Genomic DNA, 386,383 nt, shown 5'->3' on the forward strand with positions numbered 1-386,383 from the left:
TCGCAGACGCAGGTGCCGGTCGCGGGTGGCCGTTCGGTCCGCCTTGCTGATATCGCCGAAGTCCGCGACGCCTATGCCGAGCCGAAAAGCCGCGCCGAATATAACGGCCGCCCGGTGCTGGCGTTCGACATCAAGCGGGCGAAGGGCGCGTCGGACGTGACCGTCTTCCACGAAGCGGAAAAGAAACTCGCCGACCTGCAGAAGCGCAACCCGCAGGTCCGCTTCGCGCTGCTGTCCAATTCGGTCAAGTTCACCGAGATCCAGTATCACTCGGCGATGACCGCGATGTACGAAGGCGCGCTGCTCGCCATCATCGTCGTCTTCATCTTCCTGCGCGACTGGCGGGCGACCGTCATCTCGGCGCTGGCCATCCCGCTGTCGGCGATTCCCGCCTTCTGGTTCATGGACATGCTCGGCTTCACGCTCAACCAGATGACGCTGCTCGCGCTCAGCCTGGTCGCAGGCGTGCTGGTCGACGATGCGATCGTGGAGATCGAGAATATCGTCCGGCACATGCGCATGGGCAAATCCGCCTATCAGGCATCGATCGACGCGGCGGACGAGATCGGCATCGCCGTGCTGGCGACGACCATGGCGATCGTCGCGGTCTTCCTGCCGGTCGGGTTGATGCCGGGCATTTCGGGCCAGTTCTTTAAGAATTTCGGCCTGACCGTGGTCGCGTCGGTGCTGATGAGCCTTGCCGTCGCGCGCCTCATCACGCCGATGATCGCCGCCTATTTCTTGAAGGCGCACGGGTCGGCCAGCCATGGTGAGGGCTGGCTGATGGATCGCTATATGGGCGTGCTGCGCTGGACGTTGCGCCATCGCTGGTCGACCATCGTCGCCGGCGTCGTCGCGCTGGCGCTGACCGTCGTCATGTTCATGGTCCTGCCCCAGACGTTCCAGCCGCCGCAGGATCGCGAGCGGGTGACTGCCACCGTCGAAATGGTGCCGGGCACCACGCTGGAACAGACCGCCGTCGTCGTGAAGCGGGTCGAGAAGCTGCTGGCGTCGCAGCCGCTGGTCAAATCGGTCTATTCGTCGAGCTATGCCGGCAATGGCCGCGTCACCGCCGAACTGATCGAGAAGCCGAAATTCGGCGAACGCGTGCGCCACTTCTTCGGCCTGATGGACGACCAGTCGTTCGCGGCGATGCGGTCGGTCAAGAGCACCGAGTTCGAACGCGGCCTCGCCCCGCAACTGGCGGCGATCCCCGATGCGCGGGTGTCGTTCCGGTCGCAGTTCGGCTGGGGCGGGTCGAGCCGCGACCTGTCGATCACGCTGGGCGGCGACGATCCGGTCCTGCTGAACGAAACCGCGAACAAGCTGGTCAAGGAGATGGAAAAGCTGCCGATGATCGTCGCACCGCGCGTGTCGGGCGATCTGAAGCGGCCGGAAATCATCATCCGCCCGCGCAGCGACCTTGCCGCCAGCCTTGGCGTGACCACCGCCGCGCTGTCGGGAGCGATCCGCATCGCGACGCTGGGCGACATCGACCAGAACAGCGCGCGCTTCTCGCTGAGCGACCGGCAGATTCCGATCCGCGTCGCGCTGTCGCGGGATGCCCGCTCGCGGCTGTCGACGATCCAGAACCTGCCCGTGCCGACCGCCAATGGCGGGTCGGTGCCGCTGTCGGTGGTCGCCGATATCGGCTTCGGTGCCGGCCCGACCAAAATCGACCGCATCAACCAGCAGCGTCGCCTGGTCGTCGGGGCCGACCTCGCCCCCGGCGTGGTGACCGGCGTCGCGCAAAAGGCGATCCACGCGCTGCCGACGATGCAGAACCTTCCGCTCGGCGTCACCGAACTGACCGTGGGTCAGGCGAAGTGGCAGGGTGAGATGATCCAGAACTTCATCGTCGCGGTGATTTCGGGCATCTTCCTCGTCTTCGCGGTGCTGGTGCTGCTCTACAAGCGGGTGATGCCGCCGTTCGTGAACATGGGGTCGCTGTTCCTCGCGCCTCTGGGCGGGCTGCTGGCATTGTGGATCTCGGGCAATCCGATCTCGATGCCGGTCTATATCGGGCTGCTGATGCTGCTCGGCATTGTCGCCAAGAACTCGATCCTGCTGATCGACTTCTCGCTGGAAGAGATGGAGAAGGGCGTCGAGAAGGAGGTCGCCATCCTCGATGCCGGGCACAAGCGCGCGCAGCCGATCGTGATGACCACGGTCGCGATGGTCGCGGGCATGGTGCCGACCGCACTGGCGCTGTCGGGCGACGGATCGTTCCGCGCGCCGATGGGGATCACGGTCATCGGCGGCCTGACGCTGTCGACGCTGCTGACGCTGCTGATCGTGCCGGGTGCGTTCAGCCTCGCGGTCGGCCTCGAACGCTGGATCGGCCCGCGCCTGTCGCGTCGCCTGCTCACCTACCGGCCGGGCGATGCCGATGGTCTCGCCATCGATCACAAGCCCGGGGCACCGTTGCCGCCCGGCGAAGGGCCGAAGTCGCTGCCCGCGGCGGAGTAGCAGCCAGCCGTCCCCCAACCACAAGCGTCACCCCAGCGCAGGCTGGGGTCTCCCGGTGACAGCACGCAGCAGGAGCCGCCGGAGACCCCAGCCTGCGCTGGGGTGACGTTCATGATGGGGCGTAGATCGACGCGCCTCTATTGAACTTTCCGGCCATCCGGCGATTGTTTCGGGGATGGCATCTTCCTTCAGCATCGCCCGTGCCGGCGACGCGGCCCCTGCGCCGCTCCGCCGGATGCGGCGGCTAGCGACCTTCATGCTGGTGGCGATGGCCGCGCTGTTCCTGCTGTCGCGGCGGATGGAGGGGGTCCATCCCGCCTGGGGCTTCGTACAAGCCTTTGCCGAGGCGGCGATGGTCGGCGGCCTTGCCGACTGGTTCGCGGTCACCGCGCTGTTCCGCCACCCGCTCGGCCTGCCCATCCCGCATACCGCGATCATCCCGCGCAACAAGGACCGGATAGGCGACACGCTGGCCGCGTTCCTGCGCGACAATTTCCTGACCGCCCGCGTCGTCGCGCGGCGGATGCACCGGGTCGATGCGGCGGGCGCGGCGGGCAAGTGGCTGGCCGATCCGGCAGCCCGCAGCGGCCGGCTGCGCCACGGCGCGTCACGGCTGGCGGTCAACGTCCTGGAGGGCCTCGACCCCGACCAGTTCGGGACGATGGTGCGCGGCGCGCTGGCCAACCGCCTGCGCGCGATGCAAGTATCGCCGGCGCTCGGCCGCACCTTGGAAGCAGCGATCGCAGACGACCGCCATCTGCCGCTGGTCGACGCGATCATCCGCTGGACGTCCAAGACGCTCGACGCCAATGACGATCTGGTCCGCGCGATGGTGCAGAAGCGTGCCGGCGCGGTGCTGCGCTGGACCGGGCTCGACGAAACGCTGGCGACGTCGGTGGTGAAGGGTCTGCACAAGATGCTGGCCGAGGTCGCCGAGGACCCTGCCCACCCCTTACGCGCCAAGGCTAATGAAGGTCTGGCACTGCTGGCGCACGACCTGCAGCATTCGCCCGAGATGCAGGCCAAGGTCGAGCGGCTGAAGAACGACCTGATCGACAATCCCGCGCTCGCCGGCTGGTGGATGGGGGTGTGGGAAAAGATTCGCGGCGGGATGCTGCGCGCCGCCCGCGATCCCGACCGGGCGCTGGCCGGTCCGATCGGCGAGGCGATGCGCCAGCTCGGCCAGACGCTGCAATCCGATCCGGCGCTGAAGGCCAAGGTCAACCGCTTCGTCCGCCGCGCGGCGGTGGGCGGGGTTGCCGATTATGGCGATGCCATTGTGCGCCTCGTGTCCGACACGGTGCGCGGTTGGAATGCGCAGACCATCACCGGCCGGCTGGAAAATGCGGTCGGCCGCGACCTGCAATATATCCGCATCAACGGCACGCTGGTCGGCGGCATGGTCGGGCTGGCGATCCATGTCGTGGATATGTGGTTGTAAGAGCGGGGGTGCTTACACATACCGTCACCCCGGGCTTGACCCGGGGTCCCGCTTCTTCTTCTGGTCGCGGGAAGAAGCGGGACCCCGGATCAAGTCCGGGGTGACGATTGGCTTTGGGTCATGCCGCATTTTCGATCGTTACACCCCCATGGCTTGAGCGCCACGACGCCTGCGCTATAGCCACGCCATGGTTCGCCTTTCGTTCGCCGGCCACGCCTTCGACGCCCTGTCCGCCGGTGCCCTGTTCTGGCCGGCGCGGCGCGTGCTGCTGCTGGCCGACCTGCATTTCGAAAAGGCGAGCTGGTTCGCGCAGTTCGGGCAGATGCTGCCGCCCTATGACACGCTGGAAACGCTGGCCGGGATCGAGGCGGTGGTCGCGCGGACGCGGCCGGCGGAAATCTGGTGCCTGGGCGACAGCTTCCACGATAGCGGCGGGTGCGACCGGTTGTCGGGGGAAGCGCAGGACCGGCTGCGCGCGCTGACCGGCGGGGCGGACTGGACGTGGATCACCGGCAACCATGACCGGATCGTCGCCGACCATTGCGGCGGACGGGTGGTCGACGAAGCGGTGGTCGACGGCGTGGTGCTGCGCCACGAAGCCGATCCGGCGGAGATGCGCCCCGAGCTGTCGGGCCATTTCCACCCGAAGCTGCGGCTCAAGCTGCGCGGGCGCGGCGTGTCGCGGCGCTGTTTCGTGGCGACGGCGACCAAGCTGATCCTGCCCGCCTTCGGGTCGCTGACCGGCGGACTGGACGCGCATCACCCGGAGATCGTGCGGGCGGTGGGGACCGGGGCGGAAGCGCTGATCGCGCTGGAGGACCGATTGCTACGCTTTCCGATCGCGGCGTAAGCGTATCTTTCTACGTCACCCCGGACTTGATCCGGGGTCCCGCTTTTATCGGCCGCAAGAGGAAGAAGCGGGCCCCCGGGTCGAGCCTAGGGTAACGATGGAGCCAAGGTCGGTGCGTAACGTCGAACCCCGTTACAACCCCGACGCGAAACTCAGTTCGAGTTCCTTGGCATTGGCCGGCACGTCCAGCTTGGCGCTGTTGAAGCTGAGACTCCCGCTCGGCCCGATCACCCGCGTCTGCGGCTGGATCGTCCAGCTATAGACGCTGCGGTTCTGGCTGTCCTTCAGCACCGCGCGAATGTCGGGAATACGCTGGCGGCTGCCGGTTTCGTTGATGATCCGGCCCGACACCGCGAACAGTTCGTTGCCGCTCGACAGCAGGCGGCGCTCCGGCGTGTTGATCGCGAATTTCAGCGCGTCGCTGGCCCCCGACGCGATCGGCAGGCCAAGCTGCTCGGCGATACCCGGCGTGCCGGTATAGAGGATGCCCCCGGTCGCGGCGAGCATCGCGACGCCGGCGGCAACCGCGATGGCGGTGCGGCGACGCGCGGGATTGCGGCGCGGCACGAACGGTGCCTGATGGGCGAAGGCGTTGATCGGTTCGCCCCGCTCGGCGCGTTCGGCCTCCGGATCGACATAGCGGCGCGGTTCGGTGCTGCGCGCGCGCAGCGGCGCGGGGCGCGGCGCTTCGGCATAGGGTACGTCCGGCGCGGCGGCGGCAGGCGGCGGCGCGACGGTGCGGGGGCGCGGCGCTTCGGCGACCGTGTCGGCCATCGCCGGCTGGGCTACCCGCGCCGGCTCGGGCGGCGGGGTGACGGCGGCGGTGGTGCCCAGATCGAGCATTGCCGGCGGCTGGAACCAGCTATGCCGGCATCCCGCGCAACGCACGGTGCGCCCGGCCGGGCCGATCGCCGAATCGGCGACCAGATAGCGCATATGGCATTGCGTACATTCGAGGATCATCGTCCCCTGCCCCCTGCATGGGCCGCGCCGGGCCGCCACGATGCGGAGCCAACTGGGCGCGACTGTAATCCAGCCTTGAATCTAAAGCGCCTTGCCGGTCCATGGCAAGGCGCGATTGCGCGGCGCGCGAGACAATTGCGCCCTCGCCCGATCTTGTGCGATGGGCACAAGGACCGGTGGAAGCAAGGGCGCCCGTGGCCAGCATCGTTCAGTTCGAAAATGTCGGTCTTCGCTACGCCCAGGAGCCGGAAACGCTGAGCGACGTCAGCTTTTCGCTGAGCGCCGGGACCTTCCATTTCCTCGTCGGGGCATCGGGCGCGGGCAAGACGTCGCTGCTGCGCCTGCTCTACCTGTCGCAACGGCCCAGCCGGGGGGTGATCCGCCTGTTCGGCGAGGATATGGTGACGTCGCCGCGCAGCCGCCTGCCGGGCTTTCGCCGGCGCATCGGCGTGGTGTTCCAGGATTTCCGGCTGGTGCCGCATCTGTCGGCGCGCGACAATATCGCGCTGCCCTTGCGCGTCGCGGGGATGCCGGAGGAGGATATCGCCGAACCGGTGGGGGAGATGCTCGCCTGGGTCGGGCTGACCGACCGCGCCGATGCGCGTCCGCCGACGCTGTCGGGCGGCGAGCAGCAGCGCGTCGCCATCGCCCGCGCGGTCATCAACCGGCCCGAAATCCTCGTCGCCGACGAACCGACCGGCAATGTCGATCCCGACATGGCCGAACGGCTGCTAAAGCTGTTCGCCTCGCTCAACCGGCTGGGGACGACCGTCGTGATGGCGACGCACGACCACCATCTGCTCGACCGGGTACCGGACGCGCGGCTGATGCTGCTCGATCGCGGGCGGCTGGTCGATCCGGTCGCGGCGGGGGTCGCATGAGCGGGCGTGCGCCGACGCAGCCGCTGCTCGACGACCGGCAGGGGCGCCGCGCGATGGTGTGGATCATGGCGATCATGATCTTCCTGACGACGCTCAGCGCCGCGCTAGGTCTCTCCACCCGCAACGCCGGGGGAGCGCTCGACCGGCAACTCGCCGCGCGGCTGACGGTGCAGGTCATCGAGGGCGACGCCGCGACGCGCGATGCGGAAGTCGTGCGCCTGCTCGCCCGGTTGAAGGCGTCGGCCGATGTGACCCGCGCGACCGAGGTCGATCGTGCCCGGCTGGCCGAAATGCTGCGGCCATGGCTGGGCGAAGCGGGGCTGGACGCCGACCTGCCGATGCCGTCGATGATCGATGTCGACCTGCGGACCGGCGACGACGCGGCGGTGGCGCGGGTGGAGGCGCTGGCCCGGGGCGTCGGTGCCGGCATCCGCGTCGACCGCCATGCGACCTGGCTGGCCCCGGTGCGCAGCTTCGTCGGTGCGATCGGGCTTACCGCCTTCGGACTGGTGCTGGTGATGGCGAGCGCGACCGCCGCCGTCGTGCTGCTCGTTGCGCGGGCGGGGCTTGATACGCATCGCGGAACGATCGACATCCTGCATATGCTGGGTTCGACCGACCTTCAGATCGCCCGCCTGTTCCAGCGGCGGATCGGGCAGGATACGCTGACCGGCGGCCTGATCGGCGCGCTGGCCGGCGCGCTGGTCGTCGTGGCGCTGGGCGAGCGGATGGCGACGCTCGAATCGCAGCTGGTCGATGGCGTCGCGCTGGCCCCGCTGGACTGGGTGGCGATCGGCGCGCTCCCGCTTGCCTTTACCGCGCTGGCCATGGTGGCGGCGCGGATCGCCGTGCTGCGGCGGCTGGCGGGGGTATTGTGATGGGGCGCATCTTCGCGGTCGCGCTGCTGCTCTATGCGCTGGGCTTTGCGCTGTTTTCGGTGACGTTGCCGACCCCGCTCGCCCAGCCGCGCCGCACCGATGGCGTGGTGGTGCCGACCGGCGGGCCGGGAAGGATCGAGCGCGGCCTTGCCGTGATCGAACGTGGCGAGGCGAAGCGGATGCTGGTCACCGGCGTCGATCCCGACGTGCGGCCGGGCGAGCTGGCCGCCGCCAACGGTGCGCCGCGCCGGCTGTTCCGCTGCTGCGTCGATCTGGGCCATGAGGCGGTGGATACCCGGTCGAACGCCGACGAGACCGCCGACTGGGTCCGGCGCAACCGCTATCGCTCGGTCCGGCTGGTCACCTCCAACTGGCATATGGCGCGGGCCGCCATGGAGCTGCGCCATGCGCTGGGCAATTCGGTCGAGGTCGTGCGCGATCCGGTCACCGCCAATCCCGGCTTCGCGCTGCTGTTCGGCGAATATAACAAATATCTGGTGCGGGGATTGGTGATGCGGCTGGGGATCGACCTGTGATCGCGTGGGTCCGCACCATCCTGTTCCGCGTCCTGTTCTACGGCGCGTCGGTGCCGATCGTGCTGAGCGCGCCGCTATCGGCCAGGTTCGGGCGGCCGGCGATGCACGTCCATGCCCATGTGTGGATCCGCGTCCACCGCTTCCTCGCCCGCTGGATATTGGGCGTGCGGGTCCGCGTGGAGGGCCAACGGCCGCCCGGCACCTATCTGTTCGCGGTCAAGCATCAGGCGATGTTCGAAACGCTGGAGATGGCGCAGCGGATCGACGGCCCGCTGATCGTGATGAAGCGCGAGCTGATCGACATGCCCTTCTGGGGCAAGACCGCCAAGGCCTATGGCGCGATCGGCGTCGACCGCGATGCCTCGTCCAAGGCGTTGCGCCAGATGCTGAAGGAAGCGGCCGTCGCACGGGCGGAGAACCGGTCGGTGCTGATCTTTCCGGAAGGCACGCGGGTCGCGGTGGGTGAGGCGCCGCCGCTACGCTCGGGCTTCGCCGGGCTGTACAAGGCGCTGAACATGCCCGTCGTGCCAGTCGCGCTCGACAGTGGCCGCTGTACGCCGCGCAAGGGGGCCAGCCGGTCGGGGGTGATTACGATCCGCTTCCTCGATCCGATCCCGGCGGGGTTGCCGCGCGAGGAGATCGAGGCGCGGGTCCATGCGGCGATCAATGCGCTGGAGCCGGCCGTCGCTCCCCCCGAACCCGGTCGCCCTCACCAGTTGCGACGATAGCCGATCGTCAACGTGGCACCGTTGGCAGGCACGCGGCTGCTGTTGAGGTTGCTGCGCAGCAACTGGCTGTACACCGGGAAATATTGGGTATCGAACAGGTTCTCGATCCCGGCCGTGATGACGTCCCGATCGGTCGCGCGCCAGCGGGCGGTTACGTCGAACACCGCATATTGCTCGACCTTGCGACGTCCGAAGCTCTGTACCCCGTTCAGCCGATAGTCGCGGTCGCCCGACAGCAGCCCCTGAAAGCGCAGGTCGAGCCGGTCGACCGGCGTCGCCTCGACATAGGCCGTGACCTTCAATGGGGGCACGCGATAGCCGGTCATCGGGCGCGACGCCGTGGCGTTGGCGGGGCGTTCGCGGCCGCTGATCCAGGTCGCGGTCGCGCCGGCCCGGATGGGATCGGCCGGTGCGCCGACGTCGAGCGACCCTTCGACACCGCGAATCCGCTCGGCGGTGCGCACCAGGATCAGGCCGTTGTTGAGGCTCTGCACATCGCCCAGTTCGGATGTCGTGCGAAATGCCGACGCGGTCATGCGCACGGTGCCGAACCGGCCGCGCCAGCCCAGCTCGTAACTGTCGATCCGTACCGGTTGCAGGTCCGAATTGCCGATATCGAAGCCGGGGCTGGCGTTGCGCAGCTGCAGCCCGATATCCGGCAGCTGGAACCCTTGCGAAAAGGTCGCGAAGACATCCTGCCCCGCGACCGGCGTCACCGTCGCGCTGCCGTTGAAGGTCCATGCGCCATAGGAGATGGTGCCGCCGGGGATCGTGCCGGGCCGCGTCGCGCGCAGCTGCGACAATGGCACGAAATCGTCGAACCGGGCACGGGCACGGTCGTAGCGCGCGCCCCCTTCGATGGCGAACCAGTCGGCGAAACGGTGCTGCGCGTGGACGAAGCCGCCATAGGTCAGCGTCGTCAGTTCCGGCATGTAGAGGAGGGTCGCGGTCCGGTTGAACACCAGCCCCCGGCTCGCGTCATAGGCGGCGGGATCGAATATATCGAGCGGCATGTCGCTCCGTTCGCGGGCAAGGTCGCCGCCCCAGGTAAGCGAGGTCCGCTCCGCCAGCGGCGTCTCGATCGTCAGTCGCCCGCCAAGGACCTGGCTGTTCTGCGTCACCTGATCGACGTTGCGACCGCGCGTCGCGATGCCGCGCGCGTCGAACGGCGTGTAGCGCGAGAAGAATTCGCGATAAAAGCCGAGCAGCGTCAGGCGACTGCCGAGTATGTCGCGCAGGGCGAGGTTGGCCGTGACCACCGTGCTGTGCAGCTGGTTCTGCTCGGCAAGGCGGATACCGCGCAGCGGCCGGGCGGCGGCACTGCCGGCCGGCAGGCGGTCGACCGCGGGATCGGACACGAAGTCGGTCTGCTGGTCGGCGCGGTAATGGCTGGCCGACAGCTGGACATAGGCCCCGCCGAGCCGCAGCCCCGCCTTGCCGCCGATATTCCACACATTGCTGTCGAACAGGTCGCCCTGGCTGGGTTCGGGCGCGCGGCGATCGCCATTGCCGTCGAACCCGCCGCCGATCCGCTGGTAACCGCCGTTGACGATGAAATCGAGCATACCCGCCGAGCCGGAGACGAACTGCTGCACCCGGCCGCCCAGACTGTCGCTGGTGAGGTTCGACAGCGATCCGCTACCCGCCAGCACCGTCTCCGCCCGGAGCGGCCCGCCGGCGGGGCGGGTGTTGATCGCGATGATGCCCCCGGTCGCACCGCTGCCATATATCGCGCTGCTGCCGCGCAGCACCTGCACCTGCGCGATGCTGGCGGGTTCGAGGGCGATGAGGTTGCGGGCGCTGTCGCGGTTGGTGTTGTAGGGCACGCCGTCGACCAGGATCAGCGCCCCGCGCCCGCGCAACGTCTGGCCGAAATCGGTGATCGTGCGGCTGGAATCCGCAAGGCCGGGCACGGTCTTGGCAAGGATGGTGGACAGCGTGTCCGACGCGGTGCGGGCGAGTTCGATCTCCTCCCGATCGATCGTCGTCACCTGATGACCGGACGCCACGATGCCGCTGCGGGTCCGCTGCGCCGTGACCACGATGTCGTCGCCATTCGCTGCGTCCTGCGGCGAAGCGACGGTCTGGGCGACCGCTGCCGGCGCGCACATCAGCAGGGCCATCATGGCCGGACACCCATATTGCATACGATCCCCCAAATGCGATTGCGTCGCAATAGTGGATTATAAGCGGGTGTCAAAGCCTATTGCGCGTGCGCCGATTACCCGTGCCGCATACGCGTCCGCCATCGTCCGGCGGACATGCCCCCTCTCATTCCTCCGGTTCGGCAGGGGAGGCCGCAGCGCCCTTCACGAGGCCGTCCAGCGTCGCACTGTCGAAGCCCAGTTCCTTCATCAAACCGTCGATCACCGGCGCCTGTGCGCGATAGCGTAGCGCCGCGCTGACCGCAGCGTTGGCGAGGTTGCCGTCGCCGCCGCCGCCGCCGGCCGAAGGAGCGCCCGCCGTGGCGACACCGCCGGACCCGCCGCCCAGCCCGTCGACCTGCACGATGCGGATGCTGTCGATCGCCTCCATCGGCCTGGCCGCCTCGCGCACCAGTTCGGGCAGGACGTTGAGCAGGGCAAGGCGCGTCTGGAGCGAGACCTGTTCGTTCGACAACAGGTTCGCCGCCTCGTTCACCGCGCGCTGGCCGGCGGCTTCCACCTCGAACCGGACGCGGCTGGCCTCGGCGCGCAGCTTCTCGGCCTCCGCCTCACCCTCGGCAGCGGCGCGCAGCGCGGCGGCACGGTCGGCGGCGGCCTGTGCCTCCGCCTCGGCCTGTACCTTGATCGCGATGGCGGCGCGTTCGGCCTCGCGCGCGGCGTCGATCAGTTCGATGCGCTTCTGACGCTCCGCCACCTCGGTTTCGCGTGCGGTGCTGACCCGTTCCTCGGCCGCGACCGCCTCGGCGCGCGCCTGATCCGCCTCGGCCTTGGCCTGGCTTTCCTGGCGGCTCTTGTTCTGCACCGCGATCTGCTGTTCCTGCCGGGCGATGGCCAGCGCCTGTTCCTGCGCGATGCGCGCTTCCTGGATCGCACGGTCGGCCTCGATCTGGGCAGCGTCGGTCTGCTGCTTGGCGGCGATGCGCGCCTGATCGGCCTCGCGCTGGCGATCGGTCTGCTGGCGCGCAATCTCGCTCGCCTGTTCGGCGCGGCGCACCTCCAGCTCGCGCTCCTGCTCCAGCCGGGCGAACTCCGCATCGCGGGCGATGGTGAAGGAGGTGCGCGACGCCTCCAGATTCTTCGCCTCGATCTGGACCCGCGTATCCTGTTCGATGTCGTTGCGCGTCTTCTTGCGCAGTTCGATCTGCTCGGTCAGCTTGGTCAGGCCCTCGGCGTCGAACGCGTTGTTGGCGTTGAAATGCTCGATCGACGTCTGGTCGAGTCCGGTCAGCGACACGCTTTCCAGCTCCAGCCCGTTCATCGCGAGATCGGCGGAGGAAACCTGCTGCACCTTCTGCACGAATTCGCTGCGCTGTTCGTGCAGCTGGTTCATCGTCATGCCGGCCGCGACCGAGCGCAGCGCGTCGACGAACTTGCCCTCGACCAGTTCCTTGAGCGCTTCGGGGTGCATGGTGCGCTGGCCCAGCGTCTGCGCGGCGGTGGCCAGCGCCTCGCGATCCGGGCGCACGCGGACGTAGAATTCGGCCCGCACGTCGATCCGCAGCCGGTCGAGCGTGATGAGCGCGTCGCCGTTGCGCCGCTCGACCGCCAGCCGCACCGTGTTCATATTGACCGGCATCGTCTCATGCAGCACCGGCAGCACCAGCGCGCCGCCGTTCATCACCACCTTTTCCCCACCGAATCCGGTGCGGACGAACGCGATTTCCTTCGACGCGCGCTTGTAGAGGCGGGCCATGACGATGCCGATGACGATCAGCGCGATCAGCGGCACGCCGGCATAGATCAGGACGGCGCTGACGCCGGCAGGCACGATGTCGGTCATATTTCCATCCAGTCGGTGAGGCGGGGGGAGCTGTGCAGGATCGCACGGAACGACGAGCCTTCGCGCCGGACGAGCAGCACGGTGTCGCCCTCCACGAAGCTGTCGGCGGAGTCGTTGGGTTCGACCAGCACATGATGCGGCTGGCCATGGGGGTCGAGGACGCGGGTGCGCGCGGGCGATCCGGCGGCGGCGCGGCCGACGGTGACGATGCCGGTACGCCCGACCAGATCGTCGACCTCGAATGCAGTGGTTTCGTCGCGCGGCAACAGGCGCGCGAGCAGTCGGGCGACGGCCGAGGTCAGCGGCAATGCCACGACCAGTGCGGCGGGAATGGCGATCCACGGTGACAGCAACGCGCCGGTCATCGCCTGCGCCACCTGTTGCCCGGCCAGCCCGACACCGCCGAACACGGCCAGAAAGGCCACCAGCAGCACCAGCAACGGCACCCGCCCGACGCCGAGCCAGTCGAGCAGCCCGGAATCGAGGTCCAGATCGAGATCGAGGCCGCTGCTGCCCAGCCCCACTGCCTCGATCATGCCGATCAGCAGCATCAACACCCATGCCGCCGTGAAAACGACCGCCTCCGGTGCGATGAAGTGTTCCATCATCCCCCGGCTCCCCTGTTGTTGCAGGAGAGTAACGGAAGGAAGCCGGGGGTCAACCGCTGGCGGCGCCCCCGCGACGATTCATCAGAAGCTGTAGGCGACGCCCACCGCGCCCAGCCACTGGCTGCTCGACCCGTTGCGCGCGACGATCGGGCTGTCGGCAAAGTCGTTCAGCAGCTTACGATAGACGACGGTGCCGAACAGCTGCCAGCCCGAGCGCAGGTCGCCGCTGATCGAATGGCCGCCGATCGCGCCAAGCGTCCAGTTCTTCCACCCGCCGCGCGCGTTGTAGATCGGCAGGCCGCTGGCGAGCGACTGGGCCTGATTGATCGAGAAATAATTGTCGGCATAGCCTTCGCCGACCCGCTCGCCCGACACGAAGATGCCGGCGATCGCCTTCAGGCTCAGCGGCGTGACATAGGTGACGGTGGGCGCGAGGACGGTCGAGCCATGGCCGCCCGCCACGTCCTTGCGATAGCTGAGCGAGGCGGACAGCCGGTCGAATTGCGAGGTGATGACCCCGGTCTTGCCGATGCCGACATAGCCGCCCAGCTCGACGGCGGTGCCGACCTTGCCCAGCGCGCGGACCTGCGCGTCGTCGATGCCCTTGGTCGTGTTGCGGTTGAGGTTGATGACCGCGATCGGCCCCGCCTGGAAATCCCAGGTCGGGCCGACGCCGTCGCGGATCAGGTCGACGCTGGCGCGGTTGCCGGCCAGCAGGAAATTGAACCCCGACACGCGGCCCGTGGCGGCCGGGACCGGCGAAAAGCTGTAATCGTCCGACCCTTCATAGTCCGGCAGCACGGCGGCGCCGAGGCCGAGGACATAGAAATCGCCGCCGGTATCGTCATTGGGAACGGCGGAGGCGGGCACCGTCGGCCCGGCCGCATCCTGCGCAAGGGCAGGCGTGGCGAAGGCGGCAGCGGTCAGGACGGCGGCGAAAATGGCGCGCAAGGGCGTAGCTCCAGGAAGATATTTCACTCCCGTAACGCTAACCCACCGACTTCGGTCCGCAATTTCTACTAGAGAAGGTAGCGAATCCGCACCTGTTGCATGGTTACATCACCCGCCAGCGGGAACTCCGCCGCGCTGAACTTGGGCGGACCGAAGCGGATCGCCGGGTTGCGCGAAAAACCGAAGCCTTCACGCGGGATGCCGGCAAAGGTGTCGAGCTTCGCATTGTTGTTTTCGTCATGGATCACCGACACGGCATAATCGCCGCGCCCGAGACCGGCGATCCGCACGCCGGGCGTGCCGGCGGGAAAGGTGCGGGTGACGGCGTTGCGATCGTCGGTGCAGCCGGGGAAATTCTTGGGGTCTGCGGTCAGGCAGAGGCGGATCACGCCCTTGGTCGAGCGCAGGTCGCTGACCCGGACGTCAAGCGTGCCGGTCGGCATCGCCCCCGGCAACGTGGCCAACGCCAGCACCGCCAGCGCGACGCGCCGCACGCGCACGTTCCTTTTCGAAGTCGCCAAGGCCGCCATCGGTGCCGCACAACCGGTCCCAGAAGCGGAAATAGAGCCCGAAATTGCAGCCATAGCGTTCATGATGCCTCTGATGATGGCTGGCGGTAATCAGCCAGCCGCCCAATCGCCCCGCCCACATAAACCGCGGGAACATTTCCCAGCCCATATGGTTGGTGACGCCCATAACCGTCATGATCGTCAGCACCAATGCCAGTGCGCCGATGTGAATCGGAATGACGAATACCAGTAGCGGAATTACCACAGCACCGGTCAGCGCCTCGATCGGGTGGAACGCCATCGCCGCCCATGCGGTCGGCGGCCGGCTGGCATGATGCACCGCATGGGCGATGCGAAACCATTTCGGCCGGTGCATCCAGCGATGCGTCCAATAGAACCATGTGTCGTGCGCGAAGAGATAGAGCAGCACCGACAGCGGCAGATACCAGAGCGGCCAAGCGTGGACGTCCGCATAGATTTGCGTCCAGCCGCGATGCTGCCACCCCCAGGCGACGATGCCGGCGGGAATGCCGTAGATCGCGGCGGACAGCAGCGACCAGCGGATTTCCTTGGCGATCTGCGGATCGAGGCCGCGATAGAGTCCGGGATGCCGCACGCGAGTCGCAAAGGCGAAGCCGGCGGAAGCGAGCAGATAGCGCACGCCCACGATCAGCGTCATCGCCACGGCGGACAACAGGATAGCCAGCGGGATCGACATGAAGGGGCTGTAGCGGAATGCGGGGGCGGAGGACACCCCAAGCTCCTCCCCGCTCGTGACCCAGTTCCTCCCCGGCACGGGGAGGGGGACCATGCGCAGCATGGTGGAGAGGGGTATCCGCAACCGGAACCGCCGCGTTGCGCGGCACGCCCCCTCCACCATCGCCTTCGGCGACGGTCCCCCCCCCGTGCCGGGGAGGATTTGAGTCGCGCCGTTGCCACTGATGCCCACCTCCCCTACTGCACCCCCATGCCAACCATCCATCAATGCGACCTCGCCATCGTCGGCGGGGGATTGTCCGGCGCGCTGGTCGCGCTGGCGGCGGCGAAGCGGCGGCCCGATGCGCGAATCCGCCTGATCGAGGGGGCGGCAACGTTCGGCGGCAACCATGTCTGGTCGTTCTTCGGCAGCGACGTCGCGACCGAACAGCGGGCATTGGTCGCCCCGCTGGTCGCCCATGGCTGGCGCGGCTACGACATCGCCTTTCCGGCCCACAGCCGCACGCTCGACACCACCTATTATTCGATCACGTCGGAGCGGCTCGACACGGTGCTGCGCGACACGCTGCCCGCGGAATCGCTGATGGCGTCGGCGCGAGTGCTGGGTGCCAGCCCGACGGCGGTGGTCCTGGCCGATGGCGACCGGGTGGAGGCGCAGGGGGTGATCGACTGTCGCGGCCCCGGCGACCTGTCGCTGCTCGACCTCGGCTGGCAGAAATTCATGGGGATGGAGCTGCACACCGCCTATCCCCATGGTGTCGAACGACCGATCGTGATGGACGGATCGGTCGAGCAGCTCGACGGCTATCGTTTCCTCTACACCTTGCCGTTCGATGCCTCGACGCTGTTCGTCGAGGATACCTATTACAGCGACACGCCCGACCTCGACACGCAGGCGCTGAGCGGCCGGATCGCCGCCTATGCCGCGGCCAAGGGCTGGGACGCGGCGACGGTCGGGCGGTCCGAGACCGGGGTGCTGCCGGTCGCGATGGGCGGCGATTTCGAGGAATATTGGCGCTCGGGCGGCAACCGCGTGGCCAAGGGCGGGATGCGTGCCGGGCTGTTCCATCCGCTCACCGGCTATTCGCTGCCCGATGCGGTGCGCCTCGCGCAGCTGGTCGCGGAGAGCAGTGACTGGTCGGGCGGCGCGCTGCACACGCTGACGCATGATTTCGCGGGCGGGCTGTGGAAGAAGCGCAGTTTCTACCGGATGCTCGCGACAATGTTGTTCCGCGCGGCGGACCCGGTGGAACGCTACCGCGTGCTCGAACGCTTCTACCGGCTGGACGCGGGGCTGATCGGACGCTTCTATGCGGGCAAGTCGACATGGGTCGACCAGGCCCGGGTGTTGATCGGGAAACCGCCGGTGCCGATCGGGCGCGCGGTGCAGGCGTTGATGGGGAGACAGGGGTGAAGACGGCAGTCGTTATCGGCGCAGGCTTTGGTGGCCTCGCGCTTGCCATCCGGCTGCAGTCGGCGGGCGTGCAGACGACCTTGGTCGAGGGACGGGACAAGCCCGGCGGCCGCGCCTATTATTGGGAGCGCGACGGCTTCGTGTTCGACGCCGGCCCGACCGTCATCACCGCACCCGAAGCGTTGCAGGAATTGTGGCAGCTGACCGGCCGCGACATGCGCGAGGACGTGACGCTCGAACCGGTGTCGCCCTTCTACCGGCTGAACTGGCCCGACGGCACCAATTTCGACTACACCAACGACGACACGCTGCTGCGCTCCGAAATCGCCAAGCTCGATCCCGGCGACCTCGCCGGCTATGCCCGCTTCCTCGAATATTCGGCGGGCGTGTACGAGGAAGGCTATGTGAAGCTCGGCCATGTGCCCTTCCTCGACTTCGCGTCGATGATCAAGGCAGCCCCTGCGCTGGCGAAATATCAGGCGTGGCGCTCGGTCTATTCGATCGTGTCGTCGTTCGTGAAGAACGACAAATTGCGCCAGGCGCTGTCGTTCCATACCCTGCTGGTCGGCGGCGATCCGATGAAGACCAGCAGCATCTATGCGCTGATCCACAAGCTGGAGCGCGACGGCGGCGTATGGTTCGCGCAAGGCGGCACCAACAAGCTGGTCGCCGGCATGGTCCGCCTGTTCGAGAAGCTCGGCGGCACGCTGATGCTCGGCGATCCGGTCAAGAGCATCGACACGCTGGGCGACCGCGCTACGGGCGTGACGACCAAGGGCGGCGTGGTGATCGGTGCCGACATGGTCGCGACCAACGCCGATATCGTCCACAGCTATCGCGACCTGCTGGCGGGATCGCGCAGCGGCCAGCGCAAGGCGCAACGGCTGGAAAAGAAGCGCTTCTCGCCCTCGCTGTTCGTCGTCCATTTCGGGATCAAGGGCACGTGGCCGGGCATCCCGCACCACATGATCCTGTTCGGCCCGCGCTATAAGGGGCTGCTCGCCGACATTTACGACCATGGCGTGCTGTCGGAAGACTTCTCGCTCTATCTCCACCATCCGACCGTCACCGATCCGTCGATGGCGCCGGAGGGGCATTCGACCTTCTACGCGCTGTGCCCGGTGCCGCACACCGGCAAGTTCCCGGTCGACTGGGACCAGATCGGCCCGATCCTCGAAAAGCGTATCCTCGACGAGGTCGGCCGCCGCCTGATCCCCGACATCCACGACCGGATCGTGACGAAGTTCAGCTATATGCCGAGCGACTTCACCCACGACCTGAACGCCTATCAGGGGTCGGCCTTCTCGCTGGAGCCGATCCTGACGCAGAGCGCCTATTTCCGCGCGCACAACCGCGATGACGATATTCCGAACCTGTATGTGGTCGGCGCGGGTACCCATCCGGGCGCGGGTATTCCGGGGGTCGTGGGGAGCGCCAAGGCGACGGCGGGGCTGATGCTGGGGGGTGAGGATTGAACGCCCTCTCCCGCGCCCAACCGCAACCCCAACCCCAACCCCAACCCCAACCCCAACCCCAACCCCAACCCCAACCCCAACCCCAACCGTTTGGTTCGAGCAGCTTCGAGCTTGTCGAGAAGCGCCCGTCGAGAACGCCCCGTTTGAGGCACCCACTTCTCGACTTCGGTTCTCGACAAGGCTCGAACCTGCGCTCGAAGCAAACGGATTGGGTATTGGGCAGGTAGGGGCACCACCACCCGCTTGCCCCCCTCCCCCCAATCGCCTAACCCCGCGTCCATGAAGCGCCTAGCCATCTATTGCGGGTCCGCGACCCCCGCCGACCCCGTCTATATCGACTCCGCCCGCGCCGTCGGCCGGTCTCTTGCGGAACGCGGCATCGGCGTCGTCTATGGCGGCGGCAGGCTCGGCCTGATGGGTGCGGTGGCGGACGGCGCGATCGAGGCGGGCGGCGAGGTGATCGGCGTGATCCCGACCGCGCTGGTCAAGGCGGAGGCCGCGCACAAGGGCCTCACCGAACTGCACGTCGTCGACACGATGCACCAGCGCAAACAGACATTTACCGACCTGTCCGACGGCTTCGTCACCATCCCCGGCGGCACCGGCACGATGGACGAATTGTGGGAGGCGATGAGCTGGGCACAGCTCGGCTATCACACCAAGCCGGTAGGGCTGCTCAACGTCGCCGGCTTCTACGACCATCTGATCGCGTTCGTCGAAAAGATGGCGGAGGTGGGCTTTATGCGCCCCATGCACCGCGACATCCTGCTGGTCGCCGACACGCTCGACGCGCTGCTCGACAAGATGGCCGCGCACACGCCGGTACAGGCGATCATCCACATGAGCAGCAAGGACCTTTGATCCTTCCCCGCGCCGACCTCGTCGCGCACGCCCGCGACACGATCGCGCGCGGATCGAAGAGTTTCGCGGCGGCGAGCAAGCTGTTCGATCCGGTGACGCGCGAACGCGCCTGGCTGCTCTATGCGTGGTGCCGTGCGTGCGACGACCTCGCCGATGGGCAGGACATGGGCCACGGGATGCAGCGGCTGGACGATGCGCCCGCCCGCCTGCTGCTGATCCGCGAACGGACCGCACAGGCATTGGCAGGCGAACCGACCGGCGATCCCGCCTTCGACGCGCTGGGCGTGGTCGCGGCCGAGGTCGGCCTGCCGCACCGGCTGGTATATGACGTGATCGACGGGTTCCAGCTCGACGCCGATGGCTGGCAACCGGTGACCGAGGGCGACCTGTACCAATATTGCTACCATGTCGCGGGCGCGGTCGGCGGCTTGATGGCTGTGGTGATGGGCGTACCGGCCGGGGACCGCGACACGCTCGACCGCGCCTGCGATCTCGGCCTCGCCTTCCAGCTGGCGAATATCGCGCGCGACGTGCGCGAGGATGCCGATGCCGGCCGCTGCTACCTGCCGCGCGACTGGCTGGCCGAACAGGGCATCGACCCAGCCGACCCGATGGCGACGCCCGATCGCATCGCGGTGCTCGCCCGCCGCATGGCGACACGCGCCGCGCTGCACGAGGACTGCGCCCGCGTCGGTGCGGCGCGCCTGCCATGGCGCTCGGCCTGGGCGGTGCTGGCCGCCGCCGACATCTATGGCGGCATCGCCCGCAAGGTCGCCGCCGCCGGCTCCGCGGCATGGGACAAGCGCCAGACTACGTCGAAGGCGGAGAAGATCGCCGCGATCGCCCGCGCCTTCGTGGCGGCGCGCTGGCGCCCGGCGGCCGATACCCCGCGCGATCCGGTGCTTTGGACGCGGGCGCGGTAGCGCCCACTCGAAAAGCACCTCACCGCAGCGACGGGTGGAGCCGACACGACATTCGGCTCCCGCCCCATCGTCACTCCCGCGCAGGCGGGAGTCCATAAACGCTGTCGTCGCGAATCCGGCCGAAACGTCAGCGACAATGGATCCCGCCTGCGCGGGAATGATGAACATTGGCGATGGGCGCCGAATGTCGATCGACCTTGGAGTTTGATCCCCGAACGTGGAAGCGGTGCCGGCCCTGCCGCCGGCAATTAATCCAATCCTTTCGAACCGAACGTCATCCCAGCGAAGGCTGGGATCTCCCGATTGCAGCGCGCCGCAGGAGCCGACAAAGACCCCAGCCTGCGCTGGGGTGACGTTCCCGTGGTAGTGAATCAAACTCCAGCTCCCCCGCCGGTATCGCAGGACAGGAACCGCGAACGACCCAAGCTTTGGCCGAGGCAACGCTATCGTTCCGGCGGAGAACGCCTCACTCCTCCTCCACCTTGTCCGTCGCCACGGTGATGTCGCGGCCGAGCAACTGCTGCACATAAATCCGCTGCACCAGCACGAACATCACGATGGTCAGCGGCGCGGCCAGCAGCACGCCGATGAACCCGAACAACAGCCCCATGCCGATGACCGAGAACAGCAGCACGGCCGGCGGCACGTCGACCGCGTGCTTCTGCACGATCGGCTGCAGGATATTGCCTTGGATCTGCTGTACGATCAGGAACAGCACGATGGTCCACAATGCGGTCGAGGGCGACTGGGTGAAGGCCAGCATGACGGCGGGCAACCCGGCGATGATCGGCCCGACATAGGGCACCACGTCCATCAACCCGGCGATCAGCCCCAGCCCGATGGCGGCAGGCACGCCCAGCAGCCACAGCCCGCCGGCGGTCAGCACCGCGACGACGACGATCGCGATCGCCTCCCCCTTCATCCAGCCGCGCAGGCCCCCGGCGGCATCGTCCACTGCCTGCCGCGCGACCGGTTCGACCGAGGGCGGCACCAGCTTCACTAGCCCGCGCCGGTAGAGTTCGGGATCGGCGGCGAGGAAGATTGCCCCGACCAGCACCAGCACCGCATCCGACAGGCCCGACCCGATCGACAGGACATAGGTCCCGGCGCGCGACATGATCGTCGACAGGTCGCTGCTGCCCTGTGACAGCAATTCGCGCGCCGGTTCGCCGATGCCCCATCCGTCCAGCTGCTGCTGGATCGCCTGCAACGCAGACGGGATTTGCTGGCGGATCGTGTCGAACTGCTGGACCAGCTGCGCGCCGAACCCGAAGAAGATGCCGATGACGATGCCCAGCAGCAGGATCACCGACAGCGCCAGCGCCAGCCCGCGCGGCAGGCGGGTCCAGCGCTGGATACGGTTCGCCACCGCGCTGAACAGCACGGCGATGGTCGTGGCGGCGAACACCAGCAGCACCAGCCGCATCATGCTGACCAGCAGGAACGCGGTACCCGCGATCGCCAGCACCATCACCGTCATCGCGGCTACCCGGCCATAGCTGGGCATCGGCCGCCGTGCGTCGCTGTCGCTCACATTCTTCCCCTTTGGACCGTGAACGGACGGAACCGGCCGACGTTCCGCCCGGCCATGTCATACGCGTAACGATTGCACTTTGCGAAAGGCGTCGCTAATGCGAGCGAATATCATGTGCAATTAGGGGGTCGATGGTGCGGTTGTGGTGGATTCCGATGCTGGTCGCCGTTCCTGCGCCCGCGCTCGCGCAGCAGGCGGCGACGCCGGACGACGATGCGGAAATCCTGGTGCAGGGTCGCGCGCAGCAACTCTACCGGACGCTCGTCACCACGGTCGGGAAATCGGCGCAGGACCCGCTCGACATCCCGCAGGCGTTGCAGGTCATCAACCACGACCTGTTCGTCGATCAGGGTGCGCGCGACGCGACCGACCTGTATCGCAACATCTCGGGCGTCAGCGCCTTCAGCTATGCCGGCGTTACCTTTCGCGGATTCCGGCAGGACGAATCCTTCTATGACGGGATGCGCGGCAACCCGTTCATCGGCTTCAGCGTGCCCCAATTGTTCAATATCGACCGGGTCGAGGTGCTGAAGGGGCCGGCCGGGCTGTTCTTCGGCCCCGGCGCACCGGGCGGCATCATCAACTATGTGTCGAAGACCCCGTCCGACCGGTCGGCGCTGCGCACCGTCGTCACCGGCGGCACCTACGCCCGTGCCGGCATTTCGTCGGAGGCGACCGGCCGGGTCGACCGGGACGGGGTGGTCTCCTATCGCGTCGGCGGCTTTTTCGAGGCGATGGAGCCGTTTCGCCGCAACACGCTCAACAAGATGCTGATCGGCGATGCCGGGCTGTCGATCCGCACCCATCCCGGCGGGCTGCTGACGCTGCAGGTCACCGCCTATGACAGTTACCTGCGCGCCAACCGGCTGCGCGGCGTGCTCGTCGACGACAAGGGGCGGTTCCTGACCTCGATCCGCTGGAACGCGAACGAGAAGAGCGACTGGCTCCATCTCAATTCCACCGCATGGTCCGCGCGCTATGCGACGACCATCGGCGATGCGATCAGCTTCGATGCGGGTGTCCGCCGGTTCAAATCGACCGAACGGCAACAATATCACGAGCCGCGTGGCCGCAGCACGACCAATCCCGATCTGGTCGTGCGCGAATTTCGCGATCAGGTCCGCCCGGTCGACGGTCTGTCGTTCATGGCGAATGCCACCGCGACCACGACCCTGTTCGGCATGGCGCACCGGTTCCAGCTGGGCGGCGACTGGTACCGCGAGGATAACGGCCTCAGTTCGCGTATTTTGCGCAGCGGGGTCCTGCCGCTCAGCCTGTCCAACCCGGTCTATGGCCGTTCGTCGGGCGATGCGCTGCGGGCGCGGGCGCTGCCCTTCACCGTCACCGATACGCGCGCCCGGCGGGTCGGGGCCTATGCGCAGGACCAGATCAGCCTGACGGAGCGGTTGCTGCTGGTCGCCGGGGTCCGCTGGGACCGGTTCGAGGATGCGGTGCGGGTTGCCACCGCCGGGCGGGTCACCAGCGATTCGGGCTATCGCGACAGCGACGTGACCTTTCGCGGCGGGCTGATCTATCGCCCGCGCACCGACCTGTCGCTCTATGCCAGCTGGTCGGAAGGATTCGATCCGCAGGCCCCCGCCAGCCAGAATCGCGATGCGGGCGGCCCGTTCGCCCCGGTGACCGGCAACCAGGTGGAGGCCGGGGTCAAGTCGCGCCTGCTGGGCGGTCGGCTCCAGGCCAATGCCGCGCTCTACCGCATCCTGCGCAGCAATCTGCTGCAGGTCGATCCGACCCGCAGCCCGGTGAACGGCGTCGATCCGCTCAGCCCGATCGGCGAGGTCACCAGCAAGGGATTCGAAGTCGACCTGACCACCGACATCACGCCGCGATGGGTGCTGCTGGTTAACTACGGCTATAACGATACCCGCGTCACCGACACCGTCGCCGGACAGGCGGTGACGGATGCGATCGGCAGCCGCTTCGCCAATGCCCCGGCGCACAAGGTCGGCTTCTGGACCCGGTATCAGCTCGAATCGATCGGCACCGCCTTTGCGCTCGGCGGCGAAGCGGTGTCGAGCCGGATCAGCCGGTCGGGGCAGGCGGTGCGACCCTATGCGATCTTCGATGCGTCGATCACCAAATCGCTGGGCTTTGCCGAGCTGATGCTGCGCGTCGATAACCTGTTCGACAAGGTATATGCGGCGTCGGGCTTCACGCGGCAGACGGGGCATTTCCCCGGCGAACCGCGTACCGTCCTTGCCGAGCTACGCACGCGATTCTGACGCCCACGCATCGATCGCGGCCCAGCCGGCAATCCCCTTCAGCGTCCGCGCGCGTGCCGCCGTCATCCCGCCAAGGGCAAGGACCGGCACGCGCGCGCCGCGGATCAGCTGCTGAAACCGCACTCGCCCCAGCGAGCGCGCGCCGGGGTGAGAGGCGGTCGCGAACACGGGCGATACGAAGATTGCGTCGGTGCCCGCCCGTTCGGCGGCGATGCGTTCGCGGATCGAATGGACCGGCCGCGTGACCAACCCCTTGCCATGCAACGCTTTTCGTCCATGCACCCCGTCGCCGCCGGGCAGATGCGGCCCGGCGATGAGCAGCACCAGCCGCCGCGCCCGCGCGATCCGCCGCACCCGCGCAAACTTCCGCCGCCGTTCCCCCTCGGGCGTGGCATAATGCCGGAACACCACACCGCTCCCCCGCGGCAACTTCGCCACGATCGGCAGCAGTGCCTCGCCCAGCCGTTCGTCGGTCATCAGCCAGCGTTGCGGCAAAGGGTGGCGGCGGGGCATGGCCGCCTCTATAGCGCGCGCGATGACCAAAACCGACACCCCGCTGGCCATGATCCGCGACCGGATCGCCCATGCCGAATCGATCGCCCGGCGGGACCGTGGCGCGACGACGCTGATCGCGGTCAGCAAGACGCACGACGCCGCCGCGATCCAGCCGCTGATCGACGCCGGACAGCGCGTGTTCGGCGAAAACCGGGTTCAGGAAGCCCAGGGCAAATGGCCGGCGTTGCAGGCGCTTACACCCGGCATCGAACTGCATCTGGTCGGCCAGCTCCAGTCGAACAAGGCGGAGGATGCCGTGCGCCTGTTCGACGCGATCCATTCGGTCGACCGCCCGTCGCTGGTCGCCGCGCTGGCAAAGGCGATCGAGAAGACCGGCCGTACGCCGGCCTGCTTCCTGCAGGTCGATATCGGCGACGAACCGCAAAAGGGCGGCTGCGCGCTGTCGGACCTCCCGGCGCTGCTGGCCGAAGCAAAGGCGGCAGGCCTGCCGATCGCCGGGCTGATGTGCGTGCCGCCGGCAGGCCTCGACGCCGCGCCCTATTTCGCGCTGACCGCCAAGCTCGCGCGCGACCACGGCCTCACTGGCCTCAGCATGGGCATGTCCGACGATTTCGAAACCGCCGTCACGCTGGGCGCGACCCATGTGCGTATCGGCTCCGCGCTGTTCGGCGCGCGGGGCGCATGAAGGAACGATGATGACCCGTCCCAAGGCCCTGTTGTTCGATTTCGACGGCGTGCTGCTGGAAAGCGAATTTGCCGGCAACCGCCAGATCGCCGAGTTTCTGACGCAGGCGGGCCACCCGACCAGCGCCGCCGATTCGATGGCCAATTTCATGGGCCTGTCGGGCGTCCATTTCACCCAGGCGATCGAGAAATGGATCGGCGGCCCGGTGCCCGAGGGGTTCTGGGAAGCGCGCGCCGTCGAGGATGCACGCGTGCTAGCCGAGGGGGTCGATGCGGTGGCGGGCGCGGTCGCCTTCGTCCGGTCGCTCCCCGCCGACCTGCCGCGCGCGATCGTGTCGTCCAGCACGACCCATTGGATCGCGACGCATCTCGACCATCTTGGAATTCGCGATGCGTTCGGCGACCATATCTATAGCGGCAAGGAGCATGTCGCGAACGGCAAGCCCGCGCCGGACCTGTATCTCTACGGCGCGCAGCAACTGGGCGTCGCGATCGAGGAGTGCGCGATCCTCGAGGATTCGCCGGTCGGCGTCACCGGCGCGGTCGCATCGGGCGCGCGGGTGATCGGGTTGTGCGCGGGGTCGCACTGCGGCGTCGGCCATGACGACCGCCTGCGCGCGCTGGGCGTGACCGAGATCGCGCACGGCTTCGATCAGGTAGCGCAGTTGCTGGGGCTGGAGCCGGTTACGGTCTGATCGTCGCGGGACGGCTGGGCATTGTGAAGGCCCAAGTAGCAGGTTGTTTTCACGCGAAGGCGCGGAGACGCGAAGGGGTTGTGGCTGGTCCCGCGGTCCGCGACTCTCGCTAGCGTAGAATAGAAGAAACTGGTTCGCGCAGAAGCGCAGAGCGGCTGCCTTTGCCGGCACCTCGCGTTCGATCGGTAGACCGCTGGCGCGGATGAGGAGGCAGCAAACGCACCCTCTCTGCGCCTCCGCGTCTCCGCGCGAAATCTAACCTTCTTCGCGCCTCCGCGTGAACCAGCCTCTTCTTACGGCAACGCCAACGAAGACACGAAAGAGCGGCACCAACCGCAACCCCTTCGTGTCTCCGCGCCTTCGCGTGAACCCAATCCTTCTTCGATCCGAAGCGGAACGGTTACTCGCCCTTCTTGGCCGCCTGTTCCGCCGCCGCCGGATCGACCGATGGCGCACCCGAGGCCGGGGTCGCGGCGTTGACGATATCGGCGGTATTGGCCGGTGCGCCCTCGGCGACATTGCCCTCCGCTTCGGTCGCCGCCGGTTCGGCTCCCGCGGCGGGTGCGGCCGGCAGCGGGAGGTTCGACCCCTGCGAATTGAGATAGGCGATGACGTTCGCCCGGTCCTCGGCGCTGCCAAGACCGGCAAAGGTCATTTTCGTGCCGGGGGCATATTTGCGGGGGGACGTCAGCCACGCGTTCATCGCGTCGAAGTCCCAGTTGCCGGGGATGCCGGTCAGCGCGGTCGAATAGGCGAAGCCGGCGAGGTGGCCGTGCTTCTTGCCGATCACGCCCCACAGGTTCGGACCGATGCCGTTGGCCCCACCCTGGTTGACCGTGTGGCAGGCGGCGCATTTCTTGAACACTTCCGCGCCCTTGGCCACGTCGGCGGTGGCGAGCAGCGTCGCGATCGGCACAGCCGCAGCGGCCCCGCCCCCGGCTTCGGCCGCGCCCTCGACCGGATAGCCGGGCTTTTCCGGCGGCCCCGAATGGAACACCATGCCGCTGGCGATGGAGAGTCCGAGGGCGGCGGCGCAACCGGCCAATACCCAACCTGCGATGGTGTTCGTCCGGTCGTCCATGCCCTGAGCCGTCTCACCTAAATATGGTTCTGTTTGGGGCCATGCTTAGAGGCGACGTTGGATACTGGCAAGACAGGGTTGCCGCCTGCCCTCGCGCCCGATAATCGCCGCTCCCCATGCACAAATACGCCGCACCCGCGCGCCCGCTGGTGGCGCAGATGATCGAAGCCGCCGCGCGCGAACCGAATCGCACCGTCGCCTTTCAGGGGGCACCCGGCGCCAATTCGCACGTCGCGCTGGTCCAGGCGTTTCCCGAAGCGCTGCCGCTGCCCTGTTTCGGCTTTGCCGATGCGATCGACGCGGTGCGTGTCGGAACGGCGGATTGCGCGATCATCCCGATCGAAAATTCACTGCACGGCCGCGTCGCCGACATGCATTTCCTGCTGCCCGAATCGGGGCTGGTCATCACCGGCGAACATTTCCTGCCGATCCGCCACGCCCTGATGGGGCTGGGTCCGGTCGAGGGCATCCGCCAGGCGATGAGCCACGAACAGGCGCTGGGCCAGTGCCGCCACTGGCTGAGTGCGCGCGGGATCGAACCGGTGGCGCATCCCGATACGGCGGGCGCGGCGGCATCGGTCGCGGCGATCGGCGATCCGGCCGTCGCCGCGCTTGCTCCCCCGGCGGCGGCGGAACTGTACGGGCTGCAATTGCTGGCCGACGACATTGCCGATGCCGACCACAATACGACGCGCTTCGTCGTCCTCGCCCGCGGTGCGCTGCCCGAGTTGCCCGAGGGGCCGTGCATGACGACATTGGTGTTCGAGGTGAAGAACGTCCCCGCCGCATTGTACAAGGCGATGGGCGGCTTCGCGACCAACGGCGTCAATATGACGAAGCTGGAAAGCTACCAGCGCGGCGGCACCTTCGCCGCGACCGAATTCTTCTGCGATATCGAAGGGCGTCCGGGCGAGGCGCATGTCGACCGCGCGCTCGACGAATTGCGGTTCCACAGCAAATGGGTACGCTTGCTGGGGAGTTACGGGCGGGCAAGGGAGCGGGGGTAGAACCCTACCCTCCACCCACCCCGTTCGGTTCGAGCAGCTTCGAGCGAAGTCGAGAAGCGTCCGTCGAGAACGCGTTTATTTGGGGCATCCCCTTCTCGACTACGGTTCTCGACAGGCTCGAACCTGCACTCGAAGCGAACGGTTGGTGAAAATGGGTTAAATTACCCCGCCACCCACGCCGCCAGCAGACTCCGCGCAATCGCGTGCCCCGGCGGCGCGATGAAGCGCGACGTATCGCCCGCCAGCGCCGCGCGCACCTCGTCCCGCGTCGCCCAGAACGCATGTTCCAGCTCGGTCACATCGATCTTCAGCGCATCGTCCCGCGCCGTCGCGATACAGGCGATCATCAGCTGCGACGGAAACGGCCAGGGCTGGCTGGCGACATAGCGCACCGCATCCACCGCGACGCCCGCTTCCTCCAGAACCTCGCGCGCGACCGCTTCCTCGAACGATTCGCCGACCTCGACAAAGCCGGCCAGTGCGGAATAGCGCCCGGCGGGCCAACTCGGTTGCCGCCCCAGCAGCACGCGGTCGCCATGCTCGACCGCCATGATGACCACCGGATCGGTGCGCGGGAAATGCAGCGCGCCACAGTTCGGGCAGGACCGCGCCCAACCGCCGCGCGCGACCACGCTGGCATGACCGCATTTCGCACAGAAGCCGTGCCGCGAATGCCAGTCGACCAGGCTGCGCGCGACGCCGTACAGCGCGACGTCGGCCGCCGGCATCACCGCCAGCGCCGCCATCAGCGCGGGCGAACGCATCGCCGGTGCACTGCCGTCGCCGTCACCGACCACGAACAGCGGCGCGTCGTCCAGATAGCCGAGCAGCAGCGCGTCATCCCGCGCCGGGTCCATCGCCACCAGCGCGAGCGCGCCATCGTCGGCCACCGGCGGTTCCAGCCCGGTCAGCACCAGCAGCCGGGCCGCCGGATCGCCCTTGCACCGCGCGAACGCTGCCGGGTCGTCACGCTCATGGTCGGCGCGGACCAGAGCCGCGCCGGTAAAGCCGATCATCGCACCGGTCCCGCCAGATCGCGGGCCAGCGCCTTCACCAGATCCTCGCGCAGCGGCCATTTGTCGGCGGGGAAGTAGTTCACCATCACCGTGCCGCGCACCTGCCGCACCGGATCGACGAACGCGACGGTACCCGCCGCCCCGCCCCAGCCATAGGTGCCCTTGCCCGGCCGTCCCGGCAGCGTCTCCAGATAGACCGATCCACCCGCGCCGAAGCCCATCTTCGGCCCCGCCTGTCCGCCGGTCGCACCATCGACCCCGCCAAAGGTGACGCCGGTCGGCAGCAGGTTCGACATGCCGAGCGCCACCGTCGCCGGCTGCAACACGCGCTTCCCGTTCAATGTGCCGCCATTCTGGAGCATGTGGAGGAAGCGGTCGTAATCGGCGGCCGACATGACCAGTCCCGCCCCGCCATAGGGAAAGCTCGGCGGCGACAGCCAGACCGAGGTCGCTCCCGGATCGACCGGCACCAGATTGTCGCCGGCCCAGGCATAGTTGGTCGCCAGCCGCCCCTTCTGCGCTGCGGGCACGGTCCAATAGGTCGACGTCATGCCGAGCGGACCGAACATCCGCGTCTGGAGGAACTTCTCGAACGACATGCCCGAAGCCACCTCGATCACCCGGCCCAGCACGTCCAGCCCGATCGAATAGCTCCACTTGGTCCCCGGCTCGGCGATCAGCGGCAGGGTCGCGACGCGGTCGGCGAATTCCGCCAGCGATTTCGGCCGCGCCTGCGCCATCGCGACCTCGGCCTGTGCGTTGACGGCGGCGGGCACGATGCCCAACCGCTCATACTCCTTCAGCAACGGCCCCTTGGTCACGATGCTGTAGCCAAGGCCTGCGGTGTGGGTCAGCAGGTGGCGGACCGTGATCGGCGTCGTCGCCGGGCGGCTGGCAAGGCTCTTGTCGGGATCGGTCAGCACCTTCATCGACTTGAAGCCGGGGATGAAGTCGCTGATCGGCTGGTCGAGCTTCAGCTTGCCGTCCTCGAACAGCATCATCGCGGCCATGCCGGTGATCGGCTTGGTCATCGAATAGACCCGCCACAGCGTGTCGACATTGGCCGGCGCAGCACTGGCGTCGGTCGCGACGCGCCCGGCGGCGTGCGCGCTGGTCCAGTCGGGGCCGCCGACGACGACAACCATGCCCGGTGCCTTTTTCTGCGCCACATAGTCGCGGACCATCGCCTCGGTCGCGGGCAGCGCGCGCTGGGCGGCGGGCCGGGCGGGCGCAGGCGGCGGCGCGGCCTGTGCCCATGCCACCGCCGGCTGAACGAGCAACAGCGCGCCGGTCAGCGCCAGCATGTTTCGGACCCGGTTCTTGTCCCTCATCGCATTCCCTCCACAACCGCAATCGCCCGCGCGAACAGCGTCGGCATGCCGGCGGCTTCGATGTCCGCGACCGGCCACCATTCGCCCTGCGCGGTGTCGGCCACTGCATCCGCCACCATGACGGTGCAGGCAAGATCGAAATGGGTAAAACCGTGGCGGACCAGACCGATGCTGCGCCAATCGGCGGCGAACGGCGCGCCTTCGGTGCCGGGATCGGCGTCGCTCCACGGCCCGGTCGGCAGCGCGCGCATGCCGCCCAGCATCCCCTTGTCCGGCCGCCGTACCAGTAGCACCCGTCCGTCGCGCTCCGCCCAGAACAAGGTGCCGAACCGCTGCGGCTTCGCCTTCTTCGCGGCCTTCACCGGAAAGGCATCGGGCGTACCGGTCGCATAGGCGGCGCAATCGTCGCGTAGCGGGCAGAACAGGCAGCGGGGAGACCGCGCAGTACAGACCATCGATCCCAGGTCCATCATCGCCTGTGCGAAGTCGCCCGCGCGGGCGTCCGGCGTGATCGTATCGGTCGCCGTGCGGATCGCCGGGCGGGCACCGGGCAGCGGATCGCCGATTGCAAACAGTCGCGACACCACCCGCTCGACATTGGCGTCGACCACTACCGCCCGCCGGCCAAAGGCGATCGCGGCGATCGCAGCCGCCGTATAGTCACCGATGCCCGGCAATTTGCGCAGCTCGCTCTCGGTATCGGGCAGCGCACCCCGAGCCGCGACGACCCGCGCGCACGCGAGCAGATTGCGAGCGCGGGCATAATAGCCCAGCCCCGCCCATGCCGCCATCACATCGGCATCGTCCGCCGCCGCCAGCGCCGCGAAGGACGGCCAGCGCGCCGTCCATGCCTCAAAATAGGGCCGCACGCTCGCCACCTGCGTCTGTTGCAGCATCACCTCCGACAACCACACGCGATAGGGGTCGGGCGCGGCGGTGCCCGGCGGGCTGCGCCATGGCAGGCTGCGATGGTTGCGGTCGTACCAGTCGAGTAACCGTTCGGCGACAGAGAGATGCTTGGCGTCCACGCCGGCTCTATGGCATGGGATGCGCACAATGACGACGCGCCCACGCCCCCATGCGACGATTCCCGAACCCCGCCGCCGCGGCGGCGCGCGGCCCGTGGCCGAATTGCTGCCCGATATCGGTGGCGCGGCGTTCCGAAAGTTCGGTTTCGTACAGTCGGCCGTGGTCAGCCGCTGGGGCGAGATCGTCGGCGAACGCTTTGCCCGCGTGTCCGCCCCCGAATCGATCCGGTTCCCGCCGGGCAAGCGCGCCGACGGCACGCTGACGCTGATCGTATCGGGCGCGCACGGCACGATGATGCAGCATATCGCCCCCGAAATCGTCGAGCGGGTGAACCGTTTCTTCGGCTATGCCGCGGTCGCCCGACTCCAGTTCCGCCATGGCGAGGTCCGCCCGCGCCGCGCGATGCCGCCGCGCCGCGAACCGCCGCCGATCCCGGCCGAAATGCACGAAAGCCTGCGCGACATCGCCGACCCCGAACTGCGCGAGGTTCTCGCCGCACTCGCCGGGGCCGTCGCCGCGCCGCCGCCCCCCGCCATTCCGATCCTTGGCAAGGTCCGCTGATGCGCATCCTGATCCTGCTCTGCTCGTTCATCCTCGCCCTGTTCGGGATGCCCCCGGCCAAGGCGCAGGCCCCCGCCCATGCCGCGACCGCGCGCAACTGGACCAACAGCGTCGCGATGCTGCCGACCGGCGGCGTCGCCATCGGCAACCCGATGGCGCGGGTGCAGCTGGTCGAATGGGTCAGCTATACCTGTTCGCACTGCGCCGCCTTTGCCCGAGATGCGAAGCCGGAACTGACCGCGCTGATCCGATCGGGCCGGGTCCGCGTCGAATATCGCACGCTGCCGCGCGACGCGCTGGACCTGACCGCCGCCCTGCTCGCGCGTTGCGGCGGGGCGAACCGGTTCCTCGCCGCACATGATGCGATCTTCGCGCAGCAGACCGCGATGCTGGACAAGGCCGAAGCGTTCGCCGCGACCCCGGCCGCGCAGCAGCCAACCGCGACGATCGGCAAGCGGCTGGAACAGCTCGCCGCTGCCACCGAGCTGCGCACGCTGGTGCGGGGACAGGGCGTGGACGATGCGAAAATCACCGCCTGCCTGAACGACGAAGCCGCGCAGAAACGGGTCATCGCCATCGCCGAAGCGGCACAAGCTGCCGGCGTCGAGGGCACGCCCAGCTTCGAGGTCAACGGCAAGAAGGTGGAGGCCCATGACTGGGCCACGCTCAAGCCGTTCCTGACCGCCTCCTGATCCTTATAACGAGAGTAGATCCCATGCGTTTCGCATTCCCCCTAATCGCGCTTGCCGCCCTGTCGGCCTGTGGTGGCGGTGATTCCGGCAGCGGCACTAACGGCACCGCCGCCGCGCCCGTCGCCAATGTCGCGGCACCGGCCGGCAAGAAGTGGACCGACATGGTCGCGGTCACGCCCGAGGGCGGCTATCGCATCGGCAATCCCGATGCGGCGGTGAAGCTGGTCGAATATGGCTCGCGCACCTGCCCGACCTGCGGTGCGTTCGGGCGCGAAGCCAACGAACCGCTCATCAACAACTATGTCTCGACCGGCAAGGTGAGCTTCGAGTTCCGCGACTTCGCCGTACATGGCGCGCCCGACCTGGCGGCGGCGGTGCTCGGCCGTTGCAACGGGACCGCGACCTTCTTCCCCCTGCTCGAAGCGATGTACCAGGACCAGGCCGCGACCCTGGAGCGGATGCAGGCGATCCCGCAGGCCGAACAGGCGCGGCTCCAGTCGATCCCGCCGCTCCAGGCCGTCACCGGCTGGGCCGATGCGGCCGGTTTCGTCGATTTCGTAAAGCAGCGCGGCGTGCCCGAAGCCAAGGCGCGCCAGTGCCTCGCCGACCAGAAGCTGTTGCAGGAGGTCGTGAAGATCACCGAAGAGGGCGGCGCGACCGTCACCGGCACGCCGACCTTCCTGATCAACGGCGAAAAGGTCGAGAACGCCGTGACCTGGGCACAGATCGAAGCGGCGCTGAAGGGCGCTGGCGCCTGATCCCGTGGCCGCGGGGAACGACGCGGCCACACCGCCCACGCCGGGGCTGACGCTCCGGCGGCTGCGGCTTACCGGCTTCAAGAGCTTCGTCGACCCGGCCGATCTGGTGATCGAGTCCGGACTGACCGGCGTCGTCGGACCCAATGGTTGCGGCAAGTCGAACCTGCTCGAAGCGCTGCGCTGGACCATGGGCGAGAACAGCGCGAAATCGCTGCGCGGCGCCGGCATGGACGACGTCATCTTCGCCGGCACCGAAACCCGCCCCCAGCGCGACTTTGCCGAGGTGGCGATCCTGGCGGAGGATGCCGCTGGCGACGAGGTGGAGATCGTCCGCCGGATCGAACGCGGGGCCGGCTCCGCCTATCGCATCAACGGTCGCGACGTGCGGGCGAAGGACGTGTCGCTGCTGTTCGCCGACGCGGCGACCGGTGCGCATTCGCCCGCGCTTGTCAGCCAGAACCGGATCGGTGCGGTCATCGCCGCCCGCCCCGCCGAGCGCCGCGCGATGCTGGAGGATGCCGCCGGCATCTCCGGCCTGCATGTCCGCCGCCGCGATGCCGAATCGAAACTGCGCGCGACCGAAGCCAATCTCGACCGGCTGGGTGAGATGGCGCAGGAACAGGATGCACGCGCCGTGATCCTCCGGCGACAGGCAAAGGTCGCCGCGCGCTATCGCGAACTGACCGACGCGATCCGCATTGCCGAAGCGCGCGCGATCTACGCCCGCTGGCGCGACGCCGCCACCGCTGCCGACACCGCCAAGGCCGAAGCACAGGCGGCCGAGACGCTGGTCGCCGGACAGGGCAGCGCGCAGGCGGAGGCGGTCGCCGAACAGGCCGCCGCCACACAGGCGCTGGCGAGTGCGCGCGCCGCCGCACAGGCGCTGCACCAGCGCGCCACCGATGCCGGCCATGCCCGCGAGCGGCTGCAGGCACAGGCCCATGCCGCGACCCGACGACTGGCCGATCTGGAGGCGCAGGCCGCGCGCCTCAGCGCAGACCGCAAGCGCGAGGCGGCGCTGGCCGGCGATGCGGCCCATGCGGTGGTGCGGCTACGCGACGAGACCGCCGCGCTGACGACGGCGATTGCGGAAGCGGCGGCCCGTCTGCCCCGGCTCGACGCCGCGCTCGTTCAGGCGAATGCGCAGGCGGCGATCGCCGATGCCGCACATGGTGACGCGCTGGCGGCGCAGGCGGCCGAACTGGCCGAGGCGCGGGTCGCGGCGGCGGCGCAGGACGCGGCGCATGTCCGGCTGGACCGTGCCCGTCGCGACGCAGCACGGGCGCGCGCCGAACAGGCCGCGTTACCCGCCCTCGCCCCCCTGACCGCCGAACGGACGGCGGCGGCCGAACGGCGGGCCGGTGCGCAGGCCAGCGCCGATTCGGCCCGCACCGTCATCGTCCAGGCCGAGGGGGCCGAACGATCGGCGCAGGAGGCGCGTGGGCGCGCGCAGGCCGACCGGGCGACCGCCACCGCCGAACTGGCGGCACTGCACGCAGAAATCGCCGCGCTGGAACGGGCGTTGCGCCGGACCGGTCGCGCACGGATCATCGATTCGGTGGTGGTCGAACCGGGGTTCGAGGCGGCATTGGCGGCGGCATTGGGCGACGATCTCGACGCCGGGACCGATCCCGCCGACGATCGTTACTGGGACACCGACGCTGCGCCGATCGACGGTCCGGCGGTTCCGCACGGCATCGGACGGCTGTCGGCACAGGTCACCGCCCCGGCGCTCGCCCGGCGGCTGACACAGGTGCTGGTGGTCGAACGCGACGAGGGCACCGAACTGGCGGTCGGGCAGCGGCTGGTGACGCTCGACGGGGCGATGCGTCGCTGGGACGGGCTGCGCACCAAGGCGGGATCGGGGGCCGCCGCGGCCGAGCGGCTCGCGCGTACCAACCGGTTGCGGTCGCTGGGGCAGGAACGCCCGGCGCTGGTCGCGCGGCGGGATGCCGCCGATGCTGCGCTGGCGGCGGCCGATACCGCGATCGGCGACGCGCGGGCGACGCTGGCCGCTGCCCGCCGCACGCTCGAACAGGCCGAATCGCAGGCGCGCGAGGCGCTGCGCGCGGAGGACCGCGCCACCGCCGCGATCGAACGGGCGCAGGCGCGGGCCGACGACGTCGCCGCCCGGCTGGCCCGAATTCACAGCGACCTGATCGAGGCGCAGGACGAATCCGACCGCGCCGATGCCGCGCTCCGGCAACTGCCCGACCGCAGCGCGACCGCCGGGCGGGTCGCCGCGCTGGCGACGGCGGCAGCGACCGCTCGCGCGGAGGTGGCCGATGCCCGTGCCGGCCGCACATCGCTCGACGCAGCGCTGCAGCGCGACCGGGAGCGGCTAGCGACGGCCAGGACCGAGATCGTCGCATGGCAGTCCCGTGCCGCAGATGCCGACCGACGCATCGCCGAGGTCGATGCCCGGATCGCCACCATCGCGGCCGACCGCGCCGCGTTGCACGATCGCCCGGCGGCGCTGGCGGCGGAACTGGCGCAGGTCGACGATATGCTGGCCAGTCTCCGGCAGGCGACGACCGAAGCGGTGACGCTGGAACAAGCTGAGGAAGCACGACTACGCGCTGCCGAGCGCGCGGCCGGAACGATCGCCGAATCGCTCGCGGCCGCGCGCGAACGCCGCGCCGGAGCCAGCGCCCGGGCGGAGGCACAGGAACAGCGGCGGCTGGAAATGGGTCGCCTGTCGGGTGAACGCTTCCAATGCCCGCCGCCGCTGCTGCCGCGCATCGGCTTCACCGGCGCGGAGGTCGACGACGCGGCGGGCGAGGCCGCGGCGCATGACCGCCTGCTCGCCGATCGCGACCGGATCGGCCCGGTCAATCTGATCGCCGATACCGAACTGGCCGAACTGGAGGCGGCGCAGGGCGAGACGGCGGCCGAACGCGCCGAACTGGCCGAGGCGGTGCAACGGCTGCGCGGATCGATCGGGACGTTGAACCGCGAGGGACGCGCACGGCTGCTGGCGGCGTTCGCGGCGGTCGACGGCCATTTCCGCCGGCTGTTCGCCGCATTGTTCGATGGCGGGCAGGCGCAGCTCGAACTGGTCGATTCGGACGACCCGCTGGAAGCGGGCCTCGAAATCCTTGCTCAGCCACCGGGCAAAAGGCTGCAGTCGCTGACGTTGCTATCGGGCGGGGAACAGGCGCTGACCGCCGTCGCGCTGATCTTCGCGCTGTTCCTGACCAACCCGTCGCCGATCTGCGTGCTGGACGAGGTCGACGCGCCGCTGGACGACGCCAATATCGACCGCTTCTGCGACCTGCTCGACCGCATGGCCGCCGATACCGACACCCGCTACCTGATCGTCACCCACAATGCGGCGACGATGAGCCGGATGCACCGTCTGTTCGGCGTTACCATGGTCGAACGCGGCGTCAGCCGGCTGGTATCGGTCGATCTGGGCGGCGCGACGACGCTGCTGGCGGCGGAGTAAGCCTCTGAAAAACCGTCACCCCAGCGCAGGCTGGGGTCTCCTGCGGCGAGGAGCGCGCTCCATTACGGGGAGACCCCAGCCTACGCTGGGGTGACGTAAATTTCCCCTACTGCCCCGCCTTCACGATCGCGCGATACTCCTCGCGCGTGATCTTGCCGTCCTTGTTCTGGTCCATCAGCGCAAAGGCGGTGGCGAGGCCGGCGGCGGCCTGTCCCTTTTGCGACGGGTCCTGCCGCGCCGCCTCGGCGTCGATCTTCGCACTCATCGCGTCGAACTCGGCCTTGCTGATCGTGCCGTCCTTGTCGGTGTCGAACACCGTGAAGAACTCGGTCTCGTCCTCGGCGCCCGGTTCGACCACCGGTGCGGGCGGCGCGGCCGGCGCCGGCGTGGGAGCGGTCTGCAACGCAAGGGCGAGGATGGCGAACAGCATCGGGTCAGATTCTTTCCGAACAGGGGAAACGCGGCGCAGGATTGCACCGCCCGGCCCCCGGTGCAAGCGCGTGTCCTTGCGCCGCGGCCCCGCGTCGCCTAACCGCGCGCCGAACGCTTACCTTCAAGGAGCCGCCCATGGCCGAGTCCATTAATCGCGTCGTCCTCGCCTATTCGGGCGGCCTCGACACCAGCGTCATCCTCAAATGGCTGCAGCAGGAATATAATTGCGAGGTGGTGACCTTCACCGCCGATCTCGGCCAGGGCGAGGAGCTGGAGCCGGCGCGCAAGAAGGCCGAGCTGATGGGCATCAAGCCCGAGCATATCTTCATCGACGACCTGCGCGAGGAATTCGTCCGCGACTTCGTGTTCCCGATGATGCGCTCGAACGCGCTGTACGAGGGGCTGTACCTGCTCGGCACCTCGATCGCGCGCCCGCTGATCGCCAAGCGCCAGATCGAGATCGCGAAGATGGTCAACGCCGACGCGGTCAGCCACGGCGCGACCGGCAAGGGCAACGACCAGGTCCGCTTCGAACTCGGCTATTACGCGCTCCAGCCCGATATCAAGGTCATCGCGCCGTGGCGCGAATGGGACCTGACCAGCCGCACCGCGCTGATCGCCTTCGCCGAACAGCACCAGATCCCGGTGCCTAAGGACAAGCGCGGCGAATCGCCCTTCTCGACCGACGCCAACCTGCTGCACACCTCGTCCGAGGGGAAGGTGCTGGAGGACCCGTGGGACGAAGTGCCCGATTACGTGTTCTCGCGCACGGTGAACCCGGAAGACGCACCCGACACGCCGCAGGTCATCACCGTCGCGTTCGAACGCGGCGATGCGGTGGCGGTGGATGGCGAAGGCATGTCGCCCGCCACGCTGCTCGCCAAGCTCAACGAGCTGGGCCGTGCACACGGCATCGGCCGCCTCGACCTCGTCGAGAACCGCTTCGTCGGCATGAAGTCGCGCGGGATGTACGAAACGCCGGGCGGCACCATCCTGCACGCCGCACACCGTGCGATCGAACAGATCACGCTGGATCGCGGTGCCGCGCACCTGAAGGACGAACTGGCCCCGCGCTATGCCGAACTGGTCTATAACGGCTTCTGGTTCTCGCCGGAGCGCGAGATGCTGCAGGCTGCGATCGACCACAGCCAACACAAGGTGTCGGGCGAGGTCCGCCTGAAGCTGTACAAGGGCGGGGTCCATGTCATCGGCCGCCGTTCGCCCAATTCGCTCTACAGCGAAAAGGTCGTGACGTTCGAGGACGATCAGGGCGCCTATGACCAGCGCGATGCGGCGGGCTTCATCAAGCTGAACGCGCTGCGCCTGCGCCTGCTCGGCCGGCGGGATCGCTGAACCGGCGCTAACGCCGGATTAACCATGACCCCATAGGCAGGCGACATGACATCGCCTGCCGCTCCGGTCGCTCGCACCGCTGCGCTTGCGCTCCTCCTGTCCACGGGGATGAGCGCGGCGTGGGCGGCAGTGCGATGGCCGCAATTGCGCGCGGGCGACCTGCCCGACCCCGACGATCTGATGCGGCTGCAACAGATCGTCGACTGGCTGAACGGACAGGCGTTCGGTGACCTGACCCAGCATCGCATGGGGCCGGGCGGTGTTGCGATGCACTGGTCGCGGCTGCCCGACCTGATCCCGGCGGCGATGATCCGACTGCTGCGCCCGTTGATCGGTGGCGACGGCGCCGAACGCGCGATGCTGATCCTGTGGCCGGCATTGTTGTTTGCCGCCTTCCTGTGGCTGGCCGCGCTGCTGGGGCGGCGGATCGGGGTGCGGCCGGTCGAAACGATGCTGGTCGCCCTGCTCGCCTTTCCACTGACCACCTTGTTCGCGCCCGGCAGGATCGATCATCACGGGTTGCAGATGGTCCTGCTGCTGGCGGCGATGCTGGCCCTGACCGGGCGTGCGACGCGCGTCGCCGGAGCGGGCGCCGCGCTGGCAACGGTCGCGACGGTCGTGATCGGCATGGAGACGGTGCCGCTGTTCGCGGCGGCGATCGCCGTCACCGTGCTGCGATGGTGCCGCGACCGGCGCGAAGACGCGCGCGTCGCTGGCATGGCGCTGGCGATGGGACCGGCGGCGCTCATGGCCATGGCCGGCTTCGCCACCGACAGCTGGTCGCTGCCGCTCTGCGACGGATTTACCCGCCAAAGCTGGACCGCGACGATGGTCGGCGCGGCCGCACTAGCGACACTGGCAATCATGGGACGCCGGGTCGTCACGCCGCGCAACCGGCTGGCCTGCGTTGCCGCCGTCGCGACAGGCGCTGCGGTCGCCTTGCTGGGCTGGGCACCGGCCTGTCGCAATCCTTATGGCGCGATCGATCCCGACCTTGCGCATCTGTGGCTCAGCAAAGTGGGCGAAGCGCAAAATATCATTATCGGCGACCCGCGCTGGACTTTCGCCCAGACCGGTCTGCTGATCGTCGCGATCATCGTCGGCGCATATCGGTCGGTCCGGGCACCCGATCCCCTGCGTTGCCTGCTGCTGGCCGTCGCCTTCGCCTCGCTCGCCCTCGCATTGTTCCAGCTGCGCGGGGCCTATGGCGGCGTCGCGGTCGCCTGCATCCTGCTGGCGGACGCGGTCGTGGCGGCGCGGCGACGCGGCGTCGTTGCGGCACTGTCCATGCGACTGGCGGCGGCGGGCATCGCCTATCCACTGCTAGCCAGCGTCATGCCGGCAAGCGGCCGCCCCGGCGACCCGGCCGATTGTATCACCCCGGCCACGCGAAGCGCGCTGACGGCGCTGCCGCCGAGCCGCATTCTGGCACCGATCGATCTGGGCCCGTGGCTGATCCGCCATGGGCATCAGGCGCTGGCCGCGCCCTATCATCGCAACGGGCAGGGCATCCTGATGACCTATCGCTTCGCTGCCGCCGATGTGCCGCAGCGCCGGGCCATGTTGCGCAAGGCCGATGTGCAGTTCGTCGTCGGCTGCGACGGACGGGGACTGGCCCCTATGGCGGCACCGGCCTTGTGGCGGGTATTGCCATGACCGGGCGACGGGCGCACGCATGGCTAGCGCTGGCGATGTTGCTGGTCATGCTGCCGCTGTTGCCGCAGCCGATCGCCCCGCTCAACGACCTGTACGATCATATCGGCCGCTACCACATCATGGCGTCGATCGACCGGTCCGGCGACCTGCAACGCCATTGGCTGCTCCGACCCGCGTGGATCGGCAATCTGGGGGTCGACCTGCTCGTCGTACCGCTGGCGCGCTGGATCGGCGTGGAGCCGGCCAGCCGGATCATCGTCACCCTGTTGCCCGCGCTATTCGTCGGCGGGTTGGCGCTGGTGATGCGCGCGCGTGGGCGGTCGCTGTCGCCGCTCACCGGCTTTGCTGCGGCCTTGGCCTATCATCAGGCGTTCCAGCTGGGCTTCGTCAACTATGCGCTGGCGACGGCGCTGGCATTCGCCGCGCTGGCGCTATGGGTCCGATGGGCGGAGCGCCCCGCATTGCGCAGCATCGCCTTTGCGGGGATCGGGCTGCTGCTGTGGACTACGCATAGTTCGGGCTGGGGCATATTCGGACTGATGGCTTGGCAGAGCGATGTCGCCCTGCGCCGCGAACGAGGCAGCGGATGGACGCGGGCCGGCCTGTCGGCGGCGCTCGCCTGCGTCCCGCTGCTGTTGCCGCTGGCCGTGATGGCGAGCGGTCCGGCCAACGACGTCGGCGAGGTCGCGTGGAATTTCACCGTGAAGGCGGCGTGGATCGCGTCACTGGTGCGCGACCGCTGGCGCTGGTTCGACGTGGCGGGCGCCATCGTGCTGGTTGGATTGGTGTGGACCGCGCTGCGTCGGCCCGACTGGCGGTTCGATCCCGTGATCGGGTCCGCCGGGGCGATCCTGCTGGTCGCCTTCGCCTTGTTGCCGCGGATCGCGTTGAACGGCGCCTATGTCGACATGCGCGTCCTGGCCCCGGCAGTGGCACTGTTGCTGGTCGCGATACGGATCGATTCGGCGCGACAGGCGGCACGGCTGTTCGGATGGGGCATGGCCTTTCTCGCCCTGCGCATGGCGGCCACCACCGCCAGCTTCGTGCTGCTGGGACAGGCGCGGGACGAGACGGCGATGGCGATTGCCGCCATGCCCCGCGGCACGACCGTCCTGACGCTGGTCGACGAACCCTGTTCGTCGACATGGTCTAGCGACCGGCTGGGCCATATTGCCGGCCTCGCCATCGCCCGCCGTGACATCTTCACCAACAGCCAATGGGCGATCGCCGGGCAACAGTGGATCCGCCCGCGCTATCCCGAAAGCCTGGCCTATCGCACCGATCCGTCGCAGCTTGTCTATCCCAAGGCCTGCGAATATCGCACCACCGACCTGGGCGAGGCGTTGCGGACGTTCGACCGGCGGATCTATCGCCATGTCTGGCTGATCGGCTTCGATCGGATCGCCGTCCCGCCCGATCTGGTGCCCGTGTTCCGCAACCGCCGTTCCACCCTCTATGCGGTACGACCCGCCGAACGTCCGCGAACGCTTGCCGGAACCCCCTTCGCGCCTCTAAAAGCGGCCGATGCAGGGGGACAGGCTCAACTGGTGGCAGACGCGGTGGTTCGTCGCGTCGATGGCGGTGCTGGCGGTGATTCCGCTCCTGTGGCCCGACATTCCGCCGATGGTCGACCTGCCCGGCCATATGGGGCGCTATCGCGTTCAGCAGCTGTGGGACACATCGCAAGCGCCGTGGTTCCATGACTGGTATAATTTCGACTGGAGCCTGATCGGCAATCTGGGCGTCGACCTGCTCGTCTGGCTGCTCGAACCGCTGATCGGCCTCGAACCGGCGGTCAAACTCATCATCCTGACCATCCCGCCGCTGACCGCGGTCGGGCTGCTGTGGATCGCGCGCGAAGTGCATGGCCGCATCCCGGCGACTGCGCTGTTCGCGCTGCCGATCGTCTACAGCTTTCCGTTCCATTTCGGCTTCGCCAATTTCGCGCTGTCGATGGCGCTGGCGCTCAACGCCTTCGCGCTGTGGCTGCGGCTGGGGCGGCAGGGGCGGCTGGTGCTGCGCGGGGTAGTGTTCGTCCCCTTGGCCGGGCTGATCTGGCTGACGCATACCTTCGGCTGGGGGACATTGGGCGTCCTCGCCGCCTCGGCCGAGTTGATCCGCGAACACGACAAGCGCCGCAACTGGTTGGCCGCCGCGTTCCATGCCGGGCTGCACTGCCTCGTCCTCGCACCGCCCGCCCTGCTGATGCTGTTGTGGCGATCGAGCGGCCATGTCGGCGGACAGACCGCGGACTGGTTCAACTGGCGCGCGAAGATGCAGTGGATGACGATGACGCTGCGCGATCGCTGGCAGCTCTACGACCTTGCATCGGTCGCGGTCTTCTACCTCGTGCTGTTCAAGGGGTTGCGCGACCCCAATATCGGCTATTCGCGCAATCTGGGGCTGTCCGCGCTGTTCCTGATCGCCGTCTATGTGCTGTTGCCGCGCATCGTGTTCGGATCGGCATATGCCGATATGCGGCTGGTGCCGTATCTGTTCGGCATCGGCCTGATCGCCCTTCGACCCAAGCCCGGTCTGTCGATCCGCAATGCCGGGGTGCTGGCGGGGATCGGGTTGGCGATCTTCGTCGGGCGGATCGGGGCGACGACGGCCAGCTTCTGGCTGTACGACCGCGACTACGACCGCGAACTGGCGGCCCTCGACCATGTGCCGGTCGGTGCGCGGCTGGTCACGTTCGTCGGCGAGACCTGCTACAATGAATGGCGCATGACCCGGCTGCAGCACCTGCCCGGCATGGCGCTGACCCGGCGGCTGGCCTATGCCAACGACCAATGGTCGATGGCCGGCGGACAGCTGCTGACCGTAAAGTACAAGGCCGCGCGCGGGTTTTCGCACGATCCGTCCGAACTGGTCACCGACGTCAAATGCCCGCGCGAATATTGGCGGCCGATCGCCGGCGCGCTGTACAAATTCCCGCGCGATGCGTTCGATTATGTATGGCTGATCCGCCCACCCAAATATGACCGGCGGCTGGAACAGGGACTGATCCCGTTGTGGCGCAATGGCAGCTCCGCGCTGTTCCGCATCGACCATAATGTGCCGCCCCCCGTGCTGACATGGAGCGATCTGGGCAATCGTCCGTTCGCCAAACCCCGCCGCCGCCTGTCGCGACAGATGGCGGCCAACGAACCGGTAAGGAAAAACTGATGGACCTGCTGAACAACGCCCTGAAGCTGGCCGGCCAATTCGACCTGCCCGCCATCGCCGACAAGGCGGGGATTTCGCAGGAACAGGTGCAGACGGTGCTGGGCCTGCTGGCGAAGTTCGCCGGCCATGCCGATCCGGCACAGGAAGCCGCCGACCATAGCGGCGTGTCGCGCCATCAGATCGAGGCGATCCTGTCCGAAGTCGGCGGTCCCGATGCGCTCGGCCAGTTCGCGCAGATGCTGGGCCTCGACGTCAATCCCGGCGCGCTGGGCGGGATCGGCGACATGTTGCCGGGCGGCCTCGGCGGACTGATGGGCAAGAAGTAAGGCAGCCTGCTTCCCTCCTTCGACATGAACGTCATCCCGGCGCACACCGGCAGTTCCCGGTAACAGGGCGAGACCAGAGCCGCTTCAGACCCCAGCCTGCGCTGGGGTGACGTTTTTGGCGAGGAGGACCGGACCCTATCCCCGCCGGAACGGCGTCATCTCGCTCAGAAACTCCTGCTCCTGCCCCACTGCCGCGCGTTCGCGTTCGAGGAAGTCCGCCACCGCCGCACGGAACCCCGGATCGGGCAGGAAATGCGCCGACCAGGTCGTGACCGGCACATAGCCGCGCGCCAGCTTGTGTTCGCCCTGCGCCCCGGCTTCGACCCGCTGCAACCCGCGCGCAATGGCGGCGTCGATCGCCTGATAATAGCAGAGTTCAAAATGGAGGAACGGCACCTCCTCCACCGCGCCCCAATAGCGGCCGTACAGCGCATCGCCGCCGATCAGGTTGAGCGCGCCGGCGATCGGCCGCCCGTCGCGTTCGGCAAGGATCAGCAGCACGTCATCGGCCATCGTTTCCGACAGCAGCGAGAAGAAGCGGCGTGTGAGATAGGGCCGTCCCCATTTGCGGCTGCCGGTATCCTGATAGAATGCCCAGAAGGCGTCCCAATGCGCCTCGGTCAGGTCGCGCCCGGTCAGGTGCCGGACGGTCAACCGGTCCAGCGCAACGGCGCGTTCCTTGCGGATGGCCTTGCGCTTGCGGCTCGCGAGGTCGGTCAGGAAATCGTCGAAACTGCCATAGCCGCGATTGGCCCAATGGAACTGCGTGCCCGCGCGCGTCAGCCAGCCCGCCGCCTGAAACGCCGGCAGTTGCGCCGCGTCGACGAAGGTCGCGTGGGCAGAGGACAGGCCATTCTGCCGCACCACCGCCTCCACCGCGCCGATTGCTGCGGCGGGATCGGCACCGTCGCGCATCAGCAGCCGGGGACCGGGCACGGGGGTGAAGGGCACCGCGATCTGAAGTTTGGGGTAATACTCACCCCCGGCGCGCTCCCATGCATCGGCCCAGCTATGGTCGAACACATATTCGCCCTGGCTGTGGCCCTTGGCATAGGCCGGCGCGATCGCCTGCGGCACGCCGTCGGCATCGTCGACGATGATCGGCAGCGGCTGCCATCCCGATCCCGGTCCGACGCTGCCCGATTCCTCCAGCGCCGAAAGAAAGGCGTGCGAAAGGAACGGATTGCCCTTGCCCGCACAGGCATCCCACTGGTCGGCGGGTACGGCGCGGACGCCCTTGGCGATACGGGCGGTGATGGCTGTCACGGATGGGAAGATAGGGGGTACGATGCCGCCGCGAAAGGCCGCACGCCGACCCATCTTCGTCATTCCCGCGCAGGCGGGAATCCATAGCCGCAACCTGTCGGATCGATCGCAACGGCAGCGTTTATGGGTTCCCGCCTGCGCGGGAACGACGAAAAAGGATTACCCCTTTGTCCCCGCCAACCCATCCCGGAACATCAACTCCCGCCGCGGCACCGGAATCTTGATGTCATGCTCGGCGAACAGGTCCCATAACCGGTTCAGCACGTCGGACCGGACATTGCCCACCCCCTGTTCGGGATCGCTGATCCACGCCAGGATTTCGTGCTCGACCGCATATTCGCCGTAGGAGAGCAGCCAGACATTGGGCATCGGGCTGCGCAGCACGCGCGGGCTTTCGGTCGCGGCCTGCAGCATCAGCTTCTGCGCGAGGCGCAGGTCGGTTTCATAGCCTACCCCGACCGGAATGCGCACGCGGACGTTCCGGTCGGAAAAGGACCAGTTCTCCACCTCCTGCGTCATCAGGATTTCGTTGGGGATCAGATGTTCCTTGCCGTCGCGGGTGATCACCGACACCGCGCGCACGCCGATCTTGTTCACCCAGCCGAAGCTGTCGCCGACGACGATAACGTCGCCCGGCTTGATGGAGCGATCCATCAACAGGATGATGCCGGCGATCAGGTTGCCGACCGTCTTCTGCAACCCGAAGCCGACCGCCAGCCCCAACCCGCCCGAAAAGATCGCGAAGGTCGTCAGGTCGATGCCGAGCAGGTCGATCCCGAAGAAGAAGGCGGTGATGACCACCGCGATCGACGCAAGCTTCTGTGCCAGCAGTTTCTGCGCCGGGTCGAGGCTCTTCGCCTGCCCGACGGCATGGCCGACCAGCCGATTGGCCACGCGCACCACGGCATAGAGGATGACGGCGGTCAGCAGCGCGCTGACCAGTGCCAGCAGCGACAGGCGACGCCGCCCGACCGAAAAGCCGATCGCGTCGAGCGTGGTGGTGATCGGCTCCAGCCCGCCGACCGATCCGGCGAGCACCGCGACGAACAGGATCGACGACACTGCCCATGCCAGCCAGCGCGCGAGGTTGACCCCGCGCAGCAACTGCATCGCCAGGCGGCCGACCGCCGCGCCCAGCGCCAGCCCCACGACGATATCGCCGAGCGCGCCCCAGTCCCGCACCTGCGCGATCAGCGCCAGCGCGACGACCGCCACCAGATGGCGGACGATATCACACATCCGCGCCGCCAGCCCCACGGCATGGTCGCCGACCCGCTGCCGCCAGACATCGGTCAGATGCGGCCCGGCCCAGCGCCCGGCAAGCCAGCCGAGCAGCAGCGACAGCAGCACCAGCCCGGCTACGATACCGGCCTCGACCAGCTCCCGCCCATCGGCCACCGGCAATCCCTGCCCCGCCAGCCCGGCGGCAAGATCGTTCACGCCGCCGCCCGGAACCGTGCGAGACCGGCGGCAAGATCGGCGATCAGGTCGTCGGCATTCTCCAGCCCGATCTGCAACCGGATCATCGGCCCCTCCGCCTCCGCCCGCGTGACGCTGCGGTAACGGTGCGGATCGATCGGCAGGGCAAGGCTTTCGAACCCGCCCCAGCTATAGCCGATACCGAACAGCTTCAGCCCGTCGATCAACGCGACCCGACCGGCGTCGCTGCCGCCGTTCAGTACGAAGGCGAACAGCCCGGCACTGCCCCGGAAATCGCGTAGAAAAATCTCGTGCCCCGGACAGCCCGGCAGCGCGGGATGCAGCACGCGGGCCACCTCCCCCTGTTCGGCCAGCCACTGCGCGATGCGGATCGATGATTCGCCATGCTGCCTCAGCCGTACCGCCATGGTGCGCAGCCCCCGTGCGCCGAGTGCCGCATCGTCGGGTCCGACATGCTGGCCCAGCTGATAGGTCGCATCGCGCAAGGACTGCCAGTGCGACGCGACGGCGGTGGCCGATCCCAGCATCGCATCCGAATGGCCGACGACATATTTGGTGCAGGCCATGATCGTCACGTCAACGCCGTGCGCCATCGCCGGGAACAGCAGCGGCGTGGCCCAGGTGTTGTCGAGGATCGTGGTGATCCCCCGCTCCCGCGCGATTGCCGTCATCGCCGGCACGTCCTGCACCTCGAAGGTGAGGCTGCCGGGACTTTCGAGGAACAGGACCTTCGTCGCCGGGGTCATCAGCTCGGCGATTCGCGCGCCGATCGTCGGGTCGTAGAGCGTCGTCGTGACGCCGATCGTCTTCAGCATCCCCTGCGCAAAGGCTCGGGTCGGGTCATAGGCGCTGTCGGGCAGCAGCAGATGATCGCCGGGCTTGAGGAACGCCAGCAGCGCGGTGGTGATTGCCGCCACGCCGGACGGATAGAGCAACGTCCCCTCGGCGCCCGGTTCCAGCTCGGTCAGCGCCTCGGCCAGCGACCATTGCGTCGGGGTGCCACGCCGGCCGTAATAGAGCCGGTGATGCGTATTCGCCCCTGCCGCTGCGCGCAGGTCGGCGACATCGTCGTACAGGATCGTCGAGGCGCGCCACACGGGGACGTTGACGACGCCGCCGGTCCATTCGTCGCGGCGACCGCCGGTGACGACCTGCGTTTCGGGGGCGTGGGTAGGATCGAAGGCGCTCATGCGGTCACCTTGGGTGTCTGCGGGTCCGCCGCCCATTCGGTCCAACTGCCGTCATACAGCGCCGCGTCGCGCCCCAGCAGGTGCAGCGCGAAGGCGGGAATCGCGGCGGTGATGCCCGAACCACAGGTGGTGGTGATCGGCCGGTCGAGATCGATCCCCGCATCGGCGAACAGCCGGCCCAGTTCCTCCGGCGACCGCCACGTCCCGTCCTCGCGAAAGAAGCGGGCATAGTGCAGGTTGATGCTCCCCGGAATATGACCGGAGGGAAGGCCGCGCGGATCGGCCTCACTCCCGTCGAACCGCGCGGGCGATCGCGCATCGACCAGTTGCACCGCATCCTTGTCGAGGCTGGTCAGTACCATCGCCTTGGTCCGCACCGGGGCAAGGTCGGGATCGGCCCCGAAGCGGGTCGGCGCAGGATCGACCATGCCGCGTTCCACCGGTCGGCCCTCCGCCTGCCACTTCGCGAATCCGCCGTCGAGGATTGCGACCGGCAATGTACGGGCAAAGCGGCGCAACAACCACCAGCCCCGCGCCGCGCTATGGTGCGGCGAATTGTCGTACAGAACGACCTGCACATCGTCGTTCAGCCCCAGCGCCCCCAGCCGCGCCGCCAGCTTGTCCGCGGACGGCAGCGAGGTCGCCTGGCCCGTCGACAGTGCCCGCAGATCGAGGAAGCGCGCGCCGGGAATATGCGCGGCGGCATATTCGGCGGCTTCGTCGCGGGGCGGGTCGGGCTGCACGGCCACGAAGGTCGCGTCGAGGACGACGAGGCCGGGGGTGCCGAGCCGGTCGGCGAGCCATGCGGTGGAGACGAGCGGTTGCATGGGGGAAAGGCTTAGGCGCGCGGCGCGACGGGTCAAGCGTCGGGGTGCGCTTCGCCGCCTGACAGGACGTATCGTTCGTCATTCCCGCGCAGACGGGAATCTATATGCACCAGCTTCTCGGCTGGAGCAGCGAGCGTTGCGGCTATGGATTCCCGCCTGCGCGGGAATGACGAAGTAGGGCGAACCTACCCCTCGTACTTTGGCAGGTTGTCGAGTGTTTTAAGAAACCCCTTCGCCTGCCCCCGCAACTCTCGCTGCGTTTCTTCGGCCATCTTGTCCCAGGTCCGGTACGGCATCGCCATGCGATGGTTGCCGCCCAGCTTTTCGCGATTGCGCGCGATGAAGTCCCAATAGAGCGCGTTGAACGGGCACGCGTTGGGGCCGATGCGCTGCTTCACGTCATAGCGGCAATGCCCGCAATAATCGGACATCCGGTCGATATAGGCGCCCGACGACGCATAGGGTTTCGACCCCAGCAGCCCACCATCGCCGAACTGGCTCATCCCCAGCGTGTTCGGCAGCTCGACCCATTCATAGGCATCGGCATAGACCTCCAGATACCAGCGATGCACCTGTTGCGGGTCGGCCCCGATCAGCAGCGCGAAATTGCCGGTAATCATCAACCGCTGGATATGATGGGCATAGGCCTTGTCCAGCGTCTGCCCGATCGCCTGGGACAGACAGTGCATGTCGGTCTCGCCGGTCCAGTAGAAGGCCGGCAGGTCGCGTTTTGCGCCGAGGAAGTTGCGCTCGACATAGTCCGGCCCCTCACGCCAATAGATGCCGCGCACGAACTCGCGCCAGCCGACGATCTGGCGGATAAACCCTTCGGCGGCGTTGATCGGGACCTTGCCTGCGGCAAATTCCTTCTCCACGGCCTTGCACAGGTCGAGCGGGTCGAGCAGGCCGGCGTTGATATAGGGTGAGAGGACGGCGTGCCACAGATAGGGTTCGCCGGTGAGCATCGCGTCCTGATTGTCGCCGAACCCTGGTAGCGCATGGGTCAGGAAGGCCCGCTGCTGGCGCAGCGCATCCTTGCGCGTCACGGCGAAGTCGAACCCGTCGAGCGTCCCGGCATGGTCGCCGAACCGGTCGGCGACCAGCGCCAGCACCTCCTGCGTCACGTCGTCGGGCTCGAACGACAGCGGGCGGGGGATCAGCAGGTCGCGCCTGGCCGGCTTGCGATTGTCATGGTCGAAATTCCATTTGCCGCCGACCGGCTTGGCCCCTTCCATCAACAACCCGGTTTCGCGCCGCATCTCGCGATAGAAGAATTCCATGCGCAGTTCGCGTCGGTCGTCGGCCCACGCCTTGAAACGATCATGCGAGCACAGGAAGCGCGTGTCGGAGCGGATCGATACGGGGACGCCGAAGATCGTCTCCCACGCCTCCAGCATCGCCTGTACCCGCCATTCGCCGGCTTCGGTGACGACGATCCTGGTGGGATCGTGACGCTCGATCGCGCGGGCGATTTCGCCGGTGAAGCTGCCGGCATTGTCGGGATCGTCCAGCCGGACATAATCCACGCTCCATCCCTTTTCGCCGAGCGCCGCTGCATGGTGGCGCATCGCGGCGAACAGGAACGCGATCTTCTTTGGATGATGGCGGACATAGGTCGCTTCCTCGACCACCTCCATCATCAGGATGGTCGTCGTCTCCGGATCGGCATCGGCCAGCGACGACAGCGTGAGCGACAATTGATCACCCAATATCGGGATCAGCACCCGTTCCATTCGTGCGCCGTCCCTTCTACATGGGGGCCATGGACCCGAAATTCCTTGGCCAAGCCAGCCCGCTTCCCACTACGCCGGAAGCCGCCGAACTCGATTATGTTCCCAATCCGCGCAGCACCCCTTATCTGGTGCGCTTCACCGCGCCGGAATTCACGTCGCTGTGCCCGGTGACCGGCCAGCCCGATTTCGCGCATCTGGTGATCGATTACGTACCGGCCGCGACCATCGTCGAATCGAAATCGCTGAAGCTGTTCCTCGGGTCGTTCCGCAACCATGCGGCATTCCACGAGGATTGCACGGTCGGTATCGCCGAGCGGCTGGTCGCGGAAATGCAGCCGGTGTGGCTGCGCATCGGCGGCTATTGGTATCCGCGCGGCGGCATTCCGATCGACGTATTCTGGCAGTCGGGGGAACCTCCGAAGGCGGTATGGATTCCCGATCAGGACGTGCCCGGATATCGCGGCCGCGGTTGATCGTCGCAGCGGCGAAACGCTTCGCCACGGAATCGTGTCGCAGCGCACAATTCGTGCAACCATTCAGCGTGTCGAAATGTTTCTCTTTGTGGACACCGCCGGTAGGAGGCGGATATTGCAACGCAAAGAGGAACGCTGATGGACCAGAGGGTCGCCCTGGATTCGCTCGATCGCATCGCGCTGATCGGTAATTTCCTGCCGCGCAAATGCGGGCTCGCGACCTTTACCACCGACACGTTCAATGCGTTGCGCGATCGGTATCCCGCATTGCAGGTCGACGTCTATGCGATGGACGACCAGCCGGGTGCCTATGCCTATCCGCCCGAAGTCACCCATGCGATCGCACAGAACGACCGCATCGCCTATCTCGACGCCGCGCGACGGATCGAGGCTAGCGGCGCGCAGGCAGTGTGGGTCCAGCATGAATATGGCATCTATGGCGGGCCGGCGGGCGAACATATCGTCGCGCTGCTCGACCGCGTGAACGTCCCCGTCGCCATCACGCTGCACACGATCCTCGAACACCCCAACGCCGACGAACGCCGCGTACTGGAAGCGCTGCTGCGTCGTGCGTCGAAGGTGATCGTAATGGCCGAGAAGGGCCGGGAGATCCTGATGCGGGTCCATGGCACCGACGCGCGCAAGATCGTCACCATCCCGCACGGCGTACATGACCGCCCGTTCGTCCAGCCCGATGCGATGAAGGCGCGGTTCGGCTGGATCGGCCGCCCGGTCATCCTCACCTTCGGCCTGCTCGCGCCGAATAAGGGGATCGAGACGATGATCGAGGCGATGCCGACCGTCGCCGCATCGCATCCCGACGCGCTGTATGTGGTACTGGGCGCGACCCATCCGCACCTCGTTGCGCATGAGGGCGAGGCCTATCGCGACCGGCTGAAAGCACAGGCCGCCAGCCTTGGCGTGGCGGATAATGTCTGCTTCCTAGACGGCTTTGTCGAACAGGACGAACTGCTCGATTATCTGCAGGCGGCCGATCTGTACGTGACGCCGTACAGCAACCCGGCGCAGATCACGTCGGGCACGCTGTCCTATGCGGTCGGCGTAGGCAAGGTGGTGGTGTCGACCCCCTATGTCCATGCGACCGAGATTCTGGCCGACAACCATGGCGTGATCGTCGATTTCGGCGATTCGGCGGCCTTTGCGCGTGAGATCGTCGACCTGCTGGCGAATGATGCGCGTCGCACGACGCTGGCCAGCCGGGCCTATGCCCGCGGCCGCACCATGTTGTTCCCGTGCCTTGCTGAAGCAGCGATGGTCGAGATTGGTCAGGCCGTAGCGGCGCGTCCGCTACGGGTGCGGCCCAGCGCCGACCTTACCGCGCTCAAGCCCGATTTCGCTGCGGTCGAACGGATGAGCGACGCGACCGGCATGTTGCAGCATTCGATCTATTCGGTGCCCGACCGCCGTCACGGCTATTGCATCGACGACAATGCCCGCGCGCTGATCCTGATGTCGCAGATCGAGGACCTCGATCCCGTCGTCCGCGACAAATGGACCACGATCTATGCCTCGTTCCTGCAATATGCCTGGAACCCGGATCGTCGGCGCTTCCGCAACTTCATGAATTTCGACCGGACCTGGTGCGAGGACGAAGGGTCGGAGGACTCGAACGGTCGCACGCTATGGGCGCTGGCGATTACCGCACGGGATGCGCAGTCGCGCAAGCATCGCGACTGGGCGATGTCGCTTTACGAACAGACTGCGTCGATCGCGCTCGACCTGGGCAGCCCGCGTGCGCGCGCCTTCGCCATGCTGGGTGCGGTTGCGATGCTCGACGTCAATCCGGGCCATGCGCTGTCGACGGAGATCGCGACCCGCTTCGGCGACGAGCTGGTCACTCTGCTCGATGCGACACGCCGCCCGGAATGGGGCTGGTTCGAAATCGTGCTGGCCTATGACAATGCCCGCCTGCCCGAAGCGATGATCCGCGCGGGCAAGGCACTGGGTCGGAAGGACTTCTTGCAGGTCGGGATCGACACGCTCGACTGGATCGTCGCGCGCCAGACCTCGCCTGAAGGCCGCTTCCGCGCGGTCGGCACCGAAAGCTTCGGCCGCCCCTTCGCCGACCCGCTACCGTTCGACCAGCAGCCGCTCGAGGCGCAGGCGACCGTCGAGGCCTGTGCCGCCGCATGGGAAGCGACCGGCGACGTCCGGTGGCGGGACGAGGCAGTCAAGGCCTATAACTGGTATCTCGGCGCCAACGATCTCGATTTGCCGCTGGCGACAGTCAATGACGGTGGCTGTTTCGACGGCCTTATGCCGACCGGCCTCAATCGCAACCAGGGCGCGGAGTCGATTCTCGCGCTGCAATTGGCCTCCTGTGCGATTTCCGCCCTTTCAAAGGGTCGCGCTTCCGTGGCAGACCCGCGCCGCGCCGTAGCCTGATCGGGCTGCGGCTTCGGCCGGGATTATTGGACGCGCGAATGCTGGACATCTACAACCACCCCCTGCGGCTGTACGCCGATCCTTCGCGTGTGGTGGTGCGCCCGTTTCACATCGCATGGCAGCGCAACGGCAACGCCCCCAGCCGCACCGAGCGGCTGGTCGGCGAAGTGCTGGCGATGACGCCGGGCGAGGCGCGGGCGCAGCTCGATACCGTGCTGAAGGATTTTGAGGCCCGCCACTGGCAGACGCGCCGCGTGTTCATGACCCGCTATGACGAGATCGAAGCGGTGCTGGGCCTCGACGGCAGCACGATCAGCGACGAGAAGCGCCAGCTGATCGGTGCCTATTTCTGCCACGAATACAGCTACGCCGCCGCCGCGCTGATGAACCCCAGCGCGGTTCCGCATTTCGACCAGTCGGGGATGCCGGAAGGGTCGCTCCGCATCCTGATGTCGCTGCGCGCGGTCGGCGAAGGGCATATCTCGTCGGTCGCCTTCCGCGAAGGCATCATCACCGACGAGAACGAGCTGGTGCTGGCACCCGAACCGCCCTTCGCCACCGCCGCCGATGCGATCGGCGACGAGGACGAAGCGCCGGAGGGCGAGGTCACCGTCTTCCGCCACCGGGATTCGACGCTGTCGGGCACCGTGATCTTCCCGATCACGCAAGCCCAGTCGAAGGGGCTCGAGGACATGCGCCTCGTCCACTTCACCCATGACGACGGCACGGCCGAATGGCTCGGCACCTATACCGCCTATAACGGGTCGATGATCCAGTCGGAGCTGCTGCGCACCCGCGATTTCCGCGCGTTCGACCTGGTGCCGATGACCGGCAGCGCGGCGCGCAACAAGGGCATGGGCCTGTTCCCGCGCAAGGTGAACGGCCAGTATATGATGATCGGCCGGCAGGACGGGGAAAACCTGTTCCTGATCAAGTCCGACACGCTGACCCATTGGGACGAGGGGCAGCTGCTGCTCAAGCCCGTCTATCCATGGGAGCTGGTGCAGATCGGCAATTGCGGGCCGCCGATCGAGATCGATCAGGGCTGGCTGCTGCTGACCCACGGCGTCGGCGCGATGCGCAAATATGCGATCGGTGCGGTGCTGCTCGACAAGGACGATCCGTCCAAGGTGATCGGCCGCACCCGCGAACCGATCCTCGCCGCCGCGAACGAGGACCGTGAAGGCTATGTGCCCAACGTCGTCTATTCGTGCGGCGCGCTGCGCCATGGCGACCGGATCTTCATTCCGTACGGCGTCGCCGACAGCTCGGTCGCGTTCGCGTTCGTGACGATCGAGGCGTTGCTCGCGGCGATGTGAGGTTGGGGGAAGGCACATGGTTGCCTTCCCCATCGCCGCTACAACCGGTGCAACGCCTGCGTCGCACTGCCAAGCACTGCCGCGCGCGCGCGCAGGCTTGCGACCAGAAATTCGGTCTGCGCATGCAGGAACCGGCGCGGGGTGGTGCCCAGCACGGCATGGGCGTCGCGCAGGAAATGCGACGCGCTGACATAGCCCGGATCGATCCGCGAATAGTCCAGCTCGCCCTTCGATTCGATCAGCGGGACCAGCGACCGCAGGAACCGCGCGCGGATCAGCAAGGTCTTGGGCACGAAGCCGAAATGCCGCTTGCACAGCCGCCGCAGCCGTTCCGGCGACATGCCCCAGGCCGCCGCCGTTTCCGACACGGCATTGGGCAGGTCGTCGGTCACCATCCGTGCAATGCTGCGGATCTGGTCCTCGTCCGCGACCTTCGGCCCCAGTTCGGCCAGCAGGAATCGGTCGAGCGCCGGTTTGACGCCGGATTCGTCGCGCACCGCCGACAACACTGCCACCAGCCGTTCGGCAAAGCCCGGCCGTGCCGCCGCGTCCAGCGGCACGATCCGGTCGGCATAGCGGTCCGCCCCGCCGTCGAAGAAGCGCGACCAGCCCAGCGCACTAATGCCGAAACCGATCATTACCCCACCATTGGTGACGGTGTGGATCGCATGGCTGGTCGGCCCGAACAGGCTGGCCTGCGGTAGCGGGTCGCTGCGGAACCGGCCGATCGACACCGCGATCGGTCCGGCGTCCAGCGTCACCCGCACATTGGCGGTGCCGGGCAGGAACCAGTTCTCCAGCCCCGCCGCCGCTGGTCCACGGGCGGCGTACAAGTGATAGCCGGTGACGTAATCGCTCAGCGCTGCATCCGGCTGGTCATAGCGGATTGCCATGCCGGGCGGCATGTCGAACAGCGACGGGGGAATGCCGGGCGTCTCCGTCCCGCCGGTTATCTTGTCCAATGCCATGGGGTTATCCGCGAAACAGCCCGCCCAGGACGCCGCGCAGCAACCCGCCGACCAGCCCGCCGCTTTTGGCCCGGCCACCACGCGTGGTACCGAACACCTGCTTGCCGATCTCGTTGACGACGATCCGTCCGACCGCCGACCCGGCGGAGCGTTTCGCCGATTGGGTGGCGCGCGCCCATGGGCTGTTCGCCGCCTCACGCTCGGCGGCACGGGCCGCCTTTTCCGCCTCGCGCGCTTGGCGGTCAGAGATACGTTGATCGGCGATCCGCTGACGCTCGGCCTCCTTGGCGAGGCGAGCCTCTTCCTTTGCCTTCAGCGCCGCTTCCTTGTCGGCGGTGGCCTGCGCCTTGGTCGCAGCGGCAGCGGCAGCGGCCTCATCGGCCTTCGCCCCCAGCAGTTCGGCGGCCGATTCACGATCGATAGCGGTGTCGTAGCGGTCGCCAACCGCATCGGTCTGCATCAGCACGCCGCGTTCGACCGCGGTGACCGGCCCGACGCGCGACCGGGGCGGACGGATCAGCGTGCGTTCGACCGGGCTGGGTGCGCCATCGGCCTGTAATACCGACACCAAAGCCTCGCCGGTCTTCAACTCGGTGATGACCTGCGCGACGTCGAGCTTCGGATTGGGGCGGAAGGTTTCGGCGGCGGCGCGGATCGCGCGCGCTTCCTTCGGCGTGAAGGCGCGCAGCGCGTGCTGCACCCGGTTGCCCAGCTGACCGGCAATCGCATCGGGAATGTCGATCGGGTTCTGCGTCACGAAATAGATGCCGACGCCCTTCGACCGGATCAACCGGACGACCTGCTCGACCTTGTCGACCAGCGCGTCGGGCGCGTCGTCGAACAGCAGATGCGCTTCGTCGAAGAAGAAGACCAGCTTCGGCTTGTCGGGGTCGCCGACCTCGGGCAGCGTTTCGAACAACTCGGACAGCAGCCACAGCAGGAAGGTGGCATAGAGCCGGGGCGAGGCCATCAGCTTGTCGGCGGCCAGTACCGACACGATGCCGCGCCCGTCCTCGGCCACGCGCATGAAGTCGGCGAGGTCGAGCGCCGGTTCGCCGAAGAAACGGTCGCCGCCTTGGCCCCGCAGCTGCAACAGCGCCCGCTGGATCGCGCCGACCGACTGCTTGCTGACATTGCCATAGCGGGTGGTCAGCTCGTCCGCCCGTTCGGCGACATGGACCAGCATCGCCTGAAGATCGTCGAGATCGAGCAGCAGCAGCCCTTCCTCGTCGGCGACGTGGAAGGCGATGGTCAGAACCCCGTCCTGCACATCGTTCAGGTTCAGCATTCGTGCCAGCAGCACCGGCCCCATTTCCGAAACCGTCGCGCGGATCGGGTGGCCCGCTTCACCGAACAAATCCCAGAACACGACCGGCGTATCGCGATACTGCCAGTCGCTGTCGCCGATCGCAGCAGCGCGTTCGGCGAAGGCAGCGTGCGGCTTGGCGGCCGCACTGCCGGCCATGGCGATACCCGACAGGTCGCCCTTCACGTCCGCGACGAACACCGGCACCCCGGCGGCGGAGAAATTCTCGGCCAGCCCCTGCAACGTCACCGTCTTGCCGGTGCCGGTCGCGCCGGCAATCAGCCCGTGGCGGTTGGCGCGCTTGAGCACCAGCGACTGACGGATGCCGTCCGCGGTCGCGCCCAGAAAGAGTTCGGTATCGGTCATCGCCAGCCCTTCATGCTGCGCCGATATGTACCGTGTTTCGGGCCGGCGTACATTATGACCATCGGACAAAGAAAAAGGGGCGGTGGATCGCTCCACCGCCCCCCGTTGCGACCGTTACTTCGCGGGATCGAGACCGATCGGCACAAACTGCGCGAACTGCGCGCCGGGCAGCTGCACGTACATCAGCACCTGCTTGGCACCGCTGGCGCGTGCCTGCTGGATCACGCGGGCCAGTTCGGCTTCCGACGTCACCGGCTGGCGATTGACGCTCTGGATCACAACCCCGCGACGCAGCCCCTTGGTCGCGGCATCGCTGTTGGGGTCGACATCGGCGACGACAACGCCGCGGGTCGTCGCATCGAGCCGGAGCTGGCGCGTGATCGCCTGCGTCAGCGGCTGAACGACGAGGCCAGCCGTCGCCGACAGGTTAGTGCCGGCGCGCGGCGTGGTCGGCGCGCTGTCGGGATCGAACCGCTCGGTCTGTGCCGCCAGCTGATCGTTCGACGGACGCGTGCCCAACGTGACCGCAATCTGCTGCCGCTTGCCGTCGCGCAGCACGTCGAGGTTGACGCGGCTGCCCGGCGCCTCGTTGCCGACGAGATAGGTCAGCGACTGCTGCGGGGTGATTTCCTTGCCGTTGACCGCGAGGATGACGTCACCCGGACGAATGCCGGCACGCGCCGCCGGTTCGCCCGGCGACACGCCGTTGACCAGCGCACCGCGATCCTTGGTGATGTTCAGCGCGGATGCGATATCGGCACTGATCTCCTGCTGCGTCAGGCCCAGATAGCCGCGCGACACCGACTGGCCCTTCATCAGCTTATCGACGATCGGCTTGGCCTGTTCGGCGGGGATTGCGAAACCGATGCCGATGCTGCCGCCGGTCGGCGACAGAATCTGCGAATTGATGCCGATGACATTGCCCTGCATGTCGAACATCGGGCCGCCCGAATTGCCCCGGTTGATCGCGGCGTCGGTCTGAATGAAGCGATCATACGGCCCCTGACCCACGCGGTTCAGCGCCGAGATGATGCCGGCGGTGACTGTGCCCGACTGGCCGAGCGGGTTGCCGATGGTCAGCACCCAGTCGCCGACCCGCGCCTGGCGCGAATCGCCGAAGCGGACGAACGGGAAGGTCGCGCCCTCGATCTTGAGAACGGCAAGGTCGGACAGTTCGTCGCGGCCGACCAGCTTCGCCTTATATTCCTTCTGATCGGCCAGCGTCACGGTGATCGATTCGACCGTGGCGCCTTCCGCACCCGCCGAGACGACGTGGTTGTTGGTGACAATGTAACCGTCGCTGGAGATCAGGAAGCCGGATCCGAGCGACTGCGCCTCCTGCGTCCGGGGTGCCGCCCCGCCGCCGCCGCGCCCGCCGAAAAACTGCTCGAACGGCGTGCCCGAGAACGGGTTCGCCTGCTGCTGCACAGTGATGCGCTGCGTGGTCGAAATGTTGACGACCGCCGGCGACAGCCGCGCGACCATGTCGGCAAAGCTCATCGGCGCGCCCGCGCGCGGGGCCGACATTGCGTTGATTGCGCCCGGTTCGTTCTGGGCGGTCTGCGCATCCGACGGGTTGAGGGTCAGGGTGGCGGCAGCACCGCCCAGCAGAAGTGCGGAAGTAATGGCGTAGGCGTAACGCACGGTTGGATGGTCCTCTCGAATTTGGCTCGCAACCCCTTCGGGGGCGAACCTGCCACTACGTTGCTGAACGCGGTTTGAATGTCCGGGCGCGCCTTAGCGTTCCCGGCCACCGAATTCGCGGAGATAGCCGTTTTCCGGCGACAGGATGATCGACGTCGATCCGCCCTGGCCCGGCGTGCCGACCAGCGTCGTGCGATACGACTGCATCGCCCGCCAGAAGGCATAGAATTCGGCATCCTTGCCGAAGCTGGCGGCATAGATGCGCGCCGCTTCCGCCTCGGCATTGGCGCGCACGACCTGTGCGTCGCGCTGGCCCTGGGCGCGGATCGTCGCCGCTTCCTGCTCGCGCGCCGACCGCATCCGCGTCAGCGCCGATTGCAGCGGGCTACCGTCGGGCAGGTCGGCATGCTTGATCCGCACATCGACGATTTCGGCACCATATTGCCGCGCGGTTCGCTGCAACGCGTTCTGGATATTGTCCATCACCGCGCCGCGTTCCGGGCTGAGCAGCGAGGCGAAGGGCCGCCGGCCGAGTTCGGCGCGCAGTGCCGACGACAGCAACGGTTCGAGCTGGTTGGCAACGCGTTCCTCGGTATTGGCGGTCGAACCGGTCGAGATCACAGCCTGCAACGGATCGACGATGCGGAACCGGGCAAAGGCGTCGACCTCCAGCCGCAACTGGTCGGTCGACAGCACCGGCTGGTTGTTCAGCTCGATATCGAGCACCCGCTTGTCGATCCACACGACGCGATCGAAGAACGGGATCTTCGCAACGAGGCCCGCGCCGGTCCGCCCGAACGGCTGGTCGGCGCGGTACGGGTTGAGGATGCCGACCGGCTGCTGGAAGCGCAGGATCACCGCCTGGCGCGTTTCCGGCACGATCACGATCGTGCTGAACAACAGGATGACCAGCACCAGCAGGGCGATGGCGACGCCCATCGGATTGCGCAGCGCGCGGTTCATCGTGCCGCTCCCGTCGACTGCGTGGGCTGGGCCTGCGCCGATGGGGCGGGTGCTTCCGGCTCGGGCGTCGCCTGTTGCTGGCGACGCACCTCGGGCAGCGGCAGATAGGCCTGCACGCCGGGCTGCACGATCGTCTTGTCGGCGCGGGTCAACACCTGCTCCATGGTCTCGTAATAAAGCCGCCGCCGGGTCACGTCGGGGGCCATGCGATATTGTTCGTACAGCTTGTCGAATTCGGTCGTGTCGCCCTGCGCCCGCGCGATCACCTGCTGCGCATAGCCGCGCGAGGTGTTCAGGTTCGACTGGGCCTCCTGCTGCGCAGCGGTCACCGCCTTGAACGCGTCGTCGACCTCGGCCGGGGCCTGCGCCTTCTGGATGCTGACGCCCAGCACGCGCACGCCCGACTGATATTCGTCGAGCAGCGACTGCATCCGCGTCTGCACGTCCGCCTCGATCTCGCCACGGCCCGAACCGATCGCCTGGGTCAGGTTCTTGCTGGCGACCGCCGCACGCATCGCGCTTTCGGCGACGGCACGGACGGTTTCCTGCGGATTCTTGATCTCGAAGACGTAATCTTCCGGCGACTTGATGTTCCAGCGCACCGAATAGGCGAGGTCGACGATATTCTGGTCGCCGGTCAGCATCAGGTTGGGCTGGGTGCCGCCCGCCGGAAAGCTTTCGGTGCGGGTATTCTGCACATCCTCGACCTGCACCCGCATAATCGGGGCGGGCAGCGTGAACTGGATGCCAGGGTTCAGCGTGCCGGTATATTTGCCGAACAGCGTCACGACGCCGCGTTCCTGCGGGCCGATCGAATGGAAGCTGGTGAAGGCGATCCACGCCACGATCAGCGCCGCGACCGCCGCCAGCCACAACCGACCGGCATTGGCCGGAAGCGACGGACCGCCGCCCGGCCCGCCGCTGCGCGCACGTTTCAGGAAATCGTCGAGCGAGGTCGATCCGCCGATCTTCCCCCGCTTACCCGCCGGCGGCATCGACCAGGGGTTGCGCGGGCCGTCATCGCCGCCACCGCCGCCGCCCGATCCATTACCGGAATCGCCACCATTGCCCCATGGGCCCTTGTCGCTCATCCCCAGCACTTGCGCGCGTGCGCGCCGCCCCATGATCCATCGCATCCATCCTTTATAGGGGGCCTCCCTGCGTTTTACAGTGGTAACGCGCCGTTCGGACGCTACATCGCCGCCTATGGCTTCCGCATCGAACCCCGCCGCCGCGCTCGAAGCGCTGCTTGGCCCCATCGCGGCCGGACGCGCCACGGTCCGCGTGACCGGCGACATGGCGAGCATCATCCTCGACGTGACCGGCCTTCCCCCGGCGGCGCGCGACGCGCTGGAGGCCGATGTAAAGGCCACCGCCATGACGGCACCTGGGATCGCAGGCGTGCGCGTGGCGCAGACCAGCGAGCGGGTGCAGCAGCGCATCGTCGCGGTCGCCAGCGGCAAGGGCGGCGTGGGCAAATCGACGCTCTCGGCCAATCTCGCCATTGCGCTGGCACGTTCGGGGCGCAAGGTCGGGATGATCGACGCCGACATCTATGGCCCATCGCAACCGCGCCTGCTGGGCGTGGAGGGGATCAAGGCCGAGGCGCACGACAAGAAGCTGGTACCGGTCGCCACGCCTCACGGCGTGCCGCTGCTGTCGATGGGCCAGCTGGTGCCGGCGGGACAGGCGATCGCTTGGCGCGGGCCGATGGCGGCCGGCGCGCTGACCCAGCTGGTCGATGCGCATTGGGAAATGGCCGACACGCTGGTCGTCGACATGCCGCCGGGCACCGGCGACGTCCAGCTGACCATGATCCAGAAGCACAAGCCGGCGGGCGCGGTCATCGTCTCCACGCCGCAGGACCTGGCGCTGATCGACGCGACGCGCGCGATCGACCTGTTCACCAAGGCCGGGGTGCCGATCATCGGGCTGGTCGAGAATATGGCCGGCTATTGCTGCCCGCATTGCGGCGGCTTGTCCGACCCGTTCGGTGCGGGCGGGGCGGAGGCGAAGGCGAAGGCGCTGGGCATCCCGTTCCTCGGCCGCATCCCGCTGGCGATCGACATCCGCACCGCGTCGGACGCGGGCACGCCGCCCGCCGCCGGGAACGGGGCGGAGGCCGAGCCGTTCCTGACGATAGCCGCACAGGTCGGCGACTGGTTGCGAAGGAACTGACATGCTCGACGACGATGGCATCCGCACCCTGCTCACCGAGGCGCGGACCATCGCGCTGGTCGGCGCATCGGACCGGCCCGACCGGGCATCCTATGGCGTGATGGCCTATCTCCAGCAGCGCGGCTACCGCGTGATCCCGGTCAACCCGCAGATCACCGGCGAGCATCTGCACGGCGAGTTCGTGTTCCGCGATCTGGATCAGATCGGCGAGAAGATCGATATCGTCGACGTCTTCCGCAACTCGGCCGCCGCCGGCGAGGTGGTAGATGCGGCGATCGCGGCCGGGGCGAAAGCGGTTTGGATGCAGTTGGGCGTGGTCAACGAAGCTGCTGCGGCGCGTGCCGAAGCAGCCGGGCTGCAGGTGGTGATGGATCGCTGTCCGAAGATCGAGATTCCGCGGCTGGGGGTAGCGGCGGTCGGGTAGGGCCTGTCATCCTCAACCCGCTCTCCATTCAATCCCCCCGTTTGCTTCGAGCGCAGGTTCGAGCCTGTCGAGAACCGAAGTCGAGAAGGGGGTGCCCCAAACGAAGCGTTCTCGACTGCCGCTTCTCGACAGGCTCGAAGCTGCTCGAACCGAACGGGGTGGTTAAGAGGATAGCGAGCCCCTCAAATCCGCCCGCCCAGCACCCGCGCGAACAACCCCAGCATCCACCCCGTCGCCAGCACGAACAGCGCCGGATCGTAGCGCAGCCCTTCGTCGCGCAGGAACGCGTGCTGGGCATTCACCTCATGCCATTCGTAGCGTGTTCCCGCCGCCTCCAGCGCATCGCGGATCGCCTCCCGCCCGGCATAGGGCACATGCGGGTCCTGCCGCCCCCACACGAACAGCATCTCCGCCCCGATCTCTCCGATGCGCGACAGGCTGTCGTCCGAGCGCCCTTCGCCCAGCGTTCCCGAATGGATGTCGGTCGGATAGAAGCACGCCGCCGCCGCAACCCGCGGGTCGAGTGCGGCGCGATAGGCGAGATGCCCGCCCAGGCACACGCCGGCCACGCCGATCCGCCCTGAACAGGCGGGATGTTGCATGAGGTAATCGATCGCCAGCGTCGCATCCGCGTCGAACCCGGCAACGGGCTTCAGGAACTTCAGGTCGTTGCCGCGATCAGTGCCCGGCTTGTCATAGGCCAGCACCGTGCCGGGCGCTTCATATTCGTGATAGACCTCCGGCACCGCCACGACATAGCCGTGCCCGGCGATGAACGCCGCCAGCCGCCGGATCGGCGCGGTCACCTGATAGATTTCCGAATAGAGGACGACACCCGGAAACCGCCCATCGCCCGCCGGCCGAAAGACATGGGTCCGCATCACGCCGCCATTGGCGCAGGGCAGATCGGCAAATTCGTCGCTGAGCAGGATCATGGCCGCGCCGTGCCGCCGGTGGCGTCGACTGGCAAGGGGGGAATGGCATCGCTCGGCGACGCGGCGACCAGTTCGAGCTTTTGCGGCACGGTCCCCATCTCGATCCCCTCCGCGCGAAACCGGGTGAGCAGGTCGAGCAGGATGTTGCTGCGCGCGCGATAGGCGGCACGCGGCGATTCGACATGGGCGAAACAATTGAATGCGATGCGGTCGTTGACGATCGCATCGATGAACGCGGCGGGTGCCGGATCGGTCAGCACCGCCGCTTGGCGTGCGAATGCCTCCATCACCAGCTGCTGGACCGCCGCCGCATCGACATTGATCGGCACCGAGAACTGGATCTGGATGCGGCCGAGCGGGCTGGCCAGCGTCTTGTTCAGCACCGATTTCGTGATGAGTTCGGAATTGGGCACGATCAGCGTCGAATGATCGGCGAGCGTGATCTCGGTCGAGCGCACGCTGATCCGCTTCACATCGCCCTCGTCGGTGCCGACGCGGATCAGGTCGCCGATCTTGATCGGGCGTTCGGCGAGCAGGATGAGGCCCGAGACGAAATTCTGGGTAATCGCCTGCAGGCCGAAGCCGATCCCGACCGACAGCGCGGAGAGCAGCAGCGCGATGCGCTCCACCCCGATGCCGAGGGAAGCCAGCGCCCAGATGACCGCCAGCGCGATCCCGACATAGCGGGCGACGAGGCTGACCGAATTGCGCCCGCTGCCATCGAGGTCGGTGGCGGGCAGGTAGCGCCCCTCCAGCCAGCGCATGAAGGCGCGCACCAATGCCAGCCCGATCGCCAGCACGACGACACTGCGCAGGATCGCACCGGGCGAAATGGTCACACCCCCGACCTGCACCCCGCGCGCGAGGTCGCCCAATCGGGTCAGGGCGTCCGACACCCCGCTGCCCCCGAACGGCAACAGCCACAATGCAAAGGCGATCACCGCGATCAACACGCGCACAACGCCCGACAGCAACACCCCGAACTGGTCGATCGTGCCCCTGCGCAGGCCCAGCCCACGGGTCAGCGCGGTGCCCAGCCGGCTGCCCCGTTCGAACACCGATGTCGCGACATCGTCGGTCGCGGCCAGCACGAGATAGACCGCCGCGCCCAGCACCAGCGTCCATGCCGCCATCTGCCCGACGAACAGGCTGAACCCGACATAGCCCGCCGCCAGCGCCAGCAACGCGATCCCGACGATGCCCCACGCGAACAGCGCCAGCGCCGCCAGCCCGGTATGCACCGGCGCTTCCGTCGCACCTTCGTCCGGTTCGCTCGCCTCCGCCCGCATCCGGCCGAGCGCGAACAGGGCGGCGGCCATCAACGCGATGTGCAGCAGCGCCAGTAGCGAATGGCTCGCGATGCGAATCGCGCTGCTGGTCCCGATCGCGCTATCCGCCGCATCCAGCGCGATGGTGCACCCCGCCAGCCCCGCCAGCACGAAGGAATAGGGCCGGAACCGCATCGCCACCGCATCGCTGACCGGCGCGATCCGCCAGCTCGGACTGCCGCGCATCAGCGTCGCACCCAGCACCGCGCTCGAAAAGGCGGCGAAGGTGATCGCCACCAGCCATGTGTCGAGCATCGGGTCCCAGCGCTCGGCCACCAGCCCGGCCCAGCGCGCACCGGTCAACAGCGCGGCCGCTGCCAGCAACGGCGCGAGCGTACCGGCCAGGATGCGGCCCAACGCATGGGCCGACCGGCGCACCCGCCGACCCGGCGCACCCTCGATCAGCAAGCGTTGCCCGATCCGCGTCGCTGCCAGCCGCCCCGGTCCCAGCAACAGGATCGCGAGCGCGAACCCCACCAGCGCCGGCCAGCCCTGCGCCAGTGGGGCATCGCGGACCACCGCGACCTCCGCCGCGACGAAACGCTCGACGCGGTGCAGGTCGCGCGGCACCGCGCGCAGGATCGCACTCCAGAAGGTCGGGGTCAGCGGCGACGCCCCGCGCCCGAACAGCTTCTGGTTCAGCTCCGCCGCCTGGCTTTCCTGAATCTCGTCAACCAGTTGCTGCGCCTCGACCGACAGCAGCTTGGCGCGCTTCGTGGCCGAATCGATCGTCGTGCGCTGCTTGGCGAGCGTCGTGCGTTCGTCACGAATCGCCGGGTCCTCGCCCGATGCCGCCGGCCCCAGCTGCGCCAGTCGCGCGTCGATCCGCGCCATGTCGCCGGTCAGCTGCTGCACGGTGTCGAGCGTCGTCGCCCGCACCGCCTGCGCCCGGCCGCGCAGGTCGTCGCGGTCGCCGCGCTCCAGCCGGGTGTCGAGCGCACCGTCCACCTTGCCCAGTTCGTCGGCCGCACGGTCGAGCAAGGTCGCATAGTCGGGGGCGGCGCCCGTCTGGGCGGATGCAGGGATGGCCGCCACGACCAGCAGCAGCGACAACAGGCAGCGGAGCAGCGATCCGATCATGCCCCCTCGCCTATCGCGATCGACGGCAACGGACAATCGGCGCCATGGCGAAGTGTCGCAGCCCACGCTAAATGGCCCGATGCTGCGCATCACCGAACTGAAACTGCCGCTCAACCATCCCGAAGAGGCACTGGCCGCCGCGATTCGCGAACGGTTGCGGATCACCCCGCGCGACCTGCTCCGCTACACCATCGCGCGCCGTGCGCATGACGCGCGGGACAAGGACGATATCCAGCTCGTCTATTCGGTCGACGTGACCGTCAAGAACGAAGGGCAGGTGCTGAACCGCACCAAGCGCGACCGCAATGTCGGGCCGACGCCCGATACCGGCTATCGCTTCGTGACGAAGATGCCCGCCGACTATGCCGGCCCCCGCCCGATCGTGGTCGGTGCCGGCCCGTGCGGCCTGTTCGCCGGACTGATCCTCGCCCAGATGGGCTTCCGCCCGATCATCCTCGAGCGCGGCAAGGTGGTGCGGCAGCGCACGCAGGACACCTGGGGCCTGTGGCGGCGCAGCCAGCTGAACCCCGAATCGAACGTGCAGTTCGGCGAAGGCGGGGCGGGCACCTTTTCCGACGGTAAGTTGTGGAGCCAGATCAAGGACCCGCGGCACCTCGGTCGCAAGGTGCTGACCGAATTCGTCAAGGCGGGCGCGCCCGAGGAGATCCTGACCGAGGCGCACCCGCATATCGGCACCTTCCGCCTTGTCACCATGGTCGAATCGATGCGCGCCACGGTCGAGGAACTGGGCGGCGAATATCGCTTCTCGCACCGGGTCGACGATATCGAGCTGGAGACGCAGGCCGATGGCAGTCGCCGGCTTACGGGGTTGAAGCTGTCGACCGGCGAGACGATGCCGACCGACGCGCCGGTGGTGCTGGCGCTGGGACACAGCGCGCGTGACACCTTCCATATGCTGCACGATCGCGGCGTGTTCCTCGAACCCAAGCCGTTTTCGATCGGGGTGCGGATCGAACATCCGCAAAGCTGGATCGACCAGGCACGCTTCGGCGCATGTGCCGGCCATCCCGATCTGGGTGCGGCGGCCTATACCCTGTCGCATCACTGCACCAACCAGCGCACCGTCTACAGCTTCTGCATGTGTCCGGGCGGCACGGTGGTCGCCGCCACGTCCGAGCCGGGGCGCGTCGCGACCAACGGTATGAGCCAATATTCGCGCAACGAACGCAACGCCAATTCCGGCATCGTCGTCGGCATCGATCCGGCGCGCGACTATCCCGGCCATCCGCTGGCCGGCATCGCCTTCCAGCGCCAGCTGGAGGAGCGCGCCTATGCCGCGGGCGGCGGCGAGTATCGCGCGCCGGCGCAGCTGATTGGCGATTTCCTGGCCGGACGTCCCTCCACGGCGCTGCGCAGCGTGCTGCCCTCCTATCGCCCCGGCGTCACGCTGACCGATCTGTCCGAATGCCTGCCCGACTTCGCGATCACCGCGATGCGTGAGGCTATGGTAGCGTTCGGGCGGACCATTCCGGGCTACGACCATCCCGATGCGGTGATGACCGGGGTGGAGACCCGCACCTCGTCACCGGTGCGGATCACGCGCGGCGACGATTTCCAGAGCGTCAACACCGCCAACCTGTTCCCGGCGGGCGAAGGGGCGGGCTATGCCGGCGGAATCCTGTCGGCGGCGGTCGACGGGATCAAGGTCGCCGAAGCGGTCGCGCGGGCGATGACCGGAAAGGGCTGAGGCAACGCCTCAACCGCCGCGTTCGCCGACGAAGCAGTTCCGGCCCCGGCGCTTCGCATCGTAGAGCAGTGCATCGACGCGCTCGATCGCAGACAACAGCGTCTCGCCCGGCATCATCGTGACCATACCGGCTGACAGGCTGATACCGTTGATGAACGTATCGCTCTCGCGCAGGCGATAGCGGCGTTGCCCGATGGCGATCCGCGCCCGCTCGATCAACGTTTCCGCCTCGACCATGTCGGCCCCGGCGATCAGCACGACGAATTCCTCGCCGCCATAGCGCGCGACCAGATGGCCCGGACATTCGCGGGCCAGCGTGGTGCCGATGGCGCGCAGCACCCGGTCGCCGACCGGATGGCCGTGCAGGTCGTTGATCGCCTTGAAATGATCGACGTCGCACATGGCGATATGCACCGGCCCCGACGCGACCGCCGCCACCGCCTCCTCGAACGCCCGACGGTTCGGCAGTTCGGTCAGTGGATCGCGGCGCGCATCGTCATGCGCCGCAGCCAGCTGTTCGCGCAGTTCGCTTGCCTCCTGCGTCGCCTGTTCCAGCCGCGCCTCGGCAATCTCGACCCGCGCCCGCATCGCGGCGGTGATCCGGGCAAGCTCGGCCACGGCGGCGTCGGTAGAATCGATCGGTGCATATCGTTGCAACGCATCGGCACTGGCGGCGAGGTTGCGCCCGAAATCGCGGGTTTCGGTGCGCATTTCCGATACCATGTCCGCAAAACCGGCAACCTGGCGCAGCGTCTCGGTCACCAGGGCCTCGGCCGCCGCCATGTCCGGTTCGGGTGCAGGGGGCGCAGCGGGTGGGACCGGCGCGGCCGCCGGCCTTGTCCCGGCGACATCCGCCGCCCCGTCGATGGCGTTACCCAGCTGTTCGACTTCGTTGGTGGTCAGGCGGATACCGCCATCGGTCCGCCGGGCGACCTCCAGGGCCAGTGCACCGGCCGGTTCGCTCACCACATGGTAGGCGAAGCTATAGTTGAGCGGGGTCGGGTCGAGCCGCTGGTCCTCCAGAAAGGCGAGGACGGCGTGAATCAGGACATGTCCGGCCAATTCCTCGCCGTCTCCGATTTTTCCCAGATACACGCCCGGTCCCTTCGCCCCCGCTCCGCACCCGATGCATCGAAGCTTGGCCAAGGGATATACGGCGCGTTTGCTAAGATCGGGTTTCGCCGAAATTTACCACAAATCCACGATTGCAGCGGGCGGTCAGCCCCGCTTGCCCAACGCGCGCACTGCCTCCAGCGTGGTGCGGACATGGTCGGCGGGGTTCATGTCGGAATGGACGAAGGCGATCTTTCCATCGCGGCCAATGACATAGCTGGTGCGGGTGGTCATGGTGCGCGCCTTGCCGTCGGCACCGGCCGGGCGGTTGAGCGCCACGTCGAAACCCTGGATCACGCGCGGACCGGCGCTCGCCACCGCAAATCGTCCGGCGCAATGCGCCTTCGAAAATTCCTGCAACTTGCCGATATCGTCGGCCGACATGCCGATGACGGTCGCACCGGCCGCCTTGAAATCATCGACTGCGTCGGCGAACGCCTTCGCCTCGGCATTGCAGCCGCCGGTGAACGCGGCCGGGAAGAAATACAGGACGACAGGGCCTTTGCGCAGCTGCGAGCGCAGGTTGAGCGTGAACGCCTTCCCCGCGATCGCCGCCTTGGTCGTGAAATCGGGTGCCCGCGCGCCCGGCGCCAAGGCGGCGGACAACGGAGCGGCGAACGGCAGGGTCAGGGCAGCGGCGAACAGGGCGAGACGCATCGAATGGTTCCTTGCGCGAAATGGCGGCCATCCTAGCAGCTTGGACGGCCCGCGCCAGCGACGGTACTCAACGGGTGAACGACACGCCCAGCCGCGCGCTGGAGCTGCGTAGCGCAAACTCGTCGATCGCCTCGCCATAACCGGCAAAGGCCTGTCCGAAGAGATAGATGCCGGTCCGCCCCAAGGGATAGGACAGAAAGAGTTCGCCGGCGCGATGGCTGCCCAGCGGATTGCGCAGCGACGCGGCGATCCGCAGCCCGTCGACCTGCCCGATCGCCCCGCCCAACGACAGATTGCCCCAATAGCGATCGAGGTCGCGATAGCCGGTACCGACATAGGTCCACAGCTTCGGCGTCGCCTCGATCCGCCAGTCGTCGCCCAGCGGCACGACATAGCTGGCAGAGGCGAAGAGACGGTTCACATCGATCGACCCGGCATCGCGCCCGTTCGAATCATGGGCATAGCCCGCCGCCGCGACGATCCGGTCGTCGACCTGCCGCTGATAATAGACTTCGGGGCTGTAATTGGTGGATCGGAACGGCCCGGACGACTGGTCGATCGCCCAGAACATCGTCTGCGTCCAAGCAAGGCGCACCCCGTCCAGCGCGCCCGCCCCCTCGAACGGACGAAAGGCGAGGCTGACCTGCAGCTTCGCCCCGTCCGATCCCAGCCCGAACGCGCCATAGACCGGCGCGTGGGGTTCGAACCGGGCGAGCAGGCCCGACGCCTGCCCCTGCCCGGTCGGCACGACGGTTTCGCCCGACGGTCCGCCCGGTGCCGGGGCGGGTGCGGCGACCTGTACCGGTGCGATCCGATAGCGCATCGCTCGAAATCCACCCGGCGCGACCCGGATCGTCGCAGCGTCCACCGGCACGATCCGCAGCGGCACCTGATCGGCGGTGACCACATCCATTGCGGCCGGCACCGCCTCCACTTCGCCCGCCCCTTCGTTCAGCGCGAAGACGGTAACGCCCCCTTCCGCCGCCGCGACCGAGGCCGGCGATTCGGCGACGATGCGCAGTTGCGGTTGGACGGCAGCGGCGGCGAGCAGGGCGAGTGCGATCATGTCCGTTGTTTGACAGCGATTTGCGACAACCGCGAGCAGCGTTTGCGCTTTGCCCGCTCCCCCGCCTATCTGGTGTCTGTTTTCGGTAGGTGCCAGCCCGCTCCCCCGCCCGGTCACCCACACGGTATCTTCGATGGGTGGCCGGGCGGGGGAGCGGGCCGGCACCGCCCATCCGCGTAAGCGGATCAAACAGCGCAATATAAAGGCCCCCCATGCCCGTCACCGCCGCCGACCTGACCCTCGCCGCCCAGCTGGCCGATGCCGCCGGGGCCGCGATCCGCCCGCGTTTCCGCAGCCATTACGGGTTGGAGATCAAGGACGACGCCTCCCCCGTCACGCTCGCCGATCGTGAGGCGGAGGCGGCGATGCGTGCGATCATCGAACGCGAACGCCCGTCCGACGGCATCGAGGGCGAGGAATATGGCGTGGCGGAGGGCAGTAGCGGCCGCGTCTGGGTCCTCGACCCGATCGACGGCACCCGATCGTTCATCGCCGGGCGACCGATCTTCGGCACGCTGATCGCGCTGGTCGAGGATGGCTGGCCGGTGCTGGGCGTGATCGACCAGCCGATCATAGGCGAACGCTGGATCGGGGCGGTCGGGCGCGGCACCACGTTCAACGGGCAACCCGCACAGACCCGCCGGTGCCGCGACCTCGCCGACGCGCTGCTTGCGACGACCAGCCCGGCGCTGTTCGACGACGGACAGTTGCATGGGTTCGAGCATGTCGAGGCGAAGGTGCGCTCGACGGTATTGGGCGGCGATTGCTATTCCTACGGCACGCTGGCGTCCGGCCATATCGACCTGGTGGTGGAGGCGGGGCTGAAGCTGCACGACTTCGCCGCCTTGGTCCCGGTGGTCGAGGGTGCTGGCGGTACGATGAGCGACTGGTCGGGCGATCCGCTGCACGCCGGCAGCATCGGCGAAGTGATCGCGCTGGGCGATGCCGCGCGGCTGGAGGATGTCGTCGAACTGCTTGGCTGTCGCGGTCACTAACCGATTTTCTTCGCAACCGTGCGGGGGCCGCATCGTTGAGGATGCACGACCCCGTCAGCGAAGGAACCTATCATGGGCTTGTTTTCAAAGGATATTGCGACGCTGGACGATCTGTTCGTCCACCAGCTTCAGGATATCTACTATTCCGAGAACCAGATTCTGAAGGCGCTGCCCAAGATGATCGCAAAGGCGACCGATCCCGAGCTCAAGGCCGGGTTCGAAAAGCATCTCGGCGAAACCGAAGGGCAGATCCGCCGGCTGGAACAGGTGTTCGAGCTGCACGGCGCGACCAAGAAGGCCGTCACCTGCCCGGCGATCGACGGCATCATCAAGGAAGCGAACGAGGTCGCGGGCGAAATCGCCGACAAGAAAGTGCTCGACGCCGCGCTGATCGCATCGGCGCAGGCGGTCGAGCATTATGAGATTACGCGCTACGGCACGCTGATCGCCTGGGCGCGACAGCTGGGCCGCGAGGACTGCGCCGCGCTGCTGTCGGAAACCCTGGCCGAGGAACGCGCCACCGACGAAAAGCTGACGACGATGGCCAAGCACAAGGTCAACGCGCAGGCGGAACTCGCCGACGGCTGAATCGCACGGGGCGACGGCGCGGCCGCCCCGGCTATTCCGACCGGCTTTGCAGGATCGGACGTCCGTTGCTGGGGCATACCGGCATCCCCATCAGGCCGCAGCGGGGCGTTCCCTGCCGCAGTCCGTCCGCCTTGTGATCGAATTCCGGGGTATCGTCGTCCAGCCGATAGCGATCGTTCTTGCGGTCCGGGCAGCCCAGCGCACGCGGCGTGACGATGCAGTTGACCGGATCGGCGACGCCGAGCTTGGTCGGTGCAGGCGCTGCCTGCGCCATCAACAGCAGCACGGATAGCAACATCGACGCCCCCCATCAAAGATCGTTCGTTCCGAACGTCTTGGCGGAACTTTGGTTGCTACCGCGCTAGCGGTCGCGCGCGGCCGATGCTGCCGCCCCTGCGGGTCGAGGCGGTCACCCCGACAAAGCCGCACCCCTGCAGGAACGCCGCGGTTCCGCAGGCCGGTTGCGGCACGGCGAGCAGGCGCTCCCGCTCGCCCAGCGCGTCGACCGCCTTGGGATCGCCTTCTACCGGAGGGGTGATCAGCGGAACACGGAACCGGTCGGCGGTCCGCGCGGCGCACACCACGATCTCGTCCGGGTCGGCGTCGGTGCGACAGGGCTGGACGACCTGGGTCAGGCTACGCGCCCGCGCCATCATCCCGGCGGCGGCTCCGCCGTCCTGCGCCATCGCCGCCAACAACATCCACGCCGTCATGCCCGTGCCTTTCGCCGTCGTTAGACCGGGTTATCCATAACATCGCTTGCCCGACAAGGGCAGGTCGCCTATCGCCGCGTTTAATCCGTTTAACGGCCGGGAGCTTCGTCCAATGCAGCCTGACAGCAACACCCTAGATCGTGTCCTCGTCCTCGAAATGGTGCGGGTCACCGAAGCCGCGGCGATCGCCGCGTCGACGCTGGTCGGGCGGGGCGATGAAAAGGCAGCCGACGCCGCTGCCGTCGAAGCGATGCGCGCCGCGTTGAACGAACTCTATATGGACGGCACCGTAGTCATCGGCGAGGGCGAGCGCGACGAGGCACCGATGCTGTTCATCGGCGAGAAAGTGGGCCTGGGCAAAGGCCCTGAAATCGACATCGCGCTCGATCCGCTGGAGGGCACCACCATTTGTGCCACCGCCGGCCCGAACAGCCTGGCCGTACTGGCGATCGCCGAGAAGGGCGGCCTGCTGAACGCGCCCGACGTCTATATGGACAAGATCGCCTGCGGTCCGGGTTATCCCGCCGGGATCATCGACCTCGACAAGTCGCCGACCGACAACGTCAAGGCGGTGGCCGCCGCCAAGGGCGTCGATCCGCACGACATCATCGTCTGCGTCCTCAACCGTCCGCGCCACGAAACGATGATCGCCGAGCTGCGCGCGGTCGGCTGCGGCGTGATGCTGATCGGTGACGGCGACGTGGCCGGCGTGATCGCGACCAGCGACCCCGACACCACCATCGACCTGTATATGGGCCAGGGCGGCGCGCCGGAGGGCGTGCTGGCCGCCGCCGCGCTGCGCTGCACCGGCGGGCAGTTCAAGGGCCGGCTGGTGTTCCGCAACGACGACGAACGCGCCCGCGCGGCCAAGTGGGGCGTGACCGACCTCGACAAGCAATATGACCTGACCGAACTGGCGCGCGGCGACTGCATCTTCGCCGCGACCGGCGTGACCGACGGGTCGCTGCTGAAAGGCGTCAAGCGGATGCCGGGCAAGATGACGACCGAAAGTGTCGTGATGCGCGCCAGCTCGGGCACGGTGCGCTGGGTGAAGGGCGAGCATCGGCTGTAAGGGAATAGATCGGGCTGAGCGCACGACCTTCGCCCCGATAGTCGTCATCCCCGCGCAGGCGGGGATCCATAGACGCGAGGGTCGCGCGCCTTGGGCGAATGTCGGCGCATATGGCTTCCCGCCTTCGCGGGAATGACGACGTGGGAGCGAGAGTGCAGATCGGCCGGTCTTGACCATCGCTGCGCAACCCATGGGTTCACGCCGCGTTCAATGCGCCGATCCTACCCCTGCCCCATGATCTGGAGAACTCCCATTCGCCCGCTCGCGCTCGCGTTCGCCCTTGCCGCCCCCGTCGCCCTGCACGCACAGGCGCCGCAGAACGATCTCGCCTCGGTCCAGCGGCATCTGGCGGCGACGCAGACGATGACCGCGAACTTCACGCAGACCGACCGCAACGGACGGGTGCTGAGCGGGCAGCTGACGCTGAAGAAGCCGGGCAAGATCCGGTTCCAGTATGAAAAGGGCGTGCCGATCCTGCTCGTTTCGGATGGCAAGTCGCTCTATTTCCTCGATTATCAGGTCGGGCAAAAGCAGCGCTGGCCGATCGGCAATTCCCCGCTCGGCATCCTGCTGAATCCCGAACGCGATGCGTCGAAGTTCGCGCGGGTGGTGCCGTCGAACGATCCGCGCATCGTCAGCGTCGAGGCCTATGATCCGAAGCGCCCCGAATATGGCCGGATCACGATGATCTTCGCACGACAGGCATCCGCTCCTGCCGGGCTGATGCTGCAGGGCTGGGTCGCGCTCGACGCGCAGGCCAACCGGACGACGGTGCGACTGACGAATCAGAAGTTCAACGTGCCCGTTGCCGACAACGCCTTCCGCTTCAACGAACCACGCCGCGCCCGGCGCTGACGCGATCCGGGGGCAGGCCAGATGCGCGAATTCCAAAAAATACGCATGACGTTCATCTTGGCGACAGGTTCGGCGGCCTAAGACTTTCCTTGCGGCGTTGGGGCGCGTCCGGGATTTTCCCCCCTGTTGCCCGGGTCTCCAACGCCCGCCTGCGTGACCAACGCTAGGTCGGCCCTCGCTCCATGCCCCCGGAGCGGGGGCCTTTCTTTTTTCCGGTCCGCCGCCATCTGGCGCGACCGCTTTTGCGGCGATACAGGCTGTGGCCATGGACACGCTTTCGGTCGCTTCGTGGAACATCAATTCCGTCCGCTTCCGCATGGACATCGTCGAAAAATTCTTGCGCGAGGCGCAGCCCGACGTGCTGTGCCTGCAGGAAACGAAGGTCGTGAACCAGGATTTCCCGCACGATCCGCTGCGGCGGCTGGGCTATAGCCATATCGCGATCAACGGGCAGCGGATGCACCACGGCGTCGCCGTCGTGTCGAAGGTGCCGCTGGCCGAGGATGACCGACTCGACTGGCAGGCCAATGGCGAGGCGCGGCATATTGGCGTGCGGCTGGCCAACGGGCTGCGGATCGAGAATGTCTATATCCCGGCGGGCGGCGACGTGCCCGATCGCGAGGTGAACCCGAAATTCGGCCAGAAGCTGGATTTCATCGAACGCATGACCCAGTGGTCGGCCGGGCTGTCGGGCATCCCGACACTGCTGGTCGGCGACTTCAACATCGCGCCGCTGGAAAGCGATGTGTGGAGCCACAAGCAGCTGCTCGACGTCGTCAGCCATACGCCCATCGAGGTCGAGGCGCTGGCCCGGCTGCAGGCGGCGAACGACTGGGTCGATCTCGGGCGGCACTTCATTCCTGCGCCCGAGCGGCTGTTCACCTGGTGGAGCTACCGCGCCAAGGACTGGGCGGCGTCGGATCGCGGGCGGCGACTCGACCATATGTGGGCCAGCCGCGACGTGGCGGCGAAGGCGACCGCACACCGCGTCCACGAAGCCGCGCGCAGCTGGCTGAAGCCCAGCGACCACATCCCGATCGTGACCGAGTTCGCATTTTGAGCGAGACCCGCGACGTAGCCCGCGCGATCGACGCCCTGCGGCGCGGCTGGGCGATCGCGATCCACGCACCGGGCGAACCGCCGCTGACGCTGCTGCCGATCGAGACGGCCGATGCCGCCCGGCTGGCCGTGTTCGATCCTGCGGGTGCGGCACATATCCTGTTGTCGTTCGGCCGGGCGGAGACCCTGCGCATCGTCAACCAGCGTGCCGCCGCCGAGCCGGACCAGCCGGTGTCGATCCGGCGCGAGGCATGGACCGACTTCGCAGCGGCGACCGCGCTCGCCGATCCGCAGCTCGACCTCGCCACGCCGATGAAGGGGCCGTTTCGCGGAATCGATTCGCCCGCCCCTGTCGCCGCCGCCGCCGCGCTGCGGCTGGCGCGGATCGCCGGGCTGCTGCCGGCCTTCTTTGCCGGCGGCACGGGTGCGGAGGTGACGATCACCCCGGCGGCGATCGACGCGCATGAGGATGCGAACCGGCTGGCGATCGTCGCGCGCGCCAAATTGCCGGTCGCCGGGGCCGAGCAGAGCGAGATCGTCGCCTTTCGCACGCCCGATGCGGCGGGCGAGCATGTCGCCCTGATCATCGGCCAGCCCGACGGCAACCCGCCGCTGGTCCGGCTGCACAGCGAATGCCTGACCGGCGACGTGCTGGGCAGCCTGAAATGCGATTGCGGGCCGCAGCTTCACGCCGCGATCCATGCCATTGCGCACGCGAGCTGGGGCATCCTGCTGTACCTGCGACAGGAAGGGCGCGGGATCGGGCTGGTCAACAAGCTGCGCGCCTATGCGTTGCAGGATCAGGGGTTCGACACGGTCGACGCCAATACCCGCCTGGGCTTTGCGATCGACGCGCGCGATTTCGGCGTTGCCGGGCGGATGCTGCGCCTGCTCGGCCAGCGACAGGTGCGGTTGCTGACCAACAATCCGGCCAAGGTCGCGGGACTGGAGGCGACCGGGATCGGCGTGATCGAACGGGTCGCACACCAGCTGCCGGCCAACCCGCATAACGAGCGTTATCTGGCGACCAAGCGCGACCGCACCGGGCATCAGTTATAAGATATTGCGCCCCCCCCCCTGCGCAGGAGGGAATCGACGAAGGTTTGCGCTACCGCCCCTCCGACTGCAGATAGGCGATCAGGTCCGCCCGCTCCATCGGATCGCGTACCCCGGCAAAGGCCATGCGCGTACCCGGCACGACCTGCATCGGCGCGGCGAGCCATGCATCCATCCGGGCCGCGTCCCACCGCCCGCCATGGTCGATCAACGCCTGGGTATAGCCGAAGCGCGGGTTGCTCGCGACCGCCCGGCCGATGACCCCGTGGAGATTGGGTCCGGCCAACGACTGCCCACCCGCACCGATGGTGTGGCACGCAGCACATTGTCCGAAGGCGCGACGCCCCGCGCCGACGTCGGCGACGCGCAGCAATGCGGTCAGGTCCGGGTTCGGCCCGGCACGACGCAACCGGTCGGCGCGGCCGGCATCGCCGCCGCCGCATCCGGCGAGCAGCAGCGCAGCTCCGGCCAGCCACCTCCGCATCAGCGGTCCTGGCGCAGCGTTTCCCACGCGATCCGCTGCAACGCGACGGCCTGCTCGCCCGTCAGGCCGAGATCGGCGGCGGAACGCTCGCCCGCGCCCAGTTGCCGGACGTCATAGCCGGTTACCCGGCCGAAAATGGTCAGGGCCTCCAGATAATAGCCCGCGCTGCTGCCGTGATAATGATCGTCCGCCCACAGCCCGAGCCTGCCCGGATCGATCCCGTCATAGGGGTTGGCATCGGCCACCCCGAGCGCGATCGCACGGTTCCACGCCGATCCCACGGGGATCGTGCCGGCGATGCCGCGCACGGTGCGCGCCACGCCGCGATTCGCGGCGGCAAGGTCGTTCGCCATCGTCATGATCGGCATCCCCGACCAGCGACTGCCGGGCCGATAGGTCAGGTCAGCCCGCGACCAGGTTTCGACGAGGTTCACCTGCGCCCGGGGGTTCCGCGCATGGACGAGAGCCGCCAACTGCCCCGCCGCGATGCCGTGGCGCGTCGGGTCGCCCGGATTTTCCGCATCGAGCGTCGAATAGCCCTGCAGGATCACCACGTCCCAGCGCCGGTCGATCGCCGCGCGCTTGTTGGCATAGTGAAACGCGAGATCCTTGCCCGGCGAGGTTTCGAGCGACACGCTCCAGTCCAGTCCGGCCTGTTCGGCGAAGCTGCGGAACAGCGCCGGCACGCCGCCGATGCCTTCGCGGTTGAGGTCGGTGACGCTGTCGGGGCGGTAGCGTTCGACCGGCGACCCCGCGCCGAAGGTGAAGCTGTTGCCGACGAACAGGATGTCGCGCGCGGTGGCGGGTGCCGCGATCAGGATCAGGGCGGCTATGCCGGAAAACAGACGGTGCATCCCGCGGCTATACCGCACCGGCCGAGCAGCGCCCACCCCGCATCAGGCGGCAGCGGCGGCGAACTCGCCGCGCAGATCTTCGATGGTGGCGGTCAGGTGGCGGGTCAGCATCGCGTGGACCGCATCGGCGTCGCGCGCCAGCCACGCTTCCAGCAGGGCGCGATGTTCGTCCTGCGCGCGGATGCCGCGTCCGGCAGGCCGCAGATGCGCGACGACATAGCGTTCGGCCAGTACCGACAGGCGCTGCACCAGGTCGATGGTCAGGTCGCGCCCCGCCGCCGCGACCAGTGCGGCGTGGAAGGCGCGGTTGCGCGCCGCCGCGTCGAGCAGGTCGTTGTCCTGCCCTTCCTGCAACCGGTCGAACGCGGCGATCGCTGCCGCGCGATAATGGTCGTCGGCGTGCAGCGCGGCATAGGCCGCTGCCGTCGGTTCCACCGCGATGCGCAGTTCGTAGATTTCCTCGGCCTGCGACGCCGACATCGGGCGGACGGTGTAGCCGCGATTGGCCTGCCCCGCGACCAGTCCTTCCTGTTCCAGCCGGGCGAGCGCCTCGCGCAGCGGAATCTTGCTGACGCCCAGTTCGCTGGCCAGTGCATCCTGCCGGATCGGCACGGTTTCGGGCAGTGCGCCGCTGACGATCCGCTCCCGCACGATTTCGAACACGCGATCCGACAGGGTTCGAACGACGATGGTCACGCTGCATTCCTTAGTGCGAGGCGGTCCGTTGCCGGATTACGCAGAGGAGAGGTCGCCCGTCACCGGGTCATCCGAAAGTAGTACATATTCAAAAAATACTAGTGCGAGCAATCCCTTCATTCCCTTTGTGACAGCGGTTACCCCGACCGCGCTGTTCGTAGCGATTGCACGGCTGGGCGCAGGACCGCTTGTTGCCGCCGCCCGGGCGTGGAACGATCGCGGGCAATGATTGCGTTCCGCCGGTCGATCCTGTTCCCGTTGCTGCTGCTGTCCGCCTGTATCGGGGGCGAACGTCGCGATGCGCCGCCACCGCCCCGCCCCATCGCCGCCCACCCGTCCGGTCCGGTGACGCTGTCGGGACAGACGCCGCGCGATACGCAGCAATGCTTTGCCGACCTGTCGAAGGCAGAGGTGCGGTTCAGCCCGTTGCCCGATCGCGATTACGGGTCGGGCTGCGTCGTGCTGGGCGCGGTGCAGCTGCTCGATATCGGCGTGCCGGTCGCGGGGCTGAAGGCGATACGCTGTCCCGCCGCACGGGCACTGGTCGGTTGGGTCCGGTATGGCGTGCGCCCGGCCGCGCGACAGATACTGGGCAGCGAGGTCGTCCGGATCGACAGCTATGGCACCTATTCGTGCCGCGGCATCATCGGCGGCGGTCCCCGGTCCGCCGGGCGGGTGTCCGAACATGGGCTGGCCAATGCGGTCGATATCGGCGGCTTCACGCTGGCGGACGGCCGGCGGATCGTGCTGGAGCGCGACTGGAACGGTACCGACCCGCAAGTGCGCGAATTCCTGCGCATCGTGCATCGCTCCGCCTGCAAGCGGTTCGTCACGACCCTCGGCCCGGAGTATAACGCCGCGCATCGCAACCACTTTCATTTCGACATGGGCGGACGGCCGCTTTGCCGCTGAAGCATCGCGCTTGCCGCTTTTCCCGAGCGTGCTTACAACCCTGTCACCTATGACCGATACAAAAGTCCCGTCCCGCGTGTTCCGCGGGGCCAAGCAGGAAGCCGAAGCGGCCCGCGCGCAGCTGTCGACCCCCCAGACCGAACACCCCGCCTATCGACTGGCGTTCCAGGACATGGAATTCCTGTTGCGCGAGGATCTGCGGCCGGTGCGGTTCCAGCTCGAGCTGCTGAAACCCTCGCTGCTGCTCGACGAGGCGAACATCGCCTCGACCTTCGTCATCTATGGCTCGGCCCGCATCCCGGAGCCGGAAAAGGCCGAAATGCTGCTCGACCTAGCACAGGACGACAAGTCGCGCGCGATCGCCGAACGCATCGTCGCCAAGTCGCATTATTACGACGTGGCGCGCGAGCTGGCCTTCAACGCCAGCCAGTTCCCCGACGACGTCAACGGCAAGCGCCACTTCGTGGTCTGTTCGGGCGGCGGCCCGTCGATCATGGAAGCCGCCAATCGCGGTGCGAACGAGGCCGGTGCCGAATCGATCGGCCTGAACATCGTCCTGCCCCACGAGCAGGCCCCCAATCCATACGTCACGCCCGCGCTGTCGATGCAGTTCCACTATTTCGCGCTGCGCAAGATGCACTTCCTGCTGCGCGCCCGCGCGGTGGCGGTGTTCCCCGGCGGCTTCGGCACCTTCGACGAGAGTTTCGAGCTGCTGACCCTGATCCAGACCGGCAAGATCGAACCGATCCCGGTGCTGTTCTATGGCCGCGAATTCTGGGACCGGGTCGTCAACTGGGACGCGCTGGTCGAGGAAGGCGTGATTTCGGAACGCGACCTCGACCTCATCACCTTCGTCGAAACGGCGGAGGAAGGGTGGAACGTGGTGCAGAAATTCTACGCCGACCGCAAATAGGGCGCGTCCCTGCGTCCGGGCACCACTTCGCCCCAATCGTCACCCCAGCGAAGGCTGGGGTCTCTCGGTAAGGGGCGGGACAGGAGCCGCGGGAGACCCCGGCCTTCGCCGGGGTGACGACGGGGGGCGGACGGAAGCTGTGTCGGCCCCCGCCACCCCGGATCAGGTCTGGGATGACATGGGGGCCGTAGCGGTCAGCGCGCCAGCGCCTCGGCAATCAGCTTGCGGGTATTGTCGATGCCGTAGAGCGCGATGAAGCTGCCCATGCGCGGCCCCTGTGCCGTGCCGAGCAGCGTTTCGTAGCAGGCCTTGAACCAGTCGCGCAGCGATTCGAACCCGGCGGTCTTGCCGATCTCGTACACCGCGTTCTGGATGTCCTCGGCGCTCGCATCGGCCGGCATCGCCGCCAGATCGGCATCGAGCCGTTCGAGCGCGGCGCGCTCCACCTCGGTCGGGGCGCGGCGCACCGGCTTTTCTGCCACGTCGCGAACATAGGCCAGCGCATGGTCGATCAGCGCGTCGAGCGCAGGATAGCGCTCCGCCGACGCGTCCTCGACATAGTTTGCCAGATAGCCCCATACCTGCGCCTTCGTCGCCTCGCCCATTACCCCGACGAGGTTGAGCAACAGGCCGAAGGTGACCGGCAGCGTCTCGGCCGGCGGCTCCCCGCCATGGATGTGGTGGACCGGATTGCCCAGCTTCTGTTCGATCGGCTGGGCGGCGTAATTGCCGCGAAACTGCCAATATTCGTCGATCGCGCGCGGGATCACGCCCAGATGCAGCTGCTTGGCCTTTTTCGGCTCACGATAGGCGTAGAAGGCGACGCTTTCGGGCGGGCCATAGGTCAACCATTGTTCGAGGCTGAGGCCGTTGCCCTTCGACTTCGAAATCTTCTGGCCATGTTCGTCGAGGAACATCTCGTAATTGAAGCCCTCGGGCGGACGCGCGCCCAGCACGCGGGCGATCTTCGACGACTGGGTGACCGAATCGATCAGGTCCTTGCCCGCCATTTCGTAATCGACGCCGAGCGCGACCCAGCGCATCGCCCAGTCGACCTTCCATTGCAGCTTGGCACCGCCCGACAGGACCGATTGTTCGACGCGGGTGTCACCGTCCATGAACGCGACCATGCCGGTATCGGCGTCCAGCACCTCGACCGGCACCTGCAACACGATCCCGCTGGTGGGGGAAATCGGCAGCACCGGCGAATAGGTCGCGCGGCGTTCGGCCCCCAGCGTCGGCAGCATGATGTCGAGGATCGACTGATAGTGGCGCAGCACGCCCTTCAACGCGTCGTCGAACCTGCCGCCGCGATAATAATCGGTCGACGACGCGAACTCATAGTCGAAGCCATATTGGTCGAGGAACGCGCGCAGCCGGGCGTTGTTGTGCGCGGCAAAGCTCGGATGAGTGCCGAACGGATCGGGAATTTCGCTGAGCGGCTTGCCCAGATGTTCGCGCAGCATGTCGCCGTTCGGCACATTGTCCGGCACCTTGCGCAGGCCGTCCATATCGTCCGAAAACGCGATCAGCCGCGTCGGCTGGTCGGACAGTTCCATGAACGCCTTGCGCACCATCGTCGTGCGCAGCACTTCATTGAACGTGCCGATATGCGGCAGGCCCGAGGGGCCATAGCCCGTTTCGAACAGGATCGGTGCGCTGCCCGGCTTCCCCTGCGGATAGCGCTTCAACAGCTTGCGCGCCTCCTCATAGGGCCAAGCCTTTGAAACCATTGCTGCATTGCGAAGTTCTGCGTCGATCATCCGATCCAGATACGCGGTCGGCCGCAGAATTTCCACCTGTCGCGACGCAACCATGCGCGTTGTCGGGCGTAGCGTGGGACGATGATCGTATCCGACACCCCCCGCCTGCCCCGCATCGTCGCCGAGGTATGGAAACCGGCACTCGCACTGTTCATCTGGGACGTGATCGTCACGATCGTGTATTTCGTCCTGCCGTTCAAGGCACCGTCACTGCCACTGACCTTGTTCGGTTCCGCGCTGGCGCTGTTCCTCGGCTTCCGGGTCAATTCGGCCTATGCTCGCTGGTGGGAGGGGCGTTCGCTCTGGGGATTGATGATCAACGCGTCGCGCAACCTGGCGCGCGGGGCGATCTCGTTCATCGGGCCCGAGGACGAAGGGCAGAAGCGTGACCTCAAGCGCTCGATCGTCCTGCGCCATGTCGCCTATGTAAACGCGCTGCGCTGCCAGTTGCGCCGGCTGGATTCCAAGGACGACGTGCACCGGTTCCTGTCGCGGGAGGAAGCCGGCGATCCGCTGGGCCGCACCAACGTCGCCAACGGCCTGCTCGACGGTACCGGTTCGCGCATCGCCGAGGCGCAACGGCGCGGCTGGATCGACAGCATCCAGCAGACCAGCCTCGAAAGCGTGCTAATCGACATCGCCAATGCGCAGGGCGGCATGGAGCGGATCAAGAACACCCCGCTGCCGGTGCAGTATCGCTTCCTGCCGTCGCTGTTCACCCGATTGTTCTGCGTCGTCCTGCCGATCGGCCTGGTCGAGACGCTGGGCATCGCCACGCCGCTGGGTTCGGGTCTTGCCGGCCTGATGTTTCTCGCGGTGTTGCAGATCGGCGAGGATCTGGCCGACCCCTTCGCCAATACCGTCCACGACCTGCCGCTGACCGCGATGTGCCGGACGATCGAGATCGACCTGCTGCAGGCGATCGGCGATCCGGCTCCCGAACCGCTGACCCCGGTCAAGGGCGTGCTGTGGTGACGGAACGCGTCGGCGACTGAAACGCTGATCCCGCCGAAAGGATGATCGATGGCCGACGAGCATAATCCGACGAAGAAGATGGCCGCGAACGCCGAAAAGGGCCTCAAGCTGCGCGAGAAATTCGATCGCGGCGGGACCGATGTCGGCGTGAAGCGCGCGAAGCAGATCGCCGACGGCGGCCCGATGTCCGACGCCGACGTCAAATCGATGCACAGCTATTTCGCGCGGCACAAGGTCGACAAGGATACCAAGGCGCATAGCTGGGGCGACGATAACGATCCGTCGGCCGGCTATATCGCGTGGCTGCTATGGGGCGGCGACGAAGGCCGCGACTGGGCGGAACGGCAGCACGAGAAGCTTGCGGACTAGAACCGGTCGACATTCAGCGCCCATCGCAAACTCTCGTCATTCCCGCGCAAGCGGGAGTCCATAGCCGCTGACGTTTCGACCTAATTCGTCACGCTAGCGGTTATGGACTCCCGCCTGCGTGGGAGTGACGATGGGGATGGAACGATGAATGTCGATCGGCCTTGGATCCTCCCCTCCGCCGGGAAAGTCCCCCCGTTCCGCTTCCGTTCTTCACGTCGAGCCGCTAAGGCATTGCGATGCTCCCCTACCCCGCCCTGCACGCCAGCCATTCGGGCGTCTGGATCGCCGACCGTGACGGCACGCGCCCGGTTGGCCGGGGGGAGGCGATCGCACTGGTCGCCGATACGCCGACCATCGTCCTGAACGCGCCGCTGATCGGCCAGCGGCTGGGCTATGGCGAATTGTCGGGGCTGGACCTGCTCGAACTGTTCGCCTTCGTCCATCCCGCGCGCTTCGCGGTGCCGACGCCCAAGGGGATGGCGCAGGCGCTGGGCCTGCCGCTGCCGACCGACGAAGCCGGGATCGCCTCACTGTTGCGTCAGGCGGCGGAGGCACTGATCGCCACCGCCTCTGCACCGTGGAGCGAGCAGGAGGGGGCATGGACCGCCGCGCAATCGCTGTTCCGCCTGCGCTGGCCCTGGGCGCCGGCGCTGGGGCAGGTGCTGCCCAAGCCGGATACCGCCGAACGCTGGCTGTTCAGCAAGCTGCCCGAATGGGAGGAGGTGCCGCCCCGCGCCAATCCGCGCACCGTGACGCTCACTCCCGATGCGGTGGCCGAACGGCTGACGACGCTGACCGGAAGCGCGGCGGAAGCCCGGCCGGGCCAGCGTGCCTTTGCCGCCGCCGCCGCCGATGCCTTTTCCCCGCGCGTTGCGCGCGACACGCCCAATCTGGTGCTGGCGGAGGCGGGGACCGGCATCGGCAAGACGCTGGGCTATCTCGCCCCGGCATCGCTCTGGTCGCAAAGCGCCGATGGCGCGGTGTGGGTGTCGACCTTTACCAAGGCGCTGCAACGCCAGCTCGCGCAGGAAAGCACCCGCGTCTATCCCGATCCGGCCGAGCGGCGGGCGAAGGTCGTGACGCGCAAGGGACGCGAGAATTATCTCTGCCTGCTGAACCTCGAGGACGCGCTGCAGGGCGGGTTTCAGGGGCGGGCGGCGGTACTGGCGCAGCTCGTCGCGCGCTGGGCGGCCTATAGCGCCGATGGCGACATGGTCGGCGGCGACCTGCCCGGCTGGCTGCCGACGCTGTTCCGCCGCAACGGATCGACCGCACTGACCGACCGGCGCGGTGAGTGCATCTATGCCGGCTGCCCGCATTACCGGAAATGCTTCATCGAACGCGCCGCGCGGGCTTCGGCGCAAGCCGATATCGTCATCGCCAACCATGCGCTGGTGATGGTCAACGCCGCACGGGGTCGCGAGACCGGCACCCGCCCCACCCGCTATGTCTTCGACGAAGGCCATCACCTGTTCGAGGCGGCCGACGCGATGTTCTCCGCCGCGCTGACCGGTGCGGAAGCGATCGAGATTCGCCGCTGGGTGTTGGGGCCGGAGGGCGGCGGGCGCGGGCGGCGACGCGGGCTGGCGGCGCGATTGTCCGATGTGGCGAGCTATGACGCGGCGGGCGGCGAGGCGGTGGCGGCGGCGGTCGATGCCGCGCGACTGCTTCCGGCCGAGGGCTGGCTGGCCCGGATTCAGGAAGGCAATCCATTCGGTCCGGTCGAGGAATTGCTCGCCTGCGTGCGCGGCGCGGTGTTCGCGCGGGCAAAGGATGGCGAGGCCGGCTATGGCCTCGAAACCGAACTGAGCGAGCCGCCGCCCGAACTGGTCGATGCCGCCGGTCCCGCCGCGCAGGCGCTCGACGCGCTGCTCCGCCCGCTGATCGCCTTGGGCAAGCGGCTGGAGGCGGTGCTGACCGAGGGGCCGGACTGGATGGACGGCCCTGCGCGCGCCCGGATCGAGGGCGCGATCGCGTCGCTTGGCTGGCGGGCGGAGACGGTCGCCGCCTGGGGCCGGCTGCTCGCGCGGATCGGCGGGCCGGCCGATCCCGATTTCGTCGACTGGATGACCGTCGACCGGGTGGAGGGGCGCGAATATGACATGGGACTCCACCGCCACTGGCTCGACCCCAGTCGTCCCTTTGCCGAAACCGTGCTGAAGCCTGCGCATGGCGTGCTGGTCACTTCCGCTACCCTCCGCGCCGGCGGCGACTGGAGCCAAGCCGACGCGCGGGTCGGCGCGCCGCATCTGCTGCGCCAGCCGACCCATTTCGAAGCGGTCAGCCCCTTCGCCTATGCCCGTCAGGCTGAGGTACTGATCGTCACCGACGTGAAGAAGGGCGACCTGCCCGCGCTCGCCAATGCTTATGGCCGGCTGATCGTCGCGGCGGGGGGCGGCACATTGGGGCTGTTCACCGCGATCCGGCGGTTGCGCGGCGTCCATGCGCGGATCGCCGATCGATTGGCCCGCGACGGGCTGCCGCTCTATGCCCAGCATGTCGATCCGATCGACACCGGTACCTTGGTCGACATCTTTCGCGACGACCCCCGCGCCTCGCTGATCGGTACCGATGCGCTGCGCGACGGCGTGGACGTGCCCGGCCATTCGTTGCGGATGGTGGTGATGGAAGGGGTGCCGTGGGTGAAGCCCGGCGTCCTCCATGCCGCGCGCCGGCTGGCCGGCGGGGGCAGTGCCTATGACGACCGGATGGTGCGCGCGCGCCTCGCCCAGGCGTTCGGCCGGCTGATCCGCCGCGCCGACGATCGCGGGCTGTTCGTGCTGCTCTCCGCCGCGATGCCGTCGCGGTTGCTCGGTGCCTTTCCCGACGGCACGCCGATCATCCGCTGCACCCTGGACGAAGCGGTATCGCGCGCCCTTTCCTTGGGGACCGAAGTCGGGCATGGGGCGCAGGCCCTGCCGATGGAGCCGCCGATATGAAGACGCTGACGCTGCTGCGCCATGCCAAGTCGGGCTGGGACGATCCGGCGCTCAGCGATTACGACCGGCCCCTGAATGCGAAGGGCGCGCGCGCCGCGACCGCGATGGGCGCACATGTTCGACAGGCGGGGCTGACCTTCGACGCGGTCGTCGCCAGTTCGGCCAAGCGGGTGGTCGAGACGCTGGAGCATTTCCGTCGCGGCTATGGCGCGCTGCCGGATGCGCGGCACGACCGCACCCTCTACCTCGCCTCGGCCGGCACGATGCTCGACGCGATCCGCGCGCTGCCTGCCGATGCGGACCGGGCGCTGCTGGTCGGGCATAATCCGGGACTGGAGGATCTGGTCCTGCTGCTGTCGGCAGAGAGCAACCCGCTGCGCGGCGCGGTGGAGGAGAAGTTTCCTACCGCCAGCGTGGCGGTGCTGGAGCTGAACGGCGATTGGGCCGATGCCTGTGACGGCTGCGGTCACCTGACCAGCTTCGTACGGCCGCGCGATCTCGACCCGTCGCTGGGGCCGAACCACGATTAGCATCGGCTGCGTCGATGACGTCCGGCGCGGTGGCTATGGCGTTCGACAGGAATATCAGGTCGTTGCGTGGGGACAGTGGTCGCGCTACGTCCGCATGCGTGACCCTGCATCCGGCTGACCCGTATCAAGCGCGCGTCGCAATTTGCGAGCTGCTGCAACGTGTCGGCACGGCGGACCGGGCGGCATTGGGGCAATTGTACGAACTCACCGCCTCCACCCTGTTCGGCGTCTGCCTGCGGATCTGCCGGGAACGAAGCGCGGCCGAAGACGTGCTGCACGACGTTTTCCAGCTGATCTGGAACCGCGCGGGCAGCTTCGTGCCCACCGCGGCCCATCCGATGTCGTGGCTGGGGACGATCGCGCGCAACCGGTCGATCGATTGGGTGCGCAGCCGTGGCAACCGCCGGACCAGCCCGATCGAGGATGCGGATCAGATTGCCGACGATGCGCCGGACCAGCTGGCCATGCTCGAACGTACGGAGGAAGCACAGCGGCTGTACGATTGCCTCGATGCGCTGGAAGCGCGGCAGCGGGAGACGTTGCGCACCGCATTCTTCGGTGGATTGACCTATGCTCAGCTGGCCGAGGATCAGGGTGTGCCGGAACCCACGGTACGCAGCTGGGCGCGTCGCGGCCTGCTGAACTTGCGGGGATGCGTCCGTGACGCCTGACGACCACGCCCTCGCCGGGGAACTGGCGCTCGGTCTGCTCGACGCGGACGAACGGGCACAGGCGCTGCGCCGGACGCTGTCCGATCCCGACTTCGCGCGCGAGGTCGAATGGTGGCGCGCGCGCTTCGCCAACCTGTTGGCCGAGGTTCCGCCGGTTCCCGCGCCGGTCGGACTGATCGACGATATCGGCGTGCCAGCGGCGGCCGGCGTGCGGCGTGGCCGCTGGTGGATCGTTCCTGCGTCCCTGACCGCGGTTGCCGCCGCTGCCTTGGTCATGGTCATGCGACCGACCGCGACCGTCGCGCCTCCGGTGAACCGACCGGAGACGGCAACGCTGCTCGCCGCGCTCGCACCGACCGAGAGCAAGGGAATACCGATCAGCGCGATCGTCGAGCGCGATGCGGGCCGAATCCGGGTGGTCGCCACCGACATCGCGCCAAGCGGCAAGACGGCGCAGCTATGGGTCATCCGCGACGGGGTACCCCGCTCGCTCGGGCTGTTGTCGGGCAGCGGGACGACCAGCCTGGCGGTACCGGACCGCGAACGGCCGACGTTGCAGGCCGGACTGGTCCTGGCCATTTCGATCGAGCCGCCGGGCGGATCACCCAACACGACGCCGACGGGCCCGGTCGTCGCCAGCGGGCAACTCACCGCTATCTAGAGCGATTATCTACCCGCGTGAACCATCGCCATCGCCCTGCGGGCACTGGAGCGTCAGGTCAGCGCGCCGCCATCCGCCGCGCGAAATACACCTCGACCGCGCGTTCCACACTCTTGGCGATCGCGCGGCGGCCCTCGACCGAATCGAGCCGCTGCGCATCCGCCTCGTTCGACAGATAGCCGGTTTCGAACAGGATCGACGGCAGGTCGGGGGCCTTCAGCACCATCAGCGACGCCATGCGGTGATAATTGGGCTTGAGCGGGATGACGCCGGTCGCCTCGCGCCCCAGCAACCGGGCGAAGCCGGCCGAGGCGTTCATCGTCTCGCGCTGGGTCAGGTCGATCAGGATCGACGAGATATCGGCGCTTTGCCGGCCGAGGTCGACGCCGGCGAGGATATCCGCCTTGTTCTCACGCGCGGCCAGCCGCGCGGCTTCGCGGTCCGAGGCGACTTCGGACAAGGTATAGATGCTCGCCCCGGTCGCCTGGGGATTGTCGGCGCTGTCGCAATGGATCGAAATGAACAGGCTGGCCCCCAGCCGCCGCGCGATCGCATAGCGTTCCTGCAGAACGAGGAATTCGTCGCGGTCACGGGTCAGCGCCACCCGCACCCGCCCGCTCGCCAGCAGCGCGTCGCGGACGGCGCGCGCGGTCTTCAGCGTCAGATCCTTTTCCTGCATCCCGCCATGGGGAGAAATGGCACCGGGATCATGCCCGCCATGGCCCGCATCGATCACCACCAGCGGCCGATCGCCATCACCCTCGATCCGGGGAAGCCGCTGGCCGCGCCGACGGCCGGGCACAGGGACCGATGCTGTCGCGCGCTGACGGCGGTCGACGATCATCGCCGCCGACGACGATGCCGGCACCACAGTTGCCATCGCGACCTGCGGCTGGAAGCGGATCCGTCCGGCGGTGGTCGCACGGGCATAGCGTGCAGGGGCGGCGTTGCTCAGCGTCAGCGTCAGGCGACGGCCTTCGTCGGAAAAGCGACCTTCGGTGACGACCAGGGGCCGGTCGAGATCGAACACGATCCGGCTGCCACCGTCGCGCCAGCCCTGTCGCACCGCGCGTACGCCGCCACCCGACTCACTGCGCCCGCCGGGACGCACGCCGTCGAGGTCTACGACCAGGCGGTCGGGACCGGACAGCACGAAGCTGGAGGCAGCGGTAGCGGCGGCATCGAGGCGGATGGTGATGCGGTCGGAGCCGACATCGACGCTGTCCACCGTCTGCGCGGCAACGGGAACGCCGAACCAGATCGACAGGAAGGCCAGCCATGCGCCCATCGGCGCGCTATGCCGTCCAATCGCAGTTTCGGTCCAGCGCAAATCCATCGACCGGGTCCGCTTCCCTCTTCTTTCCGAAGCATTTTCTTAGCCCCCCCCGGCTCAACCTGCGGTGAACCAGCACGATGAATCATACTTTAACCATTTATTCGCATTTGCTTCGTTAGCGTAACGAACGCCCCGATACTGTTGCCGTTGGCGAAACCGGGTGCTACGCCCTCATTTACGTCGGTCCCGGACCTGGTTTCGGGGAAACCGACGCGACACCCCCAAAGCGTACCCGCTCCACGGGGTTTAACCAGGTTGATGTTCGCATGTGGCAAGTTCCGTCCCGTTCCGCCTGTGCCGCTGTCGCGGCCGGCGTCGGGGCGACGGTTGTCCGCCCGGAAATTCCCGGACTGCCCCTGCGAGCAGACGCATATCCCAGCAATCGCGCGCAGGCACCGGGCATGACCCCCGCCGCGCGTTTAGGCGCGCCGACTGGCACAGCCGTCCCGCGCGCCCGGAGACATTATCATGACCACGCGGATGTTGATCGACGCTCGCCACCGGGAGGAAACCCGGGTCGCCGTCGTCAAGGGTAACCGGATCGAGGAATTCGATTTCGAATCGGCCGAGCGCAAGCAGCTCAAGGGCAATATCTATCTGGCCAAGGTGACGCGGGTCGAACCGTCGTTGCAGGCGGCGTTCGTCGATTACGGCGGCAACCGCCACGGATTCCTCGCCTTCAGCGAAATCCATCCGGACTATTACCAGATCCCGAAGGAAGACCGCGACGCGCTGCTGGCCGAAGAGGCCGAACACGCCGCCGAGGAAGCGGCGCTGCGTGCCGGCGACCATGACGACGACCTCGACTATGACGATCATGACGACGATGCCGAAGGCGGCGTCGAGGTCGTCGAGCGCGACGAGGAAGACGACGACCATCACGACGATGAGGAAGCCGAGGCCCCGGCGCGCCGTCCGCGCAAGGGCGGTGGCGACGATGCCGCCGTGGAAGCGCTGCGCCAGCGCCGGCTGAACCTGCGTCGCCGCTACAAGATTCAGGACGTGATCCGCCGCCGGCAGGTGTTGCTGGTGCAGGTCGTGAAGGAAGAGCGCGGCAACAAGGGCGCGGCGCTGACCACCTATCTGTCGCTCGCCGGTCGCTATTGCGTGCTGATGCCCAACACCGCGCATGGCGGCGGCATTTCGCGCAAGATCAGCTCGGCCGCCGACCGCAAGCGGTTGAAGTCGATCATGGCCGAACTGACGCTGCCCGCGTCGATGGGCTGCATCGTCCGCACCGCCGGGCTCCAGCGTTCGCGCCAGGAGATCAAGCGCGACTTCGACTATCTCGCGCGGCTGTGGGACGGGATTCGCGAACAGACGCTGACCTCGTCGGCACCGGCGCTCGTCTATGGTGACAGCGACCTCATCAAGCGTGCGATCCGCGATATCTACAACAAGGATATCGACGAGGTGATCGTCGAGGGGCCGGAAGGCTTCCGCCATGCCAAGGACTATATGCGGCTGCTGATGCCGGCCCATGCGCGGCGGGTGAAGCAATATGCCGACGCGGTGCCGCTGTTCCAGCGCGCGCATGTCGAAGACCAGCTGGCCGCGATGTACAATCCGGTCGTGCAGCTGAAGTCAGGCGGCTATCTGGTCATCAACCCGACCGAGGCGCTGGTGTCGATCGACATCAACTCGGGCCGGTCGACCCGCGAACATAATATCGAACAGACCGCCACCGCGACCAACCTCGAAGCGGCGCAGGAGATCGCGCGCCAGCTGCGGTTGCGCGACATGGCGGGTCTGGTCGTGATCGACTTCATCGACATGGATCACGGATCGAACGTCCGTAAGGTCGAGAAGGCGATGAAGGAGGCGCTGAAGAACGATCGTGCCCGCATCCAGGTCGGCCGCATCTCCGCCTTCGGCCTGATGGAAATGAGCCGCCAGCGGCTGCGCACCGGCGTGCTGGAGGCATCGACCCGCCAGTGCCCGCATTGCGAGGGCACCGGCCTGGTCCGCACCGCGTCGTCGGCCGGCCTGTCGGCGCTGCGCCTGATCGAGGACGAGGCCGCTCGCGGTCGCGGATCGCTGATCCAGCTGCGCGCCAGCCAGGAAGCGGCCTTCTATGTCCTCAACAAGAAGCGCGCGGACATCGCCGAGGTCGAGGACCGCTATGGCGTAACCGTCGAGATCGTGCCCGATGCCGAGATCGAGGGTGCGCGCATGGCGGTCGAGGCTTCGGGTCCGCCGCCCGCGCATCCGCCGAAGATCGAGCCGCTGGTCATCGTCGACGACGAAGACGACGCCTATGACGAGATCGAGGACGAGATCGACGAAGAGGTCGAAGAGGACGCGGTCGAGGAAACCGCCCGCGCCCCGCGTGGCGACGATGATGGCGAAGGCCGTGGCAAGCGCCGTCGCCGTCGTCGCGGTCGTCGCGGTCGCAACCGTGAGGAAGGCGAAGCCGGCGAGGACGCCGACACTGCCGAGGACTCGGACGAGGTCGACGGCGAAGCCGAGGACGAGGCGGATGCCGAGGCTTCGACCGACACCGCTGCGCCCGAAGCCGCTCAGGAAGACGAAGGCACCAGGCGCAAGCGTCGCCGTCGCGGCCGTCGTGGCGGCCGGCGTGGCGAGGGTGCGTTCGACGCCGCCGATGGCGCCGGCGCGATTGCCGACCTGCCGGCCGAGGACGATGTGACCGAAGCGACGGTCGAAGCACCGGCAGCAGTCGAGCCGGCCGCAGAGCCCGAGGTCGTGGAGGCAGCTCCCGCGCCGGCACCCAAGCGCACCCGCCGCCGTCCGAGCGCGCGTGCCAAGGTCGAAGGCGCAACCGATGCGGCCATCGCCGAACCGGCGACCGTAGAGGCGGCCGACGCCGCACCGATCGTGACGCCGGAACCTGCCGCAACGCCGAAGGCCGAGGTCGAGCCGGTGGCCGAAGCGCCCAAGCCGAAGCGGACCCGCAAGCGCAAGGTCGAGGCCGAACCGGTCGTCGAAGCGGAAGCAGAGGCTCCGGCCTCCGCCCCAACTGAAGCGGAAGCCGCGCCCAAGAAGCGTCGCGCGCCCCGCCGCAAGGCTGCTGCGCCGGTAGAAGCGCCGGCGGAAGAAGCCGCTCCGGTAGAGGATACCGCACCGGCCGAGGCGGCAGCAACCGACACGGCGACGGACGAAGCGGCCACCGACGGTTCGGCATCGCCGCGTCGCGGATGGTGGCAGCGCACCTTCGGCAACTGATCGCCGGCGCTGATCGAACAGAAGGGGCGGCATCCTATCGGGTGCCGCCCCTTTTTCGTTCAGGCGTCGATCGCGACCGGCGGTTCGCGAACCAACGCCGACCGGGCAAGATCGATTCGCACTGCGAGTCCGTCCGGCCGCCAGTCGCGCGCAATGCTTCCGGCCAGCTGTTGTTCGATGCTGAGCGCGGCCAGCCGCGTCCCGAATCCCGTCGCGTGCGGTTCGCCGGCAATCGTCGGTCCACCCGATTCGCACCAGTCGATCCGCAACGCATCGCCCTGCAATCGCGTCCGGATCGCAAGCCGCCCTTCGGGCACCGACAACCCGCCATATTTGGCGGCGTTGGTGGCCAGTTCGTGGAAGATCAGCGCGACCGGCGTCGCACCACGATCGTCGATCGGTACGTCGTCCCCCTCGATCCGCCATTGCTCCGCCGCATAGGGCGACAATAGTTCGCGCAGCACATGGTGCAGCGTCGCTTCGCCGATCAGCGGGCGGGAAATGTCGCTGTGCGGCCGGGCAAGGTCATGCGCTGCCCCCAGTGCCGCGATCCGCCGGGCCAGATCGTCGGCAAAGTCGCGCACCGCCGGCATCCGTCGCGCCGACATGCGCACGAGGCCGCTGATGATCGCGAAGATGTTCTTGATCCGATGGCTCAGCTCCCGGCTCAATATGTCGTTCTGTTCGGCCGCGCGTTTTGCCGAATCGATGTCGGTGCAGGTGCCGATCCACCGCACGATCGTGCCATCCGCGTCGCGCACCGGCAGGGCACGCCCCAATACCCAGCGATAGGCACCGCTGCGATGGCGCAGGCGATATTCGATCTCGTAATCCTCGCCGGTGTCCAGGCTGTGCCGCCACCGCGCCCATGCACGGTCCTGGTCTTCGGGATGGAACATGCCGTTCCACCCCTCGCCATCGGTCGAGCCTTCGGGCATTCCGGTGAAACGATACCATTGCGCGTTGTAATAGTCGTGATGCCCGTCGGGCCGCGTGGCCCAGATCATCTGCGGCATGGCATTGGTCAACGTGTCGAGTTCGGCACGCGTGGCGTCGCGGGCCGTTTCGGCCTGCCGTCGCGATTCCTCACCCGATGCGATCGCGATCCAGCGCCCGGCCCCGTCCGGCCGCACGCCGAACCGGACCGGCATATCGATATGCCCGGCGATCAGCGGCAGCGACAGGTTGAAGGGGGTGCCGCCAGCCACGGCGTGCTCCCAGCTACGCCGAACCGCAACGCGGCCCGGACCGTCATGACAACAATCCCATATAGTCCGGCCGATCGTGCCGGGGAAATCTTCCTGCCAACGGCGGTTGCCCCACGACAATTGCCCATCGCCCGTGGCGATCCATGCCAGTACCGGCATCGCATCGGCAATATCGTGCCAGATCGGCGATGACGGATCGATATCGGCCGCTGTCATGTTCACATCAATTACCCCATATGCCCCGGCCTATGCCGGATCGGGGCTTCACGCCAATGTTATCGTTCGAACGGCCATCGTACGACATACCGACTGCCAAGATCGATTGTCCGATATCTTTCGAGCGGTAGATGCTAAACAATTCGTATGCCGTCCGCTGCCGGCGACGATTTTTTGCCGCGTATCTGATCGATATCAACATTATCGCGGACAAGGCCATTGACCTGTCCTCGGCCGCGTAGCATTTCGCCGCCATCAAGGAGAACTCCATGACCGAAGATACTTCCGAACTTAACGCGATCGAGCTGGCAACCGAACTTACCATCGCGTGGCTGAACAACGGCAACAATCGCGTCGCGGCGGAGGATGTTCCGGCATTCCTGCAGACAATGCACGCCACCGTGCTGGGACTCGCATCGGGCACGTCGGAACCGGAAGAAGCCGCGCCGCAGCAGGACCATGTCGCCGCGGTGTCGGTGCGCAAGTCGCTGGCGTCGAAGGACCACATCATCTCGATGATCGACGGCAAGCCGTACAAGACGCTGCGCCGTCACCTCGCCGGCCATGGCCTGACCCCGGAAACCTATCGCGAGCGCTATGGCCTGCGCCCCGATTATCCGATGGTCGCCGAAACCTATTCGCAGAGCCGTCGCGACATGGCGAAGCGCATCGGTCTCGGCCGCAAGGCGCGCACGACCAGCGAAGGCGGCGAAGCCACCGGCGACGCCGCGCCGCGCCGCGGCCGCAAGCCCAAGGCCGCCGAGTAAGCGATCACAAAGGGGCGGCCTTCGGGTCGCCCCTTTTCATTCAGGCGACCGGCCGGGCGGTGTCGCCATCCCAGTAATGGGTGCACAGCTGCGCCTGCGGCGTATCGCCGTCGGCCAGCGCCGCGACCGTTACCCAGCCCTCCGCCCGCAACCGCGCCGCTGTCGGCGATGCGGTGCCAAGCGGCAGGAACAGCCGCCGCCGGTCCTCGGTGCCCAGCCCTGCATCGAGCAGCGCATCGGCGTAGAGCGAGAAGCCGACCGCCGCTTCCTCGCGCCCGTCGGCATGGCATATGGCATAGCTGCCGCCGCGCCCGACTTCGCCCAGCACGCCCCGCGCGAACAGCGAAAAGCCCAGCCAGCTCTGATATTCGAAGCCATGCCGCTCGGTCGGGTCCAGCGTCACGCCGACATCGGCGGGCAGCGTGGCCACGATCGCCTCGATCGCATCAAGCCGCGACGCCAGCCGCCCGGCACTGTCGGTCGCGCGCAGCCGGGTGAGCGCGGCGGCAAACGGCCCCGCCGCCTCGACCAGCGGCAGATAGGCGGGATCGATCGCCGCGACCCGGCCGGCATCCTTGGCGTCCAGCGCCGCGATCAGCGCGTCATGCTGCGGCCCCGGCGGATCGCCCGCCAGCGTCGCGACCAGATCGGGCAGGGTGAAGTCGATCGAGATGCCGGTGACGCCCGCCGCGCGCAACGCCTCGACCGCGACGGTCACGATCTCGGTCGCCGCGCCGACACTGTCGAGGCCGATCAGTTCGGCACCGATCTGACGCAGCGCACGACGCGGGGCGAGCTCGCCGGCGCGCAGTTTGAGTACCGGGCCGGCATAGGACAGCCGTACCGGGCGCGGATGGTGCCCCATGCGCGTCGCCGCGATCCGGGCGACCTGCGCGGTGATGTCCGGCCGAATAGCGAGCGTGCGCTGGCTGACCGGATCGACGAAGCGCACCGCATCGGTCGCCGCCGTACCCTTGAGCCGCCCGGCCAGCCCTGCCTCGAACTCGGCGAGCGGCGGATCGACCTGCTCATAGCCATAGCCATGCGCCACGCCCAGCACCGCCCCTTCGAAACGACGCAGGCCGTCGGCGGCGGGGGGCAGGCGGTCGTGAAACCCTTCGGGGAGGAGGCCGGTATCGTGCATGGTATGTCCCCTAGCGGGTGCGGGCCGGACGGGAAAGCGGGGACGACAACTCCCCAACCGACCATGGCAGTCAGGACCTCATCCTGGGTCCCGCTTCTTCTGGGCCAACGTCGCAAAGCGTGCACGCTCATGTTCAAAAATGAAGTGCAACAGCCGCGACAATTGGGTCATGTTCCCCTGTCGCCAGCTGACCTTTACGGAACGATGTTCGATCGCTGCACTTCAGGAAGCTCGGCTATTGTCCCGGCGGATCGCTGTACCGTTGGATCGCGAGCCGTCCGCCGTTTCGCGCGCATGGCAGTGCAATGGTGTCAAGCGGATCGACTACCACCCGACGCATGATCAGGCGCACGCCTGGCCACGCCGCCGGCACGGCTGTCGGCCGAGCGGGAGGCCGCTAATCCTCACACGCCCCGGCTAGGTTGCTGCCCGTGACGACGCCGTACATCGGGAGGCCGGCGCCATCCTCGCCAGCCACAACCACATCCCATGAATAGGACTCAGCCCTTTAAACGCGCGCGCGATGCCGGCATCGGCACCCGGCAGGGCACGATAGCCTTCGGCTCCGGCCGCCGGCCATCGGGTGTGAACATCGCGATATAGCCGCCGGCCGACGGCATCTTCTGCAGTTCGACCAGCTTGTAGCCGACCGCCTCGAACTCGCATTTCAACAGTGCGGGCGGCGTGCCGTGGTTCTGGGTAGGCCGGTCGGCATCGACCACCACGACCCGCCCGCCCTTGCGTATCGAGGGACGCAGGTTCCACAGAAAGGCATAGGGCTCGGCGATCTCATGGTACATATGGACCATCAGCACCCGGTCGAAGCTGTTGATCGGCAGCTTCGCATCGTCCGGTTCGCCCAGCCGCACGCTGACATTGTCCAGCCGTTCGCGCGCGACCCGCTGCGCCAGCGCGTCACGAATCTGCGGGATAATGTCCTCGGCCAGCACGCGGCCGTCGTCGCCGACCCGCTGCGCCAGACGGATGGTGTAATAACCCTCGCCCGCGCCGATATCGGCGACGGTCATGCCGGGCGCGATGCCGGCCTTGTCCATCACCAGTTCGGCTTCGTTCAGCCGGTCGCGCGATTCCTCGGTCGACCAGCGTGCCGAGACGATCGTTGCCACCGGCCGGTCGGCCTTGGGAAAGGTCGGCTTGTCCTCCCGCTGCGCATTGGCGGCCGGCGTCGGTTGCGTCGCGTCGCAACCGGCCAGCATCAGCAGCGCGAACGGGAGGGCGCGACGCATCTCAGTCGACATCCTCGACATCGACCGATTCACCGGTCACCCGCTGCGACAGCGCGGCGGCCATGAACGGATCGAGCGCGCCGTCCAGCACGTCGCCCGGCGCGGTCGAGACGACACCGGTGCGCAGGTCCTTCACCATCTGATAGGGCTGCAGCACGTACGAACGGATCTGATGGCCCCAGCCGATATCGGTCTTGGTCGCATTCTCGGCATTGGCCTCCGCCTCGCGGATCGCCAGCTCGCGCTCGTACAGCCGGGCGCGCAGCTGGTTATAGGCTTCGGCCTTGTTCTTGTGCTGCGAGCGCTGGTTCTGACACTGCACGACGATGCCGGTCGGGATATGCGTGATACGCACCGCCGAATCGGTCGTGTTGATGTGCTGCCCACCGGCACCCGACGCGCGGTAGGTGTCGATGCGCAGGTCGCTTTCGTTATATTCGACCTCGATATTGTCGTCGATCACCGGATAGACCCAGATCGACGCGAACGAGGTGTGGCGACGCGCGGCGCTGTCATAGGGGCTGATGCGGACCAAGCGGTGGACCCCGCCCTCGGTCTTGGCAAAGCCGTACGCATTCTCACCCTTGATCAGCAGGGTCGCCGACTTGATGCCAGCCTGTTCGCCCGAATGCTGGTCGACCAGCTCGACCTTCATGCCGCGGCGTTCGGCCCAGCGGGTGTACATGCGTTGCAGCATCCCCGCCCAGTCCTGGCTCTCGGTCCCGCCGGCGCCGGCGTTGATCTCGATATAGGTGTCGTTGCCGTCCGCTTCCCCCGACAGCAGCGCTTGGACCTTGTCATGATCGGCACGCTTGGCCAGCTCGGCGAGGTTCGCGACGCCCTCCTCCGCCATTTCGCTGTCGCCCTCGGCATCGGCCATCTCGATCAGCTCGACGGTATCGGCGAGGTCGCGTTCGATGTCGCGGGTCGCGGTGATCGCCTCGTCCAGCCGGCGCCGTTCGCGCATCACGTCCTGCGCGGCCTTGGGATCGTTCCACAATGCCTGATCCTCGACGCGCGCGTTCAGCTCGTCCAGCCGGCGCAACGCGCGGTCCCAGTCGAGGAAGCGGCGCAGCAGCGCGAGGGCATCGTTGATCTTGTCTACATGGGCTTGCGCTTCGGCGCGCATGGGAAAACTCCGGGAATAAGCGTAATCAGGGGGAATGCCGCCGATATAGGGCGCGCGCTAGTAGATTCCCCCTTCGCGTTGCAAGAAGTCGCTGTCGCGCGGTTGCGCCGCCTTGGGCTGCGGCGCGGCGCGGGTCGGGTCGCGGGTGACGGGCGGGCGCGCTTCGCCGAGGCGTCCGGTGGCGCGGCGCGCCTCGGTCTCCGGCTTGAACGCTTCCCAGATGATCGCCGCCTTGGGATCGGTCGTCGGCCAGCCGCCATAGACCGGGCGACCGCTGGCACGGTCGATACGGACCATGCGGATACCGGCAGGCGCGCGGAACGGCAGCACCTCCATGTCCTTGTACGCCTTTACCGCGAATGCCTTATAGATCGGTGCGGCGATCGTACCGCCTTGGGCATAGCCGCCCAGATTGCGCGGTGTGTCGAAGCCCAGATAGAGGCCGGCGATCATCTGCGGCGTGCCGCCGACGAACCATACGTCGGTCGGGCCGGTCGAGGTGCCGGTCTTGCCCATGATCGGACGGTTAAGGTCGCGAAGCGTGGTGGCGGTGCCGCGCTGGATCACCCCCTCCATGATGTGCACCATCTGGTACGCGCTCATCGGTTCGACCACCTGACGCGACTTGATCTGCGGACGGGGCATCGGCTTGCCGTCCCAGTCGGGCGCGTTGCAGCGGTCGCAGGCGCGCCAGTTTTCGGGCAGGATCACCTTGCCGCGCCGGTCCTGCACGAAATCGATGACGCTGGGCTTCAGCTCGCGCCCCTGATTCGCGAGGATCGAATAGGCGTTGACCATGCGCATGACGGTCGTCTCGCCCGCGCCCAGCGCATAGGAGAGATAGGGCGGAAACTTCTCGTCACTGACGCCGACGCGCTGGATTAGGTCGTTGACCTTGTCCATGCCGGTCTGCGCCGCGGCGCGGACGGTCATTAGGTTGCGCGACTGTTCGACGCCCCAGCGCATCGTGTGCGGGCCGGCCCCGCCGCCACCGAAGTTGCGGAAGCATTTCTGGCCCAGTCGCCCGCCCTGATTCACGCAGAACGGCCCGTCGACGATGATCGAGGCCGGGGTCATCCCCGCCTCCAGCGCGGCGGCATAGACGATCGGCTTGATCGTCGATCCGGGCTGGCGCATCGCCTGGGTCGCGCGGTTGAACGACTGGATGCGGCTGTCGAACCCGCCCTGCATCGCGAGGATGCGGCCGGTGCGCGGGTCCTCGACCACCATGCCGCCCGACACGCGCGGAACCGAACGCAGCGACCATTGACTGCCGGCGGGGGCCACCGCGAGGATGTCGCCCGGCTGGATCGCGGCAAAGGCGGTGCCGCCCTGCCCCCGCACCGGCATCACGGCGTTGCCACGCGGCAGGACGCCCGTCCGCCCATCGGCAAAGCCGATCCGCGCCTCGCCGCCATCCTTCGCGATGACGATCGCCGCCTGCCAATCCTGATAATCGATGCCAATATTGGTGTTGAGCAGCGCCGACTGCCAGTTATCCGCGTCCACCTCGGCACGCGGCTTGTTGAGCGGTCCCGACCAGCCGCGCCCCGAATCGAAGCGGATCAGCCCGGAACGCAGCGCGTCCTGCGCATCCTGCTGGATCTTCGGATCGAGCGAGGTACGCACCCACAGGCCGCCGGCATAGACGCTGTACGGCCCGTCCTTCGCATTCTCGCCGAACTGGTTCAGCAGCTGGCGGCGCACTTCCTCGATGAAATAGCCGCCGGCGGTTTCCTTGCGCGGGGTCTGGCGCGGGATGGTGCCGAGCGGCTGGGCGACCGCGTTCGCGCGCTGGCTGGCGGTGATGAAGCCGTTGCGCTCCATTTCGCCCAGCACCCAGTTGCGCCGACCGATCGCCCGGTCATAGCCGCGCTCGGGCGTATAGTTGGACGGCCCCTTGGGCAGGATCGCGAGATAGGCCATTTGCGGCAGCATCAGTTCGCGCAGATCCTTGCCGAAATAGGCATGGGACGCCGCCTCTACGCCGAACGCGTTCCGGCCGAGCGCGATCTGGTTCAGATAGAGTTCGAGAATCTGCTGCTTGGTCAGCGCGCTTTCGATGCGATAGGCGAGCAGCGCCTCCTTCGCTTTCCGAACATAGCTGACCTCGTTGGTCAGCAGCAGGTTCTTCGCCACCTGTTGCGTGATGGTCGACGCGCCGATCGGGCGGCCGTCGCGACGCAGATTGGTGAGCATCGCGGCGGCGATACCGGGATAATCGACGCCGTGATGTTCGAAGAAGGTGCGATCCTCCGCCGCCAGGAACGCGCGGACCAGCAGCGGCGGATATTCGGCATAGGACAACTGCACACGCCGTTCGCGGGCATAGCTGTGGATCGGATCGCCCTCGATGCCGCGCACATTGGTCGGCAGCGGCGGTTCATAGGCGCGCAGCGAATCGACCGACGGCAGCGTGCGCCACAGCAGCAGCCAGATGAGGAACACGGCGATCCCCGCCAGCAACAGCGCGATCGCGGGCAGGCGGAACCACCACCGCCGCCGGATACGGGCGAAACGGGCGCGCCGGCCCTCTCGGGCGGCGTCGGGGGTGGCTTCGGTGTCGGATACGCTCATCGCCCGCGCGGTTTAGCAGGTTTGGGCGTGGGGGAAAGCCGGGCGTGATCCCGTGCCCCCTTCGTCATTCCTTACCGCCCCACCCCATCCATCGCCAGCGCATCGGACAGGAGCGCGCGGATAGCGCGAAGTTCGGTGATGCGCGCAGCGCGGCGGGGGGCCGGCGCGACCGGCAACGGCGCCTTCGCCTCCTGCGCCAGCAATTGCTGGACCCCGCGCACGGTATAGCCCTGTTCGCCGAGCAAACTGTGGATTCGGCGGAGCAGTGCCACGTCCGCCGGCCGGTAATGGCGGCGGTCGCCGGCGCGGGTCAGCGGCTTGATCTGCGGGAAGCGGCCTTCCCAATAGCGCAGCCGGTGCTGCGGCACCCCCAGTTCGCGCGCGACCTCACCGATCGAGCGATAGGCGTCGGCCGATTTGTCGACGGGGGGCGCCAATCCGGTCCGATCAGCCGGTCGCGAGGATGCGGTCGCGCATCATCTGGCTGGCGCGGAAGGTCAGGACGCGGCGCGGGGCGATCGGCACTTCGACGCCGGTCTTGGGATTGCGACCGACGCGTTCGCCCTTGTCGCGCAGGACGAAGCTGCCGAAGCCGGAAATCTTGACGTTCTCGCCCTTGGACAGCGCGTCGCACATATGGCCGAGAATCTGTTCGACGACTCGTGCGGAATCGGCACGCGAAAGGCCGATTTCGCGGTGCATTTCCTCGGCAAGGTCCGCGCGAGTCAGCGTGCCATCGGTTGCCATCGGTTCTTCTTCCCTTTCGAACTACGCCGATCCGCTAGCACGGCGTATACGAAAATTCAAAAATACGAAAGGATTACCAACGCACTACGGCAGCGCCCCAGGTAAAGCCACCGCCCATTGCCTCCAGCACCACGATATCGCCACGCTGGATCCGCCCGTCCTTGACCGCGACGTCGAGCGCGAGGGGCACCGAAGCGGCCGATGTGTTGGCATGCCGGTCGACGGTGACGACGACCTTTTCGGGGGCGAGGTTCAGCTTGCGCGCGGTCGCATCGAGGATGCGAGCATTCGCCTGATGCGGCACGACCCAGTCGACATCCGCCGGGGTCAGCCCGGCGAGGTCGAGCGATTCGCCCATGACGGCGGCAAGGTTCACCACCGCGTGGCGGAACACTTCCTTGCCCTTCATGCGCAGCTTGCCGACCGTACCGGTCGTCGACGGGCCGCCATCGACATAGAGCAGCTGGTTGTGGCGGCCATCGGCGTGGAGCCGGGTCGACAGGATGCCGCGCCCGTCCGCCGCCTCGGTCGCCTCCAGGACGATCGCGCCCGCCCCGTCGCCGAACAGGACGCAGGTCGTGCGATCCTCCCAGTCGAGGATGCGGCTGAAGGTTTCGGCACCGATGACGAGGGCGCGGCGATGGACGCCGGCGCGCAGCATCGAATCGGCGACCTGCACCGCGTAGAGGAAACCCGAACAGACCGCCGCCACGTCGAACGCGACGCAGTCATCGATGCCGAGCGCCGCCTGCACCTTGGTCGCGGTTGCCGGGAAGGTCTGGTCCGGGGTGGCGGTCGCCAGCACGATCAGGTCGATCTGCGCCGGCTCCAGCCCGGCGGCAGCGATCGCGGCACGGGCGGCATCGGTCGCGAGCGTCGACGTCGTCTCATGCTCGCCGGCGATATGGCGGAAGCGGATGCCGGTACGCTCGACGATCCATTCGTCGGACGTATCGACCCGTTCGGCCAGGTCCGCATTGGACACACGGTTGGCGGGAAGCGCGGAACCGGTGCCGGTGACGACTGCGCGAATCATGCTGCCTGTGCCTCGATACCGGCCAGATCGCTGGCGATGCTGCGGGTCAGGTCGTCGCGGACCATCTTGGCGGCCACCTGGATCGCGTTCGACACGCCGATCGCATTGGCGCTGCCATGGCTCTTCACCACCAGCCCGTTGAGTCCGAGGAAGACCGCGCCATTATGGTTGTTGGGGTCGAGATGGTGGCGGAGCAGGTCGGTCGCGGGCCTGGAGATCAGGAACCCGATCTTCGAGCGCACCGACGAACGGAACGCGCGCTTGAGCAGGTCGCCGACGAAGCGCGCCGTCCCTTCGGCGGTCTTCAAGGCAATATTGCCCGAGAAACCGTCGCAGACGACGACATCGACCTGTCCGCGCGACAGGCGATCCCCCTCGATATAGCCGGTAAAGGTCATCGGCAGATGCGGCGATGCGCGCAGCGTCGCCGCCGCCTCCCGCACGCTGTCGATGCCCTTAAGCTCTTCGGTGCCGATGTTCAGCAACGCGACGCGGGGGGAATCGAGGTCGAGCGCGGTGCGGGCATAGGCCGCGCCCATCACCGCGAACTGGACGAGGTTGCGCGCATCGCACTCGGCATTGGCGCCGAGGTCGAGCATGACGAGGTCATTGTCGCCAAGGCTCGGCAGCAACGCCGCCAGTGCCGGACGATCGATGCCGGGCATGGTGCGCAGCGCGAGCTTCGCCATCGCCATCAGCGCGCCGGTATTGCCCGACGACACGGCGGCGGCGGCACGCCCCTGCTTCACCAGGTTGATGGCGATGCCCATCGACGTGGTCTTCGCCCGGCGAATCGCCTGGCTCGGCTTGTCGGAAGAACCGACAACCTCAGGCGCGTGGACGATCTCCGACGCGGCACTGAGGTTGGGATGTGATTCGAGCCCGGCGCGAATCGCCGTCTCGTCGCCGACCAGCAGGAAGCGCATCGATTCATGACGCCGCCGGGCATGGGCGACGCCAGCGAGCATGGTGGCAAGCCCTTCGTCACCGCCCATCGCGTCGATGGCGATCCAGGACCCGTCAGCCATGCGTGCTTTCCTGTCCGGTCGAGCGGGTTACGCTTCGACCGAGACGACTTCGCGACCGTTATAATGGCCGCAAGCGGTGCACAGGTTGTGCGGACGCTTCAGTTCGCCGCAGTTCGGGCATTCCTGGAACGACTCGATGCTCAGCGAGTCGTGGCTGCGACGCATACCGCGCTTCGAGGGCGTGGTCTTTCTCTTGGGAACTGCCATTTCGGCACCTTTATTACGTGGGTATCAGTTGGTTTCGCTACCAACTGACGACGCGGCCCAGGCAAGTGCCGAACCGCAACACTGCGACCGGCGACCCGCCGGACCGGCAGACAGGCTGGTCGCGAAGCGAACCGCGCCTATAGCGTTTTCGTGCGCGGTTGCAAGGGAGAAGGGACGAACCCCTTCGGTCTACTTCGTCGTCCCCGCGAAGGCGGGGACCCATAGCCGCTGACGTCAATGCACGATCCACGGCGCTAGCGACAATGGATTCCCGCCTTCGCGGGAATGACGAATCAGCCGACCGCCAGCACCTTGTCCCCCACGAACGGGTTCGTCGCCCGTTCATGGCCCAGCGTACTGCCCGGACCATGACCCGGCACGAACGCCACATCGTCGCCTAGCGGCCACAGCTTGGTCACGACCGAGTCGATCAGCGCCTGATGGTCGGACAGCGGGAAATCTGTTCGACCGATCGATCCCTGGAACAGCACGTCGCCGACCAGCGCGAATCGGGCCGCTTCGTGGAAGAAGATGACATGCCCCGGCGTGTGCCCCGGCGTTTCGTACACCGACAGCACCGCCTCGCCCACCGTCACCGTGTCACCTTCGACCAGCCAGCGATCGGGTTCGAACGGCACACCGCGCAGGCCCCAGCGCTTGCCGTCCTCGTCCAGCCGCGCGATCCAGAACCGGTCGGCTTCGTGCGGGCCTTCGATCGGCACGCCCAGCTGCTCGGCCAGCGGCTTCGCCTCGCCGCAATGGTCGATATGGCCATGGGTCAGCAGGATCTTCTCGATCGTCACCCCCTGTTGCTCGGCGGCGGCGATGAGGCGCGGCAGGTCGCCGCCGGGATCGACGAACGCGCCGCGCATCGTCTTCGTACACCATAGCAGGGTGCAGTTCTGCTGGAGCGGGGTCACCGGAATGATCGCCGCGCGGATCGGGGATGGGGTCATGGACGAATCCATATCGCCTGCGGCCTGATCCCGCAAAGCCGGATCGGGCCGGTAACCCCTCTACGAACGCCGATCAGACTTAATCCCGCGTACATAAAGGCACGTCACAATGCTTGCCCCGCGCGCGCGCAACCGGCAAGCGTGGTGACGATGTTCGATACGACCCGGCCTTTCGTGCTGTTCGACGACGCCCGGCCGGGTGGCACCGCACGGCTGTATCGTGCTCCGACGCGCCTGATCTGCGCCGATCGCCTAGACGAGGTTGCCGATGCGCTGACGGCGATGCGCGCCGCGACGGCAGCGGGGGCAAGCGTCGCCGGCTATATGACCTATGAGGCGGGGGCCGCATTCGTGCCGGGCGCACCGGTGCGGGCGGGCGACGGGCCGCTGCTGTGGTTCGGCGTGTTCGACCGCGCCGAAACCGTCGACCTCGCCGCTGCCCTGCCCGATCCGGCCGGGGCGTGGGTCGGCACGGTCGAGGCCGATATCGCAGCCGACGCCTATGCCGCCCACTGTACCGAGATTCTCGAGCTGATCGCGGCGGGCGATATCTATCAGGCGAACCTGACCTTCGGCGCGCGCGTGCCGGTGATCGGCGATCCGCTGGCGCTCTATGCCGCGATCCGACCGCGCGCCGCCGCCGGACATGGTGCGGTGGTGTGGACCGGCCGCGACTGGATATTGTCCTTTTCGCCCGAGCTTTTCTTCACGGTTTCGAACGGCCGGATCACCGCGCGCCCGATGAAGGGCACCGCAACCCGCGACCCCGACCCCGCCCTCGACCGCGCCGCCGCCGAATCGCTCGCCGCCGATCCCAAGCAGCGTGCCGAGAATCTGATGATCGTCGACCTGATGCGCAACGACCTGTCGCGCGTGGGCGTCGCGGGCAGCGTGGCAGTGCCGGAGCGATTCGTCGTCGAAACCTATCCCAGCATCCACCAGCTGATCTCGTCGGTCACCGCCGAGCTGTCGCCGGACAAGGATGCGATCGATGCGCTGGCGGCGCTGTTCCCCTGCGGATCGATCACCGGCGCGCCCAAGCGGCGGGCAATGCAGGCGATCGACACGGTCGAGGGGCGGGCGCGGGGCATCTATACCGGGTCGATCGGCTGGATCGACGGTGCGGGCGACGCGTCGTTCAACGTCGCGATCCGCACCCTGCACCTGCCCGCCGGTGCCACCGAAGCGACGCTGGGCCTGGGATCGGGGGTCGTTGCCGATTCGCAACCGCAGGCGGAATGGCGCGAATGCCTCGCCAAGGCGCGCTTCCTCGACCTCGCACCGGCCCGGCTCGACCTGATCGAGACGATGGCGTTCGATCCGCATACCGGGATACCGTTGCTGGAGCGGCATCTGGCGCGGTTGACCGCAAGCGCCCGCGCATTGGGCTTTGCGTTCGATCGGCACGCCACCCGCAACGAATTGCAGGCGGCGACCTTTCGGTTGCGCGAGCCGGCGCGGGTGCGGCTGTTGCTGTCGCGCAGCGGGGCGATCGCGGTCGATGTCACCCCCCTGCCCGCCGCAACGGCCGGGCCGGTCGATGTAGCCGTGGCGCCCCTGCCACTCGCCCCCCGCGACCTGCGCCTCGCCCACAAGACAACCGACCGCCGCTTCTGGCCCGCGCCGCCGCCGGGCTGTTTCGAGACGATCTTCGTCGACGCGCAGGGCGACCTGACCGAGGGCAGCTTCACCTCGATCTTCGTCGATGGCGGCGCACAGCTGCTGACCCCGCCGCTCGACCGGGGACTCTTGCCCGGCATATTGCGCGCCGAGCTGATCGCGCGGGGTGAGGCGGTGGAGATGCCACTGCGCCCCGCCGATCTCGCGCAAGGATTTTACATCGGCAATGCAGTTCGCGGACTGATTCGTGCGCGATTGGTTGCGGATGCGAACATAGGGGGGTAAGGGCGCGTCCACCTGTTCCTTCTCAGCATCGGACGTCCCATGAAGCCCTCCGCCGCGCTCGACCGCATCAACCCGTCGCCGACCCTCGCCATCACGTCGAAGGTCCTCGAACTGAAGCGGCAGGGCGTCGACGTGATCGGCCTGGGTGCGGGCGAACCCGATTTCGACACGCCCGATTTCGTCAAGGACGCCGCGATCGAGGCGATCCGCGCCGGCAAGACCAAATACACCAATGTCGACGGCACGGCCGAGCTGAAGGATGCGATCGCCGCCAAGTTCAAGCGTGACAACGGCCTGACCTATGCCGCGAACCAGATCACGGTGAATGTCGGCGGCAAGCATACGCTGTTCAACGCACTGGTCGCGACGGTCGATGCAGGCGACGAGGTGATCGTCCCCGCCCCCTATTGGGTCAGCTACCCGGACGTCGTGCAGTTCGCGGGCGGCACCCCGGTATTCATCGCCGCCGGTGCCGACCAGAATTACAAGATCACGCCCGAACAGCTCGACGCCGCGATCACCGAGAAGACCAAGTGGGTCATCCTGAATTCGCCGTCCAACCCGACCGGTGCCGGCTATACCCGCGACGAGCTGCGCGCCTTGGGCAAGGTGCTGGAAAAGCACCCGCATGTCTGGATTTTCGCCGACGATATGTACGAACACATCGTCTATCCCGGTTTCGAATTCGCGACGATCGCCGAGGTGAACCCGACGCTGTACGATCGCACGCTGACGGTGAACGGCTGTTCGAAGGCCTATGCGATGACCGGCTGGCGCATCGGCTACGCAGCGGGAGCGGCATGGCTCATCAAGGCGATCGCCAAGCTGCAGTCGCAATCGACCAGCAACCCCTGTTCGATCGCGCAGGCTGCCGCCGTCGCCGCGCTGAACGGCGACCAGTCGTTCCTGGCCGAGCGGAATGCCGCGTTCCAGCGTCGCCGCGACATGGTGGTGGCCGAACTGAACGCGATCGAAGGCGTCACCTGCCCGACGCCCGAAGGGGCCTTCTACGTCTATCCCGACATTTCCGGGCTGATCGGCAAGACCACGCCGGGCGGCAAGCGGATCGACACCGACGAGGATTTCGTCGGCTATCTGCTGGAGGACGCGCGGGTCGCCGCGGTGCAGGGTGCGGCGTTCGGCCTCTCGCCCGCGATGCGGATCAGCTATGCGACGTCGGACGAACTGCTTGCCGAAGCCTGTGCCCGTATCGCCACCGCCTGCGCCGCGCTCAAGTAATTTCGCGATGGAAACGGACTATTAGGAGCTGTTCGCTATCACAACGATAGTTGTGACAGGGACTTGATGTTGCTCGATCTTTCCACCTTGCTGGTCATGGCCGCACTATCCTCGCTCGTCGCGGGGGTGGTGCACTTGACTGCCGCGGCGGGGGGCCGGTTCGATTCTTGGGCGAACTGGTGGGGCGGCGGCCATCTGTTGATGGGCATAGGCGCGATGGTGCCGCTGGCACGCGGGCTGGAGCTTCCCTGGCTCGTGCCGACGACCAACGTGCTGGAAGTGTTCAGCTTCGCCGCGATCCATATCGGGGTGCGGCGCTTCGCCGATCCGGCGAGTGGTATCGGGCTGCCGCTCGCCATCGCCGGTATCCTTGCGCTGCCGCTGGCGTTCTGGACGGACCCTGCCGCGATGAGCCCGCGCATCGGCTATCTGACCATCGTCCGCTCGATCTTCGACATCGCGACGGTCGTCCTGGCGGTCCGCATCGCCCGTCGGGAAAAGCTGCGGACCGGGTGGATCATGGCGGTGATGTTCGCGATCACCGTCGTCCTGTTCCTTGGCCTGGCCGGATTCGCGGTTGCCGGGCAACTGGGAATATCATTGAAGGGAATGCGTGGCGGGCCGCCGGCATGGATGGCGGCGGCGGGGATCACGTTCCTGATGTTCCGCGGCTTTTCGCTGCTGACGATGGATGCGGAGCGCTGCGAACACCGGCTGGCCACCCTTGCCGAACGCGACGGGCTGACCGGGGCGGGCAATCGCACCGCCTTCGACCAGGCACGGCGGGACTGGCGCGGCGACGGTGCGGTGCTGGTGATCGATCTCGACCGCTTCAAGGAACTGAACGACTGTCACGGCCATGCGATGGGCGACGCCGTACTGGGGATCATCACGCGATCGGCGATGCAGGCGGTTCCGCCGACCGGCCGGGTGTTCCGCTGGGGCGGCGACGAGTTCGTCTGCGTAGTGCTGGACATCGACGATGCCATGGCGGAAGCGATCGCCGAGGATATCGCGACGCGTTTCGCCCGCGGCATGGCCGCGCTCCTCGGCCCCGACCATGGAACGGGGGTCAGCATCGGCCGGGCGACGGGATCGCTGGCGATACTGGACGCGCTGCTCGATCAGGCGGATGGCGCCATGTACGCCGAGAAGCGGCGCCGGCAGTCCGCGACATCGGACACGCAACGCAGCGTTGCCCAAAGTGCACCCTCCCCACACTTGATTTCGCAGTCGCAACATGGTTGAGGCTGTGCGCAACATGAACGGACGCGCCAGCGCCGGTTCAGCCCCGCAACCTATATCTTGCACCGAACAACGGACGTCCCCCTCCTTTTGCGGGGTCCGTCCGACGCCGCGAACCATCCGGGTAAGCGGCCGGGCAAGAGGACGAGACAGATGACAGCCAAGCGTACCGGTTTCCTTCGCCATTTCATCAGCGGCTTTGCCCTTGGCGCGGTCGCGCTGGTCGCGGTGCAGGTCGCGGATCGCAGCGATGCGAAGTCGGTCCGTTCCGCACCGGCGACGGTCGAACGCATCGGCTGATCTGGCGGTGCGCGCCGGCGCACCCCATTTCGGTTCCCGGCAATTCCCGAGGAACCTTCGTATGAAAGCCCTGCTGCCCGTTGCCATCGCCGTCATCGGCGTGGCCGCCCTGTCGATCCCCCCGGCGACCGCCGAGCGTGCGGTTCCCGTCCCCGCCATCGCCAGCGACGTGCCTCCCACCCCCGGCCTTGCCACCGCCGTCCTGGCGGGCGGCTGTTTCTGGGGCATGGAGGCGGTGTTCGAACGGGTGAAGGGCGTCAAGTCGGTCGTCAGCGGCTATGCCGGCGGCACGCGTCAGACCGCGACCTACGACCAAGTCTCGACCGAACGCACCGGCCATGCCGAGGCGATCCGCATCACCTACGACCCGCGCATCGTCAGCTATGGCACGCTGCTGCGCGTCTATTTCTCGGTCGCGCACGATCCGACGCAGGTGAACGGGCAATACCCCGATTCGGGACCGAGCTATCGCTCCGCGATCTTCGCGCAGACTCCGGCGCAGGCACTGGCCGCCCGGCGCTATATCGCGCAGCTGACCCGGGCGAAGGCGTTCCCGAAACCGATCGCGACCAAGATCGAAACCGGCGCCTTTTATCCGGCCGAGCCCTATCATCAGGACTTCGCCCGGCGGAACCCGTCGCACCCCTATATCGTGCGGTGGGACAAGCCCAAGGTCGCGGCGGCCAAGGCGGCCTATCCGGGGTTGGTCGGGTAGAAGAAGATTCGGTTTCACGCGAAGGCGCGGAGACGCGAAGAGGTCGCGTTTGCCGCAATGGGATCGCACAGCGATCTATCCTTCCGATCGCTGCCACGGAGAGGTAAAGTTCTGCTGGCGCGGAACGATAGAGAGCCACCACTGCTTCGCGTCTCCGCGCCTTCGCGTGAAACCGATCTTCCTTCTTTGCCTACAACAACCCCAGCGCCATCAACTCGCCGATGAGTCGAGGCGGCAGTTCGTCCGCGCCGCTGCCCTCCCCGCCCAGGTCGGCCGGTGCATCGGCATCCTCCAGATAACGCCAGCCCTGATGCGCGCGCTTCGGCCGGCCCTCGACCAGCACCAGCTTCGGCCCCAGATGAATCGCGACGCGCCCGCCCTCCGCCTCGCCGAAGCCGAGGATCGGTGAACGGGCGACGAGGCGATGCTTCAAAATCCAGAACAGCGACCCGCCCTCGATCTCGGCAGCGCGTTTGGGCAGGTAGCGGGTCGTCAGGAATCCGCCTTCGGCATGGCGCGTGGCCAGCCGCTCGGCGAGCTGTTCGACCGATTCGATGGCGAAGGCGACTTTGGTGAGATGCAGCGGCACGCGCCCCAGATGGGAAGCGCCTGCTCGCGCCTCAACCCGTCAGTCCGCTGACGGTCGCAAGCCCCAGGAACACGAGGAACCCCATCGAATCGGTCGTCATCGTCACGAAGATCGACGACGCGACCGCCGGGTCGGCGTTGAACCGGTCGAGCGTCAGCGGCACGAACACCCCCGCAAAGCCGGCAATGACGACATTCAGCAGCATCGCCGTGCCGATCACCGCCCCCAGCTGCGGATTGCCGAACCACAAGGTGACGCCGGTGCCGATCAGCGCGGCGACGGTCGCGCCGTTCATCAGCGCGATGATCATCTCGCGCCGGATCGCACGCAGCGTGTTCGACTGGGTCAACTGATTGGTGGCGAGCGCGCGGACGGTGACCGCCATGGTCTGCGTGCCGGCATTGCCGCCCAGCCCCGCGACGATCGGCATCAGCGCGGCCAATGTCACCATCTTGTCGATCGTCGCCCCGAACGCGCCGATGATCGTCGCGGGCAGCAGCGCGGTCATCAGGTTGGTGATGAGCCAGCGCACCCGCGCCTTGTACGAATCGCGGATCGGTTCGTTGATGTCGCCTTCGCCGGCGCCGGACAGCAGCAGCGCGTCCTCGCCCGCTTCCGCCTGAATGATGTGGACCACGTCGTCGACGGTGATCATGCCGACCAGCCGCCCGCCGCCATCCACCACGGCGGCGGAGATCAGCGCATATTTCTGGAAGCGGAGCGCCACCTCTTCCTGGTCCATGTCGACCGGGATCAGCGTCTGTTCGCGCGCCATCACGTCGCCGATCGCGACCGATCGTGGGGTGCGCAAAATCCACGACAATTGGCACGTGCCGACCGGCTTGTGCGCCGGGTCGACGACGAAGATTTCCCAGAAATCGGTCGTCAATACGTCATCGGCGCGAAGATAATCGAGCGCGTCGCCGACGGTCCAATGCTCCGGCACCGCGACCAGCTCGCGCTGCATCAGGCGGCCGGCGGATTCTTCCGGGTAGGACAGCGCCTCCTCGATCGCGGCACGATCGTCGGGGTCGAGCGCGCGCAGCACCGCGCGCTGTTCGGCATCGTCGAGGTCCTCGATGATCGCGACCGCGTCGTCGGTGTCGAGCTGTGCCGCCAGATCAGCGACCTGGGTCGCGGTCAGCGCCTCGATCACCGCGTCGCGCACCCAGTCGTTCATTTCCGCCAGCACGTCGCCGTTCAGCCGTTCGGCGATGGCGGCGGCCAGCGCGGCACGCTGTTCGCCCGGCACCAGTTCGAACAGGTCGGCAAGGTCGGCGGGGTGGAGCGGTTCGACCAGCTCGCGCGCGGCCTCGTCATCGCCGCGATCGACCGCTTCGCACACCGCGCGGACGAATTCGGGCTTCAGCCGGTCGTCCTCGTCCAGTTCGCTGGTCGTATCGGGAAGGTCGAGTTCGGTCATGGTCGCAACCCTCCGCGCGGTTTCGCCCGCTGTAGCCATGCTGCACCGCCGTGCCAATGTCCGTGCGGTTGCCAGTACCGTTCCGGCACCCTAGCTAGGCTCCGACTTTCAAGGAGCTTTCAATGGCCGATACCCCCAGCACGCTCGTGATGACGCTCGATACCGGTGAAGTTCGGATCAAGCTGCGCCCCGACCTCGCGCCCAACCATGTCGCGCAAATCGTCAAGCTGGCCGATTCGGGCTTTTACGACGGCGTGCCGTTCCACCGGGTGATCGACGGCTTCATGGCGCAGGGTGGCGACGGCGGTCGCGGCGACGGCACCGGCGGGTCGAAGGAACCGAACCTCAAGCAGGAATTCAACGCCGAACCGCATGTGCGCGGCGTGTGTTCGATGGCGCGGACGATGGACCCCAATTCGGCCAACAGCCAGTTCTTCATCTGCCTCGACGACGCGACCTTCCTCGACCGCCAGTACACGGTGTGGGGCGTGGTCGAGAGCGGCATGGACGCGGTCGACGCGCTGCCCAAGGGCGAGCCGCCACGTAACCCCGGCAAGATCGTGACCGCGCGCTCGGAAGCGTAAACCCTGTTCGTCATTCCCGCGCAGGCGGGAATCCATATGCGCTGGCGTTGCGGCTTGATCATTGACGTCAGCGGCTATGGACCCTCGCCTTCGCGGGGGTGACGAGAGTGAATTGGCGCCTCCCCCGTCCGTCATCCCGGCGCAGGCCGGGATCCATGGATGGGGGACGGCTGCGATCGATCGGGAACACCCGACACAATGGATTCCGGCCTCCGCCGGAATGACGAAGTGGCGGACGGTTTCTCCTACTCCGCCGGCGCGTTCAGCGCCTTGACCAGCCAGTCGTGGAACAGCTTCACCGGCCGCTGCTGCAACATGCGCGGGCGACACACGAACCAGTGGCTGTAGGTCGAATCGACCGCCATATCGAACAACGGCACCAGCCGGTCATCGCGCGCCGTTTCGAAATGCGATTCGAGCATGAAGGCGACGCCCAATCCCTGCGCCGCCGCCTCCAGCATCAGCGTGCCCGAATCGAACCGGTCGATCGCGGCCGGCGCGACATCCGGCATGCCCGCCGCATGCATCCAGTCGGCAAAGGTGTCGGGCATGTCACGGTGGATCAGCGCGGTATGCTGTGCCAGTTGCGACGGATCGGTGATCGGCGTGCGGTCGATCAGCGCGCGTCCCGCAATCGCATAGACCCGGTTGCGGTCAAGCCGCCGCGCATACAGCGCCGGGTCGATCGCATGGTCCAGCACGATCGCGACGTCGATCCCCTCCCCCAGGCGGCCCAGCCCATGGTGCGCGGTATCGAAATCGAGGTGCAGTTCGGGATGCTGGTCGTGCAGGTCGCCCATGCGCGGCATCAGCCGCTGAATCGCAAACAGCGGCAGCACGCCCAGCCGCAGGCGCAGCACCTCCACCGCGCCCGACATCTGTTCGACCGCGTCCGACAGCGTGTCGAGCGCCCCCGACAGCAGCGCGAGCAGCCGTTCGCCATCGTCGTTCAGCCGCAGGGCCTGGTGCCGGCGTTCGAACAGCGGCTTGCCGATGAAGCGCTCCATCGCCTGGACCCGGCGGCTCAGCGCGGGCGACGACAGCGCCAGTTCGTCGGCGGCGAGCTTGACCGAACCCAGTCGCGCGACATGCACGAACGCTTCGATCGCGGTGAGAGGTGGCAGGCGGCGCATCCGATACCCTAACTTGGTTGCGGTGCGGTACACGCTGCACGCCGATTGTCTCGCTTGCAACCATACACCGGTATGGCGTTGCATTTTTTGCATCATGAATTGATTTGTTCGCACTTGCACAAAAACGCGCCGCACCGCACATAGGACGTGCCTTTCAGGCATCCTCTCCTAAAAACTTTCCGGCCGGTCGTTTCGATCGGCCTTTTTTTTCGTCTTGTTGCCGGCAACCCACCGCCCATATCCGCCGTTCCTTGCGTTCAGCTCAGGACGGAATTTGATGGCGGACAGCGAAACAGGCGGGCGGCGGTTGCAGGTGGCGAACGCCCGGCCCGAAGACAGCGGGCGCGGCATCGCCCATCTCCCCCGGTCGGTCATGGCGCTGCTCGGCATCAACGAGGGCGATGTCGTCGAAATCATCGGCAAAAAGACGACGCCCGCGCGCGCCATCGCGCCCTATCCCGAGGATGAGGGCCTCGACATCGTCCGCATCGACGGGTTGCAGCGCGCCAATGCCGGCGTGGGGTCGGGCGACCAGGTCGAGGTGCGCAAGGCCGAGTCGCGCCCGGCCAGCCGTGTCGTCTTCGCGCCCGCCCAGCAGAATCTGCGGCTGCAGGGGTCGGCAAACGCGCTCAAGCGCACCTTTTTCGGCCGGCCGCTATGCCAGGGCGATATCGTCGCGACGACCGGGCATCAGCGGGTCGACAATCTGTCGCCCAATGTCCGTCGCTATGTGAACGCGCCCGCCTTTTCGTTGCAGGAAATCCGCCTCGCGGTCGTGTCGGCCACGCCCAAGGGCGTCGTGCATATCGACGAATCGACCGAGATCGAGCTGCGCCCCGAATATGAGGAACCGCGCGAGACTCGCCGCGCCGACGTCACCTATGACGATATCGGCGGCATGGGGCAGACGATCGACCAGCTGCGCGAGATGGTCGAACTCCCCTTGCGCTATCCCGAACTGTTCCAGCGGCTTGGCGTCGATCCGCCCAAGGGGGTGTTGCTGCACGGGCCGCCCGGCACGGGCAAGACACGCCTCGCCCGCGCCGTCGCCAACGAATCGGACGCGGAGTTCTTCCTCATCAACGGTCCCGAGATCATGGGCTCGGCCTATGGCGAATCGGAAAAGCGCCTGCGCGAGGTGTTCGAGGAAGCGACCAAGGCGTCGCCCTCGATCGTCTTCATCGACGAGATCGATTCGATCGCGCCCAAGCGTGGACAGGTATCGGGCGAGGCCGAAAAGCGGCTGGTCGCACAGCTGCTGACGCTGATGGACGGGCTCGAATCGCGCGCCAACATCGTCGTCATCGCCGCGACCAACCGGCCGGAAGCGATCGACGAGGCGCTGCGCCGGCCCGGCCGGTTCGATCGCGAGATCGTGGTCGGCGTGCCGGACGAGCGCGGTCGGCGCGAAATCCTCGGTATCCACACCCGTGGTATGCCGCTCGACGACAATGTCGATCTGGGCGAGCTGTCGCGCACGACCTACGGCTTTGTCGGCGCAGATCTGGCGGCCCTGACCCGGGAGGCGGCGATCGATTCGGTCCGGCGGATCATGCCGCGCATCGACCTGTCGGCCGGCACGATCCCGCAGGACGTGCTCGACAGCCTGTCGGTCACCCGCGACGATTTCGTCGAGGCGCTGAAGCGCGTGCAGCCGAGCGCGATGCGGGAGGTGATGGTGCAGGCCCCCACCGTCCGCTGGGACGATGTCGGTGGCCTCGACGATGCGCAGATGCGGTTGAAGGAAGGGGTCGAGCTGCCGCTCAAGTCGCCCGATTCCTTCCGCCGGCTGGGCATCCGCCCGGCCAAGGGATTCCTGCTCTACGGCCCGCCCGGCACCGGCAAGACGCTGCTGGCCAAGGCGGTCGCGCGCGAGGCGGAGGCGAACTTCATCGCCACCAAGTCGAGCGACCTGCTGTCCAAATGGTATGGCGAAAGCGAGCAGCAGATCGCCCGCCTGTTCGCGCGCGCCAGACAGGTTGCCCCCACGGTGATCTTCATCGACGAACTCGATTCGCTGGTGCCCGCGCGTGGCGGCGGCATGGGCGAACCGCAGGTGACCGAGCGGGTGGTGAACACGATCCTGGCGGAAATGGACGGGCTGGAGGAACTGCAGTCGGTCGTGGTGATCGGCGCCACCAACCGCCCGAACATGGTCGATCCGGCGCTGCTGCGCCCCGGCCGGTTCGACGAGTTGATCTATGTCGGCGTGCCCGACCAGGCCGGCCGTGCGCGCATCCTCGGCATCCAGACGCAGAAGATGCCGCTGGCCACCGATGTCGACCTGGGTGCCATCGCCGCGCGGACCGATCGGTTCACTGGTGCCGACCTTGAAGATGTGGTGCGCCGGGCCGGCCTGTTCGCACTGCGCGCCTCGCTCGACACGCGCGAGGTGACGATGGCGCATTTCGAATCGGCGCTGGCCGAATCCCGCGCCTCGGTAACGGCGGAGATGGAGGAGGAATATCGCGCCATGTCCGCCCGGCTGAAGCAGGATGCGGTCGCGATCCAGCCGATCGGCTTCATCGCCCCCGGCATGGTCGAAGGGCGCGGGCCGAAGGGGTAGCCAGGGCGGGGACCGGCGCGAACCGGTCCCCGTTCGGCATCAGCCGTGGCAGGGGCAACCGGCATGGTCGCAGCCGGCCGACTGCGCATGGTGATCGGCGCAATTGTCGCCGCAGAACAGGCGGCCCTCGGCCTCGATGGCCTTGGCGGTGCTCACGACGCACACGCAATCGGCACAGGCGCACTTCACCATTTCAACAGCTACGGTCATCGGATCATTCCTCTTCGATCGGTTCTTCGGGTTCGAGCACATGGTCCATCATGTTGGTGAGCATGGAACGGACATGACAGTCGGGCAGCGCGTAGAAGATGTTCCGCCCGCTACGCGTCTGTTGCAGCAACCTCCCCGCGCGCAGCAGCCGGAGATGCTGCGAGGCGAGGCTCTGGCTGACCCCGACCGCTTCGGTCAGTTCCCCCACCGATCGCGGCCCGTTCAGGCATTCCGCCACCAGCCGCAGGCGATTGGGTTCGCCCAGCAACCGGAACAGTTCCGCCAATTGCGATGCCTCGTCCTGCGTCATTTACCCATCAACATATGAACACGTCCTAATATATTTATATTATACGATGCGTCAAGTGATCCGACGGCTGCTGCGGACATTCGTCGCACCGCGAAACCGATCCGCTTGCAAGTTCGTTGCGCTTTTGCGACGACGCGCTGACCATGGCCTTTCGCGCCATCCGTTCGAGGATTTGCATGACGACGAGTTCCAACGCCGCGACCCGACGGAAGCCGCGCGGCGTACCATCGCCGGCCGGCATCTTTCTGCGCGGGTTCGTCAAGCATCCGGTGATGGTCGGATCGGTGATCCCCTCGTCCAACCGCCTGATCCGCAAGATGCTGGCTCCGATCGACTGGGCCGGTGCCAAGGTCGTGGTGGAATATGGTCCCGGTGTCGGCACCTTTTGCCGCCCGATCCTCGAACGGCTGGCACCCGATGCACAGCTGATCGTGATCGACACCAATCCCGACTTCATCGATTATCTGAACGCGACGATCCTCGATTCCCGCTTCTCGGCGGTGCATGGGTCGGCGACCGACGTCGAACGCATCGTGGCGGAACATGGCCATGCCCACGCCGATTACGTCCTGTCCGGCCTGCCCTTTTCCACGCTGCCGCCGGGCATCGGCGACCGGATCGCCGCCGCGACGCAGGCCGTGTTGCGGCCGGGCGGTGCGTTCCTCGTCTACCAGTTCAACCCGCGCGTGCGCGATTTCCTCGACCGGCAATTCGCGCGGATCGACCATGACATGGAATGGTGGAACGTTCCCCCGGCCCAGTTGTGGTGGGCGTGGAAGGATTGATCGGGTAGCATCTGGCCCCCCTTGCGCGTTGATCGCCGGATGACCTCCACCCCCGCGCCCGTCGCCTGGCTCAACGCCGTCGCGACCGCGACACCCTCGCACGATATCCACAACGCCTTTATCGGCTGGGCGCGCCGACGCCTGCCCGAACGCGAGGCGAAGCTGTTCGACCGGATGGTCGAGCGCGCCGGAATCGGCCATCGCTGGTCGGTGCTGCCGGTCGGGTCGGATGGCGGTTCGCCGGTCGCCCCCGGCGGTTTTTATGCCGCGGCGATGCCCGGCACCGCCGCGCGCATGGCGATCTATGCCGATGCGGCACCGACGCTGGCCATCGAAGCCATCGAATCCTTGAGCGAACGGGTGGCGCTGGACGGGATCACCCATCTGGTCGTGGCGAGCTGCACCGGCTTCGTCGCGCCGGGCATCGATCAGATCATCGCCGCGCGGATCGGCCTGTCGCCGCACGTCGAACGGCTGCTGGTCGGGTTCATGGGCTGCTATGCCGCCGTCGCCGCGCTGCGCAGCGCCCGCCACATCGTCCGGTCGGAGCCGCAGGCGCGGGTGCTGGTCGTCACGGTCGAGCTGTCGACGCTGCACCTCCAACCCGCGACCTCGCTGGAGCCGCTGCTGGCGATGCTGCAATTCGGCGATGGTGCCGCCGCCGCGCTGGTCACGGCCGACGCGACGGGGTTCGCGATCGAGGCGCCGTTTGCCGCGACATTGCCCGATTCGGCGGCGCTGATCCGCTGGGACATCACCGATGCCGGCTTTGCGATGCATCTGTCGGGCGAGGTGCCGGCACGGATCGCGCAGGCGCTGACCGATCCCGATTTCGCCAGTGCCGCGACCGGGGGGCGTTCGCTGTCCGACGTGGATGGCTGGGCGGTCCATGCCGGCGGGCGATCGATCCTCGACGCGGTCGAGCGCAGCCTGTCGCTGTCGCCCGAGGCACTGGCCGCGTCGCGTCGCGTTCTGGCGGCGAACGGCAACATGTCGTCGGCGACGTTGATGTTCGTGCTGGCGGCGATGCTGGACGGGCCGCCGGTATCGAACGGCATCGCACTGGCCTTCGGTCCCGGCCTCGCCGCCGAAGGGTTCGGCTTTCGGAGCGCACCATGAGCTTTCCCCGGTCCCATGCCGAAGAGGCGATGGACGATCCCGCCCTGCCCCCCGAAACCTATGCCGCGGTGTTGCGCGACCTGGCGCAGGTCAATGTCGTGACGATGGCGGCGCGACCGACGCTGGCGTTCCTGGACAGCATCGTCGGGCGCGGCGACCGGTTGAAGCTGCTTGATGTCGGCTATGGCGATGGCGACATGCTGCGCCGGATCGCGCGCTGGGCGGTGAAGCGCGGGGTGACGGCGGAACTGGTCGGGATCGACCTGAACCCGCGTAGCGAAGCCATCGCCCGTGCCGACACCGCCCCCGACCTGCCCATCACCTATCGCACCGGCGACTATGCCGATCTGGCGGGCGAAGGCTGGGACGTGATCGTCTCCGGCCTCGTCGCGCATCACATGAGCCATGGACAGCTGGTCGCGTTCCTGCGGTTCATGGAGGCGCAGGCGGCACGCGGCTGGTTCGTCAACGACCTGCACCGCCACCGGTTCGCCCATCGCGGCTATCCGCTGCTGGCGACCTTGCTGCGCTGGCACCGAATCGTCCGGGCCGACGGCACGCTGTCGATCGCGCGATCCTACCGCCCCGACGAATGGCCGCCGATCCTGGCCGAAGCGGGGATCACGGGAGCCGAGGTCCGGCGGCGCTTCCCCTTCCGGCTATGCGTCGAACGCCGGCGCTGATCGCCGGCGGCGGTCCGGCGGGGTCGGTCGCCGCGCTGCTGCTCGCACAGGGCGGCGACCGGCCGCTGGTGCTGGAGCGATCCCGCGAACCGCAGGATGCGCTGTGTGGCGGGTTCCTGTCGTGGCGGACGCTCGAATCGCTGGCAAACGTCGGACTCGATCCGGCGACGCTGGGCGGCCATGTCGTACGCCGAGTCGTGCTGTTCGCCGGCAAGGGCCGCGCCGAATCCCCCTTGCCCGCGCCCGCCATCGGCCTGTCGCGTCTGCGACTCGACGCGCTGCTGCTGGATGCGGCACGGACAGCCGGTGCGGGCGTCGAGCGCGGCGTGACGATCCGCTCGGCCGAGGACACCACGCTCCACACCGGAGACGGCGCGGCGGTAAGCGGCGACACGCTGTTCCTCGCCACCGGCAAGCACGATCTGCGCGGGACGATGCGCGACGCGCCGGTCGGCGACGATCCGGCGATGGGGGTGCGCGTGCGACTGGCACCGAACCCCGCGCTAACCCGGTTGGTCGGCGACGCGATCGAACTGCACGCCGTCGCCGGTGGCTATGGCGGGCTGGTGCTACAGGAGGATGGCAGCGCGAACCTGTGCATGGCGCTGCGCCGGTCGCGCCTCAAGGCAGCGGGCGACCTGCCCGCATTGTTGCGCGAACTGGCGGACGAACTGCCCGCGCTGGGCGAGCGACTCGCGCATCTGCACGGCACGCCGGCGATCGATGCCATCGCCAACGTTCCCTATGGCTGGCGGGCGAAGGGCACGGTGCCCGGCGTCTATCGGCTGGGCGATCAGGCCGGGGTGATCCCGTCGCTGGCGGGCGAAGGCATGGGCATCGCCATCGCCAGCGCCATCCGCGCGGTGCGGCATTGGCAGGGGCATGGCCCGGACGGTGCGCCCGATTTCCAGCTCACGCTGCGCCGGCACCTGCATCGCCCGATCGCGCTGGCCGGGGTGCTGCGGACGCTGGCCGAACATCCCGCAGCCCATCCGCTGCTGCTGGCAGGCGGGCGGGTCGCGCCGCTGGTGAATGCCATGGCGCGCTGGACCCGGATCACATCCGTCAGCCGCCGTTCAGCAAACCCGGCCTAGCGCGCGCCATTCCCAATGCGCTGTGCGTCCGGGGCTTGTGCCGCCGGGGGCGGGCGCGGTATCCGGCGCATTCCCATGGCACGCACTCCCAAAAGCCCGCAGCAGCGGCCCGCCGCCGCCCGATCCCGCTGGTGGCGCATCCTGCGCTGGGTGCTGGGGATCGGTGTCGGTCTCGCCCTCTTCGGCGCGATCGCACTGATCGTGGCGGTCTATAATGCCAAGGCGAACCTGCCGAGCTTCAACCAGCTCAAATCCTCGCCCAACGGACAGATGATCCGGGTGCGCGCGGCGGACGGGTCGATCCTCGTCTCGCTGGGGCCGAGCTATGGCGAATGGATTCCCTATGCGCAGATCCCCGCCGCGATGCGCGAGGCAATGGTGTCGGTCGAGGATCGCCGCTTCCGCTCGCACTGGGGCGTCGATCCGGTGGCACTCGCCCGCATCACCAAGTTCGCGATCGACAATCGCGGCACCGGGCGGCGGCTGCAGGGCGCCTCGACCATCACGCAACAGGTCGCGCGCACCATCTTCCTGTCGAACAGCTATACGGTCGGGCGCAAGTTCCGCGAGATCATCCTGGCGCTCGCGCTGGAACGCAAATTCACCAAGAACCAGATTCTCGAGCTGTACCTGAACAAGGTCTATTTCGGCGGCGGTGCATATGGCATCGATGCGGCGTCGCGGCGCTTCTTCAACCATCCCGCCACCACCCTGTCGCTATCGGAGGCCGCCGTGGTCGCCGGTCTGGTAAAGGCCCCGTCGCGCTATTCGCCGACCGCCGATGCTGAGGCCGCCGTGGGCCGCGCGGGCGTCGTGCTGAAACTGATGCAGGAAACCGGCGCGATCACCGCCAGCGAGGCGATGGATGCCGATCCCAAGGCGATCAGGCTCGCCCCCGAACCGCAGCAGAACAGCGTGCGCTATTTCACCGACTGGGCACTGCCCCAGCTCGAAACGCTGATCGACGAAACCGAAGCACCGCTCGACGTGTGGACCACGCTCGACCCGTCGATGCAGAAGAGCGCCGACACCGCGATCCGCGCCAATGCGCCGGCCGGGGTACAGGGTGCGCTGGTCGCGCTCGACCGCGACGGCGCGGTGCGCGCCATGGTCGGCGGCAAGGATTATGTCTCGTCGATCTACAACCGCGCGACGCAGGCGACGCGCCAGCCGGGTTCGGCGTGGAAGCTGTTCGTCTATCTCGCGGCGCTCGAAGCGGGCATGAACCCCGACAGCCAGGTCAACGACGCCCCGGTCACCATCGACGGCTGGACGCCGCGCAACGCGTCGCGCCGCTATAGCGGGCAGGTGTCGCTGCGCACCGCCTTCGCCTATTCGCTCAACACCGTCTCGGCGCGGCTGGGGCAGGAGGTCGGCTTCGCCACCGTCGCCGACATGGCGCGGCGCTTCGGCATCACCACGCCGGTCAACACCCGCCCGGCGATGGTGCTGGGCACGTCCGATGTGCGATTGATCGACCTGACCCGCGCCTATGCCTCGGTCGCGAGCGGCGGCACGGCGGTCGTGCCCTATGGCATCACCCGCGTCACCGCCAACGGATCGGTCATCTACCAGCATCAGGTCGACAGTTCGCGCGTGCTGGTCGCCCCCTATGTCGCGCAGCAGATGACCGATTTGCTCCAGACCGCGGTCAATACCGGCACCGGCCGCGCGGCGCAGATCGGCCGCCCGGTCGCTGGCAAGACCGGCACGACGACGTCGTACAAGGACGGCTGGTTCATGGGCTTCTCGTCCGGCATCACCACCGGCGTCTGGATGGGCCGCGACGATGCGAAGGCCGTTGCGGGCTTGCAGGGCGGCACCGCGCCGGCCCGCGCCTTTGCCGCGTTCATGCGACAGGCGGTCGCCAACCGCCCGGTCGAGGAATTCAATACCAAGGTGACGCTGCCCGAATGGCAGGAGGAACCGGACGCGGAGAGCTATTATGGCGCTCCCGACGACCGGGTCTATGTCGATCCCGACGGCAATCCGGTCGAACAGCCACGCGCGACCCAGCCCGATGCAACGGTCGACGATAGTGACGAACCGTTGCCGCAGCAGCGCGTGCCCGACGAACAGCTCGACCAGGACTGGATCGACCGCGCGCTCGGCCGCAATCCGCGCGGCGAACAGGGTGCGCCACCACCGCGCCGCCCGGCCCCGGACCGTCGCCAGCAACCACCCGCCGACCGTTACCCGGACGAGGACGCCCGCCCGTACCAGTGAAGCGCGGCGCCCTCCGCCCGCAACCAGCGGCGGGCATCGTCCGGGTCGCCTTCGAACAGGTCGGCGACCAGCGCGTGGAAGGCGGGGCCGTGGTGCATATGGATGCGGTGCGCGACCTCATGCGCCACGGTCGCGCGACGGACGAAGGCCGGGGCGAGCAGCAGCCGCCAGCTATAGCGGATCGTGCCGTCCCCGCTGCAACTGCCCCAGCGCGCCTTGGGATCGCCGACAGCGACCCTGGACACGGTGACGCCGGCCTTTGCCGCGTAATGGGCAGTGTCTTCTGTCAGGACGCGCAACGCCTCGCGCCTGAGCCAGCGTTCGATTCGGATCGGGAATTGGTCGAGCGTACCGCCGCAGGTCAAAACCCATTCGTCATCCCGGCGCAGGCCGGGATCCATGGATACGGGCGGTATCGAAAGAGTCGCCGCGTCCCGTGACCATGGACCCCTGCCTTCGCCGGGGTGACGATCGGACAGGAACACCGTCCGCGACGCCCCTTCCCGCCACGTGAGCCGCACCGCGCGATCCGCCACCGGCACCACTGCGCCATCGACGAACGGCCGCCCCGTGGGCAGCTTCGCCCGCTGCGTCGCGATCCAGTCCGCCTTTTCCCCGGCCCATGCCACCGCCTTGGCCAATGCCATCCGCTTCGGCACGGTCAGCCGTACCCGCCCGGTGGCCGGATCGACCGACAGCCGCGCGACCCTTGCGCGCGGATGGCGGACGACCTCCAGTCCGTCGATCACAGCGTCCGGTCGGTCAGGTGGTTCTCCAGGTCGCCGACGTCGTTCTCCGACACGGTCCACCCGCGCGTCGACTGGCCGGCGGCATGAACGCTCTCCCGGTCACCACTGTTGAGATAATGCCACTCAGGCAACGGCTTCCCCTCATTGCGCAACCGATAGGCGCAGGTGGAGGGCAGCCATTCGATATCGCCGACATTGCGCGCGTTCAGCCGGACGCATTCGGGGACATAGGCGTGGCGGTGGCGATAATCGCTGCACTGGCCCATGCGCCGGTCGAGCAGCTTGCACGCGACATTGGTCGCATGGATCTCGCCGGTGTCCTCGTCCTCCAGCTTGTGCAGGCAGCATTTGCCGCAGCCGTCGCACAGCGCCTCCCATTGCGCGCGGTCGAGCGCGGCGAGCGGCAGGTCTTCCCAGAAGCGCCCGCTCACCGGACCCACTTCTTCAGCTCGGCGGCGACCGCCTCGCCGCTTTCGTCCTGCGGCAGCAGCGCGACCGGCTGGCCCTTCGGATCCATCAGGATCGCGGTGCGCATATGGTCCATCAGATATTCGGTCGCGCCGGGCGACTGCTGCTTGGCATAGGTGACGCCATAGGCGCGCGCGGCATCCGCGATCGCCTGCGCACTGCCGGTCAGCCCGACCATGCGCGGATGGAAGGCCGAGACGAACTTCCCGACCACCGCCGGCGTATCGCGTTCGGGATCGACGGTGATGAAGATCGGCACGACCTTCGCCCCCAGTTCGGGTTCCTCGCTCTCGAACGCCTTCACGCCCGCCGCGATATTCTGGACGTCGACCGGGCAGACATCGGGGCAATAGGTATAGCCGAAATACATGATCCGCCATTTGCCGGCGAAATCGGTGTCGCGCACCACCTTGCCGGTGGAATCGGTCAGTACGAACGGCCCGCCGATCCGCGCGCCCGCCAGCGGCGGCGTGGCCGCCGGTTCGGGGGCACCGCCGCAGGCGGCAAGGGCCAGCGCGAGCGCCGGGGCAAGGGTACGCAGGATGCTGTTCATGGTGTTGCCAGCCATGATCTGATAGGCGACGCCTTGCAAGCCGCGTAACGTCCTTTGGAGCTTACCCCATGTCCGTCCTCCGCCTCGCCCTCGCCGCCGCGCTGATGCTGCCTGCCGCGGCGCACGCGCAGCAGATGTCGCCGGGCTATCTGTTCCTGAAGGCGGTGCGGGACGAGGATGGGAACAAGGTCAACGATATCCTCGGCCAGCCGGGCCAGACGATCATCAATACCAAGGACCGCACCACCGGCGAAGGCGCGCTGCACATCGTCGCCAAGAGCGGCAACCTGACCTATCTGCGCTTCCTGCTGGCGAAGGGCGCGAACCCCAATCTGCAGGACAATCGCGGCAACACGCCCGCGCTGCTGGCAGTCGAATCGGGGTCGGTCGAGGCGATCAACGCGCTGGCCGCGCGCAAGGCGAACCTCAATCTGGGCAATAGCAGCGGCGAAACCCCGCTGATCCGCGCGGTGCAGCTGCGCAACCTCGACATGGTGCGCGCGCTGGTCGCGGCCGGTGCCAACCCGGACCAGGCGGACGTGATCGCCGGCCTGTCGGCGCGCGACTATGCCAAGCGCGACACGCGCACGCCGGCGCTGCTGAAGCTGCTCGACGAAGCACCGGCCGCCAAGCCCAAGGCGGCGGTGGCCGGCCCCCGCTTCTGATTCCCGGTCGCCGCTGCGAACGCCATCGCGGCGGCGATACCCGCCTGCTCCCGACAGTTGCAGAGCCGGGTCGGTAGATGCCGCCGGCCGGCCCGACCATGCGCGCCATGCCGCTCGTTCCGCGACAAACCGGAACTTGGCACGACGATAGAGTTGGCGTAATTCAATTCCCATCTATCTGGTAGACAATCGAACCCGTCAGGAGATCGAACATGTCGCTCAAGATCGGGGATCAGGTTCCAAACTTCACCCAGGCGTCGACCGCGGGGCCGCTGAGCCTCTACGAATGGGCCGGGGATCGCTGGGTCGTGCTGTTCTCGCACCCCAGGGATTTCACGCCGGTCTGCACGACCGAACTGGGCGCGGTCGCCGCGCTGTTGCCCGAATTCGCCCGGCGCAACGTGGCGGTAGTCGGCCTGTCGGTCGATTCGATCGACAGCCATTTGCGCTGGGCGGAGGATATCGCCGAGACGCAGGGACAGGCACTGAACTTTCCGCTGATCGCCGACGACGATCGCCGGGTGGCGACGTTGCTCGACCTGATCCATCCCGAAGCGTCCGACACGACGACGGTGCGCACGGTGCTGGTCATCGATCCGGCGCGGCGGCTGCGCCTGACGCTCACCTATCCTGCCTCGACCGGCCGCAATTTCGCTGAGATCCTGCGCACGATCGACAGCCTGCAGCTGACCGACGCGCACAAGGTCGCGACGCCTGCCGACTGGCGACCCGGCGGCGACGTCATCATCGTGCCCTCGGTCGACGACGCCACCGCCCGGACGCTGTTCCCCGATGGCTGGACCGAAGTGAAGCCCTATCTGCGCACGGTGCGGCAACCGGCATGAGCGGCACCGGGCGGCGTGCGCGGCCGGGCCGGCGCTGGGAATGGCCGACGCTGGTCGTCGCGGTGGCGATTTATGGCGGCTGGATCGCGCTCACCTGGGGACACCGGGCGATCCCCGCACCCGTGCTGGCGCTGGCCGGCGGATGGCTGATCGCATGGCACGGATCGTTGCAGCATGAGGTGATCCATCGCCATCCGACCGGCCGCCGCGCGATCGACGATGCGATCGGTTTTCCGCCGCTCGCATTATGGCTGCCCTATGCCATCTATCGGCGCAGCCACCTCGCCCATCATCGCAGCAGCTGGATCACCCATCCGGTCGCCGACCCCGAATCGCGCTATCTCGAATCCGATGCGGGCGCGGCCGGGATCGTCGCGCGGTTGCAGGGCACGTTGATCCTGCGGCTGCTGCTGGGACCGGCGATCGCGATCGGATCGCTGGTCATCGCCGAACTGCGCAGGGTGCGGCAGCATCCGATCGCCGTCGCGCGGGACTGGCTGCCGCATCTGGCCGGCTGTGCGCTCGTCGTCGCGTGGCTCGCCTCGAACGACTTCGGGCTGGTCCGCTACCTGCTGCTGTTCGTCTATCCGGGCACGGCGCTGTCCCTGCTGCGCTCCTTCGCCGAACATCATGCCGAGGCGCGCTCCCCCGGCCATGCGGTGACGGTACAGCGCGGCGGCCTGTGGGGCCTGCTGTTCCTCAACAACCATCTCCATGCCGCGCATCACGAACGCCCCGGCCTGTCATGGTACCGGCTGCCGGCGTTCCAGCGGCGGCGCGCCACGCGCACGTCGAACGCAGCCGAGCCAAGCTATCGCAGCTATGGCGAGATTGCCCGCCGCTTCGCCTTTCGCCGCCACCATATCCTCGTCCATCCCGGCGCGCGGGCCGAATGACGCGGGCGGTCGCCTCGCTCGGGATGTACGACCACCCTGCGCAGCACGCCGCCAACGACGCGCTGTGGCGCACGATCGCCGGGAAGCTGCGCCGACACGGAATCGATGCGCCCGACACGCTCGACCGCAGCCGGCCGGTCGAGCATGTGTGGCGCGATCCCGACCTGCTGTTCGCACAGGCATGTGGCTATCCGCTGGCGACCGCGCCCGACCTGACTCTGCAGGTCGTGGCCGCCCCGGTCTATGCCGTGCCGCACGGTGCCGGCGCGACCCATCGCAGCGTGGTGGTGGCGCGCGCCGACGACCCCGGCGACGGCATCGCCGCGTTCCGCGACCGGGTGGTCGCGGTCAACGCGCGCAGCTCGAACACCGGCTGCAACCTGTTGCGCGCGCTGGTCGCGCCGCTCGCGCGTGAGGGCCGCTTCTTCGCCTCGGTCGTCGAAACCGGCGCGCATCGCGCCAGTGCGCAGGCGGTGCGGCACGGCGCGGCCGATGTCGCGGCGATCGACGCGGTGACCTTTGCCGCGCTGGGGCGCTACGAACCCGATCTCACCACCGCGCTGCGCATCGTCGCCACGACCGCGCCTTCGCCGACCCTGCCCTTCGTCACGGCCGCCGGCACGTCTCCGGCGGTGCTCGCGGCGCTGCGCGATGCGCTGGACACGGCCCTTGCCGATCCGGCGACGGCGGCGGCACGCGACGCGCTGCACCTGGTCGCGGTGCGTCCTGCGTCGCTCGACGACTATGCCCCGCTGCGTACTCTCGCCGAACGGGCCGGCGCAGCGGGCTATCCCGAACTGCGCTGACCCGCCCGCCGCTCACACGGTCGTCCCGCCCGCCGCCGGCAGCCAGTCGCGGCACGCCGCCGCCGCCTGCGGATCGCGCTGCCCCGCGCAACGCTGCGCCCCGGCTGCGCGCAGTCGGGCAAGCGTCTCGCCGCCGCGATGCCGGACGCTCCACTCCGCCAATGCCTTGCCGAGCTTTTCGAGCCGCAGGCGGGTGCGCTGGCGATAGCCTTCGGGCTGGCCGGCCAGTTCGCCGATCACGTCGCCGGTCGCCCGCTCGATCGTGGCGCGATCGTCGGGCGACAGGCGCAGCAACCCCTCGACATAGGTGACGCCCCATTGCACCCGGCTGGCCGGTCCCTCCGCAGTGGCATAGCCGCGCCGCAGCCAGTCGAGCGCCTGTCGCCGGTCGCCCCGCGCCTCGGCCAGTTCGGCCAGCGCGGGCATGTAATAATAGGGCGTGTGCGAGCGCTTCAGTTCGGCCGTCAGCAACCGCTGCGCCCCGTCGGCGTCGCCCGCCTCCCCCAGCAGTTCGGCGGCGGTGCTGATGACCGCCTGGCGCGCATAGGCGTCGGTGACGCTGCGGTCGGCCCATGCCGCCCGGTCGCGCACCGTCCTGCGCAGCGCGGCCGGCACCGGCGCGTCCTCACCCGCGCGGTCGCGGAACAGCGCGATGGCGGCGACGATCGACGACAGCCGCTCCGATGCGACCAGCTTCGCATCGCCGAACAGCGGGTCGAGCGCGGCGACGATCGCATCGCCGGTCCGCTGCCGGGCGGCGGCATCCTGCGGCGCGGCGGCGCGGACCAGCGCGACCGCGCCATAGGTCAGCGCGGCGCGATTGGCGCGCACCTCGGCCGGATCGCGCAACACCGTCGCCAGCGCGGCGCGCAGGCGGGCGGCGCGTTCGGGTGGCAGCGGCGGGGCGTCGTCGTTCGCCACCGCCTGCGCCTGCAACAGGAACTGCCGCTGCAACCGGGGATCGGGCGCGGCATCGGCCAGCGCGCCCAGCGCGGCACCGGCGCTCGTCTTGCGCGCCGGGTCGTACCACCCGCCATAGCCGGCCAGCAGTGCCCAGTCGTCGGCGGACAGCGCCCCCGGCGTCGCGCGCACCCGGCGCAGCAACGTGTCGATATCCGCGCTGCCGCGATGCACCGCATCCAGCGCGGCGGTGACCTGCACCGGGTCGCCGGTGCCCGACAGGCGGGTGACCTCGCTGCGATCGGGGCGCAGCACGATCAGCGTGGGATAGCCGGTGATGCCGAACCGCTCGCCCCATGCCTGCGCCCCCGGCGTATCGCCGTCGAGATAGACCGGCACCACGTCGCGCGTCCGCCCGATGAAGTCGGCGTTGCGGAACAGCCCGGCCTTCAGCTGGTTGCACGGCGGGCACCATGCCGCTCCCCAATAGAGCAACACCGGCTTGCCCCGTTCCTGCGCCTCGGCAAAGGCGTCGGTGACGTCGCCGCGCCGCCACGCGATCCCGGTCGCGGCGGATGCGGTCGCCATGGGTGTTGCGGACGGATCGGACCGATCGCCGCAGCCCGACAGGGCGAGCGCCGCGACGGAAAGCGCCAGCGTTATCGACGGCGACAGGTGACGGGTCATGCGAATCTCCTGCGGATGACGGATCATAGCGACAGCTTCAGGTCGAGGCTGGCGGTGCGGGGCTGGCCCGGCGACAGCGAATAGCAGCAGGTGCTGGTCCCGCTGTTCCAGTAGCGCGTGTCGAACAGGTTCTGGACCTGCCCGCGCAGCACCAGCTCGCGCCCGCCCAGCCGAAAGCGATAATCGCCGCCGATCGTCGCCAGCCACACCGCGGGCGTATAGACCGTCCAGTCGCGCGGCTGATTGTTGAAGATCGCCGCCCGCCCCTGATACCGCACCAGCCCGCGCAGGCCGAAACCGGGCAGGAAGGCCGGGTCGTAGGACGCGTCGATCACCGCCGTCGCCCGCGCGACCCCGTGCAACGGTCGCCCGATCAGCCAGCGATTGGTCGCCTGTCGATGCTCGCCATCGACGAAGGTCGCCGATGCGCCGATCGACAGCGGGTCGGCTGGCCGCACCCGCGCCGACACCTCGATCCCCTGGTACCGTTCGATCCCGTCCTGCACGAGCCGGTTGTCGCCGGTCACGAAATTGGCGCCGCGGTCGAGCCGGAACAGCGCGATATTGCCCGAAAACCGCTCCCCTTCCCATTTGGTGCCGATCTCGACCTGCCGGCTCGACAGGGCGGGCAGGATCTCGCCGACATTCTCGTATAGATTGCTGACGATCGTGCCTTCGGACAACGCCTGGATATAGCTGGCATAGACGGTCAGCGCGGTGTCGGGGCGGTAGAGCAGCGCGAAGGTCGGGGTGACGCCGTCGCTGCGATAGTCGCTGGTCTGTTGCCGGGTGCGCCACGCCCACGCCTTCGAATGATAATCGGTATAGCGCGCGCCGGCGATGATCGACACGCGGTCGGCCAGCGTCACCGTGTCGCTGACGAAGGCCGACTTCTCCTCGTTCCAGCCGAGCGGCCGGATTTCCAGGTCGCGGCGATCGTCGAACGTCCAGCGCGCCGGCACCGGGCGGAAGATGTTGCTGCCCGGCTGGAAGGTCGCCAGATTCTCGGCATGGCGGCCCAGGCTGTCCCGCCAGTCGAAACCCAGGTTCAGCTGGTGCGCGACGCCGAACGTCGCGAACTTCCCCTCGACGAACAGCGACCCCAACCGGTTGCGAAACACGTTACGCCCGTTGAACAGCCGCAGCGCATAATCCCCCGCCCGGTTGAACAACATGATCCGCTCATACGGCAACCGATGATCATTCCCAACCTCGCCGCCGGTCGCGCGGACATACCAGTCGGGATCGATATGCCAGGTAAGGCTGGTGATCGCCGAATAGAGTTTGCCGTCGGTATAGGTGTCGCGCGACGCGAAGCGGGTCCGGCCGCTGACCGGGGCCGGCACCTCGCGGTCGCGATAGGTGGAGACCGCCGGGCTGGCATTGCCGCCGACGACGAAGCTCGGCTCCGCACCATCGATCTCGTTGCGCTGGTAGAAGGCGTCGCCGCGCCAGACCAGGTTGGGCGCAAGGTCGAACCGCAAGGCGAGCGCCGCACCCCGACGCAGGATCTGGCTGTCGGCATAGGTCCGGCCGAATTCCTGTACCGCGTTCAACCGGAACCCGGCCGGGCCGATCGTGTCGCCGATATCGACATGCTGCCGGAACAGCGCCGCCGACTGCCACCCGACATCGAGATCGGCCTTCAGCGTTTCTGTCGGCTTCTTGGTGGCATAGTTGATGACGCCGCCGGGCGCGGCATAGCCGTAGATGAAGCTGCCCGCCCCCTTCAGCAACTGCACCTGTTCGAGGAATTCGGGCGGCGTATCGGCCCCCTGGGCGTCGCGGATCGGCACGCCGTTATAGAGGAACGCGCGCACCGCCGCGCCGCGCACCGTCACCCATTGCGAATGGATATTGTACCGGCTGCCCCCGTCCCGCGTGACGCTGGCGTCGCCGACGAAATAATCGGCGGTGGTCAGCGCGCGCAGTTCCTCGATATCGCCTGCATCGACGGTCGCGATCGAAAAGGGCGTCTCCAGGTTCGACCGCGTGCCGAGCGCACCGCCGCTGATCTGCTTCTTCTGCACGCGGCCATTGACGACGATCAGCCCGTCGGAATCGTCATCGGTGTCCGTGGACGCGGCGGTATCGGCCGATACCGACGTCGCTTCGTCCGGGCCGGCAAAGGCGGGCGGCGCGGCGAGCAAAGCGCTCGCGGCCAACAGACAGGTGCGGTTCTTCATATTTCCCCCGAAAGATGATGGTGATGGTGTCGGTGCAGCCGGCTCAGATTACGGCGGGGCGGCCGGACGCAGCGAACCGACCGCGCACGACCGGCTTTCGGCGGTGACGCGCGTCTCGATGGTCTGGTCGCTATCCGGGCGCGCCTGCACCGCGCGGCGTCGCACCAATACCTGTTCGAGCGAGGATGGCTCCGGCCTCGCCGCCGGCGCAACGCCCGGCACGCTGGCCAGCAGTCCGACCGCCAGAAGCGCGGACAGCAGGACCCGCTGACGGGAACCCGGCCCGTTCGAAGGACGGCAACGCGATACGTCCGGCATGATCTTTCCCCCGCTGATGCCGTCGCTGCCGATTTTCATGAGTGGAGGCGGCGTTCGGTTCGTTGGCCGGCAACGCTATGCTGCACTGCAAAGCTGCGAAAGAAACCATATCTATTTGGTGGGAATGGTGTTGGTTGGGACGACCTGTCGTGGAGATTACACAAATCCTATCGGTCCGATAGATTTTCTTTGGCTCGGTCGGTGACCGCGGTGGGTAAGGAGACGGCCTGCACCATCCCGCGCTGCGGGAGCGAACAAGGGATTCAAGAATGACACAGGGCCGTACCATCGCCCTTTTCGGGGCATCGTTGCTCACGCTCGCGGCGACGTCCGCCTTCGCGCGACAGGCGTCGCAGGACGAACCGGCCGCGCCGACGCCCGCGACGGCCGATGCCGAGGATGCGGGCGACGACATCGTCGTTACCGGCACGCGCACCGCCGGACGGACGCGGCTCGACAGCGCGTCGCCGGTCGACGTGTTGAGCGGGGCAAGTCTCCAGCGGCAGGGTACGACCGAACTCGCCGCCGCGCTGGCGACGGTCGCCCCGTCGATCAATTTCCCACGCCCGTCGGCTAACGACGCGACCGACGCGATCCGCCCGGCGACGCTGCGCGGCCTCGCCCCCGATCAGACGCTGGTGCTCATCAACGGCATCCGCGGGCACAGCTCCGCCAATCTCAACACCAACGGCACCGTGGGCCGGGGGTCGTCGGCGGTCGATCTCAACACCGTGCCGACATCCGCGCTCGACCGGGTCGAGGTGCTGCGCGACGGCGCATCGGCGCAATATGGATCGGATGCGATCGCCGGTGTCGTCAACCTGCGGCTGCGCGAGGCGCGCTCGGGCGGCGGCGCGGGCGTCACCTATGGCTTCTACGACACGCAGATCGATACGGCGAACAACCGGCGCAGCGTGACGGGCGAACCGGTCGTCACCGCCACCGCGTGGCAGGGGTTCGGCTTCGGCAGCGACGGCTTCGTCACCGTGTCGGGTGAATATACCAAGCGGCAGCCGACCAACCGTGCCGATATCGATCGCCGCGTCACGCCCAATCGCGTCACCGGCCGCTATGGCGATCCCGAGGTCGAGCAATATACCGGCTTCGTCAATGCCGGCACGTCGCTGACCGACAATGTCAGCCTGTATGCCTTTGGCGGATATCAGGACCGCGATACGCGCAGCGCCGCGTTCCCGCGCAACGCCAATGCCCAGACCGCGCTCGCCGGCTATGCCAACGGCTTCCTGCCGCTCATCAACACCAAGACCAAGGATATCAACTCGGCGGTCGGGCTGCGTGGTAATTTCGGCGGCTACGATGTCGACCTATCGTTCAGCTATGGCCGCAACACGGTCGATTTCCGCACGCTCAATTCCGCCAACTATGCTTACGGCGCCGCGACGCCGCGCAATTTCTACGACGGACAGGTCGCCTATGACCAATATGTCGCCGGGCTGGACGTGACGCGCAAGTTCGACGTCTTCCAGTCGCTGAACGTCGCCTTCGGCATCGAAGGGCGGCGCGAGGGGTACAAGATCACCCCCGGCGAACCGGCATCCTATGGCTATCCCGCGACCGGCGCGACCGGTGCCGCACCGGGTGCGCAGGGTTTCGGCGGGTTCAATCCGGCCAATGCCATCGAACGCGGCCGGCGCAGCGGCAGCATCTATGCCGATGTCGAGGCGCAGGTGACCGACCGCCTGCTGGTTGGCCTCGCCGGGCGCGGCGAACATTATTCGGACTTCGGATCGACCGCGACGGGCAAGCTGTCGGCCCGCTACGACGTCTCCGACTGGTTCGCGCTGCGTGGGACCGCCTCGACCGGCTTCCGCGCACCGTCGCTGCAACAGCAATATTTCACGCAGATCGCATCGGTCGTCACCAACGGCGTACCCGTGCTGACCGGAACCTTCCCCTCGGTCAGCCCGGTCGGCACGGCGCTGGGCGGGCTGCCGCTCGAACCCGAAAAGTCGACCAGCCTGTCGGTCGGTACCGTCCTGCGCAGCGGCGGGTTCGACCTGACGGTCGATGCCTATCGCATCCATATCCGCAACCAGATCGGCCTGTCGGAGAATATCAGCGCGGCGACGGCAGGATCGGCGGCGGTCGCGACCCAGATCCGCAACCTGCTGGCGGCGACCAATACCGGGGCGAACGCGGCCCGCTTCTTCATCAACGGGCTGGCGAGCACCGCCCAGGGGATCGACGCGGTCGCCCATTACCGGACCCGCACCGAAACGGCCGGCACCTTCGACTTCACCGTCGCCGGCAACATCAACAAGGTCGACGTGACCCGCGTGCCGACCTCCACCGCAACGCTCGACCCGGCACCGACGCTGTTCGCGCGCAGCCGCATCCTGACGCTGGAACAGGGTACGCCGGGCGAGAAGGTGACCGGCACGGTCGACTGGTCGCTCGACCAGCTCGGCGCACTGGCCCGCGTCACCTATTACGGGAACGTCAACCAGCCCGGTACGACGCCGGCCGGCGACGTCCAGACCGGCGGCCGTGCGATCACCGATCTCGAACTACGTTATAGTGGTGCGAAGGGCGCACAGCTGGGGATCGGGGTCAGCAACCTGTTCGACGTCTATCCGCGGGCGACGCCGGCCGCCAACAACTCGACCGGGGTGTTGGGCTTCCCCTATTATTCGCCGTTCGGGTTCAATGGCCGCTACCTCTATGTCCGGGCCGGCCTGAACTGGTAGTCCCGACATGGTTCGGGGCGGGCATGTCCGTACATACCCGCCCCGCCCTGCTGCTGTCGTGATGTGGGTCGAGCGACGCCGCCCGCTCCGCCCGATCAGAACGGTACGTCGTCGTCGAGATCGTCGCCGAAGCCGCCGCCCGAGCCGCCACCGAAATTGCCGCCCTTGTTGCCGCCCGAATTGAACCCGCCGCCGCGCGAGCCCCCCGACGACCCGCCGCCATAGCCGCCGCCCGAACCGCCGCCGAAATCGTCACCGCCGCCAAAGTCGCCACCACCACGGCTCCCGCCGCCGCCCTGACCACCGCCGGGACCGTCGAGCATCGTTAGCACGCTGTTGAAGCCCTGTAGCACGATTTCAGTGCTGTACTTGTCCTGGCCCTGCTGGTCCTGCCATTTCCGCGTCTGCAGCTGGCCCTCGATATAGACCTTCGACCCCTTGCGCAGGAACCGCTCGGCCACGTTGGCAAGGCCTTCGTTGAAGATCGCGACCGAATGCCATTCGGTCTTTTCCTTGCGCTCGCCCGAATTGCGGTCCTTCCACGATTCCGACGTCGCGATGCGCAGGTTCACGACCTTGCCGCCATTCTGGAACGACCGCGATTCCGGGTCGCGGCCCAGATTGCCCACGAGGATGACTTTATTGACGCTGCCGGCCATGGCGCAGTTCTCCGAGAAAGATATAGCTGGGCTTCCTATGCCACCGGGCGGCGCTGCGCCAGTACTTGCCGATGCCGGGGTCGAGGTTCAATGTACCGCGATGGGCGACGTCATCAACCTCAACCGGTTCCGTAAAGGCCGCGACAAGGCCGCGAAGGCGCAGGACGCCGACGCCAATCGCCGCAAGTTCGGCCGGACAAAAGCGCAGAAGGCGGCGGACGACGGCGAAGAGGCACGGCGCAAGGCGCTGCTCGATGGGGTGAAGCGCGAGGACTAGCGCCGGCCGGGCAACACTCGTCATTCCCGCGAAAGCGGGAATCCATTGCCGCGGACGGTCCTGATAGAGGCACTATCGCTGCGTCTATGGACTCCCGCCTTCGCGGGAGTGACGATGCGGTCGGTGGCGTTCCTATCCCAGCCCGAAGGCGACCGCCGTCCAATAGGTTGCTCCGGCCGCGATATAGGCTAGTGCGAAGAGATAGCCGATCATCACCAGCGGCCATTTCCAGCCATTGGTTTCCCGCCGCGCGACCGCGATCGTCGACAGGCACTGCGGCGCGAACACGAACCATGCGAGGAAGGCGAGCGCGGTGGCCAGGCTCCAGCGGCCGCGCAGCCGCCCGCCCAGTTCCTGTGCACCCTGTTCCTCGTCGGCCGCGTCGATCGCATAGACGGTCTGCAGCGCCGACACCGCGACTTCGCGCGCGGCCATCGCCGGGATCACCGCCAGCGACATTTCATGGTTGAAGCCGATCGGCCGCAGCACGACCTCCAGCCCCGACGCGATCCGCCCGGCGATCGAATATTCCGACTGCTTCACCCCCGCCGGCGCGACCGGATAGGAGGTCAGCAGCCACAGCGCGACCGTCACCTGCAGGATGATCGTGCCCGCGCGGCGCAGGAACACATAGGCGCGCTGCCACAGCCCGATGGCGATGTCACGGATCGAGGGCAGCTGATAGCGCGGCATCTCCATCAGGAAACCGCCGCCCACGCCCTTGGTCGCGGTCCGGCGCAACACGAACGCGGCGATCACCGCGCCGAGGATACCGGTCAGGTACAGCACCAGCAGCACCAGCCCCTGCAATCCGACGCCCGGCAGCACCTGCCGCGCCGGGATGAACGCACCGATGATGACCGCATAGACCGGCAGGCGTGCCGAACAGGTCATCAGCGGCGCGATCAGGATCGTCGTCAGCCGTTCCTTGGGATCATCGATCGACCGCGTCGCCATGATGCCGGGAATGGCGCAGGCGAAGGACGACAGCAGCGGAATGAACGCCCGGCCCGACAGGCCGACCCCGCTCATCAACCGGTCCATCAGGAACGCGGCGCGCACCATGTAACCCGACGCTTCGAGCAGCAGGATGAACACGAACAGGATCAGGATCTGCGGCAGGAACACCACGACCGATCCGACGCCGTTGATGACGCCTTCGACCAGCAACGACCGCAGGAAATTATCGGGCAGCGTGGCGGTCGCCTGATCGGCCAGCCAGCCCTGCAGCCCCTCGATCCAGCCGATCGGCGCTTCGGACCAGCTGAACACCGCCTGGAACATCACGAACAGGATAACGAGCAGCAGGATCGGCCCGGCGACAGGATGCAGCGCGACCCGGTCCAGCCCGCGCGTCACGGCGCGCATCCGCGGCTGTTCGACGGTCGCGGCCCGCGCGATCCGGCGTGCTTCGCGCTGGAAATGGCGGATATCGGGATCGACCGACTCGGTGGGCCGGGTACGGGGCGCGGTGCCGAGGATGCCGGAAAGTGCCCCGCGCAGTTCGTCCAGCCCGCGCTTGCGCACCGCGACGGTCGCGACCACCGGCAGGTCCAGCTCGGCGGACAATGCCGCCAGGTCGATCTGCAACCCGTCGCGCGCCGCCATGTCGATCATGTTGAGCGCCAGCACCATCGGCCGGCCCAGCGATTTCAGCTGGAGGACGAAGCGCAGGTGATTGTCGAGATTGGTGGCATCGGCGACGACGATCAGCGCGTCGGGCACCCGTTCCCCCGCCTGCCGCCCCAGCACCACGTCGCGCGTGACCGCTTCGTCTGGGCTGGAGGGATCGAGGCTGTAGGTGCCGGGCAGATCGACCAGCTCGATCGGGCGGCCGTCGTCGAGCGCGAGTCGGCCCGAATGGCGCTCCACGGTGACGCCCGGATAATTGCCGACCTTTTGCCGGGCACCGGTCAGCGCGTTGAACAGCGCGGTCTTGCCGGCATTGGGATTGCCGACCAGCGCAACCAGAGGTGCGGCGTTCACGTCGGGCGTGCCGTCAGCCCGCGAGCGGGGCGACCCGGATCGCCCCCGCGACATGCGCCCGAAGCGCGATCGTCATCCGTCCGATCCGGCAGGCGAGCGGCCCGCCCGACAGCATCGCCCGGTGGAGAAGTTCGATATCGACCCCCTCGTCCAGCCCGAATTCGCGTAGGCGTCGCGCCTCTCCCGGCGACATGCCCTCCCAATCGACCGACGCGACCGTCGCCCGGCAAGTGCGGGGCAGCTGGGTAAGGTGCAGATTGGGCGACAACATTGCGACTAATTAGCAATAAGCATCGCCGGAGGGAAGCGGATTCTTTCGCTGTCGGCGTAGGCGCTTACACCGCCGGGTAGCGCAGTCGGCCGATGAATCGCGACAGGCTGAGCCGCCGTTCGGGATCGCGCGACGACAGGATGCGGCCCTTCATCTTTTCGAAGCGCATGATCCCGTCGATCCGCCGCGAGAGGAATGCGCGGGTATCGGCATGGCCGCCGCTTTCGTCGTCGAGGAACACGGCGATGGTGCTGCCATAGACCGCACCGAGCATCGCCCGCTTGGTGTAATGATTGTAATCGGTCGCCGTGTCGCCGGCCAATCGCCAGATCAGGTCGACCGTCCGCCAGCCGAGCCTGGCCGCCCGCGCGACATTCTGCGGCATGGCGAGGATCGCGAGCGCACGACGCAGCGCCTCCCGCTCGCCCGCCACCGCCGCCAGCCGCGCCTCGACCAGCGCGGTGATGCGCGCGCGAATCTTCATCGTCGCCAGCGTATCGGCACTGACCGCCGCGATCATCCGCGTGTCGATCTCGGCGAACCATGCGTCGATCATCTCGACCGCGCTGCCGGCATAGGCCAGCCGCGCGACGTCGGGATCGGCACCGAAGGTCCGCGCGGCGGCCTCGACCGCCTTGTCGTTCCAGCCGTCGAACGCCGCATTGGCAGCGACCAGCGGCGCGAGAGCGGCGCGCAGTTCGTCGAGCGTCAGGTCGGCAGGTGCCAGCGGGGCCATCGCATCGTCCATCATATCCCCTAGCTAGGGCGCGGACGGCCAAACGGCAACGGCGGAACCGGTGTCGGCGCAAGACGCTATGCCTGCGCCATTCCACGACAAAAGGAACCACCATGTCCGACGCCCGCGAAGCGACGCTCTATCGCATGGTCCTGCCGGACCACATCTGCCCGTTCGGCGTGAAGGCCAAGCAGCTGCTGCAATCGGCCGACTTCACCGTCGACGACCGCATCCTGCGCAGCCGGGAGGAGGTCGACGCCTTCAAGGCGGAACATGGGGTCGACACCACGCCGCAGGTCTTCATCGACGGCAATCGGATCGGCGGCAGCGACGATCTGGAGCAATATCTCGCCCGGCAATAACGGCGACGCCGCCCCGCCGTCACCCGAAGATAGGATTTGGCCTGTCGATCGATCCGCCTATAGGCAGGCCATATCCTATCCCCGGGAGTTTTCATGCCGTTCCGTTCGCTGGTCGCCCAGCCCGCCGATTCACTGCTCCGTCTGATCGGGGCGTTCCGCGCCGATCCCCGTCCCCACAAGATCGACCTCGGCGTCGGCGTGTTTCGCGACGACCATGGCCATACCCCGGTGATGCAGGCGGTGAAGCAGGCCGAGATGCGCCTGATCGCGACGCAGGACAGCAAGGCGTATCTCGGGCCGGAGGGCGACAAGGGTTTCGTCGCGCTGCTCGAACCGCTGGTGTTCGGTGGCGACTTTCCCGCCGATCGCCGCTGCGGGTTGCAGACGCCGGGCGGCACCGGCGCGCTACGCCTCGGCGCGGAGCTGCTGGCCAAGGCCGGGGTGCGCCGCATCCTCGTCGGCCAGCCGAGCTGGGCCAACCATGCGCCGGTCTTTGCCGCCGCCGGTATCGTCGTCGTGCCGCACGCCATGTTCGACATGGCGGCGCAGACCATCGACCTGCCCGCGATCCGCGCCGCCATCGGACAGGCGGAGGCGGGCGACGCGATCCTGCTGCACGGCTGCTGCCACAACCCGACGGGCATCGACCCGACGCAGGACGAATGGCGCGCCATCGCCGATGCCGTCGCCGACAGCCGGCTCGTACCGTTCATCGACCTCGCCTATCAGGGGCTGGGCGACGGCATGGACGCGGATGCAGCGGGCACGCGCATGGTGCTGGACGCCGTGCCGTTCGCGGTCGTCGCCTATTCGTGCGACAAGAATTTCGGGCTGTACCGCGAACGCACCGGCGCGCTGTGGGCGACCACGCCGGATGCGGAGGCCCGCGACATCGTGTTGTCGAACCTGCTGGCGCTTGCGCGCGCCAATTGGTCGATGCCGCCCGATCACGGCGCGGCGGCGGTGCGGATCGTGCTGGAAAATGCGCAGCTCGCCGCCGACTGGCGAGGCGAACTCGACGCGCTGCGCACCCGGTTGCAGGGGCTGCGCGCCGAACTCGCGGCACTGGGACAGGCCGGATCGGTCGATCTCGCCCCGCTGGCGCGCGGCAAGGGCATGTTCGCGACGCTGCCGCTCAACCCCACCCAGATCGAATGGCTGCGCGCGACGCACGGCATCTATATGGCCGGGTCGGGCCGGATCAACATCGCCGGCTTCGCGCCCGGCGACATCGCCCGCTTCGGGGAAGCGCTGGTAGATCTGGGGCGTGCCGGGATCGCCTGACGGTCCATCCGAATCGGTTTCGATCCCCCGGTAAATCCCGTTGCGGCCCTGCATCGGCCGCGATAGCCTGTCCCCGATAACGCTGGGGGGCTTTATGAAACTGGGTCGGGGGATCGCCGTCGCGGGTGCGGCATGGCTGGCATGGGTCGCCGTTCCGGCGGCGGCGCAGGAACGCACCGCGGTCAGGGCCGGGTTCGAACTCCCGCCGGGCAGCGGCAAGACGATCCTCGTCTTCCGCCCCGCCGTTTCGGTCGGCGCACAGTCGACCGGCGGCATGTTCGAACCCAATGGCGACTGGACCGACCAGGCACGCCGCAACATCGAAGCCGCACTGACCGAACAGCAGCAGCGCGTCGGCAACCGCGTGGTGGCGGCACCCGAAAGCTACGGCGCCGATGCCCAGCTGGTCGAGGAATATACCGCATTATTCGCCGCGGTGTCGCAATCGGTGATCGACTATCAGTTCTTCGTCGGCAACCGGCTGCCCACCAAGAAGCGCGACAACAAGGCGAATGTGTTCGACTGGTCGCTGGGCAGCGGCATCGCCGCGCTGCCGGGTGCAAGGGACGCCGACTATGCGCTGTTCCTGTATAACAAGGACGCCTATGGCTCGACCGGGCGCAAGCTGTTGCAGGTCGTGGCGCTGCTGGGACCGGGCATCGCGATCAAGTCGGGCGAGCATGCCGGTTATGCCGGGCTGGTCGACCTGCGCACCGGCGACTTGCTGTGGCTGAACGCCGACAATGCGATGGGCGGCGACGTGCGCACGCCCGAAGGCGCGCAGAAACGCGTCAGCCAGTTGCTGGAGGGACTGCCGGGCAGCACGCCGGCACCCGCGACCGCACCGGTCAACACGGCGCAACGATGAACCGGATCGCGCGGAGCATGGGCGGCGTGTTCGCCCTGCTCGCCGCCGCCGCCGCGCCGGCCGGCGGTCCCGGTGCCGCACCGCTGCCCCCGCCCTATGCCGGGGTCTATCAACCACAGGGCGTCGACGAGATCGGCTTCTGGCGCGAGGCGGACGAGGACGAACGCGCATTGGCCAATGCGTCGGAGGTCATCCGCGACGAGGCGCTCAACGCCTATGTGCGCGGCGTATTGTGCGCGACGGTCGGCAAGGATCGGTGCGGAGCGGCCCGCATCTATATCCTGCGCACCCCCGTGTTCAACGCCAGCATGACGGCGAACGGAACGATGCGGGTGTTCAGCGGGCTGTTGCTGCGGATGCGGAGCGAAGCCGAGCTGGGCGCGATCCTCGGCCATGAATTCGGCCATTTCGAACTGCGCCACGGCGTCCGCATCTTCAAGGCGCGCCGTTCGGGCACCGATCTGCTCAGCTGGGCGGCGGTGCTGGCGTCGATGGGCCCCGGCTATCAGACACGCAACAGCTTCGCCGACCTGCGCTGGTCGGTCTATGGCAGTCTCTATCGCTATGACCGCGACATGGAGCGGGAGGCCGACCTGCTCGGCCTCGGCTATCTCAACGCCGGCACGCTGCGTCCGCAGGCGGCGGCCAGCGTATGGCGCAACGTGATGGCAGAGGGGGAAGCATCGTCGCGCGCCCGTGGCCTGTCGAAACCGCGCTTCGATCAACTGGCCTTTTCCGCATCCCACCCGCCCAGCGCCGAACGCGCGCTGACGCTGGCCGCGCTGGCCGATCCCGGCGGCGATGGCCGGGACGACGGGGCGGAACGCTATGCGGCGGCTCTGGCCCCGTGGCTGCCGATATTCCTCGACGATCAGGTCAAGCTGAACGATTTCGGCGCCAGCGACTTCCTGATCGCCGAACTGGCCGATCGCGGCTGGACCGCACCGCTCTGGCTGGCGCGCGGCGAACTGTACCGGGCACGCGGCAACCCCCGCGACCTCATCAACGCCGCCGAATTCTATACCAATGCGGTCGCCATCGATCCGACGCTGGCCGATGCCTATCGCGGGCTCGGCCTGTCGCTGCTCAAGACCGGCCGCCCGACCGAGGGACGCGCGGCGCTGCGCCGGTACCTCACCCTCAAACCCGATGCGAAGGATGCCGGCATGATCGCCATGCTGGCACCGGCCGAAGCCAGGGAGCCATGACCATGTCCATCCGTCCGATCCGCACCGCCGCGCTGTCGCTGGCGGCCGTCTCCCTGCTGGCCGCGCCGGTCGCCGCCAACGGTTATCGTGAGAAGGGCAAGGCGGTGACGATCGCCGGCACGAAGCTGAGCGTTACGCCCCCGCGCGACTGGAACCTGTTGTCGATCCGCCCGGGCAAGAAGGCGGAAACGTGGACCCTCGACGGTGAGCGGCTGAACGAGATCACCTGGTATGCCGGAATCGAGCCGGACGAACCGCTGATCCGCGAAACCAGCCGCAAGACGAAGCCCCTGCCCCGGCTGAAGCGGGCGACGCTGCTCGCCGAAATTCCCGAGCTGCTGGAAACGACCTATCGCACCGAACGGCAGGTCGCCGATTTCACGCTGACCGCGTCGGCCCCCGACCCGTTCCTCGGACAGCCGGGCATTCGGTTCAGCTATGCCTATGCCGACAACGACCATCTGCCGCGTCGGGGGGAAGCGCGCGCCACGCTGATCGGCGGGCGGCTGTATCTGGCGACGTTCGACGCGCCGCGACAATATTTCTTCGACCGGTCGCTCGGCGATTTCCGGGCGCTGACCGATGCGGCGACCCTGTCCTGACCGAACGCCTTATCGCTCGGGCGAGCGGCGCGCGCTGACGATCACCAGCGCCGCCGCCACCAGGACGGCACCCGCCGCGTCCATCGGCCCCAGCCGTTCGCCATAGGCCAGCCAGCCGATCGTCGCCCCGACCAGCGGCTGCAACAGCAATGCCAGCCCGACGACCAGCGGGCTGAGATGGCCCAGCGCGTAGATCATCAGCCCCTGCCCCGCGATCTGGCTGACCATCGCCAGCGCGAACAACGGCCCCCATTGCTGCGGCAGGATCGTCTCCCCCAGCGCCATGGCGAGCAACAGCAGCGGCAGCACGCCGGCGACGCTCGACAGCGCGAGCGCAGGCAGCGGGGCCATCGTCCGCCGCACGCCGCGCATCGCGATGAAATACACCGCGTACAGCACGCCGGCGAGCAGGCAGAACAGATCGCCTGCCAGATGCCGCGACGACAATTCCGCCGACCGGCCGAGCAGCAGTACGCCACCGATCGCCGCCAGCAACAGCGCCAGCCCCTGCGCCCGCGTCGGCCATTGGCGCATCGCGATAAAGCCATAGAGCGGGAAGATCAGCACCGCGCAATTGCCGAACAGCGTGGCATTGGCCAGCGTCGTGCGGCGAATGCCGATATGCCACGATCCCAGGTCGACCGCGAAGGCCAACCCGCCGATCAGCAGCGGCAGCAGCAGCGCGCGTTTCGGCACCAGGGCGCGGCGATCGCCCCACGACGCAACGATCAACAGCACCGGCAACGCCAGCGCGATCCGCCAGAAACCGGCGGCCACCGGCCCGGTATCGGCCATCCGCACGAACCATGGCCCGAAAGCGAGCGCGATATTCGCGCCCAGCACGGCAACAATCGCCCGGCGCGGCGTTCTTGGGGTCGGCATATAATTTGTTTCAGGCGTTACCGGCTGCATGGCCTCCCCTACCGCCCTATCTTTCGGTCGTCGCCTGCATTTCCTTTAGGCACAGGAGTTTTCGTTATGCCCAGTCTGTTCGACCCCATTACCCTGGGGGTTATTCAGGCCCCCAACCGCGTCCTGATGGCGCCGCTGACCCGTGGGCGCGGCACGCGTGCGCACGTCCCGACCGCGATCATGGCCGAATATTATGCGCAGCGTGCCTCCGCCGGGCTGCTGATCTCCGAAGGAACCGGCATCAGCCGCGAAGGACTGGGCTGGCCCTATGCGCCGGGCCTGTGGACCGACGAACAGGTCGAGGCGTGGAAGCCGATCACCGACGCCGTCCATGCCGCGGGCGGCCGGATCGTGACCCAGCTATGGCATATGGGCCGGGTGGTGCATCCCGACTTCCTCGACGGTGCCGCACCGCTGTCGGCATCGGCGACGACCGCCCCGGGCAAGGCGCATACCTATGACGGCAAGAAGCCCTATGAAGCGGCGCGCGCCGCGACGCTGGACGACATCGCCCGCGTCCTTGACGATTATTCGCGCGCGGCACGCAATGCCAGGGCGGCGGGGTTCGACGGGGTGCAGCTGCACGCGGCAAATGGCTATCTGATCGACCAGTTCCTGCGCGATGGCGCGAACCAGCGCGACGACGCCTATGGCGGTAGCCCGGAAAACCGCATCCGCCTGCTGGGCGAGGTCGTCGACCGCCTGATCGCCGAAGTGGGTGCCGGTCGCACCGCCGTCCGTTTCTCGCCCAATGGCGATACGCAGGGCGTGATCGACAGCGATCCGGCGTCGGTGTTCGTGCCAGCGGCCAAGTTGCTGTCGGACAAGGGCATCGCCTTCCTCGAACTGCGCGAACCCGGCCCCGATGGCACGTTCGGCAGCGCGACCCAGCCGCGCGTCTCGCCCGAGATCCGCAAGGTCTTTGCCGGTCCGCTGGTCCTCAACCAGGACTATGACGGCCCCAAGGCGCAGGCCGAACTGGACGGCGGAGTGGCCGACGCCATCGCCTTCGGTCGCCCGTTCCTGGCGAATCCCGACCTGCCGTTGCGACTGGAACGCGGCGCCGAGCTGAACAAGGACGACATGGCGACATGGTATTCGCATGGTGCCGAAGGGTACACCGACTACCCGACGCTGGAGCGCGAACCCGCCTGATGGGGCGCGCGGATAGCCGGTGGCCCCGCCCCGGCTATCCGCAGCGGATCGTCGCGCTGCCCTGCGTCCGGCAGCGCGGCGCTCCGTCGACCGTCACCATTCCCGACCCCTGCGCGTTGATCTCCGCCGAGTAGCGCGCCCGATAGTGGCTGGTGCCGGTACCTTGGACGTGGACCAGCAGCGCGTCGATCGTCAGCCCCGCGGCGTCGACCGTGCCGGGACCGTTGATCATGAACTGCGCTTCTCCCCCGCGCCCGGCCAGCGCCAGACGGCCCGATCCGATCAGCATGGCATCGAGTCGCCCGGCATCCACTGCGCCGACCTCGATCGATCCGTCCCCGGTGAGCGACAGGCCGACCTCAGCCCCCGCCATCCGCTCCACCCATACCCGGGCGGGGCCGCGTACCGAAACGCCGGCCAGCCGATCACTGGACAGTTCGACCACCAACGGTTCGGTCGACGCCTTGTCGGGCTGGCCGCGATCGTCGCGCGCCGGGGCGACGACCAGCGTCTGCCCCTCGACCCGGACATCGACCGCGTCCAGCGCGCGCGGCGACCCCACGACCCGTCCGCCGATCGCCGGTCCCGCCGCGATACGCACCGTGAACGGCCCGTCGACCTGCACCCGGTCGAACCCGGTCAGCATCAACCGCCGTTCCGCTTCCTGCCGCGGCATGGTAGCGGCAGCCGGGGCGAGCAGGAAGGCGGCGAGCAGCGAAGCGATCATGTGTCCTGCATCCCGCGTCCCCGGCGGCATGGCAAGCGATCGTACGAAAAAGGGGCGACCGTCGCCGGCCGCCCCCGTTTCTTCGGTCCAGACCGTCCGCCGATTCAGGCGGCGGTCTTTTCCTTGTTATAGATCGCCGCGGCGTCGCGCAGGATCTCGATGATCCGCTCCAGCGCCTTCGGCTCGTCGACCTGTTCCATCGCCGCCAGTTCGCGTGCCAGGCGGCTGGCCGCCGCTTCGAAGATCTGGCGTTCGGAATAGCTCTGTTCGGGCTGGTCGTCGGCACGGAACAGGTCGCGGACCACTTCGGCGATCGACACCAGGTCGCCCGAATTGATCTTCGCTTCATATTCCTGGGCGCGGCGCGACCACATGGTGCGCTTGACCTTGGGCTTGCCCTTCAGCGTTTCCATCGCCTCGCGCATCGTCTTGTCGGACGACAGTTTGCGCATCCCGACGCTTTCCGCCTTGTTGGTGGGAACGCGCAGCGTCATGCGTTCCTTTTCGAAGCGCAGGACATAGAGTTCGAGTTGCATTCCAGCGATCTCACTACGCTGGAGTTCGATCACACGGCCGACGCCGTGCTTGGGGTACACGACATAATCGCCGACATCGAAGGACAATGCCTTGGCAGCCATTGGTAACCTTTCCGTGGTCGTCGTCCCGAAAGCATCGCTTGCTGCCAACGCTGGATCCGGCGGCGGCAGGTCAGGGCGATACGGGACGTTGCTAAAGGTGGTCTCCGGGCGGGGCATGAAACTGCCGCCGTCACGTGGGATTATAGCAACGTTGCAACAAAATTACCAGCGCAAAGCCAAATGGCCGGAACCGCTGTTGCGGACCGGCCATAGTTTCACGTGGAACATGGTTTGACGGGTCAGTCGCCTGCGCCGGGCTCGGGCGAGAAATGCTCCATCTTGTTCTCGACGCCCTTCCACTGATCGGCATCGGGCGGGGTCTGGTTCGCGTTGCGCGTCACGTTCGGCCATTGCGCCGAATAGGTGTTGTTCAGCTCAAGCCACTGCTCCAGCCCGCTTTCGGTGTCGGGCAGGATCGCCTCGGCGGGGCATTCCGGCTCGCACACGCCGCAATCGATGCATTCGCTGGGGTTGATGACGAGCATATTCTCGCCCTCATAGAAGCAGTCGACCGGACACACCTCGACGCAGTCCATATATTTGCAGCGGATGCAGGCGTCGGTGACGACGTAGGTCATGGGTGGTCGAGGCTCCGTGAAACGTATCGCGACCGCGTTATGCCGGGTCGTCGCCCTCGTCAACGGGGCCGGACCCACTCGGTTCCAGCAGCGTGTAGAGCGTCCGTGCCTCGGCGGGCGGTCCGCGCCGGACCGGCAGTGCCTCGACCCGCAATATATGGACCCGCGATCCTTGCGGAAAGGCGACGACCATGCCCACCCGGACCGGACAATGCGCCCGTTCGATCCGTCGACCATCCAGGCGCAACGTCCCCTTCTCCGCGATCGCCTGCGCAGCGCTGCGGGTCTTGGCGAAGCGGGCATACCACAGGAACATGTCGAGCCGCATCTGCGGCACCGGCTCCGGCGCGCGTGCCGCCATCAGCGATCGAACCCCAGATCGGCCAGTGCGGCAAAGGCATTGCCCGGCCGCGCAACGGCACGGGGCGGGGCCACCGGGGCGCGACGACGCGGCGGGGCCCAGCGCCATTGCGGCACATCGCCCGCCGGTGCGCTCGGCCGGAACCCCAGCCGCGCCATCAACCGCGCGATCGTCTCCGCCTGCAACCCCATCGATACCGCCAGCGCCGGATCGGGCGCGAACGGCGCGTGCCCCTTGCGCGCGTCATGCGCCGCCTGCGCCAGGCGTTCGATCAGGTCGACGCGGACCGCCTGCGGACCGAAGCGGCGAAAGCCCCACGCCCCCTGCCCGACCGGCAGCACGGTCGCGCCGATCGGGGCCAGCGCCTCGACCGGATGCCCGTCGCGCGCCGCCAGCAAGGCTGCCCGCCACCGCGACGCCGCCGGCTTGAACAGGCGCGCGTCGAAAAGGTCCAGCGCGCCGATCACCACCCCCGCCTTGCGCAGCCGCCGCCGGTCATTGCCGTCCAGCGGGATTAGCATCGCATCGAACCCGTCGCGCGGCGCGATCCCGCCCACTTCGGTCAGCGCCGCCGCTACCGCGCGGAGCGATCCGCTCGCCGCCGGATCGCGCGCCAGCGCCGCCAGTGCGCAGAGCGTCGGTGCGCGCCGCGCGACATCGCTTTGCACCCACTGCGCCAGCCGCTCGCGCACCTCGCCCTGCGCTGCGCGATCGAGAACCTGCAGGCTCCGATCCAGCGTCACCACCGGCCGGTCGAGCGTCGTGCCGCCGGTCAGTGTCGCAACGGTCAGCCCGTTCCACGTCAATTCGGGTAGCGCCCCCGGTTCGGCCGACAGCGCCAGTTCGGCATCCGCCGCCGCGATCAGTTCGCCGCCACGCTTGCGCAACTCGCTCGCCAGCCCCTTTTCCGCCGCCGCGATCAACAGCCTTTTGTCGGCAACGCGGGTGTCGGGCGACACCTCGAACCGGAACCCGGTCAGCTTGCCCAACGCATGGCCGTCGACCGACACCGCGCCATCGGCGGCGACATCGACCGGCAGGTCGGCCGCCCCAGCCCCGATCCGCCGCAGCAGCACCGTCGTCCGCTGATCGACGAAACGCTGGCGCAGCCGGTCGTGCAGCGCGTCGGACAGCTTTTCCTCGACGCCGCGCGTCCGCGCCGCCCAATGCTCGGGATCGAGCAGCCAGTCGGAACGATGCGCGATATAGGCCCAGCTGCGCGCCGCCGCGATCCGTCCGGCGATCGTCTCGACATCGCCGTTCATCTGGTCCAGCCGCTGCAATTCGTCGGCGAACCATTGGTGCGGGATATGCCCCGCCCCCTCGCTCAGATGGCCGAAGATCCGCCCGACGAACCGGCTGTGCGGGTCCGGCCCCAGCTTGCGGAAATCGGGCAGGCCGCATGCCGACCATAGCCGCCGCACCATTGCCGGGGATCGCGTGCGCGCACGGACCCAATCCTCCTCGGCCAGCCGCTTGAGGACGATCAGGTCGATCGCTTCCGGCGCTGCGGTCAGCACCGGATGGTTCGGCCGCGCTTCGAGGCTTTCGATCAGTGCATCGATGCTGGAAAAGTCGGGCTCGCCGCTGCGCCAGTAGAGCCGTTCGAGCGGTGGGACATGATGCCCCTCGATCGCCAGCACTTCCTCCGGCGTGAAAGCGTTCGGCCCTTCCTCGACCAGCGCGCCGAAGGTGCCGTCGCGGTGGTGCCGCCCGGCGCGGCCGGCGATCTGCGCCATTTCGGCGATGGTCAGCCGCCGCTGCCGCCGGCCGTCGAACTTGCGCAACGAAGCAAAGGCGACATGCGCAACGTCGAGGTTCAGGCCCATGCCGATCGCATCGGTCGCGACCAGATAATCGACCTCGCCCGACTGGAACATCGCGACCTGCGCGTTGCGGGTGCGGGGGGACAGTGCGCCCATCACCACCGCCGCCCCGCCGCGCATCCGGCGGATCGCCTCCGCCACGGCATAGACCTCTTCCGAGGAGAAGGCGACGATCGCCGACCGCCTCGGCAGGCGGGACAGCTTGCGCGCACCGGCATAGCTCAGCGTCGAGAAGCGCGGACGCGAGATGATCTCGGCATCCTTTACCAGCGCGCGGACCATGGGTTTGAGCGAATCGGAGCCGAGGATCATCGTTTCCTCGCGTCCCCGCGCGCGCAACAGCCGGTCGGTAAAGACGTGGCCGCGTTCGGGGTCGGCGCCCAGCTGCGCCTCGTCCAGCGCGACGAAGGCGGTTTTCCGCTCCAGCGGCATTGATTCGGCGGTACACAGGAACCAGCGCGCCTTCGGCGGGACGATCCGTTCCTCGCCGGTGACCAGCGCGACATTCTCGGCGCCCTTCATCGCGACGACCCGGTCGTAATTCTCCCGCGCCAGCAACCGCAGCGGAAAACCGATCATTCCCGAGGCATGACCGCACATCCGCTCGATTGCGAGATAGGTCTTGCCGGTGTTGGTCGGCCCCAGCACTGCGGTGACCGGGCTACGCGCGAACTGGCTCATCCCCTGCAACATCGGGGTTGCCGTGCGCCGGTGCAACGGGTTTTGCAGGTTCCGCCGAACGATTCGCTCGGTCGCAGGCGTGCCACGCCCCGTCGCACGCCAATGCGTGCCCCGCGTGGTTCATTTGACTTTAAACCTTTGGCTTCACAGGGGGAGAGGACTGGGCCGGGTCGGGCGGCCATCGAAGGGGGCTGGGCGTGTTCCTGCGCACCGATCACGGACTGGAACTGGCAGGCGGCACCAGCGCGTTGCGCTTCGGCCGTGCACCGGTCCTGTCCGCCCCCGCCCGCACCGACCATTGGCGCGGTCGCATCGAATCCTTCGACTGGACCCCCGATCTGGGTGCGGCGATCGGATCACGCGACTGGTGGCGGGGACTTGCGACCTGCACCGCGCTGTGCGCCGGCGTCTGGGCGCTGTCGCCGTCGTGGAACCGGCCGATCCTGGGCGCGGTCCCCGCCCCGCTCGACGGTACCGCTCTGGAAGAAGCGCGCAGCCTGTCCTTCGGTGCCAGCGCGCTGGGCGCCACCAGCGGGATGCGGCTTGCCGCCACGTCGCGGGTGGTACCGCTCGCCAACACGCCCGAGCGCCCGATCGTCGAAGCGACGGCGACGCTGGGCAGCGGCATCGCCGATGCACTGGCGCGCACCGGCGTCGGCGCAGGCGAAGCGCGGCAGGTCGCCGCAATGGTCGCCAGCCGGGTCGATCCGGCAGAACTCACGCCCGGCACACGGCTCGACGTTACGCTCGGCCGTCGCGACAGCCCGTCGCAGCCCCGCCCGCTCGAACGCCTCGCCTTCCGGGCCAGATTCGATCTCGCGCTCGACATCGTGCGCGAAGGCGGCACGCTGCGGCTCGACGCCCGGCCGATCGCGATCGATCATACCCCGCTGCGCATTCGTGGTCGCGTCGGCGCCAGCCTGTACCGTGCCGCCCGCGCCGCCGGTGCCCCGGCCAAGGCCGTCGAAACCTATATCCGCACCGTGTCCGGCCTGGTCCCGATGGGACAGGTCGGGCAGGATGATTCGTTCGATCTGATCGTCGAACAGGCGCGCGCAGCGACCGGCGAAGTGCAACTCGGCCAGCTGCTCTATGCCGGGCTGAACGGTCGCCGCGATGTTCGCCTCGTCCGCCGGCAGGACGGCGCGCGGACCGAGTGGCTCGATCCCAAGGGCGTGGGCGAGCGCAAGGGGACGATGATGTGGCCGGTCGCGGCGCGCATCTCGTCCAATTTCGGCTGGCGCGTCCATCCGGTGCTGGGCTTCCGCCGGCTGCACAAGGGGATGGACTTTGCCGCCGCCTATGGCAGCCCGATCCGCGCCACGACCGATGGCCGGGTGGCCAGCGCCGGCTGGCACGGCGGCTATGGCAATTTCGTCAAGCTCGATCATGGCGGCGGCCTCGCCACCGGCTATGGCCATATGAGCCGGATCGTGGTGCGCGCGGGCAGCCGCGTGGCGCAGGGGCAGGTGATCGGCTATGTCGGCTCGACCGGCCTCTCGACCGGGCCGCATCTGCACTATGAACTGTGGAAGAACGGCGTACCGGTCAATCCACGCTCTGTCGCCTTCGCGACGGTGCAGCAATTGCAGGGCGACGAACTGGCCCGCTTCCGCCAGCATGTCAGCCAGCTGATGGGTGTCGCCGCGCGGTAATTCGGTTCAGGCCGTTTCGGCGGCGGACGGCGCTGCACACGCTCCGCCGCCCCCGGCATAGGTCCCCAAGCGCCTACCGCCCCTGCGTGCGCCAGCGACGGATGGTGCGGTCGACCAGCGCATCCTCGCCCCCCTCGCACTGCCATAGCTCGGTAAAGGACGGCGATGCCGAATCCGGGCGCAGCGACGTCTCAAGGCTGTCGAACGACACGCGGATCGGCGTCGCGACGCCTTCGCCGACGATGATGCATTCGCGATTGCGTAGCGCTGGAATCACGTCGAGGAAGCCGCGCGCATCCTCCGGCATCGCCGCACGGACAAAGGCCTGGTCGCGTTCGTTGTTCAACCGCATGGTCAGGATCGTGCCGCATTGCGACAGCACCCCTTCGGCCAGATCGGACGGGCGCTGGGTAATCAGGCCGAGCGACACGCCATATTTGCGGCCTTCCTTGGCGATCCGGCTGAGAATCGCTGCCGCCGACGATCCCGCCCCGGCGCGTTCGTTGGGGACGTAGCGATGCGCTTCCTCGCACACCAGCAGCACCGGCTTGCGCGTTTCGCCGCGCGACCAGATGGCGAAGTCGAACACCAGTCGCGACAGCACGGCGACGACGACCGAGGTAATCTCCGACGGCACCGCCGACACGTCGACGATCGAGATCGGCTTGCCCTGCGCCGGCAGGCGGAACACCCGTTTCAGGAACGCGCCCATGGTATCGGCGACCAGCATTCCCGAAAACATGAAGGCATAGCGCGGGTCGGCGCGAATCTCTTCCAGCCGCGCCTTCAGCCGTAGATAGGGCGCGTTGTCGCTCCCCCGGTCCATCCGCGTCATTTCCGCCTGCAGGATCGTCGCCAGATCCGAGAGCAGATACGGGATCGGCGCATCGACGGTCATGCGCGGTATGTCCTGCGCCAGCCGGCTCTTGGCCTTCGCGGCGAGGATACAGCGCGCGAGGATGTCGGCCTCGATCTGTCGCGCCGACCCTTCGGAGGTCAACAGGATGTCGCAATGCTCGTTAAAGTTGAGCAGCCAATAGGGCAATTGCAGGTTCGACGCGTCGAGCAGCTCGCCCTTGTCGGCAAAGGCTGCGGCATATTCGCCATGCGGATCGATGACGACGATATGGCCGTGCGGACTATGATCGCAAATCCGGTGCAGGATCAGCGCGGCGGAGGTCGATTTGCCGGTACCGGTCGATCCGACCAGCGCGAAATGCTTGCCGAGCAACGGGTCGACGTAGAGCGCCGCGCGCAGGTCCGACGCCATATGGATCGTGCCGATGGTGATGTGCGGCCGGTCCTGCATCGCATAGATACGCCGCAGCGTATCGCGCGTAACCGGATGTACCGGCGACCCCGGAAGCGGATAGCGGGTCACCCCGCGGCGAAATCCGCGCAGGCCCTGTCCGGGTTCGGGCTCATAGCCTTCCCCCATGAGGTCGACTTCGGCGATCAGGTTCGATCCGTCATCGCCAAGACGGGTCGAGCGGATGCTCGCCACGACCCAGGTCCGGCCGATCTTCAACTTGACGAACGACCCCACCTGCCCCGCGGTTTCGGCATCCGGCCCTTGATCGCGGGTGAAGTCGGACAATGCGCACAGGTCGAGCAGCAACCGGCTGGTCGCGCCGGAGATATCCAGCAGCACGCCGATGGCCGGCGTGCTGTCGGTCGGTCCGGCAAGCGGCGGGCGAATCGGCAGGTTCATCATGCTATCCTGCTCACAAATCTGTAAATTTTGCGTATCAGATACGCTCGCCGCTTAACCGTTGGCAAACCATGTCGAGCTGGCCGATCGTCGAATAGCCGATGGTGATCGCCCCGCCCTTTTCACCATGGCTGATCTGGACCTTCAGGCCCAGCACATCGCCCAGCTGTCGCTCCAGCGCGCGCAGGTCGGCGTCGCTGGCGCCGTCATGGCCGCCCTCGGCCATTGCCGGATCGCGCGGCGTCCGTGCCCGTTTCGGCTCCGGGTCGCGTGCTTGGCGCGCCATCCGTTCGGCATCGCGCACCGACAGCCCCTTGGCGACGACCTTTTCGGCAATCGCTTCGGCACCGGGCACATGGATCAGCGCACGGGCATGGCCCATGCTCAGCCGCTGGTCGCCGACCATGTCCTGGATCGGCTTGGGCAGTTCGAGCAGCCGCAGCAAATTGGTGACATGGCTGCGCGACTTCGCGACCAGATTGGCGAGTGCTTCCTGCGTATGGCCGAACTCGTCGATCAACCGGCGGTAACCCTCCGCCTCCTCGATCGCAGTCAGGTCGCGCCGCTGGATATTCTCCACCAGCGCGATTTCCATCGTCTCGGCATCGGTGAAGTCGCGCACGACCACCGGTACCTCGTGCAACCGCGCCCGTTGCGCTGCCCGCCAGCGACGCTCGCCGGCGACGATCTGATAGCCCTTGCCGTGCGGCCGCACGACGATCGGCTGAATGACGCCGCGTGCCGAAATCGACTCTGCCAGTTCGTCGAGTGCGGATTCATCGAAGAACCGCCGCGGCTGTCCCGGCAGCGGTGACAGCGCGGTGACCGGCAGCTGCCGGACACCGCTGGGCGGGGTCGATCCCCGCGTCGTCGAAACCTCGCCATCGGGTTCGCCCAGCAGCGAACTCAGTCCCCGGCCCAGCCCACCCATGCGCGGGCGACGCGGCGCTGCCTGTTCGCTCATGCCGCTTCCGCCAGCGACGGCAGGCGCGCAATCACTTCGCGGGCCAGCGCGATATAGGCTTCGGACCCGGCGCAGCGATAGTCATAGATCAATGCCGGCACGCCGTGGCTGGGTGCCTCGGACAGGCGGACATTGCGCGGAATCACCGTATCGAACACTACTTTCCCCAACACCGCGCGCACATCGTCCGACACCTGATCGGTCAGCCGGTTGCGCCGGTCGTACATCGTCAACACCACGCCCAAGATCGACAGCCCCGGATTGAACCGTCCGCGAATCCGCTCGACGGTACTCAGCAGCTGGCTCAGGCCTTCCAGCGCAAAGAACTCGCACTGGAGCGGCACCAACAGCGCATGGCTCGCTACCATCGCGTTAATGGTCAGCAGGCCGAGCGACGGCGGGCAGTCGATCAGGATCACGTCCCATCGCCCCCCGCTCGCCTCCACCACCCGGTCGAGCCGGTGGGTACGCGATTCGAACTCGATCAGCTCGATTTCCGCCCCCGACAGATCGACGGTTGCCGGGACGATCGACAGGCGCGGCACCTTGGTCGCGATCGCTGCCTCGTTCAGCATCAGATCGCCGATCAGCAGGTCATAGGTCGAATGCTCCCGGTCGTTGCGGCCGATGCCAAGACCGGTCGACGCATTCCCCTGCGGATCGAGATCGAGGATCAACACCTCCAGCCCTGTCGCCGCCAGCGCGGTGCCGACATTGATCGCCGTGGTGGTCTTGCCGACGCCCCCCTTCTGGTTCGCGATGGCAATGCAAATCATGCTTGGCGCACTCCCCTGGCGACGACGATCGACGATGTTGGATCGGTGATGCTATGTTCCACGTGAAACATTCCGCGCCAGTCGGCCTTGGCCTCGGCCAGTTCGTCGGCTGCGGAACGTCCCTTCGGCAACACCCATATCGTATCGGCATCGCTATGCCGATGGCCGATCGCAAATAACGCGGCCAGTCGCGCAACCGCGCGAGCACTGATGATCGCCGCCGGCCGATCCGCCGCCAGCTTCTCGATCTTCGCCTGATGGACCACCACGTTCGACAGTCCGAGGTCGGTCGCCATCTCACCCAGCAAGATCGCCCGCCGTGCGCGTGGTTCGACCAGTACCACCCGACGGTCGGTCAGGATCGCGGCGACGATGCCGGGAAAGCCGGCGCCCGAACCGATATCGATCCAGTCGCCCTGCCCCGCTTCGGAGGCCAGCGGCACTAGCTGTGCGGAATCGAGCAGATGCCGTTCCCAGATGTGATCGATCGTCGAGGCGGCGATCAAATTCTGGTTCGCGGTCTCGGCAACGATCCGTTCGGCAAAATGCGCCAGCAATCCGGTGCGCTCCGCCCCGAACCGCTGCTCGATCCAAGTGCGTGCATCCGCTTCGGTCATGCTGCCAGCTTTCCACCGCGATGGTGCAGCAGGATCGCGACCAGCGCCGCCGGCGTCACCCCCTGGATACGGCCGGCCGCCGCCAGCGTTTCGGGCGCGGCGGAGGTCAGCCGTTCGACCATCTCGTTCGACAGGCCGGGCACCGCGCCATAGGCAAAGTCCGCCGGCAGCGCGACATGGTCGACCCGCGCCGCCGCCAGCTCGGCCGCCTGCCGTTCCAGGTACGGCGCGTAGCGTGCATCCTCGATCAGCTCACCCAGCACGTCGTTCTGTTCCTCGATCCCCAGATGCTGCGGCGTTACGCCCGGTACCAGCAACCATTCCCCGCCGCTGCGCATATCGGAACCGGACACCGGTGCGCCTTTCGCCGACAGCGCATTGGCGACATGCCGCGTCGACAGCGCCGCCGTCAGTGCGCCTCGCCGTTCTGCCCGTGCAGCATTGAACGCGCGTCGCTCGCCCGACAGCAGACCCGCCGCGTCACCGATCGCGCCGAGCCGGGTAGCCGCGTTGTCCGACCGCAGGCGCAGGCGATATTCGGCCCGCGCCGTCATCATCCGGTAGGGTTCGGACACGCCCTGCAACACCAAATCGTCGATCATCACCCCGATATAGCTCGACTCGCGCGACAGGATCAGCGGGTCCAGCCCCAGCGCCTCGCCCGCCGCATTGGCTCCCGCGATCAGCCCCTGCCCGCCCGCTTCCTCATAGCCGGTCGTGCCGTTGATCTGCCCGGCGAAATACAAGCCGCCCAGCGCGCGCAAGCCGAGCGTCGCCGACAAGGCGCGCGGGTCGATAAAGTCATACTCGACCGCATAGCCCGGGGTCACTATCTCGACCCGCTCCAGTCCAGCGACACTGCGCAGCATTGCCAGCTGCACGTCCGTCGGCAGCGAGGTCGACACCCCGTTGGGATAGACCAGATGCGTATCCAGCCCTTCGGGTTCGAGGAATATCTGATGCCCGTCGCGGTCGCCGAAGCGATGAACCTTGTCCTCGATCGACGGGCAATAGCGCGGGCCCCGCCCCTCGATCGATCCGCTGAACAAGGGCGAGCGATCCAGTCCAGCGCGAATGATGTCATGCGTCTGCGCCGTCGTGCGGGCGATGGCACAGGCAAGTTGCGGCAACCGCTTTGCCGGATCGGACAAAGGGGACATCGTCCAGATATCGGCGTCGGACGGTTGTTCGGGCAGCACCGCCCAGTCGATCGTCCGCCCGTCCAGCCGGGGCGGCGTACCGGTCTTCAACCGGGCAATCGGCAAGGCGAGTTCGCGCAACTGTTGCCCCAGCCGCGTCGCCGCGCGTTCCCCGACACGACCGCCGACCGCGCGTTCTTCCCCCCGGAACATCGTCCCGCCAAGGAACGTGCCCGTCGCCAGCACGACCGTTCGCGCCGCAATGCGGCTGCCATCGGCCAGTTCGACCCCGGTGACCCGCCCGGCGTCTGTCGTCAGCGCAACCGTATCGCCGCCCAATACCGCCAGCTTCGGATGCGCCAGCAACCGGCGCACCGCAGCGGCATAGCGAACGCGATCCGCCTGAATCCGCGGCCCCTGCACTGCCGACCCTTTCGACCGGTTGAGCATCCGGTGATGGATCGCCGCCGCATCCGCCGCCTGCCCCATCAGCCCGTCCAGCGCATCGATCTCGCGAACGATATGCCCCTTGCCCAATCCGCCGATCGCCGGATTGCAGGACATGGCACCGATCCGGTCGGGATCGAAATCGATCAGCAGCGTGGTCGCGCCACGCCGGGCCGCTGCTGCGGCTGCTTCGGTGCCGGCATGGCCGCCACCGACGATCACTACGTCATAGGTCATGTTGGTCGTGGTTCCACGTGGAACATTATTTGCCGATACAGAAGCGGCCGAACAGATCGTCAAGGACTGCCTCGGTCGCGCGCATCCCGGTCAGCGCCGCGAATGCCTGTACCGCATAGCGCAATTCCTCTGCCAGCAACAGCGGGTCGTCCTGCATTGCAGCACGGCCCAGCGCGGCGGCGGCGGCGGCGGCATGATGCGCCTGTCGCCGGTTGAGTGCCAGGTCGTCGACCTTCGGCAGCAGCGATGCCGCTTCCCGGGTGAGCGCAGCCCAGACGGCATCGATCCCTGCACCGGTCGCCGCCGACACGGCAATACGCTCGCCGCGCGCCGCACCGTCGCGGACGTCCGACCGGGGGTAGAGCGCAATCGCCCGTCCCGCAGCCGGCGGGGAATCGTCCCCCAGCCACAACACGATATCGGCCGCCGCGATCGAACCGGTTGCCCGGTCGATCCCGATCCGCTCGATCGGATCGTCACTATCTTCGCGGAGGCCCGCAGTATCTAGGAACAGCCATGCCACTCCTTCGCGCGTTACCGGAATCTCGATCACGTCCCGCGTCGTACCCGCGACCGGCGAAACGATCGCCGCTTCGCGTCCGACCAGCGCGTTAAGCAGCGTCGATTTACCCGCATTGGGCGGACCGGCCAGCACCACGCGGATACCGTCACGCAACCGTTCGACCGGCGGCACCGCCAGCACCGCGTCGATAGCCCTTGCAAGTTCCCCGGCCTGTGTCCGAACACCGGTCAGCACATCGTTGCCGTCGTCGACATCGTCCTCATCGGCATGGTCCAGCACCGCCTCAACCACCGCCGACAACCGGGTGGCGGTCGCGGTCCACTCGGCTACCGCACGACGCAAGCGCCCGTCGCTATTGGCCAGCGCCATCTGCCGCTGCGCCTCGGTCTCGGCCGACAACAGGTCGCCCAGCCCCTCCGCCTCGGTCAGGTCGATGCGCCCATGCGCCAGCGCACGGCGGGTGAACTCTCCCGGCTCGGCCGCGCGCAGTCCCGGCAAGCTGGCCAGCGCACGCTCGACGCTGGCCACGACCGCGCGGCCGCCATGCAGATGCAGCTCGACCAGATCCTCACCGGTCGCCGTGGCCGGCCCCGCAAACACCAGCACCAATGCCCGATCGAGCAACCGGTTATCCACAGGGTCGCGCAAGGCCCGCACGGCAGCACGGCGCGGCGGCGGCAGGCGCCCTGCCAGTCGTGTCGCGGCATCGAACGCTCCGGCACCCGACAGCCGCAGCACGGCGATGGCGGCGGGCGGTCGCCCGCTCGACACCGCGAAGATCGTGTCAGCCGCCACGACCCGCCGTCTCGAACATCTTGCGCCAGAAGGTCATGCCCGCCTCGCCCATCGGCGCCCAGCTCTGCATCAACTGGTTGAGCAGCTCGGGGCTGGCCCCCTTCTCCATCGTTTCGGTCAGCATCGCGACATAGCGTTCATGGACCGGCGTGAAGTCGGGCAGGCCCATCGCGCGGCGCGCTTCCTCCGGCGTGCAATCGACTTCGACGTTGATCTTCATGGGCGATTTCCCCTGTGGTTCACCGCCACGATAGGGGGAAAGTTCGGGAAAGGCGACCGTCGCGGTTGCGGCTTTCCACGACTTATCCACAGGGTTCGTGGCGCTGGAAACGACGACGCCCGCCTTCTCGTGTGGAAAAGACGGGCGGTTCGTTGTTGGCGGACGCGGGCGAAGCCCGCATCGTCGGTCGGGCTGGACGCCCGCCGGCCGGCCGCGTTTGCGATCCGCGCCAGCATGGCGCGGTCCAAACGCTATTGATTCATACTATCGAAGAAGTCCTCGTTAGTCTTCGAATTCTTCATCTTGTCGAGCAGGAACTCCATCGCGTCGATGGTGCCCATCTGCATCAGGATACGGCGCAGCACCCACATCTTGCTGAGCTTGGTCTTGTCGACCAGCAGCTCTTCCTTGCGGGTACCCGACTTGCCCACGTCCAGCGCCGGGAAGATGCGCTTGTCCGCCACCTTGCGGTCGAGGACGATTTCCGAGTTACCAGTGCCCTTGAACTCTTCGAAGATCACCTCGTCCATGCGGCTGCCGGTATCGATCAGCGCGGTGGCGATGATCGACAGCGAACCGCCTTCCTCGATGTTGCGTGCCGCACCGAAGAAGCGCTTCGGCCGCTGCAACGCGTTCGCATCGACACCACCGGTCAGCACCTTGCCCGACGACGGGACCACGGTGTTGTAGGCCCGGCCCAGACGCGTGATCGAATCGAGCAGGATCACGACGTCCTTCTTGTGCTCGACCAGCCGCTTGGCTTTTTCGATCACCATCTCGGCGACCTGGACATGGCGCTGCGCCGGTTCGTCGAAGGTCGACGAAATCACCTCACCCTTCACGCTGCGCTGCATGTCGGTAACTTCTTCCGGGCGTTCGTCGATCAGCAGGACGATCAGGAACACTTCGGGGTGATTATCGGTGATCGCCTTGGCCATGTTCTGCAACATGACGGTCTTGCCGACGCGCGGGGGGGCGACGATCAGCGTGCGCTGGCCCTTGCCCTGCGGCGACACGATGTCGATCACCCGCGCCGACTTGTCCTTGATCGTCGGGTCGAGCTGGTCGAGCGTCAGCTTCTGTTCGGGATAGAGCGGCGTCAGGTTATCGAAATTGACCCGGTGGCGGACCGCATCGGGATCGTCGAAATTGACCGACACCAGCTTGCTCAGCGCGAAATAGCGCTCGCCGTCCTTCGGCGCGCGTACCTCGCCCTCGACCGTGTCGCCGGTGCGCAGACCGTGCTTGCGGACCTGGTTCGGCGAGACATAGATGTCGTCCGGCCCGGCGAGATAATTCGCTTCGGGGCTGCGCAGGAAGCCGAAGCCGTCCTGCAGCACTTCGATCGTGCCGACGCCCATGATCTGCTCACCATTCTCGGCACGCGCCTTGAGAATCGCGAACATCAGGTCCTGCTTGCGCATCGTCGACGCGCCTTCGACGCCCAGCTCTTCGGCCATCGAGACCAGTTCGGCGGGCGCATGTTTTTTCAAGTCTTTGAGATGCATCGGGGGATGGTCCAGATCAGCGAGATAGAGGCAGGGTCGGCAAATGAAGCGGACACAAGCGGCTGGGACGGGCACACCGAGGACCGGGCGCCACTGCCCACCGACCTATGCCGCACCCTGCGCCAAGTCAAGCTGGGACCGCTGGCCTACTCCACCCCCTCGACGCCCAGCACCGCAGGATCGATCGCCGCGAACATCCGCGCCTGTTGCAGCAGACGCATCGCACACTCCATGCGGATCGCGTCGGCCTGCGCCGCGGTCGACTGCACTCCCCGCAATCTTTCCACAGCCGCCGGAATATCGGTCGTCGGTGAAGCCCCCTGGATGCGACCGACGAAATACATCATCGCCGACGTGATCGGCCCGCGTTCCGTCGCGCTTGCCGCTTCCAGCTGGTGCGACAGCGCGGCGGTACAGCGCAGGTCATCCTCGACCCCGGCCGGCAGCGGCGTCGCCGCCTGGATCAATGCCAACGCCATCAACATCGCATCGCCTCCCTCAGAACGGCTTCACCACCGCCAGCACCACCGCCGCGATCGCCGCCAGTGCCGGCAGTTCGTTGGCCAACCGCAACTGCTTCGGGGTCAGCGTCGGCCGCCCCGCCGCCAGCTTCTTCGCATAGCCGACCGCCCAGCCATGATAGCCGCTCAGCAACACCACGACGAGCAATTTGGCGTGCAGCCACCCCAGCCCCGCCCCGCCGTCGAACAGCCCGACATTCGCCGCCAGCATCAGCCCCAGCACCCATACGACGACCATCGCCGGGGTCAGGATCATCCGCTTCAGCAACGCCTCGCGCCGGATCCAGCGCGGCGGCTCGGCCGGGTCGGCCAGCCCCTCCTGATGATGGACCAGATAGCGCGGCAGCATGAACAGGCCGGCCATCCAGAAGATGACGAACACGATATGTGCCGCCTTTATCCACAGATAGGCGCTGCCCAGAAACCCGCTCATGCCCCGCGTACCCGCGCCACCAGCCGCTCGACATGCGCGATCGGCGTATCCTGCTGGATGCCGTGGCCGAGATTGAAGACATGCGGACGATCGGCAAAGGCGGCCAGCACCCGGTCGACCCCGGCGTCGAGCGCGTTGCCCCCGGCGATCAGCAACAGCGGATCGAGATTGCCCTGCACCGGCAGGCCTGTGGGTAACTGCGCATTCGCCCACACCGGATCGACCGTTTCGTCCAGCCCGATCGCATCGACCGTCGTTTCACGCGCATAGGCGGCAAGCTTGCCCCCCGCCCCCTTCGGAAACCCGATGATCGGCACGTCGCAACGCGCACGCAGCCCCTCGACGATCGCCACCGTCGGCGCGATGACCCAGCGTTCGAACTCGGCCGGGGCCAGGCTGCCCGACCAGCTGTCGAACAGCTGCACCGCCTCGACACCCGCTGCGACCTGTCCCGCCAGATAGTTGATCGTGACCGCGACGATCCGGTCGATCAGCTCCTGCACCGCCGCCGGATCGCCATAGGCCATGCGCCGCGCCTCGGCCTGCTCCCGGCTGCCCTTGCCCGCGATCATATAGGTGGCGACCGTCCAAGGCGATCCGGCGAACCCCAGGAACGTCGTCTGCGCCGGCAACGCCGCCGCCACGCCGCGCACCGTCGCATAGACCGGGTCGAGGATCGCCATATCCAGCCGCAGAGCCTCGATAGCGGCCCGCGTGCGCAGTTCGGGGGCAAGACGCGGCCCCTCGCCCGCTTCGAACCACAGACGCTGTCCCAGCGCGTTCGGGACCATCAGGATATCGCTGAACAGGATCGCCCCATCGAACGCGAAGCGCCGCAGCGGTTGCAGCGTCACCTCGGTCGCCGCTTCGGGATCGTTCACGAGATCGAGAAAGCCGCCCTTCTCCGCCCGAAGCGCGCGATACTCGGGAAGATAGCGCCCCGCCTGTCGCATGAGCCAGAGCGGCGGGACGGCAAGCTTTTCCCCGGCCAGGGTCCGGAGAAGCGGTTTGGGATCGGGAGAACCGGTCAGCGTCGTCGCTCCTTCTACTATTAAAGTAGATTCTAAATAGGTGGTTGAAGGGAGTTGGGGCGTGGATAGCGGGGCTTATGGTGGATTACCCGAAATGCCAACAGATTGACCCGGTGAGACTCGCTTGAATCCGTCGATTCCCGCATGGCCATCCACACTATCCACAGGCTGTGGGTTGAATCGCTCCCTGTGTCGGGATTGTGGATAGTTTGGGCATGAAACCGGGCTTTCCCACAGCTTGGCGGCGCGGCCGACTTACGCTAGCCCCTGCCCCCGACTTATCCACAGCCTTGTGCAGAAAGGCGGCTGATGCGGCTGCACCTCCACCTCCTGTCCGACTCCACCGGGGAAACGCTGGAGAATATCGCGAAGGCGGCGCTGGCGCAGTTCGACGATGTCGACACGATGCGCCATTTCTGGCCGATGGTCCGCTCCGAAACCCATCTGGAGCGCATCCTGGCGGAGATAGCGCTCAATCCCGGGCTGGTGCTCTACACGCTGGTGAACCCGGCAATCCGCCGGATGCTGGAGGCGCGCTGCGCCGCGCTCGGCCTGCCGATCGTCGCGCCGATGGATGCGGTCAGCAACGCCCTGTCCAGCCTGCTGGGGCAGGAGGCGAAGGCCAGGCCCGGTCGCCAGCACAGCCTCGATGCCGCCTATTTCGCGCGGGTCGATGCGATCCAGTGGACCATCGCCCATGACGACGGCATCGCCTCGGAGGATTGGGAAGAGGCCGATATCCTGCTGGCCGGCGTATCGCGTTCGTCGAAGACCCCGACCTCGATCTATCTCGCCAATCGCGGGTACAAGACGGCGAACATCCCGATCGTGGTGGAAAGCCCGCCGCCGCCGATCCTGTACACGCTGAAGAACCCGCTGGTCGTCGGCCTGACCACCAGCGCCGACCGGCTGATCGCGATCCGGCGCAACCGGCTGCTGTCGCTCAACCAGATGCCCGACACCGATTATGTCGAACAGGATGCCGTGGTGAAGGAACTGTCCTATGCCCGGCGGATGTTCGCCGACAATGGCTGGCCGGTGATCGACGTCACCCGCCGCTCGATCGAGGAAACGGCGGCGGCGATCATCACCCTGTGCAACGACCGCAAGCTGGAGGCCCGCGCATGAGCTTCGTCCTCGCCTCGATGAGCGCTACCCGCCGTGCGATGCTCGATGCCGCCGGCATTCCGCACGATGCCATGGCCAGCGGACTGGACGAGGAAGCGGCCAAGGCGGCACTGGCGGCCGAGAATCTGAAACCCCGCGACCTCGCCGATGCGCTGGCCGAGATGAAGGCGATGCGCGCCGCCACGCGGGTCGGCGGGGCCATGGTGCTGGGCGGCGATTCCGTCGTCGCCCTTGCCGATGGGACCGTGCTGGACAAGCCCGTCGACCGTGCCGACGCCGCCGCGCATCTGCGCGCGATGTCGGGCGGGCGCCACGACCTGTTCAGCGCGGGGGTGTTCGTCGAGGGCGGTCGCCCGGTGTGGCGGCATATCGGCCATGCGAAGCTGACCGTCCGGCCCCTGTCCGACGCCTTCATCGACTCCTATCTCGATGCCGAATGGCCCGCCATCGCCGGCTGTGTCGGCTGTTTCCGGATCGAGGGGCCGGGCGTGCAGCTGTTCGACCGGATCGACGGCGATCATTGGACGATCCTCGGCATGCCCTTGCTCGAAATCGCGCGCTATTTGCGCCAACGGGGAAAACTGCCCGCATGAAGCCTTATGCAGAGGTGATCGGCGACCCGATCGCCCACTCCAAATCACCGCTTATCCACAGCTTCTGGCTCGACCAGCTGGGACTGGATGCCGAGTATCGAAGGTTCCACGTGAAACCTGACGATCTCGGTGCCTATTTCGACAGCCGTCGCGCAGACCCGAACTGGCGCGGGTGCAACGTCACCGTGCCGCACAAGCTGGTCGCGCTCGACCATGTCGCCGATCCGGGCGATGTCCGCGGATCGATCGGCGCGATCAACACCGTGTTTCGCGGGGAAGGCGGCGACTGGATCGGCACCAATACCGATGCTGCCGGGTTCCACGCCCCGATTGCGGGCCTCGACCTGACGAAGCAGCCGGTCGCGGTGATCGGCGCCGGTGGCGCGGCACGCGCGATCCTGTTCGCGCTGTCGCGGCTGGGGGTCGGGCGGGTGACGGTGCTGAACCGCAATCCGCTAAAGGCAGCGGCGTTGCTATCGACCTTCGGATTGAAGGGCGACGCCTTGCCGCTCACCGCTCCCCTGCCGGCGGCAAAGCTGCTGGTGAACGCCAGCACGCTCGGCATGACCGGCCAGCCCCCGCTGGAAATCGACCTGTCGCCGCTGCCCGACGATGCCGTGGTCTATGACGCGGTCTATGCCCCGATCGAGACGCCGCTGCTGGCACAGGCCCATGCGCGCGGACTCGACACGGTCGATGGCCTCGAAATGCTGGTCGGGCAGGCGGCATTGGCGTTCGAACTCTTCTTCGGGGTCGCGCCACCGCGCGATCGCGACGACGAATTGCGCGCGCAGTTGCTGGCGTGAGTGCCGCTCTGCCCCCCACGACCCGTACCCCGGCGAAGGCCGGGGTCCAGTTACGGAACGCAACTGGTTATCCACAGCCGTTCCCCAACTGGACCCCGGCCTTCGCCGGGGTACGCGATCGGCGGAGGGCATTGGATCAATGACCCACATCCTCGGCCTCACCGGATCGATCGGCATGGGCAAGTCGACGGTCGCCCGGATGTTTCGCGACCTGAACGTCCCGGTATTCGACGCCGACGCCACCGTCCACGCCCTGCAAGGACCGAACGGCGCCCTGCTCCCCGCGATCGAGGCCGCCTTCCCCGGCACCACCGGCCCGAACGGCGTCGACCGGCCGCGCTTGCGCGACCGGATCTTCAACGATCCCGACGCGCGCCGCCGCCTCGAATCGATCGTCCATCCCGCCGTCGCGACCGAACGGCAACGCTTCCTCGCCGCCCATGCCGACGCACCCCTCGTCGTCCTCGACGTCCCGCTGCTGTTCGAGACCGGTGGCGACTCACGCTGCGACTCCGTGGCGGTCGTCTCCGCTGCCGCCGCAGTACAGCGCGCCCGCGTCCTCGCCCGGCCCGGCATGACCGAATCGGCCTTTGCCGCGATCCTCGCCACCCAGCTGCCCGACGCCGAAAAACGCGCCCGTGCCCAACATGTTATCCACAGCGATACGACACTCGCCGCGACGCAGGCGCAGGTCGCCGCGCTGGTCGCTTGCATGGGGGCACGCGAAGGCGGATAAGGTGGGAATGCGTGAAATCGTGTTCGATACCGAAACTACCGGCTTCAAATTTTCGGAAGGCGACCGGCTGGTCGAAATCGGATGTGTCGAACTGGTCAACCGGGTCGAAACCGGTGCCACCTTTCACCGCTACTTCAATCCCGGCCGTCCGATGCCGAAGGAAGCGGAGGCGGTGCACGGCCTGTCCGACGTTTTCCTCGCCGACAAGCCGGCCTTCCATACCGCGATCGACGAGCTGCTCGACTTTCTCGGCGACAGCCCGCTGATCGCGCATAACGCCAGTTTCGACTTCGGCTTCCTGAACGGCGAACTGGGCGCGGCGAAACGCGATCCGATCAGCCTGACGCGCATGGTCGACACACTAGCCATCGCGCGCAGCCGCCATCCCGGTGCCAAGCATACGCTGGATGCGCTGTGCGTCCGTTTCGGCATCGACCGCAGCCGCCGCGTGCTGCACGGCGCACTGCTCGACGCGCAGCTCCTGTCGCAGGTCTATGTCGAATTGATGGGCGGTCGCCAGATCGGCTTCGGCCTCGACGCAGCCCCGGCGGAGGTCGCCGATACGGTGGAGATCGTCGCCCCCTCGCGCGTCCGCCCGCCGCGCCAGTTTTCGGCCAGCGAGGCCGAACTCGCCGTCCACGCCGCGTTCGTCGGCACGTTGAAGGACCCGTTATGGGGCCAGTCGCCGACCTGAGGCGTTGACAACACCCGCTTTGAGCGGCTCTCACGATTTCACAATGACGGAGGATTACATGGACATCCGGGTTTCGGGGCACCAGGTCGACACCGGGGACGCGCTGAAGGAGATGGTCCAGGAGCGACTCCAGGGCATCGCCGACAAATATTTCCAGCGCGCGATTTCGGCGACCGCGACGTTCAGCAAGGGTCCGCACGATAACGGCTTCGTGTGCGACATCGTCTGCCACGTGACCCAGGGCCTTGTCCTCAAAGGCCATAACACCGGACAGGAAGCGCAGGGCGCGTTCGTCGGTGCCGCGGACAAGATCGAAAAGCAGCTGCGCCGCTACACCCGCCGCCTGAAGGATCGCAACGCGGCACAGGTCGTGGCGATGAACGAGGCCGGCGGCTATGACAACGGCTTCGACAACGCCGGCTATACCGTGTTCGGCGGCGGCGAGCAGGAAGAAGAAGAGGTCGCCGACGCCCCGCTCATCATCGCCGAAACCCGGGTCGACGTGCCCGATGCCAGCGTGTCCGACGCGGTGATGATGCTCGACCTGCGCAACACCAACGCGCTGCTGTTCAAGAACAGCGGCACCGGATCGTTCAACATGGTCTATCGCCGGCATGACGGCACGATCGGCTGGGTCGAACCCAATCGCGCGGCCTGACTTGTACGATTTCCATGATCTCGTAACGTCCGAAACGGTGCTGGCGGAGGTTTCCGCCGGCGCCCGCAAGGGATTGTTCGCGCATATCGCCTCCGTCGCCGAACAGGTGGCGGGGGTCGATGCGAAGCTGGTGTGCGACCGGATGGTCGACCGCGAAAAACTTGGCACGACCGCGTTCGGCGGGGGGATCGCCATTCCCCATGCCCGGATCGAATGCCCGCGCGTGTTCGGGGTCTTCGTCCGGCTCGCTCGCCCGATCGATTTCGCGGCGGTCGACGAACTGCCCGTCGACCTGATCTTCGCGCTGGTGTCGCCGCCCCAGGCGGGCAGCGATCATCTGAAGGCGCTGGCGCGGGTGTCGCGCGCGCTGCGCGATGCGGCGTTCCGCGCGAAGCTGCGCGGGGCCGGATCGGCCGACGCGCTTTATGCATTGCTGTCGGGTGTCGAGGCGCGTGACGCAGCCTGACGTGCCGGCCGGCGAGGCGGCGCATTTCCGGGCATTGGAGGCACTCTATGCCGCCGCCCCGATCAACCGCCTGTTCGATTCCCGCCTCGAAATCGTCGAGGCCGGCGTGGCGCGTATCCATTTCACCATCGACGAACGCCACTTCCATGCCGCCGGCGCGGCGCATGGCACGACCTATTTCAAGATGCTCGACGATGCCGCCTTCTACGCCGCCAACAGCCTTGTCACCGACCGTTTCCTGCTGACCACCGCGTTCAACCTGCTGCTGCAACGGCCGCTGGGGCCGGGTCGGGTCGTCGCCGAAGGGCGCTGGGTATCGGGCAGGCGGCGCGTATTCATCGCCGACGCGCATCTGATCGATGCCGAAGGCGAGGAAGCGGCACGCGGCACGGGCACATTCATGAAGAGCCGCATCCCCCTCGCCACCCTGCCCGGCTATTCCGCACGGTGAACGACTGGCCGACGGCGCTGCGCGTCAACGCCTTCACGCGCGCGGTCGAGGCAGCGGGTGGCAGCGCCATGGTGCTGGCGCGCGGCGACCGGGATTCGGGCGTCGTCCTGCTGCTCGCGATCGACCGCGACGGCACCGCCCGGCTGCTGGAACGCGAACGCGACCTTGACGGACACAGCCGTGTCATCCACCGCAAACCCGATCTTGTGGCAGAGCGCGACCTGACCCCCTATTGGCAGGAACGACGGGAACGCGATCCCGATCTGTGGGTGGTGGAGGCGATCGTCGCACGCCCCGAACCGCTCGCCGCTGAAACCCTGTGGGCCGATTGACCCTGCGACTCGGGAGCCGGTAAGCGCCGTGCATCGGACAAGAAGCGCTGGACCGGTCGTGTTGGGACAGGTGGCGCAGTCGGGGGGCAGGCGTCAGCGTTCCACGTGGAACGTGTTCTGACACGGGTTCACCGCAAGCTAGTGACGACGCATGAAGCTGCGCTTCCCCATGGTGGTGCTTGCCGCCATGACCCTGTTCGCCGGAATGCCCGCCGCCGTGTCGGCGGAGGAAGCCTCGCCCGGCTCCGTCACCAACCTGTCGACCCCGGCGAAGGTTCCCGTCCGCTTCGCCCCGCCACAGGAAATCGTGCAGGATATCGCGGCAAAGCCCGCCCCGGTCGCCGATGCGACGGACGAAGCGGAGAGCGACGCCGATTACGCCACCCTCGCTGCCGCTGTCGCGGCCCAGCCCGCCACGATCGACGACGAGGAACTCAACTGCGTCGCCATCGGCGTCTATTATGAATCGAAGGGCGAGCCGCTGACCGGCCAGCTCGCCGTCGCCGACGTCATCCTCAACCGCGCCAGCTCGGGCCGCTTTCCGCCCTCGGCCTGCGGCGTACTGACCCAGCGCAGCCAGTTCTCGTTCGTGCGCGGCGGCCGCCTGCCGACTGTCGATACCAGCCGCCCGGCCTGGAAGACCGCCGTCGCCATCGCGCGCATCGCCCGCGACGACCTGTGGAAAAGTCCGGCAAAGGGCGCGCTCTTCTTCCACGCCCGCCGCGTCAGCCCGAACTGGGGCAAGACCCGCGTCGCCTCGCTCGGCAACCACATCTTCTATCGCTAAGCCGCAACACGCTTCCCTTGTTCGTGTAATGTTCCTATACTGCGCCGATGGCCAGTATCGCTCTCGGTGCCCAACCTCCCGCCCCCGACACCCATCCGCTTATCGCTGCCGAAGTCGCGCGTGGCGTCACGCGCATGTTGCTCGCCCATGATCTGACCGCGATGGCCGAGGTGCCACTCGACGGCGGGCGGCGTGCCGACCTGATGGCGCTGGACGCGCGCGGGCAGATCGTGATCGTGGAGATCAAGGTATCGCGCGCCGACCTGCTCGGCGACGGCAAATGGACCGATTATCTCGGGCATTGCGACCGCTATTTCTGGGCGGTCCCGGCCGGGTTCGACGTGACGCCGCTGTCGGGTGAAGCCTTCCTCCCCGACCGCACCGGGATCATCGTCGCCGACCGCTATGAAGCGACGATCCTGCGGGAGGCATCGACCACCCCCCTGCCCGCCCATGTCCGCAAGCGCTGCACCCTGGCCTTTGCCCGTCGCGCCGCCCGCCGCCTGATCGGCGCGGTCGACCCCGAAGCGATCCAGGGATTCTAGCCCCCCGTTCGGTTCGAGCAGCTTCGAGCCTGTCGAGAAGCGCCCGTTAAGAACCCCTCCGAATTGTTGCCTAGAACCGCCGCCACAGTGCACCGGCGGCCCAACCGAAGCCGACCGACAGCAGCACCGCCGCCAATCCGTACCAGACCGACGCCCGGTTCGCGGCCAGTGCCACGAACCGCTCGAACCCCGACTTGCGGATCTCGATATCGCGCACCGCCGCCGCCAGCACGCGCCCGTCGCGGATCAGGAAGGTTTCGGCGGTGAACTTGCCGACCGGCACCCGCGCGGGAATCGTGATCGCGGCGCGGTACAGCACGTCGTCGGTGATCTCGACCGCCCCCGGCGTCTCGCGATAAAGCCCGGCCCGCTCGCGCAGCGCCACGAACCCCTTGGCAAAGCGCGCCTGGTCCTCCGCCGACGTGCCGGCCGCGGGCGACAATTGCAGGCTGTCGAGACCGAGTTCATAGATCGCCCGCGTCCGTTCATCGACCATCCGCTCGATCGGGCGGGCCGATGCGATGGCGTAGAAGGACGGCGCGGAGCGATAGCGCATCCGGTCGGCATTGACCCAGATGCCGGCCACCTTTTCCTTCTCGCGGACCACGATCGATTCGGGCGGCCCCTTGACCACCACGACGATCTCCGCCGGCCGGTCCCCCTGCGGCACCCGCCCGCCGGGATAGAGGATCGCGCCGAACAGCAGCAGTTCCGCGCCGGTGAAGGAATAGGCGATCTGCACGTCGCGGGTCGACACGTCGGGCACCAGCACCGGGGCCGCCGCCGCCATCGTCAACGGCGCGAGCAGCGCGAGGGCGACTGCCCGCCTCATGCCGGCTGCACCGTATAGATGTCGTCGGGCCGCCAACCGAGGCCCAGCGCCATGCGGAACGCCACGACCAGCACGATGATGGCCAGTGCTAGGCGAAGATATTCCGGCTTGGCCTTTTGCGCGAACCGCGCACCGATCTGCGCACCGGTCACCGATCCGATCAGCAGCAGCACCGCCAGCACGATATCGACCGCCTTGGTCGTCAGCGCATGGACCATCGTCGCCGCGGCGGTGACGAACAGGATCTGGAACAGCGACGTGCCGACCACCACCCGCGTCCCCATGCCCAGCAGGTACAGCATGGCAGGCACCAGGATGAACCCGCCGCCGACCCCCAGCAGCACGGTCAGCATCCCCGTCGCAAAGCCCAGCAGCAGCGGGGCCAGCGGCGAAATATACAGCCCCGACGCATAGAATCGCCAGCGAAGCGGCAGCGCGGCCACCAGCGGATGATGCCGCCGCCGCGCCGCCCGGGGCGGGATCGCGCCGCGCAGCACCCGTACCGCGCCGATCGCTTCCTTCAGCATCAATCCGCCGATCGATCCCAGCATCACGACGTACAGGATGGCGATGACGGTATCGATCTGCCCGCTCGCTTGGAGCAGGCGGAACACCCCTGCCCCCGCGACCGACCCCAGCACGCCGCCGGCGACCAGCACCCATCCCATGCGGAAATCGACCCCGCCGCGCCGCAGATGCGCGAACACCCCCGACACGCTCGCCCCCGTCACCTGGCTGGCGGCGGAGGCGGCGGCGACGGTCGGCGGGATGCCGTAGAAGATCAGCAGCGGCGTCGTCAGGAACCCGCCGCCGACGCCGAACATGCCCGACAGGAACCCCACCCCGCCGCCCAGCAGCACGATGACCAGCGCGTTGACCGACAGGTTGGCGATGGGGAGGTACAGGTCCATGGCCGCCCCGGTTACCGCGTTCGGCGATAACGTGCCACCCGCCGGTTCAAAAGTCGCTGCCGATGGTCAGCGCCGGGCCAGATCCCGGCGCGGCGGTCCCGCCGATCCGTTGCCGCCAGTCGAGCGACAGCCGCACCGCGCCCTGCCCCACCGGCACCGCCGCGACGGCGGAAGGGCCGACATCGATCCGGGCGCCGTCCCGCTGCGCCGCGCCCCAGCCGCCGATACCGAACCGCAGCGCCATCGGTCCCGTCTTCGCAACCGGATGCAGCACCCTGGCCGCACCATCGGCATAGGGCTCGACACCCGTCCGCACGACCGCACCGGCCTGGCCATAGGCTTCGAGCGCGAACCTGCCCGGCAGCGGCCGGCCGATCCCGGCGATCAGGCCCATGCCGGTTCCGCTCCGCCCGCGATCGAGCCCCATGCGCCGCTCCACGACCAGCGCGATCGGCGCGTGCCGCGGACGCCATTCGACGCCCAGCGCCGCCTCCCGTCCCGTTCCGGCCAGGGGGGTCGCGACTCGCGCCGCCACGGCCGCACGGCCATCCTGCGTCACCGGCATCCGCACCCGCATCCCCGCCTGCCCACCGCCCAGCTGGACCGGACCGCCTGTCGCGGCACCCGGCCGGGCCAGCGCCCAGATGCTGACCATCATGCGCGGGCCGGACGCGGGCGGCAGCGGCGACGACAGGATCGGCGCGGCGGGGTGTTCCACCGGCCGCGCCGAATCGAACCCGACCAGATTCAGCAGGGCCAGCCGCACCCGGTCCGAATCGGCCGTGACGGCAGTAGCATCGCGCGCCGCCCGCATTACCGGTCGCCGCACGGGTGCCGCCGTCGCCCGAACGGCGACCGGCGGCGCAAGGGCGCGGCGCGGCGCGGCAACCCGTGGACCGATGGCGGCGGCAGGCCGCACCATCGCTGCCCCCTGCCCCACCGGCAGCACGATCCGCACCCAGCGCTCCGGCGGCACCCCCTGTGGCCAGAGCCATGCGACCCGCATCCCGACCCAGCCGATGGTGACCATCGCCAGGAACCGCAGCGGACGCCCCCGCGCCGGGGTCATGCGTCGGGCAATCCGGCAATGTCGGGAAAATGATGCGCGGTCTTGTCCCACCGCACCGGGCGTCCGCGCAACGTGCCGGCATAGCGCACCACCGCCCGCCGCGCCGCCAGCAGTGCGACGAGGTTGCCGACCAGCATCCGCGGGATCGACCGCCACGCCTCACCCCGGCCATAGGCATGGCGTACCAGCGCCCAGCGCATCGCGGTCCGCCACACCAGCAGGCACAGGTTGATCGCCAGTACCAGCTGCAGCACCGGGTCGACCGGTGCGGGTTTGGTTCCCGCCACGCCATGCAGCATCACGGCCAGCCCCCATGCGACCAGCGCGACATAGGCGATGGCCAGCACCGGAATCGCCAGGATCGCCCGGCGGTCGCGCATCCGCATCCAATGGTCGTGCAGGCCCCCGCCCGCCTGCCACCCGATGCGATCCCATCCGGCCAGCGCGATGCCGGTCATCCACCGCGCCTTTTGCCGGACGGCGGCGTCCAGTCGCGCGGGGAAATAGGCGCGCACCGCCACCGGTGGCCCGCCCGGCGTCTCACGCACCCGGACGAACACCCCCCGCCCGCCCAGCGCGCGGACGGTCAGCCCCAGTTCGTAATCTTCGGTCAGGCTGGTTTCGTCGAACGGCACGCCGCCGCGATGCTCGGCGATGCGCTGCAGCATGTCCGCCGAAATGGCGCAGCCGACCCCGGCCAGCGGCAGCTCCGCGCCCAGCGCGCCGCGCACCGGCAGTTGCCGGCCATGCGCTTCGGCGAATTCGTCGATATAATGCCCCGATACCCACCGCGATTGCGGATCTGCCAGCGGCAGGACCGGAACCTGTACCGTATCGGCATGGCGGAGCAGATGGTCGTAGACCCGCAATTCGCCGGGATGGACCACATCCTCGGCATCGTGCAGCACGATCGCGGTGAACGGCCGCCCCTCCGCCATGCCATCGGCACAGACCGCGCGCCACAGCGCGTTGAGGCAGTCGGCCTTGGTCGTGGGGCCGGGGGCGGGCGTCACGGTCAGGCGTACCCGGCTGTCTTCGGTCGCGACGGCGACGATCGCGCCGATGGTCGCGCGGTCGTTGGGATAGGCCCCGACATAGAGTCGCCAGTCGGGATGGTCGAACCGGGCCAGCGTCGTGCGCAGCATCGCGCCGATCACCGCCGCTTCGTCCCATGCCGGCACCACCACCGCGATCCGACCGGTACAGCCGGCTATCGGGAAATCGGCCAGGATCGGATCAGGGGTCTTGCGCACCCATCGGCGCAGGCTGCGTGCCAAGAATGCGGCATCGACCGCCAGGTCGTCCAGCCCGCCGATCAGGAAACCGACAGCGGCGAACAACATGGTCTCGCGCATGATTGCGTCGATCCACGCGATCACCGCCTCCATCCCGTTCCCCCCGAAACCGTTTCGGTTGATACCGTATGCCAGGGAATCGCGGGTGGGCAAGACGTTCGCTGCTGCGGCAAACGCCTTCATCCATAGTATTTATCGAAAGCGATTGAACCGGTCGGGATTCGGGACGTTGGCGCAAACGGTCCTAAATCCCCTTTCGGGACTGGTGCCCCGCGCACCGGCCGCGCCGATCGTATCGACGGCGCGGCCGAACCGGGTCTTACCAATAAAAGTTGTGGATCACGTCGATGACGCGGCCCCGCCGGTAATCGACCAGCACGACGTCGTTGTAATGCCGTACCCAGCGCTGCGCTCCCCGCGCGGGCGGCAGGCGATAGCGGCCCGGATCGGCGATCCAGTAACGTTGCGCATAATAGGGGCGGCCGATGGCGACGCCCGGACGGAACGTCTGATACCGGAACGGCGCGTTCCAGTTGCCACGGGCATAGACGTTGCGATGCCCCTGCCGATAGGCGCGCCAGTCATTGCGTCCCCATGCCCGCTCGCGCCGGGTTTCGCGATAGTTGCGCTGGGCGCGGTCCAGCTCGCGGCGTTCCTCGCGAATGTCGCGCGGATCGCCCCGGCGCAGCGCCTGACGATATTCGCGACGCTCCTCGCGCACGTCCTGCCGGTCGCGGCGCAGTTCGTGGCGCGACTGGGCCATGGCCGGCGTGGCGATGGCGGGGAGGGCGACGGTCGCGGCCAGCGCCGCCAATATGATCTTTCGCATCGGATTGCTCCTGTCCTCGTGACGAGAACGGAGATGCCGGAGTCGCGCTGAACGCTTCGCGAATGCGATTGTCAGCTTTTTGAAAGACTTGTCCGGAAAAACCGTCATTCCCGCGCAGGCGGGAATCCCTAAACGCCAACGCTACGCATCCAGTCACGGCCGTTGGGCATATCGACTCCCGCCTGCGCGGGAGCGACCAGACCGCTTGGCTGCTCTTACCGGTTCTGCGCCGGCCCGCCGGTGCCGGGTGCGCCGACCGTGCCGATATTGCCGAACAGGTCGCGGAAGAAGTTCGATTCGCGGCCCAGCGTCGGCGTCTTCTTGTCCCACGGGCTGATACCGACGACCTGATCGACGCCGGTGCGGTCGATCGCGGTGACGTTGCCCGCTTGGTCGAAGCTGATCTTCAGCGTCGTCTGGTCGACCGCACGCGGGCGGTTGAACGCCAGGTTGCGGCTGTCGCGCGACAGATAGAACCATTCGCGGTCCGAAAACTGGCCGACGAAGGTGGGCGTGCCCAGCGTCTGCAGCACCGACTGACGGGTGTCGACCCCCGGCTGGACCGCGTTGACCAGATCGGGATCGATGACATAGCCCTGGTGGCTGCGCAGCTTCGTGCAACCTCCCAGGCCCGCCGCGGCACAGGCGATCATCAGCGCCACTGCGCCACGGGTGGGGAAGCGAACCATAAAATCTCCGTCCAGCGAACGCGCGACCGGGCGCACGCGATTGCATCGCGCAGCCATGCGTTCAATATGACGGACCCGCGCCATCCACAAGCGCGCCCTTCATCTGCCCGGAGAGTCATGCCGCTATCCCGCCTGTTCCGTCGCGAACCGCCGCCGCGCATCGCCGCCACGCTGTACGAGGCGGTCGTCGCGCGCGGGCGGATGCCGCACTGGTATCTGGCCGGTGCGGTGCCCGACACGCTCGACGGGCGGTTCGACATGATCGCCGCCGTGCTGGCGATGGTGATGCTCCGGCTGGAGGGCGAGGGGGCAGGGGCCGCTCCCGCCGCGAGCCTCGCCGAATGTTTCGTCGACGACATGGACGGGCAGCTGCGCCAGATCGGCTTTGGCGACATGGTCGTCGGCAAGCATATCGGGCGGATGATGGCGGCGCTCGGCGGACGGCTGGGGGCCTATCGCGACGGGCTGGCCGGTGGCGACTTCGATGCCGCACTGGTGCGCAACCTGTATCGCGGCGAGCAACCCGCGCCCTCCGCGCTTGCCCATGTCGCCAGCGAACTTCGCGCCTTCCGCGCCGCACTGGACGGCGTGGCCATCGACGATCTTCTAGCCGGAAAACTGCCATGACCCCCGAATTTTACCGCCCCGTCCGCATCGACCAGATCGGGGAGGGGGAGATGCGTCAGCATATCGCCGCCGACACCGACGAACGTCGCCGGCTGATGGGGCGCTTCAAACTCCTCGAACTGGACCTGCTGGAGGCCGACTATACGCTCCGCCGCGACGCCGCCGGCATCGTCGCCACCGGGCGGCTGACGGCGAAGGTCGCGCAACCCTGCGTCGCCAGCGGCGAACCCGTGCCGGAATCGGTCGACGAAGCCTTCACCCTGCGCTTCCTGCCCGAAGGCAGCGTGGAGCATGGCGAACTCGAACTCGACGACGATGCACTCGACACGATGTTCTACACCGGCGCGTCGATCGACCTCGGCGAAGCGGCGGCGGAAACCCTCGCGCTGGCCCTCAACCCCTATCCGCGCAGCCCCCATGCCGAGGAAGCGTTGCGCGCGGCGGGCGTGCTGAAGGAGGAAGAGGCAGGACCGATGTCCGCGCTGGGCGGCCTTGCCGACCTGTTGAAGAAATAGGTTCGCGCAGAGACGCGGAGACGCGGAGAGAAAACCAGCTGCGAAGCAGCCCTCACTGTTCGCTACCGCAGAGCGCGACGTCTCCCGAACGCGCGCCATGCGCCAAGTACGCAACCCCTCCGCGTCTCAGCGTCTCCGCGCGAACCCCTAAACTTCTTCCTTCGCGCCCTTCGCGCCTTCGCGTGAACCAGAAATCCCCCGCGCCAGCAGCGAAGCGATGACATCCGCCACGTCCTCCGGCGTGCGATCCTCGTCCCACACGCCATAGCGCAGGCCCAGAAACACGTTCATCCCCATGATCGCCCAGGCATGGACCTCCGCCTGGGTGTCGTCCGGCCCGGTGCGGATGCGTGCGGCGATGCGCTCGGCGGTCGTCGAATAATGCCTGCGGAAACTGGCCGGATCGACGAACTCGGCCTCGTCGATGATGCGGTAGATTTCCTTGTGGCTCCGCACGAAGCGGATGAATTCCAGCAGGCCGGCGCGTTCCGCCGCGATGCGTCCGTCCGCCTCGCGAATCGCCGGGCCGACATGATCGCGCACCTGCGCCGACATGTCCGCCACCAGCGCGCGGAACACCGCATCCTTCGAATCGAAATAGGTGTAGAAACTGCCCAGCGCCACGCCGGCCCGCCGCGTGATCCCGCTGATCGATCCCTCGTGAAACCCCTTTTCGCCAAATTCGGCGGCGGCGGCGTCGAGGATGGCGCGCTGCGTCCGGCGACCGCGTTCGGTGCGCGGCACCTTGTCGACCGATGCGGGGGCACCGGGACCGGCAGCGTCGGTCGCCATGATTTTTCTCCTCTCCCTCCGGGCATAAGTTGAAACCCGGTTCAGCTTTCAGTATAGTGAAGCGCAACGACGTACAACCCGGCCAACGGGGGGCGTTCAAATCAGGGAGAGGTCGATGCGCCGCACATTCGCAATCCGCGCCAGTCTGTTGATGGGGGCGGCGCTCGCCGCTTCGCCGGCATTGGCGCAAACCACGGAAACCCCGCCCGCCGCGCCGGCCGACTCGGCGTCGGTGGTCGAGGATCAGGGCGATGGCGATATCGTCGTCACCGCCCGCCGCCGCGCCGAAAGCGTCATCGACGTGCCCATCGCCATGTCGGTGGTGACCGGGGACCAGTTGACCCGCACCGGCGCGGTCGACATCACCGCCCTGCAGGACAAGACCCCCAACCTGACGCTGCAGATCGCGCGCGGGTCGAACTCGACGCTGATCGCCTTCAGCCGCGGCGTCGGGCAGCAGGACCCGCTCTGGGGCTTCGAACCCGGCGTCGGCCTGTATCTCGACGACGTCTATGTCGCCCGGCCGCAGGGCGCGGTGCTCGACATCTTCGACGTGGAACGGGTCGAGGTACTGCGCGGGCCGCAGGGGACGCTCTATGGCCGCAACACCATCGGCGGCGCGATCAAGTACGTGACCAAGCGGCTGGGCAACGACTATGCCGCCACCGCCCGCGCCTCCTATGGTTCCTACAACCAGTTCGACCTGGTGGGGCAGGTGACCGTGCCGATCGGCGATACCTTCGCGATCGGTGGCGCAATCGCCCGCTACAAGCGCGACGGGTACGGCACCAACCTGACCACCGGGGCGGACCAGTATGACAAGGACGTGCTGGCCGCGCGCGTTTCGGCCGAATGGACCCCGACCGATGCGATCTTCGTCCGCGTCGCGGGCGACCGCACGCTCGACCGGTCGAACCCGCGCCACGGCACCCGCCTCGTCGGCAACGGCAACGACCCGCGCTATGCCCCGACCGGCAATGTCTACGACACCCGCGCCGGCATCGGCGACCGCAACCGGGTGGTGGCGCAGGGCCTGTCGCTGACCGGCGAGTTCCAGCTCAGCGACCTGCTGACCTTCAAATCGATCAGCGCCTATCGCGAAGGCGCGACCAACACCGTCATCGATTTCGACAACACCGCGCTGCCCACGCTCGACGTGCCGGCCGAATATGACGACTGGCAGTTCACGCAGGAACTGCAGCTGCTGTTGCAGGGCGACCGCGTGCAGGGCGTCGTCGGCCTCTATTATCTCAACGCCGATGCGTCGGGTGCGTTCGACACGGTCGTCGGCGGCCTCAACCTGACCACGCTGACCTCGGGTCAGGTCAAGACGAAAAGCTATGCCGCGTTCGGCGACATCAGCTTCGACGTGACCGACCGGCTCAAGATTTCGGGCGGCCTGCGCTATACCAAGGACGACAAGACCGGCACGGTGTTCCGCCGCAACTATACCGGCATCCGCTCGCCCCGCTTCGGCAATGCGAATGCGGTGCCCGGCCTGATCCGCACCGACTACACCAACGACCGCAGCTTCGACCAGTTCACCCCGCGCGTCTCGATCAGCTACGAGCCGCGCAAGGACCTGAACCTGTACGCGTCGTGGGGCAGGGGGTTCAAATCGGGCGGCTTCGACATGCGCGGCGACGCGGTGTTCACGCCGACGACCGTCAATGGCTATGAACCCGAAAAGATCACCAGCTACGAAGTCGGCATGAAGGGCGCGTTCCTCGACCGCACCCTGTTCCTGAACATGGCCGGCTATTATTCGCGCTACACCGACCAGCAGGTCACGATCCAGGTCCCCAACATCGCCGGCGGCATCGCCAGCTTCGTGGACAACGCCGGCAAGGCGGATATCTACGGCCTGGAGATCGAGGGGCGGATGGTCCCGTCGCGCAATTTCTCCGCGCAGGTGTCGTTCGGCTACACCAATGCCGACTACAAGGAATTCCTGACCTTCATCAACGGCGGCACCACCCCGGTCGACGTCGCCAACCAGCGCGTGTTCCAGAATACGCCGGAATTCACCGCTGCCGCCTCGTTCACCGCCTCGACCGATTTCGCCGGCGGGTCGCTGTCGGTCACGCCCGAAGTGACGCTGCGCAGCGACTATTCGCTGTTCGAAATCCCGACCCCGGCGCTCGACCAGGACGGCTATGCGCTGGTCAACGCCTCGGTGAACTGGCTGTCGGACAATGGCCGCTATCGCCTCGGCATGGCGCTGCGCAACCTGACCGACGAACGCTATCGGGTGGGCGGCTACAACTTCCCCGGAGCGCTCTTCGGCAATTCGATCATCGGCTATTACGGCCCGCCCCGCACCGCGACCGCCACATTCGAGGTCCGCTTTTAATCCTCCCCGGTACGGGGAGGGGGACCAGCGAAGCTGGTGGAGGGGGGTATCCCCGAACGAAACCATGGTGGAGGCGGCAACCCCCTCCACCATGCTATGCATGGTCCCCCTCCCCGCGGAGCGGGGAGGATTTTAGAGGGCCATCATGAAAAACCCCCGCCTCACCCTCGCCATGTTGCTGCTGGTCTACAGCTTCAACTTCCTCGACCGGCAGATCCTCTCGATCCTCGCCCAACCGGTCCAGCGCGACCTCGGCCTCGACGACGGACAGATGGGGATGCTGGGGGGCCTCGCCTTCGCGGCGCTCTATTCGACGCTGGCGATCCCCCTCGCGCTGATCGCCGACCGCACCAGCCGGACCTGGGTCATCACGCTCAGCCTCGCGGTATGGAGCGCCTTCACCGCGCTGTGCGGCACCGCGCAGAACTTCACCCAGATGTTCCTCTACCGCCTCGGCGTCGGGGTGGGGGAGGCGGGCGGCGTCGCCCCGTCCTATGCGCTGATCGCCGACACCTTCCCGCCCGAACGCCGCGCCCGCGCGCTGGCAATCTATTCGCTCGGCATCCCGCTGGGCGCGGCGGGCGGCGTGCTGCTCGGCGGCTATATCGCGCAGGCGGTGGAGTGGCGCACCGCCTTCTACACCGTCGGCCTCGCGGGACTGGTGATCGCCCCCTTCTTCCGGCTGTTGGTGAAGGACCCGCCACGCCCCGTCGCCAGCGCCGACCGCATCCCCGTCGGCCGCGTGTTCGGCATCCTCGCCGCCAAGCCCAGCTTCTGGCTGATGGCGTTCGGCGCGGCGGCGGGGTCGATGTGCGGCTATGGCGTCGCATTCTGGCTGCCCAGCCTGATGATGCGCAGCTTCGGCCTCGACCTCGTCCAGACCGGCCAGTTCTTCGGCGCGCTGCTGCTGAGCGGCGGGGTGGCCGGTATCCTGCTCGGCGGATCGCTCGGCGACCGGCTGGGGCAGCGCGACAAGCGCTGGTACGCGCTGCTGCCTGCGCTCTGCTATGTCCTCGGCACGCCCTTGTTCATTGCCGGCGTGCTGTCGAGCGGCTGGGTCGCCGCCTTTGCCCTGTTCCTGATCCCGCAGGCACTGGTCTATGTCTGGCTCGGCCCGGTGCTGACCGCCGTCCAGCACCTCGTCCCCGGCCATATGCGCGCCACCGCCTCGGCCTGTTTCCTGCTCATCAACAACCTGATCGGCCTCGGCCTCGGCAGCTGGGTCGTCGGCCAGCTGTCGAAGGGGTTGGCCCCGACCTACGGCAGCGAATCGCTGCGCTACGCGATCGCGGCGGCACTGTGCCTGTATCTGGTCGCCGGCGCGCTGATGGCGCTCGCCAGCCGCCGACTGGAGCGCGACTGGGTGGCGTGATCCGGTTCACGCGAAGGCGCGAAGGCCGCGAAGAAGATAGATTTCGCGCAGAGACGCAGAGGGGGGGGCGGGACGGGCTGAACTTCCGACCGAGCGTCTACCGACAGCCGCGGGCGCAGCCGAGGATGGGGCCGCCACCATCTGCCACCATCGTCGCCCCGGACTTGATCCGGGGCCCAGCTTCTCCCTTCTTCCGCCGACCGGATTAAGAAGCGGGACCCCGGGTCAAGCCCGGGGTGACGTATGCGGGTGTGTTCTATTGTCTCCGCGCCTCTTCGTCTCCGCGCGAAATCTCCCTTCTTCGCGCCCTTCGCGCCTTCGCGTGAATCCTAACGCTCCCGCGTCGCCGCGAAATTCACCTTCGAATAACGATCGGCAATATAGCCGACCTCCCACGCGCTCTTGGCAAGGAACACCGGGTTGCCATCCCGATCCTTCGCCATCGCGCTGCGATGCAGGTCGGTGAACGCCTTCAAATCCGCCGGATCGGCCGCCGACACCCAGCGCGCCGTTTCGAACGGGGCCATTTCCAGCCCCGCTGCGACCTTGTATTCCACCTCCAGCCGGCTCAGCAGCACTTCGAGCTGCAACTGCCCGACGACGCCGATGACCCAGTTCGACCCGATGTCGGGGTAGAAGACCTGCGTCACCCCTTCCTCGGCCATGTCGTCCAGCGCCTTGCGCAACTGCTTGGTCTTGGTCGGGTCCTTCAGCACCACGCGGCGCAGGATTTCCGGCGCGAAGTTCGGCAGCCCGGTGAAGCGCACATCGGCCCGCTCGGACAGCGTATCGCCGACGCGCAGCGTGCCATGGTTGGGAATGCCGATGATGTCGCCCGGATAGGCCTCGTCCGCCAGCTCGCGTTCGCGCGCGAAGAACAGGATCGGCGAATGGATCGCGATCGGCTTGCCATGGCCGGTCGGGGTCAGCTTCATGCCGCGCTTGAACGTCCCCGAACACAGCCGCATGAACGCGATCCGGTCGCGGTGGTTGGGGTCCATGTTCGCCTGCACCTTGAACACGAACCCGGTCACCCGGTCGTCGGTCGGATCGACCGGGGCCGGTTCGGCCGGTTGCGGGCGGGGCGGGGGGGCGTGGCGCGCGATCGCGTCGATCAGCGAATCGACCCCGAATTCCTTCAGCGCCGACCCGAAATAGACCGGGGTCAGGTCACCCGCGCGGTACGCCGCGCCGTCGAACGCGGCATAGCCGCCGGTTGCCAGCTCGGCCTCCTCGCGCAGCCGCTCGGCCCCCTCCGTCGACAGCACCTCGTCGATGCGCGCATCGTCCAGCCCGGTGAACTGCTCCACCTTGCCCTGGAAATCCTTCGTTCCCGCCTCCGGCTGCAACAGCCGGTTGTCGACCAGGTCGTAAATCCCCTCGAACTGCCCGCCCATGCCCGCCGGCCATGTCATCGGGCACACGTCGAGTTGCAGCATGTCGGCGACCTCGTCGAGCAGCGCGAACGGATCGCGCCCCTCGCGGTCGACCTTGTTGACGAAGGTGATGATCGGCACGCTGCGCAGCCGGCACACTTCGAACAGCTTGCGGGTCTGCGGCTCGATCCCCTTGGCCGCGTCGATCACCATCACCGCCGAATCAACCGCGGTCAGCGTGCGGTACGTGTCTTCGCTGAAGTCCTCGTGGCCCGGCGTATCGAGCAGGTTGAAGGTCAGGCCGTTCCGCTCGAACGTCATCACCGACGAGGTGACCGAAATCCCGCGCTGCTGCTCGATCTTCATCCAGTCCGACCGGGCGCGCCGCGCGGCACCGCGTGCCTTGACCTCACCCGCCAAGTGAATCGCACCGCCGAACAGCAGCAGCTTTTCGGTCAGCGTGGTCTTGCCGGCGTCGGGGTGGGAGATGATCGCAAAGGTGCGGCGATCGGAAATATGGTCCATCGCCGGCCTTTAGTGTGGGCCGGGGGAGGCGGCAAGATTCGGGTGCGTTCGGCGGGGAAGAAGGTGGGTTCACGCGAAGGCGCGAAGGCGCGGAGAGAAGAAGGGGAGTGGTTCGCGCAGAGACGCGGAGGCGCGGAGAGGTTGCGTTTGCAGAAACCGGGTGCGTACGGCAGACAACTGCGTTCGCTGCAACGGGCAGTAAAGCCGCTATCGCGGCGGAACCTCGCCGCGAACGCAACCCCTCCGCGCCTCCGCGTCTCTGCGCGAAATCTACCCTGACTTCGTCGCGTCTCCGCGCCTTCGCGTGAAAATCAACCTTCCAACGTCACCGACATAGCCGCCCGATGCGACTGTCCCGGCGCGACCCGATTGATCCCCGGCTTGTCGAAGATGTCCCCAGCAAACCCTTCCGGGTCCGCGATCCCGTCCCAAGGCTCGATACAAACGAACGCAGCACCCGGCTTCGTCCAGATGCCAAGCTTCGGCATCCCCGGAAAATCGACCCGCAACTGCGGCCCGTCCTGCGCCCCATACCGCACCCAAGTGCTGGTAACCGGGTCATAAACCAGCGCATCATCCGCAAACAGTTCGTCGGTCAGCGGCAACACCCGGTCGACTGCCGGATCGGGCCGGCGTTCCGGTGCGATCGTCCCATTGGCCGCAATCGCCGCGATCGTGCCAACTTCCGCGTCCGAAAACACCATCCGGTGCGCCGCGCGGGACCGCCCATAGGGCAGCGGCCAGGCAAAGGCCGGATGAAACCCGATGCTCGCCGGCAGGTCGCGCTCCCCGCTATTGGTCACCGTCACCTCGCTGTGCAGCGTCGCCCCGTCCAGCCGATGTTCCACGTGGAGCATGAACGCGAACGGGTACACCTTCCGCGTTTCCGCATCGTCGACCAGCTCGAACCGCACCGACGTATCGGTTTGCGCAACCTTCGCGAACATCCGCCGCCGCGCAAAGCCATGCTTGGCAAGGTGGTAGACTTCGCCATCGACATGATAGCGATCGTCCTGCACCGCGCCGATGATCGGGAACAGGATCGGCGCATGGCCGGTCCAGAACGCCGGATCGGCATTCGTCATCAGCTCGCGGCCGTCTGCATCCTTGATCGACTGCAGCTCTGCGCCCAGCGGTTCGACCGCGACGGTCAGCGTGCCGTTGGTGAGCGTCACGGTCATGCGCGCAGGCTCCCGCCCACCTTCTTCGCCGCCGCGACGATCTTGTCCGAAATCGCCTTCAGCTCGACATCGGTGAAGCTCTTGGCCCCCGGCTGCAGCGTGACCTCGATCGCCAGGCTCTTGTGCCCCGGCTCGACGCCCTGTCCGGCAAAGACGTCGAACAGCCGGGCGTCGACGATCGCCGCCTTGTCCGCGCCGCGCACCGCGCGCACCAGCTGGTCGCCGGTCACGTCCTCGGCCACCAGGAACGCGAAGTCGCGCGTCACCGCCTGCAACGCCGGCGGCGCATAGGCCGCGCGCATGAAGCCGCTCCCCCGCTTGGCCGGCAGCGCGTCGAGATAGATCTCCGCCGCGACCACGCCGCCGCCCAGGTCGAACGCCTTGGCAGTGGACGGGTGCAGCACGCCGAAGCTCGCCAGCACCGTCTTCGGCCCCAGCCGCAGCGTCGCCGACTGCCCCGGATGGAACACGTCGCCAGCACCGTCCATGACCTGCAGATTGCCGACCGGCGCACCTGCCGCCTCCAGCAGCGCCAGCACCTCGGCCTTGGCATCGAACGCGTCGAAGCCCTGCGCCTTGCCCCCGCGCCAGCCACGTGCGCTACGCTCACCCGACAGTACGATGCCCAATGTCGCCCGCTCACCCTCGGCCAGATAGCGCCGACCGATCTCGAACAGCCGCACGCTCGACTGGCCCCGTTTCGCATTGCGCGCGGCGGCGCTCAGCAATCCGGGCAGCAGCGACGGGCGCATCACGCGCATGTCGCTGGCGATCGGATTGACCACTTCCCACGCGCCGCCGCCGAACGGGGCAGCTTCGTCGTCGGCGATGAAGCTCCAGGTGATCGCCTCCGACAGCCCGCGCGCCGCCGCCGCGCGGCGCATCCGCCGCTCCAGCTTCTGTTCTGGCGTCGCGGTCGGCGTCGCCACGCCGGCGGGGCGGTCGAGCGGGGTGGACGGTACCTTGTCCAGCCCCTCGATCCGGATCACTTCCTCGACCAGATCGGCCACGCCCTCGACATCGCGCCGCCACGACGGGACCGTCACCTGCCAGCCATCGCCGACCGCGAAACCCAACCGTTCGAGAATCTCGCGCTGCCGGTCCTCGGCGACGTCCAGTCCGCCCAGCGTTGCGACGCGGCCCGGCTGGTGGGTGATGACGCGCGGCTCGGTCGGCGGGGTGCCCGCCTTCGTCACGCCACTGGCGGTCCCGCCGCACAGCCGCAGGACGTAATCGGTGGCGATGGCCAGCCCTTGGTCGAGGAACGCCGGATCGACGCCGCGTTCGAACCGGGTGCGCGCATCGCTGGTCAGCGCCAGCTTCTGCCCCGTCCGCGCGATGGCTTCGGGAGTGAAATAGGCGCATTCGATCAGCACGTCGGTGGTCGTCTCCGACACCCCCGAATGCTCGCCACCCATGATGCCGCCAATGTCATGCACCGCACCGGCATCGGCGATCACCGTCTCGCCGCCGTCCAGCGTATAGGACTTGCCGTTCAGCGCCATGACGCTCTCGCCCGGCGTCGCAGCCCGCGCGACCAGCCCGCCATCGAGCTTCGCCATGTCATAGACGTGCAGCGGCCGCCCGAGATCGAACATCACGTAATTGGTGATGTCGACCAGCGTCGAAATCGGCTTCTGCCCGATCGCGTTCAGCCGCCGCCGCATCCACTCCGGCGACTCGCCATTGGTCAGGCCGCGCACCGCCTGCGCATAAAAGGCCGGACAGCCCGCCGCATCCTCGACCCGCACGTCCGGCCCGTCGCCTTCGTCCGTCACGACCGGCACCGCGAGCGGCTTCAGGCTGCCATAGCCCGCCGCCGCCAGATCGCGCGCGACGCCGCGCACGCCCATGCAATCCTGCCGGTTGGGCGTGACGCTGATGTCGATGACCGGATCGTCCAGCCCGGCATAGGCGGGGAAGGGGGTGCCGACCGGCGCATCGGCGGGCAGCTCGATGATCCCGTCATGGTCCTCGCCCAGCTCCAGTTCGCGGGTCGAACACATCATGCCGTTGGATTCGACGCCGCGGATCGCGGCGACCTTCAGCACCAGGCCATTGGCCGGCACCGTCGCGCCCGGCATCCCGAACACGCCGACCAGCCCGGCCCGCGCATTGGGCGCGCCGCAGACGACCTGCAACGGGCCGTCGCCGGCATCGACCGACAGCACCTGCAGCTTGTCCGCCTGCGGATGCGGCTCGGCGCTCAACACACGCGCGACGCGGAAGGCGGACAGCTTCTCGCCCGGATTCTCGACGCCCTCGACCTCCAGCCCGATCGCGTTCAGCGCGCCGAGGATCGTGTCGAGCGAGGCATCGGTGTCGAGATGCTCGTGCAGCCAGCTCAGGGTGAACTTCATGCGCCTACTCCCCCCGACAGCGTGGGGACGTCCAGCGCCGCAAAGCCATAATGTTTCAACCAGCGCAGATCGCCGTCGAAGAACGGGCGCAGATCGTCCATGCCGTATTTCAGCATCGCCAGCCGGTCGACGCCGGTGCCGAACGCAAATCCCTGCCACTCATCCGGGTCCAGCCCGCACGCGGCGATGACCTTGGGATGGACCATGCCGCTGCCCAGCACTTCCATCCAGCCGCCATTGCCCTTGCTCGGATCGCCGCCGACCACGCGCCGACCCTTTTCGAGCGTATAGCCGATATCGACCTCCGCCGACGGTTCGGTGAACGGGAAATAGCTGGGGCGCAGGCGCAGTACGATGTCGTCGCGCTCGAAATACGCCTTCAGGAAGGTTTCCAGCGTCCATTTGAGATGCCCCATATGGATGCCCCGATCGATCACCAGTCCTTCGATCTGGTGGAACATCGGCGTGTGGGTCGCGTCGCTGTCGCTGCGATAGACCCGCCCCGGCGCGATGATGCGGATCGGGGGTTGCTGCGCCATCATCGTGCGGATCTGGACCGGCGATGTATGTGTGCGGAGGACGTAGCGTTCTGCAGCGCCGGTGGCGGAGCCACCGTCGTCGGACGGCGCTTCGGCGCCGCCGGCCGCGCTTGCGGTTTCCTCGCCCTGCGGGCTTCGGCGCTGCGCGTAGAACGTATCGTGCATCGCCCGCGCCGGATGCGTCTCCGGAATGTTGAGCGCGGTGAAATTGTGCCAGTCATCCTCAATCTCCGGCCCCGTCGCCACCGCGAACCCCAGATCGGCGAAGATTTCCGCCAGTTCGTCCATGACCTGGCTGACGGGATGCACCCCGCCCGGCGCGATCCGGTCGGCGGGCAGCGTCAGGTCGACGCGCTCGCCCGCCAGCTTGGCGGCCAGCGCGCGTGCCTCAAGGTCCGCCTTGCGCGCACCGATCGCCGTCGTGACGGCTTCGCGCAGCGCATGGATGCCCGGCGCGACGGTCTGGCGTTCCTCGGGCGACAGGCTGCCCAGCGTCTTCAGCAGGCCGGTCACCGCCCCCTGCTTGCCCAGCGCATGAACACGCACCGCCTCCAGCGCGTCGATCCCGGCAGAGGCATCGATGGCGGCGAGCAGGTCGGCACGCAATTGGTCGAGATCGGGGGTCACGGTCGCTCCGGTGGTCGGGATAGGCGACCGGCTTTATTGCGGAACGGCGGAGAAGCCTAGCCCCGAGGCGAGGTCGGACCAGTGGGGGTTGTCCCGCTCGACCAGATTCTGTTTCCAGTCACGGTTCCACTTCTTGATCCGCTTTTCCCGCTGGATGGCGGTCTCCATCGTTTCGTGGGGTTCGAACCAGACGAGGCGGTGGCAGTCGTGATCTGCAGTGAAGCCCGGAAAGGTGCCGGTGCGGTGTTGGTGCAGGCGCTGGATCAGATTGCTGGTGACGCCGGTGTAGATGGTGCCGTTGCGACGACTGGCGACGATGTACACGCAAGGTTCGAAGATGCGGTCCATGCCAATCCCATTCGTCGTTCCCGCGCAGGCGGGAACCCATATACGCTGACGATGCTAATAGAGCCGCGACGCCAGCGTCTATGGATTCCCGCCTTCGCGGGAATGACGAACCTTGAGCACAAAAAAACGCCGGCGGGTCACCCCACCGGCGTCTTCCATCCCTCAAACAGGAGCCGTTCGCTTACGCGGCGGCCTGTTCCGGCAGGGCGGCCTTCGCCTGCGCGACGATCGCCTTGAAGGCGGCTTCCTCGTGCATCGCGATGTCGGCCAGGACCTTCCGGTCGAGTTCGATGCCGGCCAGCTTGCAGCCGTGCATGAACTGCGAATAGGTGATGCCTTCCGCGCGGACACCGGCGTTGATGCGCTGGATCCACAGACCACGGAAGGTCCGCTTCTTAACCTTGCGGTCGCGATAAGCGTACTGACCGGCCTTTTCGACGGCCTGGCGAGCGATGCGGATCGTGTTCTTGCGACGGCCATAATAGCCCTTCGCCTGATCCAAAATACGCTTGTGCTTCGCCTTGGTGGTCGTGCCGCGCTTGATACGTGCCATTGCTCAGTACTCCTTAACGAAGGCCGTAAGGCGCCCACGCCTTGATGTGAGCCACATCGGCGTCGGCCAGGACCGAGGTCCCGCGGTTCTGACGGATATACTTCGCGTTGTGCGAAATCAGGCGGTGGCGCTTGCCGGCGACGCCGTGCTTCACCTTGCCGGTGGCGGTGAACTTGAAGCGCTTCTTCACGCCGCTCTTGGTCTTGAGCTTGGGCATTTTGGTCTCCTCAAATATCACGACGTGCGGATTGCCGCGGCAGCCCCAGATGGCCGGGCGAATCCCGAAAGGTCGTGGAAAGAGCGCGCCCCTAACCCGTCGGCACGCAAAACGCAACCGCCGGAACTCGTTTCGCCCCCGAACGCTGTGGAGCCAATGGCCGAAGTTTCCCCGACGACCGGCGCTCCCGACGCCCCCCGCCGCCGCGACTGGCGGCGGATCGCGATTCGGACGCTGATCGGGATCGTCGCGGCGATCTTCTTGGCGTGGGCGATCCTGTTCGTCACCAAGGGCCGGTTTCTCAAAGGAACGTTCGAACGCATCGCCTCGTCGCAGAGCGGCCGGACGGTGCGGGTCGCGGGCGACTTCCAATTCTACTTCAATCCCATCGACCTGAAATTCCTTGCCGAGGGGCTGTCGGTATCGAACCCCGACTGGGCCGGCGGCGGCAATCTGTTCGAGGCGAAGAAGCTCGACAGCTCGACCGCGACGCTGACCTTCCTCTTCGGTCGCCGCCGGGTAAACTGGCTCGAACTGGATGGTGCGCGGGCCGACCTGCATTGGGACGCCGCGCGCAAGCGCAACACCTGGACCTTCGGCGATCCGGGCAAGCCGGGCAAGAAGCTCGAACTGCCGGTCGTGCGCAGCGGTATTTTCCGCGACACCCGGATTCGCTACCGCGACCCGCAATTCCTGCTCGACGGGACTTTCGACCTCGACACGACGATCAGCGAGGGCACCCGCTTCGCCAGCGCGATCAACGCCACCGGGCGCGGGACGGTGCGCGGCCGTCCGTTCCGCCTGACCGGGCAACTCCAATCGCCCAACGCGACGATTCGCGGCGGCGAGAACCAGCTGACCGCCCGCATCGAGGTCGCCCGATCGGTTGCGATCCTCGCCGGAACCTTGCCCGGTCCGACCCAGCTCGACGGATCGAACCTCGCCGTCCGGCTGCGCGGGGCGAACCTCGCCGATGTCTTCGCGACGCTGGGCATCATCACCCCCGACACCCGCACCTATCGCCTGACCGGGCGGATGACCAAGGACGGCCCGGACTGGAAGTTCAGCCGGCTAAAGGGCGTGTTCGGCGATAGCGACCTTGCCGGCAGCCTCACCGTCACCCAGCGCGAGCCGCGCCTGCTGCTGACCGCTGATCTCACCTCACGCACGCTCGATATCGTCGATATGTCGGCGTTCGTCGGCTACGACCTCGAACGGATCGAGAAACAGGGCGCGGCAGGCGCGATCGTCCGCGAAGGCGGCGCCCCCCGCCTGCTTCCCGATGCGAAGCTGAACGTCGAGGCACTGCGCAATTTCGACGCCAGGGTCCGCTACAAGGTCGGCAATGTCCGCGCGCGCAGCCTGCCGGTGTCGAATGTCGACCTGACGCTCGACCTGAACGACCGGCTGCTCAAACTCTCGCCGCTGACCTTCGCCATGGCGCGCGGCAATGTCGCGTCGGACATCGTCATCGATGCCCGCCGCCGCCCCGCCGTCACCGATTACGACATCCGCCTGTCGCCGACGCCGATGGGGCGGCTGCTCGCCGGCTGGGGCGTCGAGGAAGCGGGCACCACCGGCACCGTCAAGGCCCGTATCAAGCTGACCGGTACCGGCGATACCGTCCATGATTCGCTCGCCGCCTCCAACGGGCGCATCGCCGTCATCCTGCCCGCCGGCAGCTTCTGGACCCGCAATATCCAGCTGTCCGAACTCGATCTCGGCACGTTCGCGCAGAAGATGTTCGAGGGGAAGCTGAAGGAACCGGTGCGGATCAATTGCGGCCTGATCGGCTTCACCGTGCGCGGCGGAGTGGCGGCGGCGGACCCGATCCTGATCGATACGCAGAAGAACGTGATGATCGGCCGCGGCGGCTTCAGCTTCCGCAACGAGACGATCGATCTGGCTGTCCGTGCCGATTCAAAGAAATTCTCGCTGTTCGCCGGCCAGTCGCCGGTGGGCATCGGCGGCTATTTCGCAGCGCCGCGCTATTCGGTCGTCAGCCCCGAACTGTTGGGGAGAGCCGGGGCGGGGCTGGGGCTGGCAGTCGTCGCAAGCCCGCTGGCCGGGGTGCTGGCGTTCGTCGATCCGGGCGATGCCAAGGGCGCGGCCTGCGGTCCGGTCCTTGCCGGTGCCACCGCGCGGGCGCAGCGCACCACCAAGGGCGAGGCGCGCGACGATGTCGGTCGCGGGACGACGGCCAAGGCGGAGGATGGTCGCTCGAACCGGGGCGAGCGCAAGGAGCAGCGGAAGAAGTTTCTCGGGATTTTTTGAATCACGCGAAGGCGCGAAGACGCGGAGGGCGATTAAGGTAGATTTCGCGCAGAGACGCGGAGGCGCAGAGTAGTTGCGTTCGCGGTTAGGTCTGCCGCGACAGCGGCTTTCGATCGTCTTTGCATCAAAAACTATCGTCTCCCGAACGCGGCCGGTTACCCCAGAGAGAACCTCTCTCTGCGCTTCCGCGTCTCTGCGCGAAATCTACCTAAAACTCCCTCTCCGCGTCTTCGCGCCTTCGCGTGAAAATCAAAGAATCCCCGGAAACGCCCCGCCATCGATCAACAGGCTCTGCCCAGTGATGAAGCCGGCCTTGTCCGAACACAGGAAGGCGCAGGCCGCGCCGAATTCGGCCGGATCGCCGATCCGCTTCGCCGGGATCGATTCCGCCCGCTTCGCCTTTTCTTGCGCAGGCGTGGTGCCGTTCTTCTTCGCCGCTGCTTCCGTCATCGACGCGATGCGTGCCGTATCGAACGATCCGGGCAGCAGCCCGTTGATCGTGACGTTCGATCCCGCCACCTGCCGCGCGATCCCGGCGACGAATCCGGTCAGCCCGGCGCGCGCGCCGCTCGACAGGTCGAGGCCGGGCAGCGGCATCTTGACCGACCCCGAGGTGATGTTGACCACCCGGCCGAACCCCCGCTCGACCATGCCCGGCAATACCGCCTGGATCAGCAGGGCAGGGGTCACGAAATTCGCCTCGACCCCGGCGCGAATGCCGTCGGCCTCCAGTTCGGTATAGGGTTTGAGCGGCGGGCCGCCATTGTTGTTGACCAGGATGTCGGGGTCCGGACAGGCGGCGAGCAGGGCAGCGCGGCCTTCGTCAGTGGAAAGATCGCCGACCACCTCGGTTACGCTCACCCCGGTTTCCGCCCGGATCGCCGCCGCCGTCGCAGCCAGTTTCGCCACATCGCGCCCGTTGACGACGACATCGACTCCCGCCCGCGCCAGTTCCAGCGCGCACGCGCGACCCAGCCCTGCGCTCGATGCGCACACGATCGCCTTGCGGCCGGCAATTCCCAGGTCCATCGCGTCCGTCCTTATTTCTTGAGCCGCCATCCGGTGCGGAAGATCACGGTGATGACCGTGACACAGATCAGCAGGAACCCCAGCGTCGCGCCGAGGCTCGCCGCCACCGACACATCGCCCGTCCCGAAGAAGGTCCAGCGGAACCCGCTGATGAGATAGACGATCGGATTGAACAGGCTGATCGTCCGCCACACGCCGGGCAGCATGTCGATCGAATAGAATGCCCCGCCTAGGAAGGTCAGCGGGGTGACGACCAGCAGCGGGATGACCTGCAACTGTTCGAACCCCTTCGCCCATAGCCCGAGGATGAAGCCGAACAGGCAGAAGGTGACCGCCACGAGCAGCAGATAGCATAGCGCCCACAAGGGGTGCGCGACGCTCACATCGACGAACAGATGGGCGGTGGCAAAGATCACCAGCGCCACGATCACCGACTTGCTCGCCGCCGCGCCGACATAGCCGACCAGCGTCTCCAGCGTGGAAACGGGGGCGGAGAGCAGTTCGTAGATCGTGCCCGACCATTTGGGCATGAAGATGCCGAAGCTGGCGTTGAAGATGCTCTCGGTCAGCATCGTCAGCATCATGAGGCCCGGCACGATGAACGCGCCATAGGGCACGCCCGACACCTCGTTCATCCGGCTGCCGATCGCGGTGCCGAACACCACGAAATAGAGCGAGGTGGTGATGACCGGCGTCATCAGCGAGGTCCAGATCGTCCGCCCGAACCGCGCCAGTTCGAAGCGATAGATCGCCAGCACGCCATGCCAGTTGAAGGTCATGCCCGGCTCTCCTGTTCGTGGACCAGCCCGACGAAAATGTCCTCGAGGCTCGACTGTTTCGTCGCGATATCCTTCCACGCGATGCCGGCCTCGTCGGCGGCACGCAGCAGCGCGCGCACGCCGTTGTCCTCTGCCTTGGCGTCGAAGGCGAAGGTCAGTGCGTGACCGTCATCGGTCAGTTCGAGCGGCCAGTGCGCCAGCGCCGCCGGCACCTCGGTCAGCGGATCGGCCAGAGTCAGCGTCAGCGTCTTCTTGCCCAGCTTGCGCATCAGCGCCGCCTTTTCCTCGACCAGGATCAGCCGGCCCTTGGCGATCACGCCCACCCGGTCGGCCATTTCCTCGGCCTCCTCGATATAATGGGTGGTCAGGATGATGGTGACGCCGCGTTCGCGCAGTTCGTGGACCAGCCGCCACATGTCGCGGCGCAGTTCGACATCGACCCCGGCGGTCGGTTCGTCGAGGAACAGGATATCGGGTTCGTGGCTCAACGCCTTGGCGATCATCACCCGGCGCTTCATGCCGCCCGACAACTCGGTCATCTTCGCATCGCGCTTGTCCCACAAGGTCAGGTCGCGCAGCAGCTTTTCGATGAACGCCGGGTCGCCATGCCGCCCGAACAGCCGACGCGAAAAGGTGACGGTCGCCATCACGCTTTCGAACGCATCGGTCAGCAGTTCCTGCGGGACCAGCCCGATCCGCGTCCGCGTCTCGCGATAGTCGCGCACCGTGTCGAACCCGGCGGCGGTGATCGTCCCGGCACTGGCCGTCACGATGCCGCAGATGATGCTGATCAGCGTCGTCTTGCCCGCGCCGTTCGGCCCCAGCAGTGCGAAGATTTCGCCCTTCGCAATGTCGAGGTCGGTCGGCTGCAGCGCGACGGTGCCCGACTTGTACGTCTTGGCGATGCCCCGGATCGAAAGAATGGTTTCCATAAGAACGGCTTGTTCCACGCTTCGATGACCGGGGGAAGTCGCCTCAGGTCGAAGGCGCGGTTTTCGCCTTGCGCGCGTCGGCCACCGCCGTCTGCAGCGAGGGCAGTGTCTGCGCGCCGCTCAACACCTGGTCGCCCACGACCCAGGACGGCGTGCCGGTGAAACCGAGCGTGCCCGCCGTCTTCAGGTTGCGCTCGATCTCCGCCACGACCTGTGGCGACCGGATCGCGGCCTCGGCGGCAGCGATGTCCAGCCCGGCGGTCGTCGCTGCCTGGCGGATCGTGTCGGCATCCACCCGGCCGCTGGCGTAGAGCGCGTCGTGGAACGGCTTGAACTTGTTCTGGAGCGCGGCGGCCAGCGCCCATTCGGCAGCCGTGCGGCTGTCGGGCGACAGGATCGGCAACTCGCGATAGACGATGCGGACATTGGGGTCGCTCGCGATCAGGCCGGTGATCGCCGGCAGGCTCGCGCGGCAGAAGCCGCAGGCATAGTCGAGATAGGCGACGACGCTGACATCGCCCCTGGGATTGCCGGCGATCGCGCCGGGGAACGGCTCGACGATGGCGTCGCGATTGGCCGCGACGGCCTTGCCCGATTCCTTCGCCTGCAACCGGCGCATCGCCTCCGGCAGGATTTCGGGATTGGCGAGGATATAGTCGCGCACCACCGTTTCGGTCGCCGCGCGGTCGCCGGTGCCGGCATGGCGGCCGGCGACGATCGCACCGCCCGCGCCCGCAGCCGCGGCGGCGGCCAGCATGGCGATATTTCCGATTCTACCCATCATTCCCCCCGACGCCGACGCTGGCGGCGTTCTTCCTCGAACGCCGTCTGCGACGTCATCTGTATGTCCTGCGCGCGGATCCAGTCGCGCGATCCCTGCGGCAACAGCGCCATCGCCCGCCGCGCGCTGGCGAGCGCCATGCCGGTATCGCCGGCCAGCGAGGCATATTCGGCCATCGCCAGCGCCACCCGCGCCGGATCGCCGCGCCGTTCGTACAGGATGCTCAACTGGTACCAGGCGAACGGATTCTGGTTGTCGCGCGCGATCGCCTGTTTCAACACCCGCTCGGCCTCGTCGAGCAGCGCCGGGTCCTCGGCGGCGATCAGCGCGTGGCCGAAGGTCGCGGCGATCAGCGGCGACGACCGCGTGCGCTCGGTCGCCTCGCGCAGCGCCGACAGCGCTTCCTTCGGCTTGCCCGATTCGAGCAGGATCTGCCCTTCGAGTTCGAGGAAATAGGGGTCGTCGGGCGCCGCCTTCACCAGCGCCAGCGTCTCCGCCGCCGCCTGCTCCGGATATCCCGATTTGTGATAGGCATAGGCGCGGGCATAATGGGCATAGACGCTCTGGTCGCTCGCCGGATAGCGGCGCAGCGTGTCCTTGGGATCGCTGACATAGCCGCGCAGCTTGGCCTGCACCCGCTTGAACCGGGTTTCCAGCGCCTGGTCGGTCGGTGCCTTGAACGATGGCGACGCCTGCACGTCCTGCGTCAGGTTCGCTATCCGCTCGCCGGTCAGCGGGTGGGTGCGCTGGTACCCGTTGTCCTGCGGGATCGCGAGGCGATATTCCATGTTCTGGAGCTTCTTGAAGAAGTCCAGCATCCCCTGTCCCGAGATGTTGGCGCCGCGCAGGAACCGGGCGCCCGCCGCATCGGCCGAGCTTTCCTGCGTGCGGCTGAACGCCAGATAGCTGCCCATCGCCGCCTGTTGCCCGGCCGCCAGGATACCCGCGCCCGCCTCGCCCGCGCCGGCCGCCATCGCCGCGACGCCCAGCAACAGGCTGAGCACGGTGATGCCGGTCGCCGGGGCCATGCCGCGCCCGGCGAGGGGAACATGCCCGCCGACGATATGGCCGATTTCGTGCGCGACGACGCCCTGCACCTCGTTCGCGTCGTCGGCGGCGTCGATCAGGCCGCTATGGATATAGACCGTCTGCCCGCCCGCGACGAAGGCGTTGATCGACTTGTCCTGCAACAGCACGACATTGAAGTTGCGCGGGTCCAGCCCGGCCGCGACCGCGATCGGGCGCGACATGTCGGTCAGCAGCGCCTCCGTCTCGGCATCGCGCAGCATCGACTGGGCGGCGGCGGGCTGGGTGAACAGGAGGATGGCGGCGACGATGCCGCCCAGCGCGCGCTTCATGGGGTTCCTTATCGGCCATCGGGCGGACATGGGTCAACGCCGCGATGCCGCAGGGCGGCTGAACCGTGCCTTAAGCTGTCGCGAAGGACGGTGCCGATGTTCCGAACAGCTTGATGCCCATCGGCGGCTGCGACAGGTCGCCACGCCGGGCACGCACCGCGAAATCGACCAGTGCGCCGACCGACTCATATCCGCACGGCTTCGACACCACGCCCAGCGTTCCGTCGATACCCTTGTCGAGCATGGCGGGGTTGGCGGTCAGGAAGATCACGGTCGTTCCGTAATCCTGTCCCAGCATCCGCCCGATCGTCGGCCCGGTCGGCCCGTCGCGCAGATTGCAGTCGACCAGCGCCACATCGGGACGGAACGACGCCAGTTCCATGGCACGGGACATGTCGGCGGCGATCCCCACCGGACGATAGCCATGCTCCTCCAGCGACGCCTCGAGGTCGATGGCGACCAGCATCTCGTCTTCGACGATGAGGACAGTGGGGGTTTGCATGACAAATCCAGACTTGATCTAAGGCAATCGCAACGCAGCGCGGCATGGTCGGTTCCGGTGGCCCGTCGCATCCCTTCGTATGAACGGCTCCGCAAAGCCGCTTGTGCGGGGCGATCGACGCCGCTAATGCCCGCGACGGGCCACGCTGTCCCAACGCAGCGCGCGCTCTCTGTGAGGAGAGACTGACATGACTGATCTTCCGCCTAAGCCGGCCACGACTCCCGCTCGCCCGTATTTCTCGTCCGGGCCTTGCGCCAAGCCGCCGGGCTGGTCTGCCGACCGCCTCAACTCCATCAGCCTCGGCCGGTCGCACCGTTCGAAGATCGGCAAGCAGCGTCTGCAATATTGCATCGACCTGATGCGCGAGCTGCTGAAGCTGCCCGACACCCACCGCATCGGCATCGTCCCCGGTTCCGATACCGGCGCGTTCGAAATGGCGATGTGGACGATACTGGGCGCACGGCCCGTCACCGCGCTCGCCTGGGAAAGCTTCGGCGAAGGCTGGGTGACCGACGCGGTCAAGCAGCTCAAGATCGATCCCACCGTCGTGCGCGCCGATTATGGCCAGCTGCCCGACCTGTCGGCGATCGACTGGACCAACGACGTCCTCTTCACCTGGAACGGCACCACGTCGGGCGTCCGCGTCCCCAACGCCGATTTCATCCCCGCCGACCGCGAGGGGCTGTCGTTCGCCGACGCGACCTCGGGCGTGTTCGCCTATGACATCGACTGGGCGAAGATCGACGTTGCCACCTTCTCCTGGCAGAAGGTGCTGGGTGGCGAAGGCGCGCATGGCGTGCTGATCCTCGGCCCCCGCGCGGTCGAACGCCTCGAAACCTACACCCCCGCCTGGCCGCTGCCCAAGGTCTTCCGCCTGGTGTCGAAGGGCAAGCTGACCGAAGGCATCTTCAAGGGCGAGACGATCAACACCCCGTCGATGCTGGCGGTCGAGGATGCGATCTTCAGCCTCGAATGGGGCAAGTCGCTGGGCGAAGGCGGCCTGATCGCGCGCAGCGACGCCAATGCCGCCGCGCTCGACAAGATCGTCGCGGAGCGTGACTGGCTCGGCCATCTTGCCGCCGATCCGGCGACCCGGTCGAAGACCAGCGTCTGCCTGACCGTCGAGGGTGCCGACGAGGCGCTCATCAAGAAGATGGCGTCGCTGCTCGAGGCCGAAGGTGCCGCGTACGATATCGCGGGATACCGCGATGCGCCGGCCGGCCTGCGCATCTGGTGCGGCGCGACCGTCGACACGGCGGATATCGAGGCGCTCGGCCCCTGGCTCGACTGGGCCTACGCGACGGCGAAGGCGGCCTGAATCAATAGCCCTCTCCCCTTCAGGGGAGAGGGTTAGGAGAGGGGAATGCCCTCTCCGGTAATCCTGACAATTCATAGGGCCGGGTTGCGCGGCACTGCCCCTCTCCCCGGCCCTCTCCCCTGCAGGGGAGAGGGAGAAAAACATGCCTAAAGTTCTGATTTCCGACAAGATGGACCCCAAGGCCGCCCAGATCTTCCGCGAACGCGGGGTCGAGGTGGACGAGATCACCGGCAAGACGCCCGAAGAGCTGATCGCCATCATCGGCGACTATGACGGTCTCGCCATCCGCAGCTCGACCAAGGTGACCAAGGCGATCCTCGACGCCGCCAAGAACCTGAAGGTCGTCGGCCGCGCCGGTATCGGTGTGGACAATGTCGACATTCCCGCCGCATCGGCTGCCGGTGTCGTCGTGATGAACACGCCGTTCGGCAACTCGATCACCACCGCCGAACACGCCATCGCGCTGATGTTCGCGCTCGCCCGCCAGCTGCCGGAGGCCGATGCCTCGACCCAGGCGGGCAAGTGGGAAAAGAACCGCTTCATGGGCGTCGAGCTGACCGGCAAGACGCTGGGCCTGATCGGGGCCGGCAATATCGGTTCGATCGTTGCCGACCGTGCGCAGGGCCTGAAGATGAAGGTCGTCGCCTTCGATCCGTTCCTGTCGCCCGAACGCGCGATCGAGATCGGCGTGGAAAAGGTCGAGCTGGACCAGCTGCTGGCCCGTGCCGACTTCATCACGCTGCACACGCCGCTCACCGACCAGACCCGCAACATCCTGTCGGCGGAAAATCTGGCGAAGACCAAGAAGGGCGTGCGCATCATCAATTGCGCGCGCGGCGGGCTGATCGACGAAGCGGCGCTGAAGGCCGCGCTCGACAGCGGCCATGTCGCGGGCGCGGCGCTCGACGTGTTCGTGCAGGAACCGGCGAAGGAATCGCCGTTGTTCGGTACGCCGAACTTCGTGTCGACCCCGCATCTGGGCGCGTCGACCAGCGAGGCGCAGGTCAATGTCGCGATCCAGGTCGCCGAGCAGATGGCCGACTTCCTCGTGTCCGGCGGCGTCACCAACGCGCTGAACATGCCGTCGCTGTCGGCCGAAGAGGCACCGCGCCTCAAGCCGTACATGGCGCTGGCCGAAAAGCTGGGGTCGCTGGTCGGCCAGCTGACCACCGGCGCCATTGCCCGTGTGTCGGTGCACAGCGAGGGTGCCGCCGCCGAGCTGAACCAGAAGCCGATCGTCGGTGCGGTGCTGGCCGGGTTCCTGCGGGTCCAGTCGGACACGGTGAACATGGTCAACGCCCCGTTCCTGGCGAAGGAGCGCGGGATCGAGGTGCGCGAAGTGCGCAACGACCGCGAGGGCGACTATCACACGCTGATCCGCGTCAGCCTCAAGACCGATGCCGGTGAACGTTCGGTCGCAGGCACGCTGTTCGGCAATGCCCAGCCGCGTCTGGTCGAGCTGTTCGGTATCAAGGTCGAGGCCGATCTCGCCGGCCACATGCTCTATGTCGTCAACGAGGACGCACCGGGCTTCATCGGTCGCATCGGCACGACGCTGGGCGAAGCGGGCGTGAACATCGGCACCTTCCACCTTGGCCGGCGCGATGCCGGTGGCGAAGCGGTGGTGCTGCTGTCGGTCGACGAAGCGGTCACGCCCGAACTGGTGGCAAAGGTTCGCGCCCTGCCGGGCGTCAAGACGGTGATGCCGCTCAAGTTCTGACGGGTTTGACGGGTGAGCGACGGGCTGTCGGAGCGATCCGGCAGCCCGTTTGCGTTCGCGCTTGCCTACGAACCGTCACCACCCGTCCGAAACCTCACCCCAGCAACACCGGCGCCAACAGCAGCAACAGCTTCACGTCCACCGCCTTGCCCGCCGCCCGCTGTGCGGCCACGAATGCGGCGATCCCGTCCAGCGCCACCCGGTGGACGGTAATATCCTCCCCCGGTACCCCGCCGCCATCGCAGACCTTCTCCAGCGCCCCGGCACGGAACAGGGTAAAACTCTCCGACACCATCCCGGGCGACGAATGATATTCGCCGAGCGCCTGCATCGTCCCCGCGCGATAGCCGGTTTCCTCCTCCAGCTCGCGCGTCGCCGCCACTGCCGCGGCTTCGCCTTCGCTGTCATCCCCGACCAGGCCCGCCGGCAGTTCGATGCAGTTCCGCCCCAGCGGCACGCGATATTGCTCGACCAGCAGGACATGACCGTCGTCGATCGCGACGATCACCGCCGCGCCAATGCCGTTCGCCCGCCCGACATATTCCCAGCGGCCACGTTTCTTCGCGGTGATGAAGCGGCCCGCCCACATCACCTCTTCGGGGGCATCGGCGTCGATCATAGCTCGATCAACCGGTCGGGAAGTTCGTTCATGGGTTTGGCTCCTGTCGGAAAATGCTCGGCCAGCACCTGGCCGATCGCCGCCACCGCGTCGACGATGCCATCGGCCGCGCGGTCCTGTTTCAATGCCGCCAGCAACGCCGCCAGCGCATCGTCCCATATCGCCGGATCGACCCGGTCGTGGATCGCAGCCTCGGCGATCAGTTCGGCACGATGTTCGTCGCGGGAGAGGTAGAGCAGCACGCCGGTCGCCGCCACGGTGCGGCGTTCGGCGGCCGCGCGGAACAGCAACAGCGCGCGGGCATGGACCCGCCGTGCCTTGGTCGCCGCCGGGGTCAACGCCATGCGCAGCGGCATCCACGCGCAGCCACAGCGCACGATCAGGAACACCGCTCCCTGCACCCATGCCAGCGTCGTCAGCAGGAACAGCGGGGTAGGGGCGTCGCCCCATGGCTCGGCCCAGCCATGGAACGCCAGCAGCCAGCCCGGCCACAATGCGGTGCCGACCAGCACCAGGAGCATCGCCAGCACCGCCATGTGCAGCCCGACGTCATGATAGGCGTCGGACCGGCGAGCCAGCACGACGACGATCTCGCCCTCGGTGGCCGCCTCGGCCTGGGTAACGGCGTCGCGGATGCGCGCCCGGTCGGTGTCGGTCAGTTCCATCACCAATTCCCCGACGCCCCGCCGCCCCCTGCGGACCCGCCGCCGCCGCCGGTAAAGCCGCCCCCGCTCCAGCCGCCACCCGAGCTGCCGCGTGACGACCCGCCGGACCAACCGCCGCCGCCCCGTGCAGCACCGCGCGCCAGTTCGTCGGCGATCGACCACAAGACGACCTGCGCGACATCGCCCGCCGTGCTGCTGCGGTGCGGCCGGCCCCACGGACCGCTACGCCGTCGTCGGCTCGACACCGCGATGATGCCGAAGATCAACAAACCCATGCCGATGAAGAATATGATACCCATCACCTCGCCGCCGTCTTGCGAGGCTTGCCGACGCCGCCCCCGTTCGAACGCGGCGGCGGCGGCATCGACCTTTGCCTGTGCCTCTTCGGGGCTGGCCCGCAGCTGCGCGATCACCGCGTCGGTGCCCGCCGTCATCGCGCCGGGAACATCGCCCTCCTGCAGCTTCGGCATCATCTGCTGCTGGATGATGGCGCTGGAGATCGCGTCGGTGAGGATCGGTTCGAGGCCGTAGCCGACCTCGAGCCGCGGGCCGCGCTGCCCGGCGGGATTGTTCGGCGCGATGAACAGGATTGCGCCGTTATCCACACCCTTCAGCCCGACGCCCCAGGTCCGCAACAGCTTGTAGCCATATTCCTCCAACGGATAGCCTTGCAGGTCGCCGATCGTCGCCACGACGACCTGTCGCTTAGTATCTCGCTGTAAAGCCTGCAATTTCTTCGTGAGATCGGTACGCGTCTCCGCTGGCAGGACATTGGCATCGTCCACCACCAGCCCGGTGAACTTCGGGAATGTCTGCGCCGCCGCCGGCAACGGGCAGACTGTCCACAAACTTATCCACAGGCTGAAAAGGATGCGGCGCACGCCCGCGCGCCTCAGTTCGAATTGCCGAAATCGACCTGCGGCGCGACCTCGGCCCCGGCCTGTGCCTGAAAGCTCTGCTTGGGCTTCGCGCCATAGAAGACCCGCGCGCCGATCGCGTCGGGGAAGGTGCGGATGCGGGTATTATAGGCCTGCACCGCCTCGTTATAGTCGCGCCGCGCATTCGCGATGCGGTTCTCGGCCCCCTCCAGCTGCGATTGCAGCGCGAGGAAATTCTCGTTGCTGGTCAGCTGGGGATAGGCCTCGACGACCGTGCGCAGCTGGCCCAGCGCCTGGGTCAGCTGGTTCTGCGCCGCCTGGAACCGCTGGAACGTCGCCGGGTCGGACAGGTCGTCGGTGGTGACGTTGATCGACGTCGCGGCGGCACGCGCCTGCGTCACCTGAGTCAGCACGCGCTCCTCCTGCTTGGCAAAGCCCTTCACCGTCGCGACGAGGTTGGGGATCAGGTCGGCGCGGCGCTGATACTGGTTCTGCACCTCGCCCCATTTGGCGTTCACATTTTCTTCCGCCGTCGGCACGCTGTTCACGCCGCACGCCGCCAGCGGCACCGCCGCCATCACCACCATCGCCCGCCGCATGTGCATGTCATCCCACCTGAACCTTGCCTATCGCCACCGTATCGAAGCACTATGGCACCCTCAAGCGGCTAAGACGGGAGGGAGTCATGCCGATGCTCAAGGAATTCCGCACGTTCGTCGCGCGCGGCAACGTGCTCGACCTCGCGGTCGGGGTCATCATCGGCGCGGCGTTCGGCACGATCACCAAATCGCTGACCGACGACATCATCATGCCGGTCATCGGCTGGCTGTTCGGCGGGTTCGATTTCTCCAGCTATTTCGTCCAGCTCGGCCCCATTCCGGCGACCTACAAGGGCAGCCCGGACAATTATACCGCGTTGAAGGAAGCCGGCGTGCCGCTGTTCGGCTATGGCCAGTTCGTCAGCGTGGTCATCAATTTCGTGATCCTTGCCTTCATCGTGTTCCTGCTCGTGAAGTTCGTGAACCGCGCGATCGCGACGGTGCATCAGGAACAGAAGACCGGCGACGTGCCGCCTGCCGCCGATCCGCCCGAAATCGCGCTGCTCCGCGAAATCCGCGACGAATTGCGGGCGGCGAAGAAGCTGCCCGAATAATTCCGTACCCCCGCGCAGGCGGGGGTCTAGGGCCGAGCAATCAGCCATAGCGTCTTGAACCCTGGATCCCCGCCTTCGCGGGGATACGGCAGGCTCAGGCCGCCGCCAGTTCCTGCGCCGCCGCCTGCGCCAGGCTGGTCCCGTCGAGGATGCGTGCCGTCTCGTCGCGCACCCGCGCCATGGCGTGGCGGATGGCGCAGCTCGCCTCGTCCTTGCAATCGCCGCATGGACGGTATGCGGTGCGGCTGACGCAGGGCACCAGCGCCAGCGGCCCTTCGATCACGCGGATGATCTCGCCCAGCGAAATCAGATGTGCCGGGCGGGCAAGGTGATAGCCGCCCGCCTTGCCCCGCGTCGACGACAGGAAGCCGGCCTCGCGCAGGTCGGCGAGGATCAGTTCGAGGAACTTGCGCGGCACGTTCGCGGCGGTGGCGATCCGGTGCATCGGCATCGGCGCCTCGCCCGCGGGCTGTTCGGCGAGGAACAGCATCGCGCGCAGCGCATAGCGGGAACGCTGGGTCAGCATGATCCTGTCGCCCATGCCATCTGGGGCGCTCGAAGGGAAGTACGCTTCTTTTCAAAGCGGTTTCGAACGCCTATATCCCGCCTTGCCGGCTTCCAGCCGGCTATGACGATAAACTGCGGCGTGCAATAGACGCAGCGGACCCGGGGGCAGTACCCGGCGGCTCCACCATAAGGTGGTGTACTTGGACACCGTTTCTGACGGGGCCGAACCAGGATCGACGTGTGTTGAAAAGCGCTGTTTTCGTTCGGAATGGGACCACCGCAACGGCCCATACACACAAGTGCCAACGATAACGAAGCACTCGCGATTGCGGCGTAACTGAGGGCCTCGCGGCCTGAAGTTACTCCAAAATAGCGCGGTTGGACCGAACCGGGCAACAGAATCGGATTCCAGCGGTACGGGGAGCACCGGGCAACAGAAGCTCCCCACCTTTCCCACGAATTTCCCCCGTCATTCCCGCGCAGGCGGGAATCCATAACCCATGCCGTTGCGGCTCCATCGCCAGCGTCAGCGTGTATGGATTCCCGCCTGCGCGGGAATGACGAAGGGGAGGGGCTCGGGAGGTTTCCCGCCGCGACTCCCGCCGCTAAGCCGCATACCATGGACACCCAACTCATCGCCCTGCTCATGCTGGTCGCCTTCTGCGCCGGCACCATCGATGCGATGGCGGGCGGCGGCGGGCTCATCACCATTCCCGCGCTGCTCGCCTCGGGCGTGCCCCCGGTCATGGCGCTCGGCACCAACAAGCTGCAAAGCGCGTTCGGCACCGCCGGCGCGACCTTCGCCTTCTGGCGGAAGGGACATATCGACCTGCGCCGGTCATGGCGTCTCGCGCTCGCCTCGTTCGGCGGGGCGGCGGTGGGCGCGGCGCTGGTCCAGGCGATCGACCCGCAGTTCCTCGCCGGGCTGCTGCCGATCCTACTGGTCGCGATGGCGCTCTATTTCCTGTTCGGCCCGCGCCTGTCCGACGTCGACACCCACACCCGCCTCGCCCCCGCCGGTCTATTGCTCGCGGTCGCCGCGATCGGCACCTATGACGGGTTCTTCGGGCCCGGCACCGGATCGTTCTTCACGCTGCTGCTGGTCACTGCCGCCGGCATGGGCGCGACGCGGGCGGTGGCGCATACCAAGCTGCTGAACCTCACCAGCAACCTGGCCGGGGTCACGGTGCTGGTCGCCGGCGGCCATGTGTGGTGGACGCTCGGCCTGGCGATGGCGGTCGCCAGCGTGGCGGGCGGGCAGCTTGGCGCGGCACTCGCCATCCGCTTCGGCGGCAAGGCGATTCGGCCGCTACTCGTGGTGGTGTCGCTGGCGCTGACGGTGAAGCTGGTGTCGGACCCGGCGAACCCGTTGCGGGTTTGGCTGGGGATGTAGCTTTTCCCCAAATATTCCGTTCGGTTCGAGCAGCTTCGAGCTTGTCGAGAAGCGTCCGTCGAGAACGCCCCGTTTGGGGCAACCCCTTCTCGACTGCGGTTCTCGACAGGCTCGAACCTGCGCTCGAAGCAAACGGGATGGGGAAAGGAGAGGGCGTCAATCCAGCCGCTCGCCCGCCACCCGCGTCAACCGGCACGCCAGGTCCGCCTCGCCCGACGCCACGATCCAGTCGTCGCCATCGCGCACGATTCCCGTGGTGAACACCACCGGCTGCGGCAGATACGCCTGATGCGCGATCGGCGCGATCAAGGCAGAAGCCGCCTCCAGCACCGGCCGCGACTCGTCACGCTCCAGCACCTCGCTGGCATCGGGAGAAATCAGCGCGCGATAGGTGCGATACACTCCGACCGCACCCTGTTTCTCGACGCCATGATACAGCATCATCCACCCGCGCTTCGTCCGCACCGGCGGGGTTCCGCCGCCGAGCTTGTACGCCGCAGCCCCCTTCAACGGCCGCAGCGCCGGTTCGGCAAGCGGCCGCCAGTGCAGCATGTCGGGCGAGGTGGCGAGGTTGATGCTCGGCCCGCTGCCCTCCGCGCCGTCGGGTGCCGCGACGAACCACGCATCCGACAGCGGCCGGGTCAGCGAGACATGGCGTTCGCCGACCCTCCCCTCGAACGGCACCATGTCCTTGTTGCCATGGTCCAGCACGATGCCCTGCGACCGCCAGCCGAAGCCGTCGTCCGACCGGTACATCACGGTACACAGCCGCCCGCCCGACACGCCGCACACCGTCATCCAGTAGCTACCGTCGATCAGGACGATGCGCGGGTCCTCGATGCCATATTGCGCGTAATCGGCGGACGGCTCGACCGCGCGGTCGTAATGGACAGCCACCACCCGCTGCCCATCGGCCGACAGTTCGACCGGCAACAACCACGACAGCGAGGTGAGGCCGAGGAACGGATAGGCCCCGCCCTTCAGCGAAAAGAAGCGCGGGTCGCTCACATCCGCCGCATCCGCCGGAAACGCATCCAGCACATAGCCACCCGCCGTCCAGCGGATCGAGCGCACGCACCCGTCGCGCACCGGCTCGCGCAGCGCCTCCGCCACCCGCACCAGCAGCAGCAGATTGCCGTTCGGCAACCGCGTCAGCGCCGGGTTGAACGCGCCCAGCACATAGGTCGGCTCGGCGATGTCCCGGCGCAGCGGCGATCGGGTCAGGTCGACATCGTCGGGGGCGAAGACGATCCGGTCGTCGCTCACCGCGCGCCCCCGTCGTCCTGCAGCGAGCGGTGATGGCGAATCACCTCGTCGATGATGAAGCGCAGGAATTTCTCGGAAAATTCGGGGTCGAGATCGGCATCGCGGGCCAGCGAACGCAGCCGGGCGATCTGCGCCTCCTCCCGGCCCGGATCGGCGGGGGGCAGGTCGTTCTCCGCCTTGTACCGGCCGACCGCCTGCGTCACCTTGAACCGCTCGGCGAGCAGGAAGACCAGCGCCGCATCGATATTGTCGATGCTCTGGCGGAAGCGTTGCAGCGTCGCGTCGGGCATGATGTCCTTCCTGATCGGCTCTCGTTGCCGGGGCCTGCCCCTTTCGCGCGACCGGACGTGGGTTGCAACCCGCCTTTCCCTTGCGTTCGCGGGCCCGAACGGCCACATCGCTGGGACATGACGGCTACCATCCACCGCCTCGACAAGCGGACCGAACCCTCCCTCGATCCGCTGATGGCGTTGGTCGCCGACGACATGAACCGCGTCAACGCGGTCATCCTCGACCGGATGCAGTCGAAGATCCCGCTGATCCCCGAACTGGCCGGCCATCTGATCGCCGGCGGGGGCAAGCGGATGCGGCCGATGCTGACGCTCGCGAGCGCGCGGCTGATCGGCTATGGCGGGACGCGCCATCACCTGCTGTCCGCCGCGGTCGAATTCATCCACACCGCGACGCTGCTGCACGACGACGTGGTCGACGGGTCCGACCTGCGCCGGGGCAAGCGCACCGCCAACATCATCTGGGGCAACCCCGCCAGCGTGCTGGTCGGCGACTTCCTGTTTTCCAAGAGCTTCGAGCTGATGGTCGAGGCGGAAAGCCTGAAGGCGCTGCGCGTCCTGTCGGGCGCATCGGCGGTCATCGCCGAGGGTGAGGTCAATCAGCTGACCGCGATCCGCCGGATCGACACGCCCGAGGATCGCTATCTCGACATCATCGGCGCCAAGACCGCCGCGCTGTTCGCCGCCGCCTGCCGCATCGCCGCGATCGTCGCCGACCGGTCGGACGCCGACGAAGCCGCGCTCGACGCCTATGGCCGCAACCTCGGCATCGCGTTCCAGCTGGTCGACGATGCCATCGATTACGTGTCCGACGCCGACACCATGGGCAAGGACGCCGGCGACGATTTCCGCGAGGGCAAGATGACGCTGCCGGTCATCCTCGCCTATGCGCGCGGCGACGAGGAAGCACGGGCCTTCTGGCGCGACGCCGTGTCGGGCAAGCGGGCGAGCGACGCCGATCTGGCGCACGCGATCACCCTGATCCGCGCGACCCGCGCGGTCGACGACACCCTCGCGCGGGCGCGGCATTACGGGCAGCGGGCGATCGACGCGATCGGTCGCTTTCCCAACGGCCCGGCCAAGGATGCGATGATCGAAGCGGTCGAGTTCGCGATCCGCCGCGCCTATTGAAACGGATACGATTTCCCCAGAAACCGTTTCTAAACAATATCCTGTAAGATTCGACGTCGCGCATAACGATGTGCGCCGCCACGCCACAGGACTCCCATGCGTATCGCCGACGATCCCGCCTTTCGCGGGGACATCACCTCCGCGCCGTGGATGATCGACTTCGCGCTGTTCGGCCATTGGGACCTCGGTACCGTCCAGCGCTTCGGCGCGGCGATCCGCGATGCGGTCGGCCGGCTGCCGGCTATGGGCGTACAGCCGGGCGAACAGGTCGCGCTGTTCGACATTACCGGCTTTGCGGTCCAGTCGCCGCAAGTCCTTGCGGCACTCGGCGAGATCGCCGACCGTTCGCGCACCACCTCGCGCAGGATCGCGCTGGTCCGCAGCAGCGCGCTGCTGTCGATGCAGGCGAAACGCGCCTTGCCGCACCTGCCGATGTTCGATTCGCGCGAGGAAGCACTGGCATGGCTGCGCGAGGATGGCGTGGCCTGAGGGCACCCTTCCCCGACGGGCAGGACCCCATAAACCCATCCGTCACCCCGGGCTCGACCCGGGGTCCCGCTTTCCCTTCTCCCACGGCCGGTAAGAAGCGGGACCCCGGATCAAGTCCGGGGTGACGAGGCTATGGTCGGAGCGGACCCGGCCCACGCTGGGGTGAGGGTCGTGTCGGGCCTTTCCTACACGCCCACACCCTGCGACACTGCCGTCACGCTCTTTCCCATCGTGACCGCCACCCACCCGCCACCACGGCAAACGCCATGCCGCGCGCAAAACCGTGACGAGTGTGAACTTAGTGAACTTTGGGGCTCAGGCCGCCCGCTTCTCCAGCGCCTGCGCCGCTTCGGCCATCAGCGTGGCGATGATCTCGGCCGCCGGTTCTTCCTTCGTCACCATGCCGACCGACTGGCCGGCCATCAGGCTGCCATGCTCGACATCGCCGTCGATCACCGCCCGGCGCAGCGCGCCCGCCCAATAATGTTCGATCTGCAACTGCGCCTCGGCCATCGCCACGCCGCCCTCGTCCAGCATCTGTGCGACCTCGCGCTGCTTGGCGGTGAACAGCTCGCCCCCGGCATTCTTGAGCGCACGCACCGGGATGACCGGCAGGCGCGGGTCGATCTGGACGCTCGCCACCGCATCCCGCGCCGACGCGCGCAGGAACGCCTTCTTGAACGCCGGATGCGCGATCGATTCGGTCGCACAGACGAATCGCGTGCCGAGCTGGACGCCCGACGCCCCCATGTCGAGATAGCCGGCGATCGCCTCGCCCCGGCCGATCCCGCCCGCGACGAACACCGGCACCTGCTCCGCGACCTCGGGCAGCATCTCTTGCGCGAGCACGCTGGTAGAGACGGGGCCGATATGGCCGCCGGCCTCCATCCCCTCGATCACCAGCGCGTCGGCGCCGCTGCGGATCAGCTTCTTGGCGAGCGCCAGCGCGGGGGCGAAGGCGATGACCTTGGCCCGGGTCGCCTTGATCGCCTCCAGCGACCCCTTGGGCGGCAGGCCACCCGCCAGCACGACATGGGTGACGCCGTGCCGGCCGCACACCTCGATCAGGTCGAACAGCGCCGGGTGCATCGTAATCAGGTTCACGCCGAACGGCTTGTCCGTCAGCGCCTTGGTCGCCGCGATCTCGGCATCCAGCAGCTCGGGCGTCATCGCGCCGCACGCGATCACGCCGAACCCGCCGGCGTTGGAGATGGCGGCTACCAGGTTGCGTTCGGACACCCACGACATCGCGCCACACAGGATCGCGGTCTCGGAGCCAAGGAATTCACAGCCGCGCGCCATGCGGCGCTGGAGGCGCTCGGCGCCGATCGATGCGTTGGTCATGGCCCCGCCTAGCGCGGGGCGATGGCTTCGGGCAAGCAGGGACGATGATGCGACAGGAACATGGCGAACTGGTGGTGACCACCAACGGGCAGGGGCTGGTGCTGATCACGGGGCAGGTACGCCACTGGGTCGAATCGACCGGCATCGCCAGCGGGCTGCTGACCCTGTTCTGCCGCCACACCTCCGCCTCGCTGCTGGTGCAGGAAAATGCGAGCGAAGCGGCACGCGACGACCTCGAACGCTATTTCCGCCACATTGCCCCGGAAAGCGACCGCTATGCCCATGACGAGGAAGGGCCGGACGACATGCCCGCGCACCTGCGCACCGCGCTGACCGACATATCGCTGTCGATTCCGGTGATCGGCCATCGCCCCGTGCTGGGCACGTGGCAGGGCATCTACCTGTTCGAACACCGTAGAGCTGCCCACCGCCGGCGGATCGCGGTGCATTTGATGGGCGAATGAAGATCCTGCCCGGCACGGGGAGGGGGTATCCGACGACGAAACGCTGGCGACGAACCACTTTCCTACAAACACCCAGCCTGCCAAGCTGGCGAAGCTCTTTCTCGCCGTAGCATCCGTACCCCCCGTCACCCCGGATCGAGTCCGGGGTGACGATCAGAGGTGCTAAACCTCAATCACCGCGCCCGGTGTCAACTTCCACGCAGACCGCGCTCGCGTGACCCACCCACAAACTACTGCAAAGCAACGATAATCCACAAAACAACAGGACGCCGAAGCCTCTTGAAAACTTCGACGCCCCGTAACCTTCGCAACCTTTGGCGGGGGATTACCCCTCCGCGTCCAGCCCATAGGCGGTGTGCAGCACGCGCACCGCCAGTTCGGTATAATCCTCTTCGATCAGCACGCTGACCTTGATCTCCGACGTGGTGATCGCCTGGATGTTGATGCCGCGATCGGCCAGCGCGGTGAACATGGTGGAGGCGACGCCGGCATGGCTGCGCATCCCCACGCCGACCACCGACACCTTGGCGACGCGGGTGTCGTGCAGCACCTTCTGGAAGCCGATGTCGCTCTTCGCCTTTTCCAGCGTGTCGAGCGCACGGGCCAGTTCCGCCGACGGAACGGTGAAGGTCACGTCGGTCGATCCGGTCGAATGGGCGATGTTCTGCACGATCATGTCGACGTTGATCCCGGCGCCGGCCAGCGGCGCGAAGATCGATGCCACCGCGCCGGGGCGGTCGGGCACCGCGACCAGCGTGATCTTCGCCTCGTTCTTGTCGTGGGCGATACCGGTGATGAGCTGCCGTTCCATGTCCGTCACTTCCTCTTCGCCGACGATCAGCGTTCCACGATAACCATCCTCGTCGCGGCTATCGTCGAACGACGACAGCACGCGCACGCGGACCTTTTCCTTCATTGCCAGCCCGACCGAACGGGTCTGCAGCACCTTCGCACCCACCGAGGCGAGTTCGAGCATTTCCTCGTACGTCACCCGCGCCAGCTTGCGCGCGCGCGGCACGATGCGCGGGTCGGTGGTATAGACGCCGTCGACATCGGTGTAGATGTCGCAGCGGTCGGCCTGCATCGCCGCCGCCATCGCCACCGCCGACGTATCCGACCCGCCGCGGCCCAGCGTGGTGATGCGGTTGGCATCGGTCACGCCCTGGAATCCGGGGATCACCGCCACCTCGCCCTTCGCCAGCGACTCGTCGAGTGCGGTCGTGTCGATCGATTCGATCCGCGCGGTCGCGTGCGCGTCGCTGGTGCGGATCGGCAGCTGCCAGCCGAGCCACGAGCGCGCCGGTACGCCGATCGCCTGCAATGCGATGGCCAAGAGGCCGCTGGTCACCTGCTCGCCCGACGACACCACCGCATCATATTCGCGCGGGTCGTACAGGGCGGACGCCTCGCGACAGAAGCCGACCAGCCGGTCGGTATCGCCCGCCATGGCGGATACGACCACCGCGACCTGGTTGCCGGCCTCGACCTCGCGCTTCACCCGCTGGGCGACGTTGCGAATGCGTTCGATCCCCGCCATCGAGGTGCCACCGAACTTCATCACGATCCGCGCCATGCGTTTTGCCATTCATCCTTGGGGGGAATGGCGGCGGCTGATAGGAGAGCGCCATGACGAACGCAAGCGAAGCAATCTTTATGTCGCAAAATCCTGCCTCCGCGCAATCAAGCATCGTGGCGCGAGAAGCGGCGCATTTCGGCGAGCTGGCCGCCGATTGGTGGAACCCGAAGGGCAGCTCGGCGATGCTCCACCGGCTGAATCCGGTGCGGCTGGCCTTCGTGCGCGCCGCAATCGATTCGCATTGGGACGGCGATACGGCGGGCTTCACCCCGCTGACCGGCAGGACCGTCCTCGATGTCGGCTGCGGCGCGGGGCTGCTCGCCGAACCGCTCGCGCGGCTGGGCGGGCAGGTGACCGGCGTCGACGCCGCGCCCGAGAATATCGGTGCCGCCGCGGCCCATGCCGCACTGACCGGCCTGTCGATCGAGTATCTGGCGGGCGGTGTGGAGGCGATCGCCGGGCGGCAGTTCGATCTGGTCACGTCGCTGGAGGTGATCGAGCATGTCGCCGACCCCGCCGCCTTTGCCCGCGGACTAGCCGATGCCGTGGCGCCGGGCGGCCTGCTGGTCGTCTCGACGCCCAACCGCACCGCGCTGTCGCGGCTGGCGATGATTACCGTTGCCGAAGGGATGGGCATGATCCCGCGCGGCACGCACGACTGGGACCGGTTCCTCACCCCGCCGGAACTGACCGCGCATCTGGCGGCCGCCGGGATGAGGGTGTCGCCGCCCAGCGGCCTGTCCTTCTCGGCGGCGCGCGGCTTCACCCTGTCGGACGATATTTCGCTCGACTATTTCCTGACGGCGACGCGGGACTGATCCTCGACACGATCTACCCGTCACCCCAGCGAAGGCTGGGGTCTCCAGCGGCTCTAGCGGCGTGCTACAACCGGGAGGCCCCAGCCTGCGCTGGGGCGACGTTCGTGGCAGGCGATCAGCCTGCGGCGCTCACTTCTTGTCGAGGTTGATGACGAACATCGGCCCGAATTCGAACACCTGCTTGCCCGTCGCCAGTTGCAGCGACGCCATCAGCTCGCCCGCGGCATAGTCGCGATCGGCCTTGCCGGCGACCTGGTGGAACTCGAACGTCTCGCCGACCTCGATCGGTCCGCCGATCACCTGCGAATAGGGTTCCTTGTTCAGCTGGATCCCCGCCACCGCGATCCGCGCCTTGGTGCCAGGGGCCATGCCATGGGCGCGCGCGTGGAAGGCGAGGACGAGGCGATCGCCCTTCGCCACCGGTGCGTTGGTCGGCGACTGAAGCTGGATCTTCCACGCATCCTTGTCCGCCCCCGGAATGGCGAGGCGGATCACCTTGCCGCCATCGACCTCCTTGACGCGCGTCAGCGGCGGCTTGGGCAGGCCATAGACGTTCAGGCTCGCGGGCAGCGGCGCGTTGATGACCTTAGCGGCGAAATCCTCGGCGCTCTGCGCGACGACCGGCGCGGCGACCATGGCGACCAACGCGGCCGCCATCCAGCTCTTGTGCATAACCCCTCCCAAGGCATTGTCTGATGCATTTGCGCGGTGGATCGTATCCATAATTCCGCACGACCGTCAACGTTGTCAGAAATTGCATTCGATGCGTGGCACGCCATGTGAAGAGGATGCCCGATCCGCTCGCCCGCTTCGTCGATGCCCAGCGCGGCAGCTATGCCACCGCCCTCGCCGAACTGCGTAGTGGCGCAAAGCGCAGCCATTGGATGTGGTACGTCTTCCCGCAGATTGCCGGGCTGGGGTCGAGTGCGATGGCGCGGACCTATGCCCTTGCCGATCTGCCGGAGGCGCGGGCCTATCTCGCCCATCCGGTGCTGGGCGCGCGGCTGCTCGAATCGGTGGATGCGCTGCTGGAGCATCGGGGCGATGACATTGCCGCGATCCTTGGTGGCATCGACGCGATGAAGCTGCGTTCGTCGATGACCCTGTTCGAGATTGCGGCCAATGGTGCGGAGCCGCGCTTCGCCGCGATCCTCGACGGATTCTACGCCGGTGAGCGCGACCACGCGACGCTACGTCTGCTCGGCTAGCACCGCCATCCGCCGGGCGATGGCGGGCAGGGTGCCGTCGTCGAAGGCACCGGCAAGCAATCCCTCGCTGAACCGGTCGCCCCGGATCAGGGCCGTCAGCAGTTGCGCCAGGCGTCCGATGTCGGTGAAGGCGATGTGCGACGGATCGTCCCGCAGCACGTGGTAGTCTGGTCCGGCAGCAAAGTCGGACCATGCGATATCGGGGCGGACCCAATGCGCGGCATAGGTGGCAGCGACGAACGCTCCCGCCTCTGGTGACAGCTGGTAATAGGGCATCTGCACCACGCCATCACGCGACTCGCCGCCGCTCCACGATCCGAAGACGAACCCCGCTGTATCGAACACCGCCGCAAAGGGCGCGAGCGGGACGGGATCGGGGAGCGGCGGCTGGCCGATCACCGCGGGGTCAGCTTCAGCAGCTTGGCGTTCGCCCCGTCCTGCAACAGCCAGATTGCGCCATCGGGCCCTTCCTCCACCTCGCGGATGCGCGCGTTCATCGGCCACTGGTCGCCCTTGGCGGCGTTGGTGCCGTTGACGTCGACCCGGACCAGCGCCTCGCTCGACAGGCCGCCGATGAACAGGTCGCCGGCATATTGCGGGAACAGCTTGCCCGAATAGACGATCAGCCCACCGGGCGAGATCACCGGGTTCCACGCGACCTTGGGTGCCTCCAGATCGGGGCGGGTCGAATGGCGCGGGATCGGGCGGCCGTCATAATGATCCCCCTCCGATACCAGAGGATAGCCATAGTTGCGGCCCGCGACGATCAGGTTGACCTCGTCGCCGCCCTTCGGCCCCATCTCCTGCTCCCAGAGATTGCCCTGCTTGTCGAACGCGATGCCCAGCAGGTTGCGATGGCCGTACGACCACACCGCCGGGTGGAAGCCCTTGGCGGTCAGACCCGGATCGCCCGCCGGCTTGCCGTCCAGCGTCAGGCGCAGCACCTTGCCCAGCGTTGCCTTGGGGTCCTGCGCCGGATCGAATTTCTGCCGTTCGCCATTGGTGAAGAACAGGTGCTGGCCATCGGGGGCAAAGGCGATGCGCCCCGAATAATGGCCGTCGCCGCTGACGAACGGGGTGGCGCGGAACAGTTCGGTGATGCCGGTCACCCGGTTGCCGTCGAGCACCCCGCGCGCCAGTACCACGCCCTTGCCGCCGTCGCCCGCGACCGAATAGCTCAGATACACCCGCCGGCTGCTGGCGAAGTCGGGGGCGAGGACCACGTCCATCAGCCCGCCCTGTCCGGCCGAGTCGACCGGAATCGTCGCGGCGGTGGTCTTCTGGCTGCCATCGGCGCTGACCAGCACCAGCGTGCCGCCCTTTTCGGTCACCAGCATCCGCCCGTCGGGCAGGAAGGTCATCGCCCATGGTGCGTTGAAGGTCGCCACCTCGCGAGTCGCGAACGGCACGCCGCCGGTCGGCGTGGTGGCGGTCGGGGTAGGAGTCGGGGTGGCGGTCGGCGCAGGCGACACCGTGCCGGGCATATCGGCCCCGCCTCCATTGCACGCGACCAGCAACATCGCGGCGGGGATCAGCGCATGGATCGGCAGCATCGGGTAAATCCTCTCAAGAGCATCGTTCTTGCCTGCGGCAACGCGCCGCGGGGCGGGGGCGATCCGGTGCCCCTTGCCCGGACATGGTTTTTTACATATATGGACGTTGCTTCCTCGACATCGTCAACGTGCCGAGGCCGGTTCCTTCCAGGACCGGCAACGAAGCGGCGCATCTGATGGAGACGGCATGGCGGATATCGCCGAACTGACGCGACTGATCGAACCGGAGGCGAAGGCCCTGGGTTTCGCGCTCGTGCGCGTGAAGATGATGGGCGGCAAGTCGGACCCGACGCTGCAGATCATGGCCGAACGTCCCGACACGCGGCAGCTGACCATCGACGACTGCGCCGAACTGTCGCGCCGTATCTCCGACCTGATGGACGAGAAGGACCCGATCGAGGAGGCCTATCGGCTGGAGGTTTCGTCGCCCGGCATCGACCGGCCGCTGACGCGCCTCGCCGATTATGACGACTGGAAGGGGTTCGAGGCGCGCGTGACGCTCGACGCGCCGATCGACAATCGCAAGCAGCTGACCGGCATCCTGCTGGGCACGGACGGCGACCAGGTCACCATCGACGTGCGCAAGCACAAGGCGATGACCGTGCCGTTCGCCGCGATCGTCGATGCGAAATTGCTCATCACCGACGCCTTGCTGAAGGCGACCGCGCCGCTCTCCGCCGAGGGTGCCGACGAATTCGAAGACGAACCTGCCGACGACGAACCGGCTGACGCAGAAGGACTGAACTGACATGGCCACCGCCGTCACCGCCAACCGGGCGGAACTGATCGCGATCGCGAATTCGGTCGCATCGGAAAAGATGATCGACAAGGCCATCGTGATCGAGGCGATGGAAGACGCGATACAGCGCGCCGCCAAGACGCGCTACGGCTCGGAAAACGACATCCGCGCCAAGCTCGATCCGCAGACCGGCGACCTGCGCCTGTGGCGCGTGCTCGAAGTCGTCGAACTGGTCGACGATCACTTCAAGCAGATCGGTGAGAAGGACGCGCAGCGGCTGCAGAAGGGCGCGACCGTCGGCGACTATATCGTCGATCCGCTGCCCCCGATCGAATTCGGCCGCATCCAGGCGCAGGCATCCAAGCAGGTCATCCTCCAGAAGGTCCGCGACGCCGAGCGCGAGCGCCAGTTCGAGGAGTTCAAGGACCGCCAGGGCGAAATCATCACCGGCGTCGTCAAGCGCGTCGAATTCGGTCACGTCGTGGTCGATCTTGGCCGGGCGGAAGGCGTCATCCGTCGCGACCAGCAGATCCCGCGCGAAGCGGTCCGCGTCGGCGACCGCGTCCGCTCGCTGATCCTGAACGTGCGCCGCGAAAACCGTGGCCCGCAGATCTTCCTCAGCCGCGCGCACCCCGACTTCATGAAGAAGCTGTTCGCGCAGGAAGTCCCCGAAATCTACGACGGCATCATCGAGATCAAGGCAGCGGCCCGCGACCCCGGGTCGCGCGCCAAGATCGGCGTCATTTCGCATGACGGCTCGATCGATCCGGTCGGCGCGTGCGTCGGCATGAAGGGCAGCCGCGTGCAGGCCGTCGTGCAGGAAATGCAGGGCGAAAAGATCGACATCATCCCGTGGTCGCCCGACACCGCGACCTTCGTCGTCAACGCGCTGCAGCCCGCCAACGTGGCCCGCGTGGTGCTGGACGAGGAAGAGGACCGGATCGAGGTCGTCGTGCCCGACGATCAGCTCAGCCTCGCCATCGGTCGTCGCGGCCAGAATGTCCGCTTGGCAAGCCAGCTGACCGGCAAGGCGATCGACATCCTGACCGAAGCCGATGCGTCGGAGAAGCGGCAGAAGGAATTCGTCGAACGCTCGGGCATGTTCGAGAAGGAGCTGGACGTCGACGAGACGCTGGCGCAGCTGCTGGTCGCCGAAGGCTTCGGCGAACTCGAAGAAGTCGCCTATGTCGAGATCGACGAACTGGCGAGCATCGAAGGCTTCGACGAGGACCTCGCGCAGGAGCTGCAGAGCCGTGCGCAGGAAGCGATGGAGCGTCGCGAACAGGCGTCGCGCGAAGAGCGTACCGCATTGGGCGTCGAGGATGCGCTGGCCGAACTGCCGTACCTGACCGAAGCGATGCTGGTCACGCTCGGCAAGGCGGGCATCAAGACGCTCGACGACCTCGCCGACCTCGCTACTGACGAACTGGTCGAAAAGAAGAAGGCCGAACCCCGCCGTCGCGGCGACGACGCCCCGAAGCGCGAAGCGCCCAAGGGCGGCATCCTCGCCGAATATGGCCTGAGCGACGAACAGGGGAACGAGATCATCATGGCTGCCCGCGCCCATTGGTTCGCCGATGAAGATGCGGCGACCGAGACTTCGGAGGACGCCGTTGCGGAATCCGAACAATGACACCGCGCGGCTAACCGACAGCCCCGAGCGCAGCTGCATCCTGTCGCGTGAGCATGGCCCGCGCGACGGGCTGGTGCGGCTCGCCGTGTCCCCGGACGGCGACGTGCTGCCCGATGTGCGTGCCAAGGCCCCCGGCCGTGGCGCGTGGATCGGCGTGAGCCGGGCCGAGCTGGAAACGGCGATGGCCAAGGGCAAGCTGAAGGGCGCGTTGGCGCGCGCGTTCAAGGGCGCGACGCTGACCATCCCGACCGACCTGCCGCAGTTGATCGAGGATGCGCTGCGGCGTCATGCGCTCGACCGGCTGGGGCTGGAGGCGAAGTCCGGCTTCGTCGTGATCGGCGGCACCGCGATCGACAAGGCGGCGCGCAGCGGCAAGCTGTACGCGCTGTACCATGCGTCCGATGCCGCCGCCGACGGCGCCGGAAAACTGGCACAGGCATGGCGTGTCGGAACCGATGACGAAGGTTCCGGGCGCAAGGGATTGGCATTGCCCGTCCCACGCACCATATTGTCATTAGCGCTTGGGCGTGAAAATGTGGTACATGTCGGCCTGACCGACGCACGGGCGGCACAGCGGGCCAATGACGCGCTGTCCCGCTGGCTGCACTTTATCGGACCCGAACCTATCCCTGCGGCTTGCGAAACACCTTCGCAGGGCGCATCGACGGCGCAATTTTCCGGCATGGACGATGCCGGTCACCTGGGCGTCGACCAATTGAAGCAGGACTCTGAGTAACCGGATGAGCGACATCGACAACGACAAGCCGAAGCTGGGCACCCGCGCGCCGCTCGGCCTCAAGCGCACCGTGGAGACCGGCAAGGTGAAGCAGAGCTTCAGCCATGGACGTTCCAACACGGTGGTCGTGGAGGTGAAGCGCCGCCGCGTGCTGGGCCGTCCCGGCGAGGAACAGCAGCAGGTCGAACAGGCCGCTCCAGAAGCGCCGGCACCCGCCCCGCAGCGGGCGCCCGCGCCTGCGCCGGCGGCACCCGCCCCGCGTCCGGCAGCCAGCAGCAATGCCGGCCTCTCGCGCCACGAGCTGCAGGCCAAGCTGCTGCGCGAGGCCGAAGAGGCGCGCATGAACGCGGCCGAGGAAAATCGCCGCCGCGACGAACGCATCGCCCGCGAAGCGGCCGAGGCGGAACGTGCGCGCGTCGAGGAAAAGGCCCGCGCCGCCGCCGAACCGAAGCCGGCCCCCGCGCCGGAACCGGCCCCGGTTGCCGAAACGCCCGCCCCCGCGCCCAAGCCGGTCGAGGCCGCGCCGACGCCTGCGCCCGAACCGACGCCGACCCCGGCTCCGGTCGAAGCCAAGCCCGCACCGGCTCCGGTCGCGGAAACGCCGGCCCCTGCGCCGACGCCCGCACCGGCACCCACGCCTGCGCCCGCTCCGGTCGCGGCAAAGCCGGCCCCGGCACAGGCTCCGGTACAGGCAAAGCCCGCGCCGCGTCCGGCACCGGCTCCGGCCCCCGCGCCGCAGCCGATCATCCTGACCGCCGACCCCAACCGGCCGGCGCCGCGTCGCTTCACGCCCGTGCAGCGCCCGGAAATTCCGAAGCCGCAGCCCAAGCCCGAACCGGCCCCCGCTGCTGCTCCCGCCGCGACCGCAGCGGCGCGTCCGGCCGCTGGCGGCCAGACCGCCCGTCCGACTCCATCGGGTACCGGTCAGGCGACCCCGCGTCGCAACGAACCGGCCCGTGGTGCGGCACCGTCGCGCGACCGCAAGGGCGACGACCGTCGCCAGTCGGGCAAGCTGACCGTCACCCGCGCGCTGGGCGACGACGGGGCGCGTTCGCGCAGCCTCGCCGCGCTGAAGCGGGCGCGTGAGAAGGAAAAGCGTGGCTTCGGCGGCCCGCGCGAGCCGCAGGTCAAGCAGGTTCGCGACGTGCAGGTGCCCGAGGCGATCACGGTGCAGGAACTCGCCAACCGCATGGCGGAAAAGGGTGCCGACCTGGTCAAGACGCTGTTCAAGATGGGCATGCCCGTCACGATGACGCAGACGATCGACCAGGACACCGCCGAACTGCTGGTGACCGAATTCGGCCACAATATCGTTCGCGTCAGCGATTCGGACATCGATCTCGCGCTCGACACGACCGAGGATTCGGCCGAGGCGCTGCGTCCGCGTCCGCCGGTCGTTACGATCATGGGTCACGTCGACCACGGCAAGACCTCGCTGCTCGACGCGCTGCGCGGCACCGATGTCGTGCGCGGCGAAGCCGGTGGCATCACCCAGCATATCGGCGCCTATCAGGTGACGATGAAGGACAAGTCGCAGATCACCTTCCTCGACACGCCCGGCCACGAAGCGTTCAGCGAAATGCGCGCGCGCGGTGCCGACGTGACCGACATCGTGATCCTCGCGGTTGCCGCCGACGACGGGCTGATGCCGCAGACGATCGAGGCGATCCATCACACGCGTGCCGCCGGCAAGCCGATGATCGTCGCGATCAACAAGGTCGACAAGCACGAGGCCAACCCGCAGCGCATCCGCGAACGCCTGCTCGAACATGACGTGCAGGTCGAGGAAATGGGCGGCGAGACCCAGGACGTCGAAGTGTCGGCGCTCAAGAAGACCGGCCTGCAGGAGCTGATCGAGAAGATCCAGCTCCAGGCCGAACTGCTCGAGCTGCAGGCCAATCCCGACCGTGCCGCCGAAGGCAGCGTGATCGAGGCGAAGCTGGACAAGGGCCGTGGCCCGGTCGCGACCGTGCTGGTCCGTCGCGGTACGCTGAAGGTCGGCGACGTGTTCGTCGTCGGCGCGGAAAGCGGCAAGGTCCGTGCGCTGATCGACGACAAGGGGCGCCAGGTGAAGCAGGCCGGCCCGTCGACCCCGGTCGAGGTGCTGGGCCTGTCGGGCGTGCCGATGGCGGGCGATCCGCTGCAGGTCGTCGAGAGCGAGGCGCGTGCCCGCGAGGTCGCCGAATATCGTCAGGGCGTGCTGCTCCAGAAGCGCACCACCCAGGCGCCGGCCAGCCTCGAAAGCATGTTCTCGGCGCTCAAGTCGAAGCAGGCGATCGAATATCCGCTGGTGGTCAAGGCCGATACGCAAGGCTCGGTCGAAGCCATCGTGGGCTCGCTCAACAAGATTTCGACCGACGATATCCGGGTGCGCATCCTGCATTCGGGCGTGGGCGGCATCACCGAGAGCGACGTGACGCTGGCAGCGGCATCGGGTGCGCCGATCATCGGCTTCAACACCCGCCCGAACGCCAAGGCGCGCGAGATCGCCGAGCGGAACAAGGTGGCGTTGAAATATTACGACGTCATATACACGCTGACCGACGATATCCGTGCGGGCATGGCCGGTACCCTCGGGCCGGAAGCGTTCGAAACCGTCGTCGGCCGTGCCGAAATCCGCGAGGTCTTCTCGGCGGGCAAGCATGGTCGGGCCGCCGGTCTGCTGGTCGTCGAAGGCGTCATCCGCAAGGCGCTCAAGGCGCGCATCACGCGCAACGACGTCATCATCTACCAGGGTGAGATCGCGTCGCTGCGTCGCTTCAAGGACGATGTCCCCGAAGTGCGTGCGGGCCTCGAATGCGGTGTCACGTTCACGCAGAACTTCACCGACATCAAGGCGGGCGACTTCCTTGAAACCTACGAAGTCGAACTGCGCGATCGTACGCTGTGAGTGACGGGCGGCAGGGGGCAACCCTTGCCGCCACGCTCCGCCCCCGGCTGCGCTTCTGCATAGCCTGGGTCCTCGGCGGGGCGGCGGCGTTGTTCGTCGCCAACGCGATTTCCGGCGAGGGGATGCGGTTGGTCGTCCCGGCGTTCGTCGCCTTGTGGCCGGCGTTCCTGCTGGAAGGCGTGGTGCAGGCATGGCGCTGGCGATCCGCGGGCATCCCGGCCCTGCTGCTGGTGTTCCTTCCGGTCGTCTCCCTGCCGTTCGCGGCGTTCGCCGTCGATCATAGCCTCTATTGGTCGCATGTCGCACCGTCCTGGTTGATGCTGCGGTCCGACCGTGGCGCGTTCGATGCCGCGTTGACCGGGGGCAAGATGCCGACGGGCATCACCGGCGTCTTCCGCGTTCCGCCGCGCACCGCCTTTCGCACCATTATCGGGTTCGATGGCAAATGGGCCGCCATCGTCCACGACCCGACCGACCGCATGGCTGCCGCGCGTGGCTGGAACGGCGGGCCGGTCGCGCCCGATATCCGCCGCAGTTTTCCCAACAGCCACACCATCTGGTGCCAGCGACTCGACAGCCGCTGGTTCCACTGCCAATTCGGTTAGATCATGTCAGACACCACGCCCGAAACCCGCTCCGTCCGCCTGCTGCGCGTGGGCGAACAGGTCCGCCACATCCTGTCCGAAATCCTCGCGCGCGGCGACGTGCATGACGAGGTGCTGGAAAAGCATCTCGTGTCGGTCACCGAAGTCCGCATGTCGCCCGACCTGCGCCACGCGACGGTGTTCGTGAAGCCGTTCCTCGGCAAGGACGAACAGGTGGTGCTGAAGGCGCTGCGCACCAACACCGCCTATCTCCAGTCGGAGGTCGCGCGGCGGGTGAACCTGAAATATGCCGCCAAGCTGAAGTTCCTGATCGACGAGAGCTTCGACGAAGGCACCCGCATCGACCAGCTGCTGCGCGATCCCAAGGTCGCCCGCGACCTGACGCCGGGCGATGACGAGGGCGGGGCCGAGGACTGAGTGGCCAAGCTCTATTTCTATTATGCGTCGATGAACGCGGGTAAGTCGACGACGCTGCTGCAGGCCGATTTCAACTATCGCGAACGCGGGCTGACGACGATGCTGTTCACCGCCGCGATCGACACGCGCGAGGGGGCGGGGACCATTGGCTCGCGCATCGGCCTGTCCGCGCCGGCGACGCCGTTCGATGCGGACACCGACCTGCTCGAAAGCGTCGCCGCCCAGCATCGCCAGCACGCGGTCGGCTGCGTGCTGGTCGACGAGGCGCAGTTCCTGTCGGCGGCCCAGGTCGATCAGCTGGCACAGGTCGCGGACGATCTCGGCGTGCCGGTCCTCGCCTACGGCCTGCGTACGGATTTTCAGGGGGCGCTGTTCCCCGGCTCCGCGCGCCTGCTGGCGATCGCCGACGCGCTGATCGAACTCAAATCGGTCTGCACCTGCGGTCGCAAGGCGACGATGAACCTGCGCGTCGACAGCGAAGGCCGTGCCGTCCGCGATGGCCAACAGACCGAGATCGGCGGCAACGACCGCTATGTCGCGCTGTGCCGTCGTCATTTCTGTGAAGCGATGCACTGATGCACGGCTGGATCATCATCGACAAACCCTTGGGTCCCGGCTCGACCCAAATCGTCTCGGCGGTGAAGCGGGCGCTGCGCGAGGGCGGCTATGGCAAGCACAAGGTTGGCCATGGCGGCACGCTCGATCCGCTGGCGACGGGCGTGCTGCCGGTCGCGATCGGCGAGGCGACCAAGCTCGCCGGGCGGATGCTGGACGCGTCGAAGCGCTACGACTTCACCATCCGCTTCGGCGCGCAGACCGACACGCTCGACCTCGAAGGCAAGGTGATCGCCGAGTCGCCGGTGCGGCCGACATTTGCCGCCGTCGAAGCGGCCCTGGCGCGGTTCACCGGGCCGATCGAACAGGTCCCGCCGGCCTATTCCGCGCTGAAGGTCGATGGCGAACGCGCCTATGACCTCGCGCGCAAGGGGGAAGAGGTCGTCCTCGCGATTCGCAAGGTGACGGTACTCGACCTCAAGTTCCTCCCCGGGACGGGGAGGGGGACCATGCGCAGCATGGTGGAGGGGGGCGTCCGCGAACGTTCCGCTGCTGGTGGCCCCCCTCCACCCCCGGCTGCGCCGGCGGTCCCCCTCCCCGCCAGCGGGGAGGAGCTTGAGGAAATCACCCTGTCAGCCTTCGTCTCCAAGGGCACGTACATCCGCTCCCTCGCCCGAGACATCGCGCTGGCGCTCGGCACGGTCGGCCATGTCACCATGCTCCGCCGGACGAAAGCCGGGCCGTTCACGCTCGAATCGGCCATTTCGCTGGACAAACTGGCGGAATTGGGTAAGGGCCACGCGCTTGAAGAAACGCTCCTGCCACTGGGGGCGGGGCTGGACGACATCCCGGCTCTGTCCCTCGATCCCGATCAGGCAGGGCGGCTCCGCAAGGGGCTTCGACTGATCGGGTTTGCAGCGGACGACGGTCTGGGCTTCGCGACACTGGACGATGTGCCGGTGGCGCTGGTCGAGACCGAAGGCGGGGAAACCCGTGTCGTCCGCGGCTTCAACCTCGAATAGAAAGGACGACGATGTCGATCACTGCAGAAAACCGTCAGGCCCTCATCAAGGAACATGCCCGCGCCGAAGGCGATACCGGCAGCCCCGAAGTGCAGGTCGCGATCCTGACCACCCGCATCCAGAACCTGACCGAGCATTTCAAGACCCATGCGAAGGACAATCATTCGCGTCGCGGTCTGCTGATGCTGGTCAACAAGCGGCGTTCGCTGCTCGACTATCTGAAGAAGAAGGACGCGGAGCGCTACAGCGCGCTGATCGCGAAGCTCGGCCTTCGGAAGTGACAGGAAGGGCGGTCCGACGGGCCGCCCTTTTTCCATGTGGGACGGCACAAACTCCGTCACCCAATTCCCCGCAAAACGGGGTATAGGCTTTGTGACCGGATCGCTCCGGCCAAGCCGTCCCGCCGCAATCCGGCGATGCGGGACACCGGGCCGACACGGCCTGATCCAAGGGGTGGAGGTTCCACCCAAGCTGCCCCGGCGCGCATAGGGCCGCCGGACGCGAAGGAAACGCAATGTTCGATATCAAGAAAAGCACCATGGACCTGGGCGGCAAGACGCTGACCCTCGAAACGGGCCGCGTGGCGCGTCAGGCCGACGGCGCGGTCATCGCGACGCTCGGCGAAACCGTGGTGCTGTGCGCGGTCACCGCCGCACGCTCGGTCAAGGAAGGCCAGGACTTCTTCCCGCTGACCGTCCACTATCAGGAAAAATATTCGGCTGCGGGTCGCATCCCCGGCGGCTTCTTCAAGCGCGAACGCGGCGCGACCGAGAAGGAAACGCTGGTCAGCCGCCTGATCGACCGCCCGATCCGCCCGCTGTTCCCCGAAGGCTTCTACAACGAAATCAACGTTATCGCCCAGGTGCTGAGCTATGACGGCGAGAACGAGCCGGACATCGTCGCGATGATCGCGGCGTCGGCGGCGCTCACGATTTCGGGCGTGCCGTTCATGGGTCCGATCGGCGCGGCGCGCGTCGGCTACCAGAATGGCGAATATATCCTGAACCCGACGCTGGATCAGGTGAAGGAAGGCGACCTCGATCTCGTCGTCGCCGCCACCGGCGACGCCGTGATGATGGTCGAATCCGAAGCCAAGGAGCTGTCGGAAGAGGTCATGCTGGGTGCCGTCGTCTTCGCGCACGACGCGTCGAAGAAGATCGTCGACTGTATCATCGACCTCGCCGAACAGGCTGCCAAGGACCCGTGGGAACTGGCGCCCGTCGCCGACCAGTCGGCCGCGAAGAAGAAGCTCAAGACGCTGATCGGCAAGGACCTGACGGCGGCCTACAAGCTGACCGACAAGCAGGCCCGCCAGAACGCGATCAACGACGCCCGCACTAAGGCGCGCGACGCCTTCGCCGACCTCAAGGAAAGCGATCCCGCCCAATATCTCGGCACGCTCAAGCTCGTGAAGAAGCTGGAAGCCGAGATCGTCCGCACCGCCATCCTGAAGGAAGGCCGCCGCATCGACGGTCGCGATACCAAGACGGTCCGTCCGATCGAGGCGATGGTCCACTTCCTGCCGCGCGCGCATGGTTCGGCGCTGTTCACCCGTGGCGAGACGCAGGCGATCTGCACCACGACGCTGGGCACCAAGGACGCCGAGCAGATGATCGACGGGCTGAACGGCCTGCACTATGAACGCTTCATGCTGCACTATAACTTCCCGCCCTATTCGGTCGGTGAAGTCGGCCGCTTCGGTGCGCCGGGCCGCCGCGAAGTCGGTCACGGCAAGCTGGCATGGCGCGCGCTGAACCCGGTGCTGCCGTCGAAGGAAGAATTCCCCTACACCATCCGCGTCCTGTCGGACATCACCGAGTCGAACGGCTCGTCGTCGATGGCGACGGTCTGCGGCGGTTCGCTGTCGATGATGGATGCGGGCGTGCCGCTGAAGCGTCCGGTGTCGGGCATCGCCATGGGCCTGATCCTCGAAGGCAAGGACTATGCGGTCATCAGCGACATCCTGGGCGACGAGGATCACCTCGGCGACATGGATTTCAAGGTGGCGGGCACCAGCGCGGGCATCACCTCGCTCCAGATGGACATCAAGATCGCCGGTATCACCGAAGAGATCATGAAGGTCGCACTGGCGCAGGCCAATGAAGGCCGCGCGCACATCCTCGGCGAAATGGCCAAGGCGCTGGGCGAGACCCGCACCGAGCTGTCGGCCCACGCGCCGCGCATCGAGACCTTCACCATCGACAAGTCGAAGATCCGCGAAGTGATCGGTACCGGCGGCAAGGTGATCCGCGAGATCGTCGCCACCACCGGCGCCAAGGTCGACATCGATGACGAGGGCGTCATCAAGGTGTCGTCGTCCGATCCGGCGCAGATCGAAGCCGCCGTCAACTGGATCAAGGGTCTGGTCGAAGAGGCCGAGGTCGGCAAGATCTACAACGGCAAGGTCGTCAACCTCGTCGATTTCGGTGCGTTCGTGAACTTCATGGGCGGCAAGGACGGTCTCGTCCACGTCAGCGAAATCCGCAACGAGCGGGTCGAGAAGGTCGCCGACGTCCTGTCGGAGGGCCAGGAAGTGAAGGTCAAGGTCCTCGAAGTCGATCCGCGCGGCAAGGTGCGCCTGTCGATGCGCGTCGTCGATCAGGAAACCGGTGCCGAGCTGGAAGACACCCGTCCGGCGCGCGAACCGCGCGAAGGCGGCGACCGTGGCCCGCGCGGTCCGCGTCGTGACGGCGGCGACCGTGGTCCCCGCGGCGAAGGCGGCGATCGCGGTCCGCGTCGCGACGGCGGCGATCGTGGCCCGCGCCGCGACCGTGGCGACCGTCCGCGTCGCGAGGAATCGAAGGACGATGGCGGCAATGCCGGCCTGCCGTCGTTCATCACCGACAACTGATCGGCACGCTCCGGCGTGAAGGGAAGGGGCTCGCGGCGACGCGGGCCCCTTTTTTGTTTGTTCGTCGGGCCGGAACAAGCCGAGGCGTCCGCGAAGACCCTATTCCGCTTGCTCCAGACGTCATCCCAGCGAAGGCTGGGATCTCCCGGTTACAGCGCGCGGCAGGAACCGCTTGAGGCCCCAGCCTTCGCTGGGGCGACGGCTTCCCGGTCAGATCGGTCAGGCGACCGGGTGCCGAGGGCACAGCCTCTCTGCCGCCATCCGTTCGCCCGCCCCACAAATCGGCTTGCCAATCGGCCCGCGCCGGTGCCTGATGCGCCAAACGATAGGGGGGAGGCTTCGATGAAGCGGTGGCTGGCGTGCGTCCTTGCAGCGACCCTGACCGTCCCGGCCCATGCCCAGCTGACCGCGCCGGTCCGCAATGGTGACACCACGATCACCGTCACCGGCACCCGTCCGCGCACCGGCGACGCCAGGCCCGAACCGAGCGACTGGCGCATGGCCGAAACGCCGCATGTCGTGGTGTTCAGCAAGGGCGCCGAGGCCGAACTGCGCGCGACCGCGCATAACCTCGAAAAGCTGCACTTCCTGCTGACCGCGCTGCTCGGTCGCACGGGTCAGGGCGACGACACGATCAAGGTCGCGGTGACGATGATCGAGGATGCCGGCGGGTTTGAACAGCTGCGTCTGACCGATCTGCGCTGGCAATATGGCCCGTACCCGCTCGAGTTCGCCAAGACGATCTATTATGATCCGCGCGCCGAAGGATCGGTGATCGGGACGACCGAGACTGCCCTCAACCTTGTGCTGCGTCCCTCGACCGGTCGCCCGACCAGCCGCAATTGCGATCCGGACGACGACAGCCCGCTATGGCGCAATTTCCCGGTGTCTCGGGCGACCAGTCCGGACGCTCCACCCGATTCGGCCGAATATCTCTCGCAATTCTCGGTCAACGAGATCGCCATCTGCCAATCGGCCCAGTCGCGCCTCTACGCCGCGTTCGCGCAAAACTATCTGATGACCTATTTCCCCGCCGCCTATCCGCGCTGGTTCCTGCAGGGGTTTGGCGAGATGTTCGGGACGATGGTCGTCGGCAACGGATCGGTCGATTATGGCCGCCGCCCCGACGGCTTCTTCAAGGTCATGGAACGGTTCGGCGACTATCCCGTCCGCGACGTGCTGAACGGCCGCTATCTGACCGGCAAGGGGCGGGCATGGACCCCCTATCACGCCTGGCGGATGGTTCATTTCCTCTATTTTTCCGACAGCTGGAAGCCGCGGCTGCAGCGCTATCTGGCGGAGATTGCCAAGGGGACCGACCCGCAGGCCGCCGCCGCGGCGCTCGGCGATCCCGGTGAATTGCAGCGCGCGGTGATGATCCATCGCGGCAGCAAGTCGCCGTTCGACCGGCTTACCTTTCCCGCCGACCGCGCACCCGAACCGACCGTTCGCCGCCTGACCCGTGCCGAGGCGGGGCTGATCCGCGGCAGGCTGGAACTCGGCGCCCGGATCGAGGTGCCGGAGGCCACGCGCGACCGGACGGCTGCGCTGACCCGGCGAAGCGCATGGCTCGATCGGCTGCGGGGCAACGCGACGCGCTTCCCCGACCTCATCGAGAACCAGCTGCTGCTGGCCGAGGCCGAATGCCGCAGCGACAATGCCGATGCGTGTCTTGCCGCTGCCGACCGGGCACTGGCCAAGGCCCCGTCCGACATCGGCGCGCTGGTGTGGAAGGGGACGGCGCTGACCCGGCTGGCACTGCGCGCGCCCGCCGCCGACCGCAGGCAGCGGCTGGCCGAGGCGCGCAGCTTCATCGTCCGCGCCAACCGCCTCGATCCGGAGGCGATCCTGCCGCTGATCGCCTATCACGACAGCTTCGTCGTGGCGGGAGAGCCGGCATCGGAGGCGGCGGTCGGTGGCCTGTACAAGGTCGTGCAGGCGGCCCCCGCAGCACCTGCGCCCCGCCTGACACTGGGCCGCGACCTGATCGCGCGCGATCTGCGCGCGGACGCGGTCGCTACGCTGCTGCCAGTGGCGAAGGGCGCGTTCGACACGCCCGAACAGCCGGCGGCCGCCGCGTTGCTGGCGACGACGGAACCGACGGGGCGGTAGACCGGCCGGTCAACCCGTCCTAGATTCCGGCATACCAGTCATAGTCGGCGACATCCTCCCAGAAGCCGCCCTTGCCGCCGGCGATCCCGCCCAGCGACGCCACCGCCTCAATCCGCTCGACATATTTGGCGTGCTTGTACCCCAGCTGCCGCTCGACCCGCAGGCGCAGCGGCGCGCCATTGGGCACTCCCAGCAACCGGTCGTTCAGCGCCCACGCCAGGATCGTCTGCGGGTGGAAGGCATCGACCAGATCGATCGATTCATAATAAGGCCGCCCGCCGATCGCATCGGCGCAGTGGAACACCAGATAGCGTGCGTCGGCACGCAGTCCGGCGAGATCGAGCAGCCGCGACAGCCTTGGCCCGGTCCATTTGCCGATCGCGCTCCACCCCTCGACGCAATCGTGCCGCGTGATCTGCTGGCGCGACGGCATCGACCGGATCTGGTCGAGCCGCAGCGACAGCGGCCGCGCGACCAGCCCGTCGATCGTCACCCGCCAGTCGGCGAAGCGGTTCGCGACATGGGCGTTGTAATCGGGCGTGTTCGGATTGTTGGTCCCGTTCGCCCGAAAGATCGGGGAGCGTTGTTCGGGGCGATATTCGACCGCCAGCGCGTCGCGCGCGGTGATCGCGCGCTGCAACCCGCGATGGACATCCTCCGCCCCGCCCAAGAGCGTCTGCGCAGCCGGCAGCTGCGCTACCTTGTCGCACGCGGCGACCAGCCCGCCGGCCCCCACGACCAGCGCCGAGCGGCGCGAGATCAGCCGGCTCATTCGGGCACCCGCCAGCGACCGGTAATCATCGAGCGCACCTCGTTAACCGCACCGGCAAGGATCACCAGCACCAGATGGACGATCACGAACAGCGTGATGCCGCTCGCCGCGAGGAAATGGATCGACCGCGCCGACTGCCGCCCGCCCAGCAGCTCCAGCGCCCACGGGAACGCCGCGTTCAGCCCCGGCGACATGGTGATGCCGGTCAGGATGACCAGCGGCAACAGCCCGAAGATCACCAGCACGTAGCTCAGCTTCTGCAACACGTTGTAATCGCCCGGTGCCTCCGGGTCATGGAAGCGGAAGGCAAGGTGCGCGCGGATATCGGCGATCAGATGCCGCCGCGACAAGTCGCGCCGCCGGATGCGAAGATCGCGCTGGAAATGCCGGTTCAGCAGGCTGGCGATCATATAGGCCAGCAGCCCGAACCCCAGCACCAGCGCAAAGGTCAGGTGCCAGTTGCGGGCGAGCGCGAGGTTGTAGTTTTGCGGGATCGTCACCCATCCCGGGAACCGGTCGAACGTCAGCCAAGCCGAATCGAAATTCGCGCCATAGCGGCCCCAATAGAGCCGGGGATGTGCGTTCAGGATCATCAGCCCGCTGCCGATCAGGATGATGATCGCGACCGCATTGACCCAGTGCCACAGCCGGGTGGCCAGCGCATGGCGCTTGATGGTTCGCGACGTCATGGCGTCATCCTATGCCGCGATGCGCGCGGTGCGAAGGGGCGTTGCACCCCGCGTCCATATCGTGCGTTGGGGAACCCCATGACCGACTTCCATTCCTATGCCCCGGCCGACGGCCATCGCCTGCCCCATGATCCCTTCAATGCGATCGTCGCCCCGCGTCCGATCGGCTGGATTTCCAGCCTGTCGCGCGAGGGGAAACGCAATCTCGCGCCGTACAGTTTCTTCAATGCCTTCAACTATCGCCCGCCGATCATCGGCTTCGCCTCGACCGGGGCGAAGGACACGCTGGCCAACGCGCGCGATACGCAAGAATTCGTCTGGAACCTCGCGACCCGGCAGCAGGCGGAGGCGATGAACGCGACCTCGGCGATGACCGACGAGGATGAGTTCAAGCTCGCCGGCCTCGACACGCTGCCCTCAACCCAGGTGAAGCCGCCGCGCGTCGCCGGATCACCGGTCCAGTTCGAATGCCGCACGACCCAGATCGTCCGGCTGACCGATCACCAGGGCGGCGATATCGACACGTGGCTGGTGCTGGGGGAGGTGGTGCAGGTCCATATCGACCCGGCGCTGCTCGACGACGGCGTGTATCGCACCCAACGCGCCCACCCCATCCTGCGCGGTGGCGGGGCGGGGGATTATTTCGAGCTGGGCGACCGCTTCGACATGCGCCGCCCGGCCTAGGCCTGATCGACATTCAGCGCCAATCGTGGATTTCGTCATTCCCGCGCAGGCGGGAATCCATAGACGCTGCCGCTTCGGCTGGATTCGCGAGGTCAGCGCATATGGACTCCCGCCTGCGCGGGAGTGACGATGGGGATTGCAGCAGTCGTCCAATGCGCTGAATGTCGATCGATCCTAGCCGTAGGCGCGGACGAAAAACACCAACGTGACGCTGAACGTCACCAGCAGCGTCCAAGCGCGAATCTGCCCGGGCGTCAGCCGTACGCCCAGTTTCGCGCCCAGCCATCCGCCGACGATCCCGCCTAGGATCATCGGGATACACGCCGCCCACGCGACCATCCCGGTCGCCACGAACACGATCGCCGCCGCGCTGTTGGCGGTGGCCAGCATCAGCGTGCGCGGCGCCGCCATCGACTTCACGCTCTGCCCGGCGAGCAGGCCATAGGTCGCGGTGACCATCATCCCCACGCCCCCGCCGAAATAGCCGCCATAGATGCCCAGCAGCACCTGTGCCACGACCAGCGTCGCCGGACCGATCGTCACCCGGTCGTGCAGCCAGTCCGCCGCCCGCCGCCCGAACGCGATGGCCAGGAACGCGATCAGCAACAGCCACGGCACGATCACGTCGAACAGCGTGCTGGGCGTCCACACCAGCAACAGGCTGCCGAGCAGGCCGGAGGCGAAGGTGATGCTGGCCAGTACCCGGATCGGTATCCCGCCCAGCGGCCCCAGCCCCCGGCGAAATGCCCAGGCGCTGGCGATCGCGCCCGGCTGCAACGCGACGTTGGAGGTCGCATTGGCGATCGATCCGGGCAGGCCCAGCGCGATCAGCGCGGGCATCGTCGCGAACGTGCCGCCCCCGGCCAGCGCATTCATCGCACCGCCGAGGACGCCGGCACCCGCAGCAAGGGCAAGGGAGGTCGTATCGAGCATGGTCGCGCTAGATACTATCGCCGACACGCTGTCGAGAGGGGCGGTACCCGCGCCGGCATTGCCGGATTACCGCCATTTCATCTTTGCCGAAGGGGGCCGAACCACCCCGGATTAAACCTTCGTCATCTTGGATCGCAGGCGAAACGGTATCCGATTTCGTGCGCTTGATGGGCCTCTGACAGAGAGGAGATGGCATCATGCAGAAGCTGGTTTTCGCGATCGTCGGTACCCTTGGCATCCTGGGCAGCGGTGCGGCGTCGGCGGCACCCCAGGCGAAGAAGCCGTGGGTGACCGAAGCGGCGCAGATACCCGGCCGCGCCGGCACCGAACGCACCGTCGCGGTCATCAAGAGCGGCAAGAACCTCGAAACCGTGACGTGCCGCGACTTCAACCTGCTCGACGAATCGTTCCAGCCGGAAGCGATCCGCACCGCCGCCAATTACGGGCCGAAGGGCAAGCCGCACCCGACCGTCACGATCGCGGGTGTGGAAACGATCCGGCCGATGGTGGTGGCCAGCTGCAAGGCGCGGCCGGGCGACCATTTCACCGCCTCGGTCGATGCCGCGCTGAAGCATCGCGGATGACGATACGCGGCCCGGCGGCATCCGGCCGCCGGGCCGCGTCGTTCAGGCCGCCGCCGCTTCCGCCGCTTCCCGGTCGCGCTCGGCGCGGCTCTTCTTTTCGGCCGCGGTCTTCAGCTGGCCGCACGCCGCGCCGATATCCTGCCCGCGCGTGCGGCGGACGGGGGCGGAGATGCCGCCCTCGAACACGATATCGCTGAACGCGCGGATGCGCTCGGGCGTCGAGCATTCGTACGGCGCACCCGGCCACGGGTTGAACGGGATCAGGTTGACCTTGGCCGGCAGCTGATATTTGCGCAACAGCCGCACCAGTTCGCGCGCATCGTCGTCGCTGTCGTTCTTGTCCTTCAGCATCACATATTCGAACGTGATCCGCCGGGCATTGTTGGCGCCGGGATAGTCGGCACAGGCCTGCAACAGCTCCTCGATGCCGTATTTCCGGTTCAGCGGCACGATCTCGTCGCGCACCTCCTTGGTCACCGCATGGAGCGACACGGCGAGGTTCACGCCGATCTCCTCGCCCGCCCGCGCCATCATCGGCACCACGCCCGACGTGCTGAGCGTGATCCGCCGCTTGGACAATGCCAGCCCGTCGCCGTCCATCACGACGCCCAGCGCGTCGCGCACCGAATCGAAATTGTACAGCGGCTCGCCCATGCCCATCATCACGATGTTGGTGAGCATCCGCCCCTCGGGCTGGCTCGGCCATTCGCCCAGCGAATCGCGCGCCAGCATCACCTGGCCCACGATCTCGCCGGCGGTCAGGTTGCGCACCAGCCGCATCGTGCCGGTGTGGCAGAAGGTGCAGTTGAGCGTGCAGCCGACCTGGCTGGACACGCACAACGTCCCCCGATCGGCGTCGGGGATGAACACCATCTCGTAATCCTGCCCGTCGGGCGAGGTGAGCAGCCATTTGCGCGTGCCGTCGGTCGACACATGCGCTTCCTTCACGTCCGGCCGCCCGATGACGAAGTGCTTTTCCAGCACCGGATGCTGCGCCTTGGCGATATCGGTCATCGCGGCGAACTCGGTCGCGCCGCGATTATAGATCCAGTGCCACAATTGCTTGGACCGCAGCTTGGCCTGACGCGCATCGAAGCCGGCGGCTTCCAATGCCGCACGAATCTCGGGCTTGGACAGGCCGACCAGATCGGTGCGGCCATCGGGACGCGGAGCAAGCCCGCGCGGCACGGGCACGGGATCGACATGGCCGGGAATCGGCATGGGCGGCGTCGAGACTGTCAGCATCGGCGGGATATAGCCGATTTCGGGCGGGATTTCCACTGGCAGCAATACCTGCTCCACCAACCGTCATCCCCGCGCAGGCGGGGATCCATACACGCAGCAGTAGCGACTCCGGCACGAACGTCAGCGGCAATGGATTCCCGCCTTCGCGGGAATGACGAGACCGGCCCTTACAAACACCCCAACGCCGCCGCGTCGATCGCGGTCGCCGCCCCCGACAGCGCGTAGACATCGACGAACGCCGCGCCGTTCGTGCCCACGCTCTCGATACTCATCGACCGTCCGCCGCGCATCGCCGCGACGATCGCGCGGTCGGTGGCGGCGTCGGGGCTCCACGCATCGATCCGCCCGGCGGTGAGCGCGAACCGCCGCTCACCGATCGCCAGCACGACGCCGGCACGCGCCGCTTTCGGTCGGCTGAGCCGCACATGCAGCTGCCCGCGCACGCCCGCACCCGGCCAGGTCGCGACGCTGGCGAAGGGCGCGCCGGTCCTGCCCTCCACCGGGCGGCTGATCGCATAGCAGCGCGTCGGTCCCTCGTCGCGAAACGCGCCCCAGCGCTGGTGGATACCGATCGCCTGCGGTGCCGCCACCGCCAGCAGCAGCGCGATCAAGCGGGGGCGGCGAGCGAGGCCCGCCCCCGGCCGACATGCGGCACGCGCTCGCGCCCGCCCTTGATCAGGGCGATCGACCCCTGCGGCAGATCGTCGGCGACCGGCGCGTCGAAACGGGGATCGACCGGGGCGCCGGTCAGCACGCCGCGCAGCACCCGGCTGGACATGCCGTGCATGATGACCAGCCGGTCGCCGGGATCGTCCGCCGTATCCGCCGCCCAGCTGCCGACCCGCGCGGCGATCGCGTCATACCATTCGCCGCCCGGTGCCGGACGCCGGTACAGTCGCGCCTCGACGTCGAGGAAATCGGCATCCGCCCCGGTCAGCTCGCGATAATAGCGGCCCGACCATTCGCCCATGCCGATCTCGACCAGCCGGTCGTCGCGCCGCGCCGCGTGCCAGTCCAGCTCCAGATGCTCGGCGATGATCGCCAGCGTCTGCAATGCGCGTCCCGCGCTCGACGCCCAGAGAGTCAGTTTCGGCTTCGCGCCCAGCAGCTCGCGCAGCGCCGCGCCCATCGCGTCGGCCTGGGCAAAACCGGCGCGGGTCAGCGGCGTGTGCAGGTGATCGCCCTGCATCCGCTGCGCGATGTTGTAGACGGTTTCGCCATGCCGGGCGATGAAGTCGCGGCCTTGGCGGGTGGCGAGGGGCTGGGTCGTCATGGTCCTGCTTTCAAGCCGGTGTTGCGCAATTGCAACGAATTTCGCTGTTTAGGTGAGGTTCATGCAACGCCCGGCCAAAACGTCCATTGAACCTCCGCGCCCTGAACATGGGCGGTGACAATGGAGTTTCGAGTATGCGTACCCTCATCCTTGGTCTTGCCGCTGCCGGCACGATGCTGGCGACCCCTGCCTTCGCGCAGGACGTGAACCCCGCCTTCACCGGTTTCCGCGTCGGCGCGCTGGCCGGCTATGACGGTATCCGTCCGGGCAGCACGCAGGACAGCGACCTCGACGGCGATAACCAGACTGTCAACGGCATGGTCTACGGTGTCGACGCCGGCTACGACTTTGCGCTCAGCAACTTCCTGATCGGTGTCGAGGGCGAATATACCGGCTCGACCGGCAAGGTGGAAACCGCGCGCACCGACCCGAACTTCTTCGGCTTCGGCAGCGTGAAGACCGGCCGCGACCTTTATGTCGGCGCGCGCGCCGGCCTGCTCGCCGGCCCGGAAACGCTGGTTTATGTGAAGGGCGGCTACACCAATGCCCGGCTGAACGTCGTCGCCAGCGACGGCAGCGTCGATACGCGCCAGAACTACGAACTGAACGGCTACCGCCTGGGTGCCGGCGTCGAGCAGTCGCTCGGTACGCGCGCCTATGCCAAGCTCGAATATCGCTATTCGAACTACAACAACGCCGATTTCCAGTTCCGTGACGGTGCCACGACGTCGAAGTTCGACATCGACACCGACCGTCACCAGGTCGTCGCCGGCGTCGGCATCCGGTTCTGATGTTTCGGCGGGAACGCGCGTGAGGGCGCGTTCCCGCAGGCGGTGCCGGCCCGCTCCCCCACCCCGCCACCTACGCAAGTATCCTGAATGGGTGGCGGGGTGGGGGAGCGGGCCGGCACCGCAATCCAACAGCGCGTTAACCATGTGCTAACGACTTGGGCGCGAGGAAGGTCGGAGCAGCTTGCTCCGGCCTTTCTTTGCGTTAGACAGGCTGCATTGGATTCTGAGAGGCTCCGGCCGAGTCCGCCGGACCTCGACTACGATGCGCATCCGCGCGGGGGAACATCATGAAGGCGACGATCGAACGCGCGACCCTGTTGAAGGGCCTCAGCCACGTCCAGTCGGTGGTCGAGCGGCGCAATACCATCCCGATCCTGTCGAACGTCCTGATCGAGGCGGGCGAATCGAGCATCCGCCTGATGGCGACCGATCTCGACCTGCAGATCGACGAAACCATCGCCGCAGCGATCGACCAGCCGGGCGCGATCACCGTGTCGGCCCACACCCTGTTCGACATCGCGCGCAAGCTGCCCGACGGCGCGCAGGTGCAGCTGACCGCCGCCGAAGGTCGCCTGACCATCGTCGCCGGCCGCGCGCGCTTCAACCTGTCGACGCTGCCGCGCGACGATTTCCCGGTGATTGCCGAAGGCGAACTGCCGACCCAGTTCGAACTGCCCGCGACCACGCTGAAGGCGATCATCGACAAGACCCGCTTCGCGATCTCGACCGAGGAAACGCGCTATTATCTCAACGGCATCTTCCTGCATGTCGCCGACGATAACGGGAAGCCGGTGCTGAAGGCCGCCGCAACCGACGGCCACCGCCTGGCTCGCATGACGGTCGAACGGCCCGAAGGCGCGGACAAGATGCCCGACGTCATCGTGCCGCGCAAATGCGTCGCCGAACTGCGCAAGCTTCTGGACGAGGTCGACGGATCGGTCGGCGTGTCGCTGTCGGGCAGCAAGATCCGCTTCGACCTGGGACAGGCGATCCTGACCAGCAAGCTGATCGACGGCACCTTCCCCGATTATTCGCGCGTCATCCCGACCGCGAACGACAAGCTGTTGAAGCTCGATCCGAAGAGCTTCATGGCCGGTGTCGACCGCGTGTCGACCATTGCCACCGAAAAGACCCGCGCGGTCAAGATGGCGCTCGACCGCGACAAGATCACCCTGTCGGTCACCAGCCCCGAAAACGGCGCGGCGGCGGAGGAAGTGCCCGGCGAATATACCGCGCTGCCGTTCGAGATCGGCTTCAACAGCCGCTATCTGCTCGATATCCTCGGCCAGATCGACAGCGACCTGTGCGAAGTCCACCTCTCGGACGCCGCCGCGCCGACGCTGATCCGCGAGAGCGACGCCTCGCCCGCGCTTTATGTCCTGATGCCGATGCGGGTGTGACGACCCTAGCTTGCCGCCAACGCGTCACCCCAGCGAAGGCTGGGGTCTCCCGGGGATAGCGCGCTGCCTGACCGCGGGAGATTCCAGCCTTCGCTGGAATGACGTTCGCGGTGATCGGGCGGTTCGGGTGGCTGCATACCCCATTTACTCCCCGCGCCCGTCCGCTATTTATCGGTAGACGATAAACGCGAAGGAATTGCCGTGAAACTGGTCCGGGGTTTGTGGAAGCTGCTGGTCGGGATCAAGGATGGCCTCGTCCTGATCCTGATGCTGTTGTTCTTCGGGGCCCTGTTCGCGGCACTGTCGGCCAAGCCCAACACCCGCATCACCGATGGCGCGCTCGTCCTCGACCTGTCGGGATCGATCGTCGAACAGCCGGCCGAGGCCGATCCGGTCGCGCTGTTGAGCGGTCAGTCGGCGGCAAAGGAACTGCGCCTGCGCGACGTGGTTCGCGCGCTCGACACCGCGAAGGACGATGCGCGGGTCAAGGCGGTGGTCCTCGACATGGACAAGTTCGCCGGCGGCTATCCTGCGGCGCTGGCCGAGGTCGGCGACGCCGTCGCCCGCGTGCGTGCCAGCGGCAAGCCGGTGCTGGCCTATGCCACGCTCTACACCGATGGCGGCTATCGCATCGCCGCCAATGCCAGCGAAATCTGGGAAAATCCGTTCGGCGGCACGATGTTTCGCGGCCCCGGCGGCCCGCAGCTCTATTACAAGGGCCTGATCGACAAGCTGGGCGTCAACGCGCATGTCTACCGCGTCGGACAGTTCAAGTCGGCGGTCGAACCCTTCACCCGCGCCGACCAGTCCGAACCCGCCCGCGCCGCCAATCAGGCGCTGTACGGCGCGATCTTCGACCAGTGGCGCGCCGGCGTGCAGAAGGCGCGGCCCAAGGCGCAGCTCGACGCCTTCCTCACCCGTCCCGAAGCGGTGATCCAGGCGGCGGGCGGCGACGTCGCGCAGGCCAATCTGAAGAGCGGCCTCGTCGACCAGCTCGGCGACCGCATCGCCTTCGGCAAGCGCGTCGCGGCGCTGGCGGGCGAGGAGAAGGGCAAGGCGGCGGGCAGCTTCCGCACGATCAGCTATGCCAACTGGCTGGCGGCGAATCCGGTCTCGACCTCGGGCGATGCGGTCGGCGTCATCACCGTCGCCGGCACGATCGTCGATGGCGAGGCGAAGCCGGGCACGGCGGGCGGCGACACCATCGCCAAGCTGCTGCTCGACGGCCTCGCCACCAGGAATCTGAAGGCGCTGGTCGTCCGCGTCGATTCGCCGGGCGGCTCGGTCTTGGCGTCCGAACGCATCCGCCAGGCGATCCTGCAGGCGAAGAACGTGTCCAAGATCCCGGTCGTCGTATCGATGGGCGGGCTTGCCGCGTCGGGCGGCTATTGGGTGTCGACGCCGGGCGACGTGATCTTCGCCGAACCCAACACCATTACCGGGTCGATCGGCGTGTTCGGCGTCATCCCGACCTTCGAGAATACCCTGTCCAAGATCGGCGTGTCGGCCGACGGCGTCGGCACCACGCCCTTGAGCGGCCAGCCCGACGTGCTGCGCGGCACCAATGGGGCATTCGACACGATCATGCAGAGCGGCGTCGAGCATATCTATGCCCGCTTCACCGGCCTCGTCGCCCAGTCGCGCGGCCTGCCGCAGGCGCGCGTCGACCAGATCGGGCAGGGCCGGGTGTGGGACGGCGGCACCGCGCGTCAGCTTAAACTGGTCGACCGTTTCGGCAATCTCGGCGATGCCGTCGCCGAAGCCGCGCGCCGTGCCAAGCTCGACCCCGCCAATGTGCAGACCGTCTATCTCGAAAAGGAACCCTCGGCGCTGGACAAGGCGCTGAAGGGCTTTGCCGACCGGCAACGCGGCGAAACGCCGGACCAGGCGGCGACCGACCTGCTCGGCCGCGCCGCGATCGAACAGCGCAGCCTATTGGCGCAGGCGCTGGGCGATGCGCGGCGGATGCTGACGACCCCTGCCGGCGTGCAGGCGCGCTGCCTCGAATGCGCCGGGCTGGGGCCGGTGGCGACGTCGGCGGAGGATGCATCGCTCTTCGACCTGATCGTCGCGCGGTGGTTCGCATGATCGCGATCCGCCCCGCCCGGCCGGAAGACGCCGCCGCCATCGCCGCAATCTATGCCCCCTATGTGCTGGGCGGCACCGTCTCGTTCGAAACCGAGGCCCCCGACGCCCGCGTGATCCGCCACCGGATGGCGCAGAGCGACGGTTATTATCCCTGGCTGGTCGCGACCACCGGCGAAGCGGATGGCGACGCGGTGCTGGGCTATGCCTATGCGACGAGGTTCCGCGACCGCCCGGCATACCGCTATGTCGTCGAAACCTCGATCTACATGGCGGGCGGTGCGCAGCAGAAGGGCACCGGCCGCCTGCTCTACGAGGCGCTGGTCGATACGCTCCGCGCGCAGGGCTTTACCCAGGCGATCGGGGTGCTGTCCCTGCCCAACGACGCGTCGATCACGCTGCACGAGGCGGTCGGCTTCCGCCGCGCGGGGGTGTATCGCGAGATCGGTTTCAAGCAGGGCCGCTGGATCGATGTCGGCTTCTGGCAATGCCAGCTGAACGACAGCGCCGTGTCACCGAGGGAGCCGAAGCCATTCAGCGAGACCGGGGTGGTGCGGGGGTAATCTATCCCCGAACAATTCCGTTCGGTTCGAGCAGCTTCGAGCCTGTCGAGAAGCGTCTGTCGAGAACACCCTGTTCGGGGCACCCCCTTCTCGACTACGGTTCTCGACAGGCTCGAACCTGCGCTCGAAGCAAACGGATGTGGGAAAAGGGAGGTAGGCAACCCCTACCGCTTCCCCCGATACGCCGGCAGCGCGATCCGAAACCGGATCGCCGCCCCGCGCAGCGCGAACCCCGCCGCCGCCGCAGGCAGCGCCGCGACGAACGGCGGCAGCCCGCACGCCACCAGCACGACATGCAGCCCCGCCGACAGCGCCGCCGCCGTCACATACAGCTCCGGCCGCATCAGGATCGACGGCACGCCGGCCAGCACGTCGCGCAAGATGCCGCCGACGCAGGCGGTCAGCACCCCCATCATGCCGGCCTGGAGCGGCGGCACGCCATAGCTCAACGCCTTGGCCGCGCCGAACACCGCATAGGCTGCCAGCCCGGCGGCATCGAGCCAGTCGAGCGCCTTGTCCCGCCACCAATGTTCGGGCGTGATCCACACCAGCCCCGCCACCCCGACACAGATCGCCGCGACCGGCGACCCATGGACCCAGAATACCGGCGCACCGATCAGCAGGTCGCGCACCGTCCCGCCGCCGACCCCGGTGATGAGCGCGAAGAAGGCGGCGGTCACGAAGGTCTGCGCGGCGCGCGTCGCCGCCAGCGCGCCCGACGCGGCGAACACCGCGATACCGATCATGTCGAGCGCGCCGAGCATCTGCCCCAGCGCCTGCGGAGAGGGAACCATCGCCCCTCGCTATCGTACCTTTCGTATCTGATCCAGCAATGCCGGTTCGAAGCGGCCGGTACCGCTTCCACCCCGGCGGAACGGACTCTACACGACAGGCGCGGGGGCATTGCCGCGCCCCCCGTCGATCGGGCAATAGGAATATCATGCGTCGTCTGACCCCCGCCGCCACCCTCGTCACCGTCCTCCTCGCCGCGCTGGCGGGCATCGTCGATGCGCTGGCGTTCAGTGGCCTTGGCGGGTTCTTCGCCTCGTTCATGTCGGGCAACTCGACGCGGTTCGGCGTCGGCCTCGGCCATGGCTGGACCGGCGCGTCCGCCACCGCCGCCGCGCTGGTCCTGTCGTTCGTCGCCGGCGCGATGTTCGGCACCATCGCCGGCGCGGCGGCGGCCGAGCGGCTGGGGCAGGCGCGGCGGGCGGAGGCGGTGATGGGCCTCGTCACCATCCTCCTCGCGCTCGGCGCGGCGCTGGCGACCTTCGCGCCGCTGACCCTCGCCATGCTGCTGCTCGCCGCCGCGATGGGGGCGCAGAACGGCGTCGTCGCCCCCGATGGAGAGGTGCGGGTCGGCCTCACCTACATGACCGGCACGCTGGTCCGCATCGGCCAGCGACTGGCCCGCCGCCTGATGGGCGACCGCACCGGCCCGGGGCCGCGCCGCGACCTGCTGTTGTGGCTGGGCTTCGTCGCCGGGGTCACGATCGGCGCGGTCGGGTGGAACTGGCTGGGGCTGGCGGCCTTGTGGGTCGTCGCGGCACTGGCGGCGGCGCTGACGATGCTGGTGGCGCGGGTCGCGTGGGAGTGAGGGCAAGCCCCTTCACCGCCAACGTCATCCCAGCGAACGCTGGGATCTCCCCGTAACGGAGCGCGCGCCCGGCCGCAGGAGACCCCAGCCTTCGCTGGGGTGACGGCGCTTATCGATCGTCCGTCGCGACGTCCGGCCGCGGCTCCTCTCCCCGAACCTCCTCCACCGGCAACAACGCCCGCACTTCCCCCACGAATCGCACCACCGAAATCGGCTTGGTCACGTACGCATTGGCCCCCGCCGCGCGCACCCGGTCCTCGTCGTCGCGCCCCGAATAGGCAGTGACCGCCATGATCGGCACGGTGCGCAGCCGCGCGTCGGCCTTCAGCATCTGGATCAGCTCCAGCCCCGTCATATGCGGCAACTGGATGTCGGTAATGATGAGGTCCGGCAGGAACGCCCGCGCGCGGGCCACCGCCTCGCGCCCGTCGCGCACCGGTTCGGTTTCGAAGCCATGCGCGCGCAACAGGTCGCAGAACAGCTTCAGGTTCAGTTCGTTGTCCTCGACAACGAGTACCCTTTTTGCCACGCGCTTTGCATCCCGTTGGAAGTTCGAAAGGCTGTCTAGGCGATGCGCAGGCCGGAAACAAATGAAGACGCGGCGACGCTGGGGCTGAACGCGCTGGTCTGGGTGATCGGCGACGATACCCGCCGCGACCGGTTCCTCGCGCTGACCGGAATCGATCCGGCCGAACTGCGCGCGCGGGCGGGCGATCCCGGCTTCCTCGCGCAACTGCTCGGCCATCTGGAGGGTTACGAACCCGATCTCATCGCCTGTGCCGAGGCACTGGCCGTGACCCCGACCGCGCTGGTCCGGGCGCGGGCCGAACTGGAGCGTGCATGAAACCCCTGCTCATTACCGATTGCGACGAAGTCCTGCTGCACATGGTCCGCCATTTCGGGACGTGGCTGGGCGAGGAACACGCCATCGCCTTCGACATGGCGGGCGGCGATTTCGCCAGTGCGATGACCCGTGCCGATGGCACCGTGCTGGAACGCGAGGAGATGTGGGGGATGCTCGACGGCTTCTTCCCCGCCCAGATGGGCCGCCAGACCCTCGTGCCGCACGCGCGCGAGGCACTGGCCGCGCTGGCGGAGCAGGCCGATATCGTCGTCCTGACCAATTTGCAGGACCATTGCCGTACCCACCGCATCAACCAGCTGGCAGAGCACGGCATCGTCCACCGCGTCGAATGCAACCAGGGGGGCAAGGGACCGCCGGTCGCCCGGCTGCTCGCGGAATACGACCCCAGCGTCGCGGTGTTCGTCGACGACCTCGCCGTCCATCACCAATCGGTTGCGGAAAGCGCGCAGGGCGTCTTCCGGCTGCACATGATCTCCGAACCCGACCTTGCCGTCCATGTGCCGCCGGCACCCGCCGCCCATGCCCGCATCGACGACTGGATCGCGGCACAGGCATGGATCGAGGCCCGCTTTGCCGAGGGGCAGCCGGCGAAGGCTTGACCCGATCCGCTATCCACGAGAGGAACGTCCCATGGCTTATGATATCCCCGCAAAGCTGGCCGAACGCGGCCTGTCGCTCCCCGTCGCCGCCGCTCCGGTCGCGGCCTATGTCCCCGCGGTAGAGGCCGGCGGCCTGCTGCACCTGTCGGGCCAGCTGCCGTTCGAGGACGGCAATCTGATGACCGGCCGCGCCGGCGAGGACCGTGACCTCGCCTATGCGACGTCGGCGGCGCAGAAGTGCGCGCTGATGATCCTGGCACAGGCCGAAAAGGCGCTGGGCAGCCTCGACCGGATCGAGCGCGTCGTGAAGCTCGGCGTGTTCGTCAACTCGGCCGGCAGCTTCACCGACCAGCCGAAGGTCGCCAACGGCGCGTCGGAACTGATGGTCGATCTGTTCGGCGACGCCGGCCGCCACGCCCGCAGCGCGGTCGGCGTGCCGGTCCTGCCGCTGGGTGCTGTCGTGGAGATCGACGCGATCCTCGCCATCCGCGCCTGATCCCCGGCCACATCCTGCCCGGTACGTCATCCCAGCGAAGGCTGGAATCTTCCGGTAATGAAGCGCGCACCTCGCCGCGGGAAACCCCCGCCTCCGCCGGGGTGACCGCGTATCGAAGGTCCAGCCAGGCACACCCGCTGTTGCGCCCCTGCAACAGCGGGTGTGTCGTATCCGGCCCCCACGCAATTTCCATTGTGCGGCGCGGCACGTTTGGACATATTCGATCGCAGAGGGCCAGACCGCCCGGACCGGAAAGGTCCACCGAATCGCGGCGACCCTCGACGCAGGAGAATCACCACGGAACCTAGAAAGGGTTTACGATGCGATTCTCGATCATTCTTCCGGCCGCGATCCTCGCCGCCACCACCGCCATGCCCGCCTTCGCGCAGGATACCGCGCCGCCCGAACCGATCACGATCAGCGGCAGCGCGACCGTCGCGTCCGACTATCGCTTCCGTGGCGTGTCGCAGACCGACAAGAACGTCGCGGTACAGGGCGGCATCACCATCGCCCATGACAGCGGCCTCTATATCGGCACCTGGGGGTCGAACCTCGCCGGCTGGGGCACCTTCGGCGGCGCGAACCTCGAACTCGACCTGATCGCCGGCTACAAGAAGACGTTCGGCACCGCGACGGTCGATGCCGGCGTCACCTGGTACACCTATCCGGGCGGCTTCGACGAAACCGACGTGGTCGAATTCTATGGCAAGCTGTCGGGCACCGCCGGCCCCGCCACGCTGACCGCCGGCGTGTTCTACGCGCCCAAGCAGACCTCGCTCAGCTACGCCACCGCCTCGGCCACGCCGTTCATCGCCGGCGACGGCCGCCGCGAAGACAATATCTACCTGTCGGGCGATGCCGCCGCCGGCGTGCCCAACACCCCGGTCACGCTGAAGGCGCATATCGGCTATTCGGACGGCAATCCCGGCCTCGGCCCCAACGGCACCAGCATGGCGCCGACCGGCAATTACTGGGACTGGTCGCTCGGCACCGACTTCACCTACAAGAACCTGACGCTCGGCGTCGCCTATATCGACACCGACCTGTCGAAGAGCGACATCACCTATCTCCAGCCGAACTTCAGCAAGTCGACCAACGGCAGCCCGATCGCGGCCAGCACGGTCGTGGTATCGCTGACCGCGGCGTTCTGATCAGGGAGGGGAGCAGGCGACAGGTGCCTGCTTCCCCGCTCTGACCCTTGCGCCTTTCCACAAGCGTCACCCCAGCGCAGGCTGGGGTCTCCTGCGGCTCCTGCCGCACGCTATCAGCGGGAGACCCCAGCCTGCGCTGGGGTGACGTGCGTGGCGGGTAGGGCGAGCCGCTTCGACAGGTCGCGAACCCCGCCACAATCCGTTCGGTTCGAGCAGCTTCGAGCGAAGTCGAGAAGAGGGTTGGGTGAACCATGCCCCGCATGGTTCAGGATTGTCCGGGGGACAATCCGACCCAATCCTCGTCGAGAACTCCGGCGCTCGAGACAACCCCTTCTCGATTACGGTTTTCGACAGGCTCGAACCTCCGCCCGAAGCAAACGGATGGGGGAGGCAAGCAGGCGAACAAAAAAAGGCCGGTCACCCCACGGGGCAACCGGCCTTTCCCACATCCAGAACCCGACCCCCTTACGGCGTGGTCGTCTTCGCCGTCTGCCCGTCGCCCGCCGGGGCGGCGATGATGTCGCGGGTCGTCGCACCCTTGTCGACGACGTTCGTCCCCGGATCGGCTACGCCCGAGCGGATGCCCGCATCGGCCGCGCCCGAACCGCCGGCCTGTTCCAGCGTCAGCCGCTCGGTCGCGCTACGCTGCGCCGGGCCACCGAACAGCGCCTGCATCGCCTGGGTCGACGCGGCGGTGTCCTGCGGACGCGGGGCGCCCGGCTGCGGGGGAACGAGCGCGTAATCGGGCGGGATCACCAGCGGCGCCTGGCGCGCGACGGCGAATTCGTCGGGGCGCTGGCGGTTCAGGGCATTGCCCTGACACCCGGCAAGGATCAGGCCGAGGCTGCTGATGACGACAAACTTACGCATTGGCCTTCTCCACAGGAACATCGTGCTTCGGCTTCGGCGTGAACAGCGCGCGGACGAGCAGGATCACGACACCGATCGAAATCGCCGCATCGGCGATGTTGAATACCAGAAACGGGCTGTAGCCGAAAATATGGAAGTCGGCATAGTCGACGACATAGCCGAAGCGTACCCGGTCGACGATGTTGCCCAGCGCCCCGCCCAGCACCAGCCCCAGCCCGATCAGCTCGGGCTTCTGCGTCTCGCGCCGGATCCACACCGCCACGCCGGTGGCGATGATCGCGGTCATCGCGACCAGCGCCCAGCGCGCCGTCTCGCTGCCCGCCTGCAACAGCCCCAGCGACACGCCGAAATTCTGGACGAAGCGCAGTGTGAACACCGGCAACAGGTTCAGCTCCGCCCCCGGATAATCGATCCCCATCGGACCGGTGACCCAGTATTTGACGAACTGATCGACGATCAGCACGAGCAGCGCGATCACGACCGCGATTCTGCGCAGGCTCATGCCACCACCTCCGCACAGCGGCCGCACAGGTCGCCATCGACTGCCACGTCGGGCAGGTGCCGCCAGCAGCGCCCGCACTTGGCGTGCCCCGTCCGCGTCACCGTGATCGGCCCCTCGGCTTCTGTCACCTTCGCGACGATGAACAGCTCGGCCAGTTCGTCGGCGGGCAGCGGCAGCGACGGCACCGTCACTTCGGCCTCAAGGCTCGATCGCACCGTCTTGTCCCGACGCAGCGGCTCGATCGCCTCGGTAACTTGGCTACGCAGCACGCGCACCTCCGCCCATGCCGTGCCCAGCGGCTGGTCGGCGGGCAGCTGCGGCAGTTCGGGCCATTCGAGCAGATGGACCGACCCATCCTCACTGGCAAAACGCGCCTGCCACACCTCTTCCGCCGTGAACGCCAGGATCGGCGCGGCATAGCGGACCAGCGCGTGGAACAGCACGTCCAGCACGGTGCGATACGCCCGCCGCCGCACATCGTCGGCGGCGTCGCAATAGAGCGAATCCTTGCGGATATCGAAGAAGAACGCCGACAGGTCCTCGTTGGCGAAATCGGTCAGCGCGCGGGCATAGCGGTTGAACTCATAGGCTTCCGCCGCCGATCGCAGCTCGGTGTCGAGCGTGCCCAGCAGGTGCAGGACATAGCGCTCCAGCCCCGGCATCTCGGCCACCGGCACCCGCTCTTCCTCGCTGAACCCGTCGAGCGCGCCCAGCAGATAGCGGAAGGTGTTACGCAGCTTGCGATAGGTATCGCCGGTGCCGGCCAGCACTTCCTTGCCGATCCGCACATCCTCGAAATAATCGGTCTGCGCGACCCACAGCCGCAGGATGTCCGCGCCCGATTCGCCGATCACCTTCAACGGATCGACGACATTGCCGAGCGATTTCGACATCTTGCGCCCATTGCCGTCCAGCGCGAAGCCATGCGTCAGCACCGCGTCATAGGGCGCCTGCCCCCGCGTACCGCAGCTTTCCAGCAGCGACGACTGGAACCAGCCGCGATGCTGGTCCGACCCTTCGAGATACAGGTTCGCGCGGGTGCCCGCCCCGAAGCGCTTCTCGATGGTGAAGACGTGGGTGCAGCCCGAATCGAACCACACGTCGAGAATGTCGGTCACGACCTCGTAATCGGCCAGATCATAGTCCGGCCCCAGCAGCGCCTGATGATCCGCAGCATACCACGCATCGGCCCCACCCTCGCGGAAGGCGGTCAGGATACGGTCATTGACGGCTTCGTCGCGCAGATAGTCGCCGGTCGCCCGGTTGACGTACAGCGCGATCGGCACGCCCCACGCTCGCTGGCGGCTGATGACCCAGTCGGGCCGCCCCGACACCATCGCCCCGATCCGGTTGCGGCCCTTTTCCGGCACGAACCGCGTGCGCTCGATCGCGTCCAGCGCGATCTCCCGCAATGTCGCGCCATTCCCCGAGGACGTCACCCCAGCGAAGGCTGGGGTCTCCAGCGACTCCAGCCCGACGCTCGCCAGAATCGGATCGCCCGCGCCGCCGAGAGAGGCCCCAGCCTGCGCTGGGGCGACGTTCTGGGTCGAACGGTCCATCGGAATAAACCACTGCGGCGTCGCGCGGAAAATCACCTTCGCCTTAGACCGCCAGCTATGCGGGTAGCTGTGCGCGAAGTCGTCCGACGCCGCCAGCAGCGCGCCCGCCTCACGCAGGTCGCGACAGATCGGCCCTTCCTCCAGCTTGCCGCCACGCCCGGCCGCCACGAACTTCGGGTTGATGACGCTGCCTTCGCCGCCCAGCCACGCCCAGTCGTCGCGATACCGCCCGTCGCCCTGCACCGCGAACACCGGCTCGATGCCGTTCGCCTTGCACAGCTCGAAATCGTCCTCGCCATGATCGGGGGCCATATGGACGAGGCCCGTACCGGCATCGGTCGTCACGAAGTCGCCCGGCAGCAGCGGGCGCGGCTTGGCAAAGAACCCGCCGCGCGCGTGCATCGGGTGGCGGGCGGTCGCGCCGGCCAATTGCGAGCCTTGGAATGCCGGTTCGCTCTCCAGAGCAAGCAAGGGGCCATCCAGATACGGCTGCAAAACTCGATTGAGAAACTGTCCAGCTAGTTCTTTTGCGACGACAAACTTGACGTCCCTCAGAGCCACGGGAAGGCTCCCACCTTGAACAGGTCGGAACCAGCAGCGGACATATTCGATCTCTGGCCCATAGGCCAAAGCCTGATTGACCGGGATCGTCCACGGCGTCGTCGTCCAGATTACCGCATACGCCCCTTCCAGCTCGGGCGCATTCGGTGCGCTATCGATCTGGAACGCCACGTCGATCTGCGTCGACACAACATCCTCATATTCGACCTCGGCCTCGGCCAGCGCGGTCTTTTCGACCGGCGACCACATCACCGGCTTGGCCCCGCGATACAGCTGGCCCGACATGGCGAACTTCAGCAACTCCTCGGCGATGGTCGCCTCGGCGTCGAACTTCATGGTGAGGTACGGGTCTTCCCAGTCGCCGAGGATGCCCAGCCGCTGGAACTGGCCCTTCTGCACCTCGACCCATTTGGCGGCATAGGCGCGGCATTCGGCGCGGAACTCGGCCGGGGGGACCTCGTCCTTGTTGCGCTTCTTGGCGCGATACGCCTCCTCGATCTTCCATTCGATCGGCAGGCCGTGACAGTCCCAACCCGGGATGTACGGCGCGTCCTTGCCCATCAGCGACTGGGTGCGGACGACGATGTCCTTCAGCACCTTGTTCATCGCATGGCCCATATGGATGTCGCCATTGGCGTAGGGCGGGCCGTCGTGCAGCAGGAAGCGCTCGCGCCCCTGCCGCTCGGCACGCAGGCGATCGTACAGCCCGATCTGTGCCCAGCGATCGAGGATCGCGGGTTCCTTGGCGGCAAGGCCGGCCTTCATCGGGAAGTCGGTCTTCGGCAGGAAGACGGTGTCGCGCCAGTCGCGCGGAGTGTCGGGCGTGTCGGTCATAGGAATGCCCGCGATTAGCCGATGCGCGGCCCCACGCAAACCGCTTTCCTACAAGCGCGCGTCAGGTCAGGATCGCCGCGCTCTTTGCATCGTCGATCCTCTTCCTGGCGAAGGCAGAATGGTTCACGCGAAGGCGCGGAGACGCGAAGGACGTCGCGCCTGCGACCGCCGCCCGCGATCGGGAGACACCCACCCCGTTGCAACCGCAGAACAAGGCCGCTGGCGCGGATGCGCTCACCCGGACCGCAACCCTCCGCGCCTCCGCGCCTTCGCGTGAACCAATTTCTTCTTCACGCCACCAGCGCCAACTTCCGCGCCCAGAAACAGCGATCAAATCACGCAAAGCATTGAAAACAAACCAACCGACCGCCCGCCGAAACACGAACGTCCCCCAACCTTCGCCAACTTCTGCCGCTACCCCAGCACCGCCCGCGCCCGGTCGCAATCCGCCGCCATCTGCACTTTCAGCGCATCGAGCGACTCGAACTTCTCCTCGCCGCGCAGATACTCGATCAGCGCGACCTCGATCGTCTGACCGTAGAGATCGCCCGAGAAATCAAAGAAATAGGGTTCGAGCAGCTCGACCGGCTCCCCCTCGATCGTCGGCCGGATGCCCAGATTGGCCGCACCCTTGAGCACCCGCCCGTCCGCCAACCGCCCGGTCACCGCATAGATGCCATAGGCCGGCCGCAAATAGCCGCCCATCGCCAAGTTGGCGGTCGGATAGCCCAGCTGCCGGCCGAGCTTCGCGCCATGTTCCACCACGCCCTCGATCGCGAAGGGGCGGGTCATCAGCGCCGCCGCCTCGCGCGGGCGACCCTCGCGCAGGGCATCGCGAATCCGCGACGACGACACTACCGCCTGTCCGTCGCCGACCGGCGCGACCGTCTCGGCCGAGAAGCCGTACCGCTCGCCCAGCGCCTGCAGCGTCGCGACATCGCCGCTGCGCCCCTTGCCGAAGGTGAAGTCGGTGCCGGTCACCACCCCGCCCGCGCCGATCCGCTCGACGAGTCGCTCTGTCGCGAAGCCTTCCGCCGACAGCCCGGCCAGCGCGGCGTCGAAGGGGAAGACCAGCATCGCATCGGCCCCGGCTTCGGCGAACAGCCGCTCGCGCTGGTCGAGGCTGGTCAGGCGCAGCGGCGGCAGGCCCGGCTGGAAAAAGCGGCGCGGATGCGGGTCGAACGTCGCGACGATCGCCGGCCGCCCCTCGGCCCGCGCGCGCTCCACCGCGCGTCCGACCACCGCCTGGTGCCCGGCATGAAACCCATCGAAATTACCCAGCGCGACGATGCCCCCGCGCAAAGGGCCGGGAACCGCCGCGCCCCCGTCCAGACGCTGCATCGCCGCCCCTTAGCGGGCGGGGGCTGCCGGCGAAAGGGGCTGCATCCCGGCGCGCAGCACGCGCAAGGCATTGCCGCCCAGCACCTTGGCGGCATCGTCGCGGTCGAACCCGGCATCGGCCAGCGCCTGCGTCACCTGCGCCAGATGCGCGGTGTCGAACGCGGTCGTCACCGCCCCGTCGAAATCGGACCCCAGCGCGACATGGTCGATCCCGGCGATGTCGCGGACATGGACGATGGCCCTGGCGATCGCCTTCGGATCGGTCGAACACACCGCGCCCGCCCAATATCCGATGCCGACCACGCCGCCGGTCCGGGCGATGCCGCGCACCTCGTCATCGGTCAGGTTGCGATTGACCCGGCACGTCGCCTGCACCCCGCCATGGCTCGACACCACCGGTCGCCGCGCGACCTTCAGCACGTCGGCGATGCCGGCATGGCTCAGATGCGCCACGTCGACGATCATGCCCTTGTCCTCCATCCGCACGACGACCTGTCGCCCGAACGGGGTCAGCCCGCCCTTGCCGCGCCCGTGCATCGACCCGGCGACCTCGTTGTCGTAGAAATGGGTCAGGCCCGCCATGCGGAACCCGCTGCGATACAGCCGGTCGAGATTGGCGAGGCTCCCCTCCAGCCCGTTCAGCCCCTCGATCGACAGCAGCGCGCCGACCGGGGCAGGGCGGTTGTCGTGGAACGCGATGGCCTGTGCCTCCCGCGCGCGCAGCAGCGAATCGAGATCGTCGCCCGAGCGGATCAGCCATAGCTGCCCGTCCGACTGCGCCGCTGCCCGCCTGAGCTTCGTCGCATGCCACAGCGAGCGATTGAGCAGCGACCCCCAGGTGCGAACCGGTTGCAACTGCGCGATCACCAGCGGGGTGATATTGTCGCTATCGTCGCCGTTGGACTCATAATTCTGCCCGCGCGGCGTCTTGGTGACCGAAGAGAAGACCTGCAACGCGACATTGCCCGCCTGCAGGCGTGGCAGGTCGACCTGCCCCCGGTCGCCCCGCGTCAGCACGTCGCGCGACCACAGCAAGGTATCGGCATGCAGGTCGACGATGTCCATGATGCCATGCACCCCGGCGATCCCCGGACGCACCGTCGGCAGCCCGGCCGGTTCGACCTTGTTCATCGATCGCTCGACGATGCCGGGCACCAGCGCAAAGAAGGCGGCGGCCAGAATCGCCAGCAACGCCACGCCCCACCAGATCGCCCTGCGCATCCGCTCCCCCTTCGGCGACCGGTCGCGGTGCCGCCGGAACCTTTACGCGGTCGTGCCCGGGCGGAGCAATGTGACGAAGCTGTAGGCCGGGCGTTCTCCCTCGGCACTATGATCCTCGCGCCACGCCTCGACCCAGCCGGCAAAGGGGGGGACGACCGCGTCGCCCGCCGGGGCGGCATGCACCTCGGTCAGCTCGACCCGCTCGATCCGGGGCAGCAGCAGCGCGAAGATTTCCGCCCCGCCGATCACCGCTGCATCCGGTCCGGCCAGCGCCAGCGCCGAGTCGGGATCATGCGCCACCTCCGCACCCGCCGCCCGCCAGTTCCGATCGCGGGTCAGCACGATATGCCGCCGGCCGGGCAGGGGGGCGGGAAAGCTCTCGAACGTCTTGCGCCCCATCACCATCGCCCGGCCCATGGTCAGCGCCTTGAATCGCTTCAGGTCGGCGGGCAGGTGCCAGGGCAGAGCGCCGTCGACCCCGATCACGCCATTGTCGGCGCGCGCCAGGACCGCGTCAATCATATCGCCACCGCCGCCTTGATATGCGGTTGCGCCACATAATCGTGCAGCACGAAATCCTCGAGGACATAGCCATCGATCGCCTCGGGCTTCCGTACGATCGCCAGCCGGGGGAGCGGACCCGGCGTGCGACCGAGCTGCTCGCGCGCTTGCTCCAGATGGTTCTCGTACAGATGGCAATCGCCGCCGGTCCAGATGAACTCGCCGACCTCGAGGTCGCATTGCTGCGCCAGCATATGGGTCAGCAGCGCATAGCTCGCGATATTGAACGGCACGCCGAGGAAGATGTCGGCGCTGCGCTGGTACAGCTGCAACGACAGCTTGCCATTGGCGACATGGGTCTGGAACAGGCCGTGGCAGGGCGACAGCGCCATGGCGTGCAGTTCGCCCGGATTCCACGCAGTCACGATCTGCCGGCGCGAGGCGGGATTGCTGCGGATCGTCGCGATCAGTTCGGCAATCTGGTCGATATGCCGCCCGTCCGCCGCCACCCAGTCGCGCCACTGCTTGCCGTACACTGGACCCAGATCGCCGTTCGCATCGGCCCATTCGTCCCAGATGCTGACCCTTTGCTCCTGCAACCAGCGCACATTGGTGTCGCCGCGCAGGAACCACAGCAGCTCGATGATGATCGATCGCAGATGCAGCTTCTTGGTGGTCAGCACCGGAAAGCCGGCCGACAGGTCGAAGCGCATCTGGTGCCCGAACACCGACCGCGTTCCCACGCCGGTGCGATCGTCTGTCGGTACGCCGTCATTCAGGGCGCGCTGCATCAGGTCGAGATAGGGGGTCATGGGCGTCGTCTTAGGCCGCAAAGCGGGAGAAGGAAAAGGGGTTCACGCGAAGGCGCGAAGACGCGGAGGGGTTGCGATTGCTGCGCCGTCCCCCGCGCCAGCGGCCTCATCTTCGCTGCAACCGGGTGATTCAATAGCGCTGACGCGCAACGGCACCGCGAATGCACCCCCTCCGCATCTCCGCGCCTTCGCGTGAACCTCTCCCTTCTTCTTCCCCGACACCGGGAACCAAAAAAAAGGGCCGATGCGTCGCCGCACCGGCCCAGGGGTTTTCCGCAGGAGGAAACTGTGGGTCCGGGCGGCAGGGGACTAGGCCGCCGCCCGGTAGAGAAACTCAGTAATTATAGGCGCGCTCGCCATGTTCGCCGAGGTCGAGGCCTTCCAGCTCGACTTCCTTCGACACCCGGCCACCGGTCAGCGCCTTGGCGACGAACCATGCGACGGTGGTGCCGATCGACGCCCACACGATGGTCACGATCACCGCGAACACCTGCACGCCCAGCTTGGCGCCCATGTCATAGTCGGCCGCGCCCGGACCGCCCAGCGACGGGGCGTACACCACCGCTGTACCGATCGCGCCGATGATCCCGCCGACACCATGGATGCCGAACGCGTCGAGCGAGTCGTCATAGCCGAGCTTGGGCTTGAGAACGGTCACCGCGAAGAAGCAGACGATCGAGGCGATGGCACCCAGCACGATCGCGCCGAACGGACCCGAATTGCCGGCAGCCGGCGTCACCGCGACGAGGCCGGCGATGATGCCCGAGCAGAAGCCCAGCGCCGAACCCTTGTGCCCCGAAAACTTCTCGGCAAGCATCCAGAACAGGCCAGCCGAAGCGGTGGCGACGAAGGTGTTGATCATCGCGAGGCCGGCGGTGCCGTTGGCTTCCAGCGCCGAGCCGGCGTTGAACCCGAACCAGCCCACCCATAGCAGCCCGGTGCCGACCATGGTCAGCGTCAGCGAATGCGGTGCCATGCGCTCGGTCGGGAAACCCAGCCGCTTGCCCAGCAGGATGGCCAGCACCAGCGACGACACGCCGGCGTTGATGTGCACCACGGTGCCGCCGGCGAAGTCGAGCGCGCCCGCCTTGAAGAAATAGCCACTGGTCGCCCACACCATGTGCGCGATCGGGAAATAGGTGATGGTCAGCCAGACAATTGCGAAGACCATGACCGCGGCGAACTTGATCCGTTCGACCACCGACCCCAGCACCAGCGCGATGGTGATCGCGGCGAAGGTCATCTGGAAGCTGATGAAGACATATTCGGGGATTTCGACGCCCGCCGTGAAGGTCGCGGCCTGCGACGCGGCGGTGACGCCGGCCAGGAACGCCTTGCCCGGGCTGGCGATGAAGCCCGACAGCGTCGCGTTGGCGACGTCGGGACCGAAGGCCAGCGAATAGCCGTACATCACCCAGATCAGCATCGCGAGCGACGCGACCGCGCCGATCTGCGTCATCACCGACAGCATGTTCTTGGTCCGGGTCAGGCCGCCATAGAACAGCGCGAGGCCCGGCACGATCATCATCAGCACGAGGACGGTCGACACCATCATCCACGCGGTGTCGCCCTTGTTCACGGTCGCCACCGGCGCGGCGGCCGCTGCCGGTGCCTGCAACGCGGCGTCCTGCGCCCAGGCCGGCAGGGCGGCGAACAGGCCAAGGCCGATACCGGCCATCAATTTCTTCGGATGTTGCATGATGCCCCCCATCACAAAGCGGTCAGATCGGTTTCGCCGGTGCGGATGCGCACGGCCTGGCCCACATCGAGGACGAAGATCTTGCCGTCGCCGATAGCGCCGGTGTTCGCGGCGGCCTGCACCGCTTCGACCACGCGGGGCGCGATGTCGCTGTCGCACACGACCTCGATCTTGATCTTGGGCACCATGTTGGTGCTGTATTCGGCCCCGCGATAGATTTCGGTCTGGCCCTTCTGCCGCCCGAACCCCTTCACTTCGCTCACCGTCATGCCGGCGACGCCGATCTCGGTCAGTGCTTCGCGTACCTCATCCAGCTTGAACGGCTTGATGATGGCGATGACTAATTTCATGTCGCCCCCCGTGTCGCATGTTGCTCGACAAAGGGTATCGCAACGACCGTGCCAATTGGGCGCAGCAGCGTTTCCGGGGCGTTATCGCCGCGTCCGTCCACTTAACGAGCGGTTAATTTGTGCAGCGCGTCACAACTGCCCGTTTTTCAGGCAGCGCTGTCTGCGGCATCGACGATCGCCCGCGCCGCAGGAAGGTCGTCCTCGTCGACCATCACGCGCACCGGGATCAGCAGCCAGCTGCCGTCACCGATGCTCGCCTCGCCATCGAAGGCGACCGCCGGCACGCCCTCGCTTTCCAGTCGCCCGACGATGATCTGCGCCTCGACCCGCGGAAACCGCCCCAGTTCGGCCAGCGGCATCAGGCGGTGCCGCCGACGGTCAGGCCATCGATCAGCAAGGTCGGCTGCCCGACCCCGGCCGGCACCGACTGCCCGGCCTTGCCGCACATGCCGACCCCTTCATCGAGCGCGAAGTCGTTGCCGATGCCACGCACCTGCTTCAGCACCTCCGGCCCGTCGCCGATCAGCGTCGCGCCCTTGATCGGCGCACCAATCCGGCCATTCTCGACCCGGTAGGCCTCGGTGCAGGAAAAGACGAACTTGCCCGACACGATGTCGACCTGTCCGCCGCCGAACGACTTGGCGAAGATGCCGTTCTTCACCCGCGACAGTAGCTCGGCCGGATCGTCCCTGCCGCCGGTCATGAAAGTATTGGTCATGCGCGGCATCGGCGCATGCGAAAAATCCTGACGCCGCCCGTTGCCGGTCGGCGCGACGCCCATCAGCCGCGCGTTCAGCCGGTCGTGGATATAGCCTTTGAGGATACCGTCCTCGATCAGGATATTCTCCTGGGTCGGCGTGCCCTCGTCATCGATGCTGAGCGACCCGCGCCGGTCGGCGATCGATCCGTCGTCGATCACCGTCACCCCGGGGGCCGCCACCCGCTCACCGATGCGGCCCGAAAAGGCGCTGGTGCCCTTGCGGTTGAAGTCGCCCTCCAGCCCGTGGCCGATCGCCTCGTGCAGCAAAATGCCCGGCCAGCCCGCGCCCAGCAGCACCGTCATCTCGCCCGCCGGCGCATCGACCGCCTCCAGATTGACCAGCGCCTGCCCCAGCGCGACATCGATCGCGCGGTTCCACGTTTCCGGCGCGAAGAGCGAGTCGTACAGATAGCGCCCGCCGATCCCGAAGCTGCCGCTCTCGCGCCGCCCGTTCGCCTCGACCACGATCGACACATTGAGCCGCACCAGCGGCCGCACATCGGTCGCGATGAAGCCGTCGGGCCGCACGATCTCGACCACGGTCCACGACCCCAGCAGGCTGGCCGAGACCTGCACCACCCGCGGATCGCGCGCCCGCGCGGCGGCATCGATCGACTGGCACAGCGCCACCTTGTCGGCGAACGGGATCAGGTCGAGCGGATCGGCGGCGGTATAGAGATGCCGGTTGTTGCCGCGCGGCGGCGGTGCCTTCGCCCCCTTGGCCGGATCGATCAGCGCCATCGTCTCGCCCGCCCGGCGGATGGCGGCTTCGGACAGCTCGTTGGCGTGCGCGAACGCGGTCGTCTCCCCCGACACCGCGCGCAACCCGAAGCCGGCATGGGTGTCGTAGGACGCGGTCTTCAACCGCCCGTCGTCGAACCCGAACGCCTCGGACCGCCGATACTGGAGATATAGTTCGCCATCTTCGGCCTGCCCCAGCGTCGCCTGCGTGGCGCGCAGGGCGGCGGCGGGGTCGAGGTCGCCGGAATAGAGGTACGAGCGGGGATCGGTCGGGGTCATCCGCTTAATATAGGGCGGCGGCGGCGTGGGGGAATGGGGCTGTGGCAGGTGCGAATGAACGCGGGCCACCGTTAGTCGATCGAAAGATGCTCGATTGCGACGATTAAAGGTCCGTCATAGGCTGGCCTCGGAACAGGGTTGGAGGATTGGCTCATGGCACGGAAACTTCGGGTAGCAGCCGACACCGCGTTGGTGATGATCGGTATCTGCACCGCGATCCAATGGGGCGGTAGTGCGGCCTATGCATTCGGATCGTGGGTCGGCGCGCATTGAAATCATCGGCGCGGATTGCAAGGAGTGGGATGAAGCTCGCCTCATATCGTCGCCCCAGCGAAGGCTGGGGCCTCGAGCGGCTCTTGTCCCGCGCCATTACCGAAAGATCCCAGCCTTCGCTGGGATGACGTTTGGGGGATGGGAAAAGGGTTCAGCACCGCCGCGGCAAAGCCGCGTCGTCGGTCGACGGGCAAGGGCGAGCTTGCCCGTCGCCGGCCGGCCGGGCGCCCGTTTCGCTCGACCTGCGGTCGATCTCAGCGCCCGGCGCCGTCCCCATGATCCTTGAGCTGCGAATGGTCCGCCCCGTCCGCCGGCCCGCCGATCAGCACGAAGCGCCGGTCGCAATAGCCGCAATCGACATAGCCCGTCTCGTCGATCTGCAACCACACGCGCGGATGGCCGAGCGCGGGGGCGATGTCGCCGGCACCGTCGCAGGCGACGCGGGGGGTGGTGACGCGGAGGAGTTCGGGCGGAGGCAGCATGGGCTGGCGAATAGCAATCGCTTCGTCGCTCGACAAGTCGATGCTTCCCTTGGAGACGTCACGGGCGTATCGGCGAACCCCATGGAAACCCAAGCCGCCATTTCGATCCGCGACCTGTGCAAGACCTATGCTGCGGGAAAGGGCGGGGCACCGGCCAAGGTCGCGCTCGACGGCGTGTCGTTCGACGTACCGCGCGGCCAGATTTTCGGCCTGCTCGGCCCCAACGGCGCGGGCAAGTCGACGCTGATCAACACACTCGCCGGCCTCGTCAACAAGACCAGCGGCAGCGCGTCGATCTGGGGCTTCGATATCGACCAGCATCCGCGCAATGCGAAGGCGTCGATCGGCATCGTCAATCAGGAAATCCTGTTCGACCCGTTCTTCACCCCTGCCGAAACGCTGGAGATCCAGGCCGGCCTGTACGGCGTGCCCAAGGCGAAGCGCCGCACGATGGACCTGCTGCGCGCGGTGCATCTGGAGGACAAGGCCAACGCCTATGCCCGCACCCTGTCGGGCGGCATGAAGCGGCGGCTGATGGTGGCGAAGGCGATGGTCCACGCCCCGCCGGTCCTCGTCCTCGACGAACCGACCGCCGGCGTCGACATCCAGCTGCGCAACCAGCTGTGGGACTATGTCCGCGAACTGAACGCCGACGGGGTGACGGTGGTGCTGACCACCCACTATCTGGAAGAGGCGGAGCAGCTGTGCGACCGCATCGCCATCATCAACCATGGCCGCGTCGTCGCCAACCAGCCGACCCGTGAACTGGTCGGCATGGCGCAGGAAAAGGCGGTCGAACTGACCCTCGACCGCGACCTCACCGACCTGCCCGACGCGCACTGCTTCGAAAAGGTAGAGCGCAAGGGCGACCGGCTGCTGGCGATCACCTATCGCAAGGACGTGGCCAATGCCGGCGAAGTCCTCGCGGCGGTCAGCGCACAGGGCTATGGCATCGTCGACGTCGTGACGCGCGAGGCGGACCTCGAGGACGTATTCCTCAACCTGACGAACAGCTGACTCTCGCCCCCAACGGCGTAGGCGTACCCCGGCGGAGGCCGGGGTCCAGTTACGGAACGATCGTGGGTAGCCAGTAGCGTCCCCCAACTGGACCCCGGCCTCCGCCGGGGTGCGAGCGGGTGGGGAGGTTTTCGCCCGAAACCATCCGTGCCCCCGCGCAGGCGGGGGCCTAGAGCCAAGAAACGCAACGGCTGTGCATGAGGCCTCTGGACCCCCGCCTGCGCGGGGGTACGGTACGCGTGCAGCGCCCATTCGCCTTTTGTTCTTGCGCCCCGGCCCACCCCACGCCATTGTAAACCCACGCAATGCCGGACCCCACCCGCAAGATCATCCATGTCGACATGGACGCCTTCTTCGCGTCGGTCGAACAGCGTGATGCGCCCGAACTGAAGGGCAAGCCGGTCGCGGTCGGCGGGTCGAGCGGGCGTGGGGTGGTCGCCGCCGCCTCCTACGAAGCGCGCGTGTTCGGGGTGCGCTCCGCCATGCCCTCGGTCACCGCCATCCGCCGCTGTCCCGACCTGATCTTCGTCCGTCCCCGCTTCGAGGTGTATAAGGCCGTCAGCCAGCAGATTCGCGCGATCTTCCTCGACTATACCGATCTGGTCGAGCCGCTGTCGCTCGACGAAGCCTATCTCGACGTCACCGAAAACCGCCGCGGCCTGCCCAGCGCCACCGCGACGGCGCAGGAAATCCGCGCGCGCATCCTCGACACTACCGGCCTGACCGCCTCTGCCGGGATCAGCTACAACAAGTTCCTCGCCAAGCTCGCCTCCGACATGAACAAGCCCAACGGCCAGTTCGTCATTCCCGTAAAGGCCGGCCCGCGCGTCGTCGCGTCGCTCCCGGTCGGCAAGTTCCACGGCATCGGTCCCAAGACGGTCGAGCGGATGGAAGCGCTCGGCATCCGCACCGGCGCCGACCTTGCCGCCTGGGACCTGGCCCAACTGCAACGCACCTTCGGCAAGGCGGGCAGCTGGTATCACGGCATCGCTCGTGCCGAGGACCATCGCCCGGTCCGCCCCAACCGCGTGCGCAAGTCGTCCGGCTCCGAAACCACCTTCCACCACGACCTGACCGATCCGGCTGCGATCGAGGAGCGCGTGCTGGCGATGGCCGATGACGTCTGGGACTGGGTCGAAAAGACCGGCCAGCATGGCCGCACCGTCACGGTAAAGGCCAAATACGCCGATTTCCGCATCGTGACGCGCAGCCGCACGCTGAACGCCCCGGTCGCCGACCGCGCCACGCTCCACGCCACCGCGCGCAGCCTGATCGCGACGCTCTACCCCTTGCGCATGGGATTGCGGCTGGTCGGGGTGACGATGGCCGGCTTCGGCGCGGGCGAAGCCCCAAGCGGCCAGCTCGACCTGTTGTAAGGAGCGGGGCCGCACCCCGACCGACCATCGTCATTCCGGCGAAGGCCGGAATCCATTGTGTCGGGTGTTGTCGATCTTGCCGGACCGTCTCCCCATCCATGGATTCCGGCCTCCGCCGGAATGACGGCGGATGGAAGCGCCAACACTTTGACGCACCACCCGAACCAGCCTACAACCGCACCGTCCCCGGGGGAGCGTTTCGTCACGCTTGAGAGGAAGGCCGCAGCCTTCGACCCGCTGAACCTGATCCGGCTGACACCGGCGTAGGGAGGGAGCGGCCAGCATAGTTCCGCCCCCTCCGCATGGAGTGGAATATGGCAGACATCCCCGCAAAGACCGAAATTGGCGTCACCACCGGCCCGATCCGTGGCAGCCGCAAGATTCACGTCGGCCCCCTGAACGTCGCGATGCGCGCGATCGACCTCGATCCCTCTTCGGGCGAACCGCCGCTCAACGTCTACGACACGTCGGGGCCGTACACCGACCCCAATGCCCGCATCGACATCATGGCCGGCCTGCCGCAACTGCGCCGCGACTGGATCATGGCCCGTGGCGACGTGGAGAGCTACGACGCCCGCGAAATCCGGCCCGAGGATAACGGCCAGCTCGGCCCCGACCGGTCGGGCGGCGTCCAGCCCTTCCCCAACGTCGTCAAGCGGCCCCTGCGCGCCAGGGCCGGCGCGAACGTCAGCCAGATGCACTATGCCCGCCGCGGCATCATCACGCCCGAGATGGAATATGTCGCTACCCGCGAAAATCTCGGCCGCGAGATGCTGCGCGAGTATGTCCGCGACGGCGAAAGCTTCGGCGCGAGCATCCCCGATTACGTCACCCCCGAATTCGTCCGCGACGAAGTCGCGCGCGGCCGGGCGATCATCCCCAACAACATCAACCACCCCGAAACCGAACCGATGGCGATCGGCCGCAATTTCCTGGTCAAGATCAACGCGAACATCGGCAATTCGGCGGTCGCATCGAACGTCGCCGCCGAAGTCGACAAGCTCGTCTGGTCGATCCGCTGGGGTGCCGACACGGTCATGGACCTGTCGACCGGGCGCAACATCCACGACACCCGCGAATGGATTCTCCGCAACTCGCCGGTGCCGATCGGCACCGTGCCGATCTATCAGGCGCTGGAAAAGGTCGGTGGCATCGCCGAGGAACTGACCTGGGACATCTTCCGCGACACGCTGATCGAACAGGCCGAACAGGGGGTGGATTACTTCACCATCCATGCCGGCGTCCGCCTGCCCTATATCCCGATGACCGCGAAGCGCGTCACCGGCATCGTGTCGCGCGGCGGCTCGATCATGGCGAAATGGTGCCTGGCGCATCACCGCGAATCGTTCCTCTACGAACATTTCGACGAGATCACCGAGATCATGAAGGCGTATGACATCGCCTATTCGCTGGGCGACGGCCTGCGCCCCGGATCGATCGCCGACGCCAATGACGAAGCGCAGTTCAGCGAGCTGTTCACGTTGGGCGAACTGACCCACCGCGCCTGGGCACAGGACGTGCAGGTCATGATCGAAGGCCCCGGCCATGTGCCGATGCACAAGATCAAGGAGAATATGGACAAGCAGCTGCAGGTCTGCGGCGAAGCGCCTTTCTATACCCTGGGGCCGCTCACCACCGACATCGCGCCGGGCTATGACCATATCACCAGCGGCATCGGCGCGGCGATGATCGGCTGGTACGGCACGGCGATGCTCTGCTACGTCACGCCCAAGGAGCATCTCGGCCTGCCCGACCGCGACGACGTGAAGGTCGGCGTGGTGACCTACAAGCTCGCCGCCCATGCCGCCGATCTGGCGAAGGGCCACCCGGCGGCCAAGATGCGCGACGATGCCCTCTCCCGCGCCCGCTTCGAATTCCGCTGGCGCGACCAGTTCAACCTGTCGCTCGACCCCGACACGGCGGAATCCTACCACGACCAGACGCTGCCGGCGGAGGGGGCCAAGACCGCGCATTTCTGTTCGATGTGCGGTCCGAAGTTCTGCTCGATGAAGATCACGCAGGAAGTGCGGGATTTCGCGGCGAAGCAGAACGCCCCGGCCGACACGTTCCTCGCCGTCGACAAGGCCGACGCCGACCGCGCCCTGTTCGCGAACGGCACGGCAGCGGCGGAAGCCGGCATGGCGGAAATGAGCGAGAAGTTCCGCGAGAAGGGCGGGGAGGTGTACCTGCCGGCGGAGTGAGGCGACCTAAAACTCCTCCCCGCTATGCGGGGAGGGGCATACCAATGCCGAGCATCAAAGTCATATTTCAGACCCGCGTCTCATACGGCGATCTAAATCTGCCTACATGTATCGGGGCTTGGCTAGAAATCCGCTTGATCGGTTTATATCGACCTTTAAACTCTTCAACAAAACGGGGGGTATATGGGTTTATCAGCCTCATGGGTCGGTGCGGCCAATCGTATTCCGGAACTCTTCAACAAAATCCGCGATGGTCAGGCGCCGTCGCAGGTAACGATGCAGCTGCTTAAGGATTGGGGATTTGCATCGTCGGCTGACAGGGCGTTTATTCCGCTTTTAAAATCTCTTGGATTTCTCACTCCAACTGGTCAGCCGACGCAACGATATCACGAGTACAGAGATCATTCACGATCAAAGCTGATAATGGCGGAGGCCTTGAAAGAGGCCTACAAGGATATATTCCTTATTAAAGAAGTGCCGACTAAATCAGATCAAGCTGCCATTGTTGGCAAATTTAAAAGTTTCCATAACTCTAGTGATGATGTTGCTCAAAGAATGGCAAAAACATTCTTTGCGCTTCTGGATTTGGCTGATTTGAATGGTGGTCCTGGTAGCCAAGAAAAGGATTTGCTAGGAGTTGCGCCTGAGGCTGTGGCTAGTAATTCTAGCGCTTTAGGTAAGAGGTCTAATGCTATTTCAGGCCTCCATTACAACATACAGATACATCTTCCTGCAACTAAAGATGTTGAAGTATATAATGCTATATTCAAGTCGCTTAAGGATCATTTAGTTGACTAAGGATAAGCTCCGAGCATTTCTTTTCAGGGGATTGCTTTTTGAGTCTGAGGCCGGTGCTTTCCAGTCTGCTGGTATCCAAATTGGAGCGAGTTCGACAGCAAGCGAAGAGTCTTTGCTGGCCCAATCACTAGCGCCGTTTGGCATACAACGTCGCAATGCGGCATTGGAAATGTCAAGGTTATACGCTCTTCTATACTGTTTTGAAAATGAGATAAGAGAGTTTATTCGAGAAAGGCTGGAAGAGAGCCAAGGAGTTGGGTGGGCCGAAAAATTGCCAGCAAGAATTCTGCAGCATGCAGAATCCAGAAAAAATACTGCCCTGAAAGATTCATGGCTGGAGGGGGAGAAGACGAATATTTTAGGATTTGCTGACTTTGGACAGCTCGGGCAAATAATTATCGCTAACTGGGACTGTTTTAAGGACGTCATACCGTCTCAGCATTGGCTTTCTCAAAGAATGGATGAAATAGAAAAGTCTCGAAATTTTATTGCGCATAACCGACTTTTGCTCCCAAGCGAATTTGCTAGGCTTTACATGTACATATCTGATTGGAATCGAGTTATTGGGCTATAGCGGTTTTGTGACTAGCGTTCAGTAGTTGACTTCGACGCTTTGCCCCCAAGAAACCACTGTCCTACAAGTTCCCAATATGTTCCCATCGCGCCCATGCGCAACGACACCCCGCTCCCGGAGCATTCGCCCGCGCCCGCACCGGCGCTTGACCCCTCGAACCTGACCGTATCGTCCGAGACGCCGTATCTCGACGCCAACGGCTATGACCCCGCCGACTATCAATGGGTCCCCGTCCGCCGCAAACCGCGCGCCGATGGCTGGTCGGATGCCAAGCAGCGCGACTTTATCGAGGCGCTGGCCGATGGCGGGTCGGTCGCCGAAGCGGCGCGTGCCGTCCATATGTCGCCCAGCAGCGCCTATCGCCTGCGCCGCTCGCCCGGTGGCGAGGCGTTCGCCCGCGCGTGGGATGCGGCCGTCGCGCAGGCGGTGGGGATGCTGGTCGATGTCGCGTTCGACCGGGCGATCAACGGCACGATCGAACCGGTGCTGGATGCCGATGGCCGCCGCATCGGGTCGCGCCACCGCCCCGGCGACCGGATGCTGATGTTCCTGCTCGCCGCCCATTATCCCGACCGCTACGGCCGCCAATATCGCCGCCGCCCGGCACGCGGCGAGGCGGAGGCCCGCCGCCCGCGCCCGCCCCCGCGCCCAGCGTCGCCGAGGCGCTCGACGCGCTGACCCCCGTGCCCCCGGCCGAGCCGGAAAAGCTGATGGCCCCCGCCGATCTCGACGTCGCGATCGAGGTCGCCGACCTGACCGACGGTCGCCTGCCCCATTGGCTCGACCCGGACCGCCGCATCGAACCCGCGCCCGCGCCGCAGCAGGTCGAGCCGCCGCTGCACGATGCCCTCGCCGCCGCACTGGCGGAGCAGGACGATATCTACATTCCCGAACCCGGCCCACTCGGCACTGCGTTCGAGGTCGAACTGGAACTCGCCAAGCGCGGCATCGTCGTGCCCCGCCCCAAACCCCAACCCAACCGCCGCGCGCGTCGCGCCAGGCGGCGAGTGTGAACTTTGTGAACTTTGGAGGCAGGGACGCGGTGGGGCTTCTGTCGGACCCACGGGTAACACCGGGACGCCGACCGGGTCGAACCCGCCGCGTGACCCGTACCCCGGCGAAGGCCGGGGCCCAGTTGGGGAACGTTCATGGCCTGCTGAAAAGCCTATCCAACTGAACCCCGGCCTCCGCCGGGGTGCGGTCAGTATGGGTGCCGTGCGGTGCTGCCGCAGACGTGTCGATAGAGTCCTGAGTGACGGGATACCGCGTGGCACCCACCGCACCTCATACGCAAAAAGGGCGCCGCATGGTTCCCCACGCAGCGCCCCCTTCGGTCCGTATATGCCGCGTGACGCGACTTACATCGCGTTCTTCACGGCCTGTTCGACCATCGCGTTGTCGTCGTCGTCGGCCTTGTCGGCGGCGTCTTCGCCCATTTCGCGGACGTTGTCGGCCTGCGCTTCCAGCGCGTCCTCGACCTGCTCGTTGCTGGTCATGTCGGCCTGGTCTTCCAGCGCGTCCGCCTTGTTCTCGGTCATCGCCTCGATATTGTCGGCGGCCTTGTCGTCGGCATTGCCACCGCACGCACCCAGCAGCATCAGCGCGGCCAGGCCGGTCGCCGTCATTATCGTCTTCATGGCAATTCCCTCTTTGAACCCGCCCCTGTGGCGGGCAAGCCCGTTCAATCGCTTGAGCGCGCGGATGGTTCCGTCTGCGTATCGAGCGGGGGGATCGCCCAGTCGATCGCGCCGCGTCCCTGTGCCTCCAGGAACGCGTTCGCCTGACTGAACGGCCGGCTGCCGAACCAGCCGCTATGCGCCGACAGGGGGGAGGGGTGGCGGCTCTTGAGCACGAGGTGCCGGCCCCCGGCGGACACGTCGCGGACGAACCCCGCCTTCTTCTGGGCATGGGCACCCCATAGCAGGAAGACGCTGGGCGGCCCCTGTTCGGCCACGGCATGGACGACCGCGTCGGTCAGCGCCTCCCATCCCCGGCCGGCATGGGCGGCGGCGCGGCCCTGCTCGACGGTCAGCACCGCGTTCAGCAGCAGCACCCCCTGCCGCGCCCAATGCTCCAGGAACCCGTGGGCCGGCGGCGCGATGCCGAGGTCGCTGTGCAATTCCTTGTAGATATTGCGCAGCGATGGCGGCACCGGCACCCCCGGCCGGACCGAGAAGGACAACCCATGCGCCTGTCCCGGCCCGTGATAGGGGTCCTGCCCCAGGATCACGACCCGCACCTGTGGCAACGGGGTCAGCGCCAGCGCGGTGAACCAGTCGGCGCTGTGCGGCAGGATGCGCTTCCCCGCCGCTTTCTCGGCTTTCAGGAAGTCGCGCAGGGCATTCATGCCCGGACTGTCGAACACCGGCCCCAGCGCCGCCGCCCAGCTCGGGTCGATCGCGGCCGGGATCATGCCCGCTTGCGCACGAACTCGGCGCGCAGGACGAGGCCCTTGATCCCGTCGAACTTGCAGTCGATCTCCTGGTCGTCGCCGGTCAGGCGGATCGACTTGATGAGCGTGCCGCGCTTCAGCGTCTGTCCCGCGCCCTTGACGGTCAGGTCCTTGATGAGCGTCACCTGATCGCCATCGGCCAGCACGTTGCCGACCGCGTCGCGCACGACCACCGCGTCGTCGCCGGCGGGCGCGGCGGCCGCGACCTGCGACGCCGGCACCCACTCGCCGCTCGCCTCGTCATAGATATAGTCGTCGTCGCTCATAACCGTCATATCCTTCCGATCCGCTCACGCGGACGCGGCACCGGCCCGCTCCCCCACCCGGCCACCCATCAGGATACTTGCGTGGGTGGCCGGGTGTGGGTCACCCTGCAAAGTATTACTTTGCAGGGACCCGTGGGGGAGCGGGCCGGTGCCGCCTATCGACGGAATCGTAGCCGAGCGACCTAGCTCAGAACAACCCCGGCACCTCGCGCTGCGCGGTGCTGGGCCGGGCGGGTTCCAGCAGGGTGCGTTCGTCGAACCGCACCGTCTCGCGCTGCGCGCTGCTGCCGGTCGAGGCAGAGATGCGCGAGCAGGTCCGCCCGGCGAGGAAGTCGAGCGCGCGGGCGACCGACTGTTCGCGATTGTCGCCCAGCGGATAGCTGATGTCGTCGCTCGCCTGGCACGTATTGGGGACGGTCGCGGCCAACCCGTCATAATAGGCCGCCGACCGCGCCGAGTTCTGCACCGCCAGCGCGACGATGCGGAACCGGTCGTCGCACGCCGACCTGTCGACCGCGATCTGCCCGACCGGCTTGCCATAGGTGTTGGTGCCGACCAGCGCCATGTTGGTGCCCAGATATGGCACGAACGCGTTGATGACGAGTTCGCTGGCCGATGCCGTCCGCCCGGTGCCGATAAAGGCGATCTTGGTCGGCGTCACCGACTGCGCGGTCGGGGCGAAATACTTGACCTCGTTCTCGGATGACTTCTCCGACCGGAAGCTGGTGTAGCTGTACACCTGGCTGGTCGATTTGCCCCCGCCGAGCAGGTCGCCCATCAGGTCGGCGATCGAGATCAGCCCGCCGCCATTGTAGCGGAAATCGATGATGAACTCGTTGATCCCCTGCGCCCGGAAATCGGCGAAGGCGTTCCGGAGCGGCGTCTCGGCCGAGGAGATGAAGGTACGCAGATTGATGTACCCGACCTTCTTGCCATTGTCGGTCAGCACCTTGGCACCATAGCGGGTGGAGACGGGCAGAAGCGAGAAGTCGGTCTTGGTCACGGTCGCGGTCTTGGTCGTGCCGTCGATCGTGCGGAACTGGAAGGCGCGGGCGGTACCCGGCGTATCGGGGCCGAGCGCGGCGTTCAGCCCGGCGGTCCCTTCCGAATCGATGATCGTCGACACGTTGCGCAAATTGCCGGTCGTGGTCCCGATCTGCAGGATCTCGGTCCCGCGGTCGATGCCGGCGGCCAGCGCCGATGCCCCTTCGAACGATTCGATCACGAACAGCCGCCGCCCGGTCTGGTCGAGCGCGAAGCGGGTGCCGAACCCGGCGGTCGCGCCCGAATTATAATAGGCGTTCTCTTCCTTGATCGACGTCAGATAGGTGAAGAACCGGTCCTTGCGCTGCGCCCGCGCCGTTGCGGTCAGCGAATCGATATAGTCGTCGACGGTCGAGAACGCCGCCGGATTGGGATTGCTCGGCAACGTTTCGGGGAAGAGGTACCATTCGCGCAGCTGCGCCAATGCCCAGTCCTGCCGCTCGCGCAGCGAACAGCCCGCCGTCGTGGTTGGGGTGGGCGTCGGCGTGGCCGATGGTACCGGGGTAGGGGTCGGGCTGCCGCCGATCACGCTGCCCCCGCCGCCACCTCCGCCACCGCAACCCGACAGCATTGCCAATACGCCCAACGCCGCACCGATCCGTACCCGCATCACGCCCACTCCATAAACTGCCGCCAGCCTAGATGGCTGGTCTGCGAAGGGAAGGGGGATTCGCCGCCCGGTTCCGTTCGAACAGCGACAATGCCGGCGTCATACTGATCGGCGGCTGAACAGGCATTGCGCACCGCGACGACTGTTGCGGAGCGACAACAATTCCGAACAGCCTTTCTGCGGCGTTCAGTATTTCTTTGCGCTTTCGCGGCATAGCGGGTGGGTGTCGGACTGCCTTACACCTGTATCGGGATTGCCGCGATGATTCGGCTGTTCAAACATTACATCCCCCATGCCGTGCTGCTGCTCGGCCTGCTCGACGTTGGCGCGCTGCTCGTCGCCGCCGAACTGGGCTGGATCACGCGGGCGATGCAGATCGGCATGGCGGTCGAACCGATCCATACCCGCATTCCCCAGCTGTTCAGCTTCGCGCTCAGCCTCGAAGTCGCGATGGTCGCGGTCGGGGTCTATGGCACCGACGCGCTGCAATCGGTGCGCTTCGCCGCCGCGCGGCTGCTCGTGGCGATCTCGCTCGGCGTCATCTTCCTCGCGGTGATCTTTTTCCTGACGCCTTCGATCACCTTCTGGCGGTCGAACCTGCTCTACGCGATGGGCTTTGCGACCGTGCTGCTGCTGTTGCTGCGCATCGTCACCGGCACGCTGCTGGGCGGACAGGCGTTCAAGCGGCGGGTGATCGTGCTGGGCGCGGGGCCGCGCGCGCAGCGGCTGAAGGAACTGGGCCAGCGGCCGGGCGCGGGCTTCGTCGTCGTCGGCTATATCGCGATGAGCGAGGCGAACCGGGTGATCCCCGAAGCGATCGCCCGCGACGCGATCTACAACCTCGCCGACCATGTCGTGCTCTTGGGCGCCTCCGAAGTCGTGCTGGCGCTGGAGGAGCGGCGAAACGCGCTGCCGCTCAAGGACCTGCTGCGCATCCGCACGACCGGCGTCCATGTCAACGAAATCTCGACCTTCCTCGAACGCGAGACGGGGCGCGTCGACCTCGACAGCGTCAATCCGTCGTGGCTGATCTTCTCCGACGGCTTCTCGTCGGGGCGGATGCTGTCGAGCATCTTCAAGCGGATGTTCGACATCACCGCCAGCCTGATCCTGCTGGTGCTGACGCTGCCCGTGATCCTGCTGGCGGCGATCGCGGTGAAGCTGGATAGCCGCGGGCCGGTCTTCTACCGCCAGCGGCGTGTCGGGCTGTACAGCACCGGCTTCGACATTCCCAAGCTCCGTTCGATGCGCACCGATGCGGAGGCCGCCGGATCGGCGGTCTGGGCGGAGAAGAACGACCCGCGCATCACCCGCATCGGCCGCGTCCTGCGCAAGACGCGGATCGACGAACTGCCGCAATGCTGGAGCGTGCTGATCGGCGAGATGAGCTTTGTCGGCCCCCGCCCCGAACGCCCCGAATTCGTGTCCTCGCTGGAGGAGAAGCTGCCCTATTATGCCGAACGGCACATGGTGAAGCCGGGCATCACCGGCTGGGCGCAGATCAACTATCCCTATGGCGCGTCGATCGACGATGCGCGGCAGAAGCTCGAATATGACCTCTATTACGCCAAGAACTATTCGCCCTTCCTCGACCTGCTGATCCTGCTGCAGACGATCCGGGTCGTGATCTGGTCGGGCGGGGCGCGCTGATGCGATGCTGATCGGGATCGTCGTCTGGGGCCATGCCATCGCCGCGCTGCTGTTCGGCGGGCTTGCCTTCTGGACCGCGCGGCGCGGGGCAGCCGATGGCGCGCTGCCGCGCCGCTGGCTGACGATCGCGCTGGCGCTGACCGCGCTGTGGGCGCTGGCGGTGGCGGGGATCGCCAACAGCCATCCGGTCACGAACCTGCTGGCGGGGCTGCGCACGCTCGGCTGGCTGGCGCTGCTGTTCGCGGTGCAGCGGCGCATCGGCGAACGGGGGGCGGAGGCGCTGGGCCGGACGATGGCCTATCTTGCGGTAGCGGCGGTCGATCTGGCGCAGCTGCTGCTCGGCTTCCTCAGCGTCACTGCCGGCAACAATGCGGTCGCGACCGTCATCGGCGATGTGGCGACGCTGCTGGGAATGCTGGCGGCGCTGGGGGCGCTGCTGCTGCTCCACGGCCTGTTCCGCGGCGTCACCTCGACGGCGATGCGACTAGTGCTGGTGACGGCGGGGGCGTTCTGGCTGATCGACGTCAACAGCTGCATCGCCAGCTATCTGGGCGCCGGGCCGCCGGTCGAGCTGATCGCGGCACGGGGCGCAGGGGTGGCGGCCATGGCCCTGCTGGTCGGCCTCGCGCTGTCGCGGCCGGCCGATGGCGAGGTGCAGTTCTCGCGCACCGCGACCTTCCACACCCTGTCGCTGCTCGGTCTCGTCGCCTATTTCGCGATCACGATCATGGTGACCAGCCTGATCGAGGCGCTGGGCGGCAGCCATGCCCGTATCGCGCAGACCGCCTTCGTCTTCGGGTCGACCGTGGCGATGCTGACCGCCGCCTCGTCGGGCTGGCTGCGGGCGTGGATCAAGGTCAAGCTGGTCAAGCACCTGTTCCGCCACCGCTACGACTATCGCGCCGAATGGACCCGCTTTACCGAGACGCTGGGCGAGCCGAAGGGTGGCGCGCCGCTCGACGAACGGCTGGTGAAGGCGGTCGGTGACCTGACCGACTCCCCCGCCGGCCTGCTGCTGGTCGCCGATGGCGATACGCTGGTGTCGCAGGCGTCGTGGTGCTGGGATGCGCAGGCGCTGCCCGCCGACGATGTCGGCAGTGCGCGGCTGGCGGCCTATCTGCAGGCGACCGGTCGCATTCTCGAACTCGATCCGCTGCGCGACCACCCGGACGACCCGGAACGCGCGGCGGTGCCCGATGCGATGCTGGCGCATCCCGATGCCTGGGTCGTCGTGCCGCTGCCGCATCTGGGGCGGTTGACCGGCGCGATCCTGCTCGCCCGGCCGATCCTCGCCCGTCCGCTCGACTGGGAGGATTTCGACCTGTTGCGCATCGCTGGGCGGCAGGTCGCGAGCTACCTTGCCGAGGAACGCGCCCAGTCCGCCCTGTCCGAAGCGCAGCGGTTCGACGAGTTCAACCGCCGCTTCGCCTTCATCCTGCATGACGTGAAGAATATCGTGAGCCAGCTTAGCCTCGTCGCGCGCAACGCGCCGCGCCACGCCGACAATCCCGCATTCCGTGCCGACATGGTCGCGACGCTGAATGAATCCGCCACGCGGATGAACGACCTGCTCGCCCGCCTGTCCGAACGCGAGCCGCCCCGGATCGAGGCACCGCGCGCCGTCGCGCTGGCGACGGTCGCCGCCCAGTCCGCCGCACGCTTCCGCGCGCGGGGCGCGGTGGTGGTCGAGGGCGAACGCGACTGCCACGCCGCCGCCGATCCGGCGCGGCTGCAACAGGTCCTCGACCACCTCGTCCTCAACGCGCTCGACGCGGGCGGCAGCGATCCGGTGCGCGTGATCCTGGGGCAGGCCGGCGACCGGGCCTGGATCGACGTGGTCGATACCGGCCAGGGCATGACCCAGCAGTTCATCCGCGACGACCTGTTCCGCCCGTTCGTGTCGTCGAAGCCGACCGGCTTCGGCATCGGCGCGTTCGAGGCGCGGCAGCTGGCCCAGGCGATGGGTGGCACGATCGAGGTGGAGAGCCATCCCGGACGCGGCACCCGGTTCCGCGTCACGCTGGCGGCGGCCACCCCAACGCTGGAGCAGGCGGCATGACGACACGCAAATGCCTGTTGATCGTCGAGGACGATGCCGGCCTCCAGCGCCAGCTGCGCTGGGCCTATGAAGGCTATGACATCGTCGTCGCCGGGGACCGCGACGCGGCGATTGCTGCCGTCCGTGCGGAGGAGCCGCAGGTGATCACCCTCGACCTCGGCCTGCCGCCCGATCCCGACGGGGTGAGCGAAGGCTTCGCGACGATGGCGGCGATCCTCGCGATGAAGCCCGATACCAAGATCGTGGTGGCGAGCGGTCATGGCGATCGCGCCAGCGCGCTGCGTGCCATCGATCTGGGGGCATGGGATTTCTATGCCAAGCCGATCGACATCGACGCGCTGGGCCTGATCGTCGCGCGCGCCTTCCACGTCCATGCGCTGGAGGCCGAGAACCGCCGCCTGGCGGAACGGATCGAGGGGCAGGCGGTGCTGGGCGGCATGATTACTGCCGCGCCCGAAATGCTGAAGGTGACGCGGACCATCGAACGGGTGGCCCCCGCCGACGTCTCGGTCATGCTGCTCGGCGCGTCGGGCACCGGCAAGGAACTGCTCGCCCGCGGCGTCCATGACGCCTCGCGGCGCAAGCGCGGAAATTTCATCGCGATCAACTGCGCCGCCATTCCCGAAACCCTGCTGGAAAGCGAGCTGTTCGGCCACGAAAAGGGCGCGTTCACCGGCGCGGTCAAGACGACCGAGGGCAAGATCGAACAGGCGGCGGGCGGCACGCTGTTCCTCGACGAGATCGGCGACGTGCCGCTGCCGCTGCAGGTGAAGCTGCTGCGGTTCCTGCAGGAGCGGGTGATCGAACGCGTCGGCGGGCGCAAGGCGATCCCCGTCGACACCCGCATCGTCTGTGCGACGCATCAGGATATCGATGCGATGGTCGCCGATGGCCGGTTCCGCGAGGACCTTTATTACCGCCTTGCCGAGATCGTGGTGCGGATCCCGTCGCTCAGCGAACGGCCTGGCGATCCCGCCTTGCTTGCGCGCCATTTCCTCGACCGCCACGCCGCGCAGATGGGGCTGGGGCCGAAGCGCTTCGCCCCCGATGCGCTGGCCGCGATCGAGGCTTGGAGCTGGCCCGGCAATGTCCGCGAGCTGGAGAACCGGGTGAAGCGCGCCGCGATCATGGCCGATGGCAAGGCGGTGACCGCTGCCGACCTCGACCTCGCCAGCCCCGACATGGCGTCCGGCCCGATCAACCTGAAGGCGGTGCGCGAGGCGGCGGACCGTTCCGCGATCCGCTCCGCGCTGGCGCAGGCACAGGGCAATATCTCGGGCACCGCCCGCCTGCTCGGCATCAGCCGCCCGACCCTCTACGACCTGATGAAGAGCTATGACCTGCAACCCTGACCGATCGATCCGCGCGCTGCTCGGCGCAGCCGGCCTTGGCGTCGTCGCCGTCGCGCTGGCGTCGCTCGGCGGCGTATTGCCTGCGCGCGCCGATGCAGCGGATGCGCAGACGAAGGTCGCGCAGGCGCTGGCGCAGTTTCAGGCCGGGCACTGGACCGCCGCCCGCGACCGCGCCCGTGCCGCGACGCAGGCCGATCCGGCGTCGGGCTTTGCGCAGGCGGTGCTGGCCCGCACGCAGCTGGCGCTGGGGGACGGGGCGGGGGCGCAAGGTTCGCTCGACGCCGCGACCAAGGCCGGGTTCGATCCCGCTCGCGCGCGCCAGCTCTATGCCCATGCCCGGCTGTTGCAGGGCGATGCGGCCGGCGCGATGGCGGAGGCGGATCGCGCCGCGCCACGCTATCGCGCATATGCCACGACGATCCGGGCACAGGCGGTGGCGGCGAGCGGCGATGTCCGCGCCGCGCTGTCGACGCTGGAGGCGCGGGTTGCGTCGGCACCCGGCGATGCGTTTGCCTGGGTCGCGCTCGGCCGGATGCGGCAGGACGCGGGCGACATGGTCGGCGCGATCAATGCCGGCGCGGCGGCGGTACGCGCCGATCCCGCCTCGCCCGATGCGCTCCGGCTCCGTGCGCAGACGATGCGCACCCAATATGGGCTGGTGGCGGCGCTCCCCTGGTTCGAATCGGCGCTCGCCCGCGATCCTTATGCGCACGACACGCTGATCGACTATGCCGCCACGCTGGGCGATGCCGGGCGGTCGCGCGACATGCTGGCGGCGGTCCGCCGCGCGATGGCGGTGCGGCCGGGCAGTCCGCAGGGGCTGTACCTGCAAGCGGTGCTGGCCGCGCGGGCCGGCGATCTCGCGACCGCGCGCAGTGTATTGGACAAGGCCGGGCGTGGGCTGGCTGGCGTGCCCGGTGCACTGCTGCTCAGCGGATCGATCGGCCTCGCCGCCGGCGAAGCGGCGCAGGCGGCGATCCCCTTGCGGGAACTGGTCGCGCGGCAACCCACCAACATCACCTCGCGCAAGCTGCTGGCGCTCGCTCTATTGCAGAGCGATTCGGCGCGGGAGGCGTTCGACACGATCCTGCCGGTCGCCTCGCGCGGCGATGCCGACAGCTACACGCTGCTGCTGGCGGCACGTGCGCTGGAGCGGATCGGCGACCGCGCCAACGCAGCCCCCTTGTTCGACCGTGCGGCGGCACTGGCACGCGGCCGGTCGGGCGCTTTCGCGACCGGCGAGAATCTGGCCACGCTGGCCCATGGAGCGACTGCAGCGCCGGGCAATCCGGCGGCGGCGCTCCCCTATATCCGCGCGTTGTCGGCGGGCGGCGATGCGGCCGGGGCGCTGGCGGTGGCACAGGCGCTGGCCGATGCCAATTCCGGATCGCCTGCCGCGCAGCTGGTGCTGGGCGATGCGCTGGCTGGGGCGGGGCGGATGGGCGATGCCGCGACCGCCTATGCCCGCGCCGCGGCGACCCGTTTCGACGAAGCGACGATGCTGCGGCTGGTCGATGCCTGCGACCGCGCCGGACAGCGCGATCAGGCGAGTGCCGCCCTGTCGCTGTTCCTGACGCAGAACCCGGGCAATGTCCCCGCGCTGCGCCTGCTCGGCAGCTGGCAGGTCGCGGCGGGCGAGCATGACGCCGCGATCGAGACGCTGGAGACCTTGCGCGAACGTGTCGGCGACCGCGATCCGGCAGTGCTGGCGCTGCTCGCCTTCGCCTATGCCGGTGCGGGCGAGGCGGAGGCGGCACAGGGCTATGCCGGCGCGGCCTATGTCCTCGCCCCATCCAACCCGATGACGGTCGATGCGCTCAGCTGGGCGCTTTATGCCGGTGACAATGTGGGGGCGGCGGTCCCGCTGGCGGTGAAGGCGGTGCGGCTGGCGCCGCAAGATGCGACGATCCGCTGGCACATGGCGCAGATCGCCGAGGCCGCCGGCAACCCCCCCGTCGCCATCGCCAATGCGCAGGCGGCGCTGGGCGATCCGCGCTTTGCCGAGCGGGCAGCGGCAAAGGCGCTGATCGCTGGAAGCTGACCAACCTCCTCGACCACGCACGTCATCCTAGCCTGCGCCGGGATGACGTGCGTGGTGACGGGGTTTGCGCTACAGGCCGCCGCATGACCGACCCGCTGCTCCGCATCGCCGAGGCGCTCGAACGCCTGTCGCCCCCGCCGCCGCCCGCCGCCGATCCCCGGAGCCATCCGGCCTATGGCTGGGACGGCACCGTTCTGCGGGCGGCACGCGGCTTCCGCCCGCTTCCGCTCGACCGGCTGGTCGGCATCGATGCGCAGAAGGTGGCACTGACCGACAATCTGGCGCGACTGGCGGCGGGCGCGGCGGCGCATGACGTGTTGCTCTGGGGCGCGCGGGGCACCGGCAAGTCGGCGTTGGTCAAGGCGGCGGTCGGTCAGGTGCAGGCGACCGATGGCGCGCTCGCACTGGTCGAGGCGCCGGCCAACGCCCTCGCAGGCCTGCCACGCCTGTTCGCGCTGCTGGCCGAGGTGCCCCGGGCCTTCGCCGTGTTCGTCGACGATCTCGGCTTCGACACGCCCGCCGACGGCCGTGCGCTGCGGTCGCTGCTGGAGGGTGGCGCGGAAGGGCGACCCGGCAATGTCCGGCTGATCGTCACCGCCAACCGCCGCCATCTGGTCCCCCGCGATCTGAAGGAACAGGACAGCGCGATCAACCCGCGCGACGGCATCGACGACGCCTTGGCGCTCGCCGACCGCTTCGGCCTGTCGCTCGGCTTCCACGTCGTCGACCAGGATCATTATGTCGCGATCGTCGAGCGCTACTGCGCGGCCTACGACCTGCCGTTCGATGCGCAGGAAGCGATCAACTGGGCGACGAAGCGCGGTAGCCGCTCGGGCCGCGTGGCGTGGCAATATGTGACCGACCTGGCCGGCCGTCAGGGGAAGGCGGTGTAAGGTTCGCGTGAAGGCGTGAAGAGAACACCTGCGCGGTAGCGCCTTAACCTGACCCAAGGGCCGGAAAGGAAGGGCGGTAGACGCCGCCGGGCGCAATCCCTTCGCGTGAACCATTTTCTTCTTGCTACAGTCAGCGGTCCGCTCGCGGAGACCCCCCTCCACCAGCCTGCGGCTGGTCCCCCTCCCCGCGCCGGAGAGGCGCTTTACGCCTCCGCCATCTCCGCCAGCGCCAGCCAGCGCTCCTCCGCCGCGTCCTTTTCCGCGCGCGCCTTCTCGATCTGCGCGGTCAGCGTGGCGAACCGCTTCGGGTCTTTCGTATAGAGCGCCGGATCGGCCAGCAGCGCTTCGTCGCGTGCGATCGCTGCCTCCAGCTCCTCGATCCGACCGGGCAGCAGGTCGAGGTCGCGCTGGTCCTTGTAGCTCATCTTGGTCGATCTGGGCTTGGGCGGTGCCGCCTCGACCGGCTTCGCGGCCTTGGCCTTCGCCACCGTCCGTTCGCGGCGCTTCGCCACCCAGTCGGCATAGCCGCCCGGCACGACATCGACATGGCCGCTGCCGTCCAGCCCCAGCGTGACCGTCACCGTCCGGTCGAGAAAGTCGCGGTCGTGGCTGACGATCAGCACGGTGCCGGCATAATCGCCGATCACCTCCTGCAACAGATCGAGCGTTTCGAGGTCGAGGTCGTTGGTCGGCTCGTCCAGCACCAGCAGGTTCGACGGCCGCGCAAACTCGCGCGCCAGCAACAATCGCGACCGCTCGCCACCCGACAGCGTGCCGATCCGCGCCTCGGCGATCGACGGATCGAACAGGAACTCCTTCAGATAGCCATGGACATGCTTCTTGGACCCGTTGACCTCGATCCAGTCGCCGCCATCGGCCAGCACGTCGCGCACCCGCTTTTCCGGTGCCATCAGCTTGCGCTGCTGGTCGATCACGATCCCGTCCAGCGTCTGCGCGCGCATGATCTTGCCTGCATCCGGCTCTAGGTCGCCGGTCAGGAGCCGCAGCAGCGTCGTCTTTCCAGCGCCATTGCCGCCGACGATGCCGATCCGGTCACCGCGCCGCACCCGCAGTGAAAAGTCCTTGAGCACCGTGCGGTCGCCGAATGCCTTGGTCACATGCTCGGCGTCGATCACCACCTTGGTCTTGGTGTCGTCCGCCTCGACCTGGATCTTCGCGGTGCCCTGCGGCCCCTGCATCGCCGCGCGCTGCGCCCTGAGTTCGTGCAGCTTTTCGAGGCGCCCCATGTTGCGCTTGCGCCGCGCGGTGACGCCGCGGTGGAGCCAATGCTCCTCGATCTTGAGCTTCGCGTCCAATCGCTGCGCCGCGCGTTCCTCTTCGGCGGCGGCCTGCTCCATCCACGCCTCGAACCCGCCAAAGCCGATCTCGGCCCGGCGGATACCGCCGCGATCGAGCCACAGCGTCGACCTGGTCAAGCGCGTCAGGAAGGTACGGTCGTGGCTGATGACGATGAACGCGCCGTTGAAGCGGTTCAGCCATTCCTCCAGCCATTCGATCGCCGACAGGTCGAGATGGTTGGTCGGCTCGTCGAGCAGGAGTACGTCCGGGTTCTCGGCCAGCGCGCGGGCGATCGCCGCCCGCCGCCGCTCGCCGCCCGATGCGGTGGCGGCTTCGCGGTTCAGGTCGATGCCCAGCTGGTCGGCGATCGCGTCGACTTCGTGTTCCGCCGGCGCGCGGGGGCCGCGCAGCGCGAAGTCGCGCAGCGTCGCATAGCCGTCGACCTTCGGGTCCTGCTCCAGCAGCACGACATGGGTGCCCGGCACGATCGTCCGCCGGCCTTCGTCCGCATCGATCGATCCGGCGATCAGCTTCAGCAGCGTCGTCTTGCCCGCCCCGTTGCGCCCGATCAGCGCCAGCCGGTCGCGTGTGCCGACATGGATGTCGAGCCCGCGAAACAACCAGCCATTGCCCTGGATCAATCCAAGGCCCTCATAGGACAATATCGGTGCAGCCATGTGTGGCAGGTAAGCCGCAGTCGCGAACGAAGCAAGTTACGCCAGCCTGTCTGCCCTATTCACGGGCTGTTCAACGCGTTGCCCCTATGCCACGCCCTATGTCGATGGTCGTTCGGTTCCTTGTGCTGGGATTGCTGGCGGTGTCGGGTAATGCGCACGCATTGCCCGACCAGTTGCTGCGCGATCACCAGGCCGCTCGCGCGGCGCGGGACGAGGGTCGCATCCTGCCGATGCGCGAGATCGAACGCCGCGTCCTGCCGCAGATGCGCGGTGCGCAATATCTCGGCTTCGACTATGATCCCGATCGCGGGATTTACACGCTCAAATTCCTGCGCGATGGGGCGGTCATCTGGGTCGATGTCGATGCCCGTACCGGCCAGGTCACCGGCCGCAGCCGTTAAACGAATAGGGGAGAACAGCCGATGCGCGTCCTGATCGTCGAGGACGAACCCAATCTCGGCCGCCAGCTGCGTGCCACGCTGGAGGGCGCGGGCTATGCCGTCGACCTCGCCACCGATGGTGAGGAGGGGCATTTCCTCGGCTCGACCGAAACCTATGACGCGATCATCCTCGATCTCGGCCTGCCCGAAGTCGACGGGCTGACCGTGCTGGACCGCTGGCGCAAGGAGGGGCGCACCGCCCCCGTGCTGGTGCTGACCGCCCGCGACAGCTGGTCGGACAAGGTCGCCGGTCTGGACGCCGGTGCCGACGATTATGTCGCGAAGCCCTTCCAGACCGAGGAGCTGATCGCCCGCCTGCGCGCCCTGATCCGCCGTGCGTCGGGCAATGCCTCGGCCGAGCTGACCGCCGGCGACATCCGCCTCGACACCCGTTCGGGCAAGGTGACCAAGGCTGGCGAACCGGTGAAGCTGACCGCGCAGGAGTACAAGCTGCTCAGCTACCTCCTCCACCACAAGGGCAAGGTCGTCAGCCGCACCGAGCTGATCGAACATATCTACGACCAGGATTTCGACCGCGATTCGAACACGATCGAAGTGTTCGTGACGCGCATCCGCAAGAAGCTGGGCGCCGACGTCATCACGACGATCCGGGGTCTGGGCTACAGCCTCGACGAACCGGGCGCGCCGAAGCCGGCGGGCGCGGAGGACTGAAGCGAGCGTCATGGCCGGAAGCATCGATCCTGCCCCGCGCACCTATGTCCGGGTGACGGGATCGCTGTCGCGGCGGATGATCCTCGTCGCGGCGCTGTGGATCATGCTGCTGCTGGCCGGCGGCGGCTTCGCGCTCGACCGGGTGCTGGTGTCGGCGGTGACGCGCAACACCGATGACGGCCTGGAATATCTCCTCAACTCGCTGATCGTGTCGGCCGAGATCGATTCGACCGGCGAGGTGACGTTCAACCGCCAGCTATCGGATCAGCGCTTCCTCGAACCCTATTCGGGCCTCTATTGGCAGGTCAGCGGGCCGGGGCACGAGACGTGGCCATCACGCTCGCTGTGGGACCGCAAGCTGCCGGTCGACGGCAAGCGCTATACCGACATCCACATCTACGACGCGCGCCCTTTCCCCGACCAGAAGCTGCGCATCGTCGAACGCGACCTGACCCTGCCTGGATCGCCCACCGTCTGGCGGTTCCAGGTGGCCGAGTCGCGCGACGTGCTCGACGGGCTGATCGCGGCTCTGCGCAAGACGCTGGTGCGTTCGTTCGCGCTGCTGGGGCTGGGGCTGATCGTCATGGCGACGCTCCAGACCTGGTATGGGCTGCTCCCCTTGCGTGCCGTGCGCGACGCCATCGCCCGGCTGCGAGCCGGCCAATCGGCACGGGTCGAAGGGTCGATGCCGGCCGAGGTCGCGCCGCTGGTCGAGGAACTCAACGCGCTGGTCGAACATAACGACAAGCAGGCGGAAGAGGCGCGGCGTCACGCCGGAAACCTCGCCCATGCGCTCAAGACCCCGCTGACCGTCATCATGAATGCCTCCGCCGCCGGGCAGGACGACCTCGCCGACACCGTCATCCGCGAGGCCCGGACGATGCGGCGGCAGGTCGACCATCACCTCGCCCGTGCCCGCGCGGTCGGGCGGCGCGGATCGGCGCACAGCCGCGCCGAGGTATGGGCGTCGGTCGAGGCGGTCGAGCGTGCCGTCGCCCGCCTCTATCCCAATGTCCGCATCGACGTGGACGGCCAGAAGGACCTGATCGCCCGGATCGAGCGGCAGGACCTCGACGAAATCCTCGGCAATCTGGTCGAGAACGCCGCCAAATATGGTGGGGGCAGCGTGTTCGTCACCGTGCGTGCCGATGCCGGCTTCGTCGAACTGCTGGTCGAGGATGACGGGCGCGGCATCCCGGAGGCGGACCGGCTGCGCATCTTCGACCGCGGCGTGCGGCTCGATTCGGGCAAGCCCGGAACCGGTCTCGGCTTGGCCATCGTCCGCGACGTGGCGGAGATTTACGAAGGTACCGCCTCGCTGGAGGAGAGCGAGGATCTGGGCGGGCTTCTGGTCCGGCTCAGGCTGCCTGCGGCCTGAATAGAGAATCCGTTCCAACCCTCACCGTTCGGTTCGAGCAGCTTCGAGCTTGTCGAGAAGCGTCCGTCGAGAACGCGGTTGTTTGAGGCACCCCCTTCTCGACTACGGTTCTCGACAGGCTCGAACCTCCGCTCGAAGCAAACGGGGGGCGGGTCGGGGGAGCGCGGGAAGAGAGGGAGCCTACAACCCCCGCATCGCCGCCGCCGCGATCGACGCGCTCCGCTTGCGCGCTTCCGGATCGAACATCGCACCGGTGACGATCACCTCGTTGACCTGTGTCCGCTCGATGAACTTCGCCAATCCCGCCCGCACCGCCTCCGGTCCGCCGATCGCCGAACATTCCAGCACATGGTCGAGGATCGCATTGCCCTGCGCACCAATCTGCGAGCGATAGCCCGCGACCGGCGGCGGCAGTTCGATCGGCTGGCCGGTGCGGATTGCGACGAACATCTGTTCGGTCGAACTCGCCAGCAGCCGCGCCTCCTCGTCGGTATCTGCCGCCAGCACGTTGAACGCCGCCGCCGCATAGGGCTTGTCGAGCACCGCAGAGGGCGTGAAGTTGCGCCGATATATCTCCAGCGCCTGATCCAGTGCCGCCGGTGCGAAGTGCGAGGCGAAGGCATAGGGCAGACCCAGCATCGCCGCCAGTTGCGCGCCGAACAGCGACGATCCGAGAATCCACAGGTCGACCTTCGCGCCCGCACCCGGCACCGCACGGATGCCGGTGCGGCCGTCGTCCGCAAAATAGCTTTGCAGCTCGACCACATCCTGCGGGAACGCGTTGGGATCGCTGTCCAGCGTCCGGCGCATCGCGCGGGCGACGATCTGGTCCGATCCCGGTGCGCGACCCAGCCCCAAGTCGATCCGCCCGGGAAAGAGCGCGTCGAGCGTCCCGAACTGTTCCGCGACGCTGAGCGGCGCATGGTTGGGCAGCATGATGCCACCGGCCCCGACGCGCATGGTCTTCGTCGCAGCGGCGATATGGCCGATCACGACGGCGGTCGCGGCGCTGGCGATGCCCGGCATCCCATGATGCTCGGCCACCCAATAACGGTGAAATCCCTCTGCCTCGGCATAAGCGGCAAGGTCGGCGGCGGCGGCCAGCGCGTCGGCGGGGGTGCTCCCCTGCCGGACGGGGACGAGATCGAGCATAGAATAGCGGGTCATGGGTAAGAGATGGGGGTCAGGTTGCGAATTGCCACCCAATCGCGCTTGCCCGCCCCCAAGCCCCGCTTACAGCAGCAGCTCGCCCTGCATCACGGTGACACACTGCCCGCCCAGCACCGCGCGCTCCCCCGCCAGCGTACAGGTCAGATATCCGCCCCGCACGCTTGCCTGAAACGCGGTGAAGCGATCGCGGTCAAGACGTTCGGTCCAGAAGGGGGTGAGCGCGGCATGGGCCGATCCGGTCACCGGGTCCTCGTCCACGCCCCAGGCGGGCACGAACACGCGGCTGACCACATCGGCGACATCGCCGGGCGCGGTGACGATCGCCATGACGTGACACGCCGACAGCGCCGCCATGTCGGGCGTGCAGCCGCGCACCGCATCGGCATCGGGCAACAGGATGATGCTGGTCTCCTGCGCGCCCGCGACGCTGGCGAACACCTCCCCGTCGCAGCCGAGCGCGGCCAGCAGGGCGGCATCCGGTGCGGGGGCGACCCGCGTTACCGGCAGGTCGAGCGTGTAGCCACCGCCGTCCCGCCGCACGACCAGCACGCCCGCCTTGCGCGTGGCGAAGCGCACCGTGTCGCGCTCCCCTATCAGTACATGGCCGCTCGCCAGCGTCGCATGGCCGCACATCGCGATCTCGACGGTCGGCGTGAACCAGCGCAATTCATAGTCGGCTATCTCGCTGTCGACCTGCACCGCAAACGCGGTTTCCGACAGGTTATGCTCCAGCGCGATCGACTGGAGCAGCGCGTCGTCGGGCCATGCATCCAACAGCATCACCGCCGCCGGATTGCCAGCGAACGGCCGGTCGGTGAACGCGTCGACGACGGTGAAGGGCAGCGCCGTCACAGGCTGCCGACGCGCTTGCCGAACCAGTGCGGGGTCACGTCGGCTTCGACCAGCGGATTGTCGGTGTCGACATGGCCTTCGGGATCAAGGTGGATCAGCACCTCGACCTTGGGGAAGGCCTGGCGCAGCGCACGCTCGACCCCCTCCACCACGTCATGTGCCTCGGCGACGGTCATGTCGCGGGCGACCTCCATATGGAATTGTGCGAAGTCGTGGCTGCCCGAGCGGCGGGTGCGGAAGTCGTGGATGCCGCGCAACCCGTCCTGCCGGGCGGCCACGTCGAGAAATGCCTGGCGCTCGTCCTCGGGCCATTCCTTGTCCATCAGCTGGTCGATCGCCTGGCTCGACGCCTGGAACGCACCCCAACCCAGCCACAGCGCGATCAGGATGCCCATCACCGGGTCGGCCCCGCGAATGCCGAAGAGCTGGTCGAGGACCATCGCGACGATGACGGCGAGGTTGAGCAGCAGATCGCTTTGGTAATGGACATTGTCCGCACGGATCGCGACCGATCCGGTGCGGTCGATGATCGATTTCTGATAGGCCAGCAGCGCGAAGGTCGCGAGGATCGCGATCACCGACACGCCGATGCCGAATTCGACGTCCTGCGTCTCGCCCGGCGCACCGAACGCGGCGATCGCGCGCCATGCGATGCCCGCTGCCGATGCGGTGATGAGCATGACCTGGAACAGCGCCGCCAGCGCCTCCGCCTTGCCATGGCCGAAGCGATGGTCATGGTCGGCAGGCGTCGCCGCCAGACGCACGCCGTACAGCGTTACGAGGCTGGCGAGCAGGTCGAGCGCGGTGTCGGCCAGGCTGCCGAGCATCGCGACCGACCCGGTATGCCACGCGGCAAACCCCTTCAGCCCCAGCAGGAACAGCGCCATCGTCACCGACGCCATGGCGGCGCGCGTGGCGAGCGGGATGATCCGCTTGCGTTCGGTCTCGGTCACGGGAACAGTAGCCCTTCGCGCCAGCCACCTTGCGCATCGGGGGTGAACACGCGACGTTCGTGCAGCCGGTGCGCCCGGTCCTGCCAGAATTCGATGACCTTGGGCGTGACGCGATATCCGCCCCAGAAAGGCGGGCGGGGCACGTCCTGCCCCTCGAACCGCGCCTGCACCTCGGCGAAGCGCGCCTCGAAGGTTTCACGCGAATCGAGCGGACGCGATTGGTCGGACGCCCAGGCACCCAGCTGCGAATCACGGCTGCGCGAGGCGAAATAGCTGTCGGATTCGGCATCGGAGGCGAGGGTCACCGGCCCTTCGATCCGAATCTGCCGGCGCAGCGACTTCCAGTGGAACAGCAGCGCGGCATGGGGATTGGCGGCCAGCTCGGCGGCCTTGCGCCCTTCGCGATTGGTGTAGAACACGAACCCGTCGCGGCCATGGCCCTTGAGCAGCACCATTCGCACCGACGGTCGCCCATCGGCATCGGCGGTGGCCAGCGCCATGGCGTTGGGATCGTTCGGCTCGCTCTCGCGCGCTTCGGCGAACCATTGGTCGAACAGGTCGAAAGGGTCGGTCATCGGCCGCACATAGCCGCTTTCCCGCGCGATTTCACCCTGTGACTAGGGGCAGCGATGCACCATGCCGGATCAACCCGCGCTGCGTTCCGCCAGCTTGCGCTCCCATGCCAGCGCGTCGCGCACGATCTGGTCGAGATCGGCGTGCTGCGGCCGCCAGGGCAGGGTGGCGAGGATCGTGCCGTTGTCGGCGACCAGCGCGTCGGGATCGCCTGCACGACGCCCTTCCAGACGGCGATCGATCGTCATGTTGGTCACGCGGTCGACGGCGTCGAGGACCTCCAGCACCGAGTAACCACGACCATAGCCGGCGTTCATCGTATGGCTTTTCGCCGGATCGGCCATCAGCAGGTTCAGCGCATGGACGTGCGCATCGGCCAGGTCGCTGACATGGATATAGTCGCGCACCCCGGTCCCATCGGGCGTCGCGAAATCGGTGCCATAGACGCCGACGTGACTGCGCTTGCCCGTCGCCGCCTCGACCGCGACCTTGATCAGGTGGGTGGCACCCGCCGTCGACTGGCCGCTGCGTCCCTGCGGATCGGCTCCGGCGACGTTGAAGTAACGCAGCGCCGCATAGTTGATCGGATGCGCGGCGGCGACATCGGCCAGCATGATCTCGGTCATCAGCTTCGACATGCCATACGGGTTGATCGGCTGCTTCGGGCTGTCCTCGCGCACCGGCACGACCTCCGGAATGCCATAGGTCGCAGCGGTCGAGGAGAAGATGAAATGCTTCACGCCCTCGGCGACCGCATTTTCGATCAGGCTGCGCGAGGCGGCGGTGTTGTTGCGGTAATATTTGAGCGGGTTCTCGACCGATTCGGGCACCACGACCGATCCGGCGAAGTGCAGGATGGCGTGGACGTCATGGTCGCGCAGCGCCGCGCGCACCGCCATGTCGTCGCTGATATCGGCCACGACCAGCGCGGCGCGCGGATCGACCGCCCAGTCGAAGCCGGTCACCAGATTGTCGATGACGACGACATCATGGCCGGCGTCGAGCAGCGCCAGCACCGCATGGCTGCCGATATAGCCCGCACCACCCGTGACCAGAACCTTGCCCATTACCGTACCCCCGATTGCGTCGCCGCCATGCGCGCCTATCTCTGCGACCGAAGGAGATTACGCAATGGCTACCGAACAGGCGACCTTCGCCGGCGGATGTTTCTGGTGCACCGAGGCGGTGTTTCGCGACGTGATCGGCGTCGAGCAGGTCGAAAGCGGCTATATCGGCGGTACGGTCGAACATCCGACCTACAAGCAGGTGTGCGGTGGCGACACCGGCCATGCGGAGGCGATCCGCATCACCTATGATCCGGCGGTGATCGGCTATGACGATATGCTCGACATCTTCTTTGCGACGCATGATCCGACGCAACTGAACCGGCAGGGCAACGATATCGGAACCCAGTATCGCTCTGCGATCTTTCCGCATTCGCCCGAACAGGAAGCGGCGGCGCGAGCCGGGATCGAGCGTGCGGGCGAGGGGCGTGGCAAGATCGTGACGACGATCGAACCGCTCGCCACCTGGTATCCGGCCGAGGATTATCACCAGGAATATTGGGACGGCGAAGGTCAGCGGAACCCCTATTGCATGGCGGTGATTCCGCCCAAGCTGCAGAAGCTGCGCAAAAGCTTCGCGGCGCGCAGCCGGGCAGCCGAATCGGCCTGAACCGGCAAGCGGTAGGAACATAGCAAGGGGCGTGCCAACCATGGCGCGCCCCTTGTGCCATGATCGGGAAATTGCTATTCGCATCATGGCCATAGGGGCGGGGCAGACATGGGGGCGACCATCGATACGACCGGATCGGACCGGCGGTTCGCGGCGATCCGCGACTATCGGCTGATCGAGGCGATCGACGACCGCGAGCAGGACGACCTCGCCCGGCTGGCCGCCGAGATTTGCCAGACGCCGGTCGCCCTCGTCACGGTGCTGGCATCCGATCAGCAGTGGTTCGTGGCTCGGGTCGGCACCGACCTGTGCGGCACACCGCTGAACGATGCGATCTGCACCCACGCGCTGGATGCGGACGAACTCCTCGTCATTCCCGACCTGTCGATCGATCCGCGTACCCGCGACAGCGCGATCGTCGCGGGGCCGCCGCATGTTCGCTTCTACGCCGGGGTTCCGCTGCGCATCGGGAACGGCGTGGCGGTGGGTACGCTGTGCGTGATCGATGTCGTTGCCCGCCCGCAAGGGCTGAGTGCGACGCAGCGCGACATGCTGCTGCGTCTGGCGCGACAGGCGGTGACGACGATGGAACTGCGTCGCCTGCTTGCCGAACGCGACGGGACGCTGCAGCGTATCGCCGAGGCGGAAGCGGCGCTGACCGGCAACGAGCAGCGCTGGCAGCGCCTGTTCGAGAATATTACCGACGGTTTCGCGCTGGGCGAGGCGATCCGCGATACGGACGGGCGGGTGGTCGACTGGCAGTTCGTCGACGCCAACCATGCATGGTTCGCGCTGTCGGGCGTGACCCGCGACCGGATGCTGGCGCTAACCGGGCGACAGCTCGATCAGGCCGCCCCGGCCAGCTGGGCCGATGACCTGCACCGGATGCTCGCGGATGGATCGCCGACCGGCTTCATCCATCATGTGCCCAATATCGGCCGTTGGTTTCGCGGCCATTGTTTCCGCATCGATGGCGACCGGTTCGGTGCGATACTGCGCGACATCACGCTCGAACATGCGACGGAGCAGCGGCAGTCGGCGCTGATCCAGCTGGGCGATGCGCTGCGCGACTGCCACGACGTGGCCGATGTGGCGCGTGTGGCATCGGCGCTGGTGGGGCAGACGCTGAACGTCGCCTGTGCCGGGTTCGGACGGATCGATACAGGGTTGACCCGGATCGAGATCGGTCTCGACTGGACCGCGACTGGCGGAGCTTCGCTTGCGGGGCGGCAGGCAATCGATATGTTCGGCGACGTGGCGGGTGAGATCGCCGCGGGCGATGCGATCGCAGTCGATGACGTGCACATGGACCAGCGGACTGCCGGGTGCGCCGACGCGCTGCTGGCCCACGGGATCGGCGCGTTCGTCATCGTCCCGGTTCGCCGCGACGGTCGGATCGTATCGGCCTTCATCGTCCATACCGGAACCCCGCGCCGCTGGTCGGCCGAGGAGATCGTGTTCCTGCGCAAGGTTGCCGACCGGGTGGAGGTCGGCACGGCGCAGGTCGAATCGGAAGCGCGCCAGAACCTGCTGATCCAGGAACTGGCCCATCGGCTCAAGAACACGCTGTCGATGGTGCAGGCGATCGCGTCGCAGACGCTGCGCGGGTCAATCGACCGGGCGCCGCTCGACGCGTTCGAGCGCCGGTTGCAGGCACTGGGCGTCGCCCATGACGTGCTGGTGGAACGCAACTGGGTCGGTGCCGATATGCGTGCCACGATCGGGCAGGTCATGGCGGTGTTCGGCTGCAGCGACCGCATCACGCTGACCGGTCCCGAGGTCGCGCTGGGCGCACGGGCCGCGCTGGCGATGGCACTGATCCTGCACGAACTGGGTACGAATGCGGTCAAATATGGTGCCCTGTCGACCATCGCAGGCGAGGTCCGGCTCGACTGGCAGGTCGAGGACGGGCTGTTGGCGCTCTGCTGGCAGGAGCATGGCGGGCCATTGGTCCGGGAGCCGGCGCGACGCGGGTTCGGGTCCAAGCTGTTGCGGCTGGGCCTGGCCGGTACCGGTGACAGCGACATTTGTTACGATCCGGCCGGCGTCCGGGTAACGATGCGTGCCAGCCTGTCCGAACTGACCGGCGGCTGACGCATATGAAAAGGGCCGCCCCGGCAGGGACGGCCCGATCCAATATGCCTGTCGGCCGGTGCTTAGCGCACCGAACCGCGACGCACTAAGTTGACGATCGCCAGCAGGACGACCGCACCGACCAGCGAATACAGGAAGCTGGTGACCGTGATGCCGTTGTTGATGTTCGCGCCGGTGACGAAGCCCGCGATCACGGCACCGACGATGCCGACGACGACGTTCAGGATGATGCCCTGCTGCGCATCGGTCCGCATGATGATGCTGGCCAGCCAGCCAACGATGCCACCAACGACCAGCCAGATGATGATACCCATGAGACGTCCCTCCATTGATGTCTGCAACCCGGCAACCTTCGTACCGGGCGTACTGAGGGAAAGACTCTCCAGGGACTTGCTTGTTCCGCCTCCGTTTTAACTCGACCGCTCAATATTTGCGCTGCTGGCGCTCATAGAGGGACTTGTAATGCTGGATGCGGGTCACGCGCAGGCCGGGCATCCCCGACCGGTCGACCGCGCGCTGCCAGCTGGCGAATTCCTCCGCCGACAGGTTGTAGCGCTGGCAGACGTCGTCGACGCTCAGCAGTCCGCCATTGACCGCCGCGACCACTTCCGCCTTGCGCCGCACGACCCAGCGGGTGGTGTCGGGCGGTGGCAGCGAATCGATCGTCAGCGGTTCGCCGAGCGGACCGATCACCTTGGCCGGACGGATTTTGTGGTTCTCAATCATACTGGACCTCGACCCGGGGATAGCCCCTGAAACCTTCTTGCGTGGTCATACGCGAACGCGGTTGAACATCGGCTAAAACGGCTAGGTAAACATCGTCTTCATCCGTTGGCATCGTGCCATCCCTTCGCGGCGAGCCGTTGTTTCGGCACGACGCATTCCCGCAGCAGGGCGGCAGTCCACCCATTGAACGCCCCGTCAGCCGGGTTGAGCAGGGACACCGGCGTCCGGTTCCAGGCCAGCCGGGTCTGGAGCCGCGCCGTCGGCGTCGCCGCCTGCCGCCCGGTCGCGGCGGCCAGCAGCACGGCCAGCTCCGTCGGCAGGGTGGTGACCGTGGTACCACGGTCGAAACGGGCGAAACTCAGATCCAACGTGTCTTCCAGCAACGGGGCCTAGAGCCTTGTTCTAGCCCGACACTGTTGAAGGTCCGGTAAATGGCGGCGTATTTTTGCAAGCCGCGCGCGAAACGCCTATCTGGCAGGCCATGGACCTTGGCGAATTTCAACTGGATGCCCCCGTTTCCGCGCGGCGCATCGTCGTGGCGATGTCGGGCGGGGTGGACAGCTCGGTCGTGGCCGCGCTCGCCCATGCGACGGGGGCGGAGACGATCGGCGTCACGTTGCAGCTGTACGATCATGGCGCGGCGGTCGGGCGGGCCGGATCGTGTTGCGCCGGGCGCGACATTCGCGATGCGCGCGCGGTGTGCGACCGGCTGGGCATCGCCCATTACGTATTCGACCATGAAAGCAGCTTTCGCGAGACGGTGATCGACGATTTCGCCGATGCCTATCTGGCCGGACGCACGCCGATCCCGTGCGTGAAGTGCAATATGGGTCCGAAATTCACCGACCTGTTCGCGCTGGCCCGCGACCTGGGTGCCGACTGCCTCGCTACCGGCCATTATATCCGGCGGGTGATGGGACCGGCGGGGGCCGAGCTGCATCGTGCGATCGATCCGGCGCGCGACCAGAGCTATTTCCTGTTCGCCACCACGCAGGCCCAGCTCGATTTCCTGCGTTTCCCGCTGGGTGCGATGCCCAAGGCACGGGTGCGCGAGATTGCGGCGGAACTGGGCCTGGGCGTCGCCGGCAAGCCCGACAGCCAGGATATCTGCTTCGTGCCCGATGGCGATTATGCCGGGCTGGTCCGCAAGCTGCGCCCCGAGGCGAAGGAAGGCGGCGAGATCGTCGATCTTCAGGGGCAGGTGCTGGGCCATCATGGCGGGTTGGTCGGCTATACCGTCGGGCAGCGGCGCGGACTGGAGATTGGCGGCCTTGCCGAACCGCTCTACGTCGTCCGCCTCGAACCCGAGACCAAGCGGCTGGTGGTCGGCCCGCGCAGCGCGCTGGCGGTGGGTGCGGCGCGGCTGTCGGACATCAACTGGATCGGCGGCGACCATATGGGACCGCTGACCGCGAAGGTGCGGTCGATGGCGAAGCCGGTGCCGGCAAGGCTGGAGGGCGAACGGCTGGTATTCGACGCCCCCGAATATGGCGTCGCGCCGGGACAGGCGGCCGTGCTGTACGCCGGGGACCGCGTGCTGGGCGGCGGCTGGATCGAAGGCACGGAGGCGGCGTAGCAGTTCCTCCCCGCTTCGCGGGGAAGGGGACCAACGCAGCTGATGGAGGGGGTGGCCACACGACGCAACCGTAGTGGAATCGAAACCCCCCTCCGTCAGCACTAGGCGCTGCCACCGCCCCGTACCGGGGAGGAACTTGCAGCTATCGCAACCTGCGCCTACAGCCCCGACCCGATGCTGCCCGCGCTATCCCATGTCCGCGACTGGATCTTCGATCTGGACAACACGCTCTATCCGGCGTCGTCCAACCTGTTCGCGGAGGTCGAGGCGCGCATGGGGCAATATATCTGCGACCTGCTCGATTGCGACGCACAGGAAGCGCATCGCGTGCAGAAGATGCATTTCCACAATCACGGCACGTCGCTGTCGGGATTGATGGCCGAACAGTCGGTCGATCCCTATCATTTCCTCGATTTCGTCCACGACATCGACCTGTCGCCGCTGGTGCCCGATCCCGATCTGCCGCGCCTGTTGGCGGCGTTGCCGGGGCGCAAGCTGGTCTTCACCAATGGCGACGAGCCCTATGCCCGGCGCGTACTGGAAAAGCTTGGCCTGTCGGACAGTTTCGTCGGCATCCACGACATCCATGCCACCGCCTATCGCCCCAAACCGCATGTCAGCGCCTATGCAGGGCTGTGCGCGGCGTGGGAGATCGATCCGACGACCGCGTTGTTCGCCGAGGACATGGCGCGCAATCTCGTGCCTGCCAAGGAAGTGGGCATGACGACGGTCTGGGTCGACAACGGGTCCGAACAGGGTCCGGGCGTGGGGCGCGACCATATCGATTACACCACGCACGACATCGTCGCGTGGTTACGCTTCGTGGAGGAATCATGACCGACCTTGCCGCCCAGATCGACGCCGCCTGGGAAAACCGTGCCGAGCTGACCATCCACACCCAGGGCGAGGTCCGCGATGCGGTCGACGCCGCGCTGGCGCTGCTCGATTCGGGCGAGGCGCGGGTGGCCGAACCGGTCGGTGACGGCTGGCAGGTCAACCAGTGGCTGAAGAAGGCGGTGCTGCTGTCGTTCCGTCTGAACGACAATCAGATCATGGACGGCCCGGGCGGCACCAACTGGTTCGACAAGGTGCCGAGCAAGTTCACCGGCTGGGGCGAACACCGCTTCCGCGAGGCCGGTTTCCGTGCGGTACCGGGCAGCATCGTCCGCCGCGGCGCGTTCGTCGGCAAGGGCGCGATCCTGATGCCGAGCTTCGTCAACATCGGAGCCTATGTCGGCGAAGGCACGATGGTCGACACCTGGGCGACGGTCGGCAGCTGTGCGCAGATCGGCCGGAACGTCCACCTGTCGGGCGGCGCGGGCATCGGCGGCGTGCTGGAACCGCTCCAGGCCGATCCGGTCATCATCGGCGACGGTGCCTTTATCGGCGCGCGCGCCGAGGTGGCGGAGGGTGTCCGCGTCGGCGAAGGTGCCGTCCTCTCGATGGGCGTGTATCTGGGCGCGTCGACCAAGATCATCGACCGCGCGACCGGTGAAGTGTTCCGCGGCGAAGTCCCGCCCTATGCGGTGGTCGTGCCCGGATCGATTGGCGGCGGCGACGGCAAGCCGGCGCTATACTGCGCGGTCATCGTCAAGCGGGTCGATGCCCAGACCCGCAGCAAGACCAGCATCAACGACCTGCTGCGCGACTGACCCGAAGTTTCGACCTGTGCCGGGTAGGAGCTGAGAATCCTCCTCGGCACGGGGGGGCGCGCCGCCGTGAAGCGGTGGTAGGTAGATTAACCCACTCCAGTTTTGCGGGTTTCCCTCCCTGTATCGGAGAGGATCGGGTAAGGCCGACACCATGACCCGCCCCCGTTCCATGCTCCGCGCGTTCCTCCATGGTGAGGCATCGGGCGGTATCGTCCTGATGCTCGCATCGGCCGCCGCGCTGCTGCTCGCCAATCTGCCGGGCACCGCGACCGCCTATTTCGACGCGCTGCACATCGTGACCGGCCCGGTGCTGAGCGACCATGCCGGGCCGATGACGCTGCACCTGTGGGTCAACGACGCGGCGATGGCGTTGTTCTTCCTGCTCGTCGGGCTGGAGATCAAGCGCGAGCTGGTCGACGGGCGGCTGGCGACGTGGGAGCAGCGCCGCCTGCCGGTGATCGCCGCCATTGCCGGCATGGCGGTTCCGGCGATCCTCTACCTGCTGGTAGCGCGATCGACGCCGGGCATCGCACGCGGCTGGGCGATTCCGGCGGCGACCGATATCGCCTTTGCCGTCGGGGTGATGGCGCTGCTGGGTCCGCGTGTGCCGGCGGCACTGAAACTGTTCCTGACCACCCTTGCCATCGTCGACGATATGGGGGCGGTGGCGATCATCGCGCTTGGCTATACCAGCGGACTCGACCTGATGGCGCTGGGCGGCGCGGCGCTGGTGCTGGCGATGCTGGTCGCGCTCAACCGCGCAGGCGTTACGCGGCTGGCACCCTATCTGCTCCTCGCCTTGCCCTTGTGGTATTTCGTGTTCCTGTCGGGCATCCACGCGACCGTTGCCGGCGTATTGGCGGCGATGACCATTCCGGTGAAGCCGACGCCCGGCGCGCCCGAAGCCGCCGATTCGCCGCTGCACCGGCTGGAACATGCGATTCATCCCTGGGTCGCGTTCGGCGTGGTGCCGGTCTTCGGCTTCGTGAATGCCGGGGTCGCGGTCACCGGCGTGCCGCTGTCGATCCTGTGGGCGCCGCTGCCGCTGGCGGTCGCGGTCGGCCTGTTCGTCGGCAAGCAGGTGGGCGTGCTGGGCGCGATCTGGCTGGCGGTGCGAACCGGGCTGTCGTGCCGGCCGGGCGATGCCAACTGGATGCAGCTATGGGGCGTCGCCGCACTGGCCGGAATCGGCTTCACCATGAGCCTGTTCATCGGCGGCCTTGCCTTTGCCGGCGATGCGGCGGCGATCGATCAGGTGAAGATCGGCGTGCTGGCGGGTTCGCTGCTCTCGGCGTTGCTCGGTGCGGCGCTGCTGCGGTTCGCGCCGAAGCGGAAGCGGGTTCAGGGGTAGGTGGCATCGACCGGGCGCTGCCCGGCCATCGTCTTCGCCACCGCTTCGGCCTGTCCCAGCACGCGCAGCACATTGCCCTGCGCAAGCGCCGCCAGATCGGCATCGCTCCACCCGCGCCGCGCCAGTTCGGCGAACAGCAGCGGATAGCCGTCGACGCCGCCCATTCCTTCGGGGCCGGTGCCGGAAATGCCGTCATAGTCGCCGCCGATCCCGACTGCGCCGCGGCCCGCGACCTTCGCTATATGCTCGACATGGTCGGCCATCGTCGCCGCCGTCACCCGCGGCGCGGGGTTCGCCGCTTCCCATGCCTTCATCGCCGCCGGTGCCTGTGCGTTATAGAGGTTGCTCGGCAGTCCTTGCGCCTTCGCAAAGACACCGCGCCGGTTGTCCCATTCGTTCCACTGTGCCGACAGGAAGGCGGGATAGGCGTTGACCATCACCACGCCGCCCTTCGCCCCGATCTGCCGCAGCAGGTCGTCGGGAATGTTGCGCGGGCGGTCGGCCAGCGCGCGGGCGTTGGAATGCGATGCGATCACCGGCGCCTTCGATTCCGCCAGCGCCGCCGCCATCGTCGCGTCGGACACATGGGCTACGTCGATCAGCATCCCCAGCCGGTTCATCTCGCGCACCACCTGCCGCCCGAACGGGGTCAGGCCGTTCGCCTGCGGGGCATCGGTCGACGCATCCGCCCAGCCGACGCTCTTGGTATGGGTCAGCGTCATGTAGCGTACGCCGAGATTATAATATTGGCGCAGTACCGACAGCCGCCCGTCGATCTGGTGCCCGCCTTCCACACCGATCAGCGATGCGATGCGCCCGCTCTTTGCGATCCGCGCCATGTCCGCCGCGTCGCGTGCCAGCGCCATGCGCGTCAGGTTCGCCCCGATCATCCGGCGGACGATATCGATCTGCTCGATCGTCGTCTCGACCGCCTGCGGCCCGGTGGTCGTCGCCGGGATCCACACCGACCAGAACTGCCCGCCGACATGGCCGCGCTTCAGCCGGGCGAGGTCGGTCTGCAGCGGCGGATCGATCCGGCTGGTGTCCCTGGTCAGGTCGACCGACTCGACCGCCGCATGGTGATGTTCGCGAATGCCCCAGGGCAGGTCGTTGTGCCCGTCGATGATCGGCGCACGTTCCAGCACGCGTTCGGCGCGGGCGCGGTCCTGTGCGGAGGGAGCAGGGGCCTGGGCGGCGGCGAGCAGCAGGAGCGGCAGGATCATGGCTACCAAGCTAGTCCGTCGCCCGCAGCCCCGACAAGTGCTACGCACGACATCGGCCATGCGCCACGGATATGGGAGACGGGCCGATGTATGCCATGCTGATGCTGCTGGGACAGGCCGCAACGCCTGCCGTGCCGCTCAATGCGCCGCCCGAGCGAATCTCGATCCTGGTCGACCCCTGCGCGTCACGCCGACGCAATTCGCAGGACGACGAGATTCTCGTCTGCGGAGAGGGCGCCCGCGATCCGCGTATCCCGTTGCCTGCCGATCGAACGCCGCCCGACCGGCCGCTGGCGTCCAATCCCTATGCCGATGGGCGCGGTGCGCAAGTGGCCGCCGCCGATCCCTGTGCTACCCGGTCAGAGGGCTGCACCACCGGCGTCGATATGATCGGCGGCGGCGTGTTTGCGATCCGCGCGATCGGCAAGCTGATCGATCCGGGCAGCTGCTGCGAGGAACCGGGCGAATACAAGGATGTCGGCAAGCTGGTCGGCGACATCGTGCGCGGGGTGAAGGGCGGTCCGTCGAAGAAGGAGCGGGCGAAGCGCGTGGCGATCCCGCTCGATCCGACGGTGCCGCTGCCGGTGGCGGTGAAGTAGAAGCTCGAAAATCCTCCCCGGCAGGGCAGGGGGACCATGCGCAGCATGGTGGAGGGGGGGCAAACGGAAACGGCAGTATTTCCCCGCCGCCTTTTGTCAGCCCCCTCGCCAATTGAGGGCCCCAAAAAAGCCGACGCGGGAGTAAATCCCGCGTCGTCGGTCGTCGCTATGGCGACGCCGGCCGGCAGTCGCTGTGTGCGCTTGGGGCGTTGCCCCTCGCGCACCGGCTTGCAGCTATGCTGCGCGCCTCACAGCTTTTGCGTCAGCTCCGGGACCACCTGAAACAAATCGCCCACCAGCCCGACATCGGCGACCTGGAAGATCGGCGCATCCTCGTCCTTGTTGATCGCGACGATGACCTTCGAGTCCTTCATGCCGGCCAGATGCTGGATCGCGCCCGAAATGCCGACCGCGATATAAACTTCGGGGGCGACGATCTTGCCGGTCTGGCCGACCTGATAGTCGTTCGGGGCATAGCCGGCATCGACCGCCGCGCGCGAGGCACCGACGGCGGCGTTCAGCTTGTCGGCGAGCGGATCGATCAGCGCGTGGAACTGCTCTTCCGACCCGAGCGCCCGACCGCCGGAGACGATGATCTTGGCGCTGGTCAGCTCGGGCCGCTCCGACGTCGCGATCTCGGCACCGACGAAGCTCGACACGCCCTTGTCCCCGGTCGAGGCAACGGCTTCGACCGCAGCCGAACCGCCGGTCGCTTCCGCCTTGTCGAACGCGGTACCACGCACCGTCAGTACCAGCTTGGGATCGCTGGTCTTGACCGTGGCGATCGCATTGCCGGCATAGATCGGGCGAGTGAAGCTGTCCGGTCCTTCGACCGACAGGATTTCGCTGATCTGCATGACATCGAGCAGCGCGGCGACACGCGGCGCGACGTTCTTGCCGGTCGTGGTGGCCGGCGCGACGAACGCGTCGTGGCTGCCCATCAGTTCGACGACCAGCGGCGCGACGTTCTCGGCCAGATTATGGGCATAGGCGGCATCGTCGGCGACCAGCACCTTGGCGACGCCGGCGATCTGCGACGCGGCCTGTGCCACGCCATCGACGCTCTGTCCCGCGACCAGCAGTTCGACCTCGCCCAGCTTCGCAGCGGCGGTGACGGCGGCATAGGTCGCGTCCTTGACCGACTGCCCGTCATGTTCGACCCAAACCAGCGTCTTCATGCGACCACTCCCAGCGTCTTGAGCTTGCCGACCAGTTCGTCGACATCGGCGACCTTCACGCCTGCCTGGCGCTTGGCCGGTTCCTCGACCTTTACCGTCGTCAGGCGCGGGGTGACGTCCACGCCCAGATCGGCGGCGGTCTTGGCCGCCAGCGGCTTCGACTTCGCCTTCATGATATTGGGCAGCGAGGCGTAGCGCGGCTCGTTGAGGCGCAGGTCGGTGGTGACGATCGCCGGCAGCGTCAGCGCGACCGTTTCCAGCCCGCCATCGACCTCGCGGGTGACGTTCACCTTGTCGCCGGCGACCTCGACCTTGCTGGCGAAGGTGCCCTGCGGATAGCCGGTCAGCGCGGCGAGCATCTGGCCGGTCTGGTTGTTGTCGTCGTCAATCGCCTGTTTGCCAAGGATCACCAGCTGCGGCGCTTCCTCGTCGATCACCGCCTTCAGCAGCTTGGCGACGCCCAGCGGCTCGACCTTGGTCTCGCTGGTAATCAGGATCGCGCGGTCGGCACCCATGGCAAGGGCAGTGCGCAGCGTGTCCTGCGACTTCTGTTCGCCGATCGACACGACGACGATCTCGGTCGCCACGCCCTTTTCCTTCAGGCGGATCGCTTCCTCGACGGCGATCTCGTCGAACGGGTTCATGCTCATCTTGACGTTGGCCAGGTCGACACCCGACCCGTCCGCCTTCACGCGGGGCTTCACATTGTAATCAAGCACACGCTTGACCGGCACCAGCACCTTCATGGGCACTCCCTCTCAAAACGTTTTGCGCGGTGGCATCGCGGGTTTCTGTGGCGGTTCTGCGTGGGTTTCGCAAGTCCGGTACGGAAAGGCCGGGACGCCGTAGCGGCAGGCGGCGACCCTAGACCGAATCGCCTTGTCACCCCAACGAAAAAGGGTCCGGACGTTTCCGCCCGGACCCCTTTATCCGTCGCAGGCAAAGGGCGATCAGGCCGCCTTCTGCACTTCCGCGACGATCTTCTTGGCGGCATCGCCCAGATCGTTCGCCGGAACGATCGCGAGGCCCGAATTGGCGAGGATGTCCTTGCCGGCCTGGACGTTCGTGCCTTCGAGGCGGACGACCAGCGGCACCGACAGGTTCACTTCCTTCGCGGCGGCGACGATGCCCTCCGCGATGATGTCACACTTCATGATCCCGCCGAAGATGTTGACGAGGATGCCCTTCACCGCCGGATCGGCGAGAATGATCTTGAATGCGGCGGTCACCTTTTCCTTGTTCGCGCCGCCGCCGACGTCGAGGAAATTGGCCGGGAACATGCCGTTCAGCTTGATGATGTCCATCGTCGCCATGGCGAGGCCGGCGCCGTTGACCATGCAGCCGATGTCGCCGTCGAGCTTGATGTACGCCAGGTCGTACTTCGACGCCTCCAGCTCCATCGCGTCTTCCTCGGTGGTGTCGCGCAGTTCCAACAGGTCCTTGTGACGGAACATGGCGTTACCGTCGAAGCCGACCTTGGCGTCGAGGACGACCAGCTTGTTGTCGTCGGTGACGGCGAGCGGGTTGATCTCGATCTGCTCGGCATCGGTGCCGAGGAAGGCGTCATACAGCTTCGACGCGACGCTGGCGGCCTGCTTGGCGAGGTCGCCGGTCAGTTCGAGTGCGGCGGCGACGGCGCGGCCGTGGTGCGGCATGAAGCCGGTCGCGGTGTCGATGTCGATCGAGTGAATCTTCTCGGGCGTGTCATGCGCCACGGTTTCGATATCCATGCCGCCTTCGGTCGAGGCGACCATCGAGACGCGGCCGGTCGCGCGGTTGACGAGCAGCGCGAGGTAGAATTCCTTCGCGATGTCGACACCGTCGGTCACATACAGGCGGTTGACCTGCTTGCCCGCGTCGCCGGTCTGGATGGTGACCAGCGTGTTGCCCAGCATGTCGGTGGCGTGGGCACGGACTTCGTCGGCGGTCTTGGCGAGGCGGACGCCGCCCTTGGCGTCGGGGCCGAGTTCCTTGAACTTGCCCTTGCCGCGGCCGCCGGCGTGGATCTGCGCCTTCACGACGTAGAGCGGCCCGGGCAGCTTCGACGAGGCTTCGACCGCTTCGTCGACGGTCATGGCCGAGAAGCCGGCGGGGACCGGCACGCCGAACTTCGCGAGCAGTTCCTTGGCCTGATATTCGTGAATGTTCATGGATTCGCCTTCCGCCTCTCGGGTGGGTGCCTGATAGTTGGCAAAGTTGCCGCGCTAAAGCACATGCGGGGCAGCAAATCCAGCCCGAAAGCGCATTAATGCGATTGCGTCGCAAATGCTTTTGTAGGTCGGGCTGTCCTCATGTGTGAGTGGCCGGCAAGGGGGACAGGCGCAACAACCGATTGATCCGCAAGCCATCGATCATGCGCCAGGCCATGCAGGTCGCTGCACAACCGCGTTTCGCACCGGGCGCAGCCGGTAAGGCCGCCACGGACGATGACGGCGGTAAGGCGTCGCAATGTCAGGGCCGAGCCGCTATATCGCTGCGATGCACTGGGCCATCGGCATTCTGATCTTCCTCGCCACCGTGATCTTCATGGAAGGCTTCGCCTATGTCGCGCATCGCTGGCTGATGCACGGGCCGGGCTGGTTCCTGCATGCCAGCCATCATCGCCCGCGCCACGGCAATTGGGAGTGGAACGACCTGTACGCCGCGATCTTCGCGGTGCCGTCGATCGTGCTGCTGCTGGGCGGGGTGCAATGGGGCTGGTGGCCGGGCACGATCTGGATCGGCGCGGGGATCGCGGCCTATGGCGCGATCTATTTCGGATTCCACGATATCATCGTCCATCGCCGGCTGAACCACCGCTACCTGCCCAAATCCAGCTATATGAAGCGGATCATCTCCGCCCACCGGCTGCACCATGCGGTCGAGAGCAAGCATGGCACGGTCAGCTTCGGGTTCCTGTGGGCGCCCAGGCCCGAGGATCTGAAGGCCGAACTCAAGCGGCGCGGCAATGCCGGCGTGCGCGCGGCGACCGCGAAGACCCGCGACCCCGTGCAGCACCCGTGACCGCCGGCGGGTGGCAGGCGAGGGCGCTGTCGTGGCTGCTCGCGATCTTCGCGACGCTGGCGATGGTCGGTGCGGTGGCGACCATGTCGACCAATGGCGGCGGATCGTCGCGTTCGGGAACCGAAGTTGGCACCGACGCCGCCGAACGGGTCGATCCGCGCACTGGCGCACCGCTGCCGCCGCCCGCGCCCTTCACCACCGGCGCGCCGCGCGTTGAGACGGCAGAGAGCATCGCCACCGCGAAGCAGGCCGCCGCCACGCGCAGCGTCGCCGACTGGCTGGCGGTGCTGACCTATGCCGTGCTGGCGCTGGTCGCGGTGCTTGCGGTCGGCGTGCTGGCGCTGTTCCGCATCGCCCAGGCGCTGCACGAGCGGCGCGACTGACGCGGTGATCGTCGACCCGTATTTCTATGCGCTGGCGGTGCCGGCGGTGATGATGCTGGGCCTGGCCAAGGGCGGCTTTTCGGGCATGGGCGCGCTGTCGCTGCCGATGTTGGCACTGGCGGTCGATCCGGTGCGCGCGGCGGCGATCCTGTTGCCGATCCTGATCGTGCAGGACGTGGTCGGCATCTGGGCGTTCCGACGGACGATCGACTGGCGGGTGATCGCATGGATGCTGCCGGGCGCGGGGATCGGCATTGCGCTTGCCTATGGCTTTGCGAGCGCGGTGCAACCTTCGGCGGTGCTGGCTGCGGTCGGGGGCATTTCCATCGCGTTCGGGCTGTGGCGGCTATGGACCGAACGCCACGGATTGCCCGACGCGCGGCCGTCGCCGGGCTGGGTCGGTACGATGTTCGGCGTGGCGTCGGGCTTTACCAGCCAGATCGCCCATGCCGGGCAGCCGCCGTTCCAGCTCTGGGTATTGCCGCGCCAACTTCCGCGCGACATGCTGGTCGGGACGACGGCGCTGTTCTTCGGCGCGGTCAACTGGCTGAAAGTGCCGGCCTATCTGGCGCTGGGGCAGTTCACGCCGGCGAACCTCGCCACGTCCGCCGCCTTATTGCCGGTGGCGATCGCCTCCACCGTTGCCGGCGTGTGGCTGGTGCGACGGGTGTCGGCGCAGCGATTCTATACCGCGATCTATGTGCTGATGATCGCGGTGGGGGTAAAGCTGGTGTGGGACGGGGTGGTCTGAGCGTTCAGGCGGGCAGGGCGGAAACCGGTCGCCAGCGCGCGACGCCGACGAGCAGCCGCGCCATCACCGCCGCCCCCGCCGCAATGCCGATCGCAGTGGCGAGCGACGCCTGTGCCGGAACGATCGCGCCCCAGGCGCCACAGGCAAAGCGGACGGCGAACACGCCGAGATAGAGGATCAGCGGCAAGGGCGACCCCGGCTGGCGGAGGCGTCCGCCCGGCAAGCGCTGCCCGCGCGGGTCGGGCAGCAGCACGCCGCTCGCGCCACCCAGCGCAGCGCCGATGAACCAGGCTCCCAGCGCGGAGGCTGTTCCGACCTGATGGGCAAAGGCGCTGACGCCGGTCACGCTCCACAGGAAGAAGGCGATCGACGGTAGCAGCGCCACCACGACCGGCACTTCGCGCGTGCGCAAGCGCCGCACGCCGAGGAAGATGAGCCCCGCCAGCAGGGCATAGACCCATATCGGTGCCCCGCTTGCGATCTGACCGGGATGCATGATGGTGTTCCTTCCCCCAAAGGATAATGCCGTCACGCTATGGCATAGTCCAAGCAGGGACAAGACGCCTTCGACGATCCGCGATCGCCGCTCGCTGCGCTGCAAGATGACTGTCCCGCGCGGACGTGACAGGATCGGCCGATGCCCCTGCCGACACGGGCGGACGACTCGTCCGGCGGCAGCGGTCACGCGGACGGGAGAGAGGATCGATGTCGCGACTGGTCAGGCAATTGTCGGCCTATGCCGAATATCATCGCAACGGGCATAATGTCGCGACGCATATGGTCGGCATTCCGCTGATCCTGTTCGGCATCGGCGTGTTGCTGTCGCGACCGGCGATATCGCTGGGCGAGGGGCTGGCCGTCACGCCGATGATGATCGTCGCGGTCGTGGCAGGCATCCTGTATCTGCGGATCGATGTCGGGTTCGGTGCGGTGCTGGCGGCGTTTCTCGCGCTTGTCGCATGGGCCGGAAACGCGGTTGCCCTGTGGTCGACGGGCGCGTGGTTGGCCATCGGGTTGGGCAGTTTCGTGGTCGGCTGGACGCTGCAGTTCGTCGGCCATTATTTCGAAGGCCGCAAACCGGCGTTCGTCGACGACCTGTCGAGCCTGTTCGTCGGGCCGCTGTTCGTGGTGGCCGAGCTGGCGTTCCTGCTGGGGCTGCGGCAACCGGTGCGGCGGGCGATCGAGGGGGCGCAGAGCGCCGCGCGCTGAGGGGTAAGGGGGTCGAGCCTCTATCGAACCGGACGTCGTCCCAGCGAAGGCCGGAATCTTCCGATGGTAGCGCGGGGCAGAAGCCGCTCGCGGTCCCAGCCTTCGCGGGGCGACGGGTCTAGATCGAATCCGGCACCGCGCAACGGCGGTCCTGCTTCCTCTCGGCCGGGGAAGAAGTAGAAGCGGGACCCCGGGTCAGGCCCGGGGTGACGTGGGCCGGTTCGTTCGGCTCAGTCGAACAGGCTCGACACCGATGCCTCTTCGGCGATGCGGCGGATCGCTTCGGCCAGCAGCGGGGCGATGGTCAGGTGGCGGATCTTGGTCCCCTGCGCGATCACGTCGTGGTTGCCGATCGAGTCGGTGATGACCAGTTCCTCGAGCGCCGATGCCTCGACCCGCGCCACCGCGCCGCCCGACAGGACGCCGTGGGTGCAATAGGCGACGACGCCGACCGCGCCGGCCTGTTTCAGCGCCGCGGCGGCGTTGCACAACGTGCCGGCCGAATCGACGATATCGTCGATCAGGACGCAGAAGCGGCCCTCGACATCGCCGATGATGTTCATCACTTCGGATTCGCCGGCGCGCTCGCGACGCTTGTCGACGATGGCGAGCGGGGCGTTGTGGAGGCGCTTGGCAAGGCTGCGAGCGCGGACCACGCCGCCGACGTCGGGCGACACGACCATCAGATTATGTTCGCCGAAGCGCGTCTTGATATCCTCCGACATGACCGGCGCGCCGTAGAGATTGTCGGTCGGGATATCGAAGAAGCCCTGGATCTGCCCGGCGTGGAGATCGACGCACAGCACGCGGTCGGCGCCGGCTTCGGTGATGATGTTGGCGACCAGCTTGGCCGAGATCGGGGTGCGCGGGCCGGGTTTGCGGTCCTGCCGGGCATAGCCGAAATAGGGGATGACGGCGGTGATGCGACGCGCCGACGCACGCTTCAGCGCGTCGATCATGATCAGCATTTCCATCAGATTGTCGTTGACCGGATAGCTGGTCGACTGGACGACGAACACGTCCTCGCCGCGCACATTCTCCAGCACCTCGACGAAGATTTCCTCGTCGGCGAAGCGCCGCACGCTGGCCTTGGTCAGCGGGATTTCCAGATAGTCCGCGATCGCGGTCGACAGGGGAAGGTTGGAATTGCCCGCCAGCAGCTTCATGGGTGCGCCCGTATCCATGATGGAAAGAATGGGAGCGCCATAGAGCGCGCGGACGAATTGTGAAACCCATGTGACGCGAAGGGATGAACGATGGTCGAAGTGACGTTCACGCCGACGGCCGAGGATTATGTCGCGGTCCAGCGGACGATGTTCGCCCGGTCGCTGCGGTCGCGCAAGTTTGCCGGGCGGGCGGCGCTGTCGCTTGGCATCATGATAGCGGGAATATTCCTGCTGATAGTGTCGACCGGAGATCGGCCGCTGACGGCGTTGCTGATCGCTCTGGGAGGGGCGGCTGGCGGCGGCGGCGGGCTGGCGGCGTGCATCGGGATCAATTATCTGTTGTTGCCCCGCCGCGCCCGCCGGCTGTTCGCGCAGCAACGGACGCTGCACCACGAACACCGCACGGCGTTTGACGCGACCGGGTTCCGGCAACGGAGCGTGCGGGCCGACAGTGCGCTGCCGTGGAGCGAACTGCTCGGCTGGCATCTCGGGCGTGACGTGCTGCTGCTCTATAGCAACGACCTGCTCGCCTATTTCCTGCCGGTGCGGGCCTTTGCACCGGGGGAACTGGCGCAGGTCGAGGCGATCCTGACGGACGCGGGCCTGCCGCGGCGCTGACGCGGTTGCCGCCGCCCCGCGCGCTCCCTAAACGACGCCCATGACCGTCACCCGCTTCGCTCCCAGCCCGACCGGCTTTCTCCATATCGGTAATTTGCGCACCGCGCTCCACAACTGGATGTTCGCGAAGAAGGCAGGCGGGCGGTTCCTGCTCAGGATCGACGATACCGATGCGCAGCGCAGCGAGGAGCGGTTCGTCGAGGCGATCCGCCGCGACCTCGCGTGGCTGGGGCTGACCCCGGATGGTGAGGAGCGGCAGTCGGCGCGGTTCGACCGCTATGAGGCGGTGTTCGCCGAGATGGTGGCGAACGGACGCATCTATCCGGCCTATGAAACGCCCGAGGAGCTGGACCTGCGGCGCAAGATCCTTGCCGGGCGGGGGCTGCCGCCGGTTTATGATCGCGCGGCGCTCAAGCTGACCGAGGACGACCGGGCGCGGCTGGAAGCGGAGGGTCGGCGGCCGCACTGGCGCTTCCGGCTGGAGGCGGAACCGATCGAGTGGGACGATATGGTGCGCGGACCGCAGAAGTTCGACGGCGCGCTGCTGTCCGACCCGGTGGTACGGCGCGCCGACGGGTCGTGGCTGTACCTGCTGCCCTCGGTGATCGACGATGCCGATATGGGGGTGACCCATGTCGTGCGCGGCGAGGACCATGTGTCCAATACCGCGACGCAGATGCAGATGTTTGCCGCGATGGGCGCGACCCCGCCGGCCTTTGCGCATGAGGCGCTGCTGGTCGGCAACGAGGGCAAGCTGTCGAAGCGGCTGGGGTCGCTGGGCGTCGAGCATATTCGGGAGCAAGGGATCGAGCCGGAAGCGGTCGTCGCGCTGCTGGCGCGGCTGGGGACCAGCGATCCGGTCGAGGCGGTGGTCGATCCGGCGCCGCTGGTCGCGGCGTTCGATTTCGGCCGGTTCGGGCGGGCGCCGGCGCGCTTCGACGAAGGGGAGCTGGCGCAGGTCAATGCGCGGATCGTCCACCAGTTGCCGTTCGACCGGGTGGCGGACGCGCTGCCCGAGGGGATGGACGCGGCGGCATGGGATGCGGTGCGCGGCAATCTGGAGCGGGTGGCGGACGCCGCCGACTGGTGGCGGGTGGTGACCGGGCCGGTCGATACGCTGCCGGTGGCGGAGGAGGACCGCGCGTTCCTCGACCGGGCGGCGGAGATCGCGGCGGGGCTGGCATGGGCCGATCCCTGGGCCGAACTGACGGGCGCGCTGAAGGCGGAGACGGGGCGCAAGGGCAAGGCGCTGTTCCTGCCGCTGCGCCGCGCGCTGACGGGCATGGATCACGGGCCGGACATGGCCGCGCTGCTGCCGCTGATCGGGCGCGAACGGGCGGTCGCGCGGCTGAAGGGCTGAGGGGCTGTCTGGAAACGTGCTGAAGCACGTTTCGCGGTGCCGGCCCGCTCCCCCACCCGGCCACCCATCGAGAGTAGCCTGTGGGTGGCCGGGTGGGGGAGCGGGCCGGCACCGCCTTCAAACGCGCGCTATCGCGAGTTTGCAAACGGACTCTGACGCGCACGTCAGCTTTACACCGGTCCCGATAGGGTATCTCATCGCATCAGCCGACTGGACGGCGGGAGATACGAATCGAGAAGGACGGTGGCATGGCATATCAGGGACAACGTGGCCTGAACCCGGTGGGCTTGGGTGTTGCGATTGCGATCAATGGCGGCCTGCTGGCCGTGGCGGTCCTGACGGCGACGACGGTGGTTACGCGGATCGATCCGTGGAAGCCGATCGAAGCGGTCAACGTCCCCATCGAACCGCCGCCCCCGCCGATCGACATCCCGAAGCCGGTCGAAAAGGCGCTGCCCGATCCCGCGCCGGTCCCGCCAATCTATGCCCCGCCCGCGCCGGTTCCGGTGCAGGGGCCGACCATGACCGCGACGACCATCATCCCGACCGCGTTGCCGCCGCTCGACCCGGTCATGACCGCGCCCGGCGGTACGGGAACCGGCAGCCCGGTGACGGTGGCCAGCCCGCTGCCGGTGCTGGTCAGCGCCAGCGTCGACCCGCGCTACCGCGCCGATTTCCAGCCCGACTATCCCGCGTTCGAACGCAACCAGGCGCGCGACGGCGTGGTCGTCGTGCGGGTGCTGGTCGGTACCAACGGCCGGGTGAGCGCGGTCGAGCCGGTCAGCGCGACGAGCGATGCGTTCTTCGATGCGACGAAGCGGCGCGCGCTGTCGAAATGGCGCTTCCGTCCCGCGACCCGCGACGGGGTGGCGGTCGAGAGCTGGCGCGAGATGACCGTGCGGTTCACGATGGAGGATCGCTGAGGCGGATGGCCCGTACGCCTTTGGGGTACGGGTCCGGCATCGGACGGGAGCGGGCCGCGATCGAGCAGCGGCCCGCCCCGGACGACCGTCGACAGGAAGCGGGACCCCGGATCAAGTCCGGGGTGACGATGCAGTGGTTCGAGGCGTCGATCTTGGGGATATGTCCCGCGCGCTACCGTCGGGGAAGGTCCGGTTTCGAGGGGCTGGCGGTTGATCCTTGCGCCGCCTATCTTGGTTGCCGTGAAGATTCGCCATCTATTCTCACCGGTTCATGCCATTCGCGATTTCGCGGCCTTTGCCCGCGCGCGCGAGAAGCATGAATGGTGGTTCCTGCTCGCGTCGATCTGCGTCGTGCTGGTGATCGGGTGGGCGTTCGTCCACGATTCCTATTTCGAGCGGGCGTACAAGCCGAACATCATCTATGTCGAAAGCTGGCCCGAAAACCGCACCGACGAAGAGATCATCGTCCAGCAGCAGATCGACCTCGCCAAGCAGCGCAAGGAGGAGGCCGAGTTCGAACGCGAGCGCGCCGCGCGCCAGGCCGAATGGAAGAAGATCGACGACAAGCTGAAAAGCTGGGGCATCTGACCCGCTTGTCCGCCGCCGGGGATGCGCGCTGGATGGGCGCGGCGCTGATGCTGGCCGAGCGGACGCGGGGGCGGACCGCGCCCAATCCCAATGTCGGCTGCGTCATCGTGAACGACGGTCGCGTCGTCGGGCGCGGCTGGACCCGGGCCGGCGGGCGGCCCCATGCCGAGGCGGCGGCGCTGGCGCAGGCGGGGGAGCGGGCGAGGGGCGCAACCGCCTATGTCACGCTGGAGCCATGCGCCCATGTCTCGCCGCGCGGCCCCGCCTGTTCCGACCTGTTGATCGAAAGCGGCGTGGCTCGGGTCGTCGTCGCGCTGACCGATCCCGATCCACGTACCGATGGACAGGGAATCGCCCGGCTGCGCGCGGCCGGGATCGAGGTGACCGATGGCGTCCGTGCCGGGGATGCGGCGCGCAGCATGGCCGGGTTCCTGACGCGGCGGTCGCTGGGGCGGCCATTCGTGACGCTCAAGCTCGCGCTGTCGCTGGACGGGGCGGTGTCGCGGGCCGATGGGCAGAGCCAGTGGATCACCGGACCACAGGCGCGTGCGCATGGTCATCTGGAACGCAGCCGGCATGAGACGATTCTGGTCGGGCGCGGCACGGCGGAGATCGACCGGCCCACGCTGAACGTCCGGTTGCCGGGCTTGAGCGAGCGCAGCCCGCGGCGGGTGGTGCTGTCGGTGGACAGCGCGGCGCTGGCTGGGTTCGACATGCTGGGATCGATCGAGGCGTTGCCCGGCCTGTCCGGCGACCATGTGCTGGTCGAGGGCGGCGCGGCGACGGCGGCGGCGTTCCTGCGCGCCGACGCGGTCGACCGGCTGCTGTTGTACCGCGCGCCGATCCTGATCGGTCATGGCCGCACGCTGCCCGATATCGGGCTGACCGACCTGGGACAGGCGCATGGCCGCTGGCGATTGCACGACGCCCGAATGCTTGGCAGCGACCGGCTGGAGGTCTACGAGCGCGTCAGGATCGGGCGGTAGGCCGGCCGATCGTCATTCCCCGCGAAGGCGGGGATCCATAAACGCTGGCGGCGCGCATCATGCCGAACCGTCAGCGGCTATGGATTCCCGCCTTCGCGGGAATGACGAAGCTGTGAGGGTTGGAAGTCGGTCGGTCCCGATGAGGAGTGGAAGCGAAGCGTGTTCACCGGAATAGTCAGCGACGTAGGGCGCATCGAATCGATTACGGGACCGGGCGACCTGCGGGTGCGGATCGGTTGCGCCTATGACACGACGACCATCGACATGGGGGCATCGATCGCCTGTTCGGGCGTGTGCCTGACCGTGGTCGACAAGGGGCCGGGCTGGTTCGCGGTCGATGTGTCGGGCGAAACCGTGTCGCGCACCGCCGACCAATGGGTCGAAGGGCGTCCGCTGAACCTCGAACGCGCGCTGAAGCTGGGCGACGAACTGGGCGGCCATATCGTCACCGGCCATGTCGACGGCGTGGGGCAGGTGGTCGAAACGGTTGCCGACCAGGATTCGACCCGCGTGACCTTTGCGATCCCACGCAGCCTCAGCGCGTTCGTCGCGGGGAAAGGCTCGGTGACGATCGACGGGGTGTCGCTGACCGTCAACGACGTGACCGACACGGCGGAGGGTACGCGCTTCACCGTCAACCTGATCCCCCATACCCAGGCGGTGACGACGCTCGGGACCCTTGCCGAGGGGCAGTCGGTCAATATCGAGATCGACGTCCTCGCCCGTTATCTGATGCGAATGGAACAAGTCCGTGGCCAACACTGAACTGGCGGGTACCGCCCACGCCTTTCTCTCCAGTCCCGAAGAGATCATCGACGAAGCCCGCAACGGGCGGATGTTCATCCTGGTCGATGACGAGGATCGCGAGAATGAGGGCGATCTGGTCATTCCGGCGCAGATGGCGACGCCCGATGCGGTCAATTTCATGGCGCGGCACGGGCGCGGGCTGATCTGCCTCGCGATGACCAAGGGGCGGGTCGAGCAGCTCGGCCTCGACCTGATGGCGCGCAACAACGGCACGCGGCACGAAACCGCCTTCACCGTGTCGATCGAGGCGCGCGACGGGGTGACGACCGGTATCTCCGCCGCCGACCGCGCGCGGACGATTGCCGTCGCGATCGATGCGTCGAAGGACGCGTCGGAGATCGTGACGCCGGGCCATGTGTTCCCACTGGTCGCGCGCGAAGGCGGCGTGCTGGTGCGCGCCGGCCATACCGAGGCGGCGGTCGACGTGTCGCGTCTTGCCGGCCTGAACCCCTCCGGCGTGATCTGCGAGATCATGAACGAGGACGGCACCATGGCGCGGATGGACGACCTGGTCGGCTTCGCGCAGCTCCATGGCTTGAAGATCGGGACGATCCGCGACCTGATCGCGTATCGCCGCCGCCACGACCATCTGGTCGAAAAGCGCGCGGAGACGGTGTTCGACAGCGAATGGGGCGGCGAATGGCGCGCCATGACCTTCTGGAACAAGGCGACGGGCAGCGAGCAGGTCGCGCTGGTCAAGGGGCTGATCGATCCGGGCAAGCCGACCTTGGTCAGGATGCACGCGCTGTCGCCGTTCGCCGACCTGTTCGGCGAGGGGGGCGAGCGGGGCGGGCTGCTGCGCAAGTCGATGCGGATCATCGCCGAGGAAGGGGCGGGCGTGGTGGTCGTCATCAACCGCCCGCGTCCCGACGGCCTGACGCTCGCCATCCATGCGCGCACCGGCGCGCCGGTGCCGGAGATGGAGGAACTGCGCGACTATGGCGTCGGCGCGATGATCCTGAACGAGCTGGGCGTCGAGGACATGGTGCTGCTGACCAACACCCACCACACGCTGGTGGGACTTGATGGCTATGGGCTGAAGATCGTCGGCGAACGGCCGATCATGGAGAGTTGATATGGCGAAGGTGTTGATCGTCGAGGCGCGGTTCTACGACCATCTGAACGACCTGCTGCTCGAAGGCGCGCGTGCCGCGATCGAGGCGGCGGGGCATGAGCATGAGACGATTACCGTCCCCGGTGCGCTGGAAGTGCCCGGCGCCATCGCGATCGCCGATGCCGCCGAAACCTATGACGCGTTCGTGGCGCTGGGCGTCATCATTCGCGGCGAAACCTATCATTTCGAGGTGGTGTCGAACGAGAGCGCGCGGGGGATCATGAACCTCGCCCTTGAAGGCGTACCGGTCGGCAACGGCATCCTGACCGTCGAGGACGAGGCGCAGGCGCTGACACGCGCGAAACGGCACGAGAAGGACAAGGGCGGCGAGGCGGCCAAGGCCGCGCTGGCCATGCTGGCATTGCGCGAGCGGTTTTCGGTTTGATCCAGCTCCTCCCCGCTCGCGGGGAGGGGGACCGCCGCGAAGCGGTGGTGGAGGGGGGTATCCACAAGCGGTCCGTCTGCTGACACCCCCCTTGTTAGGAGACAAGACAGGCTGGACTAACCGGGAATAAGTGGGATTTTGCGGGATCAGGGGGAAAATTGGCGGGAAACCGTGATTTTGGCATAGGCGACCCCGTAAAGCGCACCGCTCTCGAATGTCTAGAGTCGGACCGAAAATTGACAACGCAGAGACAGGATAAGCCGGAGTCCGCCATCACGTCGACGAACTCCCTTGGTAGCTTCTCAAAAGCTTCTCATTGGCTGATTTCCGTCGTTTTACCGGCCGAGGCATCGGCCTTGGGGACCGTCGAATGCCGGTCGCGGCGCGGAAGTGGGACCGCCGGACGTCCCACTTCCGTCAGTATCGTCGCAAGAGCACGAACATCGGCAGAAAACGGCCAATTCTTTGAGCCAATTCGCTGCTGCTGGAGGCTTGCGAAGTGGGACCGCTTTTTCCCGCCGCAGCAGCAGCGCTGGCAAGCCATTCGCACCCTAACTGGCAACATCGGCACTGCCTTACGCCAGTCGCTGGCTTTCGATGCCGAGATACTTCGACAGTAACTCGCGATCCGTGTCCGGCAGCTTGTCCGGTCGCCCCTTGTGAACGAAGTTTGCAAGAAATCGGTCACCCCGTCCGATAATGCGAGACAGGTGGGTGAGGGTTTCGTCGCGATCGGCGGCGACTGCTGCAAGCGTGCCGCGGGCGTCCAGCTCAATACGCATAGTAATCGAGTTCCGCTTGTTCGAGCGCCTCGTGCATGTCGCTGTCAGCCTGTACGGCGTTAAGACGTTTTGACACCGCCAAAACGTCCCCTTCCTTCGGGAAGGCCGCGTCAGCTTTCGCGGCCTTGGCAAGGGTTCCAATTTCGTCGGTGCGATCGATCTGACCAAGCAACCAGCGCGCGAAAGCTGGCTTTGCGGGGGCGGATTGAACGGAAAGTGTCACAGTTGTTCTCCTATGATTGTTCCTAGAACATAGAACAAAAAGAGAACAATATGTAGTCGGTTTGTCGGGTGTCGCCGGGCGTTCGTGAACCTATTTCCGCTTCTGGAAGCCGCGCCGCTACGGCCGCGCAGCCAACTCGGCAAAGCGGCGGGCGCGATTGCGGGTTTCGTCGAACCTTTGCTTCATGCGGGCAACGCTTTGTGCAGTAGCCGGTTCGATTGGTAGCAGGTCGCCGGCTGAACACGGGCGGTCCAGCATCGGCTTCGCGAGGAATGCGACAAGGTCATCCAGCGAGCCATCTCCTTTGGCAGCCGAAGTGCGCAACTGTTCAACTTCACGCAGTCGGGTGCATTCTTGACGGTGATCGTAGGCTTTGGTTTGCTCAATTAGCGGGCGCATTCGATCGGCAACCTGTCGCCTGTAACCGTACAAAGCGGCATACAGCGCATCCGCACTCGTTCCGTCCCCCACGACCAGCGAGGGATACCGGTTGCGCAGGGTTCGCAGGAATTGGGAGCGTACTTCCGAAGACGATCGGAGGCTGTTGGAGCGAGCCTGCATCACGGCGAGATCGCCATCGATGCGCTTCAACTCGACCATACCGGGTTCCAACTGGGCGTACCTAGCGTCAGCTGCCGCGTCGAGTTCGCTCCGCGTTTGAGCCTGGGACGGCGTCGCTAGACCAACGAGCAAGACGGCAAAAACAGGCGTCACGATCGCGCGCATGTCAAATCCTTGTGATGAGGCGAGCATGAATGCGCGCAACGGGATGTACGTCTTCGGCAAGCCCCGCCGGCCCGATCGTCCCGGCCTCGCCCGTCGCCATGAGATGGTACTTGGCGACGAACAGCCCCGTTGGCGCGCGGAAGATGCAGACCCAATTGTCCTGCACACCCTCTGCCCGAACGTCGCTACAAATGACGACATCCCCTTCCTGCAATCCTAGCGGGTCGTTGTCGGCAGGCAGTTCGGTGAGCCAAAGGTTCGAGGTCGTCAGGATGCGGCGGTAGAGCCAATCCTTCCTCACGGGGATTGTCTCGACGCGGGCGCCCTTTCCATCGTCGGTCAGCTGCGCGAGATCGAAGCGCGGCAAGCGTATGAACTCGGCGTCGTCGGCAGCGACCAGCAGCGAAGCTGCGGTCCCAACGGATGTCGATCCGGTCAATAGCCAGTCAACCGTAACACCAAGCGCTTGAGCGACCTTCACCGCCATGTCGACCTTGGCGATCCCGCGCTTTGTCGCGTCACCCAGCGATGATTCGGGAAGCCCGGTTTCTCGGGCAAGCCAACTCAACGGCCGGTCACCGACAGCCGAAATTATCCGCTGCCCAACCGAATTTTCGGTGGTTCCGCGTTGACGACCCCGAAGATTCGGCTTATCCGAGTTTTCGGTAAGATTTTTCGGGGAAATCATATGGACCTCGCAAGCCTACATCCGGAGGATGTGAAGGCAGCAATCCGCAAGAAATTTGGTGCGGTAGCCAAATTCGAACGCGCAAAGGGGCTTCCCGAGAAATCGGTAAATGACGTCCTGCGCGGGCGTTCGAGCGCGCGGGTAAAGCTCGCGATTGAGCAGTTCATCAGCCAGCCCCTCGTTCAATCCGAAGATTCGGCTAGTAGCATCGACATTTCGGGAACGCACCGTCTAAATGCGAAAGGCCAATAGACATGGCCGCCGCTGTTCAGGCGACGAACGTCGCGAACGACGATGCTCCCCAGGTCGCGGGCGAAATCCTGCTGCTGGACCCGCGCGAAATCATCATCGGTGAGCGGTTGCGCAAGATCGATACGGTCTGGGCAGAGGCACTGGGCAAGTCGATGCAACGCGACGGGCAAATCCACCCGATCGACGTTTGCCAAATCGATGGTCGTTGGCATCTTGCCGGTCCCGGCGGGCATCGCCTGACCGGGGCGATCGCGGCCGGCATCCCGGTCGAAGCGCGCGAAGTATCGTCCGATGCGCAATCCCGGCGTCGACGGGAGGCGGTGGAGAACGTCCTCCGCCGCGACAATGATCCTGTCGAGCGCGCCACGGCGATTGCCGAACTAGTCCGGCTGCACAAGATGCGCGTTGGCATCGACCCGACCCGTTCCGGTGCCGCGATCGCGGCCGACGTGCGCTGGCAGAAGGCTGTCGCCGCAGAAGCGGCTGATGCGAACGACACAATGTCGCTCGCATATGGCTGGTCGCAGGAAGTTGCCGAACAGATCGGGTTCACCAAGCGGACGGTCGAGCGCGACCTGATGCTGTACCGGCGGTTGAAGCCGTCGTTGGTTGAGCAACTGCGCATAGCGCGCCACCCGATCCTGTCGAACGCCACACAGCTGCGCACGCTCGCCAAGCTGGAAGGTGCGGAACAGGTTCGGGCTGTCGGGCTGCTTTTATCCGGCGAGGCCCGCGCCATCGGCGACGCGGTCAAGGTCGTGCAGAACCGGCCGGCCCCCGATCGCGGCGCGAAGCTGCTGTCAGCGTTTCTCGGCGCGTTCGAACGCATGACGCTGTCGGAGCGAAAGGGCGCGCTGGAAACGCTTCGGCCCATGCTCCCCGCCGGCTTCTCGCTGGGCGGTGACGCATGAGCGGTCGCCGTGTCGCCGCGACGGTCTGGGCCGTCGCCTTCATCCTTATCCTGGCGAATGTCGCCATGTGGTGGTTGCCATGACTCCTACCCAACTTGCCGTGTTGGACCATGTTCGCGAGCGGCTGACGAACATCGGGCATTGTCCAACGGTCCGCGAGATCGCCGACCATGTCGGATGCGGTGTCAGCAACGCGCATCGTTTGATCGAAAAGCTGGTCGAGCAAGGCGCCTTGCGGCGGACCGCCGATAAGGCGCGAAGCCTCGCGTTGCCGGATCGCCCCGACCTGCGCAGTGTAGGAAGCGACGTGCTGCACGCTGAACTGGCGCGGCGGGGCGAGACGCTGGAGGCGCTTAGCTATGGTCAGCGGCTCGCCTTCGGGCGCGTTCGGACCTGCGCTGTCGACGGTTGCGTGCAAATGGTGACGCCGGGCCATTTGATGTGCCGCGCGCACTGGTGGGCGCTGTCGCCAGAATTGCAGACAGCGATCAAGGATGCGCACGCCGCCCAGAACTTGCCGACCTATCGGCGCCTGGTTGTCGAAGCGCGTGACATCGCCGCGCACAAGAGGGTTGCGTGATGGGCCGGCCGGGCATCCTACGCGCAACGCTGTTGCTGGAGCGTGACCAGGGCCGCGATCATCGCGCCGCGCCCCAGTCGTCCACGATCGCCGGACGCGATCGAGCAATCGTCGAACTGTGGGACCTTGGGCGGTCGATTGATGAGATCGCCGAGGAACTGTCGCTGGGCGAACACCTAGTCGAACAGGTTGTAGGGGGGCTGGAATGACGGGCCTGCTGGTCACCTACTGGCCGGGACGTCCAGTAGCGATCCTCGCAATTGTGTACGAGCCGCCGCGCCGTGCACCGCGCATCGCGCCGCCGAGCCTGCGCACCCCTTCGATAGATGCGGGCGAACTGTCGCTGCTGGCGACGCTGATTGAGGAGCGCCGCTGAACGATGGCCCGTCCGCGCGCCTCGAATTCTGCGCAGCTCGGCTTCACGTTCGAGCCGCCCGCACCCGCCAAGGCACCGGCCGAACTGGCGGGTCTGGGGCGGGTCGTCGCGGGCGTCGTAAGCAAGGCGCTGAAGGACGATCCCCGGTCGCGGGACGAGGTCGCAGGCGCGCTTTCGGCGCTGCTGGACGAACGGGTGAGCGTCGACATGCTCAACGCCTATGCGTCCGAGGCGCGGGACCAGCACAGCATCCCATTGCATCGCGCGCTGGCACTGATCGCGGTGACCGATCGGCACGACCTGCTGGACACGCTGGTCCGCCGGATCGGTGCCGCCCTGCTGGTGGGCGATGAACTGCGCTTGGCCCGGCTGGGCCATCTGAAGGCGCAGCGCGTCCAGATAGACGATGAAATGCGCCGACTGCGCCGCGAAGTCGTCCCGATCGAGCGGGGTGGCCGGTGATGCGGCGCAATCGGGGGCGGCTTCCCACCGATGCGATCGGCGCGCGCGTGCGCGGCACGCTGCGGAACGGGCGCGCTTTCGGCCCGTGGGCTGCCGATGGTCCGAACGGTTGTCGCTGGACGCTGATGGACCACCCCTTCGACATCGATTTTTACGAGGTAGTGCAGTGATCTTGGGGGGCGGAAAACAGCACTTTACGGCGGCGGAGCTGGCAGAACTGAAGCTGCCCGGTCTGCCGACAACGAAGCGCAAGATCAACGAGCGCGCCGCGACCGAATGCTGGGCGCTGCGCGTCGACCAGGACGGCACGCCGTTGGCGCGGTCGCGGCCAGGGCGCGGCGGGGACTCGACCGAATATCACGTCACCGTTCTGCCGGCCGCAGCGCGCGCCGCATTGGCGGCGATGGGGGTGTCGGCGATCGCGCACGTCAGCGATGCGGTCGAAACGGCGGCGGATGCCGCGTGGCGCAGCTATGACGCGCTCTCGGCGACGGCGAAGACCGAGGCGGAACGTCGGGCGGCGATCGTCGCCGACGTCGAGCGGCACGAAGCCGCCGGCCTGACGCGATCGGCGGCGGTGGCATCCGTCGCGGCGCGCGCACAGGTCGGGGCGTCAACGCTGTGGGGCTGGTTCCAGTTGATCGACGGGATCGCGCCGATCAACCGCCTGCCATATCTGGCACCACGCCGCAGCGGCGGCGGTGCCGAGGCGGCAGTGGATCAGCAGGCATGGCAGGTCCTACTGTCCGACTATCTGCGCCCCGAACAGCCCACGTTCGCCAGCTGCTACCGCCGCGCGCTCGAATGGGCGCAGGCCAACGGCATCACGCTGCCGGTCGCCAAGACGCTCCAGCGGAAGCTGGAGCGCGAAGTCCCGCGCAGGCTGGTCATTGCCAAGCGCAAGGGCGCGGAGGCGCTGCGGCAAACGCTGCCCCCGCAACAACGATCGGTCGCAGCGCTGCACGCGCTGGAGGCGGTCAATATCGACGGTCACACCTTCGACGTGTTCGTCGAATGGGAGGACGGCACGATCGGCCGGCCGGTGATGGTCGGTATCCAGGACCTCTACAGCCGCAAGCTTCTGGCGTGGCGCATCGACCGTTCGGAAACGGCGGTCCTGACCCGGCTGGCGTTTGCCGACCTGTTCAGGAACTGGGGCATTCCCAAGCGCGCGTTGATGGACAACGGCCGGGCGTTCGCGTCGAAGTGGATCAGCGGCGGCGCGAAGTCGCGGTATCGGTTCAAGATCAGGGACGAGGAACCGACCGGCGTCCTGACCGGGCTGGGCATCCAGATCAACTGGGCGCTGCCCTATCGCGGCCAGTCGAAGCCGATCGAACGCTACTGGCGTGACCTTGCCGACGTGCTGGCGCGGCATCCGGCGACATCGGGCGCGTACACCGGCAACCGGCCGGACGCGAAACCGGAGAATTATGGCGGGCGGGCAGTGCCGATCGCGACCTTCCGCGAACTGGCGAACACCGTCATCGCCAGCGCCAATGCCCGCCTGGGCCGGCGGACCGAGACGACGCAGGGCGGCAGCTTCGACGACACGTTCGCCAGGAGCTACGCCGTATCGCCCATCGGCAAGGCGACCCCGGAGCAGCTGCGGTTTGCGTTGCTGACCGCTGAGGACCGGCCGTGCGATCGCAAGTCCGGGTTCATCATGCTGGAGGGCAACCGTTACTGGACCCACGAGCTGTCCGAATATGCCGGCAAGCGGGTGACGGTCCGGTTCGACCCCGACAACCTGCACAGCGAAATCCATGTCTATGACCGCCAGGGCGCGTTCATCGCCACCGCCCCGGTGATCGAGGCGACCGGCTTCTTCGACAAGTCGGCGGCGAACGCCCGCCGCAAGCTGGAAAGCGACCTGAAGAAGCGGGTGAAAGAGGCGGACAAGCTCGCCGACCTGATCGACGCGGCCCAGGTCGCGGCGATGCTGCCCGACCATGTCGACGATGCGCCTATTGCCGCGCCGGTCGTCCGGCCGGTGCGCCATCGCGGCCAGACGGCCGCCGCTTTGAAGCACGTTTCAGGGGCCGCTCAAGCGCCTCTCAACCCCGTCATCGATCGGCTCGCCAGCGCCATGCTGCGGGTCGTGAAGTGAATACGGCCGTGCCCAATTGGACCCCGCGCGCGACCGGCTCTTGCGAACACAAGGATGCGTACCATGATTAACCCCGAGAACCTACCGATCGACATCGAGGCCGAGCGCTCCTGGCTCAACAGCCACAAGCAGGCGACCAGCATGTCGTGGTCGCAGCTGGCCCCGCGCATCGGCGTGCCGCAGGGCACGCTCTCGCCGTTCGCGCTGGGGAGCTATGCCGGCGACAACGCCCGGATCGCGGAGACTGTCTATCGGTATCGCCAGACGCTGACCGCGCAGGCCGAACTGGCGATCGAACTGCCCGAGCCGCCGGACTTTTACGAGACGCCGACGTCGCGCCAGATCGGGACCATGCTGAAGATGGCGCAGCGCGGCCGGATGGTCGTCGTCGCGGGTGGTCCCGGCGCGTCGAAGACGAAGACGATCCGCCAGTATCAGTCGGCCATGGCGAACGTCTGGGTCGCGACGATGAAGCCGTCGACCGCCGGCGTGAACACCATGCAGCAGAAGGTGCTGGAGGCGATGGGCGAGATCGGCGCCAAGGGAACGCCGCTGGCGCTGTCGACGAAGATTGAATCGATCGTGCGCAACACCGGCGGACTGCTGATTATCGACGAGGCGCAGCACACGTCCGAACTGGCGCTGGAGGAAATTCGCGGCTGGCATGACGAAACCGGCGTGGGCATCGCGCTGGTCGGGAACGAGGACGTGCTGACCCGCCTGACTCTGGGCAACAAGCGCGACGCCTTTGCCCGGCTCGCCTCCCGCATTTCGCAACGGATGATCTTCAGCGGCCCGACGGATGCCGACGCCGTGGCGCTGGCCGAGGCATGGGGCGTCACGGAAGCGACCATGCAGGCGTTCATCGTCGACATCGCCCGCAAACCCGGCGGGCTGCGCACCTGTACCATGATGATGGAAACCGCCTGCATGTTGGCGGCCGGCGACGGCACCGCATTGGCGATCACGCATTTGCAGGACAGCTGGGCGCACCTTGCCGCGCAGCGGAGGGCGGCATGATCGCGCGCTTCGTTCGCCGGTTCGACCGATGGTCCGAACGCCATCCGGTGCTGTCATGGGCGTTCGCCATCGCGCTGGCGGGCGACGTCGCGTTCGTCCTCGCCGGCTGCACCCATCCCGATCCCGCGACCGTCGCCGAGTGTCAGGCGATCGACGCGGGCAACCCGGTGCATGTCGCGGAATGCGGGGCTGCGCGATGATCCACCAGCCTGTCCGCAAGCGGGAATATCGGCCGACCGTCCATCGTGCCAGTCGCCGTCATGCCGGCCGGATTGTCGAGCGTGCCGCATTTCACAGCGGCGTCAGCGCCCGCGCCATTCTCGGCCCCGATCGCGACCGCCCCGTTGCCGACGTTCGCGCCGCCTGCGCCTGGTTGATCCGGCGCATTGACGGACTTCCGCTTCAGCAGATCGCGCTGACGTTGGGCCGGATCGACCACACCACCGCGATGAACATGATCGCGACGGCCGAGCAGCTGCGCGACACCAACCCGTCGATCCGCCTGCTGATCGACCGCATCCTGGGAGAAGAGAAGTGAATAAGACGCGCAAGCCGCCCGCCGGTCCGTTCGTGGTCTGGTCCCCCGATGGTCCGACGCCGCCGAAGGTTCACCACCTCACCCACAAGTCCGCACACTACGCCGCCCATAAGCTGGCCGACGCGCACCCTGGGCAGCAGTTCATGGTGATGGTGCGATCGGGTGCGGTCATTGCTCGAAAGGTCGACGCATGAACGCCCCGGCCCGCAGGGCGACTTTCGCCCCGGACCCGCACCGCCGGGCGATGCTGGCGAAGGTCCACCTTGCGAAAAAGGAAATGGGGCTGGACGACGACACCTATCGCGGGGTGCTGCTGCGCGTTGCCAAGGTCGCCAGCGCCAAGGACTGCGACGATCGCCAGCTGGCGGCGGTCGTCGAGGACTTCAAGCGGCTGGGGTGGAAACAGTCGGCCCCGGCGGGGCGTGCGCCTCGCACGCGCGCCGCAACCCATCCCGTCGCGGCGAAGGCCCGCGCCCTGTGGATTTCGCTGCACCAGCTCGGCGCGATCGACGACCCATCCGAACGCGCGCTGGAGGCGTTCGCCAAGCGCCAATTGAAGGTCGAACGCCTGGCCTGGGCGGACCAGTCGCTGGGCTATCGTCTGATCGAGGCGCTGAAGGCGATGGCCGAGCGTCACGGCTGGGACCAGTCGACCGAGGGCGTGCTGCCGCAGAGCAAGACCATCACGTTAAAACGGCGGCTGGTCGAGGCGCTGCTGGCGAAGCTGAAGGCCGCCGGCCTCGCCCCGGCCGACTGGAGTACGCACCGCGCGGCGAAGGCGTTCGGCGGGATCGAGGGCTTTTCGCTGATCGTCGCACCGGAAAGCGTTCTGGACATGGTCGCCAAGGCGTTCGCCCGGACCCTGCGCGATCCGGCGGAGCATCTCCGGTGATAGGCTCGCGTCGCATCTGGACGAAAGAGGCGGTCTGGAAATCACAGCCTATTGTCGGGCCTAAACGCCGGCTCGATCCCCGCTGGCTATGCGTCCTTTGGTTCGCTGCCGGCGCGGCCGCTGCTGGTGGACTGGCGGTGCTGTTGAGATGAAGCGCCAGCAGGATCACTATGGCGAATTGCTCGAATTGCTCGGCCCGGTGGCGATGATCGCCTTGGCCGAGCGGTTCGGTGGCACGCGCCTGTTGATCCCGACCACGATGCACGCCGACCATGCGATCGCGGTGACGGTGGGGCTGGGTGCCGCTCGCCAGCTGTCGGACCGCATGGCGCCCGACGTCATCCACGTCCCGCTTGCGCGAGAACTGCGCGCGGCGCATTACCGCGCCCAGGGACAGTCCCATGCCCAGATCGCGCTTCGGCTGGGATTGACCGAAGGCGGGGTGCTGCGTCTATTGCGACGTGCCCAACGCAAGCCGGCACCGGACGAAGCGCCGCAACCGCTTCCGCTTTTCCCAGACGTCTGACGCTACCCAAGGGTAGCATGTCGCGGCATCGCGCACGCGACCACAACGGTCCGTATGAGCGGGCTTCCCAACATCGACGCGCTGGTCGCCGAGGTCATCGACCGCGAAGGCGGCTATGTGAACCATCCTGCCGACCGAGGCGGGCCGACCCGGTTCGGCATCACCGAACGGGTGGCGCGCGGCTTCGGCTATGCCGGATCGATGCAGTCGCTGCCGATGACGACGGCCGCCGTGATCTATCGCCGCATCTACTGGATCGATCCGCGGTTTGACGAGGTCGGCAAACGCTACCCAGCACTGGCGGCCGAACTGTTTGACATCGGCGTCAACATGGGACCGGCCGTCGCCGTCACCTTCCTCCAACGCGTGCTCAACGTCTATAATGCGGGCGGCACGTACTATCCCGACCTGGCCGTCGACGGCCATCTGGGCGCGATGACGCTGCGCGCACTCGACAGCTTCCGTCAGCGCCGGGGCGAGGCTGGCGGCAATGTCCTGTCGGCCAGCGTCTGGGCCTTGCGCGGTGCCCGCTACATTGAAATCTGCGAAGCCCGGCCGAGCCAAGAGGCATTCGCCTATGGCTGGATCGACCGCATGGTGGGCACGCTGAAGGCGTGGGTTGGCCGTGGATGACTGGCGTAATCGTCCTTCCCGGTCCGGAAGCTGTCGTGCTGTTCGGCGTGCATTTGAAGGTGCTGTCGGCGCTGTTCGGCGTCGTCGGCGTGTCATTGGGGCATCTGATGGCGCCGGTTGCACCTGCGCCGCTCGGCTGGAGGCGGCATTCGGCGGTGATCGCTGCCGGCGTCCTCTTGTCGGTCGGCATCACCATCGCCACCGGCCAGCGACCCTTGATGGTGCTGGGCTGGTCCATCGGTATCGGCTTCTCAGGCATCACCATTTTTCAGACCTGGGCGGCCCAGGCGGCAGCCGGCGCGAAGTCCCTAGGGCACGCTGCGCTCGACGAACTCACGCAGCGCATCGCCGCGCGCAAGGATAAGCCATGACGCTCTCGTACACTGACATCATCATTACCCTGGTCATTGTCGGCGTCGTCCTGTTCGCCGCGCACCGCATGGGTCAGACCAACCCGGTCGGCACCGGCAAGCTGTCGCGCCGCCTGTCGGCCGTGGAACTGAAGGTCGCCGACCAGGGGGAAAAGCTCGACCGGCAGGACCTGATGCTGAAGACGTTGGCGACAAGCGCCGCAGACACCGCGCGTGGCGTGGATGCCATGCGGGTCGAGCTGTCGGCCGATCGCGGGCTGACCGAACGGACATGGTCGGCGGTCGACCGGCTCCAGCATTTCTTCATCGAAGACGCGTTCAAGCGGAGGGGCGACCAGTGAGCGCCGCGAACTTCTACGACTACACCATGGGCCACGCCCGGCTCGCCGTTCTGCGCGCACTGGCCGAAGCGGTCCAGCACACTGCGAACGATAGCGTCCTGTCGATGGTCATGGACACGCTGGGCTTGCCGGTCACTCGCGACCAGCTCCGCACCCAACTGGGTTGGCTGGAGGAACAGGGGCTGATCCGTCTGGCACGCCCGACCGACAACCTGCTTGTCGCCTCGCTGCGTGAACGCGGTGCCGACGTGGCGATTGGCCGAGCGCATGTCGAGGGCATCCAGCGTCCGTCGCCGACCCGATAATTTCCACCTTAAGGAGACTGCTGTGAAGATCGATTTGAAGAAGCTGGGCGCGCAGGCGCTCAAGGTCGCCGCGCCGATCGCCGCCGCCGTGGTGGTCCAGAAGCTGACGACCGGCAAGGTCGACGTGGCCGGCGCGATCCGCAAGGCGATCCTCGACCGCTTGGCGGGCTGATCACATGTCGGACCCGATCGCCGCCGACGCGCGGCTGATGATCCTCCAGGAACTGGCGTTGCAGATCGACGGCCGGTCGAACGACCTCGTGCTGGATCGCGTCCTGTCCGCGTTCGGCGTCCGCCGGTCGCGCGACTGGCTGCGCACCCAGCTGCGGGCGCTGGTCGAGCTGGACGCGCTGCGTATCGAGACGGTGGGATCGGTAATGGTCGCCACCCTGCGCCAGGCTGGCCGCGACCATGTCGAACGCCGGACCGCAATCGAGGGCGTTGCCCGGCCAGCGGACGACCGCTGATGGCCCGCGCGCGTCGGCGCTCGGGCTGGCGCACGACGTCGCCCGATCCCGCCAAGATCGGCCCCATGCTGCGCGAGGCCGGCTTCGTCGGCAGCGATGCGGACCCAATCACGGTCCGCGCAAGCTTCGACGACGCCGGCCGGCCGCGCCGCATCCACGCGCAGTATGCGGACGGCTGGACGTGCGTCATGCACCTGTCGCTCGACCGCTCCTATTCGCTTAGCCAGTGCCTCCGGATGCGGGTCGCTGGCGGGAAGGTGTCGACATGACCGGACCGATTACCGAAGACTGGTTGAAGGAATCGGGGTTTCGCTGGAGCCAGTTCGATCGCCAGCCCGACAAGCATTGGACGCTTTGGCTAGGCTGGGCGATGGAGGACGGACCTTGCGTCGAGGACGTGGGGCTTGAGGTCGCGGCCGGCTTCGACGGCAAATGGTATTGCTGGCTTCGATCCGACACCGCGCACCGCTACTGCCGCTTCGTCCACATCCGACGCCTGCGCTGGCAGGAGGAATTGACCGACCTGATCGCAGCGATCGCTGGGCGACCGTTTGATCCGGCCGACGTGTTTTATGGGGGCCTACTGACAAAGGCGCGCGCCGATCGCCAGCGTGCTGAAGCCGACCGGCTGGATCGGGTCATGTTACGCGAGCATACTTGGTCGACCGATGGCGACGACGACACGCTTGGTGGCGCACGCGCCGAGCACCTGCCGCGTAACCAGCGGAGCAAGCCGGTATGACCGACCGTCGCCAGGGGCGAGGCCGGCTGTCGTCGATCGACCTGCTGCCCGATGATGCCGAACCGGACATCGTCTGGGCGCTGGAGGAACTGCGTGCGGGCAAGACGCTGCAAACCGACATCGTAGCCGAGTTCAATCGACGGCTGGTCGAACGCGGCATCGACCCGGTCAGCAAATCGGCGTTTGGCCGGTGGTCGCTGCGCAAGGCCGTCCAGTTCCGCCGCCTCGACGAAGTGCGCGCGATCACCGCCGACGTCGTCACCGGCCTGGGCACGGACGGCGCCGACGAAGTGACGGTCGCGATCGCCGAAATGCTGAAGGTCGCGATCTACGAGAATCTGGAAGGCGGCCTGGGGCCGAAGGCGGTCATGGAACTGTCGCAGGCGCTGAAGGCGACCGTGGCGGCGCAGAAGGCGTCGGCCGACTATCGGACCAAGCTGGAAGCGCAGGCCGATGCAAAGGCGCAGAAGAAGGTCGAGGAAGCGATGGATCGCGCGGGCGAGCAGCTGCGCGAGGCGGGCCTATCGGGCAACGTGGTTGCGCAGATTCGTCGCGACGTGCTGGGCGTCCGCTCCAAGTGACGCTGTCGCCGGCCTTCCTGGATGACGTGCGGTCGCGCACCTCGCTGTCGGCGCTGGTAGCGCGGACGGTGAAGCTTCAGCGCGTCGGGAACGAACATAAGGCGTGCTGCCCGTTCCACACCGAAAAGACGCCGAGCTTCTGGGTGAACGACGACAAGGCGTTCTACCATTGCTTCGGCTGCGGTGCGCATGGCGATGCCATCCGGTGGATGACCGACCAGCGCGGCCTGCCGTTCCTCGACGCCGTGCGCGAACTGGCGGCTGCCGCCGGGCTGGACATGCCAGCGGGCGACGATCGCGACCATGACCAGGCGAACGCGCTGCGCGATGTCGGGGAGGCTGCGGCGGCCTGGTTCGCGGCGCGCTTTGACGACGTGGAGGGGCGCGACGCGCGCGCGGCGCTGGACGCGCGTGGCATTCGGCCGGACACGGCGCGCGCGTTCGGCATCGGCTTCGCACCCGATGCGCGCGGGCGGCTGAAAGCGGCGCTGGGGAAGCATGGCGTGCCGGCGCTGGTGGCGTCGGGAATGCTGGTGTCGGTCGAGGGGAAAGAGCCGTACGACCGGTTCCGCGGCCGACTGATGATCCCGATCCGCGATGCACGCGGGCGGACGATCGCGTTCGGCGGCCGTGTCCTGGGCGCTGGCGAGCCGAAATATCTCAACTCCCCCGAGACGCCGCTGTTCGACAAGGGCCGGGCGCTGTTCAACATCGATCGCGCCCAGGTCGCGGCACGCAAGGTCGGCCGCGTCGTTGTGGTCGAAGGGTATCTCGACGTCATCGCGCTGGCGCAGGCCGGTATTGCCGAAGTGGTGGCGCCGCTCGGCACCGCGCTTACCGACGACCAGCTGCGGCTGCTCTGGCGCATGGCGGACGTGCCGATCCTTTGCTTCGACGGCGACGCTGCCGGGCGCAAGGCGGCGCGGCGCGCGGCAGAACGCGCGCTGCCGCTACTGACGCCGGGCAAGAGCGTCGCCATTGCCGCGCTGGCCGCAGGCATGGACCCCGACGATATGGTGCGCGCTCAGGGCGCGGCGGCGTTTGAACGCGTGCTGTCGACGCGCGAATCGCTGGCCGATTTCCTGTGCCGGTCGGCGTTCGATCAGCTCGCCGGTGGCGACACCGGTCCCGATCGGCGCGCGCAGTGCCAGGCCGAACTGCTGCGCCTGGCCGACACGATTGCCGACCCGATCATTCGGCGGGAATATGCCCGGACGTTTCGCGATCGGTGCTGGCAGCGCTTCGCCCCGGCACGTCGCGCGCAGCCGGTCGTGACGCGGCCCGATCCAGCGGCGGCGCTGCACCGCGCGGTTCTGGTCGGCCTGACGCTGTATCCCGACGTGCTGGCGCAGCATGTCGAGACGGTCCAGGCGCTGCCGTTCGCCGGTGACCTTGCCGACTGGCGCGACGCGCTGGTCGACGCGGCGGTCCTGGGTGAGCCGGCACCGCCGCCGCGTCAGCCCGCGACGCTGCCGTTCCGGTATTGCCGCCCCGGCGACGCGGATGGCGCTGCCGACCTCGCGGCGACGATCGCGCTGCTGGACCGCACCGCTGCGTCCGATCGCGCCATTGCCCAGGCCCAGTCCGCCGCGATCGACGGTGATGCCGATGCCGTCGCCCAGCTCCAACGCCTGCACGGCGACCGCCGCGCCCTTATCGAACCATGGACCGCCGAATGAGCATCGGGAAATCAATCTCCAATGTCGCAGCTGCGGTTGCCCTAGCGGGATCGCCGCCGGTCCTGGCACGCTCGCCGGACGGCCTGCCGCCGGAAATGCTGCGCGGATTCGAACTGCCCGAAGACCTCGACCCGCTGGCCGAGGGCATCCTGATGCGTCACCAGCTCGAATGGCTGGAGGACGATGCAGACCTGAAGCTGGGTGAGAAGGGCCGACGCACCGGCATCACCTTTGCCGAGGCGCTGGACGACACGCTGATCGCGGCGTCGGCGAAGTCGGCCGGCGGCGACAACGTGTTCTATATTGGCGATACCAAGGACAAGGGGCGCGAGTTCATCGGTTATGTCGCGCACTTCGCGCGGGTCGTCGCCAAGGAGCTGGTGGTCGTCGAAGAGTTCGTCTTCAAGGATCAGCGCGACGACGGCACGTCGCAGGATATCGCCGCGTACCGCTGCACGTTCGCCAGCGGGTTCCGCGTCGAGGCGCTGTCGTCCCGACCGGAGAACATTCGCGGTTTGCAGGGCGTCGTGGTGATCGACGAAGCGGCGTTCCACAAGGACGTCCGCGCGGTCCTGGACGCGGTTAACGCGCTACTGATTTGGGGCGGCCGCATCCGGGTCATCTCGACCCACAATGGCGTCCTGAACCCGTTTAACGAGCTGATCCGCGAAGCCAAGGCCGGCAAGGTGCCGTTCTCGCTCCACTTCATCCCGTTCCAGGCGGCGATCGACAACGGGCTGTTCCGGCGCGTCTGCCTGCTGAAGGGGCGCGAATGGTCGCAGGAGGCACAGGACGACTGGGAAGCGAAAATCCGCAACGCCTATGGCTCGCGGACCGCGCAGATGCGGCAGGAGCTGGACGCAATCCCGGCTGATGCCGAGGGCGCGGCGCTGACGCGCGTCGCGATCGAGGCTTGTGCGGTCCAGGGCGTGCCGGTGATCCGTTGGCTGGTGCCCGACGTCGCCAAGATGGCGTCAGAAGAAACCCGCAAGAAGCTGGTGGCGGATTTCTGCCGCGAGCATCTGGCCCCGATCCTCGCCGGGCTCGACGCCGATCGGCGGCACGATGTCGGGTCCGACTTCGCGCGCACCGGCGACGCTGCGGCGCTGGTCGTCAACGAGCTGGGCCGGGACCTGGTCCGCCGCGCGCGGTTCGTGCTGGAAATGCGCAACGTGCCGTTCGAGATGCAGCGCGATGTCATCTTCTACATCGGCGAACGGTTGCCGCGCTTCGGCCATGCCGCGTTCGATGCCGGTGGCAACGGCGCGTACATCGCCGAAGTCTGTCGGCAGAAATTCGGTGAGCGGGTCAGCGAGATCAAGCTGTCCCAGGCATGGTACGGCGCGAACAGCCCCGCCTATATCGAGGCGATCGGCGACCGCACCGTCACGCTGGCGGCCGACGAAGACATCGTCCGCGATCACCAGGCGCTGCAATATGTCGGCGGGATCGTCCGCGTGCCCGACGATATGCGCTACAAGGGCGAGGACGGCCTGACCCGCCACGGCGACGCGGCGATCGCCGGCATCCTTGCGTGGTTCGCATCGCGGCAGGCGGCTGCCGAATATGGCTATGAACCGGTGACTGTCGCCGCCGCCAGCCCGTTCGCCACCGGCGAAGAAACGGTCGGCCGGGGCTGGTGGCAGCCGCCGGTTGGCGGCCGGTTCGGCGGCTTCATCCGCGCCGCGGTGGATGCCGGTCGCCGTCTTGGAGCCATGGTTCCCGGCAAATTGCCGGGACCAGCCTTCTTAGACCTTCTTAACGCCTCTTACGGCAGCGATTACCCCCGAGGATCATACGCATGACCGGACTGGTCGATCAGCATGGCCGGTCGATCCGGCACGAGGCACTCAAGCGCGAGATCGCCGGGCCAACGACGTTCGGCCTGCGCAGCCCGATCGCGGGCTATCCGGGCGACGGCCTGAACCCGGTCCGCCTGGCCCAGATTCTCCGCGCGGCCGACCAGGGCGATCCGCAGCGCTATTTCGAGCTGGCCGAGCAGATCGAGGAACGCGACCTGCACTATCTTGGCGTGCTGGGCACTCGAAAGCGCGCTGTCTGCCAGATCGATATCACCATCGACGCGGCCTCCGATGACCCGGTCGACGTGGCGATCGCCGATATGGTGCGCGACTGGGTGAAGCGCGACGAACTGGCCGACGAGATGTTCGACATTCTTGACGCCGTCGGCAAGGGCGACAGCTTCACGGAAATCGTCTGGGACACTAGCGAAGGCCAGTGGCAGCCCATGCGACTTGAGCGCGTCGACCAGCGCTGGATCGAATATGACCGGCGCGACGGGAAGACGCCGTTGCTACGCGGTGGCGAGAGTGGGCACGGTCAGTCGATCCCGCTCGAACCTTTCAAGTTCATCCGCCACACCGTGCGGGCGAAGTCGGGCCTGCCGGTGCGGTCCGGCATCGCCCGCGTCGCGGCCTGGTCGTGGATGTTCAAGGCGTTCACGCTGCGGGACTGGGCGATCTTCGCGCAAACCTACGGGCAGCCGGTCCGCATCGGCAAGTTCGACAGCGCCGCCAGCCAAGAGGACCGCGACACCTTGTGGCGCGCAGTCGCCAATATCGCGGGCGACTGCGCAGCGATCGTGCCGAAGGGCATGGAAATCGAGTTCATTGAAACGTCCAACCTGGGCGCGGGATCGGACCTGTACGAACGTCGCGCGGACTGGCTCGACCGGCAAGTGTCGAAGGCGGTACTGGGGCAGACCGGTACTACCGACAGCAAGGCCGGCGGCCTGGGCGACGGTGGCAACCGTGTTCACAATGATGTCCGGGAGGACATTGAGCGCAGCGACTGCAAAGGCGTCGCCAGCACTCTGAACCGCGATTTGATCCGTCCTTGGGTGATCCTCCAGTACGGGCCGCAGAAGCGCTATCCCCGGATGCGCATCGAGCGGCCGGAAGCTGAAGACCTTTCGCGGCTGGCGACGTCGCTCAAGGATTTGGTCCCCCTTGGCCTGAAGGTGAAGATGGCGGAGATTCGGGAGAAGTTCGGGTTGACCGAACCGGCGGCCGATGACGAGCTGCTGATGCCCGCGCCGCCACCGACCCCGCCGCTGCTGACGCAGCCTCCAATCCGCCCAGCCTTGCCGGCACCAGCGATGGCCCTTCAGTCGGCGCAGCCCGCGCGGGTATCGCCAGCATCGGCGACGGCTGACCGGTTGGCCTTGGAGGGGGAAGCCGACATGCGCGCGTGGATGCAGCAGCTCGCCCAAATGATGCAGTCGGCGACTTCGCTGCCCGAGCTGCGCGAGATGATAGTGTCGGCCTTTCCGGCGCTGGAAGCTGACGCGCTGATCGAGCGCATGTCGGTCGGGTTCGGCGCGGCTGCTGCGGCAGGACTGGCAGCGGCAGATGGGCGTGGCTGATCCGGTCGGTATGCCGGCCGGGTTCTTTCGACGGCCGTTCGGCCAGCAGGTCGCGTTCTTTCGGCAAAAGCTCGGCCGGCTGGTCCCGACCGCACGCTGGGACGACCTGCTGGGTGCGCAGCACGATTCAGCGTTCGTCGTCGCGGGCGCTATGAAGGCCGACCTGCTGGCCGACCTCGCAGCGTCGGTCGACCGCTCGATTACCGAGGGCAAGAGCCTCGACGCGTTCCGCAAAGACTTCAACGCTGCTGTCGATCGCCACAACTGGCACGGCTGGACGGGCGAGGAAACGAAGGGCGGCCGAGCGTGGCGAACCCGCACGATATACCGGACCAACGCCAGCGTCAGCTATGCCGCCGGCCGTCGCGCCCAGTTGGTCGCGGGCAATTTTGCATTCTGGGTCTACCGTCATGGCGGGTCGCTGGAACCGCGCCCAGAGCATCTGGCCTTCGACGGGATCGCGCTTCCCCCCGACCATCCGTTCTGGGAAAAGTTCTACCCGCCGAGTGACTGGGGCTGTTCCTGCTACGTCATTGGTGCGCGCAGCGCTGCCGGCATCCGGCGTCTGGGCGGCGATCCCGACAAGCGGTTGCCGGACGATTGGGACAAGATCGTGCCGGCGACCGGCGAACCCGCCGGCATCGGCAAGGGATGGGGTCATGCGCCGGGTGCGACGATTCCACCATCGACCTGGGCGGCGGCCGAAAAATTGCGGCACTGGGATTACGCGATCGGCAAGGCGTTCCTGGGCGAACTGCCCGACGCAGCGCGAGATAGCCTGTCCACCGCCTATCGCAGCTTGCCTTCGGTGGCCGACGATGCCCGGCGATACGCGCGACGGGCGCTGGGCGATGGTGGCGAAGCCGTGGTGCAGCCGACGTGGACGCTGGGCGCGGTGCGCAGCGATCAAGCCGCCGCTTTTGCCGATCACTTCGGCACCGACACCAAGGCGTTTGATTTCTCAATGGACCGATTCGCCATCGAGCATGTTCGCGAACAGCACGGCAATGCGAAGTCTGAAGCCGCGCGCGGGCAGCTCGCCATCGATGCCGGCGATTATGCGATCCTGCCCGATATCATCAATTACGGGCGGCCGGCACCGGCTGGAGTGTCGAAGCGGACCGGAAACCCACTGGTCGCGATCGCCTATCGCATGGGTCGGATCGAATATGTCGCGGTTTTCGAGCTGCGGAAGGGCAAGCGGACGTTGGCGCTGCAAACCTTCTACGCACGGGGATCGGGGGCGGAATGATTGGATGCTTGCCGACAACCCCGCCTGAAGCGTCCAAGACGTACCCGGTTATGGGCCGGGCGGCCGATGCTGACCGGCAAGCGATCGGTATTTACGCATGATAAAGATCGAGTTCAATGCCGCGCCGATCTTCCGTAGCCTCGAACAAGCGCAGGCGAAGCTAGCGGACATGACGCCGCTGTATCAGGACATCACCGAATACATGGTCACGTCTACCCGTGACCGGTTCAAGCTTGGCACCGATCCCGAAGGCAAGAAGTGGGCGCCGAAGAAACCGGCGACGATCGCGCGCTACGAGGCGCGCGGCGACGGGATTAAGCGTGACCCACTGATCGGTCCATCTGGTCGGTTGTCCCGAGAGATCATCGGCATCTCGACGCGGGCATCATCGGAAATTGGATCTTCGCTCGAATATTCGGGCGTGATGCAGAACGGTGCTGCGCGGGGGGCTTTCGGCCGGTCGCAACGCGGCGGTCCTATCCCGTGGGGAACGATCCCGGCGCGCGTTTGGCTCGGCATTTCGCCTGCCAACGAGCGCGATATCCTTGCCATCGTTGATGAGTATCTGGCCGAAATCGTCGACGACTGATAGGCAGGACCTCCCGGCGCTGACCTGATCGCGCCGGATGCTACCGGAGGGTAGCATGTTTGGGCCGACTAGCATGGCCCACAACGGCGGCATGAGCCGCGCCGCGCCCGTCCTGTGTTCCGCAATTGACCTGCCCACTGGTGGCGTCCCCGAATGGGTGCATGTCCTGCCGACGACGGCGCGCACGGTCGACGGGCGCGGTCCCTATCGTATCGACGATGCCGCCGCGCTGATGTCCGCGTCGCTCCCTGTCGGGGGCAAGCTGGTGCTGGACGAATGCCACGCCACCGACCTCGCGACACCGACCGGCGGCGCGGCACCGGCGCGCGGGTGGATCGTCGCGCTGCAATCGCGCGACGACGGCATCTGGGGCCGGGTCGAATGGACCGGCACCGGCCGCCAGATGATCGAGGATCGCCAGTATCGCGGCGTGTCGCCGGTCATCACGCACCGCAAGGACGGGACCGTCACTGGCATCCTGCGCGCCAGTCTCACCAATACCCCGAACCTGACCGGCATGGTCAGCCTGCATCACCAAACGGAGAACGACATGGACCTGCGTCAAGCGCTGGCCGAGCTGCTGAAGCTCGGCGGCGACGCGGATGATGCGGCGATCCTCGCCGCGATCCGCACGAAGATGGGCGACGGGGGCGATGCCGCCGCCGTCGCCCTGCAATCGGCGCTGAAGCCGATCGCACTCGCGGCTGGCCTAGCCGAGGATGCCGACGCGGCAGCAGTGCTGGCGGGCGTTCAGCAGCTGGCCGGCGGCGACGACAACGTCACCGCGCTACAGTCGGAGATCGTCGGGCTGACCGGCAAGATCGCCGCGCTGGAAACCGAGGGTAAGCGCACCGCCGCGACAGCCTTCGTCGACGCCGCAATCGCCGCCGGCCGCGTCGGTGTGCGGGCCGCGCGCGACGAATACATCGCGCTCCAGATGGCCGAACCGGCCCGCGCCGGAAAACTGATCGCCGCCATGCCGATCGTCGCGCCGGGCAAGATCGTGAAGGGCGACGCACCCGAGGGGCAGGAGCAGAACCCGGCGCTGCTCGCCTCCAGGGGCTCCGCTTACCAGAAGAAGCTGGCTGCCGAGGGCCAGGAAATCAGCTTCGCTGCCGCCGTGCGCGCCGTTTCCGAGGGGAAGGACAAGTGATCCGGGGTCTGACCCGCAGCTACGAGGCTATTGCCTCGATCGCCGCGTACCGCATCGTTGCGTTCGGCGACGCCGCAAACAACAACAAGATCGTTACCGCTTCGGCGGCCACCCAGCCGTTGGCGGGCACCACCGGCCAGTTGGGTGGTCCCGCTGGCGCGATGGTCGACGTCGCCAAGGAAGCGATCCCGCAGGTTCAGCTGGGCGGCCCGGTCGGTGCCGGCGACCCTCTGACCTCCAACGCAGTTGGCAAGGCAATCAAGGCGACGGTCGCCGGTCAGCGGATCATCGGCTTCGCCGAACAGCCCGGCGTCGCCGACGACATCATCGATTATATCAGCGCGCCCGGCGTGCTTGGGGGAGTGTAACCATGGAACGTCCTTTCGTCGTCGATCCCGTCCTTACCGGGATCGCGATCGGCTATCGCAACGCCGCGAACAGTTACATCGCCGACGAGGCGCTGCCCCGCGTCCCGGTCACCGGTGAGAAGTTCAAGTGGACCGAATACCCCATTTCGGAGTCGTTCAACGTCCCCGATGGACGGGTCGGTCGCACCGGACAGGTTCCGCAGCTGGAGTTCGGCGGGTTCGAGCGCACCGCGTCCGTCGAGGATTACGGTTTCGACGCGCCGATCCCCAACAGCGATATCGAGGCCGCGCAAAAGGCCCGAGAGGCAGGCCTGTCGAACCACGATCCCGAGGGCCATGCGGTGATGAGCATCACCGACACCCTCGCCAACATCCGTGAGTTGCGGGTGGCGGCGATCATGCACAGCCCGGCGACCTATGCACCGACCCGCCGCGTCCAGTTGACCGCCAGCACCGCGCGGTTCGACGACTATGCCAACTCCGACCCGATCGGCGTGCTGAAGGCGGCGTTCGACGCAACGCTGGTCAAGCGGCCGAACCAGGCGGCGATGGGCCGTGCCCTGTGGAGCAAGCTCAGCTCGCACCCCAAGCTGGTGAACGCCGTGAAGGGGAACTTGACGAACCAAGGCGTCATCACACCCGAACAGTTCGTTGAGCTGTTCTCGGGCGAAGGGCTCAAGAAGCTGCTGATCGGCGACGCTTGGTTCAACGCGGCGCGGCCGGGCCAACCGGCGTTGCTGCGTCGGGCCTGGGGCAACCATATCTCGCTGGCCCATATCGATCCGATCGCAACGCCGGAGTCCGGCGGCATCACGTTCGGTATGACCGCCCAGTACGGCACCAAGATCGCCGGCCGGATCGAGGATCAGGACGTCGGCCTGACCGGCGGTATCCGCATCCGCACCGGTGAGCGGGTCAAGGAACTGGTGGTCGCGCAGGACGTCGGCTTCCTGATCCAGGACGCTATGTTGTGACGCGGGCCGATAGCAACCGGCGCGGTCGCCGCACCACCGCCACCGGAGCCGCGATCGTCGCGGCAGCCGAGATCGCGGTCGAGGCCGATGCAGCCGCGACAACGCGCGAAGCCGAGGCGGCGACGCCGGACACCGCCGCCGGTGCGGCGGTCGTCGCGGCGGCCGAAGTCGCCGGGGAAGTCGCTGCTGGAGAAGCCGAGGCGTCGGCCGAGCGTGTCGCGGAAGCGATCACGCCGGCCGACCCGGTGGTCGCGATCGATGCCGCGTCCGTTGTCGCCCCGGCGGTCGAGCCGTCGCCTTCGCCCGTGGCACCCGCCCCGATCGATCCCTTTCCTACTCGAAAGCACGATATGTCGAATCAGGAACAATCGCCCGCCAACGTATCCGGCACGGAAGAAGGCATCGACCTGTTGTCGGGGGCATTCTCCGTCACCGACATCGCCACGGCGCTGCGGCGTGCCCAGCTGGCTGATCCGGACCAGGTTGCGCTGCTGCGGGAAGCTCTCGCGGCGATCGGCCCCGCCGACGCGGCCCCGATCCACGCACCAGAGCCGGCCACGCCCGGCCTGGACGGCCTGTTTGGCAACGTGTCGTACGGCCGGACGGCAACCGCGCCGCTGGGAAGCGTTCGTCGTTTCCGCTTGGTCAGCCCCATCATCGACGGTGACGGCGGCGTGCCGGCCGGTGAATGGGTGAAGGCCGACCGCGACTATCACGCGCTGCTCCTCGCTGGCCTGTCGGTCGACGTCGACTGGGACGGGGGCTTGCCCCTGTGACCTATGCCACGCCGGCCGACCTGACCGAGCGGTACGGGATGGACCTGTTGGTCCAGCTCGCCGATCGCGGCAGCGTGCCGACCGGCGTGGCAGATTCTGTCGTCGTCACCAAGGCGCTGACCGGCGCGGACGCGACGATCGATGCGGCGCTGTCCGTCCGGTACAGCCTACCGCTGGCGAGCGTGCCGGAAGTCGTCGTCGACATCGCGCTGGCGATCGCGATCTACAAGCTACACCGGTTCGAAGCGTCCAAGAAGATCGAGGACGAGTACGCCCAGGCGCTCAAGGACCTCGACGCTATCGCGGCCGGTCGGCGCAAGCTGGACGTCGCCGGGATCGAGCCGAAGACCAGCGGCTCGGGCGGCGTGGTCACCAATGACCGGCCGCGCGACATGACGCCCGACAACCTGCGCGGCTTCGTCTGATGCTGGGACGGTTGGCGGAGCTGGTCGGGGGCGTGGCGGGCCTGAAAGGGCGCGTGCACAGCGCGGCGAAGCTGGCGCAGCTGCGGCAGCAAGGCCAGCTCTTGCAGGTCTGCCCGGCGGCGTTCGTCCTGCCGACCGGCCTGCGCGCCGGGCGACCGGATGCCGCCGCCGGCCTGTTCCGCCAGCCGGTTGAATGGTTCGAATCGGTGGTTCTGGCGGTGCGTGCTGCCGGCGACGCCACCGGTGCCGCCGCGCTGACGCAGATCGAGCCGCTTATCATTGCCACGATCGAAGCCGTCGCCGGTGTCGAGCATCCCGACCGTATCGGCACATACGCGCTGGCGAGCGGGGACCTGCTGTCCCTCGATGCCGGCCTTCTCATCTACCAGCTCGATTTCACGATCGACGATCAATTGAGGATCGCACGTTGACCCGCAAATCCACCACGTCACCCGCGCCTGCGGACGCTGCCGTCAAACTGGCGGTGCCCGCAACCGGCGGCAGTTTCGAGCGCCAGCCGGATGGCTCGCTGAAGCGCCTAAACGACATCGTCGAGGATGTTGCCGAACCGGCTGACGGCCAGCCGGCCGACGAAGGAAAGGACGCGTAAATGGCTATTCAGAAGCCGATTTCGTGGGCGTCGAAGATCATCTTGGTAAAGCCCGAGGCACTCAACGCCTATGGCGTCGACGTCAATCCGACCGGTGCCGCGAACGCAATGCTGCTGACCGACGTGACCTTCCAACCGATGGTTGCGGATGGCGTCAGTCGCAACCTCGACCGCGCGAAAATGGGCGCGCAGGAAGAGGTCCCGACCGGGCTGCGCGCGACCCTGTCCGGCCAGTTCGAGATGGTCGGGTCGGGCACGCTCGGGGTCGCGCCGGCATGGTCGCCGATCATGCGCGCGCTGGGCGTGGTCGAGGTTATCACCCCCAACACGAATGGCGACGGCAAGGTCGAATATCATCCGGTCAGCGACGATCACGAAAGCGCGTGCTGCTACATCCAGATTGGCATGACGCTGCACAAGCTGCTGGGCGGGCGCGGCACCGGGCAGGTATCGATGAACGCGCAGGGTATCCCGGTCTGCCGGTTCACCCTCACGTTCCTGTTCACCCAGCCGGTCGAAGCGGCACGGCCGACCGTCGACCAGTCGAAGTGGCAGAAGCCCGAGGTGGTCACCGCGCGCAACACGCCTGTGTTCAAGATTGCCGGCCTCGACTTCGCGATGCGCAGCTACACGCTCGACCTCGCGTGCGACGTCCAGCCGCGGATGCTGGTCGGCGTCGAGCGCATCCTGATCGTCGACCGCAACGAAACGCTCGCCTGCACCGTCGAGGCGGTCCCGGTCACCTATTACAATCCGTACCAACGGGCTGAACAGCTGACCCCGACGACGGTGTCGATCGAGCATGGGAAGATCGAGGGCCGGCGCGTGAAGATCGATGTGACCAACGGGTCGCAGAAGTCGCCCGGCTCGATCGAGAACCAGCAGAAGGTCGCCGAATGGCCGCTGATGTTCTCCGTCCTGCCCGGCGCGGCCGGCGACGATCAGTGGAAAATCACCCTTACCTGACCTGAAGGACCTGCAATGTTCGTCGCTGACCCCAACCCGACCTTCACACACGAAGTTACCGCCCGCGTCCCCGTCAACGGCGGTTACGAGGAACAGAAGTTCAAGGTGACCTACCGCGTCCTGACCGACGAGCAACTGGGCGCATTCGACCTGAACGACAACGGGTCGGCCGCCGCCTTCCTGCGCCAGGCTGTGACGGGCCTGGATGACATCGCGGGGGCAGACAAAAAGGCGCTGCCGTATTCGGACAACCTTCGCGACCAGATCATCGGTCTGCCCTATGCGCGCGTCCCAATGGTCCGCGGCTATTTCGAAGCCGTCTATCCGGCCCGCCTGGGAAACTGAAGGTCGCCGCCACCCACTGGGCAGGCGGCGGTCCCGCTGACCTGTCCAGTGCGGCCGACGATGCCGCCGCGATGGGACTGGACGTGGTGGCGGCGGCGATCGCCGAGACAAAACCGAAGGGGTTCGCGGTTTGGGCGGCGAACATGGTCATCGTCGACGCCTTCGCCGCCGTATCGACGCAGTGGCGGACGGTCTCGATCCCCGATGGCATCTACTGGGTAGGATTGGATTACGTGGGCGCAAAGGTCGGCCTCGACAACCAGGACATCACGCTGACGCATCGCCAGTGGGGCGAGCTGCGCGTGATGGAGCGCGCCGCCCTTCGCCAGCTGAACACCGGCGGCTGACATGACGCTGAAGACGTCCCTATTGGTCACCGGCGATTCGAGCGTTGCCCAGGCAGCGGTCGAGGAACTGGCGGGTGAAGTCCGCAAGCTGACCACGGCGTCGGAAGCGGCTGTTGCCGGTGCCAAGAAGCAAGCCGCCGCCCAGTCGGATGCAACCGCCAGCGCGCGTGCCCAGGCGACTGCCCAGCGGGATGCTGGTAGCGGCGCTAGCGAGCTGGCGCGCGGAATGCAGGCGGCAGCCACTACCACCGACAATCTTGCGCAGGAAGCACGGGAGGCGACCGCCGCGTGCGGGGGGCTGGCGGAAGCACAGCGCCGGGTTTCGCAGGCGAGCCGGGACAACACGAAGGCCGCCAACGACAACGTCCGTTCGGCCGGCCAGATAAAGGCTGGCTATCAGCAGGTGGGGCAGCAGCTCCAGGACGTAGGCATCATGGCGATGATGTCGCAGGGCAAGTTTTCGGACTTCGCCCGCATTGCCGCGTTCCAGGGCGGATCGTTGGCGGCGGCGATCGACATGATCGGCGTGAAGGGTGCCGGCGGTCGGTTGGCGGCATTTTTCGCGGGGCCGTGGGGCGCTGTCATCCTCACTGGCACGGCCGTCTTGGCGCCGATGATCGAGAAGCTGTTGGAGACTGGTTCCGCAGCGGACGAAGCGCGGGAGCGGATGGAACAGGCTGCCGGCGCGGCCGATACCTTTGGTGCAGCGCAGTCGCTTTTGGCGAAGGTCATCGACACGACGACAGGCAAGCTGAAAACCCAGAATGCTACGCTGGTTCAGCAAATCCGGTTGGCTGCGCAGCTCAATATCCAGCAGGCCGCCAAGGAACAGAAAACCGCCAGCCAGGCGCTGGGTAAGATTGCCGAACCCTCCTTGGGCGACGTGCTTGGCGCGGTCGGTGAAAACCTTTCGGGCTTCGCCGCCGGTCGTCGGTCTGGTGAAGGTGGTCGCGCGCTCACCCAGCGTCTGCAACCGCTGAAGGATGCGGTCGCCGACTATCAACGCTTCATTGGAACCATCAAGGACCCAACGGCACTGTCGGCCAGCGAGCAAACGGCGGTACAGCGTGGCACGGATGCGATCCTGAACCGCATCACGCGACTGGGACAGGCCGGCAAACTCGCTGGCAAGGACATCATCGACGCGAAGCAGGCGGTCCTGTCGCTTGCCACGACCGTCGATGCGCAGATCGCCAACCAGGCGGTGGTCGACGCCATCGATGGAAAGGCAATTGATGCGCGGCTGAAGCCGTACGAGCGGCCCGACAAGCCACGGAAACCGACGAAACCAGCGTCGACTGCTGCGCGTGACGAGTTCGGCCGGGACGCTGCCGACAAGCTGGCGGGCATCGTCGGCCAGTTCGATGGCGCACCCGACATCATCGAGAAGACGAACGCGAAGGTTCGTGAACTCGACGACCTGATCGAGGACCTAGGCCGTCGCAAACCGCCGAACTTCGCGGCGTTGATCGCCCAGGCAGAGGAAGCGAAGACGACGGTTCGGGTCGGGTTGATCGGGACGATCGCCGAGGCGTTCGACCGGCCGAAGACACTCGCCGATCGCGCCGGACTGGCACTGGCCGACCTCGACGCTGTCATCACTGACCTGTCGGCGCGCCAGCCGGTTGACTGGCAGAAGGCCGTCGCGGCGGCCAATGCGGCGAAGGGTTCGATCGCCGACGCACTTAACCGGCCGTTAGAGGAATACCTTCAGCAGGCCGACGAAGCGAGCCGCATCACTGGCGCGCTGATCGAGGGACGCGGGCAGGAGGCCGAAGCCCTCCGCATCATCCTTCAGCTGGAACGCGAACGTGGCCCGTTGTCGGAAGCGCAGGCGGCACGCGTCCGCGACAGCGTCGCCGCACGACGTGAAGAGGCGGCGGCGCTTGAACGTGTGCGCCGGTCGCAGCTGATCTACCTCGACGGCGCGCGGGAAGTTCGCGATGCGATCGACGACGCTACCCAGGCGTGGGTGCGCGGCGACCTCCGCACGTTTCTCCAGACGCCGGCCAAGCTGGTCGACAGTTTCGCCCAATTGCGCGGCCGCGAACTGTTCGAGGGGTTGTTCGGCGAAGGGTTTGCCGACCTCGAACGCGCCCTTACCGAAGGCCCGGCCGAAAAGGCTGCGCGCGCGATGGCGGGTGAACTCGACAATGCGGGCGATGCGGCAGCGGACATGACTGGTGCGCTGGATCGTGCGGCCCCGGCGATCGACGCGTTTGTTCGATCAGTGTCGAGCGGTGCGCCCGGCGGCAGCGCAGCCAACGCGGTTGCGCAAGCGCAGCCCGCGATCGACGCGTACATAGCCGCGCGTTTCGGGAAGACTGCAACTGGCGGCACGGACGAAATCGTGGTCGAAGGTCAGCGGCGCAGTGCACCCCGCATGTCGACCGAACAGCTGTTTACCAACGCGTTGACGAAGGCGTCGTCAACCGTCGCCGGGCTGTTCACATCGAAGGATAATGCCGGCCGTATCGGCGCGATCATTGGCGACAAGGCCACCACCGCGATCAAGGGCGCGGCGGACGGTGCCGCCGTCGCTGGCGTCGCAGGCTTCCTCGGCATCAAGATGTCGGGTGCCGGATCGCAGATCGGTGGCGCACTGGGGTCGCTGACCGGCATTCCTGGTGCGTCGATCGTCGGGTCGATCCTGGGGGGGCTGATTGGCAACGAGTTCAAGGGGCCGACACGGTCCGGATATGCGGCGATCGGCACCGATGCGGGCGGATCGGCATTCTCAACCGTCAGCGGGGGCAAGAACAGCGAGGGTCGGCGTACCGAAGCGGTCGGTTACGGCAACACGATCATGGACCGGCTGGGCCAGATCGCGGGTAGCTTGGGCGGCACGCTGGCCGGCGGCTTGAACCTAGGCACGATCGGCACCCAGGGCGACAAGTACGTGTTCGATCGCGATGGTGCCGGTTCGGCCGAGGGCATCAAGGTCGACTCGCTTCAGGAGGCCGTCGCCGAAGCGCTGCGCAACGCTGTCGTGAACGGCGCGGTCAGCGGCGTGTCGGAAGCGGTAAAGCGCGCCCTTGGGTCCGGAAAGGACATCGAGCGCGCCGTTGCCGAGGCTGGCGCGGTGCGGCAGCTCGAAGCCTCCCTGGGCGGCGTCGCGGGTGCGATCAAGGCACAGTTCGACGACTTCAATTCGGTGGCGGCCGAGCGGGTGCGGCTCGCCAAGTCCTACGGGCTCGACCTGCTGGCCGTCGAGAAGAAGAACGCCGAGGATCGCAACAAGATCGCCGAGCAACTGGTAAAGGCGCAGGTTGGGTCGCTGAAATCCCTAATCGAGCAGATGACCACCGGCGACCTCGCGGAGGGATCGGCGATGGATAGAATCGCTGCGCTAGACGACGCGATCGGCAAGGCGAAGGCCGATCTCGCGGCGGGCGTCGACGGCGCCGGTGACGTTCTGGCGCGCCTTTACGAGCAGCGGCTTTCGACCAGCAAAGAAGCCTATGGCACGACCGGGCAGTATGCCGCCGACCGGGACCGGGTCCTGGTCGAGGCGCGCGAGGCGATCGCCCAGGCCACGGCGCGGGTCGACGCGGGCCGCGGGAGCGATCCCGCACTGGCGGCGACCAACGTCGCGATCGCGACAACCAACGCCACCCTTGACGAAAACAACGACCAGAACGCGGAGATGATCGCAGTGCTGCGGGAACAGAATGACCTGCTGCGCGGGATGGTGTCGGGCGGTGGTCGCGGTCTGGTGTCGATCGACGTCGCTCAATTGGCGCGCGTCTGATGGCGGCGAAGATCATCCTGATCGAGGCGAAGCCGCGCCGGATGGATGGCACCGAAGTTGTCGTCCGCCTTGCCGGTGGCGGGGACGATCGCCCCTACCTGTACGGCGGTGAGCATTGGCGCGCCGGTATCGTCCAGTTGCCCAAAGTGACCTCGGAGGTCGAGTTCACCGGGGACCAGTTGGGCGGTGGCGGGCTCGCAAGCGTTACCGAGCTGCGTTGGTCGCCGTCGACGAAGGCGTTGCTGGCGGAGATGACTAACTTGTACTGGCTCGACGCGCCGGTGACCGTTCGTATCGGTTCGGAAGGCGACGCGCTGCCGACAATCGACACGACCAGCACCGTCGTCGCAGCGCCCAGCGAGCCGGGCGCCTTACGTATCGTCCTGGCCGACGCGATCGCCGATCTTCGCCGCCCCCTCCTGGTCGATCGATACGCCGGCACCGGCGGCATCGAGGGACCCGTCGAGTGGAAGGATCAGATCAAGGCACGCGCATGGGGACGCTGTTTCAATGTACGCGGCCGGTTGCTCGACAAGGCCGCGAACGTCTGGTGTTTTGCGGACCCCCAGCGTCCGTTGCATGCCTTCGACGCTGTTCGCGATCGTGGTGTCGCAGCGAGCGCGGGCGACCTGACGCTGTTGGCATGGCAGGGGTCGGTCGAGGCCACGCTTGCCGCGCTGCGTGGCGCGCAGACGCCGGCCGGCGGCGGCGTTCTGTGTCCCAGCATCGCCTGTGTGAAATGGTGGACCCGGCCGGCCGGTGATCTTTACGCCGATTTGCGAGGTGAGACGGCCGGCGGCTATGTCGAAACCGCGCCAGAGATTGTGGAACGCGTCGTGTCCGCCCGGTCGCCGCTTGCCTTTGCCGTTGGCGAGGTGGCCGCTGCGGCGGCGTCGCGCCCCGCGCCGGTCGGGCTTTTTGTATCGGACGAATCCAGCCCGGCTTCGACTGCGATCAGCGACTTAATGGCGCAGGTGTCGCTGTCGTGGGTGATGTTGCAGGGCGCGATCGTGCTGCGCCGCTGGGAATGGGGCGCGTCGGTGCGATCCGCACGAAGCCAGAGCGTTGCCAGGCGCGAAGTCATGCGGCCGGTGGCGACGCAACGCTTGGGCTATCGTCGTAACTGGTCACCAATGCAGCGCGCGGACCTTGCGGCCAGCGTCCTCGCCAGCGACGTGACCTATGCGGATGGAACGACCGCCGAAGACTGGAAGCCTGCCGAGCCCGGCGCGGATGTCACTGGCAACAACAAGGCGAAGGATACGGCCGCAGTTGCCGGTCGACCCGCGGCGCAGGTCGTCGGCGACCTCGACGTCGTACTCGGCAATCTTCTGACGGAGATGCTGCGCAACGCGACGTTCCGCGGAGAGTCGGACGAAATCTGGTACATGCCGGACGGGACGCCGGTTCGCACCGTGACGCAAGTGCTGTCCGCGCTGGTCGATGGTCAGGCGGCCTATATCGCGGACCTGCGGCAGGTCGATGGCGACGGCAACCTGAAGGCGGTCACCACACTAAATAGCGGTGGACACGTAACCGGTACGGTTCAGCTTAACGACGGCAAGCGGGGGAGCTTTTATGTCGTCGCCGACGAGTTCGGCTTCGTCGATCCCGCCGATAACATCCAGCCGGTGCCGACCAAGCCGCTCTACTATGTCGACGGCAAGCTCTACATGGACAACGTCTTTATTCGGAAGCTCGACGTCGACGTCGTCACGATGAAGAACATCGTGGCCGATCAGGTCACTGGCCTGGTCAGTCACGGCTTTCCCGATCAGTCGATCACGCCTGGCGGTGGCGAAGTGACGATCGCCGACCTGCCCGGCATCGTCATCGGCGACAGCAAGGATGGCAAGGCGCGCGTCACCATCGAACTCGACCTTGATGGCACGGTCGCCAACGACGCGGGCATCATGCTGCGCGCCTATGTGAACCTTGGCAGCGGCTACCAGCTCTACCGCGCCAAGCCGCAGGGCATCCGGGTTATCGACGGCAACGCCCGCTGGATATTGCCGGTGTCGATGTCGGTGTCGGTGTTTGCCGGTGCGCCGGTCGGGGTGCGCTTCACCGCGCAGACGACCGGGATCGGCGGGGGCGGCCTGAACGCCAGCTACGTGCGCAACGTCGAAGTGTCCATCCAGGCGGGGTATCGCTGATGGCCGAGAGCATCAACTTTGCCGGCGCGGCCGAAGTCGTCGAGCGGTTCGGCGACCTGCTAGACCAGTGGACGGCGATCGTCCGCCGCGTGCTGGTGCAGGAAGTCAGCGGCGCTGGGCCGGTGGCGCTGACCGATGCGGCGCATGGCGGCAAGTCGCTGCTGGTGTCGAACGGCGGGTCGCAGGCGGTCATCGTCCTGAACCTGCCAGTCGACGCCGCGATCGGCACGCTGTTCCTGGTCGACCAGGTCGGCGTGGCACCCGTCAAGCTCGCGCCGCCGGCCGGCGCGTCGCTCCGCAACCGGTCCGGGCACAATGGCCCGGCCGGGCAATGGGCGTCGGTCAGCGTGAAGTGCATCCGCCCGAACGAATGGCTGCTGGGCGGCGATACGGACCTGATCGCGTGATGCTGGCGGTCCATGCCGGCTATGCGGCGCTGTTGCCGGTCGTCCAGCGCCGGCCGTCCGCGCGCAAGGCGGCGATGATCGTGCCGGGCGGTGCCGGGGCGATGGACGGCAGCAGCTGGGCGGATGCCGCGCCGCTGACGGCGATGGACGCGATGGTCACGCGAGCGGCGGCAATCGGTGGCGACGTGTGGGTCCGCGCCGACCTTGGACCCTATGCGCAGAACGGCAACATCCCGATCACCCATGGCGGGACCGCCCAGCGCCGGGTGACGATCCGGGGTGTCGACGGCAACGGACAGTCGATGGCGGCGCGGATCGTCGGCGCGCGCGCGAACCCTTGGACGAAGGGCGCGGCGGACGGTGCCGAGGTGTTCCGCCTGCGATCCGGTGCGGATCATCTGGGGTTCGCGTTCCTCCGGTTCGAAGATCAGGGCTATGGCTGCATCCGCTCGCAGCAGCCCCATAGCGACCTGCTGATCGAGGATTGCAGCTTCGCCAACGTCCGCGCCTTCTATGAGAACGGGTCGAGCGGGCACGGCATCGACGCCACCATCTCCGGCTTCACAATGCAGCGCTGCACCGGGATGGGCTGGTCGAAGCATTTCGCCCGCTTCCGCTATGCCAGTCACGACATCCTGATCGAGGATTGTACTGGCGACTCGCTGGAACAAGACGGCGACAATTTCTGCAACGGCATCGTGCTTGAGGGATCGGAGAGCGTCGGCCTTGCACCGGATGGCCTGCCCAACGGCGTGCATGACGTAATCATGCGGCGCTGCTCGATGGGCAACTGCCGCGACACGTTGAATTTCTACCAGAACGGCGATGCGTTCGGGTCGGAGGGACAGGATTACAACGTCCTGTTCGAGGACTGCCATGGCTGGGGGTGCAGCGACGCGGCATTCGACTGCAAGAGCCGCAACACCCGCTTCGTTCGCTGTTCGGCGGACGACTGCAAGCGCGGCTTCCGCATCTGGGGGGATGCCGTGGCGGTCGATTGCGTCGTTACCAACCCGCGCAAGCGCGGCGGCACCGGCGCGGCGGCCTGCATCTCGACGTTCAAGAAGGGCTATTTCCGCTGGTATGGCGGTCGCTTCGAACAGACCGGCACGAACTCGGTCATCGTTGCCGAGGACGGCGGCTTTACCGCTTACACCCCCCGCACGGTAATCATCAAACCGGCCGACGCGCCGCTGTCGCGGGTCGAAGCGAACAGCATCGTCACCGAAATCGACGAAGCGGACACGACCCCTCCGGCACTGGTGAAGTCGACCTACACGATCAAGACGATCGCCGGCACGACCAGCTACGACATTGCCCCCGGCGCCACCTTCGATTTGCAAGAAAACCGCATCCTCAATGCGGTCATCACCACGACGAAGCCGGCGACGACGCGCATCGTCCACGCGCAGGACTATGCGGCCTATACCGCCACCGGGCAGACCTGGACGATCCTGCGTCAGGACTATGAGAATGACCGCAGCGTTGGGCAGGACCAAACCTACCGCGTGCCGCTGCGCCTGTACGATGCGAACGGCAACTTCGCCGACACGCCGCTGGCGGGCCACATCCTCAACGTCGACGATAACCCGATCGGCCCGGCCGATCTGAAGGCGTCGGGCGTGACGGCCGGCGCGTGGTGGGAAGTGCAGGACCGCTCGACGTTGTTCCTTGATCGCGCGGGGCAGGTTCCGGTGTCCGCCTGGGCGGATGATGGCGACCCGATCATTCGGCGGGTCAACGACAAGCTGTTCGCCAACCACCTTGTCGTACCCGACGACAGCATGGGGTTCTATCTGCGGCACGATGACCTGGGCAGTTACTGGCTGGAGCCATACACCGCCGGGTCGTTCTTCCTGATCGGTGCGGCCGGCGCGCTCCAGTTCGCCAAGTTCACCGCGTCGCTCGGCATCTACCGCGAGCCAGGCGAGGCCGGGCCGCATTGCCTGATTTCGGTCCCGCGTTCGATGACGATCCCGACCGCGACGAACGCGACGTGGTGGATGGTCGTGCGCGACGGGCAGAGCTTCATCATCCGCCTGCCGGCGTCGGGCAACAGTGGCACGTCGACCGGCAATTTCGGGATGCAGGGCGCGCCGCTGGTGCTGTCGCTGCTGTCCGAACCCGGCCTTGCTCGCTCGAACGCGGTCGACTGTCTCGATGTCGCGGACAATGCGGCAGTGACCTATCCGGCCGCCCTCGCGAACGCTCGTGCCCGGCTGCTGGCCGACGGCAACGCCGGGCAGACGTTCAACGGCCGCTTCTATGGCGGTGTGGTGACGAACCGCACCGAGTCCGACGACTTCCGGTTCCGCATCGAGCGCCAGATCGCCGAGTGGGCGGGCGTCGCGCTTTGATGAAAACGAAAGGGACAGCGCCATGGCGGCGGTAGAGCAGACGTTCGGGCAATGGCTTCAGTCCGAGGCCGATTTCATCGTGCGCGATGACCCGGTTACCAAAGGCCGCTGGGGCGCGTCGGCGCGGACCGTCGAGTGCGTCACGTCGATCGCTACGCGCGCGGCCGCCCTTGCCGAGGCCGACCGCCAGAACGCGTTCTGGGCGCGTGGTCCCTTCGCGATCGACATCCACACTGTCACCGGGACGGACTGGGCAGGCGAGCTGGCGCGCGTCGTCACACTTCAGATCGATGAGCTTGAATATTCGGCCGGCGCTGAAGTCTTCGTCGTTGGGGTCGAGCCCGACCACGCGATCGGGATGACGACGCTGACGGTCATCCAACCTCTGGGAGGGCGCGCGTGACCGGCCTGCTGATCGTCGAGCCGATGCCGTTCACCGTCGCGGCCTCGCGTGGAACCGGGGCCGCCAACTTGGCGTCGGCCGATCCCAAGGAAGTCTGGGCGGATGCGCAAGCCGGCAGCGCGGCGACGTTGACGATCGACCTGGGCGAGGTCCGCACGATCGATACCGTACTGCTAGGCTATGTGCGGGCACCGGCTATCGATGCCCGCTGGACGATCACGGGCGGCGTGACCGGCGCTGGGGAAAGGTCAATCCAGGCCGACGACATCCTTCGCGTTCCGGACGCTGCCGGTTCCTTCCGCCAACGCACGCACGCGCTCTGGACCGGTGCTGCGGTGGCCGTCCGCTATCTCGCCCTGACGATCTACCAGCCGGCGGGGTCGCCGCCCCTGACTGCCGGCGTTCTGGTGATCGGCAAGGCCTGGACGTCGATCATGGGTCGGGAGTGGGGACCCGGCCGCCAGCCGATCGACGGCGGTTCGGTCACTGCACTGTCGTCGGGAGGCTTCGCCGTTGTCGAAGGCGCTCGAAAGAGTGCGCTTAGCTGGACGTTTGGCGACCTGTCCGTGGAGGAAGCTGGCCTCCTGGAAGGCATCGCCGACCGCCTTGGGGTGTCCCGGCCGGGCCTGGTGATTGAGGACGCCGCCCGCACCGCCGGGCTGGCCTCCCGCATCCATTACGGCGTGTTCGGCCGCTGGAAGCCGCCCGAACGACGCAATCGCACCCAGACGCGCTGGGACATCGCAATCGAGCAATGGACATGAACGGGAAGAATCAACGATGAGCATCAAAACCCTGGTCCGGTCGTACAAGGCCACTTCGGCAATCGGGCGATATCGCATTGCCGCCTTCGGTAATCCCTCGATCGATAGCACCATCGTGCCGGCGACGGGGCCAAACCAGCCGCTTGTCGGTACGAGCGGTAAAGTTGGCGGCCCGGCCGGTGCGATGATCGATATCATGCGAGCCGGTATCGGCACGGTCGTTCTTGGGGGGACGGTTGCTGCCGGTGATTGGTTGACGGCAGACATCGACGCGCGGGGCGTGAAGGCGACGGCCAGCGGCCAGCGAGTGATCGGTTACTCCGAGATCGACGGCATTGCCGGGGACTGGGCCGACTACAAGGTCGCGCCGGGCATCTTCGTTATGGGGGGTACGCCGACACCGACCCCAACGCCAACGCCGACCCCAACGCCAACGCCGACCCCAACGCCAACGCCGACCCCGACGCCGACCCCTAGCGCGTTCCGACAGGCGACGACGGGGACAGCCGACCCGGATGGCCTCAACGCATTAGGCAGCGGCGTCACGAAGCGCCGGGCGCGCAACCCGATGCCGTTGATGATCGGCGCCGGGCAGACCGGCCGATGCCGGATCACTGCCGCCGGCAACTATGTCGACAAGTCCGTCGACGGTGTTCGTCCGGAGAAGGTCGTCAGCTGGTCGGGCGTGACCGCAATGGGCGCGCAGGTGCACTGCGTCAGCTCGGCCGGCGCGGTCGTCGGCAACCTGTTCCGGCTGAAGAAGGGCGGCGTCGAATCGTTCGTGCCTGCCGCCGGCGACGTCGTCTTCGATCCGTTCTCGCCGGCCGATCTCGGGCTGACCGAATGGCCGAACGGGGGCCAGATCATCGGCATGATGGAGATCGACGCAGCGTCCGGCACGCTGCTGCCGATGACCTATGTGTCGGGCAGCAGCGGTGACGCCGGCGCCGGCAGCTATGACGGCGGCACGACGAGTTTCGGCTCGACCACCTTCACCGCTAACGGCGGCAGCAATTCCGGCACCCGGCTGTGCCAGTTCCTGAAGTGCGAGATCGAGCACACCAAGGGCGCCATCTACGGTCAGGGTACGAGCCGCGTCGACGGCAAGGGCAACCATCCGGCGGGATACGGCATCAACCGCGGCGGCTTCATGCAGCAGGCGGCCTATCGCGCTGGCAAGCCGATCGCCAAGTTCGCGACCGACGGCGATCGCCTGCAGTATTGGGCGGCAAACATCCGCGCAGGCCAGACCTGGCGTTTGAACCACGTTGCCGGCTTTACCGACGCGTACATCGATGAGCCGTACAACGACATCAACACCCGGCCGCTTGCTGACATCCTTGCCGATCTCGACTTCGTGATCGCGCAGATGCTGGCAGTGAACCCGACCCTGCGGATCCACTGCGGCTTTTCGACCGTCCGCTCGACGTCGGCCAGCGGGAAGTTCCTTGCGCCGCCCGACCAGGAGCCGAACGCGAACTATCTGGCCACGGGTTCGGGAACGGGCTTCGGCTACAACCAGGCCCTCGTCGGACGTGCCGGCATCACGTCGACCTACAACTTCCGCCAGGACGTCCAGTACAGCGCGGAATACCCGAACATCTGGTACAGCGACGGCGTCACGAACAATCAAATGACGCCCGAGGGTGACCATATGACGGCGTTCGCGGAAGCCCGCGTCGGCCGACTGGACGGCGTGCTCTGTCAGCACATGATCGCCAACGTAAACCCTTAAAGGCGGGCGCGCCTGAATACGCGGCTGGCACAATGGCAGGGGAGCAATCTGGGATGGACGCATACACGGGCAGCCGCGCCCCCTTCAACGGTTCGCCGGGTGTCGCATCGACCCCGGCGGGCAACCAGGCGTTCACCGTTGACGCTGACAATGCCGTCCTCGCGAACTGGGAGCTGTCGAACTACAAGACGATCCTACGCCAGAAGAGCGAAGACAGTTACACCAGCAAATCCAACGTCACGATGCGATCGGTGCGTGGGACCAACGTCAACCGTGTGTGGGAAACTGTCGAGGGACAGGAAACCTTCGGGGCAGTGATGCAGGACGTGCATTACACCCAGGTCGAGCGGGCGGTAGCACGATGGTTTTCAGTGCATGACGGGCTGATCGAGAATGTCACCGGCAGCGGGCTGGGCGCGACTGGCGAGCCCTTTGGCCAAGGCATCACGCTCGACGGCCAGTGCCGCCGCGTCACGATCCGCGATTGCGACATGAGCGACTTCGGAGGCGTTCAGGCGGACGGTTCTTCCTATTCGCAGGGCGAAGGGTTCGGCGACGAAGGCAACAATTACGACATCACCTATGGTCCCCGTCTGACCTCGCGGCGCAACGGCGATGCTGGCTACGACATCAAGTCCAACCCGACGTTCACGGGTGTCCTGGTGTCGATCGACAACCCGCGCGACTGGCGACTGTGGAATGGCGTAAAAGCCGAGACTGCGACGCTGGATGCATCGGGCACGTCGAAGCAGGTCCTGTGGTTCAACGGTCTAGCGGGCAGCATCACCGCACTGCCCGTCGCGGTGATCGGGAAGCTTATCGCCCGCAACCCGGCAGCGTCCGCGACTTCCATCTCGCGCTACGAGAACGGTCGCGCCGACGTAACCATCCTCGACTACGACATACACAAGGGCTGGCGGGGCAAGCTGCTGCACTTCAACGCCGGCAGCGGTTATGGCGCGCCGACATATTCGGGCGGCGGCCGTGTGGAGCAGGACGACGGGTCGTGGATCACCTATCCCGGCAGTCCCCCAGTCGATGCCCAGGGGCGGCTGCTATGATCGTGCGCAAGAAGCCATTCAGCAGCCTGCGCGCCGATCGAGGCGACCGGTTCGACGGCGAGCGGCACCTGTACCCGAACGGTCGGCCGATCACACGGCTGCGTCTGGTCGGGGAGCGTGACGGTAATTGGTACTACGCCGCAGCGGACGACGCTGCGGCGACAATGCCCATCGAGAGCATTCGAGTTGGGGGGAAATTTGTAGGGACGAAAATCGCGCGTTGAACGCTCTCTCAGAGGACGCTTAATGGTTTGTGAGTGCTCCAGACTGTCCTGTCCCAGACTCCAGCTTGAAGTGTCCCGCTACACCCCTCCACCAGCCTGCGGCTGGTCCCCCTCCCCGTGCCGGGGAGGATTTACGCCGGCGCGACTCCGCTCACCGGCCCTACCTCCGCCGGCTCCCCGCGCGAATAGACGCCGGTGAGCAACCCGGCCGCCAGCACGCGGCCCGCCATCGCCTCGACCACCGCGCTGCGTCCCGGATTGGGGTCGAGATGCGGGGCGTCCTTCAGCGCGAACAGCTGGAACGCATAGCGATGCTCGCCATGGCCGGTCGGCGGATCGGGCGGGAGCCAGCCTTCGCGCAGATAGCTGTTGCGGCCGACATCGCCATGCACCGCATCGCCGTCGCCATCGGGGCGGATCGCCCCTTCCTCCAGCTGTCCGTCCGCCGCCGCGATATCCCACAGGATCGCATGGACCAGCGGCTGGGGCGAGGGGGCGTCGGCATCCTCGACGATCAGCGCCAGCGAGGTCGTCCCTGCCGGCACGCCGCGCCAGTGGAGCGGCGGCGACACGCCCGAGCCGTCGGCGGTGAAGCGTTCGGGCAGGCGCTGTCCATCGGCAAAGGCGAGGCTGGCCAGGTCGAGGCTGTCGAAGCTGCCAAGTGCCGGATCGACGATGGTCAGCTTGGACGCGCCGGCGCGGACATTCCGCAGCAATGCGCCCAGCCATCCCGGAACATGTTCGAGCATGAGGGTCCTTTCGATGCCTGTCGAAGCGACAACCGGCGAACGGCGCGCGCGGGTCCGTGCAAGGGGCGAAATAGTCGGGCAGGCCCACCATCGGGGCAAAGGATACGAAATGGCTTTGTTGCGTTGCAGCATGACTGGTATTTTGAGGAACCTCCCATGTCCGCATCGCCCGAACCACCGCGCCTCGCGCTCGCGCTGCAAGGGGGCGGTGCGCATGGGGCCTATGGCTGGGGCGTGCTCGACCGGTTGCTGGAGGAGGATTTCCCGATCGTCGCTGTCAGCGGGGCGTCGGCCGGGGCGCTGAACGGCGCGGCGCTGGTCACCGGGCTGGCGGCGGGCGGGCGGCAGGGCGCGAAGGATGCGCTGGAACGCCTCTGGGACAATGTGTCGCGCAATTCGCCGTTGCAGGCATTCGATTTCGGGCAATGGGCGCCGCCGCTGTTCGAACCGGCGCTGCGCCGCTCGCTGGAGGTCGGCAAGCTGCTGGGCCGCTATGTCGCGCCGCTGTCGCCGGGCCTGCGCGACATGCGGGCGCTGCGCCGCGTGGTGGAGGCGAGCATCGACCTGTCGCTGCTGACCGATCCCCAGGCCATTCCGCTGTCGATCGCCGCGACGCGCGTGGCGACCGGGGCGGCGCGATTGTTCGACAATGAGGCGATCACGCTGGACGCGGTGATGGCGTCGGCCTGCCTGCCCGACCTGTTCGGCCCGGTGACGATCGAGGGCGAACCCTATTGGGACGGCGGATTTTCGGCGAACCCCGCGCTTGAACCGCTGATCTTCGGCGGCCATGGGCAGAGCGACCTGCTGATCGTGCAGATCACCCCCTTCGCGACGCAGGACACGCCCGAGACGCTGGTCGAGGTGATGGGGCGGATGAGCGATATCGGCTTCAACGCGTGCCTGTTGCGCGACCTGAAGGCGTTGACGCAGGTGCAGGCGATCGCCCGGCGTGCGCCGCCGATCGACGATAATTTCACCGCGCTGGCGAACACGAACCTGCACCTGATGGAGGCGTCGCCGGCGCTGGCGGCACGCGGGCCGACCGGCAAGATCGACACCCGCCGGTCGCAGCTGGACGATCTGCGCGCACTGGGGCGCGAGACGGCGGATGCATGGCTGCGCGACCATGGCCCGAAGCTGGGGCAGGGGTCGACGCTGACCGCGCTGTCGGAGGCGGTGGCGGCCTAGGCGGTCACGATCGCTTCGCCGACGACCGCGACCGGCCAGGGCGTCAGCGACTGGCCCGGACACGGCCCGCCGAGGCATTTGCCATCCGCAATCGCGAACAGCGCCGCGTGCCAACTGCAGGTGATCGCGCTGCGGTCCGGCGTCAGATAGGCGTCGAGCGTTTGCGCCAGCGGCAGGCCCATATGCGGGCAGCGGTCGACATAGCCGAACACCGCGCGCCCCTGTCGCACGACGAAGCCGTGGAACCGCCCGGCGCGCAGTTGCAGCACGTAATTGCGCGCGGTGCCGTCGGGGATATCGGTCAGCGGGCCGATCGTCACTCCGGCGGGCGTCGCGAAGACGCGCTCGTCGCTCATCCGGGCAACTGCGCCTTGGCAAAGCCGGTCCAGACATCGTCATAGTCGAGCTGCATCGTCGGCGACTGCATCGCCCAGGATGTCGGGCGGACGACGTGGCGGGTTTCGAACATGAAGGCCATGGTGTCGGCGATGCGGTGCGGCTTCAGATCGGCGGCGACCGCTTTTTCATAGCTCGCCTGGTCGGGGCCATGGCCGTTCATCTGGTTGTGCAGCGATGCGCCGCCTGGTGCGAAGCCGCCCTCCTTCGCGTCATAGGCACCGGTCACCAGCCCCATGAACTCGCTCATGACGTTGCGGTGGAACCAGGGCGGGCGGAACGTGTCCTCCGCCACCATCCAGCGCGGCGGAAAGATCACGAAGTCGCAATTGGCGGTGCCCGGCGTCTCGCTGGGCGCGGTCAGCACGGTGAAGATCGACGGGTCGGGATGGTCGAAGCTGACGGTGTTGATCGTGTTGAAGCGGGTGAGGTCATAGCGGCAGGGCGCGAGGTTGCCGTGCCACGCCACCACGTCGAACGGGCTATGGTCGAGCGTGGTTATCCACAGGCCACCCTGGAATTTCTGGATAACGTCGCAGGGTGCGTCGCTATCCTCGAACCAGGCGCAGGGCGTTTCGAAGTCGCGCGGATTGGCGAGGCCGTTGGCACCGATCGGGCCGAGATCGGGCAGGCGGAACAGGCTGCCGTAATTCTCGCAGACATAGCCACGCGCCTGACCCTCGGGCAGCTGCACGCGGAAGCGGACGCCGCGCGGGATCAGCGCGATCTGGAGCGGCGCCACGTCGATCCGGCCCAGTTCGGTGTCGATCGCCAGCGCACCCTGTTGCGGGACGATCAGCAGCTCGCCGTCCGACGAGAAGAAGGCGCGCTCCATGTCGCGGTTCGCGGCATAGAGGTGGATGCCGACCCCGCTCTGCGCCGCGACGTCGCCGGTCGCGCCATAGGTGACGAGACCGTCGACCCAGTCGGTCGGATCGGTCGGCATGGGCAGCGGGTCCCAGCGCATCCGGTTGGGGCTGGGCGGGGTGTCCACGGGTGCGGACTTGAGGTGCGGCGCGCCGGTGTACGGCATGAACGCGCCATGGTTCGCGGTCGGGCGCAGGCGGTAGAGCCATGACCGCCGGTTCTCGGCACGCGGCGCGGTGAAGGCGGTGCCGGACAGCTGCTCGGCATAGAGGCCGAAGGGTACGCGCTGCGGGCTGTTGCGGCCGATCGGGAGCGCGCCGGGTATGGCTTCGGTGGCGATGTGGTTGGCGAAACCGGGGTGGTAGGTCATGGTCACCTCATCTCTCGTCCGGCGTTCTCTCGTCACCCCGGACTTGATCCGGGGTCCCGCTTCTTCGTCACTGTCGGAGAGGAAGCGGGACCCCGGGTCAAGCCCGGGGTCACGTCGTTGTTGGGTCGGCCCGGTCGCCGCCCGCCGGGCCGTCAGTCGCGGCGAAGCCGCGCCTTGTGGCCTGGCTCCGCTGCGCTGGCCGGGCGGGGCCGGGTGCCTTCGCACCCGCATCCGGTCGATGCCTCAGGCATCGACCGTGATGACGCCCCGCCGGATCTGATCCAGCTCGATGCTTTCATACAGCGCCTGGAAATTGCCGTTGCCGAAGCCCTCATTCCCCTTGCGCTGGATGATCTCGAAGAAGATCGGTCCGAACATCGGTTCGGTGAAGATCTGCAACAGCAACCCTTCGTCGCCGACATTGCCGTCGATCAGGATGCGGTTGCGCTTCAGGCGTTCGAGGTCCTCGCCATGGCCCGGCACGCGCTTGTCGACCAGTTCGTAATAGGTCTCGATCGTGTCCTGCAGCTTCACGCCGCGGGCGCGCAGCTTCTCGACGGTTTCGAAGATATCCTCGGTGGTGAAGGCGAGGTGCTGGATGCCTTCGCCATTATAGTCGCGGATGAATTCCTCGATCTGGCTCTTGTCGTCCTGGCTTTCGTTCAGCGGGATGCGGATCGCCTTGTCCGGCGCGATCATCGCCTGGCTGAACAGGCCGGTCGCCTTGCCCTTGATGTCGAAGTACTTCTGCTCTTCGAACCCGAAAATCTGGTTGTAGAAGGTCGACCAGGTCCGCATCTGCCCGCGCTTCACATTGTGGGTCAGGTGGTCGAGCAGGTCGAGGCCGACATTGTTCTCGGCCTCCGCTTCGGCAGCACCGGGCACCGCGTCCCAGTCGTCGTACAGCGAGCCGGCATTGCCGTGGCGGTCGACGAGGTACAGCATCGACCCGCCAATCCCCTCCAGCGCATAGCCTTCGCCCAGTACCCCGCGCGAGGCATCGGCGGGCTTGGCGCCGCGCGCGACCGCCGCGTCGAACGCCGCCTTCGCATCCGCCACGCGGAACGCCATGCCGGAGGCGGACGGGCCATGCTGCGCAGCAAATTCCGCAGCATGAGCATCGGGAATGCGGTTCAGCAGCAGGTTGATGCGGCCCTGCTTATAGCGGACGACGTCGCGCGTGCGGTGCTTCGACGCGGCGACGAAGCCGAATTGTTCGAGCTGCGCGGCCATGCGGTCGAGATCGGGCGCGGTAAATTCGCAGAATTCGAACCCGTCGAGGCCCATCGGGTTGACGTCCATGTGTTCCACGGCTGCATCCTCTCAAATTCGTATCAATTGATACCAATCTGATCCCAAGTGCAGGGTGAGTCAAGCGCCTCCCACGGCGGGGGCGACCAGCGCGCGGCGAGATGGTCGACAAAGGCGATCACCGCCGGGCGCGGATCGGCGGCATGGATGGCGTGGATGGCGAGGTCGCGCGGCCCCTCCCATGCCGGCAGCACCCGCACCAGCCGCCCATCGCTCAGCACCCGCCCGACGTCCCATAGCGAGCGCAGCGCGATGCCGACCCCGGCCAGCGCCAGTTCGCGGACGATGTCGCTCGAATTGGTGCGGACATGGCTACGCCCGGTCACCTGCACCCGCCCGCCGGGGCGCAGCAGCGTCCAGGGCAATTGTCCGTCCGCCGCGAGCAGCCGGTGGTCGGCCAGCGCCCTGGGATGCGCCGGAACGCCGTGATCGGCAAGATATGCGGGGCTGGCGCAAACTACACGGCGATTGTCCGCCAGACGGCGGGCGACAAGGCCGGCGGGCGGATCGGCGGTGATGCGGATGGCGCAGTCGATCCGCTCCGCCGCCAGATCGACCAGGCCATCGGACAACGACAGTTCCAGCTGGACCGCGGGATGGTCGCGCAGAAAGTCGCCCAGATGCGGCGCGATGTGCAGCCGCGCGAACGAGGTCGGCGCGGCGATGCGCAGCGGCCCGGCGGGCGCGGCGGCGGCCCCGGTCACCCGCGCCTCGGCGGCGGCCAGTGCCGACAGGATCGGCGTCAGATCGGCGTGTAGCTGCGCCCCGACCGGGGTCGGATGGAGCCGCCGGGTGGTCCGTTCGATCAGCCGCGCGCCCAGCCGCGCCTCGAACCGGGCCAGCCGCTTCGATACCATTGCGGGCGACGTGCCCAATGTGCGGGCGGCGGCGGCGATGCTGCCGGTGTCGAGGATCGCGGCGAAGAGTTCATGGTCGGGATCGAGCGGCATTCGTTCCTCACCGGCATGGCTGTGCTGCGATTATGGGTGGTTCCGGCGGGAAAGGCGAGGCAGTATGCCTGGCCCCAACCACCGTCATCCCGGCGAAGGCCGGGATCCATGGAAACGGAACGTAGCGGATCTTGCGATGCGTTTCGTGACCGCGGATTCCGGCCTTCGCCGGAATGACGATGCTTTGAGAGGGTGTCCTATGTCGAACATCATGGTCGAACGCGCCGGGCTTCAGGTCGCCGTCGAGCTGGCCGCTTTCCTCGAACGCGACGCGCTGCCCGGCACCGGCATTCCGGCCGATTCCTTCTGGGAAGGGACCGCTGCGATCCTTGCGCGGTTCGCGCCCGAAAACCGCGCGCTGCTGCACCTTCGCGACCGGTTGCAGGCGCAATTGGACGCGTGGTTCATCGAACGGCAGGGCCAGCCGATCGACCCGGCGGAGCAGGCGGCGTTCCTGCGCGAGATCGGCTATCTGGTGGAGGAACCTGCGCCCTTCACCGTCCATCCCGACAATGTCGATCCGGAGATCGCAACGTTGGCCGGGCCGCAGCTGGTCGTGCCGATCCTCAACGCCCGCTTCCTGCTGAACGCTGCCAATGCGCGCTGGGGCAGCCTGTATGATGCGCTGTACGGGACCGATGCGATTCCCGGCACGGCCGCACCGGGCGGCTACGACGCGGCGCGTGGGCGCCAGGTGATCGAGCGGGCCAAGGCGTTTCTCGACGAAGCCGTGCCGCTGGCCACCGGCGGCTGGCGCGACTGGAGCGGCGGTACGCCCGACCTTGCCGATTCGGCCCAGTTCGTCGGACGAGCGGGCGACAATCTGCTGCTGCGCCATCACGGGCTGCACATCGAACTCGTGATCGACCGTACCCACCCGATCGGCAGCGGCGATCCGGCGGGCCTTGCCGATATCCTCCTCGAATCGGCGCTGACCACGATCTGTGACCTTGAGGATTCGGTCGCGGCGGTCGATGCGGCGGATAAGGTCGCGGCCTATGCCAATTGGCTGGGACTGATGCAGGGGACGCTGAGCTCCAGCTTCGCCAAGAACGGCCGCGAGGTGACGCGGACGCTGGCCGTCGACCGGCACTACACCACGCCGGACGGTGGCGAACTGGTCCTGCCCGGCCGCGCGCTGCTGTTCGTGCGTAATGTCGGCCATCTGATGACGACGCCCGCCGTCCGCCTGCCCGACGGCAACGATGCGCCCGAAGGCATCATCGACGCCATTGTCACCAGCCTGATCGCGCTCCATGACCTGAACGGCCTGCGGACCAACAGCCGCGCGGGGTCGATCTATATCGTCAAGCCCAAGCAGCACGGGCCGGAGGAAGTCGCCTTCACCGACCGGCTGTTCGATGCGGTCGAGGACCTGCTGATCCTGCCGCGGCACACGATCAAGGTGGGAGTGATGGACGAGGAACGGCGCACCTCCGCCAACCTTGCCGCGTGCATCCATGCGGTGCGCCATCGGATCGTGTTCATCAATACCGGTTTCCTCGATCGCACCGGCGACGAACTGCACAGCGCGATGCACGCCGGGCCGATGATCCCCAAGGGCGAGATGAAGGGCGCCGAGTGGATCGCGGCCTATGAGGATCGCAACGTCCAGATCGGCCTCGCCTGCGGTCTCGGCGGGCGCGCGCAGATCGGCAAGGGCATGTGGGCCGCGCCCGACCGGATGGCCGACATGCTGGAACAGAAGGTCGCGCATCCGATGAGCGGCGCCAGCACCGCCTGGGTCCCGTCGCCCACCGCCGCGACGCTGCATGCGCTGCACTATCATGCGGTCGATGTCGCGCAGCGACAGGCGGCGCGGGCGGGGGAGCCGGTGGTGTCGCTCGACCGGCTGCTGACCCTGCCGCTGGCTACGGCACGCAACTGGGAGCGGGAAGAGGTCGCGCGGGAGCTGGACAATAACGTCCAGGGCATCCTCGGCTATGTCGTGCGCTGGATCGATCAGGGGATCGGTTGTTCGAAGGTGCCGGACATGCACGATGTCGGCCTGATGGAGGACCGTGCAACGCTGCGCATCTCTTCGCAGCATATCGCCAACTGGCTGTTGCACGAGGTCTGCACCCCGGCAGATGTCGACGCCGCGTTCGAGCGGATGGCGGTCAAGGTCGATACCCAGAATGCCGGCGATCCGGCGTACCGCCCGCTGGCTGGCGGCATCGCGCTACAGGCGGCGCGGGCATTGGTGTTCGAGGGGCTGGAGCAGCCGAACGGCTATACCGAGCCGCTGCTGCACGCCTATCGCGCGGTGGCGAAGGCTCGGTGAGGGGGGCGCTCGATTCCATCTGAATTAGCGGCCCGCACCGGACCGATAACAAGGCATCGTGGACAAAGGGTAGCAACAGCAAGGCAGCGGTTAGGCCGACGAAGCCGATGCAGGATTCGGCAGCTTTGTCGTAGCAGGTGGCGACGCGTCGCCTGTTCTTGAGCTTGTCGAACAGGCGCTCGGTCCGGTCGCGCCAGCGATACTTGCCCGATCATGTGAGGCGGGGTTGGTGAGCGTTGTGCAAAGGCTGTGGATGGCCACCGCGCCCGGCGTGGCGTTTCGGCGACATGCTTCGCCAGAAGATGCGAAGCGACTACAGTTCGCTACGTTGGTCATCCCTAAAGATGTTCGTCGCGAACGTTGGCGTATCGGATCAGAAGGTCGCGATATCTGGCCCCGTGTCGAGCCTCGAGAACGGCGTCTCTATCAGACTTTCCGTCGAAGAGGGCGTGGTGCCCATCTTCGACCGGAAATGGTGCCCAGAAGAGGACTCGAACCTCCACGACCTTGCGATCGCCAGCACCTGAAGCTGGTGCGTCTACCAATTCCGCCATCTGGGCACGGGGTAGGAGGGCGCCTCTACGGGGCGTCGCCGGGGGTGTCAACAACTTGTTTCGAGATTTTTACGTTGTCCTTGCCGTTTTGCTGCGGGAGCGGCATGGGGCCTGAGGAGTGAGACAGGCAAAGGCGGACTCGATGAAGAACCAGTTGGTGACGCTGTTCGGCGGCGGCGGCTTTGTCGGCCGCTATGTCGTGCAGGAATTGTTGAAGGCGGGCGCCCGCGTCCGCATCGCGCAGCGCGATCCGCGCCAGGCGCTGTACCTGCGCACGCAGGGTGGCCTCGGCCAGACGCAGTTCGTCGCCGCCGACCTGACGCGGCCGGATACGGTCGCGCGGGCGGTTGCCGGGTCGGATGCGGTCGTGAACCTGGTCGGCATCCTCGAGGGGGATTTCGACAAGGTACATGTCGCCGGCGCGCGCACGATTGCCGAAGCCGCCGCCGCGGCAGGCGCGAAGGCGTTCGTGCAGATCTCGGCGATCGGCGCCGATCCGGCATCGCCCTCCGCCTACGGCCGGTCGAAGGCGGCGGGGGAGCAGGCGGTGCTTGCCGCCTTCCCGAGCGCGACCATCCTGCGCCCGTCGATCGTGTTCGGGCGCGAGGACGGCTTCGTCAATCGCTTCGCCGGCATGATTTCCGGTGCGCCGGCGCTGATCGGGCGTCCGCTGGTACCGGTGATGGCGGCGGCGACGAAGTTCCAGCCAATCTATGTCGTCGACCTGGCGCAGGTGGTGGCTAAGGCGCTGGCCGAGCCGGAACGCTTCGGCGGGCAGACCTATGCGATCGGTGGGCCGGATGTGATCTCGATGGGCGAACTGAACCGCTGGATTGCCCATGCGATCGGCCGCGACGTGCGGTTCCTGGAGATTCCCAACGATCTGGGCGGGGCGATCGCGGCGATGCCGCTGACCCCGATCAGCAAGGATCAATGGGCGATGCTGTCGCGCGACAATGTCGTGGACGGGACCGTGCCGGGGATCGAGGCCTTCGGCGTGCGGCCCGTGCCGCTGGCGACGGTCGCGCCCGACTGGCTGGTCGTCTATCGCAAGAATGGCCGCTTCAACAAAGTTGCCCGCGCGTGAACCCTGCAACTGCGTGGCTCGAAGCCGCGATCCTGGGTATCATCCAGGGACTGACCGAGTTCCTGCCGGTGTCGTCCAGCGCGCATCTGCGGATCGCCGGGGCGTTCCTGCCATCGGGCACCGATCCGGGCGCCGCGTTCACCGCGATCATCCAGATCGGGACCGAAGCGGCGGTGCTGCTGTATTTCCGCAAGGATATCTGGCGGATCGCAATGGCGTGGCTGGGGCAGTTCTTCGGCGGCCGACAGGATGCGGCGGCGCGCGACGGTGCGCGGATGGGCTGGCTGGTGATCGTCGGTACGCTGCCGATCGTCGTGCTGGGGCTGTTGTTCAAGGACGCGATCGAGACGTCGCTGCGCAACTTGTGGTTCACGGCGTTCAGCCTGATCGGGTTCGGTATCCTGCTGGGCATCGCCGATATCGTCGGGCGGCGGCGGCTGGGTCTCGACCGGTTGCGCTGGGGCGGTGGCGTCGTGTTCGGCTTTGCGCAGGCGATGGCGTTGCTGCCGGGCGTGTCGCGGTCGGGCGGGACGATCACCGCCGGGCTTTTCATGGGATTCACCCGCGAAGCGGCGGCGCGTTATTCGTTCCTGCTCGCCATTCCTGCGGTGCTCGCATCGGGATTGTACCAGCTGCTCAAGACCTGGGGACAGTTCGGTCCCTATGGACCGGGGCCGACGCTGCTGGCGACGATCATCTCGTTCGTCGTGGGTTATGCATCGATCGTCGGATTCCTGAAGCTGGTGTCGACCCGCGGCTATATGGCGTTCGTCATCTATCGCGTGCTGTTGGGTAGCGCGTTGATTTACCTGTTGTCGCAAGGACGTATCGCTGCGCTGGCATAGGTCCGATTCGGCCATAAAAGCCTTTGTTGCGAACTGTTCTTGAAAACCGCACGGGGCGGGGGTGGTAACAAGGTCAGTAATGCTTACCTAAAGATCGTTTGTTGCGTGACTTCGGCCTGAAAATATGCTTTCCGAAGGGTCGGAGGGCATTATGGCCGATCAAGCAATGTTGAAGTTCGTTTCGCGTGCGCAGTCCTATCCTGCCAAGCGCGAACCCGAATTGCGGGCGGAGGATTTCCGCGAGATCGCGGAGCGTTACGCTCCGCCGACCGCCGAGGATCAGGCGGGGCGTTGCTCGCAGTGCGGCGTCCCCTATTGCTCGGTACATTGCCCGCTGCACAATCACATCCCCGACTGGCTGCGCCTGACCGCCGAGGGGCGGTTGCAGGAAGCGTATCAGCTGTCGAACAGCACCTCGACCATGCCCGAAATCTGCGGCCGCATCTGTCCGCAGGACCGGCTGTGCGAGGGCAATTGCGTCATCGAATTTTCCGGCCACGGCGCGGTCACGATCGGATCGGTCGAGAAGTTCATCACCGACACCGCATGGGAAAATGGCTGGGTCGAACCGGTCGCGGTCGGCCCGGCGCGCGGCCAGTCGGTCGGCATCGTCGGTGCGGGTCCGGCGGGGCTGGCGGCGTCGGAATGGCTGCGTAACCTCGGCTATGAGGTCCATGTCTATGACCGCTATGATCGGGCCGGCGGGCTGCTGACCTATGGCATTCCGGGCTTCAAGCTCGAAAAGCCGGTCGTGATGCGCCGCGTCGAGCGGTTGAAGGAAGGCGGCATCGTCTTTCATGAAGGCTTCGAGGTCGGTCGCGATGCCAAGCTCGACGAACTGCGTCAGAAGCATGATGCGATCCTGATCGCGACCGGTGTGTACAAGCCCCGCGCGATCAAGGCGCCGGGCGTCGGCAGCGGCGGGGTGGTCGATGCGCTCGATTACCTGACCGCGTCGAACAAGGTCGGTTTCGGCGACAGCGTGCCGGCCTATGACGATGGCTCGCTGAACGCGGCGGGCAAGAATGTCGTCGTCGTCGGCGGCGGCGATACCGCAATGGACTGTGTCCGCACCGCGATCCGTCAGGGCGCGAAGTCGGTGAAGTGCCTCTATCGCCGCGACCGCGCCAACATGCCGGGGTCGCAGCGCGAAGTCGCCAACGCCGAGGAAGAAGGCGTCGAGTTCGTCTGGCTCTCCGCCCCCGCCGCGTTTGACGAGCGCGACGGACAGGTGGTGCAGGTCCGTGCGACCGGTATGCGTCTGGGTGCGCCCGACGCATCGGGTCGCCGTGCGCCGGAGGCCGATCCGGGCAACGAGTTCCTGCTCGAGGCCGATCTGGTGGTGAAGGCGCTGGGCTTCGATGCCGAAGACCTGCCCACGCTGTTCGATGCGCCCGAACTGGGGGTGACCCGCTGGGGGACGGTGCGGGTCGACGGCAAGTCGATGATGACGTCGTTGGACGGCGTGTTCGCGGCCGGCGACATCGTGCGCGGAGCATCGCTGGTCGTATGGGCGATCCGCGACGGTCGCGACGTGACCGAGCGGATGCACGCGTACCTCAAGGCCAAGGCCAAGGCTGCGAAGGTGGCGGCATGAAGGCGCTGATCCTCGCAGCCGCGCTGTGGGGCGCCACGCCGGCGCTGGCGCAGACACCGGCCGCTCCCGCTCCCGCCGCCGTACAACCGATCGATCCGGCGCGGCTGGCACTCGCCGAAAAGTCGGTCGCGGTGCTGGTGCCGCAGGGCGTCTATATGCGGCTGATGCGGCAGCAGTTTCCGGCGATGATGGATGCCATGCTCGCCAATATGGAAACGGCGGTGCCCGGCGGTCGCGAGAAGGCGCGCGCCGCCGACCCCGCGTTCGACGAACGGATGCGGATCATGACCCGCGTCATGGGTGAGGAACTCGGCCCGCTGATGGGGCGGATGGAACCGTCGCTGCGCATCGGCATGGCCCGTGCGCTGGCCAAGCGGTTCGACGCGCGGCAGTTGAACGACCTGAACGCCTTTTTCGCCACGCCTTCGGGCCAGGCGTTCGGCGAGCAGTTCATATCGCTGTTCGCCGACCCGGAAATCATGGGCGAAATGATGAAGGCGATGCCGATGATGCTGCAGGAAATGCCGCGCATCATGAAGAAGGTGGAGGCCGCGACCGCGCATCTGCCGAAGCCTCCCAAGCCGAAGGGCGAAAACGAATGACCGACATGACCTCCGAACGCCTCCGCCTCGCCGCCGAAGGCATGTACCGCCCCGAGTTCGAGGGCGATGCCTGCGGCGTGGGCATGGTCGCCGCGACCGATGGCAAGCCGTCGCGCCGCGTCGTGCAGTCGGCGATCGATGCCCTGCGCGCCGTGTGGCACCGCGGTGCGGTCGATGCCGATGGGAAGACCGGCGATGGCGCGGGCATCCATGTCGACCTGCCGCACCGCTTCTTTGACGATGCGATCGCCGCGTCGGGACACAAGCCGCTCCATGCACGCCTCGCGGTCGGCATGGTGTTCATGCCGCGCACCGACCTCGGCGCGCAGGAGACCTGCCGCACTTTGGTCGAATCGGAGATCATCGAGGCGGGCTGGTCGATCTATGGCTGGCGGCAGGTGCCGGTCGACGTGTCGGTCATCGGCATGAAGGCGCAGGCGACCCGGCCCGAGATCGAGCAGATCATGATCGCCGGTCCTGCGCCGGAAGAAATGGACGAGGCCGAGTTCGAGAAGAACCTGTATCTCGTCCGCCGCCGGATCGAAAAGCGGATCATCGCCGCGCAGATCACCGGTTTCTATTTCTGTTCGCTGTCGTGCCGTTCGATCATCTACAAGGGGCTGTTCCTTGCGGAGAGCCTGTCGGATTTCTATCCCGACCTGACCGACGAACGCTTCGAATCGCGCGTCGCGATCTTTCACCAGCGCTATTCGACCAACACCTTCCCGCAATGGTGGCTGGCGCAGCCGTTCCGCTGCCTTGCCCATAATGGCGAGGTCAACACGATCCGCGGCAACAAGAACTGGATGCTCAGCCACGAGATCAAGATGGCGAGCATCGCGTTCGGCGAGCGTTCGGAAGACATCAAGCCGGTGATCCCGGCGGGCGCGTCGGATACGGCGGCGCTGGACGCGGTGTTCGAGACGATCTGCCGCTCGGGCCGCGATGCGCCGACCGCCAAGCTAATGCTGGTGCCCGAGGCATGGCAGGGCGCGCCCGACATGCCGTCGGCGCACCTGGCGATGTACGATTACCTAGCGAGCGTCATGGAGCCGTGGGACGGCCCTGCCGCGCTGGCGATGACCGATGGCCGCTGGGCGGTCGCCGGCCTCGACCGCAACGCGCTGCGCCCGCTGCGCTACACGCTGACCGGCGACGGGCTGCTGATCGTCGGGTCGGAAGCGGGCATGGTGCCGGTGGCCGAGGCGACGGTGGTCGAGAAGGGCCGGCTGGGACCGGGCGAGATGCTCGCCGTCGACCTGACCGAGGGCAGGCTCTACAAGGACCGCGCGATCAAGGACAAGATCGCGGGCGAGGCGGACTATGCCGCGATGACGGGCAAGTTCCTGACCATCGACGACCTGCCCGCCGCGAGCGAATCGCCGCTGCGCTACGAGCGTGCCGAACTGGCGCGGCGGCAGGTCTGCGCGGGGCAGACGCTGGAGGACATGGAGCTGATCCTGTCGCCGATGGTCGAAGGCGGCAAGGAAGCCATCGGCTCGATGGGCGATGATACCCCGCTGGCGGTCATTTCCGACAAGCCGCGCCTCATCAGCCATTTCTTCCGCCAGAATTTCAGCCAGGTCACCAACCCGCCGATCGACCCGCTGCGCGAGCGCTACGTCATGTCGCTCAAGACGCGGTTCGGCAATCTCGCCAACATCCTCGATACCGAGGATCGGGCGAGCGCGGTGCTGGTGCTGAACAGCCCGGTGCTGACCAATACCGACTGGCTGCGGCTGAAGGCGCATTTCGGCGCCCAAGCGGCGGAGATCGACTGCACCTTCCCGGCGGGCGAAGGGCCGGAGGCGTTGCGCGCCGCCATCGCCCGCATCCGTGCGCAGGCCGAACAGGCGGTGCGCGAAGGGCGCAGCGAGCTGTTCCTGACCGACGAGCATCTGGACGCGACCAAGGTGCCGATCGCCGGCGTGCTGGCCGCGGCTGCCGTCCATACGCATCTGGTGCGCAAGGGGCTGCGCTCCTATGCCTCGATCAACGTGCGGTCGTCGGAATGCCTCGACACGCATTATTATGCGGTGCTGATCGGGGTCGGCGCGACGACGGTGAACGCCTATCTGGCCGAAGCCGCCATCGCCGACCGCCATGCGCGCGGCCTGTTCGGCGAGATCGGCATGGACGAGGCGCTGAAGCGTCACCGCACCGCGATCGACGAGGGGCTGCTGAAGATCCTGTCGAAGATGGGGATCGCGGTGATCTCCAGCTATCGCGGCGGCTATAATTTCGAGGCGGTGGGCCTCAGCCGCGCGCTCGTCAACGACTTCTTCCCCGGCATGCCGGCGAAGATTTCGGGCGAGGGCTATCATTCGCTCCACGTCAACGCGACCGAGCGCCACGATGCGGCGTTCGACAGCCCGGTGGTGAACCTGCCGATCGGCGGCTTCTATCGCCAGCGCGGCGGGGGCGAGGCGCATGCCTATTCGGCGCAGCTGATGCACCTGCTGCAGACCGCGGTCGCGACCGACAGCTATTCGACCTATATGCAGTTCTCGCGCGGGGTGCGGGACCTGCCGCCGGTCTATCTGCGCGACGTGCTGGAATTCAATTTCCCCGATACCGGCGTGCCGATCGAGCAGGTCGAGGCGATCACCGAAATCCGCAAGCGCTTCGTGACGCCGGGCATGTCGCTGGGCGCGCTGTCGCCGGAAGCGCATGAGACGCTGGCCATCGCGATGAACCGCATCGGTGCCAAGGCGGTGTCGGGCGAGGGCGGCGAGGATTCGATCCGCTATCAGCCCTATGAGAATGGCGACAACGGCAATTCGGTCATCAAGCAGGTGGCGTCGGGCCGTTTTGGCGTTACCGCCGAATATCTCAACGCCTGCGACGAGATCGAGATCAAGGTCGCACAGGGTGCCAAGCCCGGCGAGGGCGGGCAGCTGCCCGGCTTCAAGGTGACCGAGTTCATCGCCAAGCTGCGCCATGCGACGCCGGGGGTGACGCTCATCTCGCCCCCGCCGCACCACGACATCTATTCGATCGAGGATCTGGCGCAGCTCATCTACGACCTGAAGCAGATCAACCCGAAGGCGCGGGTCTGCGTGAAGCTCGTATCGTCGGCGGGCATCGGCACCGTCGCGGCGGGCGTGGCGAAGGCCCATGCCGACGTCATCCTGGTGTCGGGGCATGTCGGCGGGACCGGTGCGTCGCCGCAGACGTCGATCAAATATGCCGGCACCCCGTGGGAAATGGGGCTGTCGGAGGTCAACCAGACGCTGACCCTCAACGGCCTGCGCGGGCGGGTCGTCCTGCGCACGGACGGTGGCCTCAAGACCGGGCGCGACATCGTCGCCGCCGCGATCCTGGGGGCCGAGGAGTTCGGCATCGGCACGCTGTCGCTGGTGGCGATGGGCTGCATCATGGTGCGTCAGTGCCATAGCAACACCTGTCCGGTCGGCGTGTGCGTGCAGGACGAGCGTCTGCGTGCCAAGTTCACCGGCACGCCGGAGAAGGTCATCAACCTGATGACCTTCATCGCCGAGGAAGTCCGCGAGATCCTGTCGCGGCTGGGCGTGCGCAGCCTCGACGAGGTGGTCGGGCGGACCGAGTTCCTGCGGCAGGTCAGCCGGGGTGCCGAACATCTCGACGATCTCGACCTCAATCCGATCCTGGCGAAGGTCGATGCGGACGAGAGCCAGCGGCGCTTCAGCCTGTCGACCTTCCGCAACGAAGTGCCCGACAGCCTCGATGCGCAGATGATCAAGGATGCGGCGGCGGTGTTCTCGCGCGGCGAGAAGATGCAGCTGACCTATTCGGTGCGCAACACCCACCGCGCGGTCGGGACGCGGCTGTCGAGCGAGATCACCCGCACGTTCGGCATGAGCAAGCTGGCCGATGGGCATGTCACCGTCCGCCTGCGTGGGTCGGCGGGGCAGTCGCTGGGCGCGTTCCTGTGCAAGGGGATCAAGCTGGAGGTGTTCGGCGACGCCAACGACTATGTCGGCAAGGGGCTGTCGGGCGGGATCATCACCGTCCGCCCGATGGTGTCGTCACCGCTCAAGAGCCATGAGAACACCATCGTCGGCAACACCGTCCTGTACGGTGCCACGTCGGGCAAGCTGTTCGCGGCGGGGCAGGCGGGCGAGCGCTTCGCGGTGCGCAATTCGGGCGCGACCGTGGTGGTCGAGGGCTGCGGCGCGAACGGCTGTGAATATATGACCGGCGGCGTCGCGGTGGTGCTGGGGCGTACCGGCACGAACTTCGGCGCGGGCATGACCGGCGGCATGGCGTTCATCTACGACCATGACGCCAGCTTCGAACGCAACCACAACCCGGAGAGCATCACGCTGCACCGGCTCGGTTCGGCGCATTGGGAAGCCGTGCTGAAGGGCCTGGTCGCCGAACATCATGTGATGACCGACAGCCGCTGGTCGGGCGCGATCCTTGAGGACTGGGACCGGGCGAAGCGCCATTTCTGGCAGGTGGTGCCGAAGGAAATGCTGACCCGCCTGTCGCATCCGCTCAGCGACGACGCGACTGCGGAGCAGCGGGCGGAGGTTGCCGCCTGAACGGCTCTACCGGGTCGGTCAGCCGACCCGGCAGGCTGCGTGCGCCGGAGGCCGTGGCGTCATCAGCCACGCCTCCGCCGCGTCGGGGTGTTCGAAATAGCAGGTCTCGCGGCCCTGCGCCGCGCGGCGGATCTGCATTGTCGAGAGCGAATGACCGACGACGAAGGCCAGCCGGCGCGAAATGGTGCGCGGGTCGTCGAGCAGCCGGCGGAACGCGGCGACGCTTTCCGACGCCTGGATATCCATCGCGCGGATGTCGACCAGCGTCAGATGGTCGTTCGGCCGCGTGCGCAACGCCAGCAATTCCCGGTCGCGAGCGGCGGCGAAGCGGGCGATGTCGTCGGCGTTGAAGAAGCCGGCGAGGGTGATCCGCATCAATCCACGGGGCACGTCGTTGACGATCGAAAAGGTCGCTTCCATGATGTCGGCCATATCCGAAAAACCTTGCCAGCAGGTTAGCCCGCCGCGTGCCGCCGGATCGCCAGCCAGCCGAACGCGCCATAGACCGCCAGCGCCGGCCAGCCGCCATCGGTCGCGAAGAGATAGGCCACCCCGACCCCGGTCAGCGCCATTGCCGTGACAAGGGCGAGGCGACCCGGCAGCGCCGCCGCCAGCAACACCGCCCCGGCCAGCGTAGCCACCAGCGCCTGCACCCCCAGCCACGCATAGGAGCCGGCGACCCCGAGCGATCCGAGGCCGGGGAGCTTGACCGTCGCATAGCCCCGCATCGCATTGGGGAACGTATCCGCCGCCAGATGCAGTCCGATACCGATCGCAAGGCCCGCCATCACCGGCCGCCAGCGCGTCGCGACCAGCGCGAGGGTGAGCGGCAGCAGCGAATGGGTCAGGGCGCTGCGATGGCCGATCGGCAGCAGCAGGTCGAGATCGGGCAGGGTCGTGCCCGCGATCCCGGCGCACACGACCGCGACCGCCTGTACCCAAGGGCGGGGCGAGCGGTTGGCCAGCAGGATCGCCGCGATCAACCACAACAGGCTTGCGAGCAACCCCACACGAATCCCCTTCCGCCCGGACGGCGCGCCGCCTAACACGGGACCATGTGGCAGCTCCTGCAATTCCCGCTATGTCCTTTCTCACGGAAAGTCCGCCTGCTGCTCGCGGAAAAGAGCATCGGATACCAGCCGGTCCGCGAATCGCCCTGGGCGCGGCGCGACGAATTCCTGCACATCAACCCCGCCGGCCAGACCCCGGTGATGATCGATGACGCAGCGGGCGTACGGCTGATCGATTCGATGGCGATCTGCGAATATATCGAGGAGACGGGCGACAAGCCCGCCATGCTGAACGGCAGCGCCGCCGACCGCGCCGAACAGCGGCGGCTGGTGACGTGGTTCGACACCCAATTCTATCGCGAGATCACCGGCCCGCTGCTGATGGAGCGCATGGAGAAGCGCATCGTCCACCGCCAGACGCCCGATACGCGGGTGCTGCGCGAGGCGATGAAGGCGGCGGTCGAGCATCTCGACTATATCGATTACCTGCTCGACCATCGGCAGTGGATCGGCGGCGCGACGATGAGCCTCGCCGACCTGGCGGCCGCGGCGCAGATTTCGATCGCCGACTATCTGGGCGGGATCGATTTCAAGACGCACGATCTCGCCAAGCGCTGGTATGTCGGCATGAAGAGCCGCCCGAGCTTCCGCCCGCTGCTGGCCGAGCGGATGGAAGGCGTGCCGCCGCCGGCGGATTATGAGAAATTGGACGTTTAGGGCTGCTTTCGTCCTCCCCCGTTTGGTTCGAGTAGCGATCGAGCGAAGTCGAGAGCGCGTATCGAGAACGGGTTGCCCCAAACGGGGCGTTCTCGACGGAGGCTTCTCGACAGGCTCGAAGCTGCTCGAACCGAGCGGGGTGGGTCGGGAAGGGTTTCGTCAGAACGAATAGGACGAGATGAACAGCAAGCCGCTTTGCGACTGGCGGCGGAAGCGGACTTCGGTTTCGCCGGCGGGGGGCGGTTGGTCCTCGACGAAGCCGTTGCCGAGGATGCGGGTGTCGACGTCGTAGAAGATGCCGACGCCGAGGTTGAAGCTGGACGCCCGGTCGACTCCGCGGCGCAGGCCCACCATCACGCCCAGCCCGATCGCGTCGATCACCTTTTCCCCGCCCGGTTGCAGGGCGACGAACGGGCCGATGCCGAAATTCTTCTGTGCCGACAGGCAGTTGTCGTACTTTACCGGATCGTCCTTGAAATCGGCACAGAACGCCTCCTCTCGGTCGCGACGCGTCTTGCTGAACGTCGGCGTCGCGAAATAATGCGATTCGAGGACGATACGGGCGCGAATGTTTTCGGTGCGCGTGACCCGGACGACATTGTTGGCGATCACCGCGTCCGACACGCGGTCGTTATTGCCGAGGTCGTAGGACATCGAAACGCCGATGCCGAAGTCGAGCCCGCCGAAATTCTGGCGCCCGGAAGCGGCCTTCTCCTGGGCAGTGGCGTCCGGCGTGTCGACCGCCGCAGCCTTTTCCTGCGCGAGCGCCGTTGCCGGCAGCGCGAATAGGCCGATTGCAAGAAATGTCCTGACCATGACGTATCCCCCTGTCGAATGACTCGGGAAATACGCCCCGCACGGACGATAGCCGGTCGCGGCGCGGCGGTGCGGGCGGGTTGGCTTCGTTTCGGAGGCAATGCGCCGAAATCGCATCGGAATCGGCCGGGTCGGGACCCGGCGCGGCGGCCAAAGTTCACAAAGTTCACACTCGTGCGCGTTTTGCGTCGCGCGTGACGTTGCGTGGCGTGGGCTTGGATCGGGGATGGACGGTGGGAAAGAGCGCCGGCGAGCATGGCGACGCGGCACGCTGTAGGAAAGCGTTACCGGGCGCGAGCGTCGCGGGGAGACCTACCCGCCCAGCGCCTTTTGCCGGCGGCGCTGCACCGACGACCCCAGCCCGATCGCCTCGCGATATTTCGCGACCGTCCGCCTTGCGATGTCGAAGCCCTTGGCATTCAGCAGTTCGACCAATGTGTCGTCGGACAGGATCTTCTTCGGGTCCTCGTTCGCGATCAGGGTGCGGATCGCGTCCTTGACCGCGAGGGCCGAGACGGCCTCGCCGCCATCGGCTGACTGGATCGCCGAGGTGAAGAAATATTTCAGTTCGAACAGGCCGCGCGGGCAGGAGAGATATTTGTTCGAGGTCACCCGGCTGACGGTCGATTCATGCATCTCGATCGCCTCCGCCACCTTGGCCAGGGTCAGCGGGCGGAGATGGGCGACGCCCTGGCGGAAAAAGGCTTCCTGCTGCTTCACGATCTCGGTCGCGACCTTCAGGATGGTGCGCTGGCGCTGGTCGAGCGCCTTGACCAGCCAGTTGGCGCTGGCGAGGCAGTCGGACAGCCACGCCTTGGACGATTTGTCGCCATTGGCGCTGAGTTCGGCGAAATAGCCGCGATTGACCAGCACGCGCGGCAGGGTCGCGCCGTTGATCTCTACCGCCCAGCCGTCCTTGCGCGGCGCGACGAACAGGTCTGGGACGACCGATTGCGTGCGTTCCCCACCGAAGCGGCAGCCGGGTTTCGGGTCGTAGCCGCGCAGTTCGCGGATCATGTCGGCAAGATCTTCGTCATCGACCTCGCAGATGCGGCGCAACTGCGGCAGGGCACCGCGCGCGACGAGGTCGAGATTGTCGATCAGCCGCGCCATGCAGGGATCGTAGCGGTCTACCTCCTTCGCCTGGATCGTCAGGCATTCCGCCAGGCTGCGCGCGCCGACGCCGCTGGGGTCGAAGGTCTGGACGATGCCCAGCACCCCCTCCACCCGGGCCACCGGCACGCCGAGGCGGTGGGCGATGTCGAGCAGCGAACCGGACAGATAGCCGCATTCGTCGATCTGATCGATGATCGCGCTGGCGATGAACAGGTCGGCCCCGGCGACACAGGCCCCGGCCTGTTGCAGCAGATGGTCGGCGAGTGAGATATCGTCGCTCGCGAAACCGTCGAGATCGGGGCCTTCGTCGAACCCGCCGCCGCCGGTCGCGGCAAGGCCGAGACCGCCATCGAGCGAGCCGACCCCGTCCGAGGGGCTGTCATGGTGAAAGGTGTCGCCCAGATCGAGGTCGAGCGATTCGCCGCTGGCCGCGCCGATCCCGAGCAATTCGTCCGATCCGGCGGGTTCGCTGGCGGCGGCGACCGGTTCGGGGGCTTCGAAGGCCGGGCCGTCGTCGTCGCTGCCCCCGCCACCGGAGTCGAGCAGCGGGTTCTTCTCGACCTCTTCGGCGATGAACCCTTCGATCTCCAGATTCGACAGCGCGAGCAGGCGGATCGCCTGCTGCAACTGCGGCGTCATCACCAGCGATTGCGACTGGCGCAGGTCGAGGCGAGGGGCGAGGCTCATGACGGTTAGAGTTCGAACCCTTCGCCGAGATAGAGCCGGCGGACATTGGCGTCGGCGACGAGTTCGGCGGGCGATCCGGCGAACAGCACGCGACCATCGTAGATGATGTAGGCGCGATCGACGATTTCCAGCGTCTCACGGACATTGTGATCGGTGATGAGGACGCCGATGCCGCGCGACTTCAGCTGGATGACGAGATCGCGAATGTCGGCGATCGAGATCGGGTCGATGCCGGCAAAGGGTTCGTCGAGCAGGATGATGGTCGGATTGGCCGCCAGCGCGCGGGCGATTTCCGCGCGCCGCCGCTCGCCGCCCGACAGCGCCATGGCCGATGCGGTGCGCAGGCGGGTGAGGCCGAATTCGTCGAGCAGTTGTTCCAGCCGCGCCGCACGCGCCGCCTTGTCCGGTTCGGCCAGTTCGAGCACGGCGAGGATGTTCTTTTCGACCGACAGCCCGCGAAAGATCGAGGTTTCCTGCGGCAGATAGCCCAGCCCCAGAATGGCGCGGCGATACATCGGCAGCGCGGTGATATCCTCGCCATCCAACAGGATGCGGCCGGCATCGGGCTTCACCAGGCCCATGGCGGAATAGAAGCTGGTTGTCTTGCCCGCGCCATTGGGGCCGAGCAGGCCGACGACCTCGCCGCGCCCGACCGACATCGACACGTCGGACAGCACGACGCGCTTGTCGTAGGATTTGGCGATCGACACGACCGACAGCCCGCGGTCCGACGGGACCTCGGCAAAGGGGCGGGCTTCGGTGGCGGGGGTCAGCAGGGTGTCGGGCATCGGCAACGTCCTGATCGCTTGGGCGACGGGTATCGGGGCGTTACTGCCGCGACTTTGGCAGGATTATTGCATGGAGCTGAACGAAAAGGAAAGATGCGTTCGGTGGTTTGGTCGGGGAATGCGGTGAACGTCGATCGGTTTCCTGACTTCCCGCAATCTCCCCATCGGACCACGAACGTCACCCCAGCGAAGGCTGGGGTCTTACGCGGCTCCTGCAGCGTGCTGTCACCGGGAGATCCCAGCCTTCGCTGGGATGACGCTGGTGGCTGCCGGGGGAAACGCGCTAGTTCCGCTTGGGCACCGAGAAGCGGCCGGTCACCCGCCCGCCGCTCTGCTGCACGCCGCCGCCCGGCGCCGGGCTGCTGCCGACGCCCGATCCGTCGATCGTCGCGCGGCCGGTGTCGAGGTCGATCGACAGCCGCCCGCCGTTCAGCGTGTTGGCCCCCTGCGTCAGCCGCACGCCGCCGACCATCGTCACCACGCGGCGGTTGATGTCGTACACCGCGAATCGCGACTTCGCCGTCTGATCGGGACGGGTCAGCGTGACATTGCCGGTCGCGTCGATGCGCGTCGCCTGCGGCGCGCCGTCGGTGATCTGCCCGCTATAGGCGATGACGACGCGGTCGGCGGTCAGCGTCATGGTCGACTGGCGGAACACCGCGCCACCGGTGAAGACCGCGCGCTGCTGCTTGTCCTGCAGTTCGATGGCGTTGGCCGACACGTCGATCGGCGCGTTCGAATCATGGCGCGTCTGGGCCGGCGCCGACCCCGCAATCGCGAGGAGGCCGAAAGTGGCGACAAGGCCCGGTAGCGCATGGCGAATCATGGGCGACTATTTCGTGCGTGCGGGGTCGATGCGCAAGCGCGCATTGCCGGTCAGGCGGACGGTGCGTGCCTCCAGATCGGCATCGAGCCGGTCGCCGCTGAAATTCCCCATCGACGTGGTGCCGGTGACCGCGCCGCCGCTTTGCAGCCGGCGCGTCTTCAGGTCGACGGTCGCGTTGGTCGTGTCGAGCGAATAGCCGTTGGCGGCGCGGAACTGGATCGGCCCCAGCACATCGACCTGTTCGGAGCGCATGTCGTAGCGCCCGCGCGGTGCGGTCAGCCGGGCGGGACCGTCGGGCAGGCGGATGCCGGCGGCCAGTTCCTGCAACTGCACCACCGGTTCGGCCGAACTTTTCTGCACCGCCGATCCGGCGTCGAGGACGAAGGGCTGCCCCTTGGCATCCTGTCCGCGATATTCGGCGGCGCGCAGGCGCATCCGTTCCTGCGCGACATCGACCTTGTTCTTGTCGAGGACGAAGCTGGTGTCGCCGCGCATGAACAGCGGTGCCATCACCAGGAACGCGGCCAGCACGCCGATGGCGATCGGCAGCGCGACCATCAGCGTGGCGATCAGTCGGTCATGCGCGCTGCCCGGCGCGGCGCGGCGCTGCCGGCGCGTTCGTTCCTGGCGGGCGATGTCCGACATGGTCGTCCCTTACATGTGCGCGAAGATGTCGATTTCCGGCCAGCCGGCGATATCCAGCCGCGCGCGGTGCGGCAGGAAGTCGAAACAGGCCTGCGCCAGATCGGTCCGCCCTTCGCGGGCGAGCCGCTTGACCAGTTCCTCGCGCAGCGCATGGAGGAAGCGCACGTCGGAGGCGGCATAGTCGCGCTGCGCATCCGACAGGACCGGGCCGCCCCAGTCGGACGATTGCTGCTGCTTCGAGATATCCTGCCCCAGCAGCTCGCGGACCAGCTCTTTCAGGCCATGACGGTCGGTATATGTCCGCACCAGCCGCGACGCGATCTTGGTGCAGAACACGGGGGCGGCGACGACGCCCAGATAATATTCGATCGCCGCCAGGTCGAACCGGCCGAAATGATAGAGCTTCACCCGGTCCGGGTCGGCCAGCACCGCCTTCAGGTTCGGTGCGGCGTAATCGCTGCCCGGGTTGAAGCGGACGAGATGCTGGTCCTCGCCCCCGTCGGACAGCTGCACGACGCACAGCCGGTCGCGCGGGGTGATGAGGCCCATCGTCTCGGTATCGACGGCGATGTCGGCGCCGGGGGCGAAGACGCCCTCGGGCAGGTCTTCTTCGTGGAAGTAAACGGTCATCGGATGCGCCTAGCGGTTGAAGCGGGTTTTGGAAACTCGCCGGCGCGAGTTTTGCGGTGTCGGCAACTCCTTAATGGACCGATTCGCGCTCAAGGGCTTCGCGGGCAAGGCGCTTCTTCGTCTTGGACCGGCGCGAGACGATGTTGAGCGTCTCCACGCCGGCGGAAAAGGCCATGGCGGCGTAGATATAGCCCTTGGGCACATGCACGCCGAAGCCGTCGGCGATCAGCACCGCGCCGATCATCAGCAGGAAGCCGAGCGCCAGCATGACCACGGTCGGGTTGGCGTTGATGAAGCGCGCCAGCGGGTCGGCGGCGACCAGCATGATGCCGACCGTCACGATGACCGCCGCCATCATGATCGGCACCTCGTCGGTCATGCCGACGGCGGTCAGGATCGAATCGATCGAGAACACCATGTCGAGCGCCACGATCTGCGCGATTGCTGCGCCGAAGCCGATCGCCGCCTTGCCCTTCTTGTCGAACGCGTCGCCGGTCGGTTCGTCGTCCATCGTGTGATGGATTTCCTTCGTCGCCTTCCACACCAGGAACAGGCCGCCCGCGATCAGGATCAGGTCGCGCCACGAAAAGGCGGTCTCGAACGTCGGGCGGCCATAGCCGTCGGGATTGCCCTGTATGCCCAGGTCGAACACCGGCGTGGTCAGCGACACGATGAACGCGATCATCGACAACAGCAGCAGCCGCATGACGAGGGCGAGGCCGATGCCGATTCGCCGCGCAAGTTGTTGCTGGTGCGCGGGCAGCTTGTTCGAGAGAATCGAGATGAAGATCAGGTTGTCGATACCGAGAACGACCTCCAGCACGACCAGCGTGAGAAAGGCGGCCCAGGCGGTGGGGTCGGCCAGAAGCGCGAAAATGGTATCCATGGGGCGAATCTGTGCCGGTTTCGCCACAATTGTACAAGGTTCGGGACGACGGGAAGCATTGCTGCGGCGAAATTGGTTTGGGCCCGCCGTGTTTTAGGCTATGGCAGGGAAGTGGCACCCGGTTTGGCGGTGCCCGGACACCTGCGTTTTTCGCTCGACGCTTGGGTTTACGATGAAGTTGGGCGAACCGGGAAGACGAACAGGGCAATGAGTTTCGATCGAGGACGGCGCGGCGAGCGCGGTGGGCGCGGCAGGGACAAGCGCGACGGTTTTGGTGACGAAGGCGGCAGCTACGGCGGCGGCGGCTTCGGTGGCGGCTTCGGCGGCGACCGTGGTGGTTTCGGTGGCGGCGGCTTCGGCGGTGGCGATCGTGGCGGCTTCGGTGGCGGCGGCTTCGGCGGCGGTGACCGTGGCGGTTTCGGCGGCGGCGGCGGTGGCGGCGGCTTCCGTGGCGGCGGTGGTGGCTTCGGCGGCGGCGGCGGCGGTGGCCGCGGGATGCCCCCGCAGGTCGTCGGCGAAGCGACCGGCGTGGTCAAGTTCTTCAACGCGCAGAAGGGCTTCGGCTTCGTAGTCCGTGATGACGGCGGCGAAGACGTGTTCGTCCACATCTCGGCCGTCGAGCAGGCGGGCCTCAGCGCCCTCGCCGAAGGCCAGCCGATGGGCTTCACCCTCGTCGATCGTGGCGGCCGCATCTCGGCGACCGACCTCAAGATCGACGGCGAGCCGATGCCGGTCACCGGCGGCGGCGCACCGCGCGAACCGCGCGATGCCGGCCCGCGTGCGGGTGGCGGCTTCGGCGGTGGTCCGCAGCGGCAGCTGACCGGCGAACGCGCAAGCGGCGTTGTGAAGTTCTTCAACGCGATGAAGGGCTTCGGCTTCATCCAGCGCGACGATGGCCAGCCGGACGCATTCGTCCACATCTCGGCCGTCGAGCGTGCGGGTCTGCCGACCCTCAACGAAGGCGACCGGCTCGAATTCGAGCTGGAAGTCGATCGTCGCGGCAAGCACGCAGCGGTGAACCTCAACAAGCTGTGAGGTTCTCGCTTCGGCGATGAAAACGGGGCCGGCTGTCCGCAAGGACAGCCGGCCTCTTTTCGTTCGGGAGAAGAAACATGGACCGGGCGACACCGAACCTGCCGTCGCGTGATTTCGCAGTGACGTCGGCATTCTATGCAAAGCTGGGGTTCAAGGAGACATGGCGCGATGCGGGATGGATGATCCTAACGCGCGGCGACCTGCAGCTCGAGTTCTTTCCCTGGCCCGATTTCGATCCGACGACCAGCGGCTATGGCAGCTGCCTCCGGCTGGACGATGTCGATGCGTTTTATGCGGTGGCACAGGCAGCCGGGGTGCCCGAAAAGGCCACCGGCTATCCGCGACTCCAGCCACCGGTGCCGCAGAACGGGTTGCGGATCGGGGCACTGCTCGACCCGGATTGGTCGTTGTTGCGGTTGATACAGAATCCCTGATCGGAAAGCTTGGTATGCGCGTTGGGGGCGAGTTCTCGACGTGCGCTTCTCGACAGGCTCGAAGCTGCTCGAACCCAACGGAATGGGATCGGGAGGTTGCGTAACCTCCGCCTCGGGTCCGACGTCGGACGCACAATGTCCTGCCGCTTTAGCCTGCGCAATAGCCGATGCGATGTGCGATGCAGCCGGTCGAAATCCCGGCAACGCTGAACAGCAGGATCATCAAAAAGGCAGTCGGAGTGAGCGTCGCTCCGCTTCCTTCGCTCAACAGCACAGCGACGACGCTGCCGATGACGGTGCCGGTCGCCAGCCCAAGCCGAACGGCATCGCGCAGGTTCTGGCGACCGTGATGCACGTCAAAATGCCAAAGCGGCAGGCCAATGGCGACGCAAACCGGAACGGCAATGATCGTGCCGAAGAACAGGTAGGGCGGCAGGAGCAAAAGGATTGCGTCGATCCGGTATTCGGCTCGATATGCAAGGCGGGTCAGCGCTTCGGCTCCGAGCGAAATGACCGATATTTCCACGACCGCAGCGAGTGCGGCGAACGTCAGCGCGGTTACCCGACGCTTGAACGACGGCGGTGTCTCGAACGTCATGCCTGAGCGACTTTCCCTGTCGAAGATCCCACGTCCCCGACCCGCCGCAACCCCGAACGCGGCGGCAGATGCGCCGGCTCGTTCAGCGCGCTGACCCAGCCGATCCGCCGCAGCGCCAGTAATAGCCACCAGCCCGGATCATGCTGCCCCGGCAAAATCCCCAGCCGCGCCGATTCGGGAAAGGCATGGTGGTTGCCGTGCCATGCCTCGCCAAAGGTGATGAGGGCGGCGGCGGGCAGGTCGTGGCCCTGCACGCCGGCGCCGTCGATCACCCAGTCTTGCGGCCCGGTGCGATGGGTGATGTGGCCGACCAGCCAATGGCCGGTAACGCCCGCCGCGACACGGACGGGCACGCCCCAGACCAGCCATGGCAATCCTCCGATCGACCAGAACAGCAGCGCCCAGGGGAGTTGCTGCGCCATCCAGCTGGCCTCCAGCCAGCGCAGGAAGCGGTCGTCGCGGAGATAGGGTTCGGGGACGAAGCGGGGTGGCTGGTCGAGGTCGAGCCGGCAGTGCATCTGCCACCACGCATCCTTCAGCATCGGCGCGCGATGGGCATGGAGCGGGTGGCAATCCGGCTGGCGCTGCGCCCAGTCGCGCATGTCGTGCAGCCGGACCATGCCGAGCGGGCCGGCCATACCGACCAGCGTGCCGAGATACACCAACAGCCTTTCGAGCCAGCGCGGCGCAACGAAGCTGCGATGGATCAGCAACCGGTGCAGCCCGACCGAATGTCCCGCACACAGGGTGATCCCGCTGGTTATGAGGAACAGCAGGACGCTGCCGAGCGTGACATGGAAGGGGGCAAAAGCGAGCGCGGACAGCGTCATGCCGCCGATCCACAACGACCGACCCGGTGCCCAGCGAACATGCCCATGGACCGCATCGCTGGTCGCGGTCGCCTTCATCCGCAGCGTCGAACCGTCGCTCATGTCGAGAATCCTTCGGCAATTAGGAAATAACCTAAATAACGAAGCGTGTTTGTCAAGCTGGTCGGTCGCGCCTATCTGTGACGCCATGCAGCGCGTGTTCGAAGCACTGGCGTCGGTTCCCCGGCGCAAGATCCTCGCCTATCTGGCCCATGCCGAATTGAGCGCGGGCGAGATCGCGGCGCGGTTCGACATGTCGAAACCGTCGATTTCGCAGCATCTCTCGATCCTCGAAGCGGCGGGGCTGGTCAGCAGCGAGAAGCGCGGGCAGTTCGTCTATTACCGGCTGGTGCCCGATAACCTGACCAATACGCTGAACGGGTTCGTGCAGGAAGTCTGCCCGGTCGGGCGGCCGCTGAAGCGGGAAAGCGCGGCGCGGCGGGATGGGGGGAACCCGGAGGCGGGCTGAGCGCGTTCCCTCCTGCGACCACAGCGGAGACGAATCGACGATGGGAATGCTGCAGGACGGGGTGTGGACCAACGATACGCCGGTCGCGCCGACCGATGCGTCGGGTAATTTCCAGCGGGCGGAAAGCGGGTTTCGCGACTGGCTGACCCGCGACGGCGCGGCCGGTCCCGACGGGCAGGCGGGCGTTCCGGCGGCGGCGGATCGCTATCACCTCTATGTCAGCCTCGCCTGCCCCTGGGCGCATCGCACGCTGGTGGTGCGGGCGCTCAAAGGGCTGGAGACGCTGCTGCCGGTGACGGTGGTCGGGCCGCTGATGGGCGCGCAGGGGTGGAGCTTTGCCGAGGCGTTCGGCGGTACGGGCGATCCGGTGAACGGCGTCGATCACCTGCACCAGCTCTATGCGATGGCGCGGCCCGGCATGACCGGCAAGGTCACCGTGCCGGTGCTGTGGGACAAGCAGGCGCGCGGAATCGTCAACAACGAATCGTCCGAGATCATCCGGATGTTGAATACGGCGTTCGACGATCTGGGCGCGAAACCGGGCGATTTCTATCCGAGCGAACTGCGCGAGGAGATCGATGCGGTGAACGCGCGTGTGTACGACACCGTCAATAACGGCGTGTATCGCGCGGGCTTCGCCACCACGCAGGATGCCTATGACAAGGCGGTCCATGGCCTGTTCGACTCGCTCGACTGGCTGGAGGATCGCCTGACGGGCGAGTGGCTGGTCGGCGACCGGCTGACCGAGGCGGATATCCGACTGTTCACGACACTGGTGCGGTTCGACCCGGTCTATCACGGGCATTTCAAGTGCAATGTCCGGCGGTTGCTCGACTATCCGCGGCTGCGCGCGCTGGCCGAACGGATCGCCGCGCTGCCGGGCGTCGCCGACACGATCGACCTCGACCAGATCAAGACGCACTATTATCGCAGCCACAAGGATATCAATCCGACCGGCATCGTGCCGGCCGGGCCGGCGGTGCCGTTCTGAACGGTTCAGCTGGCGGCAAGCAGGATGCGAGGAAGACGATGCGCATGATCCGCTGGACACTGCCGCTGGGCCTCGCGCTCGCCACCACCACCGCCGCCGCGCAGACCGGTGCACCGCCGGTGGCACCCGCGCCGGTGCCGGTCGAAGGGATCGCGGCGCGGATCGTCGCGCGCTATCCGCACGACCGCACCGCCTTTACCCAAGGGCTGGTGTGGCAGGATGGCAGCCTGTTCGAAAGCACCGGCCAGCCCGGCGTGTCGGACGTGCGGCGGGTTCGGCTGAACGACGGCAAGGTGCTGGCGCGGAGCAAGCTGCCCGGATTGCAGTTCGGCGAGGGGCTGGCGGTCGATGGCCGGCAGCTGGTCAGCCTGACGTGGCAGGACGGGATCGCGCATCGTTGGGACATGAAGACGCTGAAGCCGGTCGGCCGCGCGCGCTATACCGGTGAAGGCTGGGGACTGGCGAGCGACGGCACGTCGCTGATCCTGTCGGACGGGACGCCGACCCTGCGCTTCATGGACCCGCGGACGTTCAAGGAGCGGCGGCGCGTGACGATCACCGCCAATGGTCGCCCGGTGCACAACCTCAACGAGCTGGAGATGATCGACGGCAAGCTGTGGGGCAATATCTGGCACCGCGACTATATCGTGCGGATCGACCCGGCGACCGGCGCGGTGGACGGGCTGGTCGATCTGGCACCGCTCCGGGCCGAACTGGGGCCGCTCGACCCGGAGGCGGTGCTGAACGGGATCGCGTGGGATGCGGCGGGGAAGCGGTTGTTCGTGACGGGCAAATGGTGGCCGACGCTGTTCGAGATCGCGCTGGAGCCGGTGCCGGGCAAATAATGCGTTACCCCAGCGAAGGCTGGGGTCTCCCGCGGCTCCTGTCCCGTACTGTTACCGGGATACCCCAGCCTTCGCTGGGGTGACGTTTGTGGCGGTGGTTGAGTTGGCCGGCTCAACTCACCCACTTCAGCAACGTCGCGATGTGATCCGCCTCCGCCGCCGGCTTGTCGGTGCGGATGCGGCTGATGCGGGGGAAACGCATCGCGACGCCCGATTTGTGGCGTTTGGATGCGTGGATCGAATCGAACGCGACCTCCAGCACCAGCGTCTTTTCGACCTCGCGCACCGGTCCGAAGCGGTTGACGGTATGCTGGCGCACGAACCGGTCGAGGTCCTTCAGCTCGGCATCGGTGAAGCCCGAATAGGCTTTCCCCACCGGCAGCAGCTCGCCGCCTTCGGCCGGATCGGCGGTCCAGCAGCCGAAGGTATAGTCGGAATAGAAGGACGATCGCTTGCCCGACCCCCGCTGGGCGTACATCATCACGCAATCGGCGACGAGCGGATCACGCTTCCATTTATACCACAGCCCGACGCGGCGGCCGGTGACATAGGGGGAGTCGCGGCGTTTGAGCATGACGCCCTCGATCGCCGAATCGCGGGCGCGACTGCGGATATCGGCCAGTTCGGCAAAGTCGGCGGCATCGATCAGGCGGGAGAGGTCGAACGTCGTCGGGTCGAGCCGGGGGACGAATGCTTCGAGGCGGGCGCGGCGTTCGTGCCATGGACGCTCGCGCAGGTCCTCCGGCCCGTCGAACAATATGTCGTAGAGGCGGACGAAGGCGGGGTAGTCGGTCAGCATCGCCTTCGACACGGTTTTCCGCCCCAGCCGTTGCTGGAGCGCGTTGAAGCTGGCCGCGCCGGTATCGTCGGCGTGGAGCGCATCGCCCTGCCCCTGGCCCCGCACCAGCAACTCGCCATCGAGGACGCCGGGAGTGCGGAAGGCGGCGGCGACTTCGGGAAAGGCGGCGGTGATATCGTCGCCGGCCCTGCTGTAGAGCCGGGTCTCGCCGCCGACATGGACCAGCTGCACCCGGATGCCGTCCCATTTCCATTCGGCGGCATAGTCGGCGAGGTCGACGACACCGTCGTCGAGCGGATGGGCGAGCATGAACGGACGGAACACCGGCAGGTCGGCGGCGTGCGGCTGTGCGGCGCGCCCCTCCGCCCAGTCGAACAATTCGGTGTAGGGCGGGGCAAGGCCGTGCCACACCTCCTCCACCGCATCGACATCGAGGTCGAACGCCTGCGCCAGCGCGGTCTTGGCGAGCCGCGCCGATACGCCGACGCGCAGGCCGCCGGTGGCGAGCTTCAACAGGGCGAAGCGTTCGTCGGATTCGAGCCGGTCGAGCATGTCGGCCAGTGCGCGCGGCGCGTCGGAGCGTGACAGGCTGGCGAGACGGGTGACGACGGTATTTAGGGTCAACGGGTCGCCATCGGCGATGCTGCCGGCCGGCGGTTCGGGCCAGAGCAGCGCGACCGTTTCCGCCGTGTCGCCGACGAAATCGCGGCTCATCGCGAACAGCACGGGGTCGGTGCGTTCGGTGATGAGCGCGCGGATCGTGGCGGACTTGACCGCTGGAATGTCGAGATCGCCGGTCAGCGCGGCGATCGCCCAGCCCCGGTCGGGGTCGGGCGTGTCGCGCAGATAGGCGCCGATCAGCGCCAGCTTGGCATTGCGCGACCGGGTATAGATCAACCGGTCGAGCAGATCGGCAAAGGCGCGCATCGTTGGGAGCCTAGTCGATCGCGTTCTTCACGCCCTTGCCGGCGAGCAGTCCCAGCACCAGCAGTACGGCGAAGATCGCGATGGCGACGAAGAACAGGATCTTGGCGATGCCGACGAACGCGCCGCCGATGCCGCCAAAGCCCAGCGCGCCCAGCACGAGACCCAGTACCAGAAAGATGACGGCCCATTTCAACATCGCGGTGTTCCCGTTCCGATGGGGCAGGATCGCCCCGTTGCCCGAGTAGCGCGTGGGGGACGGTCGGGGTTCCCACCGCAACGAAAAGCCCGCCGATGCGCGCGGCACCGGCGGGCTTTCTGGGTGCCGGGCGGGGGGATCAGCCCTTGCGCGCGGTTTCGAACAGGAACCAGGCGCGTTCCTCGGCTTCGTCGATCCAGTCGTCGGCGAGGCTGCTGGTGGCGGTGTCGCCGGCTTCCTCGGCGGCTTCGCGGGCTTCGCGCAGGCGTTCGACCAGCTTCAGATTGTCGTCACGCAGCTCGGCGAGCATGTCGTCGGGCTTCACGAATTCCTTGTCATTGTCCTTGATCGCGGTGCGGCGGGCGATGTCGCCGATCGAGCGGAGCGAGGTGTTGCCGGTCTTGCGCACGCGCTCGGCGATCACGTCGGTGACGGCAAGGATCTGCGCGGCCTGATCGTCGAGCATCAGGTGATAGTCGCGGAAATGCGGGCCGGAGACGTGCCAGTGAAAGTTCTTGGTCTTCAGATACAGGGTGAAGCAGTCGGCAAGCGCGGCGTTCAGGCCGTCGGCGACGCTGGCGACCTTGTTGTTCGGCAGGTCGGTGGGGGTGTCGAGCGCGGGGTTGGTCACGGGAGTTTCTCCGGCTGGATATGATTCGGTTCAGCAACGATTGCGTTGCCGAATCTTTCCCATCCGGTCTGTCCGAAATTTTCGAGCAGGATGATCGAGCGGCTGGATCAGAGCAGCCGCAGCGCCCCGAGGCCGATGATCGCGCCGGCGAGCAGCAACAGCCCGGCCGTGACCGGACGGATGATGCGAAACGGCAACGCCAGCCAGCCGCGCTCGCCCAGCGTCGCGGCGGCGGCGGACAGCGCGATGGCGGCGAGTGTCGCGCCGATCGCGCCCGCCACCGGATCGGGCGTGCGCGCCACCAGTGCGAAGACGAGGAACTGCCCGCGATCGCCGAGCGCGAGGATGCCGAGGCCGAGCAGGCCGGTCAGCCAGCCGGGCAGCCGCCAATGGTCCAGCCGGTCCTTGATCCGCGCGGCGAACAGCGCCGATCCGCCGGCCGACAGCAGCGCGAGCGCCAGCAACAGGCTGCGCGCATTGGGGGAGAGATGCGGCGCGACCAGGGTCCCGGCGGCGGCGGCCAGCGCAAAGCCGATCGCCTGCGCGACGATGCCAGCGATGGTCGCGGCGGACCCGTGCCGGTCGGCGAGGATCGCGCTCAACAGCGGCGGACGATCGCCGACCCCCGCCAGCAGGACCGCGACGAGCGCGGGGACGAGCGGGTCCATGCGTCCGGGGGGTCAGCCGGCGAGGCGGACCGAACAGGCGGCGGCATAGGCCTGCGCCGTGGCGACGTCGCTCCGCCCGCAGCGCACCGCATCGCGGGCGAGCGCGGTCCATTCGTGGAGCGAGGCTCGCTCGCCCCGCGCGATGGCGGCGTCGACCAGGGCGAGGACCGACAGCGCGGGCAGGCTGGATTCGGCGGTGGCGATCGCCCGAATCGCCTCGATCTCGGCAAAGGGGTGGGCGGGGCCGCCCGTCGTCATCGCCCGCTCCGCATCGATATGCACCGACTCGATCCGCATTGCCGCCTCTCCAACCGTTTGAATCATAACCTGCGCCCCAGAGGTTACGTTCCGGTGAAGGCGTCCGGTCTTGACTCATGGAGCGGATTGCCCCATGCGCCCCCAACTTGCAGCAGCCCGCGTCGTGGCGGGTCGCTTTCCATTGTCATTTGCGGGCGTCATGCCCAAGGGAATTTTGGGTCATGGCAAAGCCGACCACCGTCAAGATCAAGCTCGTCAGCTCGGCCGATACCGGCTTCTTCTATGTCACCAAGAAGAACCCGCGCAACCAGACCGAGAAGCTGACCTTCCGTAAGTATGACCCGGTCGTGCGCAAGCATGTCGAGTTCAAGGAAGCGAAGATCAAGTAAGCGGTTCCGGCCCGCAGCAGGGCCGGTCGTTTACCGCGAAAACCCGCCGGGGGCCGATAGGGCGCCCGGCGGGTTTTCGCGTTTTGGGGCGGTTGAGATGCGCGGTTGCCTGACAAGTCGTCACCCCGGATCAAGCCCGGGGTGACGTGGGATGGGCGAACGGTTCGGCTTCAAACGCCCGTCATTCCCGCGAAGGCGGGAATCCATAGCCGCTATCGTTTCGGCAGGGGGATCGACGCCAGCGCATATGGACTCCCGCCTTCGCGGGAGTGACGAAAAGGGTGGGTCGCACCCAAAGCCGCAATGTCGCCTATTTCCGCGCGTCCCGCCCCGGATCGCGGTCGGCATTGAACGTATCGACCGCCGCGTCATGGCCCGACCCGTTGCTCAGGAACACCAGCGCCATCAGCGCGCCGCCCAGCATCACCGATCCACCGACCCCGCCCAGCGTCGCGGCGGCGATGATCCAGTTCATCGTCCCGACCCACCACCAGATGCCGCCCAGCGCCACCAGCGCGGCGACGGCCGACACGCCGGCCATGATCTTCAGCAACCAGCGGAAGCGTGCCCACGCGAACGCGGCATAATCGGGGTCGTCCAGATCGTTCGCCATGGCTTTTCAATGGGGACGAAGCGTGGAATTCTCAAGGTCATGGACGCGATGCGGGAGGGAACCGCCGCGCCGGACGACAAGGAGAGGGCGATGACGATCGCGGCGATTGCGGGTGGACGGGACGTGGTGTCGGTCGGTGCCGACATGCCGGTGCGCGAGGTGGTGGCGTTGCTGACGCGGCACCGCATCGGTGCGGTGCCGGTGTTGGTCGAGGGCAGGGTCGCCGGCATCTTTTCCGAACGTGACGTGGTCCATGCGCTGGTCGAAGTGGGGGCGGCCGTGCTGGACATGGCCGTAGGCGAGCGGATGAGCAGTCCGGTCGTCACCGTGCCGCCCACGGCGTCGATCCTGGGTGCGCTGTCGCTGATGACGCAGCGGCGCATCCGCCATCTGCCGGTGGTCGAGGGAGACGTGCTGGTCGGGTTCGTCTCGATCGGCGACCTGGTCAAGCACCGCATCGACGGGATCGAGGCAGAGGCGAATGCGATGCGTGCCTATATCCAGCAGGCATAACCCCGCGTTGACCGGCGGTTAAGGCAGCGGTGATAGGGCGGCATCATGGCTAAACCCTCGCTCGCCGAGCATCTCAACTGGCACGTCAAGCAGCGGCTGCACCGTCGGCTGGCGCGGCGGGTGCTGCGCACGCCGCCCATCGCCGGGCGCGACGATGGTGTCATCCTGTTCTCGATGATCGGGACGGCGGTCCTGCTGCCCTATCTGGTTGCGGTCAAGTCGCTCGCCCAGCGGCTGTCGCGCGGGCGGGTGGTGATCCTCGATGACGGGACGCTGACTGCCGATGACAAGGCGGTGCTGGCGCATCACCTGAACGATCCGCGCATCATCCCGATCGGCGATGTCGATACCGGGCCGTGCCCGCGGGGGGGAACGTGGGAGCGGTTGCTGACCATCCTCGACCTGCGCGCCGATGCCTATGTGATCCAGGTCGATTCGGATACGGTCACGCTCGGCGATCTGGCCGAGGTGCGGGCGGCGATCGATGCCGGCCGGGACTTCACGTTGCGTGGAGAGGCCGGCGTGGAGATTCGCACCGCGTCGCACATCGCGCGAGACCGGGCCGGGGTCGATCCGCGCGCGCCGGGGCTGCATGTGCAGGACGCGGCGGAGGCGGCAATCGGTTCGGTCGAACTGGCTCGACCCGGTGAGCTGCACTATGTGCGGGGCTGTTCGGGCTTTGCCGGTTTTGCGCCGGGCGGACCGGGGCGGGAGCTTGCCGAAGGTTTTTCCCAGGCGATGGACGTCGCGATCGGCCGGGATCGCTGGTCGCGCTGGGGCAGCGAGCAGGTGACGTCGAACTTCGTCGTCGCCAATGGGCATGACCCGCTGCTGCTGCCCTATGACCGGTATCTCAATTTCTGGAACGCGGCACTGTTCGGCCGCTCGCATTTTGCGACCGACCCGGCCTTTGTCCACTTCATCGGCACCTATCGCTTCCATGGCGATGCCTATCTGGCGGCGACCCGCACGGCGATCGACCGGCTGGGATAGGGCGTCGGGTCAGGACCGCCGCAGCATCGCCCAGGCGTCGAGCACCGCGCTGCGGGCGAAGATCCACAGGCTGCCAGCATAGACCGCTCCGCCCACCGCCGCCGACAGCGCCAGCGTCGGCACCGGCGACAGCGGTCCCGCCAGATGGGCCGCCAGCGTCACTGCCCCCGCCATGGCCGCGCCCGCGCCGAATGCCGGCGCGACCGCCTGTGCAAAGGCGCCGGCCGACAGTCCGATCACCGGCAACGCCCGCGTCGCAACGATCGCCAGCAGCAGCGGATGCGCGACGATCCACGCGCCCGCTACGCCCGCAATCCCGAAGCGGGCGCCGATCAGAAAGGCGATGGGCAGCACGATCGCGCCGATCGCGGTCGTGCCCGCCGTGGTGCCGGGCCTGCCCAGCGCATCGACCGCCGGAGGGAACAATGCCTGCAAGGTCATGAATGGCATGGCGATGCCGAGCAGCGCGACCAGCGGCGCGGCCTCCGACCATTGCGGCCCCAGCGCGATCGCCACCGCCGGCCGCGCGGTGACCGCCAGCCCGATGAAGAACGGCACCGCGACCAGCATCAGCACCCGCACCGACCGCACGAACCCTTGTGCGACCGCCACCGGATCGTCACGCATCCGGGCATAGGCGGAAAAGGCGACCTCGTTGATTGGCGGCACCACCTTGTTGGTGAAGATCTGGGTCAGGAACAGCGCGGTGGTGTAGATGCCGACCGCGTGGGCATCGAAGAACCGCCCGGCGACGAGGATGTCGGCCTGGCTCTGGGCAAAGCTCAGCAGGCTCGCGCCCGCCACGATCCCGCCATAGCGGGCAAGATGGCCCGCGCCGCGAAAGTCGAAGCTCGGCCACATCCACGCATGGGCCGCGATCATCAGCCCGATCGCGCGGGTGGCGAACAGGACGGCGGGCGCCAGTACCAGCGTCCAGACCTCCAGCCCGGCATATGCGCCGCCGATCGCAGCGAGGGCGCCGGCGAGTGACGACAGCAGATTGACCTGCGCCTGCCGATGGAACTCCATCCGCCGTGCGAGCAACGCATAGGCGAAGGAGCTGAACGGCGTGGCGAGATAGAGCAGCGCCTGTACCCGCAGCAGGTCGGCGACGAACGGCTCGTGGTAATAGGCGGCGGCCAGTGGCGCGAGCAGGAACTGCAGCCCCCCCAGCAGGATGTTGAGCAGCAGCAACATGCCGAACACCTGCCGCTGTTCGCGCGGCGATACCTCGCCATGCTGGATCAGCGCATTGGCGAGGCCGTGGCCGTTCAGCATGTTCAGCAGCAGCAGTACGACCCCGGTCATTGCGACGAGGCCATAATCGCCCGGCGTCAGCAGCCGGATGACCAGAAAGGTCGATGCCCAAGATACGATCTGCCCGACGATCTGGCTTCCCGAACGCCAGATGACGGCCCGGCGCACCTGTCGGCGCAGCGATTCGGGCGGGGGAAGGGGCGATTCGGCAGGGCTTTCCATCGGGCCACCTTGTAACCCCAGGGATTGAGGGCGGGTAAACCCAAGGATTTCCGCCGATCTGCAACTTTCTCGAAACAAAATTGCAAAAAGGCGTTGACGGTTCCGGGCGACCCCCGTAGAGGGCTGTTCACCGGACGGGGCGAGCTACTCGCTTCCACCGAGACAGCGAAACGCAGGCGACGTGATCTGCCCTTCCTAAAGAGGGGTAGCGACGCGACGCCGGTATTGTTGTCTTGCTCTTTGAAATTGTAGTTTAGATGAAGGGACATGTGGGCGGCGGCTTGCGGTCTAGCGCATTCAAGGTGCGTTGGGATCGTTTAAAGTCAAGCTGGCTCATATGTCTTATTACAACCACCATATTG

391 protein-coding genes, 1 tRNA gene, 1 other RNA gene, 1 pseudogene and 1 riboswitch (1 of these 395 cut by a window edge) are annotated in these 386,383 nt (G+C 67.3%); of the genes and pseudogenes, 216 read left to right on the plus strand and 178 right to left on the minus strand.

Annotated features, from left to right (window positions below; genetic code table 11):
• The 3 genes from MF609_RS02800 to pdeM all read left to right on the plus strand — a co-directional run.
• On the plus strand, positions 1-2,469 hold the 3' portion of the coding sequence (locus tag MF609_RS02800; RefSeq protein WP_242414780.1) for an efflux RND transporter permease subunit. Its footprint begins 729 nt before the window's first position; the window shows 2,469 of its 3,198 coding nt (coding positions 730-3,198); the start codon falls outside the window, past its left edge; its stop codon occupies positions 2,467-2,469.
• A 175-nt stretch (positions 2,470-2,644) separates the two neighbouring features.
• On the plus strand, positions 2,645-3,910 hold the full coding sequence (locus tag MF609_RS02805) for a DUF445 domain-containing protein (protein ID WP_242414781.1): 1,266 nt from the start codon (positions 2,645-2,647) through the stop codon (positions 3,908-3,910).
• A gap of 187 nt (positions 3,911-4,097) precedes the next feature.
• Positions 4,098-4,760: a ligase-associated DNA damage response endonuclease PdeM gene (pdeM, locus tag MF609_RS02810; RefSeq protein ID WP_242414782.1), complete on the plus strand. Its 663-nt coding sequence runs from the start codon at positions 4,098-4,100 to the stop codon at positions 4,758-4,760.
• A 132-nt stretch (positions 4,761-4,892) separates the two neighbouring features.
• Here pdeM and MF609_RS02815 read toward each other — a convergent pair whose 3' ends face one another.
• A complete protein-coding gene (locus MF609_RS02815) occupies positions 4,893-5,723 on the minus strand; it encodes a zinc-ribbon domain-containing protein (protein WP_242414783.1) in 831 nt (276 codons plus the stop codon).
• Positions 5,724-5,917: 194 nt separating this feature from the next.
• Here MF609_RS02815 and ftsE point away from each other — a divergent pair, with 194 nt between their 5' ends.
• The 4 genes from ftsE to MF609_RS02835 are packed head-to-tail and all read left to right on the plus strand — an operon-like array spanning position 5,918 to position 8,746.
• Complete coding sequence (gene ftsE, locus MF609_RS02820) at positions 5,918-6,604, plus strand: cell division ATP-binding protein FtsE (protein WP_242414784.1); 687 nt, start codon at positions 5,918-5,920, stop codon at positions 6,602-6,604.
• A complete protein-coding gene (locus MF609_RS02825) occupies positions 6,601-7,482 on the plus strand; it encodes a cell division protein FtsX (RefSeq protein ID WP_242414785.1) in 882 nt (293 codons plus the stop codon). Before ftsE ends, MF609_RS02825 begins: the two co-directional genes overlap by 4 nt.
• Positions 7,479-8,018: a YdcF family protein gene (locus tag MF609_RS02830; RefSeq protein WP_242414786.1), complete on the plus strand. Its 540-nt coding sequence runs from the start codon at positions 7,479-7,481 to the stop codon at positions 8,016-8,018. The genes MF609_RS02825 and MF609_RS02830 overlap by 4 nt, the downstream gene beginning before the upstream one ends.
• Entirely contained in the window at positions 8,015-8,746 is a 732-nt protein-coding gene (locus MF609_RS02835) for a lysophospholipid acyltransferase family protein (RefSeq protein ID WP_336943862.1), read from the plus strand. Before MF609_RS02830 ends, MF609_RS02835 begins: the two co-directional genes overlap by 4 nt.
• On the opposite strand, the gene MF609_RS02840 is transcribed toward MF609_RS02835, so the two are convergent.
• The 6 genes from MF609_RS02840 to MF609_RS02865 all read right to left on the minus strand — a co-directional run bounded on the left by MF609_RS02840 (position 8,728) and on the right by MF609_RS02865 (position 15,477).
• Complete coding sequence (locus tag MF609_RS02840) at positions 8,728-10,872, minus strand: TonB-dependent receptor (protein WP_242414787.1); 2,145 nt, start codon at positions 10,870-10,872, stop codon at positions 8,728-8,730. The genes MF609_RS02835 and MF609_RS02840 overlap by 19 nt on opposite strands.
• A gap of 145 nt (positions 10,873-11,017) precedes the next feature.
• Entirely contained in the window at positions 11,018-12,691 is a 1,674-nt protein-coding gene (locus MF609_RS02845) for a flotillin family protein (RefSeq protein WP_242414788.1), read from the minus strand.
• Positions 12,688-13,299, minus strand: coding sequence for an OB-fold-containig protein (locus MF609_RS02850; protein WP_242414789.1), 612 nt, complete (start codon positions 13,297-13,299; stop codon positions 12,688-12,690). Before MF609_RS02850 ends, MF609_RS02845 begins: the two co-directional genes overlap by 4 nt.
• An 81-nt stretch (positions 13,300-13,380) precedes the next feature.
• Positions 13,381-14,250, minus strand: coding sequence for a MipA/OmpV family protein (locus tag MF609_RS02855; protein ID WP_242414790.1), 870 nt, complete (start codon positions 14,248-14,250; stop codon positions 13,381-13,383).
• Between the two features lie 68 nt (positions 14,251-14,318).
• A complete protein-coding gene (locus tag MF609_RS02860; protein ID WP_242414791.1) occupies positions 14,319-14,744 on the minus strand; it encodes a DUF2141 domain-containing protein in 426 nt (141 codons plus the stop codon).
• Complete coding sequence (locus MF609_RS02865; protein WP_242415162.1) at positions 14,674-15,477, minus strand: sterol desaturase family protein; 804 nt, start codon at positions 15,475-15,477, stop codon at positions 14,674-14,676. The genes MF609_RS02860 and MF609_RS02865 overlap by 71 nt, the downstream gene beginning before the upstream one ends.
• Before the next feature lie 249 nt (positions 15,478-15,726).
• On the opposite strand from MF609_RS02865, the gene crtY reads away from it, so the two are divergent.
• The 4 genes from crtY to MF609_RS02885 all read left to right on the plus strand — a co-directional run bounded on the left by crtY (position 15,727) and on the right by MF609_RS02885 (position 20,149).
• A complete protein-coding gene (gene crtY / locus MF609_RS02870) occupies positions 15,727-16,890 on the plus strand; it encodes a lycopene beta-cyclase CrtY (RefSeq protein WP_242414792.1) in 1,164 nt (387 codons plus the stop codon).
• A complete protein-coding gene (locus MF609_RS02875; RefSeq protein WP_242414793.1) occupies positions 16,887-18,365 on the plus strand; it encodes a phytoene desaturase in 1,479 nt (492 codons plus the stop codon). The genes crtY and MF609_RS02875 overlap by 4 nt, the downstream gene beginning before the upstream one ends.
• Positions 18,366-18,644: 279 nt before the next feature.
• The gene (locus MF609_RS02880; protein WP_242414794.1) at positions 18,645-19,226 is read left to right on the plus strand and encodes an LOG family protein; all 582 of its coding nucleotides are present in this window, start codon (positions 18,645-18,647) and stop codon (positions 19,224-19,226) included.
• Positions 19,223-20,149, plus strand: coding sequence for a phytoene/squalene synthase family protein (locus tag MF609_RS02885; RefSeq protein WP_242414795.1), 927 nt, complete (start codon positions 19,223-19,225; stop codon positions 20,147-20,149). The genes MF609_RS02880 and MF609_RS02885 overlap by 4 nt, the downstream gene beginning before the upstream one ends.
• A 466-nt stretch (positions 20,150-20,615) precedes the next feature.
• On the opposite strand, the gene MF609_RS02890 is transcribed toward MF609_RS02885, so the two are convergent.
• Positions 20,616-21,683: an AI-2E family transporter gene (locus MF609_RS02890; protein ID WP_242414796.1), complete on the minus strand. Its 1,068-nt coding sequence runs from the start codon at positions 21,681-21,683 to the stop codon at positions 20,616-20,618.
• Between the two features lie 131 nt (positions 21,684-21,814).
• Here MF609_RS02890 and MF609_RS02895 point away from each other — a divergent pair, with 131 nt between their 5' ends.
• Positions 21,815-23,926, plus strand: coding sequence for a TonB-dependent siderophore receptor (locus MF609_RS02895; RefSeq protein ID WP_242414797.1), 2,112 nt, complete (start codon positions 21,815-21,817; stop codon positions 23,924-23,926).
• Here the strand turns inward: MF609_RS02895 and MF609_RS02900 are convergent.
• Complete coding sequence (locus MF609_RS02900) at positions 23,909-24,403, minus strand: thiamine phosphate synthase (protein ID WP_242414798.1); 495 nt, start codon at positions 24,401-24,403, stop codon at positions 23,909-23,911. The genes MF609_RS02895 and MF609_RS02900 overlap by 18 nt on opposite strands.
• 58 nt (positions 24,404-24,461) lie before the next feature.
• Here MF609_RS02900 and MF609_RS02905 point away from each other — a divergent pair, with 58 nt between their 5' ends.
• Together MF609_RS02905 and MF609_RS02910 are read left to right on the plus strand one after the other, a co-directional pair.
• The gene (locus tag MF609_RS02905) at positions 24,462-25,127 is read left to right on the plus strand and encodes a YggS family pyridoxal phosphate-dependent enzyme (RefSeq protein WP_242414799.1); all 666 of its coding nucleotides are present in this window, start codon (positions 24,462-24,464) and stop codon (positions 25,125-25,127) included.
• A 10-nt stretch (positions 25,128-25,137) separates the two neighbouring features.
• On the plus strand, positions 25,138-25,821 hold the full coding sequence (locus tag MF609_RS02910) for an HAD family hydrolase (RefSeq protein ID WP_242414800.1): 684 nt from the start codon (positions 25,138-25,140) through the stop codon (positions 25,819-25,821).
• Positions 25,822-26,221: 400 nt separating this feature from the next.
• Here MF609_RS02910 and MF609_RS02915 read toward each other — a convergent pair whose 3' ends face one another.
• Positions 26,222-26,902 (minus strand): c-type cytochrome, encoded by a 681-nt coding sequence (locus MF609_RS02915; RefSeq protein ID WP_242414801.1) that lies wholly within the window; start codon positions 26,900-26,902, stop codon positions 26,222-26,224.
• A 116-nt stretch (positions 26,903-27,018) separates the two neighbouring features.
• Here MF609_RS02915 and MF609_RS02920 point away from each other — a divergent pair, with 116 nt between their 5' ends.
• Positions 27,019-27,909: a prephenate dehydratase gene (locus MF609_RS02920; protein WP_242414802.1), complete on the plus strand. Its 891-nt coding sequence runs from the start codon at positions 27,019-27,021 to the stop codon at positions 27,907-27,909.
• Between the two features lie 161 nt (positions 27,910-28,070).
• Here the strand turns inward: MF609_RS02920 and nudC are convergent, their stop codons facing one another.
• The 3 genes from nudC to MF609_RS02935 are packed head-to-tail and all read right to left on the minus strand — an operon-like array spanning position 28,071 to position 31,284.
• Positions 28,071-28,925, minus strand: coding sequence for an NAD(+) diphosphatase (gene nudC / locus MF609_RS02925; protein WP_242414803.1), 855 nt, complete (start codon positions 28,923-28,925; stop codon positions 28,071-28,073).
• The gene (locus MF609_RS02930; protein WP_242414804.1) at positions 28,922-30,256 is read right to left on the minus strand and encodes a serine hydrolase domain-containing protein; all 1,335 of its coding nucleotides are present in this window, start codon (positions 30,254-30,256) and stop codon (positions 28,922-28,924) included. Before MF609_RS02930 ends, nudC begins: the two co-directional genes overlap by 4 nt.
• Positions 30,253-31,284 (minus strand): A/G-specific adenine glycosylase, encoded by a 1,032-nt coding sequence (locus MF609_RS02935; RefSeq protein WP_242414805.1) that lies wholly within the window; start codon positions 31,282-31,284, stop codon positions 30,253-30,255. The genes MF609_RS02930 and MF609_RS02935 overlap by 4 nt, the downstream gene beginning before the upstream one ends.
• A gap of 28 nt (positions 31,285-31,312) precedes the next feature.
• On the opposite strand from MF609_RS02935, the gene MF609_RS02940 reads away from it, so the two are divergent.
• The 4 genes from MF609_RS02940 to MF609_RS02955 are packed head-to-tail and all read left to right on the plus strand — an operon-like array spanning position 31,313 to position 36,744.
• A complete protein-coding gene (locus MF609_RS02940) occupies positions 31,313-31,846 on the plus strand; it encodes a DUF721 domain-containing protein (protein WP_242414806.1) in 534 nt (177 codons plus the stop codon).
• Complete coding sequence (locus tag MF609_RS02945; protein WP_242414807.1) at positions 31,846-32,538, plus strand: thioredoxin domain-containing protein; 693 nt, start codon at positions 31,846-31,848, stop codon at positions 32,536-32,538. Before MF609_RS02940 ends, MF609_RS02945 begins: the two co-directional genes overlap by 1 nt.
• Before the next feature lie 23 nt (positions 32,539-32,561).
• The gene (locus MF609_RS02950; protein WP_242414808.1) at positions 32,562-33,296 is read left to right on the plus strand and encodes a thioredoxin domain-containing protein; all 735 of its coding nucleotides are present in this window, start codon (positions 32,562-32,564) and stop codon (positions 33,294-33,296) included.
• A 46-nt stretch (positions 33,297-33,342) separates the two neighbouring features.
• Entirely contained in the window at positions 33,343-36,744 is a 3,402-nt protein-coding gene (locus MF609_RS02955; protein ID WP_242415163.1) for a chromosome segregation SMC family protein, read from the plus strand.
• Between the two features lie 106 nt (positions 36,745-36,850).
• Here MF609_RS02955 and MF609_RS02960 read toward each other — a convergent pair whose 3' ends face one another.
• The gene (locus tag MF609_RS02960) at positions 36,851-37,174 is read right to left on the minus strand and encodes an EF-hand domain-containing protein (RefSeq protein WP_242414809.1); all 324 of its coding nucleotides are present in this window, start codon (positions 37,172-37,174) and stop codon (positions 36,851-36,853) included.
• Between the two features lie 137 nt (positions 37,175-37,311).
• Here MF609_RS02960 and MF609_RS02965 point away from each other — a divergent pair, with 137 nt between their 5' ends.
• The 5 genes from MF609_RS02965 (at position 37,312) to MF609_RS02985 (ending at position 43,679) form a co-directional block, all read left to right on the plus strand.
• Positions 37,312-38,529, plus strand: a complete 1,218-nt coding sequence (locus MF609_RS02965) for an argininosuccinate synthase (protein WP_242414810.1) — start codon at positions 37,312-37,314, stop codon at positions 38,527-38,529.
• A 108-nt stretch (positions 38,530-38,637) separates the two neighbouring features.
• Entirely contained in the window at positions 38,638-40,185 is a 1,548-nt protein-coding gene (locus tag MF609_RS02970; RefSeq protein WP_242414811.1) for a hypothetical protein, read from the plus strand.
• Positions 40,182-41,888: a hypothetical protein gene (locus MF609_RS02975; RefSeq protein WP_242414812.1), complete on the plus strand. Its 1,707-nt coding sequence runs from the start codon at positions 40,182-40,184 to the stop codon at positions 41,886-41,888. Before MF609_RS02970 ends, MF609_RS02975 begins: the two co-directional genes overlap by 4 nt.
• Positions 41,809-43,353: a hypothetical protein gene (locus MF609_RS02980; RefSeq protein ID WP_242415164.1), complete on the plus strand. Its 1,545-nt coding sequence runs from the start codon at positions 41,809-41,811 to the stop codon at positions 43,351-43,353. The genes MF609_RS02975 and MF609_RS02980 overlap by 80 nt, the downstream gene beginning before the upstream one ends.
• Positions 43,353-43,679 carry a hypothetical protein gene (locus MF609_RS02985; RefSeq protein ID WP_242414813.1) on the plus strand — a complete coding sequence of 109 codons (327 nt, stop codon included), beginning with the start codon at positions 43,353-43,355 and terminating at the stop codon, positions 43,677-43,679. Before MF609_RS02980 ends, MF609_RS02985 begins: the two co-directional genes overlap by 1 nt.
• 135 nt (positions 43,680-43,814) lie before the next feature.
• Here MF609_RS02985 and MF609_RS02990 read toward each other — a convergent pair whose 3' ends face one another.
• From MF609_RS02990 to MF609_RS03010, 5 genes are all read right to left on the minus strand, one after another.
• Positions 43,815-44,999, minus strand: coding sequence for a GNAT family N-acetyltransferase (locus MF609_RS02990; protein ID WP_242415165.1), 1,185 nt, complete (start codon positions 44,997-44,999; stop codon positions 43,815-43,817).
• A gap of 105 nt (positions 45,000-45,104) precedes the next feature.
• Positions 45,105-46,385, minus strand: coding sequence for a mechanosensitive ion channel family protein (locus MF609_RS02995; protein ID WP_242414814.1), 1,281 nt, complete (start codon positions 46,383-46,385; stop codon positions 45,105-45,107).
• Positions 46,382-47,575: a cystathionine beta-lyase gene (metC, locus tag MF609_RS03000; protein ID WP_242414815.1), complete on the minus strand. Its 1,194-nt coding sequence runs from the start codon at positions 47,573-47,575 to the stop codon at positions 46,382-46,384. The genes MF609_RS02995 and metC overlap by 4 nt, the downstream gene beginning before the upstream one ends.
• Positions 47,572-48,402 carry a sulfurtransferase gene (locus MF609_RS03005; RefSeq protein ID WP_242414816.1) on the minus strand — a complete coding sequence of 277 codons (831 nt, stop codon included), beginning with the start codon at positions 48,400-48,402 and terminating at the stop codon, positions 47,572-47,574. The genes metC and MF609_RS03005 overlap by 4 nt, the downstream gene beginning before the upstream one ends.
• 185 nt (positions 48,403-48,587) lie before the next feature.
• Positions 48,588-50,135, minus strand: coding sequence for a cryptochrome/photolyase family protein (locus MF609_RS03010; protein WP_242414817.1), 1,548 nt, complete (start codon positions 50,133-50,135; stop codon positions 48,588-48,590).
• 29 nt (positions 50,136-50,164) lie between these two features.
• On the opposite strand from MF609_RS03010, the gene queF reads away from it, so the two are divergent.
• The 3 genes from queF to MF609_RS03025 all read left to right on the plus strand — a co-directional run bounded on the left by queF (position 50,165) and on the right by MF609_RS03025 (position 54,333).
• A complete protein-coding gene (gene queF, locus MF609_RS03015) occupies positions 50,165-50,608 on the plus strand; it encodes a preQ(1) synthase (RefSeq protein WP_242414818.1) in 444 nt (147 codons plus the stop codon).
• A 138-nt stretch (positions 50,609-50,746) separates the two neighbouring features.
• Positions 50,747-53,014 carry a glycosyltransferase family 4 protein gene (locus MF609_RS03020; RefSeq protein ID WP_242414819.1) on the plus strand — a complete coding sequence of 756 codons (2,268 nt, stop codon included), beginning with the start codon at positions 50,747-50,749 and terminating at the stop codon, positions 53,012-53,014.
• A gap of 38 nt (positions 53,015-53,052) precedes the next feature.
• On the plus strand, positions 53,053-54,333 hold the full coding sequence (locus MF609_RS03025; RefSeq protein WP_242414820.1) for a glycoside hydrolase family 130 protein: 1,281 nt from the start codon (positions 53,053-53,055) through the stop codon (positions 54,331-54,333).
• Between the two features lie 38 nt (positions 54,334-54,371).
• On the opposite strand, the gene MF609_RS03030 is transcribed toward MF609_RS03025, so the two are convergent.
• The 5 genes from MF609_RS03030 to hflK form a co-directional block, all read right to left on the minus strand.
• The gene (locus tag MF609_RS03030) at positions 54,372-55,301 is read right to left on the minus strand and encodes an AraC family transcriptional regulator (protein ID WP_242414821.1); all 930 of its coding nucleotides are present in this window, start codon (positions 55,299-55,301) and stop codon (positions 54,372-54,374) included.
• Positions 55,302-55,305: 4 nt separating this feature from the next.
• Positions 55,306-56,973 carry a helicase HerA-like domain-containing protein gene (locus MF609_RS03035; protein ID WP_242414822.1) on the minus strand — a complete coding sequence of 556 codons (1,668 nt, stop codon included), beginning with the start codon at positions 56,971-56,973 and terminating at the stop codon, positions 55,306-55,308.
• Between the two features lie 114 nt (positions 56,974-57,087).
• Positions 57,088-58,617, minus strand: a complete 1,530-nt coding sequence (locus MF609_RS03040) for a Do family serine endopeptidase (RefSeq protein ID WP_242414823.1) — start codon at positions 58,615-58,617, stop codon at positions 57,088-57,090.
• A gap of 93 nt (positions 58,618-58,710) precedes the next feature.
• A complete protein-coding gene (gene hflC / locus MF609_RS03045; protein WP_242414824.1) occupies positions 58,711-59,580 on the minus strand; it encodes a protease modulator HflC in 870 nt (289 codons plus the stop codon).
• Positions 59,577-60,716, minus strand: coding sequence for a protease modulator HflK (gene hflK / locus MF609_RS03050; protein ID WP_242414825.1), 1,140 nt, complete (start codon positions 60,714-60,716; stop codon positions 59,577-59,579). The genes hflC and hflK overlap by 4 nt, the downstream gene beginning before the upstream one ends.
• 70 nt (positions 60,717-60,786) lie before the next feature.
• Between hflK and MF609_RS03055 the strand changes: the two genes are divergently transcribed.
• Both MF609_RS03055 and MF609_RS03060 read left to right on the plus strand, forming a co-directional pair.
• Positions 60,787-61,758, plus strand: a complete 972-nt coding sequence (locus MF609_RS03055; RefSeq protein ID WP_242414826.1) for an Mrp/NBP35 family ATP-binding protein — start codon at positions 60,787-60,789, stop codon at positions 61,756-61,758.
• A gap of 1 nt (position 61,759) precedes the next feature.
• Complete coding sequence (locus MF609_RS03060; protein ID WP_242414827.1) at positions 61,760-62,182, plus strand: CoA-binding protein; 423 nt, start codon at positions 61,760-61,762, stop codon at positions 62,180-62,182.
• 182 nt (positions 62,183-62,364) lie between these two features.
• Here MF609_RS03060 and MF609_RS03065 read toward each other — a convergent pair whose 3' ends face one another.
• On the minus strand, positions 62,365-63,117 hold the full coding sequence (locus MF609_RS03065; RefSeq protein ID WP_242414828.1) for a dienelactone hydrolase family protein: 753 nt from the start codon (positions 63,115-63,117) through the stop codon (positions 62,365-62,367).
• Complete coding sequence (locus MF609_RS03070) at positions 63,114-65,525, minus strand: DUF3772 domain-containing protein (RefSeq protein WP_242414829.1); 2,412 nt, start codon at positions 65,523-65,525, stop codon at positions 63,114-63,116. Before MF609_RS03070 ends, MF609_RS03065 begins: the two co-directional genes overlap by 4 nt.
• Positions 65,526-65,604: 79 nt before the next feature.
• Between MF609_RS03070 and MF609_RS03075 the strand changes: the two genes are divergently transcribed.
• Positions 65,605-67,233 carry an NAD(P)/FAD-dependent oxidoreductase gene (locus MF609_RS03075; RefSeq protein ID WP_242414830.1) on the plus strand — a complete coding sequence of 543 codons (1,629 nt, stop codon included), beginning with the start codon at positions 65,605-65,607 and terminating at the stop codon, positions 67,231-67,233.
• A 9-nt stretch (positions 67,234-67,242) separates the two neighbouring features.
• Here MF609_RS03075 and MF609_RS03080 read toward each other — a convergent pair whose 3' ends face one another.
• The 3 genes from MF609_RS03080 to MF609_RS03090 all read right to left on the minus strand — a co-directional run bounded on the left by MF609_RS03080 (position 67,243) and on the right by MF609_RS03090 (position 70,069).
• A complete protein-coding gene (locus MF609_RS03080; protein ID WP_242414831.1) occupies positions 67,243-68,328 on the minus strand; it encodes a GGDEF domain-containing protein in 1,086 nt (361 codons plus the stop codon).
• 123 nt (positions 68,329-68,451) lie between these two features.
• Positions 68,452-69,003, minus strand: a complete 552-nt coding sequence (locus MF609_RS03085) for a peroxiredoxin (protein ID WP_242414832.1) — start codon at positions 69,001-69,003, stop codon at positions 68,452-68,454.
• Between the two features lie 67 nt (positions 69,004-69,070).
• A complete protein-coding gene (locus MF609_RS03090; RefSeq protein WP_242414833.1) occupies positions 69,071-70,069 on the minus strand; it encodes a phospholipase A in 999 nt (332 codons plus the stop codon).
• A 212-nt stretch (positions 70,070-70,281) separates the two neighbouring features.
• Between MF609_RS03090 and hisN the strand changes: the two genes are divergently transcribed.
• Both hisN and MF609_RS03100 read left to right on the plus strand, forming a co-directional pair.
• Complete coding sequence (hisN, locus tag MF609_RS03095; protein ID WP_242414834.1) at positions 70,282-71,064, plus strand: histidinol-phosphatase; 783 nt, start codon at positions 70,282-70,284, stop codon at positions 71,062-71,064.
• 72 nt (positions 71,065-71,136) lie between these two features.
• Positions 71,137-71,652 (plus strand): YciE/YciF ferroxidase family protein, encoded by a 516-nt coding sequence (locus tag MF609_RS03100; RefSeq protein WP_242414835.1) that lies wholly within the window; start codon positions 71,137-71,139, stop codon positions 71,650-71,652.
• Between the two features lie 31 nt (positions 71,653-71,683).
• Here the strand turns inward: MF609_RS03100 and MF609_RS03105 are convergent, their stop codons facing one another.
• Positions 71,684-71,950, minus strand: a complete 267-nt coding sequence (locus tag MF609_RS03105) for a hypothetical protein (RefSeq protein WP_242414836.1) — start codon at positions 71,948-71,950, stop codon at positions 71,684-71,686.
• A gap of 55 nt (positions 71,951-72,005) precedes the next feature.
• Positions 72,006-72,365, minus strand: a complete 360-nt coding sequence (locus tag MF609_RS03110) for a hypothetical protein (protein WP_242414837.1) — start codon at positions 72,363-72,365, stop codon at positions 72,006-72,008.
• Between the two features lie 112 nt (positions 72,366-72,477).
• On the opposite strand from MF609_RS03110, the gene glpX reads away from it, so the two are divergent.
• The 4 genes from glpX (at position 72,478) to ribA (ending at position 76,410) form a co-directional block, all read left to right on the plus strand.
• Positions 72,478-73,437, plus strand: a complete 960-nt coding sequence (glpX, locus tag MF609_RS03115; protein ID WP_242414838.1) for a class II fructose-bisphosphatase — start codon at positions 72,478-72,480, stop codon at positions 73,435-73,437.
• A gap of 234 nt (positions 73,438-73,671) precedes the next feature.
• Entirely contained in the window at positions 73,672-74,292 is a 621-nt protein-coding gene (locus tag MF609_RS03120; protein ID WP_242414839.1) for a LolA family protein, read from the plus strand.
• A gap of 265 nt (positions 74,293-74,557) precedes the next feature.
• The gene (locus tag MF609_RS03125) at positions 74,558-75,352 is read left to right on the plus strand and encodes an exodeoxyribonuclease III (protein ID WP_242414840.1); all 795 of its coding nucleotides are present in this window, start codon (positions 74,558-74,560) and stop codon (positions 75,350-75,352) included.
• Positions 75,349-76,410, plus strand: a complete 1,062-nt coding sequence (gene ribA / locus MF609_RS03130; protein ID WP_277991005.1) for a GTP cyclohydrolase II — start codon at positions 75,349-75,351, stop codon at positions 76,408-76,410. The genes MF609_RS03125 and ribA overlap by 4 nt, the downstream gene beginning before the upstream one ends.
• 49 nt (positions 76,411-76,459) lie before the next feature.
• On the opposite strand, the gene MF609_RS03135 is transcribed toward ribA, so the two are convergent.
• From MF609_RS03135 to MF609_RS03145, 3 genes are read right to left on the minus strand one after another with little or no spacing between them, the layout of a single operon-like run.
• Positions 76,460-76,891, minus strand: a complete 432-nt coding sequence (locus tag MF609_RS03135; RefSeq protein WP_242414841.1) for a c-type cytochrome — start codon at positions 76,889-76,891, stop codon at positions 76,460-76,462.
• Entirely contained in the window at positions 76,891-77,745 is an 855-nt protein-coding gene (locus tag MF609_RS03140; protein ID WP_242414842.1) for an SGNH/GDSL hydrolase family protein, read from the minus strand. Before MF609_RS03140 ends, MF609_RS03135 begins: the two co-directional genes overlap by 1 nt.
• Before the next feature lie 42 nt (positions 77,746-77,787).
• Positions 77,788-78,441: a GntR family transcriptional regulator gene (locus tag MF609_RS03145; protein WP_242414843.1), complete on the minus strand. Its 654-nt coding sequence runs from the start codon at positions 78,439-78,441 to the stop codon at positions 77,788-77,790.
• Positions 78,442-78,666: 225 nt separating this feature from the next.
• On the opposite strand from MF609_RS03145, the gene MF609_RS03150 reads away from it, so the two are divergent.
• Positions 78,667-79,353, plus strand: a complete 687-nt coding sequence (locus MF609_RS03150) for an extensin family protein (protein WP_242414844.1) — start codon at positions 78,667-78,669, stop codon at positions 79,351-79,353.
• 49 nt (positions 79,354-79,402) lie between these two features.
• Positions 79,403-80,266: an LOG family protein gene (locus MF609_RS03155; RefSeq protein ID WP_242414845.1), complete on the plus strand. Its 864-nt coding sequence runs from the start codon at positions 79,403-79,405 to the stop codon at positions 80,264-80,266.
• Between the two features lie 194 nt (positions 80,267-80,460).
• Here MF609_RS03155 and MF609_RS03160 read toward each other — a convergent pair whose 3' ends face one another.
• Positions 80,461-82,029, minus strand: coding sequence for a lysine--tRNA ligase (locus tag MF609_RS03160; RefSeq protein ID WP_242414846.1), 1,569 nt, complete (start codon positions 82,027-82,029; stop codon positions 80,461-80,463).
• A gap of 81 nt (positions 82,030-82,110) precedes the next feature.
• Here MF609_RS03160 and MF609_RS03165 point away from each other — a divergent pair, with 81 nt between their 5' ends.
• From MF609_RS03165 to MF609_RS03190, 6 genes are all read left to right on the plus strand, one after another.
• Positions 82,111-83,004 (plus strand): bestrophin family protein, encoded by an 894-nt coding sequence (locus MF609_RS03165; RefSeq protein ID WP_242414847.1) that lies wholly within the window; start codon positions 82,111-82,113, stop codon positions 83,002-83,004.
• 48 nt (positions 83,005-83,052) lie between these two features.
• A complete protein-coding gene (locus MF609_RS03170; RefSeq protein WP_242414848.1) occupies positions 83,053-83,373 on the plus strand; it encodes a hypothetical protein in 321 nt (106 codons plus the stop codon).
• A 236-nt stretch (positions 83,374-83,609) separates the two neighbouring features.
• A complete protein-coding gene (locus tag MF609_RS03175) occupies positions 83,610-86,312 on the plus strand; it encodes an ATP-dependent DNA helicase (RefSeq protein ID WP_242414849.1) in 2,703 nt (900 codons plus the stop codon).
• Positions 86,309-86,842 (plus strand): SixA phosphatase family protein, encoded by a 534-nt coding sequence (locus MF609_RS03180; protein WP_242414850.1) that lies wholly within the window; start codon positions 86,309-86,311, stop codon positions 86,840-86,842. The genes MF609_RS03175 and MF609_RS03180 overlap by 4 nt, the downstream gene beginning before the upstream one ends.
• A 98-nt stretch (positions 86,843-86,940) precedes the next feature.
• The gene (locus MF609_RS03185) at positions 86,941-87,513 is read left to right on the plus strand and encodes a sigma-70 family RNA polymerase sigma factor (protein WP_242414851.1); all 573 of its coding nucleotides are present in this window, start codon (positions 86,941-86,943) and stop codon (positions 87,511-87,513) included.
• On the plus strand, positions 87,503-88,174 hold the full coding sequence (locus tag MF609_RS03190; RefSeq protein WP_242414852.1) for an anti-sigma factor: 672 nt from the start codon (positions 87,503-87,505) through the stop codon (positions 88,172-88,174). The genes MF609_RS03185 and MF609_RS03190 overlap by 11 nt, the downstream gene beginning before the upstream one ends.
• 58 nt (positions 88,175-88,232) lie before the next feature.
• On the opposite strand, the gene MF609_RS03195 is transcribed toward MF609_RS03190, so the two are convergent.
• Complete coding sequence (locus MF609_RS03195) at positions 88,233-89,510, minus strand: N-acetylmuramoyl-L-alanine amidase (RefSeq protein WP_242414853.1); 1,278 nt, start codon at positions 89,508-89,510, stop codon at positions 88,233-88,235.
• A 468-nt stretch (positions 89,511-89,978) separates the two neighbouring features.
• On the opposite strand from MF609_RS03195, the gene MF609_RS03200 reads away from it, so the two are divergent.
• Positions 89,979-92,696 (plus strand): Rne/Rng family ribonuclease, encoded by a 2,718-nt coding sequence (locus MF609_RS03200; protein ID WP_242414854.1) that lies wholly within the window; start codon positions 89,979-89,981, stop codon positions 92,694-92,696.
• Between the two features lie 59 nt (positions 92,697-92,755).
• Here MF609_RS03200 and MF609_RS03205 read toward each other — a convergent pair whose 3' ends face one another.
• Complete coding sequence (locus MF609_RS03205; RefSeq protein ID WP_242414855.1) at positions 92,756-94,120, minus strand: PAS domain-containing protein; 1,365 nt, start codon at positions 94,118-94,120, stop codon at positions 92,756-92,758.
• Positions 94,121-94,389: 269 nt separating this feature from the next.
• Between MF609_RS03205 and MF609_RS03210 the strand changes: the two genes are divergently transcribed.
• Positions 94,390-94,887 carry a Ros/MucR family transcriptional regulator gene (locus tag MF609_RS03210; protein ID WP_242414856.1) on the plus strand — a complete coding sequence of 166 codons (498 nt, stop codon included), beginning with the start codon at positions 94,390-94,392 and terminating at the stop codon, positions 94,885-94,887.
• 40 nt (positions 94,888-94,927) lie between these two features.
• Here MF609_RS03210 and MF609_RS03215 read toward each other — a convergent pair whose 3' ends face one another.
• From MF609_RS03215 to MF609_RS03260, 10 genes are all read right to left on the minus strand, one after another.
• A complete protein-coding gene (locus MF609_RS03215) occupies positions 94,928-96,031 on the minus strand; it encodes an ATP phosphoribosyltransferase regulatory subunit (RefSeq protein ID WP_242414857.1) in 1,104 nt (367 codons plus the stop codon).
• A 500-nt stretch (positions 96,032-96,531) separates the two neighbouring features.
• Positions 96,532-97,278 (minus strand): class I SAM-dependent methyltransferase, encoded by a 747-nt coding sequence (locus tag MF609_RS03220; protein ID WP_242414858.1) that lies wholly within the window; start codon positions 97,276-97,278, stop codon positions 96,532-96,534.
• A 1-nt stretch (position 97,279) separates the two neighbouring features.
• A complete protein-coding gene (gene prfB / locus MF609_RS03225; RefSeq protein ID WP_242414859.1) occupies positions 97,280-98,407 on the minus strand; it encodes a peptide chain release factor 2 in 1,128 nt (375 codons plus the stop codon).
• A gap of 57 nt (positions 98,408-98,464) precedes the next feature.
• Entirely contained in the window at positions 98,465-100,984 is a 2,520-nt protein-coding gene (locus MF609_RS03230) for a penicillin-binding protein 1A (RefSeq protein ID WP_242414860.1), read from the minus strand.
• Positions 100,985-101,055: 71 nt separating this feature from the next.
• A complete protein-coding gene (locus MF609_RS03235; protein ID WP_242414861.1) occupies positions 101,056-101,421 on the minus strand; it encodes a MerR family transcriptional regulator in 366 nt (121 codons plus the stop codon).
• 10 nt (positions 101,422-101,431) lie between these two features.
• Positions 101,432-101,731 (minus strand): integration host factor subunit alpha, encoded by a 300-nt coding sequence (locus MF609_RS03240; RefSeq protein ID WP_242414862.1) that lies wholly within the window; start codon positions 101,729-101,731, stop codon positions 101,432-101,434.
• Positions 101,732-101,804: 73 nt separating this feature from the next.
• Positions 101,805-102,767, minus strand: a complete 963-nt coding sequence (locus MF609_RS03245) for a beta-ketoacyl-ACP synthase III (RefSeq protein ID WP_242414863.1) — start codon at positions 102,765-102,767, stop codon at positions 101,805-101,807.
• Positions 102,764-103,795, minus strand: coding sequence for a phosphate acyltransferase PlsX (gene plsX, locus MF609_RS03250; protein WP_242414864.1), 1,032 nt, complete (start codon positions 103,793-103,795; stop codon positions 102,764-102,766). The genes MF609_RS03245 and plsX overlap by 4 nt, the downstream gene beginning before the upstream one ends.
• A gap of 27 nt (positions 103,796-103,822) precedes the next feature.
• Positions 103,823-104,002: a 50S ribosomal protein L32 gene (rpmF, locus tag MF609_RS03255; RefSeq protein ID WP_066692472.1), complete on the minus strand. Its 180-nt coding sequence runs from the start codon at positions 104,000-104,002 to the stop codon at positions 103,823-103,825.
• Between the two features lie 293 nt (positions 104,003-104,295).
• Positions 104,296-104,958, minus strand: a complete 663-nt coding sequence (locus MF609_RS03260; protein ID WP_277991006.1) for an MBL fold metallo-hydrolase — start codon at positions 104,956-104,958, stop codon at positions 104,296-104,298.
• A gap of 150 nt (positions 104,959-105,108) precedes the next feature.
• Between MF609_RS03260 and pabB the strand changes: the two genes are divergently transcribed.
• The 5 genes from pabB (at position 105,109) to msrA (MF609_RS03285) (ending at position 110,362) form a co-directional block, all read left to right on the plus strand.
• Positions 105,109-106,863: an aminodeoxychorismate synthase component I gene (gene pabB, locus MF609_RS03265; protein WP_242414865.1), complete on the plus strand. Its 1,755-nt coding sequence runs from the start codon at positions 105,109-105,111 to the stop codon at positions 106,861-106,863.
• Positions 106,864-106,902: 39 nt separating this feature from the next.
• The gene (locus tag MF609_RS03270) at positions 106,903-108,102 is read left to right on the plus strand and encodes a pyridoxal phosphate-dependent aminotransferase (protein WP_242414866.1); all 1,200 of its coding nucleotides are present in this window, start codon (positions 106,903-106,905) and stop codon (positions 108,100-108,102) included.
• A 96-nt stretch (positions 108,103-108,198) separates the two neighbouring features.
• A complete protein-coding gene (locus tag MF609_RS03275; RefSeq protein WP_242414867.1) occupies positions 108,199-109,350 on the plus strand; it encodes a GGDEF domain-containing protein in 1,152 nt (383 codons plus the stop codon).
• 150 nt (positions 109,351-109,500) lie between these two features.
• The gene (locus MF609_RS03280) at positions 109,501-109,647 is read left to right on the plus strand and encodes a hypothetical protein (RefSeq protein WP_242414868.1); all 147 of its coding nucleotides are present in this window, start codon (positions 109,501-109,503) and stop codon (positions 109,645-109,647) included.
• A 61-nt stretch (positions 109,648-109,708) separates the two neighbouring features.
• The gene (gene msrA, locus MF609_RS03285; protein ID WP_242414869.1) at positions 109,709-110,362 is read left to right on the plus strand and encodes a peptide-methionine (S)-S-oxide reductase MsrA; all 654 of its coding nucleotides are present in this window, start codon (positions 109,709-109,711) and stop codon (positions 110,360-110,362) included.
• Positions 110,363-110,552: 190 nt separating this feature from the next.
• On the opposite strand, the gene MF609_RS03290 is transcribed toward msrA (MF609_RS03285), so the two are convergent.
• Positions 110,553-110,951 (minus strand): DUF1489 family protein, encoded by a 399-nt coding sequence (locus tag MF609_RS03290; RefSeq protein WP_242414870.1) that lies wholly within the window; start codon positions 110,949-110,951, stop codon positions 110,553-110,555.
• Positions 110,952-110,982: 31 nt separating this feature from the next.
• Positions 110,983-112,374: a magnesium transporter gene (gene mgtE / locus MF609_RS03295; RefSeq protein ID WP_242414871.1), complete on the minus strand. Its 1,392-nt coding sequence runs from the start codon at positions 112,372-112,374 to the stop codon at positions 110,983-110,985.
• A gap of 122 nt (positions 112,375-112,496) precedes the next feature.
• Here mgtE and MF609_RS03300 point away from each other — a divergent pair, with 122 nt between their 5' ends.
• Positions 112,497-112,958 carry a peptidylprolyl isomerase gene (locus tag MF609_RS03300; RefSeq protein WP_066692505.1) on the plus strand — a complete coding sequence of 154 codons (462 nt, stop codon included), beginning with the start codon at positions 112,497-112,499 and terminating at the stop codon, positions 112,956-112,958.
• 245 nt (positions 112,959-113,203) lie between these two features.
• Here MF609_RS03300 and MF609_RS03305 read toward each other — a convergent pair whose 3' ends face one another.
• The gene (locus MF609_RS03305) at positions 113,204-114,091 is read right to left on the minus strand and encodes a LysR substrate-binding domain-containing protein (RefSeq protein ID WP_242414872.1); all 888 of its coding nucleotides are present in this window, start codon (positions 114,089-114,091) and stop codon (positions 113,204-113,206) included.
• Positions 114,092-114,368: 277 nt separating this feature from the next.
• On the opposite strand from MF609_RS03305, the gene MF609_RS03310 reads away from it, so the two are divergent.
• Positions 114,369-116,657, plus strand: coding sequence for a CDC48 family AAA ATPase (locus MF609_RS03310; protein WP_242414873.1), 2,289 nt, complete (start codon positions 114,369-114,371; stop codon positions 116,655-116,657).
• Positions 116,658-116,696: 39 nt separating this feature from the next.
• Here MF609_RS03310 and MF609_RS03315 read toward each other — a convergent pair whose 3' ends face one another.
• Together MF609_RS03315 and MF609_RS03320 are read right to left on the minus strand one after the other, a co-directional pair.
• Positions 116,697-116,867, minus strand: coding sequence for a metallothionein (locus MF609_RS03315; RefSeq protein ID WP_242414874.1), 171 nt, complete (start codon positions 116,865-116,867; stop codon positions 116,697-116,699).
• A 4-nt stretch (positions 116,868-116,871) separates the two neighbouring features.
• On the minus strand, positions 116,872-117,177 hold the full coding sequence (locus MF609_RS03320; RefSeq protein WP_242414875.1) for an ArsR/SmtB family transcription factor: 306 nt from the start codon (positions 117,175-117,177) through the stop codon (positions 116,872-116,874).
• A gap of 176 nt (positions 117,178-117,353) precedes the next feature.
• On the opposite strand from MF609_RS03320, the gene MF609_RS03325 reads away from it, so the two are divergent.
• From MF609_RS03325 to MF609_RS03345, 5 genes are all read left to right on the plus strand, one after another.
• Positions 117,354-117,962 (plus strand): class I SAM-dependent methyltransferase, encoded by a 609-nt coding sequence (locus MF609_RS03325; protein WP_242414876.1) that lies wholly within the window; start codon positions 117,354-117,356, stop codon positions 117,960-117,962.
• A gap of 39 nt (positions 117,963-118,001) precedes the next feature.
• The gene (locus MF609_RS03330) at positions 118,002-119,081 is read left to right on the plus strand and encodes a type III polyketide synthase (protein ID WP_242414877.1); all 1,080 of its coding nucleotides are present in this window, start codon (positions 118,002-118,004) and stop codon (positions 119,079-119,081) included.
• A complete protein-coding gene (locus MF609_RS03335; RefSeq protein ID WP_242414878.1) occupies positions 119,078-119,764 on the plus strand; it encodes a methyltransferase domain-containing protein in 687 nt (228 codons plus the stop codon). The genes MF609_RS03330 and MF609_RS03335 overlap by 4 nt, the downstream gene beginning before the upstream one ends.
• Positions 119,743-120,858 (plus strand): NAD(P)/FAD-dependent oxidoreductase, encoded by a 1,116-nt coding sequence (locus tag MF609_RS03340; protein ID WP_242414879.1) that lies wholly within the window; start codon positions 119,743-119,745, stop codon positions 120,856-120,858. Before MF609_RS03335 ends, MF609_RS03340 begins: the two co-directional genes overlap by 22 nt.
• A 75-nt stretch (positions 120,859-120,933) precedes the next feature.
• A complete protein-coding gene (locus MF609_RS03345) occupies positions 120,934-123,084 on the plus strand; it encodes a transglycosylase domain-containing protein (protein WP_242414880.1) in 2,151 nt (716 codons plus the stop codon).
• Here the strand turns inward: MF609_RS03345 and MF609_RS03350 are convergent.
• Genes MF609_RS03350 through MF609_RS03360 form a run of 3 tightly spaced genes read right to left on the minus strand, consistent with a single transcriptional unit; the run spans position 123,051 to position 124,869 of the window.
• Positions 123,051-123,833 carry a M48 family metallopeptidase gene (locus MF609_RS03350; RefSeq protein WP_242414881.1) on the minus strand — a complete coding sequence of 261 codons (783 nt, stop codon included), beginning with the start codon at positions 123,831-123,833 and terminating at the stop codon, positions 123,051-123,053. The genes MF609_RS03345 and MF609_RS03350 overlap by 34 nt on opposite strands.
• On the minus strand, positions 123,830-124,264 hold the full coding sequence (locus MF609_RS03355) for a YcgN family cysteine cluster protein (protein ID WP_419723047.1): 435 nt from the start codon (positions 124,262-124,264) through the stop codon (positions 123,830-123,832). Before MF609_RS03355 ends, MF609_RS03350 begins: the two co-directional genes overlap by 4 nt.
• Positions 124,261-124,869, minus strand: a complete 609-nt coding sequence (locus tag MF609_RS03360; RefSeq protein ID WP_242414883.1) for an SCO family protein — start codon at positions 124,867-124,869, stop codon at positions 124,261-124,263. The genes MF609_RS03355 and MF609_RS03360 overlap by 4 nt, the downstream gene beginning before the upstream one ends.
• 53 nt (positions 124,870-124,922) lie before the next feature.
• Here MF609_RS03360 and MF609_RS03365 point away from each other — a divergent pair, with 53 nt between their 5' ends.
• From MF609_RS03365 to MF609_RS03380, 4 genes are all read left to right on the plus strand, one after another.
• Positions 124,923-125,519, plus strand: a complete 597-nt coding sequence (locus MF609_RS03365; protein ID WP_242414884.1) for an ankyrin repeat domain-containing protein — start codon at positions 124,923-124,925, stop codon at positions 125,517-125,519.
• 212 nt (positions 125,520-125,731) lie between these two features.
• Positions 125,732-126,364: a peroxiredoxin gene (locus MF609_RS03370; protein WP_242414885.1), complete on the plus strand. Its 633-nt coding sequence runs from the start codon at positions 125,732-125,734 to the stop codon at positions 126,362-126,364.
• Positions 126,361-127,260: a fatty acid desaturase gene (locus MF609_RS03375; RefSeq protein WP_242414886.1), complete on the plus strand. Its 900-nt coding sequence runs from the start codon at positions 126,361-126,363 to the stop codon at positions 127,258-127,260. The genes MF609_RS03370 and MF609_RS03375 overlap by 4 nt, the downstream gene beginning before the upstream one ends.
• Before the next feature lie 23 nt (positions 127,261-127,283).
• Complete coding sequence (locus MF609_RS03380) at positions 127,284-128,066, plus strand: phosphate/phosphite/phosphonate ABC transporter substrate-binding protein (RefSeq protein WP_242414887.1); 783 nt, start codon at positions 127,284-127,286, stop codon at positions 128,064-128,066.
• A 12-nt stretch (positions 128,067-128,078) separates the two neighbouring features.
• On the opposite strand, the gene MF609_RS03385 is transcribed toward MF609_RS03380, so the two are convergent.
• Genes MF609_RS03385 through MF609_RS03395 form a run of 3 tightly spaced genes read right to left on the minus strand, consistent with a single transcriptional unit; the run spans position 128,079 to position 132,196 of the window.
• The gene (locus tag MF609_RS03385) at positions 128,079-129,653 is read right to left on the minus strand and encodes a thioredoxin family protein (protein WP_242414888.1); all 1,575 of its coding nucleotides are present in this window, start codon (positions 129,651-129,653) and stop codon (positions 128,079-128,081) included.
• Positions 129,654-129,676: 23 nt separating this feature from the next.
• A complete protein-coding gene (locus tag MF609_RS03390; protein WP_242414889.1) occupies positions 129,677-131,839 on the minus strand; it encodes a TonB-dependent siderophore receptor in 2,163 nt (720 codons plus the stop codon).
• 48 nt (positions 131,840-131,887) lie between these two features.
• Entirely contained in the window at positions 131,888-132,196 is a 309-nt protein-coding gene (locus MF609_RS03395; protein WP_242414890.1) for a hypothetical protein, read from the minus strand.
• 230 nt (positions 132,197-132,426) lie between these two features.
• Between MF609_RS03395 and MF609_RS03400 the strand changes: the two genes are divergently transcribed.
• Positions 132,427-134,865 carry a TonB-dependent receptor plug domain-containing protein gene (locus MF609_RS03400; protein ID WP_242414891.1) on the plus strand — a complete coding sequence of 813 codons (2,439 nt, stop codon included), beginning with the start codon at positions 132,427-132,429 and terminating at the stop codon, positions 134,863-134,865.
• Between the two features lie 95 nt (positions 134,866-134,960).
• Here MF609_RS03400 and ssb read toward each other — a convergent pair whose 3' ends face one another.
• Positions 134,961-135,524, minus strand: coding sequence for a single-stranded DNA-binding protein (gene ssb, locus MF609_RS03405; RefSeq protein ID WP_242414892.1), 564 nt, complete (start codon positions 135,522-135,524; stop codon positions 134,961-134,963).
• Here ssb and MF609_RS19970 point away from each other — a divergent pair.
• Positions 135,523-135,801: a DUF4169 family protein gene (locus MF609_RS19970; protein WP_336943931.1), complete on the plus strand. Its 279-nt coding sequence runs from the start codon at positions 135,523-135,525 to the stop codon at positions 135,799-135,801. The two genes, ssb and MF609_RS19970, sit on opposite strands and share 2 nt — an antisense overlap.
• 132 nt (positions 135,802-135,933) lie before the next feature.
• On the opposite strand, the gene feoB is transcribed toward MF609_RS19970, so the two are convergent.
• From feoB to MF609_RS03425, 3 genes are all read right to left on the minus strand, one after another.
• Positions 135,934-137,787, minus strand: a complete 1,854-nt coding sequence (gene feoB / locus MF609_RS03415) for a ferrous iron transporter B (RefSeq protein ID WP_242414893.1) — start codon at positions 137,785-137,787, stop codon at positions 135,934-135,936.
• Positions 137,788-137,800: 13 nt separating this feature from the next.
• Positions 137,801-138,058 carry a FeoA family protein gene (locus MF609_RS03420; protein WP_242414894.1) on the minus strand — a complete coding sequence of 86 codons (258 nt, stop codon included), beginning with the start codon at positions 138,056-138,058 and terminating at the stop codon, positions 137,801-137,803.
• Between the two features lie 64 nt (positions 138,059-138,122).
• Positions 138,123-138,809: a COQ9 family protein gene (locus tag MF609_RS03425; RefSeq protein WP_419723048.1), complete on the minus strand. Its 687-nt coding sequence runs from the start codon at positions 138,807-138,809 to the stop codon at positions 138,123-138,125.
• A 98-nt stretch (positions 138,810-138,907) separates the two neighbouring features.
• Here MF609_RS03425 and MF609_RS03430 point away from each other — a divergent pair, with 98 nt between their 5' ends.
• The 5 genes from MF609_RS03430 (at position 138,908) to MF609_RS03450 (ending at position 143,118) form a co-directional block, all read left to right on the plus strand.
• On the plus strand, positions 138,908-139,156 hold the full coding sequence (locus tag MF609_RS03430) for a glutaredoxin domain-containing protein (protein ID WP_242414895.1): 249 nt from the start codon (positions 138,908-138,910) through the stop codon (positions 139,154-139,156).
• A 93-nt stretch (positions 139,157-139,249) separates the two neighbouring features.
• Positions 139,250-140,440, plus strand: coding sequence for an amino acid aminotransferase (locus tag MF609_RS03435; RefSeq protein ID WP_242414896.1), 1,191 nt, complete (start codon positions 139,250-139,252; stop codon positions 140,438-140,440).
• A gap of 94 nt (positions 140,441-140,534) precedes the next feature.
• Positions 140,535-141,308 (plus strand): hypothetical protein, encoded by a 774-nt coding sequence (locus tag MF609_RS03440; RefSeq protein WP_242414897.1) that lies wholly within the window; start codon positions 140,535-140,537, stop codon positions 141,306-141,308.
• Entirely contained in the window at positions 141,305-142,516 is a 1,212-nt protein-coding gene (locus MF609_RS03445) for a M48 family metallopeptidase (protein WP_242414898.1), read from the plus strand. Before MF609_RS03440 ends, MF609_RS03445 begins: the two co-directional genes overlap by 4 nt.
• Positions 142,513-143,118 carry a hypothetical protein gene (locus MF609_RS03450; protein WP_242414899.1) on the plus strand — a complete coding sequence of 202 codons (606 nt, stop codon included), beginning with the start codon at positions 142,513-142,515 and terminating at the stop codon, positions 143,116-143,118. Before MF609_RS03445 ends, MF609_RS03450 begins: the two co-directional genes overlap by 4 nt.
• A gap of 9 nt (positions 143,119-143,127) precedes the next feature.
• Here the strand turns inward: MF609_RS03450 and MF609_RS03455 are convergent, their stop codons facing one another.
• Entirely contained in the window at positions 143,128-144,000 is an 873-nt protein-coding gene (locus tag MF609_RS03455; RefSeq protein ID WP_242414900.1) for a DMT family transporter, read from the minus strand.
• A gap of 96 nt (positions 144,001-144,096) precedes the next feature.
• Between MF609_RS03455 and MF609_RS03460 the strand changes: the two genes are divergently transcribed.
• Positions 144,097-145,185, plus strand: a complete 1,089-nt coding sequence (locus tag MF609_RS03460; RefSeq protein ID WP_242414901.1) for an alkene reductase — start codon at positions 144,097-144,099, stop codon at positions 145,183-145,185.
• 34 nt (positions 145,186-145,219) lie between these two features.
• Here the strand turns inward: MF609_RS03460 and MF609_RS03465 are convergent, their stop codons facing one another.
• From MF609_RS03465 to MF609_RS03485, 5 genes are all read right to left on the minus strand, one after another.
• Complete coding sequence (locus tag MF609_RS03465) at positions 145,220-145,912, minus strand: GIN domain-containing protein (protein WP_242414902.1); 693 nt, start codon at positions 145,910-145,912, stop codon at positions 145,220-145,222.
• A 104-nt stretch (positions 145,913-146,016) separates the two neighbouring features.
• Positions 146,017-146,550, minus strand: a complete 534-nt coding sequence (locus MF609_RS03470) for a CarD family transcriptional regulator (RefSeq protein ID WP_055757298.1) — start codon at positions 146,548-146,550, stop codon at positions 146,017-146,019.
• Between the two features lie 239 nt (positions 146,551-146,789).
• The gene (gene fdxA / locus MF609_RS03475; protein ID WP_242414903.1) at positions 146,790-147,128 is read right to left on the minus strand and encodes a ferredoxin FdxA; all 339 of its coding nucleotides are present in this window, start codon (positions 147,126-147,128) and stop codon (positions 146,790-146,792) included.
• Between the two features lie 37 nt (positions 147,129-147,165).
• Entirely contained in the window at positions 147,166-147,489 is a 324-nt protein-coding gene (locus tag MF609_RS03480) for an RNA-binding S4 domain-containing protein (protein ID WP_242414904.1), read from the minus strand.
• Positions 147,489-149,996 carry a helicase-related protein gene (locus MF609_RS03485; protein ID WP_242414905.1) on the minus strand — a complete coding sequence of 836 codons (2,508 nt, stop codon included), beginning with the start codon at positions 149,994-149,996 and terminating at the stop codon, positions 147,489-147,491. The genes MF609_RS03480 and MF609_RS03485 overlap by 1 nt, the downstream gene beginning before the upstream one ends.
• 197 nt (positions 149,997-150,193) lie before the next feature.
• Here MF609_RS03485 and MF609_RS03490 point away from each other — a divergent pair, with 197 nt between their 5' ends.
• Positions 150,194-151,651 carry a M23 family metallopeptidase gene (locus tag MF609_RS03490; protein ID WP_242414906.1) on the plus strand — a complete coding sequence of 486 codons (1,458 nt, stop codon included), beginning with the start codon at positions 150,194-150,196 and terminating at the stop codon, positions 151,649-151,651.
• Positions 151,652-151,724: 73 nt separating this feature from the next.
• On the opposite strand, the gene MF609_RS03495 is transcribed toward MF609_RS03490, so the two are convergent.
• The 11 genes from MF609_RS03495 to hemE all read right to left on the minus strand — a co-directional run bounded on the left by MF609_RS03495 (position 151,725) and on the right by hemE (position 162,573).
• The gene (locus MF609_RS03495) at positions 151,725-153,365 is read right to left on the minus strand and encodes an ATP-binding protein (RefSeq protein ID WP_419723049.1); all 1,641 of its coding nucleotides are present in this window, start codon (positions 153,363-153,365) and stop codon (positions 151,725-151,727) included.
• Positions 153,366-153,399: 34 nt separating this feature from the next.
• Complete coding sequence (locus MF609_RS03500; RefSeq protein ID WP_242414908.1) at positions 153,400-154,326, minus strand: ParB/RepB/Spo0J family partition protein; 927 nt, start codon at positions 154,324-154,326, stop codon at positions 153,400-153,402.
• Positions 154,323-155,102, minus strand: coding sequence for a ParA family protein (locus MF609_RS03505; protein ID WP_242414909.1), 780 nt, complete (start codon positions 155,100-155,102; stop codon positions 154,323-154,325). The genes MF609_RS03500 and MF609_RS03505 overlap by 4 nt, the downstream gene beginning before the upstream one ends.
• Positions 155,099-155,719, minus strand: a complete 621-nt coding sequence (rsmG, locus tag MF609_RS03510; protein ID WP_242414910.1) for a 16S rRNA (guanine(527)-N(7))-methyltransferase RsmG — start codon at positions 155,717-155,719, stop codon at positions 155,099-155,101. The genes MF609_RS03505 and rsmG overlap by 4 nt, the downstream gene beginning before the upstream one ends.
• Positions 155,716-157,542, minus strand: a complete 1,827-nt coding sequence (gene mnmG / locus MF609_RS03515; RefSeq protein WP_242414911.1) for a tRNA uridine-5-carboxymethylaminomethyl(34) synthesis enzyme MnmG — start codon at positions 157,540-157,542, stop codon at positions 155,716-155,718. The genes rsmG and mnmG overlap by 4 nt, the downstream gene beginning before the upstream one ends.
• Positions 157,543-157,567: 25 nt before the next feature.
• Positions 157,568-158,860, minus strand: a complete 1,293-nt coding sequence (gene mnmE / locus MF609_RS03520; RefSeq protein WP_242414912.1) for a tRNA uridine-5-carboxymethylaminomethyl(34) synthesis GTPase MnmE — start codon at positions 158,858-158,860, stop codon at positions 157,568-157,570.
• Complete coding sequence (locus MF609_RS03525; RefSeq protein ID WP_242414913.1) at positions 158,850-159,080, minus strand: DUF6489 family protein; 231 nt, start codon at positions 159,078-159,080, stop codon at positions 158,850-158,852. Before MF609_RS03525 ends, mnmE begins: the two co-directional genes overlap by 11 nt.
• 251 nt (positions 159,081-159,331) lie before the next feature.
• Complete coding sequence (gene rho, locus MF609_RS03530; protein ID WP_242118816.1) at positions 159,332-160,588, minus strand: transcription termination factor Rho; 1,257 nt, start codon at positions 160,586-160,588, stop codon at positions 159,332-159,334.
• A gap of 146 nt (positions 160,589-160,734) precedes the next feature.
• Positions 160,735-161,073 (minus strand): hypothetical protein, encoded by a 339-nt coding sequence (locus MF609_RS03535; RefSeq protein WP_242414914.1) that lies wholly within the window; start codon positions 161,071-161,073, stop codon positions 160,735-160,737.
• Positions 161,074-161,086: 13 nt separating this feature from the next.
• On the minus strand, positions 161,087-161,542 hold the full coding sequence (locus MF609_RS03540) for a CopD family protein (RefSeq protein ID WP_242414915.1): 456 nt from the start codon (positions 161,540-161,542) through the stop codon (positions 161,087-161,089).
• Positions 161,539-162,573: a uroporphyrinogen decarboxylase gene (hemE, locus tag MF609_RS03545; protein WP_242415170.1), complete on the minus strand. Its 1,035-nt coding sequence runs from the start codon at positions 162,571-162,573 to the stop codon at positions 161,539-161,541. Before hemE ends, MF609_RS03540 begins: the two co-directional genes overlap by 4 nt.
• A gap of 309 nt (positions 162,574-162,882) precedes the next feature.
• Between hemE and MF609_RS03550 the strand changes: the two genes are divergently transcribed.
• The 11 genes from MF609_RS03550 to MF609_RS03600 all read left to right on the plus strand — a co-directional run bounded on the left by MF609_RS03550 (position 162,883) and on the right by MF609_RS03600 (position 169,769).
• Positions 162,883-163,701 carry a pyruvate, water dikinase regulatory protein gene (locus tag MF609_RS03550; protein ID WP_473829124.1) on the plus strand — a complete coding sequence of 273 codons (819 nt, stop codon included), beginning with the start codon at positions 162,883-162,885 and terminating at the stop codon, positions 163,699-163,701.
• Positions 163,698-164,294, plus strand: coding sequence for a Maf family protein (locus MF609_RS03555; protein WP_242414916.1), 597 nt, complete (start codon positions 163,698-163,700; stop codon positions 164,292-164,294). Before MF609_RS03550 ends, MF609_RS03555 begins: the two co-directional genes overlap by 4 nt.
• Entirely contained in the window at positions 164,291-165,100 is an 810-nt protein-coding gene (locus tag MF609_RS03560; RefSeq protein WP_242414917.1) for a shikimate dehydrogenase family protein, read from the plus strand. The genes MF609_RS03555 and MF609_RS03560 overlap by 4 nt, the downstream gene beginning before the upstream one ends.
• 139 nt (positions 165,101-165,239) lie before the next feature.
• Positions 165,240-165,836 (plus strand): dephospho-CoA kinase, encoded by a 597-nt coding sequence (gene coaE, locus MF609_RS03565; protein WP_242414918.1) that lies wholly within the window; start codon positions 165,240-165,242, stop codon positions 165,834-165,836.
• A gap of 7 nt (positions 165,837-165,843) precedes the next feature.
• Positions 165,844-166,530: a DNA polymerase III subunit epsilon gene (gene dnaQ, locus MF609_RS03570; protein WP_242414919.1), complete on the plus strand. Its 687-nt coding sequence runs from the start codon at positions 165,844-165,846 to the stop codon at positions 166,528-166,530.
• A 58-nt stretch (positions 166,531-166,588) separates the two neighbouring features.
• The gene (gene hpf, locus MF609_RS03575) at positions 166,589-167,188 is read left to right on the plus strand and encodes a ribosome hibernation-promoting factor, HPF/YfiA family (protein WP_242414920.1); all 600 of its coding nucleotides are present in this window, start codon (positions 166,589-166,591) and stop codon (positions 167,186-167,188) included.
• A 1-nt stretch (position 167,189) separates the two neighbouring features.
• A complete protein-coding gene (locus tag MF609_RS03580; RefSeq protein ID WP_242414921.1) occupies positions 167,190-167,654 on the plus strand; it encodes a PTS sugar transporter subunit IIA in 465 nt (154 codons plus the stop codon).
• Complete coding sequence (locus MF609_RS03585; protein WP_242414922.1) at positions 167,614-168,105, plus strand: PaaI family thioesterase; 492 nt, start codon at positions 167,614-167,616, stop codon at positions 168,103-168,105. Before MF609_RS03580 ends, MF609_RS03585 begins: the two co-directional genes overlap by 41 nt.
• Positions 168,102-168,437, plus strand: a complete 336-nt coding sequence (locus MF609_RS03590; protein ID WP_242414923.1) for a DUF1491 family protein — start codon at positions 168,102-168,104, stop codon at positions 168,435-168,437. The genes MF609_RS03585 and MF609_RS03590 overlap by 4 nt, the downstream gene beginning before the upstream one ends.
• Positions 168,438-168,588: 151 nt before the next feature.
• Positions 168,589-169,224, plus strand: a complete 636-nt coding sequence (locus MF609_RS03595; protein WP_242414924.1) for a cell wall hydrolase — start codon at positions 168,589-168,591, stop codon at positions 169,222-169,224.
• A gap of 47 nt (positions 169,225-169,271) precedes the next feature.
• A complete protein-coding gene (locus MF609_RS03600; protein ID WP_242414925.1) occupies positions 169,272-169,769 on the plus strand; it encodes an MmcB family DNA repair protein in 498 nt (165 codons plus the stop codon).
• A 70-nt stretch (positions 169,770-169,839) separates the two neighbouring features.
• On the opposite strand, the gene MF609_RS03605 is transcribed toward MF609_RS03600, so the two are convergent.
• The 6 genes from MF609_RS03605 to MF609_RS03630 all read right to left on the minus strand — a co-directional run bounded on the left by MF609_RS03605 (position 169,840) and on the right by MF609_RS03630 (position 175,394).
• On the minus strand, positions 169,840-170,601 hold the full coding sequence (locus tag MF609_RS03605) for a TIGR02186 family protein (protein WP_242414926.1): 762 nt from the start codon (positions 170,599-170,601) through the stop codon (positions 169,840-169,842).
• The gene (locus MF609_RS03610; RefSeq protein ID WP_242414927.1) at positions 170,598-171,512 is read right to left on the minus strand and encodes a sulfite exporter TauE/SafE family protein; all 915 of its coding nucleotides are present in this window, start codon (positions 171,510-171,512) and stop codon (positions 170,598-170,600) included. The genes MF609_RS03605 and MF609_RS03610 overlap by 4 nt, the downstream gene beginning before the upstream one ends.
• Before the next feature lie 46 nt (positions 171,513-171,558).
• Positions 171,559-172,581 (minus strand): hypothetical protein, encoded by a 1,023-nt coding sequence (locus MF609_RS03615; RefSeq protein WP_242414928.1) that lies wholly within the window; start codon positions 172,579-172,581, stop codon positions 171,559-171,561.
• Positions 172,578-173,969: a glycosyl transferase family protein gene (locus MF609_RS03620; RefSeq protein ID WP_277991008.1), complete on the minus strand. Its 1,392-nt coding sequence runs from the start codon at positions 173,967-173,969 to the stop codon at positions 172,578-172,580. The genes MF609_RS03615 and MF609_RS03620 overlap by 4 nt, the downstream gene beginning before the upstream one ends.
• A 226-nt stretch (positions 173,970-174,195) precedes the next feature.
• Positions 174,196-174,705, minus strand: coding sequence for an RcnB family protein (locus tag MF609_RS03625; protein WP_242414930.1), 510 nt, complete (start codon positions 174,703-174,705; stop codon positions 174,196-174,198).
• A 215-nt stretch (positions 174,706-174,920) separates the two neighbouring features.
• Positions 174,921-175,394 (minus strand): outer membrane protein assembly factor BamE, encoded by a 474-nt coding sequence (locus tag MF609_RS03630; RefSeq protein ID WP_242414931.1) that lies wholly within the window; start codon positions 175,392-175,394, stop codon positions 174,921-174,923.
• Positions 175,395-175,511: 117 nt separating this feature from the next.
• Here MF609_RS03630 and MF609_RS03635 point away from each other — a divergent pair, with 117 nt between their 5' ends.
• Together MF609_RS03635 and MF609_RS03640 are read left to right on the plus strand one after the other, a co-directional pair.
• Positions 175,512-176,021: a ubiquinol-cytochrome C chaperone family protein gene (locus tag MF609_RS03635; protein ID WP_242414932.1), complete on the plus strand. Its 510-nt coding sequence runs from the start codon at positions 175,512-175,514 to the stop codon at positions 176,019-176,021.
• A complete protein-coding gene (locus MF609_RS03640; RefSeq protein WP_242414933.1) occupies positions 176,018-176,536 on the plus strand; it encodes a YceD family protein in 519 nt (172 codons plus the stop codon). Before MF609_RS03635 ends, MF609_RS03640 begins: the two co-directional genes overlap by 4 nt.
• Positions 176,537-176,683: 147 nt before the next feature.
• On the opposite strand, the gene MF609_RS03645 is transcribed toward MF609_RS03640, so the two are convergent.
• Positions 176,684-177,328: a TetR/AcrR family transcriptional regulator gene (locus tag MF609_RS03645; RefSeq protein WP_242414934.1), complete on the minus strand. Its 645-nt coding sequence runs from the start codon at positions 177,326-177,328 to the stop codon at positions 176,684-176,686.
• A gap of 115 nt (positions 177,329-177,443) precedes the next feature.
• On the opposite strand from MF609_RS03645, the gene MF609_RS03650 reads away from it, so the two are divergent.
• Together MF609_RS03650 and MF609_RS03655 are read left to right on the plus strand one after the other, a co-directional pair.
• Positions 177,444-179,681 (plus strand): TonB-dependent receptor, encoded by a 2,238-nt coding sequence (locus MF609_RS03650; RefSeq protein WP_242414935.1) that lies wholly within the window; start codon positions 177,444-177,446, stop codon positions 179,679-179,681.
• Between the two features lie 145 nt (positions 179,682-179,826).
• Positions 179,827-181,053, plus strand: a complete 1,227-nt coding sequence (locus MF609_RS03655; protein WP_242414936.1) for a spinster family MFS transporter — start codon at positions 179,827-179,829, stop codon at positions 181,051-181,053.
• A 329-nt stretch (positions 181,054-181,382) separates the two neighbouring features.
• Here MF609_RS03655 and MF609_RS03660 read toward each other — a convergent pair whose 3' ends face one another.
• The 7 genes from MF609_RS03660 to rpmI form a co-directional block, all read right to left on the minus strand.
• Entirely contained in the window at positions 181,383-182,954 is a 1,572-nt protein-coding gene (locus tag MF609_RS03660) for a peptide chain release factor 3 (RefSeq protein WP_242414937.1), read from the minus strand.
• A gap of 311 nt (positions 182,955-183,265) precedes the next feature.
• Positions 183,266-184,135 (minus strand): aldose 1-epimerase family protein, encoded by an 870-nt coding sequence (locus tag MF609_RS03665; RefSeq protein WP_242414938.1) that lies wholly within the window; start codon positions 184,133-184,135, stop codon positions 183,266-183,268.
• A complete protein-coding gene (gene pheT / locus MF609_RS03670; RefSeq protein WP_242414939.1) occupies positions 184,132-186,495 on the minus strand; it encodes a phenylalanine--tRNA ligase subunit beta in 2,364 nt (787 codons plus the stop codon). The genes MF609_RS03665 and pheT overlap by 4 nt, the downstream gene beginning before the upstream one ends.
• Positions 186,492-187,661: a phenylalanine--tRNA ligase subunit alpha gene (pheS, locus tag MF609_RS03675; protein WP_242414940.1), complete on the minus strand. Its 1,170-nt coding sequence runs from the start codon at positions 187,659-187,661 to the stop codon at positions 186,492-186,494. Before pheS ends, pheT begins: the two co-directional genes overlap by 4 nt.
• 33 nt (positions 187,662-187,694) lie before the next feature.
• Positions 187,695-188,009, minus strand: coding sequence for a GIY-YIG nuclease family protein (locus tag MF609_RS03680; RefSeq protein ID WP_242414941.1), 315 nt, complete (start codon positions 188,007-188,009; stop codon positions 187,695-187,697).
• Between the two features lie 181 nt (positions 188,010-188,190).
• The gene (gene rplT / locus MF609_RS03685) at positions 188,191-188,562 is read right to left on the minus strand and encodes a 50S ribosomal protein L20 (protein WP_055757215.1); all 372 of its coding nucleotides are present in this window, start codon (positions 188,560-188,562) and stop codon (positions 188,191-188,193) included.
• A 13-nt stretch (positions 188,563-188,575) separates the two neighbouring features.
• Positions 188,576-188,779, minus strand: coding sequence for a 50S ribosomal protein L35 (rpmI, locus tag MF609_RS03690; protein WP_056457646.1), 204 nt, complete (start codon positions 188,777-188,779; stop codon positions 188,576-188,578).
• A 156-nt stretch (positions 188,780-188,935) separates the two neighbouring features.
• On the opposite strand from rpmI, the gene MF609_RS03695 reads away from it, so the two are divergent.
• Positions 188,936-191,053: an AsmA family protein gene (locus MF609_RS03695; protein WP_242414942.1), complete on the plus strand. Its 2,118-nt coding sequence runs from the start codon at positions 188,936-188,938 to the stop codon at positions 191,051-191,053.
• A gap of 249 nt (positions 191,054-191,302) precedes the next feature.
• On the opposite strand, the gene MF609_RS03700 is transcribed toward MF609_RS03695, so the two are convergent.
• From MF609_RS03700 to MF609_RS03725, 6 genes are all read right to left on the minus strand, one after another.
• The gene (locus MF609_RS03700; protein ID WP_242414943.1) at positions 191,303-192,082 is read right to left on the minus strand and encodes an SDR family oxidoreductase; all 780 of its coding nucleotides are present in this window, start codon (positions 192,080-192,082) and stop codon (positions 191,303-191,305) included.
• An 11-nt stretch (positions 192,083-192,093) separates the two neighbouring features.
• Entirely contained in the window at positions 192,094-192,861 is a 768-nt protein-coding gene (locus tag MF609_RS03705; RefSeq protein WP_242414944.1) for an ABC transporter permease, read from the minus strand.
• Entirely contained in the window at positions 192,858-193,793 is a 936-nt protein-coding gene (locus tag MF609_RS03710; protein ID WP_242414945.1) for an ABC transporter ATP-binding protein, read from the minus strand. Before MF609_RS03710 ends, MF609_RS03705 begins: the two co-directional genes overlap by 4 nt.
• 43 nt (positions 193,794-193,836) lie before the next feature.
• A complete protein-coding gene (locus tag MF609_RS03715; protein WP_242414946.1) occupies positions 193,837-194,574 on the minus strand; it encodes a DsbA family protein in 738 nt (245 codons plus the stop codon).
• Entirely contained in the window at positions 194,574-195,932 is a 1,359-nt protein-coding gene (locus MF609_RS03720; RefSeq protein WP_242414947.1) for a M48 family metalloprotease, read from the minus strand. Before MF609_RS03720 ends, MF609_RS03715 begins: the two co-directional genes overlap by 1 nt.
• Before the next feature lie 70 nt (positions 195,933-196,002).
• The gene (locus MF609_RS03725; RefSeq protein ID WP_242414948.1) at positions 196,003-196,434 is read right to left on the minus strand and encodes a response regulator; all 432 of its coding nucleotides are present in this window, start codon (positions 196,432-196,434) and stop codon (positions 196,003-196,005) included.
• 187 nt (positions 196,435-196,621) lie between these two features.
• Between MF609_RS03725 and MF609_RS03730 the strand changes: the two genes are divergently transcribed.
• Both MF609_RS03730 and serA read left to right on the plus strand, forming a co-directional pair.
• On the plus strand, positions 196,622-197,752 hold the full coding sequence (locus MF609_RS03730) for a phosphoserine transaminase (RefSeq protein ID WP_242414949.1): 1,131 nt from the start codon (positions 196,622-196,624) through the stop codon (positions 197,750-197,752).
• A 142-nt stretch (positions 197,753-197,894) separates the two neighbouring features.
• Complete coding sequence (serA, locus tag MF609_RS03735) at positions 197,895-199,472, plus strand: phosphoglycerate dehydrogenase (RefSeq protein WP_242414950.1); 1,578 nt, start codon at positions 197,895-197,897, stop codon at positions 199,470-199,472.
• 94 nt (positions 199,473-199,566) lie between these two features.
• On the opposite strand, the gene MF609_RS03740 is transcribed toward serA, so the two are convergent.
• The 4 genes from MF609_RS03740 to MF609_RS03755 are packed head-to-tail and all read right to left on the minus strand — an operon-like array spanning position 199,567 to position 202,239.
• Positions 199,567-200,091 carry an NUDIX hydrolase gene (locus MF609_RS03740; RefSeq protein ID WP_242414951.1) on the minus strand — a complete coding sequence of 175 codons (525 nt, stop codon included), beginning with the start codon at positions 200,089-200,091 and terminating at the stop codon, positions 199,567-199,569.
• Positions 200,088-200,756 (minus strand): TPM domain-containing protein, encoded by a 669-nt coding sequence (locus MF609_RS03745; RefSeq protein ID WP_242414952.1) that lies wholly within the window; start codon positions 200,754-200,756, stop codon positions 200,088-200,090. The genes MF609_RS03740 and MF609_RS03745 overlap by 4 nt, the downstream gene beginning before the upstream one ends.
• The gene (locus MF609_RS03750) at positions 200,756-201,637 is read right to left on the minus strand and encodes a TPM domain-containing protein (protein ID WP_242414953.1); all 882 of its coding nucleotides are present in this window, start codon (positions 201,635-201,637) and stop codon (positions 200,756-200,758) included. The genes MF609_RS03745 and MF609_RS03750 overlap by 1 nt, the downstream gene beginning before the upstream one ends.
• A gap of 11 nt (positions 201,638-201,648) precedes the next feature.
• A complete protein-coding gene (locus MF609_RS03755; protein ID WP_242414954.1) occupies positions 201,649-202,239 on the minus strand; it encodes a LemA family protein in 591 nt (196 codons plus the stop codon).
• Positions 202,240-202,319: 80 nt separating this feature from the next.
• On the opposite strand from MF609_RS03755, the gene mscL reads away from it, so the two are divergent.
• Entirely contained in the window at positions 202,320-202,787 is a 468-nt protein-coding gene (mscL, locus tag MF609_RS03760) for a large conductance mechanosensitive channel protein MscL (protein ID WP_242414955.1), read from the plus strand.
• A 94-nt stretch (positions 202,788-202,881) separates the two neighbouring features.
• On the opposite strand, the gene MF609_RS03765 is transcribed toward mscL, so the two are convergent.
• Positions 202,882-203,313, minus strand: coding sequence for an RrF2 family transcriptional regulator (locus tag MF609_RS03765; RefSeq protein WP_242415172.1), 432 nt, complete (start codon positions 203,311-203,313; stop codon positions 202,882-202,884).
• A 44-nt stretch (positions 203,314-203,357) separates the two neighbouring features.
• Here MF609_RS03765 and ssrA point away from each other — a divergent pair.
• Together ssrA and MF609_RS03775 are read left to right on the plus strand one after the other, a co-directional pair.
• Positions 203,358-203,704, plus strand: a transfer-messenger RNA (tmRNA) gene (gene ssrA / locus MF609_RS03770).
• Positions 203,705-203,913: 209 nt separating this feature from the next.
• Positions 203,914-204,687: a TSUP family transporter gene (locus MF609_RS03775; protein WP_242414956.1), complete on the plus strand. Its 774-nt coding sequence runs from the start codon at positions 203,914-203,916 to the stop codon at positions 204,685-204,687.
• A gap of 156 nt (positions 204,688-204,843) precedes the next feature.
• On the opposite strand, the gene MF609_RS03780 is transcribed toward MF609_RS03775, so the two are convergent.
• Both MF609_RS03780 and MF609_RS03785 read right to left on the minus strand, forming a co-directional pair.
• Entirely contained in the window at positions 204,844-205,953 is a 1,110-nt protein-coding gene (locus tag MF609_RS03780; protein WP_242414957.1) for a glycoside hydrolase family 130 protein, read from the minus strand.
• Positions 205,950-206,243, minus strand: a complete 294-nt coding sequence (locus MF609_RS03785) for a chorismate mutase (RefSeq protein ID WP_242414958.1) — start codon at positions 206,241-206,243, stop codon at positions 205,950-205,952. Before MF609_RS03785 ends, MF609_RS03780 begins: the two co-directional genes overlap by 4 nt.
• 117 nt (positions 206,244-206,360) lie before the next feature.
• Here MF609_RS03785 and MF609_RS03790 point away from each other — a divergent pair, with 117 nt between their 5' ends.
• Together MF609_RS03790 and MF609_RS03795 are read left to right on the plus strand one after the other, a co-directional pair.
• Complete coding sequence (locus MF609_RS03790) at positions 206,361-207,374, plus strand: polyprenyl synthetase family protein (protein ID WP_242414959.1); 1,014 nt, start codon at positions 206,361-206,363, stop codon at positions 207,372-207,374.
• A 96-nt stretch (positions 207,375-207,470) separates the two neighbouring features.
• Positions 207,471-207,863: a hypothetical protein gene (locus tag MF609_RS03795; RefSeq protein ID WP_242414960.1), complete on the plus strand. Its 393-nt coding sequence runs from the start codon at positions 207,471-207,473 to the stop codon at positions 207,861-207,863.
• Between the two features lie 315 nt (positions 207,864-208,178).
• Here MF609_RS03795 and MF609_RS03800 read toward each other — a convergent pair whose 3' ends face one another.
• Positions 208,179-209,165 carry an NAD(P)H-dependent flavin oxidoreductase gene (locus tag MF609_RS03800; protein WP_242415173.1) on the minus strand — a complete coding sequence of 329 codons (987 nt, stop codon included), beginning with the start codon at positions 209,163-209,165 and terminating at the stop codon, positions 208,179-208,181.
• Positions 209,166-209,254: 89 nt separating this feature from the next.
• On the opposite strand from MF609_RS03800, the gene MF609_RS03805 reads away from it, so the two are divergent.
• On the plus strand, positions 209,255-209,671 hold the full coding sequence (locus MF609_RS03805; protein ID WP_242415174.1) for a secondary thiamine-phosphate synthase enzyme YjbQ: 417 nt from the start codon (positions 209,255-209,257) through the stop codon (positions 209,669-209,671).
• Between the two features lie 325 nt (positions 209,672-209,996).
• Here the strand turns inward: MF609_RS03805 and MF609_RS03810 are convergent, their stop codons facing one another.
• Positions 209,997-211,244: an aspartate kinase gene (locus tag MF609_RS03810; RefSeq protein ID WP_242415175.1), complete on the minus strand. Its 1,248-nt coding sequence runs from the start codon at positions 211,242-211,244 to the stop codon at positions 209,997-209,999.
• A gap of 80 nt (positions 211,245-211,324) precedes the next feature.
• On the opposite strand from MF609_RS03810, the gene ubiG reads away from it, so the two are divergent.
• Positions 211,325-212,065, plus strand: a complete 741-nt coding sequence (gene ubiG / locus MF609_RS03815) for a bifunctional 2-polyprenyl-6-hydroxyphenol methylase/3-demethylubiquinol 3-O-methyltransferase UbiG (RefSeq protein WP_242415176.1) — start codon at positions 211,325-211,327, stop codon at positions 212,063-212,065.
• Positions 212,066-212,194: 129 nt separating this feature from the next.
• Here the strand turns inward: ubiG and MF609_RS03820 are convergent, their stop codons facing one another.
• A complete protein-coding gene (locus MF609_RS03820; protein ID WP_242414961.1) occupies positions 212,195-212,737 on the minus strand; it encodes a hypothetical protein in 543 nt (180 codons plus the stop codon).
• Positions 212,738-212,853: 116 nt separating this feature from the next.
• On the opposite strand from MF609_RS03820, the gene MF609_RS03825 reads away from it, so the two are divergent.
• Positions 212,854-213,273 (plus strand): DUF1810 domain-containing protein, encoded by a 420-nt coding sequence (locus tag MF609_RS03825; protein WP_242415177.1) that lies wholly within the window; start codon positions 212,854-212,856, stop codon positions 213,271-213,273.
• On the opposite strand, the gene MF609_RS03830 is transcribed toward MF609_RS03825, so the two are convergent.
• Together MF609_RS03830 and MF609_RS03835 are read right to left on the minus strand one after the other, a co-directional pair.
• On the minus strand, positions 213,256-213,672 hold the full coding sequence (locus tag MF609_RS03830) for a DUF6508 domain-containing protein (RefSeq protein ID WP_242414962.1): 417 nt from the start codon (positions 213,670-213,672) through the stop codon (positions 213,256-213,258). The two genes, MF609_RS03825 and MF609_RS03830, sit on opposite strands and share 18 nt — an antisense overlap.
• A complete protein-coding gene (locus tag MF609_RS03835; RefSeq protein WP_242414963.1) occupies positions 213,669-214,826 on the minus strand; it encodes a PQQ-dependent sugar dehydrogenase in 1,158 nt (385 codons plus the stop codon). Before MF609_RS03835 ends, MF609_RS03830 begins: the two co-directional genes overlap by 4 nt.
• Positions 214,827-215,013: 187 nt before the next feature.
• Between MF609_RS03835 and rimP the strand changes: the two genes are divergently transcribed.
• The 11 genes from rimP to MF609_RS03890 all read left to right on the plus strand — a co-directional run bounded on the left by rimP (position 215,014) and on the right by MF609_RS03890 (position 228,386).
• A complete protein-coding gene (rimP, locus tag MF609_RS03840; protein ID WP_242414964.1) occupies positions 215,014-215,574 on the plus strand; it encodes a ribosome maturation protein RimP in 561 nt (186 codons plus the stop codon).
• Position 215,575: 1 nt separating this feature from the next.
• Entirely contained in the window at positions 215,576-217,198 is a 1,623-nt protein-coding gene (gene nusA, locus MF609_RS03845) for a transcription termination factor NusA (RefSeq protein WP_242414965.1), read from the plus strand.
• A complete protein-coding gene (locus MF609_RS03850; RefSeq protein ID WP_277991010.1) occupies positions 217,179-217,934 on the plus strand; it encodes a DUF448 domain-containing protein in 756 nt (251 codons plus the stop codon). The genes nusA and MF609_RS03850 overlap by 20 nt, the downstream gene beginning before the upstream one ends.
• Positions 217,935-217,938: 4 nt before the next feature.
• The gene (gene infB, locus MF609_RS03855; protein WP_242414966.1) at positions 217,939-220,824 is read left to right on the plus strand and encodes a translation initiation factor IF-2; all 2,886 of its coding nucleotides are present in this window, start codon (positions 217,939-217,941) and stop codon (positions 220,822-220,824) included.
• Complete coding sequence (locus tag MF609_RS03860) at positions 220,821-221,429, plus strand: hypothetical protein (protein WP_242414967.1); 609 nt, start codon at positions 220,821-220,823, stop codon at positions 221,427-221,429. Before infB ends, MF609_RS03860 begins: the two co-directional genes overlap by 4 nt.
• 3 nt (positions 221,430-221,432) lie before the next feature.
• The gene (rbfA, locus tag MF609_RS03865; protein ID WP_277991011.1) at positions 221,433-221,846 is read left to right on the plus strand and encodes a 30S ribosome-binding factor RbfA; all 414 of its coding nucleotides are present in this window, start codon (positions 221,433-221,435) and stop codon (positions 221,844-221,846) included.
• Positions 221,847-222,422, plus strand: a complete 576-nt coding sequence (locus MF609_RS03870) for a thymidine kinase (protein WP_242414968.1) — start codon at positions 221,847-221,849, stop codon at positions 222,420-222,422.
• Positions 222,422-223,423 carry a tRNA pseudouridine(55) synthase TruB gene (truB, locus tag MF609_RS03875; protein WP_242414969.1) on the plus strand — a complete coding sequence of 334 codons (1,002 nt, stop codon included), beginning with the start codon at positions 222,422-222,424 and terminating at the stop codon, positions 223,421-223,423. The genes MF609_RS03870 and truB overlap by 1 nt, the downstream gene beginning before the upstream one ends.
• A gap of 11 nt (positions 223,424-223,434) precedes the next feature.
• The gene (gene rpsO / locus MF609_RS03880; RefSeq protein WP_056455357.1) at positions 223,435-223,704 is read left to right on the plus strand and encodes a 30S ribosomal protein S15; all 270 of its coding nucleotides are present in this window, start codon (positions 223,435-223,437) and stop codon (positions 223,702-223,704) included.
• Positions 223,705-223,937: 233 nt separating this feature from the next.
• Complete coding sequence (gene pnp, locus MF609_RS03885; protein WP_242414970.1) at positions 223,938-226,274, plus strand: polyribonucleotide nucleotidyltransferase; 2,337 nt, start codon at positions 223,938-223,940, stop codon at positions 226,272-226,274.
• Between the two features lie 342 nt (positions 226,275-226,616).
• Positions 226,617-228,386 (plus strand): hypothetical protein, encoded by a 1,770-nt coding sequence (locus MF609_RS03890; protein ID WP_242414971.1) that lies wholly within the window; start codon positions 226,617-226,619, stop codon positions 228,384-228,386.
• Between the two features lie 19 nt (positions 228,387-228,405).
• On the opposite strand, the gene MF609_RS03895 is transcribed toward MF609_RS03890, so the two are convergent.
• Together MF609_RS03895 and MF609_RS03900 are read right to left on the minus strand one after the other, a co-directional pair.
• Positions 228,406-229,158 carry a molybdopterin-dependent oxidoreductase gene (locus MF609_RS03895; RefSeq protein ID WP_242414972.1) on the minus strand — a complete coding sequence of 251 codons (753 nt, stop codon included), beginning with the start codon at positions 229,156-229,158 and terminating at the stop codon, positions 228,406-228,408.
• On the minus strand, positions 229,155-229,847 hold the full coding sequence (locus MF609_RS03900) for a cytochrome b/b6 domain-containing protein (RefSeq protein WP_242414973.1): 693 nt from the start codon (positions 229,845-229,847) through the stop codon (positions 229,155-229,157). Before MF609_RS03900 ends, MF609_RS03895 begins: the two co-directional genes overlap by 4 nt.
• A gap of 78 nt (positions 229,848-229,925) precedes the next feature.
• Between MF609_RS03900 and MF609_RS03905 the strand changes: the two genes are divergently transcribed.
• Positions 229,926-230,531, plus strand: coding sequence for a flavin reductase family protein (locus MF609_RS03905; RefSeq protein ID WP_242414974.1), 606 nt, complete (start codon positions 229,926-229,928; stop codon positions 230,529-230,531).
• A 174-nt stretch (positions 230,532-230,705) separates the two neighbouring features.
• Here MF609_RS03905 and MF609_RS03910 read toward each other — a convergent pair whose 3' ends face one another.
• Positions 230,706-231,464 (minus strand): sulfite exporter TauE/SafE family protein, encoded by a 759-nt coding sequence (locus tag MF609_RS03910; RefSeq protein WP_242414975.1) that lies wholly within the window; start codon positions 231,462-231,464, stop codon positions 230,706-230,708.
• A gap of 197 nt (positions 231,465-231,661) precedes the next feature.
• On the opposite strand from MF609_RS03910, the gene MF609_RS03915 reads away from it, so the two are divergent.
• Positions 231,662-232,048 (plus strand): HdeA/HdeB family chaperone, encoded by a 387-nt coding sequence (locus MF609_RS03915; protein WP_242414976.1) that lies wholly within the window; start codon positions 231,662-231,664, stop codon positions 232,046-232,048.
• Positions 232,049-232,090: 42 nt separating this feature from the next.
• On the opposite strand, the gene rlmN is transcribed toward MF609_RS03915, so the two are convergent.
• The 3 genes from rlmN to MF609_RS03930 form a co-directional block, all read right to left on the minus strand.
• Entirely contained in the window at positions 232,091-233,269 is a 1,179-nt protein-coding gene (gene rlmN / locus MF609_RS03920) for a dual-specificity RNA methyltransferase RlmN (RefSeq protein WP_242415180.1), read from the minus strand.
• A gap of 191 nt (positions 233,270-233,460) precedes the next feature.
• The gene (locus tag MF609_RS03925) at positions 233,461-233,904 is read right to left on the minus strand and encodes a hypothetical protein (RefSeq protein ID WP_242414977.1); all 444 of its coding nucleotides are present in this window, start codon (positions 233,902-233,904) and stop codon (positions 233,461-233,463) included.
• Positions 233,901-234,566 (minus strand): histidine phosphatase family protein, encoded by a 666-nt coding sequence (locus MF609_RS03930; RefSeq protein ID WP_242414978.1) that lies wholly within the window; start codon positions 234,564-234,566, stop codon positions 233,901-233,903. Before MF609_RS03930 ends, MF609_RS03925 begins: the two co-directional genes overlap by 4 nt.
• A gap of 134 nt (positions 234,567-234,700) precedes the next feature.
• Between MF609_RS03930 and MF609_RS03935 the strand changes: the two genes are divergently transcribed.
• The 4 genes from MF609_RS03935 (at position 234,701) to MF609_RS03950 (ending at position 239,405) form a co-directional block, all read left to right on the plus strand.
• A complete protein-coding gene (locus MF609_RS03935) occupies positions 234,701-235,357 on the plus strand; it encodes an outer membrane protein (protein ID WP_242414979.1) in 657 nt (218 codons plus the stop codon).
• Positions 235,358-235,644: 287 nt separating this feature from the next.
• Positions 235,645-236,757 carry a DNA polymerase III subunit beta gene (gene dnaN, locus MF609_RS03940; protein ID WP_066692368.1) on the plus strand — a complete coding sequence of 371 codons (1,113 nt, stop codon included), beginning with the start codon at positions 235,645-235,647 and terminating at the stop codon, positions 236,755-236,757.
• Between the two features lie 201 nt (positions 236,758-236,958).
• Complete coding sequence (gene sppA, locus MF609_RS03945) at positions 236,959-238,845, plus strand: signal peptide peptidase SppA (RefSeq protein ID WP_242414980.1); 1,887 nt, start codon at positions 236,959-236,961, stop codon at positions 238,843-238,845.
• Positions 238,842-239,405 carry a GNAT family N-acetyltransferase gene (locus tag MF609_RS03950; protein ID WP_242414981.1) on the plus strand — a complete coding sequence of 188 codons (564 nt, stop codon included), beginning with the start codon at positions 238,842-238,844 and terminating at the stop codon, positions 239,403-239,405. The genes sppA and MF609_RS03950 overlap by 4 nt, the downstream gene beginning before the upstream one ends.
• 164 nt (positions 239,406-239,569) lie before the next feature.
• Here MF609_RS03950 and MF609_RS03955 read toward each other — a convergent pair whose 3' ends face one another.
• Complete coding sequence (locus MF609_RS03955; protein WP_242414982.1) at positions 239,570-240,199, minus strand: trimeric intracellular cation channel family protein; 630 nt, start codon at positions 240,197-240,199, stop codon at positions 239,570-239,572.
• Between the two features lie 146 nt (positions 240,200-240,345).
• Here MF609_RS03955 and MF609_RS03960 point away from each other — a divergent pair, with 146 nt between their 5' ends.
• The gene (locus MF609_RS03960; protein WP_242414983.1) at positions 240,346-241,002 is read left to right on the plus strand and encodes a YoaK family protein; all 657 of its coding nucleotides are present in this window, start codon (positions 240,346-240,348) and stop codon (positions 241,000-241,002) included.
• A gap of 169 nt (positions 241,003-241,171) precedes the next feature.
• On the opposite strand, the pseudogene MF609_RS03965 reads toward MF609_RS03960, so the two are convergent.
• Positions 241,172-241,531: pseudogene (locus MF609_RS03965) on the minus strand (response regulator); the annotation flags it as partial.
• 42 nt (positions 241,532-241,573) lie between these two features.
• Between MF609_RS03965 and MF609_RS03970 the strand changes: the two are divergent.
• The 4 genes from MF609_RS03970 (at position 241,574) to MF609_RS03985 (ending at position 244,113) form a co-directional block, all read left to right on the plus strand.
• Positions 241,574-241,846 carry a DUF3572 domain-containing protein gene (locus MF609_RS03970; RefSeq protein ID WP_242414985.1) on the plus strand — a complete coding sequence of 91 codons (273 nt, stop codon included), beginning with the start codon at positions 241,574-241,576 and terminating at the stop codon, positions 241,844-241,846.
• A complete protein-coding gene (locus MF609_RS03975) occupies positions 241,843-242,466 on the plus strand; it encodes an HAD family hydrolase (protein ID WP_242414986.1) in 624 nt (207 codons plus the stop codon). The genes MF609_RS03970 and MF609_RS03975 overlap by 4 nt, the downstream gene beginning before the upstream one ends.
• A 31-nt stretch (positions 242,467-242,497) precedes the next feature.
• A complete protein-coding gene (locus tag MF609_RS03980; protein WP_242414987.1) occupies positions 242,498-242,962 on the plus strand; it encodes a RidA family protein in 465 nt (154 codons plus the stop codon).
• A gap of 320 nt (positions 242,963-243,282) precedes the next feature.
• Positions 243,283-244,113, plus strand: coding sequence for a TorF family putative porin (locus MF609_RS03985; RefSeq protein WP_242414988.1), 831 nt, complete (start codon positions 243,283-243,285; stop codon positions 244,111-244,113).
• A 465-nt stretch (positions 244,114-244,578) separates the two neighbouring features.
• Here the strand turns inward: MF609_RS03985 and MF609_RS03990 are convergent, their stop codons facing one another.
• The 12 genes from MF609_RS03990 to MF609_RS04045 form a co-directional block, all read right to left on the minus strand.
• On the minus strand, positions 244,579-244,983 hold the full coding sequence (locus MF609_RS03990; RefSeq protein WP_242414989.1) for a DUF3035 domain-containing protein: 405 nt from the start codon (positions 244,981-244,983) through the stop codon (positions 244,579-244,581).
• On the minus strand, positions 244,976-245,485 hold the full coding sequence (gene lspA, locus MF609_RS03995; RefSeq protein ID WP_242414990.1) for a signal peptidase II: 510 nt from the start codon (positions 245,483-245,485) through the stop codon (positions 244,976-244,978). Before lspA ends, MF609_RS03990 begins: the two co-directional genes overlap by 8 nt.
• Positions 245,482-248,439: an isoleucine--tRNA ligase gene (gene ileS, locus MF609_RS04000; protein ID WP_242414991.1), complete on the minus strand. Its 2,958-nt coding sequence runs from the start codon at positions 248,437-248,439 to the stop codon at positions 245,482-245,484. Before ileS ends, lspA begins: the two co-directional genes overlap by 4 nt.
• Before the next feature lie 414 nt (positions 248,440-248,853).
• Entirely contained in the window at positions 248,854-249,780 is a 927-nt protein-coding gene (locus MF609_RS04005; protein WP_242414992.1) for a bifunctional riboflavin kinase/FAD synthetase, read from the minus strand.
• Positions 249,781-249,789: 9 nt separating this feature from the next.
• Entirely contained in the window at positions 249,790-251,001 is a 1,212-nt protein-coding gene (locus tag MF609_RS04010; protein ID WP_242414993.1) for a dipeptidase, read from the minus strand.
• Positions 251,002-251,043: 42 nt separating this feature from the next.
• The gene (locus tag MF609_RS04015; protein ID WP_242414994.1) at positions 251,044-251,523 is read right to left on the minus strand and encodes a dihydrofolate reductase; all 480 of its coding nucleotides are present in this window, start codon (positions 251,521-251,523) and stop codon (positions 251,044-251,046) included.
• Entirely contained in the window at positions 251,520-252,314 is a 795-nt protein-coding gene (locus MF609_RS04020) for a thymidylate synthase (RefSeq protein ID WP_242414995.1), read from the minus strand. The genes MF609_RS04015 and MF609_RS04020 overlap by 4 nt, the downstream gene beginning before the upstream one ends.
• A 334-nt stretch (positions 252,315-252,648) precedes the next feature.
• Entirely contained in the window at positions 252,649-254,013 is a 1,365-nt protein-coding gene (locus MF609_RS04025) for an ammonium transporter (RefSeq protein ID WP_242414996.1), read from the minus strand.
• Between the two features lie 11 nt (positions 254,014-254,024).
• Positions 254,025-254,363, minus strand: coding sequence for a P-II family nitrogen regulator (locus MF609_RS04030; protein ID WP_055757464.1), 339 nt, complete (start codon positions 254,361-254,363; stop codon positions 254,025-254,027).
• 146 nt (positions 254,364-254,509) lie between these two features.
• The gene (locus MF609_RS04035; RefSeq protein WP_242414997.1) at positions 254,510-254,722 is read right to left on the minus strand and encodes a putative signal transducing protein; all 213 of its coding nucleotides are present in this window, start codon (positions 254,720-254,722) and stop codon (positions 254,510-254,512) included.
• The gene (gene tldD / locus MF609_RS04040; RefSeq protein WP_242414998.1) at positions 254,722-256,143 is read right to left on the minus strand and encodes a metalloprotease TldD; all 1,422 of its coding nucleotides are present in this window, start codon (positions 256,141-256,143) and stop codon (positions 254,722-254,724) included. The genes MF609_RS04035 and tldD overlap by 1 nt, the downstream gene beginning before the upstream one ends.
• A gap of 527 nt (positions 256,144-256,670) precedes the next feature.
• Positions 256,671-256,898: a zinc-finger domain-containing protein gene (locus tag MF609_RS04045; protein WP_242414999.1), complete on the minus strand. Its 228-nt coding sequence runs from the start codon at positions 256,896-256,898 to the stop codon at positions 256,671-256,673.
• Positions 256,899-256,979: 81 nt separating this feature from the next.
• On the opposite strand from MF609_RS04045, the gene MF609_RS04050 reads away from it, so the two are divergent.
• From MF609_RS04050 to MF609_RS04080, 7 genes are all read left to right on the plus strand, one after another.
• Complete coding sequence (locus tag MF609_RS04050) at positions 256,980-257,915, plus strand: ABC transporter ATP-binding protein (protein ID WP_242415000.1); 936 nt, start codon at positions 256,980-256,982, stop codon at positions 257,913-257,915.
• Positions 257,916-258,220: 305 nt separating this feature from the next.
• A complete protein-coding gene (dinB, locus tag MF609_RS04055) occupies positions 258,221-259,291 on the plus strand; it encodes a DNA polymerase IV (RefSeq protein ID WP_242415001.1) in 1,071 nt (356 codons plus the stop codon).
• Between the two features lie 183 nt (positions 259,292-259,474).
• Positions 259,475-259,565: riboswitch (TPP riboswitch) on the plus strand.
• Between the two features lie 40 nt (positions 259,566-259,605).
• Complete coding sequence (gene thiC / locus MF609_RS04060; RefSeq protein WP_242415002.1) at positions 259,606-261,492, plus strand: phosphomethylpyrimidine synthase ThiC; 1,887 nt, start codon at positions 259,606-259,608, stop codon at positions 261,490-261,492.
• A gap of 183 nt (positions 261,493-261,675) precedes the next feature.
• The gene (locus MF609_RS04065) at positions 261,676-262,290 is read left to right on the plus strand and encodes a DUF5343 domain-containing protein (RefSeq protein ID WP_242415003.1); all 615 of its coding nucleotides are present in this window, start codon (positions 261,676-261,678) and stop codon (positions 262,288-262,290) included.
• Positions 262,283-262,864 carry a Swt1 family HEPN domain-containing protein gene (locus MF609_RS04070; protein ID WP_242415004.1) on the plus strand — a complete coding sequence of 194 codons (582 nt, stop codon included), beginning with the start codon at positions 262,283-262,285 and terminating at the stop codon, positions 262,862-262,864. The genes MF609_RS04065 and MF609_RS04070 overlap by 8 nt, the downstream gene beginning before the upstream one ends.
• Positions 262,865-262,957: 93 nt before the next feature.
• Complete coding sequence (locus tag MF609_RS04075; protein ID WP_242415005.1) at positions 262,958-263,542, plus strand: hypothetical protein; 585 nt, start codon at positions 262,958-262,960, stop codon at positions 263,540-263,542.
• Positions 263,543-263,574: 32 nt separating this feature from the next.
• Complete coding sequence (locus MF609_RS04080) at positions 263,575-263,877, plus strand: hypothetical protein (RefSeq protein ID WP_242415006.1); 303 nt, start codon at positions 263,575-263,577, stop codon at positions 263,875-263,877.
• A 345-nt stretch (positions 263,878-264,222) separates the two neighbouring features.
• On the opposite strand, the gene MF609_RS04085 is transcribed toward MF609_RS04080, so the two are convergent.
• The 4 genes from MF609_RS04085 to MF609_RS04100 all read right to left on the minus strand — a co-directional run bounded on the left by MF609_RS04085 (position 264,223) and on the right by MF609_RS04100 (position 267,236).
• The gene (locus tag MF609_RS04085; protein ID WP_242415007.1) at positions 264,223-264,501 is read right to left on the minus strand and encodes a hypothetical protein; all 279 of its coding nucleotides are present in this window, start codon (positions 264,499-264,501) and stop codon (positions 264,223-264,225) included.
• A gap of 44 nt (positions 264,502-264,545) precedes the next feature.
• On the minus strand, positions 264,546-265,277 hold the full coding sequence (gene ung, locus MF609_RS04090; protein ID WP_242415008.1) for a uracil-DNA glycosylase: 732 nt from the start codon (positions 265,275-265,277) through the stop codon (positions 264,546-264,548).
• The gene (locus MF609_RS04095; RefSeq protein WP_242415009.1) at positions 265,274-265,582 is read right to left on the minus strand and encodes a zinc ribbon domain-containing protein YjdM; all 309 of its coding nucleotides are present in this window, start codon (positions 265,580-265,582) and stop codon (positions 265,274-265,276) included. Before MF609_RS04095 ends, ung begins: the two co-directional genes overlap by 4 nt.
• Before the next feature lie 187 nt (positions 265,583-265,769).
• Positions 265,770-267,236 carry a S41 family peptidase gene (locus MF609_RS04100; protein ID WP_242415010.1) on the minus strand — a complete coding sequence of 489 codons (1,467 nt, stop codon included), beginning with the start codon at positions 267,234-267,236 and terminating at the stop codon, positions 265,770-265,772.
• Between the two features lie 261 nt (positions 267,237-267,497).
• On the opposite strand from MF609_RS04100, the gene MF609_RS04105 reads away from it, so the two are divergent.
• From MF609_RS04105 to MF609_RS04125, 5 genes are all read left to right on the plus strand, one after another.
• Entirely contained in the window at positions 267,498-268,886 is a 1,389-nt protein-coding gene (locus MF609_RS04105) for a TIGR03013 family XrtA/PEP-CTERM system glycosyltransferase (RefSeq protein ID WP_242415011.1), read from the plus strand.
• Between the two features lie 4 nt (positions 268,887-268,890).
• Positions 268,891-270,945, plus strand: coding sequence for an XrtA/PEP-CTERM system histidine kinase PrsK (gene prsK, locus MF609_RS04110; protein WP_242415012.1), 2,055 nt, complete (start codon positions 268,891-268,893; stop codon positions 270,943-270,945).
• Positions 270,942-272,297 (plus strand): PEP-CTERM-box response regulator transcription factor, encoded by a 1,356-nt coding sequence (gene prsR / locus MF609_RS04115; protein WP_242415013.1) that lies wholly within the window; start codon positions 270,942-270,944, stop codon positions 272,295-272,297. The genes prsK and prsR overlap by 4 nt, the downstream gene beginning before the upstream one ends.
• Positions 272,281-274,338 carry a tetratricopeptide repeat protein gene (locus MF609_RS04120; RefSeq protein WP_242415014.1) on the plus strand — a complete coding sequence of 686 codons (2,058 nt, stop codon included), beginning with the start codon at positions 272,281-272,283 and terminating at the stop codon, positions 274,336-274,338. The genes prsR and MF609_RS04120 overlap by 17 nt, the downstream gene beginning before the upstream one ends.
• A gap of 83 nt (positions 274,339-274,421) precedes the next feature.
• Entirely contained in the window at positions 274,422-275,231 is an 810-nt protein-coding gene (locus MF609_RS04125) for a DUF815 domain-containing protein (protein WP_242415015.1), read from the plus strand.
• A gap of 203 nt (positions 275,232-275,434) precedes the next feature.
• Here the strand turns inward: MF609_RS04125 and MF609_RS04130 are convergent, their stop codons facing one another.
• Positions 275,435-277,207 (minus strand): ATP-binding cassette domain-containing protein, encoded by a 1,773-nt coding sequence (locus tag MF609_RS04130; RefSeq protein ID WP_242415016.1) that lies wholly within the window; start codon positions 277,205-277,207, stop codon positions 275,435-275,437.
• 98 nt (positions 277,208-277,305) lie between these two features.
• Here MF609_RS04130 and MF609_RS04135 point away from each other — a divergent pair, with 98 nt between their 5' ends.
• From MF609_RS04135 to MF609_RS04145, 3 genes are read left to right on the plus strand one after another with little or no spacing between them, the layout of a single operon-like run.
• Positions 277,306-277,608: a PepSY domain-containing protein gene (locus MF609_RS04135; protein ID WP_242415017.1), complete on the plus strand. Its 303-nt coding sequence runs from the start codon at positions 277,306-277,308 to the stop codon at positions 277,606-277,608.
• Between the two features lie 21 nt (positions 277,609-277,629).
• Positions 277,630-278,319, plus strand: a complete 690-nt coding sequence (locus tag MF609_RS04140; protein WP_055786895.1) for a response regulator transcription factor — start codon at positions 277,630-277,632, stop codon at positions 278,317-278,319.
• Between the two features lie 10 nt (positions 278,320-278,329).
• Positions 278,330-279,697, plus strand: a complete 1,368-nt coding sequence (locus MF609_RS04145; protein WP_242415018.1) for a sensor histidine kinase — start codon at positions 278,330-278,332, stop codon at positions 279,695-279,697.
• A 180-nt stretch (positions 279,698-279,877) separates the two neighbouring features.
• Here the strand turns inward: MF609_RS04145 and MF609_RS04150 are convergent, their stop codons facing one another.
• The 5 genes from MF609_RS04150 to galE form a co-directional block, all read right to left on the minus strand.
• A complete protein-coding gene (locus MF609_RS04150) occupies positions 279,878-280,864 on the minus strand; it encodes an LLM class flavin-dependent oxidoreductase (protein ID WP_242415019.1) in 987 nt (328 codons plus the stop codon).
• A 66-nt stretch (positions 280,865-280,930) separates the two neighbouring features.
• Positions 280,931-281,719, minus strand: a complete 789-nt coding sequence (locus tag MF609_RS04155) for a PhzF family phenazine biosynthesis protein (protein WP_242415020.1) — start codon at positions 281,717-281,719, stop codon at positions 280,931-280,933.
• The gene (locus tag MF609_RS04160; RefSeq protein WP_242415021.1) at positions 281,716-282,672 is read right to left on the minus strand and encodes a cation diffusion facilitator family transporter; all 957 of its coding nucleotides are present in this window, start codon (positions 282,670-282,672) and stop codon (positions 281,716-281,718) included. Before MF609_RS04160 ends, MF609_RS04155 begins: the two co-directional genes overlap by 4 nt.
• The gene (pdxH, locus tag MF609_RS04165) at positions 282,669-283,247 is read right to left on the minus strand and encodes a pyridoxamine 5'-phosphate oxidase (RefSeq protein WP_242415022.1); all 579 of its coding nucleotides are present in this window, start codon (positions 283,245-283,247) and stop codon (positions 282,669-282,671) included. Before pdxH ends, MF609_RS04160 begins: the two co-directional genes overlap by 4 nt.
• Before the next feature lie 69 nt (positions 283,248-283,316).
• Positions 283,317-284,312 (minus strand): UDP-glucose 4-epimerase GalE, encoded by a 996-nt coding sequence (galE, locus tag MF609_RS04170; protein WP_242415023.1) that lies wholly within the window; start codon positions 284,310-284,312, stop codon positions 283,317-283,319.
• A gap of 64 nt (positions 284,313-284,376) precedes the next feature.
• Here galE and msrA (MF609_RS04175) point away from each other — a divergent pair, with 64 nt between their 5' ends.
• A complete protein-coding gene (msrA, locus tag MF609_RS04175) occupies positions 284,377-284,919 on the plus strand; it encodes a peptide-methionine (S)-S-oxide reductase MsrA (RefSeq protein WP_242415024.1) in 543 nt (180 codons plus the stop codon).
• 108 nt (positions 284,920-285,027) lie between these two features.
• The gene (locus tag MF609_RS04180) at positions 285,028-287,013 is read left to right on the plus strand and encodes a GAF domain-containing protein (RefSeq protein ID WP_242415025.1); all 1,986 of its coding nucleotides are present in this window, start codon (positions 285,028-285,030) and stop codon (positions 287,011-287,013) included.
• A gap of 62 nt (positions 287,014-287,075) precedes the next feature.
• On the opposite strand, the gene MF609_RS04185 is transcribed toward MF609_RS04180, so the two are convergent.
• The 3 genes from MF609_RS04185 to MF609_RS04195 form a co-directional block, all read right to left on the minus strand.
• On the minus strand, positions 287,076-287,327 hold the full coding sequence (locus MF609_RS04185) for a GlsB/YeaQ/YmgE family stress response membrane protein (protein ID WP_242415026.1): 252 nt from the start codon (positions 287,325-287,327) through the stop codon (positions 287,076-287,078).
• A gap of 109 nt (positions 287,328-287,436) precedes the next feature.
• A complete protein-coding gene (sciP, locus tag MF609_RS04190; RefSeq protein ID WP_066692240.1) occupies positions 287,437-287,739 on the minus strand; it encodes a CtrA inhibitor SciP in 303 nt (100 codons plus the stop codon).
• Positions 287,740-287,837: 98 nt separating this feature from the next.
• Positions 287,838-288,107, minus strand: a complete 270-nt coding sequence (locus MF609_RS04195; protein ID WP_242415027.1) for a hypothetical protein — start codon at positions 288,105-288,107, stop codon at positions 287,838-287,840.
• 113 nt (positions 288,108-288,220) lie between these two features.
• On the opposite strand from MF609_RS04195, the gene mnmA reads away from it, so the two are divergent.
• From mnmA to nhaA, 4 genes are all read left to right on the plus strand, one after another.
• Positions 288,221-289,315, plus strand: coding sequence for a tRNA 2-thiouridine(34) synthase MnmA (mnmA, locus tag MF609_RS04200; RefSeq protein WP_242415028.1), 1,095 nt, complete (start codon positions 288,221-288,223; stop codon positions 289,313-289,315).
• Between the two features lie 174 nt (positions 289,316-289,489).
• Positions 289,490-290,152, plus strand: a complete 663-nt coding sequence (locus MF609_RS04205; RefSeq protein WP_242415029.1) for a pyrimidine 5'-nucleotidase — start codon at positions 289,490-289,492, stop codon at positions 290,150-290,152.
• Positions 290,149-290,967, plus strand: coding sequence for a 2,3,4,5-tetrahydropyridine-2,6-dicarboxylate N-succinyltransferase (gene dapD / locus MF609_RS04210; protein ID WP_242415030.1), 819 nt, complete (start codon positions 290,149-290,151; stop codon positions 290,965-290,967). The genes MF609_RS04205 and dapD overlap by 4 nt, the downstream gene beginning before the upstream one ends.
• A 151-nt stretch (positions 290,968-291,118) precedes the next feature.
• A complete protein-coding gene (gene nhaA / locus MF609_RS04215; RefSeq protein ID WP_242415031.1) occupies positions 291,119-292,318 on the plus strand; it encodes a Na+/H+ antiporter NhaA in 1,200 nt (399 codons plus the stop codon).
• Here nhaA and MF609_RS04220 read toward each other — a convergent pair.
• On the minus strand, positions 292,309-293,541 hold the full coding sequence (locus tag MF609_RS04220; RefSeq protein WP_242415032.1) for a dipeptidase: 1,233 nt from the start codon (positions 293,539-293,541) through the stop codon (positions 292,309-292,311). The two genes, nhaA and MF609_RS04220, sit on opposite strands and share 10 nt — an antisense overlap.
• A gap of 86 nt (positions 293,542-293,627) precedes the next feature.
• Here MF609_RS04220 and MF609_RS04225 point away from each other — a divergent pair, with 86 nt between their 5' ends.
• A complete protein-coding gene (locus MF609_RS04225) occupies positions 293,628-294,140 on the plus strand; it encodes a hypothetical protein (protein WP_242415033.1) in 513 nt (170 codons plus the stop codon).
• Positions 294,141-294,388: 248 nt separating this feature from the next.
• Here the strand turns inward: MF609_RS04225 and MF609_RS04230 are convergent, their stop codons facing one another.
• The 3 genes from MF609_RS04230 to sucC all read right to left on the minus strand — a co-directional run bounded on the left by MF609_RS04230 (position 294,389) and on the right by sucC (position 297,468).
• On the minus strand, positions 294,389-295,318 hold the full coding sequence (locus MF609_RS04230; protein ID WP_242415034.1) for an electron transfer flavoprotein subunit alpha/FixB family protein: 930 nt from the start codon (positions 295,316-295,318) through the stop codon (positions 294,389-294,391).
• On the minus strand, positions 295,315-296,064 hold the full coding sequence (locus MF609_RS04235) for an electron transfer flavoprotein subunit beta/FixA family protein (protein ID WP_242415035.1): 750 nt from the start codon (positions 296,062-296,064) through the stop codon (positions 295,315-295,317). Before MF609_RS04235 ends, MF609_RS04230 begins: the two co-directional genes overlap by 4 nt.
• Positions 296,065-296,268: 204 nt before the next feature.
• A complete protein-coding gene (gene sucC, locus MF609_RS04240; RefSeq protein ID WP_242415036.1) occupies positions 296,269-297,468 on the minus strand; it encodes an ADP-forming succinate--CoA ligase subunit beta in 1,200 nt (399 codons plus the stop codon).
• 328 nt (positions 297,469-297,796) lie between these two features.
• Here sucC and MF609_RS04245 point away from each other — a divergent pair, with 328 nt between their 5' ends.
• From MF609_RS04245 to MF609_RS04255, 3 genes are read left to right on the plus strand one after another with little or no spacing between them, the layout of a single operon-like run.
• Complete coding sequence (locus MF609_RS04245; protein WP_419723054.1) at positions 297,797-298,321, plus strand: sterol desaturase family protein; 525 nt, start codon at positions 297,797-297,799, stop codon at positions 298,319-298,321.
• Entirely contained in the window at positions 298,318-298,704 is a 387-nt protein-coding gene (locus MF609_RS04250; protein ID WP_242415038.1) for a hypothetical protein, read from the plus strand. Before MF609_RS04245 ends, MF609_RS04250 begins: the two co-directional genes overlap by 4 nt.
• Before the next feature lie 4 nt (positions 298,705-298,708).
• Positions 298,709-299,455: a sulfite exporter TauE/SafE family protein gene (locus tag MF609_RS04255; protein WP_419723050.1), complete on the plus strand. Its 747-nt coding sequence runs from the start codon at positions 298,709-298,711 to the stop codon at positions 299,453-299,455.
• 4 nt (positions 299,456-299,459) lie between these two features.
• On the opposite strand, the gene MF609_RS04260 is transcribed toward MF609_RS04255, so the two are convergent.
• Entirely contained in the window at positions 299,460-299,951 is a 492-nt protein-coding gene (locus MF609_RS04260) for a DUF6622 family protein (protein ID WP_242415039.1), read from the minus strand.
• Positions 299,952-300,160: 209 nt separating this feature from the next.
• Between MF609_RS04260 and MF609_RS04265 the strand changes: the two genes are divergently transcribed.
• On the plus strand, positions 300,161-300,664 hold the full coding sequence (locus MF609_RS04265; protein ID WP_242415040.1) for an Mpo1 family 2-hydroxy fatty acid dioxygenase: 504 nt from the start codon (positions 300,161-300,163) through the stop codon (positions 300,662-300,664).
• A gap of 230 nt (positions 300,665-300,894) precedes the next feature.
• On the opposite strand, the gene MF609_RS04270 is transcribed toward MF609_RS04265, so the two are convergent.
• On the minus strand, positions 300,895-301,830 hold the full coding sequence (locus MF609_RS04270) for a ribose-phosphate pyrophosphokinase (RefSeq protein WP_242415041.1): 936 nt from the start codon (positions 301,828-301,830) through the stop codon (positions 300,895-300,897).
• Positions 301,831-301,920: 90 nt separating this feature from the next.
• On the opposite strand from MF609_RS04270, the gene MF609_RS04275 reads away from it, so the two are divergent.
• The 8 genes from MF609_RS04275 (at position 301,921) to ribH (ending at position 308,611) form a co-directional block, all read left to right on the plus strand.
• Positions 301,921-302,448, plus strand: a complete 528-nt coding sequence (locus MF609_RS04275) for a YcxB family protein (RefSeq protein ID WP_242415042.1) — start codon at positions 301,921-301,923, stop codon at positions 302,446-302,448.
• 40 nt (positions 302,449-302,488) lie between these two features.
• Positions 302,489-303,808 carry a glutamate--tRNA ligase gene (gltX, locus tag MF609_RS04280; RefSeq protein ID WP_242415043.1) on the plus strand — a complete coding sequence of 440 codons (1,320 nt, stop codon included), beginning with the start codon at positions 302,489-302,491 and terminating at the stop codon, positions 303,806-303,808.
• Between the two features lie 248 nt (positions 303,809-304,056).
• On the plus strand, positions 304,057-304,731 hold the full coding sequence (locus MF609_RS04285) for a TonB family protein (protein ID WP_242415044.1): 675 nt from the start codon (positions 304,057-304,059) through the stop codon (positions 304,729-304,731).
• Between the two features lie 240 nt (positions 304,732-304,971).
• Positions 304,972-305,319, plus strand: coding sequence for a hypothetical protein (locus tag MF609_RS04290; protein WP_242415045.1), 348 nt, complete (start codon positions 304,972-304,974; stop codon positions 305,317-305,319).
• 32 nt (positions 305,320-305,351) lie between these two features.
• Entirely contained in the window at positions 305,352-306,305 is a 954-nt protein-coding gene (gene ribD / locus MF609_RS04295) for a bifunctional diaminohydroxyphosphoribosylaminopyrimidine deaminase/5-amino-6-(5-phosphoribosylamino)uracil reductase RibD (protein WP_242415182.1), read from the plus strand.
• Between the two features lie 159 nt (positions 306,306-306,464).
• Positions 306,465-307,070 (plus strand): riboflavin synthase, encoded by a 606-nt coding sequence (locus MF609_RS04300; RefSeq protein WP_242415046.1) that lies wholly within the window; start codon positions 306,465-306,467, stop codon positions 307,068-307,070.
• Positions 307,057-308,187, plus strand: a complete 1,131-nt coding sequence (ribB, locus tag MF609_RS04305; RefSeq protein WP_242415047.1) for a 3,4-dihydroxy-2-butanone-4-phosphate synthase — start codon at positions 307,057-307,059, stop codon at positions 308,185-308,187. Before MF609_RS04300 ends, ribB begins: the two co-directional genes overlap by 14 nt.
• A 1-nt stretch (position 308,188) precedes the next feature.
• Complete coding sequence (gene ribH / locus MF609_RS04310; protein ID WP_242415048.1) at positions 308,189-308,611, plus strand: 6,7-dimethyl-8-ribityllumazine synthase; 423 nt, start codon at positions 308,189-308,191, stop codon at positions 308,609-308,611.
• Between the two features lie 575 nt (positions 308,612-309,186).
• Here the strand turns inward: ribH and MF609_RS04315 are convergent.
• The 4 genes from MF609_RS04315 to MF609_RS04330 all read right to left on the minus strand — a co-directional run bounded on the left by MF609_RS04315 (position 309,187) and on the right by MF609_RS04330 (position 311,030).
• A complete protein-coding gene (locus MF609_RS04315; protein ID WP_242415049.1) occupies positions 309,187-309,393 on the minus strand; it encodes a hypothetical protein in 207 nt (68 codons plus the stop codon).
• Positions 309,383-309,616 carry a YozE family protein gene (locus MF609_RS04320; RefSeq protein WP_242415050.1) on the minus strand — a complete coding sequence of 78 codons (234 nt, stop codon included), beginning with the start codon at positions 309,614-309,616 and terminating at the stop codon, positions 309,383-309,385. The genes MF609_RS04315 and MF609_RS04320 overlap by 11 nt, the downstream gene beginning before the upstream one ends.
• A 117-nt stretch (positions 309,617-309,733) precedes the next feature.
• Complete coding sequence (locus MF609_RS04325; protein ID WP_242415051.1) at positions 309,734-310,342, minus strand: hypothetical protein; 609 nt, start codon at positions 310,340-310,342, stop codon at positions 309,734-309,736.
• 1 nt (position 310,343) lies between these two features.
• Entirely contained in the window at positions 310,344-311,030 is a 687-nt protein-coding gene (locus MF609_RS04330) for a helix-turn-helix domain containing protein (RefSeq protein WP_242415052.1), read from the minus strand.
• Here MF609_RS04330 and MF609_RS04335 point away from each other — a divergent pair, their 5' ends adjacent.
• The 47 genes from MF609_RS04335 to MF609_RS04565 all read left to right on the plus strand — a co-directional run bounded on the left by MF609_RS04335 (position 311,031) and on the right by MF609_RS04565 (position 347,864).
• Positions 311,031-311,282, plus strand: a complete 252-nt coding sequence (locus tag MF609_RS04335) for a helix-turn-helix domain-containing protein (protein WP_242415053.1) — start codon at positions 311,031-311,033, stop codon at positions 311,280-311,282.
• A gap of 2 nt (positions 311,283-311,284) precedes the next feature.
• Positions 311,285-312,193 (plus strand): ParB/RepB/Spo0J family partition protein, encoded by a 909-nt coding sequence (locus MF609_RS04340; RefSeq protein WP_242415054.1) that lies wholly within the window; start codon positions 311,285-311,287, stop codon positions 312,191-312,193.
• 67 nt (positions 312,194-312,260) lie between these two features.
• The gene (locus tag MF609_RS04345; protein WP_242415055.1) at positions 312,261-312,773 is read left to right on the plus strand and encodes a LexA family protein; all 513 of its coding nucleotides are present in this window, start codon (positions 312,261-312,263) and stop codon (positions 312,771-312,773) included.
• Positions 312,770-312,982 (plus strand): hypothetical protein, encoded by a 213-nt coding sequence (locus MF609_RS04350; RefSeq protein ID WP_242415056.1) that lies wholly within the window; start codon positions 312,770-312,772, stop codon positions 312,980-312,982. The genes MF609_RS04345 and MF609_RS04350 overlap by 4 nt, the downstream gene beginning before the upstream one ends.
• Positions 312,979-313,149 (plus strand): hypothetical protein, encoded by a 171-nt coding sequence (locus tag MF609_RS04355; RefSeq protein WP_242415057.1) that lies wholly within the window; start codon positions 312,979-312,981, stop codon positions 313,147-313,149. Before MF609_RS04350 ends, MF609_RS04355 begins: the two co-directional genes overlap by 4 nt.
• A gap of 3 nt (positions 313,150-313,152) precedes the next feature.
• Positions 313,153-313,611 carry a hypothetical protein gene (locus MF609_RS04360; protein WP_242415058.1) on the plus strand — a complete coding sequence of 153 codons (459 nt, stop codon included), beginning with the start codon at positions 313,153-313,155 and terminating at the stop codon, positions 313,609-313,611.
• Positions 313,611-313,781 (plus strand): hypothetical protein, encoded by a 171-nt coding sequence (locus MF609_RS04365; RefSeq protein WP_242415059.1) that lies wholly within the window; start codon positions 313,611-313,613, stop codon positions 313,779-313,781. Before MF609_RS04360 ends, MF609_RS04365 begins: the two co-directional genes overlap by 1 nt.
• Before the next feature lie 2 nt (positions 313,782-313,783).
• Positions 313,784-315,721 carry a transposase domain-containing protein gene (locus tag MF609_RS04370; RefSeq protein WP_242415060.1) on the plus strand — a complete coding sequence of 646 codons (1,938 nt, stop codon included), beginning with the start codon at positions 313,784-313,786 and terminating at the stop codon, positions 315,719-315,721.
• A gap of 63 nt (positions 315,722-315,784) precedes the next feature.
• A complete protein-coding gene (locus MF609_RS04375) occupies positions 315,785-316,741 on the plus strand; it encodes an AAA family ATPase (RefSeq protein ID WP_242415061.1) in 957 nt (318 codons plus the stop codon).
• Entirely contained in the window at positions 316,738-316,941 is a 204-nt protein-coding gene (locus tag MF609_RS04380; RefSeq protein ID WP_242415062.1) for a hypothetical protein, read from the plus strand. Before MF609_RS04375 ends, MF609_RS04380 begins: the two co-directional genes overlap by 4 nt.
• A complete protein-coding gene (locus MF609_RS04385) occupies positions 316,938-317,279 on the plus strand; it encodes a helix-turn-helix domain-containing protein (RefSeq protein ID WP_242415063.1) in 342 nt (113 codons plus the stop codon). The genes MF609_RS04380 and MF609_RS04385 overlap by 4 nt, the downstream gene beginning before the upstream one ends.
• Positions 317,276-317,473, plus strand: a complete 198-nt coding sequence (locus MF609_RS04390; protein ID WP_242415064.1) for a hypothetical protein — start codon at positions 317,276-317,278, stop codon at positions 317,471-317,473. The genes MF609_RS04385 and MF609_RS04390 overlap by 4 nt, the downstream gene beginning before the upstream one ends.
• Positions 317,470-318,171, plus strand: a complete 702-nt coding sequence (locus tag MF609_RS04395) for a gp16 family protein (protein ID WP_242415065.1) — start codon at positions 317,470-317,472, stop codon at positions 318,169-318,171. Before MF609_RS04390 ends, MF609_RS04395 begins: the two co-directional genes overlap by 4 nt.
• Positions 318,172-318,319: 148 nt before the next feature.
• Positions 318,320-318,697 (plus strand): helix-turn-helix transcriptional regulator, encoded by a 378-nt coding sequence (locus tag MF609_RS04400; protein ID WP_242415066.1) that lies wholly within the window; start codon positions 318,320-318,322, stop codon positions 318,695-318,697.
• Positions 318,698-318,751: 54 nt separating this feature from the next.
• Positions 318,752-319,330 carry a glycoside hydrolase family 108 protein gene (locus MF609_RS04405; protein WP_242415067.1) on the plus strand — a complete coding sequence of 193 codons (579 nt, stop codon included), beginning with the start codon at positions 318,752-318,754 and terminating at the stop codon, positions 319,328-319,330.
• Positions 319,327-319,701 (plus strand): hypothetical protein, encoded by a 375-nt coding sequence (locus MF609_RS04410; protein ID WP_242415068.1) that lies wholly within the window; start codon positions 319,327-319,329, stop codon positions 319,699-319,701. The genes MF609_RS04405 and MF609_RS04410 overlap by 4 nt, the downstream gene beginning before the upstream one ends.
• On the plus strand, positions 319,698-320,042 hold the full coding sequence (locus MF609_RS04415; RefSeq protein ID WP_242415069.1) for a hypothetical protein: 345 nt from the start codon (positions 319,698-319,700) through the stop codon (positions 320,040-320,042). Before MF609_RS04410 ends, MF609_RS04415 begins: the two co-directional genes overlap by 4 nt.
• Positions 320,039-320,347, plus strand: coding sequence for a VpaChn25_0724 family phage protein (locus tag MF609_RS04420; RefSeq protein WP_242415070.1), 309 nt, complete (start codon positions 320,039-320,041; stop codon positions 320,345-320,347). Before MF609_RS04415 ends, MF609_RS04420 begins: the two co-directional genes overlap by 4 nt.
• Positions 320,348-320,369: 22 nt before the next feature.
• Positions 320,370-320,519, plus strand: coding sequence for a hypothetical protein (locus MF609_RS04425; protein WP_242415071.1), 150 nt, complete (start codon positions 320,370-320,372; stop codon positions 320,517-320,519).
• Positions 320,520-320,523: 4 nt separating this feature from the next.
• Entirely contained in the window at positions 320,524-320,814 is a 291-nt protein-coding gene (locus MF609_RS04430; protein WP_242415072.1) for a VpaChn25_0724 family phage protein, read from the plus strand.
• A complete protein-coding gene (locus tag MF609_RS04435; protein WP_242415073.1) occupies positions 320,814-321,083 on the plus strand; it encodes a hypothetical protein in 270 nt (89 codons plus the stop codon). The genes MF609_RS04430 and MF609_RS04435 overlap by 1 nt, the downstream gene beginning before the upstream one ends.
• Positions 321,080-321,556 (plus strand): hypothetical protein, encoded by a 477-nt coding sequence (locus MF609_RS04440; protein ID WP_242415074.1) that lies wholly within the window; start codon positions 321,080-321,082, stop codon positions 321,554-321,556. Before MF609_RS04435 ends, MF609_RS04440 begins: the two co-directional genes overlap by 4 nt.
• Entirely contained in the window at positions 321,553-322,137 is a 585-nt protein-coding gene (locus MF609_RS04445) for a phage protein Gp27 family protein (RefSeq protein ID WP_242415075.1), read from the plus strand. The genes MF609_RS04440 and MF609_RS04445 overlap by 4 nt, the downstream gene beginning before the upstream one ends.
• Positions 322,134-323,816, plus strand: a complete 1,683-nt coding sequence (gene dnaG / locus MF609_RS04450; protein WP_242415076.1) for a DNA primase — start codon at positions 322,134-322,136, stop codon at positions 323,814-323,816. The genes MF609_RS04445 and dnaG overlap by 4 nt, the downstream gene beginning before the upstream one ends.
• Complete coding sequence (locus MF609_RS04455) at positions 323,813-325,621, plus strand: hypothetical protein (RefSeq protein ID WP_242415077.1); 1,809 nt, start codon at positions 323,813-323,815, stop codon at positions 325,619-325,621. Before dnaG ends, MF609_RS04455 begins: the two co-directional genes overlap by 4 nt.
• On the plus strand, positions 325,618-327,201 hold the full coding sequence (locus MF609_RS04460; RefSeq protein WP_242415078.1) for a DUF935 domain-containing protein: 1,584 nt from the start codon (positions 325,618-325,620) through the stop codon (positions 327,199-327,201). The genes MF609_RS04455 and MF609_RS04460 overlap by 4 nt, the downstream gene beginning before the upstream one ends.
• Positions 327,188-328,453 (plus strand): phage minor head protein, encoded by a 1,266-nt coding sequence (locus tag MF609_RS04465; protein WP_242415079.1) that lies wholly within the window; start codon positions 327,188-327,190, stop codon positions 328,451-328,453. The genes MF609_RS04460 and MF609_RS04465 overlap by 14 nt, the downstream gene beginning before the upstream one ends.
• Before the next feature lie 97 nt (positions 328,454-328,550).
• On the plus strand, positions 328,551-329,042 hold the full coding sequence (locus tag MF609_RS04470) for a phage virion morphogenesis protein (RefSeq protein WP_242415080.1): 492 nt from the start codon (positions 328,551-328,553) through the stop codon (positions 329,040-329,042).
• A 73-nt stretch (positions 329,043-329,115) separates the two neighbouring features.
• On the plus strand, positions 329,116-330,195 hold the full coding sequence (locus MF609_RS04475) for a phage protease (protein WP_242415081.1): 1,080 nt from the start codon (positions 329,116-329,118) through the stop codon (positions 330,193-330,195).
• Positions 330,192-330,563: a hypothetical protein gene (locus tag MF609_RS04480; protein ID WP_242415082.1), complete on the plus strand. Its 372-nt coding sequence runs from the start codon at positions 330,192-330,194 to the stop codon at positions 330,561-330,563. Before MF609_RS04475 ends, MF609_RS04480 begins: the two co-directional genes overlap by 4 nt.
• A gap of 2 nt (positions 330,564-330,565) precedes the next feature.
• Positions 330,566-331,537 (plus strand): hypothetical protein, encoded by a 972-nt coding sequence (locus MF609_RS04485; RefSeq protein ID WP_242415083.1) that lies wholly within the window; start codon positions 330,566-330,568, stop codon positions 331,535-331,537.
• Positions 331,534-332,313, plus strand: coding sequence for a hypothetical protein (locus MF609_RS04490; RefSeq protein ID WP_242415084.1), 780 nt, complete (start codon positions 331,534-331,536; stop codon positions 332,311-332,313). Before MF609_RS04485 ends, MF609_RS04490 begins: the two co-directional genes overlap by 4 nt.
• A complete protein-coding gene (locus tag MF609_RS04495; protein WP_242415085.1) occupies positions 332,310-332,738 on the plus strand; it encodes a gp436 family protein in 429 nt (142 codons plus the stop codon). The genes MF609_RS04490 and MF609_RS04495 overlap by 4 nt, the downstream gene beginning before the upstream one ends.
• A gap of 11 nt (positions 332,739-332,749) precedes the next feature.
• Positions 332,750-333,169: a phage tail terminator protein gene (locus MF609_RS04500; protein ID WP_242415086.1), complete on the plus strand. Its 420-nt coding sequence runs from the start codon at positions 332,750-332,752 to the stop codon at positions 333,167-333,169.
• Positions 333,166-333,348, plus strand: a complete 183-nt coding sequence (locus MF609_RS04505) for a hypothetical protein (RefSeq protein WP_242415087.1) — start codon at positions 333,166-333,168, stop codon at positions 333,346-333,348. Before MF609_RS04500 ends, MF609_RS04505 begins: the two co-directional genes overlap by 4 nt.
• Positions 333,349-334,314, plus strand: a complete 966-nt coding sequence (locus tag MF609_RS04510) for a hypothetical protein (RefSeq protein ID WP_242415088.1) — start codon at positions 333,349-333,351, stop codon at positions 334,312-334,314.
• 15 nt (positions 334,315-334,329) lie between these two features.
• Positions 334,330-334,659 (plus strand): phage tail assembly chaperone, encoded by a 330-nt coding sequence (locus tag MF609_RS04515; RefSeq protein ID WP_242415089.1) that lies wholly within the window; start codon positions 334,330-334,332, stop codon positions 334,657-334,659.
• A 71-nt stretch (positions 334,660-334,730) separates the two neighbouring features.
• Positions 334,731-335,006, plus strand: a complete 276-nt coding sequence (locus MF609_RS04520; RefSeq protein WP_242415090.1) for a DUF1799 domain-containing protein — start codon at positions 334,731-334,733, stop codon at positions 335,004-335,006.
• A gap of 1 nt (position 335,007) precedes the next feature.
• The gene (locus MF609_RS04525; protein ID WP_242415091.1) at positions 335,008-338,757 is read left to right on the plus strand and encodes a hypothetical protein; all 3,750 of its coding nucleotides are present in this window, start codon (positions 335,008-335,010) and stop codon (positions 338,755-338,757) included.
• Positions 338,757-340,913: a hypothetical protein gene (locus MF609_RS04530; RefSeq protein WP_242415092.1), complete on the plus strand. Its 2,157-nt coding sequence runs from the start codon at positions 338,757-338,759 to the stop codon at positions 340,911-340,913. Before MF609_RS04525 ends, MF609_RS04530 begins: the two co-directional genes overlap by 1 nt.
• Positions 340,913-341,320, plus strand: coding sequence for a hypothetical protein (locus MF609_RS04535; RefSeq protein ID WP_242415093.1), 408 nt, complete (start codon positions 340,913-340,915; stop codon positions 341,318-341,320). Before MF609_RS04530 ends, MF609_RS04535 begins: the two co-directional genes overlap by 1 nt.
• Complete coding sequence (locus MF609_RS04540; protein WP_242415094.1) at positions 341,317-343,677, plus strand: hypothetical protein; 2,361 nt, start codon at positions 341,317-341,319, stop codon at positions 343,675-343,677. Before MF609_RS04535 ends, MF609_RS04540 begins: the two co-directional genes overlap by 4 nt.
• A 22-nt stretch (positions 343,678-343,699) precedes the next feature.
• Positions 343,700-344,080 (plus strand): hypothetical protein, encoded by a 381-nt coding sequence (locus MF609_RS04545; RefSeq protein WP_242415095.1) that lies wholly within the window; start codon positions 343,700-343,702, stop codon positions 344,078-344,080.
• Positions 344,077-344,844 carry a hypothetical protein gene (locus tag MF609_RS04550; protein WP_242415096.1) on the plus strand — a complete coding sequence of 256 codons (768 nt, stop codon included), beginning with the start codon at positions 344,077-344,079 and terminating at the stop codon, positions 344,842-344,844. Before MF609_RS04545 ends, MF609_RS04550 begins: the two co-directional genes overlap by 4 nt.
• A 16-nt stretch (positions 344,845-344,860) precedes the next feature.
• Positions 344,861-346,579 (plus strand): hypothetical protein, encoded by a 1,719-nt coding sequence (locus tag MF609_RS04555; RefSeq protein ID WP_242415097.1) that lies wholly within the window; start codon positions 344,861-344,863, stop codon positions 346,577-346,579.
• A gap of 53 nt (positions 346,580-346,632) precedes the next feature.
• Positions 346,633-347,640 carry a hypothetical protein gene (locus MF609_RS04560; protein ID WP_242415098.1) on the plus strand — a complete coding sequence of 336 codons (1,008 nt, stop codon included), beginning with the start codon at positions 346,633-346,635 and terminating at the stop codon, positions 347,638-347,640.
• Positions 347,637-347,864 (plus strand): hypothetical protein, encoded by a 228-nt coding sequence (locus tag MF609_RS04565; protein ID WP_242415099.1) that lies wholly within the window; start codon positions 347,637-347,639, stop codon positions 347,862-347,864. Before MF609_RS04560 ends, MF609_RS04565 begins: the two co-directional genes overlap by 4 nt.
• 131 nt (positions 347,865-347,995) lie before the next feature.
• On the opposite strand, the gene MF609_RS04570 is transcribed toward MF609_RS04565, so the two are convergent.
• Positions 347,996-348,613, minus strand: coding sequence for a YbhB/YbcL family Raf kinase inhibitor-like protein (locus MF609_RS04570; RefSeq protein ID WP_242415100.1), 618 nt, complete (start codon positions 348,611-348,613; stop codon positions 347,996-347,998).
• 156 nt (positions 348,614-348,769) lie between these two features.
• On the opposite strand from MF609_RS04570, the gene MF609_RS04575 reads away from it, so the two are divergent.
• Entirely contained in the window at positions 348,770-349,804 is a 1,035-nt protein-coding gene (locus MF609_RS04575) for a patatin-like phospholipase family protein (protein WP_242415101.1), read from the plus strand.
• On the opposite strand, the gene MF609_RS04580 is transcribed toward MF609_RS04575, so the two are convergent.
• The 4 genes from MF609_RS04580 to MF609_RS04595 all read right to left on the minus strand — a co-directional run bounded on the left by MF609_RS04580 (position 349,801) and on the right by MF609_RS04595 (position 353,698).
• The gene (locus MF609_RS04580) at positions 349,801-350,160 is read right to left on the minus strand and encodes a Rieske (2Fe-2S) protein (protein ID WP_242415102.1); all 360 of its coding nucleotides are present in this window, start codon (positions 350,158-350,160) and stop codon (positions 349,801-349,803) included. The two genes, MF609_RS04575 and MF609_RS04580, sit on opposite strands and share 4 nt — an antisense overlap.
• Positions 350,157-351,437 (minus strand): homogentisate 1,2-dioxygenase, encoded by a 1,281-nt coding sequence (hmgA, locus tag MF609_RS04585; protein WP_242415103.1) that lies wholly within the window; start codon positions 351,435-351,437, stop codon positions 350,157-350,159. The genes MF609_RS04580 and hmgA overlap by 4 nt, the downstream gene beginning before the upstream one ends.
• Positions 351,438-351,680: 243 nt before the next feature.
• Positions 351,681-352,739 (minus strand): 4-hydroxyphenylpyruvate dioxygenase, encoded by a 1,059-nt coding sequence (gene hppD, locus MF609_RS04590; RefSeq protein WP_242415104.1) that lies wholly within the window; start codon positions 352,737-352,739, stop codon positions 351,681-351,683.
• A 32-nt stretch (positions 352,740-352,771) separates the two neighbouring features.
• Positions 352,772-353,698, minus strand: coding sequence for a LysR family transcriptional regulator (locus MF609_RS04595; protein WP_242415105.1), 927 nt, complete (start codon positions 353,696-353,698; stop codon positions 352,772-352,774).
• A gap of 211 nt (positions 353,699-353,909) precedes the next feature.
• Between MF609_RS04595 and MF609_RS04600 the strand changes: the two genes are divergently transcribed.
• Positions 353,910-355,982, plus strand: coding sequence for a malate synthase G (locus tag MF609_RS04600; RefSeq protein ID WP_419723055.1), 2,073 nt, complete (start codon positions 353,910-353,912; stop codon positions 355,980-355,982).
• Between the two features lie 473 nt (positions 355,983-356,455).
• Here MF609_RS04600 and MF609_RS04610 read toward each other — a convergent pair.
• A tRNA-Leu gene (locus MF609_RS04610) sits at positions 356,456-356,542 on the minus strand.
• A gap of 136 nt (positions 356,543-356,678) precedes the next feature.
• On the opposite strand from MF609_RS04610, the gene MF609_RS04615 reads away from it, so the two are divergent.
• The 5 genes from MF609_RS04615 to gltB all read left to right on the plus strand — a co-directional run bounded on the left by MF609_RS04615 (position 356,679) and on the right by gltB (position 365,193).
• Entirely contained in the window at positions 356,679-357,623 is a 945-nt protein-coding gene (locus MF609_RS04615) for a complex I NDUFA9 subunit family protein (protein ID WP_242415107.1), read from the plus strand.
• Positions 357,620-358,468, plus strand: coding sequence for an undecaprenyl-diphosphate phosphatase (locus tag MF609_RS04620; RefSeq protein ID WP_242415108.1), 849 nt, complete (start codon positions 357,620-357,622; stop codon positions 358,466-358,468). The genes MF609_RS04615 and MF609_RS04620 overlap by 4 nt, the downstream gene beginning before the upstream one ends.
• A 151-nt stretch (positions 358,469-358,619) precedes the next feature.
• Positions 358,620-360,065, plus strand: coding sequence for an NAD(P)-dependent oxidoreductase (locus MF609_RS04625; RefSeq protein ID WP_242415109.1), 1,446 nt, complete (start codon positions 358,620-358,622; stop codon positions 360,063-360,065).
• On the plus strand, positions 360,062-360,667 hold the full coding sequence (locus MF609_RS04630; RefSeq protein ID WP_242415110.1) for a DUF2059 domain-containing protein: 606 nt from the start codon (positions 360,062-360,064) through the stop codon (positions 360,665-360,667). The genes MF609_RS04625 and MF609_RS04630 overlap by 4 nt, the downstream gene beginning before the upstream one ends.
• Entirely contained in the window at positions 360,664-365,193 is a 4,530-nt protein-coding gene (gltB, locus tag MF609_RS04635; RefSeq protein ID WP_242415111.1) for a glutamate synthase large subunit, read from the plus strand. The genes MF609_RS04630 and gltB overlap by 4 nt, the downstream gene beginning before the upstream one ends.
• A gap of 18 nt (positions 365,194-365,211) precedes the next feature.
• On the opposite strand, the gene MF609_RS04640 is transcribed toward gltB, so the two are convergent.
• Together MF609_RS04640 and MF609_RS04645 are read right to left on the minus strand one after the other, a co-directional pair.
• A complete protein-coding gene (locus MF609_RS04640) occupies positions 365,212-365,625 on the minus strand; it encodes a hypothetical protein (RefSeq protein ID WP_242415112.1) in 414 nt (137 codons plus the stop codon).
• Between the two features lie 23 nt (positions 365,626-365,648).
• Complete coding sequence (locus tag MF609_RS04645) at positions 365,649-366,203, minus strand: hypothetical protein (RefSeq protein ID WP_242415113.1); 555 nt, start codon at positions 366,201-366,203, stop codon at positions 365,649-365,651.
• A 45-nt stretch (positions 366,204-366,248) separates the two neighbouring features.
• Between MF609_RS04645 and MF609_RS04650 the strand changes: the two genes are divergently transcribed.
• Entirely contained in the window at positions 366,249-366,920 is a 672-nt protein-coding gene (locus MF609_RS04650) for a glutathione S-transferase family protein (protein ID WP_125661363.1), read from the plus strand.
• A gap of 159 nt (positions 366,921-367,079) precedes the next feature.
• Here the strand turns inward: MF609_RS04650 and MF609_RS04655 are convergent, their stop codons facing one another.
• From MF609_RS04655 to MF609_RS04685, 7 genes are all read right to left on the minus strand, one after another.
• Positions 367,080-367,736, minus strand: coding sequence for a hypothetical protein (locus tag MF609_RS04655; RefSeq protein WP_242415114.1), 657 nt, complete (start codon positions 367,734-367,736; stop codon positions 367,080-367,082).
• Positions 367,737-368,048: 312 nt separating this feature from the next.
• Positions 368,049-369,539: an RNA polymerase factor sigma-54 gene (rpoN, locus tag MF609_RS04660; RefSeq protein ID WP_242415115.1), complete on the minus strand. Its 1,491-nt coding sequence runs from the start codon at positions 369,537-369,539 to the stop codon at positions 368,049-368,051.
• Between the two features lie 5 nt (positions 369,540-369,544).
• Positions 369,545-370,327 carry an LPS export ABC transporter ATP-binding protein gene (gene lptB, locus MF609_RS04665; protein WP_242415116.1) on the minus strand — a complete coding sequence of 261 codons (783 nt, stop codon included), beginning with the start codon at positions 370,325-370,327 and terminating at the stop codon, positions 369,545-369,547.
• 283 nt (positions 370,328-370,610) lie between these two features.
• A complete protein-coding gene (locus MF609_RS04670) occupies positions 370,611-371,153 on the minus strand; it encodes an LptA/OstA family protein (RefSeq protein ID WP_242415117.1) in 543 nt (180 codons plus the stop codon).
• A 6-nt stretch (positions 371,154-371,159) separates the two neighbouring features.
• Positions 371,160-371,798, minus strand: a complete 639-nt coding sequence (gene lptC, locus MF609_RS04675) for an LPS export ABC transporter periplasmic protein LptC (RefSeq protein WP_242415118.1) — start codon at positions 371,796-371,798, stop codon at positions 371,160-371,162.
• Positions 371,799-371,807: 9 nt separating this feature from the next.
• Positions 371,808-372,428: a ribonuclease D gene (locus MF609_RS04680; protein ID WP_242415119.1), complete on the minus strand. Its 621-nt coding sequence runs from the start codon at positions 372,426-372,428 to the stop codon at positions 371,808-371,810.
• A 70-nt stretch (positions 372,429-372,498) separates the two neighbouring features.
• Positions 372,499-373,314, minus strand: coding sequence for a TerC family protein (locus MF609_RS04685; RefSeq protein ID WP_242415120.1), 816 nt, complete (start codon positions 373,312-373,314; stop codon positions 372,499-372,501).
• Positions 373,315-373,521: 207 nt separating this feature from the next.
• Here MF609_RS04685 and MF609_RS19855 point away from each other — a divergent pair, with 207 nt between their 5' ends.
• Together MF609_RS19855 and MF609_RS04700 are read left to right on the plus strand one after the other, a co-directional pair.
• Complete coding sequence (locus MF609_RS19855; RefSeq protein WP_277991013.1) at positions 373,522-374,349, plus strand: cold-shock protein; 828 nt, start codon at positions 373,522-373,524, stop codon at positions 374,347-374,349.
• A gap of 77 nt (positions 374,350-374,426) precedes the next feature.
• Positions 374,427-374,783: a bleomycin resistance protein gene (locus MF609_RS04700; RefSeq protein WP_242415121.1), complete on the plus strand. Its 357-nt coding sequence runs from the start codon at positions 374,427-374,429 to the stop codon at positions 374,781-374,783.
• Positions 374,784-374,931: 148 nt separating this feature from the next.
• Here the strand turns inward: MF609_RS04700 and MF609_RS04705 are convergent, their stop codons facing one another.
• Together MF609_RS04705 and MF609_RS04710 are read right to left on the minus strand one after the other, a co-directional pair.
• Positions 374,932-375,309, minus strand: coding sequence for a hypothetical protein (locus MF609_RS04705; protein WP_242415122.1), 378 nt, complete (start codon positions 375,307-375,309; stop codon positions 374,932-374,934).
• A gap of 68 nt (positions 375,310-375,377) precedes the next feature.
• Complete coding sequence (locus tag MF609_RS04710; RefSeq protein ID WP_242415123.1) at positions 375,378-376,313, minus strand: acyl-CoA desaturase; 936 nt, start codon at positions 376,311-376,313, stop codon at positions 375,378-375,380.
• Positions 376,314-376,398: 85 nt separating this feature from the next.
• Here MF609_RS04710 and MF609_RS04715 point away from each other — a divergent pair, with 85 nt between their 5' ends.
• Genes MF609_RS04715 through MF609_RS04725 form a run of 3 tightly spaced genes read left to right on the plus strand, consistent with a single transcriptional unit; the run spans position 376,399 to position 378,555 of the window.
• Entirely contained in the window at positions 376,399-376,719 is a 321-nt protein-coding gene (locus MF609_RS04715; RefSeq protein ID WP_242415124.1) for a metalloregulator ArsR/SmtB family transcription factor, read from the plus strand.
• 40 nt (positions 376,720-376,759) lie between these two features.
• The gene (locus tag MF609_RS04720; RefSeq protein WP_242415125.1) at positions 376,760-377,710 is read left to right on the plus strand and encodes a glutathione S-transferase family protein; all 951 of its coding nucleotides are present in this window, start codon (positions 376,760-376,762) and stop codon (positions 377,708-377,710) included.
• 44 nt (positions 377,711-377,754) lie between these two features.
• A complete protein-coding gene (locus tag MF609_RS04725; protein WP_242415126.1) occupies positions 377,755-378,555 on the plus strand; it encodes a glutaminyl-peptide cyclotransferase in 801 nt (266 codons plus the stop codon).
• A gap of 112 nt (positions 378,556-378,667) precedes the next feature.
• On the opposite strand, the gene MF609_RS04730 is transcribed toward MF609_RS04725, so the two are convergent.
• The 5 genes from MF609_RS04730 to MF609_RS04750 all read right to left on the minus strand — a co-directional run bounded on the left by MF609_RS04730 (position 378,668) and on the right by MF609_RS04750 (position 382,073).
• Positions 378,668-380,281, minus strand: a complete 1,614-nt coding sequence (locus MF609_RS04730; protein WP_242415127.1) for a cisplatin damage response ATP-dependent DNA ligase — start codon at positions 380,279-380,281, stop codon at positions 378,668-378,670.
• Between the two features lie 10 nt (positions 380,282-380,291).
• Positions 380,292-380,477: a DUF1328 family protein gene (locus tag MF609_RS04735; RefSeq protein ID WP_242415128.1), complete on the minus strand. Its 186-nt coding sequence runs from the start codon at positions 380,475-380,477 to the stop codon at positions 380,292-380,294.
• Positions 380,478-380,616: 139 nt separating this feature from the next.
• On the minus strand, positions 380,617-381,108 hold the full coding sequence (locus MF609_RS04740) for a Dps family protein (protein WP_242415129.1): 492 nt from the start codon (positions 381,106-381,108) through the stop codon (positions 380,617-380,619).
• Positions 381,109-381,215: 107 nt separating this feature from the next.
• Positions 381,216-381,776, minus strand: a complete 561-nt coding sequence (locus MF609_RS04745) for a TMEM165/GDT1 family protein (RefSeq protein ID WP_242415130.1) — start codon at positions 381,774-381,776, stop codon at positions 381,216-381,218.
• 12 nt (positions 381,777-381,788) lie between these two features.
• Entirely contained in the window at positions 381,789-382,073 is a 285-nt protein-coding gene (locus MF609_RS04750) for a hypothetical protein (protein ID WP_242415131.1), read from the minus strand.
• Positions 382,074-382,255: 182 nt separating this feature from the next.
• On the opposite strand from MF609_RS04750, the gene rpmG reads away from it, so the two are divergent.
• On the plus strand, positions 382,256-382,423 hold the full coding sequence (gene rpmG, locus MF609_RS04755) for a 50S ribosomal protein L33 (RefSeq protein WP_055757016.1): 168 nt from the start codon (positions 382,256-382,258) through the stop codon (positions 382,421-382,423).
• A 310-nt stretch (positions 382,424-382,733) separates the two neighbouring features.
• Here rpmG and MF609_RS04760 read toward each other — a convergent pair whose 3' ends face one another.
• Positions 382,734-383,036, minus strand: a complete 303-nt coding sequence (locus tag MF609_RS04760; protein ID WP_242415132.1) for a hypothetical protein — start codon at positions 383,034-383,036, stop codon at positions 382,734-382,736.
• A 90-nt stretch (positions 383,037-383,126) separates the two neighbouring features.
• Between MF609_RS04760 and MF609_RS04765 the strand changes: the two genes are divergently transcribed.
• On the plus strand, positions 383,127-383,549 hold the full coding sequence (locus MF609_RS04765; RefSeq protein ID WP_242415183.1) for a CBS domain-containing protein: 423 nt from the start codon (positions 383,127-383,129) through the stop codon (positions 383,547-383,549).
• Between the two features lie 45 nt (positions 383,550-383,594).
• On the plus strand, positions 383,595-384,542 hold the full coding sequence (locus MF609_RS04770) for a hypothetical protein (protein WP_242415133.1): 948 nt from the start codon (positions 383,595-383,597) through the stop codon (positions 384,540-384,542).
• A gap of 9 nt (positions 384,543-384,551) precedes the next feature.
• Here MF609_RS04770 and MF609_RS04775 read toward each other — a convergent pair whose 3' ends face one another.
• Positions 384,552-386,021 (minus strand): lipopolysaccharide biosynthesis protein, encoded by a 1,470-nt coding sequence (locus tag MF609_RS04775; protein ID WP_242415134.1) that lies wholly within the window; start codon positions 386,019-386,021, stop codon positions 384,552-384,554.
• Between the last annotated feature and the right edge of the window lie 362 nt (positions 386,022-386,383).

Origin of the sequence: Sphingomonas panni (assembly GCF_022664435.1) — a bacterium.
Lineage (GTDB): Bacteria > Pseudomonadota > Alphaproteobacteria > Sphingomonadales > Sphingomonadaceae > Sphingomonas > Sphingomonas panni.

Bases quoted from the DNA above. Each gene is read 5' to 3' on its own strand.
- gltX (WP_242415043.1), top strand. From the start codon at position 302,489: ATGACCGTCACCCGCTTCGCTCCCAGCCCGACCGGCTTTCTCCATATC.
- pnp (WP_242414970.1), top strand. From the start codon at position 223,938: ATGTTCGATATCAAGAAAAGCACCATGGACCTGGGCGGCAAGACGCTG.
- prsR (WP_242415013.1), top strand. From the start codon at position 270,942: ATGACGACACGCAAATGCCTGTTGATCGTCGAGGACGATGCCGGCCTC.
- MF609_RS03425 (WP_419723048.1), bottom strand. From the start codon at position 138,809: ATGATGGACGATGCGATGGCCCCGCTGGCACCTGCCGACCTGACGCTC.
- MF609_RS03120 (WP_242414839.1), top strand. From the start codon at position 73,672: ATGATCTGGAGAACTCCCATTCGCCCGCTCGCGCTCGCGTTCGCCCTT.
- MF609_RS02940 (WP_242414806.1), top strand. From the start codon at position 31,313: ATGACGACGCGCCCACGCCCCCATGCGACGATTCCCGAACCCCGCCGC.
- MF609_RS02950 (WP_242414808.1), top strand. From the start codon at position 32,562: ATGCGTTTCGCATTCCCCCTAATCGCGCTTGCCGCCCTGTCGGCCTGT.
- MF609_RS03335 (WP_242414878.1), top strand. From the start codon at position 119,078: ATGAGCTTTCCCCGGTCCCATGCCGAAGAGGCGATGGACGATCCCGCC.
- MF609_RS03710 (WP_242414945.1), bottom strand. From the start codon at position 193,793: ATGGAAACCATTCTTTCGATCCGGGGCATCGCCAAGACGTACAAGTCG.
- pabB (WP_242414865.1), top strand. From the start codon at position 105,109: ATGTTCGATACGACCCGGCCTTTCGTGCTGTTCGACGACGCCCGGCCG.
- MF609_RS04775 (WP_242415134.1), bottom strand. From the start codon at position 386,021: ATGGAAAGCCCTGCCGAATCGCCCCTTCCCCCGCCCGAATCGCTGCGC.
- MF609_RS04710 (WP_242415123.1), bottom strand. From the start codon at position 376,313: ATGAGCGACGGTTCGACGCTGCGGATGAAGGCGACCGCGACCAGCGAT.
- MF609_RS04340 (WP_242415054.1), top strand. From the start codon at position 311,285: ATGGCCGCCGCTGTTCAGGCGACGAACGTCGCGAACGACGATGCTCCC.
- nudC (WP_242414803.1), bottom strand. From the start codon at position 28,925: ATGATCGGCTTTACCGGCGCGGCTCTGGTCCGCGCCGACCATGAGCGT.
- metC (WP_242414815.1), bottom strand. From the start codon at position 47,575: ATGAGCGCCTTCGATCCTACCCACGCCCCCGAAACGCAGGTCGTCACC.
- MF609_RS02895 (WP_242414797.1), top strand. From the start codon at position 21,815: ATGGTGCGGTTGTGGTGGATTCCGATGCTGGTCGCCGTTCCTGCGCCC.
- MF609_RS03775 (WP_242414956.1), top strand. From the start codon at position 203,914: ATGGACACCCAACTCATCGCCCTGCTCATGCTGGTCGCCTTCTGCGCC.
- MF609_RS03660 (WP_242414937.1), bottom strand. From the start codon at position 182,954: ATGGACCATATTTCCGATCGCCGCACCTTTGCGATCATCTCCCACCCC.
- MF609_RS04515 (WP_242415089.1), top strand. From the start codon at position 334,330: ATGTTCGTCGCTGACCCCAACCCGACCTTCACACACGAAGTTACCGCC.
- MF609_RS04065 (WP_242415003.1), top strand. From the start codon at position 261,676: ATGGGTTTATCAGCCTCATGGGTCGGTGCGGCCAATCGTATTCCGGAA.
- MF609_RS04630 (WP_242415110.1), top strand. From the start codon at position 360,062: ATGAAGGCGCTGATCCTCGCAGCCGCGCTGTGGGGCGCCACGCCGGCG.
- MF609_RS04365 (WP_242415059.1), top strand. From the start codon at position 313,611: ATGCGGCGCAATCGGGGGCGGCTTCCCACCGATGCGATCGGCGCGCGC.
- MF609_RS03950 (WP_242414981.1), top strand. From the start codon at position 238,842: ATGATCGCGATCCGCCCCGCCCGGCCGGAAGACGCCGCCGCCATCGCC.
- MF609_RS03090 (WP_242414833.1), bottom strand. From the start codon at position 70,069: ATGATCGCACTCGCCCTGCTCGCCGCCGCTGCCGTCCAACCGCAACTG.
- MF609_RS04765 (WP_242415183.1), top strand. From the start codon at position 383,127: ATGACGATCGCGGCGATTGCGGGTGGACGGGACGTGGTGTCGGTCGGT.
- MF609_RS03460 (WP_242414901.1), top strand. From the start codon at position 144,097: ATGCCCAGTCTGTTCGACCCCATTACCCTGGGGGTTATTCAGGCCCCC.
- MF609_RS03640 (WP_242414933.1), top strand. From the start codon at position 176,018: ATGACCCCCGAATTTTACCGCCCCGTCCGCATCGACCAGATCGGGGAG.
- msrA (WP_242414869.1), top strand. From the start codon at position 109,709: ATGAAAGCCCTGCTGCCCGTTGCCATCGCCGTCATCGGCGTGGCCGCC.
- MF609_RS03030 (WP_242414821.1), bottom strand. From the start codon at position 55,301: ATGGCATTGGACAAGATAACCGGCGGGACGGAGACGCCCGGCATTCCC.
- MF609_RS04015 (WP_242414994.1), bottom strand. From the start codon at position 251,523: ATGATTGACGCGGTCCTGGCGCGCGCCGACAATGGCGTGATCGGGGTC.
- MF609_RS03715 (WP_242414946.1), bottom strand. From the start codon at position 194,574: ATGGGTAGAATCGGAAATATCGCCATGCTGGCCGCCGCCGCGGCTGCG.
- dapD (WP_242415030.1), top strand. From the start codon at position 290,149: ATGACCGACCTTGCCGCCCAGATCGACGCCGCCTGGGAAAACCGTGCC.
- MF609_RS03755 (WP_242414954.1), bottom strand. From the start codon at position 202,239: ATGCACATGCGGCGGGCGATGGTGGTGATGGCGGCGGTGCCGCTGGCG.
- MF609_RS03595 (WP_242414924.1), top strand. From the start codon at position 168,589: ATGAAGCTGCGCTTCCCCATGGTGGTGCTTGCCGCCATGACCCTGTTC.
- MF609_RS03170 (WP_242414848.1), top strand. From the start codon at position 83,053: ATGGCCGACGAGCATAATCCGACGAAGAAGATGGCCGCGAACGCCGAA.
- MF609_RS03065 (WP_242414828.1), bottom strand. From the start codon at position 63,117: ATGATCCTGCTCAGCGACGAATTTGCCGATCTGCCCTGCGCCAATGGC.
- MF609_RS03705 (WP_242414944.1), bottom strand. From the start codon at position 192,861: ATGACCTTCAACTGGCATGGCGTGCTGGCGATCTATCGCTTCGAACTG.
- MF609_RS04640 (WP_242415112.1), bottom strand. From the start codon at position 365,625: ATGGCCGACATCATGGAAGCGACCTTTTCGATCGTCAACGACGTGCCC.
- MF609_RS03495 (WP_419723049.1), bottom strand. From the start codon at position 153,365: ATGATGAACCTGCCGATTCGCCCGCCGCTTGCCGGACCGACCGACAGC.
- MF609_RS04670 (WP_242415117.1), bottom strand. From the start codon at position 371,153: ATGATTCGCCATGCGCTACCGGGCCTTGTCGCCACTTTCGGCCTCCTC.
- sciP (WP_066692240.1), bottom strand. From the start codon at position 287,739: ATGATTGAGAACCACAAAATCCGTCCGGCCAAGGTGATCGGTCCGCTC.
- MF609_RS04205 (WP_242415029.1), top strand. From the start codon at position 289,490: ATGCTGCCCGCGCTATCCCATGTCCGCGACTGGATCTTCGATCTGGAC.
- MF609_RS04460 (WP_242415078.1), top strand. From the start codon at position 325,618: ATGACCGGACTGGTCGATCAGCATGGCCGGTCGATCCGGCACGAGGCA.
- MF609_RS03910 (WP_242414975.1), bottom strand. From the start codon at position 231,464: ATGCTCGATACGACCTCCCTTGCCCTTGCTGCGGGTGCCGGCGTCCTC.
- MF609_RS04385 (WP_242415063.1), top strand. From the start codon at position 316,938: ATGATCCACCAGCCTGTCCGCAAGCGGGAATATCGGCCGACCGTCCAT.
- MF609_RS02920 (WP_242414802.1), top strand. From the start codon at position 27,019: ATGCACAAATACGCCGCACCCGCGCGCCCGCTGGTGGCGCAGATGATC.
- MF609_RS02990 (WP_242415165.1), bottom strand. From the start codon at position 44,999: ATGGGTCGGCGTGCGGCCTTTCGCGGCGGCATCGTACCCCCTATCTTC.
- gltB (WP_242415111.1), top strand. From the start codon at position 360,664: ATGACCGACATGACCTCCGAACGCCTCCGCCTCGCCGCCGAAGGCATG.
- MF609_RS04625 (WP_242415109.1), top strand. From the start codon at position 358,620: ATGGCCGATCAAGCAATGTTGAAGTTCGTTTCGCGTGCGCAGTCCTAT.
- ribH (WP_242415048.1), top strand. From the start codon at position 308,189: ATGGCGAAGGTGTTGATCGTCGAGGCGCGGTTCTACGACCATCTGAAC.
- MF609_RS03215 (WP_242414857.1), bottom strand. From the start codon at position 96,031: ATGCACGATACCGGCCTCCTCCCCGAAGGGTTTCACGACCGCCTGCCC.
- MF609_RS03795 (WP_242414960.1), top strand. From the start codon at position 207,471: ATGCGTATCGCCGACGATCCCGCCTTTCGCGGGGACATCACCTCCGCG.
- MF609_RS04145 (WP_242415018.1), top strand. From the start codon at position 278,330: ATGGCCGGAAGCATCGATCCTGCCCCGCGCACCTATGTCCGGGTGACG.
- MF609_RS03035 (WP_242414822.1), bottom strand. From the start codon at position 56,973: ATGACCGATACCGAACTCTTTCTGGGCGCGACCGCGGACGGCATCCGT.
- MF609_RS03785 (WP_242414958.1), bottom strand. From the start codon at position 206,243: ATGCCCGACGCGACGCTGCAACGCTTCCGCCAGAGCATCGACAATATC.
- rsmG (WP_242414910.1), bottom strand. From the start codon at position 155,719: ATGACCGAAGCGGATGCACGCACTTGGATCGAGCAGCGGTTCGGGGCG.
- MF609_RS03205 (WP_242414855.1), bottom strand. From the start codon at position 94,120: ATGACAGCGGCCGATATCGATCCGTCATCGCCGATCTGGCACGATATT.
- rpmG (WP_055757016.1), top strand. From the start codon at position 382,256: ATGGCAAAGCCGACCACCGTCAAGATCAAGCTCGTCAGCTCGGCCGAT.
- MF609_RS03260 (WP_277991006.1), bottom strand. From the start codon at position 104,958: ATGACCCCATCCCCGATCCGCGCGGCGATCATTCCGGTGACCCCGCTC.
- MF609_RS03195 (WP_242414853.1), bottom strand. From the start codon at position 89,510: ATGGATTTGCGCTGGACCGAAACTGCGATTGGACGGCATAGCGCGCCG.
- MF609_RS02915 (WP_242414801.1), bottom strand. From the start codon at position 26,902: ATGGACGACCGGACGAACACCATCGCAGGTTGGGTATTGGCCGGTTGC.
- MF609_RS02910 (WP_242414800.1), top strand. From the start codon at position 25,138: ATGACCCGTCCCAAGGCCCTGTTGTTCGATTTCGACGGCGTGCTGCTG.
- prfB (WP_242414859.1), bottom strand. From the start codon at position 98,407: ATGCGCGCCGAAGCGCAAGCCCATGTAGACAAGATCAACGATGCCCTC.
- MF609_RS03695 (WP_242414942.1), top strand. From the start codon at position 188,936: ATGGCCGAAGTTTCCCCGACGACCGGCGCTCCCGACGCCCCCCGCCGC.
- MF609_RS04325 (WP_242415051.1), bottom strand. From the start codon at position 310,342: ATGCGCGCGATCGTGACGCCTGTTTTTGCCGTCTTGCTCGTTGGTCTA.
- MF609_RS03810 (WP_242415175.1), bottom strand. From the start codon at position 211,244: ATGGCGCGGATCGTGATGAAGTTCGGTGGCACCTCGATGGCGGGGATC.
- dinB (WP_242415001.1), top strand. From the start codon at position 258,221: ATGCCGGACCCCACCCGCAAGATCATCCATGTCGACATGGACGCCTTC.
- MF609_RS03655 (WP_242414936.1), top strand. From the start codon at position 179,827: ATGAAAAACCCCCGCCTCACCCTCGCCATGTTGCTGCTGGTCTACAGC.
- rlmN (WP_242415180.1), bottom strand. From the start codon at position 233,269: ATGCCGATTCCCGGCCATGTCGATCCCGTGCCCGTGCCGCGCGGGCTT.
- pdeM (WP_242414782.1), top strand. From the start codon at position 4,098: ATGGTTCGCCTTTCGTTCGCCGGCCACGCCTTCGACGCCCTGTCCGCC.
- MF609_RS04405 (WP_242415067.1), top strand. From the start codon at position 318,752: ATGAGCGGGCTTCCCAACATCGACGCGCTGGTCGCCGAGGTCATCGAC.
- MF609_RS03720 (WP_242414947.1), bottom strand. From the start codon at position 195,932: ATGAAGCGCGCGCTGGGCGGCATCGTCGCCGCCATCCTCCTGTTCACC.
- MF609_RS04555 (WP_242415097.1), top strand. From the start codon at position 344,861: ATGAGCATCAAAACCCTGGTCCGGTCGTACAAGGCCACTTCGGCAATC.
- MF609_RS04655 (WP_242415114.1), bottom strand. From the start codon at position 367,736: ATGGTCAGGACATTTCTTGCAATCGGCCTATTCGCGCTGCCGGCAACG.
- MF609_RS04700 (WP_242415121.1), top strand. From the start codon at position 374,427: ATGGACCGGGCGACACCGAACCTGCCGTCGCGTGATTTCGCAGTGACG.
- rpmI (WP_056457646.1), bottom strand. From the start codon at position 188,779: ATGCCCAAGCTCAAGACCAAGAGCGGCGTGAAGAAGCGCTTCAAGTTC.
- MF609_RS04105 (WP_242415011.1), top strand. From the start codon at position 267,498: ATGATTCGGCTGTTCAAACATTACATCCCCCATGCCGTGCTGCTGCTC.
- lptC (WP_242415118.1), bottom strand. From the start codon at position 371,798: ATGTCGGACATCGCCCGCCAGGAACGAACGCGCCGGCAGCGCCGCGCC.
- MF609_RS03165 (WP_242414847.1), top strand. From the start codon at position 82,111: ATGATCGTATCCGACACCCCCCGCCTGCCCCGCATCGTCGCCGAGGTA.
- MF609_RS04125 (WP_242415015.1), top strand. From the start codon at position 274,422: ATGACCGACCCGCTGCTCCGCATCGCCGAGGCGCTCGAACGCCTGTCG.
- MF609_RS03620 (WP_277991008.1), bottom strand. From the start codon at position 173,969: ATGGAGGCGGTGATCGCGTGGATCGACGCAATCATGCGCGAGACCATG.
- MF609_RS03140 (WP_242414842.1), bottom strand. From the start codon at position 77,745: ATGCACCGTCTGTTTTCCGGCATAGCCGCCCTGATCCTGATCGCGGCA.
- MF609_RS04045 (WP_242414999.1), bottom strand. From the start codon at position 256,898: ATGCTGCCTCCGCCCGAACTCCTCCGCGTCACCACCCCCCGCGTCGCC.
- ssb (WP_242414892.1), bottom strand. From the start codon at position 135,524: ATGGCCGGCAGCGTCAATAAAGTCATCCTCGTGGGCAATCTGGGCCGC.
- MF609_RS04030 (WP_055757464.1), bottom strand. From the start codon at position 254,363: ATGAAATTAGTCATCGCCATCATCAAGCCGTTCAAGCTGGATGAGGTA.
- MF609_RS04180 (WP_242415025.1), top strand. From the start codon at position 285,028: ATGGGGGCGACCATCGATACGACCGGATCGGACCGGCGGTTCGCGGCG.
- MF609_RS03605 (WP_242414926.1), bottom strand. From the start codon at position 170,601: ATGAGGCGGGCAGTCGCCCTCGCGCTGCTCGCGCCGTTGACGATGGCG.
- MF609_RS03635 (WP_242414932.1), top strand. From the start codon at position 175,512: ATGCCGCTATCCCGCCTGTTCCGTCGCGAACCGCCGCCGCGCATCGCC.
- MF609_RS03665 (WP_242414938.1), bottom strand. From the start codon at position 184,135: ATGACCGTGACGCTCACCAACGGCACGCTGACCGTCGCGGTCGAACCG.
- MF609_RS04430 (WP_242415072.1), top strand. From the start codon at position 320,524: ATGTCGGACCCGATCGCCGCCGACGCGCGGCTGATGATCCTCCAGGAA.
- MF609_RS04005 (WP_242414992.1), bottom strand. From the start codon at position 249,780: ATGCAGCGTCTGGACGGGGGCGCGGCGGTTCCCGGCCCTTTGCGCGGG.
- dnaN (WP_066692368.1), top strand. From the start codon at position 235,645: ATGAAGGCGACGATCGAACGCGCGACCCTGTTGAAGGGCCTCAGCCAC.
- MF609_RS04270 (WP_242415041.1), bottom strand. From the start codon at position 301,830: ATGAAGCTGCTGGCGGGCAATTCCAACCTTCCCCTGTCGACCGCGATC.
- MF609_RS03345 (WP_242414880.1), top strand. From the start codon at position 120,934: ATGGCACGCACTCCCAAAAGCCCGCAGCAGCGGCCCGCCGCCGCCCGA.
- hmgA (WP_242415103.1), bottom strand. From the start codon at position 351,437: ATGACCTACCACCCCGGTTTCGCCAACCACATCGCCACCGAAGCCATA.
- MF609_RS03310 (WP_242414873.1), top strand. From the start codon at position 114,369: ATGGCGGACAGCGAAACAGGCGGGCGGCGGTTGCAGGTGGCGAACGCC.
- MF609_RS03365 (WP_242414884.1), top strand. From the start codon at position 124,923: ATGTCCGTCCTCCGCCTCGCCCTCGCCGCCGCGCTGATGCTGCCTGCC.
- infB (WP_242414966.1), top strand. From the start codon at position 217,939: ATGAGCGACATCGACAACGACAAGCCGAAGCTGGGCACCCGCGCGCCG.
- MF609_RS04745 (WP_242415130.1), bottom strand. From the start codon at position 381,776: ATGGACCCGCTCGTCCCCGCGCTCGTCGCGGTCCTGCTGGCGGGGGTC.
- MF609_RS03245 (WP_242414863.1), bottom strand. From the start codon at position 102,767: ATGATTCGCGCAGTCGTCACCGGCACCGGTTCCGCGCTTCCCGCCAAC.
- MF609_RS03070 (WP_242414829.1), bottom strand. From the start codon at position 65,525: ATGATCGGATCGCTGCTCCGCTGCCTGTTGTCGCTGCTGCTGGTCGTG.
- MF609_RS04020 (WP_242414995.1), bottom strand. From the start codon at position 252,314: ATGACCCCCTATCTCGACCTGATGCAGCGCGCCCTGAATGACGGCGTA.
- MF609_RS03480 (WP_242414904.1), bottom strand. From the start codon at position 147,489: ATGGCGGCACGCGCGCCGGAGCCGGTGCCGCAGATGCGGCTCGACATG.
- MF609_RS04135 (WP_242415017.1), top strand. From the start codon at position 277,306: ATGTCGATGGTCGTTCGGTTCCTTGTGCTGGGATTGCTGGCGGTGTCG.
- MF609_RS02805 (WP_242414781.1), top strand. From the start codon at position 2,645: ATGGCATCTTCCTTCAGCATCGCCCGTGCCGGCGACGCGGCCCCTGCG.
- MF609_RS04355 (WP_242415057.1), top strand. From the start codon at position 312,979: ATGACGGGCCTGCTGGTCACCTACTGGCCGGGACGTCCAGTAGCGATC.
- MF609_RS04100 (WP_242415010.1), bottom strand. From the start codon at position 267,236: ATGCGGGTACGGATCGGTGCGGCGTTGGGCGTATTGGCAATGCTGTCG.
- MF609_RS03645 (WP_242414934.1), bottom strand. From the start codon at position 177,328: ATGGCGACCGACGCTGCCGGTCCCGGTGCCCCCGCATCGGTCGACAAG.
- coaE (WP_242414918.1), top strand. From the start codon at position 165,240: ATGACCCACATCCTCGGCCTCACCGGATCGATCGGCATGGGCAAGTCG.
- MF609_RS03450 (WP_242414899.1), top strand. From the start codon at position 142,513: ATGACCATGTCCATCCGTCCGATCCGCACCGCCGCGCTGTCGCTGGCG.
- dnaQ (WP_242414919.1), top strand. From the start codon at position 165,844: ATGCGTGAAATCGTGTTCGATACCGAAACTACCGGCTTCAAATTTTCG.
- MF609_RS03985 (WP_242414988.1), top strand. From the start codon at position 243,283: ATGCGATTCTCGATCATTCTTCCGGCCGCGATCCTCGCCGCCACCACC.
- MF609_RS04260 (WP_242415039.1), bottom strand. From the start codon at position 299,951: ATGCATCCCGGTCAGATCGCAAGCGGGGCACCGATATGGGTCTATGCC.
- MF609_RS03420 (WP_242414894.1), bottom strand. From the start codon at position 138,058: ATGTTGTCGCCCAATCTGCACCTTACCCAGCTGCCCCGCACTTGCCGG.
- MF609_RS03055 (WP_242414826.1), top strand. From the start codon at position 60,787: ATGGCTTCCGCATCGAACCCCGCCGCCGCGCTCGAAGCGCTGCTTGGC.
- MF609_RS02825 (WP_242414785.1), top strand. From the start codon at position 6,601: ATGAGCGGGCGTGCGCCGACGCAGCCGCTGCTCGACGACCGGCAGGGG.
- MF609_RS03200 (WP_242414854.1), top strand. From the start codon at position 89,979: ATGACCACGCGGATGTTGATCGACGCTCGCCACCGGGAGGAAACCCGG.
- truB (WP_242414969.1), top strand. From the start codon at position 222,422: ATGCACGGCTGGATCATCATCGACAAACCCTTGGGTCCCGGCTCGACC.
- MF609_RS03790 (WP_242414959.1), top strand. From the start codon at position 206,361: ATGACGGCTACCATCCACCGCCTCGACAAGCGGACCGAACCCTCCCTC.
- MF609_RS04525 (WP_242415091.1), top strand. From the start codon at position 335,008: ATGACGCTGAAGACGTCCCTATTGGTCACCGGCGATTCGAGCGTTGCC.
- MF609_RS04360 (WP_242415058.1), top strand. From the start codon at position 313,153: ATGGCCCGTCCGCGCGCCTCGAATTCTGCGCAGCTCGGCTTCACGTTC.
- MF609_RS03725 (WP_242414948.1), bottom strand. From the start codon at position 196,434: ATGCAAACCCCCACTGTCCTCATCGTCGAAGACGAGATGCTGGTCGCC.
- MF609_RS03505 (WP_242414909.1), bottom strand. From the start codon at position 155,102: ATGATTTGCATTGCCATCGCGAACCAGAAGGGGGGCGTCGGCAAGACC.
- MF609_RS04275 (WP_242415042.1), top strand. From the start codon at position 301,921: ATGGTCGAAGTGACGTTCACGCCGACGGCCGAGGATTATGTCGCGGTC.
- ribD (WP_242415182.1), top strand. From the start codon at position 305,352: ATGGGCGCGGCGCTGATGCTGGCCGAGCGGACGCGGGGGCGGACCGCG.
- MF609_RS03555 (WP_242414916.1), top strand. From the start codon at position 163,698: ATGAGCTTCGTCCTCGCCTCGATGAGCGCTACCCGCCGTGCGATGCTC.
- MF609_RS04485 (WP_242415083.1), top strand. From the start codon at position 330,566: ATGGAACGTCCTTTCGTCGTCGATCCCGTCCTTACCGGGATCGCGATC.
- MF609_RS04130 (WP_242415016.1), bottom strand. From the start codon at position 277,207: ATGGCTGCACCGATATTGTCCTATGAGGGCCTTGGATTGATCCAGGGC.
- MF609_RS03110 (WP_242414837.1), bottom strand. From the start codon at position 72,365: ATGACGGCGTGGATGTTGTTGGCGGCGATGGCGCAGGACGGCGGAGCC.
- MF609_RS04285 (WP_242415044.1), top strand. From the start codon at position 304,057: ATGGCATATCAGGGACAACGTGGCCTGAACCCGGTGGGCTTGGGTGTT.
- mnmA (WP_242415028.1), top strand. From the start codon at position 288,221: ATGGACCTTGGCGAATTTCAACTGGATGCCCCCGTTTCCGCGCGGCGC.
- MF609_RS04715 (WP_242415124.1), top strand. From the start codon at position 376,399: ATGCAGCGCGTGTTCGAAGCACTGGCGTCGGTTCCCCGGCGCAAGATC.
- MF609_RS03400 (WP_242414891.1), top strand. From the start codon at position 132,427: ATGACACAGGGCCGTACCATCGCCCTTTTCGGGGCATCGTTGCTCACG.
- MF609_RS03765 (WP_242415172.1), bottom strand. From the start codon at position 203,313: ATGCTGACCCAGCGTTCCCGCTATGCGCTGCGCGCGATGCTGTTCCTC.
- MF609_RS04580 (WP_242415102.1), bottom strand. From the start codon at position 350,160: ATGAGCGACGAGCGCGTCTTCGCGACGCCCGCCGGAGTGACGATCGGC.
- MF609_RS03330 (WP_242414877.1), top strand. From the start codon at position 118,002: ATGACCTCCACCCCCGCGCCCGTCGCCTGGCTCAACGCCGTCGCGACC.
- MF609_RS03585 (WP_242414922.1), top strand. From the start codon at position 167,614: ATGCATTGCTGTCGGGTGTCGAGGCGCGTGACGCAGCCTGACGTGCCG.
- MF609_RS03385 (WP_242414888.1), bottom strand. From the start codon at position 129,653: ATGACCCGTCACCTGTCGCCGTCGATAACGCTGGCGCTTTCCGTCGCG.
- MF609_RS04225 (WP_242415033.1), top strand. From the start codon at position 293,628: ATGTATGCCATGCTGATGCTGCTGGGACAGGCCGCAACGCCTGCCGTG.
- MF609_RS03370 (WP_242414885.1), top strand. From the start codon at position 125,732: ATGTCGCTCAAGATCGGGGATCAGGTTCCAAACTTCACCCAGGCGTCG.
- MF609_RS04315 (WP_242415049.1), bottom strand. From the start codon at position 309,393: ATGCGTATTGAGCTGGACGCCCGCGGCACGCTTGCAGCAGTCGCCGCC.
- crtY (WP_242414792.1), top strand. From the start codon at position 15,727: ATGCCAACCATCCATCAATGCGACCTCGCCATCGTCGGCGGGGGATTG.
- rbfA (WP_277991011.1), top strand. From the start codon at position 221,433: ATGTCAGACACCACGCCCGAAACCCGCTCCGTCCGCCTGCTGCGCGTG.
- plsX (WP_242414864.1), bottom strand. From the start codon at position 103,795: ATGGCTGACGGGTCCTGGATCGCCATCGACGCGATGGGCGGTGACGAA.
- MF609_RS02975 (WP_242414812.1), top strand. From the start codon at position 40,182: ATGACCGGGCGACGGGCGCACGCATGGCTAGCGCTGGCGATGTTGCTG.
- MF609_RS03915 (WP_242414976.1), top strand. From the start codon at position 231,662: ATGCAGAAGCTGGTTTTCGCGATCGTCGGTACCCTTGGCATCCTGGGC.
- MF609_RS04035 (WP_242414997.1), bottom strand. From the start codon at position 254,722: ATGCCGCTGGCCGAACTGGGGCGGTTTCCGCGGGTCGAGGCGCAGATC.
- MF609_RS04075 (WP_242415005.1), top strand. From the start codon at position 262,958: ATGCGCAACGACACCCCGCTCCCGGAGCATTCGCCCGCGCCCGCACCG.
- nhaA (WP_242415031.1), top strand. From the start codon at position 291,119: ATGACCCGCCCCCGTTCCATGCTCCGCGCGTTCCTCCATGGTGAGGCA.
- MF609_RS03935 (WP_242414979.1), top strand. From the start codon at position 234,701: ATGCGTACCCTCATCCTTGGTCTTGCCGCTGCCGGCACGATGCTGGCG.
- MF609_RS04770 (WP_242415133.1), top strand. From the start codon at position 383,595: ATGGCTAAACCCTCGCTCGCCGAGCATCTCAACTGGCACGTCAAGCAG.
- MF609_RS03380 (WP_242414887.1), top strand. From the start codon at position 127,284: ATGTACGACCACCCTGCGCAGCACGCCGCCAACGACGCGCTGTGGCGC.
- MF609_RS02970 (WP_242414811.1), top strand. From the start codon at position 38,638: ATGAGCGCGGCGTGGGCGGCAGTGCGATGGCCGCAATTGCGCGCGGGC.
- MF609_RS19855 (WP_277991013.1), top strand. From the start codon at position 373,522: ATGAGTTTCGATCGAGGACGGCGCGGCGAGCGCGGTGGGCGCGGCAGG.
- MF609_RS04395 (WP_242415065.1), top strand. From the start codon at position 317,470: ATGAACGCCCCGGCCCGCAGGGCGACTTTCGCCCCGGACCCGCACCGC.
- MF609_RS03005 (WP_242414816.1), bottom strand. From the start codon at position 48,402: ATGCAACCGCTCGTCTCCACCGCATGGCTCGCCGACCGGCTCGGCACC.
- MF609_RS04080 (WP_242415006.1), top strand. From the start codon at position 263,575: ATGGCCCCCGCCGATCTCGACGTCGCGATCGAGGTCGCCGACCTGACC.
- MF609_RS03930 (WP_242414978.1), bottom strand. From the start codon at position 234,566: ATGACGACCCAGCCCCTCGCCACCCGCCAAGGCCGCGACTTCATCGCC.
- MF609_RS03010 (WP_242414817.1), bottom strand. From the start codon at position 50,135: ATGGAACGGGTGCTGATCCCGATATTGGGTGATCAATTGTCGCTCACG.
- MF609_RS03440 (WP_242414897.1), top strand. From the start codon at position 140,535: ATGAAACTGGGTCGGGGGATCGCCGTCGCGGGTGCGGCATGGCTGGCA.
- thiC (WP_242415002.1), top strand. From the start codon at position 259,606: ATGGCAGACATCCCCGCAAAGACCGAAATTGGCGTCACCACCGGCCCG.
- MF609_RS03340 (WP_242414879.1), top strand. From the start codon at position 119,743: ATGCGTCGAACGCCGGCGCTGATCGCCGGCGGCGGTCCGGCGGGGTCG.
- MF609_RS03390 (WP_242414889.1), bottom strand. From the start codon at position 131,839: ATGAAGAACCGCACCTGTCTGTTGGCCGCGAGCGCTTTGCTCGCCGCG.
- MF609_RS04600 (WP_419723055.1), top strand. From the start codon at position 353,910: ATGGTCGAACGCGCCGGGCTTCAGGTCGCCGTCGAGCTGGCCGCTTTC.
- pdxH (WP_242415022.1), bottom strand. From the start codon at position 283,247: ATGACCGACCCTTTCGACCTGTTCGACCAATGGTTCGCCGAAGCGCGC.
- MF609_RS03300 (WP_066692505.1), top strand. From the start codon at position 112,497: ATGGCCGATACCCCCAGCACGCTCGTGATGACGCTCGATACCGGTGAA.
- MF609_RS04575 (WP_242415101.1), top strand. From the start codon at position 348,770: ATGTCCGCATCGCCCGAACCACCGCGCCTCGCGCTCGCGCTGCAAGGG.
- MF609_RS03955 (WP_242414982.1), bottom strand. From the start codon at position 240,199: ATGGTTCCCTCTCCGCAGGCGCTGGGGCAGATGCTCGGCGCGCTCGAC.
- MF609_RS03740 (WP_242414951.1), bottom strand. From the start codon at position 200,091: ATGATCGACGCCGATGCCCCCGAAGAGGTGATGTGGGCGGGCCGCTTC.
- MF609_RS04595 (WP_242415105.1), bottom strand. From the start codon at position 353,698: ATGCCGCTCGATCCCGACCATGAACTCTTCGCCGCGATCCTCGACACC.
- prsK (WP_242415012.1), top strand. From the start codon at position 268,891: ATGCTGATCGGGATCGTCGTCTGGGGCCATGCCATCGCCGCGCTGCTG.
- MF609_RS03270 (WP_242414866.1), top strand. From the start codon at position 106,903: ATGAAGCCCTCCGCCGCGCTCGACCGCATCAACCCGTCGCCGACCCTC.
- MF609_RS03485 (WP_242414905.1), bottom strand. From the start codon at position 149,996: ATGAGCCAGTTCGCGCGTAGCCCGGTCACCGCAGTGCTGGGGCCGACC.
- MF609_RS03700 (WP_242414943.1), bottom strand. From the start codon at position 192,082: ATGGACCTGGGAATTGCCGGCCGCAAGGCGATCGTGTGCGCATCGAGC.
- rimP (WP_242414964.1), top strand. From the start codon at position 215,014: ATGGCGGATATCGCCGAACTGACGCGACTGATCGAACCGGAGGCGAAG.
- MF609_RS04680 (WP_242415119.1), bottom strand. From the start codon at position 372,428: ATGACCGTTTACTTCCACGAAGAAGACCTGCCCGAGGGCGTCTTCGCC.
- mnmG (WP_242414911.1), bottom strand. From the start codon at position 157,542: ATGACCTATGACGTAGTGATCGTCGGTGGCGGCCATGCCGGCACCGAA.
- MF609_RS03745 (WP_242414952.1), bottom strand. From the start codon at position 200,756: ATGGAACTGACCGACACCGACCGGGCGCGCATCCGCGACGCCGTTACC.
- hpf (WP_242414920.1), top strand. From the start codon at position 166,589: ATGGACATCCGGGTTTCGGGGCACCAGGTCGACACCGGGGACGCGCTG.
- MF609_RS03100 (WP_242414835.1), top strand. From the start codon at position 71,137: ATGGGCTTGTTTTCAAAGGATATTGCGACGCTGGACGATCTGTTCGTC.
- MF609_RS03125 (WP_242414840.1), top strand. From the start codon at position 74,558: ATGGACACGCTTTCGGTCGCTTCGTGGAACATCAATTCCGTCCGCTTC.
- nusA (WP_242414965.1), top strand. From the start codon at position 215,576: ATGGCCACCGCCGTCACCGCCAACCGGGCGGAACTGATCGCGATCGCG.
- MF609_RS04750 (WP_242415131.1), bottom strand. From the start codon at position 382,073: ATGCGGATCGAGTCGGTGCATATCGATGCGGAGCGGGCGATGACGACG.
- MF609_RS03060 (WP_242414827.1), top strand. From the start codon at position 61,760: ATGCTCGACGACGATGGCATCCGCACCCTGCTCACCGAGGCGCGGACC.
- MF609_RS03820 (WP_242414961.1), bottom strand. From the start codon at position 212,737: ATGCACAAGAGCTGGATGGCGGCCGCGTTGGTCGCCATGGTCGCCGCG.
- MF609_RS03900 (WP_242414973.1), bottom strand. From the start codon at position 229,847: ATGACGTCGCGAACCATCAAGCGCCATGCGCTGGCCACCCGGCTGTGG.
- hppD (WP_242415104.1), bottom strand. From the start codon at position 352,739: ATGGACGTCAACCCGATGGGCCTCGACGGGTTCGAATTCTGCGAATTT.
- MF609_RS02905 (WP_242414799.1), top strand. From the start codon at position 24,462: ATGACCAAAACCGACACCCCGCTGGCCATGATCCGCGACCGGATCGCC.
- MF609_RS03560 (WP_242414917.1), top strand. From the start codon at position 164,291: ATGAAGCCTTATGCAGAGGTGATCGGCGACCCGATCGCCCACTCCAAA.
- MF609_RS03135 (WP_242414841.1), bottom strand. From the start codon at position 76,891: ATGCGGAGGTGGCTGGCCGGAGCTGCGCTGCTGCTCGCCGGATGCGGC.
- MF609_RS03535 (WP_242414914.1), bottom strand. From the start codon at position 161,073: ATGTTGATGGCGTTGGCATTGATCCAGGCGGCGACGCCGCTGCCGGCC.
- hflK (WP_242414825.1), bottom strand. From the start codon at position 60,716: ATGCGATGGATCATGGGGCGGCGCGCACGCGCGCAAGTGCTGGGGATG.
- MF609_RS03455 (WP_242414900.1), bottom strand. From the start codon at position 144,000: ATGCCGACCCCAAGAACGCCGCGCCGGGCGATTGTTGCCGTGCTGGGC.
- MF609_RS04530 (WP_242415092.1), top strand. From the start codon at position 338,757: ATGGCGGCGAAGATCATCCTGATCGAGGCGAAGCCGCGCCGGATGGAT.
- ileS (WP_242414991.1), bottom strand. From the start codon at position 248,439: ATGACCGACACGCCCGACACTCCGCGCGACTGGCGCGACACCGTCTTC.
- mscL (WP_242414955.1), top strand. From the start codon at position 202,320: ATGCCGATGCTCAAGGAATTCCGCACGTTCGTCGCGCGCGGCAACGTG.
- MF609_RS19970 (WP_336943931.1), top strand. From the start codon at position 135,523: ATGGCGCAGTTCTCCGAGAAAGATATAGCTGGGCTTCCTATGCCACCG.
- MF609_RS02840 (WP_242414787.1), bottom strand. From the start codon at position 10,872: ATGATGGCCCTGCTGATGTGCGCGCCGGCAGCGGTCGCCCAGACCGTC.
- MF609_RS03150 (WP_242414844.1), top strand. From the start codon at position 78,667: ATGATTGCGTTCCGCCGGTCGATCCTGTTCCCGTTGCTGCTGCTGTCC.
- MF609_RS03240 (WP_242414862.1), bottom strand. From the start codon at position 101,731: ATGGCAACCGATGGCACGCTGACTCGCGCGGACCTTGCCGAGGAAATG.
- MF609_RS03835 (WP_242414963.1), bottom strand. From the start codon at position 214,826: ATGCTGCCGATCCATGCGCTGATCCCCGCCGCGATGTTGCTGGTCGCG.
- MF609_RS04245 (WP_419723054.1), top strand. From the start codon at position 297,797: ATGCACTGGGCCATCGGCATTCTGATCTTCCTCGCCACCGTGATCTTC.
- MF609_RS03375 (WP_242414886.1), top strand. From the start codon at position 126,361: ATGAGCGGCACCGGGCGGCGTGCGCGGCCGGGCCGGCGCTGGGAATGG.
- MF609_RS04265 (WP_242415040.1), top strand. From the start codon at position 300,161: ATGTCGCGACTGGTCAGGCAATTGTCGGCCTATGCCGAATATCATCGC.
- MF609_RS04565 (WP_242415099.1), top strand. From the start codon at position 347,637: ATGATCGTGCGCAAGAAGCCATTCAGCAGCCTGCGCGCCGATCGAGGC.
- pheT (WP_242414939.1), bottom strand. From the start codon at position 186,495: ATGAAGTTCACCCTGAGCTGGCTGCACGAGCATCTCGACACCGATGCC.
- ung (WP_242415008.1), bottom strand. From the start codon at position 265,277: ATGATCCCGGCCGCGATCGACCCGAGCTGGGCGGCGGCGCTGGGGCCG.
- MF609_RS04380 (WP_242415062.1), top strand. From the start codon at position 316,738: ATGATCGCGCGCTTCGTTCGCCGGTTCGACCGATGGTCCGAACGCCAT.
- MF609_RS03325 (WP_242414876.1), top strand. From the start codon at position 117,354: ATGACGACGAGTTCCAACGCCGCGACCCGACGGAAGCCGCGCGGCGTA.
- MF609_RS03610 (WP_242414927.1), bottom strand. From the start codon at position 171,512: ATGGACCTGTACCTCCCCATCGCCAACCTGTCGGTCAACGCGCTGGTC.
- MF609_RS03730 (WP_242414949.1), top strand. From the start codon at position 196,622: ATGACTGATCTTCCGCCTAAGCCGGCCACGACTCCCGCTCGCCCGTAT.
- MF609_RS04730 (WP_242415127.1), bottom strand. From the start codon at position 380,281: ATGCGCGCCTTTGCCGATCTGCTCGACCGGTTGATCTATACCCGGTCG.
- MF609_RS04375 (WP_242415061.1), top strand. From the start codon at position 315,785: ATGATTAACCCCGAGAACCTACCGATCGACATCGAGGCCGAGCGCTCC.
- MF609_RS04510 (WP_242415088.1), top strand. From the start codon at position 333,349: ATGGCTATTCAGAAGCCGATTTCGTGGGCGTCGAAGATCATCTTGGTA.
- MF609_RS03825 (WP_242415177.1), top strand. From the start codon at position 212,854: ATGCCCGATCCGCTCGCCCGCTTCGTCGATGCCCAGCGCGGCAGCTAT.
- lptB (WP_242415116.1), bottom strand. From the start codon at position 370,327: ATGCCCGACACCCTGCTGACCCCCGCCACCGAAGCCCGCCCCTTTGCC.
- sucC (WP_242415036.1), bottom strand. From the start codon at position 297,468: ATGAACATTCACGAATATCAGGCCAAGGAACTGCTCGCGAAGTTCGGC.
- MF609_RS04025 (WP_242414996.1), bottom strand. From the start codon at position 254,013: ATGCAACATCCGAAGAAATTGATGGCCGGTATCGGCCTTGGCCTGTTC.
- MF609_RS04415 (WP_242415069.1), top strand. From the start codon at position 319,698: ATGACGCTCTCGTACACTGACATCATCATTACCCTGGTCATTGTCGGC.
- MF609_RS03085 (WP_242414832.1), bottom strand. From the start codon at position 69,003: ATGCGTCTCGCCCTGTTCGCCGCTGCCCTGACCCTGCCGTTCGCCGCT.
- MF609_RS04185 (WP_242415026.1), bottom strand. From the start codon at position 287,327: ATGGGTATCATCATCTGGCTGGTCGTTGGTGGCATCGTTGGCTGGCTG.
- tldD (WP_242414998.1), bottom strand. From the start codon at position 256,143: ATGACCCCGACCGATCCCCGCTCGTACCTCTATTCCGGCGACCTCGAC.
- MF609_RS03360 (WP_242414883.1), bottom strand. From the start codon at position 124,869: ATGGCTGGCAACACCATGAACAGCATCCTGCGTACCCTTGCCCCGGCG.
- MF609_RS04535 (WP_242415093.1), top strand. From the start codon at position 340,913: ATGGCCGAGAGCATCAACTTTGCCGGCGCGGCCGAAGTCGTCGAGCGG.
- MF609_RS03230 (WP_242414860.1), bottom strand. From the start codon at position 100,984: ATGAGCGTATCCGACACCGAAGCCACCCCCGACGCCGCCCGAGAGGGC.
- MF609_RS04465 (WP_242415079.1), top strand. From the start codon at position 327,188: ATGGGCGTGGCTGATCCGGTCGGTATGCCGGCCGGGTTCTTTCGACGG.
- ubiG (WP_242415176.1), top strand. From the start codon at position 211,325: ATGTCGCAAAATCCTGCCTCCGCGCAATCAAGCATCGTGGCGCGAGAA.
- MF609_RS03800 (WP_242415173.1), bottom strand. From the start codon at position 209,165: ATGGCGCGCGGCTGTGAATTCCTTGGCTCCGAGACCGCGATCCTGTGT.
- MF609_RS02850 (WP_242414789.1), bottom strand. From the start codon at position 13,299: ATGATGGAACACTTCATCGCACCGGAGGCGGTCGTTTTCACGGCGGCA.
- MF609_RS04400 (WP_242415066.1), top strand. From the start codon at position 318,320: ATGAAGCGCCAGCAGGATCACTATGGCGAATTGCTCGAATTGCTCGGC.
- MF609_RS04120 (WP_242415014.1), top strand. From the start codon at position 272,281: ATGACCTGCAACCCTGACCGATCGATCCGCGCGCTGCTCGGCGCAGCC.
- MF609_RS04435 (WP_242415073.1), top strand. From the start codon at position 320,814: ATGGCCCGCGCGCGTCGGCGCTCGGGCTGGCGCACGACGTCGCCCGAT.
- MF609_RS04470 (WP_242415080.1), top strand. From the start codon at position 328,551: ATGATAAAGATCGAGTTCAATGCCGCGCCGATCTTCCGTAGCCTCGAA.
- MF609_RS04010 (WP_242414993.1), bottom strand. From the start codon at position 251,001: ATGCGCAGGGCGATCTGGTGGGGCGTGGCGTTGCTGGCGATTCTGGCC.
- rpmF (WP_066692472.1), bottom strand. From the start codon at position 104,002: ATGGCAGTTCCCAAGAGAAAGACCACGCCCTCGAAGCGCGGTATGCGT.
- MF609_RS03280 (WP_242414868.1), top strand. From the start codon at position 109,501: ATGACAGCCAAGCGTACCGGTTTCCTTCGCCATTTCATCAGCGGCTTT.
- MF609_RS03960 (WP_242414983.1), top strand. From the start codon at position 240,346: ATGCGTCGTCTGACCCCCGCCGCCACCCTCGTCACCGTCCTCCTCGCC.
- MF609_RS04410 (WP_242415068.1), top strand. From the start codon at position 319,327: ATGACTGGCGTAATCGTCCTTCCCGGTCCGGAAGCTGTCGTGCTGTTC.
- MF609_RS03445 (WP_242414898.1), top strand. From the start codon at position 141,305: ATGAACCGGATCGCGCGGAGCATGGGCGGCGTGTTCGCCCTGCTCGCC.
- MF609_RS03155 (WP_242414845.1), top strand. From the start codon at position 79,403: ATGACCGATACAAAAGTCCCGTCCCGCGTGTTCCGCGGGGCCAAGCAG.
- MF609_RS03680 (WP_242414941.1), bottom strand. From the start codon at position 188,009: ATGGACCGCATCTTCGAACCTTGCGTGTACATCGTCGCCAGTCGTCGC.
- MF609_RS04685 (WP_242415120.1), bottom strand. From the start codon at position 373,314: ATGGATACCATTTTCGCGCTTCTGGCCGACCCCACCGCCTGGGCCGCC.
- MF609_RS02815 (WP_242414783.1), bottom strand. From the start codon at position 5,723: ATGATCCTCGAATGTACGCAATGCCATATGCGCTATCTGGTCGCCGAT.
- MF609_RS03175 (WP_242414849.1), top strand. From the start codon at position 83,610: ATGCTCCCCTACCCCGCCCTGCACGCCAGCCATTCGGGCGTCTGGATC.
- MF609_RS03320 (WP_242414875.1), bottom strand. From the start codon at position 117,177: ATGACGCAGGACGAGGCATCGCAATTGGCGGAACTGTTCCGGTTGCTG.
- MF609_RS03315 (WP_242414874.1), bottom strand. From the start codon at position 116,867: ATGACCGTAGCTGTTGAAATGGTGAAGTGCGCCTGTGCCGATTGCGTG.
- fdxA (WP_242414903.1), bottom strand. From the start codon at position 147,128: ATGACCTACGTCGTCACCGACGCCTGCATCCGCTGCAAATATATGGAC.
- lspA (WP_242414990.1), bottom strand. From the start codon at position 245,485: ATGAGCCTGCGCAGAATCGCGGTCGTGATCGCGCTGCTCGTGCTGATC.
- MF609_RS02865 (WP_242415162.1), bottom strand. From the start codon at position 15,477: ATGTCGATCCCGCTGGCTATCCTGTTGTCCGCCGTGGCGATGACGCTG.
- MF609_RS03075 (WP_242414830.1), top strand. From the start codon at position 65,605: ATGCTGCGCATCACCGAACTGAAACTGCCGCTCAACCATCCCGAAGAG.
- MF609_RS03020 (WP_242414819.1), top strand. From the start codon at position 50,747: ATGGACCAGAGGGTCGCCCTGGATTCGCTCGATCGCATCGCGCTGATC.
- MF609_RS04725 (WP_242415126.1), top strand. From the start codon at position 377,755: ATGATCCGCTGGACACTGCCGCTGGGCCTCGCGCTCGCCACCACCACC.
- MF609_RS03600 (WP_242414925.1), top strand. From the start codon at position 169,272: ATGGCCAGTATCGCTCTCGGTGCCCAACCTCCCGCCCCCGACACCCAT.
- mgtE (WP_242414871.1), bottom strand. From the start codon at position 112,374: ATGACCGAACTCGACCTTCCCGATACGACCAGCGAACTGGACGAGGAC.
- MF609_RS03220 (WP_242414858.1), bottom strand. From the start codon at position 97,278: ATGCGTCGCGCCCTCCCGTTCGCGCTGCTGATGCTGGCCGGTTGCGAC.
- MF609_RS04445 (WP_242415075.1), top strand. From the start codon at position 321,553: ATGACCGACCGTCGCCAGGGGCGAGGCCGGCTGTCGTCGATCGACCTG.
- MF609_RS04570 (WP_242415100.1), bottom strand. From the start codon at position 348,613: ATGCTCGAACATGTTCCGGGATGGCTGGGCGCATTGCTGCGGAATGTC.
- MF609_RS04335 (WP_242415053.1), top strand. From the start codon at position 311,031: ATGGACCTCGCAAGCCTACATCCGGAGGATGTGAAGGCAGCAATCCGC.
- MF609_RS04560 (WP_242415098.1), top strand. From the start codon at position 346,633: ATGGACGCATACACGGGCAGCCGCGCCCCCTTCAACGGTTCGCCGGGT.
- MF609_RS04455 (WP_242415077.1), top strand. From the start codon at position 323,813: ATGAGCATCGGGAAATCAATCTCCAATGTCGCAGCTGCGGTTGCCCTA.
- serA (WP_242414950.1), top strand. From the start codon at position 197,895: ATGCCTAAAGTTCTGATTTCCGACAAGATGGACCCCAAGGCCGCCCAG.
- MF609_RS04330 (WP_242415052.1), bottom strand. From the start codon at position 311,030: ATGATTTCCCCGAAAAATCTTACCGAAAACTCGGATAAGCCGAATCTT.
- MF609_RS03625 (WP_242414930.1), bottom strand. From the start codon at position 174,705: ATGCGAAAGATCATATTGGCGGCGCTGGCCGCGACCGTCGCCCTCCCC.
- MF609_RS03540 (WP_242414915.1), bottom strand. From the start codon at position 161,542: ATGAGCGGGTTTCTGGGCAGCGCCTATCTGTGGATAAAGGCGGCACAT.
- MF609_RS04235 (WP_242415035.1), bottom strand. From the start codon at position 296,064: ATGAAGGTGCTGGTGCCGGTCAAGCGTGTGCTTGATTACAATGTGAAG.
- MF609_RS04050 (WP_242415000.1), top strand. From the start codon at position 256,980: ATGGAAACCCAAGCCGCCATTTCGATCCGCGACCTGTGCAAGACCTAT.
- MF609_RS03525 (WP_242414913.1), bottom strand. From the start codon at position 159,080: ATGAAGATCAACGTCGAAGTCGATTGCACGCCGGAGGAAGCGCGCCGC.
- MF609_RS04650 (WP_125661363.1), top strand. From the start codon at position 366,249: ATGTGGCAGCTCCTGCAATTCCCGCTATGTCCTTTCTCACGGAAAGTC.
- MF609_RS02985 (WP_242414813.1), top strand. From the start codon at position 43,353: ATGGACCTGCTGAACAACGCCCTGAAGCTGGCCGGCCAATTCGACCTG.
- MF609_RS04615 (WP_242415107.1), top strand. From the start codon at position 356,679: ATGAAGAACCAGTTGGTGACGCTGTTCGGCGGCGGCGGCTTTGTCGGC.
- MF609_RS04475 (WP_242415081.1), top strand. From the start codon at position 329,116: ATGGCCCACAACGGCGGCATGAGCCGCGCCGCGCCCGTCCTGTGTTCC.
- MF609_RS03160 (WP_242414846.1), bottom strand. From the start codon at position 82,029: ATGATCGACGCAGAACTTCGCAATGCAGCAATGGTTTCAAAGGCTTGG.
- rho (WP_242118816.1), bottom strand. From the start codon at position 160,588: ATGCATCTCAAAGACTTGAAAAAACATGCGCCCGCCGAACTGGTCTCG.
- MF609_RS02945 (WP_242414807.1), top strand. From the start codon at position 31,846: ATGCGCATCCTGATCCTGCTCTGCTCGTTCATCCTCGCCCTGTTCGGG.
- MF609_RS03890 (WP_242414971.1), top strand. From the start codon at position 226,617: ATGAAGCGGTGGCTGGCGTGCGTCCTTGCAGCGACCCTGACCGTCCCG.
- MF609_RS02960 (WP_242414809.1), bottom strand. From the start codon at position 37,174: ATGCTGTTCGCCATCCTCGCCCTTGCGTTGCAGACCGCTCCCACGCCG.
- MF609_RS04140 (WP_055786895.1), top strand. From the start codon at position 277,630: ATGCGCGTCCTGATCGTCGAGGACGAACCCAATCTCGGCCGCCAGCTG.
- MF609_RS03395 (WP_242414890.1), bottom strand. From the start codon at position 132,196: ATGAAAATCGGCAGCGACGGCATCAGCGGGGGAAAGATCATGCCGGAC.
- MF609_RS03650 (WP_242414935.1), top strand. From the start codon at position 177,444: ATGCGCCGCACATTCGCAATCCGCGCCAGTCTGTTGATGGGGGCGGCG.
- MF609_RS03630 (WP_242414931.1), bottom strand. From the start codon at position 175,394: ATGGTTCGCTTCCCCACCCGTGGCGCAGTGGCGCTGATGATCGCCTGT.
- hisN (WP_242414834.1), top strand. From the start codon at position 70,282: ATGCCCGTCACCGCCGCCGACCTGACCCTCGCCGCCCAGCTGGCCGAT.
- MF609_RS03905 (WP_242414974.1), top strand. From the start codon at position 229,926: ATGACCGACTTCCATTCCTATGCCCCGGCCGACGGCCATCGCCTGCCC.
- MF609_RS04085 (WP_242415007.1), bottom strand. From the start codon at position 264,501: ATGAAGACGATAATGACGGCGACCGGCCTGGCCGCGCTGATGCTGCTG.
- MF609_RS03500 (WP_242414908.1), bottom strand. From the start codon at position 154,326: ATGAGCGAACAGGCAGCGCCGCGTCGCCCGCGCATGGGTGGGCTGGGC.
- MF609_RS04095 (WP_242415009.1), bottom strand. From the start codon at position 265,582: ATGAGCGACGACGACTATATCTATGACGAGGCGAGCGGCGAGTGGGTG.
- MF609_RS02880 (WP_242414794.1), top strand. From the start codon at position 18,645: ATGAAGCGCCTAGCCATCTATTGCGGGTCCGCGACCCCCGCCGACCCC.
- MF609_RS03470 (WP_055757298.1), bottom strand. From the start codon at position 146,550: ATGGCTGCCAAGGCATTGTCCTTCGATGTCGGCGATTATGTCGTGTAC.
- MF609_RS03180 (WP_242414850.1), top strand. From the start codon at position 86,309: ATGAAGACGCTGACGCTGCTGCGCCATGCCAAGTCGGGCTGGGACGAT.
- MF609_RS03430 (WP_242414895.1), top strand. From the start codon at position 138,908: ATGTCCGACGCCCGCGAAGCGACGCTCTATCGCATGGTCCTGCCGGAC.
- rpsO (WP_056455357.1), top strand. From the start codon at position 223,435: ATGTCGATCACTGCAGAAAACCGTCAGGCCCTCATCAAGGAACATGCC.
- galE (WP_242415023.1), bottom strand. From the start codon at position 284,312: ATGGGCAAGGTTCTGGTCACGGGTGGTGCGGGCTATATCGGCAGCCAT.
- msrA (WP_242415024.1), top strand. From the start codon at position 284,377: ATGGCTACCGAACAGGCGACCTTCGCCGGCGGATGTTTCTGGTGCACC.
- hflC (WP_242414824.1), bottom strand. From the start codon at position 59,580: ATGAACCGCGCGCTGCGCAATCCGATGGGCGTCGCCATCGCCCTGCTG.
- MF609_RS02965 (WP_242414810.1), top strand. From the start codon at position 37,312: ATGGCCGAGTCCATTAATCGCGTCGTCCTCGCCTATTCGGGCGGCCTC.
- MF609_RS03275 (WP_242414867.1), top strand. From the start codon at position 108,199: ATGGCCGCACTATCCTCGCTCGTCGCGGGGGTGGTGCACTTGACTGCC.
- queF (WP_242414818.1), top strand. From the start codon at position 50,165: ATGGACCCGAAATTCCTTGGCCAAGCCAGCCCGCTTCCCACTACGCCG.
- MF609_RS03025 (WP_242414820.1), top strand. From the start codon at position 53,053: ATGCTGGACATCTACAACCACCCCCTGCGGCTGTACGCCGATCCTTCG.
- MF609_RS03980 (WP_242414987.1), top strand. From the start codon at position 242,498: ATGGCTTATGATATCCCCGCAAAGCTGGCCGAACGCGGCCTGTCGCTC.
- MF609_RS04760 (WP_242415132.1), bottom strand. From the start codon at position 383,036: ATGGCGAACGATCTGGACGACCCCGATTATGCCGCGTTCGCGTGGGCA.
- MF609_RS04230 (WP_242415034.1), bottom strand. From the start codon at position 295,318: ATGAAGACGCTGGTTTGGGTCGAACATGACGGGCAGTCGGTCAAGGAC.
- MF609_RS04520 (WP_242415090.1), top strand. From the start codon at position 334,731: ATGGGACTGGACGTGGTGGCGGCGGCGATCGCCGAGACAAAACCGAAG.
- MF609_RS02900 (WP_242414798.1), bottom strand. From the start codon at position 24,403: ATGACCGACGAACGGCTGGGCGAGGCACTGCTGCCGATCGTGGCGAAG.
- MF609_RS04150 (WP_242415019.1), bottom strand. From the start codon at position 280,864: ATGACCCGCTATTCTATGCTCGATCTCGTCCCCGTCCGGCAGGGGAGC.
- MF609_RS03550 (WP_473829124.1), top strand. From the start codon at position 162,883: ATGCGGCTGCACCTCCACCTCCTGTCCGACTCCACCGGGGAAACGCTG.
- rpoN (WP_242415115.1), bottom strand. From the start codon at position 369,539: ATGAGCCTCGCCCCTCGCCTCGACCTGCGCCAGTCGCAATCGCTGGTG.
- MF609_RS02845 (WP_242414788.1), bottom strand. From the start codon at position 12,691: ATGACCGACATCGTGCCTGCCGGCGTCAGCGCCGTCCTGATCTATGCC.
- MF609_RS02930 (WP_242414804.1), bottom strand. From the start codon at position 30,256: ATGAGGGACAAGAACCGGGTCCGAAACATGCTGGCGCTGACCGGCGCG.
- MF609_RS03970 (WP_242414985.1), top strand. From the start codon at position 241,574: ATGCGCAGGCCGGAAACAAATGAAGACGCGGCGACGCTGGGGCTGAAC.
- MF609_RS02980 (WP_242415164.1), top strand. From the start codon at position 41,809: ATGGTCGACCTGCCCGGCCATATGGGGCGCTATCGCGTTCAGCAGCTG.
- MF609_RS03105 (WP_242414836.1), bottom strand. From the start codon at position 71,950: ATGTTGCTATCCGTGCTGCTGTTGATGGCGCAGGCAGCGCCTGCACCG.
- MF609_RS03210 (WP_242414856.1), top strand. From the start codon at position 94,390: ATGACCGAAGATACTTCCGAACTTAACGCGATCGAGCTGGCAACCGAA.
- MF609_RS03615 (WP_242414928.1), bottom strand. From the start codon at position 172,581: ATGACCCCGGCGCGGGGGCGTCCGCTGCGGTTCCTGGCGATGGTCACC.
- MF609_RS03465 (WP_242414902.1), bottom strand. From the start codon at position 145,912: ATGATCGCTTCGCTGCTCGCCGCCTTCCTGCTCGCCCCGGCTGCCGCT.
- MF609_RS03975 (WP_242414986.1), top strand. From the start codon at position 241,843: ATGAAACCCCTGCTCATTACCGATTGCGACGAAGTCCTGCTGCACATG.
- MF609_RS03435 (WP_242414896.1), top strand. From the start codon at position 139,250: ATGCCGTTCCGTTCGCTGGTCGCCCAGCCCGCCGATTCACTGCTCCGT.
- MF609_RS03805 (WP_242415174.1), top strand. From the start codon at position 209,255: ATGCGACAGGAACATGGCGAACTGGTGGTGACCACCAACGGGCAGGGG.
- rplT (WP_055757215.1), bottom strand. From the start codon at position 188,562: ATGGCACGTATCAAGCGCGGCACGACCACCAAGGCGAAGCACAAGCGT.
- MF609_RS04720 (WP_242415125.1), top strand. From the start codon at position 376,760: ATGGGAATGCTGCAGGACGGGGTGTGGACCAACGATACGCCGGTCGCG.
- MF609_RS04545 (WP_242415095.1), top strand. From the start codon at position 343,700: ATGGCGGCGGTAGAGCAGACGTTCGGGCAATGGCTTCAGTCCGAGGCC.
- MF609_RS03305 (WP_242414872.1), bottom strand. From the start codon at position 114,091: ATGCGCCGCCTGCCACCTCTCACCGCGATCGAAGCGTTCGTGCATGTC.
- glpX (WP_242414838.1), top strand. From the start codon at position 72,478: ATGCAGCCTGACAGCAACACCCTAGATCGTGTCCTCGTCCTCGAAATG.
- MF609_RS04440 (WP_242415074.1), top strand. From the start codon at position 321,080: ATGACCGGACCGATTACCGAAGACTGGTTGAAGGAATCGGGGTTTCGC.
- MF609_RS03990 (WP_242414989.1), bottom strand. From the start codon at position 244,983: ATGCGTAAGTTTGTCGTCATCAGCAGCCTCGGCCTGATCCTTGCCGGG.
- MF609_RS03895 (WP_242414972.1), bottom strand. From the start codon at position 229,158: ATGAGCCGGCTGATCTCGCGCCGCTCGGCGCTGGTCGTGGGGGCCGGC.
- MF609_RS04735 (WP_242415128.1), bottom strand. From the start codon at position 380,477: ATGTTGAAATGGGCCGTCATCTTTCTGGTACTGGGTCTCGTGCTGGGC.
- MF609_RS04220 (WP_242415032.1), bottom strand. From the start codon at position 293,541: ATGATCCTGCCGCTCCTGCTGCTCGCCGCCGCCCAGGCCCCTGCTCCC.